Annotated in this window: 276 protein-coding genes, 1 tRNA gene, 1 pseudogene and 1 riboswitch (1 of these 279 running past the window's edge); of the genes and pseudogenes, 150 read left to right on the forward strand and 128 right to left on the reverse strand. The window is 39.5% G+C overall.

Annotated features, from left to right (window positions below; translation table 11 throughout):
• Nucleotides 1–1585 carry the 5' portion of a PrkA family serine protein kinase gene (locus ATS76_RS08145; RefSeq protein WP_058551728.1) on the reverse strand. The gene continues 338 nt to the left of window position 1, outside the view, so only the first 1585 of its 1923 coding nucleotides appear in the window; it begins with the start codon at nt 1583–1585; its stop codon lies off the left edge, out of view.
• 208 nt (nt 1586–1793) lie between these two features.
• Entirely contained in the window at nt 1794–2375 is a 582-nt protein-coding gene (locus ATS76_RS08150) for a superoxide dismutase (protein WP_058551729.1), read from the reverse strand.
• 265 nt (nt 2376–2640) lie between these two features.
• On the opposite strand from ATS76_RS08150, the gene ATS76_RS08155 reads away from it, so the two are divergent.
• The gene (locus ATS76_RS08155; protein ID WP_006792409.1) at nt 2641–2979 is read left to right on the forward strand and encodes a Grx4 family monothiol glutaredoxin; all 339 of its coding nucleotides are present in this window, start codon (nt 2641–2643) and stop codon (nt 2977–2979) included.
• A gap of 82 nt (nt 2980–3061) precedes the next feature.
• Here ATS76_RS08155 and ATS76_RS08160 read toward each other — a convergent pair whose 3' ends face one another.
• The 6 genes from ATS76_RS08160 to ATS76_RS08185 all read right to left on the reverse strand — a co-directional run bounded on the left by ATS76_RS08160 (nt 3062) and on the right by ATS76_RS08185 (nt 10329).
• Nucleotides 3062–4375 (reverse strand): sensor histidine kinase, encoded by a 1314-nt coding sequence (locus ATS76_RS08160; RefSeq protein WP_058551730.1) that lies wholly within the window; start codon nt 4373–4375, stop codon nt 3062–3064.
• Nucleotides 4375–5706: a sigma-54-dependent transcriptional regulator gene (locus ATS76_RS08165; RefSeq protein ID WP_058551731.1), complete on the reverse strand. Its 1332-nt coding sequence runs from the start codon at nt 5704–5706 to the stop codon at nt 4375–4377. The genes ATS76_RS08160 and ATS76_RS08165 overlap by 1 nt, the downstream gene beginning before the upstream one ends.
• Before the next feature lie 85 nt (nt 5707–5791).
• Nucleotides 5792–7000 carry an ABC transporter permease gene (locus ATS76_RS08170; RefSeq protein ID WP_082664333.1) on the reverse strand — a complete coding sequence of 403 codons (1209 nt, stop codon included), beginning with the start codon at nt 6998–7000 and terminating at the stop codon, nt 5792–5794.
• Between the two features lie 11 nt (nt 7001–7011).
• The gene (locus ATS76_RS08175; RefSeq protein WP_058551732.1) at nt 7012–8325 is read right to left on the reverse strand and encodes an ABC transporter permease; all 1314 of its coding nucleotides are present in this window, start codon (nt 8323–8325) and stop codon (nt 7012–7014) included.
• Between the two features lie 3 nt (nt 8326–8328).
• On the reverse strand, nt 8329–9039 hold the full coding sequence (locus ATS76_RS08180; RefSeq protein WP_058551733.1) for an ABC transporter ATP-binding protein: 711 nt from the start codon (nt 9037–9039) through the stop codon (nt 8329–8331).
• Nucleotides 9040–9075: 36 nt separating this feature from the next.
• The gene (locus tag ATS76_RS08185; protein ID WP_058551734.1) at nt 9076–10329 is read right to left on the reverse strand and encodes an efflux RND transporter periplasmic adaptor subunit; all 1254 of its coding nucleotides are present in this window, start codon (nt 10327–10329) and stop codon (nt 9076–9078) included.
• An 877-nt stretch (nt 10330–11206) separates the two neighbouring features.
• Here ATS76_RS08185 and gltB point away from each other — a divergent pair.
• The 3 genes from gltB (at nt 11207) to ATS76_RS08205 (ending at nt 18649) form a co-directional block, all read left to right on the forward strand.
• Entirely contained in the window at nt 11207–15664 is a 4458-nt protein-coding gene (gltB, locus tag ATS76_RS08195; protein WP_058551736.1) for a glutamate synthase large subunit, read from the forward strand.
• Between the two features lie 9 nt (nt 15665–15673).
• Entirely contained in the window at nt 15674–17089 is a 1416-nt protein-coding gene (locus ATS76_RS08200) for an FAD-dependent oxidoreductase (RefSeq protein ID WP_058551737.1), read from the forward strand.
• A 537-nt stretch (nt 17090–17626) separates the two neighbouring features.
• Nucleotides 17627–18649 carry a GGDEF domain-containing protein gene (locus tag ATS76_RS08205; RefSeq protein WP_235590920.1) on the forward strand — a complete coding sequence of 341 codons (1023 nt, stop codon included), beginning with the start codon at nt 17627–17629 and terminating at the stop codon, nt 18647–18649.
• Nucleotides 18650–19033: 384 nt separating this feature from the next.
• Here the strand turns inward: ATS76_RS08205 and recN are convergent, their stop codons facing one another.
• From recN to nadK, 3 genes are all read right to left on the reverse strand, one after another.
• A complete protein-coding gene (gene recN / locus ATS76_RS08215) occupies nt 19034–20707 on the reverse strand; it encodes a DNA repair protein RecN (protein ID WP_058551739.1) in 1674 nt (557 codons plus the stop codon).
• A gap of 75 nt (nt 20708–20782) precedes the next feature.
• Complete coding sequence (locus ATS76_RS08220) at nt 20783–21340, reverse strand: hypothetical protein (protein WP_058551740.1); 558 nt, start codon at nt 21338–21340, stop codon at nt 20783–20785.
• A gap of 78 nt (nt 21341–21418) precedes the next feature.
• Nucleotides 21419–22303: an NAD(+) kinase gene (gene nadK / locus ATS76_RS08225; protein ID WP_058551741.1), complete on the reverse strand. Its 885-nt coding sequence runs from the start codon at nt 22301–22303 to the stop codon at nt 21419–21421.
• Between the two features lie 174 nt (nt 22304–22477).
• On the opposite strand from nadK, the gene ATS76_RS08230 reads away from it, so the two are divergent.
• Entirely contained in the window at nt 22478–23443 is a 966-nt protein-coding gene (locus tag ATS76_RS08230) for an HrcA family transcriptional regulator (protein ID WP_058551742.1), read from the forward strand.
• Between the two features lie 58 nt (nt 23444–23501).
• The gene (grpE, locus tag ATS76_RS08235) at nt 23502–24116 is read left to right on the forward strand and encodes a nucleotide exchange factor GrpE (protein WP_058404323.1); all 615 of its coding nucleotides are present in this window, start codon (nt 23502–23504) and stop codon (nt 24114–24116) included.
• 30 nt (nt 24117–24146) lie between these two features.
• On the opposite strand, the gene ATS76_RS08240 is transcribed toward grpE, so the two are convergent.
• Nucleotides 24147–25349, reverse strand: a complete 1203-nt coding sequence (locus ATS76_RS08240; RefSeq protein WP_058551743.1) for a multidrug effflux MFS transporter — start codon at nt 25347–25349, stop codon at nt 24147–24149.
• A gap of 180 nt (nt 25350–25529) precedes the next feature.
• Here ATS76_RS08240 and ATS76_RS08245 point away from each other — a divergent pair, with 180 nt between their 5' ends.
• Together ATS76_RS08245 and ATS76_RS08250 are read left to right on the forward strand one after the other, a co-directional pair.
• A complete protein-coding gene (locus ATS76_RS08245) occupies nt 25530–26327 on the forward strand; it encodes a M48 family metallopeptidase (protein ID WP_058551744.1) in 798 nt (265 codons plus the stop codon).
• A gap of 105 nt (nt 26328–26432) precedes the next feature.
• On the forward strand, nt 26433–28337 hold the full coding sequence (locus tag ATS76_RS08250) for a hypothetical protein (protein ID WP_058551745.1): 1905 nt from the start codon (nt 26433–26435) through the stop codon (nt 28335–28337).
• 79 nt (nt 28338–28416) lie between these two features.
• On the opposite strand, the gene ATS76_RS08255 is transcribed toward ATS76_RS08250, so the two are convergent.
• Together ATS76_RS08255 and ATS76_RS08260 are read right to left on the reverse strand one after the other, a co-directional pair.
• Nucleotides 28417–29205 carry a hypothetical protein gene (locus ATS76_RS08255; RefSeq protein ID WP_058551746.1) on the reverse strand — a complete coding sequence of 263 codons (789 nt, stop codon included), beginning with the start codon at nt 29203–29205 and terminating at the stop codon, nt 28417–28419.
• 119 nt (nt 29206–29324) lie between these two features.
• Entirely contained in the window at nt 29325–30638 is a 1314-nt protein-coding gene (locus ATS76_RS08260; protein WP_058404327.1) for a Na+/H+ antiporter NhaC family protein, read from the reverse strand.
• 348 nt (nt 30639–30986) lie between these two features.
• On the opposite strand from ATS76_RS08260, the gene dapB reads away from it, so the two are divergent.
• From dapB to rhlP, 8 genes are all read left to right on the forward strand, one after another.
• Nucleotides 30987–31784, forward strand: a complete 798-nt coding sequence (gene dapB / locus ATS76_RS08265; RefSeq protein WP_058404328.1) for a 4-hydroxy-tetrahydrodipicolinate reductase — start codon at nt 30987–30989, stop codon at nt 31782–31784.
• A gap of 362 nt (nt 31785–32146) precedes the next feature.
• Complete coding sequence (carA, locus tag ATS76_RS08270) at nt 32147–33283, forward strand: glutamine-hydrolyzing carbamoyl-phosphate synthase small subunit (RefSeq protein WP_058551747.1); 1137 nt, start codon at nt 32147–32149, stop codon at nt 33281–33283.
• A 16-nt stretch (nt 33284–33299) separates the two neighbouring features.
• A complete protein-coding gene (gene carB / locus ATS76_RS08275) occupies nt 33300–36518 on the forward strand; it encodes a carbamoyl-phosphate synthase large subunit (RefSeq protein ID WP_058551748.1) in 3219 nt (1072 codons plus the stop codon).
• A 48-nt stretch (nt 36519–36566) separates the two neighbouring features.
• Nucleotides 36567–37043: a transcription elongation factor GreA gene (gene greA / locus ATS76_RS08280; protein WP_058552007.1), complete on the forward strand. Its 477-nt coding sequence runs from the start codon at nt 36567–36569 to the stop codon at nt 37041–37043.
• Nucleotides 37044–37175: 132 nt separating this feature from the next.
• Nucleotides 37176–38219 carry a S66 family peptidase gene (locus tag ATS76_RS08285; RefSeq protein ID WP_058551749.1) on the forward strand — a complete coding sequence of 348 codons (1044 nt, stop codon included), beginning with the start codon at nt 37176–37178 and terminating at the stop codon, nt 38217–38219.
• 124 nt (nt 38220–38343) lie between these two features.
• The gene (locus tag ATS76_RS08290) at nt 38344–38793 is read left to right on the forward strand and encodes a hypothetical protein (protein ID WP_058551750.1); all 450 of its coding nucleotides are present in this window, start codon (nt 38344–38346) and stop codon (nt 38791–38793) included.
• A gap of 307 nt (nt 38794–39100) precedes the next feature.
• On the forward strand, nt 39101–39445 hold the full coding sequence (locus ATS76_RS08295) for a hypothetical protein (protein WP_058551751.1): 345 nt from the start codon (nt 39101–39103) through the stop codon (nt 39443–39445).
• A gap of 12 nt (nt 39446–39457) precedes the next feature.
• The gene (rhlP, locus tag ATS76_RS08300; RefSeq protein WP_058551752.1) at nt 39458–40288 is read left to right on the forward strand and encodes a rhombotarget lipoprotein; all 831 of its coding nucleotides are present in this window, start codon (nt 39458–39460) and stop codon (nt 40286–40288) included.
• Nucleotides 40289–40367: 79 nt separating this feature from the next.
• Here the strand turns inward: rhlP and ATS76_RS08305 are convergent, their stop codons facing one another.
• The 4 genes from ATS76_RS08305 to ATS76_RS08315 form a co-directional block, all read right to left on the reverse strand.
• Complete coding sequence (locus tag ATS76_RS08305; protein ID WP_058551753.1) at nt 40368–41258, reverse strand: dienelactone hydrolase family protein; 891 nt, start codon at nt 41256–41258, stop codon at nt 40368–40370.
• 101 nt (nt 41259–41359) lie between these two features.
• On the reverse strand, nt 41360–41533 hold the full coding sequence (locus ATS76_RS19285) for a hypothetical protein (protein WP_201023497.1): 174 nt from the start codon (nt 41531–41533) through the stop codon (nt 41360–41362).
• A 140-nt stretch (nt 41534–41673) separates the two neighbouring features.
• Nucleotides 41674–44823, reverse strand: a complete 3150-nt coding sequence (locus ATS76_RS08310; protein ID WP_058551754.1) for an efflux RND transporter permease subunit — start codon at nt 44821–44823, stop codon at nt 41674–41676.
• Nucleotides 44820–46001, reverse strand: coding sequence for an efflux RND transporter periplasmic adaptor subunit (locus ATS76_RS08315; protein ID WP_058551755.1), 1182 nt, complete (start codon nt 45999–46001; stop codon nt 44820–44822). The genes ATS76_RS08310 and ATS76_RS08315 overlap by 4 nt, the downstream gene beginning before the upstream one ends.
• 168 nt (nt 46002–46169) lie before the next feature.
• Here ATS76_RS08315 and ATS76_RS08320 point away from each other — a divergent pair, with 168 nt between their 5' ends.
• Nucleotides 46170–46433 carry a YkgJ family cysteine cluster protein gene (locus tag ATS76_RS08320; RefSeq protein ID WP_058551756.1) on the forward strand — a complete coding sequence of 88 codons (264 nt, stop codon included), beginning with the start codon at nt 46170–46172 and terminating at the stop codon, nt 46431–46433.
• 701 nt (nt 46434–47134) lie between these two features.
• Here the strand turns inward: ATS76_RS08320 and ATS76_RS08325 are convergent.
• The 3 genes from ATS76_RS08325 to ATS76_RS08335 form a co-directional block, all read right to left on the reverse strand.
• On the reverse strand, nt 47135–48559 hold the full coding sequence (locus ATS76_RS08325) for a S41 family peptidase (protein WP_058551757.1): 1425 nt from the start codon (nt 48557–48559) through the stop codon (nt 47135–47137).
• 146 nt (nt 48560–48705) lie between these two features.
• Complete coding sequence (locus ATS76_RS08330) at nt 48706–49830, reverse strand: helix-turn-helix domain-containing protein (RefSeq protein WP_058551758.1); 1125 nt, start codon at nt 49828–49830, stop codon at nt 48706–48708.
• Between the two features lie 642 nt (nt 49831–50472).
• A complete protein-coding gene (locus tag ATS76_RS08335; RefSeq protein ID WP_058551759.1) occupies nt 50473–52329 on the reverse strand; it encodes a TonB-dependent receptor plug domain-containing protein in 1857 nt (618 codons plus the stop codon).
• Between the two features lie 192 nt (nt 52330–52521).
• Here ATS76_RS08335 and ATS76_RS08340 point away from each other — a divergent pair, with 192 nt between their 5' ends.
• Nucleotides 52522–53010, forward strand: coding sequence for a peptide-methionine (S)-S-oxide reductase (locus ATS76_RS08340; protein ID WP_058551760.1), 489 nt, complete (start codon nt 52522–52524; stop codon nt 53008–53010).
• 20 nt (nt 53011–53030) lie between these two features.
• Here the strand turns inward: ATS76_RS08340 and ATS76_RS08345 are convergent, their stop codons facing one another.
• The 5 genes from ATS76_RS08345 to ATS76_RS08365 all read right to left on the reverse strand — a co-directional run bounded on the left by ATS76_RS08345 (nt 53031) and on the right by ATS76_RS08365 (nt 59193).
• Nucleotides 53031–53828 carry a hypothetical protein gene (locus tag ATS76_RS08345; RefSeq protein ID WP_058551761.1) on the reverse strand — a complete coding sequence of 266 codons (798 nt, stop codon included), beginning with the start codon at nt 53826–53828 and terminating at the stop codon, nt 53031–53033.
• A gap of 65 nt (nt 53829–53893) precedes the next feature.
• On the reverse strand, nt 53894–54445 hold the full coding sequence (locus tag ATS76_RS08350; RefSeq protein WP_058429181.1) for a DUF4136 domain-containing protein: 552 nt from the start codon (nt 54443–54445) through the stop codon (nt 53894–53896).
• Nucleotides 54446–54581: 136 nt separating this feature from the next.
• Complete coding sequence (locus ATS76_RS08355) at nt 54582–57356, reverse strand: hypothetical protein (protein WP_058551762.1); 2775 nt, start codon at nt 57354–57356, stop codon at nt 54582–54584.
• Nucleotides 57353–57901, reverse strand: coding sequence for a condensin complex protein MksE (locus tag ATS76_RS08360; RefSeq protein WP_058404343.1), 549 nt, complete (start codon nt 57899–57901; stop codon nt 57353–57355). The genes ATS76_RS08355 and ATS76_RS08360 overlap by 4 nt, the downstream gene beginning before the upstream one ends.
• 5 nt (nt 57902–57906) lie before the next feature.
• Nucleotides 57907–59193 (reverse strand): hypothetical protein, encoded by a 1287-nt coding sequence (locus ATS76_RS08365; RefSeq protein WP_058551763.1) that lies wholly within the window; start codon nt 59191–59193, stop codon nt 57907–57909.
• Nucleotides 59194–59412: 219 nt separating this feature from the next.
• Here ATS76_RS08365 and nhaD point away from each other — a divergent pair, with 219 nt between their 5' ends.
• The gene (gene nhaD / locus ATS76_RS08370) at nt 59413–60660 is read left to right on the forward strand and encodes a sodium:proton antiporter NhaD (protein WP_058551764.1); all 1248 of its coding nucleotides are present in this window, start codon (nt 59413–59415) and stop codon (nt 60658–60660) included.
• Nucleotides 60661–60770: 110 nt separating this feature from the next.
• A riboswitch (Lysine riboswitch) is annotated at nt 60771–60943 on the forward strand.
• 75 nt (nt 60944–61018) lie between these two features.
• Complete coding sequence (gene lysC / locus ATS76_RS08375; RefSeq protein WP_058551765.1) at nt 61019–62398, forward strand: lysine-sensitive aspartokinase 3; 1380 nt, start codon at nt 61019–61021, stop codon at nt 62396–62398.
• Here the strand turns inward: lysC and ATS76_RS08380 are convergent.
• Entirely contained in the window at nt 62395–63144 is a 750-nt protein-coding gene (locus tag ATS76_RS08380) for a 4'-phosphopantetheinyl transferase family protein (RefSeq protein WP_058551766.1), read from the reverse strand. The genes lysC and ATS76_RS08380 overlap by 4 nt on opposite strands.
• 140 nt (nt 63145–63284) lie before the next feature.
• On the opposite strand from ATS76_RS08380, the gene ATS76_RS08385 reads away from it, so the two are divergent.
• Nucleotides 63285–64607, forward strand: coding sequence for a sodium-dependent transporter (locus tag ATS76_RS08385; RefSeq protein WP_058551767.1), 1323 nt, complete (start codon nt 63285–63287; stop codon nt 64605–64607).
• Nucleotides 64608–64611: 4 nt separating this feature from the next.
• Here the strand turns inward: ATS76_RS08385 and ATS76_RS08390 are convergent, their stop codons facing one another.
• The 3 genes from ATS76_RS08390 to ATS76_RS08400 form a co-directional block, all read right to left on the reverse strand.
• Nucleotides 64612–65286, reverse strand: a complete 675-nt coding sequence (locus tag ATS76_RS08390) for an NYN domain-containing protein (RefSeq protein ID WP_058404349.1) — start codon at nt 65284–65286, stop codon at nt 64612–64614.
• 104 nt (nt 65287–65390) lie between these two features.
• Nucleotides 65391–66377: a 2-hydroxyacid dehydrogenase gene (locus ATS76_RS08395; RefSeq protein WP_058551768.1), complete on the reverse strand. Its 987-nt coding sequence runs from the start codon at nt 66375–66377 to the stop codon at nt 65391–65393.
• 73 nt (nt 66378–66450) lie between these two features.
• Nucleotides 66451–66972, reverse strand: coding sequence for a glutathione peroxidase (locus ATS76_RS08400; protein WP_058551769.1), 522 nt, complete (start codon nt 66970–66972; stop codon nt 66451–66453).
• A 121-nt stretch (nt 66973–67093) separates the two neighbouring features.
• On the opposite strand from ATS76_RS08400, the gene ATS76_RS08405 reads away from it, so the two are divergent.
• A complete protein-coding gene (locus ATS76_RS08405; RefSeq protein WP_058551770.1) occupies nt 67094–67975 on the forward strand; it encodes an NAD(P)-dependent oxidoreductase in 882 nt (293 codons plus the stop codon).
• Nucleotides 67976–68752: 777 nt separating this feature from the next.
• On the opposite strand, the gene sbcB is transcribed toward ATS76_RS08405, so the two are convergent.
• Nucleotides 68753–70198 (reverse strand): exodeoxyribonuclease I, encoded by a 1446-nt coding sequence (gene sbcB, locus ATS76_RS08420; protein WP_058551773.1) that lies wholly within the window; start codon nt 70196–70198, stop codon nt 68753–68755.
• Between the two features lie 201 nt (nt 70199–70399).
• On the opposite strand from sbcB, the gene ATS76_RS08425 reads away from it, so the two are divergent.
• The 4 genes from ATS76_RS08425 (at nt 70400) to ATS76_RS08440 (ending at nt 73203) form a co-directional block, all read left to right on the forward strand.
• The gene (locus tag ATS76_RS08425; protein WP_058552008.1) at nt 70400–71212 is read left to right on the forward strand and encodes an alpha/beta fold hydrolase; all 813 of its coding nucleotides are present in this window, start codon (nt 70400–70402) and stop codon (nt 71210–71212) included.
• Nucleotides 71213–71397: 185 nt separating this feature from the next.
• A complete protein-coding gene (locus ATS76_RS08430) occupies nt 71398–71802 on the forward strand; it encodes a hypothetical protein (RefSeq protein WP_058404355.1) in 405 nt (134 codons plus the stop codon).
• 319 nt (nt 71803–72121) lie between these two features.
• Entirely contained in the window at nt 72122–72529 is a 408-nt protein-coding gene (locus tag ATS76_RS08435) for a hypothetical protein (protein ID WP_058551774.1), read from the forward strand.
• Between the two features lie 146 nt (nt 72530–72675).
• A complete protein-coding gene (locus ATS76_RS08440) occupies nt 72676–73203 on the forward strand; it encodes a M23 family metallopeptidase (RefSeq protein ID WP_058551775.1) in 528 nt (175 codons plus the stop codon).
• Nucleotides 73204–73236: 33 nt separating this feature from the next.
• Here the strand turns inward: ATS76_RS08440 and ATS76_RS08445 are convergent, their stop codons facing one another.
• A complete protein-coding gene (locus ATS76_RS08445) occupies nt 73237–74184 on the reverse strand; it encodes a sodium-dependent bicarbonate transport family permease (RefSeq protein WP_058551776.1) in 948 nt (315 codons plus the stop codon).
• A gap of 113 nt (nt 74185–74297) precedes the next feature.
• Here ATS76_RS08445 and ATS76_RS08450 point away from each other — a divergent pair, with 113 nt between their 5' ends.
• A complete protein-coding gene (locus tag ATS76_RS08450) occupies nt 74298–75242 on the forward strand; it encodes a LysR family transcriptional regulator (RefSeq protein ID WP_058551777.1) in 945 nt (314 codons plus the stop codon).
• Here ATS76_RS08450 and ATS76_RS08455 read toward each other — a convergent pair.
• The 3 genes from ATS76_RS08455 to ATS76_RS08465 all read right to left on the reverse strand — a co-directional run bounded on the left by ATS76_RS08455 (nt 75239) and on the right by ATS76_RS08465 (nt 79198).
• The gene (locus tag ATS76_RS08455) at nt 75239–76240 is read right to left on the reverse strand and encodes a LacI family DNA-binding transcriptional regulator (protein WP_058551778.1); all 1002 of its coding nucleotides are present in this window, start codon (nt 76238–76240) and stop codon (nt 75239–75241) included. The two genes, ATS76_RS08450 and ATS76_RS08455, sit on opposite strands and share 4 nt — an antisense overlap.
• Nucleotides 76241–76310: 70 nt before the next feature.
• The gene (locus tag ATS76_RS08460) at nt 76311–77837 is read right to left on the reverse strand and encodes an MFS transporter (protein WP_058551779.1); all 1527 of its coding nucleotides are present in this window, start codon (nt 77835–77837) and stop codon (nt 76311–76313) included.
• Nucleotides 77838–77869: 32 nt separating this feature from the next.
• On the reverse strand, nt 77870–79198 hold the full coding sequence (locus ATS76_RS08465) for a GH1 family beta-glucosidase (RefSeq protein ID WP_058551780.1): 1329 nt from the start codon (nt 79196–79198) through the stop codon (nt 77870–77872).
• Between the two features lie 224 nt (nt 79199–79422).
• On the opposite strand from ATS76_RS08465, the gene ATS76_RS08470 reads away from it, so the two are divergent.
• A complete protein-coding gene (locus ATS76_RS08470; protein WP_058551781.1) occupies nt 79423–81990 on the forward strand; it encodes a glycoside hydrolase family 3 protein in 2568 nt (855 codons plus the stop codon).
• 86 nt (nt 81991–82076) lie between these two features.
• Here ATS76_RS08470 and ATS76_RS08475 read toward each other — a convergent pair whose 3' ends face one another.
• The 3 genes from ATS76_RS08475 to ATS76_RS08485 form a co-directional block, all read right to left on the reverse strand.
• Complete coding sequence (locus ATS76_RS08475) at nt 82077–83564, reverse strand: tryptophan halogenase family protein (protein WP_058551782.1); 1488 nt, start codon at nt 83562–83564, stop codon at nt 82077–82079.
• On the reverse strand, nt 83557–85107 hold the full coding sequence (locus tag ATS76_RS08480) for a tryptophan halogenase family protein (RefSeq protein ID WP_058551783.1): 1551 nt from the start codon (nt 85105–85107) through the stop codon (nt 83557–83559). Before ATS76_RS08480 ends, ATS76_RS08475 begins: the two co-directional genes overlap by 8 nt.
• A 95-nt stretch (nt 85108–85202) precedes the next feature.
• On the reverse strand, nt 85203–88172 hold the full coding sequence (locus ATS76_RS08485) for a TonB-dependent receptor (protein WP_006792260.1): 2970 nt from the start codon (nt 88170–88172) through the stop codon (nt 85203–85205).
• Nucleotides 88173–88667: 495 nt separating this feature from the next.
• Between ATS76_RS08485 and ATS76_RS08490 the strand changes: the two genes are divergently transcribed.
• The 6 genes and pseudogenes from ATS76_RS08490 to ATS76_RS08515 form a co-directional block, all read left to right on the forward strand.
• On the forward strand, nt 88668–89336 hold the full coding sequence (locus tag ATS76_RS08490; protein ID WP_008129892.1) for a Crp/Fnr family transcriptional regulator: 669 nt from the start codon (nt 88668–88670) through the stop codon (nt 89334–89336).
• A 175-nt stretch (nt 89337–89511) separates the two neighbouring features.
• Nucleotides 89512–89913, forward strand: coding sequence for a hypothetical protein (locus ATS76_RS08495; RefSeq protein WP_058551784.1), 402 nt, complete (start codon nt 89512–89514; stop codon nt 89911–89913).
• An 88-nt stretch (nt 89914–90001) separates the two neighbouring features.
• The gene (locus tag ATS76_RS08500) at nt 90002–90505 is read left to right on the forward strand and encodes an Mpo1 family 2-hydroxy fatty acid dioxygenase (protein ID WP_010557363.1); all 504 of its coding nucleotides are present in this window, start codon (nt 90002–90004) and stop codon (nt 90503–90505) included.
• Nucleotides 90506–90550: 45 nt separating this feature from the next.
• Nucleotides 90551–91342, forward strand: a complete 792-nt coding sequence (locus ATS76_RS08505; protein WP_058551785.1) for an SDR family oxidoreductase — start codon at nt 90551–90553, stop codon at nt 91340–91342.
• A 101-nt stretch (nt 91343–91443) separates the two neighbouring features.
• Entirely contained in the window at nt 91444–92034 is a 591-nt protein-coding gene (locus ATS76_RS08510; protein ID WP_058429053.1) for a DUF2238 domain-containing protein, read from the forward strand.
• A 22-nt stretch (nt 92035–92056) separates the two neighbouring features.
• Nucleotides 92057–92308: pseudogene (locus ATS76_RS08515) on the forward strand (GNAT family N-acetyltransferase); the annotation flags it as partial.
• Between the two features lie 12 nt (nt 92309–92320).
• Here ATS76_RS08515 and ATS76_RS08520 read toward each other — a convergent pair.
• From ATS76_RS08520 to ATS76_RS08530, 4 genes are all read right to left on the reverse strand, one after another.
• Nucleotides 92321–92869 carry a GNAT family N-acetyltransferase gene (locus ATS76_RS08520; protein ID WP_058551786.1) on the reverse strand — a complete coding sequence of 183 codons (549 nt, stop codon included), beginning with the start codon at nt 92867–92869 and terminating at the stop codon, nt 92321–92323.
• Nucleotides 92870–93000: 131 nt separating this feature from the next.
• The gene (locus tag ATS76_RS19015; protein ID WP_082664334.1) at nt 93001–93597 is read right to left on the reverse strand and encodes a DUF998 domain-containing protein; all 597 of its coding nucleotides are present in this window, start codon (nt 93595–93597) and stop codon (nt 93001–93003) included.
• A 448-nt stretch (nt 93598–94045) separates the two neighbouring features.
• On the reverse strand, nt 94046–94225 hold the full coding sequence (locus tag ATS76_RS08525) for a DUF6435 family protein (RefSeq protein WP_010557371.1): 180 nt from the start codon (nt 94223–94225) through the stop codon (nt 94046–94048).
• A gap of 143 nt (nt 94226–94368) precedes the next feature.
• Nucleotides 94369–95532: a PQQ-dependent sugar dehydrogenase gene (locus ATS76_RS08530; protein WP_058551787.1), complete on the reverse strand. Its 1164-nt coding sequence runs from the start codon at nt 95530–95532 to the stop codon at nt 94369–94371.
• Nucleotides 95533–95933: 401 nt separating this feature from the next.
• Between ATS76_RS08530 and ATS76_RS08535 the strand changes: the two genes are divergently transcribed.
• The 3 genes from ATS76_RS08535 (at nt 95934) to ATS76_RS08545 (ending at nt 99233) form a co-directional block, all read left to right on the forward strand.
• Nucleotides 95934–96977: a ferredoxin reductase gene (locus ATS76_RS08535; protein WP_058551788.1), complete on the forward strand. Its 1044-nt coding sequence runs from the start codon at nt 95934–95936 to the stop codon at nt 96975–96977.
• Nucleotides 96974–98026 (forward strand): fatty acid desaturase family protein, encoded by a 1053-nt coding sequence (locus ATS76_RS08540; protein ID WP_058551789.1) that lies wholly within the window; start codon nt 96974–96976, stop codon nt 98024–98026. Before ATS76_RS08535 ends, ATS76_RS08540 begins: the two co-directional genes overlap by 4 nt.
• A gap of 202 nt (nt 98027–98228) precedes the next feature.
• Complete coding sequence (locus ATS76_RS08545; protein ID WP_268795530.1) at nt 98229–99233, forward strand: branched-chain amino acid aminotransferase; 1005 nt, start codon at nt 98229–98231, stop codon at nt 99231–99233.
• A gap of 79 nt (nt 99234–99312) precedes the next feature.
• On the opposite strand, the gene ATS76_RS08550 is transcribed toward ATS76_RS08545, so the two are convergent.
• Nucleotides 99313–99627 carry a DUF962 domain-containing protein gene (locus ATS76_RS08550; RefSeq protein WP_058551790.1) on the reverse strand — a complete coding sequence of 105 codons (315 nt, stop codon included), beginning with the start codon at nt 99625–99627 and terminating at the stop codon, nt 99313–99315.
• Nucleotides 99628–99783: 156 nt separating this feature from the next.
• Between ATS76_RS08550 and ATS76_RS08555 the strand changes: the two genes are divergently transcribed.
• On the forward strand, nt 99784–101943 hold the full coding sequence (locus ATS76_RS08555; RefSeq protein ID WP_058551791.1) for a prolyl oligopeptidase family serine peptidase: 2160 nt from the start codon (nt 99784–99786) through the stop codon (nt 101941–101943).
• An 87-nt stretch (nt 101944–102030) separates the two neighbouring features.
• Here the strand turns inward: ATS76_RS08555 and ATS76_RS08560 are convergent, their stop codons facing one another.
• Nucleotides 102031–103323: an anti-phage deoxyguanosine triphosphatase gene (locus ATS76_RS08560; RefSeq protein ID WP_058551792.1), complete on the reverse strand. Its 1293-nt coding sequence runs from the start codon at nt 103321–103323 to the stop codon at nt 102031–102033.
• A gap of 169 nt (nt 103324–103492) precedes the next feature.
• Between ATS76_RS08560 and ATS76_RS08565 the strand changes: the two genes are divergently transcribed.
• Together ATS76_RS08565 and ATS76_RS08570 are read left to right on the forward strand one after the other, a co-directional pair.
• On the forward strand, nt 103493–104302 hold the full coding sequence (locus tag ATS76_RS08565; RefSeq protein WP_058551793.1) for a glucosaminidase domain-containing protein: 810 nt from the start codon (nt 103493–103495) through the stop codon (nt 104300–104302).
• Nucleotides 104295–104963: a DUF2987 domain-containing protein gene (locus tag ATS76_RS08570; RefSeq protein WP_058551794.1), complete on the forward strand. Its 669-nt coding sequence runs from the start codon at nt 104295–104297 to the stop codon at nt 104961–104963. Before ATS76_RS08565 ends, ATS76_RS08570 begins: the two co-directional genes overlap by 8 nt.
• Before the next feature lie 49 nt (nt 104964–105012).
• On the opposite strand, the gene ATS76_RS08575 is transcribed toward ATS76_RS08570, so the two are convergent.
• The 3 genes from ATS76_RS08575 to ATS76_RS08585 are packed head-to-tail and all read right to left on the reverse strand — an operon-like array spanning nt 105013 to nt 108780.
• A complete protein-coding gene (locus tag ATS76_RS08575) occupies nt 105013–106017 on the reverse strand; it encodes a LacI family DNA-binding transcriptional regulator (RefSeq protein WP_058551795.1) in 1005 nt (334 codons plus the stop codon).
• Nucleotides 106018–106060: 43 nt separating this feature from the next.
• A complete protein-coding gene (locus ATS76_RS08580) occupies nt 106061–107398 on the reverse strand; it encodes a glycoside-pentoside-hexuronide (GPH):cation symporter (RefSeq protein WP_058551796.1) in 1338 nt (445 codons plus the stop codon).
• Nucleotides 107399–107451: 53 nt separating this feature from the next.
• Nucleotides 107452–108780: a GH1 family beta-glucosidase gene (locus ATS76_RS08585; RefSeq protein WP_058551797.1), complete on the reverse strand. Its 1329-nt coding sequence runs from the start codon at nt 108778–108780 to the stop codon at nt 107452–107454.
• A gap of 258 nt (nt 108781–109038) precedes the next feature.
• Here ATS76_RS08585 and ATS76_RS08590 point away from each other — a divergent pair, with 258 nt between their 5' ends.
• Together ATS76_RS08590 and ATS76_RS08595 are read left to right on the forward strand one after the other, a co-directional pair.
• Nucleotides 109039–110313 carry a sugar MFS transporter gene (locus ATS76_RS08590; protein ID WP_058551798.1) on the forward strand — a complete coding sequence of 425 codons (1275 nt, stop codon included), beginning with the start codon at nt 109039–109041 and terminating at the stop codon, nt 110311–110313.
• A complete protein-coding gene (locus ATS76_RS08595; RefSeq protein WP_058551799.1) occupies nt 110313–112862 on the forward strand; it encodes a glycoside hydrolase family 3 protein in 2550 nt (849 codons plus the stop codon). The genes ATS76_RS08590 and ATS76_RS08595 overlap by 1 nt, the downstream gene beginning before the upstream one ends.
• A gap of 106 nt (nt 112863–112968) precedes the next feature.
• Here ATS76_RS08595 and ATS76_RS08600 read toward each other — a convergent pair whose 3' ends face one another.
• Complete coding sequence (locus tag ATS76_RS08600; protein ID WP_058551800.1) at nt 112969–114132, reverse strand: GGDEF domain-containing protein; 1164 nt, start codon at nt 114130–114132, stop codon at nt 112969–112971.
• A 140-nt stretch (nt 114133–114272) separates the two neighbouring features.
• A complete protein-coding gene (locus ATS76_RS08605; protein ID WP_058551801.1) occupies nt 114273–115163 on the reverse strand; it encodes a TIGR01777 family oxidoreductase in 891 nt (296 codons plus the stop codon).
• Nucleotides 115164–115333: 170 nt separating this feature from the next.
• Here ATS76_RS08605 and ATS76_RS08610 point away from each other — a divergent pair, with 170 nt between their 5' ends.
• Nucleotides 115334–116368 (forward strand): AI-2E family transporter, encoded by a 1035-nt coding sequence (locus ATS76_RS08610; protein WP_008127717.1) that lies wholly within the window; start codon nt 115334–115336, stop codon nt 116366–116368.
• A gap of 38 nt (nt 116369–116406) precedes the next feature.
• Here ATS76_RS08610 and ATS76_RS08615 read toward each other — a convergent pair whose 3' ends face one another.
• From ATS76_RS08615 to ATS76_RS08640, 6 genes are all read right to left on the reverse strand, one after another.
• Entirely contained in the window at nt 116407–117477 is a 1071-nt protein-coding gene (locus tag ATS76_RS08615; protein WP_058551802.1) for a flavin monoamine oxidase family protein, read from the reverse strand.
• Nucleotides 117478–117579: 102 nt separating this feature from the next.
• Nucleotides 117580–117990: a hypothetical protein gene (locus ATS76_RS08620; RefSeq protein ID WP_058404387.1), complete on the reverse strand. Its 411-nt coding sequence runs from the start codon at nt 117988–117990 to the stop codon at nt 117580–117582.
• Nucleotides 117977–119314, reverse strand: coding sequence for an ATP-binding protein (locus ATS76_RS08625; RefSeq protein WP_058551803.1), 1338 nt, complete (start codon nt 119312–119314; stop codon nt 117977–117979). The genes ATS76_RS08620 and ATS76_RS08625 overlap by 14 nt, the downstream gene beginning before the upstream one ends.
• Nucleotides 119308–119982 (reverse strand): response regulator transcription factor, encoded by a 675-nt coding sequence (locus ATS76_RS08630; RefSeq protein WP_058551804.1) that lies wholly within the window; start codon nt 119980–119982, stop codon nt 119308–119310. The genes ATS76_RS08625 and ATS76_RS08630 overlap by 7 nt, the downstream gene beginning before the upstream one ends.
• Before the next feature lie 2 nt (nt 119983–119984).
• Nucleotides 119985–120245 (reverse strand): PepSY domain-containing protein, encoded by a 261-nt coding sequence (locus ATS76_RS08635; protein WP_058551805.1) that lies wholly within the window; start codon nt 120243–120245, stop codon nt 119985–119987.
• A gap of 155 nt (nt 120246–120400) precedes the next feature.
• On the reverse strand, nt 120401–120703 hold the full coding sequence (locus tag ATS76_RS08640; protein WP_058404391.1) for a YciI family protein: 303 nt from the start codon (nt 120701–120703) through the stop codon (nt 120401–120403).
• Nucleotides 120704–120892: 189 nt separating this feature from the next.
• On the opposite strand from ATS76_RS08640, the gene ATS76_RS08645 reads away from it, so the two are divergent.
• Nucleotides 120893–122317 (forward strand): sodium-dependent transporter, encoded by a 1425-nt coding sequence (locus ATS76_RS08645; RefSeq protein WP_058551806.1) that lies wholly within the window; start codon nt 120893–120895, stop codon nt 122315–122317.
• A gap of 54 nt (nt 122318–122371) precedes the next feature.
• Here ATS76_RS08645 and ATS76_RS08650 read toward each other — a convergent pair whose 3' ends face one another.
• Entirely contained in the window at nt 122372–123013 is a 642-nt protein-coding gene (locus ATS76_RS08650; RefSeq protein ID WP_058551807.1) for a CPBP family intramembrane glutamic endopeptidase, read from the reverse strand.
• A 62-nt stretch (nt 123014–123075) separates the two neighbouring features.
• Nucleotides 123076–123651 carry a septation protein IspZ gene (ispZ, locus tag ATS76_RS08655; RefSeq protein WP_058551808.1) on the reverse strand — a complete coding sequence of 192 codons (576 nt, stop codon included), beginning with the start codon at nt 123649–123651 and terminating at the stop codon, nt 123076–123078.
• 171 nt (nt 123652–123822) lie between these two features.
• Here ispZ and ATS76_RS08660 point away from each other — a divergent pair, with 171 nt between their 5' ends.
• On the forward strand, nt 123823–124092 hold the full coding sequence (locus ATS76_RS08660) for an HU family DNA-binding protein (RefSeq protein WP_058404394.1): 270 nt from the start codon (nt 123823–123825) through the stop codon (nt 124090–124092).
• 207 nt (nt 124093–124299) lie between these two features.
• On the forward strand, nt 124300–124878 hold the full coding sequence (locus ATS76_RS08665; RefSeq protein WP_058404395.1) for a type 1 glutamine amidotransferase domain-containing protein: 579 nt from the start codon (nt 124300–124302) through the stop codon (nt 124876–124878).
• Nucleotides 124879–124951: 73 nt separating this feature from the next.
• On the opposite strand, the gene trpA is transcribed toward ATS76_RS08665, so the two are convergent.
• The 6 genes from trpA to ATS76_RS08695 are packed head-to-tail and all read right to left on the reverse strand — an operon-like array spanning nt 124952 to nt 131539.
• The gene (gene trpA, locus ATS76_RS08670) at nt 124952–125773 is read right to left on the reverse strand and encodes a tryptophan synthase subunit alpha (protein ID WP_058551809.1); all 822 of its coding nucleotides are present in this window, start codon (nt 125771–125773) and stop codon (nt 124952–124954) included.
• Complete coding sequence (trpB, locus tag ATS76_RS08675) at nt 125770–126954, reverse strand: tryptophan synthase subunit beta (RefSeq protein ID WP_058552009.1); 1185 nt, start codon at nt 126952–126954, stop codon at nt 125770–125772. Before trpB ends, trpA begins: the two co-directional genes overlap by 4 nt.
• A 7-nt stretch (nt 126955–126961) precedes the next feature.
• Nucleotides 126962–128326 carry a bifunctional indole-3-glycerol-phosphate synthase TrpC/phosphoribosylanthranilate isomerase TrpF gene (trpCF, locus tag ATS76_RS08680; RefSeq protein WP_058551810.1) on the reverse strand — a complete coding sequence of 455 codons (1365 nt, stop codon included), beginning with the start codon at nt 128324–128326 and terminating at the stop codon, nt 126962–126964.
• Nucleotides 128319–129356, reverse strand: coding sequence for an anthranilate phosphoribosyltransferase (gene trpD / locus ATS76_RS08685; RefSeq protein WP_058551811.1), 1038 nt, complete (start codon nt 129354–129356; stop codon nt 128319–128321). Before trpD ends, trpCF begins: the two co-directional genes overlap by 8 nt.
• A 10-nt stretch (nt 129357–129366) precedes the next feature.
• Nucleotides 129367–129969 carry an aminodeoxychorismate/anthranilate synthase component II gene (locus ATS76_RS08690; protein ID WP_058551812.1) on the reverse strand — a complete coding sequence of 201 codons (603 nt, stop codon included), beginning with the start codon at nt 129967–129969 and terminating at the stop codon, nt 129367–129369.
• A 1-nt stretch (nt 129970) separates the two neighbouring features.
• Complete coding sequence (locus ATS76_RS08695; RefSeq protein WP_058551813.1) at nt 129971–131539, reverse strand: anthranilate synthase component 1; 1569 nt, start codon at nt 131537–131539, stop codon at nt 129971–129973.
• Between the two features lie 446 nt (nt 131540–131985).
• Between ATS76_RS08695 and rnm the strand changes: the two genes are divergently transcribed.
• From rnm to ATS76_RS08720, 5 genes are all read left to right on the forward strand, one after another.
• Nucleotides 131986–132840: an RNase RNM gene (gene rnm / locus ATS76_RS08700; RefSeq protein WP_058551814.1), complete on the forward strand. Its 855-nt coding sequence runs from the start codon at nt 131986–131988 to the stop codon at nt 132838–132840.
• Nucleotides 132837–133457, forward strand: a complete 621-nt coding sequence (locus ATS76_RS08705; protein WP_058551815.1) for an L-threonylcarbamoyladenylate synthase — start codon at nt 132837–132839, stop codon at nt 133455–133457. The genes rnm and ATS76_RS08705 overlap by 4 nt, the downstream gene beginning before the upstream one ends.
• 6 nt (nt 133458–133463) lie before the next feature.
• On the forward strand, nt 133464–134288 hold the full coding sequence (locus ATS76_RS08710) for a segregation and condensation protein A (protein ID WP_201023498.1): 825 nt from the start codon (nt 133464–133466) through the stop codon (nt 134286–134288).
• 146 nt (nt 134289–134434) lie between these two features.
• Entirely contained in the window at nt 134435–134986 is a 552-nt protein-coding gene (locus ATS76_RS08715; protein ID WP_058551816.1) for a cytochrome b, read from the forward strand.
• 1 nt (nt 134987) lies between these two features.
• Nucleotides 134988–135566 (forward strand): YceI family protein, encoded by a 579-nt coding sequence (locus ATS76_RS08720; protein WP_058551817.1) that lies wholly within the window; start codon nt 134988–134990, stop codon nt 135564–135566.
• A 59-nt stretch (nt 135567–135625) separates the two neighbouring features.
• Here the strand turns inward: ATS76_RS08720 and ATS76_RS08725 are convergent, their stop codons facing one another.
• Together ATS76_RS08725 and ATS76_RS19250 are read right to left on the reverse strand one after the other, a co-directional pair.
• On the reverse strand, nt 135626–136459 hold the full coding sequence (locus ATS76_RS08725) for a TIGR02285 family protein (protein ID WP_058551818.1): 834 nt from the start codon (nt 136457–136459) through the stop codon (nt 135626–135628).
• Between the two features lie 124 nt (nt 136460–136583).
• The gene (locus ATS76_RS19250; RefSeq protein WP_008113633.1) at nt 136584–136727 is read right to left on the reverse strand and encodes a hypothetical protein; all 144 of its coding nucleotides are present in this window, start codon (nt 136725–136727) and stop codon (nt 136584–136586) included.
• Nucleotides 136728–137117: 390 nt separating this feature from the next.
• Here ATS76_RS19250 and ATS76_RS08730 point away from each other — a divergent pair, with 390 nt between their 5' ends.
• Complete coding sequence (locus ATS76_RS08730) at nt 137118–137672, forward strand: hypothetical protein (protein ID WP_058551819.1); 555 nt, start codon at nt 137118–137120, stop codon at nt 137670–137672.
• Between the two features lie 40 nt (nt 137673–137712).
• Here ATS76_RS08730 and ATS76_RS08735 read toward each other — a convergent pair whose 3' ends face one another.
• Nucleotides 137713–138513 carry a M61 family metallopeptidase gene (locus ATS76_RS08735; RefSeq protein ID WP_058551820.1) on the reverse strand — a complete coding sequence of 267 codons (801 nt, stop codon included), beginning with the start codon at nt 138511–138513 and terminating at the stop codon, nt 137713–137715.
• A 186-nt stretch (nt 138514–138699) separates the two neighbouring features.
• Here ATS76_RS08735 and icd point away from each other — a divergent pair, with 186 nt between their 5' ends.
• Nucleotides 138700–139968, forward strand: a complete 1269-nt coding sequence (gene icd, locus ATS76_RS08740; RefSeq protein ID WP_058551821.1) for an NADP-dependent isocitrate dehydrogenase — start codon at nt 138700–138702, stop codon at nt 139966–139968.
• Nucleotides 139969–139980: 12 nt separating this feature from the next.
• On the opposite strand, the gene ATS76_RS08745 is transcribed toward icd, so the two are convergent.
• Nucleotides 139981–140418: a hypothetical protein gene (locus ATS76_RS08745; RefSeq protein WP_006792199.1), complete on the reverse strand. Its 438-nt coding sequence runs from the start codon at nt 140416–140418 to the stop codon at nt 139981–139983.
• Nucleotides 140419–140939: 521 nt separating this feature from the next.
• On the reverse strand, nt 140940–141887 hold the full coding sequence (locus ATS76_RS08750; protein WP_058551822.1) for a LysR family transcriptional regulator: 948 nt from the start codon (nt 141885–141887) through the stop codon (nt 140940–140942).
• Nucleotides 141888–142004: 117 nt separating this feature from the next.
• On the opposite strand from ATS76_RS08750, the gene aceK reads away from it, so the two are divergent.
• The 3 genes from aceK (at nt 142005) to ATS76_RS08765 (ending at nt 145120) form a co-directional block, all read left to right on the forward strand.
• Nucleotides 142005–143786 carry a bifunctional isocitrate dehydrogenase kinase/phosphatase gene (aceK, locus tag ATS76_RS08755; RefSeq protein WP_058551823.1) on the forward strand — a complete coding sequence of 594 codons (1782 nt, stop codon included), beginning with the start codon at nt 142005–142007 and terminating at the stop codon, nt 143784–143786.
• A 47-nt stretch (nt 143787–143833) separates the two neighbouring features.
• Nucleotides 143834–144796, forward strand: a complete 963-nt coding sequence (locus ATS76_RS08760) for a zinc-binding dehydrogenase (protein ID WP_058551824.1) — start codon at nt 143834–143836, stop codon at nt 144794–144796.
• 69 nt (nt 144797–144865) lie between these two features.
• Nucleotides 144866–145120, forward strand: a complete 255-nt coding sequence (locus ATS76_RS08765) for a DUF2999 family protein (protein ID WP_058404412.1) — start codon at nt 144866–144868, stop codon at nt 145118–145120.
• A gap of 70 nt (nt 145121–145190) precedes the next feature.
• Here ATS76_RS08765 and ATS76_RS08770 read toward each other — a convergent pair whose 3' ends face one another.
• On the reverse strand, nt 145191–145688 hold the full coding sequence (locus ATS76_RS08770) for a fasciclin domain-containing protein (protein ID WP_058551825.1): 498 nt from the start codon (nt 145686–145688) through the stop codon (nt 145191–145193).
• A 169-nt stretch (nt 145689–145857) separates the two neighbouring features.
• On the opposite strand from ATS76_RS08770, the gene lepB reads away from it, so the two are divergent.
• Complete coding sequence (gene lepB / locus ATS76_RS08775) at nt 145858–146508, forward strand: signal peptidase I (RefSeq protein ID WP_058551826.1); 651 nt, start codon at nt 145858–145860, stop codon at nt 146506–146508.
• Between the two features lie 91 nt (nt 146509–146599).
• Here lepB and ATS76_RS08780 read toward each other — a convergent pair whose 3' ends face one another.
• Nucleotides 146600–147241, reverse strand: a complete 642-nt coding sequence (locus ATS76_RS08780; protein ID WP_058551827.1) for a bifunctional 4-hydroxy-2-oxoglutarate aldolase/2-dehydro-3-deoxy-phosphogluconate aldolase — start codon at nt 147239–147241, stop codon at nt 146600–146602.
• Nucleotides 147242–147614: 373 nt separating this feature from the next.
• Between ATS76_RS08780 and ATS76_RS08785 the strand changes: the two genes are divergently transcribed.
• Nucleotides 147615–148817, forward strand: coding sequence for a S1C family serine protease (locus ATS76_RS08785; protein ID WP_058551828.1), 1203 nt, complete (start codon nt 147615–147617; stop codon nt 148815–148817).
• Between the two features lie 12 nt (nt 148818–148829).
• A complete protein-coding gene (locus tag ATS76_RS08790) occupies nt 148830–149390 on the forward strand; it encodes a hypothetical protein (protein ID WP_058551829.1) in 561 nt (186 codons plus the stop codon).
• A 49-nt stretch (nt 149391–149439) separates the two neighbouring features.
• Here ATS76_RS08790 and metG read toward each other — a convergent pair whose 3' ends face one another.
• A complete protein-coding gene (gene metG / locus ATS76_RS08795) occupies nt 149440–151461 on the reverse strand; it encodes a methionine--tRNA ligase (protein WP_058551830.1) in 2022 nt (673 codons plus the stop codon).
• 187 nt (nt 151462–151648) lie between these two features.
• Here metG and apbC point away from each other — a divergent pair, with 187 nt between their 5' ends.
• Nucleotides 151649–152725: an iron-sulfur cluster carrier protein ApbC gene (gene apbC / locus ATS76_RS08800; RefSeq protein ID WP_058551831.1), complete on the forward strand. Its 1077-nt coding sequence runs from the start codon at nt 151649–151651 to the stop codon at nt 152723–152725.
• 6 nt (nt 152726–152731) lie between these two features.
• Nucleotides 152732–153319 carry a dCTP deaminase gene (gene dcd / locus ATS76_RS08805; protein WP_058404418.1) on the forward strand — a complete coding sequence of 196 codons (588 nt, stop codon included), beginning with the start codon at nt 152732–152734 and terminating at the stop codon, nt 153317–153319.
• 2 nt (nt 153320–153321) lie between these two features.
• On the opposite strand, the gene ATS76_RS08810 is transcribed toward dcd, so the two are convergent.
• Nucleotides 153322–154107, reverse strand: a complete 786-nt coding sequence (locus ATS76_RS08810) for a CLCA_X family protein (protein ID WP_058551832.1) — start codon at nt 154105–154107, stop codon at nt 153322–153324.
• Between the two features lie 21 nt (nt 154108–154128).
• The gene (locus ATS76_RS08815) at nt 154129–154722 is read right to left on the reverse strand and encodes a tRNA-uridine aminocarboxypropyltransferase (RefSeq protein ID WP_058552011.1); all 594 of its coding nucleotides are present in this window, start codon (nt 154720–154722) and stop codon (nt 154129–154131) included.
• A 134-nt stretch (nt 154723–154856) separates the two neighbouring features.
• On the opposite strand from ATS76_RS08815, the gene ATS76_RS08820 reads away from it, so the two are divergent.
• Both ATS76_RS08820 and ATS76_RS08825 read left to right on the forward strand, forming a co-directional pair.
• A complete protein-coding gene (locus ATS76_RS08820; RefSeq protein ID WP_058551833.1) occupies nt 154857–155201 on the forward strand; it encodes an Hpt domain-containing protein in 345 nt (114 codons plus the stop codon).
• A gap of 166 nt (nt 155202–155367) precedes the next feature.
• On the forward strand, nt 155368–156585 hold the full coding sequence (locus ATS76_RS08825) for a pyridoxal phosphate-dependent aminotransferase (RefSeq protein ID WP_058551834.1): 1218 nt from the start codon (nt 155368–155370) through the stop codon (nt 156583–156585).
• 58 nt (nt 156586–156643) lie between these two features.
• On the opposite strand, the gene ATS76_RS08830 is transcribed toward ATS76_RS08825, so the two are convergent.
• Genes ATS76_RS08830 through ATS76_RS08845 form a run of 4 tightly spaced genes read right to left on the reverse strand, consistent with a single transcriptional unit; the run spans nt 156644 to nt 159559 of the window.
• Nucleotides 156644–157111: a glycine zipper 2TM domain-containing protein gene (locus ATS76_RS08830; protein WP_058551835.1), complete on the reverse strand. Its 468-nt coding sequence runs from the start codon at nt 157109–157111 to the stop codon at nt 156644–156646.
• Between the two features lie 17 nt (nt 157112–157128).
• On the reverse strand, nt 157129–157743 hold the full coding sequence (lpoB, locus tag ATS76_RS08835; RefSeq protein ID WP_010557495.1) for a penicillin-binding protein activator LpoB: 615 nt from the start codon (nt 157741–157743) through the stop codon (nt 157129–157131).
• A 17-nt stretch (nt 157744–157760) separates the two neighbouring features.
• On the reverse strand, nt 157761–158186 hold the full coding sequence (locus ATS76_RS08840; protein WP_058551836.1) for a YcfL family protein: 426 nt from the start codon (nt 158184–158186) through the stop codon (nt 157761–157763).
• A gap of 8 nt (nt 158187–158194) precedes the next feature.
• A complete protein-coding gene (locus ATS76_RS08845; RefSeq protein ID WP_058551837.1) occupies nt 158195–159559 on the reverse strand; it encodes a COG3014 family protein in 1365 nt (454 codons plus the stop codon).
• A 308-nt stretch (nt 159560–159867) separates the two neighbouring features.
• Here ATS76_RS08845 and ATS76_RS08850 point away from each other — a divergent pair, with 308 nt between their 5' ends.
• Nucleotides 159868–160737 carry a DMT family transporter gene (locus ATS76_RS08850; protein WP_058551838.1) on the forward strand — a complete coding sequence of 290 codons (870 nt, stop codon included), beginning with the start codon at nt 159868–159870 and terminating at the stop codon, nt 160735–160737.
• Nucleotides 160738–160747: 10 nt separating this feature from the next.
• On the opposite strand, the gene ATS76_RS08855 is transcribed toward ATS76_RS08850, so the two are convergent.
• The 7 genes from ATS76_RS08855 to ATS76_RS08885 all read right to left on the reverse strand — a co-directional run bounded on the left by ATS76_RS08855 (nt 160748) and on the right by ATS76_RS08885 (nt 167378).
• Nucleotides 160748–161434: a M15 family metallopeptidase gene (locus ATS76_RS08855; protein WP_058551839.1), complete on the reverse strand. Its 687-nt coding sequence runs from the start codon at nt 161432–161434 to the stop codon at nt 160748–160750.
• A complete protein-coding gene (gene dapE, locus ATS76_RS08860) occupies nt 161434–162561 on the reverse strand; it encodes a succinyl-diaminopimelate desuccinylase (RefSeq protein ID WP_442960105.1) in 1128 nt (375 codons plus the stop codon). The genes ATS76_RS08855 and dapE overlap by 1 nt, the downstream gene beginning before the upstream one ends.
• On the reverse strand, nt 162561–162905 hold the full coding sequence (locus tag ATS76_RS08865; protein ID WP_058551841.1) for an ArsC family reductase: 345 nt from the start codon (nt 162903–162905) through the stop codon (nt 162561–162563). Before ATS76_RS08865 ends, dapE begins: the two co-directional genes overlap by 1 nt.
• Before the next feature lie 3 nt (nt 162906–162908).
• Entirely contained in the window at nt 162909–163406 is a 498-nt protein-coding gene (locus ATS76_RS08870; RefSeq protein WP_058551842.1) for a PTS glucose transporter subunit IIA, read from the reverse strand.
• Between the two features lie 3 nt (nt 163407–163409).
• Nucleotides 163410–163796, reverse strand: a complete 387-nt coding sequence (locus ATS76_RS08875; protein ID WP_058404430.1) for an ACT domain-containing protein — start codon at nt 163794–163796, stop codon at nt 163410–163412.
• Between the two features lie 212 nt (nt 163797–164008).
• The gene (pta, locus tag ATS76_RS08880) at nt 164009–166162 is read right to left on the reverse strand and encodes a phosphate acetyltransferase (protein ID WP_006792172.1); all 2154 of its coding nucleotides are present in this window, start codon (nt 166160–166162) and stop codon (nt 164009–164011) included.
• Nucleotide 166163: 1 nt separating this feature from the next.
• Nucleotides 166164–167378, reverse strand: coding sequence for an acetate kinase (locus ATS76_RS08885; protein ID WP_058551843.1), 1215 nt, complete (start codon nt 167376–167378; stop codon nt 166164–166166).
• 283 nt (nt 167379–167661) lie between these two features.
• On the opposite strand from ATS76_RS08885, the gene yfbV reads away from it, so the two are divergent.
• Nucleotides 167662–168108: a terminus macrodomain insulation protein YfbV gene (gene yfbV, locus ATS76_RS08890; protein WP_058404433.1), complete on the forward strand. Its 447-nt coding sequence runs from the start codon at nt 167662–167664 to the stop codon at nt 168106–168108.
• A gap of 16 nt (nt 168109–168124) precedes the next feature.
• On the opposite strand, the gene ATS76_RS08895 is transcribed toward yfbV, so the two are convergent.
• Genes ATS76_RS08895 through xthA form a run of 3 tightly spaced genes read right to left on the reverse strand, consistent with a single transcriptional unit; the run spans nt 168125 to nt 170378 of the window.
• Complete coding sequence (locus ATS76_RS08895) at nt 168125–168922, reverse strand: putative RNA methyltransferase (RefSeq protein ID WP_058551844.1); 798 nt, start codon at nt 168920–168922, stop codon at nt 168125–168127.
• Nucleotides 168919–169566, reverse strand: coding sequence for an energy-coupling factor ABC transporter permease (locus ATS76_RS08900; protein WP_058551845.1), 648 nt, complete (start codon nt 169564–169566; stop codon nt 168919–168921). The genes ATS76_RS08895 and ATS76_RS08900 overlap by 4 nt, the downstream gene beginning before the upstream one ends.
• Nucleotides 169567–169571: 5 nt before the next feature.
• A complete protein-coding gene (xthA, locus tag ATS76_RS08905; protein WP_058551846.1) occupies nt 169572–170378 on the reverse strand; it encodes an exodeoxyribonuclease III in 807 nt (268 codons plus the stop codon).
• Between the two features lie 240 nt (nt 170379–170618).
• Here xthA and ATS76_RS08910 point away from each other — a divergent pair, with 240 nt between their 5' ends.
• The 4 genes from ATS76_RS08910 to rluB all read left to right on the forward strand — a co-directional run bounded on the left by ATS76_RS08910 (nt 170619) and on the right by rluB (nt 173587).
• Nucleotides 170619–171050, forward strand: coding sequence for a hypothetical protein (locus ATS76_RS08910; RefSeq protein ID WP_058404437.1), 432 nt, complete (start codon nt 170619–170621; stop codon nt 171048–171050).
• Between the two features lie 219 nt (nt 171051–171269).
• Nucleotides 171270–171791 carry an EF-hand domain-containing protein gene (locus ATS76_RS08915; protein ID WP_058404438.1) on the forward strand — a complete coding sequence of 174 codons (522 nt, stop codon included), beginning with the start codon at nt 171270–171272 and terminating at the stop codon, nt 171789–171791.
• 339 nt (nt 171792–172130) lie between these two features.
• Entirely contained in the window at nt 172131–172721 is a 591-nt protein-coding gene (gene scpB, locus ATS76_RS08920; RefSeq protein WP_058404439.1) for an SMC-Scp complex subunit ScpB, read from the forward strand.
• Nucleotides 172718–173587 (forward strand): 23S rRNA pseudouridine(2605) synthase RluB, encoded by an 870-nt coding sequence (gene rluB, locus ATS76_RS08925; protein WP_058404440.1) that lies wholly within the window; start codon nt 172718–172720, stop codon nt 173585–173587. The genes scpB and rluB overlap by 4 nt, the downstream gene beginning before the upstream one ends.
• Nucleotides 173588–173658: 71 nt before the next feature.
• On the opposite strand, the gene ATS76_RS08930 is transcribed toward rluB, so the two are convergent.
• Nucleotides 173659–174405: a YciK family oxidoreductase gene (locus tag ATS76_RS08930; protein WP_058551847.1), complete on the reverse strand. Its 747-nt coding sequence runs from the start codon at nt 174403–174405 to the stop codon at nt 173659–173661.
• 206 nt (nt 174406–174611) lie between these two features.
• On the opposite strand from ATS76_RS08930, the gene ATS76_RS08935 reads away from it, so the two are divergent.
• Both ATS76_RS08935 and sohB read left to right on the forward strand, forming a co-directional pair.
• On the forward strand, nt 174612–177041 hold the full coding sequence (locus tag ATS76_RS08935; RefSeq protein WP_058551848.1) for a VolA/Pla-1 family phospholipase: 2430 nt from the start codon (nt 174612–174614) through the stop codon (nt 177039–177041).
• 102 nt (nt 177042–177143) lie between these two features.
• On the forward strand, nt 177144–178160 hold the full coding sequence (sohB, locus tag ATS76_RS08940; protein WP_058551849.1) for a protease SohB: 1017 nt from the start codon (nt 177144–177146) through the stop codon (nt 178158–178160).
• A 77-nt stretch (nt 178161–178237) separates the two neighbouring features.
• Here sohB and ATS76_RS08945 read toward each other — a convergent pair whose 3' ends face one another.
• Complete coding sequence (locus tag ATS76_RS08945) at nt 178238–179569, reverse strand: dicarboxylate/amino acid:cation symporter (RefSeq protein ID WP_010557477.1); 1332 nt, start codon at nt 179567–179569, stop codon at nt 178238–178240.
• 191 nt (nt 179570–179760) lie between these two features.
• Between ATS76_RS08945 and ATS76_RS08950 the strand changes: the two genes are divergently transcribed.
• The gene (locus ATS76_RS08950) at nt 179761–183111 is read left to right on the forward strand and encodes a hypothetical protein (RefSeq protein WP_058551850.1); all 3351 of its coding nucleotides are present in this window, start codon (nt 179761–179763) and stop codon (nt 183109–183111) included.
• 244 nt (nt 183112–183355) lie between these two features.
• Nucleotides 183356–186064, forward strand: coding sequence for a type I DNA topoisomerase (gene topA / locus ATS76_RS08955; protein ID WP_058551851.1), 2709 nt, complete (start codon nt 183356–183358; stop codon nt 186062–186064).
• A 157-nt stretch (nt 186065–186221) separates the two neighbouring features.
• Here the strand turns inward: topA and ATS76_RS08960 are convergent, their stop codons facing one another.
• Nucleotides 186222–186464 carry a hypothetical protein gene (locus ATS76_RS08960; protein ID WP_058551852.1) on the reverse strand — a complete coding sequence of 81 codons (243 nt, stop codon included), beginning with the start codon at nt 186462–186464 and terminating at the stop codon, nt 186222–186224.
• A gap of 228 nt (nt 186465–186692) precedes the next feature.
• On the opposite strand from ATS76_RS08960, the gene ATS76_RS08965 reads away from it, so the two are divergent.
• Nucleotides 186693–187247, forward strand: a complete 555-nt coding sequence (locus tag ATS76_RS08965; RefSeq protein WP_058551853.1) for a TIGR00645 family protein — start codon at nt 186693–186695, stop codon at nt 187245–187247.
• A gap of 68 nt (nt 187248–187315) precedes the next feature.
• Here ATS76_RS08965 and ATS76_RS08970 read toward each other — a convergent pair whose 3' ends face one another.
• On the reverse strand, nt 187316–188938 hold the full coding sequence (locus ATS76_RS08970; protein ID WP_058551854.1) for an alpha-glucosidase family protein: 1623 nt from the start codon (nt 188936–188938) through the stop codon (nt 187316–187318).
• A 660-nt stretch (nt 188939–189598) separates the two neighbouring features.
• Between ATS76_RS08970 and ATS76_RS08975 the strand changes: the two genes are divergently transcribed.
• From ATS76_RS08975 to ATS76_RS09000, 6 genes are all read left to right on the forward strand, one after another.
• Nucleotides 189599–192391: a TonB-dependent receptor gene (locus ATS76_RS08975; protein ID WP_058551855.1), complete on the forward strand. Its 2793-nt coding sequence runs from the start codon at nt 189599–189601 to the stop codon at nt 192389–192391.
• 144 nt (nt 192392–192535) lie between these two features.
• Nucleotides 192536–194029, forward strand: a complete 1494-nt coding sequence (locus ATS76_RS08980; RefSeq protein WP_058551856.1) for a tryptophan halogenase family protein — start codon at nt 192536–192538, stop codon at nt 194027–194029.
• Nucleotides 194029–195885: a glycoside hydrolase family 13 protein gene (locus tag ATS76_RS08985; protein ID WP_058551857.1), complete on the forward strand. Its 1857-nt coding sequence runs from the start codon at nt 194029–194031 to the stop codon at nt 195883–195885. Before ATS76_RS08980 ends, ATS76_RS08985 begins: the two co-directional genes overlap by 1 nt.
• Nucleotides 195886–195969: 84 nt before the next feature.
• Nucleotides 195970–197829 carry an alpha-amylase family glycosyl hydrolase gene (locus ATS76_RS08990; RefSeq protein ID WP_058551858.1) on the forward strand — a complete coding sequence of 620 codons (1860 nt, stop codon included), beginning with the start codon at nt 195970–195972 and terminating at the stop codon, nt 197827–197829.
• Nucleotides 197822–199321 carry an MFS transporter gene (locus ATS76_RS08995; protein WP_058551859.1) on the forward strand — a complete coding sequence of 500 codons (1500 nt, stop codon included), beginning with the start codon at nt 197822–197824 and terminating at the stop codon, nt 199319–199321. Before ATS76_RS08990 ends, ATS76_RS08995 begins: the two co-directional genes overlap by 8 nt.
• A 9-nt stretch (nt 199322–199330) precedes the next feature.
• Nucleotides 199331–201742, forward strand: coding sequence for a glycoside hydrolase family 15 protein (locus ATS76_RS09000; protein WP_058551860.1), 2412 nt, complete (start codon nt 199331–199333; stop codon nt 201740–201742).
• A gap of 296 nt (nt 201743–202038) precedes the next feature.
• Here the strand turns inward: ATS76_RS09000 and ATS76_RS09005 are convergent, their stop codons facing one another.
• Nucleotides 202039–203055 carry a LacI family DNA-binding transcriptional regulator gene (locus ATS76_RS09005; RefSeq protein ID WP_058551861.1) on the reverse strand — a complete coding sequence of 339 codons (1017 nt, stop codon included), beginning with the start codon at nt 203053–203055 and terminating at the stop codon, nt 202039–202041.
• Nucleotides 203056–203347: 292 nt separating this feature from the next.
• On the opposite strand from ATS76_RS09005, the gene glk reads away from it, so the two are divergent.
• From glk to gap, 5 genes are all read left to right on the forward strand, one after another.
• Entirely contained in the window at nt 203348–204340 is a 993-nt protein-coding gene (gene glk / locus ATS76_RS09010) for a glucokinase (RefSeq protein WP_058551862.1), read from the forward strand.
• Nucleotides 204341–204371: 31 nt separating this feature from the next.
• Nucleotides 204372–205388 carry a LacI family DNA-binding transcriptional regulator gene (locus ATS76_RS09015; RefSeq protein ID WP_058551863.1) on the forward strand — a complete coding sequence of 339 codons (1017 nt, stop codon included), beginning with the start codon at nt 204372–204374 and terminating at the stop codon, nt 205386–205388.
• Nucleotides 205389–205716: 328 nt separating this feature from the next.
• Nucleotides 205717–207567 (forward strand): phosphogluconate dehydratase, encoded by a 1851-nt coding sequence (gene edd, locus ATS76_RS09020; RefSeq protein WP_058551864.1) that lies wholly within the window; start codon nt 205717–205719, stop codon nt 207565–207567.
• A gap of 33 nt (nt 207568–207600) precedes the next feature.
• A complete protein-coding gene (gene eda / locus ATS76_RS09025; RefSeq protein WP_058404458.1) occupies nt 207601–208221 on the forward strand; it encodes a bifunctional 4-hydroxy-2-oxoglutarate aldolase/2-dehydro-3-deoxy-phosphogluconate aldolase in 621 nt (206 codons plus the stop codon).
• Between the two features lie 9 nt (nt 208222–208230).
• Nucleotides 208231–209235 carry a type I glyceraldehyde-3-phosphate dehydrogenase gene (gene gap, locus ATS76_RS09030; RefSeq protein WP_058404459.1) on the forward strand — a complete coding sequence of 335 codons (1005 nt, stop codon included), beginning with the start codon at nt 208231–208233 and terminating at the stop codon, nt 209233–209235.
• Nucleotides 209236–209305: 70 nt separating this feature from the next.
• Here the strand turns inward: gap and ATS76_RS09035 are convergent, their stop codons facing one another.
• The 4 genes from ATS76_RS09035 to ATS76_RS09050 all read right to left on the reverse strand — a co-directional run bounded on the left by ATS76_RS09035 (nt 209306) and on the right by ATS76_RS09050 (nt 215602).
• The gene (locus tag ATS76_RS09035; protein WP_082664335.1) at nt 209306–210637 is read right to left on the reverse strand and encodes a leucine-rich repeat-containing protein kinase family protein; all 1332 of its coding nucleotides are present in this window, start codon (nt 210635–210637) and stop codon (nt 209306–209308) included.
• A gap of 33 nt (nt 210638–210670) precedes the next feature.
• Nucleotides 210671–211384: a YebC/PmpR family DNA-binding transcriptional regulator gene (locus tag ATS76_RS09040; RefSeq protein WP_058404460.1), complete on the reverse strand. Its 714-nt coding sequence runs from the start codon at nt 211382–211384 to the stop codon at nt 210671–210673.
• A 186-nt stretch (nt 211385–211570) separates the two neighbouring features.
• Complete coding sequence (locus ATS76_RS09045; RefSeq protein ID WP_058551865.1) at nt 211571–213649, reverse strand: M13 family metallopeptidase; 2079 nt, start codon at nt 213647–213649, stop codon at nt 211571–211573.
• 174 nt (nt 213650–213823) lie between these two features.
• Nucleotides 213824–215602, reverse strand: coding sequence for an ABCB family ABC transporter ATP-binding protein/permease (locus tag ATS76_RS09050; RefSeq protein WP_058551866.1), 1779 nt, complete (start codon nt 215600–215602; stop codon nt 213824–213826).
• A gap of 94 nt (nt 215603–215696) precedes the next feature.
• Between ATS76_RS09050 and ATS76_RS09055 the strand changes: the two genes are divergently transcribed.
• The 7 genes from ATS76_RS09055 (at nt 215697) to ATS76_RS09085 (ending at nt 223444) form a co-directional block, all read left to right on the forward strand.
• Nucleotides 215697–216158, forward strand: a complete 462-nt coding sequence (locus tag ATS76_RS09055) for a hypothetical protein (RefSeq protein ID WP_058551867.1) — start codon at nt 215697–215699, stop codon at nt 216156–216158.
• A 110-nt stretch (nt 216159–216268) separates the two neighbouring features.
• Nucleotides 216269–218107, forward strand: coding sequence for a protein translocase subunit SecD (gene secD / locus ATS76_RS09060; protein ID WP_058551868.1), 1839 nt, complete (start codon nt 216269–216271; stop codon nt 218105–218107).
• Nucleotides 218100–219032 carry a protein translocase subunit SecF gene (gene secF / locus ATS76_RS09065; RefSeq protein WP_058552013.1) on the forward strand — a complete coding sequence of 311 codons (933 nt, stop codon included), beginning with the start codon at nt 218100–218102 and terminating at the stop codon, nt 219030–219032. The genes secD and secF overlap by 8 nt, the downstream gene beginning before the upstream one ends.
• A gap of 113 nt (nt 219033–219145) precedes the next feature.
• The gene (locus ATS76_RS09070) at nt 219146–219622 is read left to right on the forward strand and encodes a GreA/GreB family elongation factor (protein WP_058551869.1); all 477 of its coding nucleotides are present in this window, start codon (nt 219146–219148) and stop codon (nt 219620–219622) included.
• Between the two features lie 263 nt (nt 219623–219885).
• A complete protein-coding gene (locus ATS76_RS09075) occupies nt 219886–222246 on the forward strand; it encodes an ATP-binding protein (protein WP_058551870.1) in 2361 nt (786 codons plus the stop codon).
• 247 nt (nt 222247–222493) lie between these two features.
• Complete coding sequence (locus ATS76_RS09080) at nt 222494–222922, forward strand: hypothetical protein (protein ID WP_058551871.1); 429 nt, start codon at nt 222494–222496, stop codon at nt 222920–222922.
• Nucleotides 222923–223042: 120 nt separating this feature from the next.
• Nucleotides 223043–223444, forward strand: a complete 402-nt coding sequence (locus tag ATS76_RS09085) for a hypothetical protein (RefSeq protein ID WP_058552014.1) — start codon at nt 223043–223045, stop codon at nt 223442–223444.
• Between the two features lie 67 nt (nt 223445–223511).
• Here the strand turns inward: ATS76_RS09085 and ATS76_RS09090 are convergent, their stop codons facing one another.
• On the reverse strand, nt 223512–223850 hold the full coding sequence (locus ATS76_RS09090) for a zinc ribbon domain-containing protein YjdM (protein WP_058551872.1): 339 nt from the start codon (nt 223848–223850) through the stop codon (nt 223512–223514).
• 317 nt (nt 223851–224167) lie between these two features.
• Here ATS76_RS09090 and ATS76_RS09095 point away from each other — a divergent pair, with 317 nt between their 5' ends.
• From ATS76_RS09095 to ATS76_RS09110, 4 genes are all read left to right on the forward strand, one after another.
• Nucleotides 224168–225562 carry a RimK family protein gene (locus ATS76_RS09095; RefSeq protein ID WP_058551873.1) on the forward strand — a complete coding sequence of 465 codons (1395 nt, stop codon included), beginning with the start codon at nt 224168–224170 and terminating at the stop codon, nt 225560–225562.
• A gap of 4 nt (nt 225563–225566) precedes the next feature.
• Nucleotides 225567–226676: a GNAT family N-acetyltransferase/peptidase C39 family protein gene (locus ATS76_RS09100; protein WP_058552015.1), complete on the forward strand. Its 1110-nt coding sequence runs from the start codon at nt 225567–225569 to the stop codon at nt 226674–226676.
• A gap of 17 nt (nt 226677–226693) precedes the next feature.
• Nucleotides 226694–227206, forward strand: a complete 513-nt coding sequence (locus ATS76_RS09105; RefSeq protein WP_058551874.1) for an MgtC/SapB family protein — start codon at nt 226694–226696, stop codon at nt 227204–227206.
• Between the two features lie 188 nt (nt 227207–227394).
• Entirely contained in the window at nt 227395–228423 is a 1029-nt protein-coding gene (locus tag ATS76_RS09110; RefSeq protein ID WP_058551875.1) for a GGDEF domain-containing protein, read from the forward strand.
• A 13-nt stretch (nt 228424–228436) separates the two neighbouring features.
• Here the strand turns inward: ATS76_RS09110 and ATS76_RS09115 are convergent, their stop codons facing one another.
• Entirely contained in the window at nt 228437–229447 is a 1011-nt protein-coding gene (locus tag ATS76_RS09115; protein WP_058551876.1) for a GlxA family transcriptional regulator, read from the reverse strand.
• 124 nt (nt 229448–229571) lie between these two features.
• Here ATS76_RS09115 and ATS76_RS09120 point away from each other — a divergent pair, with 124 nt between their 5' ends.
• Both ATS76_RS09120 and ATS76_RS09125 read left to right on the forward strand, forming a co-directional pair.
• A complete protein-coding gene (locus tag ATS76_RS09120; protein WP_058551877.1) occupies nt 229572–231479 on the forward strand; it encodes a beta-ketoacyl synthase in 1908 nt (635 codons plus the stop codon).
• 162 nt (nt 231480–231641) lie between these two features.
• Nucleotides 231642–232664 carry an energy transducer TonB gene (locus tag ATS76_RS09125; RefSeq protein ID WP_058552016.1) on the forward strand — a complete coding sequence of 341 codons (1023 nt, stop codon included), beginning with the start codon at nt 231642–231644 and terminating at the stop codon, nt 232662–232664.
• A gap of 62 nt (nt 232665–232726) precedes the next feature.
• Here the strand turns inward: ATS76_RS09125 and ATS76_RS09130 are convergent, their stop codons facing one another.
• Nucleotides 232727–233143, reverse strand: coding sequence for an MgtC/SapB family protein (locus tag ATS76_RS09130; protein ID WP_006794759.1), 417 nt, complete (start codon nt 233141–233143; stop codon nt 232727–232729).
• Between the two features lie 244 nt (nt 233144–233387).
• Here ATS76_RS09130 and ATS76_RS09135 point away from each other — a divergent pair, with 244 nt between their 5' ends.
• Nucleotides 233388–233765: a hypothetical protein gene (locus tag ATS76_RS09135; RefSeq protein WP_058551878.1), complete on the forward strand. Its 378-nt coding sequence runs from the start codon at nt 233388–233390 to the stop codon at nt 233763–233765.
• Here the strand turns inward: ATS76_RS09135 and fghA are convergent.
• Both fghA and ATS76_RS09145 read right to left on the reverse strand, forming a co-directional pair.
• Nucleotides 233719–234561: an S-formylglutathione hydrolase gene (gene fghA / locus ATS76_RS09140; RefSeq protein ID WP_058551879.1), complete on the reverse strand. Its 843-nt coding sequence runs from the start codon at nt 234559–234561 to the stop codon at nt 233719–233721. The two genes, ATS76_RS09135 and fghA, sit on opposite strands and share 47 nt — an antisense overlap.
• A 68-nt stretch (nt 234562–234629) precedes the next feature.
• Nucleotides 234630–235751: an S-(hydroxymethyl)glutathione dehydrogenase/class III alcohol dehydrogenase gene (locus tag ATS76_RS09145; RefSeq protein ID WP_058551880.1), complete on the reverse strand. Its 1122-nt coding sequence runs from the start codon at nt 235749–235751 to the stop codon at nt 234630–234632.
• A 131-nt stretch (nt 235752–235882) separates the two neighbouring features.
• On the opposite strand from ATS76_RS09145, the gene ATS76_RS09150 reads away from it, so the two are divergent.
• The 6 genes from ATS76_RS09150 (at nt 235883) to ATS76_RS09175 (ending at nt 241916) form a co-directional block, all read left to right on the forward strand.
• On the forward strand, nt 235883–236755 hold the full coding sequence (locus ATS76_RS09150) for a LysR family transcriptional regulator (RefSeq protein ID WP_201023499.1): 873 nt from the start codon (nt 235883–235885) through the stop codon (nt 236753–236755).
• Nucleotides 236756–236892: 137 nt separating this feature from the next.
• On the forward strand, nt 236893–238110 hold the full coding sequence (locus ATS76_RS09155) for a lipoprotein-releasing ABC transporter permease subunit (RefSeq protein WP_058551882.1): 1218 nt from the start codon (nt 236893–236895) through the stop codon (nt 238108–238110).
• Nucleotides 238103–238801, forward strand: coding sequence for a lipoprotein-releasing ABC transporter ATP-binding protein LolD (lolD, locus tag ATS76_RS09160; protein ID WP_058551883.1), 699 nt, complete (start codon nt 238103–238105; stop codon nt 238799–238801). Before ATS76_RS09155 ends, lolD begins: the two co-directional genes overlap by 8 nt.
• Nucleotides 238791–240035, forward strand: a complete 1245-nt coding sequence (locus ATS76_RS09165; protein ID WP_058551884.1) for a lipoprotein-releasing ABC transporter permease subunit — start codon at nt 238791–238793, stop codon at nt 240033–240035. Before lolD ends, ATS76_RS09165 begins: the two co-directional genes overlap by 11 nt.
• A gap of 106 nt (nt 240036–240141) precedes the next feature.
• A complete protein-coding gene (locus ATS76_RS09170) occupies nt 240142–240603 on the forward strand; it encodes a DUF1456 family protein (protein WP_058551885.1) in 462 nt (153 codons plus the stop codon).
• A gap of 227 nt (nt 240604–240830) precedes the next feature.
• Nucleotides 240831–241916 carry a GGDEF domain-containing protein gene (locus tag ATS76_RS09175; protein ID WP_058551886.1) on the forward strand — a complete coding sequence of 362 codons (1086 nt, stop codon included), beginning with the start codon at nt 240831–240833 and terminating at the stop codon, nt 241914–241916.
• 43 nt (nt 241917–241959) lie between these two features.
• Here ATS76_RS09175 and ATS76_RS09180 read toward each other — a convergent pair whose 3' ends face one another.
• On the reverse strand, nt 241960–243693 hold the full coding sequence (locus ATS76_RS09180) for an AMP-binding protein (RefSeq protein WP_058551887.1): 1734 nt from the start codon (nt 243691–243693) through the stop codon (nt 241960–241962).
• A 186-nt stretch (nt 243694–243879) separates the two neighbouring features.
• Entirely contained in the window at nt 243880–244326 is a 447-nt protein-coding gene (locus ATS76_RS09185; protein WP_006794749.1) for a DUF3010 family protein, read from the reverse strand.
• Between the two features lie 358 nt (nt 244327–244684).
• On the opposite strand from ATS76_RS09185, the gene thrS reads away from it, so the two are divergent.
• The 10 genes from thrS to ATS76_RS09235 all read left to right on the forward strand — a co-directional run bounded on the left by thrS (nt 244685) and on the right by ATS76_RS09235 (nt 255147).
• Nucleotides 244685–246595, forward strand: coding sequence for a threonine--tRNA ligase (gene thrS / locus ATS76_RS09190; RefSeq protein ID WP_058551888.1), 1911 nt, complete (start codon nt 244685–244687; stop codon nt 246593–246595).
• A gap of 59 nt (nt 246596–246654) precedes the next feature.
• Entirely contained in the window at nt 246655–247215 is a 561-nt protein-coding gene (gene infC, locus ATS76_RS09195; protein ID WP_006794470.1) for a translation initiation factor IF-3, read from the forward strand.
• Between the two features lie 212 nt (nt 247216–247427).
• Nucleotides 247428–247628: a 50S ribosomal protein L35 gene (rpmI, locus tag ATS76_RS09200; protein ID WP_002960713.1), complete on the forward strand. Its 201-nt coding sequence runs from the start codon at nt 247428–247430 to the stop codon at nt 247626–247628.
• A 15-nt stretch (nt 247629–247643) separates the two neighbouring features.
• Nucleotides 247644–248003, forward strand: a complete 360-nt coding sequence (gene rplT / locus ATS76_RS09205; protein ID WP_002960711.1) for a 50S ribosomal protein L20 — start codon at nt 247644–247646, stop codon at nt 248001–248003.
• Between the two features lie 297 nt (nt 248004–248300).
• Nucleotides 248301–250118 carry a M14 family metallopeptidase gene (locus ATS76_RS09210; protein ID WP_058552017.1) on the forward strand — a complete coding sequence of 606 codons (1818 nt, stop codon included), beginning with the start codon at nt 248301–248303 and terminating at the stop codon, nt 250116–250118.
• A 2-nt stretch (nt 250119–250120) separates the two neighbouring features.
• The gene (locus ATS76_RS09215; protein WP_058551889.1) at nt 250121–250762 is read left to right on the forward strand and encodes an MBL fold metallo-hydrolase; all 642 of its coding nucleotides are present in this window, start codon (nt 250121–250123) and stop codon (nt 250760–250762) included.
• 115 nt (nt 250763–250877) lie between these two features.
• Nucleotides 250878–251336, forward strand: coding sequence for an Lrp/AsnC family transcriptional regulator (locus ATS76_RS09220; RefSeq protein WP_002960703.1), 459 nt, complete (start codon nt 250878–250880; stop codon nt 251334–251336).
• Nucleotides 251337–251450: 114 nt separating this feature from the next.
• Entirely contained in the window at nt 251451–253007 is a 1557-nt protein-coding gene (locus tag ATS76_RS09225; RefSeq protein WP_058551890.1) for a SulP family inorganic anion transporter, read from the forward strand.
• A gap of 245 nt (nt 253008–253252) precedes the next feature.
• Nucleotides 253253–254326, forward strand: coding sequence for a sensor histidine kinase (locus ATS76_RS09230; RefSeq protein WP_058551891.1), 1074 nt, complete (start codon nt 253253–253255; stop codon nt 254324–254326).
• On the forward strand, nt 254323–255147 hold the full coding sequence (locus ATS76_RS09235; protein ID WP_058403930.1) for a LytR/AlgR family response regulator transcription factor: 825 nt from the start codon (nt 254323–254325) through the stop codon (nt 255145–255147). Before ATS76_RS09230 ends, ATS76_RS09235 begins: the two co-directional genes overlap by 4 nt.
• A 59-nt stretch (nt 255148–255206) precedes the next feature.
• Here the strand turns inward: ATS76_RS09235 and pyk are convergent, their stop codons facing one another.
• Nucleotides 255207–256643, reverse strand: a complete 1437-nt coding sequence (pyk, locus tag ATS76_RS09240) for a pyruvate kinase (RefSeq protein ID WP_058551892.1) — start codon at nt 256641–256643, stop codon at nt 255207–255209.
• A gap of 377 nt (nt 256644–257020) precedes the next feature.
• Between pyk and gndA the strand changes: the two genes are divergently transcribed.
• The gene (gndA, locus tag ATS76_RS09245) at nt 257021–258394 is read left to right on the forward strand and encodes an NADP-dependent phosphogluconate dehydrogenase (protein WP_058403932.1); all 1374 of its coding nucleotides are present in this window, start codon (nt 257021–257023) and stop codon (nt 258392–258394) included.
• Between the two features lie 67 nt (nt 258395–258461).
• Here the strand turns inward: gndA and ansA are convergent, their stop codons facing one another.
• Both ansA and sppA read right to left on the reverse strand, forming a co-directional pair.
• Nucleotides 258462–259472 (reverse strand): asparaginase, encoded by a 1011-nt coding sequence (ansA, locus tag ATS76_RS09250; protein WP_058403933.1) that lies wholly within the window; start codon nt 259470–259472, stop codon nt 258462–258464.
• Between the two features lie 81 nt (nt 259473–259553).
• Complete coding sequence (sppA, locus tag ATS76_RS09255; RefSeq protein WP_058551893.1) at nt 259554–261419, reverse strand: signal peptide peptidase SppA; 1866 nt, start codon at nt 261417–261419, stop codon at nt 259554–259556.
• 288 nt (nt 261420–261707) lie between these two features.
• Here sppA and ATS76_RS09260 point away from each other — a divergent pair, with 288 nt between their 5' ends.
• The 7 genes from ATS76_RS09260 (at nt 261708) to ATS76_RS09290 (ending at nt 267161) form a co-directional block, all read left to right on the forward strand.
• The gene (locus ATS76_RS09260) at nt 261708–263669 is read left to right on the forward strand and encodes an oxidoreductase (RefSeq protein WP_058551894.1); all 1962 of its coding nucleotides are present in this window, start codon (nt 261708–261710) and stop codon (nt 263667–263669) included.
• Between the two features lie 89 nt (nt 263670–263758).
• On the forward strand, nt 263759–264442 hold the full coding sequence (locus ATS76_RS09265; RefSeq protein ID WP_058551895.1) for an HvfX family Cu-binding RiPP maturation protein: 684 nt from the start codon (nt 263759–263761) through the stop codon (nt 264440–264442).
• Nucleotides 264443–264688: 246 nt separating this feature from the next.
• Nucleotides 264689–265237, forward strand: a complete 549-nt coding sequence (locus ATS76_RS09270) for an NAD(P)H nitroreductase (RefSeq protein ID WP_058551896.1) — start codon at nt 264689–264691, stop codon at nt 265235–265237.
• Between the two features lie 202 nt (nt 265238–265439).
• A complete protein-coding gene (locus ATS76_RS09275) occupies nt 265440–265817 on the forward strand; it encodes a hypothetical protein (RefSeq protein WP_058403938.1) in 378 nt (125 codons plus the stop codon).
• A 125-nt stretch (nt 265818–265942) separates the two neighbouring features.
• Nucleotides 265943–266033 (forward strand) — tRNA-Ser (locus ATS76_RS09280).
• 51 nt (nt 266034–266084) lie between these two features.
• Nucleotides 266085–266471 carry a hypothetical protein gene (locus tag ATS76_RS09285; RefSeq protein ID WP_058552018.1) on the forward strand — a complete coding sequence of 129 codons (387 nt, stop codon included), beginning with the start codon at nt 266085–266087 and terminating at the stop codon, nt 266469–266471.
• A 69-nt stretch (nt 266472–266540) separates the two neighbouring features.
• Nucleotides 266541–267161: an FKBP-type peptidyl-prolyl cis-trans isomerase gene (locus tag ATS76_RS09290; RefSeq protein ID WP_058403940.1), complete on the forward strand. Its 621-nt coding sequence runs from the start codon at nt 266541–266543 to the stop codon at nt 267159–267161.
• Nucleotides 267162–267376: 215 nt separating this feature from the next.
• On the opposite strand, the gene ATS76_RS09295 is transcribed toward ATS76_RS09290, so the two are convergent.
• The gene (locus ATS76_RS09295) at nt 267377–269767 is read right to left on the reverse strand and encodes a TonB-dependent receptor (RefSeq protein ID WP_058551897.1); all 2391 of its coding nucleotides are present in this window, start codon (nt 269765–269767) and stop codon (nt 267377–267379) included.
• A gap of 140 nt (nt 269768–269907) precedes the next feature.
• A complete protein-coding gene (locus ATS76_RS09300) occupies nt 269908–270294 on the reverse strand; it encodes a YkgJ family cysteine cluster protein (protein WP_058551898.1) in 387 nt (128 codons plus the stop codon).
• Nucleotides 270295–270647: 353 nt separating this feature from the next.
• On the opposite strand from ATS76_RS09300, the gene ATS76_RS09305 reads away from it, so the two are divergent.
• Nucleotides 270648–271076, forward strand: a complete 429-nt coding sequence (locus tag ATS76_RS09305) for a tetratricopeptide repeat protein (protein ID WP_058551899.1) — start codon at nt 270648–270650, stop codon at nt 271074–271076.
• A 69-nt stretch (nt 271077–271145) separates the two neighbouring features.
• Nucleotides 271146–271745, forward strand: a complete 600-nt coding sequence (locus ATS76_RS09310) for a DUF1287 domain-containing protein (protein ID WP_058551900.1) — start codon at nt 271146–271148, stop codon at nt 271743–271745.
• Nucleotides 271746–271772: 27 nt separating this feature from the next.
• On the opposite strand, the gene yfaE is transcribed toward ATS76_RS09310, so the two are convergent.
• From yfaE to ubiG, 5 genes are all read right to left on the reverse strand, one after another.
• Nucleotides 271773–272045, reverse strand: coding sequence for a class I ribonucleotide reductase maintenance protein YfaE (gene yfaE / locus ATS76_RS09315; protein ID WP_058551901.1), 273 nt, complete (start codon nt 272043–272045; stop codon nt 271773–271775).
• Nucleotides 272045–273175, reverse strand: coding sequence for a class Ia ribonucleoside-diphosphate reductase subunit beta (nrdB, locus tag ATS76_RS09320; RefSeq protein ID WP_058551902.1), 1131 nt, complete (start codon nt 273173–273175; stop codon nt 272045–272047). The genes yfaE and nrdB overlap by 1 nt, the downstream gene beginning before the upstream one ends.
• A gap of 65 nt (nt 273176–273240) precedes the next feature.
• The gene (gene nrdA, locus ATS76_RS09325; protein ID WP_058551903.1) at nt 273241–275523 is read right to left on the reverse strand and encodes a class 1a ribonucleoside-diphosphate reductase subunit alpha; all 2283 of its coding nucleotides are present in this window, start codon (nt 275521–275523) and stop codon (nt 273241–273243) included.
• Nucleotides 275524–275935: 412 nt separating this feature from the next.
• Nucleotides 275936–276616 (reverse strand): HAD family hydrolase, encoded by a 681-nt coding sequence (locus ATS76_RS09330; protein ID WP_058551904.1) that lies wholly within the window; start codon nt 276614–276616, stop codon nt 275936–275938.
• Nucleotides 276616–277326: a bifunctional 2-polyprenyl-6-hydroxyphenol methylase/3-demethylubiquinol 3-O-methyltransferase UbiG gene (gene ubiG / locus ATS76_RS09335; protein ID WP_058551905.1), complete on the reverse strand. Its 711-nt coding sequence runs from the start codon at nt 277324–277326 to the stop codon at nt 276616–276618. The genes ATS76_RS09330 and ubiG overlap by 1 nt, the downstream gene beginning before the upstream one ends.
• A gap of 177 nt (nt 277327–277503) precedes the next feature.
• Between ubiG and gyrA the strand changes: the two genes are divergently transcribed.
• The 10 genes from gyrA to ATS76_RS09385 all read left to right on the forward strand — a co-directional run bounded on the left by gyrA (nt 277504) and on the right by ATS76_RS09385 (nt 288394).
• Nucleotides 277504–280203, forward strand: coding sequence for a DNA topoisomerase (ATP-hydrolyzing) subunit A (gene gyrA, locus ATS76_RS09340; protein WP_058551906.1), 2700 nt, complete (start codon nt 277504–277506; stop codon nt 280201–280203).
• A 117-nt stretch (nt 280204–280320) separates the two neighbouring features.
• Nucleotides 280321–281403, forward strand: a complete 1083-nt coding sequence (serC, locus tag ATS76_RS09345) for a 3-phosphoserine/phosphohydroxythreonine transaminase (protein WP_058403949.1) — start codon at nt 280321–280323, stop codon at nt 281401–281403.
• Entirely contained in the window at nt 281403–282680 is a 1278-nt protein-coding gene (gene aroA, locus ATS76_RS09350; RefSeq protein WP_058551907.1) for a 3-phosphoshikimate 1-carboxyvinyltransferase, read from the forward strand. Before serC ends, aroA begins: the two co-directional genes overlap by 1 nt.
• A 106-nt stretch (nt 282681–282786) precedes the next feature.
• Nucleotides 282787–283497: a (d)CMP kinase gene (gene cmk / locus ATS76_RS09355; protein WP_058551908.1), complete on the forward strand. Its 711-nt coding sequence runs from the start codon at nt 282787–282789 to the stop codon at nt 283495–283497.
• Nucleotides 283498–283592: 95 nt separating this feature from the next.
• A complete protein-coding gene (gene rpsA / locus ATS76_RS09360) occupies nt 283593–285260 on the forward strand; it encodes a 30S ribosomal protein S1 (protein ID WP_006794164.1) in 1668 nt (555 codons plus the stop codon).
• Nucleotides 285261–285327: 67 nt separating this feature from the next.
• The gene (gene ihfB, locus ATS76_RS09365; protein WP_058551909.1) at nt 285328–285615 is read left to right on the forward strand and encodes an integration host factor subunit beta; all 288 of its coding nucleotides are present in this window, start codon (nt 285328–285330) and stop codon (nt 285613–285615) included.
• A gap of 21 nt (nt 285616–285636) precedes the next feature.
• Nucleotides 285637–285918 (forward strand): lipopolysaccharide assembly protein LapA domain-containing protein, encoded by a 282-nt coding sequence (locus ATS76_RS09370; protein WP_058551910.1) that lies wholly within the window; start codon nt 285637–285639, stop codon nt 285916–285918.
• 2 nt (nt 285919–285920) lie between these two features.
• The gene (gene lapB / locus ATS76_RS09375) at nt 285921–287057 is read left to right on the forward strand and encodes a lipopolysaccharide assembly protein LapB (RefSeq protein WP_058551911.1); all 1137 of its coding nucleotides are present in this window, start codon (nt 285921–285923) and stop codon (nt 287055–287057) included.
• 164 nt (nt 287058–287221) lie between these two features.
• Complete coding sequence (pyrF, locus tag ATS76_RS09380; RefSeq protein ID WP_058551912.1) at nt 287222–287926, forward strand: orotidine-5'-phosphate decarboxylase; 705 nt, start codon at nt 287222–287224, stop codon at nt 287924–287926.
• 93 nt (nt 287927–288019) lie between these two features.
• Nucleotides 288020–288394, forward strand: coding sequence for a hypothetical protein (locus ATS76_RS09385; RefSeq protein ID WP_058551913.1), 375 nt, complete (start codon nt 288020–288022; stop codon nt 288392–288394).
• 37 nt (nt 288395–288431) lie between these two features.
• Here the strand turns inward: ATS76_RS09385 and ATS76_RS09390 are convergent, their stop codons facing one another.
• Nucleotides 288432–289268: a CvfB family protein gene (locus ATS76_RS09390; protein ID WP_058551914.1), complete on the reverse strand. Its 837-nt coding sequence runs from the start codon at nt 289266–289268 to the stop codon at nt 288432–288434.
• Between the two features lie 2 nt (nt 289269–289270).
• On the reverse strand, nt 289271–290593 hold the full coding sequence (locus ATS76_RS09395; RefSeq protein WP_039036923.1) for a DEAD/DEAH box helicase: 1323 nt from the start codon (nt 290591–290593) through the stop codon (nt 289271–289273).
• A gap of 199 nt (nt 290594–290792) precedes the next feature.
• On the opposite strand from ATS76_RS09395, the gene trhO reads away from it, so the two are divergent.
• The 5 genes from trhO to ATS76_RS09420 all read left to right on the forward strand — a co-directional run bounded on the left by trhO (nt 290793) and on the right by ATS76_RS09420 (nt 298760).
• Complete coding sequence (gene trhO / locus ATS76_RS09400; RefSeq protein ID WP_058551915.1) at nt 290793–291800, forward strand: oxygen-dependent tRNA uridine(34) hydroxylase TrhO; 1008 nt, start codon at nt 290793–290795, stop codon at nt 291798–291800.
• 171 nt (nt 291801–291971) lie between these two features.
• Nucleotides 291972–292985 carry an efflux RND transporter periplasmic adaptor subunit gene (locus ATS76_RS09405; RefSeq protein ID WP_058551916.1) on the forward strand — a complete coding sequence of 338 codons (1014 nt, stop codon included), beginning with the start codon at nt 291972–291974 and terminating at the stop codon, nt 292983–292985.
• A gap of 2 nt (nt 292986–292987) precedes the next feature.
• On the forward strand, nt 292988–296068 hold the full coding sequence (locus ATS76_RS09410) for an efflux RND transporter permease subunit (RefSeq protein WP_058551917.1): 3081 nt from the start codon (nt 292988–292990) through the stop codon (nt 296066–296068).
• Nucleotides 296069–296156: 88 nt separating this feature from the next.
• Nucleotides 296157–298052, forward strand: coding sequence for a DUF294 nucleotidyltransferase-like domain-containing protein (locus ATS76_RS09415; protein WP_058551918.1), 1896 nt, complete (start codon nt 296157–296159; stop codon nt 298050–298052).
• Nucleotides 298053–298055: 3 nt separating this feature from the next.
• Nucleotides 298056–298760, forward strand: a complete 705-nt coding sequence (locus tag ATS76_RS09420) for a 3'-5' exonuclease (RefSeq protein ID WP_058551919.1) — start codon at nt 298056–298058, stop codon at nt 298758–298760.
• A gap of 55 nt (nt 298761–298815) precedes the next feature.
• Here the strand turns inward: ATS76_RS09420 and ATS76_RS09425 are convergent, their stop codons facing one another.
• From ATS76_RS09425 to pxpB, 4 genes are all read right to left on the reverse strand, one after another.
• On the reverse strand, nt 298816–300396 hold the full coding sequence (locus ATS76_RS09425) for a BCCT family transporter (RefSeq protein WP_058551920.1): 1581 nt from the start codon (nt 300394–300396) through the stop codon (nt 298816–298818).
• 381 nt (nt 300397–300777) lie between these two features.
• A complete protein-coding gene (gene asnB, locus ATS76_RS09430) occupies nt 300778–302451 on the reverse strand; it encodes an asparagine synthase B (protein ID WP_058551921.1) in 1674 nt (557 codons plus the stop codon).
• 289 nt (nt 302452–302740) lie between these two features.
• Nucleotides 302741–303691, reverse strand: coding sequence for a biotin-dependent carboxyltransferase family protein (locus ATS76_RS09435; RefSeq protein ID WP_058551922.1), 951 nt, complete (start codon nt 303689–303691; stop codon nt 302741–302743).
• A 3-nt stretch (nt 303692–303694) separates the two neighbouring features.
• Nucleotides 303695–304345: a 5-oxoprolinase subunit PxpB gene (gene pxpB, locus ATS76_RS09440; RefSeq protein WP_058551923.1), complete on the reverse strand. Its 651-nt coding sequence runs from the start codon at nt 304343–304345 to the stop codon at nt 303695–303697.
• Between the two features lie 248 nt (nt 304346–304593).
• On the opposite strand from pxpB, the gene msrA reads away from it, so the two are divergent.
• Nucleotides 304594–305883 carry a peptide-methionine (S)-S-oxide reductase MsrA gene (msrA, locus tag ATS76_RS09445; RefSeq protein ID WP_058551924.1) on the forward strand — a complete coding sequence of 430 codons (1290 nt, stop codon included), beginning with the start codon at nt 304594–304596 and terminating at the stop codon, nt 305881–305883.
• Nucleotides 305884–306771: 888 nt separating this feature from the next.
• Here msrA and ATS76_RS09450 read toward each other — a convergent pair.
• The 9 genes from ATS76_RS09450 to ATS76_RS09490 form a co-directional block, all read right to left on the reverse strand.
• Nucleotides 306772–307653, reverse strand: a complete 882-nt coding sequence (locus ATS76_RS09450; RefSeq protein WP_058551925.1) for a LysR family transcriptional regulator — start codon at nt 307651–307653, stop codon at nt 306772–306774.
• 328 nt (nt 307654–307981) lie between these two features.
• Nucleotides 307982–308638 (reverse strand): CoA transferase subunit B, encoded by a 657-nt coding sequence (locus tag ATS76_RS09455; protein WP_058403973.1) that lies wholly within the window; start codon nt 308636–308638, stop codon nt 307982–307984.
• A gap of 14 nt (nt 308639–308652) precedes the next feature.
• On the reverse strand, nt 308653–309351 hold the full coding sequence (locus tag ATS76_RS09460; RefSeq protein ID WP_058403974.1) for a CoA transferase subunit A: 699 nt from the start codon (nt 309349–309351) through the stop codon (nt 308653–308655).
• 63 nt (nt 309352–309414) lie between these two features.
• Nucleotides 309415–310311 carry a hydroxymethylglutaryl-CoA lyase gene (locus tag ATS76_RS09465; RefSeq protein ID WP_058551926.1) on the reverse strand — a complete coding sequence of 299 codons (897 nt, stop codon included), beginning with the start codon at nt 310309–310311 and terminating at the stop codon, nt 309415–309417.
• Nucleotides 310311–312302 (reverse strand): acetyl/propionyl/methylcrotonyl-CoA carboxylase subunit alpha, encoded by a 1992-nt coding sequence (locus ATS76_RS09470; RefSeq protein ID WP_058552019.1) that lies wholly within the window; start codon nt 312300–312302, stop codon nt 310311–310313. The genes ATS76_RS09465 and ATS76_RS09470 overlap by 1 nt, the downstream gene beginning before the upstream one ends.
• Nucleotides 312303–312310: 8 nt before the next feature.
• The gene (locus ATS76_RS09475; protein ID WP_058551927.1) at nt 312311–313081 is read right to left on the reverse strand and encodes an enoyl-CoA hydratase/isomerase family protein; all 771 of its coding nucleotides are present in this window, start codon (nt 313079–313081) and stop codon (nt 312311–312313) included.
• Between the two features lie 13 nt (nt 313082–313094).
• Entirely contained in the window at nt 313095–314702 is a 1608-nt protein-coding gene (locus ATS76_RS09480; RefSeq protein ID WP_058551928.1) for a carboxyl transferase domain-containing protein, read from the reverse strand.
• Nucleotides 314703–314712: 10 nt separating this feature from the next.
• Nucleotides 314713–315888: an isovaleryl-CoA dehydrogenase gene (locus ATS76_RS09485; RefSeq protein ID WP_058551929.1), complete on the reverse strand. Its 1176-nt coding sequence runs from the start codon at nt 315886–315888 to the stop codon at nt 314713–314715.
• A gap of 54 nt (nt 315889–315942) precedes the next feature.
• On the reverse strand, nt 315943–316377 hold the full coding sequence (locus ATS76_RS09490; protein WP_010557391.1) for a MerR family transcriptional regulator: 435 nt from the start codon (nt 316375–316377) through the stop codon (nt 315943–315945).
• Between the two features lie 330 nt (nt 316378–316707).
• On the opposite strand from ATS76_RS09490, the gene ATS76_RS09495 reads away from it, so the two are divergent.
• The 9 genes from ATS76_RS09495 (at nt 316708) to ATS76_RS09535 (ending at nt 327796) form a co-directional block, all read left to right on the forward strand.
• Nucleotides 316708–317889: a thiolase family protein gene (locus ATS76_RS09495; RefSeq protein ID WP_058551930.1), complete on the forward strand. Its 1182-nt coding sequence runs from the start codon at nt 316708–316710 to the stop codon at nt 317887–317889.
• 91 nt (nt 317890–317980) lie between these two features.
• Nucleotides 317981–319471: a CoA-acylating methylmalonate-semialdehyde dehydrogenase gene (locus ATS76_RS09500; protein ID WP_058551931.1), complete on the forward strand. Its 1491-nt coding sequence runs from the start codon at nt 317981–317983 to the stop codon at nt 319469–319471.
• Nucleotides 319472–319604: 133 nt separating this feature from the next.
• Entirely contained in the window at nt 319605–320762 is a 1158-nt protein-coding gene (locus ATS76_RS09505) for an acyl-CoA dehydrogenase family protein (RefSeq protein ID WP_058403981.1), read from the forward strand.
• Nucleotides 320763–320772: 10 nt separating this feature from the next.
• Entirely contained in the window at nt 320773–321558 is a 786-nt protein-coding gene (locus ATS76_RS09510; RefSeq protein ID WP_058551932.1) for an enoyl-CoA hydratase, read from the forward strand.
• Nucleotides 321558–322709 carry an enoyl-CoA hydratase/isomerase family protein gene (locus tag ATS76_RS09515; RefSeq protein WP_058551933.1) on the forward strand — a complete coding sequence of 384 codons (1152 nt, stop codon included), beginning with the start codon at nt 321558–321560 and terminating at the stop codon, nt 322707–322709. Before ATS76_RS09510 ends, ATS76_RS09515 begins: the two co-directional genes overlap by 1 nt.
• 10 nt (nt 322710–322719) lie before the next feature.
• Nucleotides 322720–323619, forward strand: coding sequence for a 3-hydroxyisobutyrate dehydrogenase (mmsB, locus tag ATS76_RS09520; protein ID WP_058551934.1), 900 nt, complete (start codon nt 322720–322722; stop codon nt 323617–323619).
• A gap of 9 nt (nt 323620–323628) precedes the next feature.
• Complete coding sequence (locus ATS76_RS09525) at nt 323629–324399, forward strand: SDR family oxidoreductase (protein ID WP_058551935.1); 771 nt, start codon at nt 323629–323631, stop codon at nt 324397–324399.
• Between the two features lie 380 nt (nt 324400–324779).
• Nucleotides 324780–325952 (forward strand): SIR2 family NAD-dependent protein deacylase, encoded by a 1173-nt coding sequence (locus tag ATS76_RS09530; RefSeq protein ID WP_058551936.1) that lies wholly within the window; start codon nt 324780–324782, stop codon nt 325950–325952.
• A gap of 2 nt (nt 325953–325954) precedes the next feature.
• Nucleotides 325955–327796 (forward strand): ATP-binding protein, encoded by a 1842-nt coding sequence (locus tag ATS76_RS09535; RefSeq protein ID WP_058551937.1) that lies wholly within the window; start codon nt 325955–325957, stop codon nt 327794–327796.
• Nucleotides 327797–328390: the final 594 nt, after the last annotated feature.

The raw sequence follows: 328390 nt of genomic DNA on the forward strand, positions 1-328390 counted from the left end.
GCGCAGCTCGGTCAAATAATTGGCCTGTATCGGGGTCACGATACTCTTGGTCTTGAATCCAAAAATCGGCATAAATAACATAGCGATCAAATATATTTTGCCCGTATTCTGAGTAAGACTCTAAATACGCGGTTTGTAGCTCTTTACCAATAAATTCAACATACTGAGGAATTAAATAGCCTTTTAAAAAGCTCAGGTAACGTTCTTCAACATCGCTACTAAATTGTTCACGTTCTATTTGTTGCTCAAGTACATAAAATAAATGAACGGGGTTTGCGGCCACTTCAGTGTTATCAAAATTAAATACTCGAGATAAAATTTTAAATGCAAAGCGAGTAGAAAGACCTGTCATGCCTTCATCCACCCCAGCGTAGTCGCGATACTCTTGATACGACTTTGCCTTAGGATCTGTGTCTTTGAGTGTTTCACCATCGTACACTCGCATTTTAGAATATAGGCTTGAGTTTTCTGGCTCTTTTAACCGCGAGAGAGTTGTAAATTGTGCTAAAGCTTTAAGGGTACCTGGCGCGCAAGGGGCGCTATGAAGTTCACTGTGCTGAAGAAGTTTGTCGTAAATTTTAATTTCTTCAGTGACACGCAAACAATAAGGTACCTTGACTATGTACACACGGTCTAAAAAGGCTTCATTATTTTTGTTATTTTTAAAGGTTTGCCATTCGGATTCGTTTGAATGTGCGAGGATCATGCCATTAAAGGGGAGAGCGCTAATACCTTCAGTCCCATTGTAATTACCTTCTTGTGTGGCAGTTAGTAGTGGATGGAGCACTTTGATAGGTGCTTTAAACATTTCTACAAATTCCATCAAACCTTGATTTGCCATACAAAGTGAACCTGAATACGCATAAGCATCGGGATCATTTTGCGCAAAATGTTCAAGCTGACGTATATCTACTTTACCGACTAATGCGGATATGTCTTGGTTGTTTTCATCGCCTGGTTCTGTTTTAGCAATACCTATTTGATTAAGAATAGATGGGTAGCGTTTTACCACTTTAAATTTACTTATATCGCCATTAAACTCTTTAAGTCGTTTACCTGCCCATGGTGACATGATTGTTTTTAAATAACGCGGCTTAATTCCGTATTCTTGCTCTAGTACATTTGCGTCTTCAATTGGATCAAATAGAGACAGTGGATGATCGTTTACCGGCGAGCCTTTAATTGAATAGATTGGTACTTGTTGCATGAGGTACTTTAGTTTTTCAGCAATAGATGATTTACCACCACCTACAGGACCTAATAGGTAAAGAACCTGCTTACACTCTTCGAGTCCTTGGGCTGCATGTTTTAAATAAGAAACAATTTGCTCAATGGCATCTTCCATACCGTAAAAATCGGTAAAGGCGGGGTAGCGTGCAACTACTCTATTTGAAAATAACCGACTGAGGCGTGCATCCGTTGCGGTATCTACCATTTTGGGTTCACCAATGGCTATTAAAAGGCGTTCTGGTGCACTGGCGTAGGCAGACTTATCGGTTTTACATATTTCAAGAAACTCGGCGATACTGTACTCTTCTTCTTGTGCCGCTTCGTAACGTGCTTGGTAATGTTCAAAAATCGTCATAATAACCTCCGAAACCCGCTGTAAAAGGTGCTTACATTTTAAAGTTTAGTCGCGAAAGTGTATGTTTGTGTAATAAAAATAAAAATTTAAGTGAAAAAAGATCATGTTGGAGAAGGTTATTTTGTCAAATTACAGAGTGTAAAAGTACAAATAACAGGCACAAAAAAAGACGCTGAAGCGCCTTTTTTAAATTAGTGGTAAGTACTAATTAAGCGAAGTTTGCGTTTGCAAATTCCCAGTTAACTAGTGACCAGAAACCTTTAAGGTAATCTGGACGCACATTACGGTAATCAATGTAGTATGCATGTTCCCATAAATCCACTGTAAGAACAGGTGTAACGCCTTCGTCAGTTAATGGTGTCGCAGCGTTAGATGTGTTAACGATGTCTAATGAACCATCAGCAAGTTTTACTAACCAAGTCCAGCTTGAACCGAAGTTATTTACTGCTTTGTCGTTTAATACATCTTTAAACGCATCAAAAGAACCCCATTTAGCGTTAATTGCATCTGCAATTGCGCCAGTAGGCTCGCCGCCGCCATTTGGAGATAAGCTGTTCCAGTAAAACGTGTGGTTCCAGATTTGCGCTGCGTTGTTAAATACACCGCCTTCTGATGAACAAACGATTTCTTCTAGAGATTTGTTTTCAAACTCTGTACCAGGGATCAAACCGTTAAGCTTAACAACGTAAGTGTTGTGGTGCTTACCGTGGTGAAACTCTAATGTTTCTTTTGAAATATGTGGCTCAAGTGCGTCGATTGCATATGGTAGTGACGGTAGTTCAAATGCCATTTTTTATCTCCATCTTTTTTAGTTGATAGTCCATTTGGTAATACGTAATGCCTGTTGAAACAGACCACTTACCTATACCAAGCGGGAATATAGTGTTACTATAATTGTTGAGTATTTTACTCAAGTTTAAGCAAACAGCAATGCTATTGCGAAAGACTATTTCAATTGTGGCTTTATTTGCCCATTTTAAGTTATATATTTATGGTCACGATGAGTTATTTTCAAGACCTAAGTATATTTAGCTATCGTTACTTTGAGGTTGTAGATGGAAACCATTGATAAAATTAAACAGCAAATTTCAGAAAACCCAATTATCCTTTTCATGAAAGGGTCACCTAAGTTACCAAATTGTGGTTTTTCTTCACAAGCTTCACAAGCACTTATGTCGTGTGGCGAACCGTTTGCATACGTTGATATTTTACTAAACCCAGACATTCGTGCTGAACTTCCTGCGTACGCAAATTGGCCTACATTTCCACAACTTTGGGTTGAAGGTGAGCTAATTGGTGGGTGTGACATCATCATCGAAATGTTTCAACGTGGTGAATTACAACCGTTAATCACAGAAACAGCGGCTAAGTATAAAGAAGCTGACGCTGAGTAATCTTACTTTGCGAGTGCTATTTTTATAGTGCTGTGATGATAAAAGCCACGTAAAGTGGCTTTGTTGTTTTTAACAACATCAATTATGTGCATGGCAAGGTAATTTGCACGTTTAGGCCACCACCTAATTTATTATGTAAGCTTATTTGTCCCTTATGTGCTTCAGCAATCTCTCTGCATAACGCTAACCCCAAACCACTTCCTGTACTTTTTGTAGAATAAAAAGGGACGAGTGCATTAGCCATGACCTGCTCACTCATCCCTTTTCCGCTATCGCTTATATCTACTATGCAAGCATTATTAAAAAACGCTACAGATATATTTATTTTAGACGGATCCGAGCCTGACTCGTGTGCATTTTTGAGTAAGTTGATAAGCAATTGCTCAAGTTGTGCCTGATCTGCATGTAATATGCTCTGAGTGCTGCTTACTGTGTAGCTAAACTGCCATTGACTATTCAGATCACTTAATGTGTTTTGCCAATTTATTGCTGATTTTTGTGGTGTTGGTAGCTTTGCAAATTTACCATAGCCTTGAACAAACTCAGTCAAGTGGCTTATTCTCTCGTCGATTGTTGAAAACACTCTTGCAAGACGCGGCTCATCTACACGGTTAGCTAAAAGCTGAGCGCTATGCAGCATCGATGACATAGGGCCAAGTGAATTATTAAGCTCGTGGCTTATTATTCGAATAACTTTTTTCCATACAGCTACTTCCTGGCGGCTGAGCTCACGGGTAAGTTGTTTAAATATGTATAAGTGATGTTTTTGGTTGTTAAGTAAAAACTCGCCAGTAGATAAATGCCAAGTTTGAGAATCGTGATTGTCTACTTCAATATTAAACAAACCATCTACGCCTTGCTCAATAGCATTAGTAAGCTGAATAGGTGCATCAGACAATAATCGTTGAAGCTGTGTGCCTTCCAATTGTGTTGTGCTATTAAATAAAGCACGGCTGATTAAGTTACTAAATACAACAATACTGTTATCGTTAACGAGTAAAAGGGCTTGCGGAGAGCTTTGTAATACCTTGTCTAGCATTAACTCACGTTGATAAATCCACTGTTTTTCTTGGCGAAGTTGTTTTGCAGTTTGATTATAAAGCTGACATAGCTTTCCTAACTCATCGTTGTTTTTATAGGCTAATAAACTTGAAAGCTCACCATCCTTAAAATTAAGCAAGCCAGTTTCTAACGATTGCAACCCTAACTTAATGGGCTTTGTTAAGGCTCTAGCAAGTAAGAAACTTGTAAGCATAGCTGCTATGACCAATAACACAGAGTAATACAGTGGTAGTTGTACAATAATTGTAATGCTTATAACAGGTAAAACGCTGCATATAATGCATATGCCTAACACTTTGTGAGTTAATGATAAGCGACTAATAAAATTAAACATTAGTAATCAATACCCATTTTTTGTAAGCGCCTATACAATGCTTGGCGGCTTAAACCAAACTCTCGTGCTACTTTGGCAATAACACCCTGATTAGCGCGTATTGATTGTTCAATTTCGAGTTTTGAAGGCTCTTTTTTTTCGTCATTAATTTTTATTGGCAGTGATGGTGTTAGGCCAAAGTCTTCAGCGCTAAGCAAGCCATCAGGCTTTATAACACCCACACGTTTACAGGCGTTTTCAAGTTCTCTCACATTACCTGGCCATTGATATTGATTAAGCACCTGCTCTGCATCAATGCTTAGCTCTCTATGTGGTAAAAAATGATTGATGAGTGGGGCAATATCATCAACACGTTCACAAAGCGCAGGTACGTTTAACTCAATAACATTAAGACGATAGTACAAATCTTCTCTAAAACGACCTTCGGTTATTGCGTGCAATAAATTTTCGTTGGTGGCAGATATCACACGAACCGTAACTTTGCGCGTTTGTGTAGAGCCTAATCGTTCAAATTCACCTGTTTGCAACACTCTTAGCAACTTCATTTGCCCAGAAAGTGGCAAGTTGCCAATTTCATCTAAAAATAATGTTCCACCATCGGCTGCCTCAAAACGACCTATACGTTGCTTGGTTATACCTGTGTAGGCACCGGCTTCTGCACCAAACAATTCAGCTTCCAAAAGCTCTTGGGGAAGGGCGCCGGCATTGACCTTTATGAAAGGCTGATTTATTAGTGAAGAATTTTTTTGAATAATAGTCGCAATGCATTCTTTTCCGCTGCCATTAGGGCCTGTTATGAGTGCAGAAATATCAGATTTAGCCACTTGTAATGCCATTGTGACTAATCGCTCCATTGCGGTACTTTTAAAAATAAGGCCAGCTAAGTTAGCCGTATTATATTTATCATCCCGCTCTTTTTGTTGGCGGTTGTGCGTGGCCACAAGTTGCTTAGTGCGCCCCAGCTCTATTAAATTATTAATGCATGTAAGAAGCTTGTGGTCATCCCATGGCTTTGGAAGGTAATCGGAAGCGCCTGCTTTAACAAGTTCAATAGCCGTTGAAAGTTCAGTCCAGGCGGTTATTAATATAATAGGGAGGTGTGGGTTTTCTTCACGCAACGCATAAAACAAAGTTTTACCTTCTTCGCCGGAGGTAGTATCGCTGGTAAAATTCATATCTTGAATAACGAGAGCAATGCGTTGGTATTGCACAATTTGAATGGCTTCAAAGGGCGTTGATGCGGTAACTACATTAAAGTGATGTATCTCTAGTAGTAATGATAATGCCTCTAAAACGGCCGGATTATCATCAACGATAAGTATTTTTTCCATGTGAATTTAATCGCTGTTTATTATTATTTAAATATTGAAAATGCTACACCGTGTTTGGTCAGTGTAGCATAGGTTGGGAGCTGTACTATATGGTTCGGGTTGCGATACTGGGCGAAATATTTGCAGCGCGTTTAGCTGGGCCTAATACAGCCAAAAGACTCATTATAAAAACCATAATGGCAGTAGCTGCAACATAGCATAAGGGTAACGCAGCAATTGAAAAGTGTTGCATTAGCAATTGCCCAAGTACGAGGGCAGCAATTACGCCTAAAACTAATCCAGCAATGCAAATCAAGGCATTTTCAACTAAAAAGTAATTGATAATAGCAGATTTACGAGCGCCTAAAGCACGACGGGTTCCAATTTGCTTGGTGCGCTTACTTATGTTGAACAAGGTTAAGCCAAATATTCCTAAAGCGGTGACAAGTAAAAGGATAGTAATAAGCACAACTAACATACGCATCATTAATGTGTCTTCAGCCATATATTGTGCTTTATCTTGGTCTAGCCCACGAATTCGGATAATTACACGTTTGTTATAATTTTTAAGCATTTCGTCTTCAATCTGTTTGGCTATTTCTGCACGGTCATTAGAAGCAGTACGAACTAAAAAGTTGCCAGATATATTGGGGTTAATGTAAGGAATTAATGCGATATTATTTGGGCGGCTATCTTTGAGCCAAGGCCCTTTTGCATGCTTAATTACTCCAACAACTTTCATTGGAATATCACCAAGAAAAATTGTTTTTCCTAGGCCATTTTCACCAGGAAAAAGCTCATTTAGTAATGCTTGAGTCACAATAGTTACATTAGCTCGTTTATCATTATCGTTGGTTACGACAATGTCGTCTTGGGTGAAATTTCGTCCTGCAACCAGCTCAACACCAAGTGTGTTAATTGCATGATCATCAGTAAAAAAGTAAGCCGTCCTTGCTGAAAGTCCTGGTTCTGGCGCTGAGTTAACACTGAAGTCAGAAGAGCTACCACTACCTGATAACGGTATATTATTAATATACACGGCGTCTTTAACACCGGGTATAGCTCTAAGCATGGTTTCATCTAGCTCAAATTGCTGGTGGCTTTGAACATCTTTACCAAAATGCATGACATGAAAAGCAAGTATTTCGTCTTCTGGGTAGCCAGTTTCTTGGTTAAGGTAGGTTACTCTGTCTTGAATAATAAAGGCTGCGTTACTAACAATTGCAGTGGTAATCGCTATTTGGATGAGTAGCAAAAGTGCCCCGACTTTAGATCGACACAGCGCATGAAAAATAGGTTTAATTTCTAATATCATTGCGTTCGTCCTTATTGGCTTTTTAGATAAATTGCAGGGTTGGTTTTACATACCAGCCAAGCAGGGTAAAGCCCGGCAATTATACAGGTACTGATAGCAATAACAGGGGCGCTTAGTAGCATACTTAAATCCATCGTCGCTAAGCTTTCGTAATAACTGTAGCTCTGACGAACGCCTAATAGACCCAGCTGAGCAAATAGAATTCCCAGTAGCCCGCCCAAAAGCCCTAACATAGCCACTTCAACGATATGCTGCATAAAAATCTGGCGCTTATTAGCACCAAGTGCACGGCGTATACCAACCTCCGGCGCTCGACGTAAAAATTTGGCAAGTAGTAGGCCAAGAATATTAGCCAAACACACAGCTAAAAACATAAAACTAAGTGCCACTAAAATTTTGTTATCTTCACTAACCACATTATTGTAAGCCATCCATTGGTTAACATCTCGAATGCTGAAGGCGAGCTCTTTGCGATCAAATCGACCAAGCTTTTGCTGTTCTTGCATATACGCTAATAAATAATTCTCGTAATCATTTTTTTGTTGCTCGGTGGTTAACTCAACCCAGAATTGAATCCAAACCATTTCTGATTGTAACTTGGCAGAAAAACTTCGAACATCTTCATGCTTCCAACCATTAGTATTGCCCCAATTATCCAGTTGTTTTGCTTCAAGAAGGCCAAATGGCATAAAAAGTTGTTCGGGATCGTTAAATGCGCCATTGTTTAAATCGTAATATTTAATGGTTAGTGGCCAGTTTTTTGTAACACCAATTACTTCGTAACTTGCATCGTCAAGATAGATAATCTGACCTACTGAATTTTTGCCAGCAAATAACTTATCGTTTAACTCCTCACTAATTACAACAACGGGCGCTGCATCGTCTTCTTGCTGCTGTGACCACTTGCTACCATGAATAAATTCGAGGTCAAACATATTAAAAAATTCAGGAGTAGTAAGTCTTGCACTTTGACTAAACGGTTTTACTTTGTCTGACTCTATGTATACAGAAAAACCACTTCGCACCATTTTTAAACGTTGAGCACCTAATTGAGACTGATAAAGATTTGCAGCATCTTGATACGTTAGTTGAAGAGGCAGGTTATCTGATGTCCACCATGTACTTCCATCATCCATTATTTGTAATTGCACACTAAAAAGCTGGCTGCTTTTTTGTGGAATTGGATCGGCCGACATCATGTGATACACGCTCAAACTAGTCATGGTGATGCCAATACCTATTGCTATAGCAAGTACCATTAAAGAGCTTACAAGTGGTGTGCGCTTTAAGCTACGCCAACTCAGGTCAATGTAATGAACCAGCATGAGTTATACTCCTTGTGTTACTTTTATTGGCTGTGCACCTTGGTACAAAGTAAAGTCGGCAAGTTGTCCATCAACTACCTGAATGTTGCGCGGTGCACGGCGGGCTAATTCGCTATCATGTGTCACCATTATAATAGTGGCGCCATCGCGATGTATTTGTTCAAGTAACTCCATGACTTGGCGAGCCATCAGGCTGTCTAAGTTACCGGTGGGCTCATCGGCAAGTAAAAAACGAGGTTCTCCGGCAAGTGCGCGGGCTATTGCCACACGTTGTTGTTGGCCGCCAGAAAGCTGTTGAGGTAAGTGTTTAGCGCGAGAGGCTAAGCCTACTTGTTCTAAACACTGCTCTATTCTGCGTTTACGTTCTTTTGCTTTAATGCCTCTGTAGCGAAGAGGTACTTCAATATTTTCATATAAATTTAAATCGGGTATTAAATTAAAACCCTGAAAAATAAAACCAATTTTTTGATTTCGACAATCGGCACGTTGGTTGTCGTTTAAACTACCAACATTGACACCATCCAAAATATAGTCACCTTCACTAAATGGTTCTAACATTCCTGCAATATTTAAAAAGGTTGTTTTCCCAGAGCCGCTCGGGCCTGTGACAGCTATAAATTCACCTTCATTTACATTTAAATTAAAGTCCCTTAATGCGTGAGTTTGAACCATTTCAGTTTGGTATACTTTACTTATATTATTCATTTGTAACATGATTTTTCCTTAACTTGGCGCTGGTTGGGAGCGTTATTAATTTAGTAAAAGCGTATCTGCTTGATTAAATTGGTTGTAGCTAGAAATTATTATTTCGTCATTTTCATTTAAGCCGGTTAAAACCTCTACAGCATTAATGCTGGTGGCACCTACGGTTATAGGTACACGCCTTGCAACGTTGTCGTCTATTTTATAAGCAACAATGCCACCTTGTTGCATAAAGGCTCCTCGCTGCACTTGCAGCACATTTTGGCGATTGTCGAGCAAAATGCGAGCAGTCAAACGTTGATTTTGACGAATATTATTGCTGTTGCCTGCAAAACGAACCCGTGTGGTTACTTCACGATTATTAACTTCTGGCGATATAGCTGATAGCACGCCCATTATTGTTTCGTTTCCTAATTTAAGTTCTACGTCCATCCCTAACCCTAGTTCGTTTGCATAACTTTCTGGCACCTGTAATTGCGCTTCAAAATGACTTAAATCAACCAGTGTCATTAAAGGCTGACTTTGTGTAACCGCTGCTTTTTGTTGCACAAGCAAATTACCAACAATACCTGTAACTGTTGCTCTAATTGACAGCTCACTTACTTTTCTATGTAAATCATCAACAATAAGCTGCTGGCGTTCTACATCACTTTTAGCGGCTTGCAATTCAAATGCGAGTGTATCTTTAGCAAGCGCCACTTCTTGTTGCGCGTGTTTATAAGTAAGTTGTGCTCGTGATAAGTCATCTATTGCTTTTTCAAGGTCTATTTGACTAATTAAATGCTTTTTAATTGATAGCTTTGCGCGGCGATTTTCTCTTTGTGCTGCGTTTAATTCTACACTGGCCATATCGAGTGTTTTTGTAAGAGTTAAAGTATCTCTTCTTGATTGTAAGTGTTGCCTCTTAAGTTCACCTTCTAATCGTTGCAGAACAGATTGTTGTTGTTTTAATTCATTAGTAAGTTCAGGGCTATGAAGTAAAGCGAGCTCGTCGCCTTTGGTAACGGTATCGCCGGCTTTAACGTGCAAGCTAACAAAGCCTCGCTCTGGGCTGTAAATACTTGGCGCGTTGGCGGCAACGATTTTTCCACTTGCGGCTACGTCACGGACAAGCGTTTTAATTTCTACTTTTGCTATTTGCACCTTTTCTCTACTAAATGAGCTGGTTGCATCAGAGCCTGACATAACGCCATAAATAGCAGAAATAATAAGTAATAACGCAGCGATAATTAAAAGAAGACGTTTTTTATAGTTTTCAGGTTTATTAACTTGTATGTCTTGAGCACTGGTATCTTTAATCATTATTGAACCTTAGCTAAATGAATTTATATTTTTTTCAAACATGACATAAAGTGATGCTGCAAAAATAGCGGCCATAGGCGAGAGTAAAAACAAGCTTAAAGTGAACATAATTCTTCCAAATAATAATGACTAAATTACATATACGATTAGCATGCCAAAAGTTAAGTTATTGATATTAAATAGCTTGATGATTTATTTTTTAAAATGATACGTCCGCGGACACTTTATGTGTCCGCTGCGGACACCTTAAAAGCAATATATAAAGAGTAAGTTCTGTGTTGCGGAAGCAAGGTAACCAATAACGTAGGCGCTTCAGTGAAATCAAAAATGTAAGCGTGTTTAAAGGTAAGCTACTCAGGCGATTAAATAGAAGGATGAGATTCAAGTCTTGCCTGATAAAGTTTTCTTCTGTTTGCGAATAATTAATCAAAGTATTTAGTCATTAAATGATAATTATTAAGCCGAATGAGTAATAAAGAACATAATTCTGCCTTTATTTATCCGTTTTATAATACGTTAATGAAAGGGGGTTATATTATTTGCATAATCCGAGCACTTTACAACAACCCTGCGATTGAATATTTATTCACTAATACTGAGGTTTACGTTTACGTAAACTGTATTTTTATTTATGGCTATTTTTACAAAATGTTAAACTTGACACCAGTGTCATGAAAAAATAACGGTGAAAACACCGCTAAATGTTAATAAAAATGATAAAAAAGAAATCTTGCTATGAAGTGAGAAATATTCAAGAATGTGAATATGTATTCAAATTACTGTTGACTCTATTTAATATAGAGGCTAGTTTTGACCGGCTGTTAGCAAATCGTCGAGCAGTTCATTAACGCTAACAGTGCAGCAAGGGGAGGGGTCTATGTTATACGACTCGAAATTAGAGAAAGAAAATTGTGGTTTTGGCTTAATTGCCCAAGTTAATGGTCAGGCTAGTCACCGGCTTATTCGTACTGCTATTACAGGGTTGGATCGTATGCAACACCGCGGCGGTATATCTGCTGATGGTAAAACAGGCGATGGTTGTGGTTTACTTTTGCAAAAGCCAGATAGTTTTTTCCGTGCTATTGCAAGTGAGCATAATTGGCACCTTGGTAAAAACTATGCAGTTGGCATGATCTTTTTGAATTCAGATCCTGTTTTAGCACAAACGGCAAAGCAAATTCTTAGCGAAGAATTAGAAAAAGAAACGCTAAATATTTTAGGCTGGCGCGAAGTGCCTACCGATCCATCAATGCTAGGTCCAATTGCGGTGCAACAGCTACCTGGTTTTGAACAAATTTTTGTAAGCGCGCCTGAGGGTTGGCGTTCAAAAGACTTAGAGCGTCGCTTATACGTAGCGCGCCGTCGTGCTGAAAAACGTTTAGCAGACGATGAATCATTTTATATTGCAAGTTTATCCGGGTTAGTGACTATCTATAAAGGCCTTATGATGCCTGCTGATTTGCCTAATTTTTATTTAGACTTAGCTGACATCCGTATGACCAGCGCAATCTGTGTTTTTCATCAGCGCTTTTCAACAAACACACAGCCTCGTTGGCCACTAGCTCAACCTTTTCGCTATTTAGCGCATAATGGTGAAATTAACACCATCGAAGGTAATCGTCAGTGGGCTCGTGCTCGTTCGTATAAATTTTCGTCGCCACTTATCCCAGATTTACAAAGCGCGGCGCCATTTGTTAATGAAACTGGCTCAGATTCGTCAAGCCTCGATAACATGTTAGAGCTATTTCTAGCGGGTGGCATGGATTTATTCCGTGCAATGCGTATGCTTGTGCCACCGGCATGGCAAAAAAACCGTGCCATGGACGACGATTTACGTGCATTTTACGACTTTAACTCCATGCATATGGAACCCTGGGATGGCCCAGCGGGTATTGTTATGTCAGATGGTCGTTTTGCAGCCTGTAACTTAGACCGAAATGGTCTGCGTCCTGCGCGTTATGTAATCACACAAGATGGTTTTATTACCCTGGCTTCTGAAGTCGGTATTTGGGATTACACAGCCGATGAAGTGGTTGAAAAAGGCCGGGTTGGTCCAGGTGAATTACTCGTCATAGATACCAAGTTGGGTAAAATTTGGCATTCAGATGAAATAGATCAAGATTTAAAGTCTCGCCATCCTTATAAGTCGTGGCTTGAAGAAAATGTTAAGCGTTTAACGCCTTTTGAAGAGTTAAAAGAGCAAGATGCAGGCAACCGTTCATTTGACGACGAAACGTTAGCTAAATATCAAAAAATGTTTGGTTACACCAACGAAGAGTTGGATAGCGTTATTCGTGTAATGGGTGAAAACGGGCAAGAAGCAACCGGTTCTATGGGTGATGACACACCTTTTGCAGTATTGAGCGAAGGGCATCGTTCACTTTATGATTATTTCCGTCAAAAATTTGCACAAGTCACTAATCCGCCAATTGATCCCCTGCGCGAAAATCATGTGATGTCTTTGGCTACTTGTATTGGTAGCGAGCAAAATGTGTTTAACGAAACAACAGGCCACGCTAAGCGCTTACAGTTTGATACTCCAATTTTGATGTATGCAGACATGCAGCAGCTACTTAACGCAGATGAAGCGCACTACAGCTATTGTAAAATTGATATTACTTACACTGTTGAGGAAGGCTTAGAAAACGCAGTTAAACGCATTTGCGATAAAGCAAAAGAAAAAGCAGCTGCTGGCTCTATCATGCTTATTTTAACTGACCGTAATTTTGATGATGTAAACCTACCTATCCCTGCTGCTATGGCCGTAGGTGCTGTACAAAAGTGTTTAGTTGATAATAACTTACGTTGTGAATCAAACATCATAATTGAAACAGGAAGTGTAAGAGACCCGCATCAGTTCGCTGTGCTGCTTGGATTTGGGGCAACCGCTATTTACCCATACCTAGCGTATGAGTCGTTAGTTGCGATGAGCGACAGCAAAGTCATTGATAAATCTTATTGCGAGGTAACCCTTGCTTATCGCAAAGCGGTAAACAAAGGTTTATACAAAATAATGTCTAAAATGGGCATTAGTACAGTCGCTTCTTACCGTTGCTCAATGTTATTTGAGGCAGTGGGTTTATCTGATGCGGTTGTTGATATGTGTTTTAAAGGTGTGGCTAGCCGCATCAAAGGTGCATGTTTTACAGACTTTGATGACGACCAACAAAGCCTACACAAGCTAGCACTAAGCAAGCGTAAGTTACTTAGTCACGGCGGTTTATTTAAATATGTACATGGTGGTGAATACCATGCCTATAACCCAGATGTAATTCAAACGCTGCAAGTAGCAGTTCGCTCTGGTGAATATAAAGATTACAACGAGTATGCAAAGCTTGTTAACAATCGCCCTATTTCAACATTGCGTGACATGCTGGCACTTAAATTACCAGAAAATGGGATTAGCATTGATGATGTAGAGCCTGCAGAAGCGCTTTACAAACGCTTTGATTCAGCTGCAATGAGTATTGGTGCGTTATCGCCTGAGGCTCATGAAGCACTAGCAATTGCAATGAATCGCTTAGGTGGCTGTTCAAATTCAGGTGAAGGTGGTGAAGATAAACTTCGTTACGGAACAGAGAAAAATTCACGTATTAAGCAAGTGGCTTCAGGTCGATTTGGTGTTACACCGCATTATTTACGTAGCGCAGATGTAATACAAATTAAAGTGGCGCAGGGTGCCAAACCTGGTGAAGGTGGACAACTTCCAGGTGAAAAAGTAACACCTTATATTGCTAAACTTCGCTATTCGGTACCTGGCGTGACGTTAATTTCACCGCCACCACATCACGATATTTACTCAATTGAAGATTTAGCTCAGCTAATTTTTGATTTAAAACAGGTTAATCCAAAAGCACTTGTATCAGTAAAACTCGTTTCGGAACCAGGTGTTGGCACTATCGCAACGGGTGTAGCTAAAGCGTATGCCGATTTAATTACTATATCGGGCTACGACGGTGGCACAGGTGCAAGCCCGCTTACATCTGTTAAATATGCAGGCAGTCCATGGGAATTAGGTCTAGCTGAAACCCAGCAAGCTCTTGTTGAAAATGGTCTTCGCCATCGCATTCGTTTACAAACTGATGGTGGTTTAAAAACAGGTTTAGATATTATTAAAGCTGCTATTTTGGGTGCTGAAAGCTTTGGTTTTGGTACAGGCCCTATGGTGGCGTTAGGGTGTAAATACTTACGTATTTGTCATTTAAATAACTGCGCGACCGGTGTTGCAACGCAAGACGAAACACTTCGTCAAAAGCATTACCACGGCTTACCTGAAATGGCGATGAACTACTTTAAGTTTATTGCACAAGAAGCGCGTGAAATTATGGCAAGCCTAGGAGTTGCAAACTTAACTGATTTAATTGGTCGTCTTGATTTACTTGAAGCAATTGAAGGCAAAACAGCTAAACAGAAAAAGATAGATTTATCTGCTGTTATTGCACAGCCAAATAATCCAACAGGCGAGACACTGTTTTGTAGCGCACCAAATAGTTCACATTATCTAGGTGAGCTAAACGAAAGCCTATTAGGAAAGGCGCAAGAAGCGATAGATGCTTCAAGTGGGATTTCATTAGTAAGCCGAATTTGTAATACAGACAGATCAGTTGGCGCAATGTTATCAGGCTATATTGCTGATAAACACGGTAACCAAGGTATGGCCGCCGATCCTGTTGCCATTGAGCTACATGGCACGGCGGGTCAATCGTTTGGTGTTTGGAATGCAGGTGGCCTTGAAATGACCCTCGTTGGTGACGCTAATGACTACGTTGGTAAAGGCATGGCTGGTGGTAAGCTAGTAGTACGTCCACCTGTGGGCTCATCATTTGAAAGTCATAAAGCAACGATCATTGGTAACACGTGTCTATACGGTGCAACGGGTGGTAAATTGTTTGCTGCAGGTTGCGCAGGCGAGCGCTTCGCAGTACGTAACTCAGGCGTTCAAGCTGTTGTTGAAGGCGTTGGAGATAACGGCTGTGAATACATGACCGGTGGTGTAGTGTGTGTGCTTGGTAATGTTGGCGTTAACTTTGGGGCTGGGATGACGGGTGGTTTTGCCTATGTTTTAGATGAGCGTAACGATTTTGAAAAACGCATAAACCCAGAGCTTGTCGAAGTTGTGACATTAGAAGCATTAACGTCACACCAAGAGCATTTACGTGGCTTAATCGCTGAGCATTTAGAGCTAACTGGCTCATGCAGAGCGGAAAGCATCTTAGCTAATTTTGAGCTTTACTTACCTATGTTTAAATTAGTAAAACCTAAATCAAGTGACGTAAAAAGTTTACTCGGGCACCGCGCTCGCAGTAGTGCCGAACTACGTGTTCAGGCGCAATAAGGGGGCAGTATGAGCGAAAATGTATATCAATTTATAGACGTGCAGCGTGTAGACCCACGCAAAAAACCAATTTCGTCACGTAAAAAATCATTTGTAGAAATTTACGAACCCTTTTCAGAAAATCAGGTTAACTCTCAAGCGGATCGTTGCTTGGATTGTGGTAACCCATACTGTGAATGGAAATGTCCGGTACATAACTACATTCCACAGTGGCTAAAATTAATACGCACAGGGCGTATATTAGAAGCCGCAGAGCTTTCTCATCGAACAAATAGCTTACCTGAAGTGTGTGGGCGAGTTTGTCCGCAAGACCGCTTGTGTGAAGGTTCATGTACGCTTGATGAAGAGTTTGGTGCCGTAACGATAGGTAATATTGAAAAATATATTACCGATACGGCGTTTAAAATGGGTTGGAAGCCAGACATGTCTTACGTGACATGGACGGATAAAAAAGTGGCTATTATTGGTGCAGGCCCCGCGGGTTTAGGTTGTGCAGATATTTTAGTTCGAAATGGTGTTAAACCTGTCGTGTTCGATCGTCACCCAGAAATTGGTGGGCTACTCACATTTGGTATTCCATCTTTCAAACTGGAAAAAGAAGTAATGCAAAAACGCCGTGAGATTTTCACTGAAATGGGCGTGGAGTTTAAGCTGAATGTTGAAGTAGGTGTCGATATCACTATGGATGATATTTTAGCTGATTATGATGCAGTATTTTTGGGCGTGGGTACGTATCAAAGCATGCGTGCAGGGCTTGAAAATGAAGATGCCCCGGGTGTTCACGATGCGCTGCCGTTTTTAATCGGTAATACTAACCGTGTTATGGGCTACGATGAAACGAATCAAGCCTATATTGATATGGCAAACCAGAAGGTAGTTGTATTAGGTGGTGGTGATACTGCCATGGACTGTGTGAGAACCTCTATACGACAGGGTGCCGCAAAGGTAACGTGTGCATACCGCCGTGATGAAGAAAATATGCCGGGCTCTAAGCGTGAAGTTAAAAATGCCAAAGAGGAAGGAGTTATATTTACATATAATGTCCAACCTAAAGGTATTGTTCTAGACGATAATGGCCATGTTGCAGGCGTAAAAATGGTTAAAACTAAACTGGGTGAGCCTGATGCGAATGGTCGTAGCCGCGCAGAAGAGGTAGCCGGTTCAGAGCATATAATTGACGCAACGCAAGTGATCATGGCGTTTGGTTTTAAGCCACACAAAATGGACTGGTTAGAAAAGTATGATGTAGAAATAAATCACTGGGGCGGTATTAATGCACCAGAGCAAGGCGAATTCACACATCAAACAACTAACCCTAAAATATTTGCCGGTGGCGATATAGTGCGTGGTTCAGATTTAGTAGTAACTGCTATTTTTGAAGGCCGCAATGCAGCTGAAGGCATTATGGATTATTTAAAAGTTTAACTTAATTAGCCCAGTAATTCATAATTCAAAAGCAAGCCACGTGGCTTGCTTTTTTGTGCCTTTAACTAATTAATACCAATCCGCAATAATACTTAATCATTTTGCGGGGCTAACGGTGTCGCTAATTGCGTTAAAAAATCTTATTTACCGACTGCATGGATGCAGAAGGTAGAGCTATGCAGGAACAAGTGCTGAGTACAGATAAATAGCGAATTTATTGCCAAGTATCAATACGTTTTCACAGCCTCTAAATAGATCACTTAATTAAGCAAATTGGTATAAGTATCACTTATTTTTAACTTTAACTATTTTAGTTATCGATAATAATTTGGTTAAGTGAACAAAATATACTAATGCGTAGTTTTAAAATTCATAAAGTTATAATTCGCTTAAAAGGTACCAGTATTAATTTTTCATGAGTAATACTTTAATCTTGATTTAACTGCTGAAAAAGGAGAGTATTGAGTGTTACTAAGAAAAATTAGTAGCAGCCTTGCTGAAAATTAATTCAATAATAAAAGAAAAATCGCGCTTACTATGCATGAATATTCAAACAACCCAGAAAGAAAACTGATAGTTAGGTTTTTTTCATCAATAGGCTTTATTGCTACTTTTGTGATGGCTTGCATAGCCTATTCCAACAGCGATTATTTCTTATTTTTTACCTTACTGTGTTCCTCATTTATTTATGCGTGGGCATTTAGTATTTATAAATCGGTAGAAAAATCAGCCAGTGCAATACTTTATAATTTATATGCATTGATGATTTACCTGGTTTTAACTGGAGGCGCGCAGGGAACCGGCCCTATTTGGATTTTTATCGTTTCGCCAGTTACGTTTTCGATTAGAGGTTTAAGACGCGGTATTTTTGATATTTTATTATTTTTACTCGCCGTAGTTTTGGCCTTTTATTGCGCTCATACTTTCAGCTTTTATGACTACCAACCCAGTCAGTTCCCTTATCGAATTTTGTTCTCATTTATTATTGTTGCAATGTTGAGTGGTTTTTATGAAAACTCAAGGGAAAAATATAATCAAAAAATATTAGCACTAAGTAAAAAAAATGAATTGTTAGCGACGATTGATCCTTTAACGGGTTTACCTAACCGGCGCTACACCATGAATAAGTTAAAAGAATTTAAATTAGCTCTCACCAAAGAGCAAACACCGTTTGTACTTATTTTATGCGATGTAGACAACTTTAAAAAAGTTAACGATGAATACGGGCATAGCTTTGGTGATGAAGCCCTTATTCACCTAGCAAATATTTTAAACCAACATACTCCAAATAATGCCGTTGCATCTCGCTGGGGCGGGGAAGAATTTTTGATTGCCATTCCGCATGTATTTAATGCAAAGGGTGAAGAAATTGCAAATAAAATTCATGCTGCGTTAAAACAATTTCCGGTTAATACATCTTCTCAGAGCTTGAGCTTGACGATAAGTATGGGGGTTGTTCAATCCCGTGAAAGTGATTCTATAGATCTCGATATCAAGCGCGCAGATGAATTGCTTTATAAAGCAAAAGAGCAAGGTAAAAATAGAACTTGCTCCGAGTAGCTTTATTGCTATTCCATTGAGAATGAATCAAGCGTTGGCTTTACCTTAGCAATTTGCCTTTTTAAACTCATATAACAAAATACATTACACAGTATTTGAGCCAGCAAAACACATGTACAACCAACAATGAAATTATTTAAGTTATCATTTTGGTTACTCGTTAAATTGTAAATGCTTAAAGTTATTTCAGTAAGCAAGGTAATATTTAAAAAAACCATCAAGTGTTTTTTAAATTGTGTGTGTTTATAGCGGCTAAATAGGGTTAGCAATATACTCATTAAAACTAGCAGCCAGCTTATAATCATAAAAGTTAAAGCAGAATCACTTAACATAAAACGCCTTATTTAAAATTGAAATCACGTTATGCAGTTAATTAGCTTTAATTTACACATGCGCCTTTATTAACTCTTTTGCGTTCGCTTTTGCTGTTTTACTTATATTGTCACCGCCAAGTAATCTTGCTATTTCGTCGACCCTACCGTCTTTTGTTAGTGCCAACATGTTGGTAAATGTTTCACCCTTAGCAATTTCTTTTGCTACAAAAAATTGCTGATGTGCACTACTTGCAACCTGCGGTAAATGGGTTACACAAATCACCTGAGTCGACTTACCAAGTTGCCTTAATAGTTTGCCAACTGCAGAGGCAGTAGGCCCAGAAATGCCTACGTCTACCTCATCAAATATTAATGTTGGTGTTGTTACTTTTTGGGCAATAATCACCTGAATAGCTAGGCTAATACGTGAAAGCTCACCACCAGATGCTACCTTAGCTAGAGGTTGAAGGGGCTGTCCAGGGTTGGTCGACACTAAAAACGAAACGCTATCATGGCCCAAAATGTTGGGTGCACGTTCTGGCTCTTCAATAAGTGAAATCTCAAATACACCATTTTCCATGGATAGGTTTGCCATGCTTTCACTTATTAAGGTGTTTAAGGTGTTAGCATACCCTCTGCGACTAATACTTAGCGCTTCACTTGCTTGCTTGTAGTTAAGTAATGCATCGTTTATTTCAGAGTCAAGTTGCTCCAACCGCGAACTATTATTACTAATAGACTCTAGTTCTTGTGAAATTGACTGATGAAATTCAACTAATGCCTGCGGTTTTATATGGTGCTTGCGGGCTAAATCCATTGCGCCACTTAACCTGTTTTCTATTTCAGTTAAACGCGCAGGGTCTAAATCAACCTGTTCTGTATAGTTACGGATTTCTCTGCTAGCTTCTTCAACCTGAACAGCCGCTTCTTCTAATATTGTAGCGACACTGGCTAAGCTTTCATCATATTGCGCTAAATCTGCAAATTGCTGTGCACTGTGCTGTAATACAGAACACGCACTTTGCTCTTCGCCTTCATACAGGTATTGGAGCTCTTTTTGACATGACTCTAAAATTGTTTGGCTGTTACTTAACTTGTAATGCTCAGCCTCAACTTGCTCAAACTCACCTGCTTGTAAGTTAAAGTCGTCAAGCTCTGCCACTTGGTATTCTAGCAGTTGCTTTTGTGCTGCTTGTTGCTGTTGTTGCTGTTCTAAATGTTTAAATTCCTTTTGAAGGCTAGCAAATTGTTTATAACTTTCACTAACTTTGGTAACCAGCGCTTGGTGGCCAGCATATGCATCAAGGAGATGTAATTGATGTTCTGCTTTTAAAAGGTGTTGATGGGCGTGTTGTCCATGTATAGAGATTAAGTACTGACCAAGTTCTTTAAGCTGAGATGCAGTCACTGAGCTTCCGTTAATATAACTTTTGCTCCTGCCGTTCTTGCATACAACACGTCTGAGTAAGCAATCGTTATCAGGACTAGTTAGAAAGTGTTGTTCCAAAAATGCTTGAGCTAGCGGGAGTGCGCTTATATCAAATTGAGCGCATACCTCAGCTTTGTCTGCAGAAGGTCTTACCGCAGAGGCTTCAGCGCGCTCTCCAAGACATAATGAAAGTGCATCAATAGCAATAGACTTACCAGCGCCTGTTTCACCGGTAATGGCAGTCATGCCATTTTGCCACTCAGTGCTTAAGTTACTAACTATCGCAAAATTTTTAATTTCTAAACCAACTAACATACTGTTTATCCATCCAGTTAATTAACTGGTAATTTATACAGTGTTTAGCTTTTTTGCAAATTAATTTTTGATTATTTAGGCCATATTAGCATGTTGATTGAGCTGGTTGTTCGAGTCTTGACTTTCTGAAGAGTATTCATTTTCTGTATTATCAAGGGGTTGTGGTGTGTCATTCGTTTTTATTAATTCGATAAGGTTTGGTAATGCCTCTGAGTAAAACGTTTTGTTATACGAAATACCTTGCTGCGGAAGTTCAGACACAAAATACTGGATGTTTTCCTCCAAACTTTGGCCATTGCCAATTTGGTTAGCTTTGGTTAATTCGTTAGATAGTGTATTGATTAATAGGTCAGATACATCTTCAAGGGTTTGTAAATTCTCGTCCGTGTGTTTTTGAACAACAAAAAAGTTAGACACTATTGCTTGAATTCGCGGTGCGTATTTAGGACGAAGAATTTTTACCTCTACTAATTCATTTAATTTTGACTTTAGGCGTCCGCCAACTTGCGACACTCGTTCATTAAATTGTTTTTTTTGAGCTTCGATTGCTTTGCGTCGATTGCTTTCTATTTTTAAGTAGGTTGCTAAAAGGGTAATTAACAGTAGCAAAGAAAAAAATACGACATATGTCATTGCTATTTGTTCCTAAAAATTGGTGTATTGTTGTTATAAGCTGCATTTTGCGCTAAAGATAAACCTTTAGCAATAAAATTAGTATAAACGGCTGCCCCAATTTAATTTTGTACGTAAAACGTTGTAGTAAGAGTAGTTTTTTGGATGAATTAACCGCAATTTTTTATCCGCTTTTTTTATTACCACTTCGTCACCGGGTAAAACGGCGAGCACAACGTGGCTGTCGCAACTGACTTGCAAACTGTCCGTATTTTCTAAGCTAAGTTTTAGCCTTACTTCGTTATCGGCGTCGACAACTAAAGGTCGACTTGATAGCGTGTGTGGAAACATAGGTACTAAAGATATTGCATTTAATTCAGGCGTTAATATTGGACCGCCACCAGAAAGCGAGTAAGCAGTTGAGCCCGTTGGTGTAGATACAATTAATCCATCAGAGCGCTGAGAGAATACAAAGTCGCTATTTATAAATGCCTCAAATTCAATCATGTGGGCCACTTTATCGGCATGCAATACAGCTTCATTTACCGCTAAATTTGCACTTTTTAGTTCATTGTGGCGATAGACTTCTACTTCCAATAAAAAGCGGTTTTCTTCTATAAACTGGCCACTCAGAACATGTTCGAGGCTAGCTTCAAAGCCTTCAGGATCTAAGTCGGTTAAAAAGCCGAGGTTTCCTCGGTTAACGCCAATGACAGCAATGTTGAAACGAGCAAGCACACGCGCTGCTCCCAACATATTACCATCACCACCCACAACGATTGCCAGGTCAGCGTGTTCGCCCAAATCCACTAGTTTAACAAGGTTTTCTTTGGGCACATCGACTAATTGCCCACCTGTTCGCTTTTCAACAATAACTTCAAAACCAAGTGCCAGTAAAAATGTATGCAAGCGCTGAAGCGTTGCAGCAGCTTTCGGATGATTTGGTTTGCCAATAAGGCCAATAGTTTTGAAAGGAGAATCCATAATCTGCACACAATAAGTTTTAATAATTGTAGAGTAACTCAAAAGCAAAGTGTTTGAAAATACAGATTTTAACTAAATGAGTTTGATTCAATTTAGTTTAATTTTTTTGTTTTATATTGCTTAACAAAGGCACGCATGACTTGAAATAACATTAAATGCCCCGATATTAGTTTCATGCAACAAGATGTAGATAACATGAAACTAAACCCGCGCGATCAGCAAATATTCTCAGCTGTAATGAACATGTACTGTAATGGTGAGGGGTTGCCCGTTCCATCAACAAAAATTGCTAAGCTAAAAAGCATGGCTGTGTGTTCAGCAACCGTTCGTAATGCAATGGCCCGTCTTGAAAAAGTGGGTTTATTGTACTCCCCTCATACTTCTGCAGGACGTGTCCCTACAGATGAAGGGTTTAATTATTGGTTTGATGAGTTTTTTCCGTTATCAGATATTGCTAACTACTGGCAGCCAGAACAATCCCAGCTAGTTGAATTAGCACATGGCTTGAGTCAAAAATACCAGGTGTGTTGTTGTGTTGGTTTGCCGCAAGTGAGCTCACAGCATGTATTTAGAGTCGAGGTACTTGATTTTGATTCTACTGATTGGCTTATTTTGTTGATAGACCGGGCAGGGCAAAGTCATAATATTTGTATTGATAAGCCACATGATGCCTCAGATACGGTTCGCTACCAATTTGCAACATGGTTAAATACAGTGTTTAGCCAACAAACATTGATGGAAGGCTTGTACAGAATGCAAGCAATGGCAAACACCGCGCCTAAAAACTGTCACGACTCGCTCACTCAGTGGACACGACAGCTAAGTCAAAAATTAGGCTCAGACAACAGTATCGTCGTAGGTGAAAACTACCTCTATAAAAAAATAAATTGTGAAAAGAGTTTAAATATTGGGGTGTCGTTTTTGAACTTTGTTGAAGACGCGCTGGCATTTAAAAATGGTGTATCGGTGATCAGCGGTAAAAAGCTTCCGTTTAGTGAGTGTAATGATTTAATAACCATCAGCGTCCCGTACTTTCAAAATCAAGAATACCAAAGCCGCTTTTGTATCATTTGCCCAAAATCAGCGCAAATAGAACAAATAATCCAAGAATTTAAATTAATTGAGACATCAAACTCTTGAATCTTTTTATTCAATCCCCATAATTACCGCAGTTGAAAAGAATTGGAGCACGTATTTTATGTCTGAGCAGACACAAAACCCAGAGCAAGAAGTAGAACTAAACGAAGAAGTAGCTCAAATGGAAGCTGACGTTGAAGCAGCGGTAGAAGCTGCAGAGCAACACGAAGCAGATCAAGAGCAAAGCCCTGAAGCTGAAATTGCGATGCTTTACGCAGAGCTAGAAGCTGCTAAGCAAACTATTGCAGATCAAAAAGACGGTGTTATACGTGCCGCTGCCGACGTTGATAACATTCGACGTCGTGCTGCACAAGATGTAGAAAAAGCACACAAATTTGCATTAGAAAAGTTTGCAAACGAATTACTACCTGTAATTGATAACCTTGAGCGCGCTATTGAGTTTTCTGATAAAGAAAACGAAACGTTAAAGCCGCTGCTTGAAGGTATTGATATGACGGTTAAAAGCTTTAACGATGCTGTTGCTAAATTTGGCGTTGAAATTGTTAACCCACAAGGCGAGCAATTTAACCCAGAGTTCCATCAAGCAATGTCAATTCAGCCAAGCAACGATGTAACACCTAATACTGTATTGGCAGTAATGCAAAAAGGCTACACATTAAATGGACGTTTATTACGCCCAGCTATGGTAATGGTTTCAAAAGCAGCTGATGCTTAATTTAGCTCTTTATAAAATTTAAAAAATGCCTCAAATTGAGGCATTTTTTTTGTCTTTTTTATAATGAATTATCTGCACTAATATAGTCAGTAGCACGGCGCTAAACATGAGGCTAGAAAATGGTACCGAGCTTTGAGCATGCATAACAGCAAGAATAGGACCCACCAAGGCACCGCTGCCAAACCTAAGCGTACCAATCACGGCAGTCGCTGTGCCGGTGTTTTTTTCAAATTTCATGAGTATTAATGAATCGGCATTACTGGCAGTTACGCCTAAACTCATCATTAATGGTGCGATTGCAGCGACTATATAGTAAAGCGATAAATGCAAAATACTAAAAGTTAAAAGGCATAGCCCTGATATAAAACCGCACACCAAGCCAATATATAACATTTTGCGTGAACCGATACGGGGCACAATGCGTGTATTTAAAAAGTTACCAAACATCAATGCCATTACGTTAAAGGCAAATAGTACCCCAAACACTTGCTCCGACACTTTGTATAAGTCTAAATAAATAAAAGGCACTGAGGTTAAAAAGCAAAAAAAGCCAAACGAGACAAACATTGAGCTTAAAATATCTGCGCGTGCATCGGTATTGCTCAAAACAGTTTTATAACTGTCAAAAAACAGTGCTAAACCTTTCTTTTCGCTGGTATGAATAGGTATATCAATTAAATATATTTGCACAAACACAAGGATTATAAAGCTGTAAGCTGCTAATACTAAAAATATGGTAGACCAAACAGAAAATCCTAAAATAAATGAGCCCACAGATGGTGCTATTAATGGTGCAACCATCATGATCATCGATACATACGACATACCTTTTGCCGTATTTTGCTGATAAATATGCCTTATTATCCCTGGCACAACCACCGTAGCTGCAGCGCCAGTAAAGGCTTGTATTGCCCTTAGTGCCCAAAAAGTATGGATTTCTGTTGTAAATGCTAACGCGGTAGAGGTTAATCCAAATAACGTTAAACCAATTTTAGCCAGTTTTCGACGGCCAATTTGATCCGCTATTGGGCCAAAAAACAACATGCCTAACGAGTAACCTGCTAAATAAATGCTGAGCGATATTTGTACGTTTGGCATACTTGTTTGTAAATTATTCGCAATGACCAACATTGCGGGTAAGTACATATCAATTGCAAGGGGCGTAATAGCAACAATACTGGCTAATAAAGGCAATAAAATACGGGTATTAAAAGACGTAGACGAGGCGCCCATACATAAACTCAAGGTAACTAAAACAAGGGCTATAGTGTAGCAGGGCATTGTATATGTATAAACTTAGTTTAGCTGGTAGGTTACTTACTTCATCGCAAAGCACTTCACTTAAACCAATGATTTTAAACTGGCACTGTGTTTGCTATCCTAATTGCAGTATAAATGACTTAAGGTAATACAATGAAAAAATTGGTATTGGCACTAATAGCAACGGCTGTTTTAGCTGGGTGTAAAACATCGCCAACAGGGCGAACTCAAATAGCGCTTTATTCAGATCAGCAAATGAGTGAAATGGGTACTGCGAGTTTTGCTGACATGAAAAAAAATCAGCCAATTAATAAAGATCCAAAAACCAATACATATGTAAATTGTATTGCTAATAAAGTAATTGCCGTTCTACCTAATGAGTATGCATCTCAAAACTGGGAAGTGGTCGTGTTTGAAGATGACTCAGCAAACGCCTTTGCTTTGCCTGGCGGTTATATTGGTGTCCACACTGGGTTACTTAAAATAGCGACTAATCAAGATCAAGTAGCTACCGTTTTAGGACATGAAGTAGGGCACGTAATTGCAGAACACTCTAATGAACGTGTGTCACAAAGTTCATTGTTAAGCACGGGAATGCAATTGGGGAGTGTTGCGCTAGAAATGGGTAATGTGCAATACCGCAATGAAATTATGCAAGGGCTGGGCTTGGGCGCTCAATATGGTGTGGTTTTACCGTTTAGTCGCTCACATGAATCTGAGGCCGACACCATAGGTTTAGAACTTATGGCGCAAGCAGGGTTTAATCCTAAAGAGTCTGTAACACTTTGGCAAAATATGAGCCAAGCGGGCAGTGGTGCAACGCCAGAATTTTTGTCTACTCACCCAGCACCAACGAGCCGTATTGCAAATTTGCAGTCGCAAATGAGTAAAGCGCTTAGCGAGCAAAAAAAGGCTAAAGCACAAGATAAAAATCCGCAGTGTAAGCTTTAAAAAAACCTTACAAACTCGTTTAACATTAGTTTGCGAGCCTACTTCAATTAACTTGAAAATGAAAACATGTAGTTTGAAGTAGGCTAAAAATAGGAAGATTCAAGGATGAAGAAAATAGTTGTAATAACTAGCGTTGTTTTGATCAGCTTAATTACAGTTTTTAGTGTATTATCCAGTAAGGGTCCAAATTCAACCTTGCTTACACCAACAGAAGACAATGTTGATATTAAAAAGCCAAAAGTTAATTTTGGGAATAACACAAATACCAAAAAAATTTATGTTAAACAGCCATTTCCTACTGATATCCCGAATAAGGCTCAATGCAAAGAACTAAATTATGAACAGTATCAGCTACGAGATAATAATGAGCGTGATATTGAACTCAAGGCTTCACAAGCCTTTAAAAACGGGTATACAGCAAAGCAGGTCGCCGAGGCCATATGGTTTTCGAGCTACTGGTCAGTAGCTAAAACTTGGTATGATAAAGCGGCATTAGCAGAGTCAGTTGAAAAGCTGCTTCCGATTTTACAATCAATAACGAATAGTGAAAGATTAATCGCTCAATACGATTATGTTAACGCACCTGACTTAAACATAACAACTGTTGTCGATTACACAGACTCTTTGGATATGCTCTGGAAAAACTTGCCCACAGATACGCTTTACAAAAAGGTCAGCTCAACAAATACCTCTGCCGTTGAAATTTTTAACGAAATTGAACGGACTTTTTCAGAAATCCCATATGATGTCCTTAACAATAATCAACTTTCTCCTTTAAATTCAATTTTAAATCTGTTGTTGACTAAACAGCAGTTACAATCCGCTATTATGCTTTTGCAGCGTTACCCTGATTTAAAGTTATCAGATGTAAACTTCGATAATAAATTAGCATTGAATTTTCTCACTATTATAGGTGGTGAAGATTATGAAATTACTAATCCAACAGATCATAAATTGTTCTTAACTCTTTTAGGGTTATTAGATAAGCAGGTTTATTATCAAAAAATTACACATCCCTGGTTTAGTAACGAAGAGGTTAATAAGGGGGTTGAGAAATTAAATAACGAAGGAATAGTTATTAAAATCGTTTTAGTCGATGATATAGAGAAACCGAGTCCTATATTGCAACTGAACATAAAAGAATACAATTTAACTGGCGAGCAACAACTGGACCTCAAAAAGTGTCAATCAACGACGGATTGGCTTACAAGCCGTGAATTAACACCCAATGAAATTGAAACATTTAAAGACCAGCCTTTCATTGCAAAGATTAAATCTTCACCTGAATTTAAGCACTGTCAAAATAAAAAAGCTTTACAGAACTCACCGTTAATAAAAAGTCAGATGACTTCAGTGAGTAAGATAATTAATCAAGCAATGGCTGATCAAAGCTCCTCGTTGGAGGAGCTCGATTTAGAAAACTTAGATTTACCTATTTTGTTACCTGAAGCAAAATCTATTTTAGCAGTTATTTTTGCTCGAGATTACCTGCAAGCAACTAGCTTAAATGAGCAAGAAATTATAGCTAGACTAAGTAATGTGGGTTTAAAACCGTCGAGTAGTCATTCGGAATTATTAGGAGGGTTGGCAGGATTAAAAGGGTTAACATTGTGGCTTAATTCATTAAATTTCGAGCAGTTAAAAGATGCGCAGAGTTTATTGAATAGTTTTGCAGCTAAAGGCGTTTTTGAACCCTTCGATATATTAAACACTAGGCTGCATGGTGTTGCTTTTAATACTGAGAATGAACTGGATCCTTTTTATTTTTTTATCCAAAATTATTCAGAACTTTCTATTCATTCCGGCAATCCAATTACCTATGAAAATAAGAAAAATAAAGCATTTATAGACTTTTTTACTCGCAATGGAGTTCGCATTGAACCGCAACACCTTCGAGCTGCATTTGCACTCAAAATTCAATCTAAAAAAAGCTATGATAGTCTGATAACACACTTTCCTGAGTTAGAAGTAATGAGCGGGGACGACTACTTCTCAGTTAATTGTCGGTAGGTTAATACTTGGATAAAACATATATTTTTGAACTTAAAAAAGTGCGAAATGGTTCGCACTTCTTAATTTACTTTGTTCTTTAAAAGGTCCATTCTAAATGAACTTGCGGAACGGTTTCTGTCACTTCAGTACCTAGCTTGTTGTGCCAGTATTGAAGCTCCATGCCTAGTAATAGTGTGTTTTCTTGCATTTTAAGGGCATGACCCATGTCCCACACTAAAATAGGTTGTGCGAGTACCCATGCTTCTACATCGTTACCAAATTCATCTTCTCGTTCAGCAATATACTCGGCGTGGCCTTTAAAGCTAAATTTTTGTGAGCCAACAGTAAAAGGGTATTCAAAAGCTACATCAAACATCCAGCTATTTGTTTCTATGGGGGCACCGCCTTTGGCGACACCTTCACTGTCGTCAATATAAGCTGTCACTATTGTTTGAAAAAAGTTAAATCCAGGTACATCCCAGCTTAACTTAACACCCGGCAGGTATTTCACCATTTTAGCATCACCAGCAATATTTATACCGCCAGTAAGGCCAACATCTAGTAACGCACCGGTGCCAATTTTTTCACCGCTGATTGCCGATAAGCTGACGGTTGAATACCACTCGCCGTAAAAATCACTGTCTTGATAGCCGTCAGTTGTATTGTCTTTACTGTAATCGATAAAAAAGAAGTTATCGCCGTAATCGTAACCTGATGCATGTTGAACAGAGTAAACTGTCGTATCAGACTTTTGCTCAGTAAAAGGGTTTTTTTGGTCGCCATTGTTAATATGTAATGCTGTGCTGCTCCAATTAGCGGCAAAAGCAGAAGACGATAACGCAATAGATGTAAGGGTAAAAAAGGAGAGTATTTTATTTAATTTCATAATTTGTATTTAGCTATAACTTGATTGACACGCGAAAGCGCGCATTATAGCAAACGTGATTAATATGTAGAGTAATATGTTGCAGCTTGTTTTTAAGCTGCAACAGGGGGGCAAAGGTTTTAAGCTTTATTACGACGCAAACAAATTATTGCAATAGCGGTAAATGCTAAAATGAAACAGTAATAAGACGATGTTGAGACTTCCCATGGGCTAATTTTAAACGTAGCGCCAAGTAAAAGTGCTTGTGCCCCATAAGGTAAAGAGCCCTGAGTTACACAAGCAAAAATATCAAGTAGGCTTGCAGAGCGTTTGCCACTAATTTGACCATCGTCAGCTAACTTTTTAGCAATAGGTCCCGCCACTATAATTGAAACGGTATTATTGGCAATACAAACGTTACTTGTCATCACAAGGGCTGCAATACCAAGCTGGTCAGCTACTTTGCGGTGCCATTTTGCAATAACTTTGGTAATGGCTTGAATTTTTTGAGCAATAAAATCAAGTCCACCATTGATGCGAATAAACTCAGAAAGACCACCAATAAACATAGAGAGTAAAAATATCTCCTGCATGTCGGTAAAGCCTTGATAAATGTCTTTTACAAAGCTTGAACCTTCGTAGCTACCGGTAAAGCCCATTAATGCAGCAAATATAATGCCGCTAAATAACACAACAAATACATTTAACCCTGCCACAGCTAAAACCAAAATAAAGGCATAAGGGAGTACTAACCAAATGTCGTAATCTTGTGTCTCAACCACTTGTGCTGCTGGAGTAAGGTAAAATAATAAACCTATAGTAAGAACCGCAGCGGGTACCGCTATTTTGAGGTTTTCTTTAAATTTATCTTTCATTTCACAGCCTTGAGTACGCGTAGCTGCAATTGTGGTGTCTGAAATAATTGACAAGTTATCGCCAAACATAGCACCAGATACAATAGTACCGGCCATAAGCGCAGGGTCTATACCTGTTTTAATCGATACCGCATAAGCTATTGGGCCAATTGCACCAATAGTACCCATTGATGTGCCCATGGCAGTAGATACAACTGCGGCTATTAAAAATAAACCAGGGAGTAGTAAAGCGGGCGGTATTAGTGATAAACCGGCATTAACGACTGCGTCAACACCCCCTGTTGCACTTGCTACCGCGGAAAATGCACCAGCAAGCAGGTAAATTAAACACATAGTAATAATGTTGTTATGCCCAGCCCCTTTTATAAAGGTTTCGACACACTGATTGACAGAGCCTTTATTAAGTATAAAGGCAAGCATAATGGCGGGTAATATTGCCACCGGTGCTGGAAGTTGATAAAAAGCATAATCAACCCCTTGAGATTGCAGGTATAAACCTGAACCTAAAAATAGGGCTACAAACGTTAATAGGGGTAGTAAAGAAAGTATTGCTTTATTTTTATTAAATGATGGCTGCATCATAATCCTCGAAACCAATTAATTACCACAGCCAAAAATTCCTCTTTTAGCTGAATTTAGCAAGACTAACTAGGTTGTTAAAAGCTAACAAATAGTAGAGCAATGCAGCGCCCGCAAGCCAAAGACCAAATCGACGCGAAAGAGAAGTTTAAATGTATAGATGGCTAAAGTAAACTGGTATTGTTATTATTCTTTTATTAAAGGCTTGACTGACTATTACATGACTTTTAGATAAAATCTACTAAGTAAGTTACTTTCAGTGATTGATGTTAATTCAGCAATATATACACTCAACATATATAAAACGATCGGTTTACGGTTTAAACAAAAATAGATTAAGGCATAGTGATGATTCGAATAGGTGTTTTTGGTGCTAATGGCAGAATGGGTTTAGCTTTATTGGAAGCCGCAACTATAAAAGAGCAAACACAACTAACAGGTGCCTATGTTCGCAGTGGGTCATCGCTAATTGGAGTTAATGTAAACCAAGTAAATAGTGCTGCCGATAAAAACGTCTGTTTTAGCGACGAAAACACACTCGAAAGTGTTGATGTTTTAATTGATTTTACCCTGCCAGAGGGTATGCGTAACCACTTAAAGCATGCAGTTGAACAATCCCTTCCATTAGTTATTGGAACTACAGGCTTAACGACCGATGACATGGCATTATTAGAAAATGCTGCTAAACATATACCTATTGTGTTTGCTCGTAACTACAGTGTTGGCGTAAATGTGTTATTGAATTTAGTTAAAACGGCAGCCACAAAATTTGGTGACGATTTAGATATTGAAATATTTGAAGCGCATCACCGTCATAAAATCGATGCGCCATCGGGCACCGCACTGGCAATTGGTGAGTCAATTGCAGATGCAAAAGGGTGGAACCACGAAGAGGTTGCTGTGTATGATCGAAGCCAAGTTGAAACTGAAAAATCTCAAAACGAAATTGGTTATTCAGTCCTAAGAGGAGGCGACATAGTAGGTGAACATACCGCATACTTTGCCACAATGGGGGAAAGGCTTGAATTAACGCACAAAGCAAGTTCAAGAATGACCTTTGCACTAGGTGCTGTAAGAGCTGCGGGCTGGTTGCAAAATAAACCACCAGGACTTTATGACATGCAAGATGTGCTCGATTTAAAGTAGTTTAGTATCTATTTTGGGTGTTTGGGTCTGATTTTAGCTAAAAGCACTTATTTATTATAATTTACCAAATAATGTTAGACCTAAAACACAACATCATGTAGTATACAGCCAATTTGCCAAAAATTACTAAATGCGTGTTTCCAATTATACCCAAGTGGCTAGTAAAATCAGGGGTTCAGTGGGAATGATAAGAGTTTTAGGCAAGAAAAAATGTTGAAGATTTAGTGGTTATATCGGCCTCATTTAAGACTGCGTAAAACAATTTAATCTCATACAAAATCTGGTTTTTACGATCCCTCTGGGTATTGGCGGGGTGTTAGGCAATTTGCTTACTCCCGTTTTTTACTGTTAGGAGGTTTAACTTGACTAAATCCGCTCTGTTAGTCCTAGAAGACGGCACAGTGTTTCGCGGTACTGCAATCGGCGCTGACGGCATGTCAGTCGGTGAAGTGGTATTCAATACGTCTATGACTGGTTATCAAGAAATTTTGACTGACCCTTCGTACGCGGAACAAATCGTAACTTTGACGTACCCACATATCGGTAATACGGGTACCAACAGCGAAGACGAAGAAGCGAATCAAATTTGGGCTAAAGGCCTAGTGATCCGTGATTTGCCACTGCTAGCAAGTAACTTTCGTAACGAGCAATCGTTAGACGATTACTTGAAAGAACGTAATATCTTAGGTATTGCGGACATCGATACCCGAAAGCTAACACGCATTTTGCGCGATAAAGGCGCTCAAAATGGCTGTATTGTTGCCGGTGACGAGCTAGACGAAAATAAAGCGTTACAAGCCGCGCAAGCCTTCCCAGGCTTAAAAGGCATGGATTTAGCAAAAGTTGTCTCAACCAAGGAAAATTTTGAGTGGCGCGAATCAAGCTGGGCATTAGGCGAGGGATTTAAAACCTTAGATACCGCCGATGAAAAGTTTCATGTTGTAGCCTACGACTTCGGTGTTAAGCGTAATATATTACGTATGCTTGTTGACCGTGGTTGTAAACTTACCGTAGTACCTGCACAAACCAGTGCTGCTGATGTACTTGCATTAAACCCCGATGGTATTTTCTTATCTAATGGCCCTGGCGATCCTGAGCCGTGTACCTATGCTATTGATGCTATCAAATCATTTTTAGAAACCGACACGCCTATTTTTGGTATTTGTTTGGGTCACCAGTTATTAGCGCTTGCTTCAGGTGCTAAAACAGAAAAAATGAAATTTGGCCATCATGGTGGTAACCACCCAGTTAAAGATCTTGACCGCGATGTAGTGATGATCACAGCGCAAAACCACGGTTTTGCAGCCCAAGAATCAAGCCTACCAAGCACGCTTCGTGCAACACACAAATCACTGTTTGACGGTACGCTTCAAGGTATTCATCGTACAGATAAGCCAGCATTTAGTTTTCAGGGTCACCCTGAGGCAAGTCCAGGCCCGCACGATGCCGCCCCATTATTTGACCACTTCATCGATTTGATGCAAGCGCGTAAACACTAATTTAACTGGAGTAATAATGCCAAAACGTACCGACATAAAAAGCATTCTTATCTTAGGCGCAGGCCCAATTGTTATTGGTCAAGCTTGTGAATTTGACTACTCTGGTGCACAAGCGTGTAAAGCACTGAGAGAAGAAGGCTATAGAGTTATACTTGTTAACTCAAACCCTGCAACTATTATGACAGACCCAGAAATGGCTGATGCAACATACATCGAACCAATTCACTGGGAAGTAGTAGAAAAAATCATCGAAAAAGAAAAGCCAGATGCAGTCCTGCCTACAATGGGTGGCCAAACAGCATTAAACTGTGCACTTGATTTAGACAAGCACGGTGTATTGGCTAAGCATGGCGTTGAGCTAATTGGTGCAACGGCTGATGCAATCGACAAAGCCGAAAACCGTGAACGCTTTGACACTGCAATGAAAAACATTGGTCTTGAATGTCCTCGTGCTGAAATTGCTCATTCAATGGAAGAAGCTAAAGATACAATGACCCGTATCGGCTTACCGTGTATTATTCGTCCTTCTTTCACCATGGGTGGCACCGGTGGTGGTGTTGCTTACAACATGGAAGAGTTTGAAGAAATATGTGAGCGTGGTTTAGACTTATCGCCAACAAACGAATTACTAATTGATGAATCACTGATTGGTTGGAAAGAGTACGAAACAGAAGTTGTTCGTGACAAAAAAGACAACTGTATCATTGTGTGTACTATTGAAAACTTTGACCCAATGGGCGTGCATACAGGCGACTCAATCACAGTTGCACCAGCGCAAACATTAACCGACAAAGAATACCAAATTATGCGTAATGCCTCTATGGCAGTACTGCGTGAAATTGGTGTTGAAACCGGTGGTTCTAACGTACAGTTTGGTATAAATCCAAAAGACGGCCGTATGGTCATCATTGAAATGAACCCACGTGTATCACGCTCATCTGCACTAGCCTCTAAAGCAACGGGTTTCCCAATTGCTAAAATTGCAGCAAAACTGGCTGTAGGTTACACGCTTGACGAACTTCAAAATGATATTACGGGCGGAAAAACGCCAGCGTCTTTTGAGCCTTCAATCGATTACGTTGTAACAAAAATTCCTCGCTTTAACTTTGAAAAATTTGCCGGTGCTAACGATCGCTTAACTACGCAAATGAAATCGGTTGGCGAAGTAATGGCGATTGGTCGTAACCAACAAGAATCATTACACAAAGCATTACGTGGTCTTGAAGTGGGCGCAACAGGTTTTAACCCAATAGTTGCACTTGATGACCCTAAAGCGAAAGAAAAAATCATCCGCGAATTACGCGAACCAGGTGCTGAGCGTATCTGGTACATTGCCGATGCAATGCGCCATGGTATGAGCGTTGATGATGTTTATGAGCTGACTAAAGTTAATCGCTGGTTCTTAGTACAAATAGAAGATATTTTAAAAGACGAAGCAAAAATTGGTGAAGTAGGTATGGCTGGTTTAAATGCCGACTTCCTACGTAAACTTAAACGCAAAGGTTTCGCAGATCCACGTATAGCTGAAATTGCTGGTGTATCTGAAGCTGAAATTCGTAAAAAACGTCACCTATTAAACATCGTGCCAGTATACAAGCGTGTTGATACGTGCGCCGCAGAATTTAGCTCAGACACAGCTTACATGTACTCATCTTACGATGAAGAGTGTGAAGCAAACCCAACAGATAAAGACAAAATCATGGTTATTGGTGGCGGTCCTAACCGTATCGGCCAAGGTATTGAATTTGATTACTGTTGTGTACATGCCTCGCTTGCGCTTCGCGAAGACGGCTATGAAACCATCATGGTTAACTGTAACCCTGAAACGGTTTCTACCGATTACGATACATCTGACCGACTTTACTTTGAGCCAATTACACTTGAAGACGTACTCGAAATTGTACGTGTTGAAAAGCCAAAGGGCGTTATTGTGCAGTACGGTGGTCAAACACCACTTAAATTAGCACGTGAGCTTGAAGCGAATGGTGTTCCAGTAATTGGTACTTCACCTGATGCGATTGACCGTGCAGAAGATCGCGAACGTTTCCAACAACTTGTTGAGCGTTTGAACTTACTTCAGCCAGAAAATGCAACAGTAACTTCAACTGAAGAAGCACTACTTAAATCAGTTGAAATTGGTTTTCCACTCGTTGTACGTCCGTCGTATGTACTAGGTGGTCGTGCAATGGAAATTGTATACGATGAAGACGATTTACGTCGTTACATGACTGAAGCAGTTCAAGCTTCAAATGAAGCGCCTGTTTTATTAGACCATTTCTTAGATAACGCAATTGAAGTTGACGTTGACGCGATTTGCGACGGCGAGCAAGTAATTATTGGCGGTATCATGGAGCACATTGAGCAAGCCGGTGTTCACTCTGGTGACTCAGCATGTTCATTACCAGCACATTCTTTATCGCAAGAAGTGCAAGATGTGATGCGCAAGCAAGTAACCGACATGGCGCTTGAGCTTGGTGTTGTTGGCTTAATGAATACACAGTTTGCAGTAAAAGATGGCAAAGTGTACTTAATTGAAGTTAACCCGCGTGCAGCACGTACTGTACCGTTTGTATCAAAAGCAACCGGTGTAGCGCTTGCAAAAGTGGCGGCTCGTTGTATGGCGGGTCAGTCTTTGGCAAGCCAAGGTATTACTAAAGAAGTGATCCCTCCTTATTACAGCGTTAAAGAAGTTGTTTTACCATTTGCTAAGTTTCAGGGTGTGGATCCAATTCGTGGCCCTGAGATGCGCTCAACGGGTGAAGTGATGGGGGTTGGTGATACTTTCGCCGAAGCATTCGCAAAAGCACAATTAGGTGCAAGCAACACTTTACCACGCGGTGGTCGCGCGTTATTATCTGTTCGTAATAGCGATAAGCCACGCATTGTTGAATTAGCCAAGATTATGACCGACTTAGGTTTTGAACTTGACGCAACGGGTGGCACGGCACAAGCTCTTGAAGAAGCTGGCATTGAAGTACGACGTGTAAACAAAGTATATGAAGGCCGCCCGCATATTCTTGATTATATCAAGAATAAAGAGTACAGCTATATCGTTAATACCACCGAAGGTCGCCAAGCGATCGAAGATTCGAAGGTGTTACGTCGTGGTGCATTGCAAAATAAAACCAACTATACGACAACCTTGAACGCGGCTTTTGCTAACTGTACTGCTAACAAAGCAGATGACCGTAGTAAAGTAACGTCAGTTCAAGAGCTACACCTGCGATTGAACTAAGGAAATGTGCCAAGGCCAACTAGGGCCTTGGTGTTAAGTGAGAAAAGTATGCAATCAATTCCGATGACAGTTCGTGGCGCAGATTTACTGCGCAAAGAGCTTAACGAATTAAAAACAGTTACCCGTCCAAAAATTATCGCCGACATTGCTGTTGCGCGTGAACACGGTGACTTAAAAGAAAACGCTGAGTACCACGCTGCACGTGAGCAACAGGGTTTTTGTGAAGGTCGTATTCAAGAAATTGAAGCTAAACTTTCAAATGTTCAGATAATCGACGTAACTAAAATGCCAAATACGGGCAAAGTTATTTTTGGTACCACAGTAACTATTGTTAATGTAGAAACTGATGCCGAAGTTAAATACCAAATAGTTGGCGATGATGAGGCAGATATTAAAAATAACTTAATTTCTGTTAATTCACCTATAGCTCGTGGTTTGATTGGTAAACAAATGGATGATGCAGTAACCATTAAAACACCAAAGGGCGACGTTGAATACGAAATCATTGAAGTTGAGTACCTTTAATATCTCCTCACTTTAGCGTTTACATAAAAGCCGATGTTATTACATCGGTTTTTTTATGCCTTCAATAAACTCGACTTTGTCTAATTTATTGGGTACGTTAGGTTGACTACACCCTAATAATTGAGAGTACTGATGTCCTTAATTAATTTTCCTGAGCCACTTAAGCCTAATGATAATATTGCAATTTGCGCGTTTTCGTCAGGTGTTGATAAGCACTTTCAAAGACGATTAGACACGGTACTAAATGGTTTAAAAGCGCAAGGATATAAAGTCATCGAAGGTGACAGTGTAAGGCAAAATATCAGCGCTAAAGAGCGAGCTTTAGAGCTAATGCAATTTCTTATTGACGATAATATAGCGGCAATTATGCCGCCATGGGGTGGAGAGCTTGCCCTAGACGTTTTGCAATATATTGACTTTAACATAGTGAAAACGGCTAAACCTAAGTGGTTAGTGGGGTTCTCTGATGTTAGTACATTAGCGTGTGTGCTCACTTCTCGTTGTGGTTGGGCAACCCTTCATACTGCTAACTTAATGCAGCTACATCCACATGAAACTGAGCACAATTGTATAAATATTTTTCACGCTTTAGGGCTCACAAAAGGCGAGCAATTTGAACAAGTCCCTTCAACATCATACCAAAATAAATTAATTGATTATGCAAGCGAACCGAATGCGTTGTTCGAACTTACTGAGCCTTCGCAATGGCAATGTTTAAATTACAAAGATGCACGTAAATTAGAAATAACGGGCCGACTTTTTGGTGGTTGTTTAGATACGCTCAGCTTACTGCTTGGCTCACCATACCTTGATTTACATCGCTTTAAACAAGAGTATGCACCCGAAGGTCTAGTGCTCTTCCTTGAAAATGCAGAGTTAAGTCCAACAGCCGTAGCACGTAGTCTCATTGCATTAAAACTAAATGGCGTACTCACTGATGTAAACGGTATTATACTTGGGCGCAGCGCCGTTATTAATAGCCCACACAAGCAGATTGATTATTACCAAGCAATACAATTAGCACTTGGTAAATGTATATTCCCAGTCCTGTTTGATGCCGATATAGGGCATATTGCACCTAACCTAAACTTAATTAATGGTGCGCGCTGTACAGTTAATGCAGAGATAAATGAAGGCAATGTGATTGAGGCATCGCTAAGCACTAAGCTGTGTTAATTATAAAGTCGCTCTTATTGATGGCTAATCATCTAAAAGGTAATGGATAAATTAAGCTCTTTAATTTACTTTAGTTAATCATTAGTTTTTATACGTATTGTATATTTGAAAAGGAATCGTTAAGTTGAAAATTAAGGACGCTCATTATAAAAACGGCTTTGCTTTTATTGCCGTTGTTATGTTTATCGCTTTTTTTATAATTTGGTATATAAACAATGAAATTGAAGCTTCTTTTTTGCTGTTATTTTTTGCATGCTTATCGTTTAGGTATCGATTTACCGATGAATATAAAGCTAAACATTCCCCACATAATCTAATCAAGAGAAGCGCCGGCACTATAAAAATCACAAAGCCAAATTTGAGTCGCTTTAAGTTTATATCAGATCAAGAGTCGATCGAGGTTAAGCGAATTTCTATTGTTAATATAAGTGATAATTGGTTATCAATAATTATTGACGGAAACGGCAATGGTTACGATTTTCAACTTTTAGGCTCAAAAGATGAAATTTATCAACAATTTAACTCACTGCTAAATTCAGATGAAAAAGAGAACATTGATATTAACTACGTGTAATTTATTGAACGCTTAATACCGCGCTTGATGGTAAAAGCGATAGGGCATGTTGACCTTAGTGGCTTGAGTTTATTTAATTTAGTGGACGTGGAATAACTGCGCGATGTGTGCAGCCGAGCGGGCTAAGCAAAAGTCGAGCAATGCCTATGCGTCCAGCTTACGCCCTTTAGCCTAATTTATACAGACAACAAATAGTAAATGGCTCTTAGCAAGGACAACCCTTAACCCTGAAAGTTTATTAGTCTCTAAAGTCACTTTCATAAATAAGTTATTAAGCCTTCCGCACCTAAATAATAAAAGGAAAACAATGAAAATAGATGACATCAGAGTATTTGTGCCATGTAAAAACTATCAACAATCGTGTGCATTTTATCAGGCGCTGGGCTTTAATGTTGAGCAGGCATCAGCTGATTTAAGTATTGCAACATCAGGTGAATGTAGTTTTTTTTTACAGCGTTACTACAACCAAGAATTTGCTGAAAATTTAATGCTTCAAGTGTGCGTATTAAACATAAGCCAAGCTTTTAACACTATTAGTAAGTTAACTCACTTTGATATTCGCTTTGAAGGGATAAAACAAGAGCCGTGGGGTAAAGTGATTTATTTATGGGGACCTTCGGGCGAGCTTTTGCACATAACTGAATTTAATTAAAAAGGAATAATAATGAAAAAAAGTACATTTTTTATCATGTTGATGGTTTTTTTACTGACCTCATGTAGTGCGCTTGTCAGTAATTACTCTAATAAAAATACGCGTTCTAGCAGTTTGGTTGACTTTCTATATCCAAACGAAGATAGCCGTGCTGCGTATAAACCAGAAATTCCAGTGTTAAAATTACCTGTTACTGTGGGCATTTCATTTGTGCCTTCTAAAGATTGGCGAGCAAACGCAATTGAAAGCCAAAATGAAGTAGCGTTGCTGGAAAAAGTAAAAAAGTCGTTTTTACAATACGATTACATTGACCGCATAGAAGTGATTCCAAGTACATACCTCAAAGGTGGGGAAGGGTTTTCAGCGCTTGAACAAGTAGGGCGACTGTACGATGTAGACGTGATGGCATTGGTTTCTTACGATCAAGTAACGCAAACCTATGAAAATAACGCCGCATTATTGTATTGGACCATTGTAGGTATGTACGTTATTCCCGGTAACGAAAATACGATTCAAACCTTCGTCGACACTGCTGTTTTTGATATAAAAAGTAAAAAAATGCTTTTTAGAGCACCAGGCATCAGCAAGCTTGAAAAAAGAACCACCGCTATTGGTATTGACGAAACGCTCAATGAAAAGTCACTTGAGGGGTTTAATTTAGCGGTTACCGATATGAGCCTAAATTTAGATGCGGAATTAGCCCGCTTTAAAACACGGGTAAAAGAAGAAAAAATAGCAAAAATAGAGAATAAAGATGGCTCAAGCAGTGCTGGGGCATTTAGTGTGTTTATTCTGGTTTTTATATCGCTACTTGTTTTAAAGCGCAGATATGTAAATAACTAAACATCTATATAACTAAGTCGCTAAATAATTAAATTTAAAACGCCACATTATTCAACTTATGCGGCGTTTTTTATGGTACCTAGCTTAATTTTTCATTAAAAAACGCTAAGGTACGCTGCCAAGCAAGCTCTGCTTTTTGCTCATCATAACGCCCAGTAGAGTCGTTATGAAAACCATGATTAGCACCTTCGTACATGTGCATAGTGTACTCAACATTGTTAGCTTTTAAGCTTTTTTCATACTCAGGCCATGTGGCGTTAACGCGTTTATCAAGCTCACCTAATTGAATCATTAAAGGCGCTTTAATATTTTTGTGTAAGCTTTCACTTGCAGGTGTGCCATAAAAGGGCACGCCCGCGCTGAGTAAGTCACTATCAACTGCGGCTAAGTAGTTAACAATATAACCCCCAAAACAAAAGCCCACAGCCCCTAGTTTGCCGTTACTATTTGAATGATTTTTTAAAAACTGAGCGGCGGCGACAAAGTCGTTTTGAATTTTAGCTCTGTCCATGGTGCGTTGCATTGCACGGCCTTCATCGTCATTGCCCGGGTAACCACCAAGCGGAAAGAGTGCGTCGGGTGCAAAGGCAATAAACCCTTTTTTGGCTAAGCGCCTTGCTACATCTTTTATGTAAGGGTTTAAACCGCGGTTTTCGTGAATAACTAAAACAACAGGAAGCTTACCCTCAATTTTGCTGGGAACGGCTAAGTAACCTTTGCCTTTACCATACCCATTTGGCGAATCAAATTCTTCGTAGGTGGCTTTAATATCGTCATCGTTAAACGAGACTTGCTCTGCAAGTGCGTAGTTAGGTAAAAGTGCGCTGGTGAGCACACTCATTGAAATCCCAAGTGCTGCAAGGCCACCAAGTTTTTTCATAAATGTGCGACGGTCCATTAAACCGTGGGCATATTCGTCGTACCAATCAAACGCTTCTTGAGGAATGTGTTCAGAGTGAGGTAAATTCATGGTTTCCCTTACTTATTATGATTTTTGAATATTAAAATACATTAACGTATCTGGAACAAAAAACGTGCAATAATTTTATATATAATTACTTTTAGCATTATTTATTTGCTATTAGCAGAGAGAGCATGATCAATTCCCATCATAAAATCTAACCCTACAAAGGCGAAAGCCACAACAATTGCACCCAATAGCATTAAATTACGATTGTTTTTTCTGTATCCAACAATAGTTAGTACTGCAAATATGATAAATAAAATAAGTTGAAGTGTAGCCATGGTTAATCCTTTAAAAAAGTAAACTGGGAGATAAAATACCAGTTAAAATGAAGAGTTAGTAAATAATTGAAGGTTATTTTTAAACTATAAATAAAAAGCTCGGCACTGTGCCGAGCTTTTTTGGTTGGGGGTTTACTTAATTAGCTATTGGTCGTTGTTGGTTGGCCATCGACAATAGGGTGTTTACCACGCCACTTACGAATCATTCGTTTTGTGTCCTCAAGCGCGACATACTGACACGGTATAAGAATAAGCGTAATCACGGTGGCAAATAGCACACCAAAGGCAAGCGATACTGCCATAGGTATTACAATTTGTGCCTGCAAACTCGTTTCCATAATAATCGGTAACACGCCAATAAAGGTGGTTACTGACGTAAGCAATATAGCTCTAAAACGACGCGCACCCGCTTGCATAACAGCTTCTTTTATAGGTACGCCTTCAGCACGCGCCTTATTTACAAAATCAACCATAACAAGGGAGTCGTTTACTACAATACCGGCTACCGCAATGATGCCAAACATTGAAAGGCCGCTCATGGTCATTCCTAGTACCATGTGTCCGAACATTGCCCCGACCACACCAAATGGAATAACCGACATAATAATCAACGGTTGTGAGTATGAGCGAAGCGGAATGGCTAATAATGCAAATATAATCATTAGTGAAATTGCAAAGTCGCGCAACTGTTCATCAGCGCTTTCCATTTCCTCTTGCACTCGACCAGCTACATTACTGGTAACACCTGGGTAATTTTGTAAAAGGGTTGGTAAATATTCGTCAGTGATTTCTTTTACAATGGCAAAAGGTTCAACTTTATCAGTATTTATGGCTGCCCATACATTGACTGTTCTGTTTGCGTTTTCACGACGAATTCTGTTTACACCATCTACAATGCTGATTTGTGCCACTTCACTTAACGGCACCTCAACACCTGTTGGCGTGATAATACGTGTGCTGTGTATATTACTGATAGAGTTACGTTCGTTTTCAGGGTAGCGGATCATCACTCTGATCTCTTCCCCTTCGCGTAAAATACGCTGTGCCTCTAATCCGTAGTAACTAAAGCTAACTTGCGATGCCACATCTGCAAGGGTTAGCCCCATGCTGTATGCAAGTGGTTTTAAATCAAGTTGTACTTCGTCGGTAGCGCTTTGTAGTGAGTCGTTAACGTCGCCTACACCTTCCATGCTTTGTAATTTAGTTTTTAATAACGCGGCAACTTCTTTTAGTTTGTCGGTATCTTTACCTTGCAGTCTAAAACTTACGTCGCCGTCATCTCGTCCGCCGCCAAATAAGTTGTCTTCAATAGTTAGCGTTTTAACACCCGGCAGTGGTGGCATTTTTTCACGCCATAGTGAGCTAAGTGTGAAGGTATCGATAGGGCGTTTATCAGGTTCAATAAGAACAGCCATTAATTGTGCCGTTGTACGGCCACGAAGGCTTATCGAAAGGTCACGAATCATTTTTTGACCGTATTGTGCTTCAAGCTCTTTATCTACACTCAATAGTACGGCTTCAATTTTTTTAGCAGTTTCAAGTGTTGCTTGCTCTGACGATTCTAGATTCATTTCTACAACCACACGCGGAAAGTCATGTTGTATTTTAGGGTTTGGTACAAATTTAACTAAACCGCCTGCAAACATGCCTGCGCTCATAATTAAAATACATATAAACCCAACAATGACGGTATAGCGGTAATGAATACAGTGCCCTATAAACGGCGTGTAGTAGTTTTGAACAAACGATTTAAGGCCTTTATCAACAACCATACGCACTTTATGCAATGGGTTTTTAGGATTAGGTTTACGTGGGTTCATTGCAGCAATATGAGCCGGTAATATAAGCTTTGATTCAATTAACGAGAAAATTAAGCACAAAATAATAACGACACCAATCGCTTTAGAAAACGCAGCACCTGGGCCTGATGCCATAGCTTGAGGTAAAAAAGCAGCAATGGTGGTGAGTACGCCAAATGTAGCGGGCATTGCAACACGTTTAACACCACGTATTACGTTATCGAGAGAGTGGCCGTGCTTTTCTATTTCGGCACTGGCCGATTCACCTACAACAATTGCGTCGTCCACCACAATACCGAGTACAATAATAAAGGCAAACAGCGATACCATATTAATGGTGATATCTAAAAAGCCGATTGGCATGAACAAAAAGGCACCCAAAAAAGACACCGGTAAACCCATCATTACCCAAAACGCTAATCTAAGCGGTAAAAACAATGCCAATACCAGCATAACTAAAACACCACCCCATACCATGTTGTCGATCATCATATCGAGACGACCTTGCAGGTAGTAGGTTAAATCAACCATAGGGGAAAGTTTTACGCCTTGTGGTAATTTAGATTCTTTTTCGGCCATGTATTTTTTAAGTACTTTGGCAACGTCGGTAATGTCTTGATCTTTAGATGCTGCAATATCAAACATTAACGAGTTTTTACCATTGTACTTTGAATATAATAAGCCTTCTTCAAAACCATCGTTAATAGTGGCTACATCGCCTAAATATATTTGTGCGCCATCAGCAAGAGTAATTAAAGGTAACTGTTCAAATTCATTCCCTTTGTATGCTTGTTTTTCAACACGCATAGAAATATACCCATTGTCTGAACGAATTTGACCTGCAGACATATTAGTTGAAAAATTTCTTACAGCGTTTGATACATCTCTAAAAGTAAGGCCGTATTCACGCAGTTTGTCTGGGCTAATCTCAATGCCTATTTCATAATTTAAGCCGCTAAAAAAGCTGACTAAATTAACGCCAGGTAAAGCAAGTAATTCATCTTCTATATCTCGGCCGAGCTCTTTTAGTTGTGCATAGGTCATATCTCCATATAGCGCAATGAACATTACTTCTTGTTGAAATTTATCACGCTGAATAATAGGCCTTTCCATACCCGCAGGAAACGAGTTAATAGAATCTACTTGGGCTTTTATTTCGTCTAAGGCTTCTTGAAGGTCGTATTTTTCTTCAATTTCAATCCATGCCTGTGCATAACCACGATTAGAGTAAGTTATAAAGCGTTTAATACCCTCTAATCCCTCTAGGTTTTCTTCAATTTTTATTGTAATGCCTTCTTCAACCTCTTGCGGCGCGGCGCCAGGGTAAACGGCTTGAACACTTACCCAGTTACTTTCAAATTGCGGAAATGCTTGCTTACGAATTGTTAAGGCTGTTAATAAACCGCCAACCAGAATAAAAATCATGATTAAATTTGCTGCAACAGGGTTGCGAGCAAACCAGGCAATTAGGCCCTTTTCAGAGGTACTCATAAAGTGTCCTCTTTAAGCGCAAGCTGTGTTACTTCGCCTTGTTCGTCATTTTCATCCGTTTTAACAGCCATTCCTTCGCTTGGGTATTCTAGTGCTGAGGTAATCAACTGTTCGCCTAGTTGTAATCCTTGGTCGGCTATTACCATGCCATTTTGTTCACGTATAATATTCAGTGTTTTAAAGCTTAAGGTATTGTTCGCGTTTAAAATGGCAATTTGTTTATCTTTAACAAGGTGATGCGGGACAATAATTGCGTTATCGAGGGATCGCCCCTCAATGGTTGCATTAATGTATGAACCAAAACGCAGTGGTTTAGTGTTATCGGCGTATGGGGTTGGCAGTTGCGCAACTAAATAACTCATACGGCTTACTTGATCTATTACGCCTTCGCTGCGTACAACTTCGGCCTGCCATGACGTTTGCTTGCCTGCAAATTCTGCATTAAGGGTCACGGTGGCACCAATCCCTCCATTGGCCAGGTATTGCATTTCACTATCGGCTACAGGTAAACGCACTTCTGCAAGCGATGTTGCACTTAATGCGCCAAAGCTACTGCCCGGGTTTACGACAGAGCCTAAGCTTATTGTACGTGCATTAATAATGGCGTCGTAAGGGGCTTTTATATATGTGCGTTCTAGGTTGCGCTTTGCACGTTTAACACTGGCTTGTGCAGAGCGGTAACGCGCTAGCTTTTCGGCTAATTGTGGTTTACGTAAATAAAGCTCTGAAGCAATAGAGTCACTTGAGTCTGATTTAATACGTTCCCATTCAGCTTTTGCTACATGTGCTTGGGCGCGTTCTATTTCAAGGGCTGAGCTTGCTTGAGCAAGGCCTGCTTGCGCTTCAATAAGGTCGGCTTCGTAATCATTTGGATCAATTCGTGCTAATATGTCGCCTTGTTTTACAAATGCACCTTCAACAAATTCATCTGCTACGGAAATAACTTGGCCACTGACTTGTGCAATTAGCTCGGTACGGTCTTTAGGTTTTACAACCCCGTACGATTTTACGTCGAGTGTTATTGCGTCAATGTTGACTGTTTGCGCAGCAACCAGTGGGCGAGTATCTTGCTCTGGTTTTTCTTCAGGCGGCGTTTTCATATTTGAAAAGCCAATTGCCAGTGCAATCCCGGCAGCTAAAACTGCGATTGGAAGAACAATTTGTTTTTTAGTAGCCACAAGGCATTCCTTCATAAAAGTGGTGATAGGGCAATAATACGCAATAAAGTGTTTACAAGGCGTTTGAAGATGTAACAAAGCATTACATATGTGTATTACAAATAAATATTTGGCTCTAAAAATGAGTCGATACTGTTAAATATGTGGTTAATTTAAACAGAGGGTGTTATGAAAATAGAGCCAATGGCGTGTCGATTAGGCTGCGGTGCATGTTGTATTGCGCCAAGTATTAGCTCGCCAATACCGGGTATGCCAAATGGAAAAAAGGCCGGAGAACGTTGTATTCAGCTAGATGAGAACAATCTATGTAAGTTATTTGGCGATGACTCTAGACCAAAAGTATGCAGTGATTTTAGCGCCACAGTTGATGTGTGTGGATCAACTAATGCAGAGGCTCTAGCACTTATCACAGAGCTTGAACAATTAACTTAGTTGGTGTGTTCAATACACACATAGTTACATTTAACTACTACCGAGTAACTTTTTTAAGTTATTAAAAGCTGCGCTTTTCACGCGAGCGAGTTCTGCGTCTACTACAAATGTGCAGTTATACGTCTATTTTATAGACGTAAAGCATGCTTTTGTTACTGGCAAAGACTGTACAAGTAATTTATTCACAAAGAGGCTAGTGACGCTGCGCTTTTAGAGAAAGTGACAAACATAAAAGTTGATCATGAGTTTAGGTTTACACATTTACTACTCATTCATTTCTCTTTGTGCAGTGATTTTTTCTTTGCCATAATAAAAAGCGAATACCTTCAACTTGATGGATGAAGCCATTAAAGTGAACGATTCACAAAGAGGGTAAGAGGCGCTGCGCTTTTAGAGCAAAGATTAATTGAATAAGTCTTAACTATTATTTCAGATTTGATTTATAGATTTTGCTCAAATCGGATATTCGCATATTTGGTATGAGCAGACATCGAAGGTTTTTAATGTCTGAAGTCAAGATTTGCCCCCCCTTCACTTCGCATTCACTTCATTTGATGAACACAAGGCTTCTTCTTAACGACCATAAAACGAATTAGGTTAACGTGTTGAGTTAAAGACGGGGTTGGTAAAACCATCAGATTTGATTGAGCCTGCACGTTAACCGCTCTTATTTAAATGTTGGGTAACCCGTCTATATTCGTCTACCTATTAGCGGTAATATATTTTGCTAAGTGTTCCACTGCCTCATTCGAATTTATTACTTCGTTCGACACATAAACATCTGGTTCGATAGGTTGCTGACAATGCTCTTTTCCTGATGGGCGAGTAAAGATAAGTGTCGGCATGGTTAGTTCTAAATTAGAACCAGACAATACATGAGTTTCTATACGCCCAGTAGTGCAAGACCTTACATTTGAATGACCCGCGATGACAGCCTGACGAGAGTCTTGTAGTGAGGTTAAAAACAAAATAGTTGATGAATAACTGAGCGGCCCCATTAGTAAATATGCCCGTCCAGGTATCTTTAAACCCTTATGCGCGTCGACAGGCACTAATTGATTAAATGTGCCTTCAATAACCTCACCTTGATTACCTTTAATAGGTCCTAGTTTGATATTTCGTTCCGTCATACGAATTTTAAAGTTTGACAGAAATGGAAATGGCCTGCTCGCAATGTATGGTGCAATACCTTGCTGCCAATAGTGATCGGTCCCCCCAGGGTTATGGCGAACGTCGATAATCACATCTTTGACGTTCGCATCCTTAAACGCCTGCCACGTTTCATCTAGAAATGTGAAAAAAGGTTGTTCTTGTTCTTGAGAATAAAAAAAGCGATCGACACGCAAATACCCTATGTCATTGTCTAGTATTCGACTTTGGACAAATTCCCTCACATCAGCATTGTGATTTTCCGGCTCATCAGTGACACCCATTATAGAAAATTGCTTGCGCTTATTTTTATGCATAAACTCAATTTGATAATCTTTGCTACTACCAAACAGTAACCAGTACATTTGGTTAAATCGACTGGCAGTAAATGCAGCCCTAAACTCTAATGAGTCGCCATACATTCTTGCCAACATAGTTTCAATTATTTTTGATGCCCTAACTCCGTTGACTGAGATAATCTCATCACCGATTTTAATATCTGAATGGCCTTCAATAGTTTCCGCCACAAGCAAACGTTGGGATGCATCTATCATTACGTCAAATGGAAATAGCCGACCACCGTTCTGAATGTGGTTCTTAAATTGATCATCAAGCTGTGGCGAAGCAATTAGCATGTGTCCATCTTTAAAGTAAGGATTCAGCTGAGAGAAGTATTTCCATGCTTCATAATGTGTCATGGGTGAAGTTATACCTTCTGACAAGGACTCTATCTGCGATTTAACTTCAGATACATCCATAGTAAAGCCCGGGTCTGGGTGGATCGTATCAAGGCGTTGACTTAGCTCAGTCAGGTTGCTTTTTAATGCCTTAATGCTCACTACCTTGCCAGATGAAGGCAGGTTAGTATGAGTATTCCATTCTTGCGTTTTTGTGTTTTTTGTAATTGACTTTGGTTCATTCAGGCTAGTGCAGCCAATTACAAACGCAATAAAAAAAGTTAAAATTATAGTCTTCAATTTTTGTCCTTAATTCTATTTTCCACTAATTAAATCGTCTGATGAATATTGTTATCCACGGCGATTAGAAGCTGCATTAAAGAGGAGTCAAAGAGAAAAATCGTCCGATTTGGACGAGTTGGATGTGCGATTCGGTCGATTCGCACTCATTCGCTATCGAGTTTCAGCTGTTTCCTATACTGGCTTGGGGTCATTCCTTTGAATTGCTTGAAAACGGCATTAAAGGTACTTTTTGAGGAAAACCCAGCAGATAGAGCTAGATCAAAAAGTCTCTCGTTGGGATTAGAAAAAATTTGAGAACAGACTGTTTTTATTCTGTATTCGTTGACAAATTGATAGAAGTTCTTATTTGCTTGTTGATTGAGGATTTCAGATAAGTGATGGCTACTAAGGTTGGTATACCTTGCTAGTGCGTCTAAGGTAAGTTCACTTTCTAAATAAGGTTGCTCATCTTCCATATACTGAACGATGTTTTCTAATAATTTGGTTTTAGTTTGAGAGTCAAAGTATTGTGGTTTTTTTGTCGAGTTGAGAACTTTCGTTGAAGTTTCACTCAAGTTATCAATCGCAAATAAGTTTGGCTTACGCCATTGGGCCATCGAAACGCTGTATATCAATGTAAAGGCTATGAGATCACTTACAATACCCAAAGAATAACTTGCGCCGATTATTATGCTGACAGTTTCTGTCAAGAACATCCCTGCGTACAAACTCAATACTATCCATAACCAAGTAAATATTTTGGGATTAAAGTTGGAAAGCGTGTCACGTGCATGGCGTCCACTTTTGGTTATCAGTTTGACACTCAATGCTAAATAAAAAAATGCCTGTAAGAACATAATAATCTGAGTCAGCAGTAGAATGTTTTCTTTATGTAAGGCGTTATTGGCGATGTTGATTTTTTCAGCAGGGGTGGAAAATAAAAAATCTATATTTAAGAGAAGACAAAGTAATAACGGCGTAGCATGAATACAATCCTTTATATGGAATGACTTTTTAATTATCGATGACCGAAAATATAAATATAAAAATGCACCAAAACTGGCGGGAACAAAGTAGCCCCATCCAATTAAATTGGCAAAAAAAGTATCATCAGCATGCACTACAATCAAAGGGCTGCAAAAATAAAATGCTTGAAAAAGACACCAAACGCCCATTATGCGCCCAGCATTGTTAACGCCAGCACTAAACAAAAGCATTGCTGCTAATAAAGCCCCTTGGAATGTTCCGATGGCATGAAGATATTGCATTGGCAAGGAAATAAACAGCATTGGGATAGTTGTAAATAGAAATCAGGTAGATGTTTAATGTTCCTAGATTAGCAGATTGCTAAACTTATTGTTAGCTGTGTCTGACATATTGTTCAGTTTGAGCTGTAGAGGTAATTCCAGCGAACAGAGCAAACGAGGCTCACCCATTAGAAAGTTCCTGTCAAGCAGACATCTGTGTTTACTTGGTCTTTCATTTAAAAAACCAAATGTTCTTACTTTTTGAACTCACTTTAAATATGGATATATCTAGTAATGGCGTCGATTGGTGTGAATATGCACCAGTCACTCATATGAATTAAGGCCAATGGCTTTCGCCTCAGTCATCGTTGAGTACCAATGTCAGTGCACTTTTTGGCTGAAAAGCAGAGGATCAAACCTTGACTTCAGATATCAAAGCTTTTGATTGACTGCTTCTCGCTCATGGCTGTCTGTCAGATGAAGTCTAAATCTATTCCATTAAACTGTAAGATAAGATATGAGCTAGTGCAGATTAATTAAAAGCATTGGCTGATTTACGTTTATCTCATTTACTGCTCTTTTTCTATTTGTGCAATATTTTGCCTAAAAGACGTTTTTATATAAATAAGCACAGCGTTTACAAACCAAAATATACATTAAGTTTGTAAACGCTGAATTTAATGTCTACCAACTATACGTTGCACTTAAGGTATATTGCTCGCCGCGACCAGGTGTGCCGGGTATTTCTTCAAACGATTCATCCCATACATTGTCTGCAGCTAACGTAATAAATAAATTATTGATTACGGTTGGCGTAACTTTTAGCGACAATTGCGTAAATAACGCGGTGTCTTTACCATTGCGTAGTGCGTTTTCGTGCTGTTTACGCCACTCGTTATCAATCCTCATTTCTATTAGGTCGTTTGGTGTCCAAATTGCACCTAAGGTCACACGGTGATCTGGAAAGTTTAACGCGTAAAAACTGGCGTCGATATCTGCATCACCATAGTTTTCTGACTTATTTAAGTAAGTGTAGCTTGCAATGAGCTCGGTTGTATCAAAGTACTTAGTCGCAAAAAACTCAACGCCGGTGGCGTCTATGTCAACAGGATTAGCAAAGCGGGCAGAGCTAGAGTCAAAACTAAAAGTCCAATCGGTTAGGTTGTTATCCTCTCGGTAAAAAACTGCTGAATTAAGCTGCCAGGTTTGATCTTGCATTAAATAACCAAGCTCTATGTTTTTAGTCGTTTCGCGCTCAAGATTGTAATTACTTCTAAATAACCCGCCTTGCTCACTGCCACCAATCGCGGTATAGCCAGCAACTTGACTTGCTTGCGCGTAGGATACGTAAAGTGTTTGTTCAGAGCCGTCACTGTTTTGAGTGTTTAGTGAAATATCGCCAATGAGCGATAACTCAGAGTCATCTCGGTTTGTGTCGTCAAAAGCCGCACCTAGGCGAAGAGTTAATAACTGATTTTGTTTAAGGTCGATTTTATACTCAGGTAATACGCTCAGTTTGTAATAAGTGCGAGAAGTGAAATTATTTTCAAGGGTGGTCGACTCTATTTCGTCTTCAATGTACTGCGCTGAATAATTTACTGCAAACGCGGTGTTTTGTGCATGGCTTCCTGATATTGCAATCGATTTTACTTTAGTTTCATGAAAGGCTTGAAAGGCGCTTGGATTCTCACGAGAAAATACATAATGGTCGTTGTGTTTTCTGTAATAGGCAGATACTTCAAAATGGCTATTGTCTGCGTAATTTTGCTGGTGGTTAAGCATGAGTAAGCGGGTTTCTAGTTCTTCTGTTTCGTTTACGCCAAATGGTGTGTACATGTTTGGCCAGCCAAAAAACTTGTCTTGTGAGCCATACATTATATCGGTTTGCGAATCCGCACCTATTAACTGTATGCGCGTAGAGGCACGGTTAAAATCGTGATCGCCGTTTTCTATTGAACCGTCACTTTGTGAATGAGAATATTCGCCCTCAAAGCCCAGTTGCCAATTTTTAGCATCATCAATTTCTGTGCTTATTCCTGCGTAAATACTGTGTAAGTTAAAGTCGTTTGTACCTGTACCAACAGATACATTGCCGCCAGTTGTGATAGGTTTAAAACCAAACGAAATCGAACCCACCGAGCTGTTCATGCCGTTTAAGGCATTGTCGGCTCCGGTTAAAATATAAGGTCCAGTTAGCATTTGCGGTGCAATTGGGAGCTCAGCAACGTAATGACCTGTTTGAGGGTCTAGTAGGGTAGCACTACCGACTCTAAACCCTGTGTTTTCGAAAATACCACCACGAATTGTTACATCAGCTTGGGCTTCTGCCATATTTCGTGATTGTAAATCAACACGAGGGTCGTATTCTAAATTAGAGACGGGGGAGTCAAAGGTCCCAACGGGTAATTTATTTGCCGTGGCCGATGCCTCAACAGTAATTTGTTCTATTGCTGTTTCACTGTTGCTTGTAGCTTGCGCATAAGTAAAAGGTGTAACGCTGCACAGCAGTGCAGAAAATATAAAATGCTCAGTGCGATTCATGGTGTATCTCATAATGTGTTAGGGCACTTATAAAAACTATCATAAAGCGGGTGGGCTAGCTTAATTTAGTCAGTGCGATTTTGTGCGCTATTGTACAGTAATTATAAAAATCTGCATTTGATAATCATTTGTATAATTAACGCGTTACAATACACATGTATTTTTAATTAACTTTATTGAGTTAGATAAACAATGACAGTTCAGCAACACAATACACTTTATTTTGCCGGCGGCTGCTTATGGGGCGTGCAAGAGTTTATGAAGCATTTACCGGGCGTTATAACAACACAAGCAGGGCGTGCTAACGGCGCAAGTAATACCACGCAAGGAGAATACGATGGGTATGCCGAGTGTGTAAAGGTAACGTTTGACTCAAGTGTTTCACTCAATCAACTGTTTGACTATTTTTTTGAAATTATTGACCCTTACAGTGTTAATAAGCAAGGGGTAGATGAAGGCCCTAAATACCGTACAGGCATTTACAGCAAAAACCAAAATCATCTAGACGCAGCAAGCAATTATATAAATAAGCGCAGCGATGCCGAAAAAATTGTAGTAGAGGTAGAGCAGTTAACCAATTATGTGCCAAGCGATCCAGAGCATCAAGACCGCTTAACTAATCACCCCGATGATTATTGCCATATACCGCTTGAGTTATTGCATAAGTATAAATTCTCATAGAATTATACTTGGATTATAGGTCACTCAGGCCTTTCAAAGCGATACAATTTAAATGAGCCAGTTTGAAGTGTTGTACCTTTGTGGTTTGAATACATATAGCCTTTGAGTTCTCGGTTGTCTTTATGAATAATTAGTTTATTTGCGAAGAGTGGATTGCTGGTCGTGATTTCCAGTACGTTGTCTTTTTCTTTAATATCTTGTGGCATAAACGTGGTACTGACTATGCCATCACTTATAAAATAATTGAAATATGACTCTTTATTGGGATGAAATTCAATACTTGCGAGTTCCTGATTGCCGTCTAAATTTAATAATCCTATCCAAAAACCATATAAGCCTGACTTTTCTAATGTTGCTAACTTATCTATTTTAGAGCGGTATTTATCTATAAATGTATGAACGGTAGATTGCCGTTCTTGTTTTTCCAACCGGTAAGTTTTTGACATGACAAAATTATCTTCTGCATTAGAATAAATTTCTAATACCTCAAATGAATTATCTAAAAAACGGCTTAAAATTAATGTAAATTGCAGATGTTCTTTATTAGGGCTAATAAGTGTAATAGTGCAATTAAGGCGACTGCATTTAATATCGTTATTATTAAACGCAATTGATTTATTTCTATGAAATGCACTGGCGATATTTGCAATGATTAAACGGTGTTCTCCGTTTTCTTTTATTTCCAGTACATTGTATTCAAAATTATTTTTGTAAATGCCTTGCCACAAACCCGGAGTTAATTTTAAATTTTCCGCATGTGCGGGGAGCGTAGCAAAAAAAGCGAGTAGAGTGACTGTAAAGTACTTTAAAAATGCCAAGGTATGAGTCCTTTGTTAACAAAAAAGCTCACATACTGTGAGCTCTTTAAAAACTAACCTGAAAATTACTGCTGCTTTTGCGGCGGGAAGTTGCTTAAAATATTTGCGACTGTTTTTTTAATTGACGCTTCGCGTTGCTCTGGCGATTGTTTTTTCTTTAAACGGCCTTCTTTAGCACCACGCCAAATTAATTGATTGGATGCACTGTCTACAATATCGATAACCAATGTACCCACTTCGTATTCACGCGCAGTTGTGTCTCGTTGAAAACCAGTACCCCAGTAACCCCAACGGTTACTGTAACCAGTATTAAATGTATCTACTTCTAATTCTTTATCTACCGACGCATGATAGTTAACTAGTACGTCAGCTTGGGTTGGATCTACTAATGTCATACCAAGGGTGTTTGTAAGCTCATTATTTACCGCAGTACGCACGCGTTTTTCCATTAAACCGTTAATTTGGTAGTTGTTGGTGTCTTTAGTTAAACTCGCGTTTTCTACCCAAGCAAATGTTTTAAAATTACTAAAGTTAGCTGATTTATCGTAATCCCAATCTGGGGTTTGAGTACAAGCGCTAAGTAGTGCTAGTGCTGCAACAATAAGTATATTTTTCATTACGTTTGCTCCAATAAAATGCGTTACCTTAAAATAACACACATCATTTAAATGTGTATTATTAAAAGGTCCTAAAAATTAGTTTAGTTTGATGAATATGAATGACTAATTAATGTTAATTCGTCATTCAAAAAAGTTAATGTTCTACTTCTATCCAATCTTTTTCATCTACCCAGTTTTGTGCGCCATCTTTTACTGAACGAATCGGCACAATGTAGTCACAACTTATTTGTGGCTTAACCGAGGCAAATATAGGCACAAAGCCAAAGCTTAATGCGGTTTCTATAATTGCTTTTTGGTTTTGCGGGTCGATATCGGCCGCTTCATCTATGTAAATGGGTATACGGTAAAGATTTTGTTCTTGATCGCTTAATAAGTAACGAATAAACAACATGCCACATAATAACTTAATGGTTATACGTGTTCCGTTTGAACCAGCTGAGTCTATTTTTTCAAAGTGTTCAGTTTCACCTGCGCGGTTTACCACTTCAAAACGAATGTCGAACAAATCGGTTAAGGTGAGGCCTGCTTTGTCTGATGCAAGTTTTATTAAGTGATCTTTCGCTTCGTTTACCGCGCTTTCGCTGTAGGGTTCTTGGCTTAGTAAATCAAGGGTGTCGCCTTGCTCAAACTGATGCGACGTGCTGATTATGGTATCAATACTATCAACCAGCATTTTGCGCGGTATTACGTTAATTTTAAACGCTTGCAGGTTTGAAATGCGGTGCTGGCTAATGCCTTTATTAAAGCTATTCATCTCGCGGCGAAGGCGATCTAAATCTTCGCGCAGGCCTTTTATAGTAGCGGCCACTTCGGTAAGCGCTACGCGTCCTTGGCGCTCAACGGCATCGCGTTCGTTATCAAGGTTGTGAAATGCGCTAATTAGTTTTTGGTATTTAGTAAATTCGTCGTTTTCGTTATCGAACTTAGTAATGCCCGCGTTATATACATGCAAATAGGTATTACGCACGTTTATGTCAAAATTGCGCAGCTCTTGGCAGTCTTTATTAAAGTGATGTACTAGGTCGCTTAAATTATCAAAGTCGACTGTTAAATCAATCATGTACGGGGTTACTTTACCGCTGTATAAATCGAGGGTGTGATCAATTCGCTCACTTTTAACTTGGCGTAGGCGTTCGGTTTGGCGATTAATTTGCTCATGCTTTGATTTAATTAACGAGCGTCTGTCTGCAATTGAGCCACTATTTTTTTGAATGTCTTGCAGGTAGTCGTCAACTTGTTCGCGCTCTGCTAATAATTGCTCTTTTAGCATGGCCTGCGCTTCTACCGACTGTTGCATTACCTCAAATTGCTCCAAGCGTTTAAGCGCGCTCTCAAGGCTCATTAGCTCATCGTATAGTGCGTCTTTTTCTTTTTGTTTGTCGGCTACATTAGCGGCTACTTCGCGCTGTTGTTTAAACTCTTTTAATGAGTGTTCAAGTGCACTTAACTGCGCCGTTAATTGCTCCTTGTTTTCGCCGCTCTGCATTTGCACAGGCGAGAGCTTTTTAAGTTTAATACTTGCGCCTGGAAGCGTAAGCACACCGCCTTTAACGTTTTCACTTAATAGCGATAAAAACTCCCCAAAGGCGTCTTCATCGTCAATGGTTATATCGCCATTACTGGTGGTTGAAAACGAGAGAAGATCGGGGTTTAAAATGCGCGATATTTCTTCTACTTCTTTAAGTGATAGGTCTTCGCGCATACGGGTAAACAAATTAAACTCAAGGTTTTTAAGCTGCAGTTTTAAACTTTTGATTTGTTTTTGCGTTTCGCTAATGCGGTAATCAAGGGTATGCAGGCTTTGGCCTTGAGCGCTGGTTATAGAGTGCGAAAGCGACTCGTAATCGTGCTTAAGTTGGCCAAGGCTGGTTTTAAGCGTGGCTTTATTTACCAGCTCAAACTCGCTTTTAAGGGCGCTGTAATCTAAAAACCATTGCTCAATTTGAGTTTGTTTGCGTTCTATATCGCGCGATTGCTGCACGTATAGGCTTTGCTTTTGTTCAAACTCGTGTTTTTCGTGTTCTATGTCTTCAAGTGCAATACCGAGTTCATTTAATTGATCTTCTTGATAGGTATCAAAGTCTATCAATGCTTGATCAATTTTAGGTGCGTAGGCTGCTAACTTACCTTTAAGTACGGTCTGATTTTCAAGCATTGATTCAAGTGCGCTTATTGGCTCTTGCATTGATTCAAGGGCTTTTAATTCACGTTTAGCGCGGTTTACTTTATCAAACGAGCGACGCCATACTTCGTAAAAATCGACCTTAGAGTTAGACATATGGCGTTCAAACACACGCAGCATAAAGCGTTTAACATCGCTTGCGCCTAATTTGTGTAAGTTAAGAATACGCCTAAAAATTTCTTTATAAATAGCTGAGTCTTGCACGTTATTAAGCGGGATCATTTTTAAATTAATGTCGCTGTCAAACGGGGTTGCGCCGCCGGTAAGTAGGGCGTTTAGCTCTTGTGCTTTTAGCTCTATAGGGTTGTAATTAATCGACTTTAAATGATTAAACAGCTTGGTAAACTTAATTATAGTATTACCTTGCGTGTACTGCGCTAAATCAAGCTTGCCCTGATAACAAAAGTACTGATGTGCGTAACCGGCTATTTTACCAAGTCCAGCTACACCAATAACAACCGAGCCATGAGGGAGGTTAGCTTCTAGTAAAATGTACGACTGATCCGATGAAAAATAAAACTTACGGGTTTCATCTAAATCGTGCCCGTCCCATTCGGTAAGGCGTAAATCGTTGATAAGCGGAAATTGCAGGGCGTTAATAACCGAGCTTTTACCGGTATTGTTTGGCGCACAAATAGAGCTGCTTTTATCAAGCGGGATCACACACTTTGCATAGCCTGCGGTATTAAGTAGGGCGAGTTTACTCAGTCCGTATAAGTTTTTCATTCCTCGTCCTCCGTAATGTAGGTTTCTTCGTTTACTTCCATTAATGCATCAATGTAGCGGTGAATAGGCGCTTGTAGCATAAAGCCGCCTTCTACTTCACGGGCCAAACCTAAGCGCACCATGCGCAGGTATACGTCTTTTCGTAAATCTGAGCCCGAAAATATCTCAAGCTGATCAAACAAGTGCTTATTAATTTGCACTAGTGTTTGCATCAGTTCTAAATCGTTTACTTCATCAAACAGGGCGCGCATTGGGTCTTTACCCGTGTTTGCGTAGTGTTCAATTAAAATGTAAATAGTGAGCGCAACAGCACGGGATATTTTACCCATGTTTGGAGTACTTTCGTCGCTGGCAAAATAGTAAAAGCCACGGCTATCGTGTTTTAGGTCATGACCTAATGCGGTAAATAGTGCGCTGTAAGATTCAATGTGTTGGTCAAGCTCTTGCCACATTACGTTGTCTTGTTCACAAATGTGGTAACCCGCAGTTAATTTTTTATTAATGGCTTGCAGGTGTGTTAGTTCGTCTAGGTTTATATGTGTCATGGTAATTACTTATCTGCCTTAGTATTAGGCTGAACTGCTAAATCTGGTGCCTGAGAGTTAAATGGATAAAGTGAAAAGTGCTGCCCGGCAATTTTTACGCGTGCTTTTTCATCGCTTTGACTAATGTTAATGTCGCTATCGCTGATTAGTTTTTGATACAAAAACAGCATTTCGTCGGCGTCTAGCTCGGGATAGCTTTCATCTAAAAATTGCAGCAATGGCTGAGGCTTTTTACGTTTTTTATTAAAGCGTTTTGCAAAGCTTGTTTTTACATCGTTGTAGTCAGGTATGTTAGGCGTTATAAAAGCCGGCACGTCTTGTTGCTCTGGGAGCTGGTACTCTTCGTGTTCAAATTCAACCAAGCTTGCCATATAGGCAACTATATGGCGCTGCTGGCCAAGCGAATAGCGCTGAGAGTCGCTTACAAAATTTGGCTGTACAGCACTTAGCATGTTGTCTACGCCATTTTTACGTACAAGGCCGAGCACTTTTGCTGCCTGACGGGTAACTAAGTTATTACGGCGCAGCTCTTCGCGCAGTGGCATGAGCATATCGGCGCTTTTACGTAAGCTTTCTCGGCCCATTAGGTGCATTTCGAGTATACGAGTTCGTAATTGCTCTAGCATGCGTTTGTCGGCATATGCTTTACCTGAGCGCTCAATGTATTCTATTTGTTTACTGATTTGCTGCTCTATTATTGTAAAGCAGGCATGAAAATCGCCCCTAATATCGACCATTTCAAGCATGGGCTCTATGTATTCGTCAAAGGCCTCTATTACTGCCTTGTAGCGTTTTTGCAGCGATTGCACGCCATGGTCGGATTTAGCGTGCTCTACTATATTTAATATGGCGTTTTCGTTGTGTGAAAAAAGCTTCATTATTTTACGTACCCGATCATCCATAATGCGGCTGTAGCGGCGTAAATCGTCAAAGTCTTCAACGTTTCCTGCGTTATCTAATTTATTACCTAAGCGGGCTAAATCATCAACTAGTACGCTAATTTCTTGCGCTAAACCTAAGTGCTCTTCTTGCAGTAAAAAAGTAGCAAAGTCAGCAATGGCACGGTTAATTTCAAGCTGCGACGATTTAGCGAGTGGAATTAAAATATCTTGATTGAGCAAGCGATTGGTTTCTTTGTATATACGCTCGTTTGACCACGTGGGCTGTTTTTGTTTTATGGCATTTTGCACGTCTTTTAGGCTAAAGTCGGCCATTTTAAAACGTTTAAATAATAACTCTAAAACCCCCCAATGTTCGCTAAGGGTATTTAGTCGCTTTTTAGCTGGGATCATAAGGCGTTACAACATCCTAGTAATTTATTATTGAGAATTTAGAAGCGTCTCATTATTACGTATTCTAATTAATCTAGCCTGTATATAGTATTCGTTTTTAAGACTATTTAATAATAGTTTTTGCATAGCCGCAGTGCTAACATTCGCGCCGAAAATAGGCACGTTGAGAGGGACTTTACGTGTGTTCTTTAAAACAATATCAAAGGTTATTTAATACCCATGGTTTCCACGATTATTCTAACCCTGATAGCGATCGGATTCTTATTGATCGTTATAGAAGATATCATCCATGTAAATAAAGCTAAAACCACGCTTTTTTTTGGCACGCTTTGCTGGATCCTCCTGTTTATTTTCCCTCTGCATGGGCAAAGCCCAGAGCAAGTACAAGAACTCCTTAACGAAAATATTTTAGAGATAGCATCGCTGTGGTTGTTTTTAATGGCCGCCATGACCTTTGTTGCTTATTTAAACTCAAAGGGGTTTATCGAAAATATTGTGCACAGAGTGATGCCAACAAGTATTAGCGAACGCAAGCTGATGTTTTTGGTTGGGGGATTTGCCTTTTTGTTTTCGTCGGTTTCAGACAACGTAACAGCCACGTTAATATCGCTCGCTGTGGTTATGTCGTTAAAGCTGCCGCCTAAAAAACTCATAAAATATGCCACGCTCATTGTATTTGGTGTTAACTCCGGCGGTGTATCGTTAATTACCGGTGACGTTACCACCTTAATGATATTTTTAGATGGAAAAGTCACCATTGCTAACTTATTACTGCTTATTGCACCTGCATTTATCAGTGTTATGTTGTTAGCGGCAATGTTAAGTATTGGTATGAAAGGGGAAGTAACATTTTCTAAGTCAGGAAAAAAACGCATAGAAAAAACCGATATCACCATTGCAGTTATTTTTGTATCTACAGTTATCAGCATACTCGCGCTGAGTGTTATTTACAGTGTACCGCCTTTATTAACTTTCTTATGTGGTTTATCAATTATGTTTTTAGTGGCGCAATTTTTAATGCGCAAAAAAGACATAAACAAAAATATTATCGACTACGTACGCGACATAGAATACGACACCTTACTGTTTTTCGTCGGGGTTTTATTATTGGTAGGCGCATTAAAAGAGATAGGCATGCTAAGTAAGTTTACCGATCTATATACGGTTATGGCTCCACAGTACGCTAACTACTTAATGGGTATTTTATCGGCTGGGGTAGATAACGTGCCGCTTACCGCTGCCTTACTAAAAGCCAATATAGTGATGAGTCAGCAAGATTGGTTGTCGTTTACTTATGCAACCGGTGTTGGCGGGTCAATGCTTATTATTGGATCGGCTGCGGGTATTATTGCCATGAGTAAAGTAAAAGAGCTAACATTTATGAGTTACTTACGTTTGTCGCTGTATTTGTTAGTAAGTTATACCGTTGGCTATGCGGGCGCGTATTACATGGGCGGATTTGTTTAAGTTTTGCTTAACGAACCGCATTAAAACGCTTGACAGCTAGACGGCTAAACGTTAACTTTCAAACCCCGCTTAAAAGTGGGGTTTTGTTTTATTAGCCATTGGTTAATACAACATTCAGAAGAGGTGCGATACTTAGGTATTTAATGGTAGGTGACGAACGCCCATAACCATTAAAGAGGGAAGTACTCGCCGAGAAAACCAACGTTACGTCGATGTTGTTTTTCGGTTTATGGGGCTGAATCCTCAAAACTGTCACCAATCTAGGTGGAGAGCTTCTGGCAGTGGATTTACCTTCAAGCATTCACTTGCCAAGTTCTTCTTGTTTTATCGCGGTTTGGATACCGCAAAAGGAGACTAAATGACTACCCAATCAGTGCCGCAAACAGTATCGGACGTTAAATCAGATTACATCGTTGCCAAATTTGGCGGAACCAGTGTGGCTAACTTTGATGCGATGAATCGTTGTAGCGAAATTATTGTTGCCGACAAAAGTGTTCGTATTGTTGCTGTGAGCGCCAGTGCCGGCGTAACTAACCACTTAGTTGCACTGTGTAAAAGTGATATTACTAGCGAACAACGCCAAGAAAATATTGACGGTGTACTTGCTATTCAACAAGCCATTTTAGATGAATTATCACTTGATGCCGATTTAGCCGTAGGCTTTAACGAAACATTAAAAGCTTTTCAAGCACTCGCTCAGCAACAACTGACTACTGCACAACAACACGATGAACTGTTGAGCTTTGGTGAACGTTTATCGTCGTATTTATTTGCGCAAGTGCTGCGTTTAAAAGGCTTAAATGCCGATCGTTTTGATGTACGCCAAGTCCTTAAAACAGACAGCCAGTTTGGAAAAGCAACACCTAATGTAAGCGCAACAGCACAAGCTGCTAAAGAGTATTTAATTCCACTACTAGATGAACAAGTTATTGTAACGCAAGGTTTTGTTGGTAGTGACGAATTTGGCCAAACAACAACTCTTGGCCGTGGTGGGTCTGACTACAGTGCCGCTTTACTTGCAGAGGCAATAAACGCTAAAAGTGTACATATTTGGACGGATGTAGTGGGGATTTTTAGCACCGACCCGCGTTTATGTGTAAAGGCGTCGCCTATTGCCCGTTTGAGCTTTGATGAAGCCGCTGAAATGGCTACCTTTGGGGCTAAGGTATTGCACCCAGCGACTATTTTGCCTGCCAGTCGTAGTCATATTAATGTATTTGTTGGTTCAAGCCGCGAACCTGAACGCGGTGGTACGTGGATAGAGCGTGAAAAATCGCAGCAACCAGGTATACGCGCTGTAACGCAACGTAAAAATCAAATTTTGCTCACCCTTAAAAGCCCTGAAATGTTACTGGCTAGCGGCTTTTTAGCCCGTGTATTTACTATTTTAAGCGAGTTTAATATATCGGTTGATCTAGTAACCACGTCTGAGATCAGTGTGGCAATAACGCTTGATAACGCGCCTAACGCATCACGCCCAGAGCTCGACCAAGCCTGTTTAGATAAGCTTGCTGAATTTTGCCATGTATCGGTTGAGAACAACTTAACGCTGGTGGCGCTCATTGGTTCAGAAATTCAACTTCGCCAACACGAAATGAACTTAATGCAGGTATTAAGCGACTTTAATATTCGATTAATTTGTCACGGTGCAAGTAAGCACAACTTATGCTTTTTAGTTGAGCAGAGTGAATCTGACAACGTGGTTCAGGCAATCCATAGCCGGTTATTAGAGGCTTAACTAGTAAGCGACTTATCGGTTAACAAAAAGCACCGCCAGTCGGTGCTTTTTTTATGCACTAAGGTTAAATCAAATGCCTCTGTTTGCGTGCTAACAACTTGGCTATTTGAAGCAAGGTTTGCTAATGCAAGCTCGGTAAATACATTGGGGCTAAGTAATTTGGCAATAGGGCGGCTAGTTGCTTTAGTTAATGATTCTTTCAATGTCCATATTCTAAAAAAGGTGTTGGCCTGGCTTTGCGTATTAGGTTGCGACGTAATTAACGTCACTTCGTCTGAGTGGTAAAAATGCTTGGCTAGTTTTTCAAACGGGCGCGTTAAGCTTATTTTTTCAAGGTCGAAACCAAACGCCTCGCTTTCCAAATTTAAAGCAACCCCAACAAAACCATGAGAATGCGATATGCACGTATTAATAATGCATTCGTTAATATGTAGCTCTAACTTAGCCGTAGTTGGGTTAAAGTTTGTGGTAATAGCGTTTAGCGCCACATTTTTAAATTCAGGGTGGGCGGTTTTCACAAGCATTTTTAAAAGTAATCGGCTTGCAAAATACTCTTGTTTAGCTGTGGGATTTTTACGGCGATTAATAACGCTTAATTCAAATTCGCTAAGTAAACTCGCCAGGTTGTAATCAGTCAAACTAAGGGTATTAGCGTTGAACAACAAAACGGTATTTTTGCCTTTCGGCAAACTGGCAAAATGTGATGGTGTTATGGTTAAGGCGTTATTAAAAAAATGTGCGGTCATATGAGCCCATAAATAAAAAAGTCGTTGTTATTGTGAGCAGTTAACGCGACAAACAAAGGCTGAATACAATTTTATTACTCAGCTGGCATTAAATATGGTTTAATTCACAACAATCAAAATAATAACAGATTTGTAGATGTATGGCACAAATGCGTGATGGGTTTCAAAGCCGACTTGGTTTTGTTTTAGCCGCTGCTGGCGCGGCAGTGGGTTTGGGTAATATTTGGGGGTTTCCTACACAGGCTGCTAATCATGGCGGTGGTGCATTTTTACTTGTCTATTTTCTGGTCATCTTTTTGTTGGCGCTTCCAGCGCTGTATACTGAGCTTTATTTAGGGCATAACGCACAAGCAAACCCGGTAAAAGCACTGGGTGACGCGTGGCAAGATAGCAATCGTAAAATAGGTGCCGCTGCGGGCTATATTGGTCTTGCGGGCGCTTTAGTCATGTTGAGCTTTTATTCAATTGTGGCAGGCTGGATGTTGTCGTACGCAATTGAGCCTGTGACAACGTTTGTTGGTTTACACAGTGTGAGCGAATTTTTGCACAGTGACTCAGTTGCGCGTAATTTTGTGTTTACACCATTAATGCTTATTTTAACGGCCTGCATTATTTTAAAAGGGGTTAAATCGGGTATTGAAACGTGGTCGCGCCGACTCATGCCAATGCTATTGGTGTTACTTGTGGCGCTCATTGCTTACATAGCCACTTTGGATGGTGCAAGCGAAGGTTTTGCAGCCTATTTAATGCCTAATTTTAGCCAAATACTCGATCCAAATTTAATTATAGCGGCTATGGGGCAAGCATTTTTTTCGCTCTCGTTGGGTGTGGGTTGTATGATGATTTACGGCTCGTATTTACAACCTGATGCTAATTTACCAAAGCTAACTGCAAGTGTTGCATTACTTGACACGGGCGTTGCGTTTTTAGCTGGCTTACTTATTATTCCGGCTATTTATGTTGCACAACATAACGGCGTTGAGGTATTTAGTGGCGGTAAATTAATTGGTGAAGGACAGCTTATATTTGCCATTTTACCTGAGCTATTTAATACCATGGGGGAAATAGGGTTACTGGTTGGTTTATTGTTTTTTGTATTAATGTCGATAGCCTCAGTGACATCTACTATTTCATCGACTGAAATTCCAGTTGCATTTTTAGTGGAAAACCACAACGTTAACCGCACTAAAGCTACGTGGTTAGTGAGTTTAGTGGTTTTAATATGTGCAAGTGCAATTATATTAAACTTCGATTGGTTATTTGGTTTAGTTATTATGGTGTTTACTCAGTACCAACTTCCGTTAATGGGGTTATTTTACTTTATAACGGTTGGTTGGATGTTCAAACGCGGTAATAAGTTGCACCAAGCTAGCACGGGCGCGCATTTTTGGTTTGCCCAGTATATCCGTTTTGTATGCCCAATATTAATGACCTTGGTATTTGCAAACGTCGCCTTTGGTTAATGACTTAATGCAGCGAAACTAAAAAGCCTCCGTCGGGGGCTTTTTGCATTTTAAAATGCTGGTCGTGATGCTTAAAATATTGATACAACTTATTCACGCCAAGCTGCTTTTTTGTAATGTTGAATATTCGATGGAGATAGGTACCCACATCCACTGTTTCGGAGAGTCCAGTTTTTGCATGTTGCGTGTTTTCAACGGCTTCTTTTACAAGTGCTAAATGGTAGGTATCAGCAGAGGCAATACTTTTACTTTTTACTTTAGGTATTGTATTTTTTTTACCTAAAATATAAAAGTCATCAAAATAGTGTTTAGCACTGGCAGTATTATTACCAAATCCGATTACTTTTTTACCATTTCGTCTTAAAAAGTGTACTAAAGCCGCAAAGTCAGAATCAGAAGAGGCTATTGCAAAAGTGTCAATCGGGGAGACATACAAAGACTCCATAACCCCAACAGTTAACGCAATATCGGCCGCATTACTTTTAGCTTTTACGAGTTTTTCTTGGTACACCATTTCTATTGCATGGCGCGAACAAATATTTACCCAAGGTTTTAGTTGTACTGCTCCAAAGTTGCCGTACGCTTTTTTAACCTCAATATGTTCAAACTTAGCCATTATTTGATCTATAAATTTATGGCTTATATTTTCTGCATCTATGAATAACGCTGTTTTTTCCATTTAAACACCTGCTCAAAGCCATCAAATTTAATTAATTGATACCACTGCGCAGCATATTTTGGCAAGTGTAAATGGCTATAAATATTAATTAACCTGAGTTCAGGTTAATTATTAAAAACTGCGTTGCTTAGCGGTTTATTTAGTTCTACCTCAAGGGCATTGGTAATAGTAGTGTTTGCTATTTCGGTGAGTGCTTCTTGAGTAAAAAAGCCCTGATGCCCGGTGATCAGTACATTTTTAAAACCGACTAAACGGGAAAATATATCGTCTTGGTTAATTTCGTCGCTGTGGTTTTTAAAAAACAGTTCGGATTCTTGTTCGTAAACATCAAGCCCTAAGTAGCCAAGTTTTTGTGTTTTAAGTGCTTGTATGCACGCTTTACTGTTTAATAATGCACCGCGTGAGGTGTTGATAAGCATAACGCCAGGCTTCATTTTATCAAAAGCACGTTCATCGATTAGGTGATAAGTTTGCTCGTTGAGCGGGCAATGCAGTGAAATAATATCGCTTTGGCTAAGTAACGAGTTTAGGTCGGTAATGGTGTAGTTACCCGGCATTGCATTTGGATCGCATACCAACACCTTTGCGCCAAACCCATTGAGAATATTACACAGTGCTAAGCCAATTTTTCCGCACCCAATAATACCCACTGTTTTGTTGTGTAGGTTAAAACCAAGTAACCCGTTTAAATCAAAGTTGTCTTCGCGCACGCGGTTGTAGGCTTTGTGTGTTTTTCGACTCAGTGTAAGCATAAGCGCAATACAGTGTTCAGCAACGGCCTCGGGGCTGTATGCAGGTACACGTAATACATTGATGTTATGTGCTTTGGCCGCACCTAAATCCACATTATTAAAACCGGCACAGCGCAGTAGTATGGTATTTACACCTTGTGCTGCCAATAGTTTTATAACCTCAGCGTTAACCGTATCGTTTACAAACACACATACTGCATTGAAGTTGTTTGCTAAAACCGCAGTTTGCTCGTTAAGCGATTGATCAAAATAGGTTATTGCTAAGCTATTATGAGGTGCAATACTGTGTTCAAAAAAAGGTTTTTCGTACTTTTGCGCGCTAAAAAAAGCAATGTTCATGATGTGGCTCCAGCAATTTGGTGCGTTTAAAATAGTGGATCTGCTTAAATTAAACTACGTTACTGGCATGTGCTCAAGTAGCGATTGCTTTTTTATTACTTAATTTAGCTGCTTGCAGCAGGTTTGTTTCAATAACGTGTTTGAGTGTGTCGGGCTTTGTACGCGGTGCATAACGAGCAACTAGTTGCCCTTGTGAGTTAATTAAAAATTTTGTGAAATTCCATTTAACTGCCCGGTTTTGTGAAATACCGCGTGTATGGCATTTTAAATAGCCAAATAAAGGGTGTGCGTCTGGGCCATTGACCATCACTTTACCAAATACATCAAACGATACGCCAAACTGCATTTGATAAAAATCTTTTATAGCTAAATTATCAAGCGGTTCGTTTTGTCCAAACTGGTTACATGGGAATGCAAGTACCGTAAAGTCACGATGCTTGTACTCTTGGTAAAGCTTTTCTAGGGCATTTAATTGCATTGAAAAACTACATTTACTGGCTGTATTGACAATGAGTACAGTTTTGCCTTTTAACTCGCTTAAAGAAAAATTTTCACTGTTATAAAGTGGTGCATTAAATTGATAAATACTATCCATAGGTTACCTACTTAATTTCCAATTAGTGGAAATTTTACAAAGACTTTCATTCGCTTTTTTGTTGGTCGGTTGACATAATCGGGACCTAGTTTCTAAGTTAGCAGTTAAATAGGTCATTTTTATGTCAATGAAAGTCGCATTTATAGGTTTAGGCGTAATGGGTTACCCAATGGCGGGGCATTTAGCCAATAAAGGTAATAATGTATGCGTATTTAATCGTACGCAATCCAAGGCGCAAAGTTGGACTGAACAATACAAAGGAAGCTTTGCACATACCCCACGCGAAGCGGCTCAAGGCGCTGATATAGTATTTATGTGTGTTGGTAACGATGATGATTTACGTTCTGTAGTTTATGGCGACGACGGTGTTTTAGCGGGTATGTTACCGCACACTATTTTGGTGGATCACACAACAACCTCTGCTGAAGTAGCCCGTGAAGTGGCTGCAAAAGCGGCGCTGCAAAATATCGACTTTATTGATGCGCCCGTATCTGGCGGCCAAGCTGGCGCTGAAAATGGTGTTTTAACGGTAATGGCCGGTGGTAATGAAGCTGTATTTGCCAAAGTACAGCCTCTAATGGCAGCGTTTAGCCGTTTTAGCCAATTGTTAGGCGGCGTAGGCTCGGGCCAGCTTTGTAAAATGGTTAATCAAATTTGTATTGCTGGTGTTGTACAGGGTTTAGCCGAGGGCTTGCACTTTGCCAAGCAAGCAGGCCTTGATGGTGAAAAAGTAATTGAGACCATTTCTAAAGGGGCAGCCGGTTCGTGGCAAATGGAAAACCGCTACAAAACAATGTGGGCAGGTGAATACGAGTTTGGTTTTGCAGTAGATTGGATGCGTAAAGATTTAGGTATTGCACTTGATGAAGCTAAAAACAATGGCGCAACATTGCCAATGACGGCAACGGTCGATCAATATTACGCCGACGTACAAGCGCTTGGCGGTGGCCGATACGACACTTCAAGCTTACTTGCTCGTATAGAAGCGCTGCATAAAAAATAATGTAATTAAAGTGAATGATTCACAAAGAGGAAAAGAGGCGCTGTGCTTTTAGAGGAAGTGATCAGGCAAAGCTATTATTGGCTTATGTTTTCTCATTAAAAGCTATACGCTTTTCGCGTTAGCAAGCTCTACGATTACTGGCAAGTATAAATTATCGCTTGTTTTGTAGACGCGAAGCTTGCTTGCGTAACGGGCATAGTCTGTAAAGTAATTTATTCACAAAGAGGTTATGAGGCGCTGCGCTTTTAGAGGAAGTGAATAGCCAAAGCTATTTTTAGCTTATGTTTTCTTATTTACTCCTCATTATCTTCTCTTTGTGGATTGTGTTTTATTTTAGCAATTAAAAGCTTCGCTTTTCACGTGAGCAAGCTCTACGTCTACCACCAAGATGCAGATATGGGTTTTACTTGCAGACGCGAAGCTTGCTTGCGTAACGGGCATAGCCCGTAAAGTGATGTATTCACAAAAAGGAAAAAGAGGCGCTGCGCTTTTAGAGGAAGTGAATAGCCAAAGCTATTTTTGGCTTATGTTTTCTCATTTACTCCTTATTCGCTTCTCTTTGTGGATTGTGTTTTATTTTAGCAATTAAAAGCTGTGCTTTTCACGTGAGCAAGCTCTACGTCTACCACCAAGGTGTAGATATGGGTTTTACTTGTAGACGCGAAGCTTGCTTGCGTGATGGGCGAAGCCCATAATAATTCAAACAAAAAAACGCGACGCTTTTGTAATTCAAGCGTCGCGTTTTTATATGCGCTATACAAATAAACTTAAAGCAAATTACATGCTCTGCGCGTAGTTATAAAGCGCCTTTAGAATAGTCAGGTTCTTTTCGCTGTCGTCGTGTTCATGTGCCAAGTTTTCAAGGGTGATCATAAAATCTTGTGCGCTAATTGAGGGTTGATCTTCCCCGTGCATTAACTTGTTTTGGCAATACTGGCGCCATTGATCAAGCTCTTGCTGATTTAGTGTTTCAGGCCAGTTTCGTGCGCGGTATCTAAACAGTAATGTATTGAACTTTTTATCTTCAAAATCTAAATTTAAGCCTGCTAGTTCATCTGGCTTAGCATCGCGAATAATCGCAAATTTAGCTTTGTCGGCATGGCTTGTAAAGCCATTATAAAGTAAGTAATCAACGTTAGTGGTCGCGCTGTAATCGCCTTGTTCGTTAAACACTTCAGTTACTTTATCACGAAGCTCGGTATTGGCTTTTAAAATAGCTAAATTAGCAAGGCACTGCTTGCGGTCAATGCCTAAACGGGCTGCGTTTTCAGGCAATAATGTTTTTGCAGGCGCTAAAATAGGGCACTTGTTTAAATGCACCAGCTTTAAACCAACAGGCAAATCGCCCTCGGCTAAATCGACGCGTTTGGTGTATAGTCGTTTACGTAATTCTTCTACGTTTAAATCAAGTAACACTTGCGGGCTTTGGGTTAAATCAAAACAAATAACAGCGTTTTTATTTACCGGATGAAAGCTCATAGGCGCAACCCACGTAGTACAACCCTGCGTTGCAGGAATACGCGATGAAGTATGCACCAGCGGCGTCATGTTAAATACATCTACTAAATCGCCAAGCGCTTTTTTATTACGCAGCCCAAAAAAGAAGTTATAAAGCTTTGGCTGTTTTTCTTTTATTAGCTTAGCCAATGCAATAGTGGCGGTTACATCGCTTAGCGCATCGTGCGCAGCAGCGTGTTCAATACCGTTGGCTACTGTTAAATGCTCAAGCTTAAAGCTTGGGCTGCCATCTTCTTTTAACGGCCATTCAATGCCCTCAGGGCGAAGCGCATAACACGCACGTACTAAATCAATAATATCCCAGCGGCTATTATTGTTTTTATATTCACGCTCGTACGGGTCGTAAAAGTTACGATAAAAGCTATAACGGCTTACTTCGTCATCAAAGCGAATACTGTTATACCCAGCCACACAAGTATTAGGCGCAATAAATTCGGCATGAATTTTTGCAATAAACTCAGCTTCAACCAAACCTTTTTTCATCGCCACTTGTGGCGTAATCCCCGTAATTAAACACGCCTCAGGGTGGGGCAAGTAATCCGCTTGCGGCTTACAATATTCAATAAGCGGCTCGCCAATTATATTTAAATCAAGATCGGTACGAATACCTGCAAACTGGCTCGGCTTATCTTTTTGAGGGCTCGCCCCCCAAGTTTCATAATCGTGCCAATAGATTGTTGCTTGATTTTGCTCTTGATATGCCATGGTAAAACCCTGAGTAGTTAACTTTAAAATGCACAAATATGCGCCAAGTTACTAAATTTATGAATTATTTAGATTATGGCATATGGGCGAGGGAGTTTATAGGTACCTTAATTTAAACTTTAGAAATTTTAACTATTACCGCTGGAAGTCATATTTAATATCGCATATGGTATTTTTAAATTAACTTAAGTAAAAAATATGATGAGAATACTCTTTACCGCAATCATTTTTTATTCGCTTTTCATCCCACACGGTGTAATAGCCAGTACGGCTAAGGTTCAAGTAAATGGTTTTGACGTTGAATACGAATTAGCAGGTGAAGGTAAACATACTATTTTACTTGAAGCGGGCGGCTCTGCTGGTTTAAGTGATTGGGATCCTGTTTTTGAGTCACTTACCAAGCACGCTAAAGTTATACGGTATTCTCGTATTGGTAATGGTGGCTCTGCACAAGTAAAGAAAAACTACAGCTCTGAAGAATATGCAGCTGAGGCTGTGTTATTACTTAAAGCACTGAAAATAAAAGAGCCTGTTGTATATATTGCGCATTCTTATGGAGCTTATATCGCGCGTGTATTTGCTGCAACATACCCTAATAACATCAAAGCATTGATGTTAATTGAGCCTGCATCAGAACATGATGTAGATATTATGCGCGCGATTGATTTACCACGCGCTGAAAAAGAAATTGCAGCAATAAAGATTGATGACATGAAAAATGGCATGTCGAATCAATATTTAGATTTTTGGTCAAAACGCCCGCTACCTGATTACCCTCAAATTGCTGATATACCCGTGACAGTTATCGCTTCAGTTAAAAAGTATAAAAACCCATCTATATTATTTTTTACTGACAAAGCGCGGGAAATGTGGGGCGACTTACATTCAAAGTGGGCTAATGCATTTCCTCAAGGTGAAATAGTAATAACAAATAAAAGCTATCACTATCCACAAAGTGATGAGCCAGAAATGCTTGTAACCCAGATAGTTAAGTTACTTGAACGCACTCAATAAGTTTAAATTTTTGGTTGTTTTGATAAATATCAATTTTCGAAATTAATAGTCGGCATTCGACTAAAGTCTATAAGTTAATTATCTTCACTTATTGGTTTTGTTTTTATCGTTTGTCGGTTTGATGGTAATTCTCTAAAGTTCAGTTGTCGGCAACAAGCACGACTTAACCAAACAGGATTATGACCATGAAAACTTTTATCAAAACTATCGCTCTTAGCTCTTTACTTACTTGTTCAGCTGCTGCAATGGCTGATCAAAGTGATTACAAATTAATGGTTATCGAAACTGCAACAGCGCCGCAGCCACTTGAGCAATCATTTAATAGCTGCGCACTTAATGTTAAGTCTAAAAATTATGCACAAGCTGAAGAAGTTTGTACTAAAGCAATTGCGCTTTTAAAGGATGCAGACGCACCACGTTTTAAAGTACGCCAGCTTACATCATTTGCGTTAAGTAACCGTGGTGTAGCGCGTCTAAAATCAAATAACGAAACAGCAGCACTTGCAGACTTTTATGAAGCTAACCAAATGTCTAACAGCACTATGGTATCGCACAATTTAAATCGCGCTAAAGAAGAGCTTTCTCTGTAATTTGCTTTAGCAAGCACATTTAAAAAAGCCCCAGCTAGGTTTAACCTGCTGGGGCTTTTTTGTATTGTTATCATTATAGTTTTTATAGTTTTTATTGTTTTAATCCTATTTTTATAACCACAGCGTTATTTTTAGTCATAGTTTATAAAATGTAATTTACTAAATAATCGAGATATTTTTAAGGTTATTAGACTAAAGTCTATAGATTAATTTTATTCACTTATTGAGTTTGTTTTTATCGTTTGTGAGGTTTGAGCTTTTACTCTAAAGTTCAGTTGTCGGCAACAAGCACGACTCACTTAATTAGGAAAGGCAAACCATGAAACGTACACTTTTAAAAACCATCGCTCTTGGCTCATTATTAACTTGCTCTGCAGCTGTAATGGCTGATTCAAGTGACTACAAATTAATGGTTATTGAAGCGCAAACTGCGCCGCAGCCGCTTGAGCAATCGTTTAACAACTGCGCACTTAATGTTAAGTCAAAAAACTACGCACAGGCTGAAGCAATTTGTACTAAAGCAATTGCATTGTTAAAAGACGCAGACGCTCCACGATTTAAAGTACGCCAGCTTACTTCATTCGCGTTAAGCAACCGAGGTGTAGCGCGTTTAAAAGCGAACAATGAAACTGCTGGTCTTGCTGATTTATACGAAGCTAAATCAATGTCTAATAGCACAATGGTGTCGCACAATTTAACACGTGCTAAAGAAGAGCTTTCTTTATAATAAGTATTACCATAGTGAAAAAGCCGATGTTAGAGTAATCTTGCATCGGCTTTTTTGTGTTTACTGTTTTTTAAAGTGCTCATTATCTATTCATCATTGCGGGTTAATAATACATTTAATTGTTTAACTCAAAAATAAGCCCCATTTTGAAACACATAAAAATATTACTGCTCACCTTAGTCATTATTATATTAACCCTAGTACTCGCCTTGTTTGCTTTGCCTGAAAAAATAGCTAATCCCGTATTAGTAGCAACACCCAACGATTGGAATCATGCTACTTTTTGGTATGAGCCATGGGGTAAGTCGGGGGTTCATAAAGGTATTGATATTTTTGGTAAAAAAAATACGCATGTTGTTGCACCTGTTAACGGGCTTGTTGTGTTTAGTGGAGAGCTTAAAAGAGGCGGTAAGGTGGTTGCTATACTTGGGCCTAAATGGCGTATTCATTATTTAGCACATTTAAATAGCTACACTGTAAGTAAAGGTGACATTGTAAAGCTAAATGAAAATATCGGCTTACTGGGTAGCACAGGAAATGCAGTAGGTAAGCCGCCTCATGTTCATTATTCAATTGTGTCTTTATTTCCATTACCTTGGCTTGCAACAAATGAGAGCCAAGGTTGGAAAAGAATGTTTTATATCAACCCACACACAAAACTGGTTAACCGTTAATGGTCAGTGGCAAGTCACCGCGCTAAATGTTGGTTATTGAATAGCTACAGCAAGCTGATGGTAAAGGCCAATACCTACGATTACATTGAACGGAAAAGTAACACCTAGCGAGCTAAGCATGGCAAGGCCTATATCGGCTTTAGGAATAGCGGCTTTGATTGCTGCAGGTGCTGCAATGTAAGAGGCACTGGCTACTAAGCTACCGAGTATAACCACTGAACCAAGTTCTAATCCTAATAAAGTACCTACGCCAACACCTACTGTGCCCAAACATAGTGGGGTAATAATAGCAAAAGTCGCTAATTTCCAATGTTGCCATGGGAAAGGGCGCAGTGTTTGTGCAGCTACTAACCCCATTTCTAGTAAAAATAAAGCGAGGACTACTTTAAAACTGCTTGTTAATAAGCTGGTAACCTGGCTGCCTTGCGATGTGCCGTACATCATGCCAATAATTACACCACCCACTAATAAAATAACACTTTTGTTGGTAAGGGTTTCGTGCCAGAGCGCTTTTAATGAGAGTGAACTTGTTTGGCCTGGGTCTTTATCGAGCTTGCGATAAAGTAATAAGCCAACAATAATAGCGGGAAGCTCTAGCATAACTAAATAGAGCGTTACTTCAGCGCCAACGGCTAAATTTGCAGATTCGGCATACGCTAACGCAACCGCGAACGTACCGGCACTTACCGAGCCATAATGCGCTGCAATACTTGCGCTGTTAGCCACCGATAATTTAATAACGTATTTTAAAATGGGGTATAGCATTAGCGGAATAAGTGCACCTAAGAGCATCACTGTGCCCATTTCTGGTAGCAGTTGCCAGCTTAAATTGCCGTGAAGTACCATGCCGCCTTTTAAACCAATAGTAAGCATGAGTAATAAGCTTAGTGTTTCGTAGGTTGCTTTAGGAATGGTTAAATCAGAGCGTAATATTCCCGCTACTAATCCTAAAATAAAAAACATAACAACTATATCAGGCACAACGTTTCCTTTTAAATATGAAATTAAGTAGCGCTATTGTATTTAAAACTTTGTATAGTAAATAATAAAATAAATACTAGTTAGGTATAAATAATTATCTATAGGTGGTGATTGTGGATTTACGACATATTTCATTTAGATTGCTCGAAGTGTTTATGAGCGTAGTAAAAACAGGCTCAATTAGTGAAACCGCGAGGCGCTTGCACTTAACCCAGCCCACTGTTTCGCTGCAAATAAAACGCTTGCAAGAAACCATAGGCGAGCCATTAATACATATGCAACAGCAAAAACTTCATGTAACAGAGGCTGGATTAGCGCTTTTTAAAACCTGCCAGCAAGTATTTGGACACTTTGAAGACTACCAAGACTTTTTAACAGAGCTCAATGGCGGAGAGCGCGGCAGGTGTAAAATAGCCATGGTCAACACCGCGCAGTACATTTTGCCTAAATTATTAGGGCCCTATAGTAATTTACACCCGCATGTAGAGCTTCCACTTGAAATTGGTAACCGTGCAGAAGTGCTTGACCGATTTGAGCGAGGTGAAGACGATATTTATGTTTTCAGTCATCCTCCATCGCTTGAACATGCGCAAGCTGCACGTTTTTTACATAATCCGCTTGAGTTTATTGTGCCGGTTAATCATCCTCTTGCCAGTGAAAAGTCAGTAAAGCTTAGGGATTTAATGCAATACCGATTTTTATTACGCGAAAATGGCTCGGCAACACGCATGTTATTTGAAAGCGAGCTGCAAAGTCGTGGTTTAGTACTCAGCGATTCGGTACAAATGGCCAGCAACGAAGCAATTAGAGTTGCGGTATCGTCGGGCATGGGAATCGCTGTTTTATCTCGCCATGTGCTCGCAAAGGACGATGCAAACTTTAAAGTATTAACAGTTACCGACACTCATTTAGCAAGCCATTGGTACTTTGTTATGCGAACCGACAGGCATATATCCCATGCGGCGCGAAACTTTTTAAAATTTGCACAGCAGCATTTAGAGCAATACCTCGATTCGCAGTGGGTACGAAACGAGTTAGATAATTTGCAACTAAACTAATTTATATCTGGGGTTGAGTCTCTTAAAATTAGCTTGGGCTCAAACACCTGATTAACCGTTATGCCGCTTTTTTTATAAATATCTTTAAGCACCAAATTGGCTGCCGCACGCCCCATTTCGGGTACTGGGTTATCTATTGTGGTAAGTGTAGGGTAAAGGTAATTGGTAAAAATAACGTTATCAAACCCAATTATTGCTAAATCTTTAGGTAAATTAAAGCCATGCTCGCGGGCATATTTCATTGCACCCGATGCCATTTCGTCATTGGCGCACACAAGAGCCGTAATTTGCGCTTTATGTTGAATAAAATGACGTAGGCCATCGCTGCCACCGGTTTCTTTAAAGTCGCCCACATAATACAAGCTTTCGTCAAAGGTGAGGTTATATTCTGCAAGCGCCTTTTTGTGACCTTTTAAACGATCTGAGGCATCTTCTTTAAACTGGGGGCCGGCAATATAAGCAATACGTCTATGCCCTTTGTTGATCATAGCTTTTGTTGCAAGGTAGCCCCCCATAACATTATCGAGACTAATGCAGTTTTGCTTTATTTCTTTAACGTAACGACTCATTAAATAAATAGGGGTTTTACCTTTACTGAGCTCAATTAAATACTCGTTAGATACCGCCTCTACGTGAGCAATAATGGCGTCGCAATTACGGCTAATTAAAAATTCAAAACCGTTTTTTTCTTTTTTTTCATCACTGTGGCCGGGGGTAATAATTACGTGTTTACCCGCTATGCGTAATTGCTCTTCAATGGCCGACATCATTTGTCCAAAAAACGGGCCGTCTAACTCAGACACTAAAATGCCTACACTGTTAGTACGGCTTGATGCTAAAGAGCGTGCAATAGAGCTTGGCTGATAGCCGAGCTCTTTCATCGCCTCTAACACCTTTTTTTTCGTTTTTTTACTTACGTAGTCGTTGTCGTTAAGCACCCTAGATACAGTTGATAAAGACACACCTGCCATTTCTGATACTTGATAAATAGTCGCCATTTATATCCTAGATTGTACGCATTTGTTTTAAATAAAATTTATAAAACATAAGTTGTGATTAAAAGTTAATTTACACATTACTGCGCCTAATTGCTAAATCTTCTGTTATTTTTTGGGTCATTGCAGGTGTAAGCGGATAAATAAGCATCAACGCGGCACCTAAAAAAGCAAAAGCAGCTGGGATCCAGCTCATTAGTAACTGCATAGCGGGCAGGGCTTGGTTAATTGTAAGCTCATCCATACCGTTATAGCCATAGCCTGCAAGTACCACTAATACAAGTGCCCCAGCAAAACCACCCCCCGTTTTTTGCACAAAGGTACCTGCTGAATAAATAAGCCCGGTAGCACGGCGTTTATTTTTCCACTCGGAGTAGTCGGCAGAATCTCCTAGCATGCTAAAAAACAAAGTAGGCATCATGGCTGCAAAAAATTCAGCCGCGCAGCCAAAAGTAAATACAGCCACAATATTATTGCTAGGCACCCAATAAAATGCAGTGGTTAATAAGCCGCTTAGCAACAACGATGCAATAAATAAATTGCGTTTTCCCATAATTTCAGCCAGCTTGCCTGTAGCAAGTGCACCAAAAATAGAGACTATTAATAAGGCAATAAAATATTGCCCTGCCATTAGTTCATCAGCAACGTGGTACTTGAAGTAATAAGCAATAACACCGTATTTTATGCCATTAAACATCATGGTTAAAAAGCCAATACCCAATAAAACTAACCACGGTTTATTGGTTAGTAAATCGACCATATCGCGCTGCGAACCGGTTAGGTTTTGTTTATTTTTATTAAGTAGTTTTTTTATAACAACAGTCATTGCCGACATAACTAAAGCAAAAAATAACCCGCTGTATAAATCGCGATAATAAAAAAACAGTGTTGTTGATAACAAAGGTAATATTATAAATGGCAGGTTTTTAGTTAAATCATATAGTTCTGATTTCAAACACCCTTGCTCTGAAGCTGGCGCGATTACGCGCTCTTTAGTGCTTAAAACGGTAATAACCATAAGCGCAATAAGTAAACTTGCGAACAAATACATAGTGAGCTGATAGCCCTTGGCGTTATCACCACCTCCAAAAAAAGCGACAAGTTCCGGTAAAAAGCCCATTACTAATAACCCGCCTGTAAATGCGCCTGCAAATCTGAATCCTGATAGCTTTGTGCGCTCGGTGTCATCGGGGGTCATTACGCCCATAAGTGCAGAGTACGGTACGTTACTGACTGTATAAGCAAGTGTTAAACCAATATAAGTAACGTAGGCATATATAAGTTTATTAGTTTCGCTAAAGTTTGGTGTGGTAAAGCACAGCACCATAAACAAACCTAAAAAGGGCGCGGAGTAGAGTATCCACGGCCTAAATTTTCCAAAGCGTGACTGCGTTCTATCGGCAATCATGCCCATAATTATATCGGTTACACCATCAGATAATCTAACCACTAAAAACAGCATGGCGGCCGCTGCAGCCGATATGCCAAAGGTGTCGGTATAAAATACCGCTAAATAGGCCAATGCGCCGCGCCATACTAAATTAGCACCCGCGTCACCCATGGCATAACCGACTTTTTCGTATAAAGGGAGTTTGTTCACAGTGTGTGTTCTTATTGTTATAAGCCGCTAATTTAGCGACTTGTTATGAGTTTAGTGTACGCTTTACCACTGGCTTTAACAGTTCGTTTTTGTGTGTTGTAGTCTACGTGTACTATACCAAAGCGTTTTAAATATCCTTCTGCCCATTCAAAATTATCCATCAGGCTCCAAGCAAAGTACCCATCTACCTTAACACCTTGTGCTGTTGCATTATGTAGGGCATTTAAATGCTCGTTGTAATAGTCAATACGATCGTTATCTTTCACCTCACCGTCTTTAAATTCGTCAGCCATGGCTGCGCCATTTTCGGTAATATAAATAGGCGGTAGGGTGTATTTTTCATTTAACGATACAAGTAATTCTGTAAGGGCTTTAGGGTAAATTTCCCAGCCAATATCTGTCATTGGGGCTTTATGTGGCAGCTCATGATAAAAGTCTGTTTCGCTTGCTTGATAATGCATGCGGGTATAAAAATTCACGCCTAAATAATCAAGTGGCTGTGAAATAATGTCCATATCGCCTTGTAAAATATCAGGGCGGTGGGCTTTAGGTAATTGCTGAATAATATCAGGGTATTTACCTTGCATTACAGGCTGCATGTACCATTGATTTATGTAGTCATCAGCAAATGCAGTGGCGTTTAAATCTTCTTCGCATTGGGTAACTGAGTAGCAAGGCGTAAAGTTAAGTACAATACCGTTTAGCGTATTTGGGCTATTTTTAGCAAGCACTTGCATTGCTAACCCGTGGCCAAGTAGTAAATGGTGCGCAGCTTTTCGACCAAACTCTCGCCCTACAATGCCAGGCGCATGTACCCCAATTTCGTAGCCTAAGTAAGAGCTGCAAAAAGGCTCGTTTAAGGTGGCGTAAGAATGTACTCGCTCGCCAAAGGCTTTGGTAATTAAGTCTGCGTAATGTGCAAATTCGTAAGCCGTATTTCGGTTTAGCCAACCGCCTTCGTCTTCAATATGTTGCGGTAAATCCCAGTGGTACAGCGTTACAAAAGCTCTAATGTTACGGCGTTTTAATTCATCTAAAATGTCGGTATAAAACTTAACGCCTGTTGGGTTTAAGTGACCCGCCTCGGTCATTACACGTGGCCACGAAATAGAAAGCCTGTAAGCGTCTACACCCAGCGACTCAATTAAATCTATATCGTCTTGCCAACGTGTGTAATGCTCACAGGCAACATCACCATTTGAATTATCAGCAATTTTACCTTCTTCACTACAAAAGGTATCCCAAATGCAGGGGAGGCGATCTGCTGCACCACCCTCAATTTGAAAAGACGCTGTGGCCACACCGTAAGTAAAGTGTTTGGCTAAAAGTGGTGAGCCACTAGGTAAAGATAATTGTTTCATTAAGCGAAAACCCCTGCTTTATTTTTAGTAAATTTGCTTTTATAAAGTTAAAGTTGGAAGCGCTTCCATAATTAATTTGATTAACCGCCGGGTATAGTATTTAATAAATTTCAGGAAGCGCTTCCATATTTAGGTTAGTGGCTATTGTTAAGCAGGTCAATAGTTATATTTAAATAACCAAATTACATTATAAAAACATACCCAGATAACACAGGGCCATAATAATGAGAAAAAGCTTAAGCACAAATGCATTAAAAATACTTCCCATTTTAGTGGGAGGAATATGCGTTTTAACATCGTGTAATAAACAGCAAACGCAAGTCAGTAGTAATCATATTAGCGCCTCGGAGTACAAACAAGGCGATATAACACTTTGGCCAACACTTAAAAACAAAGTACAAAAAAGCGCCGAAATCGAAAATACAATTGCCGATTATTTAAAGTCGATGACGCTTGAGCAAAAAGTAGCACAAATGATCCAACCAGAAATTCGCGATATAACCGTTGAAGATATGCGCAAATATGGCTTTGGCTCTTACTTAAATGGGGGAGGCTCGTTTCCTAATGCTAATAAACATGCCACTCCCGCTGATTGGATAGCGCTTGCAGAGAGTATGTATCAAGCATCGGTTGATGATGCGCTTGATGGCAGTAAAATCCCTACCATGTGGGGCACTGATGCCGTACATGGACATAATAATGTCATTGGTGCGACGTTATTTCCGCATAATATTGGTTTAGGCGCTGCTAATAACCCTGTGCTTATAGAGCAAATTGCAGCGGCAACAGCGGTAGAAGTAATGGCTACAGGTATTGATTGGGTGTTTGCACCTACCGTAGCTGTTGTTCGCGATGATCGCTGGGGCAGAACCTACGAAGGCTATTCAGAGGACCCTGCAATTGTTCGCGAGTATTCAGCCGCTATTGTAAATGGCTTACAAGGTAGAGCCGATGGTGACTTTTTAAGTGATAAACGCGTAATTAGCACTGTTAAGCACTTTTTAGGAGACGGCGGTACAGTGGATGGCGACGATCAAGGTAATAATATTGATACCGAAAAAGATTTGTACAACATACATGCGCAAGGTTATGTAGGTGGCTTAACGGCAGGTAGCCAGTCTGTTATGGCGTCGTTTAATAGCTGGCATGGCAAAAAAAATCATGGCAACAAATACTTACTTACCGATGTATTAAAAACCAAAATGGGTTTTGATGGCTTTGTAGTGGGTGATTGGAATGGCCACGGGCAAGTTGCAGGCTGTACTAACGAAAGCTGCCCACAAGCGGTCAATGCCGGGCTTGATATTTTTATGGTGCCTACAGGTGCTTGGAAACCACTTTACGAAAATACAATTAAACAAGTAAAAGCGGGCACAATAACAATGGCGCGAATAAATGACGCCGTGGCACGTATTTTACGCGTTAAATTACGTGCGGGTTTATTTGATAAACCAAGCCCCGCAAATCGAAAATATTCAGGGCAACTAGCGCTAATAGGTGCGCCGGCACATCGCGATATTGCACGCCAAGCGGTGCAAGAGTCTTTAGTACTGCTTAAAAACAACAACCATTTATTACCGCTTAACCCATCAAGCAACATACTTATAGCGGGCGATGCGGCCGACAACATAGGCAAGCAATCGGGCGGTTGGAGTATTACGTGGCAGGGAACTAATAATCAAAATGTAGACTTTCCTGGGGCAACCTCTATTTATGCGGGGCTAAAAACGCAAATAGAGGCTGCTGGCGGTAATGCTATTTTAAGCCCAACGGGTGAATTTACTAGCAAACCCGATGTAGCCATTGTTGTATTTGGTGAAGAACCATACGCAGAGGGGCATGGCGATAAAGACAACCTTGAGTTTGAACGAGGTAATAAACGCTCTCTTAAAATATTAAAAACATTAAAGCAGCAAAATATACCAGTTGTATCTGTGTTTATATCGGGCAGACCAATGTGGGTTAACAGCGAGCTAAATGCATCTGATGCGTTTGTAGCTGCATGGCTTCCTGGCACTGAAGGACAAGGCATTGCTGATGTTTTATTAGCGGATGAAAATGGGCAAGTACAACATGACTTTAAAGGTAGGTTATCGTTCTCGTGGCCTAAAACGCCACTACAAACGGCTGTAAACAAGGGTGATGAACATTATGCACCGCTACTACCTTATGGATTTGGGTTAACCTATAAAGATAAAAGCACCCTTGCCAATAACCTAAATGAAGACTCAGGTGTTGATATTAGTAACCTTGCGCCGCTATCTATATTTAATGGCAGCTTTAAAACACCGTGGCGTTTGTTTTTAAATTCAAACAGCGAGCAGCACCAAGTAGCAAGTAATAGTGTAAAGCTTGGCGGCATTACTTATCATACTGAAGATAAAACCATTCAAGAAGATGCGATGGCGTTTAATTTTACAGGCTCTAGCACAAGCTATATCGAAATTAACAGTAACTTTACTGAAGACAAAGTAGCTTATATTGAGGCCAATTCAGCGCTTAGTTTTAGCTATAAAATAAATACAATGCCAACAGAGCAAGTGCAACTAGGTATGAAATGCGAGCAAGGCTGTGGTGGCGAGCTTAATATTACCAATGAGCTTAAAAATTCAGCCTTAAATACATGGCAAACAATGAGTATAGATTTAACCTGTTTTGCTAAAAAGGGCGTTGATTTTGCCAGAGTAACCAGCCCGTTTATTATTAAAACGGCAGGAGAGCTTAGCGTTTCAGTTGCAGATATTAGCTTTAAACCACAAAGCGATAATATCGCCACGGTTAAGTGTGAGTAATAGCATGTTTATAAGTTAAGTTTATTGTGTGTTGTCTCAAAGCCCTTTTTTAAGGGCTTTTTTCAGGGCTTTTTTAAAGAGGAGATTTATGCAGGGCAATAGTGTTTTAAAAATTCATGATGCGGCGGTAATTGGCTAACGCGCTGTTCTATTTGCTGTTTAATACCGTGTAAAAAACGGGTGAGTTCTTCGTCGCTCATCATGCTGGCTATTAAGTGGTGTTGTTCGGGCCCAATACCTTGACCAAGCATAACTTGCACCCACGAATCGACTCTAAAAATATCACCATCGTCTAAAAATACACGGCCAGTTTGTTTAAACAAATCAATTTTATGCTTAAGTGTTTTTGGCACTTCCATGGCGCTACAATGCAGCCAAAACTCGCTGTCATCGCGATTAGTTACTTTGTAATGCAGCACAATAAAATCGCGAATATTTTCAATTTCGCTTTTAAGTTGTTTGTTGTATTCATCAATGGCGTGATTGGTTATGCCATTAAACGGAAATAAACGCATAAAGCGAATAATACCCGACATAATTAAATGAATGCTGGTGGACTCAAGTGGTTCAACAAAACCGCTTGCAAGACCAAGCGCAAGGCAGTTTTTGTTCCAGCCTTTTAAGCGACGCCCAGTTTTAAATTTAATAACACGGGGTTCTGTAAGCGCTTCACCTTCAATGTTATTTAGCAATAACGCTTTAGCTTGTTCGTCATCCATATATTGGCTGCAATACACTAACCCATTGCCTACACGATTTTGCAGCGGTATACGCCATTGCCAACCACTTTTATGGGCAATAGAGCGGGTAAGTGGCAATACGGTATTGCTGGTTGATTTTGTTTGTACTGCAATGGCGCTATTGCATGGTAATAAGTGCGACCAATCTTCGTAGCCCGTATGCAGTGCTTGCTCTATTAATAAGCCTCTAAAGCCGGTGCAATCTATAAAAAAGTCGCCGTTTATTTGCTCGCCACTATTTAAAAGTAATGATTCTATGTGGCCTGTTTTAGCATTTTTTACTACTTTTTGTATTTTACCTTCAACACGCTTTACACCTAATGGCTCTGAAAATTCACGTAAAAACTGCGCGTAGCGGGTAGCATCCATATGGTAGGCGTAGTTAATAGGGTTTTGTTGGTTAAACGCAAATTTACCGGCTTTAGCCGCTTGCAGCTCGTAACAGTAATCGCCAAATGGGTTGTGTATTCCTAGAGTTTTGCCTTGTAGCCAAAAGTGATGAAACTCACCCGCCCAACATTCTTTGCCCGTTGCGCCAAATGAGTGAATATAACGCGTGTTTTCATCGCCCCAGTTCTCAAAGCTAATACCTAATTTAAAGCTTGCTTGAGTGGCTTTCATAAAAGTTTGCTCGTTTATACCTAGCAATTTATGAAACGTACGAATAGGCGGAATTGTTGCCTCGCCAACGCCTACAGTGCCAATATCGTCAGATTCAACGAGGGTAACGTGTATATTTTTGCCAATTAATTTTGCAAGTGCAGCCGCAGCCATCCAGCCTGCAGTGCCGCCTCCCGCTATTACTACATTTTTAACTGCATTTGTTTTAGTCATTATGTGGCTGCCTATTATTAGATAAAAGATCATTTAAAAGCGCGCGGTTACTCGGTAAGCCTTTTAAGTATTGCGCTATTTTTTCACGGTTTTGCTGATAATAGTAATCCCCAGCACGTGGGTCGTTAAATGCATTTTGTGCAGATACAGTTTGTGTATTAAAGCCCATGCCGTATAAAACATACTGGTAACTACTTGATGAAAATACTTCTTCGTTTTCAATAAAGTCAAAGCGGCTAGGGGGCTGAAATTGCCACAGTTTAAGTAAATTTTGTAGGCGCTCTGGTGCAGTTGTTAAATCACGAATATTTTGCCAGTAAGGGGTATCGTCGCGTTCGCTTAAAACATAATGGAGTTTTAAAAATTCGACAACACGTTGCCAGCGCGTGCTAAAACGGTCGTTAAAGCGATTTGCAAGTTGGCTCATATGCGTGCGGTTTTGTGGTAGTTGCTCGCTCAGCATACTAATTGAAAGTTCAACCATGGCAAGTGCAGAGGCTTCAAGTGGCTCTAAAAATCCAGCCGACATACCCACGGCAACACAGTTTTTAATCCAAAACTTTTGTCTGTACCCAGGGCTGAATTTTAATACACGGTAGTTAAGCTGCTCAGCTTGTTGCTCGCTAGTACTTTCAGCTATGTAGCTTTTTAAAGTATCAGTTGCGCTTTCATCGCTTTGGTATTTACTACTAAATACATAACCTGTGCCACGGCGTGTGGGTAGGGCTATATCCCAAATCCAGCCGTTACTTTGCGCAGTAGAGAGCGTTGCAGAGGCAATTGGCTGATTGATGTGTGCATTAGGTACTTGCGCTGCAACAGCGCTGTTGTTAAATAAAATATGATCTTGCGCTATAAACTCACTATTAAAATGCTCACCAATTAAACGCGCACGAGAGCCTGAGCAATCTAAAAATAAATCACCTGTTATATCGCCATTTTTATTTGTTTTTAATGAGGCAATATAGCCATGCTCGTCGTTAATAACGTGGGTTACATCGTCAGTAATATGTGTAACATTTAAGTTTTTAACACCGTGGTTTTTTAAAAACTCGGCAAATTTACCTGCATCTAAATGATAGCCATAGTTGGTGACTGCTGCGTATTCGGGTGTTTGTAATTGTTTTGGTGCAAGTGCTGCTTGGCATACAAAACTTTGCATATTAACAACGTCAGCAAACTTTTGGTTAGGTGCAATACGTTGCCAACTTGCGTGTAAATTGGTTTGCTCGTAGCCTTGAGGGTCCATAAAAGGGTGGTAGTAGTTTTCTCCCTTATTTAGGTTGCGCCAATTTATAAATTTAGAACCTTGCTTAAAGGTGGCATCGCACTGGGTTATAAAATCAATTTCTTTAATGCCAATACGCTGTAACGTATTACGCATTGAAGGCCACGTGCCTTCGCCTACACCTAGTATTGGTACGTTTGCTGACTCAATTAACGTGACACTCAAATGTGGATGCTCAGCAGCTAATAAACCCGCACTTAGCCAGCCGGCTGTACCACCACCTAAAATGACTATTTTTTTTATTGGTTTGGTCATGAGTTAAAACCCTAAACTTGATAACACGTGAACTATATCGTTTTAAATACAAAAAAGCCGCTAGTAAAAACTAACGGCTTTGCTTGGTATTACCTTTAGAAGTTGTAACGCATACCAATATTGTAGCGTGCGCCTAGTTGTTGTAAGTTCCATAATTGCACTGATGTACGGCCATGTTCGCGGCTGTTTTGCTCAGTAATATTTATGCCTTCAACAAAAAACGAAAGCTGTTCGCTGTAGTTGTACGCAACGTTAAAGTCGATTTGATAATACTCTTCAGTAAAACCAGGTTCGTTAACGTAACGCGCAGCACTATTTAAAAACTTATCCCGCCAGTTATAGGCAACACGGGCTTGAAAGTCATCGTTTTCGTACATGGCAATAAAGTTGGCTGTATCGCTTAGCCCTACAAGTGCAAACTGCGTTGTAGAAGGGCTAGCATTTACATCAAAGTCTATATCGCCATTAACGGTAGTGTAGTTTGCTTGAACGCCAAAACCGCTTTCACCAAAAAAGTGTTGAAATGCAATTTCAAAACCATCTATGGTGGCGCTTTTATTATTGGTTGGTACTTGTGCAGTAAAATCGAGTAGTGGGTCATCGCTGTTAGCAATAACATCGTACGCCGCTTCAAATTCTTCGTAAGTCATAGAATCAAAATCTACCCCATTTTCGGTAGCAGCAACCATTTGGAATAAGTTTGAATCTGTAACAGCAAGCCCACGGGCTTCAAGCTCTGCAATGGCAGCTTGCGCGCGAGGGCCCGCAGTTGCATCACGTAAACCATAGTAATTTTGTGTCATTGGCGTTAAACCAATAAAGTTTTCGATATCTTTTGTGTAGTAACCTACCGATACATAGCTTGTTTCTGCAAAATACCATTCTGCCGATACATCAATGTTATCTGACTCAAGCGGCACTAAACCAGGATTACCTGTTGACGCCGTTGCTGGTGACGAACCAGGCAATAAGGTTGGCGCTCCCGGTACACCGACAGTAGCGGCAGAACTTAAGTTGTCATACGTTGGACGGGCAATTGTTGTACTGTAAGAAAAGCGCGCTTTTACGTTTTCGATTACTTCTATGTCAAAGTCTAAGCTGGGTAAAAAATGATCGTAACTAGATTTTAGTGTGAAATCTTGCTTATCTGAGCCAAAGCGTACGTTAAAATCGTTGTTGCCTTCCCAAGCAATGGCATTTGGCAGGTCGATATTAGCAGTTGAAGTAATATCAGTTGACTCGTGACGTGCGCCAACAACGATGTTGTAAGGCATGTCATTAAAATAACCAGTATAAGTGAACTGAACAAAGGCCGCAGTAATATCTTCTTCTATGGTGCGGTTTGTAGCAAAAGCGCCATCGGCTGCGAAGTTAAATCCATATTGCTCGCCTGCCCAATAACCTATTTGTGAAGCGCTGCCCGTATAGCCTTGATTAAATGAACCAGACGTATCGTAATCGTCAAACTCAGCTAAAAAGTTGGTAGGATTTAAATAACCGTCAGGTAATTCACCAGGGTTTTCAACTCCCCAATTTCCCATCGTGTTACGAGTAAGTGACTGAAGTGAATGGCTTTCCATAGAGCGAGATTCTACGCCAAAGTCAATTACACCGTTTTCCAGCTCATATTTACCATGAAGCCTAAATTCGTTCACTTCAGATTCTTGGCTTGCAAAATTAGAGTCTAATATCGAGGTACCTACATCTGCAGGGTCGAGCGTATTGTTACAGTTTAAGTTAGCGCGTCGACAGTCGTTAAAATCTATACTCATGGAAGGAAGTTCGCGGCTAAAGTCTACTTCTTGTGCATTAATAACATTTGCACCAAGGCCTGCATTAACCCAGCTGCCGTATGGTGCATCAGGTTTACTGGTGGCTTTTGAATTGTGCGCATCAAACATAAAGCTCAACTCAGAGTTAAAGTAATACTCTACATTTAAGCCGATTGAATCGTTTTTATTTACTTGATTTAACTCTTGAAATGCTAAACCTAAATCACGCGTTTGCAGATCGCGGCGCTCTTCACGGTAATAGACAGGTGTTTTAACGGTGTTGTCATCAAAGGTTAGCGCACTTTTGTAATTGTCCATCCAAAGAGACTGCTCAGCACGTGCTTCAAATAAATCTTGTTTAGAGTATGTGTAATCAAGTGTGGCTGTTAAATCATCAATTGGGCTGTACTGAAATGTTAATTGCGCATTTGTACGCGTACGCTCTCTGTCGGCTATGGTATAACGTAAATCTGATGGCATTGAATAAAGCTGGCCAATCTCTGGTGCGTTAGTTAAAACAATATCGTCAGCTGCTTGAGGAATAGTGCCGTCAAAAGCCGATGTATTCCACTGATTTACAAATGCACCTGTTGATGAGCTATCGCGCTGTTGCATGCTTGCCGTTAACGATGCGCCAAATTTAGCGTCGCTGTCGGTCCAGCTAATAATACCCGAAAGCTCAGGTGTAATGTCATCGCCTACGCGATTAGTTGTATCGTGAAGTGCTTTAACACCAATACTTGAAATAAATCCAGGGTTGTCGAGTGGCCGGGCAGTGTTAATGTTAATAGTTGCACCAATACCACCAGAGGCAATACTTGCTTTACCTGTTTTATAAACTTCAACTGATTTAACGCTATCAGATGCCAAATTAGCAAAATCAAATGCACGAGAATTGGGAGTGCCGCCACCTGCAGGAAGAGATGCAGCAGGCATTGTGCGACCATTTAGGGTTACCATATTGTAATCGGGGCCAAAACCACGAACGGTCACTTTAGAACCTTCACCGTTTGAGCGATCAATCGACACACCGGTAATACGCTGTAGCGATTCGGCTAAATTGGTATCGGGAAATTTACCAATATCTTCAGCAGAAATGGCGTCTACCACACCTGCGGCATCACGTTTTAATCGAGTTGATTCTTTAATGCTACTTTTAAAGCCAGTGACCTGAATTACTTCAACGTCTTGATTTGCTTCTTCTTGTGCAAGCAACGGTAAAGATACAGATGCGCTTAAAATCAAAGATAGGCTGGTTGCTATCTTTGTTTTTCTTACAATATGGTTAGCCATTCGGTTTCCCTCGTACTTTTATCATTATTATTAACAGCTTGTATGAGGCTGTTATTGTGTAAATGTTAACATTGTCAAATGTGTGGAAGCGCTTCCAGAAACGAAAATTAAAAATCGCCTATGTGGAAGCGCTTCCAGAAATGCTAGACCAATTTCATAGAAGGATCAACTAATGTTTTAATAAAATGAAATATATTTGTTCGAAAAATGTAATTTATACTGTGAGTGAAGGGATTGGTTAAACTGCATTAAAATTATGCCAAATTAATATGCTTTAAAAGTGGTGCTAGTAATTGAATCTCGCAACATGTAATGATTAGACCCTTGATATATCTGAGTGGATTGTCATAAATTCGAGTTATTGTGCAAGTAAATTAACAAATAATGTTAAGTTGAAATACAGTTAAAAACGGAGCAATCAAATTTAATGAATTATTTGAAATTAGCAAATATCGTTGGGTTCCAAAAAGTGAGTACGATTGTTAAAGAGGTACCATGAAGGCGCATCAGCAAGCGGTAATAGAGCAAGGGCAATGGTTTAAAAATCGTAGCCCCAAGCTAAAAATGTTTTTATTAGCTCACGGTAAAATACTCACTTTAAAAGCCCAACAAGCGCTATTTTTACGTGGCGATGCGCATGATGGAATATACGTTGTTTTAAGTGGCGTTATGCGAATTAGTGGCGTAAATAGTAATGGTAAAGAGGCCGTTTTGAGTTTCATCGATGCGTCGTTATGGTTTGGTGAAGTAACGTTATTTGATAAAGGCTTAAGAACCCATGACGTTTACGCACAAACTGACGCTCAGTTATTTTATGTACCACAACGTTCATTAGAGCAACTATTAAGTAAACACCCTGAGTATTGGCAGGAGTTTGGTTTATTATTGGCACAAAAATTACGGCTTATGTTTTCTTCAATGGAAGATCATGCATTGCACAGTGCTGAGCAAAAGGTATGTAACAGATTGTTAATGCTGAGTGAGCAAACCAATTTTTCAGCGCCATTGGCATTGTCTCAGCAACAATTAGCGGATATGACCTATTTAACACGGCAAACCATAAATCAAATACTACAAAAACTGGTTAAAAAAAATGCCATTAGTTTGGGGTATCAGTGCATTACAGTGCTGGATGTAAGTAAATTGCAGGCGCTTGCTAGTTAACTCAAGCGCTGCACAATAAACCTTCAGTTAAAATTTAAATTTTTGGCAAAATAAAAACAAACCCTCAATTGTTTAACTAGATTTTTGGTTGCCTAGCTTTAACTTAGTTTATTTTCACCATTTTTTGGAACCAAAATTGCTACAGATAATACTTTGCAGCAATGGATTTAAGCTAATGATGATAACTTCTTACATAAATCAATATAGTAGCTATGTAAGTGACACTAATGCGGCATTAATAAATAAGAGTGCGGCAACAGATGTCCCCATCCAACAAACCACCCAACAACCGAAAGAGTTTAATGAGCCAAAGGTTGCTAATAATTTTTTACAAAATGCTCAAGAGGCATTGGTATACCAACGTTTAGGTATCGATAAAGACAAAATAGCAGAGATAAAAGCATTAATAGAAGAGTTATCAGAGCAGTTACAAAAGCAAGGCGCTGACAGTGATTCAATTAACAAAAAAATGGACGAACTACAAAAAATGCTCGAACAGGAGTATCAAAATGGACGTGAACGAATGGATACTCAACCAGAACGAGAAAAGGGAAGTATTATTTCGGCGTTAGCTTAAATTAGCAAATGTCGGGTAGGTGACATTGTTGTTACGCGTTTATTTGTTATGTTTAGTGCTTAGCTAAATATTTATTGAGGAATACACAATGCAAACACTTCAACAACAACTGGGAAAATATGGTTTATATCACCGCTCTAAGCGCAATGTGCTTACTCATTTTTTTGGTATCCCACTTATTGTATTTGCCGTTTTATGTTTACTTGCTCGCATTGAAATACCCCTTGGTGGCGTTGTTATTAATGCTGCCCAAATATTTGTTTTAGCTTCGGTAATTTATTACTTCATGTTAAGTCTATCGCTGGGTTTAATTATGGCTATATTGTTTACTGCATTGCTGTTTGCTGCTGAGCCTATAGCAGCTATGACATTTTGGCCTTGGTTAAGTATTGGCGTGGGCGTATTTGTGTTTGGTTGGGTGTTGCAATTTATTGGACATTATTATGAAGGCAAAAAGCCCGCGTTTGTTGATGATTTAATTGGCTTAATTATTGGCCCATTGTATGTAACTGTAGAATTACTATTTTTAATGGGCTTTTACAAACAGCTCGAAATTGAAGTGAACAATATTGCAGGGCCAACAAAGGCGTAAATTCACTTACTTAAATCAAAAGCTTCATTGAGCAAAGAGGTGCCTATGAATTTTAATAATAAAACAGTGTGGATCACAGGTGCATCGTCAGGCATTGGCAAGGAGCTTGCGGTTCAATTTGCAAAGCAAGGCGCACGCGTCATTTTATCTGCCCGCAATGTTGAAAAGCTCACCGAAGTAAAAGCAACGCTTGAAGGTGATGGGCATTTAATTATACCGCTTGATTTGTCAGCGCCTGAGGCTGTTTTGACTCAGGTTACTGATTTACTGCACACTTTACCTTCTATCGATATTTTAATTAATAACGGCGGTGTGTCGCAGCGCAGTTTATTTTTAGAAAACGACTTTAACGTATACCGCCAGCTTATGGAGGTTAACTATTTTGGTTTAATAGCACTGACAAAAGCGATATTACCTTCAATGGTTGCAAGAAAAAGCGGTTCAATCGTGGCTATTAGCAGTGTGGCAGGAAAAGTTGGCTCAAAGTTTAGAACGGGTTATTCAGGCTCAAAATATGCGGTAGTGGGCTTTATGGATTGCCTACGAGCAGAAGTAGCAGAGCACAATATTCATTGCTTAACGATTTGCCCAGGTTCGATTAAAACAGCGATTGCACATAACTCGTTAAACGAGCAGGGCGTCGCACAAAATAAACCCGAAGAATCAATTGAAAACGGCATGGCAGTATCCAGTGCGGCTGAAAAAATGATTAAAGCGATTGCTAACAAAAAAGACGAAGTTATTGTTGGGCAAGGATTAAGTGGTTGGGCACCAACGATAAAACGATTTTTTCCTAATTTATTTAATCGATTAACTGCTAAAACTAACTACAGATAATTGCACTTTTACTATTAATTAAGCTAAATAATAGGCGGTGGTTTTATTAATATTGAAAAGGTAGACTGTATTAAAATTAAATAAATAAGGTAAGGATACTCGTGAAATTTGCATGGCTAAGCCTTTTTTTTGGTGTGTTAATTTGGTCTGGTATTAACCCTAAAGATCAATTTACTTGGTTACTTGAAGTTATTCCCGCAATGATTGGTTTAGCACTTATAGCAAGCACGTACAAATACTTTAAATTAACCTCTTTATTGTACTTTTTTATTTTAGTGCATTGTATTGTGCTGATGGTGGGTGGTCATTATACCTACGCAGAAGTGCCTTTATTTGATAATTTATTTGGCAGCGAACGCAATAACTATGACAAAGTAGGGCACTTTTTTCAGGGATTTGTACCTGCTTTGCTTGCGCGCGAAATACTGCTACGAAAGCAAGTTGTGAATGGCCGAGGTTGGTTAACTTTATTTGTTATATCTGTCAGTTTGGCGTTTAGTGCGTTTTACGAATTAATAGAGTGGTGGGTGGCAGTACTGACCGGTGAAAACGCTGAGGCTTTTTTAGGTACGCAAGGGTATGTGTGGGATACACAGTCTGATATGGCATTAGCGTTATTTGGTGCTATTTGCTCGTTACTGCTGCTTTCAAAACTACACGATACACAGTTAAAGTATGTAAAAAACTATTAAATACTTCACTGGATAGTTAAAAATGACTCAACAACCTCACAACTACTCAATTAGTACAGACAAGTCTAAGCTTAACTTTAACGTTATTTATAACTTTATTGCTAATAGCTACTGGGCAAAAGGCATACCTAAAAGTGTGATGCAAAAAGCGATTGATAATTCAATGTGCTTTGGCGTGTATAGCCCTAACAACGAGCAAGTTGGTTTTGCACGGGTAGTTACCGACAACGCTACTTTTGCCTACTTGGCAGATGTATTTATTACCCCGCACCTTTTAATGTGCTTGTTATAAGACACTTTGATGCCACTCTGACTTACTTATTTTATATAGTACATGCTCACACTGTGGATGCGAAGCTTCAATATTTGGATGCATGAAATTTTGACCGCTGTTACACATACCAATTTTTTGCATGACTGCCATAGAACGTACATTGGCCACAGTAGTAAACGAGACAACCTCACTTAAATTTAATTTGTTAAAAGCATATTCGAGTGCTTTTTCAGCAGCTTCTGTTGCGTACCCTTTACCCCAATATTGTTTTGATAACCGCCACCCAATTTCTACGCATGGCGAAAACGGCATATTGTCTTTGGGGATATGCAAGCCGACAAACCCAATAAACCTATGTTGATTTGGAATTTCCAGCGCCCACAATCCCCAACCCCGACCTTCGATCAAGGCCTGAATCTTTTTTGCCATTTCATAACTTTCTGATTGCGTCTGAAGCTTTGGGAAAAACTCCATAACATCCTTGTCGCTGCACATTTCTGCGAAAGGAAGAAAGTCGTCTTCTGCCCACTGACGAAGCAGCAATCTTTCCGTTTTCAACATTTTTCAACTATGCCTTATAACACCCGCATAACGGGCAAAAATACGTAGGCTACAATACCAAGCGAAGCGCAGGGAGCCTACGTGTTTTTGTCCCTAGCGAGCGCAGCGAGTGTTAATGCGTTTGTTAGTTATTATGCTACCACGAAGATTGAATAAATGAACAACCACAGAATTTGAAAGCCATAACTAAGCCGCTGGTGAAGGCCAGGGACACTTTTAAGTTCGAGTGCTTTTGCTAATTTAAATGAAAAATAAAAGCAGCCCAAAATACAAAAGGCGGAAAGATACCGAAGTGGTAAAGGATAAAAACTAGAAAAAGTAACTATCAGTGGCGCAACGATGAATGAAAGGAGCATAATTAAACCTGACCACGTGTGTATCTTGCAACTTCGGGAAGGTGACTTTGTGTATGCGTCGGCATCCATCGGGAAGTAGCCGCAAATCCAAGTACATATACCATGAATGATTACCATAACGCCGATAACTTCGGTTGGTAGATGGGATTGGTGTGAAATAATTAAGTAATACCCAAAAAGAACGAACAGAGCACCTAAAGGGTAGTTGTTTATTGCAGGCGACAATTTTTGAATAGGGCTACCAAAAGCGCCGAGTTCACTACAGAACTGTTTTGAATGGCTGTAGTTTGGATAAAAGCGAGAGGCAATATAAATACCTAATACAATCCATATCGAAGCAACGATCCCCGTGTAGGCTAAAAGATTATTCAAACCTAAATCCTCCTTGAAAAACTAATAACTTTATCAGAGGACACTTTCCTCTTTTTATGAGCAATGTATGTCCTCTTATTTATTTTTAATATTAATAACAAATCCTGTAACACATTGCGAGTATTAAACTTTAAGTCGGGCTGTTAATTAACAACAGGCAGAAAAGGGGAAAGTGTCCTCACTTTCTGACTTAGGAGGAAAAACGCCATCGCTTTAGTAAATGCAGTAATTAAAGTTTTAAAATAAAAACCAAAAGCTTTTTTAAACCATTTTACCAGCTCTAAAAAATGGCAACGGTAATATAAGTAACTACTTTAAATACTATTGTTTGTGTAAGACTATTATAAAGGTAGGTTTTTTGCGGGAGGGAGCTGTAAAAAGGAGGTGATGAATAATTGCTAAACGCGCCTACCTGCTTTTGAAACGGGCAAACACGTTTAATACGAATTTACTTGGCTTTTTTAGCCTCAAGCGCTTCTATCTCACTCCAGATTTTTTCGGCTTCTTCGCTTAACATGGCGTAGCTTTTAATGTCGCCTTTACGCTGAGCTTGCATGCCTTGCTCTAATTTGGCGTCGTACTCTTTGCGTAACTTTTTTGTAGGGTCTGATTTGAATATCGAAAACATGGGACTCGCTTAATTTTATAAAAGTGATAGCACTACCATACGCTACAAATAGCTAAAAAGTTCTTTTTGCAGTAAGGCGCTTACCTTGGTAAATTAAAACAAGGTAAGCGAATTATTTACTATGCTGCGGTTACTTAACGGTTTTATAGCTCAGGCTCTAGGCGCTTAATACCTTGGCCATCTAAGCCTAAGTAAATGTAACCATCATTCCCTTGCGCTAAACTTCTTACGCGGCCAATGCCTTCTAATATTTTTTCTTGGCTTTTTAGCGTATCGTTTTCAAGCGTAAGTGCGCTTAAAAACGAAAACTTCATAGACGATAACAGCACTTTACCTTTTAATTTAGGGTATTTGTCGCTGGTGACGAATAGCATATCTGATGGTGCTATAGATGGCGTCCATTGTGATGTTGGCGATTGCATACCGTCTTTTGTTTGCAGGTCTGTAAACGAAGTGCCGCTATAATTTACGCCATAGCTAACTACTGGCCATCCGTAGTTTAATCCTGATTTTATTAAATTAAGTTCGTCGCCACCTCGGGGACCATGCTCATGTGCCCAAAGACGGTTATTTTCAGCGTCAAACCACATACCTTGCGGGTTTCGATGTCCGTATGACCAAACAGCGTGTTTAGCGTCGGTTTGTTTAACAAAGGGATTATCTGTTGGAATACGACCATCTAAATGAAGACGATAAATTTTGCCCCCATCACGGCTAAGATCTTGCGGGTTTAGGTCGCGCGAACCACGATCCCCGATCGAAAAATAAACATAACCTTGTTTATCAAACACAATGCGACTGCCGTAGTGCTGACCTTTTGTGCTGTTATGCTCACCTTTGTATAAAACGTGCGGCTCTAATAGCTGAGTATGATCATCACTTAATTTTGCGCGCATTAATGCAGTGTTACTACCATTGCCTTTGCCTTCAGCGCTTGAGTAAGTAAGGTAAAGCCATTGACTATTTTTATTATCGGTATGCAGTGCTAAATCAAGTAAGCCGCCTTGACCGTTAGCATCTATATCAGGTAGCCCCTTCACCTGAATAAGCGTTGAGGTGTTTTTACGTAATAAAAATAGTTTTCCACTTCGCTCTGTAATTAATAAATCACCATTTGATAGTGCTTCGATTGCCCAAGGAATACTTACACCTTCTGCAACGTCTACTGCTTTTACATTAAGCGGCAAACTCGGCAGCTTTTTAAAATCAACTGCATTTACTGACATTGTAGGCAGCGTCAATAAAGCGGCTGTTAGCACGGCACCCTTAAAAGAATGTGTATATTTTTTTGATTTTATATTGAGCATGTTATTTTCCAAAATTAATCAAATTAGGTTTACGTTAGCACGAGCTGTAAAAATTTGCTAAGCGTTGCGATAAGTGAAAATTCTTTAATTTTAGCTAGTTACATATATCACTCACACAGTATTAGAAATAGTTAGCTCACTCAGTAAAGTATTTTTTATATTTTATTTAGTTTTGAAATACGTTTATAAATTGAGTTTAGTTTGTTTTTTGTTCGTAGTTTTTAACAAAAATAATGGAATAAACACTCTATTAGGGTTGAAAACTTGAATTTTCAGCGTACACTTGTGCGCTGAAGTTTGAGCGTACACTTGTATGCTCAAATAGTTAGGGTTCTGATTTGTGCTAACACCCAGTTCGTGCAAACCATTGAGCAATAAACCAATATGGAGATTTTATTACAATGTTTACGCAGGCATTAAACCAATTTTCAACGTGGTTTTTACACCATCAAACGTTTGCAGGCTACATAGAGCCAATAATGCAAGTGTTTAAACCTGCTTGGCGTGCAGGGCAATTTAGAGCGCAACTAATGAGTTCAGAATCATTAAATGGTGAATTTTTGAGTTTGCAGCTAAAACCAAGCAAACAATGGCCCGCACATACCGCAGGGCAGCATGTTAGTTTGACCATTGAAATGAATGGACGATTATTAACGCGCGTTTTTACAGTTGCTTCAAGCGTTAAATATTTTAACGAAACGGGATTTATACGTTTGTTAATTAAAACTAGCGAACAAGGACGATTTACCGGTTTATTAAAGAACAAAGCAAAAGCGGGAACATGGTGCAACATATCTGCTGCAACGGGTGAGTTTGTATTTAAAAATACACATACTCCTGCCACATTAATAGCTGGTGGATCTGGTATAACGCCGATGCTAGCAATGCTTGACGATTATTTAGCGCAAACAACTAAAGCAATAAATTTAGTGTATTACGCAAAATCGGGCGAACATCAATGTGTTGATGAGTTGCGTGAATTAGCCACACAATTTAGTCATTTTTCATTTTTATTATTAACTCGTGAGCAGTCGAGCGACATTACTAGCAATATTCAACATTGGGAGAATCCAGATATATATTGCTGTGGGCCGCTAGGGTTTATGCAAACGGTACAAGCGTTTGCTCAAAAACATGATCTTAATTATTACCAAGAGGCATTTGGTTTAGCGTTACCCAAAGTAAACAATGAAGATCAGTTTACTGTAAATGTGAACAGCCAAGCTCATATAGTTGAAGGAAATGATGTACTTCTTAGCCAGTTTGAAGTTAAAAAATTACCGGTAAAGCGTGGCTGCGGAATTGGTATTTGTCATCAGTGCCAATGTATTAAAAAGTCGGGAATAGTACGTAATTTAAAAACAGGTGAAATGTCAGACAACGGTGAGCAATTAATCCAACTTTGTATAAGCCAACCGGTGAGTGATTTGGAGTTACAATTATGAAAAACATAAACTTTGATCAGCTTGCAAGCGATTTAGATACTATAAAAATGAATACGCTTGCTAAAGTAGGGCAAAAAGATGCTGACTACATTCGCTCTGTCGTTCGAAAGCAAAGACTATGTGAGTGGAGTGGGCGAATACTATTAATGCTTGGATTTATTCAGCCTTTACTTTGGGTTGCCGGTGTTTTGTTACTGGCTTTGGCTAAAATTCTCGATAACATGGAAATTGGCCACAATGTTATGCATGGTCAATACGATTGGATGAACGACAAACAGCTTAATTCTCAGCAATACGAATGGGACATAGCCTGCGATGGCCAAAGCTGGCATCGGGTTCACAATTTTGAGCACCACACATACACTAACATTATTGGAAAAGACCGTGATTTTGGCTACGGGTTGTTACGTTTGAGTGATGATTTTAAGTGGCGTTTTAAAAATGTGTGGCAGTTTTTTACTTACATAAATTTAAGTGTCTTGTTTCAGTGGGGTGTGTCATACCATGAGCTGGCAGCAGAGCGTGTTTTTATAGGTAAAAAGAAAGAAAATCGTGAAGGGGGTGTATCGCATGCTACTTTAAAGCAGCGTTTTTTTAGTAAAGGCGCTCGCCAGTTAATTAAAGATTATGTGATCTTCCCATTACTTGCAGGGCCACTGTTTTTATGGGTGTTAGCGGGTAATTTAGTAGCAAATTTGCTTCGTAATTTATGGACATCGACAATTATATTTTGTGGTCACTTTACCGAAGAAACCGAAACATTTAAAGAACAAGACTGCGTAAACGAAACCCAAGGCCAGTGGTATTATCGTCAAGTATTGGGCTCGTCTAATATTAAAGGGGCAAACTGGTTTCATATTTTAACGGGCCATTTGAGTTGCCAGATTGAGCACCACTTATTTCCTGATATGCCGTCGTCGCGATATCAAGAGCTAGCACCCCAGGTACAGGCAGTTATGCAAAAGCACGGTATTGATTATCACACTGGCGGATTTTTTAAACAATACGGCTCGGTGTTAAAGCGAATTATTAGATACTCATTTAAATAGTGATAGGGTGCATTAAGCGCCTTAAAAGCTAAAACATAAACCGGCATGTGTAAGCGCATATGCCGGTTTTTTGCAGTTGTGTTTAATAAACATACAGTACGTGTGGTTTTTTCTTATTGTTAATTAAAAATCCGTTACTTTAGCTATGGTTAATTGAGGCGTGATTGTCATACAATGGAGAAAAATAGACCACACAAGAGAGATTAAAATGGCCGCATTTGGTACTGTGTTTATGCCACAGATGATTCAAGCTCGTTTTTCAGATAATCAATGGGGCGAAACCTCAGTTGTTCCATGCGATAAGCTTGAGTTTCATGCTGGTGCACACGTTCTTCATTATTCAAGCACCTGTTTTGAGGGCTTAAAAGCATTTCGTCATGAAGATGGGTCTGTTTATATTTTTAGAATGGATGCAAACATAGCACGTATGCAGCAAAGCTCTGCACTTTTAAGCTTGCCAAGTTTTGATGGCGATATGCTTAAAACGATGATTATTGATATTGTGCGCCAATATGCCGATGAAACCCCATTACCGCCTGGCTCTATGTATATTCGCCCAACACATATAGGCACAGAAGCGGCAATTGGTAAGGCGGCAGCTCCTTCAATGAGCTCATTGTTGTACACTTTACTTTCGCCAGTAGGTGATTATTTTGCTGGTGGTGCTACGGCATTACGTGTGTTACTTGAAGAAGATGGTATGCGCTGTGCACCGCATATGGGCATGGTTAAAAGCGGCGGTAACTACGCCAGTGCTCTTGGCCCAATTAGCGCTGCACGTAAACAGTATCAAGCAGATCAAATATTATTTTGCCCAGGTGGTGATGTACAAGAAACCGGTGCTGCAAACTTTATTTTGATTGATGGCAACGAAATTATAACCAAAGCGCTCGACTCCACCTTTTTACACGGCGTAACGCGTAATAGTATTTTAACGATTGCTAAAGATTTAGGCATGACTGTAAGCGAACGTAATTTTACAGTGACTGAACTTTTAGAGCGTGCTGCAAAACCAGGCACAGAAGCTGCGCTTTCAGGTACTGCTGCGGTCTTAACGGCAGTGGGAACGTTTATTCATAACGATAAAGAATATAAAGTAGGCACTGGAGAGCCTGGGCCAACAACGGCACGTTTGCGCCAAGCATTGAACGACATTCAATGGGGTAAAAGCGAAGACAAGCATGGATGGTTAACTAAAGTGGTATAGCGTTAAATACCCACGTTACTCGCACCAAAAAGCCACCTAATTAAGGTGGCTTTTTGGTGCGAGTAACTTTATTAATTTATTAAAATTTTATTTTTCCGGTTAGTATATCTTTAAACATAACCCAGTCTCCCCACAAACTATAAAATGGGTGTTTAAACGTAGCTGGTCGGTTTTTTTCAAAAAAGAAATGCCCAACCCACGCAAAGCCATAGCCAATAACGGGTAGCAGCCACAATAGCGCATATTTTTTACTTAATAATGCGGTAATAATGACCATAAGTACTAATAGGCTTCCTATAAAATGCAAACGCCTGCAGGTTACGTTGCGATGCTCCTTTAAATAATAAGGGTAAAAAGCTTTAAAACTGTTGAAAGTGGGTTCTTGTTTTTCCATAAATCACGCTTTATTTTTATTGTATGTTTTTACTATTAAAGCGTAAGTTTACACTTGTTTACAGCGATAAATGGCACTTAACGCATCTTAATAGACATGAGCTTAAAAAACTCATAAGTTATTCCTACTACTTAATCAATAAAAAGAACACAAATTATGTTACTCAAACGTACTCTTGCATGTGCTGTATTATTGGCACTCAGTGGCTGTTCAGAGCCAACCAATACGTCAGATCAAAAAGAAGTAAAATCATCTATGAATCAAGTTAACTCAGTCGTGTATCCCGAAACCAAAAAAGGTGATGTAGTTGATACCTATTTTGGAGAAAACGTTGCAGATCCTTATCGTTGGTTAGAAGACGATATGAGTGCAGAGACTGCTGATTGGGTAAAAGCGCAAAATACGGCTACTTTTTCATACTTAGAACAAATCCCTTACAGAAACAAGCTAAAAGAGCGCCTTAAAAAGCTGATGAATTACGAAAAAATAGGTGCGCCATTTGAGGAGGGCGGCTACACCTACTTTTACAAAAACGATGGCTTACAAAATCAATATGTTTTATATCGCAGCAAAGGCGATGAAGCGCCAGAGGTATTTTTAGATCCTAATAAATTTAGCGACGACGGTACAACGTCTATGTCGGGTTTATCTTTTTCTAAAGATGGTAGTTTATTAGCGTATCAAGTTTCTGAAGGGGGCAGTGATTGGCGTGAAATTATTGTTATTGATACACACACTAAAGAGCAAGTAGAGCAAGCTTTAGTTGATGTGAAATTTAGTGGTATTGATTGGTTAGGTAACGAAGGGTTTTATTACTCAAGCTACGATAAACCAAAAGGCAGTGAACTATCGGCTAAAACAGATCAACATAAAGTGTATTATCATGCTTTGGGTACATCGCAGGATGACGATCGTGTTGTATTTGGCGACAGCGAGGCGCAAAAGCATCGTTACGTTGGCGCCGATCTGACACATGATGGCAAATACTTGCTAATTTCTGCCAGTGTTTCAACGTCTGGAAACAAACTGTTTATAAAAGACTTAAGTAAAGAAAATAGTGATTTTGTTACTGTTGTTGGTAACTCAGATTCAGATACTTCTGTAATTGATAACGACGGCGAAAAGCTTTACTTAGTTACAAATTTAAACGCACCCAATAAAAAAGTGGTCACGGTAAATGCAAATAACCCAGCGCCTGAAAATTGGGTCGACTTTATATCAGAAACCGATAACGTTCTTAGCCTAAGTAAAGGCGGAGATACTTTTTTTGCTAATTACATGGTTGATGCCATTTCGCATGTTAAACAATATAATAAGCAAGGTGAGTTAATACGTGAAATTAACTTACCCGGCGTAGGGAGTGCACGTGGTTTTCGTGGTAAAAAAGATCAATCAACGCTTTATTACTCGTTTACTAACTATAAAACTCCAGGGACTACTTTTTCGTTTGATGTAAGTTCAGGCGAGTCAAAGGTTTATCGTGAATCGGCAATCGATTTCAACAGTATTGATTACACCTCTGAGCAAGTTTTTTATACCTCTAAAGACGGTACAAAAGTGCCGATGATCATTACTTATAAAACGGGTATAAAATTAGACGGTTCAAACCCAACCATCTTATACGGTTACGGTGGTTTTAACGCAAGTTTAACACCAAGTTTTAGCCCTATTAATGCGCTTTGGCTTGAGCAAGGTGGGGTGTATGCCGTTGCTAATATTCGTGGTGGTGGTGAATACGGTAAAGACTGGCATAACGCTGGTACAAAAATGCAAAAACAAAACGTGTTTGACGACTTTATTGCCGCGGCAGAGTACTTAAAAGATAAAAAGTACACTTCTAAAAAGCGTTTAGCACTGCGCGGTGGTTCAAATGGTGGTTTATTAGTCGGTGCGGTTATGACACAGCGCCCTGACTTATTTCAAGTTGCATTACCGGCCGTAGGTGTACTTGATATGCTTCGTTACCATACATTTACAGCGGGCGCTGGTTGGGCATACGATTACGGTACTAGTGAGCAAAGTAAAGAAATGTTTGAATATATTAAAGCTTACTCGCCACTTCACAATGTTAAAGCAGGCGTTGAATATCCAGCCACTATGGTAACAACCGGTGATCATGATGATCGTGTGGTGCCATCACACTCATTTAAATTTGCCGCTGAATTACAAGCTAAGCAGGCTGGTGACAACCCTACGCTGATCCGCATTGAAACTAATGCAGGCCATGGTGCAGGTACACCAACCAGCAAGGTTATAGATTTATACGCAGATATGTTTGGCTTTACGTTATACAACATGGGGGTTAAAGAGTTATAAAACGCGCATACGTTTAAAAATAAATAAGCCGAGTAAATTTACTCGGCTTATTTTTTATGTCTGACTCTCCAAAAACCTAATGCTTGACTACTGCGCTGGCAAAAATAATCGCTGATAGGTTTTATATGCGTATTCATCACTCATGCCACTTAAGTAGTCACAAATAATGCGCATACCTTGGTTGTGCTTTTGCGCTTCAATATACTGTGCTTGCGTGGTTTCGGGTAATAAACGAAGCGGATCGCTTGCAAACGCGGTAAACAATTCAATGAGTAAGTTTTGCCCTTTAAACTCAATTTGTTGCATTTCAGGGTCGCGAATTAAGCGTTGAAATACAAAGTGCTTGAGTATTTGTAGCACGTTTTCATACTCTGGGTGGAGCTTGGCAGTGTATTTTAAAATAGGGCATTCAAATGCCTCGTGTTGTATGTCTAAATGAATATGAATGATGAAGGTGTTCACCAGCTCACCTATGGCGTCTTTTCGTTCAAAATCATTTTTTGAAAAAAGTCGAGATGTTAACGTTTCAAGCAAGGTATTCAGCCAGTCAAAATTAAGCGCTTGCAAGTGAGGTAATGCATGTGTTTGCCAGTCATCTAATGTTAAAACATGAGTTGCAATGGCGTCTTCTAAATCGTGCACGGCGTAAGCTATATCGTCGGCATGTTCCATTATGGCGCTGTCGAGTGATTTATATAGCGTTTTGGCACGGTGCTTATCTATTGTTGCGTGGGTGTTTAATAGTGTTTTGTCGTTTTGGCTTAATGGTTCAACAATCCAGTTAAATATGTGTGCGTCGTCTTGGTATAACCCTTTTGCTGGGCGCCAATCATCGGCTTTAATAAACGCACTTGTGTTATGAGTGTCGGGTATGGTGTGCCACAACTCGTTTATAAACGCTGGGTATTTAATAAACCCCAGTAATGTTCGGCGTGTAAGGTTCATACCATAGCCATTACTGTATGGCTCTAGCTTGGCAACGATGCGTAAGGTTTGTGCATTTCCCTCAAAGCCACCATGGTTTCGCATCATATAATTGAGGGCAATTTCACCCCCATGGCCAAAGGGTGGGTGGCCAATATCGTGAGCTAGGCAAAGTGTTTCGAGTAAACCGGTTGATGGGAAATGGCTAAAATCACTGTGCTGTGCTTTTAAATGCCTTAAAATACCTGTGCCAATTTGTGACACCTCTAACGAATGGGTAAGGCGGGTACGATAAAAATCGTTTAGGCCAATCCCCATAATTTGTGTTTTAGCTTGTAAGCGCCTAAACGCAGCGGCATGAATGATTCTTGAGCGGTCAACCTGCCAAGGTGAACGGTTGTCGTTAGGTCTGTGTTTATATTGCTCTATTATTCTACTTTGCCAAACTTTGTCCATACTGCTAAACCACTATTTAACCTGTTTAGTGCTTAGTATACCCATGCACTTATAAATTGCGAATGAACATATTTTTGTAATTCGCGTTTATATAGTGGCTTAGGTATAATGAAGGTTCGTATGTGTGTGTAGTTACCATACATAAATAGTTGTTTGAATGAGACAATACATGCTTAAGATTATCTTTCAGTTTTTGTTAGCCATCCTTTTTATATGGGCGCTTGCGTATCCGTTTGTACAAAGTGATGAAACCGATAGCGTAGATCAAATCACCAGTGAACAAGCTAAAAAAGTGAAGAAAAAAGAAAAGCCGTTACACAATGTCACGTTGCCTAAATTTTCTGAATTTACCGATGTAAAAGAGAAAAAACGTGCATTTTTTGATTTTATTCGCCCTCATGTTGAGGCTGAAAATAAAAAAATATTACAACAACGTGCCAAGCTAGAAATAGCCCGTATGATGCTTGAAAACAACCTATCGCTTGAAGAGAAACAAAACAAAGATATTGTAAAAATCCTTAAACAATATGGCTTACCTGAAACGGTTAACACACTTGTGCTAACTCAGGCTTTGCGCCGTGTTGATATTATTCCTAAAGAAATGGCATTAATGCAAGCTGCAAATGAGTCAGCTTGGGGGACCTCTCGGTTTGCGCGAATTGGTCTGAATTTTTTCGGTCAGTGGTGTTACTCAAAAGGTTGCGGCATGGTGCCAAAGCGTCGTAACACTGGCGCAGCACACGAAGTCGCTGCATTTCAATCGGTGCGTGCTGCAGTAAGCTCTTATTTCAGAAATATAAATACCCACGGCGCTTACAAAGAGTTACGAGGCATACGTGAAAACCTGCGCCGTGAACAAAAACCAGTATTAGCAACCAAGTTAACCCATGGTTTAATGTCTTACTCTGAGCGAGGTGAGGCATATATAGAAGAATTAAATACGATGATCAGACAAAACAGAGCTTACTTTGATGAATAAATACATGACAGGTTGTTTTTACGCGAGTTTACTTTTTTTGTTGGGCTCTAGTGCATTTAGCGCCAATGCCAGAGAGTTTGTAATGTCGTACGATGGTTTTTATGACCGTTTAAAAGTAGTTAATAAAGGGGATTTTCAATATGCTCGCGTTAACTTTTATATAAGCGATATTGCAACTAACGAGGCATGTGCAATAAAAAACGGAACCATTTTAACAGAAAATAACGAGTACCCACTTAACTTTACGGACAGTGCGCAGCTGTTGCTACCTTTTGATAAACAACTTGATTCAGATAAAGCCGTTATTGTGATAGAGCCACAAAACCCTGAACATGATTGTCAGTTAAAGCTACAAATAGAAGCTAACGAGTTTGACGATTTAGCCTTTTCAAAACATGCGTTATATACCATTAATGATGAGTTGGATGAATTGCTAACTGATTTGTCTGGTTTTTTTGTTAGTAAATTAATGTGGTTTTTATTACCTGAACAAAAGGGCGTGGCTGTTACCTTTAAAAATCCAATAAACATTAATGATGAAAACGTGACGTGTGAGGAATCGATTTGTTACTTTGATGTTGACGATAATTGGGAAGAGGATGAGCAGTCGTTTGGTGATATTAGTAATGTACTAAAAGTAACCCCATGGATTGCAAAGTAACAGTAAACGTTGCAATGAACTATTAAAAAAAGCGGCATTAGCCGCTTTTTTAAATTTTAAGAGGAGCAGAGGAGTCGCGCTGCATTAGCGTAGGCTCAAAAAAACGGTTTATTTCGATATTTTTGGTTTGGTATACATCTTTTAGAACAAGCTTTGCAGCCATTTCACCCATTTTAGCAACCGGGTTATCGATTGTTGTTAGTGTAGGGTAGAGGTAGTTTGCAAATATTACATTATCAAAACCAACAATTGATAAATCGTTAGGCAAATGGTAGCCGTGTTCACGGGCATATTTCATCGCACCCGACGCCATCTCATCGTTGGCACATACTAAGGCGGTAAAGCTTAGGTTTTTATTCATCAGATGCTCAAGCGCTGAACTTCCCCCGGTTTCGTTAAAATCACCTTCAAAATAGAGCGATGGGTCAAAGGTTATATTAGCTTCTTCAAGGGCTTGTTTATGACCTGCCAAACGATTTGCAGCATCGGCTTTAAACTGAGGACCTGCAATATAAGCAATTTTGGTATGGCCTTGTTCTAGTACTGATTTAGTTGCTAAATATCCGCCTAACTTGTTATCTAAGCTAATGCAGTTGTCTTTGAGTTCTTGCACGTAGCGGCTCATTAAATAAACCGGAGTTGTGCCTTTACTGAGCGATATTAAGTAGTCATCAGTCACTGCTTCAACATGTAAAATTATGGCGTCGCAGCGCCTGCTAATTAAAAAGTCGATGCCTTCTTTTTCTTTGTCTTCTTCACTGTGGCCGGTTGTGATAATAACGTGTTTACCTGCAGCTCTTAGCTCAGACTCAATCCCCGCCATCATTTGAGCGAAGAAAGGACCATGTAATTCAGATACTAAAATACCCACACTGTTAGTACAATTTGATGCTAAGGATTGGGCTATTGAATTAGGTTTGTAACCCAATGTTTGCATTGCATCGAGTACTTTTTTAGTTGTTTTATCGCTTACTTTTGTATTTTTGTTCATTACCCGAGAAACGGTAGCTAACGATACACCTGCAAGCTCTGATACTTGATAAATTGTTGCCATGTTACTTATTGACTCGCTTTCACCCTTAACTTATTCAGCTAAATCATACCTTAGTGTTGTTAACTGTAGTTAGCTTTGATTGAATATTTTCAACAACCTGGTTAGTTAATGTATATTTTTTCATTGTGTATGCTACAAAAAGGGATCCTAGGGCTGGTAGCACAGTAAACGACAGTAAAATTCCTTGCTGAGTACTTATTGTTTGCGTGACATCAGCCTGGTAACTGTAAAATGATAATAGCCAACCAGCAATAGCCCCACCAACAGCTACACCCATCTTAATAAAAAATATAACACCCGAGTAGACTAGGCCTGTAATTCGTAAACCCGTTACCTTGTGGCCATAATCAATGGTGTCAGCCATTTTTGCCCATAGGAGTGGGGTCGCCATATCTAAAAAGAATTTCCACAAAATAAAAGCAGCAAACGCCAAAACGAGTTGATCGCTACTAATAAAATAGCTAAATCCACAAATAGTTGCAGCGATAAGCTGTAAACTTATGTAGGCTTTTATTTTACAAAAACGCGCCGCTAATGGCTGTGCAACAGCGCAACCTACCATACTGGCAACCACACCTAGGGTCATGAATAGGGTTATTAAATCTTCCCTGCCTAGGTAGTATTTTACGTAATAAACCGCCAAAGTTAGCCTAAGCACTTGACCAGTTAGTAAGAAAAATGCAGCGATGCACAAGGTACGCCATTGATCGTTTTTTATGAGCGCTTGAATGCTTTTAGCAAAAGGAATGTTTTGTTCCTTGGGTTGCTGAATACGTTCTTTGGTGCCTAAAAAGCAAAGTAAAAACAGCACAAGGCCTAAAATACTCATGGCGGTCATGGTTAGCTGGTAACCTTTAGCGTTATCGCCCTGGCCAAAGTATTCAACCATTGGCATGGTGCACCCAGCAACAATTACACCCCCGAGCATTCCAAATACAAAACGGTACGATTGAATAGTGACACGTTCTTTTGCGTCTGCGGTTAACACGCCACCGAGTGCGCAATAAGGTATATTAATGGCAGTGTAAGCAACCATCAGTAAGGTATAGGTGCTAAAGGCATAGATTATTTTGTCAGTGCCTTCTAAGTCGGGTGTAGTAAACGCTAAAATACTAATCATGGCAAAAGGGAGCGCAAGCCATAGTAGATAAGGGCGAAAATGCCCCCATCGAGTATGTGTTTTATCAGCTAGGTTGCCCATTAGGGGGTCGGTTACGGCGTCAAAAATGCGAACAGCTAAAAACATAGTACCAACAACGGCGGGGGATAAGCCCACCACGTCGGTATAGTAAAGCATTAAGAACATCATTACCGTTTGGAAAATAATATTACTGGCGGTGTCGCCTAATCCGTAGGCTATTTTTTCTTTTACACTAACCATGGTTGCTTTATCTCGCTTTATGTTTTTTTAATTGCGTTAATAAATACGTTTTATTATCTATTTGAGATTAATGCTTTATAGGCTAGGCCACTATTTTTTATAGTACGTTGCTGTGTGCTGTAATCTACGTAAACAATGCCAAATCTTTTTAAGTAGCCTTCCGCCCATTCAAAATTATCCATTAGACTCCAGGCAAAATAGCCGTCAATTCTTACACCTTGTTCTGTTGCATTGTGAACAGCGTTTAAGTGACTGTTGTAGTAGTCTAATCGATCTACATCATTGATTTCACCATTATTATAACTGTCGGGCATCGCTGCGCCATTTTCAGTAATAAAAATAGGCGGTAGGGCATAGGTATTATTGAGCGTGACTAATAACTCGGTGAACGACTCAGGGTAAATCTCCCAGCCCATATCGGTTAGCGGCCCCGTGGGTTCTATTGGCTCATAAATTTCAGTTGGATGGGCTTTATAGAATTGGCGGGTATAAAAGTTAATACCTAAATAATCAATAGATTGTGAAATAATTGCCATGTCACCATCGTGAATATCTGGCAGATGTTCACAAGGTAGTTGTTCAATAATGGCAGGGTATGCACCATTTATAATGGGCTTCATGTACCACTGGTTTAGGTAGTCATCTGCAAACGCTGTTGCCGCAATGTCATCAGCGCTTTCAGAGATGCTGTAACAGGGTGTAAAATTAAGGACGATACCGTTTAAAGTCGTCGGTGAATTTTGTTTTAACACGGTCATTGCAAGGCCATGAGCCAGCAATAAATGATGAGCGGCTTTGCGTCCGTATTGTTTACCCACTTTACCGGGAGCATGAATGCCAATTTCGTACCCTAAAAAAGCACTGCAAAAGGGTTCGTTTAAGGTAGCGTATGAATGCACCCGGTCACCGAATGCAAAGGTAATTAAATCAACATAGTGAGCAAACGCATAAGCTGTTTCTCGATTTAACCAACCCCCTTCATCTTCAAGGTGTTGAGGTAAATCCCAGTGGTATAACGTGACAAACGCTTTGATATTGCGCTTTTTTAGTTCGTCTAATATGTCGGTGTAAAATTTTACGCCTTCAGGATTAAGCTCACCATTTTTTGTAATAACACGAGGCCAAGAGATAGAAAGTCTGTAAGCATCGACTCCTAATGACTCGATTAAATCAATGTCTTGTTTCCAATTATTGTAATGATCACATGCAACATGCCCATTTGAGTTATCAGCTATTTTACCTGGCGTATCACAAAAGGTATCCCAGATACATGGCAGTCGGTGTGTTGACCCTCCTTCTATTTGGAAAGACGCTGTTGCTACACCGTAAATAAACTCTTTTGTTAATAGAGGTGAACAAGTTGGTAAAGATATTTTAGTCATTAGTTACAAACCTTTTAAAACCTAAATTGCACTTTTAGCGCCGATATTGACTGTCTCGTAGCTGACTCTGGACTTGATAAAAAAATAAAAATTGTTGAATTATGTTACATGTTCGTATTTAATTAGCTGTGAAAGCGCTTACATTTTTAAGATTAATGTTAATTAACCTTCAGGTCAACTCTTTAATAGCATGGCTTAGCCGCCAACTTATTAATAATCCATAGAAGGTTAACGATAATAATAAATTGCGGAGAGCACATGGCTAGTTCAGCACCACTGACATCACACACACAATCGCAAAACACAGGCGGTAATAATTATGGTTTTGCACTTACATCGTTAACAACGCTATTTTTTATGTGGGGTTTTATTACCTGCCTAAATGATATATTAATCCCGCATTTAAAAGCGGTATTCGATTTAACATACGTGCAGGCTATGCTTGTGCAATTTTGTTTTTTTGGTGCTTACTTTTTAATGTCTATACCCAGCGGTCACATAGTTAAAAAGCTAGGTTACAAGCAGGGTATTGTTGTTGGCTTGCTTATCGCCGCAGTAGGTTGTGTATTATTCTACCCAGCGGCTCAAATGCACAATTATCCTGTATTTTTATTTGCGCTATTTGTGCTAGCAAGCGGAATCACGTTATTGCAAGTATCTGCCAATCCGTATGTAAGCTTGTTGGGACCTGAAAAAACAGCGTCTTCTCGTCTAACATTAACGCAAGCATTTAATGCGCTTGGTACTACCGTTGCGCCAACATTTGGGGCGTTACTTATACTAGGCTCTGCCTCAGATGCTTTTTTAACACCTGCGCAAAATGCAGAGTCGGTTCAACTTCCTTATTTAATTCTTGCTGCAATGTTAATTGCGTTAGCGGGTATTTTTGCATGGCTCAAACTACCAGACATTATGAGCGAGCAAAAAGAAGCTGCCGAGAAATCAGACACTATTGAAGGGAGCGCATGGCAGTATCGCCACCTTGTTTTGGGTGCGGTAGGCATATTTATGTATGTGGGTGCGGAAGTTGCTATTGGTAGTTTTTTAGTTAGCTTTTTAGCGCAAGAAAATATTGCTGGATTAAAAGAACATGTCGCGGCTCATTACATTACCTATTACTTTGGCGGTGCAATGGTTGGGCGTTTTATTGGCGCGGCTGTAATGCAAAAACTTCCCGCCGGTAAAGTGCTTGGTTTTAATGCAACCATGGCTATTATTCTAGTGGTTATTGCCATGAGCACATCGGGACAATTAGCCATGTGGTCAATATTATTAGTTGGATTATTTAACTCCATTATGTTTCCTACTATTTTTAGCCTTGCACTAAATGGCTTAGGCAAGCACACAGCGCAAGGTTCGGGCATTTTGTGTTTGGCAATTGTAGGCGGTGCAATTGTGCCGCTTTTACAAGGTGCACTTGCTGATAGTGTTGGGGTTCAACTTTCGTATGCTTTACCAATTTTATGTTATCTATTCATCGTATTTTACGGCTTAAGTGGCAGCAAACCCGTTCAAGCTAAGGAGACTTTATAATGAACACACGTTTTACGCTTAATAAAATTGCATTAGCAACATTGGTTGCTTCAGTGACCACATTAACTGCTTGTTCAAACGACAATACTAATCAAGCTGATAGTGCTAAAGCGTACGCTAGTGCTGAACAAATATGGCCAAAGCTTAATATAGCTGTAAAAAAAGAGGCTGAGATTGAATCGCAAATAGCCAGCTATCTAAACTCAATGACGCTTGAGCAAAAAGTAGCGCAAATGATTCAGCCTGAAATACGTGATATTACCGTAGAGGACATGCGTAAATACGGTTTTGGTTCTTACTTAAATGGTGGAGGGGCGTTTCCTAATGGGGATAAACATGCCACTCCACAAGATTGGGTTGCCCTTGCTGAAAAAATGTATCAAGCGTCCATTGATGATTCAATAGACGGTAGTAAAATTCCTACTATGTGGGGAACAGATGCAGTACATGGTCATAATAACGTGATTGGTGCTACATTATTTCCACATAATATTGGTTTGGGTGCGGCTAATAATCCTGACCTAATTGAACAAATTGCAGCTGTTACCGCGGTAGAAGTTATGGCTACAGGTATTGATTGGGTTTTTGCGCCAACCGTTGCAGTTGTGCGTGACGATCGCTGGGGTAGAACCTATGAGGGATATTCTGAAGACCCTGCAATAGTGCGTGAGTATTCAGCAGCTATTGTAAATGGCTTACAAGGTAAAGCCGATGAAGACTTTTTAAGTGATAAACGAGTAATTAGTACTGTTAAGCACTTTTTAGGTGATGGCGGCACTGTTGATGGCGATGATCAAGGTAACAATATCGATAGTGAGCAATCGTTATTTGATATTCATGCACAAGGTTATGTGGGTGGATTATCGGCTGGTAGTCAGTCTGTAATGGCGTCGTTTAACAGTTGGAACGGTGTTAAAAATCACGGTAATAAATATTTACTGACCGATGTATTAAAAACACGCATGGGTTTTGACGGGTTTGTTGTTGGTGACTGGAATGGACATGGACAAATAAAGGGCTGTACCAACGAAAGCTGCCCACAAGCTATTAATGCAGGGCTAGATATATTTATGGTGCCAACGGGCGCTTGGAAACCACTATACGAAAATACCATTGCTCAAGTGAACTCTGGTGAGATTAGCATGGCACGTATTGACGACGCTGTAGCACGTGTACTGCGCGTTAAGCTGCGTGCGGGCTTATTTGACAAACCAAGCCCAGCTAACCGCTTATATTCAGGAAAAACAGAATTAATTGGCGCACAACAACACCGTGAAGTAGCACGACAAGCAGTTCGTGAGTCACTGGTATTACTTAAAAATAAAAATGACTTATTGCCGCTTGCGCCAAATCAACATGTACTGATCACCGGCGACGGTGCCGATAATATCGGTAAACAGTCTGGTGGGTGGAGTATTACTTGGCAGGGGACTAACAATAAAAATGCTGATTTCCCGGGAGCTACATCAATTTATAAAGGCTTAGAAGCGCAAGTTACGGCAGCTGGTGGTAAAGTAACTCTCAGTGATGATGGCGCGTTTGAGCAGCGCCCAGATGTAGCCATTGTTGTATTTGGTGAAGAGCCTTACGCGGAAGGCCATGGTGACAGAGATAACCTTGAATTTGAGCGCGGCAATAAAAAATCATTAGCGTTGTTAAAATCATTAAAAGCACAAGGAATAAAAGTTGTTTCTGTGTTTATTTCTGGTCGCCCAATGTGGGTAAATAGTGAACTTAATGCATCTGATGCGTTTGTCGCCGCATGGTTACCTGGTACTGAAGGCGGCGGTGTTGCTGATGTACTACTAAAAGGAGCCGACGGCAGTATTAAACACAACTTTAAAGGCAAGCTGTCTTTTTCATGGCCTAAAACGGCAGTTCAAACAACTGTTAATAAGGGAGATAAAGATTACTCGCCGTTATTACCGTATGGCTTTGGTTTAACCTATGGCGATAAAAATGTACTAGCCGATAATTTAGATGAAAACTCGCAATTAGATAATTTATCACTAACGAGTATGGATATTTTAGTGGGAGCACCGGTAGCACCATGGCGTTTATTGCTCAAATCAGGTGATGAACTATTAGATGTGTCGAGCAGCACCCATGAATTTGGCGCTATAAAATACCGAACAGAAGATAAGGTTGTACAAGAAGATGCGCGCCAGTTTAACTTTGACGGAAGCGAAAAAGCGAGTGCTGAAATAGTAACGAGCTTTGCTGAAGATACCATTACTTATGTTGAAGCAAATGGTGTTATTAGTTTTGATATAAAGCTTAATCAACCGCTTGGCAATGAACTTTCACTTGCAATGTGTTCGGGTGAATGTGGTGAAAGTATTAACCTCTCTAACGTGGTAGATACTAGTTTACTAAGCAAATGGCAGTCAGTATCGATTGACCTTAAATGCTTTGCTGATAAAGGCGTAAACTTTGCAAGCTTAACAAGTCCATTTAGTTTGCACAGTTCCGGTGAAGCGTCAGTATCGGTATCAGATATTCAATTTGTACCAAACAAAGTAGATGAAGCAACGCTTAAGTGTGAATAAGAGTGTGCCAAATTAATTAGAAATAAATTGTTGTGTGTAGTAAAGCCCTTCATTGAAGGGCTTTTTTATGATTCAAATACACCAATAAATATGCTTCTATTGGTAATTAAGCTTGTAAAAGTAGGCTTTTTTCATCGTAGGTAACTACTTTGTCGCGGCCTGTTTCTTTAGCAAGGTACAGTCGTTTATCGGCGTTGGCTAATAATTCTTTTATAGTCAGCTCACCGTTTATGGCGCTACTTACGCCTGCACTCACCGATAAATTTATATCGTGTCCCTCGTAATAAAATGGATAACAGCTTATGCTTTCGCGTAGTTCTTCGGCATTATTTCTGGCATCACTTAATGAGCAGTCTGGTAACAGTATGGCAAACTCTTCGCCACCGATTCGGGCTGATATTTCTTCATTCAAAAATTGTGATTTCACATGCTGCGCTATCCACTTTATTGCCTGATCGCCAGCTTCGTGCCCATAGGTGTCGTTAACGCGTTTGAAAAAATCAATATCGAGCAAAATAAGTGACACGCTTTTGTTTTGGTAAAGTGGCAAACTTAACGCGTTTTTTCCTTTTGTAAAAAAACCACGGCGGTTAAATAGCTGACTTAACACGTCGGTATTAGCAATGCTGGCAAGCGTATGTTCTGTATTAGATGCTAATAAATAAGGGAGTAATAATGCACTGCAAGTGGCTAAAATTAAATGACTACTTAAAATAAGCTCTAATGGTTCTAAATAGGTTGTATCGCTTAGGCTTAAAATAGGTAAAGCAAGCAGCACTGTTTGAATAAACATAAGCAAGCTATGGATTAAAAAGCAGGTAATTAATGCCTTTTTTTGTAAGGTTGCAACAAAGCTCATAGTGCTAATGATGTAAGCAGAAAATAAGTATAACCCTGCAATAATAAAGCTCGTTACCATTTGTGCCGCGGAGTAAGGATACACAGATAATAAAATTACAGCGGTAAAAAGTAGCAAATAGTAAATAGGGCGTAAGTTTAAAGGTTTGCTGTATTTGTATTTATGTAGTCCCAGAATAATTAAAAATGGGCTGAGTATTATAAAAATATTCGCTAAATAACTCGTAATAAAAGGAAAATTAAGTATTAGTTTTAAACATGCGAGTAGTTCAGCAAATGAAAATGCAATGCACGCTAAACCAAAAATTAAAAAAGCAGATTGTTTTTTGTAATTATGAACAGATAAAAAAAACAACCCTATTAGTAGGTTAAGTGTAAAAGAGAGACCAATCACAGTAGGCAGGTGTAGCATTCATTTTCGCTTTTATTAGGTAATTGTGTCTGACTAACTTAAGTATTATGTATTAATCATGAAAGGTCAATATGGGTAAATAGTACTAGTTACCCATGTTGTTATTGGACAGAGTATACGTTGAGGATAATTAACACCAGCTAAACCAAATTATCTAAGGCCGATTTAACGGTTTCATAATGAAAACGATAGTTATGTTTTTGCGCTTTAGTGGGTAGGACAAATTGCCCCGTAGTAAGTAAATCAGACATTTCGCCCATTAATACCTTTAAAACAAATGCAGGCATGGGCATAAAAGCAGGGCGAGATAACGCATTACCCAAGCGTTTACTAAATTCTGCATTGCTAACTGGGTTTGGTGCAACGGCATTAATTGGACCCGAAATTTCAGGGTGTTTCATTATGTATAAAATAAGTTGTGTCATGTCGTCTATATGAATCCACGACATGCCTTGCTCGCCATCACCTATTGGTCCGCCTAAACACAATTTAAATGCAGGAAGCATTTTACTCAACGCACCGCCTTTTTTAGCTAACACAATGCCGGTTCGTAATAGGCACACTCGTGTTTTTTCAGACTGTGCTTTTAATGCGACGTTTTCCCAATCATTACACAGTTGGTGGCTAAATTCGTCGTGGGGATCAGTAAAGGTTTCATCAATACGCTTATTGCTTTGTCTGCCGTAATAGCCAATAGCGCTGCCTGATATGAACGTATGAGGTGGAGTGGTACTTGTTGCAATAGCATGGCTAATTTGCTGCGTTAAATTAATGCGGCTATCGCGTATGATTTGTTTTTGTTTATCGCTCCAACGTTTATTAACTATGGGCTCACCTGCTAAATTAATAACAACATCAACGGTATTAAAATCAACATCGCTTATGTTAGTGACAGCCTTTATTTTATGACCCAATAAAACATGTGCTTTTGTGGTATTGCGGCTAAGCACGGTAACCGTGTTGTGGTGCTCTAAAAAAGGGCATAAATGTTGGCCAATTAGCCCAGTGGCACCTGTAACAAAAATATGCATGTTGAATCCTTAAATTATAATTGTAGCAAGTGTTTTAAATTTATACTCACTAGCACTTAGCTTTTGAACTTTATACGAACGACTAAGGGTTATGATCACTTCGTAATTATTTCATTTCATTAGGTTTTGCCTTACACTGTGGCCTTATTACAAATAAAAGGATGAATAAAGTGGCAGGTTTAACGGGTGTAAATAAAAGCTTAATTGTTTTTGCTGCTTTAGTAGTGGTATTGGCAGGGATCAAATCAGCAAGTGTCATTGTTATTCCTTTCATATTAGCGGCATTTATTGCCATTATTTGTAATCCACTAATTAAATTTTTTGCACGTTATAAAATTCCTAAAGGCATTGCAGTGATGCTTGTGGTGCTAATTATTGTTGGGCTTGGAGTCAGCTTAGGTGGCTTAGTTGGCCAGTCCATTAATGATTTTTCTCAGCAGCTTCCTGAATATAAAGCCCAACTCAAAGAAGAGTTTATTTGGCTTGTAGACCTCGCCTCCCAGTACAATATTTTAATTAATAAAGAACAACTCATTTCGATGTTTGACCCAGGCAAAATGGTTGATGTAGCAACTAACATGCTGACAGGGCTTGGTGGCGTAATGGCAAACATGTTTTTAATAATCTTAACGGTTATTTTTATGCTGTTTGAAGGCCCACTGCTAAGTAATAAAATACACATGGCTCTTGAAGATCCCGACAGTAAAATGAAGCAAATTGACCGTTTTTTAGAATCAATTAATTCTTACTTGGCTATAAAAACACTCGTGAGTTTAGCTACCGGTATTATTGTGTCTGTTTACTTGTGGGTCCTAAATGTTGACTACTTTATATTATGGGGTGTTTTAGCATTTATGTTTAATTACATTCCGAATATTGGGTCGATTATTGCAGCTGTGCCTGCCGTGTTACTTGCCTTAATAACTCAAGGCCCTCTAATTGCAGGTATGGTAGCTGCGGGTTACTTAACAATAAACACTGTGATGGGCAACATTGTAGAGCCTAAGTTTTTAGGTAAAGGGCTTGGCCTATCAACCCTTGTTGTATTTTTATCTTTAATATTTTGGGGGTGGCTACTTGGTACAGTGGGTATGCTTTTATCTGTTCCATTAACAATGATTGTTAAAATAGGCCTTGAAACAAGCATAGAAGGTAAATGGGTTGCTACATTATTAGGCAGTGGTGAAGATAGCGCGATGCGTTAACTTCTAGCATTTATTAACTCTATGCCCCATTTAAAATTCTATATAGCACTTAATGCGTCATCAACAGCGTTAAGTGCTCCCTCTAAATAACCGGCTTCTTTGTTTGCAAATTCACTTCCGACTAAATGAATATTTAACTCTTTTAGCTCAGGTGTTAATTCACTAAAATTAAACTCTGGGTGTTGCGAAGGTTGTGTTTTATCGTCGCTATTGGCAACAAATTCATCCTCAGCCCAATCTTTTATAAAACACTGTGTAGGGCTTTTAGCGGCTTCGCCGTAAAAATAGGTTAGTTGGCTAATACAGGCTTCTACTAATTGTGTTTTGGTAACTTTACTGCGAGTTGAATAAGGTACGCCGATAAAGCCAAATAAAGCAGCATGCTTGTTGTTATCTGCACTCGCATCATGGATTTCAACCATAGGTCCTACTCGGCTAAAACATTGCCCAGATAGATTGCGTTCTCGCCAAAAAGCGTGATCAAAAGTGGCTACAAATTTAGCCTGTCCCGCCATCCAAGTAGGTGTGGTATTCAAACGATTAATGAGCCTTTGACTTGCCCAGAGCTCGGGCGTTAAATGTTGAGTGATCATGCGTGGAGGCAGGGCAATGATCACAGTATTTGCGTCGTAGTGCACTGTTTGGCCATTATTATTTATTGTTAAATGCCAGCCTTTATGTGTTTTTGTGAGTTCAGTGACTGAGTGATTTAATAACACTGATTTTGCAGGTAATTGCTTGTAAAGTTTATTTATTAGCGTGGTCATGCCGTATTTCAGCCTAAACAGTTGCATATCCCCAGCGCCTGGAATTTGTTGAGCAGTTTGATTTGGTGCTTGGTATAGCACGTCGCCTTGGTTGTACTGTTCATACAGTGTTAAATTGAGTGATTTAGCTAATGACTGAATTTTAGGTTGATGAGGGAAAATCCAGGTAGGGCCAAGGTCAAATCCCGTATTGCTAGCGCTCAGTGAGCCTTCGCAATAAATCCGGCCACCCAACTGGGCTTTGGCTTCAACTAATAAAAACGCAATATTACGTTGATGCAATTTAGTGGCGGCGTAAAGCCCTGCAAGCCCGCCTCCAATAATTAGTATAGGTTTAGTCATAAGCTACTCATTAATTAAATCAATCTACTGGTAGGTAGTTTGTTTTGTAGCTTAAATAATGTCAAGCGTGTAATTATAACTTCGTTGTTAAGTAAATTTGCGTTAAAGAGGTTGCTTTAATGATTCAGTAAATTGGTTAACTAACTGAATTTCACAGTGTTTGTAACTTATAGCGGCTGCTTTTGCGTTAGGAAGTTGTAAGATGTATCGCCATTGGCAGGCGCTTTCAATGTACTTTTCGTTGTTTTTTATACTACGCATAAATAGTTGGAGTACCTGCGTATTGCCTGTGGCTTCTTCAGATTGTACTAGTTCATATTTACGCTTTTGTACCCAGGTTCCTTGTTCTTGTTTGGCTTTATCTAATTGGGTATCAAGACATTGGATGTAGCGCTTGGACTCATTCATCGTTGGCTTGTCGGGTAATTGGCAAGCATCGTTAGCATTCACATTGACACTTATTAAAAGTATCAAAAGAGCAAATAAAGTTGTATGGGTACTATTTTTTGTCATTGTAATTAAACTCTAATATAAATTGTGCTCCGCCTAATTTATCAGCTTCGGTTATGGTCAAAGTACCATGATACGAAGTGACTAAATCTGACACGATGGCCATTCCAACGCCATGCCCATTTTGATAAGTATCCAGGCGTGTGCCGCGTTTAAGTAATGATTCACGCTTATCCTCTGGAACACCTGGGCCATCATCGCTTATACCTATACATAACGTTTTACTTTGCACTACTTGCACGGTCACTTGCGAACGACAGGCTTTACAAGCATTGTCGATTAAATTGCCTAACAGCTCCATTAAATCAGTTTGGTCACCTAAAAAGTAGTCTTTATCAGAGACTATACAATCAAAAATAATGTCTTTGTCGCGATAAACTTTAGCCATTGCACTAAGTATTGAGTCAATAACAGGTTTTATGGGTGTTTGTTTCTTCCATGTGTCTGACGCGCCAGTGGCGGCTCGTTTTAATTGATGTTCGATCATCACATTTATACGGTCTAACTGTTCTTGGGCGTCTGCATCATTTGCAAGCGGGCTTGATTTAAGCACGGCAAGCGGCGTTTTAAGAGCATGCGCTAAATCGCTGAGCGATGTTCTGTAGCGTTCTTTTTGTCGTTGCTGGGATTCAAGTAACAGGTTTAAATCGGCTTTTATAGTTTGTAATTCTATTGGGTAAAGCCCTTTGATTTCTTGAATATCGCCAGACTCAATGGCTTTTATTTCTTTATCTAAGCGCTGAAGTGGGCGTGCACTCCAAATAAAACCAACCGCCATTAAAGCTGTAATGGCTATACCCATTACAAACATCCACTCAACTAAGGTTTGTTTAAAACCGTCCATTAAACGAAGTAGAGCGTCGTTGCGTTTTACTAAAATAAAGCGAGCTTGTTCAGATTGGTCAATATTATTTAAAATAACCGTTAAGCTTAGCTGCCAATAAACAGTATTTTTATATTCAACACGCCTAAAATCGGCGGCACCCGCTTTTGTTTCTATTTGCTGGGGGACAAAGTCTACATTAACCGCTGACTCTGAATGCCAAATTGACTCATCATCTCGGTAAATCATCGCGTAAGTATCAGAGTTTAGTCTGTTAAGCTCGGGAGCTAATATGGTGCTTGGCATAATTATGCCATGCTCAGTGAAGTCTACTTCAGAGATGAGAGAGTAGAGTTGTGCTTCTAGCGTTTTTTCTGTGGCCTCGACGAGGGATGCGTAATACGCTTTACCAATTGAGTAAAATAAAATTGGTAGTGCCACCAATAAAACAAAGACAAGGATAAATCCTTGCCTTATTTTTAGTGATACTTGCGGTCCTACCACTGGCTTTTAAGCCTGTAACCACGGCCACGCAACGTTTCAACTGGGTTTAATACACCCTCTGGGTCTAACTTTTTACGCAGACGTAATACAAATACTTCAATTACGTTTGAGTCAAGATCGAAATCTTGATCGTAAATATGCTCGGTAAGTTCAGACTTAGAAATCACTTTTTGTGGGTTAACCATAAGGTATTCAAGTACTTTGTACTCGTATGCCGTTAAGCTTAGCTCTTTGTCGTCTACCCATACTTGTTGCGAACGCGTATGAATTTTTATAGGGCCTGCTGTCATTTCTGGATTGGCTTTACCGGCACTGCGACGAATGAGTGCATTACAACGCGCAATTAATTCTTCAACATGAAAAGGCTTTGTTAGATAGTCGTCTGCACCGGCGTCTAGGCCTTCAACTTTATCTTGCCAACGGTCGCGTGCTGTTAAAATTAAAATTGGAATTGTTACACCTTGCGCACGGGCTTTATTAATTAACTCGATACCGTCTATTTTGGGTAAGCCTAAATCAACAACAGCCATATCTAAAGGGTATTCAGTGATATGAAATAAACCCGCTTCACCATCGTGGCATAAGTCTACGCTGTAACGCTCTTTTTCTAGTGCATTACGTAAGTTGTCTGCTAAATGTAGATCGTCTTCAATAACTAAGATTCGCATTTTTAATCCTTTTTCACTTCGCCGGTTTTTTTATTTATATGTAAATCAACGACGTGGCCGTCAGATTTGAGTATTCGCACGGTATAAGACTCTGGTTTTTCAGTTATTTTTAGCGTTTTACCGCCTATGGTTTCTTTTGCAAGTATTACTGCTTTCTTTTTATCCACCGGTTGGTCAACCTTTTTAGTGGGCGTAGCCGAAGCTTGACTGCTGGCAGCAAAGCTAACACAAGCAATAAAAATGAGGCTTAATAATACGCGCATAACAGAAACTCCTAGACCAGATAACCCTAGTTTAATTAACTAAGTTACTAAAATTCAAGTAAAAACGTTAAATCCGTAATTACATTGGTAATTTTAATTAAAAACGTGTGAACAAATCCTGAATTACAGGTTAGCGTGTAACAGCACGCTGTTATTTATGCTGGAAACACTTTTTTAAATGGTTTAACAATTGTATTGACGTATACGCCCCCTGAAACATAAGGATCATCAGTTGCCCATTCGCGTGCAGCTTCTAACGAATCAAATTCTGCAATAATAACTGAGCCTGTAAAACCAGCATCCTGAGGGTCTTCATTATCAATAGCGGGGAAAGGGCCTGCAGTAAGTAGTCGGTTTTGTGCATCAAGCTCTTTCAGACGTTCTAAGTGCGCTGGGCGAGCTGCTTTTCTTAATTCAAGACTGTTTTCAACGTCAGTTGAATAAATCATGTACAACATAATGGATTCTCGTAAAAGTTGTTAAATTTTATTATGTAAATACTACCACAGCGTCGAAAATTGGCGAATCAAAAGCGTATACACTTAGGTTTACAGTTGGATTTTATTTTTAACGTTATTTGCTTGAAAACCGCTGTGTAACACTGGTAGAGTCGCTCAGATACTCAAAATAATAAAAAGGTTTTATACATGAGCGATAATAGAGAGCGATTTAGCTCCCGTCTCGGATTTATACTGGCAGCTGCTGGTTCAGCTGTTGGTATTGGTAATTTAGTGGGTTTTCCAGTTTCTGCGACTAAAAATGGTGGCGGCGCATTTTTATTAATTTATGCTCTATTTGTCGTTTTTATTTGTTTACCGGTTATGATGGCTGAAATGGCCATGGGCCGTAACGCTCAAAAAGATCCACTTGGCTCATACACGTTACTAGCAAATAACGATAAAAAATGGAAGTTTGCAGGCTTTTTAGCCGTGTTAACTCCATTTATGATTGCCGTTTTTTATATGGTAATTACAGTTTGGATTTTTGGATACCTAATACAAGCAGGTATGGGTAACTTAGATGCATTAGCTGACCCAAGCCACTTTGGCACGTTTATAAATAGCTACACCGTATTCGCTTATATGGCAGTAGTGGTTGTTATTGTTAACCTAATTTTACTAGGTGGCGTTAAACAAGGCATAGAGAAAGCAGCCAAAGTATTAATGCCTGCACTTTTAGTCATGTTACTTGCGTTGGTTGCATACGTTTTAACGCTTGATAACGCATTGGCAGGTGTTGAGTATTACGTTATTCCTGACTTTTCAAAAATGAGTGCAAGTGTACTCAATGGCGCATTGAGCCAAGCGTTTTTCTCGTTATCGCTAGGTATGGGTATTTTAATGACTTATGCGTCTTATATCTCGAAGAAAGACGATATTGTAAGCAGTGCAAAAATGGTGGCAATAACAGACTCATTGGTTGCGTTTGTTGCAGGCCTTATGGTTTTACCCGCTATATTTAGTTTTGACCCAAACACAAATCCAGAATCTTTATCAGACTCGTCGGTATCAATGATTTTTGTTTTCCTACCTAAAATATTATTAGCATTACAAAATGATATTGGTTATGTAGGGGCATCGGCTGTAGCGTTTGCATTCTTTTTGTTAGTATTTTTTGCAGCAATCACTTCATTGGTTTCTATTGTAGAGGTGCCTACTGCATCATTAAGTGATCGTAAAGGTATAAGCCGTAAGAAGGCATTGGGTATTTTAACACTCAGCACAGGCGTGTTAACAATTATATGCACAATGTCGTTTGGTATGGTTGATAGTTTAACGTCGTTTACCAGCTATGGCGGTGCCAGTAAGAGCTTTTTTGATATTGTAATTGATGTATTTTACGACACTATATTACCTTTAAATGGCTTAATGGTGTGTTTGTTTGTAATGTACCGCTGGAAAAAGGCGCGTTTAACTCAGGAACTTAGCCTAGGCTCACCTAGCTACGAAGGTAGCATGATGGAGAAATACGTTAATTTTTCTCTTTCAACGTTTATTCCGTTTATTTTAGCCGTGATATTTATAAACACGGTTGCGACTAAATTCTTTGGTTTAAAGTTATTTGGCTTTTAAAATGTAAAGTACAAAAATTAGCCGCGTTTGTCGCGGCTTTTTTTTGCCTAACATTTAGCTTAAAGCACCCGAGTCTAGATAACTCCCAACACCCAGAGTAAACATCCAAATTCCCCATAGGCTATGCTCAATAACACACACAAACGTTGAGCGGCTTTGTGCATATGTATACGAAAATAACAATCCACCTAAAAAAGCTAAGCCTACTGCAATCAAGTTAGCATAAACAATATGTGCTAATGCAAACACGGTGGCACTGACAATTATACGCACACTTTTGTTAGGCATAATGTGTTTATAACGATGAAAAAAGTAGGTTCTAAATATTAGCTCTTGAGGAATAACCGATAATACAGGGTATAGCAGTAATAAAAGTAGCCAATCATTAAAAGAGTTACGAGGTAGGGAAAACCAGTTTTCTTGATGGATGATCCCGTAAAACATACCTGAGAAAAGGGCGCCTAAAAAAAAGAAGCTAAACAGACGCTTTTTTACAGCAGAGAACTGCCCAAGGCTGGTAAGCCTAAAACGCTTAAAGTGAGGATCGCTTAATAAAAGCATACCGCACACGCTCATTAAAATAATAAGGGAAGGGAAAAGCCAATTGGCTAAATGATGACGTAAGCTAAAGCCTAGTATTGGCAGTAGGATAAATATAAGGGTAAATTCAAGCCAACGGTATTGATTAGCGTTCAAGGTCGTCTCAGGTTGTTTTTTTTACAAACTAACAAGCTAAGACGACACTTTTATGACGAGAACTATTTTACGGCTTCGTCATCATCAGGAAGGTATTTATAAAGCGTAATAATTGTGGCAAAAATACTAACGAAAGTAATGGCCATTAAGCCAAATACTTTAAAATTCACCCAAAAATCGAGTGAAAAGTTATACGCTATATAAATATTTAGCGCAGCAATACCGGCGGTAATAGCGACCCACATTAAGTTTAATTTATCCCACAATGGTTCGGGTACAGTTATTTTTTTATTCGTGTCGTTGGCGTTTTCTAAAATGGCACTTAGGGCTTTTTTTACTAAGTTTTTATTTAAAATATAACGACTTACAAGCAGCATAATGCTAAAACCAGCGTATATGATAGTGGCTTTCCATTTTACAAATTGCTCATCGTGGAAAACCAGCGTTAAGGTGCCAAATACGGCGGCAATAGAAAAAAATATCCACTGGCGGGTCGGTACTTTCCCATGTTTGTAATAGCTAAATATGACTTGAATAAGAGACGTTGCAATTAATAAAGCCGTTGCCCAGTATATATCTACAAGCTTAAACACTGCAAAAAACAGTATGAGTGGAATGTATTCAATTAATGCGTGCATATACTACCTAAATTATACAAATATATATTAAAGCGTTTTTACCACATAACACTTGGTAACTACAAGGTTGACTTAAAGCCCTGTAAGCCTTAGCCTGCGTGGCTTTATTTATTCATCATTATATTCCCACGCTAAACGCATTCATTGTTTACGTGTATTCAGGAGCCTTAAATGAACAAAACTCAACTTATCGTCGAAATGGCAAAACACAGTGAACTCACTAAAAAAGATACAAAAGCTGCTCTTTCAAGCATCCAAAAAGTGATTACTAAATCGCTCTCTGAAGGCGATCAGGTGCAAATTAATGGATTTGGTACCTTTGCACTTAGCTATTACCCGGCGCGAACGGGTCGCAATCCGCAAACAGGTGAAACAATTGAAATCGAAGGGGCTAACAAGGCCGTTTTTAAACCAGCAAAAGCACTTAAAGATCGCCTTTAATACCTCACGTTTACCTATCTTTTATTTTGCCATTTACACAAAGCTCCATTTAAAACGCCATGTAGATTATTCATTTATTATAAATAATTTACATGGCTCTATATCATAAATTAAAATTTTTAATAATTTTCAGTAAGTTAAAGCTGGCATCCGATGTGCTTACAACAAAGTGAGCTAAACACTTAATTATTTAATAAGGAGAGCCTAATGAATAAATTACAATCGCGCACGCCACTTGAAGGTAAAAAAATTGCAATTCTAGCCACTGATGGCTTTGAACAAAGTGAGCTGTTTTCTCCGCGTGATGCATTATTGAATGCTGGAGCCAAAATAGAGATAGTCTCTATTAAAGAGGGTCAAATTACTGGGTGGAATGAAGACAAGTGGGGCGAAAAAGTCTCAGTAGATAAACTCGTGACAAATACTAACTCTGCTGATTACGATGCGTTAATGTTACCCGGTGGGTTATTTAACCCCGATAGCCTTCGCCAAGATAAACATGCAAAAGCCTTCATAGATGGTTTTTTTGGTGCCGAAAAAAACAAACCGGTTGCCGCAATTTGTCATGCTCCGTGGCTATTGGCAGAAATAAATAAGTTACGTGACCGCACGGTAACCTCATTTCCAAGTATTAAAAGCGACTTAATGAATGCAGGTGCCAATTGGGTAGATGAAGAAGTGTGCGTAGATAGAGGGTTGGTTACCAGCCGCAGCCCCGAAGATTTAGATGCTTTTAATGCTAAATTTATTGAAGAAGTTCTCGAAGGTAAACACCAAGCTCATTAAGCTTTCTAAGTATGAGTTTAAAATAAAAAAGGGCATTTTTAATGCCCTTTTTTAATGCGTAAATTTAAACTTATTATAATGCGGTTGCGGCTTTCATTTCGCTGACAAATGCTTTTAACTGCGCAGTCATTGCGTTTAAATCATTAAGGTTTGCTTCAATAATTTTTACTACCGCTGAACCAGAAATAGCGCCAGCTGCACCTGCATTTAATGCTGATTTAACATCTTCTGGCGTTGAAATACCAAAGCCTAGTAGTGCAGGAGCTGCATGATACTCTTTTAATTTATTTACAATATTACCAGCGGGCATTTGTGCTTTGGTATCAGTACCTGTTACGCCTGCACGTGAAAGCAAATAAGTATAACCGCGTCCATATGAAGCACACTGGCGAAGCGTGTCGTCGTTTGCATTAGGCGTGGCAATAAATATTGGGTCTACGCCATTGTCCATTGCAGCCTTTCTAAACATTTTAGACTCATGCAAAGGGACATCAGCGACTAAAATAGAGTCTACCCCTACGGCTTTTGCATCTTTGTAAAACGCTTCTAAGCCACGCTTAAACACTAGGTTAGAATAAAGTAACAGGCCTATTGGAATATCGGCGTTGTATTCACGAATTTCTTTAATAATATCAAAGCAGTCTTGGGTGTTAATATTCACATCAAGCGCACGAATATTAGCGGCTTGAATAACAGGGCCATCAGCTATTGGATCTGAAAAAGGGATACCTAGTTCTAGTCCATCAGCACCACCATCAATTAAGCTTTTAATGATAGCAATACTCTGCTCTTTACCTGGGTCGCCAATAGTGACGAAAGGAACAAACGCCCCTTGTTTTTTTTCATTCAATGCAGAAAACATAGCGCCATAACGGTCCGTCTTAATTTGGCTCATAGCTGGCCTCCTTCAGATAATACTTTGTGTACGTGTGCTAAATCTTTATCGCCACGGCCACTTAAATTAATAACAATAACACTGTCTTGTGTTTGCTCTTCTGCATACTTGAGCGCGTAGGCTAGTGCATGGCTTGATTCAAGCGCCGGAATAATACCTTCATTTTTAGCTAATGATTGAAATGCATCAAGTGCTTCGGTATCACTAATACCTACATATTGTGCACGGCCAGTTTCATGTAAAAATGCATGTTGTGGGCCTACCGCTGGGTAATCAAGACCGGCTGATACAGAGTATGACTCTTCAATTTGGCCATCATCATTTTGCATAATGTAGGTGTATGTACCGTGCAGTATACCTTTAGTGCCTTTACAAATAGTGGCACCGTGTTCATGAGTGTCTAGGCCTTTACCCGCAGGTTCAACACCAATAAGCTTTACACTTGGCTCGTCGATAAAGTCGGTAAACATACCAATAGCGTTTGAGCCACCACCAACGCAGGCTATAACTGCGTCTGGTAGGCGACCTTCAGCTTCAAGCACTTGTTGCTTGGCTTCTTCACCAATTATTTTTTGGTATTCGCGTACAATTGTTGGGAATGGGTGAGGGCCTGCAGCAGTTCCTAATAGGTAATGCGCTTCTTGGTAGTTAGCTGACCAGTCACGTAATGCCTCGTTAACGGCATCTTTTAATGTGCCAGAACCCGCTGTAACAGGAATGACTTCTGCGCCCATTAATTTCATTCTAAATACATTAGGTTGTTGACGTTCAACGTCTTTTGCACCCATGTAAATACGGCACTTTAAACCTAGCAGTGCACACGCTAAAGCGGTAGCAACACCATGTTGACCTGCGCCGGTTTCAGCAATGACTTCTTTTTTACCCATGCGTTTTGTTAGTAATGCTTGGCCGAGTACTTGGTTTGTTTTATGAGCACCGCCATGAAGTAAATCTTCACGCTTTAAGTAAAGTTTAACCTTTGGATTTTTAACTAAATTACGCGTTAAAGTAAGAGGAGTAGGGCGACCTGCATACTCATTTAATAATTTACTAAGTTCTGCTTGGAACTCAGGATCTTTTTGCGCTTTGTTAAATTCGTTTTCTAACTGCTTAAGCGCAGGGACAAGTAACTCGGGTACAAACATACCGCCAAACTCGCCAAAATAAGCTGGATTTTGCATTTTAACCTCAATAATTTCTGATACTTGTAAAAGCATGATGTAATTTGTTTGGGCACTTTTTACCTGGAGCGTCTTCAACTCCAGAATTTAAATCAAGGCCTAAAGCGCCTTGAAAAAGCGCATCTTTTATATTGTCTGGATTTAAGCCACCAGCAAGCATAAATGGCGTTGTTGCATCGCGAAGTACTGACCAATCAAATACCTTACCTGTGCCACCAGCTTGTGTATCGCTGTGAGTGTCGTACAAGTGTCGGTCAACGCCATTGACAGGAGTTGGTAGCGCATCTTTAATTGCTTGTGCTTTCCAAATTTCACAGTTGTTTGGTAACTGTGTACGCAACGCTTTAATATAATCGTCACTTTCTTTGCCATGTAATTGAACTGCCGCTAACTTTAACACACTTGCAGCGTGAGCAACCTTCTCTGTTGGCTCATCAACAAAAACACCGACAAATTTTAGTGGTGCTGATTGCGTTATGGCTTGGGCGCAATCTAAATCAACACAGCGTGGAGATTTAGGGTGAAAAATTAAACCGCCATATATGGCGCCAGCATTATACGCTGCTTGCGCATCCTGACTGCGAGTAAGCCCACACACTTTATTTTCACCCAAAATAACACGGCGACATGCTTGCTCTAAATCAGCTTCGGCCATCAGCGAGCTACCAATTAAAAAGCCATCGCACAGCGGAGCTAAGCGTTTAACGTCTTGATGGGTATAGATACCTGATTCAGAGATAACGACTTTATCTTCAGGTATTAATTTACGCAGTCTCTCGGTAGTTGCTAAATCGGTACTTAAATCACGTAAATCACGATTATTAATACCAATAATTTTAGCATTCAGGGCAAGTGCTCGGTGTACTTCTTCTTCATTACTTACTTCTGTAAGCACCGCCATATTGAGTGAATCAGCCACTGTGTGAAGTGCTGTATATTCTTCATCATTAAGTACAGAAAGCATAAGTAAAATTGCATCGCCACCATAAATGCGGGCCATGTAAACCTGATACTCATCTATAAAAAAGTCTTTACAAATAAGAGGCTGCTCAACTTGGCTGCGTACAAACTCAAGGTAATCAAAGCTACCTTGAAAATATTTAGTGTCGGTGAGCACGCTCATGCAACTTGCATATTTTTTGTATGCTGCAGTGATTTCGGTTAAATCAAAAGGTTCTCTTATTAACCCTTTTGAAGGGGATGCTTTTTTACACTCTAAAATAAATTGAATCCCCGGTGCAGCCAATGCGCTATAAAAATCGCGACTGGTAGGCACAGCCTGATCTTTGAAGCTTTCAAGCGGACGTGCGGCTTTTCGTTCGATTAATTCTAGTTTTTTATCAGCAACAATTTTGTCTAATACATTAGCCATGACTTACCTCAATAATTGCATTTAATGTGTCCATGGCTTTGCCTGAACTTAAAAGTGAGTGTACTGCCTGAGCGCCAGCTTTAAGCGAATCGGCTTTTCCTGTTAGGTATAAAAGTGCAGCAACATTGACCACAATAGCGGCATTATGAGCGTCAGTGCCTTTGCCTTGTAAAATAGCAACACTTGCATCAGCGTTATATTGTGGGCCTCCACCTGCTAGTTGTTCAAGTGAATAGTTTGCAAGGTCAAAGTCGCTTGGGTTGAGCGTGTACTGGGTTATTTCACCGTTGTTTAATTCAACAACATGCGTTGACCCGTGAAGAGCAATTTCGTCAGTGCCTGAACCATGCACGACCATTGCGCGTTTAGTGCCTAATGTATTAAGCGTTTGTGCCATAGGCATACATAGCGACTCGTCGTACACACCTAGTAATTGCACATCAGGTGCCGCTGGGTTAGCAAGAGGGCCTAAAATATTAAAAATTGTACGTGTTTTGAGTGTAGTACGTACGCCCATCGCATGACGAACACCGCTGTGATAATGAGGCGCAAACAAAAACGTAAAGTGTGTTTGCTCAAGGCATTTTGCTGCTTGTTCTGGGCTCATATCTATATTAATACCGAGCGCTTTGAGTAAGTCGGCAGAGCCTGAGTTACTCGACACACTGCGGTTGCCGTGTTTTACCACGTTGATACCTGCTGCAGCTGCAACAATAGCGGCGGTGGTACTGATATTAATTGTGTTTGACCCATCGCCACCGGTGCCGCAGCTATCTGCAAGTTGTGTACAGGTGGTATTAAACGCGACTGCGTTTTCACGCATGGATGCTGCAGCTCCGGCTATTTCATCACTAACTTCACCTTTCATTTTAAGACTGATTAGTAATGCTGTTAGCTCGATATCGCTCATATTACCTTGCATAATTTCATCAAATAGCGCTTTTGATTGGCTGTAGTTGAGTGATTGCTTTGTAATTAACTGTTCAATAGCGCTTTGAACATTAAGGAAAGTGGGTAATTGTGTACTCATAATGTCCTCTTTATTTATTAGTTGTTAAGTAGGCAACACTTTGTTGCAGCAACAAGGCACCATTAGGCGTTAGTATTGATTCAGGGTGAAACTGGTAACCCAACGCACTGTCACCATGGTGATAAATAGCCATTGGAATGTCTTGATATTGTGCTATTACGTTTATGCTATCGGGCACCTTCGTGGCCATTAATGAATGGTAACGTGCTACCGGCATTGTTTCGCCCATATTTTCAAAAACAGGATGTGCGTTTAATTCAATAATTGACGACTTACCATGTACGGTTTCACCTGCGTGACCGATTACTCCGCCATAACTTTGTGTTAAAGCTTGTTGCCCTAAGCAAATACCGAGCACTGGAAAATGGCCTTTACACAGCTGAATAAGATCCATCAAGCAGCCTGCATCGCTGGGTGTGCCTGGACCTGGTGAAAGCACAAGTAATACTTGGCCTTGCTCTTGACTCATTTTATTAAAGATAATGTCGGCACTTATGTTATTTCTGTATACAACAAGTTCACCGCCTAACATGGTTAGCTCGTCTACTAGGTTGTAACTAAACGAGTCAAAGTTATCTAAAAAGTAAATTTTGATTGGCTGTGATGCACTCATGTTATACCACCTCGTAAGTTGATTTTATGGCGGTAATGACCGCTTGCGCTTTGGCACGTGTTTCGTTAGCTTCAGATTGCGGGTCTGAATCAAATACAACCCCAGCCCCAGCTTGAACAAAGGCCATGTTGTTTTTAACAAAAGCAGAGCGAATAACAATACAGCTGTCCATTGCGCCATCACCGGTTAAATAACCCACTGCGCCTCCGTAACTGCCACGTCGTTTTCCCTCTGTTTGGCGAACAAGTTCTGCGGCACGTACTTTGGGTGCGCCTACCAATGTACCCATGTTCATACACGCCTGGTAAGCATGCAGTGCATCTAGTTCTGGTTTTAGTGTGCCAACAACACGTGAAACCAAATGCATAACCTGCGAATAACGGTCTACTTTTAAGAGCTCTTTTGCATGACGAGTCCCTGCAACACTAATACGCGCTACATCGTTACGGGCTAAGTCAACAAGCATTAGGTGTTCTGCCCGTTCTTTTTGATCGTTTCTAAGTTCAAGCTCAATACGACTATCCAAGTCAGGATTTATTTGCCCATTAGCAAACTTACCACGAGGGCGAGTCCCTGCAATTGGATATACTTCTACCTGTTGGTTATTAACATCATATTTAAGTGCCGATTCGGGCGATGCACCAAATAAAGCAAACTCTTCGTCGCGCATGTAAAACATGTAAGGGCTTGGATTTTGTTGTTTTAATTGGCTGTACGCATGTAAAGCGTTAGGGCAAGGCAGAGAAAAAGTTCGAGAGGGAACAACCTGAAAAATATCACCGTCAACGATGTTCTTTTTTAGTTTTACAACTTGTTCGCAGTAAGTTTCGTCACTTATGTCTACATTAACGTCGCATTCCCCTTTGTTTAATGGGGCGCTGTACTGGGCTGCGTTATCGCAAAGACTGTTTAATCGCTCCAGTTGCTTACCTACTTCAAAACAGTTTGCGTGTACGTCTGGGCCGTTAAACACATTACCAATCAGTTCTGTGGTTTGTTTTTGATGATCAATTACAACGAGTGTTTCAGCTAAATAAAATACATAGTCAGGGCAGCTGTTTTCGCCATCAGGCACATCACTTAACTGTTCAAAGTTTGCAACCATGTCGTAGGCAAATACACCGCCTAAAAATAAAGAGAATGGATTGTTAGTGGTGCTTTTGATTGATTTTATACAGGTTCGTAGGGCACTAAATGCGTTATCCGCTACTAATTTACTGGCTTCATCAATGTCGTTATGTGTACTTAAGTAATTTAGGGTTAGGCTTGTATCGTTTAGCTCGGCTTTACAGTTTTTAACATTAGCTTGTAAGTAACTTAACAGCTGCTGCCCATTGTTTGATTGGGCTGTAATTATGACTGTTTTGCCTTGGCAAACGATGCGTAATGCACAATCGACTAAAATTAAACTTTTTACACTGTCTTTAGAATCAATTTCAGCTGATTCAAGTAGCAGTGAGTTGGGTTTATCAAGCGCTGCGTATAATGCAAGTGGGCTACTAATGTAATCGCGTGTTTGCGTAATACTGGTTACTTCACCCGGTGTAGTTGTTATATGACTAAAAATCAAACCTCATTCCCTCAAAAAATTAAACCCCGCAATGCTGTGCAATGCGGGGTTTGAATAACGTATCTAAATTACAAACAGATCATTACCGTCCCGCTATACCAGGCGCCACCACCAATGATGTGTAAGAGTAAGACCGTTATTCATGTTTTTCTGCCTCAAATTTATTATGTATTTATTAAAATTTAGTTATAAAAAAACCCGCATGTTTGCGGGTTTTGAAATTTTGTCAGACACGACAATTCATCACCCGATAATTACGAGTGCCACCACCAGATTGTGTTTAGGTTTGAATTGTTCATAGTATTTAATTCTTGATGTGTCTTAAAGTGGCTACAGTAAAACGTATCTTGTGCTTTTGTGTCAAGTGTTTATTAAAAACAATTTAGTGAAAAAACTTGTTATACTTGCATAAACACCTTTAAACCTTAATTTTAAGCAGTTTTCTTTTGATAAAATATGATTTACATAGTCACACCACACATTCAGACGGGCATTTAACGGTTGAAGAATTATTAAACCGTGCGGTAGATAAAAACATTGATGTGTTTGCTATTACCGATCATGACACTGTGGCAGCTATTAAGCCGGCTCAATCATTTATTAAGTCAGAGAATCTTCCGCTGTCATTAATTACAGGCACAGAGATATCGACAAAATGGGAAAGTTTTGAGATTCATATTGTAGGCTTAAACATAAATGTCGATAACGAAGAGCTCAATGCTTTATTATCAGCACAGCAACAAAAGCGCGAAGAGCGGGCAACACAAATAGGCTTTCGTTTAGAAAAAAATGGCTTTGAAGGCATTTATGACCAAGCTAAAGAGCTTGCTGTAAATGGACAAATTACACGCGCTCATTTTGCACGTGCATTAATGCAGCGTGGAGTAGCTAAAAATTTCCCTGGGGTATTTAAAAAGTACTTAGGGCGAGGTAAAACAGGATACGTACCAAGTTGTTGGTGTGATATGCAAACTGCTGTTAATGCAATACATGCAGCAGGGGGCGTTGCAGTGCTTGCCCACCCGAGTAGCTATCGAATGTCTAATAAGTGGTTGCGTAAACTGTTAATTGAATTTAAAAACGCAGGTGGCGATGCAATGGAGGTAGCACAACCTCAGCAAGCACCCAGCGAGCGCCAGTTTTTGGGCGAACTTAGCCGAGAGTACAAACTATTATGTTCGCAAGGCTCTGATTTTCATTTTCCAACAAGCTATTTAGAGCTTGGTAAAAATTTATACTTACCCAAAGATTGCCAAGGTGTCTGGCAAGTTTGGGAAGGACCAAAAGGGGCATTAACATGAGTCAAATATTTCATATTCACCCAGATAACCCACAAGCAAGACTAATAACTCAGGCTGTTGATATAATAAAGCAAGGAGGCGTTGTTGTTTATCCTACAGATTCGGGCTATGCGATTGGCTGTAATATTGGTAATAAGCAAGCTAAAGAGCGTATAGAGCGTATTCGTGGAATTGATAAGAACGACAATTTTACGCTTGTATGCCGTGATTTATCAGAGTTATCAACTTATGCACGTGTTGATAATCAACTATTTAGGCTAATTAAAAATAATACGCCGGGCCCTTACACCTTTATTTTCAAAGGCACAAAGGAAGTTCCTAAGCGTTTATTAAACGATAAGAAAAAAACGATTGGTATACGTGTTATTGAGCACCCAATAGCATGTGCTCTTTTAGCTGAGTTAGGCGAGCCACTCATGTCGTGTTCGCTTATTTTACCAGGGCAAGAATTTACAGAATCGGATCCTGACGAAATTTTAGATAGGCTTGATAAACACGTCGATCTTATTATTCACGGCGGATACCTACCAGAGCAAGCAACAACGGTAATTGATTTGTCTGAAGACGATGTAAAAATACTGCGTGTTGGCTGTGGTGATGTGAGCCCGTTTGAGTAAATAAACGTGACATCAACAACTAAATACCCACCAGTAATTGATGAGCCAGTGCAGCAAAATCTGCCACTGGCTTTTTTGCATGGAAAAGCCGTTGTTGATAAACCTGAAGACTTATATATTCCACCTGACGCACTCGAAGTTATTTTAGAAACCTTTGAGGGGCCGCTTGATTTACTTCTTTATTTAATAAAAAAACATAAGCTTGATGTACTTGAGCTCTCAATATTCAGTATTACAGAGCAATATGTTAGTTATGTTGAAATGATGAGCGAGTTTCAATTAGAGCTCGCCGGTGAATATTTAGTCATGGCGGCATTATTAGCACAAATAAAATCACGCCTGCTACTTCCTGTCCATGAAGAGCTCGAAGAAGAGGAAGATCCGCGTGCCGAACTTATTAAACGCTTACAAGAATACGAGCAATTTAAAAAAGCAGCTGAAAACCTAGATGACATTCCTCGTGTTGGGCGTGATATTTTTGTTGCCCGTGCCGTCATGCCTATTAACGACGATACAAACCAAAACCTACCCGAAATAGAGCTTAAAGATTTAATGCTTGCCCTGAGTGAAGTAATGGCAAGAGCTAAAACCTTTGAACATCATCAAATAACAGCAGAAGTTTTGTCAACCCGTGAGCGCATGAGCCAAATATTACACCAACTCTCCAAGGCAAATAGCGCAATAGTATTTAATGAACTTTTTAAAGTATCAGAAGGTCGCAGCGGGGTTGTTGTAAGCTTTATAGCTATGCTTGAGCTAATAAAAGAAGGACTAATTACTTGTCTGCAAGTTAACGCAGAAAGTTTAATTTACGTCAGTCTTAGTGAATAGCCGCTGCGAATAAACACTTTAATTTCCTTAATTTAATTTTCGCCAACCACTTTTGTGCATATATGCACAGAAGCTGTTTGTTAACGCTATTTTACTAAATGACAATCTTCTATATCTTGTGTGTATTACAACACAGGATATTAATTATGGTTAAAAATACGCCGCTATCTTATGGATTCGTCGCCATTACTTTGCACTGGTTAATGGCCCTTACTGTTATAGGCTTATTTGGCTTGGGTTTATACATGGTCGAACTTACCTATTATGACAGCTGGTATAAAGGCTCCCTAGATTTACATAAAAGTATAGGTATTACGCTTGCAGCCGTTTTGGTTTTTAGGATTTTATGGCGCGTTTTATCTGTTAATCCAAAACCTTTAGGAACAAACTCTAAAATAAACCAACTGGCACACACGGCTCATGTAGTTATGTACATATTATTGGCTGTTATTGTGGTAGCGGGGTACTTAATTTCAACTGCAGACGGACGACCGATTGAGGTATTTATGCTGTTTAATGTATCCGCCCTTGATTTTGTTTTTGATGATCAAGCTGATATTGCAGGAAAAGTTCATTACTACGGTGCATGTATATTAATTGGGTTTGTTATTTTACATGCGCTGGGTGCGTTAAAGCACCATTTTATAGATAAAGATAAAACGTTAACAAGAATGATTACCCCATTGAAGGAAGATTAATATGAAAAAATTACTAATAAATACGGCCGTATCTGCGGCTCTCGTTTTATCAGCATCGGCTGCAAATGCTGCTGAATATATTATTGATACAAAAGGGGCACACGCTTTTGTGAACTTTAAAATAAAGCATTTGGGATACAGCTGGTTACACGGGCGATTTAATACGTTTGACGGTGAATTTAATTACGATGCAGAAAAACCTAATGCGTCACAAATAATGGTAAATATAGACACAACGAGCCTTGACTCTAATCATGCAGAGCGTGATAAACACTTACGTGGTAAAGATTTTTTAAATGTTGATAAATACCCAACTGCTACGTTTAAAAGTACTAAAATCACGTTTAATGATGCTAATTCAGGCAAAGTAACTGGTGATTTTACATTGCATGGTGTAACAAAAAGTATCACCTTTGAAATAGACAAAATCGGTGAAGGCCAAGACCCATGGGGTGGTTACCGTGTAGGCTTTGAAGGCGAAACAAGCCTTAAATTAAGTGACTATGGTATTAATTATAATTTAGGGCCTGCGTCAACTCATGTTGATATAGGATTATTTATTGAAGGTATTCGTAAATAAGCTGGGCTGTCACTAAATAATTAACCTTTAAAGCGCCGCATTAAGCGGCGCTTTTTGGTTTAATTCATTCTTGTTTTTAGCAATGGCTTTAAATGCTCGGGCAACCACTTTGATAGTGCATGAATGTATTCATCTGTTTGTTTTATTACCTTAAGATGTTTGTTTAGCAAAGCAATATTTTTAATACCTTGTTCGGTTTTAGTGCAACCAATATAGCCATAACTTAACGCAGGTGCTTCAGTTAACGGCCTTTGGGTTAAGTTATTTTGAAAGTTCATTGATTTAGCTAAATAAAAATGTTCACTTGGGTAGCCAAGTAAAATATCAATGCGTTTTAAATTAAGCATATAGGTAAGACTAGCTAAGCTATCTCGGGTAGGGCGAATAACAATATCAACATCGGGCGTTGAATTAACTATACGATCAATAGCTTCCCCATAAGAGCGACTTAAAGAAACGCCTAATGTTAGCTTTTTCTCTTGCAGTAAATCATACAAAGAGACCTCAGTGTCGTTTTTAAGCGATAGCGCACTCGCTAGTTTTTTATGAAGTGCAACAGAGGGAGACAAACCCACTGTAGAACTCTCTTGAGTAAACACCATTTGCTGCTTTCTGTTTTCGTTTTTGTAAAGAGAGAGCACACACGCGTCATTAGTTTTATCTGAGAGTGTTTGAATTAACTTGCTAGCAGGCACTACAACACGGTTAAATTCAACATGAGGTAGTTGGTCTTCGAGTAATTTAATGATTGTTTCGTCGCGGCCTTGGCCCTGATATTTACCATTTAAAATATAGTAGGGCGCAAAATCGTTGGTTAACCAGTTAATTGTTTGAGCATGGCACAATGAAGTTAGAAAAAAATAAGGTAAAAGAGTTAAAAATACACGTAACATTACAGCAACCAACGAATGTAATTGAGTTAGTGTTTTAACACCTAAGTATTAAAAAGTAAAATGCCAGCAACAAGGCTGGCATAGTATTATCAATAATCTCGTCAATCCACGATGAAAACTGTGTTTAGCTGGCTTTTAACCATTTCACAAACTGACGTGCATCACTTGCTTTTTGAAATAATGCATTTTTTAAACCTTGCGTATCACTAAAGATAACACGATGTTTATTAACTGAAATTGATTGCACAGGATGTGCAATTTGGATCATAGATCCGTTATATTTATAAGACATAATAAAACTCACTTTATTCTTGTAATTTATTCTGCGCTATTTTTATAGCAGATTGCAGTCAATAAATTAACGATGTTGTGTTTAGCTTCATTACAGTGTTGACGATCTTTATGACACTTTTACGATGATAGTAAAATTCATCTCGGTATTATTTAAGGGGTACTCGCCGTACAATAACTTAGCTTTCAAATATACGTTGTGCGGGGCTTACTGGATCAGGGTAAATAGGTTAACCGCGGTGGTTTCTTAAACCAGATGGGGAATTTAACCTAAATAATAATTACGCGCAAGTTATTTGTATAAATATATAAAACATAGATTTTATTAACTGGTTAAATACGTTGATTTACGACTAAAAGGAATAGTATGCATTGCATAATAGTCAGTGATATTTACGGCAAAACGCCTGCTTTACAGGACTTTTGTAAAGCATTAAAGACGAAGTTTACCCTTGTTGAACCCTATGGCGGAAAAGAGCAAGCTATTGAAAGTGAAGAAAATAACTATAAAAATTTTATACAGGCGTGTGGTCATAACGCGTATACAACAATGTTGCATAAAAAATTTGATAGACTCACAGCACCTACAGTTTGTATCGCCTTTAGTGCTGGGGCTAGCGCTGCGTGGCGAGCTCAGTTATTAACAGGCAATTCACATCTTAAAAAAGTGGTTGGCTTTTATCCATCGCAAATACGAAACTACTTAAATTTAAAAGCCAATGTGCCATGTGAATTTATTTTTCCTTACCATGAAACACACTTTGATGTTACAGCTGTTATTAATGAGCTTAATAAAAAGCAAAACGTAATTTGCCAACCAACAGATTATTGTCATGGATTTATGAACAAGCGTTCTTTAAATTATGACGAGCAGGCTTACCAACACTTTTGCGACTATTTGAAGTCTAATGAGTTCTCATAATCCTGGGTGAGGTATGTTTCAATTTAAAAAGTAAAACATTTTAAAGTGTATTAGTTAATTCTTTTGTTATGTTTGGAAAGTCAGAACGGTTTTTATATTCTGTGTATAAAGAAGCAAAAATACTACTCCGTGAGAGTTTATCAAGATCTCTGATAAACGTTTTAGCGTTTGAACGTGCTGTTCTACAGCATAGTTGATAGGCTTTTATTACTTCCGCGAGGGTTTGACCTTGCTGTTGAAGTGCTAAATCGGCTTCAACAAAAAACGCAGCGCCTGTCCAATACACACGTTGTTGAGCACCTTGATTCCACATATCAGCAGAGAGTTCACTTAAAGGCTGCGATTTGGTTTTACTTTGTAGTCTAGCTCTATCAAAACCAGCATTTAATCGTTGGACAAATTGCGCTTGGGTTATTACACCGCTGTCACGCATAATTACGTTTTGCATGTAACTGGCAAACCCTTCACTTAACCAAAAAGCAGAGTAGGGGAAAAGCGGCAAATATAAATGCGATAGCTCGTGATATAGGGTCCAGTCTTTAGTCAATGCATTTAGACTAGCATACCTGTCTATGTGTAGTTCAAGTCCATCCGGGTTGCTTCGCTTGACTATTGCCCATGGTACAGGCTCAAATGCAAAATATTGCGGCTTTAAATAAATAGGCAAGGTAGTTTGCTTTAAAGGCCCAAGCGTATTTTCAGCTTTTTTTACGCTTTGCTCAATCCAAGTAGAGACAACTTGTTGGCCATTTTTAGATAGCGAGTTAAGCTGGTGTATATCAACCTCAAGGGCATAGGTGCTTAAAGAGCTTATAAATAACCACGTCCAAAATAACTTCATTAAAACCCCTCATTATATTTAAAAACTTATACGAACCGTACATGCTATAAGACCACCGTTTCGTCTACATTAGCACACCGTATTTGTTATTTTTTAAACTGATACCAACTATAAAAAGGCAATTAAAGACACATCCCAATTAACATGTTTTAATCGTACTTATACATTGATTTATAGGCTTTAGTAATGCAATACCAACATATAAAAATGCCAGAACAAGGGCAACATATAACGGTAGATGAGCAAGGGCAGTGGGTTATTCCTTCAGAGCCTGTTATTGCCTATATTAATGGAGATGGTGTAGGGCAAGATGTCATGCCTGTTATGAGAAATATTGTAGATTGTGCTATTACACACTGTTACCAAAACAAACGAAAAATACATTGGATGCAAGTTTTTAATGGTGAGCAGGCAGCCAAGCTTTACGATGGTGATTGGTTTCCACAAGAAACAATACAAGCGGTAAGAGTATGTAAAATAGCAATAAAAGGTCCGTTAACAACCCCCTTAGGCGGAGGGTTTAGGTCTTTAAATGTTGCCTTGCGCCAAGAAATGGATTTATTTGTAAACATGCGTACCATCAAAGGACTGAGTGCTTTGCCTTCTCCATTAAAAAATCCCTTTTCAACTAATATTACCGTGCTTCGTGACAGTAGCGAAGATGTATATTCTGGCATTGAGTGGCAAGCTGGCAGCATTGAAAGTGAAAAAATGCTCGACTTTTTATGTGAAGAAATGGGGGTTACACGTCTTAGATTTTCACAAGACTGCGGGATAGGTATAAAAAATATATCCAAAGAGGGCTCTGAACGATTAACACGTTTTGCTCTTAATTTTGCCCTTAATAACAATCGAGACTCTTTAACTTTTGTTCATAAAGGCAATGTTCTTAAGTTTACAGATGGTGCATTTAAACGCTGGGGCTTTGCGCTTGCCAAAAAAGAATTTAATGCTATTGAGCACGAAAATGGCCGATGGCTAAAAATTGATCGTGATGGTCAAGCACCCTTAATAATTAAAGAAGTCATTGCCGATAACATGTTACAACAATGTTTAATGAACCCTGAGCAGTTTGATGTTGTGGCAACAACAAATCAAAATGGGGATTTTTTAGCTGATATGCTCAGTGCTCAAGTGGGCGGTGTGGGTATTATGCCAGCGGCAAATATGAATAATGATGTGGCTTTTTTTGAGCCTACTCATGGCACATTTGAACGCATTGCAGGGCAAAATAAAGCGAATCCAAGTAGTAGTATTTTGAGTGCAGTACTTATGCTTAAATTTATGAAGTGGGATGAAGCGGCGTTAACTATTGAAAATGCCTTAGAAAAAACGTTAGCAAGCGGGCATGTTACTTTTGATCTAGCCCAGCAGGGCAGTGATACATCAACAATCCATAACTCGACAACCTTAAGCTGCACAGACTTTGCAAATAAGGTTATCGAGCACTTTTAAACACATTCATTATTAAGCTGCTGACGCAGTTTTAACTGTATGTACGCAAGGGCGATTAGTTAACTGTGCGGCACGATGGTAGATGTCGTGTGCATTGGGTTCATCGCATTGTGTACCACTAAGCGTATCCATTAAAGCAACAACAATGATTGCAGGAACCTGGCAGCAATATTCATCAAGTACCGCTTCAGTTGTTTGCGCATCCACATGACAGTGCGGATGGTTTTGCAGTTGGTACGCGTTTAGCAATGTTTGTACTTCAAGTACATCGTTTGGTTGGTGCTTAGTTTTACGACAAGTACACCCAAACTCATCAACTAATGTCGCCAGTGTTTGGTAAACATCTGTTGTTTGTAATGTTGCTTTAGAACATAACTGCTCTTCAATGAACTGATGTAAGTTAGCGTCGATGAATAACCCGTCTTGGCGTGTGAAAGAAGCTGTTGTCATAATAAATACTCTTAGTTTGTTGGCTTAACTTCACTCTAGCGCTAACTGTATTATTAATGAAATTGTTGTTTTCAATAACTGATATTGATTAGATCAATATTAAGTTTTATTCATTTAATTTACGCTAAATTTATCGGCTTCTTTTTTTATTTAATTTGGTGCAAAAAATAAATAAATGCACAAAAGTGGTACAAATTTCAGAAGAAGGAGTATAGGGTTGTTTGTTAAGTTATTGAATTAATTTAAAATAAAAAACATGGTATCGGCTTTGCAAATTATTAATGAGTAAGGTTACTCCCCTTGCTAAGACTTATACGACTCCAAAGCAAAACATCGAGACACTCACTTTATTAAAGTGAGTGTCTCGATGTTTTATTTATTGAAAAATTAGTTTTTAAACGTTGTGTTTTTCTTACCTCTCACCGAGCCCGTTATCTTAAGTATGTATTTACTAGTAAATTGAATGTGTGCTTTTAGATTTTTTCAGTATTATCCGAAGCACGTTACAGATATTTTAAAATTTACCTATCTGCTACTGTCTTAGCGAACTCAAGCATTTCGCGGCGTAACCATTGATGCGCTGGCGCATGGTGAAGCAGTGGGCTCCATATCATTTTTACCTCAATAGGCACTATTTGAAACGGAGGCGGACTTATTACCAAGTTAGTATGTGTTGTTAATAACTTAGCTTGCCTACGCGGTAATGTAGCCATCAGTTGTTCTGATTGGCAAAGTAAGCTGGCAATCATATAGTGGCGGGTAAATACCCTAATTTTACGTGTTTGCTCTAACTGCCAGAGCGCTTCATCTACCCAACCTAATTTTTGTTTACCTGACTTGTTAGTTACAGCAGCTTCGGGCCCCCAGCCAGCACGATTTACCCAAATATGCTCTTTTTGAAGGTAATCATCGAGTGTGGCGTTTTGTAGAAAAGTATTCTTGGGATGTGTTAAACAGCAGTAGTTATCGCGCCATACAGTAGCTTGGTGAAATGACCGGGGTAATCCATTAAAGCGGTTAATAGCAAGATCTATAGTGCCTTTTTCCATATCTTGCAGGTTGACATCGCTTGGGCTTAAAACGTCAAAATTAATACCCGGATTTTTATTTAATTGAGCAGTAATAAATGGCGCTATTAACGTTGATTCTAAATAGTCGTTTGCCATTATTCTAAAGGTTATTTCAGCCGTTGCGGGGTTGAATTGCTCACTTGGTTGAGTGATTGCCTCAGCCATTTTTAATAGGGCTTCTATTTCAGGTTTTAGTAAAAGTGCTTTAGCTGTTGGAGTCATCGAGCCGGCGGCGCGAACAAGGAGCGGATCTTCAAATAAATCACGCAATCGTTTTAGTGCATTACTCATGGCAGGTTGTGTTAACGCTAATTTATTGGCGGCTTTAGACACACTTTTTTCATCTATTAACACGTTTAAATAGACGAGAAGGTTGAGATCGACGTTACGTATATTCATTAGATCAATCTTATTTATTTGCTGTATTAATTATCTAAATTAAAGCCTGCTTGCTAAGGTGTAAACCATTAATAAAAAATAACCGCCATAACGGGTAAAAATATAAGTGTTTTCAGCATGCCAAATACATTAATCGATGATTCAAATAATGCTCTTCAAAAGGTGATTGCAACTAAGCTAGCTCGTGCTGTATTTGCAGGGTTTGATGCTATGTTTGCTGAGTTTTTAAATATTACACTTGGCGCACAAAGTCGGTTTGAGCAACGCCAGTACCATGATGTACAACGTGCAATGCGTGATCGGTTACAAGTTTACGAGCGCCAGGTAAAAAACGTGAGCGAAGCGGTTAAAGTGATTGCTTATCAAGAACTAGACTGCCCGCAAACATGGCAATTAGCTAAAAATATTTACGGAGATATGGTCGAGTGCCATGAGAATAAACCCATTGCGCATACATTTTTTAATTCTACATTCGGTGCTATTTGGGACGATAAAAAAATTCGTACAGTGCATTTATTTGTATTAAAAGCCAAATACCGCAGTGAGCCTCGTTCATTTGAAAGTTTAGTGAGTAGAATCTCGCTTAAAAATGGGTTTGATACTGCAATTTCACAGCTTATTACTAAGCAAATGTTTAGAGTTCCATTTAGCCAATTAAATGCAGATTTAGGGCGTTTGCAGCAAACCCTAATGCAAGGTGCTAGGCATCAATGTAAGCAGGTATATGAACTTATAAATTTAAACGACGGGTTTATTGAATACGCAAACTCGTTATTTTTTAGAAACAAAGCGTGTTATTTAATTGGCCGTTGTATAGCGAAAAATGGCGATAACATGCCGTTTGCTATTGCCATTTTAAACACCGAAAAAGGCCTAAAAATAGATGCGGTAATGATGGGGGCCGATCAACTAAGTTTATTATTTGGCTTTGCCCGTACTTATTTTATGGTAGATACCGACCAACCTGCGCGTTATGTTGATTACCTCAGTGTACTTATGCCACATAAAAAACGGTTTGAATTATTTAATGCGATTGGTTTTATTAAGCACGCCAAAACTGAGTTTTACCGCTATAAGGTGGATACTACCAAAAATAGCCCCACAAGTTTTAAATATGTCAATGCACCCGGTACGCCTGGCATGGTTATGCTGGTATTTACCATTGAAGGCTCAGATTACGTCTATAAAGTAATAAAAGATAAATTTAGCGCACCCAAAACCGCAACTAAGGCACAAGTAAAAGAAAAGTATAACTTTGTTAAACAAGCCGACCGGGTAGGCCGATTGGTAGACACCCACGAATTTAGGTATTTGGCGTTTGATTTAAGCCGTTTTAGCAAAGAACTATTAACGCAGATGAAAACACACATCGGCAGTAGTTTAGTTATATCGGGCAAGGCACTTATTTTAAAGCATGTGTATGTTGAACGAAAAATGACCCCTCTTAATTTATATATTAACCACTGCGATAAAACGGCATTAGAGCAAGTGATGCTCGATTATGGAAAAGCGATTAAAGATTTAGCCGGGGCGAATATATTTCCAGGCGACATGCTGATGAAAAATTTCGGTGTTACGCGTTGGGGACGCGTTGTATTTTACGACTTTGATGAGATTTGCCCATTAACTCAGTGTAATTTTAGAGATGTCCCTCAATCACAAAATGCACTAGAAGAGCTTAGCAGTCATTCTTATTTTGATATTGACGAAAACGATATATTTCCAAGCCAATTTAAGGTTTTTTTTAGCGCAAATACCCATGCGTTTGAGTACTTTAACACCCACCACAATGATTTATTCACAACTGCTTTTTGGGAACAGTGTCAACAGCAAATACAAAACGGCTTTTTACCTGATGTTTACCCGTATAAGCAAAGCTGGCGGTTTAAACCGGAATAATTACCCCCATATTTAGAGTATGACTTAGTTAAAGCACAGGAGTGGTAATGAAATATATTTCCCATGAAGGTGGATACCTTGCCTTTAGTGATACCCGTAAACCGCAGCTAAAAAATCATGAAGTACTTGTTAAAGTGGCTGCAATTGGTGTGAATCGTGCTGATTGCATGCAACGCCAAGGTAAATACCCAGCCCCAAACGGTGATAGCCCAATTTTAGGGTTAGAGTGCGCAGGCACTGTTGTTGAGGTTGGTAGCAAAGTGGATAAAATATGGTTAAATAAACGCATTTTTACACTGTGCGCAGGTGGCGCTTATAGCGAATATGTTGCCGTAGATGCCAAGCAATTAATGGAGCTACCTGAAGACCTTACTATGGTTGAAGGTGCAGCCATAAGCGAAGTGTATTTAACTGCTTTTGGTGCCATGTTTGAACTCGGGAAATTACAAAAAGGCCAAACAGCGCTAATACATGCAGGGGCTAGTGGCGTAGGCGGTGCAGCAATTCAAATGGCTAAAAGCGCAGGTGCTACGGTTGTTATAACCGCAGGTTCAGATGAAAAATGCCAGCACGCCAAAGCACTAGGAGCCGATTATACAATTAACTACAAAACCACTGACTTTGTAGATTACATGCAAAGCCATAATTTAACCGCTAATGTAATTGTTGACCCCGTTGCAGGGCGTTATTTAAACAAAAATGCTTCAATTGCAGCCATGGACTGTCAAATAATTATGCTTGCCTTTTTAGATGGGCGTTTTGCCGAAGTTGATTTTGCAGCACTTTTGCGCAAAAGGATTTCGTTTCATGCATCAACCCTTCGTAACCGCAGTATTGATTTTAAACGCCAACTAAGAGATGACCTAGTTGCACGCTTTTACAACGACATAGCATCTAAAAACTATGACTTTAATGTGTACAAAACGTTGCCATGGACACAGGCTCAAGAGGCCCACGCAATATTAGAACGCAACGAAAATGCTGGAAAAGTAGTATTGCTTGTAGAATAGCGCTTTATTTTACACGTTATGCCCATATAATTTAATCATAGACACGTTATTATAAAACCAAGGTTAAAAATGAATCCAATAATTGCAATCTTAAAAGAACACAATGTAAGCGATGAGAAAGTGAAAGCGTTATTCGAGGCGTTTACACAAAACCCAATGATGGCTATGGCACTTGTACAAGAGCTAGGTATTCCACCTGAAAAACTTCAGCAATTGATGGCTGTTGTTATGACCCAGCCCCATTTAATTAAAGAAGCGACTGAAGAATTAGGTTTAGACTTTGAAAAAGTGAAAGAAGCAAAAGATAAGCTCAATCAACAATAAGTGTCTGATTTTTTTAGTTAAAGAAGCACCAGCACCTGCTGATGCTTCTTTTTTATTTAAGCTTTAGTGCTTATTCTTTTGGAAGAAGTACTGTGTCAATGACATGAATGATGCCATTACTTGCTTTAACATCTGGCATAACAACGTGTGCGTTGTTTATCATCACACCCATGTCTGTTTTGACCATTACTGACTGGCCTTGCAATGTTTTAGCACTGTCTAGTTTAATCACATCTTTTGCCATCACTTTACCAGCGACGACATGGTAGGTTAGCACTGCGGTTAGTTTGTCTTTGTTCTCTGGCTTTAGTAGCATTTCAACGGTGCCGTCAGGTAATTTTGAAAAAGCGGCATCGGTGGGAGCAAAAATAGTGAATGGTCCTTTGCCTTTGAGGGTATCAACTAATCCGGCTGCTTTGACTGCTGCAACAAGCGTTGTGAAAGAGCCATTTTCAACTGCTACATCAACCACGTCTTTCTTCATACCATGATGATTGGCCTGCGCGGTAAATGAAAAACCCATGCTTGCGACGGTGATTAAAACTGCGGTGGTTATCTTCTTAAACATGTTAGTTTCCTTTACGTTAATATTTTATAAATTCCTAAGATGCTACGCTGTTGTAAATTTAATCGATCAGAAAACACTTGTTGGTCAAACATTTTTTGTTACATCCTTTTTTGAACTGCTAAAGCGGTGTTAGGTCATAACGTTACTCGATCAATTAAATGGAACAGTTATGAAGGTGCTTTATAAATTTTGGAAAAATAATCGTTCACTCATTGTATTTATTGCCTTAATGAGTGTGTTTAGAAGCGCTGTAGCCGATTGGTATGAAGTACCTACGAGCTCGATGAAACCTACAATTGCGCAAGGAGATAGAATTTTAACCGACAAAATGGCATACGACTTACGAGTGCCTTTTACACATATTTCTCTTCTTAAATTAAACGAACCACAAACCGGGGACATCATTGTATTCGACTCAAAAGCGGCAGGAAACCGATTAATTAAACGTGTGATAGGTGTACCCGGTGATACCGTTTCTTTGGTAAATAACGAATTAATTATTAATGGCAAAAAACTTAATTACGAACATGCACAAAATAATATCGATTCGGTTGATAAAATAGAGATGTTAAACGCTAAGAAGCACACTATTAGGGTGGCAAATATACCATCCCAATTAGCTGATTTTAAAATGATCACCATTCCAGATGATTACTATTTGGCAATGGGGGATAACCGTGACAATAGCGCAGATTCGCGCGTAATTGGTTTAATCCCTCGTGGTGAATTACTCGGGAAAGCAAATAAGGTCATTGTGTCGCTTGATTACGATAATTATTATTTACCAAGGAAAGATCGTGTACTGCTCTCCTTAAACTAAATGCATTTTAACTTTGTTTTGCACAGTATTAAGTGTCTGCTTTAACATAAGTTTAAACCATACCGCGTAATTACGGCTGAATCAAAGCCCTTTACCCAGTGGGGATGTTAGCTAAATAGTCATGAACTAATTGTATAAGAGCGTGCTTATCGTCTTGGTTTTTAATTACTTTTGAAAAGTCACTACTGATGGCTACGGCGCAAGCGCCTGCATTAAACCACTGATCAACGTTATCTAAATTTATACCACCAACAGGCATTAAATTGGCGCTATCAAATGGCCCTTTTAATGCCTTAAAATAGCCAATTCCCATACTGCCTGCTGGAAATACCTTAATAATATCAGCGTTATATTCAATCGCATTTGCAATATCTGTGGGCGTTAAAGCCCCCATTAAAACGGGCAAATTATGTTGATGGGCAAGTAACACTATACGCTTATTGGTATTTGGGGTGACTATAAACTGTGCGCCGGCATTAATTGCTTTTTTGGCAAGTTCAATATTTGTAATAGTGCCTGCACCCACCAAAATATGTTGGTGACGCGCACGCGCACTCTTTATTTCTTGCTCAAACCCCGGTGTATTTGAGGTTATTTCAAGCACCGTTATGCCCGCTTCAACTAAGGAGTCTAAAAGTGGGGCCACATCGGCTTGCTGTTTTAAGCGGATAATAGCGACTATTTTTTGCTCTATTATTTGACAGCATACGGTAGCTCTGTATGGAGTAAACATTTTAGGAACTTTTTTATTTTAAATTAATGGGTTGATGGTATTAAAAATTTAGAACAGTCGCAATAACATAGCAGTGTGTATAAAAGTTTAAATGTTATTTTATGTGAGGTGGTTAAATACAAACACATCATTACTTTTTTAATCAAAAAAGATATTGCGGGCAATAGATTTATTTTTAGAGTACAAGTAACATGTATGTGACAATAAATTAACAGGTTTATATTCGAAGAGTGTTTTTCCAAAATTGTAAGGTTGGTAGTTAGTAAATTTAAACGTTTTTTCAGCTAACAATATCAAGAGTAGCCTACATATTTTGAGAATATTCCACCTCACCTTTATACCCTCAGACAAATATTATAAAGCAAGGAAAGACATGCGTATTTACACTTTAATTGTAGCAATTTTTTTATTAATTGGTTGTGAAGCAACACCTGTTAATAATGCTGCAATGATTAAAACTAAATTAAAGCTAGATGAGCGAGCTACTAGTCCTATTCAACTGCCAGTAGCATATTACGTAGGTAAAAAAGTACCCAGTGATAAGGTAAACTTTTTTGGCAAAATGGAAGAAGCAGCTGAATTAATTACATCGGAAATGTTTGTTTCATCAGAGAATTTGACAAGTGAATCGGAATTTACATACCTAATTCAATTAAATTCTACAAGTGATTGGGATTATGTTTGGGGCGGCTGGGAGTCTGATATTGAAATAAATATACTAGACAGAGCCGGTAATAAACTAATGAGCAAAACAATACAAAAAAAAGCAGCTGCATCAGGTGGTCTTTACGATTTTAATGCCGTTTACAACGCGTTTGCTTCAGCTCTTAAAGATGCAATGATTGAGTTCATAAATATAAATATAGATAAAATTTTGTTAGCTCAGAATAACTATAAAAATGGTATTGAGTTAGTAGGTTCAAAATCTATAAAAGACTTATTTACTGATTTAGAAGCCACTAATTCGGGAAGTGGGTTTTTCATTGATAACAATGGGATGAGTGTAACGGCGGATCATGTAGTAAACGAATGCATTTTTGTTGAAGTAAACCACAAAGGAAATACTTATGACGCTGATATCATTGCATCAAGCCAGCTATTAGACCTTGCAGTTATAAAAATTGATTACGCCAATGCGAAAAGTATTGCTATTGAGTCTCAACCTTCGATTCAACTAGGAAAGCAGGTTTTTGTAACTGGGTACCCGTTATCAGGTATTCTTGCTGAATATCCGTCTTTAACGGTAGGTAATATTAGTTCACGAGGTGGTTTGAAAGGAGCTAAAGGTTACTTTCAGTTTTCTGCACCAATTCAACCGGGAAATAGCGGTGGTGCGATTTCGGATTATAAAGGAAACTTAATGGGAATCGTATCGAGTTCTTTAAATCAAAGTATGATGCTTAAACAATCTGGAACGACATCACAAAATGTTAACTTTGGCGTGAGTACACAACTTTTAAAACAATTTTTGTCAAAGCATAATATTGACTTCGAAGAAAGAACATCATCATCTAATTTTGAAAGTTCATCAGCGAATGCTGTCGAATATTCAAATCAAATTTTATGTTATAAATAAGGGCGTTTTATAATGAAGATATTTTCTATATCGCTAAGTGTATTTATGTTTTTTCTTTCAAACTTGACGTTTGCGAAACAGGATACTTTGCTGACTGAATATAAGCATACTGGTGATATTTACCCCCCTGTATTTTTTGTAACTAATATTACTGATAGTTCTTTTAAATCGGCTATTGAAGCTTTCAGTTCGTTTGAAGAGCTTGATGAAAAAGCAGTCGGCTTACCAATTGGCGTAAGAGTACTTAAAGGCTATAGAACTAAACAAGACGGTACTCAGTTCACTACGATGATGTTGTCTGCTTCTACGCTAGGTATTATACCTGTTGTCTCAAATAAAGAATTCAAAGTGAGATACGATATTTTTGTTCAGGGAAAATCAATTGCTCAATTTGAATATATGATGGATTCGACAGATGTAAATAATATTTGGACTTCTTCGTATAAGGATAAAAAAGCAACACCAACTGAGGAGTTATTTTTAAAGGACACGATTTCACAGTTTTTCTTTGATCTAAAGAAAGAAGAAAAATCTCAAGCTGTTTTTGCTGAGTACAAAGAATACTTCAACTAATACAAAAAAACCGCTGTAAAACAGCGGTTTTTTATTCATAAGTGTAAGTTTACATTACACGCATACCTGGCTCTGAGCCGTCGTCAGGGTTAAGAATATAGATTTCTTTGCCGCCGGGTCCTGCTGCTAATACCATGCCTTCAGACATACCAAAGCGCATTTTACGAGGCTTAAGGTTTGCTACCATAACAGTTAGTTTACCTTCGATATCTTCAGGTGCATAAGCTGATTTAATACCAGCAAACACTTGGCGCGTTTCGCCGCCTAAATCGAGTGTTAGCTTAAGTAGTTTATCTGCGCCTTCAACGTGCTCTGCCTTTGCAATTTTAGCTACGCGTAAGTCTACTTTTGCAAAGTCATCAAACTCAATCTCTTCGCTAATAGGCTCTTTTGCAAGTGGACTATTTGGATCAATTGTAGTTTGTGGCGCTAGGCTTTCTTTTGATTCTTCAACCATTTTGTTTACTTTGTCCATTTCTACGCGTTGCATTAACGGTTTAAATTTATTAATAGAGTGGTTTACTAGTGGTGTTTGCACTGCATTCCACGCTAAGTCATCGTTTAAAAACGCTTCTACGTTTTCGGCCATGGCTGGTAGTACTGGTTTTAAGTAGGTAATTAAAACACGGAACAAGTTAAGGCCAAGCGAACATACATCATGCGCTTCTTGTTGCTTAGTTTCGTCTTTAATGAGTACCCAAGGTGCTGCGCCATCAATAAATTGGTTCGCTTTGTCAGCCAAAGCCATAATTTCACGAATAGCACGGCTGTATTCACGGTTTTCATAATGAGCAGTAATGCTTGGAGCCGCTGCTTGAAACTCTTCAAGTAACTCTGGCTGCATAATAGTGCTACTTAGCTTGCCATCAAACTTTTTAGTAATAAAGCCAGCACAGCGACTCGCTATGTTTACTACTTTACCAACTAGGTCTGAATTTACACGTTGTGCAAAATCTTCTAGGTTTAAATCAAGATCAATAATGCCGCTGTTTAACTTAGCTGCGTAGTAATAACGAAGATACTCTGGGTTTAGGTTATCTAGGTAAGTACGTGCTTTAATAAACGTACCCTTAGACTTAGACATTTTTTCGCCATTTACAGTAACAAAACCGTGTGCAAATACGTTGGTCGGCTTTCTAAAGTTAGCGCCTTCTAGCATTGCTGGCCAAAATAAACTGTGGAAATAAATAATATCTTTACCAATAAAGTGGTAAAGCTCAGTGTCTGAGCCTTCAGCCCAAAATGCGTCAAAATCAATACCTTTTTTATCACACAGGTTTTTAAAACTGGCCATGTATCCAATAGGCGCGTCTAGCCATACGTAGAAGTACTTGCCTGGTGCATTTGGAATTTCAAAACCAAAGTAAGGCGCATCACGGCTAATATCCCACTGCTGCAGGCCATCAGTGAACCATTCGTCTAGCTTGTTAGCCATTTCTTGTTGAATAGTACCCGAGTGTAACCACTCTTTTAACATGCCTTCAAATGCGGGTAGGTCAAAAAAGTAATGCTCTGAATCTTTTAAAATAGGCTCAGCACCCGACATAACAGAGCGTGGGTTTATTAATTCGGTTGGGCTGTAAGTTGCCCCACACGAATCACAGCTGTCGCCATTTTGGTTTTCAGACTTACACGTTGGGCAAGTGCCGGTTACAAAGCGATCGGGTAAAAATATGCCTTTTTCAGGGTCGAACAATTGCGAAATAGTGTGCTTTTTAATATGACCGGCATCGTTTAGGCGGTTATAAATAAGTTCGCTAAATTCTTTGTTTTCTTGGCTGTGCGTGCTGTGGTAGTTATCAAACTTAATGTTGAAGTCGGCAAAGTCGCGCTGGCGTTCAATGCTTACATTTTTAACCATTTCTTCAGGCGTGATCCCTTGCTTTTGCGCATTTAGCATAATTGGCGTGCCGTGAGCATCGTCGGCACAAACATAATATGCTTCATGGCCTTGTAGCTTTTGAAAACGTGACCAAATATCAGTTTGAATGTATTCCAATAAATGGCCTAAGTGAGTAGGGCCATTAGCATAAGGTAATGCGCTGGTAATCAGGATCTTTCGCTGCGTCATAATCATTCCGAATTGAGGATAACTCATCATTTAAATAGTAAAAATGGAGATTATCAGTAATTTATCTACAAGCTATAGGACAAGAGTGCGCACAGCTTATGGATTTTTATTAATTGACTGGTGTTAATGACCTGAATGTTACATAATTCCGAGGCACTTTTCATCAAAGAAACGCTATTTAATTGCTATGTTTGGACTGTCAAAACTTTTCTCTTCTAAATCGGTGCAAAAACAACCGATTATTGCCGCTTTAGCGGCTTATCGTAGTGCGGCTTTTGCCGTAGGAATTGACGAAAAATTTATTGACTCAATTTCTGAAAACGACGATAAATCACTACAAATCACTCTTAGCTTGCCTTTTGCCGCGCAATCAGAAATGCCCCTTGTTGAACTACATATGAGTGATGCACTCAATATTGCAGTATCGATAAAGTCAAAGGTCGATATTAAAGAGCCTGCAAAGTTTAAAGGGATTAAACACATTGTACTTATTGCTTCAGGTAAAGGTGGGGTAGGTAAATCGACTACAGCTGTTAATTTAGCGGGTGCATTAAAAGCTGAGGGAGCAAAAGTAGGTATTTTAGATGCTGATATTTATGGTCCTTCTATACCTATGTTATTGGGTCTTGTTGGTGCTGAGCCAAAAACAAAAGATAACAAACAATTACAACCGTTTGATGCCAATGGCATTAAAGCCCAATCTATTGGCTTTTTAGTGCCAAGCGATGATGCAACAGTATGGCGAGGTCCAATGGCATCCGGTGCACTCAGCCAATTACTGAACGAAACTGACTGGGGAGAGCTTGATTATTTAATTGTAGATATGCCTCCTGGTACAGGTGATATACAACTTACTATGAGCCAAAAAGTGCCTGCTAGTGGGACTGTAATTGTGACTACACCCCAAGATTTAGCGCTAGCAGATGCTCAAAAGGGTATTGCTATGTTTAATAAAGTGAACGTATCCGTACTTGGTTTAATAGAAAACATGAGCCATTACATTTGTAGCCATTGCGGTGAGGCAAACCATGTATTTGGCAAAGAAGGCGCACAAAAATTGGCGCATAAGCATGGCGTTCCCGTTTTGAGCCACATTCCCCTAGCTATAGATATAAGAGAGTACTCTGAGCAGGGAAAACTTATTGCTAACGATAACAATGCGGCAATAAGTAAAACATACAGCGCAGCAGCTAGGCTAATAGCCAGCACGCTATATTATCAACAGCATCACAATAGTATTGAAATTGTGATTTCGGAAGATTAAAAAAGCATGAGACTTTCAGACACACATATAAAAGAACACCTACAAGATGGCCGTATTGTAATAGAGCCTGCTCCAAGCAGTGAGATGATATCGGGTGTGACAGCTGATTTGCGCCTTGGTAATAAGTTTAGAACGTTTAATGCCCACAATGCGGCTTATGTAGATTTGAGTGGCCCAAAGGATCAGTTAAATAAGGCCATGGAATCAATTATGAGTGAAGAGATTGAGCTTGCTGATGGAGAAGCCTTTTTTTTACACCCGGGCGAACTTGCATTGGCCATTACTCATGAAAAAGTAACCTTACCTGCTGACATCGTAGGTTGGTTAGATGGGCGTTCATCGCTTGCTCGTTTGGGTTTAATGGTGCATGTAACAGCTCACCGAATTGATCCCGGCTGGAGTGGTAATATTGTATTAGAGTTTTACAACTCAGGAAAACTACCTTTAGCATTGCGCCCAATGATGAAAATTGGTGCCATGAGTTTCGAAATGCTCTCAGGGCCTTGTGAAAACCCTTACAATATTCGTAAAGATGCTAAATACAAAGATCAAAGTAGTGCAGTAGCGAGTCGCATAAGCGACGATAACAGCTAAATTTAATCGTGTGTATTATGAAGCGCATAACCTAATAGTTCAAAATAATGGTTAAGCGCCTTACCCGCTTTGGCGATGAGCTGCGTTGGTGGGTATATTAAATTACTTGTTTGTAAGCCGCCCACTAAAAAACTATTTTTTATGTGGGGGTTTGCAGATATACAGGCTTCAAAACATCGAGCGGCAATTTCTTCAGGCATACTCATATAATTCATATTATGTGCCTGGTCGTGTTTAATACATGCTTGCACAAATTCATTGGCATTTTCGCCATTTTCATCTAAAAATACTTCTTTATAAAAACTGTTCAGCGCGTCATTAAGTGGGTGCGATAAATTTGGCGTGTTAGAAAGCCAAAGTTTTGATGCAAAGCCATAGCGTGGCTTTGCTTTAAATAAATGCTCACTAATGTGATGATCAAACGCGTGAAACCACTCATGGGCCAATGCTCCGCCACCGGCATTTTTTGCAAGCGCCAGTGTTTGACTGCCAGCATTATAATGAGCTTGAACTCCTTTTTGGCCTCCGTGGCCAAATGCAAAGTTTAACTTACCGCGCAGGCCAATCGCTTTAGGTGGTAGGTGCAGTATTTGCGCAAGGTCGGCTAGGGCATCATAAATTAAATTAGCACTGATAAAGTGCTCTTCTTTAGTGACCCATTTACCAACCACCATTGATCTGAACCCAAATGTGGTTCTTATATCGCTAAAATCAACTTGGTCATCAAAGCGATAATCAGGGCCTTGGCGAGTAAATCCTCGTTTTAATCTATTTGGGTAATGTCGCATCTGTTCTATGAAAAGCTAAATTTAAGTTAAGTAACGTGCTTTTACGTGCTCGGGCATGTGTTGGGTCTGTTTATTTATTAATTCTTCTAGTAGTGCAAATAAAGGCTCTGGGTTTAACTGCTCAATGAGGGTTAAGCTATGTGCAACGGCTTCAAGCGTCGAAAGGCTGTCAGCACGAGGCGCTTTACGAATAGTGTAACGATTTTTAGGTACTTGTTTAAAACTGATGGTTTTAAATTGGTTAAGTATGGGAGTGAGCTGCAAAATTTTATAAGCTTTATTCCATGTACCATCAATAACAATTAAATGGGTAATAAAGTTGTTAGTTTTGAAGTTGGGCTCATCTAAGTAGGTGGCGTCATCGTTAGGGTAAAGCAGACCTGTTGATTCTTTTGGCAGGTTATTTAAAGCCTTAAAGTCACGGCTGTTTTCACCTTTTATTATTAAGCAATTTGTTAAACTTAAGTTAAGTAGTTTTGCGGTGTTTTTGGCTATTTTTTCTTCGCTAGGGTGTTGTAGAATAACAACTTTAACTTTATTGGGTATGATTTTGACAGCGCTGCATACGCAGGTGTTGAGAGCAAAATTACAGTGATTACAAAGAGTGCGTGCCATTTTGAAAACTTTCATAACGTTATTAACCCATTAATTATACATTTGTACGGGCAATTAAGTTGGTTTTTTTTGTTTATCAATATAAAGTAGTAATTACAATCAGAATACTTATGGACAGTTTGAGGACTTAAATTATGGCAGACATTACCATAGACACATCAGCATTAGAAAACATGAAATCGTTACTCGGAGAGCAGTTTGCTGATACGCTCGACTTTTGCTGTGCAGAGTTTGAGCGTTTAGGTTCAGAAGTTGTGGCAACAATTGGCAAAGATAAAGAAGCCGCGATTCGTCATTCTCATAGTTTAAAATCAAATGCAGCACAGTTTGGAGCATCGAGTCTTGCTGAGGTTTCTCGCACTATTGAGCTAAGTTTAGTTGATGACGATTTAGACAAAGCAATGGATGCATGTGCAAGCTTAATGCCGCAGGTAGAGGGTTCTCAATCTGAATTTAAACAGTGGCTAAATGCTCAATAACAAACGTGAATTAATTTCAGTTTTAAGCTGTTAAATTTACTGGTGTTTTATATTTACTCGGTTAGTCTAACAGGTTACCGGGGGCTTTTATCATTAAGATAAATTAGACCTTGCTAATAACAATTCAACTTACAAAGGTCATCAGGCGCCAGCGGGTAGAGGTAAAATGTCAGATATAAAAAAGAGTCATAAATTAGAAGGCGTGTGTTATGACATTCGTGGTCCTGTTTTAGCTCAAGCTAAGAAAATGGAAGACGATGGTCAAAAAGTCTTAAAATTAAACATTGGTAATCCTGCTGCTTTTGGCTTTGATATGCCCGAAGATATGCATCGCGATATCATCCGTAACTTGTATTCAGCCCAAGGTTACTGTGACTCTAAAGGACTTTACTCAGCCCGAGTGGCTATCTATCAGCATTATCAACAACGTGGATTGAACAATTTAGATGTAGACAACATTTACATTGGTAATGGAGTGAGTGAGCTAATTCAAATGATCACCCAAGCCTTACTTAATAACGATGATGAAGTGCTTATCCCTGCGCCTGATTACCCGTTGTGGACTGCGTCTGTTAAGTTAGCGGGTGGCAACCCTGTTCATTATTTGTGTGATGAAGAGCAAGATTGGTTTCCTGATATAGATGACATAAAAAGTAAAATCACTTCTAAAACTAAAGCCTTGGTGTTAATTAACCCTAACAATCCGACCGGTGCGGTATACAGTGATGACCTGCTTAAGCAATTAATAGATATTGCGCGAGAGCATAAGTTACTATTGTTAAGTGACGAAATTTACGAAAAGATTTTATACGATGGCGTTACACATACTTCAATTGCTTCATTGTGTGATGATGTGCCAATGATTACTTTTAACGGTTTAGCTAAAACTTATCGTGCTGCTGGGTTAAGAATGGGCTGGATGGTTTTAAGTGGCAAAACTTCAGCCATGGACGATTTAAGTAAAGGGCTAGATATACTTTCGTCAATGCGTTTATGTGCCAACGTGCCTGCTCAATATGCTATTCAGCAGGCATTGGGTGGTGTGCAATCAATTGATAACTTAATTAACCCGGGCGGGCGGTTGTACGAACAACGTGACATTGCATGGCGTGGTTTAAATGCAATTGAAGGCATTAGCTGTAAAAAGCCAAAAGGGGCTTTATATGCTTTTGCTAAAGTAGATACTGCCCATTTTAATGTGAAAAACGATGAGCAAATGATGTTTGATTTGCTAAAAGCCGAAAAAATATTGTTAGTGCATGGGCGGGCGTTTAATTGGCCAGAGCCTGATCATTTTAGGCTGGTTTTTTTACCCAATAAAGATGACTTAACTGACGCAATGCAAAAAATGCAACGTTTCTTTAAAGATTATCGCCAGCTATAAACGCCTTACGAAAAAACGAGCCATTAGGCTCGTTTTTTATTATATCAAACGCGTGGTATTAGTACGCTTTATCGACTCTTACGGTATTGTCACCTAAATAAACGAGTCTCACGTTATCACCTCTGTGAAATCGCATACCTTGGTCTAGGTCTTGAACCACCATAAATTGCTCGCCATTTTCTACCTGAATGAGTAATTCAACTAACTGAGTTTGTATATAATAGCTACCTTGCTGACTATTGTTAGCAACGCTTCCACCAATAACTGAACCTAAAATTGTGGCTACAGCACGCCCGCTGCCACCACCAAACTGATTACCAATAACACCACCAACAAGGGCGCCACCAAACGTTTTCCAGCCATTCTTTTTGTCTTGTATGAGTTCTTGCTCGGTGATATTTCGTACTGATTTGATGTCACCAAATAGAACTTTTTGAACTGCTACGGCTTTATTTCGCTCGTACTTAGCAAAAGAGGGTGTGCTTAATATAAGTAAAACGCACATAATTACAGCAATTGCTTTCATAACTTACTCCTGTCGGCTTACCACCCAAACGTTGATTTTTCTTTAGTTTTACGAATCTCAGTTTCGTCTGCCCACTCGATTAGGCCACTTTTCATATCCATTAGACGCATTGTAAATTTATAATATACATCTGATTTATCAGCATTTGTTTTTACTATGCTTGATAGGTTGCCATACAACATGTACTGCGCACCAATTTGTTGTCCAAAAGCGACCGCTGTTGCAGGATTAACTAATGCATCTTCATTTTGAAAGGTAAGCTGTTCACGAACAGCTTCTACGCGTGTCATGTCAACAAAACGGAATTTACCGCTGCGTAGCATTTGTGTTGAAATAGAATCAGTGATTGATTCTGTATCAATATGTTCACTGGTTTTGTTTTTTATGCGCTCAACAAATACAACCGGACGGTTGTTTTGGGTCATGCTTCCTACCACTGGCGAACTGAGTAGTGAGTCGGTCATTTGGCTGGCAACTTTTTGTAAATCAGTAGAACCAAAATTAATATCTGTTGTTTCAACTGCTTGAGCGTCACCATAACTGACTACAGCTTTGTTTGCACAGCCGCTTAATATCAATGCGCTGAGCCCGACTAATGCGTAGGTGGATGCTGTTTTAAATGTGGTGTTCATAGTACTTTCCTTTAATCTTAATCTTTAAATTCTTGAGACTGAGTTGATACTTTTCTGACTGCTAGTGAAAATGTCACTGCATCAGAGCTTGGCGCTAGGCCAGGTAATTGTGTTTTAGCAAAACCAAATAAAGTTAATGGTTGCCAGGGTGAATGATTTCCTTTAATTACAAATCCGTCTTTATCAAACCATTTAAATTGATACTGTAAATATTGTGATTTTTTATATTGGCTCGACAGGGTAACCACCACATCAGTTAACTGATTTGTTTGACGCGTTTTAACGTCGGTAATGGCAAGTTTTTCACCTAAGTCAGGGTTATCCACTCTAAGTTGATCATTAAAATTTCCTTTAGTTTGTTCAACCGATATACCTGATGTTACAGGCTGTGTTGCACAAGCACTTAGCAGTAATACGGCACACATTGGCACTATGTATTTCATGGTAACTCCTAGAGTTGAACTACATGGTAGTTAAAATAGTTGTTAATAGAGGTTAGGTAAATTAAGGTTAACCCTTGCTTACTAACGGTAAAATTAATTGGCGGTTGATTGCCAATATTTAATGAATGTTCACCTGCTGTAAGACTTTTACGTGCCACAGCAATTTGATTTGGTAATGTAAGCCAACTTCGGGTGTCGGCTTGCTCTGACGCTAAATTGTATATATTAGCTAATATATTTCCTACATCACCAGCACTACGCGCAAGCTCAGCGCGGACTTTTTCTTTCGTTATAAGCCGTAATACTTGGCGTGTAATTTTGCCTGGTATTTCTTGTTCAAGCGTTTTGGCAGCAAGGGCTTCTAAATACACTAACGGTGATAATGCGACGTTTTGCCCAGCAATACTCACATTTTGTATCGCGCTAATGTAAGCACTATCTTTATATACCGGCATTGCAAGACTATAAAAACGAACATCACCTCGACTTGTATCAATCGGTAGTCTTAATTTAAATTCGGTTTGTTTAGGTACCAAACCTTGCTCGAGTAATACAACTACTTCACCATGGGAAGACTTTAAAGTGGTGGGTTCGCCAAAGCGTTGTTTAAATTCGTCAAACTCTTGCTGAAACCCTTGTTTTTTAGCTAGGCGAATTACATCCTGCTGTAAGTATTTATTATTTGGTTGTATCGCTAACGCTTTTTTGTAGTCTATGTAGGCGTCGTCAAATTGTTTTGCACTTTGATAAAGTAAAGCGGATAAGTAAAATGTGTAGGCGTTTTGAAAGCCATTTTTAACGTCTCTTGTGACATTATCCATACTTGGGTAGTACTGTTGTGCTTCGTTTTCTTCTGAATCAATTTCTGACTGATTACTGGCAAGCTCATCAGCCTGCACTTTATTTGCACGGCGTACTTCTACTAATGCGCCTTCAATATCATTTTTATAAACGTAGTTAAGCGCTTTATAGCTATGAAGCATACTCATTTCATATGCTGGTGGGACATAGGTAATTGCCGAGTCATTCGTAAATAACGCATTACTTTGTTCAAGCCCGGCACTTAGCTGAATTTTTGCTGCCTGACGTTTAGTTTGCATTTGGGCATATACGTTTTCAAACTTTCCTTGGGCGTCGTCAGCTGAATTAACAAGGTCGTTAATACGCGCTTGTTCAAGTTGGTTAAGCAAATAACTACTGTGTAAATTAGTATTGTTAGCAATTAACGATTTAGCTTGTTCTAAGTTATTATTTTCAATTGCATTTCGCACAGGCGTCATTTGTGTGGCGTAATCATTAAATAGGTCATTAAAACCTATCGAGCTACAGCCACTCAAAATAAAACAAACGCTAAAAATTATACTTCTGCGCACACAGCACTCCTTTTAATCTACCAAAGTAGGTTAACACACTCTTTTTAAGCAAGAGTGTGAAACATTGTAAAAAAACGTAGAGCTACTTCATCTTCAAAGTAAATAAGCATGTTCTATATGAATAAGGCGTGAATTTAGTAATGTGTGAAATAGTTAGCGAAAAGTTAAGGTCTTAATGCGTTGAAAGTTTTTGCACACTTTGCCTTATGCTGTATAAATAACTTACTTTTATAACAGTTTAAGTTATTTAACTACTCACCTTTAAAAAAGATTTATTACTAACCTGATTTAGGTTAAGAAGGATTATTTTGAAAGCAGCTGTATACACATTGATTGCTTTAATAGCATTTGCCGCCAATTCATTATTTTGCCGAATGGCATTAGCTGAAGGGGATATAGATCCCTACAACTTTACCATCATTCGTTTGTTAAGCGGAGCCGCGTGTTTAGGTATCATCATGAGTGTCACCACTTATAACCAAAAACGTAAAGGGTTATTTAATGATGCAATTTTGAGTGATACTGGCAGTTGGCGAAGTAGCATTAGTTTACTGGTTTACGCTGTTTGTTTTTCGGTGGCCTACGTTGAGCTAGATACTGGCACTGGGGCGCTTATTTTATTTTCAGCGGTGCAACTGACCATGATTGGTTGGGGTATTTACAACAAAGAGCAGTTGAGCGGCGTGCAGTGGACTGCTTTTTTTGTAGCTGTAGCAGGTTTTGTATATTTAATGTTGCCCTCGGCCGCGGTGCCTTCTTTAATAGGAGCAGGATTAATGGCTTTGAGTGGTGTAGCTTGGGGCGTATATAGTATTCGTGGCAAGGTCTGTGTTTCACCACTACGTACTACAGGATTTAACTTTGTAAGAAGTTTGGTCGCGCTCCCCATTTTATTACTTGTTAGTATGAGTTATTTTAATTCGCTGACAATACAAGGTGTTTTACTTGCTTGTGCCTCTGGCGCAATAGCATCTGGCATTGGTTATAGTATTTGGTACGTTGCAATGCCATTACTTAAAAGCACCCAAGCTGCGGTTGTACAATTGTGTGTGCCCGTAATTGCAGCGGTTGCTGGCGTCATTTTTTTGCAAGAGCAATTAACACTTGAATTTATTAGTGCAAGTTTACTTATTTTAACGGCGGTACTGGTATTTATTTTAAATAAACAGAAGGAGTAGCTCCTTCTTTTTATGGTGAACTTACGTTAGTCACAAAGCGCTTATATAGTGCAGGTAAGTGCGCTAATAAGGCATTTTTACCAAGTAGATCACTGTTTTTAATACATGCATGTAAAGCACTTTCAGTTAGTTGGGTCACTAGTAATTGTGATTGCTTAATATGACTAATATGCCAAAGTTCCGGCGCTACCCCGTTTAAGTCTTCGCGATAAGGCCGATAAAATCCAAATTGATTGAGGTGAGTGCTTAGCCAATCACTTAATGGTGCAAAGGGGCCACTTTGTTCATATTCATGAGGCGATAATTGCAGTTGATAATCATGAGTAACTGCACTTTTATCATACACATCAAAGTCAGTGCCTAAATGATGTCTACTTGCGCCAGGCAGTGCTGAATAACGCATAATCGCTATACATTTTTCAATATCGCTCAAGTGCGTTAAATCAACAACGTCTTGTTGCGAATTATAAACAGGTTTTTGTCCTGAAAATTTGTTATTCCAGATTAGCGCTTGGCGTTCAAAATCTCTAAAACTTGATGCAATAGTTAAATCAAATCCGGCTTGTTTAGCTGCGTTTTGCAGCGCGATAAAATCTTCAATAATAGCGCTATGCAAACGATGGCTTTGGATGTTAGTTAAATGTGTATCATTTTGCCCTGTGATACACGCTATTGTGGGTAATTGTAAATCAGTCATTAGGTTAACAATTGTTCAAGGATTTGTTCGTAAATGTCGGTGAGTTTAATTAAGTCATCTGTACTTACGCATTCATCAACTTTGTGAATGGTGGCATTACGAGGCCCAAGCTCTATAACTTTAGCACCCGTTTGTGCAATAAAGCGCCCATCAGATGTACCCCCCGTCGTTTCTAGATTGGTTGCTAACCCTGTTACAGATTTAATTGCGTTAACGGTTGCATCGACTAGAGGGCCGTGTTCAGTAATGAATGGAAGGCCATTTACAATCCAGCTTAACTCGTAGTTTAATTTGTGTTTTTGTACTATGTCTATTACACGCTGTTGTAATTGTTGATGTGTGACTTCGGTGCTAAATCTAAAATTAAATTGCACGTCTAGCTCACCAGGGATCACATTACCTGCGCCGGTGCCTCCATTAATATTTGATATTTGAAAGCTGGTTGCCGGAAAAAACTCATTTCCATTGTCCCACTGGGTTTGGCTAAGTTCGGTTAATGCTTCAGTGGCCAAGTGAATCGGATTTTGAGCTAAATGAGGGTAGGCAACGTGTCCTTGAATTCCTTTAACTTTTAAAAATCCGGTAAGCGAGCCGCGTCGGCCATTTTTAACTACATCACCTAATACATCCCGAGATGAGGGTTCGCCAACCAAACACATATCAATCTTTTCACCGCGAGCTTCTAGTGTATCAATAACTCGGGTGGTTCCATTTATAAATGGACCTTCTTCATCAGAGGTGATCAAAAAAGAAATTGATCCTTTGTGGTTGGGGTGCTTAGTTACAAAGCGCTCAGTAGCAATAAGCATGGCAGCCAGGGAGCCTTTCATGTCGGCTGCTCCCCGACCATGCAATAAACCATTTTCGACCAATCCAGAAAATGGTGGGTGCTGCCAGTTTTTTGCGGGTCCAGTAGGCACTACATCTGTGTGCCCAGCAAAACAAAAATGCGGCGACTGGTCGCCTTTGCGAGCCCAAGTATTTAATGTATCAGTAAAAAATAGTGACTCTATATTAAAGCCTATCGCTTCAAGCCGTTCATTCATCATTTGTTGACAGCCAGCATCCTCTGGAGTGACAGATTCACGCTGTATCAAAGCTTGTGCAAGTGCAATTACTTCATTCATTATTTAAAAATCTCATCGTATTGCGCGGCTTTAAAGCCTAAATGAAAGTCAGTGCCATTCACTAATACTGGTCGCTTTATCATGGCGGGCTGTTCAACTAATAATTCAATGGCATTTTTCTTAGTTAAATTTTGCTTCTGTTCGTCACTGAGTGCTCTGTATGTAGTTCCACGTTTATTAACTAGTTGTTCCCAATCTAATTTATCAGCAAATTCCGCGACCATTTGTGTATTAACCCCTTCTTTACGGTAATCGTGAAAGGTAAACTCAATATTATTATCTGTAAGGTATTTTTTAGCTTTTTTAATTGTGTCGCAGTTACTAATTCCGTAAAGAGTGATCATAAGTTACTTCTTTTTAATGATAGTTAATAGAGTGTCTTCGCCTGCCTTTACTTGCAGGTGTGAATGATGAAATGTACCTAGGTTGTGACCATTAAGTAAAATTAAACTTCCCAGCAGGGGGGAGTCTAATTCTCTTAAGTCAAAATATGCTAGTCGTTGACCTTTAAATACTTGGCTGCCATTTAACTGGGCTATATGTGTATGTGTAATTGCTGCAGATTCCGGTAAAGTTAGGTTAATCAGTATCTTCAACCCATTTTTAGCCTGTAAAATAAACTCAGTCCCCGCGTTTTTAACTTGTAGTAAAACCCCATCAAAAGGCGCTAATATTTTATGACTGGTTGCTTGCACCATGACGCCTGGGCCAAGGGTACCAAAACTGAACAAAGGCTCTGGGTGGTCACTCAATTCTATTACCTTTCCCGTAAAAGGACTGGTGATATTAATGGCGTCTCGGGGTATTTTATTTTGTGCAATTAGTTCTATTGGTTGTGCTTTCATAAATTAGTTTGTTACCACATTATAGCCATCTTTTTGGAGTGCTTTAATTGCTTCTTTCGCAGTTTGTTTTTTCACTAAAATATAATCAGTGTCGTAAGTTGAAAGAGAAAAAATAGATATTTGTGCCTTTGCTAACACACCAGAAATATTTGCCATAATCCCCGTTAAGGAAAACCCCAAAGGGCCAATTACCTCAAGTGCTTGCCAATTAGATTCGGTATCAAGACTTTGTAATTCAAAATTGCTGGGGCATACAATTGATAGTTCGTCATGAGTTTTTGAGATAAAAAACAACGGAAGTTTTAACAAAGCAGCAGGAATATCTGCATCTATATCTAAACTATGTATAGATAAAATGGTGCTGTGTAATTGTAATGTTTGTTTTGACATTAAAAACCTGCGAACAGCAAAGAGGATTTATTAATAGTATAGATTATTAAAGCTAAATTAAAGCGGTAACTAGGTTGCAAAATGTAGACTAAGAAAACTTACCCACAATTTCTGTGGATAACTATGGGGGTTGAGAGGTGTAAATAGCCTAACTAACTAATTTATAATTAAAAATTAGCTAGGCTATAAAAAGCACATGTTTATTAAAGCGTTTAATTAAGGGCTTCTACTTGTGCTGCTTGAATAGCTGTTAATGCAATTGTGTACACAATATCATCAACTAATGCGCCTCTGCTTAAATCGTTCACTGGTTTACGCATGCCTTGAAGCATTGGACCAATACTAATTAGATCTGCACTTCTTTGTACGGCTTTATATGTAGTATTACCGGTATTTAAATCAGGAAAAATAAACACCGTTGCCTTACCCGCAACAGGGCTGTTAGGTGCTTTTTTAAGCGCAACGTTTTCCATAATTGCAGCATCGTATTGAAGGGGACCATCAATAATTAAATCGGGACGTTTTTGTTGTGCTATTTTAGTTGCTTCGCGCACTTTTTCTACGTCTGCACCTGTACCTGAAGTACCTGTGCTATAGCTAATCATGGCTACACGTGGCTCTATACCAAACGCGGCAGCTGAATCAGCTGATTGAATAGCAATGTCAGCGAGTTGTTCAGCATTTGGATCTGGGTTTATTGCACAGTCTCCGTAAACGAGAACCTGATCAGGTAACAACATAAAAAATACCGACGACACAAGTGACGAACCAGGGGCTGTTTTGATCAGCTGCAATGGTGGTCGAATTGTATTAGCCGTAGTGTTAACTGCGCCAGAAACGAGTCCGTCAACTTTGCCTTGTTCAAGCATCATAGTACCCAGTACTACGTTATCAAGTAATTGTTCTTGCGCTACAACAGCGGTGAGACCTTTGCTTTTTCGGATTTCGACCATAGGCTCGACATAATCATTAATGATGCTGCTTGGTTCTACAATGCTTACATTTTCGTTGAGCTCTATACCTTGTTGCTCAGCAATACGCATTATTTCTTCGCGATCACCTAACAAAATGGTTTTTGCTATACCGCGTTGCCCACAGATAGCAGCCGCTTTAATAGTTCTAGGTTCGTTGCCTTCAGGTAAAACAACCGTTTTGCCTGCTTTACGGGCTTTATCTGTAAGTAAGTATCTGAAAGCAGGTGGCGAGAGTTTACGTGTTTTCCCCACATTTTTTGCCAGTGAGTTCAGCCAATCTGAGTCAATATATTCAGCATTGTGGCTTTTCACTTTTTCTATACGTTGGTCATCATCGCTTGGCACTTCCATATTAAAGTTATGAAGTAACAACGATGTTCGCCATGTATCGGCTTCTGTTGCTAAAATTGGGAGGCCAGTTTGCATTGCTTGTTCGCACAGCGCCATAATACGCTGTTCTGGCATAAAACCACCGGTGAGTAGTATTGCCCCAATTTTTGTACCATTCATTGCCGATAAACACGCAGCTACTAAAATATCAGAGCGATCGCCAGGAGTAACTAATAGTGCACCTGGTGTGAAATGGTTTAAAATATTAGACACTGTACGTGCACAAAATGTAATACGACGCAGGCGTCGATGCAGCATGTCACCTTCGTTAATAATAGTGGCTTTTAAATATGCACTTAGATCTTTTACTCGGGGGGCAACTAAATCAAAATCCCATGGTATTGCACCAAGCAACATGAATGGGTTTTTTCTAAAAATTGGTAGGGATGCTAAGCGGTTTAGTTCGTTATCCACTTCATCAGGTTTGTAAGAGTCAACTAAGTCGGCGCGTGCTCTGCCTTCTTCATCTAGCGGAGCATTTACTTTATTAAAAATACAACCTAATACACGAGGGTGGTCAATTCCACCATAGTTACCCGCTGCAATTTCAAGGCGATCTTCAAGTTGAGTAATATTGTCATTACCAGGCGTTAATACAAATACAATATCTGCACCTAAAGTTTGCGCTATTTCACGGTTAACACGCCCTGCATAAGGCTGTTTACGAGTAGGAACCATGCCTTCAATAATGGCTACTTCATCATCGTTAATTTTACTTTCGAAGCGTTCAACAATTTCTTCTAATAAGTCGTCGCCTTTTGCATCGCCAATCATTTGCTCTGCGTAATCCAGTGCAAATGGAGTTGGTGGGTCAATAGGGGAGCCTTGTTTTATTATTTGTGTCGATTTTTCTGGACCGGTTTCGCCAGAACGTGGTTGAGCAATAGGTTTAAAAAAATTAACTTTAACTGCTTTTTGCTCTAATGCACGTACAAGCCCAACTGAAACTGATGTTAACCCAACTCCCGTAGAAATCGGTATCAACATAATACGGTGTGCCATATTAAAGCTCCTTAACAATGTTCGCAGAGTCTAGGGCGATGACCCATTCCTCATTTGTTGGCATAACAACACTTTTGATACGAGAGTGTTCTGTGCTGATCACACCTTGTTGGCCAAAGCGAGCATCTAAGTTTGCTTGTGCGTCACATTCTATGCCTAAAAAGCCAAGTTGAGTGATCACTTTTTTACGTATGATATCTGAGTTTTCTCCAATACCGCCGGTGAAAATAAGTGCATCAAGACGCTGCAAAGGCACCATGTACGACGCAATTTGTTTAGATAAACGATAGCAAAACATATCTAAGGCTAGAGTTGCTTGTTCATTTCCTGCTACAGAGGCTTCTTCAATGGTACGGCAATCGTTAGAAAGTTCGCTAATGCCTAATAAGCCACTTTTTTGATTAAGTAGGTCATCTATTTGCTGCGCACTATAATCAAGTTGCGTCGTTAAAAAGTTAAATAAGCCAGGGTCAATATCGCCACTGCGAGTGCCCATTACTAACCCTTCAAGGGGGGTTAGGCCCATACTTGTATCAACACTATTACCATTTTTAATCGCACATACTGAGCAACCATTACCCAAATGAGCACTTATAAAATTGCTTTTTTCAATAGGTTGGTTAAGTAATTTTGCTGTTTGGCCGGCAACATAAAAATGGCTTGTACCGTGAAAGCCATAGCGTCTAACACCAAACTCGGTATATAAATTGTAAGGTAGGGCATAAAGGTATGCGACCTTGTCCATTGTTTGGTGAAAAGCGGTGTCGAATACGGCAATTTGAGGCAAGCCTTTAAACGAGGCTTGCGCTGACGAAATACCCAGTAAGTTAGCATGCCCATGAAGCGGTGCAAGCGTAGCCGCTTGAGTGATGCTTTCAATTACTTTGTCGTTAATTAATACTGATTTAGTGAAATGTTCACCACCATGAACAACACGGTGACCCACAGCGATTAGCTGTTCATCTAGTTTATGATCTTTTATTAACGTTACTAACGTATCAATTGCCTCAGCATGAGCTTGATTCGGCGTTAAATCAATGAGGGTTTTAACTCCTTTGAATTTATACTTTACCGACGGAGTTGCTGCACCTAAACGTTCTGCTAAACCAGATATTATTTCATTACCGGTGTTTGCATCAATAATGGCAAATTTTAAACTTGAGCTACCACAATTTAGTATTAAAACATGTTGTGGTTTAGGAGCAGGTGTTGGCATAGATTTGATTTCCATAAATAAAGTTTAGTCAGTGAACGTTAAGCTATTTTGTTACACTAATATATTAATAAAGCGGCTAAAGTGGGTTATTAAGTAAGGCTATCAATAAGCTACTTTAGGCTTTTATTTTAAACCATTTGCTGTACTTAGTTTAGTGTTTTGCACAATTTAACAGCAAAATTAAGCACTTTTACTGATTAAGTGAAACCATATGAATTTGTGTTACAATTTATTGAGCGCAAGCTCATTTATATATTGAATAAAGTTAATGTGAGGAGTCGTGATGCAAAAAAGTGTGATGTCACAAGTTCAAATTGGCCGACAGTACGCAAAACAATGGCCAATGCGAAAAGAGCTCGCTCCGTTGTTTAGTGAGTTCAGAGTTATTAAAGCAACAGAACTGGCTATCACGGTTATGCCGATACTTGCTATGTTAACGTTGTTTTTTCAACTTAATTATTTGGGGCCTGATTTTTTACCTCAAGCTATTGCCAGTGCATTATTCTTCATCTCACTACCTTTGCAAGGTTTATTATGGCTAGGGAAACGTGCGCAAACACCACTAGACCCTGTTATGCAAAACTGGTACAAAGAGCTTCACACAAAAATGGTCGCTAATGGGTATCAAGCCAAACTAAGTGAAAAGAAGCCTCGCTATTTAGAATTAGCGCATTTACTTAAAGATATGTTTGAAAAAATGGATAAAGCGTTTACTAAAGAACAGTTTTAATAAACGCTAGCGTTAATCATGCTTTCTTAAATTGCGTAATATAAAATGACAAAGTCACTAGGTGGTCACCTTTTTCTTCTAGGGCCTGCCAATGTTCAGGTCTAAATTTCCACGCAAACGGTGTCATCATAATTAGGTTTTTAACATCATTAATACTCAGTGTAACTTGCTCAGTGATTAAATCTTGGTGAGTTTCAGTAAAACCCTCAGGTACATCTACTTTCGTATGCTCGTTTACTGTTTGGTAAATATAAGCTTTTAACTCTTTTAAATGCCATGGGCCCGGGCTTGCGACCACAAGTGTGGCATTTGGTTTAGCGAGTCTATCAAGCTCTTTAGAAAATAAAGGCGCAAATACACTTATCAGTATATCAGCAAACTCTTTTTTAAATGGTGCCTGGCTGATTGAAGCCACACTAAAATGGCAATGAGCATATCGCTTTGCGGCATATTTAATAGCTGACTTTGAAATATCTACACCATAAATATTTGCTTGTGTGTTATCTGCAATAGCATGAGTGTAAAACCCTTCACCGCACCCTAAATCAATAATATTATTACCTTGTAAACGGCTGACAATATCGCTGAGTGCTTGTTGTAAAAACGCATAATAGCCTTGCTCTAAAAAAGTACGTCTTGCCTGTACCATTTCAAGTGAGTCACCGGGCTGTTTAGAGTTTTTGTTTTGAACAGGGAGTAAGTTAACGTAGCCTTCTTTAGCAAAGTCAAAACTATGATTGTTTTCACAACGCAGCGAATTTAAAGAGTGTGATAGCGATTTGCTACATAAAGGGCATTGATATTCAAGACTCATGAGTCAAGGTAGTCCTTGTCGTAAAAAGTTTTAACCCAATGGGGACGGTACGTGATTAAGATAGTGATAGCCATTCCATTTAACATGGCTTCTGGAAACCAAATTATAGCACTTAAATAAACGTAATTGTCTGCAAGTTCTGGCCAATTGTACTGGCCTAAAGAGAAATAAAAGAGGGCACCCAAACTTATTTTGATACATGCTATAAACCCTGCAGTTATAAAAGCACAAACAAATATATATACAAAAAAATGCCGCGGTAAATAGTGATAGCATAAAATAAAACTTAAATAACTCAGCAATATAGGTATAAAAGCACCAATTAATATTTGCACAGGTAAAAGGTCAATATCAACGTGTCCAAATGCCAGTAGTAAAGCACTTGCTAGCAGGCTACTCAAAATGGCTAGCCGCCAGCCCACTATTAATGTAGCTGCGGTAATACCCAGTATATGTAAGTCTAGGCCGGTTAAAATACCGGCTTTAATGCGCCAAAGTAATGCAAACACAAGGGCACAGGCTAATACGCCTGTCTGTCTAGCTGGGGTTCCATAAAGCGACTTATAGGTGTTTTTGTCAAAACTGAAAATCGCAATTGCGAGTACAATAGCCCACATAAGCCCTTGTGTTTCTATACTTAGCATTATAGTTACTTAAACGTTGACCAAATAGGTGCATGATCTGATGGCTTTTCGATCGCGCGAAGCTCATAATCTATTCCCGACTCGGTGCAACGCTCAGCAAGTGATTGAGTTGCAAGTACAACATCAATTCGCAGGCCGCGGTTATCTAAAAAGCCTTTAGAGCGGTAATCAAACCAAGAATATTGATCGTTCACCTCAGGATAGAGTTCTCTGAATGTATCTTTGAACCCCCAATCTAGAAGTGCTGCTAGCCATTGACGTTCTTCTGGCTGGAAAGAGCACTTACCTGTTTTTAACCAGCGTTTAGCGTTTACATCGCCAATACCTATGTCTAGGTCTGTGGGGGATATATTTATGTCACCCATAACAACCACATCTTGTTCGGGAGAGAGGTGTGTATTTAAGTGGGTCATCAAATCTTTATAAAATTGGCGTTTATACGGGAATTTAGTTTCGTGGCTAATGTTATCGCCTTGCGGGAAATAACCATTCATAACTGTAATGTCGCGGCCGTTATCTTGTTCAATAGTGACACTGATCATGCGCTTCTGCGACTCATCTGTGTCGGTAGCAAACCCTTTTAAGACCGATTTTGGCTCTTTTTTGCATAACATAGCTACGCCGTAATGTGCTTTTTGACCATGAAAGTAGACGTGGTAACCCATTTTTTGAACATCGTCTAATGGAAACGCTTCATCATGAACTTTAATTTCTTGTAAGCCAATTACGTCTGGTTGATGTTTATCAATAACAGCTTGTAATTGGTGAAGACGAGCACGCAGACCATTGATATTGAAAGAAATCACTTTCATTCGATTTACCTTTAAATTAGTGCTTATATTAATGGTAAATTGTATCAGTAATTTAGCTTATATAACATGTCTGAAATGACAAAATAGCTGCGCAAATGTTGATCAAATGCTGGTGAAAGTTTAAACATTGTTAATGTTGTATTAATTTATAAAATAAATAAAAAATTCAATTGATCTGCACAATATTGGCTATATAATGCGCGGAAATTCATTGGCAAACTCGTTCACATAGGATCTCTCATGAAAGCACAATTATTTTTAGCGGCAACATTATTAGTATCTTCTTCTGTTTCAGCTCAAAGTAACACTTACTTTAGTCAAGACAACTCAATTGAGTCTAAATTGTGTGTATTAAGCGCAAACGAAGGTTTTTCTGCGGCACGTAAATTAGCAGCGAAGCACAACGTTTACTTATCGCGCTTTTCACAAAGCATTATGTGTAACGGTCAAGATATTCGCGATATTGCAAAAAAAGATTCAACAAACAACATAATTGAAAACAAAGTAGAAGTGTTTGCTAAAGACGCTCAACAAGAAACTCAACTATGTATGACTGCACTAAAGCAGGGTTTAGCGCCAGTACGTCAAAAAATCGGTAACTTAAACTCGCTAAAATGTAATGGTCAAAAAGTTACTGATTTTGTTAAGCGTTACCAAAATGCTGCAATTTAATTAGTACAACAAGAATTAACGAGAGCCCAGCTTTTAAAGCTGGGCTTTTTTTTTGCAAAATTTACAAGGTTGATTGAAAAGGTTTCAAGGCTAACGTATTGAAATAGAATGAAAAACATACGGTCAATTTGCAAGTTATTGAAATTTATATTTATTTCATTTTGGCATTAGACTTGTATTAGTTATTGTGGCATTTACTAACAACGAAGGACACGTCTTATGAAAAAGTTAACATTAGCAACAACTATCCTAGCAACATTAAGTTTAGCGGCTTGTGCGTCTAATCAAGGTCTTGATAAAATAGATAGCGACTTTGCAAGTCTAGACAACGATAGTGACGGTTTCATCTCAAAAGTTGAAGCTGACGATGATAATATTTGGGGGCATTTTTCTAATATCGACACCAATATGGATGAAGAAATTAGTCGTAAGGAATTTAATGCCTACATGCAATTAAATACTGGTAAAGTTGCTACTGACAGTGATGTGAGCGAATCAGCTTTTAAAGCAAATATTGCTAAGTTTGATAAAATTGAAAGTAGCTTCGCAAGTTTAGATAACGACAGTAATGGTTACATATCAGTTGTTGAAGGTAACGACGACGATATTTCTAACCACTTTGGTTACATGGACAAAAACAAAGATAAACGAATTAGTAAAAACGAGTTTACGGGTTACATAAAGAAATATGGTAAAGCCGTAGCTGAAGATGATGCATTAAAAGTAATTAAACACAGCTAACTGTGATTTAGTTTTAAAACAGCAAGCCAGTTATAGTAACTGGCTTTTTTTATGGGTAAAGCTCAGGAAGCGCTTATCTTTACAGGTTGAACTTGCAGCAATCTGTTTGGTATTTAGGCATGCTTAGTGTGGTTATTCCCTATAAATTGGCTATAACACAGGAGCCGTTATCGAGCCCACCAAGTTACAAACTTCGCGCCGAATTAAACAACCCCTAATTTAAACCCATCTTCATTTGTAAAGATAACAGACCTAATAAAATTACCAGATATATTTTCCTAGTTAGTGCTTATTCTGTCATAATAGATGGCTGTGTATTTTTATTTATTAAGAGTGTATATGGCTGGGCGGCGAATTAGTGATGAGCAGTTAGTTGAAATCATTGAAGCTGCAATTTTTGTTGCAGACAAACCCATAAGTAAACGCCATATTAAAGACACTGTTTTAATGGATATTGCAATTTCTATGTCACGAATAAACCATGCCATAGAAACGATACAAACACATTTTCAAACCCGTGGCATCCGCCTTGTTGAAGTGGGCAGTGGTTATCGATTTCAAGCGTGTAGCAGTTTAAGTCCTTGGTTGAGTAACCTTTGGCAAGAACGAGCGCCTAAATACTCACGTGCTTTATTGGAAACACTATCACTTATTGCCTATCGTCAACCCATTACACGTGGCGAAATTGAGCAAGTAAGAGGGGTAACAACGGGTTCGAATATAATTAAAACTTTACTCGAAAGAGAGTGGGTTAAAGTCGTAGGGCATAAAGAGGTACCGGGTAAACCCGCTTTATACGCCACGACTAAACAATTTTTAGATTATTTTTCATTAACGGGTTTAGAAAACTTACCTGCGTTACCTGCGCAACAAGAAAGTAAAATAGACCAGTTATTAAGTGATCCTTCTGTGAGAGAACCATCCGAATGAATGTACAAGGTGAAAAGTTACAAAAAGTCCTAGCCAGAGCTGGTGTAGGCTCGCGCCGTGAAATGGAAAAATACATTGACGCAAACCGCGTTAGTGTTAATGGCAAAGTCGCTAAATTAGGTGACCGCGTTGAAGAAACCGATTTAATTCGAGTAGACGGTCATACCGTAAAAATTGAAGAGAAAGCAGACAGAATTTGTCGTGTGATAATGTACAACAAACCAGAGGGAGAATTGAGTACACGCAAAGACCCTGAAGGTCGTCGTACTGTATTTGACAGACTACCTCGTATTGATGGCGATCGTTGGATAGCTGTAGGCCGACTCGATGTAAATACATCTGGTTTAATGTTGTTTACTAATGATGGTGAATTAGCAAATCGTTTAATGCACCCAAGTTATGAAGTTGAGCGTGAATATTCCTCGCGTGTGTTTGGTGAAGTAACAAACGAAACACTTAAAAACTTGATGCGTGGCGTAGAACTTGAAGATGGTCCTGCAAAGTTCACGAATATTAAACCACTAGGTGGTGAAGGAATTAACCGTTGGTTCAATGTAACGTTAAATGAAGGGCGTAACCGCGAAGTTCGTCGTTTGTGGCAATCTCAAGATGTTGAAGTGTCGCGTCTTATCCGTATTCGTTACGGTAAGTTAGAGCTCGACAAGCGCGTTCCACAAGGTGGTTGGGTTGAATACGACTTAGATACCGTTAACTATTTACGTAAAACGGTTAAGTTAGGTCGTGAAACGCAAACTAAACTTTCAGTTATGCCAGAGAAACGTAAAGACAAACGCGCTAAAATTAATCAAATTAGAAAAGCGGTTAAAAAGCACAATCAACGTGTTAAGTCGACTAAACGTAAGTAACATTTTAACGTTCATAAAAAAGCCGCATTGTTGCGGCTTTTTTTATTTAGGCTATTAAAAATTAATACCTGTTACTTTTTTATTTGTGCATCTAATGACTCGCCATTGACTGCAGTTGAATCATCACTCATTAAATATAAGTAAGTAGGCATTATGCTTTCAGGCGTTGCCAACTTATCTCTATCTTCACCCGGGTATGCCGATGCGCGCATTGATGTACGTGTGGCGCCTGGATTAATACAGTTTACGCGAATGTTTGTTTTACCTACTTCACAAGCCCACGTTTGCATCATACCTTCAACTGCAAACTTAGAGATGGCATAGGGCCCCCAAAACTCACGGCCTTTTCGACCAACACCTGATGAGGTGAAAACAATAGACGCGTTGTCTGATTTACGCATTACGGGGAATAATGCTTTGGTGATCATTGCTTGAGCTGTCACATTAACTTTCATGATGTTCTCAAACGTAGATGAACAAAAATGCTCTAGTGGCCCAAGAGAGCCAAGTATGCCTGCATTATTTAGAAGCCCGTCTAAACGGCCAAACTGATTTTCAATAGTCGCAGCAAGATCACGATAATTTTGTTTTGTCGCGCCCTTTAAGTCCATTGGTACAATTGCAGGTTTAGGATATCCGGCATTCACAATTTCATCGTATACGCATTCAAGTTTATTTGTTGTTTTACCTAATAAAATGACTGTAGCACCATGTTTGGCATAAGTAATAGCCGCTACTCGGCCAATACCATCGCCCGCGCCGGTGATTAAAATAACTTTATCGTTTAATGCATTTTCAGCTGCTTGATAAGTGTGCATAAAAGTACCAATTGATAGATTTTTTTTGATTTTAACATAGCAAATCGACAAGTAATCGAATTTATTGAAAAATTAGGTGGCGAAAAAAGAAACTTTACGTTAAGTTTAACTGGTCTAATGTCTCATTAATAATCTGATTACATTGTTTTAACTTGATACACTGATTAAACACACTATAAAAATAAAATATGTTCGGAGTCACCAATATGAAGAAAATGCTACTTTCACTCTCTGTCACTGCTGCTTTAGCAGGTTGTGGCGGCGGAGAAACGTTAGAAGATGTTAAGAATGAAACCGCTACAGTAGTACCCATGGCCACGGTTAGCTTTGACCCCGCCAACGGTGTGATTTCTGTTCCCAACGATTTATTAATGAGCGGCACCCAAGATGGTACTTTAAACATTCCGGGTGAGCTAGATGACGATAATGTATCTATCCCAAGAGCAGCTTATGCTGACCCTCAGCTTGCGCTAGGTGCACTTGACGGCTGGTCGTCTCAGGTTCCTTATAAAGTTGATTTGACATTTCCACCCACTGTATCTCTTGACGAAGCGTCAGCTGGAACACCAGGCAGCGTAAGAATTTTTGAAGTAATAATGGGTGCAAGCTTAACAGATGCAGAGTGTTCTGTTGCTCCAGCAGGCGCTGCTTGTAAGCTAGTAGGTGAATTAACATTTGGTGTTGATTTTGTTACTCAAGCTTCTGGAAATGCCGTTGCGATTATTCCTCTTAAGCCTTTTAAGGCAGGTAGTTCGTACATTAACGTTCTAACTACGGGTCTTAAAGATTCAATGGGTCGCTCTATTGCACCATCATCTACTTATGGTTTAGTGAAACAAGAAGCGCCATTAATTACCGACTCTCAACTGGCATTACAAGGTGCTGTAAATAGTTACGAGAATGTAGTTGTAAGCTCTGGTGATATTTCAAAAGAAGATATTATTTTCTCCGGCGCAATGACAATTCAGTCAGCGGGTCCGGTACTTGGCACAATAAAAAATCTATTGGCTGCAAGTTTACAGAACGACGGTTTGCCTACACCTGCACTTCAAGTTCCTGAACAACCAATGGTTAATGTGCAACAAGTGTTTGCATCTCAGGGTGTAACGGTATCGGCTGCGTTTTCAGGCGTTCAATATCAAAAAGGTAGCATTATGTTACCTATGTACCTTGGTACGCCAACAGGCACAGACATTAGCGATTTAAACGACACATATTGGCAAGGTATGTGTGATAACGCTGTAGCTCTTCAGGGTTACAAAGCAGTTGCAGGTGATGCATTTCCAACTGATCCTATCAGTGAAAATGATGGGTTATGTTCAGCACTGAGTGGCGGAAAGTTACGTGATTTAGGTATAGATAGCACACGTCATTTAACAAAATATAACTCAATTCCTAAAGTACAAAGCATGGCTAATGTGCCAGTACAAATGACTAAGCCAATTTTACCAATTATTAACGGTGTGCGTGCGCAGTTACAGTTACCTGCAATTGAAATGCCTGAAGGTGGTTGGCCTGTTGTTATGATGCAACATGGTATTACAACCAACAAAGAAAGTATGCTTGCATTAACTGCTCAGCTTTCTATTCAAGGTTTTGCAACGGTTGCAATTGATCATCCTCGTCATGGTGAACGTGGTGTAGATGTTGACGGTGATGGTAACGACGACTTTAATGCAACAACCGGTTCAGTACTTAGTTACATGAATTTAAGTTCTTTATTAGTTGCACGTGATAGTTTGCGCCAATCTGCAGCAGATTTATTAGGTTTACGTTTAGGTTTAAACTTTTTGCAAGATGCAACTATTAACAGCCAAGATGTTACTTACATTGGACATTCACTAGGCTCTATTGTTGCTCCTGCGTTTATTGCACAGGCTAATAATCCATTAGCGCCGACTGTTGACCCATTATTTAATGTAAACACAGTGGCTCTTGCAAGTGGCGGTGGCGGTATTGCTAGCTTCTTATTAGAATCAGCAGCATTTGGCCCGTTTATTCAAGGCTCTGTACTTTCTCAAGCTGGTACAACTGAAGCTGATGAGTTTAATGCTTTCTTGCAAGGTGATGCAGTTTCTAACTGTGGCGCTACACTACCCGATATGGAAGCATACTTAACGTGTGGTTATAACGAATACATTGCGTCTATTACAACGGCAGGTGAAACAGCCAAGCTTACTAACATTCAAGGCGTGTTTACGCAGTTTGCGTTTGCTTCTCAAACAGCATTAGACAGTGGTGACCCAACTAATTACGCAGCAGCGGTACAAGCGTTGGGTACACCTGTTTATACTAATGTGGTAGTGGGTGACGGCGGTGAAAACAAGCCAGATCAAGTTATTCCACCAATGGCTGCTAACAATCCTATTTCTGGCACAATTCCACTTGCTAATTTTATGGGATTAGAAACAGTAAGCACAACGCAGGCAATGACAGAAACACCATCTAGCTACTTAGTTAAATTTTCTAGGGGCCATCATGGTTCTATTTTGACACCTGCACAAGATGCTGCTCAGTCATCTACTGCAGAGGGTAGTGCTGCTGCAAATGCTGAAATGCAAATGCAAGTTGCTGTTTATTTAGCTACTCGCGGTCGTATGTTATTAGTAACAAACAGTGATGTTGTTACTGACTAAGCATATGCTCTAAAATATATCTAATACAAAGCCACTTTAAAGTGGCTTTTTTTTGCTTAAAAGCATGATAAATTAGCGTAAATTTAAAATCGGAGAAATCAGTTGGAATTTTTATACGAATACGGTTTGTTTTTTGCCAAAACAGTTACCTTTGTTATCGCGGTAGGACTTATTTTAATGATGCTTGTTGGCGCTGCTGTAAAGCCAAAAGCAAAAAAGGGTGAAATACAAATTGATGATGTATCGGCTCAGCTGAGTGAGCTTAAAGAAGATTTTTTACAAAATACATTAAGTAAAAAAGAACTTAAAGTGCACGATAAAGAGCGTAAAGCGCTCGACAAAAAGTCAGAAAAAGAAGGTGTAAAACCTCGTCTTTATGTTATTGACTTCATTGGGAGTATGGATGCTCATGAAGTTGAAAGTTTAAGAGAAGAAATTACAGCAATCATTTCAATTGCAGATCCTAAAAAAGATAAAGTCCTAATTCGCTTGGAAAGTGGCGGCGGGGTAGTACATGGTTATGGGCTTGCTGCATCGCAATTGCAGCGCATTAAATCGGCAGGTATACCGCTGAGTGTGTCTATTGATAAAGTAGCAGCGAGTGGTGGTTACATGATGGCTTGTGTTGCTGATGAAATATTAGCAGCACCTTTTGCTATAGTTGGGTCTATTGGCGTAATAGCGCAAATTCCAAATTTTAATAAAATTTTGAAAAAAAATGATATTGAGTTTGAACAAATTACTGCAGGTGAGTTTAAACGAACTTTAACTCTTTTTGGTGAGAACACAGACAAAGCACGTGAAAAGTTTCGTGATGAAATAGAACAAACGCATGATTTATTTAAAACCTTTGTTAGTTCACAGCGTCCGAGTTTAGATATAGACCAAGTTGCAACGGGTGAGCATTGGTTTGCAACACAGGCAATAGACAAAGGCCTAGTTGACGTTATTAAAACAAGTGACGATGCATTACTTGAACAGCAATACGAACGTCAAATTTATAAGGTTAAGTACAAAGTAAAAAAAGGACTAAGCGATAAATTTGCGCTTGGGCTAAGTAGTGGCGTAAATAAAATAGGGTTAAACTTAATATCTAAGTTTAAATCGCTAAACCCGTAGATGTTCGTACAAAAATGTTAAGCATAAAAAACCCTGATAATTATCAGGGTTTTTTTACACCATAAAATGCATGGCAATTAGTCAATTGACTTATGGTAATCTTCTAAATCTTTTGCGGCATTAGGGTCGTTAAATATAGTTTCATCTAACTCACCTTCGCTTTTAGCAACTGCACAGGTAACCATACAATCGCCTGTAACATTGACAGCGGTGCGAGTCATATCCAACAGTCTATCTACACCAATAATTATGGCAATGCCCTCTACCGGCAAGCCCACTTGATTAAGCACCATCGCAAGCATTATTAAACCAACCCCAGGTACACCTGCCGTACCGACGGACGCAAGTGTGGCTGTCAAAATTACCATTAAGTAATCTGACACCGTTAAATCAACGGCAAAAACTTGTGCAATAAATACCGTAGCCACACCCTGCATGATTGCAGTGCCGTCCATATTAATGGTTGCACCTAGCGGAATAGTAAATGAAGCTACAGAATTACTGGCACCTAACTTTTTAGTTGCTGTCTCAAGTGTTATTGGCATGGTTGCACTAGAGCTTGATGTACTAAAGGCAAATAAACACGTGTGTTTCATTTTTGCTAAGAAAGTAGCAGGGTTTAAGCCGGTAAGGAGTTTTAATAATAAGGTGTAGTTTACAAAGGCATGAAACAATAGCGCTAATACAACAACACCAAAGTATTTAGCTAAACTTACAATCAAATTAAGTTCAATGGTAGTAAATAGTTTGGCCATCAAAAAGAACACACCGTAAGGGGCAATGTTCATGAGTAACGTTACTAACTTTAAGATAACGGTGTTCAAATCTTCAAAAACAGCTGCAACACGTTTACCTGCTGAGCCACTTAAAGCCATAGCAATACCAAATAGCAATGCAAACACAATTACTTGCAACATGTTACCTTTTGCCATCGCTTCAAAAGGATTAGTAGGAAACATATCAATAATAACGCGCGCAAGGGTTGGGGCTTCTTTTGCATCGTAACTTGCCTGAGATGGCAAGCCAATGCCTTCACCTGGGTTAAATAATAAGGCAAGAGTCATAGCCACGGTTATGGCTATCGCTGTTGTAATTAAATACAGCCCAATTGATTTACCACCTAAACGGCCTAATTTTTTTGGGTCGCTTAAGCTGCAGGTTCCACATACCAACGACACAAAAACAAGAGGAACAACGAGCATTTTAAGGCTAGCAATAAATATTTGACCGCCGACATGAAAAATACCGTCAACAAAAAATGCTTTAATTGGCAAAGAGAATAACCCAAGAGGGATTAGATAATCGTCTTGGCCAGCTAAGATTGCTTGAAATATAAAACCAACTGTAACACCGAGCACCATACCAATCATGATGCGAGTAGTTAAACTTAACGTACCGATTTTTGACATACACCGAATCTACTTTTTATAAATTTGCCATAGACTACCAGTAAGAAATTATTTACTACAGAAAAAATTAGTATTTACACGAAATATTTTTGTACAAAAAAGTAATAAAAAACTGTGATTTTAGACTAAGTTATAGGTTAATATGAGGTAAACAACATATTGTTAATAATAACAACGCTAGGGAGAGGTTCATGCCTTTAATGCGACTACTTGGCATTTCATTGCTCAGTTTATTACTCACAGCCTGTGGTGGCGGTGGATCAATTGAAAAAAGCGGTACAGTTGGTGGCACTGATACAGACACAGACACAACAACCTATACATTAACGCTTCAAGGGTTCTCTCAAGCAGACGCAACGCAATCAAATACTGTCACAAATACTGCGTCGTTAGATTTACGTGCAACCCTAAAAGACAATGATGGCGCTGTTGTTGCTGGCAAACGCATCACTTTCACGTTGGCCGATGATATTGGGGGTTTAAACCCTGATTCAGCGCTGACGCAAAATGATGGTATAGCAACAATCGAATTAAGTGCAGGCTCAGAGGCGGGTGCTGGTGAAGTTATTGCCACATATAATGGCGATGATGAAACATATACAGCCACATTTGCATTTCAGTCAACGGGTGGTCAAGGTGACGATACTGGCGTGAGTGGTTCAACAACATTAGAAGTCAAAATTGTTGACCGAAATGGTGAAAAATTCACCAGTACAAACCCAGTCACGGCAGATAATACCGGTGTTGTTGTTGCAACGTTAAAATCAGATGGTGTAGCAGTTGCAGATAAGCTTATTTCTTTTGGCACTAATTTTACAGGTGTTATAACGCCTGAGCTTGGCACTGCAATCACAGATGACTCGGGTGAAGCACGCGTCACATTAGGTAGTGGTGTAGCAACAGGTGCAGGCCAAGTTGTAGCTAGTTATGCTCCAGCAAGTGGTACAAACGTAAGTAATACAGCTGTTTTTTACTCATCGGGTGATGGGGCTGCGCAAGATGAAGCGCAATTTTCAGTTTCCATAAAACTACTTACAGGTTGTAATGCGGATTGGGATGATAACCGCAGCAATGTTAAATTAGATCCGTTATCTGTAGCGTCTGGTTGTACTGTAACCAACAGCATTTCATCTTCTGAATTGGGTGAATTATTTGTCGAGGTCACTAACGAGCAAAGTGGCGAAGGCAGTAAAAACGCGCTTGTAAATATTGAAACTAATTTAGGTACAATTCTACCTTCTTCGGGTACTGCTTTAACTGATAACTTTGGTATTGCACTATTAAAACTTCAGCCAGGTAATACCGGTGGGGCAGGAACTGTTACGGCAACGGCTCTAGATGAAAGTGCATCGTTAAATTTTGCAGTAGGTATTGCAAACTTAACGCTTAGCGTTGATAACGGATTGAATACCAATGATGACGGTAGTGTAATACCACTTAAAGCAGGTGGTAGTACTGTCATTGAAGTAACGCTTACAGACGAAAATGGAAACTTATATTTAACGGCTACTGACGTTGAATTTAGCTCTACCTGTGCAGTTGCCGGTGAGTCTGTAATTGATGACAGCGTAAAATCGTCAAATGGTATTGCTACAGCAACCTACAGAGCAACAGGTTGTAACATTGACGATGATGTAACAATTACGGTTGAAACAGGCGGACAAAACTTTACTGAATCAACGGTTATTCCAGTAGAAAGCTCTGCAGTACAATCTATTCAATTTGTAGATGTAAGCGAGACATTTATAGCATTACCACCAGGCGAAGGTGGTTTACCAACGCAATCAATCGTTACGTTTAAATTACTTGATGCTGATAATATAGCGTCTTCTCAGCAACGAATAGATTTTAAATTAACTGATTCAGTGGGCGCTGCAAATTTAACGCTTACCAGTGGCAATACCGATAATGAAGGGCTAGTTCAAACGACTGTAACCTCAGGTATTGTGCCGGGGCCTTTAGTTGTTAAAGCGTGTTATGTATCTAAAGAAGATGTTAAAGCACTGCCCGAAGGTGATGATTTAACGTGTTGGGTTGATGACTTTGAATTGTGTCAAACTGATCCTGGCAATGAAATTTGCCCTGAAGGTACATTAAATTTAATTCCACTTTCTGAACAAATTAGTTCTGTTTCTGCGCAGCTTACACTTGCTTCAGGTGTGACTGATCAAAACAGTTTTGATTTAAGCCCAACTACATTTAATACTAATTCACTTTACTACAACGGTATTATTACTGATTTAACTGTATTTTTTGGTGATCAGTTTAATAATTACAACGGCGATGGAGTAGAGGCAACGGTTCTTTCAGAGGCAGGCGTAGTTGGTTCGTCAAGTAACGAAGAAACATGTAAAACAAATGACGCTACTTGTGTCGTCACGTGGCGCTCACAGGGCGACCGCCCATTCGAAGATTACAAATGGGGTAATAGAATCGGTGAAATTGATGGGAATGCGTCGACAACTGAAGGTATAAACCCTAAAACAGGCCAAATTAACTGTGACCCATACTTCGGTGCAGCTGCACCGTGTATTAATGGTATTACACGCGCTAAAAATGACGAAAATGGCGTAGTAATGGGTGGGCGCGTAAGTGTGCTTGCAGTTACCAAAGGCCAAGAGAACTTCGTAGATGAACAATCGTCTGATGGCGTAAAACGTACGAATGGTTTATTCGATATAGGTGAATACTACGCAAGTTATGATTTACCTGAAGCCTTTATTGACCACAATGAAAACAACAGCTTTGATAAAGCGGATTGTAGCGATGCTCGCGGCGATGATTACGATCCAGTAACAGATGCTTGTTCAGAGTTAAACTCGCGTGGTGGACATAACGAAACGTGGCGTGATTTAGACAATGACGGAATTTACGATGCCGCTGACGGCCTATACAATGGTTTATTATGTAGTGAAGCTGCAAATGCTGCCGGTGAATGTTCGCGCGAGTTGGTTGAGGTTCGTAAAAACATTGAATTAGTTATGTCAGGTGATGAACCCTACGTGCGTTTCTCTGTTGTTAAAACGGATGCATTACCAGCGCCATTTGAAGTATTTGTGCCCGCTGATTGTTCAAGTTCAGTCTCTGGTAACAGAACATTTGTAGAGTTAGAGGAGTCGGATGTATCTCAGCGTTGTGATGTTGCTGCTATCGACTTATCGGTTAATAATGTCGAAATCGATAATCCTGATTTCGATCCTAATGACCCTGATGAAACAGACCCTGAAACACTCACTGTAGACATTGGTTTAACATCAATGGCTGTTCGTATTCATTATACTGATGAATTTGGCAATCCATTACCTGCAAACACAGTGGTATCTTTAACGACGAGTAATGGCGATCTGTCAATCATTAGTCACAGTGAAACGATACCGAATACCAATACAGATAAGCCTATGTACTCGGATGTATTAATTTCACGAGAGACTGACGGTAACGACCAAACAAGTGGGGTTCTAAGTATTACTTTTGAATTTGAAAACCAACTAGGGGCTAGTAAAACCGTCTCGAGAGGCATCACAATTTTTGATGATGTTTAAGTTTTCGTAAAAAATGCCAACCTTTAGGTTGGCATTTTTCTTTGTGTTCTATATATTCCACAGCAATTATTCTAAAAACACCAGTTTGTCTAAATTAGCAACAAAAATTGTTCGTTTATTCAGTAAATACTGAAAAGTTTGTATTAAAAGCTTGTAACAACTAGTGTTTGTAGATATACCTATAAATATTCGCACCGCTAATGCGGTAAACACATTTTCAATATTTGGTTAGAAATAGGCAACTATGGGCAAATCGCTAGTAATTGTAGAGTCACCTGCTAAGGCTAAAACAATTAATAAATACTTAGGTAATGACTTTATCGTAAAGTCCAGTATTGGGCATGTACGAGACTTACCTACCTCAGGTTCGAGCAAAGCAAAAGTGCCGGCAACTAAAACGCCAGCAGAAGTGCGTAAAATGCCACCGGATGAGAAAGCAGCGTATAAACAGCAACGAGATTACACCAACTTAGTTGCACGTATGGGGATCGATCCTGAAAAAGGCTGGCAGCCTCATTACGAAATCCTACCGGGTAAAGAAAAAGTTGTTCAAGAATTACAAAAGCTGGCCGAAAAAGCAGACCAAATATACCTCGCAACGGATTTGGATAGAGAAGGGGAAGCAATTGCTTGGCACCTTCAAGAAATCATCGGTGGCGAGCCAGAAAAATATAAACGCGTTGTTTTTAACGAAATTACTAAAAATGCCATTCAACAAGCGTTTGAAACACCGGGTGAGCTAAATACTGACATGGTATTTGCTCAGCAAACACGTCGTTTTTTAGACCGTGTTGTGGGCTTTATGGTATCGCCGCTTTTATGGGCAAAAGTAGCGCGTGGATTATCGGCAGGACGAGTACAGTCAGTTGCAGTACGATTACTTGTAGAACGAGAGCGTGAAATTAAAGCGTTTATCCCAGAAGAGTTTTGGGATATTCATGCAGATGTTACAAATACTGAGTCAGCATTACGTTTAGAAGTCACTAAACAAGCAGACAAGCCATTTAAGCCTGTAAACGAAGCACAAATCAAAGAGGCAGTAAAAAGCCTTGAGAATGCCGAATATAAAGTTGTTAACGTTGAAGAAAAACCAAGCAAAAGTCGCCCAAGTGCACCTTTAATTACATCAACAATGCAACAAGCCGCCAGTACACGTTTAGGTTATGGTGTTAAAAAGACCATGATGCTAGCTCAGCGATTGTATGAAGGTGGTTATATTACTTATATGCGTACCGATTCAACTAACTTATCGAAAGATGCGGTTGAAATGTGTCGTGAATACGTGACAGAACAATTTGGTGCAAAGTATTTACCAGAAGAGCCAATTAACTACAGCTCAAAAGGAAACGCCCAAGAAGCGCATGAAGCTATTCGTCCTTCAAGCGTTACCGTGTTGTCTGGACACCTAGAAGGTGTAGATGCCGATGCTAAAAAACTTTACGAGTTAATATGGCGTCAATTTGTAGCGTGTCAAATGGTGCCTGCAGAGTACGATTTAACAACCTTGACTGTTGCGGCTAATGATTTTCAACTTAAAGCTAAAGGGCGTGTACTTCGTTTTGATGGTTGGACTAAAGTACAACCCGCTGTTCGTAAAAAGAACGAAGAAGATCAATCACTTCCTGCTGTTACTATGGGCGAAACACTGACACTTGTTGAGCTTGATCCTAAACAACACTTTACTAAACCGCCAGCGCGCTTTAGCGAAGCAAGTTTAGTTAAAGAGCTAGAAAAACGAGGAATAGGTCGTCCTTCTACATATGCCTCAATTATTTCTACAATCCAAGACCGTGGTTATGTACGTGTAGAAAACCGTCGTTTCTTTGCTGAAAAAATGGGTGAGATTGTCACTGACCGTCTGGTTGAAAATTTTACCGACTTAATGAACTTCGACTTCACGGCAAAAATGGAAGGCCGTTTAGATGACATAGCTGAAGGTGAACGTGTTTGGACGCAAGTCCTTGATAAGTTTTACGCTGACTTTTCAACACAATTAACCATTGCAAAAGACGAACCAGAACAAGGTGGCATGCGTCTTAATGAAATGGTTGAAACCGATATAGAATGCCCTACATGTAGTCGTAAAATGGGTATTCGAACAGCATCAACGGGTGTGTTTTTAGGATGTACGGGTTATAACCTACCGCCTAAAGAACGTTGTACTACTACTATGAATTTAGTATCTGGCGATGAAGCGGTAGCCGCTGACGTTGAAGACGAAGAAACAGAAAAATTAATGCAAATGAAGCGCTGTCCTATTTGTGAAACAGCGATGGATTCGTATTTAATTGATGAGACCCGCAAGTTACATGTATGTGGTAACAACCCAGCGTGTAAAGGGCATATTGTTGAGCAAGGCACGTTTAAGATTAAAGGTTATGACGGTCCAATTATTGAGTGTGATAAATGTGGCTCAGACATGGAACTTAAATCTGGGCGTTTTGGTAAGTACTTTGGCTGTAATAACGAAGAGTGTAAAAATACACGTAAGTTACTAAAAAATGGTGAAGCTGCTCCGCCTAAAGAAGATCCAGTTCATATTCCTGAATTAGAATGTGAAAAATCGGAAGCTTATTTTGTATTACGTGATGGTGCTGCGGGTATATTTTTAGCTGCAAATACATTCCCTAAATCGCGTGAAACTCGAGCGCCTAAGGTTGAAGAGTTAAAACGTTTTAGAGACCGTATATCCCCTAAATTTTACTATTTAGCTGACGCGCCAGCTCAAGACCCAGATGGTAATCTTGCTGTTGTACGCTACAGCCGTAAAAACAAAGCGCAGTATGTTATGACTGAAATTGACGGTAAAGCAACTGGTTGGACTGCTCATTATGAAGCAGGTAAATGGGTAGAGGAAGCCAAGAAAAAAGCGGCACCTAAAAAGAAAGCAGCGGCTAAAAAAGCCCCAGCTAAGGCAAAACCTAAAGCAAAAGCAAAAAAAGATGAAGAGTAACTAAAGCTAGGTAGTAACACTTTATCGTTACAAAAACCGGAATGCACAGCCTGTGTCTATTCCGGTTTTTTATGCTTAGTAATTGTGTTCGCAACGGCTTTTTGGCTGTTCAATCAACTAAGCATAGCTAACCTTAAATTACAGTTTTGAGTCAGCGTTAAATCTTTACAGACGTTACTTTTTGATAGCCTTCAGATTCAAGCTCATCATTTACACAATTTAAAACATATGCATAAAGGTCTTCATTCATTACATCGTCGTCTTTAGCCCAGTTAACGCACATCTCAGTGTACTCTTTTATCATTTGCGATGAAGCTACTGGTGTGTCGTCTGCTATTGAGTATGTTGCATATACTGCAAATAGTGACGCTGTTAATGATGCAAGTAATGCTTTTTTCATTCGTTTATTCCTAAAAAAATGGTTTCATAACGGTTATTGTCGCTATAAAACAAACGTGCCCAAGCAGAACGCTTCTGTTGGTATGCTGAATTTAGTCGAATTTTAAATAAAAGATAACGAAAAATATTTATCGTAAAGATAAGTTTATTTATAGGCCGTTTTTTATAATTATTTGTATAAGCTTAATTAATACGTTAATGTCGCCTTTTTTAATATATAGAATAACAAATGACATCTAACACGCCCGATACACCTAAAAAAAGCATTCAATCAACCAATAAAATAGAGCATGCATTGGAGTCGTTTATTTTTAAAGGCCGTTGGTTGTTAGCGCCTTTTTTTGTTGGCCTTTTGTTTGCGGTTATTTTGTTATTGATTAAATTTTTTAAACAACTGTATTTAATGGGGATTGCTACTTTTACAGCATCAAACCAAGATTTACTGGTAGGCATATTGACGCTAGTAGATACAGCGTTACTCGCAGGCCTTTTGTTGATTATTATTTTCAGTGGATACGAAAATTTTGTGTCTAAGCTGGGCATAGATAACCACGAAGATAAGCCATCTTGGATGGGAAAAGTGGGTTTTTCAGGGCTTAAAATGAAGCTGATCAGCGCTATTGTTGCAATATCAGCTGTTGAACTCTTAAAAGTGTTTATAAATTCAGAGGCACATTCAAACGACGAGCTACTCTGGAAAGTAATAATCCACGTTACTTTTGTGATGTCGGGCGTGTTGTTTGCATTTACCGACTACCTAAATAGTAAAACCCACAATCATTAATTTACCTACAAAAAAGCCCATGTCATTACATGGGCTTTTTGTTGTCACTAATTAGTGGTTAGTATCAATTAGCACGTTGCGTAATAGCATGCATATGGCGCTAATAGTAATTGCTCGTTCTCTATATGGCCTTTGTGATGACTAAGCTCACTAAACTCTGTAGATATATCAGTTGGCAGCGATAACGCTGCTTCAGCGCCACTTAAATTAAAAACACATAACATCTTTTCATTTTCGAATGTTCTGTAAAAAGCAAGAACAGGCTCATGTGTGTTAATAAATTCAATATCACCTTCAAGTAGCACGGGCTTTGTTTTTCGCCAGGCCATAAACTCACGATAAGCATTTAAAATAGAATCACTATCAAGAGTTTGCTGTTTTACTGATTGCTGCTTATGCTGCTCGTCTACTGGCAGCCATGGCTTAGTTTCGCTAAAGCCTGCATGTTGTAAACTTGCATTATCCCATGGCATAGGCGTTCTACAACCATCACGGCCTTTAAAGTTAGGCCAAAAGGTTATTCCATACGGGTCTTGCAGATCTTCAAAGGCTACGCTTGCTTCGCCTAAGCCTAATTCTTCACCCTGGTACATACACACACTACCGCGTAAAGATGCGAGTAGGGCGGTGAGCATTTTACATTGCTGTGAATTAATTTCGCCATTTTGGCTCCAACGGCTTGCTACACGTTCAACATCGTGATTACTAAATGCCCAACATGGCCAGCCTTCTGTCATCCCTTTTTCAAGGGTTTGCACAGTTGTTCTTATATACTCACTTGAATAATCGTTAGTTAAAAGTTCAAAGCTATAACCCATATGCAGCTTATCACCGCCTTGTGTGTACTCTGCCATCGTGGCTAAAGAGTCCTCTGACGAAATTTCACCTAGTGAGACAGTGCCAGGGTATTTATTAAGTAACGCACGAATATCTTGCATAAACTCAATGTTTTCAGGCTGGGTATTATTGTAGTAGTGGTATTGAAATGCGTAAGGGTTGTCTTCACTGAAACCACGGCCTTGGCGTTTTTCTTTTGGTTTAGCAGGGTTATCACGAAGCTGCGCATCATGATAACAAAAGTTAATGGCATCGAGTCTAAAACCATCAACACCTTTTTTAAGCCAAAACTCAACGTTATCTAGCACTGCTTTTCTAACATCTGGGTTATGAAAATTTAAATCGGGTTGTTCAGTTAAAAAGTTATGAAGGTAGTATTGCCCTCTGCGTGGTTCCCATTGCCATGCACCGCCGCCAAAAATTGACAACCAGTTATTGGGTGCTGTGCCGTCTTCTTTAGAGTCAGCCCACACATACCAATCGGCTTTATCGTTATTTTGGTTTTCACGGCTGTCTAAAAACCATTGATGTTGATCTGACGTGTGGCTTAACACCTGATCGATAATAATTTTAATATCGCGGTCGTGTGCTTGTTCAATAAGCTCGTCGAAGTCGTTTAAATTGCCAAATAAAGGATCAATATCACGGTAGTCACTAATATCGTAACCAAAATCTTTCATAGGAGATTTAAAAAATGGCGAAATCCAAATAGCATCAACACCTAAGCTCTTAATATAATCAATACGATTAATTATTCCTCTTAAATCACCAATACCGTCGTTGTTGCTATCTTGAAAGCTACGCGGATAAACTTGATAAATAACCGCACCTTTATACCACTGCTTTTGGGCCATGCTTTTCTCCGTCATTCCAAACAGTTTTTTAAATTCTTATATGTGATTATGGTGGATCACGTTATTTTCAAAAAGCATACGTGAAGGCCGAGATACTGTAAAAAGACTGCATACGTATGCACAAAAATAAGCACGTTTGAGTTACTTCAAAAAATAGATATTTAGTGTCAATTAAGCGTTATAACTAAATTAAACCTGTTTACCAATTGCGTTGAATAAAAAAGAAACACGGCATAGCACCTCGCAAGTGCATATTTTTACTGGATTGCACTATAATGGTGATTGTATGTAATGGTCTTACCAATTTCACATTCATATTTATTAATTAAATTTAGCTTATGGTGCATGGTTAAAATTTATTTCTTAATAATTACAGGCTGTTAAAGCACGTTAAAATCATTAGGCTATTTTGCATAATTGTAATATTTGGATGGAATTGGTTGCACCAATAAATACTATTTAAAACAGTGTGTTACTAAGTTTTATGTGAAGTTTGTGTTAATTTATGTTGATTTTATAAGGCTTGAATACGTATGCATAAACTTGTTAATAAAATAAACCAAGCGTTAATATCCATCCTGACAACAAAATAAGCTCGCCTCGGTTTACTATCACTAAACAATTGAGCGGGTATCACAATATGGGTAACGGGAAAACATCATGTCTATGTTCAAACCAAGTATATTAACTCTGGCGTTAGCTGCTGCTGGCATCACTAGTTTTGCAGCAACTGCAGCTGAAGAAAAACAATTAAAAAATGATGACGTAGAAGTTATCGAAGTTAAAGGTTTTCGTGGCAGTATTGTAGAATCAATCAACACTAAACGTTTTTCACCAGAAGTCGTTGAGTCTATCTCTGCTGAAGATATTGGTAAGCTGCCTGATTCGTCGATTGCTGAGTCTATCGCTCGTTTACCTGGCTTAACAGCACAGCGCCTAGACGGTCGTGCAAGTCGAGTGAGTGTACGTGGCTTTAGTGAAAATGAAAGTGCCACTACATTTAATGGTCGTGAGCAAGTATCGATTGGTGATAACCGTGGCGTTGAGTTCGACCTTTACCCATCAGAAATAATGAGCGGTGTAACCGTATACAAAACACCCAGTGCGAGTATCGAAGCTGAAGGCATCGCCGGTGTTATAGACATGCAAACCGTAAAACCTTTAAGTAAAGGTGAGCAAGTGATCATGTTTAGTGGTCAGTATGAGCAAACTAGCTTTGATAAATTAAATTCGGATGGCGACGATGCAGGTTTTCGTGGCACTGTATCATACATAGATCAGTTTGCAGATGACACCATAGGTGTAGCATTTGCTTACAACACCATGAGCTCACCAAACCAAGAAAAACGTTGGAACTCTTGGGGATACCCTGATACAGAAGTAGACGGTCAAACATATTCGATTTTAGGCGGGGCTAAACCGTTTGTACGCTCGTCAACCCTTGAGCGTGACTCAGCAATGCTAGTTGTAGAAGCTGCACCAAACGATCGCTTAAATATGACGTTTGATGCGCTATATGTAGATTTTAATGATGAAAAAATCTTGCGTGGTATTGAAGTTCCTTTTGCTTGGGGTCAAGGTAGCATCGACCCAAATAGTGTTACTGTAGATGAACAGTCTGGCTTTATTACTAGCGCTGTAACCGAAGGTCAGCGTGTTGTTGTTCGAAACGACTATGAAGAACGAAAGGCAGAGCTATCACAATTTGGTTTTAACGCTAAATACGATATTAACGATGACTGGTCAATTGAGTTTGATGCAAGCCGCTCAAAAGTAGATCGAACTATTTGGAGTATTGAAAGTTATTCAGGCACTGGCCGTGGCGATGCAAACGGTATTGCTGATAACATAGGGTATGCATTTGATGGTGGAAATACGGGTGCACAATTTACTCATGAGCTTGATTACAGCGACTACGACTTAATTCAGTTAGGTGGCCCGTTATCTTGGGGTGGCAGTGCGGCGCTAAATAACAAGTACGGCTTAAATGACACGGCTTATCAAAATACCGCACAAGATGGTTTTATTAACGCACCAGAGATTAGCGATGAGCTTTCAACGCTTAAGTTAGCGGCCAGTAAAGTACTTGAAAACGAATATTTTAGCCGTATTAATTTTGGTTTATCTTACCGCGACCGTGAGAAAGTAAAACAGTCTGAAGGCTACTTCATGACTTTGAAAGATTTCTCTTTAGATAATCCGGGCATGGTATCAGTGCCAGAGCAGTACCGTTTAGGTTCGGCAAGTTTAGACTTTATTGGCATGGGTGACATGATTGCTTATGACACTAACGGCCTAGTGAATGATGGTTATTACGATTTACTGCAAGAAAGCTTAACGGATCAAAAACATTTAACCCGTTCGTGGACAGTTCAAGAAGAAGTTACCGCTGCATTTATCCAAGCAGATATTAATGCAGAAATTGGTGGCATACCGGTAACAGGTAATGTAGGTGTACGTTATGTACGCACTGAGCAGTCATCACAAGGCTTTGAAGCATCAAATATTAATGGTTTAGTGATTGCATCACCTACTGATGTTAGTCACGACTATTCAAATGTATTACCAAGCTTAAACTTATCTTTTGCAATTGATCAAGAGCAAACAATTCGTTTTGGTGCGGCTAAAACAATTTCTCGTGCTCGCCTTGATGAAATGCATGCATCGATTGAAACAAGTTATAACAGCGAAAAGCCAGACGAAAACGGTAACTACTGGTCTATTTCTGGTGGTAATGCAGAGCTTGAACCAAAAGAAGCAACAGGCTTTGATTTAACATACGAAAACTACTTTGATGTAGAAGGTTACTTTTCAGCAGCGTTATTTTATAAAGACATTGACCAATGGATTTTTGATGAGCGTTACGATGTTGATGTAACAGGTAAAGAAGACCCTGCAACCGGCGAGTTGCCTCCAGCAGACAGAAATACAGCTACCCGTTCAAGCAAAGTGAATGGTGGCGACGGAAGTTTATGGGGCTATGAGCTTTCATTATCATTCCCTTTCAGTGTATTACATGAGTCGTTAGAAGGTTTTGGTTTAATTGCGAGCCACACCAGCGTTGAGCAAGACTTGCAAGATCAAAACGGAAATGATTACGAACTACCAGGTTTGTCAGATAAAATTGATAGTCTAACTGTGTACTTCGAACGCAATGGTTTCCAAGCACGTACCAGCATGCGTAAACGTAGTGACTTTAAAGGTGACATCTACGGTTCAGGTTTCGCAACACAACAAGTTGATATACTTGGCGAGACTATTTGGGATGCGCAATTAGGCTATGACTTTGCTGATTCTGGTATTGCTGGTTTTGAGAACTTATCAATGACGTTCCAAATTCAAAACATTACCGAAGAAGCGTTTACATCATTGCAAGGCGATAACGCGCTGCAAGTACGTGACTACCAAGATTATGGTCGTACGTTCTTATTGGGCTTTAGCTACAAGCTATAATAAACGTTGTGTGTAGGAGCCCTTGTAATTTATTTTACAAGGGCTTTTTTATAGCTACTTTATCTAAATTTTATCAAAATCTGATTTATACCAATCAAACCATTAAGTGCTATGTTGAGTTGGTATTAACACGTGGGCAATACTATGAAACCAATAAAAAACGTTGTTATTGCGGGTGGTGGAACCGCTGGTTGGATAGCCGCAGCGCTACTTAATAAAGTGTTAGGTAAAGTAATTAACATCACGCTTATAGAGTCCAGTAGCATTGGCACAATAGGGGTCGGTGAAGCGACCATTCCGCCTATTATTCAGCTTAACAATGCGTTGGGTATTAATGAACAAGACTTTATAAACGCCACCAATGCGTCTATAAAACTTGGCATCGAGTTCGAAAACTGGAAAACACCATCTCACAGTTACATGCATGCATTTGGCTCGTTTGGTAAAGATTTTCCCTTTTGTGATTTTTATAACTTTTGGGTAAAAGGGCAAATAAGTGGCAGTGAAGATTCGTTATGGGATTTTTCACTTAATTACCAAGCCGCTAAAAAGCACAAATTTGCACCACTTAAATCTATTCCAAATACACAACTGCCTGGGCTTAGCTACGCTTTTCATTTTGATGCGACTCTATATGCTGAGTACTTAAAAAAATTGGCGTTATCACGCGGTGTAAAACACATAGATGCAAAAATTGACCATGTTACGCAATGCCCTAACACAGGCCAAATTAACAGTCTAACGCTTGATAATAATAGCCAAATTGAGGGTGACTTATTTATAGATTGTACGGGGCAACGTGCACTTTTAATTGAGCAAACACTTAATACAGGCTTTGTTGATTGGTCGCATTATTTACCATGCGATAGCGCCGTAGCAGTGCAATCAACAGGACGTGATGAATTAAAGCCTTATACACGTTCTATTGCACATAACGCAGGTTGGCAGTGGCAAATACCGTTGCAAAATAGAACAGGTAATGGGTTGGTTTATTGCAGCCGCTATTTATCTGACGAGTCAGCTACCGCGCTTTTACTCAACAACTTACCGAGTGAACCGACAACATCCCCTCGTTTAATAAAATTTAAAACAGGACGACGTCTAAAGCAATGGCATAAAAACGTTGTAGCAGTAGGCCTTTCAAGTGGCTTTTTAGAGCCGCTGGAGTCCACTAGTATTCATTTAATTCAAAGTGCGGTTATACGTTTAATTAAGTTATTTCCTCACAATGGCGTTAGTGATGCGCTTGTTACTGAATTTAATAAGCAAAGTGTGACCGAGATAGAGCATATTCGCGACTTTATTATTTTACACTACAAGTTAACCGAACGAGAAGATACTCCATTTTGGCGCCAGTGTAAGCAAATGGATATTCCTCAATCGTTAGCTCATAAAATGGATTTATTTAGGCAAACAGGCAAGGTGGTTCGAGAAAGCGACGAGCTATTTGCAGAAGTGGCTTGGCAGCAGGTATGCATTGGGCAAGGCCTTATTCCCGAGGATTATAACAACATCGTTGACTCACTCAGTAGTGAACAACTAAACGATTTATTCTCAACACTAAAAACGCTTATTAATTCAACGGTAGATCAATTACCCACTCATAAAGAATTTTTAGCCAATATAAAAAGGGTTTAATGATGCGATTTTTAAATACACTATTACTTACAATAGTGTGTACCTTTTCATGCTCAACCTACGCACTTGACGTTGAACCTACTAATTGGTGGGTAGGCATGAATAAAAACACGATTAACATCATGGTTCATGAGCAAAACATTGCAAACGAGCAAATTAAATTAGCTAAATACAATGGCGTTAAGTTAAATAAAGTAACCCGTACCGATAATCCAAATTATGTATTTTTAAATATTACCATTACCGACGCCGCTAAAGCCGGAATGCTTGAGTTTAATAGCAGCGAAACAAGCATTAACTTTGAGTTCCCACTTCTTGAGCGATATAAAAACAGCGCTCAGCGTCAAGGCTTTACATCTAGCGATACCCTTTATTTAATCAACCCAGACCGTTTTGCTAATGGTGATGAGCAAAACGATACTGTTCATAGCATGTTAGAAGCGGCAAATCCTAGTATAAAGGGCGGACGCCACGGGGGTGATATACAAGGTGTTATAAACGCGTTGCCGTATTTAAACGATTTAGGTGTTACTCAGCTTTGGTTAACGCCAGTACTTGAAAACAACATGCCAGATTATTCTTACCATGGTTATGCAATTACTGACTTTTATAAAGTTGACCCACGTATGGGCTCAAATCAGTTATATAAAACGCTATCTGCAAAAGCAAAAGAGCACGGCATAGGCCTTGTAATGGATATGGTACTCAACCATTTTGGCTCAGAGCATACCTGGGTTAAAGATAAACCTACCAAAGATTGGATTAACTTTAATGGTGAGTTTAAAAAAGGTAAAAACGCTACAAGCCATGCACGCCAAACTATACAAGACCCACACGCCAGTGAGTACGACAAGCGCCAGTTTAATGATGGTTGGTTTGTAGAAACCATGCCTGATTTAAATCAGCGCCAACCACTGTTAAGTGAATACTTAATTCAAAACGCTATTTGGTGGATAGAATACGCCGACTTAAGCGGCATACGTGTTGATACCTACTCGTATTCAGATAAAGCATTTTTGAGTGATTGGACAAAAGCAATAATGCAAGAGTATCCAGACTTTAATATTGTTGGAGAGGAGTGGACCTCTAACCCTGCAATTGCCTCTTATTGGCAACGTGGTAAAAATAATCAAGATGGGTATACATCAAGCCTACCAAGCGTGATGGACTTTTCGTTGCAAGAGTCGGTAATTCAAGCGCTCAATGAAGATGAAAGCTGGAACACGGGCTGGGTTAAAGTCTATGAGTCGTTGGCGAATGACTTTTTATACCCTGATACCAATAACATTATGGTGTTTGCTGATAACCACGATATGAGCCGTGTATACACTGAGCTTGGACAAGATGTTGCAAAAACTAAAATGGCCATGACGCTATTTTTAACCACGCGCGGTATTGCACAAATGTATTACGGTACGGAGGTTCTATTAGATAACACCCCAAGTAAAGATCATGGTGATATTAGAATAGATTTCCCGGGTGGGTTTAAAGGCCAAACGAGTAATGCATTTACAGGTAAAGGGCTTACCTCGCAGCAAAAAGACATGCACAAAACAATTAGCACTTTGCTTAACTTTAGAAAAAGCAGCACTGCGCTAGATAAAGGCAAGTTAGTGCACTTTACGCCACAACAAGGTGTGTATAGTTATGCGCGTATTAGCGACGAGCAAACTGTATTGGTATTTATGAATAAAAACACAAAAGAGCTCGTTAAGAATATTGAGTATATGCAGGAAGTAATACCAAAAAATGCTAAAGCGCATAACTTATTCACCAACAAAATACAATTACTAGGTGATACAGTGGCTTTACCGGCAATGAGTGCCACCGTTTTAGAAATAAATACACCACAATAGTTTGCCTGAATACGTATGCAGCAACTGTATGGTTGCTGCACTAATCATTAGTATTAAGTGATACGCACTGACAAAAGACACACAATGAAAAAATCAGTTTATGCACCTGCAATTTTATGTAGCGCACTTTTAATTAGTAGCTGCTCAGAAAGTAATAAAGATGAGCAACCCCAAGTAACACAGAATAAAGCTAATGAGTTAGCTAAGCCTGTTGTATATCAAGTTTTCACTCGTTTATTTGGTAATACGCAAACCGCCAATGTGCCATGGGGCAGCAAAGAGCAAAACGGCGTGGGCAAATTTGCCGACTTTAACAACGCTGCGCTTAAGGGTATTAAAGAACTAGGTACCACGCACGTTTGGTATACGGGTGTATTGCATCACGCATTAGTGGGTGATTATACGCAGTTCGGTATTTCTAAAGACGATCCTGATGTTGTAAAAGGGCGCGCTGGCTCACCTTATGCAATTAAAGACTACTACGACGTAAACCCCGATTTAGCGATTAACGTCACTAACCGAATGGGCGAATTTAGTGAGCTTATTGAACGCACACATAATCATGGAATGAAGGTCATTATTGATATAGTACCTAACCATGTGGCGCGTAACTATAAATCGCTGGGTAAGCCAAAAGGTGTTAAAGACTTCGGTGAAGAAGATGATACCAGCAAAGAGTACGATAATAATAATAATTTTTACTATGTACCTGGAAAGTCTTTTCAAGTACCTACAGATGCTAATTACCAAGTCCTAGGTGGCAATGCTCATCCACTTGCGGACGGCTTTTTTGAAGAAAACCCAGCAAAATGGACAGGTAATGGTGCAAGAGCGCCAAAACCCGACATAAATGATTGGTACGAAACCGTAAAAGTTAATTACGGCGTTAAACCAAACGGCAGTTACGACTTTCCAACATTACCAAAAACTATAGCGACGCAAGATTATCGTGCTCATTATGAATTTTGGCAAGATAAAGAGCTTCCTAATAGCTGGTATAAATTTAGAGATATTGCATTGTTTTGGCTCGACAAAGGGGTTGATGGCTTTAGATATGATATGGCCGAGATGGTACCGGTTGAGTTTTGGAGCTTTTTAAATTCATCAATAAAAATGCAAAAGCCAGACGCCTTTTTATTGGCTGAAGTATACGACCCGCAAATGTATCGTGCTTATATTCATCAAGGTAAAATGGATTTCCTTTACGATAAAGTCGGCTTTTACGATACGTTAAAGGTCATTATGCAAGTCAAGCAGCCAGCAAACACTATTTTTGATGCGCATAAAACCGTTGCCGATATAGAGCAACACATGCTGCATTTTTTAGAAAACCATGACGAGCAACGCATTGCTAGCCCTGACTTTGCAGGAAATGCAGCGTGGGGTAAACCCGCTATGGTGGTCTCTAACTTAATTAGTCGTGCGCCAAGCTTATTATATTTTGGCCAAGATGTGGGTGAAGATGGTTCTGAAAATGCTGGATTTGGTTCGCCAACTCGCACCAGTATTTTTGATTATATAGGCGTTCCCGCTCATCAAGCATGGATGAATAATGGTCAGTTTGATGGTGCGAAACTTACTAACGAACAAGCTGCATTGCGTGAATACTACAAAGCAATTATGGCTTTAAATACTTTACCTGCTGTTGTGGGCGGCGATATGCAAGAGCTTACTATTACAGGCAGCGATCGTATTGTTGGGTTTAGCCGAGCGCTTGGGCAGCAAACAATTTTGGTACTCAGTAACTTTAGTGAGCAAACACAGAGTATCTCTGTTTATCTATCTCAGAAGCAAGTAACAAAACTGGGTGAAAGCTCACTACTTGTTGATTTACTTGAACAGCACCAAGTGGCACTTAAAACACACTCGCAAGGCGTCACATTTAACCTGACACTTGAAGCATTTAGCAGCGCAGTATTAACAAATAAGGCTAATAATGAATAATCAAAATAATAATAGTGACAAGCCAAATTTAAGCTTTTGGCAAATATGGAATATGTGCTTTGGCTTTTTGGGCATACAGTTTGGTTTTGCCCTGCAAAACGGTAACGTGAGCCGTATATTTCAAACATTAGGCGCCCAAGTAGATGATATACCCATTTTATGGGTTGCAGCACCGCTTACCGGTTTAATTGTACAGCCAATTATTGGTTATTGGAGTGATAAAACATGGGGCCGATTTGGCCGCCGTCGTCCGTTCTTTTTTGTTGGAGCCGTGTTAACAACGCTTTCGTTATTTATTATGCCGCACTCGCCAACACTTTGGATTGCCGCAGGTATGTTATGGATTATGGATGCGTCAATCAACGTGACCATGGAACCGTTTAGAGCGCTGGTTGGTGATAACCTGCCAGAAAAACAACGTGCAACAGGCTATGGTTTACAAAGCTTTTTTATTGGCATTGGAGCGGTATTAGCCTCAGCATTACCGTGGATGATGACCAACTGGTTTGATGTTAGTAATACTGCAGCAGCAGGGCAAATTCCCGAGTCAGTAAAATATTCATTTTACTGGGGTGGGGTGGTTTTATTAGTTGCTGTTTTATGGACTGTGGCACGCACCAAGGAATATAGCCCAGAACAACTTGCTGAATTTGAAAAGCAAACAGCGAAGTCTACCACTGCAATTATTGCCGATATTAACTTTAACAAAGGCGCCATTATTTTTGTGGTGTTAGGTTTAGCAACTCTTGCATTAGTAATGGGGTTATCGCTTGAAAAAGAGCTTTACCTACTTGCTGGTGGTTTACTAGCATTTGGTATTGTGCAGTGGATTGCAGCGGCGCTTAAAAGTGCTAATAAAACCCAAGGTGGTTTTTACCAAGTAGTGCAAGATGTATTTACAATGCCAGAGGCCATGAAGCAGCTTGCATGGGTGCAGTTTTTTAGTTGGTTTACGTTATTTGCCATGTGGATTTACACCACTTCTGCGGTAACAAGCTTTCACTATGGTAGTAGCGATGCAACTTCTAAAGCATTTAACGATGGTGCAGATTGGGTGGGTATTTTATTTGCCGCTTACAATGGTTTTGCTGCTATTGCCGCTATGTGTATTCCGTTTTTAGTTAAAAAAATGGGTTTAAAAGGCGCGCATTGTTTTAATTTATTACTGGGCGCATTAGGCCTTGGCAGCTTTATGTTTATTCAAGATCCTAAAATGTTACTTATACCTATGATTGGTGTGGGCTTTGCGTGGGCGTCTATATTATCACTGCCATATGCCATGTTAAGTAACGCCTTACCAAGTAATAAAATGGGCGTTTACATGGGCATTTTTAACTTTTTTATTGTTATCCCGCAATTGCTTGCAGCCAGTATTTTAGGGCTTATTTTACGTCACGCATTTTCAAATCAGCCTATTTACGCATTACTAATTGGCGCAGCCTCATTTGTTGTTGCCGCTGTAGCCGTAATGCGCGTTAAACATTCTAATTAAGGATACACAATGAAAAAATATAACCTTATAACTGCCTCACTTTTAACATTGGGTTTAACTGCCTGCGGTGCACAAAACATAAGCACAGATAATGAAAATATCGCTGCACAGGTTAAATCGGCACCTGGCGCGCCAGGCGCAGAGCCATTTTGGGCGTATGCAGGTAAAACAGGTATCGGCACATCGTTTGAAGAATATAAAAACGGTCAGTACAGTGACTCAGCTGTAACAGGCAATGTATCGAAAGTGTGGTTTTCTATTGCTAAAGGGATGATCACAGAAACTATGTTTGGGCTTATTCACCAAGCACAAATAAAAGACATGCAATTTATTGTTACCGGTAAAGACTTTACGGTAACCGAGGCTGATGACTTAGACGTAACCATTGATTACTTATACAAAGATGAGCAAGGCAGACCACTTTCACTAGCTTATAAAGTAACAAGTATCGACAAGCAAGGTCGCTTTAGTTTAGAAAAACACATATTTACCGACCCAGATACACAAACATTATTTGTACGAAGTGTATTTAATACTCAATTAGAGGGTTTAAAAGCCTACGTTAACGTTAACCCATACATTAATAATAACGGATTAGGTGACTTTGCTAAAACAACAGAGCAAGGGCTTGTAGCCTGGGAAGGCGATAACTATTTAACATTACAATCAAGTTCACCTTTTAAAGCGCAAACCGTTGGCTTTACAGGTGAAAGTGATGGCATAAGTTCACTTAAAACAACACAAGCAATTAATAATCAGTATACGAATACCGGTGATGCTTCAGGTAATGTAAACATGCTTGCAGAACTCGGTGATATCAGTAACAACACCACATTTGATTTAGCTTTAAGCTTTGGTAAAACGCAGCAGCAAAGTATTCAGCACGGTGAGCAAAGCTTGGCAAAGGGCTATAAAGCGGTACTTGATCACTACAACGGTAAAGGCGACGAGCTAGGTTGGCAAGACTACATACAAAGTCTTGAGCCACTAGCAAGCATGGTTGAGCAAACTGCGGATAACGGCAAGCTTTTATACACCAGTGCCATGGTTTTAAAAGCACAAGAAGATAAAACACACGCGGGTGCACTTATTGCATCACTGTCAAACCCATGGGGTGAAACTGTATCTGCAAAAGAAGGTTCTACTGGTTATAAAGCGGTATGGGTGCGCGATTTTTACCAAGTTGCAATGGCATTTATGGCGCTCGGCGATACAGCCACTGCTAAAACAGCATTCGAGTACCTTGAAAAAGTACAAGTTAACAGCAATACGCCCGGTAATAATGGCGATACTGGCTGGTTTTTACAAAAAACACATGTAGATGGTGAGCTTGAATGGGTAGGTGTACAGTTAGATCAAACCGCTATGCCTATTATGCTTGCCTGGAAGTTGCATAAAGCCAATGTACTTAGCGACGATGAACTTAAAAGTTGGTACGGTAAAATGCTAAAACCGGCTGCCGATTTTTTAGTTGATGGTGGCCTTGCTAAAATTTTATGGAACGACACGCAAATTACTCCTCCGGCAACACAGCAGGAGCGCTGGGAAGAGCAAGAAGGTTACTCGCCTTCAACGACGGCTGCAATTGTTGCGGGCTTGATAACAGCCAGCGATATAGCAACACTTAGCGGTGACGATAAAAACGCTAAGCGCTACTTAGATACGGCTAAAAAGTACAACAACGATATTGAATCGCAAATGTTTACTACAAAGGGTAATTTAAAAAGCGAAAATACCGACGGTGAATACTTTATTCGTATAGGCCAAGATACTGATGCAAACTCAGACACCAAAATTAATGCGAATAATGGCCGTGAAGGGTTTAATAAAAAGCAAATATTAGATGGTGGGTTTTTAGAACTTGTACGCTACGGTGTGCGTGGCGCTAACGACGAAAGCATTGTTAAAACATTGCCTGAATATGACGATGAAACGCTTGAAGATAACCTACAGGTAAAATATAGCTTTAGTTTTGAAGATGGCACCGGCACATTTGCAGGCTACCGCCGTTACGGTAACGACGGTTACGGCGAAGATGAAGTAACAGGCACAAATTACGCAGAGGGCGGCGCTAACACTCCTGGGCAACGTGGTCGTGTATGGCCATTTTTCACCGGCGAACGTGGTCATTACGAAATTGCTGCAGCTAACGCGAGTAAAACACTTAATGATGCTAAGCAGGCTGATATTAGAAATAGTTACGTAAAAGGCCTAGAACAGTTTGCGAATGAAGGCATGATGTTGCCTGAGCAAGTTTGGGATGGCGTAGGTGTTAATAAAGCCGGTTATAAATTAGGCGAAGGTACTAATTCAGCAACACCTTTAGCGTGGACACATGCTGAATACGTTAAGCTAGTTCGCTCATTAAGCGATAAACAAGTATGGGATTATTACCCAGTGGTAGAAAAAGCACTAAAGTAAACTTATCTACTAAGTAAAGAAAAGCCACGCTTATAGCGTGGTTTTTTATATTTAAGGTAAAGTTATATTTGAAATAGGGCGTTGTGTATTGAATAACTTGAACTTTGGTTCAGAGGTTTAGTAACCAACTAAATTTTAACTAAATTTAATTCTGTTTTTATCCAGCTAGAATCTTTAAGTGAAAATAAGGCTAACCTAAGCGTCAACAGCGAGCCTATTACAAATAAATTCAACGCAGTTAGTGCTAAAAATAGCTGCTTTAATTAGAGATATTATCCACAGTTCAGGTTAAATATTTAACTCGACCCGCGAGCAATTAACAAAGGGGGTAAAAGGGTACTTTGTACTTCTTCTTCACGAATTAATTTTAGTAAATTTTCAACGAGCATTTGACCTGCAACGGTGGTGTTTTGCTCTATGGTTGTCAGTGGTGGGTTTACAAAGCTGGCTATAGCTATATTATCAAACCCGACGACTGCAACATCTTTAGGGACGTTAATATTTGCTTCTTTGAGTGCTCGAATAGCACCAATTGCGATTAAGTCGCTTGCTGCAAATAACGCGTTAAATTTAATATTGTTGGCAATGAGTGATCGAGTTGCATGATAGCCTGACTCTTCTGTTGAGATAGCATTAGCCATTTTACGTTCGTTTATAGCAATGTTGTTAGCTTCTAGTTCGTCTTTAAACCCCTGAAATCGAGCAAAAAATTCTGGACTGTGGTCTGAGGCATCGCCGATAAAAGCACAGTCTTGCCTGTTGTGGGCTATAAAATGAGCCGCCGCCTGTTTACCACCGCCGTAATTGTCGCAGCACACGGTTAGATCGGGTCTGTTGTCTACCGTTGCACCCCAACATACAAATTTAGTGTTTTGATCAAGCAGGGTTTTAAACTTTGGCTGAAAGTCTATGTAATCACCGTAACCGAGTAAAATAATGCCATCGGCTCTGTGGCTATCCTCGTAATCGGCTTGCCAATCTGCACTGGCTGATTGAAACGACACTAATAAATCGTAACCTTCTTTTGCGCACGCGCGAGTAATGCTGCCCAGCATAGATAAAAAGAATGGGTTTATTTGCGATTCGTCAGAAGTAGGGTCTTCAAATAATAATAAGGCTAGCGTGCTGCTTTGCTGAGTTCGCAGGTTACTTGCGTTTTTGTCGACCTTGTAATTGAGCTTTTTTGCTATGTCGTGAACACGCTTGCGTGTTTCTTCATTTACAAGCGGGCTATTTCGTAAAGCACGAGATACAGTTGATTGAGATACCCCTGCATAGTGGGCAATATCAAATGATGTAGCTTTACCTTTCATTATCACAACTTAGTTAATGTAATACACAATAGTGCCATTTTCGTTTATTAATTAAATATTTCAAGCTTTTTGTGTTTAAAGCAAATTATTTATTGATTTGACTGTGACACCGGTGTCATAATATTTATGTTTTATCATTTTGTTGTCAAAACGAATTGGCTGTTTGTAATCGCTACAGGCAGCATTTTTTCTCTGATAGCCGCTTTAGGGTGATAGCCTGAAGCAATTACACCAATGGTTTACTATTGTAGAACAAAAAAGCACTGATTGCTTAAACAAAAGAGATAACACCATGAGCCTAAACTCTTCTACCCAATTTGATCCTATTTTAGTTGCCGATGTTGGTGGCACTAACGCGCGCTTTGCTTTAATTACATCGTTTGATGATACAACAAATCAATTTACCATTGAGCACAATAATACATTTCCTAGTGCTAACTTTGGCTCACTTGAAAAAGCACTAGAGCATTACTTAACAACCGTACTACACATTACACCAAAACGTGCATGTTTAGCGGTAGCAGGCCCGATAAAGGCAGGTCAGGTTCACTTAACAAATTTAGGCTGGCACTTTAGTGTTAACGATTTTAAAGCCCATTTTGAATTGAATGAGCTTGATGTTATTAATGATTTTGCTGCTTTTGCGTACGCTGCACCTTATTTAAACCCATCGCAAAATGTTGTTATAAAAGCCGGTCAGGCAGACGATAACGCAAACATCGGCGTTATGGGCCCAGGAACGGGCTTTGGTGCGGCTTGCCTAGTTAGAACATCTCATTCTACTTCTGTTTTAAGCTCTGAAGGTGGGCATATATCACTTGCAGCGGTGACAGAGCTCGACGCTTTATTAATTCAAGAACTAAAAAAAGAGCATCAACACGTTTCTGTTGAAACCGTTTTTTCTGGCCCGGGCATTACTCATTTGTATAAAGCAATGGCTGCCGTTAAAGGGCAATCGCCTAAAAATCTTGATGCTGCTCAAATTAGCAGCTTAGCAAATAGTGGCGAGTGTGATGTATGCGATGCAACATTGAACCAGTTTTGTGATTGGATAGGCAGTGTAGCGGGTGATTTATCGTTAGCTTACGGCGCGTTAGGTGGTTTATTTATTGGTGGTGGAATATTACCGCGTATGCAAGCCCGCTTGCTCGAAAGTCGCTTTGTTGAACGCTTTTCGCAAAAAGGGATTATGTCGCAATACACAGGTCAAATACCTGTTACATTAGTAACACAAGACAACATACCTTTAATTGGCGCAGCCGCGTGTTTGCACAACGCCAAGTAGTTTTTGTTGATTGCATGTGGAAAATAGAGTGATGAAAAAAGTAACAATCAACAGTGTAGCAAGTCATGCTGGTGTGTCTAAAAAAACAGTGTCGCGGGTTCTAAATAATGAGCCTAACGTAAGTGCAGCCACACGTGAAAAAGTACTCGCTGTGTTTAAAGAACTAGATTACACGCCAAATCCTATTGCGCGTGGTTTAGCACAAAACAGAAGCTTTATTATTGGTTGCTTATACGACAATCCCAGTAAAAGTTATATCACGCGTGTTCAAACTGGTGCATTAGCTGCTTGCCAAGAAAACAATTACAACTTACTAATTCATCCATGCGAGTACAGAGGCGAAGCTTTAATTAGTAATGTTGAGCAGCTGCTTCAAACATCTCGTCTAGATGGCATTGTACTTACGCCACCTTTTGGTGATTTTCCTGAGTTGGTCGAGTTTTTAACAGCTAAAAAAATTCCGTTTGCTAGAGTTGCTTCCGCAATTTTACAAGATGAATCTATTTCTGTTCGTAGTAACGACGAGCAGGGCGCATTTGAAATTACAGAACATTTAATCAGCCTTGGGCATAAGTCAATTGCATTTATTAAAGGTCACCCTGACCACAGTGCAACACAGCAGCGCTTTAAAGGCTACAGGCGTGCATTAGCCGATCATAATATTGAGTTTGACGAGCGATTAGTTGAAGAGGGTAACTTTAGTTACCACTCAGGTGTAGACAGCGCGCGCAGTATTTTAGATTTGTCACCTCGTCCTACGGCTGTATTTGCATCGAACGATTACATGGCAGCTGCAGTACTTAAACTTGCAACACAAAGGCAATTGCGTGTACCTGACGACATATCTATAGCTGGTTTTGATAATGCACCTATTGCACGCCACATATGGCCAGGGTTAACAACCATAGCGCAACCAGTAGAAGAGATGACAAAGCTTGCTGTTACTCAATTAATTAATCACATTACAGAGCCTCAAGAACAGCCTTTTCAAATTACGCTTGAATCGCGTTTAATAACGCGTGAATCAACAGCTCGCGTAAACCAATAAAATACTTTTTCACAGTAGCCTGAATAAGAGTGACGCTTATTCAGGCTTTTTTTTGCCCGTAGCTTGATAAAAGTCTGTATGTACACAAGAATTTAAGTGTTCATTAATTGGTCATGATAAAAAGTTAAATTAATTTTAGTGGTCAGGGTTGACACCGGTGTCATAGCTATGAGTTAATACAGTGACACCGGTGTCAGGTTTGTTGTGAGAGGCTCCCTGATATCGTACCTTTGAACGGGTCAATCAAAGATGCTCAGTACAGTTATTTACGTGGAGTCTGTAATTGCTACTGAGCCTTTATCCTCTAACTAATAGAGATGAGTTAATTATGTTACATCCTCGAATTCAAGAAGTTACCCAACGCGTTATTGAACGCAGTAAACAAACCCGTCAAGATTATTTAGATCGTATTTCGCATGCAAAAAAACAAACAAGAGTTCGTGCGGGATTAGGTTGTGGCAACATTGCCCACGTAATGGCTGCCTGCAGCAGCGACGATAAAGCGCGCTTAAAAGCAGATGAAGTGCCAAACCTAGCTATTATCAATTCATACAACGACATGCTATCTGCGCATGTACCTTACAAAGATTACCCAGACGTAATCAAAAGCATTGCAACTAAGTTCGACGCAACCGCTCAGGTAGCGGGTGGCGTTCCTGCAATGTGTGATGGCGTTACGCAAGGGCGTGATGGCATGGAACTATCACTGTTTTCTCGTGACGTTATTGCAATGTCTACCGCTGTTTCATTATCGCATGACGTATTTGACGGCGTTTTTTGTTTAGGCGTATGTGACAAAATTGTCCCAGGTTTATTAATTGGCGCACTATCGTTTGGCCATTTACCTGTGTTCTTTTTACCTGCGGGTCCAATGCAATCTGGTATCCCAAATAAAGAAAAAGCACGTATTCGCCAAAAGTTTGCACAAGGCTTAGTTAGCCGTGAAGACCTACTAGAAGCTGAAAGCGCATCTTACCACAGTGCGGGTACTTGTACGTTTTACGGTACTGCTAACTCAAACCAAATGTTAATGGAAATAATGGGCTTGCACCTTCCGGGTAGCTCATTTATCAACCCATACACAGAGCTTCGCGATGGACTAACAGGTAATGCTGTAGAAACCATGCTTAAGCAGCTTACAGATGATAAAGAAAGCCCGTGTTTAGCTGAGGTAATTAGCGAAAAAACCATTATTAATGGTTTAGTTGGCTTGCTGTCTACAGGTGGCTCTACAAACCACGCTATTCATATTGTTGCAATTGCAAAGGCTGCAGGTATTCAAGTGACGTGGAAAGACATGTCTGATTTATCAGAAGTTGTACCACTACTTACGCGTATTTACCCTAACGGTTCAGCAGATGTAAACCATTTCCAAGCCGCAGGCGGAATGGGTTTCTTAATGCGCGAACTAGCAAGCGCAGGTTATCTGCATACTGATGTTAAAACAATGCTTGGTGATGGCCTAGCACCTTACATGACAGAGCCGCGTTTAGATAAAGACGAAAGCCTGATCATGAGCGATTCAAATGGCCCAAGCAAAGTTAAATGGGTTGATTGCCCTGCAAATTCACTTGATGAAGAAGTACTTCGTCCTGTAAGTAATCCATTTAGTAAACAAGGTGGCCTACAACTGCTTACTGGTAATTTAGGTAAAGCGGTAATCAAAGTATCTGCTGTTGCACAAGAGCATCAAGTGGTTACGGCACCGGCTAAAGTATTTAGCTCGCAAGGGGCACTTCAAGATGCGTATAGCCGCGGTGAGTTAAACCAAGACTTTATAGCCGTACTTAAAGAGCAGGGCCCTAAAGCGAAAGGGATGCCAGAGCTTCATAAATTAACGCCGGTTATGGCAACTCTTCAAGACGAAGGCTTTAAAGTTGCCATTGTAACCGACGGCCGTATGTCGGGTGCATCTGGTAAAGTTCCTGCTGCAATTCACCTAGCCCCAGAAGCTGTAGAAGGTGGCATTATTGCAAAAATTCACGAAGGTGACTTAGTAACCCTTGACGCGCCTAACGGAATTTTAAAAGTACATGTTAGTGATGACGAACTTGCTAAACGTGAGCTTGAAATTAGCCAACCAAGTTTAACATTTGGTACTGGACGTGAATTATTTACAGGATTTAGAAATATAGTAAGCAGTGCCGATTTAGGCGCGAGTGCTTTTGGACTTGAATAATAATTAGCCGAACTGGGTAATGAGGAACAAGTAATGAGTATTGAAAAAATCTTAGCATCGGCACCCGTTGTGCCAGTGGTTGTAATCGAAAAATTAGAAGATGCTGCACCACTTGCTAGAGCGTTATACAACGGTGGCTTAAAAGCACTTGAAATTACACTGCGTACACCAGTTGCAGCAGAAGCTGTAAAGTTAATGAAAGCTGAAGTGCCAGAAGCTTTTGTAGGTACAGGTACTGTAGTGGATAAAGCAAGTTTTGAAGCCTCAGTGGCGGCAGGTGCTGACTTTATGGTGAGCCCAGGTGTGAGCACTGAGTTATTAGCACTTGCAAAAGAGTCTGATATCCCATTTTTACCAGGCGCTGCAACTGCGAGCGAAGTAATGCAGTTAGCAAGTCATGGTTTCAAGTTTTTAAAATTCTTTCCAGCTGAAGCTGCTGGCGGAACGGCAATGCTTAAGTCGATTGGTGGCCCATTGCCGCACGTTACTTTTTGCCCAACTGGCGGCATTAGCCTAGCAACTGCACCTAACTATTTAGCACTTAACAATGTTATTTGTGTTGGTGGTACGTGGATGTTAGATAAACAACTTATTGAAAATAAAGACTGGCAAGCCATTGAAGCGCTTGCTCGCCAAGCAAGTGAACTTAAATAGGAGTCTAAAATGATTAATGTAGCAATTAACGGTTATGGTCGTATCGGTCGCAATGTATTACGTGCACTTTATGAGTCAGAGCAAAACAGTGAAATTAAAATTGTAGCAATCAACGATTTAGCACCTGCTAACGTAAATGCACATTTAACTCAGTTTGACTCAGTTCATGGTCAATTTTCTAAAAAAGTAACACTTGCAGATAACACCATGTTAATTGGTGATGACGTAATTACACTTACTCAAGAACGTGACCCTGCAAACTTACCGTGGAAAGAGCTAAGCGTAGATATCGTTTTAGAATGTACAGGCTTTTTCACTAAACGTGAAGACGCGGCTAAGCACATTACAGCAGGCGCTAAAAAAGTAATTGTATCAGCCCCTGGTAAAGACTTAGATGCAACTGTAGTGCACGGTGTTAACAGCGATGTAATTAATGCTGATAGCAACATCATTTCAAATGCTTCTTGTACTACTAACTGTTTAGCACCTATTGCAAAAGCAATTAACGACACAGTTGGTATTGAGCAAGGTAGCATGACTACCATTCATGCTTACACAAACGATCAAAACTTATCTGACGTTTACCACCCAGATCTATACCGTGCGCGTAGTGCAACACAGTCTATGATCCCAACTAAAACAGGTGCCGCTGCAGCTGTTGGCTTAGTACTTCCTGAGCTTGCGGGTAAATTAGACGGTATGTCGGTACGTGTACCTACTATCAATGTTTCTTTAGTTGATTTTACGTTTATTACTAAACGCGACACAACTGCTGAAGAAATTAACGAAGTAATGAAAGCCGCAGCAACGGGCTCAATGAAAGAAATCTTAGAGTACAACGAGCTTCCGCTTGTTTCTATCGATTTTAATCATAACCCTGCGTCATCAATTTTTGATGCAACGCAAACAAAAGCTGATGGCAAACTAGTTAAAGTAATGGCTTGGTACGATAACGAATGGGGTTTCTCGAACCGCATGTTAGACCAAGTAAAAGCATTAGGTCAGTACTTATAATTGACCCTGTAAAAGTTTAGCTTTATCCAACCAAGCCTGCATTATGCAGGCTTTTTTGTTTTTGATTAATTTATACCAAGTCGTTTAATAAAGCGTTTAGCGCTTTAAAACTAGGGCGCGATGCAATAGCGGTATTTATAGCACGTGCTGCTATATCGGACATTTTATCAAAGAGGTCGTTTTGTTTATCTGCTGAGCTAACAGTACTTAGTAAATCTTCTATTAAACAGCCAAAAGCACGCACTTCTATTAACTGTATTCGCTGCTGCTGATATCCGCTGAGCATAGCTAAGTTTGTAGCCGCACCAAAATCACCAAACAAAATATCATATTGTTCGTTTATCATGGTGTTGTGTGCGTAAATATCGCCATGGCTCACGTAATTGTCATGTAGGTGAGTTAGCGTATTTACCATCTGTTTTGCTATTTTATAAACAGCTTCAATAGAGTAGTTACAACCGACATTAAACGTGTCGCGTGTGCATGTTTGTAAACTTGGTGGTAACCCTAAATTTGTATAATTGGTATCTATTAATTCCATTACCAAGCCAAGTTGTTCACTTTGCTCTATGTAACTCAGTACATTAATTAAGTGAGTGTAATTACCTGCTTGAAGGCAGCAATTCACCTCATCAAGTGGGTAACCATCGCTGGTGATCGCGCCTTTAAAAAGTTTCACTGCAACATTATTACGTTCTGCTTTTGCAAGATGAATAACACCCGATGCGCCTTGGCCTATTACTTTTTTAAGTTGAAAACTTTCAAGCGGGGTATTTTTTAACGTACTTTTAGTTAAGCACTGCGCTTTATTAAAGTCGTTGCCTGCAAAGGCTAGCCAAGCAAGTTTTGGTAATTCTAGTAGCCAATCATCGAGTTTTGTTAGATTGTTGGCCGAGAGCCTTACAAGTTCTAAGCTAATGCAATTTGCCATGCTTGCTGGTAAATATTTTAACTTATTACCCGCAAGTGCAAGCTTTTTAAGCTGGGTGTAATTACCAAAGTCGTCAGGTAATTCGTGTAAGTTATTATCGGTGAGAATAAGCCACTCAATATTTTTTGGCAGGCTGTTTGGTGCAAACTTTGAAATTTGGTTACCTTTAAATGCCACCATAATTAAAGCAGGGCATTTAGCCAATACTGTGGGTATATGTTTAAATTGATTAAACGATAAAAACACACGCTTAAGGCGATGCAAACACGCAAACTCGTCTGGTAAATCACTTAAATTATTATTTGAAAGATCAAGTACTTCAAGTGTATCGGCAAGCTTAAAAATGTCTGTTGGAAACTCAGATAATTGCTCAACCAGCTGTAAGTGCTTTGCACCGGCTAACTTACCAGCGTTTAGCTCTGAAAGGGTATTCATTAACTTATAAAGCCCTGTGAATAAAAAAGCCAACATGGCTGTTGGCTTTAATTAACATGTAGATGAGGTTTAGAATTGCGCGTTATGATAAACGTTTTGTACGTCGTCACAATCTTCTAGCATAGCTAAAAAGCGCTCCATTACTTCAACGTCTTCGCCTTCAATTGGCGCTTCTACTTGTGGTACAAACGCAATTAAGTCTTCGTCAAATTCAGTAATGCCCATTTCTTCAAGTGCGGTACGAGTATTGTTGTACTCTGTATGCGGAGCAAATACGGTTACTTTACCGTTATCAACTTCAACATCGGTTACATCAACGTCAGCCATCATAAGTGCTTCAAGAACCGCTTCATCATCGTCGCCATCAAAAACAAAAATAGCTAAGTGATCAAATAAATGTGAAACCGAGTTTTGAGCGCCAATTTTAGCATTCGCTTTAGTAAAACAAACACGTACGTCTGCAAATGTACGTTTGTTGTTATCGGTTAAGCAGTCAACAATAATCATACAGTTACCTGGGCCGTAGCCTTCGTAACGTGTTGCAGCGTAGTCTTCACCGCCGCCACCTTTTGCTTTTTCAATTGCGCGGTCAATTACGTGTGCTGGTACCTGGTCTTTTTTTGCACGTTCAATTAAGCGGCGCAATGATAGATTACCATCTGTATCTACACCGCCATTTTTAGCACAAATATAAATTTCTTTACCGTACTTAGAGTAAACTTTAGTTTTAGCACCCGCAGTTTTAGCCATTGAATCTTTTTTGTTTTGGTAAGCTCTTCCCATCTGCGTTTCGCCTTAATTTTATAAATAACTGAAAAATAATAGACCGTATTCTAAAGGTAAATGGCATTAAGGGCTAGTACGGAATGGGGAACATTAATAGTAAAAAAGTTAAAATAGCCATTTGCATAAAATAAAACAGCCCGCTATTGCGGGCTGTTTAGTATTCATTTACATATTATAAGGCAATTACCAAATACGAACGCGTTCTTCTTCTGGTAAATACAAGGCATCACCTGGTTTTACGTCAAACGCTTTGTACCAAGCATCGTGGTTACGTGGTGCTTGCGCTCTAAAGCGACCTGGAGCATGTGTTCCACCGCGTAACTGGTTTAACATGCTTTGCTCAGTACGTTTTTCTTTCCATACTTGTGCCCAAGCTAAAAAGAAACGTTGATCGCCGGTTACGCCATCTATTACAGGCGCTTCTTTACCATTTAGGCTTAGTTTGTATGCATGGTAAGCCATGGCTAAGCCACCCACATCACCAATGTTCTCACCTAGGCTGTTACGGCCGTTTACAAAGTTACCTTTAATAGGTTCGTATTTACTGTACTGTGCGGCAAGTTGGTCTGCTTTTGCATCAAATGCAGCGCGGTCTTCGTCTGTCCACCAGTTGCGTTGAATACCGTTAGCATCAGATTTTGAACCCTGATCATCAAAACCATGGCCCATTTCGTGACCAATTACAGCGCCAATGCCGCCATAGTTAACTGCTGGATCGGCGTTTGGATCAAAAAACGGAGGTTGTAATATGGCGGCAGGAAACACAATTTCGTTAAACGAGCTATTGTAGTAGGCATTTACACGTTGTGGTGTCATGCCCCAGCGGTTGCGATCCGTTTTTTGCAGTTCTTTTTCTACGCTTTCAGCGCGGAAAAACTCACGCATGTTTTTAACGTTACCCACTAAATCGTTTTGGCTAATAGTTAAACCATCATAAGACTGCCATACATCCGGGTAACCAATTTTTGGAACAAACGCAGCTAACTTAGCACGTGCGTTTACTTTGGTTTCAGCGCCCATCCAGTCTAAGTTATCAATACGCTCACCTAACGCTGAACGTAGGTTTTCAACCAGTTCAGACATTTGTTGTTTAGATGATTCAGGAAAGTATTGGTCAACGTAAATTTTACCAATCGCAAAGCCTAGCGAGCTTGTGCCCGACATTTCGTTAATAGCGCGTTTCCAACGAGGACGCGGCTCTTGTTGGCCGTTTAGCTCTTTGCCATAAAATGCAAAACGCGTATTAAAAATATCTTCAGAAAGTAAACCCGCATTACCGCTAATTGCATGGTAAGTTAGGTAATCTTTCCAAACCGCCATATCTTCATTATTAATAAGCTCAATCATGGCTTTAACCGGTTCAGGCTGAGATACGTTAAGCTGAGGTACTTTGTACCCTGTTTGCTCAAAATATACATCCCAGTTAAAACCAGGGTAAGTAGCGGCTAAATCTTCACGTTTAATTTGATTTAACGACAGGTCGCGGTTACGTCGTTTTTCGCGTGGCCAATGCCCTTGTGCTATTTTAGTTTCAAGCTCTAGTATGGCTTTTGCGCGTTCTGTTGTGTTATCAACATTGGCAAATTTTAGCATGTCGGCAATATGAGCCACGTACGCTTCGCGAGTTTTAACAAAACGCTCAGCATCTTCTAAATAGTAAGAACGGTCAGGTAAGCCTAAACCACCAGCGCCTAACGACATTTCGTATTTATTAGGATCTAAACGGTTAAACCACATACCACCACCAATAGGAGTACGAAGGCCCGATAACCACGATTGCCCAAATACATAAGCTAAGTCGTCGGTTGATTCCATATTACTAATTTGATTTAACAGCGGTTGAATAGGTTTAACACCCAACTCATTTAGTGTATCGGTATCCATGTATGAATTATAAAAATCAGCAACCAATTGCTCTTCAGCGTTTAGCTCTTTACGTGCAGCTATGTCTTCGATAATTTTTTTAACTCGGTCTTCACTGCGTTCTGCTAATGCCGAAAACGCACCATAACGCGTTTTGTCTGCTGGCATATTGTAGTTGTCGTACCACGTGCCACTGGCGTACATGAAAAAATCATCACCAGGTTTAATGGCTTCGTTGCGAGCTGATAAATCAACACCAAAGCTACCTAATTCAGCTTTATTGCTAACAACTGTACTTTCAGCACTTGCAGTTTGAACCTCACTGCTTGTCGTTTGTGGCTCTGAACAGCCCGTTATAAAAGTGGCAGCTAAAGCCGCTGCAATTAAACTCTTTTTCATTGTTTATCCCCCTGGATAATGAATTTGTTAATTTTTGTTATAAAAAATATCATTTTTGATTGTTATGTATAAAAGACAGGCACACAATTCTTTTGAGGTGAATCACAGCCTGACCCGATAAAAGCCAATAAACAACAGCAAGCAATAAGCGACCAATATAAATTAATAAACAGGTTAATCTTGTTGTTGTAATGCCCACATATTTGCATATTCACCGCCCAAGGCCAGTAACTCATTATGTTTGCCTTGTTCAACAATTTGGCCTGATTTAAGCACAATGATAGAGTGTGCATCGGTAATGGTTGATAAGCGATGCGCAATTACAATACTGGTGTGCTCGCTGGCTACCTCATGCATGGCCTTTAATATTGCTTGTTCGGCCTGAGAGTCGAGTGCCGATGTGGCCTCGTCAAATATTAAAATAGGGGATTGTTTTAAAATTGCGCGTGCAATTGCAATGCGCTGTTTTTCGCCACCGGATACTTTTAAACCGCGTTCGCCAACTCGCGTTTTATCGCCATCAGCCAACGTGTTAATAAAACCTTTTAGATGGGCCATTTCAATTGCTTTATCAATATCGTTGTCGCTTGCAGAAGGGCGGCCATAGGCAATATTTTCACGAATTGTTGTATTAAATAAAACGGTATCTTGCGGAACGATAGCAATGGCTTTACGAAGGCTATCAAGCGTAACAGAGCTAATTGCTTGGTTATCAATGGTAATACTGCCCGAAGTTACATCGTAAAAACGATAGAGCAGGCGCGCTAATGAACTTTTGCCGGCACCACTTGCGCCCACAATCGCCACTTTACTACCCGCTTTAACCTTAAAGCTAATATCATCAAGAATAGGGCGGTTTGCATTGTAGCTAAAACTGACGTTATTAAAGGCAATTTCCCCCTTTTTTACATTAAGGGTATTTGCCTGTGGAGCATTAGTTACCTGTGGCTTTTTATTAAGTAAGCCCAGCATATTTTCTAAGTCGGTAAGGGCGCGACGTATTTCACGGTACACAAACCCCAAAAAGTTAAGTGGTAAAAATAGTTGGATCATATACGCGTTTATCATTACTAATTCACCAATGCTAAGTGATCCTGTTACTACCTCACTTGAGCCTAACCACATTAAAGCGGTAATGGCACTGGCAATAATTAACGCTTGCCCAGAGTTTAGCGCTAAAAGAGACATTCTATTTTTTAATCGCGCAGTTTCCCAGTTTGCTAAAAAGGAGTCGTATGTGTTGGCTTCAAACTCTTCGTTGTTAAAGTACTTTACAGTCTCGTAGTTTAGGAGGCTGTCAATTGCGCGCGTATTACTGAGGTTGTCAGCCGCGTTTGATTCACGAATAAAACGGTTACGCCACTGAGTGACCGTGACAGTAAAAAATATATACACACCTACAGCAAGAAGTGTAATTAAAGCAAACCAGACAGAAAATAGCGTCCCAAAAATAATCGCGACGGTGAGTATTTCAAAAAGGGTGGGTACAATGTTAAACATTAAAAAGCGCATTAAAAAGCTGAGCCCACTGGTGCCACGTTCTATGTCACGGCTTATACCGCCAGTTTGTCTGTCTAGGTGAAAGGCAAGCTCTAGGCTATGTAAATGTTTAAATACTTTTAAGCCAATATTGCGCATGGCATGTTCTGTTACACGCGAGAACACCGCATCGCGTACCTCGCCTAAAAACACGCTAGCGAAACGCAAGCTGCCGTACATAAGTAACAATAAAGCGGGAACAACCAATATTGGGTTTATTGACTTATCAACCGAGTCGATAATTTCTTTAAGTGCCCAAGGCATTAAAAGAGTGGCGCCTTTGGCACCAATAAGCGCTAAAAGCGCAATAAAAACACGCCCTTTAAATTTTGTAATGTAAGGCCACAATGTTTTAACGCTTTGTTTTAAATTCATGGCGTCTGCACGTTTTTCAACGTTTTGTCTGGAGCGCATTATTTTTCTCGATTAAATACTTAATTATTAAGCATTGTATTTTAAATAGTTGCCCTAATATACTAGGCATCCTTTATTTTAGTTTGATTTAAGTATGTTTAAATTTCGTGTTTTTATAACTGCTTTTTTGCTACTAGCTGCACTTTTTAGTGTGCAGAGCAATGCTGTGCAAGTAACACAAAATTTTAATCCCGCTGTCAATTCACAGGTTTTATTTACAGACACTATTGATATAACTAAAACAAAGCCTACTAAAAAGTCTGCAGGCGTATCTGCGCATAAAAAAACACAACACACCGATTTTGACTCACATCAGCCAAGGCTTGCAGCAAGTAATGCGTCACTTTTTTTGCACAGCGTACAAAGTGAACCAGAATACGATGTTATTTTTGAGTTTTTTGCGCAGCACCTTGTAAGGCAAATATTTTTACGCCCCCAAGCTGTAAATGCTATTCAGCCTTGGTATACGCTTGTAACGCATAGCAAAAAGTCGCGACTCAGCGGCTGGAAAGACGCCAACTTACTCTACAAAGCAGTAACTACCTACCACGCTTAATTTTCTTATTTAATTTTTATTAGGTTTTAACGTTTTACGTTTAAGCCTTGAGATTAATTGTACTTTTAAAAAGCACGTTGCCAGTAATTTACTAGCAATAAGGAAAAAACATGTTAAGTGTAAAAAAAGATCAAAAGTCATTTATGGCTAAATTTAAATTAAGCTATATAGCCATGCTTATTGTGTTGGTTTTATTAGCCATTAGCGCACTGCCTAACTTATATCCTAATAAATCGTGGTTGCATGTAAGCAACGCGCCACATAGTGAAACACAAGCAGTGCAAAGCACTAAAGCATTAGTTACTTTTTTAAATAACCAAGGATTAGAAGTAGAGCAAGGGCTTGATAAGCAATCAACTATAAATATTTTATTAAACGAGCCAACTAAAAGCGCACAAGCGCAAGCGGCTATAAAGGCGCAGTATCCAAACACGCAAGTTAAAATTGTAGAGCATGCAACAAGCCCAATTTGGCTGCAAGAATTTGGTTTATCACCAATAAAGCTTGGCCTTGATTTAAATGGCGGTGTGTTATTTGTACTCGACGTAGATTTAGATAAAGCTATTGATGAGCAATTAGTGAGTGCGTATCAGCAAGCTAAGTCAATTATTGTTAAGCAAAAAGCGCACGGTCTTAAAGCGCAGCAAACTGAGCATGGTTTTGAAATCAACGCACTGCCTAACGCGGTGCAAAAACTTACCCCAGTGATTGATGAGCTTCAAAGTCGCTTTGCTAATTTAGCGGTTACAACAACCAATAATGGCAATGTTAAAAACGCCAAGTTTAGCTACTCAGAGCAAGGGCGCAGCGACTTTGATAAAGAAGTAATGAACCAAACACTCACCACGCTTCGCTCACGCATAGAAGAATTAGGTATTACCGAAGCCGTAACACAGCGCCAAGGCAAACAGCGTATCCGTATTGAGCTGCCTGGTGTGCAAGACCCAACCGAGGCAAAGCGCATTATAGGCGCCACTGCATCTCTTGGGTTTTATCAGTTAAAAGAAGTGGGTGGCCAAACATTTAATATGCAGTCGGGCGGAACAGTTAATCTTGACCCTATGCCAATTTTTACAGGCGATCACATTAATAATGCAAACATTGGCCGCGACGACTGGGGTAAGCCACTGGTTCAACTAAGTTTAGATGGGCAAGGTGGCGATGCTATGTCGGCGTTTTCAAAAGCCAATATTGGTAAGCCTATGGCCACGGTTTACTCTGAGTACTCTCAAAACGCAAGCGGTGAAACCGTTAAAAAAAGCGAAGTTATAAACGTGGCTAATATTGCGCAGCATTTAAGTTCACGTTTTAGCATTACCAATATGAAAAGCCAGCAAGCAGCGGCCGATTTAGCCTTGTTATTGCGCGCCGGCTCACTAACCGCGCCGGTTACTATTGTGCACGAGCAAACAATTGGCCCAAGCCTAGGTCAAGAAAATATAACTAACGGCTTGGCCGCATTAATGCTTGGTATGGGTATTACACTTGCCTTTATGGCGCTGTGGTATCGCCGCTTAGGGCTTATTGCAAACGTAGCGCTGTTATTAAATTTAACGTCGCTTTTGGGGCTCATGTCTTTATTACCGGGGGTTGTATTAACCCTGCCGGGTATTGCCGGGCTTGTGCTCACTATTGGTATGGCGGTCGATACCAACGTTATTATATTTGAGCGAATTAAAGAAGAGCGCCGAAAAGGGCGTACGCCATACCAAGCAATTCAAGAAGGGTATAAACAGGCGGCCAATACAATATTTGATGCCAATATAACCACTATGATCACCGCGCTTATTTTATACGGCATAGGTTACGGGCCAGTTAAAGGCTTTGCCATAACATTGGCACTTGGATTAATTACTTCAGTATTTACTGGCGTGTACGTATCAAAAGTACTAAGCCAAACGTTATATTTAAAATTGGCTAAAAAAGCAGGAGTAAATGCACATGCTTAACACTTTTTTAAAGGGTGAGGCGGGCACGCGTCTGCGTTTTTCAGGCATGCTTTTGAGCGCCATACTTGTACTGCTATCGGTATTTACGCTTAGCCAAAAAGGGCTTAATTTTGGCCTTGACTTTACCGGTGGCTACCTAACGGAATTTACCACCAGTCAAGGTTTTGATCTAAAAGAGCTTCAATCGTTTATTACTAAAAATCACAATGGCGAGTTTGAGCTAACCGCGCAAGGTAATAGCCATTTTCAACTACGCGAAGCGCCTAGCGATTCAACAGCAAATAGTAACGATTGGCAATCTGCCATTACACAAAACGCAGATATAAACGCTGAGGTTTTATCATCGGCGTATATTGGCTCACAAGTGGGTGATGAATTATTTGATCAAGGTTGTTTAGCGCTATTTTCAGCTATGGTTGCAGTAATGCTTTATTTAGCGGTGCGGTTTGAATGGCGTTTAGCTGTAGGCTCTGTGGTTGCGCTAGTGCATGATTTACTACTCGTACTGGGGCTATTTTCGCTATTACAACTTGAGTTTAATTTAACCGTACTTGCCAGTTTACTCGCCATTATAGGTTACTCACTTAACGACTCAATAATAGTAGGTGATAGAGTACGCGAGCTTTTACGTATTAAATCTAATAATGCACTTAGCCCTGCAAGTATTATAAATAGCGCGATTAAAAGCACTTTAACACGCACACTTATTACATCGGGTACCACGCTTGCAACGGTTGCCAGCGTTTGGTTACTCGCAGGTGCACCATTACAAGGCTTTGCCATTGCATTATTCACAGGCATTGTAGTGGGAACGTTTTCGTCTATTTGTATAGCGGCAACCTTGCCTGAGCTTTTAGGGTTAAGTGCTAAAAACTACGAAGAAAATTTAGATGTAAAAACCCAAGCATTAATGGATATGCCATAAATGCGAGTCTTAATAATTAAGTAAACATATCGGCGCTTAAAATAATGGTTTTAAGCGCCTTATAACGTTAAAATTAACCACATAGTTTAAAGTATTGGTTATTAGCGCCTTTAATGAATAAATCCCACGTAATAGAACACCTTAAATTTGCACTCGAAGCCCAATTAAACAGCGCAAAACAAGCAGCCAAAGCCGCGCACGACGCCGCAACTCACCAAGAAAGCGTGGCAGAAACACAATACGACACCCTCGGGCTCGAAGCCGCTTATTTAGCACAAGGCCAAGCCGAGCGCGTAAACGATTGCTACAAAAGCATTAAACAGTTTGAAGCCATTTTTAAAGAGCCTACTCATAATAAAGTGATTATAAGCTCACTCGTTTGTTTAGAAGATGAAAACTCCGCACAAAAATGGTTTTATTTAGGCCCATCCGCAGGCGGTTTAACGGTTGAAGTAAAAGGGATAACTATTCAAGTTGTTACACCCGAAGCCCCACTGGGTAAACAACTTTTAGGCAAACAGCTTGATGATGAAGTAAGCCTAACTATTGCAGGCAAAAACCATGAATATGAGGTAGTAGAAATTTTATAAAACATTGGTTTTATATGTAGGTCGGATAAGCGAAGCGCTATCCAACAAAGCCAATTTTGTCTCATAACATTATTAAAAGCAGTTTAGGTGTATTTTACCAACAGAGATTTTATAACACACGTAATTTATTGTTTACATTAGAGTTGTTTGGTGGAATTATTGAGCGATGAAATATTCGCGGTTTGGGTGTTATAAATCACCAAAATGGTTTTCAATATTTAGTGACCCTTCGCAAGTATAATAAATTACAAAAGGAAATATTAGTGTATATATCTGTAGAACAATCAAACGGACTGGATTCGATCATTAAGTGCACAGAAGTCTCTTTTCGTAGCTTTATTTCGGAAGTACTTATTCAAAAATATAATTCTCATGATGATTTTAAAACAGCACTTCAGGCTATTTCAATTTCAGAAGATCTTATTTATTCAAGGAAAATCACCGCGAAATTAAGATCTTTTATAACGAGGTCAAATGATATCTACGGTCTTTTACAGCAATGTAATAATTCAATGTTGAATTGTGAATACAACAATGATGTTCCATATGTTTCGGAAATAATAGAACTACTTTTGATCTTCTTTAACTCGAACTTTCTAGAGAAAGATATTTCTAATTCATTTAGTTCAATTGAAGAGTTTCATTATTGTTGCACCTTATATCATAAAATTAGAAACAACTTATCTCACCCTGCTTCTAGACCGGTATCAGAATTGGAGGCTAACAAAACACTTTATTTTATCGGAAATATCATCGCTGATTTAGATAATAGGTATTTTTGGTATTATCCAAAAGAAAAGTTGGTAAATGATATAATTAAATATAATCAGTTGAATCTTAATGATTATTTATTAGTAGATAATTTGAATTATGCAACATCTCATCATAACACCCTGTTGTGTAGGGAAGATGTGATTGAGAATCTTTACAGTACGTTGTTAGGTAATAATACTAGACAACGATTGGCTGGTTCAGTTGTGTTATATGGCTATGGCGGTGTTGGAAAAACAGCTATAACTACAGAATTTTTGTATCGTGTTTTACGTGATAAAAAAGATGGTAAATTTCCTGATACTCGCTATCTTCTATTTTATTCAAGTAAAGATGAGTATTTAAGAGATAATAAAACTACAGGAGAGTTATATTTAGACTCAGCAAAGCCTGAGTTTACAACTCTTGAAGAATTACAACTTCTAATATGTAAATCCCTAGGCTTTTCTAGCATTACTGAGCTGGTTGATTACGATCAGAGCGGTATTGTAGCGATTGATAATATTGAAAATATTGAAGAGTCCGAAAAATTAAAGATATTGGATTTTATTAAATCTGTTCCAAGGACTGTGCAGTTTATTCTAACATCTAGAAATGAAGAGCAGTGCGAAGAAAAAATACATATTAGAGAGTTCAAACAAGATGAAATAGGCTTCAATTTTATTGAAGAAATTATTGAATCGGAGGGATTTAATATTGCTCTGAACCATAATCAAATAAAGCAAGTATTAAAAGTATCTAAAGGTAATGCATTAATTATTCTTCAAGCTTTAAATATTATTGATCAGAATGTTTCAACTTTTGATGAATTAACTTCCTCCTTAGATAGTATGAGATCTAAGAATGCTGAAATGATTGCAAGTTTTATGTACAAAAACACATTTGACACGGCTTTACAATACCTTTCTGAACAAGACCTTCCTGTCAATAACGTTATGCAAATTATATCATTGTATGACGAAAAAATTGAACTTTACTCCGTTAGTAAACTCGCAAAAATAGATATTTCAGATGCAGAAAAAATCTGTAATTATTTATTAGAAAGATTAGTTTTAGTCAAAAAAGGTGAGTATTACGAACTAAATGAATTTGCAAAGCGCTTTGTATTCATCAAGCTTTTACCAGATAGGTTTATACAGAGCAACATTAAAGACAAAATTAAAACACATAAAACACGGATGAAAGAAAAACTCTCTGAGCTCAATGATATTCAGGAAAAAAACGCTGTACTTCATCATAATGTTACAGTTTGGCAGCCTAGAAACTATATTGATAAAATTGTTATTGCTGAACTTTTTTCATTGTATGGTGAAGCCATTGTTTGTGTAGGCAATAGAGATTTGAGCGGATATGAAAAATATTTAAAGGACTTTGAAGAGCACGCATTTATTACTAATCATCCTTATTTGCCTCTACAAAAAGCTAGGCTTTTAATTGAGGGCATTAGAAAGTTTTATCGAGGTGATAAAAAAAAGCTACGACAAGTCGAGCATCTATATGAAGAGGCTATTGAGTCAATTGAATATGACTATCGCTACATGATTGGAACTATTGCTCATCAATCCCTTTTGATGATGTTTGGTATATTCCTTAGTCAACAATTAAAAGATTATAGCCGAGCTATCAGATATTTAGAGCTCTCAAAAAAGTATCTTAGTAATAAAACAGATAAAAGTTGGTTTACGACATGCAACTACCTTTCAATAGCATATGAGAATAAATATATTGAAACTAACGATAAAGTTTATAGTGACCAATTAAGAAAAATTATAAAAGAAGTTCATGAGAGTAATTCACCTCTAGATATATCCCGTTTTAAAAATAAATTTAAATCGTGGTATAAGGGTAGATAAAGGTATAAGCCGCTTAAACGGAAAAATTACAGTTGACTGCACTCATGCCTCGTACACTTTATTCAAACTGTATTTTACCGTTTAGCTGGTATTGAGGCTACAGAATTACTCATTTTTAAGAAAAAAAGCCTGTTTTATGCGTTCCAAATGGCATTTCCAACGCTTTAAAAACGCTTAGAGTTAATTAGAGGAGTTCGTTTTTTAATTTAACTCTTGGAGTTATTCTATGGTCTCGTTAGGTTACTATATGGAACATCGAACATTTAAAGTTTGTGATAATAGTGAGTGTGGAAACTTCGATTCCTTTCCTCCAGCTCAAATTGTTTGCTCAGAATGCGGGCGTAACCTTACTTCTCAGCAAGAAGTTGAAGGGCGAAATTCCGTCACGATTTGGATTATGGGCAACCGCTTCAAGGTCTTCTTTACTCTGCTTCTTATACCTATTTTGATTGTGCTTACGTTGAATCTAATGAAAATGCTACCAGTGAAATTTTCTCTGGGAATCTTAACCTTGCATATTTTCGCTCAAATTAGCATGACCGCTAGGCTATATCCTCTTTTTGTAAAAAAGAACTACGAGTACAAGACAGATTCTAAAGGTCACATTTTTTTAGCTTGTTTGTTTGCGCCAGTTATTGTGTTTGTCACCCTAGTTTGCATAAACATAATTAATTAGACACTCACCTAAACTTTGAAATTAAGATAGGTGTCAGCCTAAATAAATAGTTTGAGCGGAGCAATTTTCGCTACGCTTCAAATGCTCGCTGAGCTGGGCAAGAGTAAACAAGGAAGCATTATGATTCATAGATTTTTATCAATATTCGCAGTACTCTTTTTATTATCAGCTTGTACGACAGGAAAGCTTTATTACACGAAGACTTCTGGCGAACGTGTTTTAGGGTGTGATGTGGAGTTTGTTGGTTTACCAAGCGTGGATAAGTTCGCGGTTGAATATGCACTTAGCCTCTGCGCGAAAAGCTCTGTGAAAAAAGGGTATTCCATAGATAAAGAAAAGGAATACCTACTTACTCTAGAGCTTCAAATTCCAGAGTCAAAATGCGGTGAATCATGGAACCATAAGTTGGTAAAAGAACATTATAGAGCTGGCAAATTGTCAAAGAAGGAATATGGCTATATTGTTGCTAACATAGACTTGGGTTTAGCGGCTGTTAACAAATGCTCGCCAATAACTAAATAAACTCAATCACTTCGATCTTTTGGGTGAGACATGCAGGATGGCTTCGCCATTTATCCGACATACCCAGCTAGTTAGCTTTTTTCACAAACTTCGCTGTTACCATCATTTCGCCAATCCCATCTACTTTACAATCTAGCTCGTGATCTTTTTTATCAAGCACACGCCTTACGACCGCTTTGGTGCCAATTTTAATAACTTGTGAGCTGCCTTTTATTTTTAAATCTTTGGCTACGGTGACTTTATCGCCATCATTAAGTTGGGTGCCGTTGGCATCTTTAACTAAAATTGCGTCTTCATCGCTTGTACTATTTGGGTTCCATTCATAGGCACATTCAGGGCAAATAAGTAGTTGCTGGTCTTCGTAAACATATTCAGATTGGCACTGTGGGCAGGCTGGGTGTGACATTTTTAACGCTCATAAAATAGTAATTTTGCGTATTTTAATCTGCATTAATTGGAAAATATAGTTAATCAATATTTTTTATCTTTACGCTAAAAATATCTCGTTTGTGTGGTTTTTAAAAAGGGCATATAAAGCAGATGTCGCCTAAGCAATTTAGGCGCTAACACTTACAGTAGGTATTTGTTAAAGCACCCATCGGATTAAGTGATACGCGCAATGCACACTTAGTACGATGGGTGTTTCTATTTATAGTGCGATAATTTAAAGATCGCACGCATTTACATTTGGCTTACTACCGATTGGTATAACTAGGAAAAGTCGTGTTTAAAACCTTAATAGTGGTTGATAACAACGAGCAAACACTTGCTCAATCTTTCGAAAATGTAATTACGTTTAATAGTTACTTACGTGATTACCCAAAACATAATGAACCTAAAACTCGCATTATTAATTTATGCGACTCAAGCCAATACTTGAGTAAGGGTTACTATTGCTCATTACTTGCAGAGGCCCGCAAACACCAAGTCTTACCCAGTGTAAAAACAATAAACGCGCTTCGAGGCGGCCACGCACCTATGTTAAATGTGGGTCAAATTGATGGCGCAGTATATTTTGGTAATGCCTTAAACGAATTACAAAGTAAAGCGGCTAAATCGGTATTTAAACAATACCCAGCGCCTATTTTATTTGTCGATGAGCAAGGTTTGTTACAGCAAGGTTCGCTTAGCTCTTTAAACGAGGAGCAATACAGCAATTTTGTAGCTAAATTAAATATGTTTACCCAAACTCAATGGCGCATTGGCAATGTGCAGCGCCGTTTTAGATGGAATATGGCAATACTGGTTGATCATAACGAAAAAGTACCACCGAGTGATAAAGACGCTATAGCCCGTTTTATAAAAGCAGCGGCTAAACATGGTATTAATGCGCAAGCACTCAGTTTTGATGAAATTGACAACATTGCCCAGTTTGATGCGTTATTTATTCGCCAAACTACAGCGATTGACCATCCAACGTATCGCCTTGCAAGCAAAGCGCAAAGCATAGGTTTAGTGGTAATTGACGATGCTGAATCTATTTTACGTTGTTGTAATAAAGTGTATTTACACGATGCGTTTAATTACCAAAAAGTGCCCAGTTTAAAAACGGTTGTAGTGGCTGATCAATCAGCGCAAACGCTTGAGCAATTAGAAGAGGCGTTTACCTATCCGCTGGTTTTAAAAATGCCTGAAGGGTCGTTCTCAAAAGGTGTATTTAAAGTTGCAAACCGCAGTGAGCTTGAAGCTAAATTAACCGAGCTGTTTGAATATAGCGCATTGGTACTTGCACAAGAATACATGTACACAGAATACGATTGGCGAGTAGGTGTATTAAATGGCCGCGCTATATATGCGTGTCGCTACTTAATGGCGCGTAATCATTGGCAAATTTATAATCACGACGCTAAACGGTTTTTCTCGGGTGGTTTTGAAACGCTTCCTACCTTTGAGTTACCAAAAGCCGTATTAGATGCCGCTTTAAAAGCATGTAAAACAGTGGGTAAAGGATTATATGGCGTAGATGTTAAAGAGCATCAGGGCCGCGCTTATGTGCTTGAAGTAAATGACAATCCAAGTATTGATCACAAAGTAGAAGATGGCTATTTAGGTGACGAGCTATACATGATTATTATGGACGAATTTAAACAACGTTTAGAAGCCCGAGGCCGTGGATAATAACATGAGTAACCTTGTTATTCGAAAGGCACTTAACAGTGATTTAAACGCACTGATTGACGTTGAAAACGCCTGCTTTAATAACGATAAATTGAGCCCGCGTAGCTTAAAGCGCTGGTTAAGTGCTAAGCACGGTATTTTGCTAATTGCAGAAAATGGCGAGCAAGTATGCGGCTATGGGCTTGTGTGGTGCCATAAAGGCACACGTTTAGCGCGTTTATATTCGCTAGCTGTAAAACCCACAATGCAAGGTAAAGGCATTGCCAAAATGCTATTAGCTGCGCTTGAAAAGCAAACCAGCGAGCGTGGACGAATTTACTTACGATTAGAGGTGGCCGTAAATAACGACAGTGCAATTGGGCTTTATAAAAGTCTGGGTTACAGAGTATTTGGCCAATACAGCGATTATTATCACGATCATAGTGATGCACTGCGAATGCAAAAAAATATTCGCAAAACGAGTGAGCTAAAAGTAGCGCGATTAACGCCATGGTATCAGCAAACTACCGAGTTTACCTGTGGGCCTGCGGCGTTATTAATGGCAATGGGGGCACTAAAGCCAACAACCGAGCTTAGCCAATCACACGAGCTGGCACTGTGGCGCGAAGGCACAACCATTTTTATGACCTCGGGGCATGGTGGTTGCCATCCGTTTGGTCTAGCACTTGCCGCTAACAAACGCGGCTTTAAAAGCGAGGTAATGGTTAATACCACAGAGCCTTTGTTTTTAGATGGCGTACGCAATGAGAACAAAAAAGTGGTACTAGCTACTGTTCATGAACAATTTGTTGATGGCATTGCACAGGCAAATATACCGCTGATGCACAAAGACGTTGAGCTTGAGCATATTGAACAGTGGTTAAGCCAAGGCTTTAGCGTACTGTTATTGATTAGCACATATAGTTTTGACGGTAAAAAATCACCGCATTGGGTGTGCGTTACCCACCTTGATGAGCACTGCGTGTATGTTCACGACCCATTTTGCGAGCCAGGAAGCGACAAACAACTCGCAATAGATTGCCAGTACGTGCCTATAGCGCGCAGTGATTTTAGTAAAATGTCAGCATTTGGTGGCCAACGGCTAAGAACCGCAGTGGCCATTGCTAATAATTAATAGGTATTAATTAAAGAGTGACTTTTTTAGATTTAATTGATGTAGCCCCTTATTCGTGGGCAGCCATTGGCACCGCCGCTTTTTGCGGTGCCATAATTGGTATAGAGCGCCAGTTACGCGGTAAACCTGTGGGTATTCGTACCTCAGCCTTAATAACGCTGGGCACGTATTTGTTTTTATCGACTGCGTTTAACTTACAAGGGGATGTGATTGATCATTCTCGTGTAGTGGGGCAAATAATTACAGGTATTGGCTTTTTAGGCGCTGGGGTCATGCTTGCAAAAGACGGCGCCGTAGTAGGGGTTACCTCAGCTGCAACCATTTGGGTGCTTGCCTCAATTGGCGTAATGATAGCTACCGACAATTTAGGCGCTGCTATTAAACTTTCAGTGCTGGTGGTCGGTATTTTATATGGTGTAGATGTACTTGAAGCAAAGTTTAAAAGCTTAAGTAAAGGCGTCCATACTAAAGTAAAAAGCTATCAAAAGCGTTACTACCGAAAAGACTTCAACGACATAGAACGCCACTAATTTAGTGGCGTTTTGTTTTAGAATGACTTAAGCGTACATCATGTTTTTAGAATTATAACTAGCCTATTATTCAGCGGATAACTTTTCAATTAAAGTCTAATCATATGCGTGCTGTTAATTTACTTGTATCTAATCTAATATTAATAAATATATTTATGAACAAATAGTTAGCAATATAAAAGGATTTTATGAACCGTCATTCATTCGATAAAACACAAGAGGTAAGAATAAAAGTTCTTCAAGGAATGAGTTTAATAATAGCGTTAGTTGCGCTTGTTGTAGCTTATGTAAATATATTTATTTCAAAGGTTTACATATTAGGAACGATAGAAGTTTTACTTGCTGTGTTTTGTTTTTACACGTATTACAAAACGTGTGTATCTACTTCAAAGGTTTGGCATAGATGGGCGGTAGCCTATGCTTATTTTTTTGTTGTATTTTTAGCTGTTTATATTTTAAAAACAGATGAGGGTATAACGCATTGGATTTGTACATTTCCCATTTTAGCGTATTTGTTATTTGGTAAAAAACACGGGCTTATAAGTAGTTTTTGCTTACTGTTTGCGTCGATGATTCCTTTATCTTCTTTCCTCAGTTTAGGTGGTGCTAATAGTTTGCACTTAATTCTTAACCTTGGCCTTGCGTATATGACTATATGGACGGTTTCGCACATTTATGAAGCGATGAGGTATTCTAACCAAGAAACAATTTTAAATTTGGCACTAAGAGATCCATTAACAAAAGCGTTTAATAGACGTGCATTACAAAGCCGTTTTAGTAAACAAACAGTTATTGATGAGCCTGTATGCGTAGCACTTATTGATATTGATTTTTTTAAAAAAGTGAACGATAAATATGGGCACGACGCAGGTGATGCTGTTTTAACGCAACTAACTGACTTATTTGTAGAACAATTTAAAGAAGATAATGTATTTAGAATGGGCGGTGAGGAATTTGTTGTTGTTATAAATGCTGATCAGCAAGCTGCTTATGACTTAGCAAAGTGTTTAATTAAAACGGTTGAAAGTCATAAGTTTACTTATGAGAAAAACTGTTTAAAAATTACAATAAGTATTGGTTTGGAAGAACTGGTTACTGATTCGTCTGTTGATTTATCTAAAATACTTAAAGCAGCTGACGGTTATTTATACATAGCAAAAAATAACGGAAGAAATTGTGCTGTTTGTAGTATAAATAATTCAATATTAGGTAATTAAAAAAGCGTATTTGTTAGCCAAATAGCTTTCTTCTTACTACTTTTCTGTACTCGCTTGGCGTTTGGCTTAGCACTTTTTTAAACACGCGAGTTAAATGGCCTTGATCGTTATAGCCAACCTCAAGCGCCACTTCTTGAATAGTTAAATTAGACGACGCTAATAATTCTTTAGCACCTTCAACCCGTAATTGCTGCCAATATTCTATAGGGCTTTGATTAGTTGCAAGCTTAAAACGCCGTGTGAAGGTACGGTAGCTTAAACTAAATTGTGCCGCTACTTCTTGCAGGTTTAATTCGCTGGCTAGATTAGTTTTAAGCCAAAACTGAATTTGCGCTATGAGTTCATCTGGGTGGCGGTCAACCGCGCCTTCAAGGTAGCGCTGATCTTCGTAAGGTTTACGTACTTCGTGTGAAAAGTTACGTTCTACGTGCTGTGCAGCGGCTTTGCCGTAATATTGGCTAATAATATGTACAATCACATCGGCAAGGGCATTTAAGCTTGCCACCGTATACATGCGCTCAGATTGGGTTATAAAAAAGTCGGGTTTTAGGCTTACTAATGGGTAGTCGTGGCTAAATTGTTTTGCATAATGCCAGTGGGTTGTAGCAGGGTGCCCATCAAGTAACCCTGCCTCTGCAATTAAGCAGTTACCAGTACCTACACCAATTATATGGCTGCCAGTTTCAAAGCTTTCTTGTAGCCATTCAACAATTTCTTTATTAGTACGAACGACAGGGCGAGGGTTTCGCCAAATGCCGGGGACTATAATTAAATCGTTATATGGTGCGTTGGCAGTCGTGAAGTCGGGAACTATAGCAAGGCCTGTACGGGTTTGTATTGGCTCATTATTTTTAGCAATTAAATTTATACTAAGTGGTCTAAAGTCAGCTGGGTTTAAGTGGCCTTTTGCATAGGCTTCGCCCGCTCTCAGCATTTCAATGGGGAGCGTTAAACTGGTAATAAGTAAGTGTGGGTACACAGTGATTGCAATGTTTAGCGCGGGGTTAAGCGATTTTTTATTCATTTCAATGCTCCGACCAGTACATTTTGGCCTTTTGTGCAGAATATTTGGCTATTAAAGCATAAAGAGTTGTGGTTAATCCAATTAAACTGTTTGCTTCTCCTATAACACGTATTAAAGGTTAATAATGACAGCATTACCCGTAATAGTAGGTATGGGCGGTATAAACGCCGCAGGCCGAACTTCTTTTCATCAAGGTTACCGCCGTATCGTGTTAGATGCATTAAACGCACAAGATCGTAGTGAAACATTTTTAGGCCTCGCCACTTTAATGAACTTGGTAAGCGTTGTTGATGGTAACCTTCAAGATTCAAATGGTAATAATGTTGAGCAAAGCGACATAGAAGCACGCTTTGGTGAGCAAATTATTGCTGGGACGCTTATTCGTAAAATTGAAAAAGAACATTTTGACGCAGATGCCACACCTTGGCAGCAAAAAATGACGTTAAAATCATCTGACGACAACGCAATTGTATTTGAAACGCGCGCTCGCGATTTACCAACGCCGGTTCCGGCGAGTTGGCAGGTTGAAGAACTTGAAGGCAAAAAGGTAAAAGTAACCATAGCCGCAGAGCTAGACGTAAAGCTTGACTCTACCCGTGATAACCCAATTAAATCGGCCGGGCAGTTTCCTACTGGGTTTGATCCATCAATAATGTATAACAGCCGTTATCAGCCACGCGGTTTGCAAGCCACTATATTTGCTGCAAACGACGCGATTAAATCAACAGGCCTTGACTGGCAACGCATAATGAATAGCGTAGAGCCAGATAAAATTGGTACCTATTCAGCCTCTGTTATTGGCCAAATGGACGATAAAGGGTTAGGTGGTTTAGTTAAAGCGCGTCAGCAGGGCGATCGCGTTAGTACTAAGCAATTAGCACTTGGTTTAAACACGATGTCGACTGATTTTATAAACGCGTACGTTACAGGTAATGTAGGTACTACGTTTTCTACCTCGGGCGCATGTGCCACATTTTTATATAACTTACGCGCTGCAGTAAACGATATTCAAGCTGGGCGCACCCGCGTTGCGGTTGTTGCAAGTGTTGAATGCGCTATAACGCCTGAGGTAGTCGAAGGGTTTGGTAATATGAGCGCCCTTGCAAATGTTGAAGGCCTGCGTCGTTTAGATAACTTAAGCAGTGAACAAGAGCCCGATTACCGTAAAAGCAGCCGCCCATTTGGCGAAAACTGTGGTTTTACATTAGGTGAAGGCGCACAAGTGGCCATTCTAATGGACGATGCGTTAGCACTTGAACTAGGTGCAGACATTATGGGCTCAGTACCGGATGTATTTGTAAATGCCGATGGTATTAAAAAATCAATCACCTCACCGGGCCCGGGTAATTACATTACCATGGCTAAATCTGCGGCATTGGCAACAAGCTTATTAGGTAAAGACGCACTACAAAACCGCAGCTTTATTTTAGCGCACGGTTCAAGTACACCGCAAAACAGAGTAACTGAGTCACTTATTTATCATAAAGTAGCGCAAACCTTTGCTATTGATAGCTGGAAAGTAACAGCGCCAAAAGCTTATGTAGGGCATACAATTGCACCTGCTAGTGGCGATCAGTTGGCGATTGCTCTGGGTGTATTTAGCCACAATATTATGCCGGGCATTACGACTATAGATAAAGTTGCTGACGATGTTTATGCAGATCACTTAGATATACGTAATAGTCATTACGATTGCGGCGATATGGACATAGCCTTTATAAACTCAAAAGGTTTTGGCGGTAATAACGCCACAGCTACTGTACTTAGCGCAAAAGTAACAATGCAAATGCTTGCTAAACGCCACGGTGATGAGGTTATGAGTCATTATGCAGATAAAAATACATTAGTTGTTGCGGCGCAAAATACCTATAGAGCACAGGCTGACCTAGGCAAGTACGAATTAGTATACCGTTTTGGCGACGGCGCCATTGACGATAACGACATTGTAATTGGCGAAGACGGGATAGAGCTTCCTGGTTTTGATAAAGCCATCTCGTTTAGTACAACCCACTCCTATCAAGATATGTTTTAAGCACACATACTTGAAACCCAAGGCGCTTTTAAAGCGCCTTTTTTATATTTATGAGTTTATTAGTCTATAGTTAAATTTTGGTTAGTTATAAATATAAGCTTGCATCTTTTTATAATGTTTGTTTCTATAATAGCTACTTTGCGTTCTAGGATGGATAATCAAATGAAAAAACTCTCTATAGCTCTTTCTATAATACCTGCATTAACTTGTGTGCCAGTAATGGCAGATTTTGTACCCGCTGAAGTTGTTAAAGACAACTACAATCAACAAACAAATACATCTTCTCGCGTGTCACGTTTTGAAGGCTTAAATTTAAGTAGTTATGTTGTGAATGAAAGTGGTCAAGTTAGTGATATTGAAATTATAGCTTCTATTGGGCAAGACAAATACAAAAGAGAAGTTGTTGAGTATGTGTCAAAACTAAATTACAAGAGCGCTCAGATAGATGGTAAAGCTGTGCCTAGTGCAAAGCTTATTACTGTAACGTCTCAAAATTTACACTTGGGGTACACTAACGACAAAGCAACGCATGGTTTTTTTAATGATTATGAAAAGGCAAGTAATCTAATTAATGAAAAAAAATTAGACGAAGCGCAAAGTAAAATAATAGAGCTAGAACGCGATCATGCTAAAAATACAGTTGAAATAGTATTACTTTCATGGCTAAAAAGTCAGCATAGCTATTTTACGAAAGATTGGAACGGCTTTGATAAACACATTAAGAATGCATTTTTGTTCAGAGATAATTTACCAGATCAGATAAAAGTGCGAGTGGTAAAAAATGCCCTACAATGGTTTATATCTAAACAAGACTACGTGCGCGCTTATGATGCAATTGATGCCCTAGGAAATATTAAAGCATTTGTTTTTACAGATGAAAATAAACAGCAGTTGTTAACTCAAGTTAATGATATTTATAAAAATTCAGGTGATATAAACCAACAGATAATGATTGAAACAGAACAAGCTGTTATGCCTTTGCTGTCTAAAAGTGAGGTGGTGCTTGAATCAGCAATGCCACTTAGCAAGGTTCAACTGCGCTGTGAAAATAAAGTGGTAAATTACAACACAAGCGCTATTGATAAAATTACTATTTCTAAAGACGATTTACGCTGTGGATTATTAATTAAAAGTGCGCAAGCACAAACGGTCACTTTAAAACAAAGTGGTTATGCTTTTTTGTAAATAGCTAACAAAATAGTCTTAATAAAAACCCCAATAAATGGGGTTTTTATGCTTAAGCTATATTACTTTAATTTTTTTACATACCTGAGCGTTATAAAGTTAATAATAGCCAGCAAAATGGCTACCTCATATCGGTTATTTGCCACAGCAATACCAATTAAACCCATGTTCCATATGCTCGCTGCGGTTGCAGTACCTGATGTTGACTGGTTATTTTTCAAAATTGCGCCACCACCAATAAATCCGATGCCGGTTATAATTCCTTGTAGCATTTTAGATTGTGCTTCAGATGAGTCTAACACCGACATAGCTATAAGTGCGTACCCGCACGATGCAACCGCTACTAAAGGAAATGTTCTTAGCCCAGCCCCATCTTTACTGCGCTCTCTGTCGTATGCCATTGGTAATGCGAGAGCGTAGGCAATGCCTAAGTGAATTAAGTTATCTAAGATTTCGTTCCACTGTAAATCAAATTCCATTGCTATTCTCGATTAAATAAACTTAAGTTACAAAAGCAAGTGCTGCGCCAAATATAAAAACATTAAAAATCAATGCGTTGCTTTTTACGGCAGGTTAGTTGAAAGCATATTTAGTAAAATGTACACATTGGTTTATCACTTTTACTTCATGTGTTTATAGGTGTATCTAAATTGGTTTTACAACTTTTTACAGTCTTAATTTTATAATCGTTTAGTATTTATAAATATTTTAGAGGAGGGGATAATGAAATTATTAGTAACTATTTTAATAAATGTGTTTTTAAGTGGTTGTACGGTGGCAGGAGTTTTAATAGATGGGCATGCTCAAAATAACGAAAAATTAAATCAAAATATGAATAGCATTGCTCGTTCAGATCCTTACAAAGATCCCTTTAAACCCATTGCAAAAGATAGAGAAGGGTTTTCTTTTACAAAATTAGGTTTAAAAATTGATTCTGCATTAGTCGACTTTGTCAGTGTGGAGAATAATCAACAGCGCAAAGTGTGTAGAAAGGTAGGTAAAAGTTTAAAAGAGTGCGTAGAACTAGAGAATCAAGAACTACACACTAACGAGGCTACGCAGTTAAAAACTGACTATGAAATAATAAGTGTTGGTCAATAAAGCTACTGATGAAAAAGTAACTATGGTCGTAACCTTCTTGCATTTCAAGCGTTAACGGGTAACTCTTATCGTGAGCAACTACAACTAGGTTTTGTGGTTTGAGTTGCTCTTCTAAAAAACCATCGGCATCACCCTGCGATACCAGCATAGGTAGGTAATCCGCTTGCTTTGCTAGTTTCATAAGCTCGCAGGTATCGTATTGCGCCCAAAGTGATTTATTGTCACCTAAATAACCAGTAAATGCTTTTGTGCCCCATGGGCAATTTGTTGGGTTAACGATTGGGCTAAACGCAGAGGCACTTACATAGGCTTGTGGGTTTTTAAGTGCAACCATTAAAGCACCGTGCCCACCCATAGAATGACCACTAATGGCTTTTGTGCTGGTTACTGGGAAATGCTGTTCAATAAGCGCAGGTAGCTCACTAACCACGTAGTCGTACATATTGAAATGTGTGTTGTAAGGCGCTTGCGTTGCATTAACATAAAAGCCAGCACCTTGCCCAAAGTCGTAGTTATCATCATTGGGTACATTATCGCCACGCGGACTCGTATCGGGTGCCACTATTGCAAAACCCAGCTCGGCGGCTTTTTTAAACGCGCCTGCTTTTTGCATAAAATTTTCGTCGGTGCAGGTTAAACCCGATAGCCAATAAAGCACAGGGACTTTGTTTTTTTCACTTGCATCAGGTGGTAAAAATACTGCAAAGCGCATAGTGCAATGGGTACTTGTTGCAGCATGGGTATATTGCTTATGCCAACCACCGGCTACTTTTGTACTTGATATATTCTCTAACATAATAATCCTTAAAAGCCGTAAACTTTTTGGTTTTACGGCTTTTTATTAAGTCGTTTACTAAGTGCTTATTAGTAATGAATTACGGTACGAATACTTTTACCTTCGTGCATTAGGTCAAACGCGTCGTTAATTTCCTCAAGGCTCATTGTATGAGTAATAAAGTCGTTTAACGCAAATTCACCCGCCATGTAGCGCTCAACAATTTCAGGAAGTTGCGAGCGGCCTTTAACACCACCAAATGCGCTACCACGCCATACTCGGCCAGTAACAAGTTGGAAAGGACGGGTAGAAATTTCTTGGCCAGCACCGGCTACACCAATAATTACAGATTCACCCCAACCTTTATGACAACACTCAAGTGCAGAGCGCATTACATCAACATTACCAATACATTCAAACGAGTAGTCAACACCACCGTCAGTCATTTCAACAATTACTTCTTGAATTGGCTTGTCGAAATCTTTAGGGTTTATTAAATCAGTGGCGCCAAGTTTAGTGGCAAGGTCAAATTTACTGGTGTTAATGTCTACACCAATAATACGACTCGCGCCTGCCATTTTTGCACCAATAATTGCAGATAAACCAATACCACCCAGGCCAAATATAGCAACGGTATCGCCTTCTTTAACTTTGGCTGTGTTAGTTACCGCACCCATTCCGGTTGTTACACCACACCCTAATAAACAAATTTCTTCTAAAGAAGCTTCTTTGTTTACTTTGGCTAATGAGATTTCTGGAAGGACTGTGTACTCAGAAAACGTAGACGTACCCATGTAGTGATAAATTGGTTGGCCATCTTTAAAAAAGCGAGTTGTGCCGTCTGGCATTAAGCCTTTACCCTGTGTTTCGCGTACTGCTGAGCACAGATTAGTTTTGCCAGATGTACACATTTTACACTCACCACATTCGGCGGTATAAAGTGGAATAACATGATCGCCCACTTCTACACTCGTTACGCCTTCGCCAACTGCGTATACAACGCCTGCGCCTTCGTGACCTAAAATAGCTGGAAATATACCTTCAGGATCTTCACCCGATAACGTAAATGCATCGGTATGACACACACCAGTAGCAGTAATTTTTACCATTACTTCGCCTTTTTTAGGCATCATCACATCAACTTCTTCAACGCTTAAAGGTTGGTTTGGGCCCCAAGCAATCGCCGCTTTTGATTTAATAAATTCAGACATGTGTTTATCCTTAGTAGTGTTATTAATTATCAATTGTAGACCCAATTTGTTTGGGTGATGGGGCTATTGTATTTGTTTCTCATATAATGATAATCTCTTATTTATTAAAACACTTTTACAGTACGGTAATAATGGCGCGTTGGGACGGGATTGACGAATTTATAGCTGTTGGTGAGGAAGGGAGCTTTACTGCTGCGGCAAAAACGCTAGGACTCTCAGTTGCACATATTAGCCGCCATGTAACGGCCCTTGAGCAGCGTTTAAATACCCAACTTTTAACGCGTACTACCCGCAAAGTGGTTCTTACCAAAGAAGGTGAGATTTTTTTACATCAAATAAAGCACTTACAGCATGCAATGGACGATGCTACGCAAGGCCTTGCAACACATCAAACTACGCCTAAAGGAAAAATTAAGTTAACGGCCCCTGTCATGTATGGGGAGACATTTATTATGCCTATTGTGCACAATTTTATGCACGATCACCCCGAAGTAGAAGTTATTGCCACCCTAAGTAACGAACAAGAAGATTTATTAGATGGAGGGTTTGATTTAGCAATACGATTAGGGCATTTAAAAGATTCAAGCTTAAAAGCACGAAGGTTAAGTGCTCGGCGCTTTATAATGTGTGCATCGCCTTCATATTTAAGGCGCTTTGGTGAGCCTCATACATTAGGAGAATTAAATAGCCACCAGTGTTTAATTGGTAACAGTAGCTATTGGCGTGTAAACGAAAATGAGCGTGAAAAACACATTAAAATTGCTGGTAGGCTTCAGTGTAATAGTGGCTGGGCACTTGTTGATGGTGCTAAAAAAGGCTTAGGTATTGTACAGCTGCCTGACTACTACATAGGGAACGAGGTTAACAGTGGTGAGCTTGTGCCTATTTTAACGTCATACCAACCTAAGCAAGAGGGTGTGTGGGGTGTTTACCCGCCGCGTCAGTTTGTAGCCACTAATGTACGTGTATTACTAGACTATTTAGTTGCGGGTCTTAAAGCGTAAATTGTGCTAAATAGATTGCTGAAAAATCAGCCAAGTCTCAGATTTATAAATTATTTCTTACATTTATGGTCATATTCAATCGCGCTAACTTCGTGCTACTATAACCCTACACTTTTAGCATAAATGTTTTAAATAATATGTTTCAACCGGTTAGCTTATTTATAGGACTTAGATACAGCCGCTCCTCTAAAGGGAACGCGTTTATATCGTTTATTTCGTTTTTTTCTATTGCCGGTATTGCTATTGGTTTAATGGCTTTATTTACTGTAAGCAGTGTAATGAACGGCTTTGAGCACAGTTTAAAAACCAATATGTTAGGTCTCATTCCTCATATTGAAGTTGAATCTGGAAACCATAAACCAGATGAAATGTCGGCTCTTAAATCAAATTTAGCTAAATCTCCTTACGTAGAACACGTTAATTTATATCGCCATGGCGAAGCTATTTTACAAACCAATAAAGATCTTCACGGCGTATTGCTGCAAGGCTTATATGACAATAACGGTGCGTTATACAAAGTGACTGACAAAATAGTGCAAGGTAATTGGCAAACAGTACTAAATACAAACTATAACATTGCTATAAGTCGTTATTTAAGTCGAAAACTGGGCATTGGTTTAGGTGATAAACTCCGTGTGATCATGCCAAATGCATCTACTTATACTCCTTTGGGCCGTGTGCCTAGTCAGCGTTTATTTAAAGTTGCAGCAATATACGAAACAGGCTCTGAAATAGATATGGCACTTGCCTTTACAAGTGGGACGTCGCTTCAGCGTGTTTTAAAGTTAAATAAAAATGTTGCCCCAAATTTAAGCGTGTCACTTTATGAACCCTTTGAATTGGATGAATTTACAGACGCGAGCCAACTTATTTTAAGGGGTTACAACTATTCAGACTGGCGAAGCAGCCAAGGTACTTTATTTGCCGCAGTAGCAATGGAAAAGCGGATCATGTCTATGTTACTTGCACTTATTGTGCTGGTGGCTGTATTTAATATTGTATCAGCCTTAACAATGATGGTGAGTGAAAAACAAGGTGAAGTTGCGATACTGCAAACCCTTGGCCTTACCCCATCGCAAGTGCAAAAAGTATTTATGGTTCAAGGGCTTTATAACGGAGTTATTGGCACATTAATTGGGGCTTTTGTGGGTGTACTACTGAGTTTATACATTAATGAACTACTTGAGTTAGTTGGCTTGAATCTACTTGCTGGCATTGAATTACCTGTGAAATTTGATGTGATTAGTTTAGTAATAATTGCGTTTGCCAGTATTGCTATGAGCTTTTTAGCTACCTTATATCCTGCGCGCAAAGCCGCAAAAGTTAAACCAGCAGAGGTGTTGCGTTATGAATGATTTAGTAATTAGTTGTGAAAATTTAAGCAAAGTATACCAAGATGGTAATAACCAAGTAGAAGTGTTAAAAGGCGTTGACTTATCACTTCAACAAGGTGAAATGCTCGCTATTGTAGGTAGTTCTGGTTCTGGTAAAAGTACTCTTTTGCATATACTCGGTACGCTTGATACTGCCACTGCAGGTATTGCTAAAATTAAAAATCAAGAAGTTGCTAAGTTATCTCGTACTGAACAAGCGGCTTTTAGAAACCAAAATTTAGGTTTCATTTATCAGTTTCACCATTTATTGATGGAGTTTAGTGCTGTTGAAAATGTAGCAATGCCACTATTAATAAAAGGTTTAACTGCAAAAGAAGCCAAATTACAGGCGCTCGACATGCTCGAAAAAGTTGGCCTTGCGCATAGAAGTGCGCATAAACCTTCAGCACTTTCAGGAGGAGAGCGCCAACGTGTTGCCATTGCCCGTGCTTTGGTAACCAAACCTGCGTTGGTTCTTGCTGATGAGCCAACCGGTAATTTAGACAAGCAAAACGCAATTAAAATTTATGATTTAATAAACGAGTTAAACCAAAGTTTAAACACCAGTTTTGTAGTGGTTACACATGATTTAGAACTTGCTGATAAACTAGGAAAAATAGCGTATTTAGATGATGGTAAATTAGCAGTAAATGAGTCTAGCCATGTTGCTTAGTGCATTTTTAAGTAAACGGTTTAGAGCATACTCTGGCCATAAAGACGAAAAAAACGGGTTTGTTAGTTTTATTGCTAAGGCTTCTACTGTCGGTATTTTATTGGGAGTAGCTGTATTAATTGTCGCACTTTCAGTAATTAATGGCTTTGAGCAACAATTAGTCCATCGTTTATTAAGCGTAGTACCACAGGTTGAATATGTAGCGCCAAGCCGTCCTATTGCTAACTGGCAACAAAAAATAGCTAATTTAGAAAGTCAGCCGCATGTCACTGGGGCTGCTCCATTTATAGCGGTTAATGGTATGGCACAGTATAAAAGCCAATTAAAAGCGGTTGAAATACGGGGTGTTAGTCCTTTGTATGAGGGTAAGGTTTCTGCAGTGAATCAGTTTGTAACAGGCAAGTTGGTGAGCCAACTATCCACTGAAGAGGTTATTTTAGGCCAACAAATAGTAAAGCAACTTAATGCAGAAGTGGGTGATAATATCACTTTGCTAATACCTCAAGTTGGGCAAACGGGAGGTCAGTTATTAGCACCTAAACGCGTTACGTTGAGCCTTGCAGGTGTTATTGAAATGGGTGGCCCCATTGATAGCACGGCCGCGTTTATACATTTGACAAAAGCACAGCAAACACTTGGCTACGACGAAACCCAAGTGACAGGTTTAAGATTAAGTGTTGATGACGTGTTCTCGGCGCACCAGATAGCGCTTAATGTAGGGCAAACCATTAGCGATTATGTGTATATCTCTAGTTGGTTTAGAACACAAGGCAGCTTATACCAAGATATACAAATGGTTCGTACCATTGTGTATATTGTTGTGTTTTTAATAATTGCTGTTGCGAGTTTTAATATTGTGTCGTCGCTAGTCATGGAAGTGCGTGAAAAAGAAGGCAATATCGCCATTTTAAAAACCATGGGCGCGAAAGACAGCACTATTTTAGCCACCTTCGTAATGCAAGGATTAACGCAAGCATTTGTAGGGGTATTGCTCGGTACTTTCATAGGTGTTGTATTGGCATTAAATATAAGTGAATTATTTGCTTGGCTAAGCCAGTTAATGGGTGCTAATCCTCTTGAGGGCGTTTACTTTATTGAGTTTTTACCTAGTAAACTTGTACTCGAGGACATAGGAATTACAGTAATAGCGACCTTTATACTCGCAGTTTTTGCGACTATTTACCCTGCCTGGCAAGCTACACGAGTCGATCCCGCAAAGGTGCTTGGTAATTAACCTCATTAAAATAATAGGGTCGGGTTTGTAAAGCTGCTAAACTACGCGTTTATATAATGTTGAGCGCTATTGCTTAGCTTTACAATCCCTTACTCAGGAAATTATTTTGACAAATAACGATATTTTACGCCGCCTTCGCTACACTTTTAATTTAACAGATACTGCCATGGTTGATATTTTTGCTGCAGCAGAGGCCACAGTAACTACAGATCAAGTCATTGCATGGTTAATAAAAGAGGGCGAGCAAGGCTTTGTTGAAATTTCAGACACTGAGTTTGCATCGTTTTTAAACGGTTTTATCAACACTAAACGTGGTAAGCGTGACGGCGAACAACCAATACCAGAGAGTAAGTTAAATAATAATATTATCTTTATGAAGTTACGCATTGCTTTAAACATGAAGGCAGAGGATGTAATAGCCACGCTTGCATTGGTTGATTTTGATTTAAGCAAACACGAATTAAGTGCGTTTTCTCGTAAAGTAGACAACAAGCATTACCGAGTGTGTAACGATCAAATACTGCGTTTATTCTTAACAGGCGTTCAGCAGCAATACCGCCCTGAGTAATTACTAATAAATATTTAGTCCAAAAACGTTGTAATAAACAACGTTTTCAGACAGTCATCTTTGAGTGTTTACTAAAATTGTAATTAATCAAACATAGCGATAATATTTAAAGGCAAACTTTATTAGATCAATTTAAATGGCTTAAAAAGCAACCATCACATAAATACAAAAATAGCGGCTTTTAAGCACATTATTTCAAGCCAACGAAAGTATAAAAGGAATTTAAAATGCAATTAATACCCGCAACATTTTATTTTCCGCCTGACAAAGAAAAAGACTTCCAGCATCAACTTAATAAAAGCACCGTTCACTTTGCTAATATAACCTTGTATTTAGCTGCTTTATTTTTAACGATTTTGGTTATTCTTTCGTGGTTGAATGATGAACAATCTACATCCTCTGTTATTAATATTCTTAGGCTTTCGATGGTTTGTTTGTCGTTTGTATTGGTTTATATAAACAATAAATTAAAGGCAAAATACTTACATTATCGTTGCTTTGCTTATGGCATTTTATTTTGTGTTTTATTTGGGTATTTATTTTGGTCCTTTGTTGGGTTGTATGGTTATTTAAACGAGGGAGGGCCTATGCTTGTAGTGGCTTCCCTTTCTGCAATACCCATGCTTCATTTAGGCCATAAACTTATTCTATGGACAATTACGGGGCTAAGCCTTTTAAGTGTTCATTTGTTTTCATCCACGCCAATAATATGGAGTCTTTACTTTTACATTAGTATTGTAATTGTGATGGCGTGTATTCAATATCAACTTGATATACTTTTACGTAAACAATATGAAGCAGAGCTATCAGAAACACAAAAAGCGAATATAGATCAGCTAACAGGGTTGCATAATAGACACAGTTTTGACTCAGAATGTAAACGCTTAATGAATCAAATTAAGCCATCGCAATCGCTAGCGCTTGCTATGATCGACATCGATGATTTTAAAAAATACAACGATAATTACGGTCATTTAGATGGAGATAAAATACTCATTGATGTTGCAAGCAGGTTGCGAAATTGCAAGGCAGATATCGTTGTCAGGTTTGGCGGCGAAGAGTTCATTTTAGTTAAAATTTTAGACCAAAATAACTTAGACTGGCTTGACGACTTACCTATTCGCTTTGCCTCAAGTCCGATAAGCCACGAATACTCAACATTTAAACGTATAACAGTTTCTGCTGGCGTGGTTGTAGCTGATTTTTGCTCCCTTCGTCCGGATATGAAAGTATTACTAGCATCTGCCGACAAAGCGATGTACGCAGCAAAAAATACAGGGAAGAATAAAGTAATTAAAGATTATATATCATAGCGTTGCCCAACATCTGTATTTCGTGGTGTTGGGCAAGTATATGTTATGAAAATGATTTACCTAATAAAATTTCGTGCATTTGCTCGCGCATTTTAAATTTTTGTAGTTTGCCTGTGACTGTCATTGGGTAGATCTCTACAAAACGAATATACCGAGGCATTTTGAAGTAGGCTAACTTGTCTTTTAAAAATGCACGAATTGCCTGTTCATCGAGTGTTGTATTTTCTTTTGGCTGAATCCACGCACACACTTCTTCACCGTATTTTTCATCGCTAATACCAAATACAGCGGCGTCTTGTACGCCGGGGTATGTATAAAGCACCTCCTCAATTTCTCGAGGGTAAACGTTTTCACCACCACGAATAATCATGTCTTTAATTCGCCCAACAATACTTACAAACCCTTCGCTATCCATAACACCTAAATCGCCTGAATGAAGCCAGCCGTCACTATCTATTGTGGCTTTTGTTTTTTCTTCGTCATTCCAATAGCAGCGCATTATGCCTGCACCTTTTGAACATACTTCACCAGGTAAACCTATTTTTTGAATATTGCCCAGTTCATCAATAATTTTAACCTCAGTATGAGCAAGGGCGCGCCCAACAGTGGTTACTTGGCGATCTATTGATGAGTCAGTTTCAGTAATATTATTTATAGGGCTACATTCAGTTTGCCCATAGGCAATTAAAACCTGATGCATATTCATTTGGGTTTGAACTTTACGCATGACTTGTTCAGGACAAGTAGAGCCTGCCATAACCCCGGTTCTAAGTGACCTTAAGTCATATTTATTAAAACTACTGAGCTCAAGTTGGCTAATAAACATAGTGGGAACACCGTGTAGTGCTGTACAGCCTTCTTGTTCAACTACATCAAGTGTTGTTTTTGCATCAAATGCATCACTAGGATAAATAGCTGCAGCACCTTTGGTAATACACAAGAGGCTCCCCAAAACCATACCAAAGCAATGATAAAGAGGAACAGGAATGCAGAGTTTGTCTTTATGTGTAAACCGCATAGAGTCGGCAACAAAAAGCGCATTATTTAAAATATTTTTATGAGTCAGTGTAGCGCCTTTGGGGTTGCCCGTTGTGCCTGATGTAAATTGTATATTTATGTCCTGATCGGCGTTTAAATTAGCCGCTACAGCGTGTAATTCGAGCTGATGGGCGGGTGTAGCTAACTGCATAATATGTGAAAACGAAAACATACCAGGGATGGGATCATTACCAATACTAATAACGTTTTTAAGGCTCGGTAGTACTTTTGACTCAAGCTTACCTGGGTCGGATTGGTTAAGATCTGGCGCTAAACTAGTTAGCATCTCTATATAATTACTGCCTTTAAAACTGTTTGCAGTAATTAAAGTGGAACATTCTACGCTATTTAGCGCATAAGTCAGTTCGCTCGGGCGATATGCAGGGTTTATACATACCATAATGGCACCAATTTTTGCGGTAGCAATTTGAGTTAGGCACCACTGAATGTTATTCGGTGACCAAATTCCTACCCGTTCACCTGGTTTAACACCTATGGCTAATAGCCCCATCGCGAGTTGATTTACTTCTTTTTGAAACTCTCTATAGGTTAAACGGATGTTTTGATGATTGACTACTACCGCGAGCGAATTAGGGTTTTTGTCGACAATAAAATCAAAGTAGGCCCCAATGGTTTTATTGGTTAAAGGTGTATTTTGTGAGCCTTTAAAATAGCTTTGTGACAGCGGTAATGAATTTATTAATTCTATTTCTCTAACCGTTTTGTGGTTTGTATGCATGTGTTATCTCCGTGTCGATGTGTGTGAATTACATAAACTAGGAACTAAATAAACACACATTGTCGACAAAAAGAAGGGTACTTAGACTAATGTATTATAAATGAAGATATATCCACTAAAATAGTAGCAATAAAAAAACACGCCATTTAGGCGCGTTTTTATTTTTAAGATTTTTGAATGATTAAGTTACATTTCGTCGCTTCGGTACGTTTTTTTCATTATGTATACGTAGGCATTAACAAACGCATTTTCTTGATATTTTTTAAGGCCGGTTTCTTCAAACGCAATGGGGATAGGGTTACGTTTCACTTGTTCTTTAATTTCAGTTGTTGAGAACACGCGAACATCTAGGTTTTCAATTAACTGAATAGCGGTTTCCATTTTGAAACCTTTAGCGCTGCCTGCAAATTTACCTTTAGGTTGGCGTTCGCGAATAGCCACAGAGTCAATTTGGTAATCTTGCATTAGTTTTGCAAAATCAAATTGGAATTTGCGCATTATTTCAGTGTCGTTACCATTACCTAAGGTAAAACGTGTTTGGCGCACATCGCGAATGTCAAAAACGTCGTTATCTTTACTTAAAATACAAAGTAGTACGTCACTACCGGTAATTTCTACACCACATGTTCTCATTGCTGTTCTCTAATAAAACTTAATTGTTGTGTATTATACGCAACATCTATTAAATTGCGAGAATAAGCAATAAGACGAAATTTTATTACGCATTTCCAAAAATTGTTATTGTTTTTATCTAAATTTACAAACTTAAGTAAAATAACACCTTTAACAGAGCCTTTAAACTTGTAATTGTTTCTCGCTCACGCGACAATATATTTTTGTAGTTGAGCAGACTCAGCATCTACATCAGCCTGTTTGGCGAAAAATAGTCAATGCTTATTCGTAAGAGCGTTGTCGAGTCATTTTCATTTAATTTTATTTAAAAATACACGTGATACATTGTAGGTGTCACCACTGTATGTAAGGATTTATAATGCCAGTTATTACTCTTCCTGACGGCAGTCAGCGTAGTTTCGAAAACCCTGTAAGTACTCTTGATGTAGCAAATGATATTGGCCCTGGTCTTGCTAAGGCAACCATAGCAGGTCGTGTTAATGGTGATCGTGTTGATGCGTGTGACCTAATTAGTGAAGATTCTCGCCTTGAAATCATTACTGTTAAAGATGACGACGGCCTAGAAATTATTCGCCACTCTTGTGCTCACTTGATTGGACATGCAGTTAAGCAACTTTTCCCAGACGCTAAAATGGCGATTGGTCCAACTATTGATAACGGTTTTTACTACGATATCGATATGGAACATTCTTTGTCACAAGATGACTTAGATGCTATTGAAAAGCGTATGATACAACTTGCAAAAACAAACTACGACGTAGTGAAAAAAACAGTAAGCTGGCAAGAAGCTCGCGATACGTTTGAAGCGCGTGGCGAAACATACAAAATTGAAATTTTGGACGAAAACATTGCAAAAGATGATCGCCCAGGATTATACCATCACGAAGAATACGTAGACATGTGTCGTGGTCCTCATGTACCAAATATGAAATTCTGCCAAAACTTCAAAATAATGAAAGTAGCAGGTGCATACTGGCGTGGTGATTCTGAAAACAAAATGCTACAACGTATTTATGGCACAGCGTGGGGCGATAAAAAGCAACTTAAAGCGTATTTAAAGCGTTTAGAAGAAGCTGAAAAACGTGATCATCGCCGTATAGGTAAGGCTCTAGATTTATGGCACTGGCAAGAAGAAGCGCCAGGTATGGTATTTTGGCATAACGACGGTTGGAGCATTTACCGCGAGCTTGAAGAGTTTGTGCGTGAAAAATTACGTGAGTACCAATACGAAGAAGTAAAAGGTCCTATGATGATGGACCGTTCGTTATGGGAAAAATCAGGTCACTGGGAAAAATATTCAGACGCCATGTTTACTACGGAATCTGAAAAGCGCGAATACGCAATAAAACCAATGAACTGCCCAGGCCACGTACAAATTTTTAACCAAGGTTTAAAATCGTACCGCGACTTACCATTACGTATGGCCGAGTTTGGCTGTTGTCACCGAAATGAGCCATCAGGTGCTTTACACGGACTAATGCGTGTACGTGGCTTTACACAAGATGATGCTCACGTTTTCTGTACAGAAGAGCAGGTAATGGACGAAGTGTCAGCGTGTATTAAGATGGTCTATGATACCTATGAGACATTCGGTTTTGAAAAGATTGTGGTTAAGCTTTCAACTCGCCCGGAACAACGCATTGGCGACGATGAAATTTGGGACAAAGCTGAAGTTGCATTAGCCGATGCACTTAAAGCAAACGACATTGAATTTGATTACCTTCCTGGTGAAGGGGCGTTTTATGGCCCTAAAATTGAATTTACTTTGTACGATTGTTTAGACAGAGCGTGGCAGTGTGGTACAGTGCAACTAGATTTTGCATTACCGGGTCGTTTAGGTGCTACATATGTAGCAGAAAATAACGAACGACGCACACCTGTTATGATACATCGTGCTATTTTGGGCTCAATTGAGCGCTTTATCGGTATTTTGACTGAAGAGTATGCTGGTTTATTCCCTACGTGGCTTGCACCAAAGCAAGTAGTGATTATGAATATCACTGATAAACAAGCACCTTATGTGCAGGAAATTGTACAAAAATTAAATAAACTTGGAATTAGAGCCGCTGCTGACTTGAGAAATGAGAAGATTGGCTTTAAAATCCGTGAACATACATTAAAGCGTATACCTTATTTACTAGTTGTTGGCGATAAAGAAGTTGAACAACAAGAAGTAGCAGTACGTACGCGAACAGGTGAAGACCTGGGTAAATTTAATGTCGATGATTTTGTAGCTAAAATAAGCGAAGAGATTAAAAATCGACAGTAAAAATCGAGCGTGTAGGGCAATTACTAAAAGCCATCTACACGCTTATATTATTGATATTCTTGGAGGAACGTACCATTAGAGGCGGCAAGAAAGGGCAACAAACAGCTCAAAAAAATCGTATTAACGAAGAAATTACAGCTCAAGAAGTTCGTTTAATCGACATCGACGGCGAACAAGCTGGCATTCAGTCATTAAAAGACGCACAAGCTATGGCTGATGCAGCGGGTGTTGATCTTGTAGAGATTAGCCCTAACGCTGAGCCGCCTGTTTGTAAGGTTATGGACTACGGTAAGTTCATCTTTGAAAAAAGCAAAGAACTGAAAGAGCAGAAGAAGAAGCAAAAGCAAATCCAGATTAAAGAAATCAAATTCCGTCCTGGTACGGATGAAGGTGACTATCAGGTTAAGCTTCGCAACTTACGTAAGTTCTTAGAAGCTGGCGATAAAGCTAAAATTACCATCCGCTTCCGTGGCCGTGAAATGGCTCACCAAGAAATTGGTATCGAACTATTAAACCGCGTTAAAGGCGATTTAGAAGACTTAGCAGTAGTAGAGTCTTTCCCAAATCGCGTTGAAGGCCGTCAAATGGTTATGATGATGGCACCTATTGCTAAAAAGTAATTTTTAAGTGATAATGCGCACCGAATTTAGCTCAGGTCTGCAAGCAATATGTAAATATTCACCTGAGTTAACCGGTTTTAAAGTAAAGTTGCAGCATTTTATGTTGGGCTTTCACCGGAACATGGCAGTAAGTTAGGCCTAAAAGTGGAGCTATAGAAATATATCTCACGCCTGCTTACTAATTTAAAAGCAATACAATTGGAGTTATTGCAATGGCTTATAAGCTAAAAAGTCACAGTGGCGCTGCTAAGCGTTTCAAAAAGACTGCTTCTGGCGGTTTCAAGCGTAAACAAGCGCATCTTCGTCATATTCTGACTAAGAAAACTTCTAAGCGTAAGTTACACCTACGTCCTAAGATGATGGTTCATAAAAATGACCATGGTCTAGTTTCACGTATGTTACCGTTCGCTTAATAGGGGTTTTTAGAAATGGCAAGAGTTAAACGCGGCGTTGTCGCACGTGCACGTCACAAAAAAGTTTTAAAACAAGCAAAAGGTTACTACGGAGCACGTTCACGTGTTTACCGCGTAGCTTTCCAGGCTGTTACTAAAGCGGGTCAATACGCTTACCGTGACCGTCGTGCGAAGAAACGTACTTTCCGTCAATTATGGATTGCACGTATCAATGCTGCTTCACGTCAAAATGGTCTGTCTTACAGCCGTTTTATCAATGGTCTTAAAAAGACGTCTGTAGAAATCGATCGTAAGATCCTTGCAGATATCGCTGTTTACGACCAAGTTGCATTCGCAGCGCTTGTAGAAAAAGCTAAAGAAGGCCTAGCCGCTTAAGCTTTTTTATAAGAACTGAAAAGGAGCCCATTGGCTCCTTTTTTTGTGCCTAAAATTTGATATCAAACCTCCAACATACAAGAGCTACTCTAACTTCCCAAGCAAAATAATCCGTTATTAATTTAAAGGCTCAGCTGTATTTAATTGGATGCTAATTATGCTTTAATCTCAATAAAACATTCCTGATACATTATTAACTTACCTTAGGCTGTGTTTTTTGTTGAACTACCGCAGTTTTTTCGTAACGATTGGTTAAGTTGTTATAATTTGGCTATTAAAGCGTTTTTTGAGAATAATATGTTAGCCAGCTTAGTCTTTTTAACTGCAAGTATGACTTATGATAGCCATTTACCCCCTTTGCTACCTTGGGAAGGAGAAAGTTTATCGCTGATACAACAGGCGGGGCCTCTGACAACGGATTTTGAGCTTTCAGATGGTTATATATCTCCTGATTACAACAACACATTGGCTTTTGTAGAGCGTTTAGTTGCTGCAAATCCGACTCAATTTAAATCGCAAATAATAGGTTTTAGTAATAGTAAGCGTGCTATTAAAATGGTAGTGGCGACTGAGCAAGGTTTTTTTGATGCCGATCAGCTTGCCAATAGCACTAAGCCAACAGTGCTTATTCAAGCGGGAATTCACGCTGGCGAGATTGACGGTAAAGACGCAATGTTTATGTTGTTACGGGACATAGCTACGGGCAAACGTAGAGATATTTTAAAGAAAGTAAATATTTTATTTATTCCAATCTTAAACGTTGACGGACATGAAAGAAGCAGCCACTTTAATCGTATTAATCAACGCGGCCCGAGTAAAATGGGTTTTAGAACCAATGCAAATAATTTAAATTTAAACCGTGACTTCACAAAACTTGATACACCCGAAGTTAAAAGTGTTTTAAAAGTTATTAATGACTATAACCCAAACCTTTATATTGATGTGCATGTTACTGACGGTGCCGATTATCAATACGATGTGACCTATGGATATAATCCGGTTTTTGCAAGTGAATCCCCTGCTATTGCTGATACGTTAGATAGATACTTTAAACCGGTTATAGATAATAAGTTAGCATCGCAAGGGCATATTCCTGGGCCTCTTGTATTTGTTATGAATAAGCGAAACTTTAAAGAAGGGCTTGCGGGTTGGGTTGCTACACCCCGGTTTTCGAACGGTTGGGGTGACTTAAAATCATTACCTACAATTTTAGTCGAAAACCACTCATTAAAACCCTATAAGCAGCGTGTATTGGGCACTTATGTGTTTATTGACGGAGCAATTGATGCTTTATCAAAGCATGGACATGAACTAGCTAATGCAGTAAAAAAAGAATACGCATTTGTACCAAAGCAGCTTATTGTTCAACGAGGCTATAGTAAAGATCCTGTAGAAATTGCATTTAAAGGTATTCGTTATACGTCAAAAGTGAGTACATTATCTGGTCAAACAGAAGTTCAATATATTGGTGAGAAAGAAGACTATACAAATTTACCTGTATATTGGCAAAAAGATGTACAAAAACGTATTGAAGTACCTAAGGCATTTTTTATACCACCTGTTTACACCGATTTAATTGAAAAACTGTCGCTTCATGGTGTGTCTGTGAATAAATTAGTTGGTGAAAACACACAACCATTAAAACAGGCAAAAATAAATGAGCACTCGTTTGCTAAGTCACCGTTTGAAGGAAGATTTAGGGTAACGGCTACTTTCGATTATAAACCTGCTATTAATGTAAACTTAGATGGTTGGTTTGAAGTTACAACTCAACAAAAAGCAGGGGAATTGGCTGTTCATCTACTGCATCCAGAGGCGCCTGACTCGTTTTTTTCATGGGGAGAGTTTAACACGATTTTTCAGCGCACTGAGTATATGGAAAATTACGCGCTGATCCCTTTTGCTCGTAATATGTTAAAAGAAAAGCCAAAACTGGCTTTGCAATTTGACCAAAAATTAAAAACTGAAAAGTCATTTGCAAGTGATGCTGATGCTCGCTTAAATTGGTTGTATCAACACAGCCCATTTTATGATGAAGCATATCTAAAGTATCCAATACTTATGTCGTTTGAAGAAGAAATAGCAATACCAGAACAAAAAGATAAAGAAATATAGTGATGAGAATTATTACAATACCAGTGACTCCTTTTGCACAAAATTGCAGAATAATAGCTTGCGAAAGTACCAAAGAAGCGGTCGTTGTTGATCCTGGTGGTGACAGCGATAAAATAATTGCAGCTTTAACGAGTAATAATTTAATCCTTAAAGCTGTTTGGTTGACCCATGGGCACTTAGACCACGTTGGTGGAGCAGACGTACTTCGTAAGCAGTTTAATACTAAGATTATAGGCCCACACAAGGATGAAAATTTTTGGTTTGAAAATTTATCAATGCAAGCTCAAATGTTTGGTTTTTCACCTATTAAACCATTTTACCCAGACGAATGGTTATCGCACGGTAATACTTTGAGTCTAGGCAAGTTAACATTTGATGTATTTCACTGCCCAGGCCATACACCAGGGCATATTGTATTTTACGAAAAAAATCAACAATGTGTCATTGTTGGTGATGTAATATTTAAAGGCTCTGTAGGACGTACTGACTTTCCTAAAGGGAATAGTCAACAACTTATAGAGTCTATTAAGGCTCATATACTAACCTTACCTTTACAGACCGCGATTTTGTCTGGTCATGGCGGTGAAACAACCGTTGAGCATGAAATTAAAACGAATCCTTTTGTAAGTGGGCAGTACGGCTAGTGAGTTAAATGTATTAATTATGAGTAATTTATACATAGAAAAATTAAAAATAAGCAGACTGTTTTTAAAAATGGTTGTATAATTTAACCAGTTTATTTGATAAATAAGAAATAAAATGTCTCTAAATCACGTAGATCGCCAAATTTTGGCACTTTTGCAACAAGACGCAAGTCTATCAACTGCCGAAATAGCAGATAAAGTCGGCTTATCTCAATCACCTTGCTGGCGTCGAATTGCTAAACTAGAGCAAGACGGCTACATAAAAAGCAAAGTGGCATTGTTAGATGAAAAGAAACTTGGCTTTGATATGTTGGTGTACGCACATGTGCGTTTATCTAATCACGGTAAAAAAAATCTAGCTGAATTTGAAAAACTGATCATGAGTTACGATGAGGTCACTGAGTGTTATACAATGGCGGGCACAATGGATTTTATGTTGCGAATAATCTCACAAGGAATAGAAGGCTACGAACATTTTGTTCGAGATAATTTATTAAGTTTAGAGTACGTACAGGAAGTGCATTCAAACGTGACAATGACATGTGTAAAACGCAGCACATCTCTACCTTTGTAAACAGATAACTTTTTAAAGCTATTTAGTTTAAAAACACAATGTAATTGTTAAATGAGCGCTAATTTGCTAAAATTTAGCGCTTTTTTTATACCCAAAATACACCTGAGGATCTCAATGTTTAACTTACTAAGCAGGGCGCCAAGCTCAGCTAAAAACGATATTCTATCTGGTTTAACTGTGGCGTTAGCCCTAGTTCCAGAAGCTGTTGCGTTTGCCTTTGTTGCAAATGTAGAACCTTTAGTTGGTCTATATGCCGCGTTTATCGTAGGTTTAATTACGGCTATATTCGGTGGCCGTCCAGGCATGATCTCAGGTGCAACCGGTGCTTTAGCTGTTGTAATGGTAAGTTTAGTGCTTGATCATGGTGTTGAGTATCTCTTTGCAACCGTGCTTCTGATGGGTATTTTGCAAATACTCGCGGGAATATTCAAGCTCGGTAAGTTTATACGTATGGTACCGCATCCTGTAATGCTAGGGTTTGTAAACGGCTTAGCTATTGTTATATTTTTAGCCCAGTTAGGTCAGTTTAAAGTACCTGATGGTATGGGCGGTCAGCAATGGATGACAGGAGAACCATTGTTTATTATGTTAGGGCTTGTTGCGTTAACAATGGCTATTATTCATTTCCTTCCAAAGTTAACAACGGCTATTCCTTCATCTTTGGTTGCGATTGTAACGGTTACAGGCTTAGTTATTGGTTTAGACCTTGAAGCACATACCGTATTAGATTTTTTAAAAGGGATGACAGGTGATGAAGCAGCAACAATCGCAGGTGGGTTGCCAGAGTTTCATATTCCTATGGTGCCATTTAATTTAGAAACACTGCAAATTATCTTCCCTTACGCACTTATACTTGCTGCTATCGGCCTGATAGAGTCATTATTAACGCTTAGCTTAATTGATGAAATTACTGAAACACGTGGTCACAGTAACAAAGAGTGTATTGGCCAAGGCGCTGCAAATATAACGTGTGGTTTTTTTGGTGCAATGGGTGGTTGTGCAATGATTGGCCAGTCAATGATTAATATTAATTCGGGCGGCCGCTCTCGTTTATCGGGAATAAGTGCAGCCTTAATGCTGCTTGCGTTTATCATTTTTGCATCAAGCTTAATTGAAATGATCCCACTCGCTGCACTTGTGGGGGTTATGTTTATGGTTGTGCTTGGTACATTTGAATGGGCAAGCTTTAAAATGATGAAGCGCGTACCATTGTCAGATGCCTTTGTAATTGTGTTGGTTTCGGGTGTAACCGTGATTACCGATTTAGCGATTGCAGTGTGTGTAGGTGTGATTGTGTCTGCACTTGTTTTTGCATGGCAACATGCTAAACATATTTACACAACAAACTACATTGATGAAGAAGGCTCAAAAGTATATGAGTTACATGGGCCATTATTTTTTGGTTCAGTTAAAAACTTTTCTGAATTATTTGATGTTAAAAATGACCCAGAGAACGTTATTGTAGAGTTTAAACATAGCCGTGTATCAGATCACAGTGCAATAGAGGCTATTGACGCATTAGCTGATAAATATACTAAAGCGGGTAAGCAGCTTCATTTGCGTCATTTAAGTAAAGACTGTACTCAGTTATTGCACAAAGCGCGTGATTTAGTTGAGGTCAATGTAATAGAAGATCCTACTTATAAAGTTGCGTCAGATAAACTAGCTTAAACACTAACTATCAACGTATTTATGAAAGCGAAAGGATAACACCTTTCGCTTTTTTATTGCGTGTGAGTATAGTTTGCGTTGATTGTATTAAAAACTAAGATAGGCGGTAGTGCTAAATATCCTCGTAAATCTATATAATAGATGATGATATTATTCAGTTTATTTATAAAACTATTTAGTTATTAATTAATACACACTAAAAATAAATTTTTAAAGTAGTTACTATTTTGGAGACGATGTAAATTTTGAATTGGCAATCTTTAATTGATAACCGTCAGCGCTTTTTTTGGCTTTTGCAGATTGCGGGCTGGATAGGGTATGCGCTTGTCAATTACATTGGTTCTAAAGTATTCGAAATGCGTGATATTTACGTATTCGTTATATTATTAAATGCTTATGCTGGCTGTCTGATGACAGTACCACTTCGCTATATTTACCGTACAGTTTGGAATGCTTCACCTATAGTGCTTATGGTAGTGGTGTTTGGTGCATCTTATATTACGGGTACCTTATGGGCTGTTGTACAGAAGTTTAATCTATGGGAGATATATCGCCATGGTTACAGACCTGAAGAGTGGTTTTATTATCTTCAACAAGGTTTAGATTCGGTCTACATTATTTTATGTTGGAGCGGCTTATACTTTGGTGTTAAATATTATCAGCTATTACAAAGTGAACGTCAAAAAGCATTAAAAGCGACTACAATGGCGCACGAAGCCCAATTAAAAATGCTTAGATACCAGCTTAACCCGCATTTTTTATTCAATACGTTAAATGCTATTTCAACATTAGTTTTGGTAAAAGAAAATAAAGATGCTAACTTAATGGTGTCTAAATTAAGTGACTTTTTAAGGTATACCCTAAATACAGATCCCATAAAAAAGGTACCACTTGAGCAAGAGTTGCATGCGTTAAAATTATATTTAGATATTGAACGAGTTCGTTTTGATGAACGATTAAAAGTAAACATAGATGTAAGCGAACAAGCTAAGCAAGCATTAGTTCCTAGCCTTATACTGCAACCTATTATTGAAAACGCAATTAAATATGCGATTGCCCACTTATCTGAAGGTGGGGTAATAGATATTAAAGCCCAAGTGTTTGCTAACGAATTACTCCTTGAAGTGGGAGATAATGGGCCTGGCACCGAATTAGAAAATGGCAAGCTTGTTAACGCACAAGGTGTTGGTATTGCAAATACCAAAGATAGATTAAAAACGCTCTACGAAAATAATTATTCGTTTGTATTATCACATAATACGCCAAGTGGATTAAAGGTTAATCTGCGAGTGCCGTTTGAGAAGGCTGTGAAGAAATGATGAAAATCAGAACGCTTATTGTTGATGATGAACCATTAGCGCGCAAAGGCTTGGATGTAAGACTTTCAGAATTTGATGATATTGAAGTTATTAAATTATGTAGTTCAGGTGCAGATGCAATAGAAACGTGTAAAAACGAAAAAATAGATTTAGTATTTTTAGATATTCAAATGCCAGGCATGAATGGCTTTGAAGTTGCTCGCGCGTTAAGTGAAAGCACTAAAATACTTCCGGCAATCGTGTTTGTTACCGCATTCGATCAATTTGCGGTGAAAGCATTTGAAATTCATGCATTGGATTACATTTTAAAACCCGTTGATGATAACAGACTAAAACAGGCGGTAGAAAAAGTGCATACCTATTTAAAAACGCAACAAGACAACGCCCATAAGAAAAAACTCGCGAGTTTTGTAGCTGGCATTACCGGAAATAATTGTGAAGAAATTCTCAAAAAACTGGCAACCGGTGATACTTTAGCTGATAAACGTTACCCAGAATCCTTAGCCGTAAAAGAGCAGGGCGAAATTATCCGTGTTCCAGCAGCAACTATTCAATGGGTTGACGCAGCCGGGGATTATATGTGCTTACATTGCCAAGATGGGCAAACACATATACTACGAAAAACAATGAAAGAACTTGAGCAAGAGCTCGACCCTCATTTATTTGTAAGGGTTCATCGCAGCGCAATTGTTAATACAAAACAAATCAGTAAATTAGTTACACAGGTAAGTGGTGAATATTTACTTGTTTTAGAGAATGGTCAAGAGCTAAAAGTTAGCCGTAGTTACCGTGATAAAGTAAAAGCAGCGTTGGCTAGTTAATATAAGTTTAAGAATAAAAAAATGCGAGCTAAGCTCGCATTTTTTTTAGAAAACTTTAATTACTCAACAGTAACAATTTTCATTGTATTTGTTGCGCCCACAGTTTCCATTGAATCACCATGCGTTAAAATCACAGTATCACCTGAAGCCAATGAACCTTGAGCAACAAGTGTATCTAATGCTGCTTTAACCATTGCATTTTTTTCTGTTTGTGTTGAATCAAAAAACACCGGATAAACACCACGATAAAGTGCAGTCTGACCAAGGGTACTGGCATGACGTGACAACGAATAAATTGGTAAGCCAGAACTTATGCGTGACATGAGTTTTGCTGTGCTACCAGATTCAGTAAGCGTTACTATAGCTTTAACAGAATCTAAATGGTTTGCTGCATACATAGCCGATAGAGCAATTGATTCAGCATTATTAGAGAAACGACTATCTAAACGATGCTTAGATACATGCGTTTCTTTTTGTGACTCAGCACCTAAACAAACGCGTGCCATAGTTGCTACCGTTTCTTCAGGGTAATCGCCAGCAGCTGTTTCTGCAGAAAGCATTACAGCATCAGTCCCATCAAGCACTGCGTTTGCAACATCCATTACTTCAGCACGTGTTGGCATTGGGTTATCGATCATCGATTCCATCATTTGCGTGGCTGTAACAACAGTACGGTTCAACGAACGTGCACGACGAATAATAAGCTTTTGCTTGCCCATTAGCGCAGCATCGCCAATTTCAACACCTAAGTCACCACGAGCAACCATTACAGCGTCCGAAGCAAGCACAATATCATCGATGGCTTCTTGTGTTTCTACAGCTTCAGCGCGTTCAATTTTTGCTAGAAGTTGAGCTTTAGAGCCAGCAGCTTCTGCTAATGAACGAACGTAACGCATGTCATCGCCACTACGTGGGAAAGAAACCGCAATATAATCTACATCGATTTCTGCTGCTGTGATTAAGTCTTCTTTGTCTTTTTCGGTAAACGCTGGAGCTGTTAATCCACCGCCCAAACGGTTAATCCCTTTATTGTTTGATAAAACGCCTCCTACTGTAACAGTACAGTGAACGAGGTGATCAACTACTTTATCAACCGTAAGTTGAATTAAACCATCATTTAATAGAAGTAAATCGTTAGGAGATACATCTTGTGGAAGCTCTTTGTAATCGATACCTACAGCGTTTACATCGCCTTGGCCTTTTTCCATTTTAGCATCAAGAATAAACTTAGCACCCACTGCTAGGGTTACTTTGCCTTCTTTAAACGTTGATACTCGGATTTTAGGACCTTGGAGATCGGCAAGTATAGCAATGTGTTTGTTTAATCGTTTTGCAATATCACGAACTGCTTGTGCACGGTCTTTATGATCTTGAGCCACACCGTGTGAGAAGTTTAAACGTACTACGTTTGCGCCTGCGCGAATGATTTTTTCTAGGTTGTTATCTCTATCGGTAGCAGGCCCAAGGGTAGCGACTATTTTTGTGCGTCTTAGCATCAATTTCTCCTGTGTGCTTGGTGAAAGCAGGTTGACGGTTATTTTGTTTACGAAGAATACAGCTTATAAAAGCAATATCTTAAGTTGTAGGCAAAGCTGAACGAATTGCCACTTTTTATACAAAACTATTGTGTCATCATTATGACACCGGTGTCAAAATGCGTCAATGATCTTAATTTCAAATAGCTGTGCTTTAAGTCACCCCTAGAGCATTGATGTTTGATATAATTACATAGCTTATTTATCTTTAATAAAAAAGCATGTTGTATTGGCTCATGGTTAGCATTTTATGACTGCATGAGTATAATGCACGCGGTATTATTTAATGAATACACTGAATTTTCTAACCAAATAGTTGTTACCGAGGAGGACACTAAATGCAAGTTGCATTAGTCGGGTTAGGCGTTATGGGGAAAAATCTTGCCCTAAACTTAATAGATAAAGGGATAACGCTTGTTGCTTATGACAAAAACCCACATGCGGGTGAAGAGTTAATAAGCTGTGCTAAATCTCAAGGCATGGCTGATAGACTTCACATTGTCTCTGATTTAGGAGACATGGTAAGGCGTTTAGAAGCACCTCGCTCTATTTTATTGCTTGTTCCAGCAGGTGAGTTAGTCGATACCGTTTGTAACGAACTGGTAGACGCAGGCGTAGAGTGTGATGATATTATAGTCGACTGTGGTAATAGTAATTATAAAGATGGTATTACTCGCAAGCTAAAGTTTCAAAACAAATTTGAGTTTGCCACTATGGGTATTTCAGGCGGAGCAGAAGGCGCTCGCCACGGTCCGGCAATGATGGCCAGTGGATCAGAAGGTGGCTGGGAACGCATTGAGCCATGGTTTGAAAAAGTAGCTGCAAGCTATAACGGTAGCTCTTGTTTTGCGCGTGTTGGCCAGTCAGCCAGTGGACACTTTGTGAAAATGGTTCATAACGGTATTGAATATGCGCTTATGCAACTAATTGCAGAGATGTATCAATTACTTCGCTTAGGTACTAACCGTTCTCCAAAAGAAGTCGCGGCAATATTTGACGAATGGTCAGAAGGGCAGTTGAACAGTTACTTACTCGCTATTTCTAGTCATATATTAACCCTTGAAAATGATAAAAATGTGCCTCTAGTAGACCTGATTGATAATAAAGTTGGCGCTAAAGGTACTGGTTTGTGGACGGCACAAAATGCACTTGAGTTAGGAATTGCAGTACCCTCACTGGTTGCTGCTGTTCAAGCTCGACATCTAACCAATGCATGCGATACAACTGCGGCACAAGAAATGACCTATGCTTCAAAATCAACTAATACCGTTGATATTGACCTTGAAGAGCTTAAAGATGCGTTTACGCTAGCGAGTCTTTTAGCTTATCGCCAAGGCCTTGCGTTAATTAAGGGAGCCTCTCGGACACATCAATGGAAGGTAGATCTTTCGAAAACATTACAAACTTGGCGTGCAGGTTGTATCATTCGAGCTGATTACCTTGACAGCGTAGCGCAAGGTGTCGAATTTATAGACTCGCTTGATAAAGAAGCCAATGCATTGCGTAAGGTAACAGGGCAAGCTGTTATGTCTGGCCTGGCGTTTCCAGTATTAAGCTCAACACAAACTTACTTAGCAACGCTAACAACACCAAGTAATGGGCACTTAGTTCAAGCCCAGCGTGATTACTTTGGAGAGCACGGCATTAAAACCCACAGCGGCGAGACATGTCACTTAACTGACTTAGTAGAGATTGACGCTAAAGTGCGCTAATTCATTATTAAACAAAAAAAGGCATGCTATACGCGTGCCTTTTTGATTTACAGATGCCTGTAATTGCTTATCGAGTTAATTCGCCGCGCATATTATCTTGCATTAAATGACGAATAGTTTCGATTTCTAGATTTTGGCTGAATAGGTAATGAAGCTTTGTTAAGCAGGCTTCTAATGTCATATCATAACCACTAATAACGCCAATATTTAACAATGCGTTGCCAGTTGCGTAACCGCCCATATTGACCTGACCTTTCAGGCATTGTGTTAGATTAACAATGATCATCCCTTTTTTACTTGCGTCACTTAGCACAGAAAGAAATTTATCGTCCTGAGGTGCATTGCCCACGCCAAAACTTAATAACACTAAGGCTTTAATGTTATCGTTTACAAGGCTTCTGACCACCTCGGTGCTTATTCCAGGGTATAAATAAAGCACGCCAATTGGTTGTGGCGTTATAGTGGTAACTTGAAGTTCATTTTCAACATAAGGGCTCAGTTGGCCTTTGATAAGTTGAATATTAATACCTGATAATGCAAGAGGCTCTAAATTTGGTGAAGCAAAAGCATCAAAACCATCTGCATGCGCTTTAGTGGCTCTATTACCTCTAAATAACTGGTTGTTAAAAAACAAGCTTACTTCTGCAATTGGGTAGTTTGCAGCAAGATACATAGCATTTAATAAATTAACCTGTCCATCAGAACGAAGTTGAGAAAGCGGGATCTGTGAGCCGGTAACAATAACGGGCTTAGTTAAATTATCAAACATGAAGGAAAGTGCCGAGGCTGTATAGGCCATGGTATCGGTACCATGTAATACGACAAATCCATCGTATTGCTGATATTTGCTTTTTATATCATCGGCAATGAGCTGCCAATGTGCAGGAGACATGTCAGAAGAATCGATAAGAGGGCAGTATTCGTGAATATCAAACAAGGGCATTTCATCACGATTAAATTCAGCATTATTCATAACCGTTTCTGTTAAAAAACCTTCAGCGGGAATATAGCCGCGACTTGATTTTTTCATCCCTATGGTACCGCCTGTGTAAGCGATATATATGCGTTTACGTTTCATAAAAAAAGCCCAGTAAAAAAACTGGGCTTAGTATAACCTGTCGCTAAAGTAAATAAAGCAACGAGTGGTGCTTATGCACTTTTATTGTGCAACATTACATTCTAAACAGCGTGCGTATACACCTTGTGGATCGTTATAATCTTTAAGGTTTTCTAGTTCAGAACTTAACTGCTTCACTACGCTTTGCAAATTAGCTTGTGTTGCTAAAACCGATGGGGTAGTTGATTGTGCTCCCAGCATAGACTGAACCGATGCGCTGCCAAAGATATCTTGCAGCATTTTTTCTTGCGGGCTTAAATCTTGAGTGATTGTTTTCACATCGTAGTTAGTTAATTTAGCAAGCGCGGCTGCAGCATCAATTGCATCTTGTTTGTCACCAAGCTTATCAATTAATCCCAGCTCAAGAGCTTGAGATGCGATCCAAACTCGACCTTGTGCAATTGCATCAACCTGCTCTGGTGTCATGCCTCGCGCTTGTGCAACAACATCTAAAAAGCGGCCATAAGCTTCTTCAACACTCATTTGAATGACTTGAGCCATTTTTTCGTTAAGCGGGCGAGTAACTGAAAAACCAGCCATTTCGGTAGTAGCAACACCATCAGAATACACACCAATTTTTGATAATGTATTTTCAAATGTCATAAACGTACCAAACACGCCAATAGAACCAGTAATCGTACTTGGTGCAGCCCAAATCTCATTAGCTGCAGATGCAATCCAATAACCACCAGAGGCAGCAACAGAGCTCATTGATGCAATTACAGGTTTACCAGCCGCTTTGAGCGCTAATACTTCAGCACGAATAACTTCTGAGGCAAACATACTACCGCCACCTGAATCAATACGCAGTACTACCGCTTTTACTTTATCGTCTAGTCGTGCTTTACGTAGTAAGGCTGCAGTAGAGTCGCCACCAATTTCGCCTGCTCTTCGCTCACCATCAACAATGGTGCCTCTCGCTACCACAACCGCTACTTTTTCAGTAATAGGGTTGTCAAATACAACAGGCGGTTTAACTAAACTTAGGTACTCACGAAATGACACTTGCTTAAATGTTTTACCATCTTCTTGCGCACCGACTAAGTCTATGAGTTGTTGGCGCACTTGTTGAGTCGTTTTAAGTGAATCAACCCATTGATTATCTAATGCGTATTTACCCGCATCACCGTTAGCTGCTTGCATTTTTTCTAGGTAAGCATCCATAGTTTCATCAAAGTTTGACTCATCGAATGGGCGAACTGACGATACATCTTGCTTATATTCACTCCAAAGCGCACCCAACCATACTCGGTTTGCTTCTTTAGCTGCATCAGACATATCGTTACGAATAAAGGGTTCAACAGCTGATTTGAATGTACCAACACGGAAAATATGCTGCGTTACTTCTAGTTTTTCTAGTGCGTCTTTAAAATAAAGCGGATACATTCCATAGCCTTCAATAGCGACACTACCGTAAGGGTGCATTGCTATTTCGTCAGCATGTGCAGCAATATAATACTGAGCTTGTGTGTAGTAGTAACCCGTAGCAATTACTTTTTTACCAGCCTGTTTGAAACCTTCAATCGCGTTGGTAATTTGCTTAAGCTTGTTTAAATGCGCTTTAGGCATTTCTTGCAGGTCAAGAAGAAGTACACTAATTCGGCTATCTTTTGTTGCTTCATTTATAACTTCAATAACATCGTCAAGTAAAATTTCGCTTGGCTCGTCGTTACCTGAGGTTGCATCATTTAAAGCGGCTTCAATAGGATCTATATATAATTTTTCTTCAACCAATGGACCATTTAGGTTTAATCGAAGAACAGAGCCTTCATCAACGATTATTTTGTCTTCGTCACTTGAAATACCTGCAATAAATACAATAACAAGTAGCACAAACAAAAAGTTAATAATTAATCGACGAGAAAAGTTTATTCCAGCCCAAATACCTTTAAAAATTTTTGCTATCAAAATAGCTCCTTAATTTGGTACAGCTAATACATTTGTTTCATCTTATCCTAGAATAAATATAAATTTAACTGCTAAATCGTAACGAAGTGTTTATAAATAGGTTTAAGATACCGAAAACAATGGTTTTATTATGCTATACATGCACGCATTAAATAGTAATTTTGATATGGGTACGTATTTTATGCGTGGCTAAAGTATCAATTAAATACATGCAAATATTGCTTATTCGTTGTCGTTGAAGCAGAATTAGTGAATCTACACAGGTTAGACCAGTTAATGGGGCATAAGATGTTAGAACAACAACTACAATTAAAACACACACAATTACGAAACAGATTAGTTATGGGCTCAATGCATACGGGCCTTGAAGAGGGATGGCATAACAGAAAACGTTTACGTGCATTTTATGAGGCCCGCGCGAAGGGTGGTACTGCCATGCTCATAACAGGTGGCTATAGCCCGAACCTACGAGGTAAGTTAACGCCAATATCTTCTTCTTTTAACAGTTATTATGATGTTTTTAAGCACCGCGCATACACAGATGCTGTTCATAAGCATGGTGGAAAAATTTGTTTACAGTTACTGCATGCTGGTCGCTACGCTTATCATCCTTTCAATCAGGCACCTAGTGCTATTCAGGCTCCAATTAATCCTTACAAGCCTAAAGAAATGTCACTAAGCTCGATTAAAAAAACGATTAAAGACTTTGCACACTCTGCCTATATGGCAGAAAAAGCAGGTTACGACGGTGTTGAGGTAATGGGCTCAGAAGGGTACTTAATTAACGAATTTATGGCGCCACACACCAATAAACGTACTGATGAATTTGGTGGTAGCCTAGAAAACCGCATGCGTTTAGCACTGGAAATAGTAAAAGCGGTTAGGGCAAAAGTATCTGATCAATTTCTAATCATATTTAGATTATCTGTAATGGATCTTATCCCTAATGGTTCAACGCCAGATGAAGTTGTTATTCAAGCCACTGAGCTTGAAAAAGCCGGGGTTGATATTTTTAACACGGGTATTGGCTGGCATGAAGCACGCGTTCCTACAATTGCTAGCATGGTTCCACCTGGGGCTTTTAAAGAAGCGTCTAAGCGCTTAAAAAGTGTTGTTAGCGTTCCAGTCATTGCGGTTAACCGCATCAATACACCTGATATTGCAAATGATATATTAAATGCTGGTGAAGCCGACCTTATATCAATGGCTAGACCTTTATTAGCTGATCCTGAGTTTTTTAATAAATACCAAAACGATCAAACCAAACAAATTAATATTTGTATTGGCTGTAATCAAGGTTGTTTAGATCATGTATTTAAAAATAAACGTGCAACCTGTTTAGTTAACCCCCAAGCCGCCTTTGAACTTGACTACCCGCTCGATAAAGCCACAAACTCAAAAAATGTACTTGTTGTGGGGGCTGGCCCGGCTGGCTTATCTGCAAGTTGTTATTTGGCGCAAAAAGGTCATAAGGTCACTTTGATTGACCAAAAAGCGCAAATGGGTGGCCAATTTAATTTAGCCATGCAAATACCTGGTAAAGAAGACTTTAATCATACACTGGCATACTTTATTAATGAGCTAGAACGTTTAGATGTATCGATTAAACTTGAAACGTCTTACAACGAGTCAATGCTGACACAGTTTGATGACATTGTTTTTGCAACGGGTGTTCGCCCCCGTGAGGCGTCAATTAAATGTAGCGATGACAAACGCGTATTTGCATACGATGAAGTAATTCGTGGCGAAGTCGAGTTAGGTAATTCTATTGCTATATTAGGTGCTGGCGGTATTGGTTTTGATATGGTGGCATTTTTAAGTGAGCATAAATCGCAGACCATTGATGAATTTAAAACACAATGGGGAATTGAATGTGAACCGCAACCACACAAAGACGAACGCCAGTTGTACATGTTAAAAAGAAGTTCAGGCCGATTTGGTAGTGAACTTGGTAAAACAACAGGTTGGATCCATCGTCAAGTAGCTAAGCAACATGGTGTAAAACAAATTGCAGATTGTCAGTATCAAAGCTTTGATAGCAATGGTTTAACTATTACAGTTGGTGGTGAAACTCAGGTGTTACCTGTAGATACTGTTATTGCGTGTATTGGTCAAGTTTCAAATGATGAAGTTGTAAAGGCCCATGCTGAAAATGCAAAAGTACACGTGATTGGTGGCGCTAAACTCGCAGCTGCAATTGATGCTAAGCGTGCTATCTTTGAAGCGCTTCAAATAGCGAGATCTATTTAAGCCTTAGATAGATTGAAAGAGTTTACCTGTTCATGCGGTCTTGGTTGTTTATAGTCTATAACTAAATAAACACAGTACTCAGGAAACGCATGAACACACTAACCCACCTACACAAATCAGCAATAGGTAAACTATCTTTTTTAGATGGTTTACCTTCTTTACTTTTCAGACTAATTTTAGCTCCAGTGATGATTATTGCCGGATACAACAAGCTTGCTATAAGTGGTGAAGCCGATGGTTTTTTAAACAGCTTAGTAGCGTCGCCTGATATTGTGCAATGGTTTGGGAATAGTGAATGGGGGTTAGGCTTACCATTTCCTGATTTACTCGCATTTTTAGCTGGTTGGAGCGAATTTTTGGGAGGCTGGTTTTTATTATTTGGTCTTTTTACTCGCCTAGTTAGTATCCCGCTTATGTTTACCATGGTTGTTGCTGCAACATCAGTGCATTGGCACAATGGCTGGTTTGCAATAGCACCTACTAATCCTGACACGAGTGCAGCTCAGGTACTCGATTGGTTATCAATTCCTGGTGCAAAAGAAAGTCTCGAAAACTCACTCGAAGTACAAGAGCGAATTGGAAAAATTCGCGCAATAGTGGAAGAACATGGTTTTCCTGAGTATTTGTACGAGAAAGGCAAACCTTCAATTCTAAACAATGGGATTGAATTTGCTGCCATTTACTTTGCAATGCTGCTTAGTTTATTTTTCACTGGAGGTGGGCGCTTTGTAAGCGTTGATTATTGGATAAAGCGAACAATCTGCAAAGAATAGGGTGTTTCAACATACTTAAACGGTCATTTAAATATTTTAAACGGCCGTTTTTTGTATATGCTATGTAACCTTACTGGGTATTGATAGCTTATGCATATCTTTTTACAATTTTACAAATCGAATCCACCTCAGCAAAAATAGTTTTTTATGAAAAAGGCTTAATTAATTATAACGAACGAGATAACCAAATTGGTAATATTAAGGTTTTAAATGCTATTCTAGCATTTTGAATTTTGAGTTATTTTTATGGATGCTATTGAGCTTTTACTTACTCGCCAATCTGATTCTAAACTTACTGGACCTGGCCCATCACCTGAACAGCTTGATATAATAAAACAGGCAGCACTGCGTGTTCCCGATCATGGTTGTATTGCACCGTGGCAGTTTATTATGGTTCAAGGGGATGCACGCATAAAGCTAGGTGAAATATATTATCAATGTGCTTTAGCAGAGCAACAACCAGAAAAAGTGGTTAATCGTGCTAAAGATCTTCCTCTTCGAGCTCCTGTAATCATCATTGCTATTGCTAAATATGAAGAACATCCAAAAGTACCACGCATAGAACAAATACAAAGTGCAGGGTGTAGCGTGCTTGCAATGCAACAAGCTGCATTTGCACAGGGGTTAGGCGGTGTGTGGCGCACGGGTTACTTTGCGCAAAGTAATGCGGTTAAGCAAGCACTCAATTTAAACGAATTAGATGAAATTGTGGGATATTTATACATAGGTACTCCAGCTGTCGATTGTAGAAAGTCGCCACGGCATAAGCCTGAAAGTTATTTTACTAATTTATAAACAAGGGTGAACTTTTAGACACTGTGATGGTCACTAGTAAATGAGTATAAAATTTAGTCACTACCATTTGCAGTGACATGCTGTTAGAAGTGCACGGAAGCTAAATAAGTTAATAATTCTTCTGCAGATTGTTTTTTAATCGGTTGTTTTTTGATAATGTATGGAGAGTCTCAAAATAACAATGATAAAGAAGACTTAATTTATGGGAAATTTATTTTTACGTGAAAAAGAAAATTGGCTTGCTTGGTCTATATGGGGACTTTTGGGGGCGTTTGTTACGTTATATGTAGCAATGAGTACAAATGCAACTCCATTTATTGCAGGTTCGGCCGTCAGTGTATTAGTTCTACTTACTTGGTGGATGCAGCAATCAAAGCGATTCGATTTTGGGCGCGCTTTTAAAGTGTGCTGTTACGTGCTTATGTTAAGTATTTTACCTGCTTTTATGTTTGTAATTGTACCAAGCGACGAATTAAACCGTTTTGATCTAATTTTTCAAGGGGTCACTTTTTTCTCATTGAGTTTATTGGTATGCCTACTATGCTCATGGATTGCTCGCAGACCTAAGCAATATTATTAATCTCATTAACAGCACGATGTTGCTGCCATTGGTATGTAGTTTTTTAAGTCATTAAACAAATTTTTATATTTTTTACATTTAATGCTTTACAAATAATGAGATAAACCCTATTATTCGCGCCGTACGGAGAGATGGCAGAGTGGTCGAATGCACCGGTCTTGAAAACCGGCATAGGTTTGTAGCCTATCTAGGGTTCAAATCCCTATCTCTCCACCATTATTTAAAAAACCGCCTTATTGGCGGTTTTTTGCTATCTGGGGTTTAGTAATGACAAACAAAGCAAATTTACCTTTAAGTGCACAGCTGTTAAAACATATTTTATTGTGGACTGTGTTCGGTTATTGCTATCAAAGCGGTTTGAGTGTGCTAATAAAAATGGCAGCCGATGCGCAACCCGATCACCCACTAATAACAGCGTTCGTATATGGTGTTGGATTTAATATTTTAGTTGCTCATTTAATTACTAAATACGATACAAAATGGCCTGTTATCGCATCAATTTTTATTGGTGTAGTAGGGCTTATTGCGGTGCCAATTATCCTTGGGGGCACCTCTAGTTTATTAACGTCTCCATTGCTTGTAGGATTTTTATGCAGTTTGGTCCTTAGTTGCTTTTTTGTTGGCCTATTAAAGGTAAAACTCGATAAAAACTAGCACCAAACAGGCTTGATTTTGTGATAGCATTACCATGTCTTTTAACTAACAAAACGTGAAAAACACATTATGTCAGATAATTTTACTACAGATGCTGAAAAAGCAAGTTACGGTATTGGCTTACAAATGGGTGAGCAACTTAAGTCTAATCCTTTTGAAGGCTTAAACCTAAATTCAGTGTTTGAAGGCATGAAAGATGCGTACGCTGGTGGCGCTTTTCAAGTTGAGATCCCTGAGATCCAAGCTGCATTTGAAAAAATTAACGAAGAGATCCAAGCTCGTCGTGAAGAAGAATCAAAAGTACTTTCTGCTGAAGGCATTGCTTTCTTAGAAGAAAATGCTAAACGTCCAGAAATCACTGTTACTGAGTCTGGCCTTCAATATGAAGTACTAGCAACGGGTGAAGGCGAAAAGCCAACTGCAGAGTCTACAGTTCGTGTTGATTACCACGGTACTCTTATTAACGGTACTGTTTTTGACAGCTCTTATGAGCGTGGTCAACCAGCTGAGTTCCCAGTTGGTGGCGTGATCAAAGGTTGGACTGAGGCATTACAAATGATGCCAGTAGGTACTAAATGGCGTATATACGTTCCTCATGAGCTTGCTTATGGTGAGCGCGGCGCAGGTGCAGCAATCGCACCTTTCTCAACGCTTGTATTTGACGTTGAGCTACACGAAATAATTTCTTAATAGTATTCTATTAAGTTATTTAAAAACCGCGCTTATAAATAGCGCGGTTTTTTTGTATCTGTATTAATTATGTTCAGGTAATGCGTAATGGTAATTTTTAAAACGATTAGCTTTTCACCTTAATTACAGCGCGATTTATATAAAAAAACCGCATTCACAAATGCGGTTTTAAAAGCGAGTTATTAATCAAACAGGCTGAACATAGCGTTTAGTGATTAAAAGTAGCCACGAACACCCAAGCGAATATTTCTACCTGGAAGAGGGGCTTTATCTTTGATAAATGAGGTATGAACAAACCCTAGTTCATCAGTTAGGTTATCAACATTTATATAAAGTTGAGCGTCAACAGGACCTAAACCTAATTGGTAGTTAGCTTGAGCATCAAATAAAGTATAACCATCTGTTTGGTTTTCAAACGCAGTGATGTCATTCTGGTCGAAGTAATGAGTGCCGGTTAGCGTTAGTTGTAAGTTACCTAAATCATACTGTAACTCAGAGCCTAATTTGTTTGCTGGTATACGCGGAAGGTTATCTTCATCGTTTTTAAGTTTAGCGCGAGTAGAGTCACCAAATACTTTAACCATGGCGTTTGGTGTCATCTGGTAGTGAGCATCAAACTCTATACCGTAAAGTTCAGCGTCTTTACTTCTAAACTGATAAACGGCTACTGCATCGTCGTGTGCACCAACTGCTGATTCTAAACCGTCTTCTTCATCGAAGACTAAGCCTGTATTTTCTTGAAAATAGAAATTTTTAATATCGTTATAGAAAAAGTTCACGGTGTAACCAAAAGCACCGCTAAAACGTCTAAAGCTAATGTCTAAGTTTGTTGAGGTTTCTTGTTTAATGTTCTCAGGCTCGAAATGCGCTTCATTATCCTCAATATGGTAACCTAAGCCCAGTTCATAAGTACCCGTTGCAATGTGCAAGCCATTAGATAATAACTCTGCAGAAAGTGGGGCTCGCTCTGAGTGAGAAATACTTGTAGCAATACTATGTCCAGGTTTGTACTGCCAAATTGCACCAGCAGATAGACTTAGATTGGTAAAGCTTTTGCTATAAGCAATAGATTCTTCATCATGCTCTTCTTCTTCAACTTCCGCTTCATCATGGTCATGATGATGCTCAGCTGCTGAAATATTACTGTCAATTTTGTAATCTTCAATGCGGGCACCCAGTTCTACCGTTACATCACCAAATACGCGTTCTTCTAATAAATAAAGGGCATGTGAAGTTGTTATACTTGCTGGGGTAAATGCTTCATCACCAATTGCGTCGTAGTCAGAGTCGCTGTAATGATAGCCCAGCATACCATGCCAATCAGCAAATTTATGTTCTACGTTTAAACGCGCTTCGGTAGTTTCGTTAGTGAACGTTGTGCCAATTTCACCATCTTCAATTTCACTGTGTGAGTAATCGGTATAACCAACACGCAAGTTTATTGTTTCTATCCAGTTGTTGTGAAGCGCATAGCTCACCAACCCTTGCCAGCGGTCTTGCTCTAGCTGTGCAAAAACAACTTCTTCGCCTTCTTCTTCACCCTCATGTTCTGCATGTTCTTCTTCCGTTTCACCTTCGTGATCATGCTCATGGTGATGTTCATGTCCAGGTATTCCATAGTCGGTTTCTATACTACCGTAAGAAAATCCGACAGTAAGGTGCTCGCCAACGTAGCTTGTTCCGAAATTAAGTGTTTCACTGTCAATAAACGTGTTTTCTACTGAGTTTTCAGTTTCTACGTCGCCATCTTCGTCAGTTACTGTAAATGTAGGCGTTTCATAGTCATCGCCGCTGCGTTTAGTCCCATCAAAATGAAAGTTAAATCCGTCGTTCCCTGTTTCTAGTTTTGCGGCCACGGTATTTGAGTTAGAGACAGTGTCGTGGCTGTATTCAGCTGCACCTATAAAGTCATCAATGTTGTTTGTAGGAATACGATTATCAACCACATTTACAACTCCCCCAATAGCACCTGAGCCGTATAACAGGGTACTTGGGCCACGTAATACTTCAATTTGCTCAGCAGATAAGCTGTCGCTTGACGTAGCGTGATCGGGCCCAATACGCGAAGCATCACTGGCATCTAATCCATTTTGGGTGATTTTTACACGAGGGCCATCTAAACCCCGAATAATAGGGCTTGAAGATACAGGGCCAAAGTAACTGGCATTTACACCAGGTAAGCCTTTTAGTGTTTCCCCAAGTGTTGGTTTTGATTTATTTCTTAACTCATCACCAGAGAGAACACTTACTGGTGAAATCATTTCAAGACTGCTTTTATGCAGGGCAGACGCATAAACCACAACGGTTTCTACAGATGTTGGTAAGAGTGAAACAGTGACATTGTTTGATGATTCAGTTACCGCTATTCTTGAATCTATGTAGTTGTCTTTACTAATATGAAGTTGGCTGTCAGCATCAATGTCTATTGAAAATTCACCAAGTTCATTGCTTTTAACAGTTTGATTTTTTCCATGAACATGAACGGAGGCATTTTTAATTGGGTTTTTTTTATCATCTAAGATTGTGCCAGTAACCTTAGCAGCTAACGCTGGTTGCGTGCATAAAACAGAAAAAATTGCAGAAGAAATTAATGTTAACTTTGTCATGAGTAAATTATTTTGTGATTGCTTGTTGTGATATAATATAACAGTTCAAAATTAGCGGATCAACAATGTTATACTATAACTTATGATTTTGCGTTTAATTAACTAAAATTAGTGTTAAGTCACTGAAGTAAAATTGTGATTCATCTACTATCAATCATTAATACATTGAGTCTTTCTTGGGCACGTTTTTGATTTTTTAAATCGCTAGGCTCTATCATTTCACATTCATCGCGAATCATTTCGGCTATAAGGCTAGGGTATTGGCGACAATCTTCAGGTCGATCTAAGTAAATATTGCATATGAACTTATCTTTAGCGTTTTTGTCTTTTTTAGGCTCAATTGCTAAAAAAGGGCAGTCGCTTAATTTATTACCTGTGTCTGGATCAAACCAAATTTGATTACCTTGTACATATTGATAAATTTCAGGATTAAACAGTGCCCACATTTCTACTTCTTCTGTTGAAACGTCGAGGTCACCACCACCATATTTGGTACAGCATTTGCCACATTGGTTACACGCTTTCATAGCCTATCTATCTTTATATTTTTTGATAGTTTTGAGTGTAACAGCCCATCTTCAAATTGTTTGAAATTATTATTTTTATTAATTTAAACATTTCATACTTATGGATGAGCAGTAGATAAATTTAATTCATTTGGTGTCTTTCAAGAATAAAAGTAATTAAGGTTATTTAAAAGGTGTGGGTTTTTGTGACAGGGTAGAATTTTATAAACCACTTATACTTTAGTTATTATTTCGCATTTAAATTGTTTGCTGCACACTTTAATGTTGTATGATCGTCCTAAAGGCATATTTAATTAGCCATTTAAATCTATATTTTGCTATTTTAAGCATAAATACATTGAGGGTGATACGTAATGATGAATACAAAAGTATACAAAGCGGTACACGATTTGGCTGAAGAGTTAATGAATGCGGCAAATAAAAATGATCGTAAACGCTTTGAGTTACTTTTTTCTAAACTTAAAGCGATTTGTGAAGAAAACGAAAATACATCTAAAGATCACCCTGTTCAGTGGGAAACACTTGCTGATTTTACAGAAGAGTTAGAAGAAGCTATTACCACTTACGAAAAGGCATTAGCAAAATCCATTGCTATTAATAATAAAGACCATATGTCGTCGGTTGCATTTTCTATGGCGACATTACAATTAGAACTTGGCCAAAAAGAAGAGGCCATAAAAAATCTTCAAAGTGCAAAAGTTAGTGCAAATAAAATTGAAGATAAAGAACTTAAAGCCGAAATACATGACCTGTTAGAATCACTGGTTGAAGAAGAAGGCTAATTAAAAGCGCAATTTAATTTTTGCATATAGAATTAATGACCATGAAGGTAGCGTTTTAAAAGGGGAGTTATGTTCAAACACGGTTTATATTTATTTACATTTTTACCCTTCTTTACGCTTGCTAACTCTTTCAATCAGCAAATAACCGCAGCGCTGATTGAAAGGACCACACATAATATTACGTATGACGGCAGTTATCATTCAATAAAATATCCCGGTGGTGATGTACCAAGTAATATTGGTGTTTGTACCGATGTTATTATTCGCGCTTACCGTCAATTGGGTGTTGATTTACAACAAAGAGTACATGAAGATATGCGAGCAAATTTTGCTAGATATCCGTCTCAGCGAATTTGGGGTTTAAAAAAGCCGGATAAAAATATTGACCACCGGCGTGTACCAAACCTTCAAGTATTTTTTAAGTATAATGGCACAGAATTGGCCATTTCTAGCAACTCACGTGATTATAAAGTTGGTGATATAGTTGTTTGGAAGCTGCCTGGTAACTTACCTCACATAGGTATGGTTGTTACAGAAGCTTCAAACAGCACCGAGAAACCTCAAATTGTACATAATATAGGGCGCGGGCCAGAACTAAGCGAAATGCTATTTGACTATAAAATTACTGGTCACTATCGTTTTACTAATAAACACTATAATGACCAGTAAGGAATGTTACTGCTATAAAGGTATTTATTATTTTAGATTAATACGTATATCGCCGTTGGGTTTACTACAGCATAAAAGTATTTCACCGTCGCGAACAAATGCGAGTGGTTCTTCGTTATATTGAACATTACCAGACACTAAGGTTGCTCGGCAAGCACCGCAGTAGCCTTCACGACATTGATAAGCAACATCTATTTTTTGAGATTCTAAGCAGTGTAAAAGAGAGGGGCAGCCAGGGCTATATTCAATGCGCTGGCTGTTTTCTGCAAGTGTTACACTTGCAGTCGTTTCATTGCCCATTATAAATCAAAGTCACCAAATTCAGCTGCATCAACTTGTGAGTCTATTTGACCTACAAGGTATGAACTGATTTCAGCTTCTTGTGGCGCAACTTGAACATTATCAGATACTAGCCATGAATTAATCCATGGAATAGGGTTACTGTTGTTTTCAAATTGAGCCGGTAAGCCAATAGCAGTCATACGTGCATTAGTAATGTATTCAACATACTGACATAAAATATGCTTGTTTAAACCAATCATAGAGCCATCTTTGAATAGGTATTCTGCCCATTCTTTCTCTTGCTCCGCAGCTTGTACAAACATTTTAATTGCTTCGTCGCGACATTGGGCTGCAACAATTGCCATTTCTGGGTCGTCTTTACCATCTTGCATGATATTTAAAATATGCTGTGTGCCAGAAAGGTGAAGTGCCTCATCACGTGCAATTAGCTTGATAATTTTAGCATTACCTTCCATAAGTTCACGCTCAGCAAATGCAAACGAACACGCAAAGCTGACATAAAAACGAATTGCCTCAAGAATGTTTACCGACATCATCGCGAGGTAAAGTTTCTTTTTAAGTTCGAATAAATTAACAACCACTGTGTTACCATTAATTTCGTGCTTGCCTTCACCGTAAAGATTGTAAAGTGAAACAGAGTTAATTAAGTCATCGTAGTAAGTTGTTACTGCATCAGCACGTTCTCTAATTTTATCGTTACTAACTATGTCATCAAAAATAAGTTCTGGTGATTGTGTTACGTTACGAATAATGTGGGTGTATGAACGGCTGTGAATTGTTTCACTAAATGCCCACGTTTCTATCCACGTTTCTAGCTCTGGGATAGACACAATAGGAAGCAAGGCAACGTTAGGAGAGCGACCTTGTACACTATCGAGTAATGTTTGGTATTTTAAATTACTTAAAAATATGTGTTTTTCATGCTCTGGTAGCGCCTGAAAATCTAAACGGTCTTTACTCACATCGACTTCTTCTGGTCGCCAAAAGAAAGACAATTGCTTTTCTATTAACTTCTCAAAAATAGGATATTTTTGTTGATCGTAACGCGATACGTTAACGGTCTGGCCAAAAAACATTGGCTCTTGCATTTGGTTATTATGATTACGACTAAAAGTAGTATAAGACATGTTTATCACTCAAAAAACTATCAGAACAAAGCGGGCTGTATGCCCGCTTAAGATAAAATTAACGACTATATTTTACACGCGCCGCCTGCACAATCGTCATCTTCCACTTCTGGAGTGTCGTCTTGTGCATCAGATGCGCCATCACGGGTATTATGGTAATACAAAGTTTTGACACCCAATTTGTAGGCGCTAAGTAAGTCTTTTAATAAGACTTTCATAGGTACTTTACCGCCTTCAAATTTATTTGGATCATAATTTGTGTTTGCAGAAATAGTTTGGTCTACAAATTTTTGCATGATACCTACAAGCTGAAGGTAACCATCATTAGAAGGAATGTCCCAAAGTAACTCGTAGTTGTCTTTTAAACGTTCGTACTCAGGTACAACTTGTTTTAAAATACCATCTTTACTTGCTTTAACACTAATATGACCACGTGGCGGCTCAATACCATTTGTCGCATTTGAGATTTGCGATGACGTTTCTGATGGCATTAATGCACTGAGTGTAGAATTACGCATACCGTGTTCTTGTATGCTTTTGCGCAATGCATCCCAATCAAGCTGCAGCGGCTCATCACAAATTTTATCTAAGTCTGTTTTATACGTATCTGTTGGCATAATACCTTGAGAATACGTTGTTTCGTTAAACTTAGGACATGCACCACGTTCTTTTGCAAGTTCGTTTGACGCTTTCATCAGGTAGTACTGAATCGCTTCGAATGTTTTGTGTGTTAGTGCATTTGCACTGCCGTCTGAATAACGCTTACCATTTTTGGCTAAGTAGTAGGCGTAGTTAATTACGCCTATTCCTAACGTACGGCGTCCCATCGTTGCATTTTTAGCAGCAGGTACCGGGTAGTCTTGGAAATCGAGTAAATTATCGAGTGCACGCACTGCTAGTTCAGCAAGTTCTTCAAGTTCATCTAATGACTCAAGCGCACCAAGGTTAAATGCAGACAGTGTACATAATGCAATTTCGCCTTCTTCATCGTTAACGTTGTTAAGCGGTTTTGTCGGTAAAGCAATTTCTAAACATAAGTTAGATTGACGAATTGGTGCTACTTTCGCTATAAACGGACTGTGTGTATTACAGTGATCAACGTTTTGTAAGTATATTCGGCCAGTACTTGCACGCTCTTGTGCGAACACAGAGAACAACTCAATTGCTTTAATACGCTTTTTACGAATAGAGTCGTCTTGTTCGTATTTAACGTATAACGCATCAAATTCGTCTTGGTCTTCAAAAAACGCATCGTAAAGACCCGGTACATCTGATGGGCTAAATAACGTGATGTAATCGTCTTTAATTAAGCGAGAATACATTAGTTTGTTAAACTGTACGCCATAATCTAAATGACGAACACGGTTGTCATCAACACCACGGTTATTTTTAAGAACTAAAAGGTTTTCTACTTCTAAGTGCCATAGCGGATAGAATAAGGTTGCTGCGCCACCACGTACGCCACCTTGCGAACAACTTTTAACAGCTGTTTGAAAGTGCTTGTAAAAAGGGATACAGCCAGTATGGTACGCTTCGCCGTTACGAATATGGCTTCCTAATGCGCGAATGCGACCCGCATTAATACCTATACCAGCACGTTGAGAAACGTATTTTACTATCGCCGATGACGTTGCATTGATTGAATCTAGGCTATCGCCACATTCAATAAGCACACATGAACTAAACTGGCGAGTTGGCGTGCGTACACCCGCCATGATTGGCGTAGGTAATGAAATTTTAAATAGCGATACCGCATCATAAAAGCGCTTTATATATGAAACACGTGTTTCTCGTGGGTAATCTGCAAATAAGCTTGCAGCGACTAAAATATATAAAAACTGCGCACTTTCATATATTTCACCCGTTACACGATTTTGAACTAGGTATTTACCTTCTAATTGTTTAACTGCAGCGTAGCTAAAATTTAGATCACGAGAATGGTCTAGGTATTCGTCTAATTCATCAAATTCTTGTTCTGTGTAGTCAGCGAGTAAATGTGCGTCATAGCGCTTATCGCCAACCATTTTTGTTACATGGTCAAATAAACGAGGAGGCTCAAATTTACCATATGCTTTTTTACGTAAGTGGAATACAGCTAAACGTGCAGCAAGGTATTGGTAATCAGGTGATTCTTTAGAAATCTGATCGGCAGCCGCTTTGATAATCGTTTCGTGAATATCTTTAGTACGAATACCATCGTAAAATTGAATATGTGACTTTAATTCAACCTGAGAAACCGAAACGTTATTTAAACCTTCGGCGGCCCATTCTATAACGCGATGGATCTTATCAAGATCAAGAGGCTCTTTGCGCCCGTCACGTTTGCTTACAGATAACTGTTGGTTCATAGCTTTGCCTGTATTCCTTGGGGATAATGTATTTTTGACCAATGTTGTACGTCTCAAAAAGAGAAGTAGTGCTCATTTATTATAAGTTTTACCAAATCAGGTAAATTTAATTGAATAACATTTGGCCACAATATCTGGTGTTGTTCAATTTAGAGATCACAAGATAGTGTGGTCTGAGTTGATTTGCAAGGGGCATAATTGCCCCTATTTGTGGATAACGTTGGGATAACGTAATTGTGTTAGTAGGCATTAACCTTTGATCATTCATTTGAGTTGAAATTTTTAAAAATCAACTCAGGATCGACTAAATTTACACATTTTGAAAATAAATCTCGCCTGCTTTTTTTATCATCAAGCTTTGTGTATAAAGTGTCACAATCACAACATATAGTGTTTATATCTATAATGGGCACTATATATGGTTAAATGCGTCAATAGGGCTATACCAGTTAAAATCAGCTTTCCAAGTCAATGCTTCTGACTCGCTTGGAATGTAACCCCACAAAGCAGTCGCTGTGGGCATACCTGCTGCTTTACCTGCCTGAATATCACGCTCAGCATCACCTATGTATAAACAGCGAGCTGGTATCACGTCCATGAGTTTAGCGCAATGAAATAAAGGCATCGGAGAGGGTTTAGGTTCTTCAAGTGTGTCTCCGCTAATTACAACCGAAGCATTTTTTAAAGCGGGGATCGCAGCGACTAGCGGCTCGGTTAAAAAGCCGGGCTTGTTTGTCATGATCCCCCATTTGATCTTTTTGTGATCAAGTGCAATGAGTAGTGGCTCAATACCGGCAAAACAGTGGGTGTGCTTTGCAATGTTTTGTGCATAGTTATCGACCAGTTGCTTTATTAATTGTGCTTGTCCAAGAGAAGGCCATAACTCTTTAAAGCCAGCTTCTAATAATGCTGCTGCACCATTAGACGCTGCTGGACGATACACTTCACTGGTTACTTCAGTAGTTTGATTTGCACGCAGTACACTATTAAGAGCAGCGCCTAAATCGTCAGCTGTGTCGAGTAACGTCCCGTCTAAATCAAACAAAAATGCATCATATTGATAAAGTGCTGAAGGTAACTGTCCGCTCTTCATTAGCTCAACTTCTCAAAATGAAGAATATAGTTAACACTAACATCACTATTGAGTGTGTACTGTTTAGAAAAAGGGTTATACGTGAGCCCTGAGCTTGCACGTACTTTTAAGCCCGCTTCTTCGGCCCATGAAATTAGTTGTGCAGGTTTGATAAACTTATTATGGTTGTGTGTTCCATCAGGAACCATTTTTAATAGTTTTTCAGCACCTACAATGGCAAACAAGTAGGCCTTAGGAGTTTTGTTAAGGGTAGAAAAAAAAACGTCAGCACCGGGTTTTGCAAGTTTAGCAACCGCATGAATAATCGAAGCAGGGTCGGGGACGTGTTCGAGCATTTCCATACAGGTAACGACATCAAAGCGGTCAGGGTGCTCATCAGCAAATTGTTCAGCAGGTACTTTTATATATTCAACGGGTACATTTGTTTCTAAACTGTGCAACTTGGCGACAGTTAAAGGCTCTTGCCCCATATCAATGCCTGTTACTTTGGCTCCCATACGTGCCATGCTTTGGCTTAAAATACCGCCACCACAGCCTACATCGAGTGTTTCTTTGTCAAATAAGCCTTGAGCTTTATTTGCAATAAAATCTAGGCGTAACGGGTTAATTTCGTGTAAGGGTTTAAACTCACCCTCTAAATCCCACCAACGCTCTGCGATGGCTTCAAACTTTGCTATTTCTGCGTGATCTACATTTTGATGTTCGGTCATAAAATACTTCCTCGTCAATCTGAGGCCATTATATAGGCCTAAATTGATAAATCGCAAAGTTTTGCGCCTGTAAATTAAAATTAATTGTGATAGCATGTCTGTTAGTAATAATAACAATACTCTTTAAAACCTAATACCGGGTTATTAAGAGCTGCTACTGAAGGAATGTGATATCAAATGACTGATCTCGCCAATGAAATTCTGCCAGTCAATATTGAAGACGAGTTAAAAAACTCCTATTTAGATTACGCAATGAGTGTAATTGTAGGACGTGCATTACCAGACGTACGTGATGGCTTAAAGCCAGTTCACCGTCGCGTTTTGTTTGCAATGAACGAGCTTAGTAATGATTGGAACAAGCCTTACAAAAAATCGGCACGTGTTGTCGGTGACGTAATCGGTAAATACCACCCACACGGCGATAGCGCAGTTTATGACACGATAGTTCGTATGGCACAGCCATTCTCACTTCGTTATATGCTTGTTGATGGCCAAGGTAACTTCGGTTCAGTTGATGGTGATTCAGCTGCAGCAATGCGTTATACCGAAGTACGTATGGCTAAAATGTCACACGAGTTATTAGCCGATCTTGAAAAAGAAACGGTTGATTTCGTACCTAACTACGATGGCACAGAACAAATTCCTGATGTTTTACCAACTAAAGTACCTAATTTACTAGTAAATGGTTCTTCTGGTATTGCGGTAGGTATGGCAACAAATATACCACCCCATAACTTAACTGAAGTTATTAATGGCTGTTTAGCTCTTATTGTTAATCCTGATTTAACCATTACTGAATTAATGGATTACATCCCAGGCCCAGATTTCCCTACAGCCGCAATCATTAACGGTAAAAAAGGGATTGAACAAGCGTATCAAACCGGCCGTGGTAAAGTGTACATGCGTGCACGCGCCGATATTGAAACGGATGAGAAAACAGGTCGTGAAACAATTATTGTTCATGAAATCCCTTATCAAGTTAACAAAGCTCGTTTGATTGAAAAAATCGCTGAGCTAGTTAAAGATAAAAAGATTGAAGGGATCAGCGCATTACGTGATGAATCAGATAAAGACGGTATGCGTATCGTTATTGAGATTAAACGTGGTGACGTAGGTGAAGTTATTTTAAATAACCTATATGCGCAAACACAATTACAAACAGTGTTTGGCATGAACATGGTTGCGCTTATTAATAATCAGCCTAAGTGTTTTAATTTAAAAGAAATGCTTGAAGAGTTTATTATTCACCGCCGTGAAGTAGTAACTCGTCGTACAGTATTCGATTTACGTAAAGCGCGTGACCGTGCTCATATGCTAGAAGGCCTAGCAATTGCACTTGCCAATATTGACCCAATTATTGAACTTATTCGTAAGTCTCCTACACCGGCAGAAGCTAAAATAGCGTTAACTGCTCGCTCGTGGGAACTCGGTAATGTGAAAGCCATGCTTGAAAAAGCAGGTGAAGCTAACGTTGCTCGCCCAGATTGGTTGGCTGATGATTTAGGTATACGCGACGGCCAGTACTTCATTTCTGAGCAACAAGCTCAAGCGATTCTTGATTTACGCTTACACAAGCTAACAGGCCTTGAGCACGAAAAAATCTTAAGTGAATACCAAACACTGCTTGATTTGATTGCTGAACTGTTACACATATTGTCAACTCCAGAGCGCTTAATGGAAGTAATTCGCGATGAATTAGTTGAAATTAAGGCGCAATACGGTGATGAACGTCGTACTGAAATTAATGCAGCTGCGCACGACATTAGCCTTGAAGACCTGATTACTGAGGAAAATGTTGTAGTGACACTTTCTCACGAGGGGTATGTTAAGTATCAGGCATTGTCTGATTACGAAGCGCAACGTCGTGGCGGGAAAGGTAAGTCTGCAACGAAGATGAAAGACGAAGATTTCATCGAGCGTTTATTAGTTGCAAACACACACGATACTATTTTGTGTTTCTCTACAGCAGGCCGCTTATATTGGTTAAAAGTGTATCAATTACCACTTGCTAGCCGTGCAGCCCGCGGTAAGCCAATTGTAAACTTGTTACCGTTAGAAGCTGACGAACGTATTACTGCTATATTGCCAGTACGTGAGTATGAAGAAGATAAATATATCTTTATGGCAACTGCTTTTGGTACCGTTAAGAAAACACCATTAACAGCCTACAGCCGTCAACGTGCTAGCGGTATTATTGCTGTTAACCTTAATGAAGGCGACAGCTTAATTGGTGTTGATATTACCGATGGTACGAACGAAATAATGTTGTTTACTGATGCGGGTAAGGTTGTTCGCTTTAAAGAAGCTGAAGAATCTGCTGTTGTAGATGAAAACGGTAACCCAGTACTTGACGAAGAAGGTAACCCTGAGATTCGCTTCAAAGGTGTTCGTCCAATGGGTAGAACGGCAACCGGTGTACGTGGTATTAAAATGACCGACGAACAACGTGTAGTATCGCTTATCGTACCAAAAACTGAGGGTGCTATATTAACTGTAACTGAAAATGGTTATGGTAAACGAACTCAGCTTGAAGATTACCCATCTAAGAGTCGTGCAACACAGGGTGTTGTATCAATTAAGGTGAGTGAGCGTAATGGTGCTGTAGTAGGTGCTGTTCAAGTTGATGACAACGACGAAATAATGCTTATTTCAAATCGCGGAACGTTAGTGCGTACTCGTGTGAACGAAGTTTCAACGGTTGGTCGTAACACACAAGGTGTTATTTTGATCAGAACTATTGACGAAGAGCAAGTAGTTGGTTTACAACGTATAGAAGAAATTGAAGTTACAGAAAGTGACTTAATTAATACTGAAGACGTTGAAACAGTAGATACAGTTATAGATGAAGTCGTGGATGACACTCCGCCTTCAGAATAATTGAGATTGAAAAAGCGGCCTTGGCCGCTTTTTTTAATGTTGTTGAAAAAAATTAATACAGCGTGGATTTAATATTTTCATGTTGAGTATATAAATTACTGGAATGAGGCAAAGGTAATGAGTAAATATAATTTTTGTGCAGGGCCGGCTATGCTTCCGCAAGCGGTAATGCAAAAAGCACAAAAAGAATTCTTAGATTGGCAAGACATGGGCGTTTCTGTAATGGAAATTAGCCACCGCAGTAAAGAATTTCTAGCATTAACTGCAAAATGTGAAGCAAGCTTAAGACGCTTAATGAATATTAGTGATGAATTTGAAGTTCTATTTATGCATGGTGGTGGTCGAGGTCAATTTAGCGCAGTACCCCTTAATCTTCATCAAGCCGATAAAAAAGCGGTCTACTGTGAAAATGGAGTGTGGTCTAAAAGCGCTACAGACGAAGCTAATAAGTTTACTTCAACAATTAGTGTTGATGTACGCAACGATACAGATGGGCAATTTTCTATAAAAAACGTGGCTGACTGGGTGTTACCTGCAGATGCCTCATATATTCATTACTGTCCAAACGAAACCGTAGATGGCTTAGAAATTTTTGAGGTGCCAAGTCATCCAACAGCTCCCATTGTTGCCGATATGTCGTCGACTATATTATCTCGTGAAATCGACGTTAATCAATTTGATTTAATTTACGCTGGTGCGCAAAAAAATATCGGTCCATCAGGTATCGCTATTGTTATTGTGCGCAAAACATTACTTGAGCGTGAAGGACTAGCAAAACCAGGTATTTTAGATTATGCCCTTGAAGCTAAACAGGGCAGTATGTTTAATACACCACCTACATTTGCATGGTACTTAGCTGCTGAGGTGTTTGAATGGTTAGAAGCACAAGGTGGTGTAAAGGCGATGGAAGCACACAACATCGCCAAAGCAGAACTTCTTTATAATTTTATTGATGAGTCTCCTTTTTATACCAATAAAGTAGCCAAGCATTGCCGCTCACGTATGAATGTACCATTTTGGCTTAATGATGAAAGCTTAAATGAAAAGTTTGTATCACAATCTAAAGAAGCTGGTTTATTGGCACTTGAAGGTCACAGAATAGTAGGTGGTATGCGTGCAAGTATTTATAATGCAATGCCACTTGAAGGCGTACAAGCGCTTGTTGATTTTATGGCAGCTTTTGCGAAGGAGAATAGCTAATGGAGCAACTTCGTTTAGAGCCTATATCCCGTGTTAATGGGACTGTGACATTGCCTGGGTCAAAAAGTTTATCTAATCGGATTTTACTACTGGCTGCTTTAGCGAACGGAACAACAGTTGTTGAGAACTTACTCGACAGTGATGATATTCGTCATATGTTGGGGGCCTTAGCACTTTTAGGTGTAACAGTTACACTTAATGATGACCGTACAGTTGCAACCGTGCACGGTGTCGGTGGAAAATTTAAAACACCTAATGAGCCATTGTTTTTAGGTAATGCGGGCACTGCATATCGCCCTTTAACAGCAGTGCTTGCGGCTGTAAGTGGTGAGTATGAATTAATTGGTGAAGCACGTATGGAAGAGCGCCCAATAGGGCATTTAGTAGACGCTCTTCAAGCGCTTGGCGGTGATATTACCTACACAAAGCACAAAGACTACCCGCCGCTGAAAATTGTTGGTGGACAAATTAATGGCGGTGAAGTTGAAATTGATGGCAGTATTTCAAGTCAATTTTTAACCGCTTTATTAATGGCTGCGCCTTTGTTCACGGGTGATACAAAAATTACAATTAAAGGCACTTTAGTTTCTAAGCCGTACATTGATATTACATTAGGCGTTATGGCGCGTTTTGGCATTACCGTTGAACATTCAGATTATTCAACATTTAAAGTCAAAGGCGGGCAGCAGTATCAATCACTTGAGCGCATTATGGTTGAAGGTGATGCTTCATCAGCTTCTTATTTTGTAGCCGCAGCAGCTATTGCTGGTGGTGAAATAGAAATTAAAGGTGTGGGCGCTAAATCAGTTCAAGGTGATATTGGCTTTGCAAAGGTGATGGAGCAAGTTGGTGCAAAAATCGATTGGTATGATGAGCGTTTAGTCGTTAGAAAAGGCGACTTAAAAGGGGTCGACATAGACGCCAATGCTATACCTGATGCTGCCATGACACTCGCAACTGTAGCACTGTTTGCTAAAGGTCCAACAGCTATTCGTAATATTTATAATTGGCGTGTAAAGGAGACTGATCGACTTTACGCCATGAGCACAGAGCTACGTAAAGTAGGTGCAGAAGTTGTTGAGGGTGAAGATTTTATTGAAATAACTCCCCCATTAACATTTAATGATGTCGCCATTGATACTTACGACGATCACCGTATTGCTATGTGTTTTGCAATGGTTGCAGTAGGCGGAAAGCCTATAACAATCAACGACCCTAAGTGTACCTATAAAACATTTCCTACGTTTTTCAATGTATTAGCATCAGTTAGTGAATAGGCTTTTTATAACTATTTATAAAAAGTTACACACTAATAGCAGATATATTTTAATAACTGGCGTATAATGTCGCGGATTATTTAGGTGTGCATTGCAGGAGGTTTAAATGCAGGCGTTATTAATGCCCGTGATCACCGTTGATGGCCCAAGTGGTTCTGGTAAAGGAACTGTTTGTCGTTTGTTAGCCGATAAGTTGGGTTGGGATGTATTGGATAGTGGTGCAATTTACCGCGTTTTGTCCCTTGCAGCACTTCACCACCAAATCGCATTAGACAACGAAGAGGCACTTGTACCGCTGGCTGCAAATTTAGATGTGCAGTTTTTGGTAGATAGCCAGACTAATGCTGGAAAAGTTATTTTAGAGGGAGAGGATGTTACGACCACTATTCGTAATGAAGAAGTGGGCGCAGCTGCATCAAAGGTAGCTGCACTTCCTCGCGTTCGTGAAGCGCTATTGCGCCGTCAACGCGCTTTTAGAACCGAAAATGGTTTAATAGCAGATGGCCGTGATATGGGAACTGTTGTGTTTCCAGATGCGCCATTAAAGATCTATTTAACAGCGAGCGCACAAGAGCGTGCTCGTAGACGCTTTGTTGAGTTGAATGAGCGTGGGCTTGATGTTACACTAAGTGGTCTATTAGAGGACATTCAAGCTCGTGATGACCGTGATATGAATCGCGCCGTTGCGCCGCTTGTTCCTGCAGAAGATGCAATTGAACTCGATACTAGCGAGCTAAATGCACAGCAAGTATTTGATAAGGTTATGACTTTATTGGATGTAGCTATTTCTGAAGGAAAACTTCCTAAACGAAGTTAAACACATTTTATGCACCAGCAGGATGCCAGTGCTATTTTAACAACCCCATGCAGCATGGTTGCTTATTGGTATTAATATATGAGACGTATATTCGTATGTCAGAAAATTTTGCGCAGTTATTTGAAGAAAGCTTAAAGGGTTTTGAAGCAGAGCAAGGCTCTATTGTTAAAGGTACAGTAATCTCAATCGAGAACAACATTGTACTTGTAGATGCTGGTCTTAAATCAGAAAGTGCTATCCCTGCAGAGCAGTTCAAAAATGCTGCTGGTGAACTAGAAGTTGCTGTTGGCGACGAAGTAGATGTTGCACTAGATGCAATCGAAGACGGTTTCGGTGAAACTATCCTTTCTCGTGAGAAAGCGAAGCGTCACGAAGCGTGGATCCGTCTTGAGAAAGCTTGTGAAGAGCAAGAGACTGTTACTGGTGTTATCAACGGTAAAGTTAAAGGCGGTTTCACTGTTGAAGTTGATTCAATCCGTGCTTTCCTACCTGGTTCACTTGTTGATGTTCGTCCAGTACGTGACACAACTCACCTTGAAGGCAAAGAGCTTGAATTTAAAGTAATCAAGCTTGATCAAAAACGTAACAACGTTGTTGTTTCACGTCGTGCAGTTATCGAATCAGAAAACTCACAAGAACGTGAAGAGCTTCTTGCTAACCTTGTTGAAGGTCAAGAAGTTAAAGGTATCGTTAAGAACCTTACTGACTACGGTGCGTTCGTTGACCTTGGTGGTGTTGATGGTCTACTACACATTACTGATATGGCGTGGAAGCGTGTTAAGCACCCTTCAGAAATCGTTAATGTTGGTGACGAAATCGCAGTTAAAGTTCTTAAATTCGACAAAGATAAAACTCGTGTATCTCTAGGCCTTAAACAGCTTGGTGAAGATCCATGGGCAGCTATCGCTGGTCGTTACCCAGAAGGTTCTAAACTTTCTGGTCGTGTAACTAACCTTACTGATTACGGTTGCTTCGTAGAAATCGAAGAAGGCGTTGAAGGTCTAGTACACGTTTCTGAAATGGATTGGACTAACAAGAACATCCACCCTTCAAAAGTTGTTTCACTAGGTGACACAGTTGAAGTTATGGTTCTTGAAATCGACGAAGAACGTCGTCGTATTTCTCTAGGTCTTAAGCAATGTATTGCTAATCCTTGGCAGGAATTTGCTCGTCTACAAAACAAAGGCGACCAAGTTACTGGTAAGATTAAATCAATCACTGACTTCGGTATCTTTATCGGTCTTGACGGTGGTATTGACGGTCTTGTACACCTTTCAGATATTTCTTGGAATACACCTGGCGAAGAAGCTGTACGTGAATTCAAGAAAGGCGACGAAATCACTGCTATCGTATTGCAAGTTGACCCAGAGCGTGAACGTATCTCTCTAGGTGTTAAGCAAATCGAAGCTGACCCGTTCAATAACTACCTTGATGCAAACAAAAAAGGTGCTATTGTTAAAGGTAAAGTGACTGAAGTTGATGCGAAAGGCGCAACTGTTGAACTTATCGAAGGCGTTGAAGGTTACATCCGTGTAGCTGATATCGCTCAAGAGCGCGTTGAAGATGCAACTACTGTTGTTTCTGTAGGCGACGAAGTTGAAGTTAAATACGTTGGTGTTGATCGTAAGAACCGCACTTTAAGCTTATCTGTTAAAGCTCTTTTCGAAGCAGAAGAGAAAGAAGTACTAGAGAAGCTTAAGAAAGAAGAGCCAGTGTTTGAAAACGCAATGGCAGCTGCTTTCGCAAATGCACAAAAAGACTAATAAATAATTAGTTTTTAGTTGGGAGGGCACCTTTGCCCTTCCTTTATCTTTTTATTAAGGAAACGCTATGACTAAGTCAGAATTGATAGAAACACTTGCGGAACAACACGCACAGGTTCCAGTGAAAGATGTTGAAAATGCTGTAAAAGAAATTCTAGAACAAATGGCCGGTTCATTATCTTCTTCAGATCGAATAGAGATCAGAGGATTTGGTAGTTTCTCTTTGCATTTCCGCGCTCCTCGCACAGGTCGTAACCCTAAAACTGGCGATACAGTAGAGTTAGATGGAAAGCACGTACCTCATTTTAAGCCAGGTAAAGAATTACGCGACCGCGTCAATGCGAGCATTGCCTAGTTAATATAACGGAGTAGTTACTTGTTCAAGGTATTGAAATTTATTCTGGTAGCGCTGTGCCTAATTAGCGCATTTGTATTAGGGTCACAAAACCCGCAGTTAGTACAAGTAAATTATATTATAGCCAGTAATACTCTGCCTTTAGCAGTAATAATAAGTATCTGCTTTTTGCTAGGTGCTTTAATAGGTTGTTTTATAAGCTTTAAGTTGTTTTCTCAGTTGAAGTGGCAAAATTACCGTTTGAAAAAACAGTTAGCGCCTGAGAAAAATAAAAACAAGCTTGACGTTAATAAAGACACCTAATTATGATTGAGCTTTTGTTTTTACTACTACCTGTTGCAGCCGGTTATGGTTGGATTATGGGTAAAAACAGTGCTAAAAATCATGCTCATCAACTTAATCGTCAAATAACTTCTGAATACAGTAAAGGGCTTAAGTTTTTATTAGACCGCGAAGAAGATCAAGGTTTAGAACATTTAATAAACCTACTTGAAGTTGCCGCTGATTCGGTTGAACACTATTCCACTCTTGCCACAATGTTTCGTCGCCGAGGCGAATTAGATCGCGCAATCAAAATTCATGAACTTCTTTTAAAACACCCAAGTTTGAGTGAGCAGCAGGCAGCTACTAGTCGCTTAGAATTAGCCGAAGATTATATAATGGCTGGCTTACTAGATGGTGCAGAAGAGCATTTGGTTTGGTTGGTCAAGGCCGGCCATGTAGAAGCTCTCGATCCTATTATTACCTTATATTCGCAAACTCGTGAGTGGGATAAAGGCATTAATATGTTTGAATCTCACAGCGAATTATTCTCTAAAGAGCAACAATTTAAGGCTATCGCGAATTTTTATTGTGAAGCTGCGCTTAGTGATAATAATCCTCAAATTATGCGTAAAGCGATTAGTTTAAATTATAAAGCAGTTAGGCCCTTGTACGAGCTAGGTGTCATCGCTTTTTCCAAAGAGGATTACGTTAAAGCTATTTACTACTGGCGTGAACTAATCTGTCAGTTTACGTTGTTTGCGCCGTTATTTATTGATGAGCTAGCGCATAGTTATAAACAACTTAACTTAACGCATCAATTTCATGAACTAGTAAGCGATTTACTAGACAAAGGTGGTGTTCTAATAAAAATAAAACATTGCCAAGCGCTCCTAGAGCAAGGTCACACTAAGCAAGCTTTTGATTTTTTAACTGATAGTTTAAAAAGGCAACCTACAATCAGAGGTTTTAGCTTTTTACTGCAGCTTATGGGTGACCAAAATAAAAGTACAAAAGAAGTGCTTAATGAAATTGATAGTCTTGTAACGTCATATATTGCTACTAAGCCAGACTTTCAATGCCAGCATTGTGGCTTCACGAGTTATACAATCTATTGGAATTGCCCTTCTTGTAAACATTGGGAAACCATTGTCCCAAGTAGAGGTTTAGACGGATTTTAATAACCCCTAAATACTTAATTATTGTAGAGCCCTTTACAAATTCGACTAGAAGTTTAACTAGCGCCAATATACTAATTAAACCTGCTTATTCACTTTGTGTAAGTTCGCTCAGCTAACTAAGTCAAATATACAAAAACTCTTTACTGCTATACATTAGGATAACTATGTCTTTCGAAAATTCAAAAAAAGTACTTATCGCTTTAGACTACGACGATCAAGAAACAGCGTTAGCATTTGTAAAACAACTTTCGCCCGATACTTGTCGCTTAAAAGTAGGCAAAGAAATGTTTACATACTTTGGTCCTGAATTTGTAAAAGAATTAATTGAACTTGGTTTTGATGTTTTTTTAGATTTAAAGTTTCATGATATTCCTAATACAGTCGCAAAGGCAGTCACAGCGGCTGCAAAAATGGGGGTGTGGATGGTAAATGTTCATGCATCGGGTGGTTTCGAAATGATGACTAAAGCAAAAGTGGCTTTAGAACCGTTTGGTGATAAAGCCCCAATTCTTATTGCTGTTACTGTATTAACAAGTATGGATGAGTCAGAATTAAAGCGATTAGGTATAAATAAATCACCTCAGGAGCAGGTAATATACCTTGCAAAATTAGCCAAGGAAGCAGGCCTTGATGGTGTTGTTTGTTCCGCGCAAGAAGCGAGTGTTTTAAAGGCTGAGCTTGGTGAGCATTTTAAACTAGTTACACCCGGTATTCGTCCTGAAGGTAGTGATGCAGGTGACCAGAAAAGAATAATGACCCCAAAACAAGCAATTAAAGCAGGTAGTGATTACTTAGTAGTAGGCAGGCCGATTACTAAAGCATCAAATCCAGTAAAAGTACTGCAAGATGTTAATGAGTCTATAAAATAGTTTACAAAAAACAGCAAATAAGTACTAAACCCCTTACGTTATGTGTAATTTGTGTTACATTTATAATATCAAAATGTTGTTAGGGGTTTTATTTTGAAGCTATTAATTGGTTCATTGGTCATTATTATCGCAGGCTTCTCTTTTAATAAATATGTGTTTTCGAGTAAAGCATATGATGGAGTTACAACAGTAACAGATGTTATTTCAGCGTATCCTGTAAATATGTTTGATTTTAAAAAAACAATGAAAGACTACGCACATCACCTTTGTTACAGAAATTCCGACACATTGAATGCCCAGGATATAAGTGTTAGTGCTTGTTTAACAAACCATGACGTAAAAAAATTAGAGTGTGAAAAAAAGGTGTTCAGGCTAGCACCATTGAACTTAGAATCAGAAAGGGAAGTACTTGATTATTCAAGGCAATATACGCAATGCACATTGCCTTATAAGTATATTTTAGGTTAAACACTCATTATATAAATATAGAATGAGTGTTGTTTAATTATTTCGATTTCAAGCGAATTGATTTTGCTTCAATTTCAATAAGCTCTTGCTTAAACAAACCACCAATTGCCTTTTTATAATTCGCTTTACTCGTAGAGAATACTTTTTTGATAAGTTCAGGATCAGATTTATCGCCAATAGCGAGTATTCCGCCTTCGTTTTTAAGCTTTTCCATTATTTTATCGCCAAGCTCACTTACCTTGCCCATGCCTGGCTTTTCTAGCACAACGTCAATTTTTCCGTCTTCTCTTACTTTTTTAACAAAGCCCTTAAGCTTTTGTCCTACAAATAAGTTTTTAAACACCATGTTGTAAAACACAACACCAAAGTGAGATTCTTCAATAAGCACTTTGTAGCCAATATCTGTTTTACCAGCAACAATTAAATCAACCTCTTGAAGATTGGTGTATTCAGGTTCATCTTTCGATAAAAAGCGATTAAAGTTAGTTGAAGCACAAATGCGTTGGCTGGCATTATCAAGGTACAATCGAACTAAATAAGAATGTCCCTCTTGCATGCGTGGCTTTTGTTCATTAAATGGGGCTAGTACATCTTTTTCTAATCCCCAGTCCAAAAAAGCACCGATACTATTTATTTCTTTGACACGTAAAAGGGCGTATTCACCTACTTGAGCATGTGGCTTTTTAACAGTCGCCGTTGGTAAATTAGCATTATCTAAATATATAAATACGCTAATGCTGTCACCAGCTTCAAGCTCATCTTTAATTTCGTTTTTTGGTAAAAAAACTTCACCTAAATCATGACCGTCCAAGTAAGCGCCTTCATTACTCACTTCTTTTACAAATAGGGTTTGTGTTGTTCCAAGGTAACTCATAATTATTCCTGCTCAGGCTTTTTTTTACGGCGCATTGGTGAATCGCCATCGATATTCATAGGGGCTTTAATGGGTGCCGCTGGTTTTTTAGGTTTTGCTTTACGTTTAATTTGTGGCTTTTTAACCTGCGTTACTTTTTTAGCTTTAACAGTTGCAGCAGGTTTTTTCTCTTTTATCCCTTTAAATTTAGCTTTAAGTCCGTCAATAGTTGCAAATTTAAGCTCATCATTTAAAAAAGATTTAATTGCTAAATAACTAGCCCAATCTTTAGGGCCTACTAACGAAATAGCGGTACCTTTAAAACCAGCACGTCCAGTTCTACCTATTCTGTGAACATATTCTTCAGCATGTTTTGGCAAATCAAAGTTAATTACATGCGTTACGCTTAACAAATCTAAACCACGGGATGCGACATCAGTGGTAATTAATATCTTGAAGTTTCCTCTGCTAAACGAGTCCATAATGTCTAAGCGTTTGCTTTGTGTTAAATCACCCGCTAGTGCGACTGATTTAAATCCTTTGTTGTTTAGCTCTTCGCTCAAACGACTTGTATCTGCGCGGGTGGCAGTAAATATTATGCATTGGCCAACTTCGTCTTGCTTTAAAAAGTGTGCTAATAATGCTTCTTTGTGATCTAGGTGGTCGGCTAGGTAGAGTGTTTGCGTTATATCGCTGTGTTGCTCGTTTGCAGCGCTAAGCGTAATTTGTTTTGGTTTTTTTAATAAATTACGCGAAAGCGCATCTACTTGTGCATGGTCAAGCGTTGCTGAAAATAATAATGTTTGTCGAAGGCGGTGATTTGCTTCGTCATTAATTAGTTTTAATTGTTCGGTAAAGCCCAGATCTAATATGCGATCTGCTTCATCAAAAATCAGCAGCTCTAACCCACTTAACTGTAAAGAGCGTTTAGTCACATGATCAGCCAGACGACCCGGTGTTGCAACTACAAACTGTGGATCGTTTCTTAATGCTTTAATTTGGTCGTTAAAGTTCTCACCACCTAATACTTTAACTGCCTTAATAGCAGTGCCTGCTATTAATAAACGTAGTTGAGTAAAAACTTGCGTGGCTAGTTCGCGTGTAGGGGCAACAATAAGTACACGTGGATCGCGTTTACTGAGTGCTTTTTGTTTCATAACCCGTTGAACTGCTGGTAATAAAAACGCCAAGGTTTTGCCCGACCCAGTCTTCGACTGAGCAAAAATGTCATGCCCTGCAAGTGCGGTAGGCACTGCATGTGCTTGAATGTCTGTGGGCTGGGTGATCCCTTGATGTGCTAATTGTGTTTCAAGGCGAGTATCAATCCCAAGATCAGTAAAGTGCAATGTAATGTTCTCCAATGTGCAACTTAAATTAATTGCTGCATTATAGCGTACACATGGCTTATCCCGACAGCAAAAAGCAATGTATGCTGCTATTTTTTGCAATTAATCTAAAAAAGCGTAAAATACGCGCCCCATATGCGCCGGATTTACGATTCGGTAAATGCCAATATTGGCTTATTAAGGCAAAATAGGAAATAAAATGACAGCTGTTCATAAAGACGATCTTACCAGCGAACACTTTGTAGTGTGCGCATTATACAAATTTGTAGGCCTACCTGAATTTGAGGCATTACGTAAACCTTTATTAGAGGTTATGGAAGCAAACGAAGTTCGAGGCACATTACTTTTAGCTGCAGAAGGAATAAATGGCACTGTTTCTGCTAAAAGAGAAGGCATTGATAACCTCCTTGCATGGCTAGATGAGCAGCCAAATTTAAAAAATATTGTCACTAAAGAATCTTATGACGACGAATGCCCGTTTTACCGCACAAAAGTAAAACTAAAAAAAGAAATTGTAACAATGGGCGTAGAGGGAATTGATCCCCTTAAAGTCGTGGGAAGCTATGTTAAACCTCAAGACTGGAATGCATTAATTTCTGACCCAGAGGTTGTTTTAATTGATACGCGTAATGATTACGAAATTGAAATTGGTACATTTCAAAATGCCGTTGATCCCAATACAACCACTTTTCGTGAATTTCCGCAGTGGGCAAAAGAAAATCTTGATCCAGAAAAACATAAAAAAGTAGCTATGTTTTGTACAGGTGGCATTCGCTGTGAAAAATCAACGGCCTATATGAAAGAACAAGGCTTTGATGAAGTTTATCACCTTGAAGGCGGAATACTTAAGTATTTGGAAGAGGTGCCAAAAGAAGAAACCATGTGGGAAGGCGAATGTTTTGTATTTGATAATCGCGTTGCTGTAAACCATGACCTACAAAAGGGATCGTACGATCAGTGTCATGCCTGTCGTATGCCTATTACTGAACAAGAAAAACAAAAGCCTGAGTATCTTGAAGGTGTTTCATGCCATCATTGTATTGATAACGTTACTGATGAGCAGCGTGCGCGCTTTGCAGAGCGTCAAAAACAAATTGAACTTGCTCAGGCTCGTGGTGAAGGGCATATAGGTAACGAAGCACAGGCTGTTCTTCAACAGCGCAAAGAAGCTAAAAAAGCACAAAAAGATGCGCAACGCGCAAAGTAATTCATCGGTGATATTTATTAAATAAAAAAGAGCTTCACGGCTCTTTTTTTTGGCCAAAATTTGTTATTCATCTTAAATAGTTGAGTGTTCAGCGTTAACACAGGCTAATTTTGATCACACTTTTGTTACACTGCGTACAGTGGTTAACAAAATTGTCTATTAGGTGGTTCTTTGAAATTGCGCATACTTCTATTAAATATCTACTTGTTATTATTCATTTTTAGCACCGCAGCATCAAGTGCAAATGTAATGGTACAAAAAGTAACAACGGAACGTACAAAAGAAGAGGTAAAAGCTGTAGGAAATGCAGAAGCAATTCATTCCGTTATATTATTCCCTGCTGTTGGTGATAGAGTTACAGCAGTTCACTTTAAACCGGGTAACTTTGTTAAAGAAGGTGATGTTTTAGTTGAACTAGACTCTCGTAGGCAAAAAGCAGCGCTTCAACAAGCAGAAATAACCCTAGCAGACACTCAGCGTACACTTAACAGACTCAGCGAAAGTCACAAAAAAGGGGCAATCCCTAAAAGTGACTTAGATGATGCTAAAACTCTGCATGCACTTGCTGAGGTAGCACTTATCAATGCAAAAACAGACCTAGAAGATAGAACAGTACTTGCGCCATTCGATGGTGTGATGGGGCTTACTGATGTTGAAAAAGGGGATCGCATTACAGAGCAAACAGCCATAGCGACTATTGATGATACCCGCAGTTTGTATATCAACTTTAACGCACCTGAGTCAGCTGTCTCTATGCTAAAAAATAAAGGCATTGTTGAAGTAACACCATGGCAAAGTGCAAAAGCCATTAATGCTCAAGTTTCATATTTAGATTCGCGAATAAATCCACAAACCCGTACCTTACGAGTTAAAGCCAAACTGGAAAATACAAATGATCAGTTTATGCCAGGTATGAGCTTTCGAATTAATATTACAATGCAAGGGGAGTCATACGCGGTTGTGCCTGAAGCTGCACTTATGTGGGGAGCAACAGGTTCCTACGTTTGGAAAAGTATAAATAAAAAAGCTACGCGTATTGATGTAAAAATAGAGCAACGCTTAGCTGGGCGATTGCTAGTTTCAGGTAACTTAAATGAAAACGATATATTGGTTGTTGAAGGCGTACAACGCTTGCGCGAAAACCAAACATTAACGTTTGCTAATGCCAGTAATTTAGAGGAATAACAATGAAAAATTCCCCTATGATGCAAGATCTCCCTTCAATGGCAATTCGCCGCCCTGTGCTTATTGTTGTTTTAAATCTATTAATTATAATTGCCGGTTTAGCTGCAATCGCTGGCATTGAAGTTAGAGAGTTACCAGATGTTGATAGACCGCGTATAACAGTCTCAGCATCATTTCCTGGTGGGTCACCCGAAACGGTTGACACAGAAGTAACCAGCAAACTGGAAGGGGCAATAGCCCGAGTGAGTGGCGTTAAATCAATACGTGCGCAAAGTGAAGAGGGCAGTGCTCGTATTGTTGTTGAGTTTCGCCCGGGCGTTGACTTAGATAATGCAGCTAACGAAACCAGAGAGTCTGTTGCTCGTGTACAACGAGAGTTACCAGAGGAGGTGGAGCGTGTTGCCATTATCAAAGCCGATAACGATGCAGAAGCGGTTGTATCGCTCACTGTGTCAAGTAGTAGTCTGGCTCTTGAAGCCCTTACTGAGCGAGTCGAGACCGATTTAGCACCTCAATTTCTAACAATACCAGGCGTTGCCGATGTAAGGTTGAACGGAGACCGTAAACGCGTTTTACGTGTTCGTTTAGATCCCCTTAAATTAAGCAGTTTTAATCTTACTATTCCTGATGTAGCAGACGTTTTACGAGAAGCGCCCTTTGATGTACCCGCGGGTAGCCTTAAATCAAGTGATCAACAAATAATTGTTAGAGCCGATGCAACTTCTATTACACCTAGTGAAGTAGCAGATATTATTGTTAGCGGCGATACACGAGTAGGTGATATTGCATCGGTCTATTTTGGTCCTGCTGATCCACGCTCTATGGTTCGTTTAGATGGCAAACCCGTAATTGGTATGGAGGTTATTCGCCAAGCGCAGTCGAATACAATTGAAATATCGGATGAAGTTCTTCAGTTGCTCGAAAACATGCGCAAACGATTCCCTGAGCTCGAATTTACGCTAACCTCAGATGACGCGCAATTTATAAGAAGCTCAGTTGATGAAGTAATCAATTCCTTAGTGCTTACCGTTTTGTTAGTGGTAATAACATTATGGGTATTCATAGGTTCGTGGCGCGCTACACTTGTGCCTGCTTTTGCTATACCTGTTGCGCTTATAGGTTCACTTGCTCTTATTTGGGCCCTTGGTTTTTCTATCAATATACTCACTTTATTAGCGCTTGTGCTTGCCACGGGTTTAATAGTCGATGATGCAATTGTTGTGAGTGAAAACATACAACGTCAAAGAGGCTTAGGACTTGGTCGGCGCGCTGCCGCTGTCATAGGTACGAGAGAAGTATTTTTTGCGGTTGTTGCCACAACTGCGGTATTGGCAGCGGTTTTCATTCCTATTGCTTTTTTACCTTCTACTGCAGGACGATTATTTAGAGAGTTTGGCGGGGTGCTTGCCGGCGCCGTTATTATTTCAAGTTTTGTTGCATTATCACTTGTTCCTGCATTGACTTCAAAATTAAAACTGAAAAAACAAAGCAACCACCCGTTTGCTAAAGTAGGCAACAAGCTTGTTAAGCTTTACAGTACAACCATAAAAAGCGTTTTGAACCGTGCTTGGTTAGTTCTCATTGCATGCATATTAATAGCCTTTGGTTCTGGTGCATTGTATCTAAACCTCGATAACGAACTTTTACCAACAGAGGACAGGGGTAAAATACGAATTTTTGCCAGAGGACCTGATGGTGTAGGTTTGAACTTTATGGACAGGCAAGCAATGCAGATGGAAGATATTTTGTTGCCTTTCGTAGAAAGTGGTGAAATAGAATCTATTTACACCGTTGTTGGGCAATGGGACCCTAATATAGTGTTTATAACGGTTCCTCTTAAGCATTGGGACGACCGTCAATTTACTCAACAAGAAATCATTAATAAAATTCGTGGTCCGTTAGGTGAAATTCCAGGCGCAGCCGGACGTGCATCGGGTTCAAACAGTTTAAATTTAAGAGGCCAAGGTGGCGGAATAGAAATAGCTTTATTAGGCCAAGACTACCAACAAATTTTTATTGCTGCGCAAGACTTTGCAAAACAAATTGAAAATGCAATCCCAGGTACAGCGCCTGTGCGAGTATCTTATCAGCCGTCACAACCACAATTACGTGTAAATATTGATAGACGAAGAGCCGAAGAGTTGGGTGTATCGCTAAGTGATATTTCAATTACACTTCGTGCCGCCATAAATGGTGATGATATTGCTGATTTAAACATTGGTGACCAATCAATACCTATTATGTTGCAAGTGCAAAACCAAGTTATTCAAGATCCAAGTGATTTAGCAAACCTGTATGTGGCAAGTTCACAAGGAAGGTTAGTCCCAATTAGTAGCTTAGCTAATATTAGTGAAGAGGGCGTTGCTGCAGAGCTTGAGCGTCATGCTCAGCGTCGTGCTATTGAATTGGATATGGAATTACCCGATGGGATGACGATTGCAGATATGGTCGAGCAAATTCGTAATTTGTCTCAGCAATCTTTGCCTCAGGGCATTACTCTTGCGTTTAAAGGCGAAGCGCTGACCTTCGAAGAAACTGCAAACGAAGTCCTTCTGACTTACGTTTTAGCATTTTTAATCGTATTACTTGCATTAGCTGCTCAATTCGAAAGTGTTAACAGTGCCATAGTGGTAATGCTAACAGTTCCATTTGGTATTACCTCTGCTATCTTAGCGCTGTATTTAACGAATACGTCTCTCAATATTTATTCTCAAATTGGTTTAGTAATGTTGATTGGTCTGATTGCAAAAAATGCTATTTTACTGGTTGAATTTGCAGACCAACTTCGCGATCAAGGCTTATCTGTGCGTGAGGCGGTTGAAGAGGCTGCGCTAGTTAGGTTACGTCCAATCACTATGACACTCGTTTCTACGTTGCTTGGTGCACTACCATTAATATTATCAAGTGGGGCGGGTGCCGAAGCGCGTAATGCAATAGGCTGGGTCGTATTTGGTGGGCTGTCGCTTGCTGTTTTATTTACGTTATACTTAACACCAGTCATCTATTTAGGGCTTGCACGTTTTACTAAGCCAAGAGGGGATGAAACTAAACAGCTTGCTCAAGAGCTTGAACATACAGAGTAAATCTTTATGAGCCTAATTAATCTTTTTTCTTTAAAAAACGGTTAATTAGGCCCACAATTGTATTACTGGATATTAGTAGGGATCTATAATGCAAAGCGAGCAAATTGAAATAGCGCAATTTTTATCACAACACCCTCCTTTTGATGATCTTCCTCAAAAAGCATTAGATGAACTTGCCCAACAAGTTGAAGTCAGTTACTTCAGGGCTAATACCGATATTTTACAATATGGCCAAGACATAGCTGATTTATACATAATAAGAAGTGGCTCTGTTGAAATGTACCGACGTGATGGTGAGCTGTATAACCGTTTGGCCACCGCAGGAATATTTGGGCAAATGGGGTTACTAATGAATCGAAAGGTGCGTTTTCCGGCTACAGCGCTCGAAGACACCTTAGTTTATTGTATAAACGTTGACATTTTTTTGCAGTATTGTGATGAATATGAAGTATTTGCAGATTACTTCGAAACGGATGGTAACGTGCGTTTGCATCAGGCAATAGTAGAACAAGCCGATGGAAACGATTTAACGACTGCCAAAGTTAAATCGTTACTTCACCGAGAGGTTGTCACAGTTGATGCAACTGAAACAGTAAAAAATATTGCACAGCTAATGACTGATGAATCGGTATCGTCAGTGCTAGTTACCGACGTTAATAAGCCCGTAAATAACGACCCCCAAGAAGATGACGGGCAAGTTGTTGGCATAATAACAGATAAAGATTTACGCACTAAAGTTGTGGCGCAGGGGCTTGCTTTCAACACACCTGCACACGTTATTATGTCCACTAACTTAGTGCTACTTGATCAAAATGACTATATTTTTGAAGCTGTGTTAGCCATGCTCAGAGATAACTTACATCATCTTCCAGTGGTACAAAAAAAACGGCCGATAGGTGTTATTTCTTTATCAGATATTTTGCGTTATGAATCGCAGAGTAGCTTATTGTTGGTGCGTGGTATATTGGCACAGCAGTCTGTGGAAGATTTAGCCCACTATGCAAATCAGCTTCCCCGTGTATTTGTGCGCATGGTAAATGAAGACGCTAACTCTCACATGGTTGGTACTGCAATGGCTGTTATTGGCCGTACCTTTAAACAACGACTGCTAATACTTGCAGAAGAAAAGTTCGGCCCGCCGCCAGTACCTTACTGCTTTATTGCATTAGGCTCTATGGCAAGGGATGAACAACTTATTGTTACCGACCAAGATAATGCACTCATATTAGATAATAGTTATGACGATGAAAAACATAATACATATTTTCAAAACTTAAGTGACTTTGTTTGTGATGGACTAGCTCAATGTGGCTATAGCTATTGCGACGGTGAAATTATGGCATCCTTTAAAAAGTGGCGAAAAACACAAGACCAATGGTTTGAGCAATTTTCCCAATGGATTGCTGAGCCTAAACCACAGGCTTTGCTTAATAGCTCTATATTTTTTGATTTAGACGGTGTGTGGGGTAAAACAAAATGGGCTGATGAGTTAAAAACATTTATTGCAAAACAAAGTGCAAGTAACAGAGTGTTTTTAGCTAACATGGCATCAAATGCACGAAATAGAACACCTCCTCTTGGTTTTTTTAAAGGGTTTGTTCTCGAGCACAACGGACAGCATCAAAAGTCTATGAACTTAAAACGACGCGGTACTGCGCCATTAAGTGATGTAGTTCGTGTTCATGCACTTGCAATTGGCTCTCGTAAGCAAAATTCATTTGATCGCTTAGAAGATATTATAGAAGCCAATGTTTTACCTGAAGGTAAAGCGCAAGATTTACGTGATGCGTTAGAGTACATTTCAATGACGCGTATACGCCATCAGGCATGGCAAATTGAACAGGGTGAAGCACCCGATAATAACCTTGACCCCCATTTACTTTCTCCTTTCGAACAGCGACATTTGAAAGATGCTTTTGCTATTTTAGATAAGGCGCAAAGTTACCTTAAATTTTGTTATAGCGCACATTCAGGTGTGAAATAATCTATGTTTTTTAAAGAAGTAACAAACTGGAAAATACGTTATGCACAGCTTGCCGACAATACACAAAATAATCTAATAAAAGAGTTTTATTTATCGGCATTTAGCAATGCTAACGCCCCTGTAAAAGAGATTTCTTTTGTTGCATTAGATTTTGAAACAACAGGGCTAAATAGCCAAACAGATGATATTGTGAGTGTAGGATTAGTCCCTTTCACATTAACGCGAATATACTGTAAACAGAGCAAGCACTGGCTTGTTCAGCCAAGACGAAACCTAAGTGAATCGTCTATTGTGATCCACGGTATTACTCATAATGATGTAGATAACGCGCCCGACTTTGACAACATTATTGCTCCTTTGCTTGATGCGTTACGTGCTAAGGTGATTGTTGTTCACTATGCGGCAATCGAACGTGGCTTTTTAAACAGTGCCTTAATATTGCGATTAAGAGAGCATATTGAGTTTATGGTTGTTGATACCATGGAACTTGAGCGCAGAGCGCTCAAGGCAAAACAAGGCTTAATTGGGCAGTTATTTAACTCTAAATTGGGGTCGTTGAGGCTAAATGACTGTCGCAAACGTTATTCACTACCAGCTTATGAAGGGCATCATGCGCTAACCGATGCGCTTGCAACCGCTGAGCTTTTGCAAGCTCAATTACGTCATCATTACACTGAAGAAACCCCATTGTGCGCCATATGGAGCTGAACACATACAAATAAAAACGCCGCAAAAAATGCGGCGTTTTGTTATTATTAATTTATTACTTAGTCGGTCTAGGCTCAGTTCTTAAACCTAACAATAAGCTCACACACATAAGTAAAAGCACAAACGTAAATGGTAAGCCTGTTGACACAGCACCTGCTTGTAAGGCCTCAATAGCCTGTGTTCCGCCAATCCAAAGTAGCGCAGCAGCAATAGCGCCCTCAACTGTAGCCCAAAATATTCGCTGGGGGACGGGAGCGTCAATCTTACCACCAGCAGTAATAGAGTCGATTACTAACGACCCAGAGTCTGACGAGGTAATAAAAAACACAAGTACAAGAACAATCGCAATGAACGATAAAATATTTGAAAGCGGAAGCTCATCCATCATATGAAACATTGCTAAAGGAACCTCAGTTAAGCCATTAAGCCCAAGCGCGCCTACACCATTTATTATCTGGTCAATTGCAATACCGCCGTAGATAGACATCCATAATACCGTTACTAAGGTTGGGATTAGTAACACAGCGATTAAGAATTCACGAATAGTGCGTCCGCGTGAAACACGGGCTATAAACATACCAACGAAAGGTGACCACGAAATCCACCATGCCCAGTAAAATACAGTCCAACCGTGCATCCATGTTTCGTCTTCACGGCCATGTGGGTTGCTCAAAGGAATAATGTTTTCAACATAGCCCATCACGGTATTTGGGATGTTGCCCATAGCTACAGCAAATCCAACTAGGCAAACAAACAATAACAATACAAACGCTATTAGCATGTTTATATTACTAAGTAGTTTTACACCGCCATCAATGCCGCGAACAACAGAGATAACCGCTAATAAAGTAACCCCTACAATTACTAATATTTGCGAACCAATACCGCCTTCTAAACCAAATACATGATTAATACCTGCAGAGGCTTGTTGGGCACCCAATCCTAGAGAGGTAGCTAGACCAAACAAAGTCGCCAAAACAGCCAAAATATCAATAATGTGACCTGGCCATCCCCACGCCTTATCACCTAAAATAGGGTAAAAAATCGAACGAATTGAGAGTGGTAGCCCTTTGTTGTAAGCAAAAAAAGCAAGGGATAAACTCACCACTGCATAGATTGCCCACGGATGAAGACCCCAGTGAAACATGGTTGCACCCATAGCTAGCTTTGCCGCTTCTGGCGTGTTTGCTGCAACGTTTAACGGTGTTTCGTACCAACCAGTATAATAAGCAACAGGTTCAGCTACACCCCAAAACATAAGGCCAATCCCCATACCCGCTGCAAATAACATGGCAAGCCATGAAAGACGTGTATGAGATGGTTTAGCTTCACTTCCTCCTAAGCGTATATTTCCATATGGAGATACAATAAGTGCTAAACAGAAAACGACAAAAAAGTTAGCAGCCCACATAAATAGCGCATCGAAGTTATTAATGATATCGAATTTAATTGTATCTAGTGCCGTTTTAGCTGTTTGTGGCTCAGTAACAAGTAAGGCAACTAAAAATAAAATAATAAGGCCCGCACTTATCCCAAAAACAGGGTTATGAATATCAAACCCCCACTTTTGAACGTTATCCTGTCCTACGGTGTAATCTGTATTGTCGATACTATATTTGTCATGATTTTCCTTCATGCAATACCTCTTTTTTAATTATAAATAACTGGTTTATCCAGCCGCCCATTAAATACATTAGTCTATATACAGAGAATGAAAAATAATTTGAAGACTAACTAATAATATTCCTATCTTACAGATGATATGAAGTTACATAAACGTTTAAAGTAAAAAATAGTCAAAATAGCGTGTTTTATGGGTATTATTAGCTGCATAAATAGCGATTTTAGAAATTAATAATAGGCAGGCAATATTTATAAGGTTAGAACTTAAACTATAATTTAACAAATAGTTACTTATTAACTAAGTGATCTATCAAGGCTGGGAAGTAAGCTGTAATAAATGGAGTGGGGGAGTTTTATACACTGCATAAAATTTATGCAGTGTATAAATTAGTGCTTATTTTTTACCTGTGTAAGCGTCGTTGTGAACGCCCGCTGCACGACCAGAAGGGTCTGCATTGTTTTGGAACGACTCATCCCAAGCAAGTGCTTCAGGAGTTGAACAAGCAACTGACTTGCCATGTGGTACACACTTTGCTGATGCGTCACCTGGGAAGTGCGACTCAAAAATAGTACGGTAGTAGTAAGCTTCTTTTGAATCAGGGGTATTAATAGGGTATTTGAACTTTGCATTAGCAAGGTCTTGATCGCTTACTTGCTCTTCAACATACTCTTTTAATGTATCAATCCAACTGTAGCCAACACCATCAGAAAACTGTTCTTTTTGGCGCCATAAAACTTCATCTGGTAAATAACCACCAAAACCTTCACGTAAAATATGCTTTTCAATTTTACCATCTTTGCACATTTTTGCTTCAGGATTGATGCGCATAGCAACATCAACAAATTCTTTATCAAGGAATGGTACGCGGGCTTCAACGCCCCATGCGGCCATCGACTTATTAGCGCGCAGGCAGTCAAACATATGAAGTTTAGAAACTTTACGGTTTAGTTCTTCATGAAATTCTTGTGCATTAGGTGCCTTGTGGAAGTATAAGTAACCACCAAATAATTCATCTGCACCTTCACCAGAAAGAACCATTTTAATACCCATGGCTTTAATTTGACGCGCCATTAAATACATAGGGGTTGATGCACGAATTGTGGTTACATCATAGGTTTCTATGTGGTAAATAACCTCTCGAAGCGCATCAATACCTTCTTGAATAGTAAAAATGATAGGGTGATGCACCGTACCAATCATATCTGCTACTTTTTGAGCCGCCGCTAAATCGGGCGAACCTTCAAGGCCAACTGAAAATGAGTGAAGTTTTGGCCACCAAGCATCGCTTTCGTCATTATCTTCAATACGTTTAGCAGCAAAACGCTGTGTAATAGCAGAGATGACTGATGAGTCTAATCCACCTGACAGTAATACACCGTATGGTACATCACACATAAGTTGGCGTTTAACGGCTGCTTCTAATGCGTCTTTTACATCTGCTGACTCTGCGCTGTTATCTTTAACTGCGTCGAAAGTTTGCCAATCACGTTTGTAATAAGGCTTAAGCTCACCATCTTTACTGTAAAGATAATGACCAGGGGGGAATTCTTCAATGTGTTTACAAATCGGAGAAAGTGCTTTCAGCTCAGAGGCAACATAAAAGTTACCATGTTCATCGTGGCCAGTGTAAAGCGGTATGATACCGATGTGATCACGACCTATTAAGTAGGCGTCATTTTCTTCATCGTATAGGCAAAACGCAAAAATACCATTTAAGTCATCTAAAAACTCAGGGCCTTTTTGCTTGTATAGCGCTAAAATAACTTCACAATCAGACTGAGTCTGAAAGGTAAAATCAGTGTCTAAATTCGCAGCTAACTCTTTGTGATTATATATTTCCCCATTTACCGCTAAAATATGCGTTTTTTCTGGGTTGTATAGAGGTTGCGCACCGCTAGATACGCCAACAATTGCAAGACGCTCGTGAACTAAAACTGCTTTTTCAGACGCGTAAACACCAGACCAATCTGGCCCTCGGTGTCGTAGTAATTTTGACATTTCAATTGCTTGAGTACGCAATTGAGCGGGATCAGATTTTATATCTAACACCCCAAAGATTGAACACATAGTAACTCCTCATTCCTATTATGTGTGCAGAACAGCCAATTTGCTGAACTGCGAACCCTTGTTTTATCAGAAATAATTACTCAAGTCACACAGCTTTTGCAATTAATTAAGAATAATTTATGCACCAATGTTTAACTGGCTGCACCTTGCTGGTTAACAAGGCGAAACTCTGACTGTTTTTACATCAATTTGACTGTATAAACTCTGAACTATTCATCAGTCAATCAAGCAGGCCGAACTCGTTTATGTAACTAAGTAGTGCAATAAACTACATTTAACTAAGCGCGGTTTAACGTCCCCCACTATTGCCTAGGCCTCTACTTTTAAGTGCAATGCTTAACTGGTTTAAATGGCCTTTGAGTTTTTGTTTAGCTTTTAGTGCTTGTTTAAACGTCACGTATTCAAATTCAATTGTATCTAGCGGTTTATATTGAGCAAATTGATGTAAATCTGCTTCAATGACGGTGCCTAATAAGGGATAACCTCCCGTTGTTTGTGCATCGTTTAACAATACAATGGGTTCTCCACTTGGGGGCAGTTGGATACTTCCTGGACTCACAGCAAGAGAAGGTAATGAGTGTGAGTGAGTTAAAGAATAATTATCACTTTGGAGTCTTACGCCCATACGGTTACTATTGTGACTCACTTTAAACGACGATTGAGTAAACCCATTAATGATTTGTTTGGAGAAAAGCTCTGCATGTGGGCTTGGGTATACACGCACAATTTTACGTTTTGGCGGCATAAGTGCGCCGCATTGAGTAAATTCTGATTGGTAAGGAGTAATTTTAATATTGTCACCGGCTATGAGCGATTTGCCATTTGGTCCGCCAAAACCAGCATTTAAATCAGTGGCTCTAGAATTCATAATAACCGAGCTTTGAATGCCCCCTTTAACGGCAATGTAGGCTCTTAATCCGGCTCTGCCTGTTGAAAACTTAAGCACTTGTTTTTGTTTTACATTGTATGTCCAACCCGGGTAAATAGGTTTTTCATCAAGTGTTGCATTTAAATCAGCACCAAATAAGGCAATTACTGTGTTGCATTCAAACTCAAGTTCGCACATGCCAACAGTCACCTCAAGCACAGCGGCATTTTTATCATTATTTAAAAGGCAGTTTGCTATGGTTTGTGCATAAGGGTCTAAGCTACCAGACTGACTAACGCCTAAATGGCGGTATCCGCTGCGTCCAAAATCTTGAATGGTCAGTAATGGGCCACTTTTAATCACTTTAATCATGATTTATTTCCCCACCGATATAGGTATAAATTCGAGCGTATCACCAGGCTGTATTAAACATGGTTTTTTTAGCTTTGCATCAAACAAGGGTGTGTCAGTATGGCCAATAATATGCCAACCACCGGGCGAATCTGAAGGGTAAATCGCTGTTTGCTCAGCGCCAATAGCAACAGAGCCTTTAGGCACTTTTAGGCGAGGCTCGGCACGTCTTGGTGTAAAAAGGTGTTCGTTTAACCCGTTTAAGTATGCAAAACCAGGTAGAAACCCTAAAAATAAAACAGCGTACTGCGCTTTACTGTGAAGATTAATGACGTCATCAATACTTAAATTATGAAAGTTGGCCACGTAGTTTAAATCTGCGCCATTGTAATGCGTCTTAATTTTATGATGTTTAGCAACAAACTCATTTGGCTTAATGTTATTCCAAATATCTAGTAATTCTTCATGCCATTTGGCTAACTCTATTTCTTGCTTAAGATACAAAGTGAGTGAGTTCATAGCTGGTACAACGTCGATAAATGACCCACTTGTATTACAGTGGCTTGCTAAAGACCAAATTTTGTTTTGAATACTGAGAGTGTCGTTAGCGCTTAAATGAGATGCATCAAACATTAGGCTATTGTTTGATAAAGCGTAAACGTGAGGATTTTGCATTGGTAAAACCTAATTCGGACATCATTAAGCAAACCTAACACATATTTAGTTAAATATTGACAACCTTGAGACTAACAAAAAAAACATTTTATACAAAATAGTTAATACACTAATTCTGTAATCTCATTGCCAATGAGGTTTAAAAGTAAACTTTATATCTTAAGCCTCGTAATAAATAAGCACGTAGTTTGAAATAATAATCAAGATTAAATGGTCTCAATGAGTACGGACTTGTTTAGAGGTATATTATGAATTATCAGCAATTATTATATTTATCGGGCGCTGCCATTATATTTAGCGCAGGCACTTTTGCTTTATCAATGGAAAAAGTAGAACAAAGCAATTTAGATGCGAGCATGCATGTGGAAACACTTGTACTAGGATCGGGGTGTTTTTGGGGCGCAGAAAAGCGCTATGAAGCACTAGAAGGAGTGATTGATGCAGAGTCTGGCTATGCTGATGGGAAAGGCTTCGAGGCTACTTACAGAAATATTACTAAGCAATCACGTCGTTTTGACGAAAATAACTACGCTGAAGTAGTTAAAGTTACTTACAACAGCAATATTATTTCCGCACAAGCATTACTTAAAAATTACTTTGAAAGTCACGATCCTACCCAGCTAAACAAACAAGGTAACGACATTGGTACGCAATACCGTTCAATTATTTTAACGAGCAACAATGAGCAAAGTGACACTGCTTTCAAGGTTAAAGCGCAGTACCAACAATTATTAACCAATGCAGGGTATGGAGATATAGTCACTGCAATAAAACCACTCGAGGGGTTTATTGCCGCGGAAGAATACCATCAAAATTATTTGCAGAAAAACCCTAATGGTTATTGCCCTGATCATTCTACTGGTGTTGTTTTTGAACCAGTACCTGATGAAACTAAAGACAACACTGCCTTGTTAGCAGGTAAGCAAATTGTGGTTATAGACTCACGCGATTATTGCCCCTACTGCGAGAAGTTTAAAAAAGAGGTGGCGAATGACTACAAAGGAACGATTCCTTTATCATTTAGATTTGCTGATCAATTAGACGGATTAACGATTAAATCGGCTACTTGGGCAACACCGACTATTCTATTTTTAGAAAATGGCGAAGAAGTATACGGACGCCAGGGCTATGCAAACCGCGATACCTTTTATAAAGCCCTAGGGGCATTTAAATTAGGAGATAGCGAAGCCTATAAGGTCGCATTTAATGCCAAAACAGATCGTCCTTATTGTAAAGAATACAAAATATTTAAAAATACTCCAGATGGTACCTTTGTCGACAAGCTCAGTGGAGAGGCTTTGTTTGATACCCGTGATCGCTTTAATTCTGGCACAGGTTGGCTGTCGTTTACGCACCCTGTTAAAAATAGTGTAACCGAACATGAAGACAACAGTTGGGGCATGCAGCGCATAGAATTGAGGTCTAAAAGTTCAGGAATTCATTTAGGTCACTTATTTCCGGGTGAAGGACCAAGAGGGGAAGACAGATATTGTATCAATGCAACCGTATTAGACTTTATACCTCGTGATAATAGCTAACATTACATATAACCAATTGGTCTATAAGTAAAGTCAGTCCACTGAATTAAGTGACGGTGTGAGAGTATGGAAACATTGCCTAATAAATAATTACGCTTAAGTTATTTAAAAGAGAGTTTTGTACGTTGGCAGTGGCGCTAGGTGGGTAAAGGTTACTATTTATTTATGTAATGTTTTACTCGTTTGTATATAGGCACAAAAAAAGCCCTTAATTACTTAAGGGCTTTTCAAATATTTGGGATAGGGCGTAATTAAGTTGTAAAAATAAAACAGCCCAAACTAGGTCACCACCTAACTTGAACTGTTTTTCACACTGACAACATCTTCACACACAATAAAGATTCGGTTACTGCCAAAGGCAGATTTTAATATTATGCGGCCGTTGGGAGGGAATAAAAACAGCCCAAACTAGGTCACCACCCAACTTGAACTGTTTTTCACACTGACAACATCTTCACACACAATAAAGATTCGGTAACTGCCAAAGGCAGATTTTAATATTATGTGGCCGTTGGGAGGGAATAAAAACAGCCCAAATTAAGTCACCACCTAACTTGAACTGTTTTTCACACTGACAACATCTTCACACACAATATAAAGATTCTTTTCTATATTTATATGAGTCATAAAAACTAAATTGGTTTCAAATTTAGTCTTTTTATATAACAACTCATTCGCCATAAATGCTTTCGTTAAATAGACTTTATGTTGTTTCCTAAATTCAAACAAACGATAAAAATAAAACTGATAAGTGAAAAAATTTAAACCATAAAAAAATTAAATAAAAAAGCCAACCTATTGATAATAATTTAGCTTTTTCATTAATTTTATGTGAATTTTTTATTAATTATACAGCTGAAGAATAATTATATTTATGCTGAAAAATGATTATTCTTGAGTTTTTCTAAAAGTATCAACTACCCATTTAGCAAACAGATCAAGAGGGTGATTGGCTACATTCGAGTCATGTTGAACCAAGTAATATTTATCTTTTGTTGTTAATGGCTGTTCAAATAACTTATACAACCATTGCTCGTCTAACCAGCTCTGGCTTATTGGTAAAGGTATTAGCGCAATTCCCATACCTTGCTGTGCAGCTCGTGCTACACCAAACATACTATCTATTTGAATAATCTGCGTAGGCGAGAAGTCATCTATGCCTACTTTTTCAGCCCACTGGTGCCACGCCCAAGGTCGCGCTTTATGGAGAATAAGCGGAACTTGGTTTAATGCTTGTAAATCGTTCTTTTTCCACTGTTCAAGTAATTTTTTATTACATGCAGGGATGTATTCTAAATTAAACAATTCAGTCACTGCACCCTCCGTTGGCTTACTCGAAGAAAGCACAATAGATAAATCACTATGGCGGGTAAGTTCTTTGCGTGTTTTGAGTGTATCCATTTGTAAATTTATATTTGGATGCTGAGTAGTCCACTCACTTAATTTTGGCATCAGCAATTCGCTGGCAAAAAATTCTGGCAGGGTAATTGTGATATTCGTGTTTTGTTGTAATTGACTAAACTCGTTAATGGTTCCCTCTAGCATGGTAATAATAGGGGAGATCGCATCAAAAAAGTTTTTTCCAGCCGTAGTTAGGCTTATAGAGCGAGTTTTACGATGAAATAGCTCTATACCAAGTTGTTCTTCTAATTGTTTTATTTGGTGGCTTACCGCCGACGGCGTTAAATACAGCTCATTAGCTGCATGCTTAAAACTTAGGCTTCTTGCTGCAAAGCAAAAAGAACGAAGACCACGAATAGGAGTTTGCATGTTTTCCAGTGTTTAAATGTTTAGATTACCTGTACAGGCAAATATCGATCCAAATGTTATTATTCAATACTATCAATAACTTAATTTTATTGATAGGGCAGCTTCACAATTTTGGTGCATCATAACAACAAATTAGTGCAATAGCTCTAGCTAAATAACACAGTATTTATGCATCTATTATAGTTAATAATTTATTAAGCGTGTATTAATTAACCATAAAAATAGTATTGAAAGCAAAAAAAATCCCTCTTACGAGGGATTTTGGGTAACTCAGCGCCATTGGCACTGGGAATGAGGTCGGTACAGGGTGAAACTAAATAAGCTAAGCTTATAAAACCATTTCTGGTACTTCACCGTCAACAAGTAATTTACCTGCTGTTTTACTAATGATTTCATCTACAGATACACCTGGTGCACGCTCTATAAGATGGAATGCGCCGTCTTTAACTTCTAAAACGGCTAAATCTGTTACTATCTTTTTCACACAATTAACACCGGTTAGCGGTAAACTGCATGACTCTAGTAACTTAGACTCACCATGCTTGCTAGCATGAGTCATTGTAACTATTATATTTTTTGCGCCAGCGACTAAATCCATTGCGCCACCCATGCCCTTGATGAGCTTTTTTGGGATCATCCAAGATGCAATGTTTCCATTTTGGTCTACTTCAAATGCACCCAGAACGGTTAAGTCTACATGACCACCCCGTATCATGGCAAAACTATCTGCACTATTAAATATGGCGGCACCTGTGGCTGCTGTCACGGTTTCTTTACCCGCATTAATCATATCAGCATCAAGTTCTGCTTTAGTCGGGTATTGACCCATTCCTAGCAGGCCATTTTCTGACTGTAGCATAACTTCAATATCATCAGGTACATAGTTTGCGACGAGTGTCGGAATTCCTATGCCCAAATTAACGTAGTAGCCATCTTGTAGCTCTTGCGCAACACGCATTGCAACTTGTTCACGTGATAATGCCATTTTTATGCTCCTGCTTAATCTCGTGTTGTTACACGTTCAATGCGTTTTTCAAAGTTGCCTTTGATCACGCGATTTACATAAATACCAGGGGTATGGATTTGGCTTGGTTCAAGCTCACCTGGCTCGACGATTTCTTCCACTTCTGCCACCGTAATTTTACCCGCAGTTGCAGCCATTGGGTTAAAGTTCATTGCGGTATGTCTAAATACTAGGTTTCCATAGCGGTCAGCCTTCCATGCTTTAACAATGGCAAACTCGCCAGTGATCGACTCTTCTAAAATGTAAGGGCGGCCATCAAATTCTTTTACGTCTTTGCCCTCAGCTATTGGAGTACCGTAACCGGTGGCGGTGTAAAACGCAGGAATACCCGCGCCGCCAGCTCGCATTTTTTCAGCAAGTGTGCCTTGAGGTGTTAGCTCAACATCTATTTCACCACTTAGTAATTGCTGCTCAAATAGGGCGTTTTCGCCTACATACGAGGCAATCACTTTTTTTATTTGTTTGTCTTGCAATAAAATACCTAAACCAAAATCATCAACACCACAGTTATTAGATACAACGGTCAACTCTTTTGTGTTCATCTTTTTAATTTGCTTTATTAACCCTTCTGGTATTCCACATAAACCAAAACCACCGGCGATAATGGTATCACCGTCTTTTAATCCTTCCATTGCAGCTTCGTAGCTTGCAACTACCTTATCAAAACCGGCCATGAGTCTCTCCTCATTGTGTGCTATTTGTTGTTAACTATCTTGAATCATCATTTTATAAGATAGTTATTTAGTGTGTAGTGCCACAGATACTTTGCTCACAGGTTGCTTACCAAGTGCTTTAGTTATTTCCCAGCCAGCATCACTTAACCTTTTTAAATCAATTCCGTGTTCAATGCCAAGCCCTTGCAGTAAGTAAACTACATCTTCGGTGGCAACATTTCCTGACGCACCTTTAGCATATGGGCACCCACCAAGGCCCGCAACTGCCGCGTCAACCGTTGAAATTCCTAGGCTTAATGCTGCGTAAATATTTGTAAGCGCTTGTCCGTAGGTATCATGAAAATGCACAGCAAGCTTGCTGCTATCTATATGCATCAATAGTAATTCTATAAGTTGAGTTACTTTTTTTGCTGTGCCAACACCAATGGTGTCTCCAAGGCTTACCTCGTAACAGCCCAAATCTAATAGCTTTTGTGTTACGTCTAGCACAGCCTTGGGGTTTATGTCTCCTTCGTAAGGGCACCCAACTACACAGCTTACGTAACCACGAACACGAATATTGTGCTGTCTTGCAAAATTCATCACTTCACTGAAACGCGTGATACTTTCGTCAATTGAGCAGTTGATATTTTTATTACAAAAGGACTCGCTAGCGGCAGTAAAAATTGCAAATTCCTTAATACCAACACTATGGGCAGCGTGCGCACCTTTTAAATTAGGTGTTAGTGCACTTAAATTAACATTTGGTAAGTCAAGTGCGTTAATAACATCTGCTGAGTCAGCCATTTGTGGCACCCACTTAGGGGATACAAATGCACCGGCCTCTATATCTTTTAAACCAGCTTGTGCAAGTGCATTAATAAGCAAAATTTTATCTTGAGTGGTGACTATGCTCTCGTTTTGTAGGCCGTCTCGCGCGCCTACCTCAACAATACGAACTGAGTTAGGAAAGGCGCTCATTAGGCACCTTCCTGATCTGTTGTATCCTCAACAATGGCGAGTAGGGCACCGTGTGATACTAATTCACCTTCACCAAAACAATAGCTTTGTAAAACACCATCATGTGGTGCATTGAGTGTGTATTCCATTTTCATGGCCTCAATAATCACAACAGGATCGCCTTTAGTAATAGTACTCCCAACGCTAACTAAGTGTTTAACCACAGTACCATTGAGTGGTGCAGCTAATGGCAGTGCATCACTTTCGTGTGAACTTATATAATGCTTATTCATTAGCTCAAGTTTGGCTTGCAGCGCTTTATTCATAACAGTGATGGCATCATTACTTTGTGATACATGCGCAATATGCTTATCACCATCAATAAATACAGTACAAGCCCCATTGACCACAGTACCTTGAAGGCTAAATACCGTGTTGTTATGGGTAATGTCGTACCCTTTTTCGGTTTTAATTGCACTTAACTGTAAATCTTTAAAGGGTACTTTAATGATGCTTGGAGAATTTAATGTAAATCCGCTAAGTTGCTGCCATGGGCTCGCGTTATTTTCCTCTGCGTGTTTGTTATTTAATGAACACAAATACGCAAATGCGCCAATTAGCTCGCTAGATTGTAAAAGCGTATTATTAACAGCAACTAACGAGTCGCCTTGTTCTGCAATAAAGTGTGTGCTCGGTGCGCCTTCATTAAAAGTAGGGTGCTGAGCTAAGTTATTTAAAAAACCAATGTTGGTGCTAAAACCAGCTAGGTGAAACTGTTCGAGCGCTTGGCGTAAGCGCCCTAATGCTTGTTCGCGGCTATCATCATGGACTATGAGTTTAGCTATCATCGGGTCGTAATAAGGGCTAATTTCATCCCCTTGCGCAATGCCTGTATCAATACGTACAAACTCATTTTGGTTTGGAGTATGCATCGCCTCAATCGTACCTGAGCAAGGTATAAAATCGTTACTTGGATCTTCTGCGTAAATTCGCGCTTCAAAGCTGTGGCCTTGTAGTTGTATGTCAGATTGCGTTAAAGGCAAAGTGTGTCCGCCAGCAATATTTATTTGCCAGTTTACTAAATCAACGCCAGTAACCATTTCAGTGACAGGGTGCTCAACTTGAAGGCGCGTATTCATTTCCATAAAGAAAAACTCATCGCCACACAATAAAAACTCAACAGTACCAGCGCCGCGGTAATTTATAGCAAGTGCACAACGCACTGCAGCTTCGCCCATTTCTTTTCGTAGTGCACTACTTAAACCCGGGGCAGGGGCTTCTTCAATTACTTTTTGATGGCGACGTTGTAAAGAGCAATCTCTATCACCTAAATAAACGCAGTTACCGTGGTTATCTGCAAATACCTGCACTTCAACGTGGCGAGGTTGGTTAACATAGCGCTCTAGTAGTACTAAGTCGTTACCAAATCCGGCAATGGCTTCACGCTGTGCTCCTTCAAGCGCGCTTATAAAGTCACTTGCTTTTTCAACAACGCGCATTCCTTTACCACCGCCACCAAATGCGGCTTTAATAAGTACAGGGTAGCCAATTTTTTCAGCTTCACTTTGCAAAAAACGAGGGTCTTGATTGTCGCCATAATAACCCGGTACTAACGGTACATTGGCTGCTGCCATTATTTCTTTAGCGCGGGTTTTTGACCCCATGGCTTCAATGCTGCTAGCTAAAGGGCCAATAAACGCAATATTGTTTGCTTCGCACGCTTTAGCAAATTCACTGTTTTCTGATAAAAAGCCATAACCAGGGTGAATACAATCGGCGCCACTATTTTTAGCTACTTGCAAAATTTTATCGGCTACAAGGTACGAGTCTTTACTTGGAGCAGGGCCAATGTGGTAGGCCTCATCAGCCATTTTTACGTGTTGAGCATTTTTATCAGCGTCTGAGTAAACAGCAACAGTGGTTAACCCCATCTGCTTTGCACTTCTCATAATGCGACACGCAATTTCTCCACGATTGGCAATGAGTATTTTTTTTAATGCTTGTGTGTTCATAATTAATCCTACAGTTGCCATTGTGGTGGGCGTTTATCAAAAAAGGCACTCAAGCCTTCTTGGCCTTCTTCAGATACGCGTATGTTTGCAATCCGCTCGGCAGTAAGCTCAATAAGCTCGTCATTAATCGGTTTGTTAGCTACATCGTTAATTAAAGCTTTCGCAGCTTTAACTGCAACTGGGCCGTTATCAATGAGTGTTTGAAGCATATTGTCGAGTGCACACTCCAAGTTCCCCGTTACTTGATGAACTAATCCAAGCTGTTTAGCGGTATGCGCGTCAAACACTTCGGCAGTTAAAAAGTATCTGCGTGCAGCACGCTCACCTATGGCTTTTATTACATAAGGGCTAATAACTGCAGGAATAAGTCCAAGCTTCACTTCACTTAAGCAAAATTGTGCATCGTCTTTACTAAGGGCAATGTCACAACAGGCTATTAAACCTAATGCGCCACCAAATGCAGCGCCTTGCACAGCACATACCGAAGGGTGTGGGCTTGTAGCTAATACTTGCATTAGTTTTGCAAGTTGCATTGAATCAGCAAGGTTATCAGCATAATCATTGTCAGCCATGGACTGCATCCATGCTAAGTCAGCGCCTGCAGAGAAGTGTTTACCTTCTGTTTTTAAAACTAATGCTCTAATATCAAGTGTATTAGCATGTTCAATACATTGAATTAATTCGTGTATTACTTCGCTATTAAATGCGTTTCTTTTTTCAGGGCGGCTTAAAACAAGTACAGCCACATTAGATTTTGTTATTTGTAGTGTTACTGACATTTACTGCGCTCCGTTACATTCTAAATACGCCAAATTGAGAGTCTTTCGCTGGTGCATTTTTAGCAGCCGACAATGCAAGCCCCAGTACGTTACGTGTGTCGGCAGGGTCAATAATGCCATCGTCCCACAAACGCGCGCTGGCAAAATAAGGATGGCCTTGCTCTTCGTACTGGTCGATAATTGGCTTTTTAAATTCGCTAATTTGCTCATCGGTCATACTTTGGCCTTTGCGTGCTAAGCCGTCTTGCTTAACTTGGGCCATAACACCAGCTGCTTGCTCGCCGCCCATTACTGAAATACGTGCATTAGGCCACATCCACATCATGGTTGGTTCGAACGCGCGGCCACACATACCGTAGTTACCCGCGCCATAAGAGCCGCCAATTAATACTGTGAATTTTGGAACATCGGCACACGATACTGCCATAACCATTTTTGCGCCGTGCTTAGCAATACCTTCTGCTTCGTACTTTTTACCCACCATAAAACCAGTAATGTTTTGCAAAAATACCAGTGGGATATTGCGTTGTGCACACAGTTGAATAAAGTGAGCGCCTTTTTGTGCTGACTCACTAAATAAAATGCCATTATTAGCGACTATGCCAACAGGGTTGCCGTAAATGCTAGCAAAGCCCGTTACGAGTGTTTCGCCAAAGTAGCGTTTAAATTCATCAAACGATGAATCATCAACCGTTCGCGCAATAACTTCGCGTACATCAAATGGTTTTTTAAGATCGGTACCCACAATGCCGTACAGTTCATTTATATCGTACCGAGGCGCTTTTATATCTTTTAATAACGGCGCAGTAGGGCGTGTATAGTTAATACGCTCAATACATTGGCGTGCAATAGACAGCGCATGCTCGTCGTTTTCGGCAAAGTGATCAGCTACTCCTGATGTTTTACAGTGAACGTCTGCACCACCAAGTTCTTCTGCCGTTACTTCTTCACCTGTTGCCGCTTTAACAAGCGGGGGACCTGCTAAAAATATCGTGCCTTGCTCTTTAACAATAATGCTTTCATCTGCCATAGCAGGTACGTACGCACCACCTGCGGTACATAATCCCATTACAACAGCAATTTGTGGAATGCCTTTGCCTGACATACGCGCTTGGTTGTAAAAAATACGCCCAAAATGTAACTTATCAGGAAATACATCATCCTGTTCAGGCAGGTTAGCACCACCAGAGTCTACAAGATAAATACATGGTAAATGGCATCGCTCTGCAATATCTTGCGCTCGTAAATGCTTTTTAACTGTAAGCGGAAAGTAGGTACCGCCTTTAACCGTCGCATCGTTTGCAATGATCATGCATTCAATACCTTTTACACGGCCAATACCAGCTACGACACCTGCACACGGGATAGCTTGCTCATATACGTCAAATGCCGCAAATTGAGAAACTTCTAAAAATGGTGAACCTTCGTCAATTAATGTACTTATACGGTCTCGTACAAATAATTTACCGCGGCCTTCGTGGCGCTCTTTTAAAGCAGCGCCACCACCTAAACTAATTGTTGCTACTTTATCGCGTAAATCATCCACCAGCATCGACATGTTTTTATGATTTTGCACAAAAGTAGGATCGTGTGGATTAACGCTCGATTTTAAAATCGTCATAATCTAATCCTTAGCGGCTTTCAGTGAATAGTTCGCGGCCAATTAGCATGCGGCGAATTTCAGACGTGCCGGCACCAATTTCATATAATTTAGCGTCACGTAGTAATCGGCCCGTTGCGTATTCGTTTATGTATCCGTTACCACCAAGAATTTGAATCGCATCAAGCGCCATTTTGGTTGCAAGCTCAGCGGCGTATAAAATGGCACCCGCGGCATCTTTACGCGTTGTTTCGCCGCGGTCACAGGCTTTAGCTACCGTGTAAACGTATGAACGGGCAGCGTTCATTTGTGTGTACATGTCGGCAACTTTGCCTTGAATAAGCTGGAATTGCCCAATAGGGGTATCAAACTGTTTACGCTCATGAATGTAAGGCACTACTATATCCATACACGCTTGCATAATACCAAGCGGGCCCGCAGCAAGTACAACACGCTCATAATCTAGACCGCTCATAAGTACTTTTACGCCTTCGTTTAAGTTACCTAAAATATTTTCTTCTGGTACTTCGCAGTTTTCAAATACTAACTCACAGGTGTTTGATCCGCGCATACCCAGTTTGTCGAGCTTTTGTGCGGTTGAAAAACCAGGAAACGTCTTCTCTACTATAAATGCAGTGATCCCTTTAGCACCGCCGTTTAAGTCGGTTTTAGCGTAAATAACCAGTGTGTCTGCATCTGGGCCATTGGTGATCCACATTTTATTACCGTTCAAAATGTACTTATCGCCTTTTTTCTCAGCTTTAAGTTTCATCGATACCACGTCAGAGCCCGCATTAGGCTCACTCATAGCAAGCGCACCAATGTGTTCACCGCTGATAAGTTTTGGTAGGTACTTTTCTTTTTGTGCTTGTGAACCATTACGGTTGATTTGATTAACACACAGGTTTGAATGTGCGCCATAACTTAAGCCTATAGATGCACTTGCGCGGCTAATTTCTTCCATTGCAATTACGTGCTCTAAGTAGCCTAAACCAGCACCACCAAACTCTTCAGGAACGGTCATGCCTAACACGCCCATTTCGCCCATTTGCGGCCAAAGTTGATTTGGAAATGTATTGTCAATGTCGGTTTGTTCAGCTAGTGGCGCAATTTCTTGGCTTGAAAAACTATTTACATGGTCGCGGATCATATCGGCGGTTTCGCCAAGACCAAAGTTCATCTCTTTATAAAGTGAAATAGTGCTCATGATTCATTCCTGTGTGAGTGTGTGTTATCAGTGTGTTTTTATTTTAAAAATAAACTACTCGTCTATTTTATTCAGTGTGTCTCTACAGCGTCGTTCCGCAGTAACCAGTTCCATTAGGACAACTTTAATATCGTCCATTTGTTGCGAAAGGTCGGCTTTTTTCTCTGAAATCAGATCAAGCATTGTGACTAGCTGTTTAGCGCTTGATTTATCAGCGTCATACAATTCAAACAAACGGCCTGTTTCGGCAAGCGTAAAGCCTAAACGTTTACCACGTAATATAAGCTTTAGTCGTACTTTGTCGCGCTTAGAATAAATACGGGTTTGGCCATTACGATCGGGTGATAAAAGCCCTTGGTCTTCGTAAAAGCGTATAGAGCGCGTTGTAATGTCAAACTCTTTAGCTAAATCACTAATGCTAAAAGTTTGTTCATTACTGGTTGGTATAGTGGCAGAACTTGCAAAGTTTGTTTGATTATCTGGTTTCATAGTTGTATTTACCTCATTCGAATAACTCCAATATAAGTGAAGTTTACGTAAAGGTAAAGTGCTGGCTGATATGAAATAAATACAAATGCGGTGGTTAACAGTAAATGAAATTTAAATATTTAAATTACAAACACTTAATGTGCGTGGGGCCTGCATTAACTAAAAGTGGCAAAGAAACCTTACAGTTTAAAAAGTATAATTTTAACTGTTTTTAGTTGACGTTAGCGTAAACGTTAGTATTGTGTATGCTTATTAAATAATAATTTAAAACACAATTAATAGAGTAAATATTCTAACAACTATTTACCTTTAAATACAATGGAGTTAGCGATGTCTTTAGAATCAGTGGTAATTGTAGCAGCAAAACGCACGCCTATGGGTGGTTTTATGGGCGCGCTAAGCGATGCTCAGTCTACTGAATTAGGTGCAACGGCTATTGCAAGTGCATTAGCGCAAACCGGGTTAAATAGCGATGCAATTGACGAAGTGATTATGGGCTGTGTACTTCCCGCTGGTTTAGGCCAAGCGCCAGCTCGTCAAGCCATGCTTAAAGCAGGGCTCGCACTAAGTACGGGGGCGACTACAATTAACAAAGTTTGCGGTTCAGGACTAAAAGCAGCCATGCTGGCTAACGATTTAATTAAAGCCGGCTCTATACAAACAGCTATTGCTGGTGGTATGGAAAGCATGACCAACGCCCCTTACTTTATTCCAAAAGCGCGTGGCGGTATGCGCATGGGCCACGGTGAAATTAAAGACCATATGATGAGCGATGGCCTCGAAGACGCTTACGATAACAAAGCAATGGGGTGTTTTGCACAAGACACCGCCGACGAGTATGGCATTGGCCGTGAACAAATGGATAATTTTGCACTCAGTTCGTTAAGTAAAGCGAATGCTGCAATTGAAAACGGCAGCTTTAAAAACGAAATAGCGCCACATACATTACAAACACGAAAAGGCGATGTAACCGTATCGGTTGATGAGCAACCGGGTAATGCACGTCCTGAAAAAATCCCAAGCTTACGTGCCGCATTTAAAAAAGACGGCACAATCACTGCGGCTAACTCATCATCTATTTCAGATGGTGGTGCCGCACTCATACTCATGAGCGAATCAAAAGCCAAGGCTGAGGGCCTAACACCCCTTTGTAGAATTGTTGCTCACAGCACTCATTCTCAAAAACCTAGCGAATTTACCGTAGCGCCTGTAGGCGCAATGAATAGTGTGCTTGATAAAGCCGGTTGGACAACGGATGACGTTGACCTTTGGGAAATTAACGAAGCGTTTGCCATGGTAACTATGCTTGCGATTAACGAGCTTAAGCTTGACGAAAGCAAAGTGAATGTAAACGGTGGAGCGTGTGCACTTGGCCACCCAATTGGTGCGAGTGGCGCACGTATTTTAGTTACGCTTATTCATGCACTTAAAAATCGTGGCCTTAAAAAAGGGGTTGCTTCTTTATGTATTGGTGGCGGTGAAGCCGTTGCAATGGCAGTAGAAGCATTCTAAGTACCAATCTCATTAAAAATACGCAGCAACATAACAATAATAAAGCTGCGTTATTTTTAAAACTAACACACTAATATAATAGGATTTACCCATGCACCAAGTTCCACTATTAATAGATGGCGAATTTATTAAATCGGCTTCCAAAGAGCTAATCGATGTTATAAACCCAGCAAACCAAGAGGTTTTAGCACAGGTTCCTTGTACCACCGATGCAGAAATGGATGCGGCCATTGCTTCAGCCTCTGAAACATTTAAAACATGGAAAGATGTTCCAATCACAGAGCGCGCACGCATCATGATGAAATACGCTGCGCTTTTAAAAGAACACCATGACGAGCTAGCCACTATTATTTGTCACGAATTAGGCAAAACCTTTGAAGATGCAAAAGGCGATGTATGGCGTGGAATAGAAGTTGTAGAACAAGCTGCAAATGCGCCGTCGCTGATGATGGGCGAAACAATGGGAAACGTAGCGCGTAAAATCGATACATATTCATACATGCAACCATTAGGTGTGTGTGCGGGTGTTACGCCGTTTAACTTTCCGGCGATGATCCCACTTTGGATGTTTCCGCTGGCTATTGTGTGTGGTAACACATTTATATTAAAACCATCAGAGCAAGACCCACTAACACCAATGCGTTTAGCTGAACTATTTATTGAAGCGGGTGCACCTAAAGGTGTACTGCAAATTGTTCATGGTACAAAACCGCAAGTAGACCGCTTATTAGAAGATAAAGCCGTTCGTGCTATTTCGTTTGTAGGTTCGTGTGGTGTAGGTGCCTACATTTACTCTAAAGGCACACAAAACCTTAAACGTGTACAAGCGTGTGTGGGCGCAAAAAACCACATGGTTATTATGCCAGATGCGAGTAAATCGCATGTTGTCAATAACTTGGTTGGTGCATCTGTTGGTGCTGCAGGGCAACGTTGTATGGGAATTTCGGTTGCTGTATTTGTTGGTCAAGCGAGTGAATGGGTAGATGAAATAAAAGCAGGCTTTGAAAAAGTACGCCCAGGTTTATGGGACGACAAAGACGCTGCCTACGGACCGCAGACGTCAAAAGCGGCAAAAGAGCGCATTTTATCGCTTATTGCAAGCGGTAAAGAACAAGGTGCAACTTGTTTAATAGATGGCTCTCACTTTACAGTAGAAGGTTACGAGCAAGGTAACTGGGTTGGCCCAACTTTATTTACCGACGTTACAAAAGAAATGGACTTATATAAAGAAGAGATTTTTGGTCCTGTTTTAGCCTGCATGTTTGTAGACACATTAGAAGAAGCTATCGCCTTAATTAACGAAAGCCCTTACGGCAATGGCACCTCGCTATTTACTTCAAGCGGTGCAGTTGCACGTAAATTTCAGCACGAAATTGAAGTTGGCCAAGTAGGTATTAATGTTCCTATTCCTGTGCCACTGCCGTTTTTCTCATTTACGGGTTGGAAAGGCTCTTTTTATGGCGATACCCATACGTATGGTAAGCAAGGTATTCGTTTTTACACAGAAACAAAAACCATTACCTCACGTTGGTTTGAAGACGATATCGCTTCAGGGCCTAACATGAGCATTAACTTAAAATAATTAGTAAACACACACAAAAAATAATAAAAAAGACGGGCGCGAAGGTTTTCACACACATAAATAAGCCTTCGCCGCTCTTCACTCACAATCCCGTTACGGGAAAACTGACAACACACAACTAAAGAGGTCTACCATGGACTTTAACTTATCAGAAGACCAACAAGCCTTTGCACAAACTGCTCGCCAATTTGCCGAGTCAGAGCTTGCACCTCATGCGGCTAAATGGGATCGCGAACATATTTTTCCTAAAGACACGATTAAAGCAGCCGGAGAATTAGGCTTTTGTGGGTTATACACACCAGAAGAAGCAGGTGGCCTTGGTTTATCACGTTTAGACTCAAGCATTATTTTTGAGCAGCTTGCGCTAGGCTGTACGGCAACTACCGCCATGCTTACTATTCATAATATGGCTACGTGGATGGTTGCCAGTTTTGGTACCGACGCAATAAAAGATCAATACGTAGAACAATTAGTAATGGGTGAGTTATTAGCATCATACTGTTTAACCGAGCCTGGATCAGGCTCAGACGCTGCGTCGCTTAAAACCAAAGCAGTACGCGATGGCGACGAATACGTTATTAACGGTTCTAAAATGTTTATATCGGGCGCAGGCGAAACCGAAGTGCTCGTTGTAATGGCGCGTACTGGTGGCGAAGGCGCTGCGGGTATTTCCGCGTTTGTAGTACCTGCTGATGCAAAAGGTGTTGAATATGGCAAAGCTGAAGAAAAAATGGGGTGGAATGCACAGCCTACACGCTTAATTAGCTTTGAAGATGTGCGTATTCCTGCACATAACTTACTAGGGGCTGAAGGCGAAGGTTTTAAGTTTGCAATGCAAGGCCTTGATGGCGGGCGTATTAATATTGCCACTTGCTCAATAGGTACCGCACAAGCGGCTTTAAATACAGCACGCGAATATTTAAAAGAACGCTCACAATTTGGTAAACCGCTGGCTGCTTTTCAAGCGTTACAATTTAAAATTGCTGATATGAACACAGAGCTTGTAGCTGCTCGCCAAATGGTAAGGCTTGCGGCATTTAAACTTGATACGGGCGACAGCGAAAAAACCACCTATTGTGCCATGGCAAAACGGTTTGCAACCGATGTTGGCTTTACGGTTTGTAATGAAGCGCTTCAAATACATGGTGGTTACGGTTATATAAAAGAATACCCATTAGAGCGCCACGTACGTGACGTGCGCGTACATCAAATACTGGAAGGCACAAACGAAATAATGCGTGTAATTATAGCGCGCCGAATTTTAGCTGAATCTGCAAGCGAAATACTATAAGGAGCACGGTATGTCTGAATCAAAACCAAGTATTGAGTTAACCACCGATGGCCATGTTGCTATTTTAACTATGTCTAACCCGCCAGCGAATACCTGGACAAAAGACACCTTAATAGATTTAAAAAATAAAGTAAATGCGCTTAATAATGATAAAAATATTTATGCATTAGTACTAACCGGTGAAGGCGAAAAATTTTTTAGCGCAGGCGCCGACCTTAATGTATTTGCCAGTGGCGATAAAGGTATTGCTGCAGACATGTCACGTGTATTTGGCGAAGCATTTGAAGCATTGACTAACTTTAGAGGTGTGTCGGTTGCAGCAATAAACGGGTATGCAATGGGTGGCGGTTTAGAGGTCGCTTTAGCGTGTGATATACGCATTGCTGAACAACAAGCACAAATGGCACTCCCAGAGGCAAAAGTGGGTTTATTACCGTGTGCGGGTGGTACGCAAAATTTAGCATGGTTAGTTGGCGAAGGCTGGGCAAAGCGTATGATTTTATGTGGCGAGCGCTTAAAAGCCGATAAAGCGCTGCAAATTGGTTTAGTAGAAGACGTTGTTGGCCAAGGCGAAAGCTTTGACGCTGCGCTTAATCTTGCAAACCAAGTGAGTGAGCAAAGCCCAAGTTCAGTTTCGGCATGTAAAACACTGATTCAAAAAGGGCGTCATCAACCTATGGCTAGCGTTTTACCACTAGAGCGCGAACTGTTTGTTGGTTTATTTGATACTGACGATCAAAAAGAAGGCGTTAATGCCTTTTTAGAAAAACGAAAAGCAAAATGGGTCAATGGCTAATGAGTAATTTAACCTTATTAAATAAAGCGGATGATTCGGTACTTTTTGAGACAGCAACCGCGGCCAATGGCCGTTTAATTGGGCTTATTACACTTAATGCACCTAAGTCGTTAAATGCCCTAAATTTTAACATGATCAAATTGCTTACCCCTCAACTAAAGGCATGGGCAAACGACGATGCCATCGCAATGGTTATTTTAAAAGGCGCAGGGGACAAAGCGTTTTGCGCAGGTGGTGATGTAGTCAGCTTGTATCATGCAATGGCACAAGGTGAGCCCACAAGTTTAGTTGAAGATTTTTTTACAAAAGAATATAAGCTTGACTACCTAATACACACCTACGCTAAACCTATTCTTGTTTGGGGTAACGGCATTGTAATGGGCGGCGGATTAGGGCTAATGGCTGGCGCAAGCCACCGTGTTGTTACCGAAACTTCACGTATAGCCATGCCAGAACAAACAATAGGGTTATACCCCGATGTTGGCGGCAGCCATTTTTTGCACAACATGCCTAAAAGTGTTGGCTTGTTTTTAGGATTAACGTCAGCGTCTATTAATTGCGATGATGCATGTTTTGTATCGCTTGCCGATCACTTTATCGACAGCAGTCTATATAACACTATGCTAAATACTATTTTAGCTACCAGCTGGGCTACTACTCCAAGCGACAACCACACGGTATTAACTAATTTATTAAATCAGTTAAATGCGCAGTCTGCAGATATGCCAAAAGGCAACGTTAAGGCTAATTTAGACACCATTCAACAGTTAGGTGATTTAAGTACTTTACAACAACAAGTGGATTACCTACTAAATTTAAACACCGACGATAAGTGGTTGCAACGTGCACAAAAATCGTTAAAACATGGTTGCCCACTAAGCTGCGCGTTAGTCAGTGAGCAACTAAAAGCAAGTAAAGATAAAAGCGTTTTAGACTGTTTTAAAATGGAACTAGGTATGTCGGTTAGAGCCGGTGAAGTTGGCGAATTTCAAGAAGGCGTAAGAGCGCTATTAATAGATAAAGACGGCGCGCCTAATTGGCAATACAAAACACTTAGTGATGTACCACAAACAATAATAGAGAGCTTTTTTGCTAACAGATTTGGCGAAAACCACCCACTTGATGACCTAGACACGGCAACACAAAAATAAAGGAAAGACGATGAGTAAACTTAACATTGGTTTTATCGGTTTAGGAAATATGGGCGGCCCAATGGCGGCTAATTTAATTAAAGCCGGCCACAGTGTTACGGCATTCGATTTAAACCAGTCGGTCTTAAATGAACTTGCAAGCAAAGGTGCACACGTAGCTGAAAATGCAAAAGCATGCGCAACCAATGCCGATATACTTATTAGTATGTTGCCAGCAGGCAAGCATGTTAAATCGCTTTATTTAGGCAATAACGACGATAGCGGCTTGATTAATGTGCTTAGTAAAAACACCTTAGTGATTGATTGCTCCACAATAGATGCAGAGTCGGCCCGTGTGGTTGGCAGCGCACTTGGCGAGCAGGGCATTAGCTTTGTAGATGCACCCGTATCAGGTGGTGTTGCAGGTGCAGCGGCTGGCACGTTGACCTTTATTGTTGGTGGTGAACAAACAGCATTTGAAAAAGCACACGCCGTATTGGTAGATATGGGTAAAAACATATTTCATGCTGGCGATATTGGTGCAGGTCAAGTTGCAAAAATATGCAACAACATGCTGCTTAGCATATTAATGGCAGGCACAAGTGAAGCCATTCAAATGGGTATTAATAACGGGTTAGATCCAAAAGTACTTAGCGACATTATGACCGCAAGTTCTGGTCGTAACTGGACGCTTGAGCTTTATAATCCGTGTCCTGATGTAATGGAAACAGCACCGGCTAGTAATAATTATAAGCCAGGCTTTATGGTCGATTTAATGGCAAAAGACTTAGGCCTTGCCATGGAAGCCGCACAGCAAAGTAATTCATCAACCCCTATGGGTTCTATGGCAAAAAACTTGTACACCATGCTCCAGCACCAAGGTGCAGGCAGTGATGATTTTAGTGCCATATTTAAATTGTTTTCAAAGTAGGAAAGTATTGTGGAAATCAAAAATAATACCGTCGTTATTACCGGTGGCGCACAAGGTTTAGGTTTTGCAATGGCGCAAAAGTTTGCAGCTATGGGCGCAAATATTGCACTTATTGACATGGCACAAGATTTATTAAACAACGCATGCGAGCAACTAAACCAGCTTGAAGGCGTAAAAGGTATAATTAAAGGTTACGCTGCTAATGTGACTGTTGAAAGTGAAGTAGAAAACGTATTTAGTGCCATTAACAATGATTTTGGCCATATTGGTGTGCTTATTAACAACGCTGGTATTTTGCGTGACGGCATGTTCATAAAAGCTAAAGACGGAAAAGTGGTTAAAAAAATGTCGCTAGAGCAATTTCAATCAGTGATTGACGTTAATCTTACCGGCGTATTTTTAGCAGGGCGCGAAGCTGCAAGCCACATGATAGAATCAGGCAAAGGCGGCGTAATAGTAAATATGTCGAGCGTAGCGCGGGCAGGTAACATAGGCCAAACAAATTATGCTGCCTCAAAAGCAGGTGTTGTGGCACTTACCACCACATGGGCTAAAGAGCTTGGCCGTTTTGGTATACGCGTAGGCGCTATTGCACCAGGTGTAATAAGCACCGCCATGACCGACGCCATGAAGCCAGAAGCAAAACAACGCATGCTAGCAGTAACACCCGTAGGGCGCTTAGGTGAAACCGCTGAAATAGCCCATACTGCTCAGTATATTATCGAAAACGACTTTTTTACTGGCCGTGTAGTAGAGATAGACGGCGGCATACGTTTATAACTTGTCAGCTCTAATTTAATTATTTAAAGCACAGCTCTTTGAGCTGTGCTTTTTTGTTTTAAATCGCAGCGTTATAATTTAATCATGGTTAGAAACAGAGATTTCATAAAGATAATGAACTTAAAAAGAAGTGCTGTACATATAGACAGTTAATGGTGTTTTGTCCAATAACATTATTAAAAGTCGTTTTGGTGTATTTTAACAACGAGTGTTTTATAACTTGCGTAATAAATTGTTTACATTGAAGTTATTTAGTGGAATTATTGAGCAATGTAATATACGCCGTTTTGGGGTGTTATAACCCCCTCAAAGTGGTGTTCAATAAGCTGTTATAACGCTTTACTGCCAGCATGGTCACAGCTCTATACTAAGGAAAGAAAATGGATAAATTGATTGATGATGAGTTGTTCTCGCAAATTGAAAAACACTTAGAGTGCAGTGAGCAAAGCTGGCTACTCGGGGCTGGTATAAGTTTCGATGCTAAATTACCGCTAATGTATCCTTTGACCAATAAAGTTAAGAAAGATGTAAAAAGTAGTCATAATAATTTACATGAAGAAATTATCGCTCCGCTATTTGAAGAGTTGCCTGGAAGCTGCCATATAGAGCATATTCTCAGTCATCTTGGTGACTATGCTGCATTAGCTGAAAGAAACAAAGAGAAGAAAACTGTAATTAATGGCAGAGAAGTTGAGTTAGAAGTCCTAGAAGAAGCACATAATACAATTCTAGAGTCCATTTCAAGTGTTATCAGGTGCGGCTATGTTGAAGGCCGAGATGGAATGGAAGATGAAGAAGGTACCTTATCAGCGCCAATCGTCGATATTGAGTCCCATTTAGAGTTTATCGATGCACTGTTTAATCATGCTTCTGCTGGTGTTCATGAGCGAAGAAAAACAATCAATATTTTTACAACTAATTATGACACTCTATTAGAAGACGCATTAGCATTAAACAAAGTGCCGTATTGGGATGGCTTTGCGGGAGGAGCGGTAGCTCACCGTACACAGAGATATGGCGAACCAGCACCAACAAATGGACAGCGCGCCAATTTAATCAAGATGCATGGGTCGATTGATTGGTTTCTTTGTGATAAAGGTTATGTCTGGCGAGTCAGGGACAATGACCGCTATCCCAAGGCAGATCGCCGCGTTCTAATTTACCCTCAAGCAACAAAATACATTGCTACTCAGCAAGATCCATTTTCTTCTCAGTTTGATTTGTTTAGAAAATCTCTAAATTCTCGTCAAAATAATACGTTAGCGGTTTGTGGTTACAGTTTTGGTGATGATCACATTAATAATGAAATTGAGTTCGCTTTATCTAAAGAAGAAAACAAAACAGTTCTATTGGCATTTTTGGAGTGTAAGGATGACATACCAGTTTGTTTAAAGAAGTGGCGTAGTTCCAATTTTGGTTCAAGAGTAATTATTGCTTCGTTGCGTGGATTATATGTCGGAGACCAAGGCCCATTTAAAAGAAAAGACGACGATGATTATTGGTGGACATTCAAAGGCGTAATATCAGTACTAAAGAATGGATGCGAGGTTTAGTTATGTTTACACCGGAAGAAGAGTTAAAGATTGGGCAGGTTGTTGAAGTATCTGGAACCAATATTAAGGTTGAGATCTCCGATAAAATATCCGAGCTGTCTAGAACATTCAATGGTCGCGTTTACCCTATAGGACAAATAGGTAGTATGGTAAAAATTCACTATGGCCGAAAATTGATTTTTGGTTTGGTGACAATGCTTAGGATGCGTTCAGAGGAATTAATTGAGTCGGGAATTCCCGTAAGCGCCGACTCAGATCAACGCGTAATGGAAGTACAGTTACTAGCTGAGGGCAGTTGGAACAATATGAGTTCAGTATTGGCTTTCAAGCGCGGCATTAAAACCTATCCTTTACCGCAGCAGGGTGTATTCCTATTAACGAATGAAGAGATTGGTTTCGTTTATCGATCTGCGGAAGGAACAAGAGATGAAACTGTAGATCCGTTAGTGCCTTTTGCTGTTTATAGTGCATCTGAATCTACGGCCTGTCGAGCCAACATAAACAAAATGTTTGGTATGCATTGTGCCGTTCTTGGTTCTACGGGTTCAGGTAAATCAGGAACCGTAGCAGCGATTATTCATAGTGTGCTATCTCATAAAAATGATGGGAAAGAATTATCCCCTCAGATCGTAGTTATTGATCCTCATGGAGAATATGGTTCAGCTTTTAAGGCTAGAGCCGAACAGTATCGTGCATATGACATTGCAGCAGGTGACGACGGCCAGAAAGAGATAAAGCTGCCTTACTGGTTAATGTCTAGTGATGAGTTTACTAACCTAGTTATCGGCAAAACAGAAAGAAGTGCTACTAGTCAAAATAATGTAGTTCAAAAAGCACTCGCTCATGCAAGAATGGTTGTTGCTGGAATTGTTAAACCTTGTCCAAGGGAATTTGGCACTGAAACTCTAAATCATCTAGAAAATTTTGATGATCCAGATCTCTGTGATGGTAAAGAGATTGCAGACATCTTGGAATTTGACCGAGATAAACCTAGACCATTTTGCTTAGATGAATTCGAAAGTCATCTCAGATATATACAAGGCGGTAGATTTAAAAAGGGCACAAAAGTTCTTGAAACGTTACCACCTACTGATCTAGGAAAGTCTCCTGTTCCATCTGTACTGGATAAGCTTAAAGTTCTGCGAAGAGATACTCGACTTTTATTTATGATGAAGTGTTGGGTCGATAACGAAGAAGAAACCAAATTGCATCAAGTTTTAAATCAATTCGTAGGTGCGCCTAGTCAGGCAGGCAAAGATATTAGAATTATTGATATTTCAGGTCTGCCAAATGAAGTCGCAGGCCCACTGACAGCACTAATAGCTAGGTTACTTTTTCAGTATAAAGTATTCCAGACTCAAGAAGAAAAAGAGAAAGATCCTATTTTACTAGTTTGTGAAGAAGCCCATAGGTATGTTCCAGATCATGGTGAGGCTCAGTACGCAGCTGCTCAAGGAGCAATAAGGCGCATTGCAAGAGAGGGGAGAAAGTATGGAATCGGTTTGATGCTTGTAAGTCAGCGGCCTGCCGATGTAGACAGTACAGTAATATCACAATGCGGTACGTGGGTCGTGTTAAGACTTACAAATTCTGCCGATCAACAGCATGTCGCACGTTTCTTACCTGATGGTTTGTCTGGCATGGTTGATGCGTTACCTATTTTATCTCAGCAAGAAGCAATATTTGTTGGAGAAGGAGCTGCACTGCCTTCTAGGGTTAGAGTAAGAGATCTAACGAAAGATCAATTACCGAAATCAAATACGATTCCGTTTGCTCAGGGTTGGGCTAGTGACCGTTTAGTAATAGATAAATTGAAAGAAATATCTGAAAGGATGTGTAGTTAATCAACGCGTTATAACATGGCGCTGCACACGGATAATGCTCCTCACCCGTTTTAGTGGACACCTCCTCATCACCTTGAGGAGGCTAACATGCCTAGATATACCCAACCTAGAAAGACATGGTTTTACCCCGTTAATTTCAAAATCAAAGCAGTCGAACTAAGCTTACGAAGAACCAAAGGGGTCACCCATTAGAAAGTTCCGGTCAAGCAGGCAGCTGTGTTTTCTTGATTTTTTTATTCAAAAACCAAGTGTTGTTATTTTTAAACTCAATTTGAATATGGCTACGCATCCAGTAATGACGTCGATTGGTGTGAATATGCACCAGTCACCCATATGAATTTAGGCAGTTTAATTAAGCATTATTGATGATTAATTAATGCCCTTGGCTTTCGCCTCAGTCATCGTTTAGTTCCAATATCAGTCCAGTTTCTGGCTGTGTTTACACACTGCGCTGTAACAATTCTGTGGTTTATGCTTGAACATAACCAACCCTTTGTGGCTCAAACATTGGGCATATCCAGTATTTAAAATATGAGCGGTTAACGTGCAGACTCAATCAAATCTAATGGTTTTACCAACCCCATTACTAGCTCA

This window comes from Pseudoalteromonas sp. 10-33 (genome assembly GCF_001469195.1).
In the GTDB taxonomy this organism is placed as follows: domain Bacteria; phylum Pseudomonadota; class Gammaproteobacteria; order Enterobacterales; family Alteromonadaceae; genus Pseudoalteromonas.

Coding starts and splice junctions, on each gene's coding strand:
- ATS76_RS08150 (WP_058551729.1), bottom strand. CDS start 2,375: ATGGCATTTGAACTACCGTCACTACCATATGCAATCGACGCACTTGAG.
- ATS76_RS08155 (WP_006792409.1), top strand. CDS start 2,641: ATGGAAACCATTGATAAAATTAAACAGCAAATTTCAGAAAACCCAATT.
- ATS76_RS08160 (WP_058551730.1), bottom strand. CDS start 4,375: ATGTTTAATTTTATTAGTCGCTTATCATTAACTCACAAAGTGTTAGGC.
- ATS76_RS08165 (WP_058551731.1), bottom strand. CDS start 5,706: ATGGAAAAAATACTTATCGTTGATGATAATCCGGCCGTTTTAGAGGCA.
- ATS76_RS08170 (WP_082664333.1), bottom strand. CDS start 7,000: ATGATATTAGAAATTAAACCTATTTTTCATGCGCTGTGTCGATCTAAA.
- ATS76_RS08175 (WP_058551732.1), bottom strand. CDS start 8,325: ATGCTGGTTCATTACATTGACCTGAGTTGGCGTAGCTTAAAGCGCACA.
- ATS76_RS08180 (WP_058551733.1), bottom strand. CDS start 9,039: ATGTTACAAATGAATAATATAAGTAAAGTATACCAAACTGAAATGGTT.
- ATS76_RS08185 (WP_058551734.1), bottom strand. CDS start 10,329: ATGATTAAAGATACCAGTGCTCAAGACATACAAGTTAATAAACCTGAA.
- gltB (WP_058551736.1), top strand. CDS start 11,207: ATGTTATACGACTCGAAATTAGAGAAAGAAAATTGTGGTTTTGGCTTA.
- ATS76_RS08200 (WP_058551737.1), top strand. CDS start 15,674: ATGAGCGAAAATGTATATCAATTTATAGACGTGCAGCGTGTAGACCCA.
- ATS76_RS08205 (WP_235590920.1), top strand. CDS start 17,627: ATGCATGAATATTCAAACAACCCAGAAAGAAAACTGATAGTTAGGTTT.
- recN (WP_058551739.1), bottom strand. CDS start 20,707: ATGTTAGTTGGTTTAGAAATTAAAAATTTTGCGATAGTTAGTAACTTA.
- ATS76_RS08220 (WP_058551740.1), bottom strand. CDS start 21,340: ATGACATATGTCGTATTTTTTTCTTTGCTACTGTTAATTACCCTTTTA.
- nadK (WP_058551741.1), bottom strand. CDS start 22,303: ATGGATTCTCCTTTCAAAACTATTGGCCTTATTGGCAAACCAAATCAT.
- ATS76_RS08230 (WP_058551742.1), top strand. CDS start 22,478: ATGCAACAAGATGTAGATAACATGAAACTAAACCCGCGCGATCAGCAA.
- grpE (WP_058404323.1), top strand. CDS start 23,502: ATGTCTGAGCAGACACAAAACCCAGAGCAAGAAGTAGAACTAAACGAA.
- ATS76_RS08240 (WP_058551743.1), bottom strand. CDS start 25,349: ATGGGCGCCTCGTCTACGTCTTTTAATACCCGTATTTTATTGCCTTTA.
- ATS76_RS08245 (WP_058551744.1), top strand. CDS start 25,530: ATGAAAAAATTGGTATTGGCACTAATAGCAACGGCTGTTTTAGCTGGG.
- ATS76_RS08250 (WP_058551745.1), top strand. CDS start 26,433: ATGAAGAAAATAGTTGTAATAACTAGCGTTGTTTTGATCAGCTTAATT.
- ATS76_RS08255 (WP_058551746.1), bottom strand. CDS start 29,205: ATGAAATTAAATAAAATACTCTCCTTTTTTACCCTTACATCTATTGCG.
- ATS76_RS08260 (WP_058404327.1), bottom strand. CDS start 30,638: ATGCAGCCATCATTTAATAAAAATAAAGCAATACTTTCTTTACTACCC.
- dapB (WP_058404328.1), top strand. CDS start 30,987: ATGATTCGAATAGGTGTTTTTGGTGCTAATGGCAGAATGGGTTTAGCT.
- carB (WP_058551748.1), top strand. CDS start 33,300: ATGCCAAAACGTACCGACATAAAAAGCATTCTTATCTTAGGCGCAGGC.
- greA (WP_058552007.1), top strand. CDS start 36,567: ATGCAATCAATTCCGATGACAGTTCGTGGCGCAGATTTACTGCGCAAA.
- ATS76_RS08285 (WP_058551749.1), top strand. CDS start 37,176: ATGTCCTTAATTAATTTTCCTGAGCCACTTAAGCCTAATGATAATATT.
- ATS76_RS08295 (WP_058551751.1), top strand. CDS start 39,101: ATGAAAATAGATGACATCAGAGTATTTGTGCCATGTAAAAACTATCAA.
- rhlP (WP_058551752.1), top strand. CDS start 39,458: ATGAAAAAAAGTACATTTTTTATCATGTTGATGGTTTTTTTACTGACC.
- ATS76_RS08305 (WP_058551753.1), bottom strand. CDS start 41,258: ATGAATTTACCTCACTCTGAACACATTCCTCAAGAAGCGTTTGATTGG.
- ATS76_RS19285 (WP_201023497.1), bottom strand. CDS start 41,533: ATGGCTACACTTCAACTTATTTTATTTATCATATTTGCAGTACTAACT.
- ATS76_RS08310 (WP_058551754.1), bottom strand. CDS start 44,823: ATGAGTACCTCTGAAAAGGGCCTAATTGCCTGGTTTGCTCGCAACCCT.
- ATS76_RS08320 (WP_058551756.1), top strand. CDS start 46,170: ATGAAAATAGAGCCAATGGCGTGTCGATTAGGCTGCGGTGCATGTTGT.
- ATS76_RS08330 (WP_058551758.1), bottom strand. CDS start 49,830: ATGCTGTTTATTTCCTTGCCAATGCAATATCTTCATGCCATCGGAACA.
- ATS76_RS08335 (WP_058551759.1), bottom strand. CDS start 52,329: ATGAATCGCACTGAGCATTTTATATTTTCTGCACTGCTGTGCAGCGTT.
- ATS76_RS08340 (WP_058551760.1), top strand. CDS start 52,522: ATGACAGTTCAGCAACACAATACACTTTATTTTGCCGGCGGCTGCTTA.
- ATS76_RS08350 (WP_058429181.1), bottom strand. CDS start 54,445: ATGAAAAATATACTTATTGTTGCAGCACTAGCACTACTTAGCGCTTGT.
- ATS76_RS08355 (WP_058551762.1), bottom strand. CDS start 57,356: ATGAAAAACTTATACGGACTGAGTAAACTCGCCCTACTTAATACCGCA.
- ATS76_RS08360 (WP_058404343.1), bottom strand. CDS start 57,901: ATGACACATATAAACCTAGACGAACTAACACACCTGCAAGCCATTAAT.
- ATS76_RS08365 (WP_058551763.1), bottom strand. CDS start 59,193: ATGATCCCAGCTAAAAAGCGACTAAATACCCTTAGCGAACATTGGGGG.
- nhaD (WP_058551764.1), top strand. CDS start 59,413: ATGGTTTCCACGATTATTCTAACCCTGATAGCGATCGGATTCTTATTG.
- lysC (WP_058551765.1), top strand. CDS start 61,019: ATGACTACCCAATCAGTGCCGCAAACAGTATCGGACGTTAAATCAGAT.
- ATS76_RS08380 (WP_058551766.1), bottom strand. CDS start 63,144: ATGACCGCACATTTTTTTAATAACGCCTTAACCATAACACCATCACAT.
- ATS76_RS08385 (WP_058551767.1), top strand. CDS start 63,285: ATGGCACAAATGCGTGATGGGTTTCAAAGCCGACTTGGTTTTGTTTTA.
- ATS76_RS08390 (WP_058404349.1), bottom strand. CDS start 65,286: ATGGAAAAAACAGCGTTATTCATAGATGCAGAAAATATAAGCCATAAA.
- ATS76_RS08395 (WP_058551768.1), bottom strand. CDS start 66,377: ATGAACATTGCTTTTTTTAGCGCGCAAAAGTACGAAAAACCTTTTTTT.
- ATS76_RS08400 (WP_058551769.1), bottom strand. CDS start 66,972: ATGGATAGTATTTATCAATTTAATGCACCACTTTATAACAGTGAAAAT.
- ATS76_RS08405 (WP_058551770.1), top strand. CDS start 67,094: ATGTCAATGAAAGTCGCATTTATAGGTTTAGGCGTAATGGGTTACCCA.
- sbcB (WP_058551773.1), bottom strand. CDS start 70,198: ATGGCATATCAAGAGCAAAATCAAGCAACAATCTATTGGCACGATTAT.
- ATS76_RS08425 (WP_058552008.1), top strand. CDS start 70,400: ATGAGAATACTCTTTACCGCAATCATTTTTTATTCGCTTTTCATCCCA.
- ATS76_RS08430 (WP_058404355.1), top strand. CDS start 71,398: ATGAAAACTTTTATCAAAACTATCGCTCTTAGCTCTTTACTTACTTGT.
- ATS76_RS08435 (WP_058551774.1), top strand. CDS start 72,122: ATGAAACGTACACTTTTAAAAACCATCGCTCTTGGCTCATTATTAACT.
- ATS76_RS08455 (WP_058551778.1), bottom strand. CDS start 76,240: ATGGCGACTATTTATCAAGTATCAGAAATGGCAGGTGTGTCTTTATCA.
- ATS76_RS08465 (WP_058551780.1), bottom strand. CDS start 79,198: ATGAAACAATTATCTTTACCTAGTGGCTCACCACTTTTAGCCAAACAC.
- ATS76_RS08470 (WP_058551781.1), top strand. CDS start 79,423: ATGAGAAAAAGCTTAAGCACAAATGCATTAAAAATACTTCCCATTTTA.
- ATS76_RS08475 (WP_058551782.1), bottom strand. CDS start 83,564: ATGACTAAAACAAATGCAGTTAAAAATGTAGTAATAGCGGGAGGCGGC.
- ATS76_RS08480 (WP_058551783.1), bottom strand. CDS start 85,107: ATGACCAAACCAATAAAAAAAATAGTCATTTTAGGTGGTGGTACAGCC.
- ATS76_RS08485 (WP_006792260.1), bottom strand. CDS start 88,172: ATGGCTAACCATATTGTAAGAAAAACAAAGATAGCAACCAGCCTATCT.
- ATS76_RS08490 (WP_008129892.1), top strand. CDS start 88,668: ATGAAGGCGCATCAGCAAGCGGTAATAGAGCAAGGGCAATGGTTTAAA.
- ATS76_RS08495 (WP_058551784.1), top strand. CDS start 89,512: ATGATGATAACTTCTTACATAAATCAATATAGTAGCTATGTAAGTGAC.
- ATS76_RS08500 (WP_010557363.1), top strand. CDS start 90,002: ATGCAAACACTTCAACAACAACTGGGAAAATATGGTTTATATCACCGC.
- ATS76_RS08505 (WP_058551785.1), top strand. CDS start 90,551: ATGAATTTTAATAATAAAACAGTGTGGATCACAGGTGCATCGTCAGGC.
- ATS76_RS08520 (WP_058551786.1), bottom strand. CDS start 92,869: ATGTTGAAAACGGAAAGATTGCTGCTTCGTCAGTGGGCAGAAGACGAC.
- ATS76_RS08525 (WP_010557371.1), bottom strand. CDS start 94,225: ATGTTTTCGATATTCAAATCAGACCCTACAAAAAAGTTACGCAAAGAG.
- ATS76_RS08530 (WP_058551787.1), bottom strand. CDS start 95,532: ATGCTCAATATAAAATCAAAAAAATATACACATTCTTTTAAGGGTGCC.
- ATS76_RS08535 (WP_058551788.1), top strand. CDS start 95,934: ATGTTTACGCAGGCATTAAACCAATTTTCAACGTGGTTTTTACACCAT.
- ATS76_RS08540 (WP_058551789.1), top strand. CDS start 96,974: ATGAAAAACATAAACTTTGATCAGCTTGCAAGCGATTTAGATACTATA.
- ATS76_RS08550 (WP_058551790.1), bottom strand. CDS start 99,627: ATGGAAAAACAAGAACCCACTTTCAACAGTTTTAAAGCTTTTTACCCT.
- ATS76_RS08555 (WP_058551791.1), top strand. CDS start 99,784: ATGTTACTCAAACGTACTCTTGCATGTGCTGTATTATTGGCACTCAGT.
- ATS76_RS08560 (WP_058551792.1), bottom strand. CDS start 103,323: ATGGACAAAGTTTGGCAAAGTAGAATAATAGAGCAATATAAACACAGA.
- ATS76_RS08565 (WP_058551793.1), top strand. CDS start 103,493: ATGCTTAAGATTATCTTTCAGTTTTTGTTAGCCATCCTTTTTATATGG.
- ATS76_RS08570 (WP_058551794.1), top strand. CDS start 104,295: ATGAATAAATACATGACAGGTTGTTTTTACGCGAGTTTACTTTTTTTG.
- ATS76_RS08575 (WP_058551795.1), bottom strand. CDS start 106,017: ATGGCAACAATTTATCAAGTATCAGAGCTTGCAGGTGTATCGTTAGCT.
- ATS76_RS08580 (WP_058551796.1), bottom strand. CDS start 107,398: ATGGTTAGTGTAAAAGAAAAAATAGCCTACGGATTAGGCGACACCGCC.
- ATS76_RS08585 (WP_058551797.1), bottom strand. CDS start 108,780: ATGACTAAAATATCTTTACCAACTTGTTCACCTCTATTAACAAAAGAG.
- ATS76_RS08590 (WP_058551798.1), top strand. CDS start 109,039: ATGGCTAGTTCAGCACCACTGACATCACACACACAATCGCAAAACACA.
- ATS76_RS08595 (WP_058551799.1), top strand. CDS start 110,313: ATGAACACACGTTTTACGCTTAATAAAATTGCATTAGCAACATTGGTT.
- ATS76_RS08600 (WP_058551800.1), bottom strand. CDS start 114,132: ATGCTACACCTGCCTACTGTGATTGGTCTCTCTTTTACACTTAACCTA.
- ATS76_RS08605 (WP_058551801.1), bottom strand. CDS start 115,163: ATGCATATTTTTGTTACAGGTGCCACTGGGCTAATTGGCCAACATTTA.
- ATS76_RS08615 (WP_058551802.1), bottom strand. CDS start 117,477: ATGACTAAACCTATACTAATTATTGGAGGCGGGCTTGCAGGGCTTTAC.
- ATS76_RS08620 (WP_058404387.1), bottom strand. CDS start 117,990: ATGACAAAAAATAGTACCCATACAACTTTATTTGCTCTTTTGATACTT.
- ATS76_RS08630 (WP_058551804.1), bottom strand. CDS start 119,982: ATGCGAATCTTAGTTATTGAAGACGATCTACATTTAGCAGACAACTTA.
- ATS76_RS08635 (WP_058551805.1), bottom strand. CDS start 120,245: ATGCGCGTATTATTAAGCCTCATTTTTATTGCTTGTGTTAGCTTTGCT.
- ATS76_RS08640 (WP_058404391.1), bottom strand. CDS start 120,703: ATGTTGTACATGATTTATTCAACTGACGTTGAAAACAGTCTTGAATTA.
- ATS76_RS08645 (WP_058551806.1), top strand. CDS start 120,893: ATGAGCGATAATAGAGAGCGATTTAGCTCCCGTCTCGGATTTATACTG.
- ispZ (WP_058551808.1), bottom strand. CDS start 123,651: ATGCACGCATTAATTGAATACATTCCACTCATACTGTTTTTTGCAGTG.
- ATS76_RS08660 (WP_058404394.1), top strand. CDS start 123,823: ATGAACAAAACTCAACTTATCGTCGAAATGGCAAAACACAGTGAACTC.
- ATS76_RS08665 (WP_058404395.1), top strand. CDS start 124,300: ATGAATAAATTACAATCGCGCACGCCACTTGAAGGTAAAAAAATTGCA.
- trpA (WP_058551809.1), bottom strand. CDS start 125,773: ATGAGCCAAATTAAGACGGACCGTTATGGCGCTATGTTTTCTGCATTG.
- trpB (WP_058552009.1), bottom strand. CDS start 126,954: ATGCAAAATCCAGCTTATTTTGGCGAGTTTGGCGGTATGTTTGTACCC.
- trpCF (WP_058551810.1), bottom strand. CDS start 128,326: ATGGCTAATGTATTAGACAAAATTGTTGCTGATAAAAAACTAGAATTA.
- trpD (WP_058551811.1), bottom strand. CDS start 129,356: ATGAGTACACAATTACCCACTTTCCTTAATGTTCAAAGCGCTATTGAA.
- ATS76_RS08690 (WP_058551812.1), bottom strand. CDS start 129,969: ATGAGTGCATCACAGCCAATCAAAATTTACTTTTTAGATAACTTTGAC.
- ATS76_RS08705 (WP_058551815.1), top strand. CDS start 132,837: ATGAGTCAAATATTTCATATTCACCCAGATAACCCACAAGCAAGACTA.
- ATS76_RS08715 (WP_058551816.1), top strand. CDS start 134,435: ATGGTTAAAAATACGCCGCTATCTTATGGATTCGTCGCCATTACTTTG.
- ATS76_RS08720 (WP_058551817.1), top strand. CDS start 134,988: ATGAAAAAATTACTAATAAATACGGCCGTATCTGCGGCTCTCGTTTTA.
- ATS76_RS08725 (WP_058551818.1), bottom strand. CDS start 136,459: ATGTTACGTGTATTTTTAACTCTTTTACCTTATTTTTTTCTAACTTCA.
- ATS76_RS19250 (WP_008113633.1), bottom strand. CDS start 136,727: ATGATCCAAATTGCACATCCTGTGCAATCAATTTCAGTTAATAAACAT.
- ATS76_RS08730 (WP_058551819.1), top strand. CDS start 137,118: ATGCATTGCATAATAGTCAGTGATATTTACGGCAAAACGCCTGCTTTA.
- ATS76_RS08735 (WP_058551820.1), bottom strand. CDS start 138,513: ATGAAGTTATTTTGGACGTGGTTATTTATAAGCTCTTTAAGCACCTAT.
- icd (WP_058551821.1), top strand. CDS start 138,700: ATGCAATACCAACATATAAAAATGCCAGAACAAGGGCAACATATAACG.
- ATS76_RS08745 (WP_006792199.1), bottom strand. CDS start 140,418: ATGACAACAGCTTCTTTCACACGCCAAGACGGGTTATTCATCGACGCT.
- ATS76_RS08750 (WP_058551822.1), bottom strand. CDS start 141,887: ATGAATATACGTAACGTCGATCTCAACCTTCTCGTCTATTTAAACGTG.
- aceK (WP_058551823.1), top strand. CDS start 142,005: ATGCCAAATACATTAATCGATGATTCAAATAATGCTCTTCAAAAGGTG.
- ATS76_RS08760 (WP_058551824.1), top strand. CDS start 143,834: ATGAAATATATTTCCCATGAAGGTGGATACCTTGCCTTTAGTGATACC.
- ATS76_RS08765 (WP_058404412.1), top strand. CDS start 144,866: ATGAATCCAATAATTGCAATCTTAAAAGAACACAATGTAAGCGATGAG.
- ATS76_RS08770 (WP_058551825.1), bottom strand. CDS start 145,688: ATGTTTAAGAAGATAACCACCGCAGTTTTAATCACCGTCGCAAGCATG.
- lepB (WP_058551826.1), top strand. CDS start 145,858: ATGAAGGTGCTTTATAAATTTTGGAAAAATAATCGTTCACTCATTGTA.
- ATS76_RS08780 (WP_058551827.1), bottom strand. CDS start 147,241: ATGTTTACTCCATACAGAGCTACCGTATGCTGTCAAATAATAGAGCAA.
- ATS76_RS08785 (WP_058551828.1), top strand. CDS start 147,615: ATGCGTATTTACACTTTAATTGTAGCAATTTTTTTATTAATTGGTTGT.
- ATS76_RS08790 (WP_058551829.1), top strand. CDS start 148,830: ATGAAGATATTTTCTATATCGCTAAGTGTATTTATGTTTTTTCTTTCA.
- metG (WP_058551830.1), bottom strand. CDS start 151,461: ATGACGCAGCGAAAGATCCTGATTACCAGCGCATTACCTTATGCTAAT.
- apbC (WP_058551831.1), top strand. CDS start 151,649: ATGTTTGGACTGTCAAAACTTTTCTCTTCTAAATCGGTGCAAAAACAA.
- dcd (WP_058404418.1), top strand. CDS start 152,732: ATGAGACTTTCAGACACACATATAAAAGAACACCTACAAGATGGCCGT.
- ATS76_RS08810 (WP_058551832.1), bottom strand. CDS start 154,107: ATGCGACATTACCCAAATAGATTAAAACGAGGATTTACTCGCCAAGGC.
- ATS76_RS08815 (WP_058552011.1), bottom strand. CDS start 154,722: ATGGCACGCACTCTTTGTAATCACTGTAATTTTGCTCTCAACACCTGC.
- ATS76_RS08820 (WP_058551833.1), top strand. CDS start 154,857: ATGGCAGACATTACCATAGACACATCAGCATTAGAAAACATGAAATCG.
- ATS76_RS08825 (WP_058551834.1), top strand. CDS start 155,368: ATGTCAGATATAAAAAAGAGTCATAAATTAGAAGGCGTGTGTTATGAC.
- ATS76_RS08830 (WP_058551835.1), bottom strand. CDS start 157,111: ATGAAAGCAATTGCTGTAATTATGTGCGTTTTACTTATATTAAGCACA.
- lpoB (WP_010557495.1), bottom strand. CDS start 157,743: ATGAACACCACATTTAAAACAGCATCCACCTACGCATTAGTCGGGCTC.
- ATS76_RS08840 (WP_058551836.1), bottom strand. CDS start 158,186: ATGAAATACATAGTGCCAATGTGTGCCGTATTACTGCTAAGTGCTTGT.
- ATS76_RS08855 (WP_058551839.1), bottom strand. CDS start 161,434: ATGACTGATTTACAATTACCCACAATAGCGTGTATCACAGGGCAAAAT.
- dapE (WP_442960105.1), bottom strand. CDS start 162,561: ATGAATGAAGTAATTGCACTTGCACAAGCTTTGATACAGCGTGAATCT.
- ATS76_RS08865 (WP_058551841.1), bottom strand. CDS start 162,905: ATGATCACTCTTTACGGAATTAGTAACTGCGACACAATTAAAAAAGCT.
- ATS76_RS08870 (WP_058551842.1), bottom strand. CDS start 163,406: ATGAAAGCACAACCAATAGAACTAATTGCACAAAATAAAATACCCCGA.
- ATS76_RS08875 (WP_058404430.1), bottom strand. CDS start 163,796: ATGTCAAAACAAACATTACAATTACACAGCACCATTTTATCTATACAT.
- pta (WP_006792172.1), bottom strand. CDS start 166,162: ATGGCACACCGTATTATGTTGATACCGATTTCTACGGGAGTTGGGTTA.
- ATS76_RS08885 (WP_058551843.1), bottom strand. CDS start 167,378: ATGCCAACACCTGCTCCTAAACCACAACATGTTTTAATACTAAATTGT.
- yfbV (WP_058404433.1), top strand. CDS start 167,662: ATGCAAAAAAGTGTGATGTCACAAGTTCAAATTGGCCGACAGTACGCA.
- ATS76_RS08895 (WP_058551844.1), bottom strand. CDS start 168,922: ATGAGTCTTGAATATCAATGCCCTTTATGTAGCAAATCGCTATCACAC.
- ATS76_RS08900 (WP_058551845.1), bottom strand. CDS start 169,566: ATGCTAAGTATAGAAACACAAGGGCTTATGTGGGCTATTGTACTCGCA.
- xthA (WP_058551846.1), bottom strand. CDS start 170,378: ATGAAAGTGATTTCTTTCAATATCAATGGTCTGCGTGCTCGTCTTCAC.
- ATS76_RS08910 (WP_058404437.1), top strand. CDS start 170,619: ATGAAAGCACAATTATTTTTAGCGGCAACATTATTAGTATCTTCTTCT.
- ATS76_RS08915 (WP_058404438.1), top strand. CDS start 171,270: ATGAAAAAGTTAACATTAGCAACAACTATCCTAGCAACATTAAGTTTA.
- scpB (WP_058404439.1), top strand. CDS start 172,131: ATGGCTGGGCGGCGAATTAGTGATGAGCAGTTAGTTGAAATCATTGAA.
- rluB (WP_058404440.1), top strand. CDS start 172,718: ATGAATGTACAAGGTGAAAAGTTACAAAAAGTCCTAGCCAGAGCTGGT.
- ATS76_RS08930 (WP_058551847.1), bottom strand. CDS start 174,405: ATGCACACTTATCAAGCAGCTGAAAATGCATTAAACGATAAAGTTATT.
- ATS76_RS08935 (WP_058551848.1), top strand. CDS start 174,612: ATGAAGAAAATGCTACTTTCACTCTCTGTCACTGCTGCTTTAGCAGGT.
- ATS76_RS08945 (WP_010557477.1), bottom strand. CDS start 179,569: ATGTCAAAAATCGGTACGTTAAGTTTAACTACTCGCATCATGATTGGT.
- ATS76_RS08950 (WP_058551850.1), top strand. CDS start 179,761: ATGCCTTTAATGCGACTACTTGGCATTTCATTGCTCAGTTTATTACTC.
- topA (WP_058551851.1), top strand. CDS start 183,356: ATGGGCAAATCGCTAGTAATTGTAGAGTCACCTGCTAAGGCTAAAACA.
- ATS76_RS08960 (WP_058551852.1), bottom strand. CDS start 186,464: ATGAAAAAAGCATTACTTGCATCATTAACAGCGTCACTATTTGCAGTA.
- ATS76_RS08965 (WP_058551853.1), top strand. CDS start 186,693: ATGACATCTAACACGCCCGATACACCTAAAAAAAGCATTCAATCAACC.
- ATS76_RS08970 (WP_058551854.1), bottom strand. CDS start 188,938: ATGGCCCAAAAGCAGTGGTATAAAGGTGCGGTTATTTATCAAGTTTAT.
- ATS76_RS08975 (WP_058551855.1), top strand. CDS start 189,599: ATGTCTATGTTCAAACCAAGTATATTAACTCTGGCGTTAGCTGCTGCT.
- ATS76_RS08980 (WP_058551856.1), top strand. CDS start 192,536: ATGAAACCAATAAAAAACGTTGTTATTGCGGGTGGTGGAACCGCTGGT.
- ATS76_RS08985 (WP_058551857.1), top strand. CDS start 194,029: ATGATGCGATTTTTAAATACACTATTACTTACAATAGTGTGTACCTTT.
- ATS76_RS08990 (WP_058551858.1), top strand. CDS start 195,970: ATGAAAAAATCAGTTTATGCACCTGCAATTTTATGTAGCGCACTTTTA.
- ATS76_RS08995 (WP_058551859.1), top strand. CDS start 197,822: ATGAATAATCAAAATAATAATAGTGACAAGCCAAATTTAAGCTTTTGG.
- ATS76_RS09000 (WP_058551860.1), top strand. CDS start 199,331: ATGAAAAAATATAACCTTATAACTGCCTCACTTTTAACATTGGGTTTA.
- ATS76_RS09005 (WP_058551861.1), bottom strand. CDS start 203,055: ATGAAAGGTAAAGCTACATCATTTGATATTGCCCACTATGCAGGGGTA.
- glk (WP_058551862.1), top strand. CDS start 203,348: ATGAGCCTAAACTCTTCTACCCAATTTGATCCTATTTTAGTTGCCGAT.
- ATS76_RS09015 (WP_058551863.1), top strand. CDS start 204,372: ATGAAAAAAGTAACAATCAACAGTGTAGCAAGTCATGCTGGTGTGTCT.
- edd (WP_058551864.1), top strand. CDS start 205,717: ATGTTACATCCTCGAATTCAAGAAGTTACCCAACGCGTTATTGAACGC.
- eda (WP_058404458.1), top strand. CDS start 207,601: ATGAGTATTGAAAAAATCTTAGCATCGGCACCCGTTGTGCCAGTGGTT.
- gap (WP_058404459.1), top strand. CDS start 208,231: ATGATTAATGTAGCAATTAACGGTTATGGTCGTATCGGTCGCAATGTA.
- ATS76_RS09035 (WP_082664335.1), bottom strand. CDS start 210,637: ATGTTGGCTTTTTTATTCACAGGGCTTTATAAGTTAATGAATACCCTT.
- ATS76_RS09040 (WP_058404460.1), bottom strand. CDS start 211,384: ATGGGAAGAGCTTACCAAAACAAAAAAGATTCAATGGCTAAAACTGCG.
- ATS76_RS09045 (WP_058551865.1), bottom strand. CDS start 213,649: ATGAAAAAGAGTTTAATTGCAGCGGCTTTAGCTGCCACTTTTATAACG.
- ATS76_RS09050 (WP_058551866.1), bottom strand. CDS start 215,602: ATGCGCTCCAGACAAAACGTTGAAAAACGTGCAGACGCCATGAATTTA.
- ATS76_RS09055 (WP_058551867.1), top strand. CDS start 215,697: ATGTTTAAATTTCGTGTTTTTATAACTGCTTTTTTGCTACTAGCTGCA.
- secD (WP_058551868.1), top strand. CDS start 216,269: ATGTTAAGTGTAAAAAAAGATCAAAAGTCATTTATGGCTAAATTTAAA.
- secF (WP_058552013.1), top strand. CDS start 218,100: ATGCTTAACACTTTTTTAAAGGGTGAGGCGGGCACGCGTCTGCGTTTT.
- ATS76_RS09070 (WP_058551869.1), top strand. CDS start 219,146: ATGAATAAATCCCACGTAATAGAACACCTTAAATTTGCACTCGAAGCC.
- ATS76_RS09080 (WP_058551871.1), top strand. CDS start 222,494: ATGGAACATCGAACATTTAAAGTTTGTGATAATAGTGAGTGTGGAAAC.
- ATS76_RS09085 (WP_058552014.1), top strand. CDS start 223,043: ATGATTCATAGATTTTTATCAATATTCGCAGTACTCTTTTTATTATCA.
- ATS76_RS09090 (WP_058551872.1), bottom strand. CDS start 223,850: ATGTCACACCCAGCCTGCCCACAGTGCCAATCTGAATATGTTTACGAA.
- ATS76_RS09100 (WP_058552015.1), top strand. CDS start 225,567: ATGAGTAACCTTGTTATTCGAAAGGCACTTAACAGTGATTTAAACGCA.
- ATS76_RS09110 (WP_058551875.1), top strand. CDS start 227,395: ATGAACCGTCATTCATTCGATAAAACACAAGAGGTAAGAATAAAAGTT.
- ATS76_RS09115 (WP_058551876.1), bottom strand. CDS start 229,447: ATGAATAAAAAATCGCTTAACCCCGCGCTAAACATTGCAATCACTGTG.
- ATS76_RS09120 (WP_058551877.1), top strand. CDS start 229,572: ATGACAGCATTACCCGTAATAGTAGGTATGGGCGGTATAAACGCCGCA.
- ATS76_RS09125 (WP_058552016.1), top strand. CDS start 231,642: ATGAAAAAACTCTCTATAGCTCTTTCTATAATACCTGCATTAACTTGT.
- ATS76_RS09130 (WP_006794759.1), bottom strand. CDS start 233,143: ATGGAATTTGATTTACAGTGGAACGAAATCTTAGATAACTTAATTCAC.
- ATS76_RS09135 (WP_058551878.1), top strand. CDS start 233,388: ATGAAATTATTAGTAACTATTTTAATAAATGTGTTTTTAAGTGGTTGT.
- fghA (WP_058551879.1), bottom strand. CDS start 234,561: ATGTTAGAGAATATATCAAGTACAAAAGTAGCCGGTGGTTGGCATAAG.
- ATS76_RS09145 (WP_058551880.1), bottom strand. CDS start 235,751: ATGTCTGAATTTATTAAATCAAAAGCGGCGATTGCTTGGGGCCCAAAC.
- ATS76_RS09150 (WP_201023499.1), top strand. CDS start 235,883: ATGGCGCGTTGGGACGGGATTGACGAATTTATAGCTGTTGGTGAGGAA.
- ATS76_RS09155 (WP_058551882.1), top strand. CDS start 236,893: ATGTTTCAACCGGTTAGCTTATTTATAGGACTTAGATACAGCCGCTCC.
- lolD (WP_058551883.1), top strand. CDS start 238,103: ATGAATGATTTAGTAATTAGTTGTGAAAATTTAAGCAAAGTATACCAA.
- ATS76_RS09165 (WP_058551884.1), top strand. CDS start 238,791: ATGTTGCTTAGTGCATTTTTAAGTAAACGGTTTAGAGCATACTCTGGC.
- ATS76_RS09175 (WP_058551886.1), top strand. CDS start 240,831: ATGCAATTAATACCCGCAACATTTTATTTTCCGCCTGACAAAGAAAAA.
- ATS76_RS09180 (WP_058551887.1), bottom strand. CDS start 243,693: ATGCATACAAACCACAAAACGGTTAGAGAAATAGAATTAATAAATTCA.
- ATS76_RS09185 (WP_006794749.1), bottom strand. CDS start 244,326: ATGAGAACATGTGGTGTAGAAATTACCGGTAGTGACGTACTACTTTGT.
- thrS (WP_058551888.1), top strand. CDS start 244,685: ATGCCAGTTATTACTCTTCCTGACGGCAGTCAGCGTAGTTTCGAAAAC.
- rpmI (WP_002960713.1), top strand. CDS start 247,428: ATGGCTTATAAGCTAAAAAGTCACAGTGGCGCTGCTAAGCGTTTCAAA.
- rplT (WP_002960711.1), top strand. CDS start 247,644: ATGGCAAGAGTTAAACGCGGCGTTGTCGCACGTGCACGTCACAAAAAA.
- ATS76_RS09210 (WP_058552017.1), top strand. CDS start 248,301: ATGTTAGCCAGCTTAGTCTTTTTAACTGCAAGTATGACTTATGATAGC.
- ATS76_RS09215 (WP_058551889.1), top strand. CDS start 250,121: ATGAGAATTATTACAATACCAGTGACTCCTTTTGCACAAAATTGCAGA.
- ATS76_RS09220 (WP_002960703.1), top strand. CDS start 250,878: ATGTCTCTAAATCACGTAGATCGCCAAATTTTGGCACTTTTGCAACAA.
- ATS76_RS09225 (WP_058551890.1), top strand. CDS start 251,451: ATGTTTAACTTACTAAGCAGGGCGCCAAGCTCAGCTAAAAACGATATT.
- ATS76_RS09235 (WP_058403930.1), top strand. CDS start 254,323: ATGATGAAAATCAGAACGCTTATTGTTGATGATGAACCATTAGCGCGC.
- pyk (WP_058551892.1), bottom strand. CDS start 256,643: ATGCTAAGACGCACAAAAATAGTCGCTACCCTTGGGCCTGCTACCGAT.
- gndA (WP_058403932.1), top strand. CDS start 257,021: ATGCAAGTTGCATTAGTCGGGTTAGGCGTTATGGGGAAAAATCTTGCC.
- ansA (WP_058403933.1), bottom strand. CDS start 259,472: ATGAAACGTAAACGCATATATATCGCTTACACAGGCGGTACCATAGGG.
- ATS76_RS09260 (WP_058551894.1), top strand. CDS start 261,708: ATGTTAGAACAACAACTACAATTAAAACACACACAATTACGAAACAGA.
- ATS76_RS09265 (WP_058551895.1), top strand. CDS start 263,759: ATGAACACACTAACCCACCTACACAAATCAGCAATAGGTAAACTATCT.
- ATS76_RS09270 (WP_058551896.1), top strand. CDS start 264,689: ATGGATGCTATTGAGCTTTTACTTACTCGCCAATCTGATTCTAAACTT.
- ATS76_RS09275 (WP_058403938.1), top strand. CDS start 265,440: ATGGGAAATTTATTTTTACGTGAAAAAGAAAATTGGCTTGCTTGGTCT.
- ATS76_RS09285 (WP_058552018.1), top strand. CDS start 266,085: ATGACAAACAAAGCAAATTTACCTTTAAGTGCACAGCTGTTAAAACAT.
- ATS76_RS09290 (WP_058403940.1), top strand. CDS start 266,541: ATGTCAGATAATTTTACTACAGATGCTGAAAAAGCAAGTTACGGTATT.
- ATS76_RS09295 (WP_058551897.1), bottom strand. CDS start 269,767: ATGACAAAGTTAACATTAATTTCTTCTGCAATTTTTTCTGTTTTATGC.
- ATS76_RS09300 (WP_058551898.1), bottom strand. CDS start 270,294: ATGAAAGCGTGTAACCAATGTGGCAAATGCTGTACCAAATATGGTGGT.
- ATS76_RS09305 (WP_058551899.1), top strand. CDS start 270,648: ATGATGAATACAAAAGTATACAAAGCGGTACACGATTTGGCTGAAGAG.
- ATS76_RS09310 (WP_058551900.1), top strand. CDS start 271,146: ATGTTCAAACACGGTTTATATTTATTTACATTTTTACCCTTCTTTACG.
- yfaE (WP_058551901.1), bottom strand. CDS start 272,045: ATGGGCAATGAAACGACTGCAAGTGTAACACTTGCAGAAAACAGCCAG.
- nrdB (WP_058551902.1), bottom strand. CDS start 273,175: ATGTCTTATACTACTTTTAGTCGTAATCATAATAACCAAATGCAAGAG.
- nrdA (WP_058551903.1), bottom strand. CDS start 275,523: ATGAACCAACAGTTATCTGTAAGCAAACGTGACGGGCGCAAAGAGCCT.
- ATS76_RS09330 (WP_058551904.1), bottom strand. CDS start 276,616: ATGAAGAGCGGACAGTTACCTTCAGCACTTTATCAATATGATGCATTT.
- ubiG (WP_058551905.1), bottom strand. CDS start 277,326: ATGACCGAACATCAAAATGTAGATCACGCAGAAATAGCAAAGTTTGAA.
- gyrA (WP_058551906.1), top strand. CDS start 277,504: ATGACTGATCTCGCCAATGAAATTCTGCCAGTCAATATTGAAGACGAG.
- serC (WP_058403949.1), top strand. CDS start 280,321: ATGAGTAAATATAATTTTTGTGCAGGGCCGGCTATGCTTCCGCAAGCG.
- aroA (WP_058551907.1), top strand. CDS start 281,403: ATGGAGCAACTTCGTTTAGAGCCTATATCCCGTGTTAATGGGACTGTG.
- cmk (WP_058551908.1), top strand. CDS start 282,787: ATGCAGGCGTTATTAATGCCCGTGATCACCGTTGATGGCCCAAGTGGT.
- rpsA (WP_006794164.1), top strand. CDS start 283,593: ATGTCAGAAAATTTTGCGCAGTTATTTGAAGAAAGCTTAAAGGGTTTT.
- ihfB (WP_058551909.1), top strand. CDS start 285,328: ATGACTAAGTCAGAATTGATAGAAACACTTGCGGAACAACACGCACAG.
- lapB (WP_058551911.1), top strand. CDS start 285,921: ATGATTGAGCTTTTGTTTTTACTACTACCTGTTGCAGCCGGTTATGGT.
- pyrF (WP_058551912.1), top strand. CDS start 287,222: ATGTCTTTCGAAAATTCAAAAAAAGTACTTATCGCTTTAGACTACGAC.
- ATS76_RS09390 (WP_058551914.1), bottom strand. CDS start 289,268: ATGAGTTACCTTGGAACAACACAAACCCTATTTGTAAAAGAAGTGAGT.
- trhO (WP_058551915.1), top strand. CDS start 290,793: ATGACAGCTGTTCATAAAGACGATCTTACCAGCGAACACTTTGTAGTG.
- ATS76_RS09410 (WP_058551917.1), top strand. CDS start 292,988: ATGAAAAATTCCCCTATGATGCAAGATCTCCCTTCAATGGCAATTCGC.
- ATS76_RS09415 (WP_058551918.1), top strand. CDS start 296,157: ATGCAAAGCGAGCAAATTGAAATAGCGCAATTTTTATCACAACACCCT.
- ATS76_RS09420 (WP_058551919.1), top strand. CDS start 298,056: ATGTTTTTTAAAGAAGTAACAAACTGGAAAATACGTTATGCACAGCTT.
- ATS76_RS09425 (WP_058551920.1), bottom strand. CDS start 300,396: ATGAAGGAAAATCATGACAAATATAGTATCGACAATACAGATTACACC.
- asnB (WP_058551921.1), bottom strand. CDS start 302,451: ATGTGTTCAATCTTTGGGGTGTTAGATATAAAATCTGATCCCGCTCAA.
- ATS76_RS09435 (WP_058551922.1), bottom strand. CDS start 303,691: ATGATTAAAGTGATTAAAAGTGGCCCATTACTGACCATTCAAGATTTT.
- pxpB (WP_058551923.1), bottom strand. CDS start 304,345: ATGCAAAATCCTCACGTTTACGCTTTATCAAACAATAGCCTAATGTTT.
- msrA (WP_058551924.1), top strand. CDS start 304,594: ATGAATTATCAGCAATTATTATATTTATCGGGCGCTGCCATTATATTT.
- ATS76_RS09450 (WP_058551925.1), bottom strand. CDS start 307,653: ATGCAAACTCCTATTCGTGGTCTTCGTTCTTTTTGCTTTGCAGCAAGA.
- ATS76_RS09455 (WP_058403973.1), bottom strand. CDS start 308,638: ATGGCATTATCACGTGAACAAGTTGCAATGCGTGTTGCGCAAGAGCTA.
- ATS76_RS09460 (WP_058403974.1), bottom strand. CDS start 309,351: ATGGCCGGTTTTGATAAGGTAGTTGCAAGCTACGAAGCTGCAATGGAA.
- ATS76_RS09465 (WP_058551926.1), bottom strand. CDS start 310,311: ATGAGCGCCTTTCCTAACTCAGTTCGTATTGTTGAGGTAGGCGCGCGA.
- ATS76_RS09470 (WP_058552019.1), bottom strand. CDS start 312,302: ATGAACACACAAGCATTAAAAAAAATACTCATTGCCAATCGTGGAGAA.
- ATS76_RS09475 (WP_058551927.1), bottom strand. CDS start 313,081: ATGTCAGTAACACTACAAATAACAAAATCTAATGTGGCTGTACTTGTT.
- ATS76_RS09480 (WP_058551928.1), bottom strand. CDS start 314,702: ATGACGATTTTAAAATCGAGCGTTAATCCACACGATCCTACTTTTGTG.
- ATS76_RS09485 (WP_058551929.1), bottom strand. CDS start 315,888: ATGAGCACTATTTCACTTTATAAAGAGATGAACTTTGGTCTTGGCGAA.
- ATS76_RS09490 (WP_010557391.1), bottom strand. CDS start 316,377: ATGAAACCAGATAATCAAACAAACTTTGCAAGTTCTGCCACTATACCA.
- ATS76_RS09495 (WP_058551930.1), top strand. CDS start 316,708: ATGTCTTTAGAATCAGTGGTAATTGTAGCAGCAAAACGCACGCCTATG.
- ATS76_RS09500 (WP_058551931.1), top strand. CDS start 317,981: ATGCACCAAGTTCCACTATTAATAGATGGCGAATTTATTAAATCGGCT.
- ATS76_RS09505 (WP_058403981.1), top strand. CDS start 319,605: ATGGACTTTAACTTATCAGAAGACCAACAAGCCTTTGCACAAACTGCT.
- ATS76_RS09510 (WP_058551932.1), top strand. CDS start 320,773: ATGTCTGAATCAAAACCAAGTATTGAGTTAACCACCGATGGCCATGTT.
- ATS76_RS09515 (WP_058551933.1), top strand. CDS start 321,558: ATGAGTAATTTAACCTTATTAAATAAAGCGGATGATTCGGTACTTTTT.
- mmsB (WP_058551934.1), top strand. CDS start 322,720: ATGAGTAAACTTAACATTGGTTTTATCGGTTTAGGAAATATGGGCGGC.
- ATS76_RS09530 (WP_058551936.1), top strand. CDS start 324,780: ATGGATAAATTGATTGATGATGAGTTGTTCTCGCAAATTGAAAAACAC.
- ATS76_RS09535 (WP_058551937.1), top strand. CDS start 325,955: ATGTTTACACCGGAAGAAGAGTTAAAGATTGGGCAGGTTGTTGAAGTA.